Below are 450,295 nucleotides of genomic sequence, written 5' to 3'. Positions count from 1 at the left end.
GCCGCGATGATCGTAAAAGAACTTCGGTGACATCGTCTTCGGGCTGGCCGCGAAGCCGCGCAGCGCTTCTTCGCGCAGGCTTTCCTGTTCCGGGCTCAGGGATTGTTCGTGGGTACGGATTGCCAATGCCATGCTCAGAGCTCCTTGGCCAGGCGCAGGCCGGAGAACTGCCAGCGCATGGTGGGGTAGAAGAAATTGCGATAGGTGGGGCGCACGTGGTCTTCAGGCGTGGCGCAGCTGCCGCCACGCAGCACCATCTGCCCGGACATGAACTTGCCGTTGTACTCACCCAGGCTGCCGCCCAGCGGCCGAAAGCCGGGGTAGGGCCGGTATGCGCTGGCCGTCCATTCCCAGACATCGCCATAGAGCTGCTGCAGGCCATCACCCGCGCCCGCCGCCACCGGCTGCAGGTGATCGTTTTTGACGAAGTTGCCCCATAGCGGTTCGTCCTGCGCGGCCACTTCCCATTCTTCCTCGCGTGGCAAACGCGCCTGCGCCCAGGTGGCGAAGGCCTCGGCCTCGAAGTAGCTCAGGTGGCAAACCGGCGCATCCAGATCCAGCGCGCGCGGGCCGCCCAGGGTCAGCTCCAGCCAGTCGTCGCCCTCGCGTTGCCAGTACAGCGGCGCCTGCCAGCCTGCGCGCTGGATATGGTCCCAACCGTCCGCCAGCCACAACGCCGTGCTGCGATAACCGCCATCGCGGATGAACTCCAGGTACTCGCCATTGCTCACCGGTCGGCTGGCTAACTGAAAGGCCTCGACGAATACCCGGTGTTGCGGCCGCTCGCAATCGAAGGCAAAGCCCTCGCCGGTATGGCCGACATGGCGCAGCCCGGCGGGAAATTCGACCCAGCGCAACTCGCCTGCAGTAGCGCCACCCGGCTTGAGGTCGTGACGATAGACCGGGCGCAAGGGGTTCTGCGCCAGGATGTGCTTGATATCCATCAGCAGCAGCTCCTGATGCTGCTGCTCGTGCTCCAGCCCCAGCTCGACCCGCTGCAGCACCTCGTCGGCAAGTTCGCTGCCTGACTGGAGCAACTGCGCCATGGCCAGATCGACATGGCTGCGATAGGCGTACACCTCGCTTACCGTCGGCCGCGACAACAACCCGCGCCGCGCCCGCTCGAAGGGCGTGCCGTGGGTCTTGTAATAGGAATTGAACAGATGGTCGTAGCGCTCATCCAGCGGGCGATAGCCCGGCAGAAAGGGCTGCAGTACGAAGGCCTCGAAGAACCAGGTGACATGCGCCAGATGCCACTTCGGCGGGCTGACGTCTGCCATGCTCTGGATCACATAATCCTCGGCCTCCAGCGGCTCACAGAGCCGCTCACTGGCAGCGCGCACCCGCTGGTAACGCTGCCATAGCTGTTCGAGGTGCGGCGGTGAAACGGCGATCCTGCTGGTGCGGTCTCGCATAACACGCATCCTTTGCTGGCGCCGCGGAGCGCGACGGTACTTAAAGCCGACCGGGCAATAAGGGCAAAGGTTCAGGGAGAATGTGGCGGTTACGTGGCAGGGGGGAGGAGGGCTACTTTATACATCTCATGCTGATGGTAGCGATCAGGTGTGCGCTGAGCCATTCATGTGCAGCTTTGTGCTAGCGAATCTGTCATCAGGAGTCGCATTTCAGCCTGAGGTAAACGTGGCCTGTCCTCGATTGTTCGTGAAACGATGACTGGCGAGCTCGATTGAGTTGGTGAATGGGCGCCAGAAACGAATACGACGTCATGATGGGTGGTGTGTGGCGAGCGGGACTTTTAACCTCTTGCTACTGGGCTAGCAGCAGCTCGACTGTAAAGGGGAGGTTCCAAGTAACCAGAATCAGGATGGCGTAGATCACGCCAATAATTCCCATCGCGACGAAAAGAGTTACTCGGCGCCTGTCTATCGGTGTGAGGAATCGATCCTGCTTGTCAGATCGAGAGGAGTAATGCTGTAGCACATCAAGCCAGGTTCTGCTCTCTTCATAAGCAAGGCTTGCATCTCGGAGATGCGAGATGAATTGAAGAACGCAAGAAAGCAATAAGTAGCCCGCCAGAAATTTAACCAGCAGGGACAGCTCGGTGCTTTCTAGCAGAACGTGAATGTTTCTCTGATCGAACTTACCTATGAATGAAAACCCAATGAAAACCAAAACGCTGAGAATGTCTCGGGTAAGCGAGCTCACCAGATCCCGGACCTTGGAAGCGTAGAGATCAGCTTGGGATTTCATGTCCTTCATGAGTTCGCGAACCTCTTTGTGATAGGCATCCTTACGGTCAAGAATCACAAAGGTGTAGCTGTCGCGGGCTTGTTGTAGTGCTACTGCAAGGTATTTCTCTGTTCCCGCTAAAAGCGTTTGGCCATGCTCGATGTCAATGGACAGTCGATCCATGACAAGTCTGAGGCGGGTCTCGGGGCGCTCCTCATAGACCCAGCAGACGGCTTCTGCCAGCTGGGAAAGAGCCTCAGCACTTACCTCTTGTCTGCTGTCGTAGAGCGGCAATGAAAGCCGTTTGGTACCCCGAAGGGTGGCGTCATAGCCATCGTCAGTGTGCTTAAGCTCTTGAACTAGGCACGCAGCTAGGGCGCATGCACTCAAACGAACCAGAGGCTGAGCCGTAGGGCTGCCGATATCTCACCAGGTCAGTGCATAGGCGCTTGGGCAAACCCGAAGAGGCTTCACTGCATTGGTGTGGATCAACCCATGGACATCTGACTGATCAGGTAGTTTGTTGGTCGGGATGCTCGACACCTGCTCCGTCGGTGGTAATACCCAAAGCAACGGTCCACCAAATGCAGCGGTCAGTCCGTTGACTCGAATCGTCGTCGGGCGAGCGAGGTCAGGCTCATTTTTACCGGGGTATTGGAACGGATCAAGACGCCCCACCCATTCCAGGAAGCCGTCAGTCGTGAAGAACAACAGCGTATTTTCGTCGTCCCGGGCGCACATTTTCTGAGCAAGTGGAGACTTGCCAAAGACCAACCTCCATGGCTCGTCATCGAAAGTGTCCGATGCCAGTTCGGCTGTATCCACTGCCGCACCCGAGATCATGACAATAGGTGCCTCAATATTGAGTTGTCTGGCTAGCGAATCAATCTGTTGAAGAGCTGCTTTCACGGCCCCACTCAGCGACTCGCCCTCCACCGTTAGGCGAAAGCTCTCATCAAAGAATTGCGTGGCATGGCCACGCAATTCAAGGGTCGCTTTAAGTAGATCCGCTATAGCGGGCATGATTCCTCAACCTTTGGCGTCCAGCCGATTCGTTTCAATGGTAACTCGGGCCCGACCATTACCTAGCTGCTCGATGGCCATACCAACCGCCTCGGCGCTCCCTTCAAAAGAAATAGTGACACCCTCAAGCGTTTGGTAGACCTGCTTTCGCTCTCTAGTACGCAAAGAAGCGGGCTGGGGGCGGAATTGTTGCCCTGCGACGCCAGCTTCGGCAAGAGCCTCCCGCAAAGACCCCATAAGCAATGCTTTACGATCAGCATCTTCGTCACGTACCACAGCGTTGAGGTAATCGTCTGTATCAAAGACGTCATGGTCATTGAGGTAGTTGAGCGACCTTCCCGCAAAGGTATTCAGATCCTCCCCGGGTGGTAGATGTTCAGCGGCCAGCTTTTTCGCCCATTTCCGTACCTGGCCATGAGCTGTCCTTGTTAATACGGCGTCCTGCTGGCGCTCTGTTACCCCGAGGAAAGCTCTAAAGTAGTCACCCAATCCCGGTTTCTTCACCCGGTCAAAAGCTAGTACATCCCATGCAAACTGGTCAGAGACATCTATCAAGGCGCTCTTTTGAATGGCGTGCTTACTCTCATTGAGAGAGTTTTGAACCTCATTGATAACAGCGACTCTTCGACCATCCTTTTCCTCGTAGCTGTAAGTAAACGAGGGTTGCTTGTCCATTTTTACTAGGAAAACTAGCTGCCTCCAATCATGTGCGGCCGCTAGGTACTTCACAATGGATACGATGAATACGCCAGCCGACATTTGCCCTTGGTGGCGGCCGGAAAAATCTGTGGTGATCTGGCGTGAAAGCTCGATGAATCTATCCGGCGCCTCAACCAGCTGTTGGCACTTCTCTTTCAGGTGTACGGCGTCCTGCTTGAACACATATTGCGTGCCTTCGGCGATATCACGCAGCCGATCTAGAAAGAACTTTTTTTGGGCGGCCTGTAGTTGCACCTCGTCGAGGAAAATAACGTCTTCATCCTCTCCAGCATCTGCGTCGATGATGTGGAAGATGAAGCTGACAATTTCCAAACTCTCGCGCTGGGCCTGACTCAACACGCCATCCAGTGGTACTGCCATGTTGCTACTCCTTTCGAGGTTTCTAATGTACTTCGAGGAATTGCCTGCCCTCATGGTGATGAAGGCAATAAACAGGTATTAAAAGCAGGGGATAGATTCGTTCTTGCGCGTGGGACTCAATGGCCTCCATGTTCTATCTCTCAAAGATTCTGCATCGTCCTGCACTTCGGAAAACCCGAGCATCCCCAGAACTGCTGTCCCGCTTTCGCCCCTGATTTCATGGTACGAATCAGCAGCGCACTACCGCATTTCGGACATTGCCGCTCGGCTGTCGGATCGCTACGGCGTTTGAGGTTCTGCAAATGCTCGCGATGTGTGGCGAGGGTCGGCGCGCGGCGGCCGGTATGCAGGGTGTGCAGCATGGCGTCGACTTCAGACTCGCTGAATACCTGCTGCTGGAATGACTGGATATAGCGGATAAAGCCGATGCCTTGGGTCACGTTGGCCGGCACTTCGGTCTTGAAGGTGCTGCCGCCGACGAAGGTGATGACCGAATGCAGGTGTTCTGGGCTGACGCCAAGGGTGGCTTCCAGGGCTTTGAGGTGTTTGTAGTTCTGGCGCAACGGGTTCTGGAATTTGAAGGTGCGTTTGTAGAGCTTCTGCGTCCACTGCGCCTGCTTTTCGCTGCCGAAGATCCAGCCGCTCATGTTCTTCGTTTCCAGCACGAAGATGCCGTAAGGCGAGAGGAATACGTGGTCGATCTGCGTGGTGCCGTCTGGCGTATTCAGTGTGACGTTGTGCAGGCGGCGGTAGGTCTGTTTGTCCAGCTGCCAATGGGCGAACAGGCGTACCAGCAGTTCACCGATCTGCCCCTTGGCCCAGGGCGATTTGAGCAGGCCGATCAGCAGGGCTGCTGGAATCAACCAGAACAGGCTGTCTATAAGCGGGCGAAGAATAAGGCCGACGTCCATATTTTCTTCCGTGAGCAAAGCCGCTTGAGTGGCGCTCGTTGTACGAGCGAGCAGGCGTGCCGAAATCCAGTTGCCTGGCACTGATCTGGATGATGGCTTATTGCTCTCAATGGCTCAAGGGAGCCCCTAAAAACTACCTGCGTTGTCATCACTGCGTTAAAAGCAGGCTCGGAATGCTCATGTACAAAAGTACAGTCGCCCGCGACTCCGACCGTTCCTCGCCTGCTTTTGCCTTGTGCTGACTGCCTCGCCTACGTTTTTAGAGGCACCCTTCTCGGGGATCGCGACCATTGTCCTATGGCCGTTGGGCGGTTACGCCAGGTTTGGGGGCATTGCGCAGGGCTGAGCGCGGCCGACAAGACAGCTGCCCGGTCCAGGCCGGGTCATTTGGCAGGAGTTTTTGTTCATGAGCCGATTAGCGCGCCTATTCGGCTCATTTGGTGAGCCGAATAAGGACTATCTGGCTCACGGTCTTCTCACCTGATGTTCGTTGGACTGTCGTGTCGCTTGCTGGTTAGCGCTTCTTCGCCAGCAATTCGGAGCGGCCAATCACTTCTCTGCTGCGCTCAGGTTTGCGCGGGCCGGAGAAGCCGGCGTCTTCGATGGCGCTATCGAGGCCACGAAAGTGCGGGGCGGCTTTGGGGCTGCGGACTGTTTCCATGCCTTCGTTCCACGCATGCACCATATGCTTGGCTACGTCGCGCCAGGCGGGCTCGTTCTTTGCGGCTTCGATGACTTCCTTGCCGACCTCTACGGCGGACTCGCAGAGTTGCTCGAGCATGGCCGCGTATTTGCTCGGGCCAATGCCCAGTACGGACTTGAAGAAGGTTTCCAGGGATCGACCCGGTGTCCAGGTTTGTCTGCCTCCCACGGACAGGCCTGGCGGGTTGCTGGCAAAGCGCGGGTAGGCCTGAGTGGTCACCAGGTCATAGACCGGCGTGAAGCCCACGTCAGATAGGGAGGAGTAGAACAGCGCGATGTTCTTCGCGTGGCAGTCGGCATTGCGTACCACGTAGTTGGTGAGCAGATGCCAGCCCAGGTGCTCGCGCTGCGCTTGCAGGCGGTCAGCGGGGATGTAGGCGCGTGTGGCATTCCAAACCCGCTCGGTGGTGGGAGCGTACTTTTCATGGGGCGGCAAACCCAGCAGCCCGCAGGCATCCTCAACGCCATAACGGGGGATGCCGTGTTCGTCCACGTCGAAGCGATCTACTACCAGGACCTTGCCGTCTTCAGACATGCGGCAGGCAGCGACCGGCACGACGTTCAGTCGCTCCAGTACGCGCATAGTGTAGAACTCGTTGAAGCCCAGAAAAGGGGTGGTTTCGTCAGAGCCCTTGATGATGTGAAAGCCTGTGCGCAGGGTCGGCTTGCCCAGCGGTTCACGAGGGTCGATGGCGTCGGTGGCAATGAACTTTGGCACGACCCCCGATACGGCGACCCGAGCGTATTGCCGCACCAGTGCGGCGAACCGTTCGCTGGTGTTTTCCGCTTTGAGCAGCTGTTCTATCTCCAGCGGCGCCATTTCGACGCCGGGCTCAACACCCTCTGGCGTGACCGAGACTCTGCCGATGCCGGTGCCGCCCACCACGCCCAGCAGGGACAGGTCGGTACCATCGAGCAGCGGGCCAAATTCTTCGCGGATAACGCCCAGCAGATACCCCTCGGGCAGGTTTTGCCGGAAGAACGGGAAGAGGTCGCGCGGCCAGCGCCAAGCTTCTTCTCGTACCGGCATCGTCAGGCTGACAAAGTCTTCCGCTGCTGTGCCCGGTAGGTACTTCAGCACATATTCATCGCGCTCCCGAGAGAGTTTGGCCACCCGCCGTGAGCTGACGTGGACGTCGAGGATCATGCTCAAGCACTCCCTGAGCGTTGCTCGTCGAGGATGTCTTCGACCGTGCGTTGGTGTCCGGCCTTGACCAGCTTCAGGTCGTAACCTGCCGCTTCCAACAGGCGAACCAGCGCCGAGACACTCATATCGCCTTTGGCCAGGGTTTCCATACGGGCTACGGTGGTGCGCGAGACGCCAGCACGACTGGCCAGCGCTTCCTGGCTCAGTTTCGCGTCACCGCGCGCCTGTTTCAGCATTTCCGAAACGTCGTAGAGAGAGGTCATTTGTAGCCCCTGGGCATCATAAATACATGTAATGCGGAAAAATGTAGCTCGTGGGCTACAGCTATACAAGCAGTCTGATTCATTTTTGTGTCTTTTGGGCTACAAAATTCGCTTGGTAATCGTTTTTTGTGGCTCTTGGGCTACAGTTTGGCTTGTGGGCAATAGCTGCGTAGCTTTTCCGGGGGGCTGGGTGGCTATAGGCGCATTACATACGAGATGTGCAAAAACACGAAAGCCGCGCAGTGCGCGGCTTTGAAGGTGGTGGGCCCACACGGACTCGAACCGTGGACCAAAGGATTATGAGTCCTCTGCTCTAACCAACTGAGCTATAGGCCCCCAGAAGGCCGGCGGATTATACCGGCGCGTTCTCGCCAGCGCCAACCGCTTGACCTGGCGGGAGAAATTTCCGGGTGAAGGCCTCGGCCGAGAGCGGGCGGCTGACCACATAACCCTGGATCTGCAGGCAGCCTTCGGCGGCCAGGCAGAGTTCCTGGGCTTTGGTTTCCACGCCTTCGGCGATCACCGTCAGTTGCATGCTGTTGCCCAGGGCGATGATGGCGCGGGTGATCGCCAGGTCGTGCGGGTCGTCCGGCAGGCCACGGACGAAGGACTGGTCGATCTTCAGTACGTCCAGCGGCAGGCGCTTGAGGTAGCTGAGCGAGGAGTAGCCGGTGCCGAAGTCGTCGATGGCCAGTTGCACGCCGAGCTGTTTGAGGTGGTGGAGGATGTCCAGCGCTTCGCCGGACTGGTTCATGATGAAGTTCTCGGTGATCTCCAGTTGCAGCAGCTCCGGCGCCAGGTTGTAGCGTTGCAGCAGTGCGCTGATGCGCGGCAGCAGGCTGGGCTGGTGCAGTTGGGCGCCGGCGAGGTTGACCGAGAGGGCGCCGAAGTCGCGGCCGCTTTCCTGCCAGTCCTGCAGTTGGCGGCAGGCTTCTTCCAGCACCCAGTCGCCCAGCGGCAGGATCAGCCCGCTTTCTTCGGCCACCGGGATGAAGCGATCCGGCGGGATGTCGCCGAACACCGGGTGCGGCCAGCGTACCAGCGCTTCGGCACCGACCAGGCTCTGGCTGCGCAGGCAGTACTTGGGCTGGTAGTACAGGCACAGCTCGTTGCGCTCCAGGGCGCGGCGCAGTTCCTGTTCCATGGCCATGCGTTCGTTGACCTGGAAGGTCAGCGAACGGGTGTAGAGCTCGCTGCGGTTACGACCCTTGGCTTTGGATTGGTACATGGCCGCGTCGGCGTTCTTGACCAGGGTGGCGACGTCGAGGCCGTCCTTGGGGTAGAGGCTGATGCCGATGCTGGCGCTGATGAAGAACTCGTGGTTGTCGAGCTGGAACGGCGCGCGAAAGCATTCGAGCAGTTTCTGCGCGACCTGCTCGGCGTCCTCCGGCTGGTGCAGGCCGGGCAGCAGGATGATGAATTCGTCGCCGCCGAGACGGGCCACGGTGTCGACATCGCGCAGCTGCAGTTTCAGGCGTGCGGCGATGGCCTTGAGCAACTGGTCGCCGACCGGGTGGCCGAGGCTGTCGTTGATCTGCTTGAAACGGTCGAGATCGAGAAACAGCACGGCGCCGAGCTTGTCGTCGGCGCGTGAGCCATCCAGGGCGCTGCGCAGGCGGTTCTCGAACAGCAGGCGGTTGGGCAGGCCGGTCAGCGGGTCGTGGTGGGCCTGATGATCGAGGCGTGCCTGGGCATGCTTGAGGCTGGAGATGTCGGCGAACACGCCGACGAAGTGGGTGATCTGGTTATCGCTGTTGCGCACGGCGCTGATGGTCAGCCACTCGGGGTACAGTTCGCCGTTCTTGCGTCGGTTCCAGATTTCCCCCTGCCAGTGACCATTGGCCGCCAGGCTGTGCCACATGGCGGTGTAGAAGGCGTTATCGTGCTGGCCGGAGGAGAGCAGACTGGGGCGCTGACCGAGCGCTTCGGCCTCGCTGTAACCGGTGATCTGGGTAAAGGCGCGGTTGACTGCGGTAATGCGCTGCTCGAGGTCGGTGATCAGCACGCCTTCGGCGGTGCTTTCGAACACGGTGGCGGCCTGCTGCAGTTCTTCCTGCATCTGCTGGCGTTCGGTGATGTCGCGGGCGATGGTCAGCAGGCATTCGTCGCCGCCAATGGGCAGCGGCTGCGCGGAAAGTTCGCAGAGGCGCAGCTGGCCGCTCTTGGTGCGCACCGGGGCGATCAGGTCGCGCACGCTGCCTTGCTCGCGAATCCGTTGCACCAGGTGTTCACGATCTTTCGGGTCGGCCCAGATGCCCAGGCTGAGGGTGCTTTGTTCGGCAATCTCGTCGAGGCTGTAGCCGGTGATGCGGCTGAAACCGTCGTTGGCCTCCACCAGCAGGCCGTCGCGCAGACGGGTGATCAGCAGGCCGTCGGGCGAGGCGTGGAAGGCCTTGGCGAACTTCTCTTCGGATATCTGCAGTTGCTGCTGGGTGCTCTTGAGCTGGCTGATGTCGCGCACCACCACGACCAGTGCCGGGGTGTTGTCGAGCACGAACTGACTGGCCGAGATGAGACCGGTGAACAGGCTGCCATCGGCGCGGCGGAAGAGCATTTCCAGGTTGCGCAGGCTTTCGTCCTGCAGGCGCAGCAGCAGGCTCGGGCCGATGCCGGGCACGCCCCATAGATCGAGTTCAGTGGCGGTCTTGCCGATGGCCTGCTCGACGCTGATGCCGGTCTGTTCGGTGAAGGCGGTGTTGGCCTCCAGCAGTACACCGTCGACGCGCCGGGCAATGATCAGGATGTCCGGGCATTGTTGGAACACCGAGGCGAACTTCTGCTCCGACAGGCGTAATGCCTGCTCGGTCTGCTTGGCGTCGCTGATGTCGACCATCACGCCGCGAATTACCTGGCGGTCGTCGCGTTGCAGCAGGGTGACGATATCGCGCACCCACACCGTGCGCCCGTCAGCGGCGAGCAGGCGGTATTCCAGGGCGTGGTCGTTGCCGGCCGAGCATTGTTCCAGGCAGGTGCGCAGGGTGCGCTGGTGATCGTCCGGGTGCAGGTGGCGTTGCCAGAAGCCGGGCTCCAGCCATTCGTGCAGGGGGTAGCCCAGCAATTTTTCCGCATGGGGTGAGACGTAGGTGTAGGTGAGCCCGCTGGACTCGGTCTCCCAGGTGATGGCCGAGAGGCTTTCGACCATGTCGCGAAAGTGCTGCTCGCGGTTACGCAGTTCCTGCTCCAGCGCTTCACGGTTGCGCATCTCGCGTTTCAGGCGGCGGTTGATGCGCAGGATGATGGCGATGACCGCCAGCAGGCCAAGCAGGGCCGGCAGACCGTAGAGCAGGGTTTCGTGCCAAACGCTGCGTTTGTCCAGCACGCTGCCGACCCAGGGTTCCTGCAAGGCGGCGATTTCTTCTGCGCTGAGCTCGGCGAAGAGTTTGTCGAGGATGCCGACCAGCATGCTCTGGCTGCGCGGGGCGGCCATGGCCAACTGATAGCGATAGGGTGTTTCGCCGCTGATATAGACGCCGTCGAGCTTGAGCTGGCGCAGGCTCCAGACGCTGGAGGCAAGATCGCCGACCATGGCATCGACCTGGTTGGTCGCCAGCGCCTGCAGGGCGGCGGCGACGTTGCGCAGCGGCAGCAGGTTGAGATCGGGGTGTTGCTGGCGCAGCAGCTCGTGCGGTGCGTAGTCAGCCACCACGGCAATCTTCAAACCGTACAGCTCATTGAGCGTTCTCGGCTGCGGCCCGCCGTTGCGGGCGAGGATGACGATGGGAAAGTCCAGGTAGGGGCGGGTGAAGATCAGGTATTCCTGGCGTTCGGGTGTCGACATCACGCCGGGGAGCAGGTCAACCTGGCCCATGCGCGCCTGCTCCAGTATCGCGCTCCAGGTGCTGGGCTCGACGGGCTGCAGCGCCACGTCAAGGCGCTCTTCGATCAGCCTTACATAGGCGGCGGTCAGGCCGTGATAGTTACCCTGTTCGTCACGAAATTCGAAAGGTGGCCAGGATGCATCGACACCCAGGCGTAGTTCGGGGTGGGCTACCAGCCAGGTGCGCTCGTCCTCGTTGAGTGTCAGGGCTAGGGCCGGGGTCATCCAGTACGCCAGGCACAACAGCACAATGGCCGGCAAGCGGGACATAACGGCCTCGTTTTGCGATCAGTATCGTCGTAGTGTAGATCGGCCATGCCGGGATGGCAGTTTGATTGCAGCGCCTGCGCTGCCTTTGGCTGGCCGGGCGCACGGCCCAGAAAGCAAAACCCCCGGCTTGGGCCGGGGGTTCTGGTATCACTCGTCGAGGAAGGAGCGCAGATGCTCGCTTCGCGTCGGGTGGCGCAGCTTGCGCAGCGCCTTGGCTTCGATCTGACGGATACGCTCACGGGTGACATCGAACTGCTTGCCCACTTCCTCGAGGGTGTGGTCGGTGTTCATGTCGATACCGAAGCGCATGCGCAGGACCTTGGCTTCACGGGCAGTGAGGCCGGCCAGCACTTCGCGAGTGGCTTCCTTGAGGCTTTCGACCGTGGCTACGTCGATCGGGGACTGCATGGTGCTGTCCTCGATGAAGTCGCCCAGATGCGAGTCTTCGTCGTCGCCAATCGGGGTTTCCATGGAGATCGGCTCTTTGGCGATCTTCAATACCTTGCGGATCTTGTCCTCGGGCATTTCCATGCGTTCACCCAGCTCTTCCGGAGTGGGCTCGCGACCCATTTCCTGAAGCATCTGACGGGAGATGCGGTTGAGCTTGTTGATGGTCTCGATCATGTGCACCGGAATACGGATGGTGCGCGCCTGGTCGGCGATCGAACGGGTGATCGCCTGGCGAATCCACCAGGTGGCGTAGGTCGAGAACTTGTAGCCGCGACGGTATTCGAACTTGTCCACCGCCTTCATCAGGCCGATGTTGCCTTCCTGGATCAGGTCGAGGAACTGCAGGCCGCGGTTGGTGTACTTCTTGGCGATGGAGATGACCAGACGCAGGTTGGCCTCGACCATTTCCTTCTTGGCGCGGCGAGCTTTCGCTTCACCGATGGACATGCGCCGGTTGATGTCCTTGATCTCGGCCAGGCTCAGGCTGCACTCGGCTTCCAGGTCGGCCAGCTTCTGCTGGCAGCGCTGGATGTCACCCTGCAGGTTGCCCAGGGCTTCGGCGTACTTGGCCTTGCCCTTGGCCAGGTCGGCGGCCCAATCCATGTCGATTTCGTTGCCCGGGAACAGGCGCAGGAAGTCGGCACGCGGCATGCGCGCATCACGTACGCACAGCTGCATGATGGCGCGTTCTTGCGCACGCAGACGGTCGAGGGCGTCGCGCACCTGGGTGACCAGGGCGTCGTACTGCTTGGGCACCAGCTTGATCGGCATGAACAGCTCGGCCAGGGTGGCCAGCTCTTCGGTGGCCTGCTTGCTGCCACGACCATGCTTCTTCAGCGCCTTGAGGACTTTGTCCTGCTGCTCGGCCACGGCGGTGAAACGGCGAGCCGCTTCTTCCGGGTCCGGGCCGCCATCGCCTTCTTCTTCCTCGTCGTCGCCGCTCTCGTCTTCTTCTTCGTCGTCGCTTTCTTCAGCGGCGGCGCCTTCCTTGACGGGAACGGGGGCGGCGGCTTCGTCAGGCACGCTGCCGTCATCCGGGTCGATGTAGCCACTGAGGACTTCGGCCAGACGGCCGCCTTCGGTGGTGACGCGGGTGTACTCGGCGAGGATGCCGTCGACGGTGCCGGGGAAGTGAGCGATGGCGCTCATGACTTCGCGGATGCCTTCCTCGATGCGTTTGGCGATTTCGATCTCGCCTTCGCGGGTCAGCAGTTCCACGGTGCCCATTTCGCGCATGTACATGCGCACCGGGTCAGTGGTGCGGCCGATATCGGTCTCGACAGCGGCGAGGGCGGCAGCGGCTTCTTCGGCTGCAGCCTCGTCGGTGTCGGCATCGGCCAGCATCAGGGCGTCTGCATCCGGAGCACTCTCGTGTACCGGGATCCCCATGTCATTGATCATGCGGATGATGTCTTCCACCTGCTCAGGATCTGAAATGTCCTCAGGCAAGTGGTCGTTGACCTCTGCGTAAGTCAGATACTTCTGCTCACGACCCAGGGTGATCAACTCTTTGATACGAGATTGCTGCTGCGCTTTTACGGACATAACACCCTATCCACTGAAGGTCTTGGCGGGCTGAAAACAAGCCGAGGATTATACCTCGGTTTTGGCTTTAGGCGCCAGTTGGGGACTTGCTGCTCGGTGAGGAGGTCAGGCTGTAGTGCTCTCTGAGCAATGTCTTCTCCTCGTCTGTGAGCTCGCTGGGGCTTTTATGAATGATGCTGCGGAGCGCCTTTTCACGCCGCCTCTGCGATTGGCTATTTGCAAGTGTAGTAATGGTGTCGAAAAACTGCTGTTCAAGGTTGTCACCCTGGATCAGCCATTCTTTCTCCGCCAGCGCCCGCAGCAGGCGACCTTGTTCGGTGCCGTGCCAGCGGGCGATCAGTTGCAGCGAACGCAGGTTGGGCGTTTTCTGCAGGGCACCGACCAAGGCCACGAGAAGCTGAGCGTAGGTGTCGTCTTCGTCGGCGAAATGGCTGACATCTTCGACCTTCTGCGCCAGGTGCGGATGGTGCAGCAACGTGCGCAGTGCGATCAGGTGCGGTGATTCGACGCTCACGGCAGTGCGCGGGGCACGTGGTGCGAAATCGCCCTTGCCCTTCTTGCTCCACTTGCCGCCGCCATCTTTTTTCCAGCTGCTCTTGCCGCCTTCGTTGCTGCGCTCGTAGTGCTGCTGGGGTGGTGCGGGCTGCTCGTAACCGCCGACGTCCGGCAGGTTGTCGTAGTAGGCGCTGTCGGGGATGTCGCCGTAATCAGGGTAATCGCCGCTGGGCGCCTGACTGGTGGTGCTCGGCGCGTGACTGCGCGGGGCACTGGCGACCTGGCTCAGCGCTTCGCCGGAAAGGCCCGTGATCTCGCTCAGGCGCTGACGCATCAAGGCGCGCAGGTTGTTGCCGGGGATCTTGTCGATCAACGGCGCGGCCAGGGTCACCAGGTGTGCCTTGCCTTCCAGTGAGCGCGGGTCGGCTTCTTCGCACAGCTGCTGGAAGAAGTAGTCGGCCAGTGGTTGCGCGTGCTGGTTGATGCGCGCGCGGAAGGCGTCGGTGCCCTCGGCGCGGACCAGGGTGTCCGGGTCTTCGCCTTCGGGCAGGAACAGAAAGCGTGCGCGGCGACCGTCCTGCAGGCTCGACAGGGTGGACTCCAGGGCGCGCCAGGCGGCGTTGCGCCCGGCAGCGTCGCCGTCGAAGCAGAACAGCACGCTGGGCACGATGCGGAACAGGCGCTTGAGGTGCTCTTCGCTGGTGGCCGTGCCCAGGGTCGCCACGGCATTGCGCAGGCCCTGCTGGGCCAGGGCGATGACGTCCATGTAGCCTTCGACCACCATGATCTCGTCGAGATCGCGGTTGTGCTTGCGCGCCTCGTAGAGGCCGTAGAGCTCCTGGCCCTTGTGGAACACCGGGGTTTCCGGCGAGTTCAGGTACTTGGGCTTGTCGTCACCCAGCACCCGGCCACCGAAGGCGATCACCCGGCCGCGGCTGTCGCGGATAGGGAACATGATGCGGTCGCGGAAGCGGTCGTAGCGCCTGCCGTTCTCGGCGTTCTCGATCAGCAGGCCGGCGTCGATCATGACCTTCTGCTGCAGGGCGTCAGCGCCCAGTTGCTTGAGCAGGTTGTCCCAGCCGGGCGGGGCGAAGCCGATGCCGAAGTCGCGGGCGATTTCGCCGGTCAGGCCGCGGCCCTTGAGGTAGTCCACCGCGTACTTGCGCTGTGGATGGCTTTTCAGCGCCTGGCGATAGTGCTCGGCGGCGGCATTGAGCAGCGGGTAGAGCGGTGAGTCGACCGGCTGTCTGGGTTTGTGTCCGCGGCCGCTTTCTTCGCGCGGCACGTCCATGCCGGCGCGTTTGGCCAGCTCCTCGATCGCCTGGGGGAATTCCAGTTGATCGTGATCCATGACGAAGCCGAGGGCGTTGCCACCGGCGCCGCAGCCGAAGCAGTAGTAGAACTGCTTGTCCGGGCTGACGGTGAAGGAGGGGGTCTTTTCCTTGTGGAACGGGCAGCAGGCGCTGTAGTTCTTGCCGGTCTTCTTCAGTTGGATGCGCGAACTCACCACATCGACGATGTCGGTGCGGTTGAGCAGGTCATCGATGAAGGATTGCGGGATCAGGCCGGCCATAGGCGCTCAGCATACTGCCCGGCGCAAGCGCGGGACAACGGATGGGTAGAAAAGCAAAAACTCCGCTCACTCGCTAAGGTGCGAGGCGGAGTCTTTCAAATGCAATGCCCGGCCAGGCCGGGCATTCGAGCGTTGCGTGTACGGTATTAGTACAGGCGAACGCTGCGACGCTGCTCGCGCTGCACTTTCTTGGCGTGACGCTTAACAGCGGCAGCGGCTTTGCGCTTACGCTCAGCGGTCGGCTTTTCGTAGAATTCGCGGCTACGTACTTCAGCCAGTACGCCGGCTTTTTCGCAGGAGCGCTTGAAACGACGCAGGGCTACGTCGAAGGGTTCGTTCTCTTTAACTTTGACGGCTGGCATCCAGGTCGTACCTTCGTTAATTACCGGTGTTCAACGCGCTCCCGGCAAATGGCTCGGGTTGCGTCGGTTTTTAAGGGTTGCGGATGTTACCCCCTCGAGCCGAGGAATGCAAAGGCCTCTGATCGAAAAGCGCTGGCCGCTCCGCCGGGCGGCGCTTATCATGCGCGCCTTTGTTCCACGCGGCAAATCAAGGCTCAAGCTCCATGCTCGTACTGGGATTGGAAACCTCCTGCGATGAAACCGGCGTCGCGCTCTATGACAGTGAGCGCGGCCTGCTGGCCGACGCCCTGTTCAGCCAGATCGACCTGCATCGCGTCTACGGCGGCGTCGTGCCGGAGTTGGCCTCGCGCGATCACGTCAAGCGCATGCTGCCGCTGATCCGCCAGGTGCTGGACGAAGCGGGCAAGCAGGCCAGCGACATCGACGCTCTGGCCTACACGGCGGGGCCCGGCCTGGTCGGCGCGCTGCTGGTCGGTGCCTCCTGCGCGCAGGCGCTGGCCTTTGCCTGGGGCGTGCCGGCCATCGGCGTGCACCATATGGAAGGTCATTTGCTGGCGCCGATGCTGGAAGAGCAGCCGCCAGCCTTTCCGTTCGTCGCCTTGTTGGTGTCCGGCGGCCACACCCAGTTGGTACGAGTCGATGGCATCGGCCAGTACCAGTTGCTGGGCGAGTCGCTGGACGATGCCGCCGGTGAGGCCTTCGACAAGACCGCCAAGCTGATGGGGCTGAATTATCCGGGCGGCCCGGAAATCGCCAAGCTGGCCGAGCAGGGCACGCCGGGGCGCTTCGTCTTCCCGCGGCCGATGACCGATCGCCCGGGGCTGGATTTCAGCTTCAGCGGCCTCAAGACCTTTGCGCTCAATACCTGGCAGCAATGCCGCGACAGCGGTGACGACCTCGACCAAGCCCGTCGCGACATCGCGCTGGCCTTCCAGCAGGCGGTGGTCGAGACTCTGACCATCAAGTGCAAGCGCGCGCTGAAGCAGAGCGGGCTGAACAGCCTGGTCATCGCTGGTGGCGTGAGTGCCAACAAGGCATTGCGTGAGCACCTGGAGCGCATGCTGGGCGAAATGAAGGGCAAGGTGTTCTACGCGCGGCCACGTTTCTGCACCGACAACGGCGCGATGATCGCCTACGCCGGTTGCCAGCGCTTGCTGGCCGGGCAGCATGAGGATCTGGCGATCAAGGTGCAGGCGCGTTGGCCGATGGAGTCGTTGCCGGCGCTGTGAGCGCCATTTGGTATTTACGCGTAGGAGCGAGCTCTGCTCGCGAAGCTTTTCGGTTCGCGAGCAGAGCTCGCTCCTACAGGTTTTGTTTTTCAGTCAAAAACGGCGCTCGCGGCCGGCGAACAGATCACGCAGATTGCTGCGGTGGCGCCAGACGATCAATCCAGTGAGCACGCAGGCCGGTAACAAGGCTGCCGGTTGTTGCCAGGCCAGCAGCGGCAGTGTCAGCGGTGTGGCGATCAGTGAGGCCAGCGAGCTGGTGCGGGTCAGCAGAAATACCAGGGCCCAGGCCGCCAGGGCGAGCAATGCGGCCGGTGGGTAGAGGCCGAGCAGCATGCCGGCGGCAGTGGCCACGCCCTTGCCGCCTCGAAAGCGGAAGTACAGCGGGTAAAGATGGCCGACGACGGCCGCCAGGCCGATCCAGGCCTGCTGGTGCAGGCTGAGGCCGAACAGCTTGGCGATCAGGATCGGTAGCAGGCCCTTGAGCAGGTCGCCGATCAGCGTCATCACGGCGAGTTTCTTGCCGGCCACGCGCAGCATGTTGGTGGCGCCGGGGTTGCCCGAGCCACTGGCGCGCGGGTCTGGCCCGCCTGCAAGTCGGCTGAGCAGTATGGCGAAGGACAGCGAACCGAGCAGGTAGGCAAGGATTGCCAGAAGCCAGAACATGGTGGCCATTCCAGGGCATGGGATGGCCCGATTCTAACGAGGTGCAGCGCCCTTGTCGTGGCGCGGAGAGTGCGGGTGGACAGAGTATTTATCGAGGGGCTGGAAGTCGACACGGTGATCGGCGCCTACGATTGGGAGCGCGAGATTCGCCAGTGCCTGCGCCTGGACCTGCAGATGGCCTGGGACAACCGCCCCGCCGCCGCCGGTGATGACCTCAACCTGGCGCTCGACTACGCCAGCGTGTCCACGCGCATTCAGGCCTTCGCGGCCGAGTCGCAGTTCATCCTGGTTGAGACCTTCGCCGAACGGCTGGTGCAGACCCTGATGGAAGAGTTCAACATTCCCTGGATGCGCCTGAAGCTGACCAAGCCCGGCGCGGTGCCAGCCGCTCGCGGTGGCGTGGGCGTGGAGATCGAGCGCGGATGCCTCTGACTCGGGTCTTTCTCGGCCTCGGCAGCAATGTCGAGCGCGAGGCTCACCTCACCGCAGGTCTCGATGCGTTGGCGGGGCTGCTCAGCGACATGCGCTGCTCGCCGGTGTTCGAGAGCCATGCGGTGGGCATCAAGAGCGGCAACTTCTTCAATCTGGTGGTGGTGGGTGAGACTGAACTGCCGCTTCTGGAGTTGGACCGCCGGCTGAAATTCATCGAAGCCGACAATGGCCGCTACGCGCCGGAGCGCAAGGGTTTGCCGCTGGACATCGACGTGCTGCTGTATGGCGAGCAGGTCGGCAATTTCAACGGTCTGATCCTGCCGCGCGCGGAAATTCTCAAGAACGCCTTCGTGCTCTGGCCGCTGGCGCTGTTGGCGCCGCAGCTGCAGCACCCGGTAGCTGGCCGTTCGTTCGCCGAGCTGTGGGCCTCGGCGCAGATCGATCAGCAGTTATGGCCGGCGGCTTTCCACTGGCGTGGTACCGAGCTGACGCCGGTAGAGTTGCTGCAGACGCGCCCTGTGTAGCCCGGATGCAATCCGGGTGGCGGCCTCAGAATTACCCCGGATTGCATCCGGGCTACGGCTGATTTCTGTTTGATCGCGCGTATCGGTGTAGGAGCCCCGCCCCGGGGCGAAAGCGATTGTGGCCGTTCAGAAAGATTTGCGGCTTGGCCACAATTCGCCGCGGGGCGCGGCTCCTACAAGGCTATTGGTCCTTGTAGGCCTTGAGCGCCTGCAGACGCTCGCGGTTGAGCGCCTCGCCCAGCTCTGCACCCTTGAATCCCTTCTCCAGCAACGGTTTGACCGGTACCTGCCGTGCTGCCTCGGCGGCGCCCAGCAGGTAGGCGGCCTGCGGATACTCGCGTTGCTCCAGGCCCAGGCGCCCGCGCGCATCCATCTCGCAGGCGGCGACGAATTCGGCGAAGCGCTGCGGGCGGCGAAACACGTCGAAGCGTTGCAGCAGTTCCAGCAGCGTCGAGGGGCGCAGCTCCAGCGCGCGGTGGCCGTGGGTATGGAATTCACCTACCAGCGATGCCAGCTCGGCACAGTCACGGGGCGCTTTGCAGCGTTCGTTGATCGCCTGTATCAGGGGCAGACCTTTGTGCTCATGGGCAATATGCCGTGGCCATTCGGCCTCCGGTGTCAGGCCTTTGCCGACGTCATGCAGCAGGCAGGCCCAGCGCACGTTCAGCTGCTGGTCGTGCTCCGCGCACTGGCGCAACACGCTCAACACATGCACGCCGGTGTCGATTTCCGGGTGGTGCGCCTGCGGTTGCGGCACGCCGAACAGATCGTCGACTTCCGGCAGCAGGGCGGCCAGCGCGCCGCAGTCGCGCAGGACCTGGACGAACACGTCCGGGCAGGGCTCCATCAGAGCACGGGAGATTTCCTTCCAGCTGCGTTCGGCGGTGAGGTGAGCCAGTTCGCCGGAATCGGCCAACTGACGCATCAGCGCCAGGGTTTCTGGCGCGATGCTGAAACCGAGCGGCGCATAGCGCGCGGCGAAGCGGGCCACGCGCAGGACGCGCAGCGGATCTTCGGCGAAGGCCGGGGATACGTGACGCAGGATGCGGGCTTCCAGGTCTTGCTGACCGCCATAAGGATCGATCAGGTTGCCATGGTCGTCCTCGGCCATGGCGTTGACGCTGAGGTCGCGGCGGATCAGGTCTTGTTCCAGCGTGACCTCGGGGCTGGCGTGGAAGGTGAAGCCGCCATAGCCGCGCCCGCTCTTGCGCTCGGTACGGGCCAGTGCGTACTCCTCGCCCGTTTGCGGGTGCAGGAACACCGGAAAGTCGGCGCCCACCGGACGGTAGCCGAGCTCCAGCATCTGCTCGGCGCTGGCGCCGACCACGACCCAGTCCACTTCACTGACGGGGCGACCGAGCAGGCGATCACGCACTGCGCCGCCGACTTTGTAGATCTGCATGTATGTTCCTCCACTGAGCGCAGAGGATACCGAAGATCGAGGTGGGGCGCGCCTTGCGGGTCGGTATATAGGTCAAGGCGTGGTCATGGCAACCGCTCAAATGGGCGGAATGATCAGGTCCAGCCTCGGGTATTCGCTGTCGCCCTCCGAACTGCCGCGCGGTGGCACATGCTGGGTGGTGATCAACTGGTCGCCCTGGCAGACCTCCAGATGAATGTCGAAGCCCCACAGCCGGTGCAGATGCTTGAGTACCTCGCCGGTGGAGTCTCCCAGCGGTTTGCGGTCATGCTGCTGATGGCGCAGGGTCAGCGAGCGGTCGCCGCGACGGTCGATGTTCCAGATCTGCACGTTGGGTTCGCGGTTGCCCAGGTTGTATTGCGCGGCGAGCAGCTCGCGGATGGTGCGGTAACCCGGCTCGTCATGAATGGCCGGCACCAGCAGTTCGTCCTTCTGGTCGTCGTCGAGAATGCCGAACAGCTTGAAGTCGCGAATCACCTTGGGCGAGAGGAACTGCAGGATGAAGCTCTCGTCCTTGAAGCTGTTCATGGCGAACTTGAGCGTGGTCAGCCAGTCGCTACCGGCGATATCCGGGAACCAGCGCTTGTCCTCCTCGGTGGGCGCCTCGCAGATACGGCGGATGTCGCGGTACATGGCAAAACCCAGGGCATAGGGGTTGATGCCGCTGTAGTAGGGGCTGTCGAACGGTGGCTGGTAGACCACGCTGGTGTGCGACTGCAGGAATTCCATCATGAAGCCGTCGGTGACCAGGCCTTCATCGTATAGGTCGTTCATCAGGGTGTAGTGCCAGAAGGTGGCCCAGCCTTCGTTCATCACCTGGGTCTGACGCTGCGGGTAGAAGTACTGGGCGATCTTGCGCACGATGCGGATCACCTCGCGCTGCCACGGCTCCAGCAAGGGCGCGTGTTTTTCCAGGAAGTAGAGGATGTTTTCCTGCGGTTCGGCGGGGAAGCGCTTGCTGTCCTTCTCGCTGCCCTTGTCTGCGCTTCTGGGAATGGTGCGCCACAGGTCGTTGATCTGCTTCTGCAGGTGCTCCTCGCGTTCCTTCTGGCGCCGGCGCTCCTCCTCGGCAGAGATGGGGTAGGGGCGCTTGTAGCGGTCGACGCCGTAGTTCATCAGGGCATGGCAGGAGTCGAGCAGCTCCTCCACGGCGTCGATGCCGTAGCGCTCCTCGCATTGCATGATGTACTGCTTGGCGAATACCAGGTAATCGATGATCGAGCTGGCGTCGGTCCAGGTACGGAACAGGTAGTTGCCCTTGAAGAAACTGTTGTGGCCGTAGCAAGCGTGAGCGATCACCAGCGCCTGCATGCAGATGGTGTTCTCTTCCATCAGGTAGGCGATGCACGGATCGGAGTTGATCACGATCTCGTAGGCCAGGCCCATCTGCCCGCGCTTGTAGCCTTTTTCTGTGGAGAGGAAGTGCTTGCCGTACGACCAGTGGTGATAGCCCAGCGGCATGCCGACCGAGGCGTAGGCATCCATCATCTGTTCGGCGGTGATCACTTCGATCTGGTTGGGGTAGGTGTCCAGCGCGTAACGTTCGGCGATGCGCGCGATTTCCTTGTCGTACTGGCGGATCAGGTCGAAGGTCCACTCCGAGCCGGTGGAGATCGGCTCGCGCTTTCTGCTGCTGGCATTCATGGCTTGGCCCTCAACTCACCAGGCGACGCTGGAACAGTTCGCGGAACACCGGGTAGATGTCCGCAGCGGACACCAGTTGCTGCTGGGCGAAGCTGTCGGCGAAGGCTTCGGCCACCTGTTCGTACTCGAACCACAGCGCCTGGTGCTCACGTGGGGTGATCTCGACGTAGGTGAAGTACTGCACGAACGGCATGATCTGGTTGATCAATATATCCCGGCACACCGGCGAGTCATCGTTCCAGTTGTCGCCGTCCGATGCCTGGGCGGCGTAGATGTTCCACTCGTTGACCGGGTAGCGCTCGGCCATGACTTCCTGCATCAGCTTCAGGGCGCTGGAAACGATGGTGCCGCCGGTCTCGCGGGAGTAGAAGAATTCCTCTTCGTCCACCTCTTTCGCACTCGTATGGTGGCGGATAAACACCACGTCGATCTTGTCGTAATTGCGCTTGAGGAACAGGTACAGGAGGATGAAGAAGCGCTTGGCCACGTCCTTGGTGGCCTGGGTCATGGAGCCGGAAACGTCCATCAGGCAGAACATCACTGCCTTGGAGCTGGGGTTGGGCTGCTTGGTCAGCAGGTTGTACTTGAGGTCGAAGGTGTCGAGAAACGGCACGCGGTGGATGCGCGCACTGAGGCGTTCGATTTCCTCCTGAATTACCTGTATATCGCCGAAGTTGTCCGGTTCTTCCCGTCGTAGTCGCTCGAGTTCGGCCTTGGCTTCACGCAGTTTGGCGCGGCTGGAACCGGACAGGGCGATGCGCCGTGCGTGCGCCGAGCGTAGGGTGCGCACGATGTTGATACGTGACGGGTTGCCTTCGTTACTTATGCCGGCGCGCACGGTCTTGAAGGTTTCCGCACCGGTCAGGTGGCGCTTGACCAGGTTTGGCAGCTCCAGATCCTCGAACATGAAGTCGAGGAATTCTTCCTGGGTGATCTGGAAGACGAACTCGTCCATGCCTTCGCCGGAGTTGCTCGCCTTGCCACTGCCGCGTCCACCACCGCCGCCTTGTGGGCGTGGAATGCGCTCTCCGGTGGTGAATTCCTTGTTGCCCGGGTGAACGGTGGTCTGTTTGCCGCCGCGGCCGTGATGCAGCACTGGCTCGTCGATATCGCGACCAGGAATGCTGATCTGCTCGCCGTGCTCCATGTCGGTGATGGAGCGCCGGCTGACGGCTTCCTCCACCGCCTTCTTGATGTGCTCACGGTAACGCCGCAGGAAGCGCTGGCGGTTAACCGTGCTCTTGTTCTTGCCGTTGAGGCGTCGGTCGATCACGTAGCTCATGACATCTCCTTCGAACCTGTTCAGAGTCTGCTGCGCGTCGGCCCTGCTGCGTTAAAAACAGTTTCGGACTGCTCATTTACAGCTCGTAAACTCCGCGTCCTCACCTGTTTTCGCCTGGCAGCGCTCTAGCTCGCGAGACTTTGAACAGGTTCTTGCCCGCCCGTGGCCACGGGCGAGCAGCGAATGACACGGCGCGCGCCGCGCGCCGGGTAGGGCTTACTGAGACTTGCGAACCCGCAGGTACCACTCCGACAGCAGGCGCACCTGCTTCTCGGTGTAGCCGCGCTCGACCATGCGTTTGACGAAGTCGTTGTGCTTCTGCTGATCCTCCTTGCTGCCCTTGGCGTTGAAGCTGATGACCGGGAGCAGATCCTCGGTGTTGGAGAACATTTTCTTCTCGATCACCACGCGCAGCTTCTCGTAGCTGAGCCAGGTGGGGTTCTTGCCATTGTTGTTGGCGCGGGCGCGCAGCACGAAGTTGACGATCTCGTTGCGGAAGTCTTTCGGGTTGCTGATGCCGGCCGGTTTCTCGATTTTTTCCAGCTCCTCGTTGAGCGCCACGCGGTTGAGGATCTCGCCGGTCTCCGGGTCGCGGTACTCCTGATCCTGAATCCAGAAGTCGGCGTACAGCACGTAGCGGTCGAAGATGTTCTGCCCGTACTCGCTGTACGACTCCAGATAAGCGGTCTGGATTTCCTTGCCGATGAACTCGATATAGCGCGGCGCCAGGTACTCCTTGATGTAGCGCAGGTAGCGCTCGCGCACCTCGGCGGGGAACTGCTCCTGCTCGATCTGCTGCTCCAGCACGTACAGCAGGTGCACCGGGTTGGCGGCGATTTCGTGCGGGTCGAAGTTGAATACCTTGGACAGAATCTTGAAGGCGAAGCGGGTCGACAGGCCGTTCATGCCCTCATCGACACCCGCGCTGTCGCGGTACTCCTGGATCGACTTGGCTTTCGGGTCGGTGTCCTTGAGGTTCTCGCCGTCGTAGACGCGCATCTTCGAATAGATGTTGGAGTTCTCCGGCTCTTTCAGGCGCGACAGGGTGGAGAACTGAGCGAGCATCTTCAGGGTGTCCGGCGCGCAATGGGCCTTGGCCAGCGAGCTGTTGATCAGCAGCTTGTCGTAGATCTTGATCTCGTCGGTCACGCGCAGGCAGTACGGCACCTTGACGATATAGATACGGTCGATGAAGGCCTCGTTGTTCTTGTTGTTGCGGAAGCTGTGCCATTCGGACTCGTTGGAGTGGGCCAGCAGGATGCCGCTGTAGGGAATCGCGCCGAGGCCTTCGGTGCTGTTGTAGTTACCCTCCTGGGTAGCGGTGAGCAAGGGGTGCAGCACCTTGATCGGCGCCTTGAACATCTCGACGAATTCCATCAGGCCCTGGTTGGCCCGGCACAGCGCGCCCGAGTAGCTGTAGGCGTCGGCGTCGTTCTGCGGGAATTCTTCCAGTTTGCGGATATCCACCTTGCCGACCAGGGCGGAGATGTCCTGGTTGTTCTCATCGCCTGGTTCGGTCTTGGCCACGGCGATCTGGTTGAGGATCGACGGGTACAGCTTGACCACGCGGAACTGGCTGATATCGCCGCCGAACTCCTGCAGGCGTTTGGTGGCCCAGGGCGACATGATCGAGCTGAGGTAGCGCCGCGGGATGCCGTAATCCTCTTCGAGGATGGCGCCGTCTTCGGTGGCGTTGAACAGCCCCAGCGGCGACTCGAATACCGGCGAGCCCTTGATGGCGTAGAAGGGCACCTTCTCCATCAATTGCTTGAGCTTCTCGGCCAGCGAGGATTTACCACCGCCCACCGGGCCCAGCAGATAGAGGATCTGCTTCTTCTCTTCCAGGCCCTGAGCGGCATGGCGGAAGTAGGAGACGATCTGGTCGATGCACTCTTCCATGCCATGGAAGTCGGCGAAGGCCGGATAACGGCGGATCACCTTGTTGGAAAAGATGCGTGACAGGCGTGAATCGCTGGAGGTGTCCAGCAATTCCGGCTCGCCAATGGCCATCAGCAGGCGCTCGGCCGCAGTGGCGTAGGCGCTGCGATCCTGTTTGCACAGTTCGAGGTACTCCTGCAGCGAGTACTCCTCCTGGCGGGTCGCCTCGAAACGTTGTTGGAAGTGACTGAAAATGCTCATGACTTCACCTCGCTCGATGCTGAAAGCTGGCTCGGGATCGGTCGTGCGTGCAGGTGCTGGGTAACTCCGGCTTAGAGACAAGTCGGGAAGAATCCCCCAAAACCTAAAAGTCGTTACCGATGGCCCGATGCCGGTTGGCCGGCTCTACCTTGAGTGGGATGGCCTGAGTAACAGAATAGTTCGTTCTGCCGAGGGTCAAGGGCTGGGTAACGATAACTGGATGTTACCGTACGTCGGGAAGTGGCGGCAGGCCAGAGCGGGCGCGGCTTGCCGCCTGAAGAAATTTATTCTTCGCTGCTTTGTGCCGTTTCGCTCGGGTAAGTGGCGTGCCACAGCTCGAAACCGCCGTCGAGGCTGTACACCTCGGAGAAGCCCTGGCCGACCAGATAGGCCGCTGCGCCCTGGCTGGAATTGCCGTGGTAGCAGGAGACGATCAGGGGTGCATCGAGATCGGCATGGGTAATGAAGTCATGCAGCGAGTGGTTGTCGAGGTGACGCGAGCCGCTGATATGGCCACTGGCGAAGCTCTGTGGGTCGCGAATGTCGACCACGACGGCGCCCTGGGTGCGCAGTTCCTGCGCCTGCTGTGGGGAAATACGCTTGAATTCGCTCATGTTCGGTGCCTTCGAGTGATTCGTGGGGGCGCCTCTGGCGCTCATTCCTTGGGACAGGTGCAGCGGTGAAGTGCTCCGCTGTCGACATCGAGCAGGGTCATCGCACCGCCCCAGACGCATCCGGTATCCAGTGCGTAGAGGCCCGGCTCCTGGCAGTGGCCTTCCAGCGCTGCCCAGTGGCCGAAGATGATCTTCTCACCGCGCATCTTGCGCTGCGGATGGCTGAACCAGGGGGCGAAGCCGGGTGGGGCGCTGCCAACACCCTCCTTGCTCTTCAGATCCAGCGTGCCATCGGCTCTGCAGAAGCGCATGCGGGTGAAGTAGTTGGTGATCACCCGCAGGCGGGTCACGCCGTGCAGGTCCTTGCTCCACTTGGCTGGCTCGTTACCGTACATGCCATCGAGAAACAGCGGCAGGCGGGCATCGTCACGCAACGCTTCTTCGACCTCGGCTGCGCGGCGCAGTGCCTTGCCCAGTGTCCATTGCGGGGGGATACCGGCATGTACCAGGGTCACTTTGCGTTCGGCGTCGTGGTGCACCAGCTTCTGCATGCGCAGCCAGTCGAGCAGGTCGTTGCGGTCCGGCGCGTCGAGAATCTCGCGCAGGGTGTCGCCCTTCTTCAGGCGTTCGACATTGTGCGCGGCGGCCAGCAGGTGCAGGTCGTGGTTGCCCAGCACGCAGGTGACCGCATGGCGAATGGAGTAGAGAAAACGCAGGGTTTCCAGCGATTGCGGGCCGCGATTGACCAGGTCGCCGACCAACCAGAGCTGGTCGTGCTGCGCATCGAAAGACACTTGTTCGAGCAGGCACTTGAGCGGTTTCAGGCAGCCCTGCAGGTCGCCGACGGCGTAGACGGCCATCAGTGCAGCGCTCCGGGCACCGCCAGACGGAACGGGGCGATGGTCGCGTCGAAGCGTTTTCCGTCTTCGGCGAGCATCTGGTAGCTGCCCTGCATGGTGCCGACCTGAGTGGCCATGACCGTGCCGCTGCTGTAGGTGTGGCTGGCGCCGGGTTCGATATGCGGCTGCTGGCCGATCACCCCAGCGCCACGCACTTCCTGCACCCGCCCGTCGCCATCGGTGATGATCCAGTGGCGCGACAGCAGTTGAGCGGGCAACTCGCCGTTATTGACGATGGTCACGGTGTAGGAGAACGCGTAGCGGTTCTGCTCCGGCTGCGACTGCGCGGCCAGGTAGCGGGTGGTGACGCTGACGTCGATCTGATAGCGAGGGTCGGACATGCGAAGAATCCGTTGAGCGTGATTGCAGTTTAGACCTGCTCGGCCGAAGGCTGCAGGGCCAGCTGGTCGGCCAGGCGGACGAAGGCGGCCAGATCCAGCTGCTCGGGGCGCAGGCTGCCGTCGACGCCTGCGGCTTCGATGGCCTCGGCGGGCAGCAACTGCTTGAGCGTGTTGCGCAGGGTCTTGCGGCGCTGGTTGAAGGCTTCACGCACGACGCGCTCGAGCAGGCGATGGTCCTTGGCCGGGTGCGGCAGGGTTTCATGCGGCACCAGGCGGACGATGGCCGAGTCGACCTTGGGCGGCGGGTTGAAGGCGCCGGGGCCAACGTTGAACAGATGCTCCACGCGGCAGTGGTACTGCACCATGATCGACAGCCGCCCCCAATCACCACCGCCAGGGCCGGCGGCCATGCGCTCGACCACTTCCTTCTGCAGCATGAAATGCATGTCGCGAATCAGCGGTGCGTTGTCCAGCAGGTGGAAAATCAGCGGTGTGGAGATGTTGTAGGGCAGGTTGCCGACCACCCGCAGGCTGCGCGGCGCCGCCTCGAGGCGGGCGAAGTCGAACTTCAGGGCGTCGCCCTGATTCAGGCGAAAGCGCGGATTGTCACCGAACTTGCCCTGCAGGATGGGAATCAGGTCGAGGTCGAGTTCGATCACGTCGAGCTGCGCGCCGCTGCCGAGCAAACCCTCGGTAATGGCACCCTGACCTGGGCCGATTTCCAGCAGATGTTCGCCTTCCTTGGCGCGAATGGCGCGCAGGATACGGTCGATCACCCCGGCATCATGCAGGAAGTTCTGGCCGAAGCGCTTGCGCGCGCGGTGTTGGTATTCGGACATGTGCGGCTCCGCGGAGCGCCTCGAGGCGTGGCGCTCGAGGCTGGATGCAAAAAAGAAAGTCGCACAGTCTACCAGCGAATGGCGCCGCGGGCGCGGGCTGCGGCCTCAGTGGTTCACTCCGTGCGGCTGGCAGCCATCTGGTAGGCGGTTTCCAGCGCCACCTGCAGGCTGCCGATATCCACCTTGCCAGTGCCGGCCAGATCCAGGGCGGTGCCATGATCCACCGAGGTACGGATGATCGGCAGACCCAGCGTGACATTGAGCGCCGCACCGAAGCCCTTGAACTTGAGCACTGGCAGGCCCTGGTCGTGGTACATGGCCAGTACTGCATCGGCGTGCTCCAGGTACTTCGGTGTGAACAGGGTGTCGGCCGGCAGCGGGCCGATCAGGTTCACGCCTTGAGTGCGCATGCGCTCCAGCGTCGGTTCGATGATCTCGATTTCCTCGCGGCCCAGATGACCACCTTCGCCCGCATGTGGATTGAGCCCGCAGACCAGGATGCGCGGCTCGGCAATACCGAACTTGCTTTGCAGATCGGCATGCAGGATGCGGATAACGCGCTCCAGGCGTTCGGCCGTAATGGCGGCCGCGACGTCTTTCAGCGGCAGGTGCGTGGTGACCAGCGCCACGCGCAAGCCGCGGGTCGCCAGCATCATCACCACCTGCTGGGTGTGAGTGAGTTCGGCGAGAAACTCGGTGTGCCCGGAGAAGGCGATACCGGCCTGGTTGATCACGCCCTTGTGCACGGGGGCGGTGATCATCCCGGCGAACGTGCCGTCCAGGCAGCCCTGGCCCGCGCGGGTGAGGGTCTCCAGCACGTAGGCCGCGTTGGCTGGTGCCAGCTTGCCGGGCTCGACAGTGACTGCCAGTGGCGTATCCCAGACGTACAGAGCGCCCGCTGCGGCAGGACGATCAGGCCATCCTTGCGGGCCGACACCCAGCAGTTCGATATTCAGCCCCAGCTGCTTGGCGCGCTCAGCCAACAGCTCGCGACTGGCGATAGCCACCAGTGGCGCAGGCTGCGCCATCTGCGCCAGCAGCAGGCAGAGATCGGGGCCGATGCCGGCGGGCTCGCCTGGTGTGAGGGCAAAGCATTGCTGCACAGTCATGGTCGCTCTCTATACGGGCTGGGGCGTCAGTTTACGCTGCCGGGCCAATAACGAAAAAGCCCGGCACTGGGCCGGGCTTTGCTGATCGATACCGCTATTACAGCTTGGTCTCGACGTAGGCTTCGTCGCGGATCTGGCGCAGCCAGGCCTGCAGTTCCTCGTCGTACTTGCGGTTACGCAGCACGTTTGCGGCCTGTTGCTCGCGGAACTGCGCGCTGCTGTCAGTGGCGCGGCGGCCCATGACCTGCAGCACGTGCCAGCCGTAAGGGCTCTTGAACGGCTTGGACAGCTCGCCGCTGGCGGTGTTGTTCATCACTTCACGGAACTCGGGCACCAGCGCGTTGGGGTCGATCCAGTTCAGATCGCCGCCGTTGAGCGCAGAACCCGGGTCTTCGGAGAAGCTCTTCGCCAGTTCGGCGAAGTCCTCGCCATCGACGATGCGCTGATACAGGCGCTCGACCAGGCGACGGGTTTCTTCTTCGCTGCGAATCTCGCTGGGCTTGATCAGGATGTGGCGAACATGCACTTCGTCACGCACCTGGGTGTCGCCGCCGCGCTTCTCGATCAACTTGAGGATGATGAAGCCGCCCGGCGTGCGCACCGGCTCGGTGATCTCGCCCGGATTCAGCTGGCTGATCATGTTGTCGAACGGTGGCGGCAGCTGACCGGCTTTACGCCAGCCCATCTCGCCGCCTTCCAGGGCGGTTTCACTGGCGGAGCGGGAAATCGCCAGTTGCGCGAAGTCTGCGCCTTGCTGCAGCTGCTGATACACCTCCTGCGCCTGACGGTCAGCCGCCTGGATTTCGCTGGAGGAGGCACCCTCGGATACTGGGATCAGGATATTGGCCAGACGGAACTCTTCCGACAGCTGCATCTTGCCCAGGTCAGAGGCGAGGAAGTTCTGTACTTCCTGATCGGTGACCTGGATGCGTTCTGCCACGCGGCGCTGGCGTACACGGCTGATGACCATCTCGCGGCGCACCTGATCGCGGGCATCGGCATAGGACAGGCCGTCGCGTGCCAGCGCTTCGCGGAACTGCTCCAGGCTCATGCCGTTGCGCTGGGCGATGGTGCCCATGGCCTGGTTCAGCTCTTCGTCGGTGATACGAATGCCGGAGCGGTCGCCGATCTGCAGCTGGATGTTCTCGATGATCAGACGCTCGAGCACCTGCTGGCTGAGTACGTTCTCGGGCGGCAGGGCGCCGCCGCGCTTGTCGATGGTTTGTTGCACTTCATGCAGGCGAGCTTCGAGTTGGCTCTGCATGACCACGTCGTTGTCGACGATGGCCACGACGCGATCCAGTGGGCGAACCTGGGCCTGAGCCGTTGCCGCCAGCAGTGCTGCGCCCAATAGCAGGGGGCGCAGGCGATCAGAAAGCTTGGTCTTCACGTTCACGGTAACCTTGAATGCCTTGGTCGAGGAAAGTTTCCACCTTGTTACCAACAACGCCGCCGAGGCCCTTGAGGACGATCTGCAAGAAAATGCCGCGGTCCGGCTCGTCGTTGCGCGATGGGTCGAGGCTGACTTCGTCGTAATCGATCCAGTAGCGGTTGATCAGGCGCAGTTTCCAGCAGCAGCTGTCGTATTCGAAACCACCGAAGGCCTCGAGGGTACGGTTGCGGCCATAGTCGTACTGCCAGCGCGAGATCAGGCTCCACTGCGGAGCCAGCGGCCAGATGACGGAGAAGTCATGCTGGTCGATCTTGTAGTAGTTCTTGATGTAGTTCGGGTTCGGCGAACCGTCGGCAAGGGTCGAGCTGCCGTAGTCCGGGTTGGTCGTCCAGGTACCGCTGTCGCGGTCGTAACGTACGGTGTCGTTACGATAGCGATAGCCGAAGTTGACGATCTTGTTCGGATTGTCTTCCGGCTGGTAATGGAACATTGCGCTGCCCGAACGGGTGGCGTGCTGGTCCGGATCCCAGTTGAAGGTCGAGGAGAAGCGCCAGTCGCGATTGAAGCGATAGAGGTACTCCAGCGCGTAAGGCGACACGTCGGCGGTGGCTTCCTGACGGGCACGGTAATCGATACCCGGCAGTTGAACCTTGCGGTCTTCGAAGTAGAAGGCCTGGCCGATGCTGAAGCGCTGACGCTCGAAACCGTTCGGCTCGATCCAGCGGCTGGTCACGCCCAGCGACAGCTTGTTCTCGTCACCGATACGATCCTTGCCGCTGAAGCGGTTTTCACGCCACAGCGAGGCGTAGCTGAAGGTCGGTTCGCCCGTGTCGAACACCGGGATATCGGTCTGGTCTTCTTCCGGTACATAGAGATAGAAGGCGCGCGGCTCCAGAGTCTGGCGGAAATCCTTGCCGAACAGCTGGGTGTTGCGGTCGAAATACAGGCCGCTGTCGACGCTGAACAGGCCAACGCCACGGTTGGGCGAACGCTTGTAGTCGACGCCGAACCACTGATTGTTTGGATCGTTTGTCGCCAGCTCAGATTTACCCTTGCCATCCAGGTTTACCTGGTACTGCGTCTGCATGTACTTGACCTGAGGTTTGACGAAGCCCCAGCTCCAGTTCAATGGCAGGCTGACGCCAGGCTCCAGGTGCAGGCGTTCGCCATCGGCACGGTTCAGGCCGGTCAGGCGTTCGTCGTACCAGAGGTCCTGCGGGCGACCGGTTACGCCGTCTTTGTCAGTGAAAAAGCCGGAGCGCAGGTTGCGATCGAAGCGCACGTATTCGGTGCCGTAGGTGAAGTCCAGGCCACCCGGATTGAACGGCAGCTTGCCGTCCAGGGTGATCTGCGGCAGGCGATCGTATGGCGTCACATCGGTGATGTTGGCCAGTTCATACGCATGCACGTTCAGGCGTGCGGTATAGCTGTCACCGCGATAGGTCAGGGTGCCGCGCTGGTCGACGTAGGTTTGCTTGTCGATGCCCAGATCGGTATCGAGGTCCTGGAAGTAGTACGGGTCGCTGATGTCGGTGTAGTCGACTTCGGCGAGCAGGCGCGAGTTCAGCCCCTGCTTGTGTTGCCAGCTGTACATCCAGCGCTGATCTTCGTACTCGGACTGCAGTTTGCGCTCGTCTTCGCTGTCGTTCAGCCACGCGCCGCCGACCTGGCCTTCACTGCTCTCGGTCAGGTAGCGGAACTCACCCTCCATCAGCAGGCCGCGTTTGGCCATGTAGGTCGGGTACAGCGTGGCGTCGTAGTTCGGCGCCAGGTTGAAGTAGTACGGCGTTTGCAGCGAGAAGCCGTTGCTGCTCGACGTGCCGATGCTGGGTGGCAGGAAGCCGGACTGGCGACGGTCGTCGATGGGGAAGTAGATGTACGGGGTATAGAACACCGGAATGTCCTTGACCCGCAGCGTCACGTTGGTCGCGGTACCGAAGCCGGTCGCCGGGTTCAAGGTGACGTTGTTGCCCTTCAGGTGCCAGGCATTGTCGCCCGGTTCGCAACGGGTGTAGGTACCATCCTTGAGGCGGATGATCGCGGTTTCTTCGCGCTTGGCGTAGAGCGCGCTACCGCGCACGTGGGCCTGGTGCATCACGTATTCGGCATTGTCGATACGCGCTTCGCCGTTATCCAGCTGCAGTTCGGCGCGGTCGCCGACCACCAGCATGCCCTTGTCGCGCAGGCGTACGTTACCGACCAGCTCGCCACGGTTTTCCGTCTGATGCAGGCTGGCTTCGTCGGCCTCGACCTGCATGCCGGACTGGCGCAGGACGACATCACCGGCCAGGGTGGCGATCTGCTTTTCCTGCTCGAAGCGTGAGGCTTTGGCGGAAACGAACATCGGCGACTCGTTCAGCGGCGTGGTGTCATCCATGCCCGGACGCAGTGGCTCGACGTAGGCGCCCGCGCAGTAGGGGCCGGCCTCGGCCAGCTGCGCGGCAGTCAACTTATCGCGCGGTACCCAGTCCAAGTGACTGTAGTCAGGGCTGCGCGAGGCGAGGGCGCGGCCCTTGCTCTCGGTGACCAGTACCGGGGCGGCATCCTGCTTGGCTACGGCCGTGCTGCTCGAGCCACCGCTGCTGACAGCATCACGGCTGTGCACCGGGCGCGGAGGCAGGGCGCTGGCCGCGGATTTCGGCGCGCAGGCCCAGCCGCCCGTGGGCGACGCCTGGCAATCGTATTGCTCGGCGGCAAAGGACTGTAGGCTGAACGCGGGCTGTAAGGCCAGGAGGCTGCCGGTGACCAGCAGCGGGAATTTCTTGCGGAACGCGGGGTATTTTACTGCCATCTTGTTAGTCCGGGCTTCCTGCGCGCTATCGGCCCAGGGGCCGCACGCCTCTCGATGGGCTGAAAAAGATGCTGGATAATAAAGCATGACCCGCGCAACGGCTAGCGCCGTCGGAGACCCCTTGATGTCTGAACACGATGTACGTCTGCAACAGTTGCAAACCTGGCTCGGCGAGCAGCTGCCCGCCCTCTTCGCAGTGCGCGACTGGGGCGCGGTGCCTGAGGCCGGGCTCACGCCTGCCAGTAGCGACGCCAGCTTTCGTCGCTATTTTCGTTGGCAGGCCGGTGAGCGCAGCCTGATTCTGATGGATGCGCCGCCGCCTCAGGAAAACTGCGAACCTTTCGTCCGCATCGCTGCGTTGCTGGCCAGCGCCGGTGTGCATGTGCCGCAGGTGTTGGCTGCCGATCTCGAGCAGGGCTTTCTGATCCTCGATGACCTGGGCCGCCAGACCTACCTGGATGTGATAAACGAACACAACGCCGACGAGCTGTTCGACGAGGCCATCGAGGCCTTGTTGTTGCAGCAGCGTTTGCCGCTGGACGGTGCTCTGCCGCATTACGACGAGGCGTTGCTGCGTCGTGAGTTGCAGCTGTTTCCCGAGTGGTACGTACAACGTCATCTGGGGCATGCCTTTACACCCGAGCAGGAAGCAGCCTGGCAGCGCATCTGTCGCCTGTTGATCGACAGCGCCTTGGAGCAGCCCAAGGTGGTGGTGCACCGCGACTTCATGCCGCGCAACCTGATGCAGAGCACGCCCAACCCCGGCGTGCTGGATTTCCAGGATGCCGTCAACGGTCCGGTGACTTATGACATCACCTGCCTGTTCAAGGATGCCTTCCTCAGTTGGCCAGAGGCGTGCGTGCAGGCCTGGTTACACGGCTACTGGGAGCGCGCCAAGGCGGCGGGCATTCCGGTGCAGGCATCGTTCGAAGACTTTCTGCGCGCCAGCGATCTGATGGGCGTGCAGCGTCACCTCAAGGTGATCGGTATCTTCGCTCGCATCTGCCACCGCGATGGCAAGCCCAAGTACCTTGGCGATGTGCCGCGTTTCTTCTCTTATATAGAGGCTGTGCTGGCGCGTCGGCCGGAACTGGCCGAGTTGGGCGAGCTGTTTGCCAGCCTGGCGAAAGATGAAGGGGCGCGTGCATGAAGGCGATGATCCTCGCGGCGGGCAAGGGCGAGCGCATGCGTCCTTTGACGCTGCATACACCCAAACCGCTGGTGAAAGCGGCGGGCGTGCCGCTGATCGAGTACCACATCCGCGCCCTGGCTGCTGCTGGCTTCACCGAGCTGGTGATCAACCACGCCTGGCTGGGCCAGCAGATCGAAGATTACCTCGGCGATGGCTCGCGCTTCGGCGTACGAATCGTTTATTCCCCTGAAGGTGAGCCGCTGGAGACGGGGGGCGGTATCTTCAAGGCATTGCCGCTGTTGGGGGCCGAGCCGTTTCTGGTGGTCAACGGCGATGTCTTCACCGACTACGCCTTCGCCGCGCTGCGCGAGCCACCCGCCGGCCTGGCGCATCTGGTGCTGGTGGATAACCCGGCGCATCACCCGCAGGGTGACTTCGTTCTGGCGGCGGGTCAGGTTCATGACGGCGGGGCGGCAGGCGAGCGGTTGACCTACAGTGGTCTCGCCGTGCTGCACCCGCGCCTGTTCGCCTCTTCTCAGCCCGGTGCCTTCAAGCTGGCGCCACTGTTACGCGAGGCGATGGCGGCAGGGCAGGTCAGTGGCGAGCACTATGGCGGCTGCTGGGTCGACGTCGGTACGCACGAGCGTCTGGCCGAGGTCGAACGCTTGTTGCAGGAGGCGCGCTAGGTGTTGTGGCCGGCCACCATGCTCGGGGCAGCGGCCGGGCTCGCCCTGGCCAGTATCCCAGGTGCTCTGCTTGGCGGTCTGCTCGGGCAGGTGCTGGATCGCCGTCTGCGCCTGCATGGCTGGGACAATCTGCGCGAGCGGTTGGGCGGCCGTGCGGCACCAGCGGATGATGATTTGCTGTTTCTGATGCTGGGGCGTCTGGCCAAGAGCGACGGCCGGGTGGTGCAGAGCCATATCCAGCAGGCGCGTTCGGAAATGCAACGGCTCGGATTGAACCCCGTCGCTCAGCGGCGCGCCATCGAAGCCTTTGCCCGTGGCAAGACCGGGCGTGACAACCTGCGTGCGCCCCTGCAGCGTCAGCGCGACCGCGCGGATGCCATGCTGCGGGCCTGCTGGCGCATGGCCTGGGTCGACGGGCGGGTATCGGCCAGTGAGCATGAGTTGATCCTGCTCTGGGGCAAGTGGCTTGGCTGGGACAGTGCCCGGCTCGATAGTCTGGGCGAGGAATACGCGCCGCGTCGCAGTCAGCAGCCGGCACCGGCTGGCGGCAGTTACCAGGAGGCGCTGCGTCTGTTGGGCGTGAATGAAGGCAGCGAGCCTGAGCAGATCAAGCGCGCCTACCGACGGCTGCTCAGTCGGCATCACCCGGACAAACTGGCCGGCTCCGGCGCCTCGCCTGAGCGCATTCGTGAAGCCACCGACACCACGCGTCAACTGCATCAGGCTTACGCGTTGATTCGCCAGCGCCGAGGGATTCGCTAGCAGGTAGTTTTCAGCTGCCTGCTGCGCGGATATGCAGCGTCAGCCAGCCGCGCAGACGGCGGTAGAGCTGCTCTTGCTGAACATCCAGATTGCCCGGCAGGGCCTTCATCGATACCTGTATGTAAGTGGGTAGTTTGGCCCGCTTGCTCGCCTGCAGGCGCTTCAGCGCAGCCATGCGCTCGGTGGCTTGATCCTTGTAGTAGAAGTCGCCGGTGGCCACGGTTAGCTGTGCGACCATCTCATCCAGTGGCGGCGCGAAGCCGGCAGGTAGTTCGGCCGCCACCATCAGCAGATTCTGCACGTTGTCCGGCTGACGTTCGCTCAGGTAGCGCGCAGCCCAGTAGGCGCCACTGCCATGCCCGAGGAGGACGATGTCTCTGGCCTGCTGCTGGCTGGCAAAGGCGATGGCGGCATCGATACGCGCCATTACCCGTTCGACATGCGCCTGGCGCCTTTGCTCGGCGGTGAGTTCCGTTGCGGCTGGTGTGGTTGTCTGCTCTGGCGCGACATCGGCAACGCTTTCATCTTCGCCATTGGTGGCTTCACCGTCAGTTGGCGCAGGCGTTTCGGAGGCCGCGCTGCGTGGCGGCAACGGGTCGCCGTCCGGGTCCGGCAGCGTCAGGCTCAGACTGTGCCAGCCGGCGTCGGGCAGTTTGCGCCGGAGCGGGCCCACCGCGGCGGCGCCATCGGCGTTTTCCACATCGCCGGGCAACAGGATCACCGCACCACTGGGCTCGCCGACGTTGGCTGGTAGCCACAGTGCGAGGAAGCTTTCGGCGCTGGCCTGCAGCATCTGCTGTTCACGTTTGTCCAGGCGTTGCTCCAGCGTCTGCGCGTCGCTGACGCTGCGTTCGGGCAACAGCGGACGTTCGCTTGCCGCAGGGGCGTCGGCGCTATCAGCCGGCGCGTCCTCGACCGGCTCCTCGGCCCAGACCGCGGGACAGGAGAGCAGGCAGAAACCGAGCAGTGCTAGTGAGTGAAGGCGCATCGATGAGGCTCCTGATCGTCTGCTACAGAGCCTAATGCCGGGCTCCGCTTTTGTCAGGCGATTGGTGCAAGACTGGAGTAAGGTAGGGGATCGCGTCACCGGATTCGCCGTGCATGAACTCCCTTCTCCGTTCCCTCTCTCTCCTGCTGATGCTGGCTGTTTCCACCGCCTGGGCCGAGAGCGCGCGCATGCCATTGCGCCCGGCCTTCGATGCCGAGCAGCGCGCCTGGCTCAAGGAGCATCCGGTGTTGCGCGTGGGCCTGCTCCAGCAGGCACCCTGGGTGCAGCGTGGTCAGAATAGGCAGTTGACGGGCGCCAACGTCGAACTGATGCAGCGTTTGCTCGAAGGCATGGGCGTCGCGCCTGACTGGCGTCTATATCCGAACCTGGAGGCCCTGGAACGGGCTGCCAGTGCTGGCGAGGTGGATCTGGCGCCAGGTCTGCAGCAGACGCCGGCGGGTCTGCGCATCTGGCATTACTCGATGCCCTACCTGCGGGTGCCGCATCTGGTGGTTGGCGAGCGTAGCGGCAATGGTGCGGTGGATCTCGATCAGTTGCCGCTGGAGCAGATGGTCGCCCTGCGTACGCCGAGCCAGGCTGCCGAGTATCTGGAGCGCACCCATACCAATCTGCGTTTGCGGGCGACGCCATCGGAGCGCGCGGCGTTGTTGCTGGTGCTGAATCAGGAGGTCAGTTATGCGGTGCTGGACGAGGCGAGCCTCAGCCTGCTGCTGCGCGAATCACGTTTCTCCAGCCTGAGCATCGTTGGCGACATCGGTCTGCCACAGCTAATGCGCCTGGCAACGCGCCGCGATCAGCCGCTGTTGTCCGGCATCGTCGATCAGACCCTGCAGGTGCTGCCGGCTCGCGAGCTGGAGGAATGGCGGGAAACCTGGATGCCTCTGCGCTATCCGCAGTCCACCGATTTCGTCGGCTTCTGGAAGACGCTCGCGCTGTTTTTCGGCCTGGTGCTGATGCTGGGTGCAACCGCGCTCTATCGGCAAAGGCAACAGACGCGTTTGCTGGAGCGTGGGCTGCTGGGCGCACGTGGCGAGCTGGATCGTCACCAGCAGGCAGCCGAGGCGTTGCGCCTGAGCCAGTTCTCCATCGATCACAGCACGGTGGGCATTCTCTGGGTCAACTGGGACAGCCACCTGCGCTACGCCAACCGTGCCGCCGAACGCATGCTCGGCTACGCCAGCGGCGAGCTGGTGGACAAGCCATTGAGCCAGCTCGAGCCCGGCCTGCACATGGATCGCTGGCTCAGCCTGTGGAAGCGCGTGCGCGAGGAGGATGAGGGCTCACCCAGCTTCGAGGTCGACTGCCTGCGCGCCGATGGCAGCCGCATGCCGGCCGATGTTTCCCTGAGTTTTCTGCGTTACCGCCAGGCCGAGTACCTGGTGGTATTTCTCAGCGACGTCACCGAACGCCGCCGTGCCCGCGCGGCGCTGGAGGAGAGCGAGGCGCGCTTCAAAGGCATCGCTGGCAACGTCCCCGGCCTGGTGTTTCGCCTGGAGCGCGCCGGGCCAGGGCAGACGGTCAACTTCGCCTATATCAGCGAGGCCAGCCAGGAAATGGTTGGCTGGCCGGCGCATGAGCTGCAACGTGAGGATCGTGGTATTCGCAGCCTGGTGCATCCGCAGGATCTGAACAGCTACCTCAACAGTCAGACGCTGGCGCTGGAGGGCGAGAGCGACTGGTACTGGCAGGGGCGCATCCTCACTGCCGAGCAGGAGGTGCTGTGGGCCGATATCCGCACCACGGCGCGCCCGCTGGGCAATGGCCGAGTGGTCTGGGACGGCATTCTCTGGGACATCACCGAGAACAAGCTGGCCGAGCTGGCGCTGGCCGATTCGCGGGCGCGCCTGCGTGAGCTGTCGGCGCATCTGGAAAGTGTGCGGGAGGAGGAAAAGGCGCGGATCGCCCGCGAAGTACACGACGAGCTGGGTCAGGTGCTGACCGTGCTCAAGCTGGAAACAGCGATGTGCGAGCTGGCCTGCGCCGGTCAGGTTGCAGAGCTGGACGAACGTCTGGCCAGCATGAAGCGCCTGATCGCTCAGTTGTTCCAGCTGGTGCGCGACGTGGCCACTGCCTTGCGTCCGCCGATTCTCGATGCCGGCATTGCCTCGGCCATTGAATGGCAGGTGCGTCGCTTCGAGGAGCGCACGCAGATTCCCTGTCTGGTCGATGTGCCCGAGCACTTGCCGCATCTGCCTGATGCCCAGGCCATCGGCCTGTTCCGTATCCTTCAGGAGGCGTTGACCAACGTCATGCGCCACGCCGGCGCGCATAGCGTCGAAGTGCGCCTGTGGCAGGAGGGCGGCAGCCTGTGTCTGTCGGTCGTCGATGATGGCAAGGGCTTCGATCCGGCGCTGCGCAAGCCGGGGCAATCCTTCGGCCTGGTTGGCATGCAGGAGCGCATGCTCATGCTCGGTGGCCAGTTGCAGATTGACAGCCAGCCGGGCGAGGGCACTACGCTGTGTGCGCGTATAAATCTGGAAGAGGAGATCGCAGCGTGATTCGGGTACTGGTGGCCGAAGACCACACCATCGTGCGGGAAGGCATCAAGCAACTGATCGGCATGGCGCGCGATCTCGAGGTGGCTGGCGAAGCCTGCAATGGCGAGCAACTGATCGAGGTGCTGCGTCGCACGCCTTGCGACGTGGTGCTGCTGGATATCTCCATGCCCGGCGTCAATGGTCTGGAGGCCATTCCGCGTATCCGCGCGCTGAGCGAGGCACCGGCGATTCTGGTGCTGTCGATGCACGACGAGGCGCAGATGGCGGCGCGTGCGCTCAAGGCCGGTGCCGCCGGCTACGCCACCAAGGACAGCGACCCGGCGTTGTTGATCACGGCGATTCGCAAGGTAGCCAGCGGTGGTCGTTATATCGATCCGGCGCTGGCCGACCGCATGGTCTTCGAGGTCGGCCTGACCGATTCGCGCCCGCCCCATGCGCAACTGTCCGAACGCGAGTTCTCGGTGTTCGAGCGTCTGGTGCGCGGGGAGGGTGTCAATGACATTGCCCTGCACCTGGCGATCAGCAACAAGACCGTGAGCACGCACAAGGCGCGCCTGATGCAGAAGCTCGGTGCTCATTCGATGGCCGACCTGGTGCGTTACGCGATGGAGCACCGCCTGGTCTGATCGGGCGCTTTCGTAGGAGCGGCTTCAGCCGCGATGAATCGCCCACCGGAGCTTCGCGGCTGAAGCCGCTCCCACGGTTTTCATGCACTGTATAACCGATGCGATCACTCGGATTTTGTAGGGCAAGCCCTACACGAGATTCTCCTCGCGCCTGATATCAGCTTGTCATCCCGCCCGATTTTTCACCCTGTCTCGCCGACCTAATCTTGGGTCATCGGCCTGAGACAAGAACAAGGGTGTGGTGTGATGGCAAACGATGTACTGGTGAGCTTCCGTGGCGTACAGAAGAGCTATGACGGCGAAACGCTGATCGTCAAAGACCTCAACCTGGATATCCGCAAGGGTGAGTTTCTGACCCTGCTCGGCCCGTCCGGTTCCGGCAAGACCACCAGCCTGATGATGCTGGCCGGTTTCGAGACGCCGACTGCCGGCGAGATCCTCCTCGATGGCCGCTCTCTGAACAAACTGCCGCCGCACAAGCGCGATATCGGCATGGTGTTCCAGAACTACGCGCTGTTCCCGCACATGACCGTGGCCGAGAACCTGGCCTTCCCGCTGAGCGTGCGCGGCATGTCGCGTACCGACATCAGCGAACGGGTCAAGCGTGCGCTGTCGATGGTGCAGCTCGACAGCTTCCGCAACCGTTATCCGGGCCAGCTCTCCGGTGGTCAGCAGCAGCGCGTGGCACTGGCCCGTGCGCTGGTGTTCGAGCCGCAACTGGTGCTGATGGACGAACCCCTCGGCGCGCTGGACAAGCAGCTGCGCGAACACATGCAGATGGAGATCAAGCACCTGCACCAGCGCCTGGGCGTGACCGTGGTCTACGTCACCCACGACCAGGGCGAGGCACTGACCATGTCCGACCGCGTGGCCGTGTTCCACCAGGGCGAGATCCAGCAGATCGCTCCGCCGCGCGAGCTCTACGAAGCGCCGCACAACACCTTCGTCGCCCAGTTCATCGGTGAGAACAACCGCCTGGCCGGCGAGCTGGTCAGCCACGATGGCGAGCAGTGTGTGGTGCGCCTGGCGCGTGGCGAGGAAGTGCGTGCCACGGCGGTCAACGTCGGTGCGGTGGGGGAGGCGGTGAGCCTGTCGATCCGCCCCGAGCGCATCCGCCTCAACGGCCACAGCGAAGCCTGCCCGAACCGCTTCTCCGGGCGCATCGCCGAGTTCATTTACCTGGGCGACCACGTGCGTATCCGCATGGAGGTTTGCGGTAAATCCGACTTCTACGTCAAGCAACCCGTGGCCGAGCTCGATCCGGCCCTGACGGTTGGTGACCTGGTTCCGCTCGGCTGGTCTGTCGAGCATGTCCGCGCGCTGGATCCACTCCAAGTCGAGTGAGCCTTTTGCGCAGTGCTTCACCTTTACCCCGTAACACAGAGGAGCTGATAAGAATGACGAAATCCCTGAAGCTCGCGGCGTTGGCCCTGGGCGTTAGTTGCGCCATGCCGGCACTGGCGGTGGATCTGACCGCGGTTTCCTTCGGCGGCGCGAACAAGGCGGCGCAGGTCAAGGCGTTCTACGAACCCTTCGAGAAGGAAACCGGCAACAAGGTGCTGGGCGGCGAATACAACGGTGAGATGGCCAAGGTCAAAGCCATGGTCGACACCCGCAGCGTGAGTTGGGATCTGGTGGAGGTGGAGTCGCCGGAGCTGGCCCGTGGTTGCGACGAAGGCCTGTTCGAGGAGCTCGACCCGGCGCAGTTCGGCGATCAAGCCAACTTTATCGACGGCGCCATCCAGCCCTGCGGTGTGGGCTTCTTCGTCTGGTCCACGGTGCTCGCCTACAACGCCGACAAGCTCAGCGCGGCGCCGACCAGCTGGGCCGATTTCTGGGACGTGAAGACATTCCCGGGCAAGCGCGGCCTGCGCAAGGGTGCCAAGTACACTCTGGAATTCGCCCTGATGGCCGACGGCGTGCCGGTCAAGGACGTGTACAAGGTGCTGGCCACCAAGGAAGGCCAGGATCGTGCGTTCAAGAAGCTCGACGAGCTGAAGCCCAGCATCCAGTGGTGGGAAGCTGGCGCCCAGCCGCCGCAGTATCTCGCCTCCGGCGACGTGGTGATGAGCTCGGCCTACAACGGTCGTATCGCTGCCGTGCAGGCCGAGAGCAACCTGCAAGTGGTTTGGAACGGCGGCATCTACGACTTCGATTCCTGGGCCATCCCGCGTGGCGCCAAGAACGCCGAACTGGCCAAAGAGTTCATCGCCTTCTCGGTCAAACCAGAAGCGCAGAAGACCTATTCGGAGAACATCGCCTACGGCCCGGCCAACAAACAGGCCATCGAGCTGCTGGCGCCGGAGCGTCTGAACCTGATGCCGACCACCCCGGAAAACATCGCCAACCAGGTGGCCATCGACGTGACCTTCTGGGCTGACTACGGCGAGCAGCTGGAGCAGCGTTTCAACGCCTGGGCCGCCCGCTAACCAGGGCGTCGCGCAGCGACGCCTTCCTCGCCCCCTTCTCCTGCGGGAGAAGGGGATGAGGGTGGCGGAGCTGCCCAAGCGATGTTTGTCGTATCCCCGAATTTCTGCCGCCTGGTGCGGCCTTAGCTTGCGGAGTTGTCCATGGCCGCCGTACTGCCTGCCACCGAGTTGCCCGGGCCAAGCCTGAAGCAGCGTCTGGCTCGTGCCGAGCGTTTCAATCGCCTGAAGTCCAAGGCGCTGATCCTGCCGCTGTTGCTGTTCCTCCTGCTGACCTTCCTGCTGCCCATCGGCGCGCTGCTCATGCGTAGCGTGGATAACCCTGAGGTGGTCGGCAGCCTGCCACGTACCGTCGAGGCGATCGCCGCCTGGGATGGCCGTGGCCTGCCGGATGAGGCGGCGTACCGGGCGATTGCCAGCGATATGCTCGAAGCGCGGCGTAACCAGAGCCTGGGCGATCTGTCCAAGCGCCTGAACATGGAATTGGCGGGCTTTCGCAGCCTGGTCAGCAGCACCGCACGCAAGCTGCCGCTGGGCGAGGAGCCGGCGTCCTACCAGGAAGCCTTCCTCGATATGGACGAGCGCTGGGGCGACCCTGCCTACTGGCAGGTGATCCGCCGCAATGCGTCGTCGGTGACGCCGTACTACCTGCTGGCCGCGCTCGATCATCGTATCGACGACCTCGGCGAACTGGCCAAGGCCACGCCGGATCAGGCCATCTATCTGGACATCTTCACCCGCACCTTCTGGATGAGCCTGGTGATCACGGTCATCTGTCTGGTGCTGGCCTACCCACTGGCCTACCTGCTCGCCAACCTGCCGACGCGGCAGGGCAACCTGCTGATGATTCTGGTGCTGCTGCCGTTCTGGACCTCGATCCTGGTGCGCGTCGCCGCCTGGATCGTGCTGCTGCAGTCGGGCGGGCTGATCAACAGCGCGCTGATCTCGCTGGGCATCATCGAGCAACCGCTGCAACTGGTGTTCAACCGCAGCGGCGTATACGTGGCCATGGTGCACATCATGCTGCCGTTCATGATTCTGCCGATCTACAGCGTGATGAAGGGCATCTCACCCAGCTACATGCGCGCGGCGGTGTCGCTCGGCTGCCATCCGTTCGCCAGCTTCTGGCGGGTGTATTTCCCGCAGACCCTGGCCGGTGTCGGCGCCGGTTGCCTGCTGGTGTTCATCCTGTCCATCGGCTACTACATCACCCCGGCGCTGCTGGGCAGCCCGAACGACCAGATGATCAGCTACTTCGTCGCCTTCTACACCAACACCACCATCAACTGGGGCATGGCCACGGCTCTTGGCGGTCTGCTGCTGGCCGCGACCCTGGTGCTCTACGTGGTGTACAGCTGGCTGGTCGGTGCCAGCAAGCTGAGGCTTGCCTAGAAAACGGCCTGCGCAGCAGGCCATCTGATGACCCTCTCCCGCTTGCGGGAGAGGGTGCCCGAAGGGCGGGAGAGGGTGCTTGTTTAGGCACCACTGCTTCTCGGTAACCGAACTCGGGAGGATGGCGCAAGAAGAGCGCCCTCTACCCCAACCCCTCTCCCATAAATGGGAGAGGGGAGCTAAAAGCTAAATGGAGTCACAGCCATGCTCAGCCCCTACATGTCACCCGTCGAGCGCCTCTGGTACTACGGCCTGCGCATTCTCTGCGGCCTGGTGCTGCTGTTTCTGATCCTGCCGGTGCTGGTGATCGTGCCGCTGTCGTTCAACTCCGGCACTTTCCTGGTCTACCCGCTGCAGGGTTTCTCGCTGCGCTGGTATGAGGACTTCTTCATGTCCGCCGACTGGATGCGTTCGCTGAAGAACAGCCTGATCATCGCCCCGGCCGCGACCCTGCTGGCCATGGTCTTCGGCACCCTGGCCGCCATTGGCCTGACCCGTGGCGAGTTCCGCGGCAAGGCGCTGGTGATGAGCCTGCTGATCTCGCCGATGATCGTGCCGGTGGTGATCATCGGTGTGGCCAGTTACCTGTTCTTCGCGCCGCTGGGCATGGGCAACAGCTACCTGTCGCTGATCCTCGTGCATGCGGTGCTCGGTGTGCCGTTCGTGATCATCACCGTGTCGGCCACGCTGCAGGGCTTCAACCACAACCTGGTGCGTGCCGCCGCCAGCCTTGGCGCCTCGCCGCTGACGGCATTTCGCCGGGTGACCCTGCCGCTGATCGCGCCGGGGGTGATTTCCGGGGCACTGTTCGCTTTCGCCACCTCGTTCGACGAAGTGGTGGTGACCCTGTTCCTCGCCGGCCCCGAGCAGGCCACCCTGCCGCGGCAGATGTTCAGCGGCATTCGCGAGAACCTGTCGCCGACCATCGCCGCCGCCGCGACACTGCTGATCGGCTTCTCCATCCTGTTGCTGCTGACCCTGGAGTGGCTGCGCGGGCGTAGCGAGAAGCTGCGTACCTCCACGCCGGAGTAGATCGCCGCAGCTGCATGTTCAGGGCCTCGCCGGGAAACCGGCGGGGCCTTGCTCGTTTCCGGGCGTAGAATGTGCAGTTTCTCCTGACCCAACAAGGCGGCCAGATGGACTTCGATGATCCCGGTTTTCGCGAGCTGATCGACGCGTTGCACGATGGCGTCTACATCACCGACGCCGATGGCATCACCCTCAAGGTCAACAGTGCCTATGAGCGCCTGACCGGCCTGCGTGCCGAGGACGTCGTCGGCCAGCACATGCAGGCGTTGGTGGAGCAGGGCGTGATCTCGCAGTCGGTGTCGCTGCGCGTGCTCAAGGAAGGCAAGGCGCTGTCGCTGATGCAGAGCGTCAGCCAGGGCAAGCGTCTGCTGGTCAGTGGCACGCCGATCTTCGCCGCCGATGGCCGGGTGCGCTACGTGGTCAGTACCGTGCGCGACATGACCGAACTGCTGCGCATGAAGCATGAGCGCGACGAGCTGCAGCAACTGAAGCAGTTACGCAACAGCACCGCCAAGCTGCATGCCGGGCAGCGTGACGATCTGCTCGATGCCTCGCCAGTGGCCAGCCTGCCGGCGTCCGGGCGGGTCTTCGCTCAGGCCCGGCAGGTCGCCGCCAGTGACGTGAAGGTGCTGCTGCAGGGGGAAACCGGCGTCGGCAAGACCCTGATCGCCCAGTACATTCACAAGAGCAGCCCGCGCGCGGCGCAGCCGTTCCTGGCGCTGAACTGTGGCGCGCTGCCGGAAAACCTGATCGAGGCCGAGCTGTTCGGTTATGTGCCGGGCGCTTTCACCGGCGCCGGCAGCAAGGGCAAACGCGGGCTGCTGGAGCTGGCGCACCAGGGCACGGTTTTTCTCGATGAGATCGGTGATCTGCCGCTAGCGCTGCAGGTCAAGCTGCTCAAGGTGATCGAGGAGAGCCGCTTCATTCCGGTCGGTGGCCTGGAGCTGAAAGAGGTGGACGTGCGCATCATCACCGCCACCCACCATGATTTGCGCAAGATGGTCGCCGACGGGCGTTTTCGCGCCGACCTCTATTACCGGCTCAACGTGGTGCCGATCCATATCCCGGCCTTGCGCGAGCGGCCCGAGGAAATTCAGCCGCTGCTGGATTTCTACCTGGCCGAATTCAACCAGCGTTATGGCCGCGCACTGAGCTGGGAGCTCGAGGCGCTCGATGCACTGACCGACTACGCCTGGCCCGGCAACATCCGCGAGCTGATCAATCTGGTCGAGCGCCTGGTGGTCACCGTCAGCGGCGAACGCATCGAGCTGTTCGACCTGCCAGAGGAGATGCGCATCGCCCGTAGCGATGCCGGCGAAGACGATCTGCTGCCCCTGCGCAAGCAGGTGGAGAACCTCGAGCGGCGCCTCATCCGCCGTGCGCTGATGCAGCACAAGACCACCCGAGAAGCGGCCAAGGTGCTGGGTCTCAGCCAGGCGACCCTGGTGCAGAAGATGAAGCGCTGGGAACAGGGTTGATTGGAAAATGGATCGAATGACGGTCTTTTGATTGATTTTCTGATCAAGTGCGTTCTGCGCAGCACTGTGACAAATCGACGCAAGCCTTCTAGCACGCCGCTTTCAGCAAGCTGGCACAGGAATGGCTATGACAGGTCCTGAACCCGTTCAGCACAACAACGCATAAAGGGCCTGCTGATGACTATTGCTGCATTCAAGATCGCCAATAAGCTGCTGACCGGCCAGGGTGCCGTGGAGCAACTGGCGGTCGAACTGCCCCGTCTGAATATCACCAACCCGCTGATCGTCACCGACGCCATCCTGATCAAGTCCGGTACGGTCGAGCATGTCCTCAAGCAGCTCGGCGAGCGCCGCTATGGCATCTATGACGGTGTCGAGCCGGAGCCGGAAATCGCTATCGTCGAAGCCTGCGCCAAGGTCTATCGCGAGGGCGGTCACGATGGTCTGATCGGCGTCGGTGGCGGCAGCGCCATCGATATCGCCAAGGCCGTGGCCGGTTACGTCGGTCATGACGGTGCGCTGGAAGAGCTGTTCGGTGTCGATCAGATCAAGCGCAAAGGGCCGCCGCTGATTGCCATTCCGACCACTGCCGGCACCGGTTCGGAAGTGACCAACGTATCGATCCTGTCGGACAAGAAAGCGCAGCTGAAAAAGGGCATCGTCAGCGACTACCTGCTGCCCGACGTCGCCCTGGTCAGCCCGGTGATGACCCTGACCTGCCCGCGCGGCGTGACCGCAGCCAGTGGCGTCGACGCCCTGGTGCACGCGGTGGAGTCCTACCTGTCGGTCAATGCCTCGCCGATCACCGATGCCCTGGCCATTGGCGCGATCAAGCTGATCGCCAAGGCACTGCCCAAGGCCTACGCCAACCCGGCTGACCTGGTGGCGCGCGAAGACATGGCCACCGCCAGCCTGATGGCCGGCATGGCCTTCGGCAATGCCGGTGTCGGCGCCGTGCATGCGCTGGCCTATCCCCTGGGCGGGCGCTTCAACATCGCCCACGGCGTCAGCAATGCCTTGCTGCTGCCCTACGTGATGGCCTGGAACAAGCTGGCCTGTGTCGAGCGCATGGCCGAGATCGCTGCCGCCCTGGGCGTGCAGACTCACGGTCTGAGCGACAAGGTCGCCGCCGACCTGGCCGTCGAGGCCATGGCCGAGCTGTGTGCCAGCGTCGATATTCCCAAGGGCATGCGCAGCTTCGGTGTGCCGGAAGACGCCATTCCGGCCATGGCCGAGGAAGCGAGCAAGATCGACCGCCTGATGCGCAACAATCCGCGTCGCCTGACGGCGGGCGATATCGAGCAGATCTACCGCGCTGCCTACTGATCTGCGCAACAACCGATGAACAGCCCCGGCAATGTCGGGGCTCGCTGCTTACAACTCTAATAAAGCTGGGTGACTCAAATGTCCGAACTGCATCAGCAAGACCTTGGTGTGGAAGCCCCCTACTGGCCGGTGGGGCCATTCAAGGTGCGTCTGCCTTTCATTCATTACCGCTTCGAACTCTCCGACTACATGCAGGGCCTGCTCATGTGTGCGGTGGATCTGGCGGCGATTCCGCTGATGACCGAATTCCTCGGCATGCCTTTCGAGGTGGCGCTGGCGGTGGTCATGCTCAACGGGCTGCTGTACCTGACCCACCATTTGCTGGGCGACCCCGTCGTCCCGGGCTGGATCACCCCGGCGATTCCCTTGCTCATGGCTTACTGCAGCCAGTTCCCGGAGGGCCCGGAGCGGGTGCATGCGCTGATCGCCTTCCAGTTGATGCTGGGGATATTTTCCATCGGCCTGGGCATGACCGGCATGGCGCGCAAGGTGGTGTCATTGGTGCCCTCTGCACTCAAGGCCGGCATCATCATGGGCGCCGGCCTGAGTGCGGTGGTGACTGTGTTCAAGGAGGGCGGTCGCTTCGACAGCTTCCCCTGGACCATTTCCATCGCCGTCGGTATCGCCTTCTATCTGGTGTTCTCCCTGCACTTCCAGCAGCTGAAGAAGCGCAGCCGCTTGTGGTGGAACTTCGCCAAGCTGGGCATTTTCCCGATCATCCTCCTGGCGGTCTTCGTCGCGCCGATCTTCGGTGAGGCGCCTTGGCCGAGCATCGAGTGGGGCATCAGCAAGCCGGACTTCGTCACCCTGTGGAACGAGTACACCGTGTTCGGCCTCGGCATGCCGCCGCTGATGATGTTCGTCACCGCCATTCCTACTGTCCTGGCCGCCTACCTGGTGGTGTTCGGTGACGTGCTGGGTGCCAAGGCGATCCTCGGCGAGGCCGACCACATCCGCAGTGACGAGAAGGTCGACTTCAACCCCAACCGTTCGCACCTGATCTTTGGCGGGCGTAACGCCTTCATGAGCATCTTCGGCCCGGACGTGGCCATGTGCGGCCCGCAATGGTCAGCCATGCAGGTGGTGATCACCGAGCGCTTCAAGGGCGGCGCCAAGGCGATGAAGTCCATCTACGGTGGCGTCGGCTCGTTCCGCTGGGGCACCAACACCGGCCTGTTGCTGTTGCCGGTGGTCACCTTGCTGCAGCCGATTCTCGGTGTAGCACTGGCGCTGACCCTGCTGATTCAGGGTTACGTCAGCGTGCGCCTGGGCATCATGGAGGCGCGCAGTCAGCGCGACCTGGGCATCGCCGGGGTCATTGGCGCGGTATTGGCGATCAAGGGCGCTGGCTGGGCCTTCGCCATCGGCGTCGGCCTGTGCGCGCTGATCTACGGGGCACAGATGTTCCGCGGTGAGAACGACCAGACCTTCACCAAGGACCTGCCGCCCGGCGAGTGAGGCCTTTCGAGTCCCTTATCCAGCCGAGGGGCGATTTCTTCCCTCGGCTGCAGGAGAAAATCATGCAATTGAACGATCCCGATCTGCTGCGCCACCAGGCCTATATCGACGGCCAGTGGTGCGAAGCCAGCGATGGCGCCATCACTGAAATTCTCAATCCGGCCAATGGCGCGTCTCTGGGGACGGTCCCGAACATCGGGGCCGAGCAGACCCGCCAGGCCATCGAGGCGGCGCAGGCTGCCCAGCCGGCCTGGCGTGCGCTCACTGCCAAGGAGCGCGCGGCGCGCCTGCGCAAATGGTATGAGCTGATGCTGGCCAACCAGGAGGACCTGGCGCGGATCATGACCGCCGAACAGGGCAAACCGCTGACCGAGGCCCGCGGCGAAGTGCTTTACGCGGCATCCTTCATCGAGTGGTTCGCCGAAGAAGCCAAGCGTGTCTACGGCGACACCATTCCCGGTCATCAGCCGGACAAGCGCCTGATCGTGACCAAGGAACCCATTGGCGTGACCGCGGCGATCACGCCGTGGAACTTCCCGGCGGCGATGATCACCCGCAAGGCCGGCCCGGCGCTGGCCGCCGGCTGTGCGATGGTGCTCAAGCCCGCGCCACAGACACCGTTCAGTGCGCTGGCGCTGGCTGTCTTGGCCGAGCGCGCGGGCATTCCGGCCGGGCTGTTCAGCGTGCTGCCGGCCGATACCGAGCGTTCCCGTGAGGTGGGCTTTGAGCTGTGCGCCAACCCTATCGTGCGCAAGCTGTCGTTTACCGGCTCCACGGGGGTGGGCATCAAACTGATGGAGCAATGTGCGCCGACCCTGAAGAAGCTTTCACTCGAGCTGGGCGGCAATGCGCCGTTCATCGTCTTCGAGGATGCCGACCTGGATGCCGCAGTCGAAGGCGCACTGGTCGCCAAGTACCGCAACGCCGGGCAGACCTGCGTCTGCGCCAATCGCTTGTATGTGCACGATGCCGTCTACGACGCCTTTGCCGAGAAACTGGCCGCTGCCGTGGCCAAACTGCGGGTCGGCCATGGTGATGAGGAGGGCGTCGTCATTGGTCCGCTGATCGACGGCAATGCCGTGGCCAAGGTGCAGGCGCATCTGGCCGATGCGCTGGAGAAGGGCGCCAGGGTGCTGCAGGGCGGCAAGGCGCATGCGCTGGGCGGGCATTTCTTCGAGCCGACGGTCATCACTGGTGTCACCGCGGATATGCGCGTGGCCCGCGAAGAGACCTTCGGCCCGCTGGCGCCGTTGTTCCGTTTCAGCGATGAAGCCGAAGTGGTGCGTCAGGCCAACGACACCGAGTTCGGCCTGGCAGGCTACTTTTATACCCGCGATCTGGGCCGCACCTTCCGTGTAGCCGAAGCGCTGGAGTACGGCATGGTCGGTATCAATACCGGGCTGATCTCCAATGAAGTGGCGCCATTTGGTGGCATGAAGGCCTCGGGGCTCGGTCGCGAAGGTTCCAAGTACGGCCTGGATGAGTACCTGGAGATCAAATACCTCTGCCTCGGCGGTATCTGAGGCAGGCGGCTCATTGTGGGAGGGGCTTTAGCCGCGATTGGCTTGGCACAAAAGCCAGAAGCTCGCCGCTGAAGCGCCTCCCACTATGCCGTGCGCAGGGTGGACAACGCGAAGCTTGTCCACCTTTCTTGCTGCGTCGCTGCCGGCCATGGTGGACAAGCCTTCGGCATGTCGCTCCCTACGCGAGGTTGGCTTCAGTCGATTGAAGGCTCTACAGCCGCTACAATGCGCGCCACCGTGACCCAAGCCCTTAGAGGTGCGCCATGCAACCCTTCGCCATCGCCCCGTCGATCCTTTCCGCCGACTTCGCCCGCCTGGGCGAGGAAGTGGACAACGTACTCGCCGCCGGTGCGGACATCGTCCACTTCGACGTGATGGACAACCACTACGTGCCCAACCTGACCATCGGCCCGATGGTCTGCTCGGCGCTGCGCAAGTACGGCATCACCGCGCCCATCGATGCGCACCTGATGGTCAAGCCGGTGGATCGCATCATCGGAGACTTCATCGAGGCCGGTGCTTCGTACATCACCTTCCACCCGGAAGCGTCCGAGCACATCGACCGCTCGCTGCAGCTGATCAAGGCGGGTGGTGCCAAGGCGGGCCTGGTGTTCAACCCGGCCACCCCGCTGGACGTGCTCAAGTACGTGATGGACAAGGTCGACATGATCCTGCTGATGAGCGTCAACCCCGGTTTCGGTGGGCAGAAGTTCATCCCCGGCACCCTCGACAAGCTGCGCGAAGCCCGCGCGCTGATCGACGCCAGTGGCCGCGAGATCCGTCTGGAGATCGACGGTGGCGTCAACGTGCAGAACATCCGCGAGATTGCCGCAGCGGGCGCCGACACCTTCGTTGCCGGTTCGGCGATCTTCAACCAGCCGGACTACAAGGCGGTGATCGACGCCATGCGCGCCGAACTGGCCCAGGTGCGTGGATGAAACCGCTGCGCGCGCTATGCGGCGGTGAGCTGCCGCGCCTGGTTATGTTCGACCTGGACGGCACGCTGATCGACTCGGTGCCGGACCTGGCCGAAGCGGTCGACCGCATGCTGGTGGAACTGGGGCGCGCGCCGGTTGGCGTTGAAAAAGTCCGCGACTGGGTCGGCAACGGCGCGCGCGTGCTGGTGCGCCGCGCCCTGGCCGGCGGTCTGGATCACGCGGCAGTGGGCGAGGCCGAGACGGAAGAGGCCCTGGCGCGCTTTCTCGATATCTATGCCGACTGTCATCACTTGACCGCGCTGTACCCGGGCGTGCATGAGCTGCTCGAAGCGCTGAGCACGGCGGCCGTCGAGCTCGCCGTGGTGACCAACAAGCCGGAGCGCTTCGTCGCGCCTTTGTTGGAGCAGGTCGGCCTTGGCGGTTATTTCCGCTGGATCATCGGTGGCGACACCCTGCCGCAACAGAAGCCGGACCCGGCCGCGCTGCTGCAGGTGATGCATCTGGCTGGGGTCGATGCGGCGCAAGCGCTGTTCGTCGGCGACTCGCGCAACGACGTGCTGGCCGCGCGCGCGGCTGGCGTGCCCTGCGTGGCGGTGAGCTATGGCTACAACCATGGTCGGCCGGTGGCCGAGGAAGATCCGCAACTGGTGGTCGATAACCTCGCCGAGCTGTTGTAATCGCATCTGTGCGTAGGAGCCCGCTTGCGGGCGATGATTCGCTTGATCGCCCGCAAGCGGGCTCCTACGGGTTGCTTAGCCCGAGCGGCTGCGATACCGTGGCCGCTCTCCTTATTCCCCCGCCTGTCGAGATCGCACCGTGGTGGTTAGCTGCAAACTCTGGATGAAAGTGATCAAGGCTCTGGCCCGTTGGCGCTGGCGCGCCTGATCTCGTCCTGCCGCCGCCGCGCGGCCCGTTTGCACCCGACCGTTTACCCCGAGCCATGAGGCTGATCATGACCCATGAAGAATTCCTGCGTTTAGCCGCTGAAGGCTACAACCGTATTCCGCTTGCCTGCGAAACCATCGCCGACTTCGACACGCCGCTGTCGATCTACCTGAAACTGGCCGATGCGCCCAACTCCTACCTGCTGGAATCCGTGCAGGGCGGCGAAAAGTGGGGTCGCTACTCGATCATCGGCCTACCGGCGCGCACCGTGCTGCGTGTGCATGGGCATGAGGTGGTGATCACCACCGACGGCGTCGAGGTCGAGCGCCATGAGTGCGTCGATCCACTGGCCTTCGTCGAGCAGTTCAAGGCGCGCTACAAGGTGCCGACCATCGCCGGGCTGCCGCGTTTCAACGGTGGCCTGGTCGGTTACTTCGCCTATGACAGCGTGCGATACGTGGAGCCCAAGCTGGCTGCCGGGGTCAATCCCGATGCGCTGGGCACGCCGGACATCCTGCTCAACGTCTCCGATGCCGTGGTGGTGTTCGACAACCTGGCGGGCAAGATGCACGCCATCGTTCTGGCTGATCCGGCCGAGGCGGATGCCTTCGAGCGTGGCCAGGCGCACCTGCAGGAAATCCTGCACAAGCTGCGTCAGCCGTTCGCCCCGCGTCTGGGTGTGGATTTGAACAAGCCTGCAGGTGAGGAGCCCGCGTTCCGCTCCAGCTTCAGTCGCGAGGATTACGAACGCTCGGTCAGCGCCATCAAGGATTACATCCTGGCTGGCGACTGCATGCAGGTGGTGATTTCCCAGCGCATGACGATCGGGTTCAAAGCGGCGCCCATCGACCTGTACCGCGCGCTGCGCTGCATCAATCCGACGCCTTACATGTACTTCTTCAACTTCGGCGATTTCCATGTGGTGGGTTCGTCGCCCGAGGTGCTGGTGCGCGTCGAGGATAACCTGGTCACCGTACGGCCCATCGCCGGCACCCGCCCGCGCGGTGCGACCGAAGAGGCCGACCTGGCGCTGGAAGAAGATCTGCTGGCCGACGCCAAGGAAGTCGCCGAGCATCTGATGTTGATTGACCTGGGCCGCAATGACACCGGGCGCGTCTCGGAAATCGGTTCGGTGAAGCTGACCGAGAAGATGGTCATCGAGCGTTATTCCAACGTCATGCACATCGTTTCCAACGTCACAGGCGAGCTGAAGAAGGGCCTGACCTCGATGGACGCGCTACGTGCGATCCTGCCAGCCGGCACCCTGTCCGGTGCGCCGAAGATCCGCGCGATGGAGATCATCGACGAGCTGGAACCGGTCAAGCGTGGCGTCTACGGCGGCGCGGTCGGTTACTACGCCTGGAACGGCAACATGGACACCGCGATTGCGATTCGCACGGCGGTGATCAAGGACGGTGAACTGCACGTGCAGGCCGGCGCCGGCATCGTTGCCGACTCGGTGCCCGCGCTGGAGTGGGAAGAAACTCTGAACAAGCGCCGCGCCATGTTCCGCGCCGTCGCGCTCGCCGAACAGACTGCCGTCCAGGCCCAGGAATAAGAGGAGCCGTACCATGCTTTTGATGATCGACAACTACGACTCCTTCACCTACAACGTCGTGCAGTACCTGGGTGAGCTGGGCGCCGACGTGCACGTGATTCGCAACGACGAACTGACCATCGCCGAGATCGAAGCGCTCAAGCCCGAGCGCATCGTCGTTTCGCCCGGCCCCTGCACGCCGACCGAGGCGGGCGTGTCCATTGAGGCCATCCTGCATTTCGCCGGCAAGCTGCCGATCCTGGGTGTCTGCCTCGGCCACCAGAGCATCGGCCAGGCCTACGGCGGTGACGTGGTGCGTGCGCGCCAGGTGATGCACGGCAAGACCAGCCCGGTGTTCCATGAAGACAAGGGCGTGTTCGCCGGCCTCAACAACCCGCTCACCGTGACCCGCTATCATTCCCTGGTGGTCAAGCGTGAAACCCTGCCGGACTGCCTGGAGATCACCGCCTGGACCCAGCATGAAGACGGCTCGGTCGACGAGATCATGGGCCTGCGCCACAAGACCCTGAACATCGAGGGCGTGCAGTTCCACCCCGAATCCATCCTCACCGAGCAGGGCCACGAACTGTTCGCCAACTTCCTCAAGCAGACCGGAGGCGTGCGCGCATGAATATCAAGGAAGCCCTGGGCCGCATCGTCGCTCAGCTCGATCTGACCACCGAGGAAATGCAGGCGGTGATGCGCGAGATCATGACCGGTCAGTGCACTGACGCGCAGATCGGCGCCTTCCTCATGGGTATGCGCATGAAGAGCGAGACCATCGACGAGATCGTCGGTGCCGCCAGCGTCATGCGTGAGCTGGCCGCGCCCGTGGTCATCGACGCCGAGCGACTGGTCGACACCTGCGGTACCGGTGGCGATGGCATGAACATTTTCAACGTCTCCACCGCTGCGGCCTTCGTCGTCGCGGCAGCCGGTGGCAAGGTGGCCAAGCACGGCAACCGTGCGGTCTCTGGCAAGAGTGGCAGTGCCGATCTGCTCGAGGCTGCCGGCGTCTACCTGGGGCTCAAGCCCGAGCAGGTGGCGCGTTGCGTCGAGAGCGTCGGCGTCGGCTTCATGTTCGCCCCCTCGCATCACGGGGCGATGAAGCACGCCATCGGCCCGCGCCGCGAGCTGGGTCTGCGCACCATCTTCAACATGCTTGGCCCGATGACCAACCCGGCAGGCGCCAAGCATCAAGTCATCGGCGTATTCAGCCAGGCCCTGTGCCGGCCGATGGCCGAAGTGCTGCAGCGTCTGGGCAGCGAGCACGTACTGGTGGTGCACGCGCAGGATGGGTTGGACGAAATCAGCCTGGCCGCGCCGACCTTCATTGCCGAACTCAAGAATGGCGTGGTCAGTGAGTACCGCATCCAGCCTGAGGATTTCGCGATCAAGAGTCAGAGCCTGATCGGCCTGACCGTCGACAACGCCGAGCAGTCGCTGGCGCTGATCCACGATGCCCTCGGCCGGCGCAAGACCGACAACGGCCAGAAGGCCGCCGACATGATCGTGCTCAATGCCGGTGCCGCCCTCTACGCTGCCGATCATGCCAGCAGCCTGCGCGAAGGTATGCAGCTGGCGCATGATGCACTGCACACCGGCCTGGCACGCGAGAAGCTGGAAGAGCTGGTGTCCTTTACCGCGGTATTCAAACAGGAGAACGAAGGGTGAGCGTACCAACCGTACTGGAGAAGATCGTCGCCCGTAAGTTCGAGGAAGTGGCGGCGCGTCGCGCTCAGGTCAGCCTGGCCGAGGTTGAGGCTGCCGCGCGCAGTGCCGATGCACCGCGTGGCTTTGCCCGTGCTCTGCTCGAGCAGGCTGCGCGCAAGCAGCCGGCAGTGATCGCCGAGATCAAGAAAGCCTCGCCGAGCAAGGGCGTGCTGCGCGCCGACTTCGTGCCGGCGGATATCGCCCGCAGCTACGAAGCGGGCGGCGCCACCTGCCTGTCGGTGTTGACCGATATCGATTTCTTTCAGGGCGCCGACGAATACCTACAGCAGGCCCGCGCGGCCTGTGCGCTACCGGTGATTCGCAAGGACTTCATGGTCGATCCCTACCAGATCGTCGAAGCCCGTGCCCTCGGTGCGGACTGCGTGCTGCTGATCGTTTCCTGCCTGGATGACGTGCGCATGGCCGAACTGGCCTCAGTGGCCAAGGACGTCGGTCTCGACGTGCTGGTGGAGGTGCATGACGGCGACGAGCTGGAACGTGCGCTGAAGACTCTGGACACACCGCTGGTGGGCATCAACAACCGTAACCTGCACAGTTTCGAGGTGTCCCTGGAAACCACCCTCGACTTGCTGCCGCGTATTCCGCGTGATCGCCTAGTGGTGACCGAAAGCGGCATTCTCAACCGCGCCGATGTCGAGCTGATGGAGATCAACGAGGTCTACGCCTTCCTGGTCGGCGAGGCTTTCATGCGCGCGGAAAGCCCGGGCAGCGAATTGCAGCGTCTGTTCTTTCCCGAACGCGGCCGGCCTGCAGTAATCGGCACGGACCCGGAATAACGCGCATGAAAAAGCCGGCAATCAAGCCGGCTTTTTCTATTGGGGGCTGGTTCAGCGCGTGCCGAAGACCACCATGGTCTTGCCCTTCACATGTACCAGGCCCTGTTCTTCCAGGGACTTGAGTACACGGCCGACCATCTCACGGGAGCAGCCGACGATGCGGCCGATTTCCTGGCGCGTGATCTTGATCTGCATGCCATCCGGGTGGGTCATCGCGTCCGGCTGCTTGCACAGGTCGAGCAGGGTGCGCGCAACACGGCCAGTGACATCGAGGAAGGCCAGGTCGCCGACCTTGCGCGTGGTATTGCGCAGGCGCTCGGCCATCTGGCTACCGAGGGCGAAGAGGATTTCGGGGTCTTGCTGGGTCAGCTCGCGGAACTTGGCGTAGCTGATTTCCGCTACTTCGCATTCGGTCTTGGCGCGAACCCAGGCGCTGCGTTCCTTCTCTGAGCCATCCTTCTCGAACAGGCCCATCTCGCCGAAAAAGTCGCCAGAGTTGAGATAGGCGATGATCATCTCGCGGCCATCGTCATCCTCGATCAGGATGGTGACCGAGCCCTTGACGATGAAGAACAGGGTTTCGCAGCGATCACCTGCGTAGATGATGGTGCTTTTGGCTGTGTAACGACGACGATGACAATGTGCAAGAAGCTTGTCGAGGTTCTTGATTTTTGGTGTAAGGGTAATAGCAACCATGCCCGAGTCCCGAATATGAAAAGTGAAGGCCTTTGTCCAACGGCAATTTCTTATTTGTTATCCGGCTAAGTGTGCCAGCATTCCGACGCCAGCTTAACAGACATACTATGACTGGGTAGTTTTTTGCGACCTGGGTAACGTAACTATGCGGAACTTTCGCGCATTCGGCGCACATCGGATTGCAGCCTGCCTGTGCTAATCTGCCAAACTTTTCCATTCTGGGAGCCAATCTCGATGAAAGCGCGTGTGCAATGGGCCGGTGAAGCTCTGTTCCTTGGCGAGTCCGGTAGTGGCCATGCCGTGGTGATGGACGGCCCGCCCGATGCCGGTGGCCGTAATCTCGGTGTTCGGCCGATGGAAATGTTGCTGATCGGCCTCGGAGGCTGCAGCAACTTCGATGTGGTCAGCATTCTGCGCAAGGGCCGCCAGCCGGTCGAAAGCTGCGAAGTGTTCCTCGACGCCGAGCGTGCCGACGAGGAGCCCAAGGTGTTCACCAAGATTCACCTGCACTTCGTGGTCAAGGGCCGCGGGCTGAAAGAGGCGCAGGTGAAGAGGGCGGTGGAACTGTCGGCGGAGAAGTACTGCTCGGCCTCGATCATGCTGGGTCGTGCCGGCGTCGATATCAGCCACGATTACGAAATCGTCGAGCTGGGTTGAATCGAGTCGTGTCAGTAACGAGGGCGCCAATGGCGCCCTCGTTCGTTTCAGACGCGGTAGGTGCTCTTGGTCATCACCTTCGACAGCAAGGTCATGCCGAACTTGATCGGTGCCGGGAAGCTTACGCCGCCCGCTGCCAGGGCACTGTTGGCGTGCTGCTGTTCGTCGATGCGCATCTGTTCGAGGATGGCGCGCGACTTGGCGTCGTGCTCGGGCAGTTGCTCCAGGTGCTCGTCCAGGTGTTTACACACCTGATCTTCGGTGGCAGCGACGAAACCCAGGCTGACGCGATCACTGACCAGTCCGGCAACGGCACCAACGCCGAAGGACAGACCGTAGAACAGCGGGTTTAGCACGCTGGGCTGGCTGCCCAGTTCGCGAATACGCTGTTCGCACCAGGCCAGGTGGTCGATCTCCTCGTCGGCCGCATGCTCCATGGCGCTGCGCACTTCCGGCAGCTTGGCGGTCAGCGCCTGACCCTGATAGAGCGCCTGGGCGCACACTTCACCGGTGTGATTGATGCGCATCAGGCCGGCGACGTGGCGCGACTCCTCACTGCTCAGCTCGGTCTCGTTCTGCACGATGGCAGGCGAGGGGCGACTCGACGTGCCGCTGAATGGCAGCAGCGTGCGCAGCGCGGCATCTGCTTGCAGCAGCAGGCGGTCGACGGGGGAATACTGGCGTTCGCTGGCCATGGGGCACCTCCAGAGGTAACAACCCGGCTAGTTTACTGCAAAGTCGCCAAGTCGTCCGTGGCTCAGAGGCTGTTCTAAAGTCTCGCGAGCTAGGATCGTGCAATACCGATGGCGGCCCCGCAAAAACAGGTGAGGAACGGTTGGAGTCGCGGACGACTGTACTTTTGTACATTCGCATGACTCGCTCCGCTCGCCCCTTCGGGGCCGCCCTGAAGGACGTTGGCCGCAAGCGGCCTCCGAGCCTGTTTTTAACGCAGCAGGGCCGACGCGCAGCAGACTTTGGGCAGTCTCTCAGGGTAGCTCGCGCAGCACGCGAAACCCCAGCGCATAGTCGCGGTGATGCGGTTGCTTGAGATCGCGCATGCTGCTGCGCAGGTAGACCGGGCCACTGTTCCAGGCGCCGCCGCGCACCACGCGCGGGCTGCTGTCGAGCAGGCCGGCGCTCTGCGTTTCGCTGCCGTCGAAGCGCTGGGTGAAGTTCGAGGCCGTCCACTCCCAGACGTTGCCCGCCGTGTCGTGCAAGCCGAAGCCATTGGTCGGGAACTGGCCGACGGCTGCCGTCTTGTTGCGTAACAGGCGCGAGCTGGCGCAACCGCGGCAGTGAGCGCGTGGCGCCTGCTCGCTGCTGTCGAGTTCGTCGCCCCACCAGTAGTAGCTCTGGCTGCCTCCGCGCGCTGCATACTCCCATTCGGCTTCGGTCGGCAGGCGATAGCGCGCGCCCGTCTCGCGTGATAACCACTGGGTGTAGGCGTGAGCGTCACGCCAGGACACATGAATCACCGGGCGCTGCGCCGAAAGGCCCCAGCCCTCGTTGTCAGGCATGGGCAGCTGGTTGGCGTCGGCGTACTTCTGCCAGTCGGCGAAGGTGACTTCGTAGCGGCCCATGGCGAAGGGTTGAGCGAACGCAATAGATCGTTGTGGACGCTCGTTGTCATTGCCACGACCGCTGGCATCGCCCATGCGGAACTCGCCAGCCGCAATGACCACCATTTCGGGGCCCTGAGCGCCGCCGGGCAACGGGTCGCTGAAGGTTTCGATAGCAACGGCCGGCAGGTTAACCAGCAGGCTGGCTGCGATGGCCATGGATACTGTGACGCAACGCGCTTTCAGCACTTGCACGGCGTGATGCCTCCGGCGACGATCTGCGTGTTCAGGCGGTCCATGCGGTAAGTTCTCGATTCTGTGAAACCGCGGATGGTAACCCTGCGTGCCTGGCTGGCCAAATCTCACAAGGAGTCGGTGTTGAAGAACGATATTCATGATCTTGGACTGGTGCTGGACTCCAAGGTCAAGCTGGTGGTGATCGAGTCCTGGGACGAGCTGCGCGTGCTGGAGACCCTGACTGGCCTGGCGATCAAGCGCGGCCTCGGTCTGCACACCTGGTCGGTGACCGAGGGCCTGCAGCGTCTGGGTTTCGGCGGCGCAGCAGTGGACGAGTCGCCGACCCTCGAGCCCGAAGCGGCGCTGCGTATGATCAAGGCCGATCTGCAGCCGAACCTCTACGTGATGTGCGACCTGCATCCCTTCCTCGATGACAACCCCAGGCTGGTGCGCCTGCTCAAGGAAATCGCCATGAGCCAGGCCGCGCACAAGCCGACGCTGGTGCTGGTGTCGCATGCGCTCAAGCTGCCTGCCGAAGTACAGCGTTTCGCGGCTCGTTTCAGTCTCGCGCTGCCGTCGGAAGACGAGCTACTGAGCATCGTGCGTGACGAGGCGACGCGTTGGAGCGAAGGCAATCGCGGCGCACGCGTGCGTACCGACAATCGCACCTTGCAGCAGGTGGTGAAGAACCTGCGCGGCCTCAGCCATGCCGAGGCACGCGCGCTGGCGCGCAACGTGATCTGCGATGACGGCGCGATCACCCAGGAAGACATCCCCGAGCTGAACAAGACCAAATTCCAGCTGCTGGATCTGGAGGGTGTGCTCAGCTTCGAATACGACACTGCACGCTTCGCCGAAGTCGGTGGGTTGGTCAACCTCAAGCGCTGGCTGGCCGAACGTCAGGCCGGCTTTCTCGAAGGCAAGCTCCTGGACGCACCGAAAGGCGTGATGCTGGTCGGCGTACAGGGCGGTGGCAAGAGCCTGGCGGCCAAGGCGGTTGCCGGACTCTGGGGCTTGCCGCTGCTGCGTCTGGACTTCGCCTGCCTGTACAACAAGTTCTTCGGCGAGACCGAGCGTAATCTGCGTGAGGCGCTACGTCTGGCCGAACAGATGGCGCCCTGTGTGCTGTGGATGGACGAGGTGGAGAAGGGGTTGGCCAGTGGCGACCACGACGGCGGCGTGAGCCAGCGCGTGCTCGGCACCCTGCTGACCTGGATGGCCGAGCGCAAGGCACCGGTGTTCGTGGTGGCCACGGCCAATGCCATCGACCGTCTGCCGCCGGAACTGGTACGCAAGGGGCGCTTCGACGAGCTGTTCTTCGTCGATCTGCCCAGTGCCGAGGTGCGGGCCGACATCTTCCGTATCCACCTGCAACGTCGTGAACTGGAACCAGGCGGCTTCGATCTCGCGCAGCTGGCTGCTGCCAGCGAGGGCTACTCGGGCGCCGAGATCGAGCAGGCAGTGGTCAGCGCGCTGTACGCTGGTCAAGCGCAGCAGCAGGCGGTCGATCAGGGGTTGCTGCTGCGCGCACTGCAGAGCACCGCGCCGCTGTCCGTGGTGATGGCCGAGCGCTTGATGGCGTTGCGAGAGTGGGCCGATGGGCGCACGGTCAATGCCGGCTGAGTACCCGGTCAGGCGCCGATGAAGGGGCGGGTCAGGCGACCACTGAGTTTGCGTACCAGCCAGCGCGGCGCGAGGCGTGGACTCAGGGCCAGCAGGCGGTTGCGCCAGCCGGGAATGATGATGGCGCGGTTCTTTTCCAGTGCACGCACGGTGATCAGCGCCACTTCCTCGGCGCTCATCATCAGCTTGCTGCCGGCAATCCGCGTGACGTCCATCTGCGCTGCACGGAAAAAGGCGCTGTGGGTCGGACCGGGGCAAAGTACTGACACACGCACGCCGCGGCTTCTCAGCTCTTCGCGCAACCCCTCGGAAAAGTTCAGCACATAGGCCTTGCTGGCGTAGTAGCTGCTCATCCAGGGGCCGGGCTGGAAGGCCGCGACCGAGGCGACGTTGAGAATCTGCCCGCTGCCGTGCTCGGCCATGCGCTGACCAAGTGCGTGACACAGGCGGGTCAGCGCCAGCACGTTGACTTCCAACTGCTCCAGCTCGCGACTCCAGTCCTGCTCCAGGAACGGACCGGCGCAGCCGAGGCCGGCGTTGTTCACTAGCAGATCGACATGCCACTGGCCTTCTTCCAGCTCCAGCAGCAGGCCGGACAATTGCAGCGGCTCGCTCAGGTCGCAGAGACGAAACAGCACTTCGACGCCGAAGCGCTGGGCCAACTCGCAGGCGATGCTTTCCAGGGCATCACGCCGGCGCGCCACCAGGATCAGGTTGCGCCCCCGGCGTGCCAGGGCTTCGGCCAAGGCCAGGCCAATGCCGCTGGACGCTCCGGTGATCAATGCATAGCTGCGCATGGTCGGGAATTACTGCTCCTGATATTCGGCGGCACGCTCGACATAGCCCTGATACTGGGGAATGGCGATGGCGGCGACGATACCGGTCACCGGCACCAGCAGGAACAACCAGGCCAGTACCTTGACTGCAGTGCTGTTGGGGGGCGGTGGTGGGCCGTAGCGGTTGACGCCTTGAGTGCCCGGGATGATCAGCATCAGCAGGGCGAACACGCTGCCGACCACCGGGATCAGGTGCACCAGCAGCAGCCAGCCGGACCAACCGATGTCATGCAGACGCTGTACGCCGATGAAGATGCCGATCACCACCGCGGCAATACTGACGATGCCCAGCGCCAACATGGCCAGGGTCGAGGACATCGCGGCAATGCCGGTACCGATCAACATGATCGGGATGAAACACAGCGTCATCGCCATCAGCCAGCCCAGGTAACGGACGCGGCCGATCCGGCCGCTGACGCCGAGGACCTTGAGCTCGGAGTACTGCGGCAATTGCTCGGCGACATTTGCCTGTGGCGGTGCATAGGGCGATGCAGCCGCTGCGACAGGTGCTTGGGCCGGAGCGGCTTCGGCCAGCTGTGCCTGGCGGGCGAGGTATTTCTCGATGATGATGCCGCAGGCGGAGCACTCGCTCGCCTTGGCCTGCTGATGACCGCATTTAGGGCAGGTCATATGCGGTGTGGCCGCGTCCACGGCCTGCTCTGTTTCGGCTTCGGTTGGCACCAGACTCAGACTGGCGGCCTGATCCAGCTCCTTGCGCACCTTGGCCCCCGCCTTCTGCAGAGCATTGAGGTACTGCTCCGCCTCGCCTTCGCCCAGATCACGCTTGAGCGCCACCGGCGTTCCGCTGAACAGACTGTCGATACGGGCAAGGTCGCTCTTGAACAGGCGGGCCAGGTTTGTCTTGACCATTTCCAACGATGCCTCGGGCATCAGTTGGCCGTCGAACACGATCTTGTAACGCGGTTGATTCATGCGAGCTTCCTTGTCGGCGGGAAGTGGGGGAGCGAAGTGCCCGTTGAGCAGCAAGCGAGGCATAAGCCTAGAGTGCCGCGAGGCCAATATACAAGCGGCCTGAAGCGCCGCTCATGGCTATTTTTCAGCTGTCGCCTATTGTGCTCCAGCGGCCGACCAGCTGGCCGCGGCGTAGTAGACGTATTTCGCTGAAATCGCCCAGCACACCTTCGCTGATCGCGGGGCGCAGAAATACCCAATCGTTGCTCGTCAGTCGTGTGCCTCTACCACCCACCAGGCGCTCCTGGTTGGCGCTACGGCCGTAGAGTTCGTCGTAGTCGAGCCCGGCCGGTGAGACGGGCTGTGCCGGCCAGCGACCGCCGTAGAGGTAGTAGGCGTTCTCTCGGTTGGGGTTCCAGGCGCTGATCAGAGGCTGCAGCGGTTGCAGGTAGGGCAGGGCGCCGTCGACCGTCTTGAGCACGGGGCTGGCGATCCACAGGGCCGGCTGATGCTCCTTGAGCAGTGGCGTGTCGAACTCCGCGGGCTTGAGCAGGGCGGAACCGACGGCGACTTCATTGAGCGAAGTCTCCTGCTGGCTGTGCAGCAGGTAGGTCAGGCTGCCGGCACCGTTGAGCAGCGGCTTTGCTGGCCAAAGATCGCTGACCCCCTGAGCGCTGCTGATGAATAGTCGATAGCGCTCATCGGTCTCGCTGAATGCTCGTAACTGATTCTGCCAGGGTGGGCTGTGTGCGACATGCGCGTCATATCCCATCAGCCCCTGCAGACGCAGTGCCGGCTGCTGGCGGAGTTGCAGCAGCGCCTGAGCCAGCGCCTGCGGGGTGGCGAAACCGCCGCGCTCCAGGCCGACGTCGATTTCCAGCGCAATGCGCAGCGGTCGCCCCAGCGCCTTGGCCAATTCACCGTATTGCATCAGGCGCTGCTGGCTGTCGATCAGCCAGGTCACCTGGCGGTCGGGATCGAAATCCTGGTGGTGCGCAAGCTGGCGATAGAAATTCAGCACAGCGGCAACCGGCATGGGTTTGCCAAGCAGCAGGTCGGCCTGGGGAAAGCTCCTGGCCAGGTGGTTCAGTTGCGGCTGATGAAAGACCATGAAGCGCTGGGTCTGCAGGCGCTTGGCCAGGTATTCCAATAGGCCGGTGCTAGCCAGCGATTTGGCCACCAGGCGCAGCTGGAGGCGACCGCCCAGTCTTGCGGCCAGCAGGTCGGCGTTGGCGTCGAGCCGGTCGAGGTCGAGCAGCAGGGTGGGGATACCCTCGTCATCGCGCTGCAGCTGCTGGTTGAGCTCGGCGAAGTAGGCGTCATGCTCGCGACCTCGATCAGTTGGGCGCAATGCCCAGCCGCCGAGCAGACCGAGCGCGCCCAGGCCCAGCAGGTGGCGACGCTTCATCGCGGCCAGCGTTGCCCCAGCGCTTGGCTACGTGTCAGTGCGGCGCGATATTCGTGGTCGAGTCGCGACACCAGCTCCTGCACCGATGGCAGATCGTCGATGCCGCCGACGCCCTGGCCGGCCGACCAGACGGTTTTCCAGGCCTTGGCTTCTTCATCCATCGGCTTGAGCTTCTCGCCGTAGTTGATATCGCCCTTGTTCTGCAGCTGTTTCAGGTCGTAGCCGGCCTGTTCCAGGCTCTGGCGCATGAAGCTGGCCGGTACACCGGACACGGCGGGTGTGTGAATGATGTCGGCGGCCCGCGCTTCGAGAATCATCGCCTTGTAATCGGCCGACGCGTTGTTCTCGGTCGTGGCGATGAAGCGTGTGCCCATATAGGCCAGGTCGGCACCGAGCAATTGCGCGGCGAGAATTTCGTGGCCGTGGTTGAGGCAGCCGGACAGCAACACGGTCTTGTCGAAGAACTGACGAATCTCGGCCAGCAGGGCGAAGGGACTCCAGGTACCGGCGTGGCCGCCAGCGCCGGCTGCCACGGCGATCAAGCCATCCACGCCAGCCTCGGCAGCTTTTTCGGCATGGCGGCGGGTGGTCACGTCATGGAACACCAGGCCGCCGTAGCTGTGCACCGCATCGACCACTTCCTTCACCGCGCCCAGGCTGGTGATGACGATGGGCACGCGGCGTTCGACGCAGATGGCCAGATCCGCCTGCAGGCGCGGGTTGCTGTTATGCACGATCAAATTGACGGCATAAGGCGCGGCGTTGCTCGCCAGGCTGGCTTCGATCTCATCGAGCCAGGCGGCGAAACCGGCGCTCTCGCGCTGGTTCAGCGCCGGAAAGCTGCCGACGATGCCGCTATTGCAGCACGCACTGACCAGCGCCGGGTTGGACACCAGAAACATCGGCGCAGCGACCAGAGGCAGGCGCAGGCGTTGATCGAGCAGGGCAGGCAGAGACATGGCGAATTCCTCAGAAGGGGCGAACGACGACCAGAATGACGATGCCCAGCAGGGCCAGCACCGGCGCTTCATTGAACCAACGATAGAACACGTGACTGCGGCTGTTCTCGCCGCGGGCAAAGCGCTTGAGCTGAGCACCGCAGAGGTGGTGATAGATCACCAGCGCCACTACCAGCGTGAGCTTGGCGTGCATCCAGCCTTGTGTGAAGTAGTACGCCGAATTGAGACTGAGTAACCAGATGCCCAGGCCCAGCGTGGCGATCATCGAGGGGATCATGATGCCGCGATACAGCTTGCGCTCCATGATGCAGAAGCGTTCGTGGCTGGCGGCGTCGCTGCTCATGGCGTGATAGACGAACAGACGCGGCAGATAGAACAGGCCGGCGAACCAGCAGACCATGGCGATGATGTGCAGAGCCTTGAGCCAGAGATAGAGCATTTTCGCTTCCCGCGCTGAAAAATGGCCTCGATAGTAGAGGCAGCTGACGGTCTGCGTCACCTCCGCGGTTGGAGCTTGGCCGATGCGGCTTTATCATCGGCAACTTTCCAATGGCTTTTGCAAAGGGGCATGTGATGATCAAGGTCGGTATCGTCGGCGGCACGGGCTACACAGGTGTCGAATTGCTGCGTCTGCTGGCGCAACACCCGCAGGCAGAGGTGACCGTGATCACTTCCCGTTCCGAGGCCGGCCTGCGCGTCGACGAGATGTACCCCAATCTGCGCGGCCACTACCCCGAACTCGCGTTCAGCGTGCCGGATGTCGCCACCCTGGGCGCCTGTGATGTGGTGTTCTTCGCCACCCCGCACGGCGTGGCCCATGCGCTGGCTGGTGAGTTGCTCGCTGCGGGCACGCGAGTGATCGACCTCTCCGCGGACTTCCGTCTGCAGGACGCCGAGGAGTGGGCCAAGTGGTACGGCCAGCCGCACGGCGCCCCCGAGCTGCTGAGCGAGGCGGTGTATGGTCTGCCCGAGGTCAATCGTGAGGCAATCAAGACTGCGCGCCTGATCGCCGTACCCGGCTGCTACCCGACCGCTACTCAGCTGGGGCTGATCCCGCTGCTCGAAGCCGGGCTGGCGGATGCCAGCAGCCTGATCGCCGATTGCAAGAGCGGTGTCAGCGGTGCCGGTCGTGGCGCCAGCGTTGGTTCACTGTTCTGTGAGGCCGGCGAGAGCATGAAAGCCTACTCGGTCAAGGGCCACCGCCACCTGCCGGAAATTCGCCAGGGGCTGCGCCAGGCAGCAGGTAGCGATGTCGGCCTTACCTTCGTGCCACACCTGACGCCGATGATTCGTGGCATTCACGCGACCCTGTATGCGCGCGTGGCCGATACCTCGGTCGATCTGCAGGCACTGTTCGAGAAGCGTTACGCCGGCGAGCCTTTCGTCGATGTGATGCCCGCGGGTAGCCATCCGGAAACCCGCAGTGTGCGCGGAGGCAACGTTTGCCGCATCGCCGTGCACCGTCCTCAGGGCGGCGAACTGGTGGTGGTGCTCTCGGTGATCGACAACCTGGTCAAGGGGGCCTCCGGCCAGGCGGTGCAGAACATGAACATCCTCTTCGGTCTCGACGAGCGTCTTGGCCTGTCGCACGCGGCCCTGCTGCCGTGATACCGGGCTGGGAGGTCCGCCTCAGCGATCCGCGTCGTGAGCGCAGACGCCGTTGGCTGCAACTGCTGCTGGTGCTCGCCGTACCGGCGGCCTTTGCCCTGGGATGGTACTGGCCACAGGTGCAGCCTCAGCAGACGCCCGAGGATACGCATGCACTGCTGACCCGTGTTGCCGAACAGGAGCAGGAACTGGAGCTGTTGCGCCAGCGCCTGGCTGTGGTCGGCAGTAGCGACAAGGTCACTCAGCAGGCCATGGAGCAGAATCGCCGCACCATCAAACTGCTGGAGGAGCAGATCTTCAAGCAGCAGCAGGATCTGGCCTTCTATAAAGGCGTGTTGGCACCTGCCAGTCGTCGTGAAGGCATTCGCATTCGCGCCTTTGAGCTGCAAGCCACGGACGCGCCGCAGCGATTTCGCTACAAATTGCTGATGAGCCGAGTCGGTGCCAGTGATGAGGCATTGCAGGGGCGTTTGCGTATCACGGTCGAAGGACTGCAGGACGGTAAGCCGGCCACTTTGGAGCTGGCGGCGCTGTCCGACGAGGTCAGCGAGAGCAGCATTGCCTTCTCTTTCAAACACTTCCAGTCCTTCCCCGAAGCGGGTCGTTTCGGCGAGCTACAACTACCTGAGGGCTTTGAGCCGCGTCAGGTCAAGGTTCAGGCGGAGGTCGAGGGCGACAAGCCGCTGAGCCGTACATTCGAATGGATAAAATCAGGAGCGATAGCCACCCATGTGGAGTAAAGACAAGACCAAACCCGACTTGCAGCGCTTCAGCGGTAAGACCAGTCTGATTGCCGCTGGCGCCGAGCTGGTAGGCGACATGCGCTTTCAGGGCGCGGTGCAAGTGGATGGTCGGGTCACCGGTAATCTGTTGGCTACCGAAGGGCTGGTGCGCGTGAGTGCAGGCGGTCTGGTTGAAGGTGAGATACGTGCACCCCATATAGTGATCGATGGAGAGGTGAGTGGTGATGTGTTCGCCAGCGGCCATCTTGAGCTGGGTTCACGCTCCCGGGTTCGCGGTAACCTGCACTACGGCCTGATGGAGATGGCCATGGGGGCGCAGATCGAGGGGCGCCTTTGCCACCTCAAGGATGGTGAGCGGCCACTCGAGCTTCCAGCTACGCTGGAAATCGAGCAATAGTTGACCAATTTCGTCGGGCAAGCGGATAATGCATGCCCAAAGCAGTATGGCGCATGGCGCCGGGAGTCCAGCATGAGCGTCGAAACCTTCACCCCTGCCCCCTTGCACTTTACCCAAGGCGCGGCCAGCAAGGTGAAGAACCTGGTCGATGAAGAGGGCAATCCGCGCTTGAAGCTGCGCGTGTTCGTCACGGGCGGCGGCTGCTCGGGCTTTCAGTACGGCTTTACCTTCGATGAGGACGTGGCCGAGGACGACACCATTGTCGAGCGTGAAGGCGTGAGTCTGGTGGTCGATGCCATGAGCTTCCAGTATCTGGCAGGTTCGGAGGTCGACTATCAGGAAGGGCTGGAAGGTTCGCGTTTCGTGATCAAGAACCCCAATGCCACCACTACCTGTGGTTGCGGGTCGTCCTTCTCGATCTGAATGCTTTGCCTGATGACAGACGCCGCGCTCGATGCGCGGCGTTGTCGTTTTCAGGCCGGGTAGATGGCGCCGAGCACGCGCAGGCCTTTGGCGCCAGTCACGCTCGGTCGATTGCCAGCAATGCCTTCAAGTGCGCAATGTGCCAGCCAGGCGAAGGCCATGGCTTCGACCCAGTCCGGGTCTACGCCCTCAGTCGCGGTGCTGCTGACCTCGGTTCCTGCCAGCATCTCGCTCAGGCGCTTCATCAGGCAAGCGTTGTGAGCGCCGCCGCCACACACCAGCAGAACGTCCGTGTGGGCTTGCGCGTTGCGCAAGGCGCTGACGACACTGCGCGCGGTGAGTTCTACCAGGGTCGCCTGAACGTCTTCGCCGGCCAACTGTGGCAATGCTTGCAGATGGCCAAGCAACCAGTCGAGATTGAACAGCTCGCGACCGGTACTCTTCGGTCCTCGGGTGGCGAAGAAGGGATCGCCCAGCAGCCGTTTCAATAGCTCCGGGTGTACGGTACCGCTGGCTCCCCAGGCACCATCACGGTCATAGGCGAGGCCCTGGCAATGCTGAATCCAGGCGTCGAGCAGAACGTTGCCAGGGCCGCTGTCGAATCCCAGAACCTCCTGGCCGGGTGAAAGCAGGCTGAGGTTACTGAAACCGCCGACATTGAGCACGGCAACCTGCCGCTGGCTATTGCCGAACAGATCATGGTGGAAAGCCGGGACCAGGGGGGCCCCTTGACCACCGGCGGCCACATCGCGGCGGCGAAAGTCTGCGACCACGCAAATGCCCGTAAGCTCGGCCAGCAATGCCGGGTTGCCAATCTGGATGGTGAAGCCGCGCGCCGGTTCATGGCGCACTGTCTGGCCATGACTACCGATGGCGCGAATCTGCTGCGCGGTCAGGTTCTGTTGCTGCAGGAGTTCGTTGATAGCGGCAGCGGCCAGTTCGACCCAGCGCTGTTCTGCAATGGCCGCGCGCGCCAGTTCATCATCGCCCGAGGTGCACAGCGCCAGCAGGTCGCTATGCAGCTGTTCTGGCATGGGGCGATAGAGGGTGGCGAGCAGGTGAGGGCGCTGATCCTGATCGATCAGCGCGATGTCCAGCCCATCCAGGCTGGTGCCGGACATCACGCCAATATAGAGGGGCACGGCTTACTGCTGGTTGGCGGCTAGCATGGTGGCCTTTTCCTGGTCCATGCGTGCCATCAGCGGCTTGCTCAGTTGCATGAAGCGTTGCTTCTCGCTCGCTGCAATCGGGTCGGCCATCGGCAGCTTCTGGCTGAGCGGGTCGACGTGTACGCCGTTGACCTGAAACTCATAGTGCAGGTGCGGGCCGGTGGAGAGTCCGGTAGTACCGATATAACCGATGATCTGGCCTTGCTTGACGTTCGCACCGTTGCGTACACCTTTGGCAAAACCCTGCATGTGTGCGTAAAGGGTGCGATAGCGCTGGCCGTGCTGGATGATCACGGTATTGCCGTAGCCACCGTTACGACCTGCCAGCGTCACGCGACCGTCACCGGCCGCCTTGATCGGCGTGCCACGTGGCGCAGCATAGTCGACACCCTTGTGTGCGCGGATCTTGTTCAGGATCGGGTGCTTGCGACCAGTGGAGAAGCGCGAGCTGATACGAGCGAAGTCCACCGGCGTGCGGATGAATGCCTTGCGCATGCTTTCGCCATCGGCATTGTAGTAGCTGGTGGTGCCTTGCTTGCTGGTGTAGCGCACGGCGGTATAGGTCTTGCCGCGGTTGGTGAAGCGTGCCGAGAGAATGTTGCCGGTGCCGACACGCTTGCCGTTCACCACCTTCTCTTCATAGATGACCTCGAACTCGTCGCCTTCGCGAATATCCATGGCGAAGTCGATGTCGTAGCCAAACACGTTGGCCAGGTCCATGGTCAGGCTATGAGACAGGCCCGCACGCTTGGCGGAAAGGAACAGCGAGCTGTTGATCACGCCGCGGCTGTATGCGGTGACCACCTCAGGCTTGACCTGATCGCGCTGGAAATCGAAGCCTTTGTCGGTACGGCTGAGGCGAATGGTTTCCAGATCGCTGAGCTTGCTCTGCAGACTCTTCAACTTGCCGTCTTCGTTCAGTTCGAAGTCCAGCACCTGGCCAACTTTGAGACGGCTGAACTGCTTGGCGTCCTTGCTGCTATTGAGCGCTTCATGCAGATCATTGGCGTTCAGACCGACCTTGGCGAACACGGTAGAAAGCGTATCGCCATTACTGACCGTGATGTTGTGGTGGTTGGGGTCGGAAGGAGGAGTTGTGTCGGCTGTTTCTAGGAGATCTTCGTCAGCGTCTTCTGCGCTGTTGTCTGCGGTGTTCGCGCTCTGCTCGATCTTTGCGAAGGGCGAAGCGGCGCCAGGCACTGGCAGTCCCGCTCGGAGGTCGTCCTTTTCCTGCAGCACCTGCTCGGTATCGTTACCGAGATCCAGGTCGAGAAAGGTTTTCTGCGCTTCGACTTCACGCGAAGGAAACACCAGCAGAGCCAGGCTCAGCAGCGCAGCTACACCGCTAGCAGCCAGGATGTGGCTTTTAGGGTAGGGCGGGGCTTTAGGAATATTTTGCGTCATGGCGTGAGGCGTTTTCTTGGAATATGCATTAACTGTATAAAATATAACCAAAATCGGCTTGGGGCAACCCTTGACATGCCGAACGGACGCTCAGGGCGCTTACCCTGGGCAAAACTTGTAATTAGTCCGCGATCTTGTATGGTTGGTTCCCTTTCAATTTCCAGTGGTTGCGGGTTCTGTCATGAAGTCGGTCGAAGAGCAGCTGGCGCTGATCAAGCGCGGTGCAGAAGAGGTTCTGGTTGAGGCTGAGCTGGTCGAAAAGCTCAAGCGTGGTCAGCCGCTGCGGATCAAGGCGGGTTTCGACCCTACCGCGCCTGATCTGCATCTCGGTCACACCGTGCTCATTAATAAGCTGCGTCAGTTTCAGGAGCTCGGTCACCAGGTGATCTTTCTGATCGGGGACTTTACCGGAATGATCGGTGACCCCAGCGGCAAGAGCGCTACTCGTCCGCCGCTGACCCGTCAGCAGGTTCTGGATAATGCTGAGACCTATAAACAGCAGGTGTTCAAGATTCTCGATCCGGTCAGGACCGAGGTGGCGTTCAACTCCACCTGGATGGATCAGCTCAAGCCCGCTGACTTCATTCGTCTGGCTTCGCAGTACACCGTGGCGCGCATGCTCGAGCGCGATGATTTCGACAAGCGCTACACCGGCAACCAGCCGATCGCCATTCATGAGTTTCTCTACCCGCTGGTGCAAGGCTACGATTCCGTAGCACTGAAGGCCGATGTCGAGCTGGGCGGTACCGACCAGAAATTCAACCTGCTGATGGGGCGCGAGTTGCAGCGCGCCTATGGCCAGGAATCGCAGTGCATCGTCACCATGCCGTTGCTGGAAGGTCTTGATGGCGTGAAGAAGATGTCCAAGTCGCTGGGCAATTACGTCGGCATCCAGGAGGCGCCGGGCGTGATGTACAACAAGCTCGTGTCCATGCCTGATGCGCTGATGTGGCGTTACTTCGAACTGCTCAGCTTCCGCTCCATGGAAGAGATCGAGCGGTTCAAACGTGATGTTGAGCAGGGCGCCAATCCACGTGACATCAAGATCAAGCTGGCCGAAGAGCTCGTGGCGCGCTTTCACGGTGAAGAGGCTGCGGCCACTGCGCACCGCTCCGCTGGCAATCGCATGAAGGATGGCGAGCTGCCGGAAGATCTGCCTGAGGTTGAGTTGGCCTCGGTTGAAGATATGCCGATCTCGTCCGTCCTTAATAAAGCAGGCCTGGTTAAGAATGCTGCCGTGGCTCGCGATCTGCTGGGTTCGGGTGGCGTGCGCGTCGATGGTGAGGTGGTTGACCGCACTTTCCTGTTCAAGGTGGGTTCGACCCATGTCTGTCAGGCCGGCAAGAAGGCCTTTGCGCGCATCACGCTCAAGGCCGAGTAACAAAACTGCAAAATAAGCTTGACGCGCATTCTGCTGGCGGTAGAATGCGCGCCACTTCAGCGATGAAGCGCTTCAAAAACTTCTTGTTAATCAATAAGTTAAGTTGAATGAAGGGCTTGCAAAGGTGGATCTGGCGTGTAGAATGCGTGCCGGTCGATAGGGTGGTGGTTTGATCCTGTTGGTGGTTCGGTCGAATGGATCGAAAGCGGTTTGAAAGAGGTGGTTGACAGCGGTTTTGAACGCTGTAGAATGCGCCTCCCGCTGGAGAGAAGAAGTTCTGATCGAAGGCGCAAGTGGTTGAGTAGAAAGAAGTTTCTCCGGAAACAAAATCGAAAAACAGCTTGACAGATAGAGAGGCTGCTGTAGAATGCGCGCCTCGGTTGAGACGAAAGGCTTAACCAACTGTTCTTTAACAACTGAATCAAGCAATTCGTGTGGGTGCTTGTGAGGTAAGACTGATAGTCAACTGATTATCAGCATCACAAAGCAACACTCGTTAATTCGAGAGTTACCTTTCATTAATTTGAAAGTTTTGCGATTGCTGAGCCAAGTTTAGGGTTTTCTCAAAACCCAAGCAGTATTGAACTGAAGAGTTTGATCATGGCTCAGATTGAACGCTGGCGGCAGGCCTAACACATGCAAGTCGAGCGGATGAGAGGAGCTTGCTCCTTGATTTAGCGGCGGACGGGTGAGTAATGCCTAGGAATCTGCCTGGTAGTGGGGGATAACGTTCCGAAAGGAACGCTAATACCGCATACGTCCTACGGGAGAAAGCAGGGGACCTTCGGGCCTTGCGCTATCAGATGAGCCTAGGTCGGATTAGCTAGTTGGTGAGGTAATGGCTCACCAAGGCGACGATCCGTAACTGGTCTGAGAGGATGATCAGTCACACTGGAACTGAGACACGGTCCAGACTCCTACGGGAGGCAGCAGTGGGGAATATTGGACAATGGGCGAAAGCCTGATCCAGCCATGCCGCGTGTGTGAAGAAGGTCTTCGGATTGTAAAGCACTTTAAGTTGGGAGGAAGGGCATTAACCTAATACGTTAGTGTTTTGACGTTACCGACAGAATAAGCACCGGCTAACTTCGTGCCAGCAGCCGCGGTAATACGAAGGGTGCAAGCGTTAATCGGAATTACTGGGCGTAAAGCGCGCGTAGGTGGTTCGTTAAGTTGGATGTGAAAGCCCCGGGCTCAACCTGGGAACTGCATCCAAAACTGGCGAGCTAGAGTACGGTAGAGGGTGGTGGAATTTCCTGTGTAGCGGTGAAATGCGTAGATATAGGAAGGAACACCAGTGGCGAAGGCGACCACCTGGACTGATACTGACACTGAGGTGCGAAAGCGTGGGGAGCAAACAGGATTAGATACCCTGGTAGTCCACGCCGTAAACGATGTCAACTAGCCGTTGGGTTCCTTGAGAACTTAGTGGCGCAGCTAACGCATTAAGTTGACCGCCTGGGGAGTACGGCCGCAAGGTTAAAACTCAAATGAATTGACGGGGGCCCGCACAAGCGGTGGAGCATGTGGTTTAATTCGAAGCAACGCGAAGAACCTTACCTGGCCTTGACATGCTGAGAACTTTCCAGAGATGGATTGGTGCCTTCGGGAACTCAGACACAGGTGCTGCATGGCTGTCGTCAGCTCGTGTCGTGAGATGTTGGGTTAAGTCCCGTAACGAGCGCAACCCTTGTCCTTAGTTACCAGCACGTTATGGTGGGCACTCTAAGGAGACTGCCGGTGACAAACCGGAGGAAGGTGGGGATGACGTCAAGTCATCATGGCCCTTACGGCCAGGGCTACACACGTGCTACAATGGTCGGTACAAAGGGTTGCCAAGCCGCGAGGTGGAGCTAATCCCATAAAACCGATCGTAGTCCGGATCGCAGTCTGCAACTCGACTGCGTGAAGTCGGAATCGCTAGTAATCGTGAATCAGAATGTCACGGTGAATACGTTCCCGGGCCTTGTACACACCGCCCGTCACACCATGGGAGTGGGTTGCTCCAGAAGTAGCTAGTCTAACCTTCGGGGGGACGGTTACCACGGAGTGATTCATGACTGGGGTGAAGTCGTAACAAGGTAGCCGTAGGGGAACCTGCGGCTGGATCACCTCCTTAATCGAAGACATCAGCTTCTTCATAAGTTCCCACACGAATTGCTTGATTCATAGTCGAAGACGATGCTGTAACGCGACCCTGTTATAGGTCTGTAGCTCAGTTGGTTAGAGCGCACCCCTGATAAGGGTGAGGTCGGCAGTTCAAATCTGCCCAGACCTACCAATTGCTTGGTGCAGAAGATTACGGGGCCATAGCTCAGCTGGGAGAGCGCCTGCCTTGCACGCAGGAGGTCAGCGGTTCGATCCCGCTTGGCTCCACCACTCTCTACGCGGTTACGGTGAGAAGAGAAAGAGTTCAGAAATGAGCGCTTCAGGTTTGGCCTGTTGAGTGCTGATTTCTGGTCTTTTGATCGGTACGAATATCGTTCTTTAAAAATTTGGATATGTGATAGAAGTGACTGATTAATTGCTTTCACTGGCAATTGATCTGGTCAAGGTAAAATTTGTAGTTCTCAAGACGCAAATTTTCGGCGAATGTCGTCTTCACGATTGAGACAGTAACCAGATTGCTTGGGGTTATATGGTCAAGTGAAGAAGCGCATACGGTGGATGCCTTGGCAGTCAGAGGCGATGAAAGACGTGGTAGCCTGCGAAAAGCTTTGGGGAGTCGGCAAACAGACTTTGATCCAGAGATCTCTGAATGGGGGAACCCACCCGGCATAAGCCGGGTATCTTGTACTGAATCCATAGGTGCAAGAGGCGAACCAGGGGAACTGAAACATCTAAGTACCCTGAGGAAAAGAAATCAACCGAGATTCCCTAAGTAGTGGCGAGCGAACGGGGACTAGCCCTTAAGTTGATTTGAGTGTAGTGGAAGGCTCTGGAAAGTGCCGCCGTAGTGGGTGATAGCCCCGTACACGAAACGCTCTTATCAATGAAATCGAGTAGGACGGGGCACGAGAAACCTTGTCTGAACATGGGGGGACCATCCTCCAAGGCTAAATACTACTGACTGACCGATAGTGAACCAGTACCGTGAGGGAAAGGCGAAAAGAACCCCGGAGAGGGGAGTGAAATAGAACCTGAAACCGTATGCGTACAAGCAGTGGGAGCCTACTTAGTTGGGTGACTGCGTACCTTTTGTATAATGGGTCAGCGACTTATATTCAGTGGCGAGCTTAACCGAATAGGGGAGGCGTAGCGAAAGCGAGTCTTAATAGGGCGCTTTAGTCGCTGGGTATAGACCCGAAACCGGGCGATCTATCCATGGGCAGGTTGAAGGTTAGGTAACACTGACTGGAGGACCGAACCGACTACCGTTGAAAAGTTAGCGGATGACCTGTGGATCGGAGTGAAAGGCTAATCAAGCTCGGAGATAGCTGGTTCTCCTCGAAAGCTATTTAGGTAGCGCCTCGTGTATCACTGCTGGGGGTAGAGCACTGTTTCGGCTAGGGGGTCATCCCGACTTACCAAACCGATGCAAACTCCGAATACCAGCAAGTGTCAGCACGGGAGACACACGGCGGGTGCTAACGTCCGTCGTGAAAAGGGAAACAACCCAGACCGTCAGCTAAGGTCCCAAAGTTATGGTTAAGTGGGAAACGATGTGGGAAGGCTTAGACAGCTAGGAGGTTGGCTTAGAAGCAGCCATCCTTTAAAGAAAGCGTAATAGCTCACTAGTCGAGTCGGCCTGCGCGGAAGATGTAACGGGGCTCAAACCATACACCGAAGCTACGGGTTCATCCTTTGGATGAGCGGTAGAGGAGCGTTCTGTAAGCCTGTGAAGGTGAGTTGAGAAGCTTGCTGGAGGTATCAGAAGTGCGAATGCTGACATGAGTAACGACAATGCGAGTGAAAAACTCGCACGCCGAAAGACCAAGGTTTCCTGCGCAACGTTAATCGACGCAGGGTTAGTCGGCCCCTAAGGCGAGGCAGAAATGCGTAGTCGATGGGAAACGGGTTAATATTCCCGTACTTCTAGTTACTGCGATGGAGGGACGGAGAAGGCTAGGCCAGCACGGCGTTGGTTGTCCGTGTTTAAGGTGGTAGGCTGGTTTCTTAGGTAAATCCGGGAGATCAAGGCCGAGAGCTGATGACGAGCGTTCTTTTAGAATGCGAAGTGGTTGATGCCATGCTTCCAGGAAAAGCTTCTAAGCTTCAGGTAACTAGGAACCGTACCCCAAACCGACACAGGTGGTTAGGTAGAGAATACCAAGGCGCTTGAGAGAACTCGGGTGAAGGAACTAGGCAAAATGGCACCGTAACTTCGGGAGAAGGTGCGCCGGTGAGGGTGAAGTATTTACTACGTAAGCCCATGCCGGTCGAAGATACCAGGCCGCTGCGACTGTTTATTAAAAACACAGCACTCTGCAAACACGAAAGTGGACGTATAGGGTGTGACGCCTGCCCGGTGCCGGAAGGTTAATTGATGGGGTTAGCGCAAGCGAAGCTCTTGATCGAAGCCCCGGTAAACGGCGGCCGTAACTATAACGGTCCTAAGGTAGCGAAATTCCTTGTCGGGTAAGTTCCGACCTGCACGAATGGCGTAACGATGGCGGCGCTGTCTCCACCCGAGACTCAGTGAAATTGAAATCGCTGTGAAGATGCAGTGTATCCGCGGCTAGACGGAAAGACCCCGTGAACCTTTACTATAGCTTTGCACTGGACTTTGAGCTTGCTTGTGTAGGATAGGTGGGAGGCTTTGAAGTGGGGACGCCAGTTCTCATGGAGCCAACCTTGAAATACCACCCTGGCAACCTTGAGGTTCTAACTCTGGTCCGTTATCCGGATCGAGGACAGTGTATGGTGGGTAGTTTGACTGGGGCGGTCTCCTCCCAAAGAGTAACGGAGGAGTACGAAGGTGCGCTCAGACCGGTCGGAAATCGGTCGTAGAGTATAAAGGCAAAAGCGCGCTTGACTGCGAGACAGACACGTCGAGCAGGTACGAAAGTAGGTCTTAGTGATCCGGTGGTTCTGTATGGAAGGGCCATCGCTCAACGGATAAAAGGTACTCCGGGGATAACAGGCTGATACCGCCCAAGAGTTCATATCGACGGCGGTGTTTGGCACCTCGATGTCGGCTCATCACATCCTGGGGCTGAAGCCGGTCCCAAGGGTATGGCTGTTCGCCATTTAAAGTGGTACGCGAGCTGGGTTTAGAACGTCGTGAGACAGTTCGGTCCCTATCTGCCGTGGACGTTTGAGATTTGAGAGGGGCTGACCTTAGTACGAGAGGACCGGGTTGGACGAACCTCTGGTGTTCCGGTTGTCACGCCAGTGGCATTGCCGGGTAGCTATGTTCGGAAAAGATAACCGCTGAAAGCATCTAAGCGGGAAACTTGCCTCAAGATGAGATCTCACTGGAGCCTTGAGCTCCCTGAAGGGCCGTCGAAGACTACGACGTTGATAGGTGGGGTGTGTAAGCGCTGTGAGGCGTTGAGCTAACCCATACTAATTGCCCGTGAGGCTTGACCATATAACACCCAAACAATCTGCGAAGGCATAGGCCGGAGACAGAGGGTGTCGATGGTGAAGTCGACAGAAAGCCGAAAATTTGCAAGAACTACAAATCATCTATCACGTATCCAAGGGATAGCGCCTAATCGCGAGATCCCAACCGAATTGCTTGACGACCATAGAGCGTTGGAACCACCTGATCCCATCCCGAACTCAGTAGTGAAACGACGCATCGCCGATGGTAGTGTGGTGCTTCACCATGTGAGAGTAGGTCATCGTCAAGCTCCTATACGAACGCCCTGATCAGGTAACTGATCAGGGCGTTCTTCTATCTGCGCAAAAATGGCGCGTGGCGGTGAGAGTCCCGGAGTGCCGGCCACCGGGACGCCGGCCGAATCATCGTCAAGCTCCTATACGAAACCCCAGATCGCCTAGCGGTCTGGGGTTTCTTCTTTGCGGCGTGGAAAACAACGCTTCGTAGGGTGCGCTGCGCGCACCGCTGATAACGCGGTTGGCGCATCCTGCGGTTGATCCGCTGTAGTGGTCTGCTGATTCCGGACACCAATTTAGGCGAAAATCCTCGCCACTAAGAGGTGTTCGATGAGTAAGCAACGACGTACGTTTTCTGCCGAGTTCAAGCGAGAGGCTGCGGTCTTGGTGCTGGATCAAGGCTACAGCCATATCGAGGCCTGCCGTTCGCTGGGCGTCGTGGACTCGGCATTGCGCCGCTGGGTGAAACAGCTCCAAGAAGAGCGCCTCGGCGTCACCCCGAAAAGCAAAGCATTGACTCCCGAACAGCAGAAAATCCAAGAGCTGGAAGCCAGGATCGACCGACTGGAACGGGAGAAAGCGATCCTAAAAAAGGCTACCGCTCTCTTGATGTCGGACGAGTTCAATCGTACGCGCTGATAGACCAGTTGAGTGAGCGGGAGTCGGTGGAAGTGATCTGTTCAGCCTTCGACGTGGTGCGGTCTTGCTACTACGCCCATCGTCTACGGCGCTGCCGTGTTGATGCGCGCCGCGTTGCACTGCGCAGTCAGGTCAATCAGCTGTTCAACCAGAGTCGAGGATCGGCTGGTAGCCGAAGCATTCTGGGCATGCTGCGTGAGGATGGCGTAAGCATTGGCCGCTTTCGCGTGCGTCGGTTAATGCGCGAGTTGGGCCTGGTCAGCAAACAACCAGGCTCGCATGCGTACAAGCAGGCTACGGTTGAACGGCCAGATATCCCGAACCGGCTGAACCGTGCGTTCGCCACCGAACGACCCAACCAGGTCTGGTGCGGCGATATCACCTACATCTGGGCGCAAGGCCGCTGGAATTACTTAGCGGTGGTGCTGGATCTGCATGCACGACGAGTAATTGGCTGGGCATTCTCCGCCAAGCCGGATACGGAGTTGGTCATCAAGGCGCTGGATATGGCCTACGAGCAACGAGGCAAACCGCAGCAGGTGCTGTTTCATTCCGATCAGGGCAGCCAGTACGCCAGCCGCCTGTTTCGGCAGCGGTTGTGGCGATATCGGATGGAACAGAGCATGAGCCGTCGAGGTAATTGCTGGGACAATTCACCGATGGAGCGGTTGTTCCGGAGTCTGAAGTCGGAGTGGGTTCCGCCGACCGGTTACCTGACAGCTCAGGAGGCTCAGCGGGACATCAGTCATTACCTGATGCACCGCTACAACTGGATCAGGCCACATCAATTCAACGACGGGCTGCCGCCCGCCGCTGCCGAAGAAAAACTTAACCCACTGTCCGGGATGGGTTGACCACTACACCGCTGACGCTTCGCGAGCAGAGCTCGCTCCTACGGGTCATCAGCGCTCGCCTCAGATGTAAGCTTTACAGGCATCAATAGAAAGGTCTCCTTGACGGTGGTCTTGTCGCCGTTGACTTTTATTGGCGGCTCTTTCAGTCGGATCTTGCACCATGGAAGTTATCTTTCCCCTGTGCGGCTTTCTTCTGCTTGCCGTTTTCTATGCAAGCTGAAGCCTCGTCGTTATCATGCCAGCCTTGTTCGTGGCGGGGCCTGGCATGCTGGAATTGTTGAAACTTCTACAGGATGGTCGATTCCATTCCGGTGAAGCCCTGGGGGCGAAGCTTGGGATAAGTCGCAGTGCCATCTGGAAGCAACTGCAAGGCCTGGAGGCCGAGCTGGGGATCGAGGTGTTCAGGGTTCCTGGTCGGGGCTATCGGTTGTCTTCGCCCATGACCTTGCTAGATGCCCAAGAGATATCTCATGGTGCTGATGGCTTGGATTGGCCGATCACTGTCGAGTCCAGCGTGGACTCTACGAACGCCGAGATCTTTCGTCGCCTCGATGCTGGAGTGCGTGCGCCTTTCGTTCTGCTTGCTGAGCGTCAGACCGCTGGGCGCGGCCGGCGGGGGCGGGTCTGGGCCAGTCCTTTTGCCGAGAACCTTTATTGCAGCGTCGTTCTGCGTGTAGATGGTGGCATGAGTCAGGTGGAGGCCTTGAGTCTGACTGTAGGCCTTGCTGTCGCTAAGGCGCTGCAATCCATTGGCATCGACGGTGCGCGACTGAAGTGGCCGAATGATGTGCTGGTCGAGGGGCGCAAGATATCCGGAATTCTCCTAGAGCTGGCCGGGGATCCGGCAGATGTCTGTCACGTTGTGATTGGTGTCGGTATCAACGTCAATATGGCGGTCGATGTGCCTGCTGTTATCGACCAGCCCTGGACCTCAGTGCGCCAGTGCCTTGGGCGCGTGCTCGACCGTAATGAGTTGGCCGCCAAGTTGTTGTTGCAGCTTCGAGATTGCCTTTCCATTCATTGGCAGCGCGGGTTTGCCGGTTTGCGCGAGGAGTGGGAAGCGTTGCATGCGTGGCGCGGGCGGTCTGTGGCGTTGACGGCAGGAAACAATGCGACTCTGGGTGTCGTGCTTGGGGTTGATGAGCGAGGCGCTATTAGGCTGAGCGTGGATGGCGTCGATCGCGCCTTCAGTGGGGGCGAGTTGAGCCTGAGGTTGCAACATGATTCTTGAGCTCGACTGCGGTAATAGCTTTATCAAGTGGCGGGTGATCTCCGTGGATGGAACGCAGCGCCTTCTTGCTGGCGTGGTCGACTCCGATGCCGCTCTCTTCGAGTCGTTGGCAGTTGCGCCTGGGTTGCGGGTAAGTCGCTGTCGCTTGGTTAGTGTGCGTAGTGACGCCGAGACCGAACAGTTGGTTGCACGTCTGCGTGAGTCCTTGGGGGTGGATGCGGTATGCGCTCAACCTGCCAGTCAGGTCGGGGTTGTGCATAACGGTTACGAAGACTTCCGGCGTCTTGGTCTGGATCGTTGGTTGGCTGTGCTGGGCGCCTATCATCTAGGGCAGCGTGCTTGTCTGGTGGTGGATCTGGGGACAGCGGTGACCGCTGACTTCGTTTCTGCCTCAGGTATGCACCTGGGCGGCTTCATTTGCCCGGGTTTGCCGCTCATGCGTGATCAGTTGAGCACGCACACGCGGCGTATTCGCTACGACCGGCAGGTGGCTCTCGCTGCTTTGCAGGAGCTGGAGCCTGGGCGCTCCACTGCGGAGGCTGTCGAGCGAGGGTGCGTATTGATGTTGCGCGGTTTTGTTGCCGAGCAGTTGCTGCAGGCGCAGGCTCGTTTTCCTGAGGGTTTCGAGGTCTTCCTGACTGGAGGCGATGCGGATCTGGTGCGAGATGTGGTCCCGGGAGCGCAGGTTGTTCCTGATCTGGTATTTGTCGGGCTGGCTATCGCCTGTCCCTTGAGCTGAGGCGAGGTATGCGTTGGTTTCTGCTATTGCTCCTGCTACTTAACGCCTTCTATTACGTCTGGCATCAGCAGCAGGCTCCCTTACGTGCCAAAGAGGTGGCTCCAGCAGGTGCTTATCAGGCGGCGCGTAAAGATATCCGTTTGTTGAGTGAGGCGGATGCGCCGCGCTCGCGTGCAGATTCGTCGACACCGGCTGATGCGGCTGTTCCTGATGCGGCTGTTTGCCTCTATCTAGGGAGTTTCGAAGAGGAGTCGAGGGCCAGGGTTGTGGAGCAGCGTCTGTTGAGTTTGGACATACAGGCTGAAGTGCGCGGTGTCGATGCGGCGGCGGGGGTCGAGTATTGGGTTTATCTGCCGCCTCTGGCTTCCCGTCAGGCCTCGCTGAGGCAGTTGCGCGAACTGCAGGCCCGCCGTATCGATAGCTACATCATCACTCAGGGCGAGCTGGCGAATGGCATATCGCTCGGCATATTCCCTCGCAATGACTCGGCCAATAGCGTCATGCAGCGTTTGCGGGATGTGGGTTACGAGCCGCAGATTCGCGAGCTCTCGCGCGCGCATCGCAGTTTCTGGGTGCGCGTTGCTCCGGAAAGTCGGCGCTTGGCAGATGAATTTTTGCTTGGGCGGCTCGCGGGTGACTTCGCAGGTTTGCAGCATCAATTAATGCCTTGTGAAGGCGTTGCATTGCTCCAGTAGTTTGCATAGAATGGCGCCCGCTTCGCAGGGTGGTCAAAGTTGGTTCCCGACGAAGATGTTGTCAAAGTAGCTAACCTCAAGATTTTAATGAGAAAAAGCTTGACAGCAGGGTGGCAGATCTAGAAAATGCCGCCTCACTTTGGAGGGGTTCCCGAGCGGCCAAAGGGATCAGACTGTAAATCTGACGTCATCGACTTCGAAGGTTCGAATCCTTCCCCCTCCACCAGATTCAGCGTGAGCTGCAAGCTCCGCGGGTATAGTTCAGTGGTAGAACCTCAGCCTTCCAAGCTGATGATGCGGGTTCGATTCCCGCTACCCGCTCCAGTTTGTGGTTGGCGCAACAGAGTTTGGCTCATGTAGCTCAGCTGGTAGAGCACACCCTTGGTAAGGGTGAGGTCAGCGGTTCAAATCCGCTCATGAGCTCCATCTAATGAAGGCAGATATGAAAGTATCTGCCTTTGTTTTAATGGCGGCATGGCTTGCTCAATTCTTCGCTAGGAGACGGTCAAGATGGCTAAAGAAAAATTCGAACGTAACAAACCGCACGTCAACGTTGGCACCATCGGTCACGTTGACCACGGTAAAACCACTCTGACCGCTGCTCTGACCCGTGTCTGCTCCGAAGTTTTCGGTTCCGCTCGCGTTGACTTCGACAAGATCGACAGCGCCCCGGAAGAGAAGGCTCGTGGTATCACCATCAACACTGCCCACGTAGAGTACGATTCCAACATTCGTCACTACGCGCACGTTGACTGCCCGGGTCACGCCGACTACGTGAAGAACATGATCACCGGTGCTGCCCAGATGGACGGCGCGATCCTGGTCTGCTCGGCTGCCGACGGCCCGATGCCGCAAACTCGTGAGCACATCCTGCTGTCCCGTCAGGTTGGCGTACCGTACATCGTTGTCTTCCTGAACAAGGCTGACATGGTTGACGACGCTGAGCTGCTGGAGCTGGTCGAGATGGAAGTTCGCGACCTGCTGAGCACCTACGATTTCCCGGGTGACGACACTCCGATCATCATCGGCTCGGCGCTGATGGCTCTGAACGGCCAGGACGACAACGAGATGGGCACCACTGCCGTCAAGAAGCTCGTCGAGACTCTGGATACTTATATCCCTGAGCCGGTTCGTGCCATCGACAAGCCGTTCCTGATGCCGATCGAAGACGTATTCTCGATCTCCGGCCGCGGTACTGTAGTGACCGGTCGTGTAGAGCGCGGTATCGTCCGTATCCAGGAAGAAATCGAAATCGTTGGTCTGCGTCCGACCACCAAGACCACCTGCACCGGCGTTGAGATGTTCCGCAAGCTGCTGGACGAAGGTCGTGCTGGTGAGAACTGCGGCGTGCTGCTGCGCGGCACCAAGCGTGATGAAGTCGAGCGTGGTCAGGTTCTGGCCAAGCCGGGCACCATCAAGCCGCACACCAAGTTCGAAGCTGAAGTGTACGTTCTGTCCAAAGAAGAAGGTGGTCGTCACACCCCGTTCTTCAAGGGCTACCGTCCTCAGTTCTACTTCCGTACCACTGACGTGACCGGTTCGTGCGAACTGCCGGAAGGCGTTGAGATGGTAATGCCGGGCGACAACATCAAAATGGTTGTTACCCTGATCAAGCCGATCGCCATGGAAGATGGCCTGCGTTTCGCAATTCGCGAAGGCGGCCGTACCGTTGGTGCTGGCGTGGTTGCCAAGATCGTCGAGTAATCGGTTGATCTGTTCCTCTCAGGCCGGCATAATGGTCGGCCTGATTTTGCTTTAGGTCAGTAGCTCAATTGGCAGAGCGGCGGTCTCCAAAACCGCAGGTTGGGGGTTCGATTCCCTCCTGACCTGCCATTTTCTAACGAATCTGGCGTGTCTTTCACAGGATCCTCTCGAATGAATGTTAAGGCTGAAGCCAAAGACTCTCGCTTTGATCTGGTCAAGTGGCTGGTTGTCGCTGCCCTGGTTGCTGTGGGTGTTGTCGGTAATCAGTACTTCTCTGCTGAGCCGGTTCTGTATCGCGTTCTGGGCTTGGTTGCGTTGGGTGCTGTTGCTGCTTTCGTGGCGTTTCAGACTGCTCGTGGTCAAGCGTTCGCGGTGCTGCTGAAAGAAGCGCGTGTCGAGATTCGTAAAGTTGTTTGGCCGACCCGTCAGGAAACCATGCAGACCACTCTGATCGTGGTTGCGGTGGTCCTGGTGATGGCGCTGCTGCTGTGGGGGCTTGATTCCCTGCTCGGTTGGCTTGTTTCCCTGATTGTTGGTTAAGGGTGTCTCGTGGCTAAGCGTTGGTACGTCGTGCATGCCTACTCGGGTTACGAGAAGCATGTGATGCGCTCGCTCATCGAGCGCGTGAAACTGGCTGGTATGGAAGATGACTTTGGCGAGATTCTCGTTCCCACTGAAGAGGTGGTCGAGATGCGCAATGGTCAGAAGCGCAAGAGTGAGCGCAAGTTCTTCCCTGGCTATGTTTTGGTGCAGATGGAAATGAACGAGGCGACTTGGCACTTGATCAAGGATACGCCGCGCGTCATGGGCTTCATTGGTGGTACGGCCGACAAACCGGCGCCGATCACCGAGAAAGAAGCCGAAGCCATTCTGCGTCGTGTTGCCGATAGTGGTGACAAGCCCAAGCCGAAGACGCTGTTCGAGCCGGGCGAGATGGTACGAGTTGTCGATGGCCCGTTCGCCGATTTCGGTGGTGTGGTCGAAGAAGTGAATTACGAGAAGAGCCGCATCCAGGTTGCTGTGACCATTTTCGGTCGCTCCACCCCGGTCGAGCTGGAGTTCAGTCAGGTCGAGAAGGCATAACTGACATAAGCATCCCTCACCCCGCAGCCTTAGGCTGCGGGGTTTTGTCGTCACTGGGATAAATGCGTAAGTAACCTCGGGGAGCCGTCAGGCGTTCGAACCCGAAATTGGAGTAGCTAATGGCTAAGAAGATTCAGGCTTATATCAAGCTGCAGGTTAAAGCCGGTCAGGCAAACCCGTCGCCACCCGTCGGCCCCGCTCTGGGTCAGCACGGCGTGAACATCATGGAATTCTGCAAGGCGTTCAACGCCAAGACTCAGGGCATGGAACCCGGTCTGCCGACTCCTGTGATCATCACCGTTTACAGCGACCGCAGCTTCACCTTTGAAACCAAGAGCACCCCGGCATCGGTACTGCTGAAGAAGGCCGCCGGCCTGACCAGCGGTTCCGCTCGTCCGAACACCGTCAAAGTAGGCACCGTTACCCGTGCTCAGCTGGAAGAGATCGCCAAGACCAAGCAGGCTGATCTGACTGCCGCTGACCTGGATGCGGCCGTGCGCACCATCGCCGGCTCCGCTCGTAGCATGGGCCTGAACGTGGAGGGTGTGTAATGGCTAAGTTGACCAAGCGCCAAAAGGCCATCGCGGCCAAGGTTGAAGCCGGCAAGGCATACACCTTTGAAGAAGCTGCCGGCCTGCTGGCCGAGCTGTCTGCCGTCAAGTTCACCGAGTCCTTCGACGTCGCCGTGAACCTGGGTGTAGATCCGCGTAAATCCGACCAGGTTGTACGTGGCGCCACCGTTCTGCCGAACGGCACTGGCAAGACCGTACGCGTTGCCGTGTTCACCCAGGGTCCGGGCGCTGAAGCTGCTCTGGCTGCCGGTGCTGACAAGGTTGGTATGGACGACCTGGCTGCCGAAATGAAGGCAGGCGATCTGAACTACGACGTGGTCATCGCTTCTCCGGACGCCATGCGCGTCGTTGGCCAGCTGGGCCAGGTACTGGGCCCGCGCGGTCTGATGCCGAACCCGAAAGTCGGCACCGTTACTCCGGACGTCGCTACCGCTGTCAAGAACGCCAAGGCTGGTCAGGTGCGTTTCCGTACCGACAAGAACGGCATCATCCACACCTCCGTTGGCAAGGTCGGCTTCGAAGCCGCTGCGCTGAAGCAGAACGTGGAAGCCCTGCTGTCCGACCTGAAGCGTCTGAAGCCGTCGACCTCGAAAGGTATCTACGTCAAGCGCGTGACCCTGAGCACCACCATGGGTCCGGGTCTGATCATCGATCAGGCTTCGCTCGACGCGTAAGTGATTGGGCCGGTAGCCATGGGCTGCCGGCTTTGAAAGATTGGGGTCCCTGCCTGGCGGGGGCTATCCAAGACCGTAGGTGACTCGCGTTTTAAATGTCAGGTTCGCCTGATGGCCTACGCAGATGGTGCTCCCGATTCGTTACCGAATCAGACACCAAAACGCCGCCGAGCTCCGGTTCGGCGATACGGTAAAAACCAGGAGTAAACCCGTGGCAATTAAACTCGAAGACAAGAAGGCCATCGTCGCTGAAGTCAACGAGGCTGCCAAAGCCGGTCTGTCCGCTGTCGTGGCTGATGCCCGTGGCGTGACCGTCGGCGCAATGACCGGACTCCGTAAAGAGGCCCGCGAAGCTGGTGTGTACGTGAAAGTCGTGCGTAACACCCTGCTCAAGCGCGCCGTTGAAGGCACTCAGTTTGACGTGCTCAACGACGTGTTCAAAGGCCCGACCCTGATCGCATTCTCCAACGAACACCCGGGCGCTGCTGCTCGTCTGTTCAAGGAGTTCGCCAAGGGTCAGGACAAGTTCGAGATCAAGGCAGCTGCGTTCGAGGGCAAGTACCTCGCAGCAAACCAGATCGACGTACTGGCAAGTCTGCCGACCCGCGACGAGGGCATCGCCCAGCTGATGAGCGTTATTCAAGGCGCCACCAGCAAACTCGCTCGCACTCTGGCAGCCATTCGCGACCAGAAAGAAGCTGCTGCTGCCTAAGGCAGCGTGAGCCCTTTCGAAATCAAACGTTTAATTTGATGGTCGCGTAGGCCGTCACCCCAATACAGGAATTGATAGTCATGTCTCTGACTAACGAGCAAATCATCGAAGCTATCGGCCAGAAATCCGTTATGGAAATCGTTGAGCTGATCAAAGCGATGGAAGAAACCTTCGGCGTTACCGCTGCTGCCGCTGTTGCCGCCGGCCCGGCTGCTGCCGCTGCTGCTGTCGAAGAGCAGACCGAGTTCAACGTTGTCCTGGCTGAAGCCGGCGACAAGAAAGTGAACGTGATCAAGGCTGTTCGCGAGCTGACCGGTCTGGGCCTGAAAGAAGCCAAGGAGAAGGTTGACACCGCTCCTCAGGTCATCGCTGAAGGTCTGACCAAAGAAGCTGCTGAAGACGCCAAGAAGAAGCTGGAAGAAGCTGGCGCCAAGGTCGAGCTCAAGTAAGTTCGTACCTTGCGTCTACAGCCCGAGCGACTCGCACAAGGCTGATGGCTGGTGGCTTTTGCCACCGGCCTTTTTCCGTTCTAGGTTGGCTGTTCAACAGCCGGCCTGGAGCCGAAAAGACCCCGCCCGAGAGGCGGTTGCAAACCGAGGGTTTGCACGATTTTCTGGTCACCGCCGCCGGCGCTGGCCAAACAAGCAGGTGACCAAGCTGGGGAACGCTGATGGCTTACTCATACACTGAGAAAAAACGTATCCGCAAGGACTTTAGCAAGTTGCCGGATGTCATGGATGTGCCTTACCTCCTGGCCATCCAGCTGGATTCGTACCGCGAATTCCTGCAGCAAGGGGTGAGCAAGGAACAGTTCCGCGACATCGGCCTGCATGCGGCCTTCAAATCGGTATTCCCGATCATCAGCTACTCCGGCAACGCCGCCCTGGAGTACGTCGGCTATCGCCTGGGCGAGCCGGCGTTCGACGTCAAGGAGTGCGTCCTGCGTGGCGTGACCTTCGCCGTGCCGCTGCGCGTGAAAGTGCGCCTGATCATTTTCGACAAAGAATCGTCGAACAAAGCGATCAAGGACATCAAAGAGCAGGAAGTGTACATGGGCGAGATTCCGCTCATGACCGAGAACGGTACCTTCGTCATCAACGGTACCGAGCGTGTGATCGTGTCCCAGCTGCACCGTTCGCCGGGTGTGTTCTTCGACCACGACCGTGGCAAGACCCACAGCTCGGGCAAGCTGCTGTACTCCGCTCGCATCATTCCTTACCGCGGCTCCTGGCTGGACTTCGAGTTCGATCCGAAGGACGCGGTATTCGTGCGTATCGACCGTCGCCGCAAACTGCCGGCTTCCGTCCTGCTGCGCGCACTGGGCTACAGCACTGAAGAAGTACTGGATGCCTTCTATGACACCAACGTCTTCCATGTGAAGGGCGAGAGCCTGAGCCTGGAGCTGGTTCCGCAGCGTCTGCGCGGCGAAATCGCCGTTCTCGACATCAAGGACGGCAGCGGCAAGGTGATCGTGGAGCAGGGCCGTCGTATCACGGCTCGCCACATCAACCAGCTGGACAAGGCTGGCATCAAAGAGCTGGAAGTTCCGCTCGACTACGTCATTGGCCGTACCACTGCCAAGGCGATCGTGCACCCGGCTACCGGCGAAATCATCGCCGAGTGCAACACCGAGCTGACTGCCGACCTGCTGGTCAAGATGGCCAAGGCGCAGGTGGTTCGCTTCGAGACTCTGTACACCAACGACATCGACTGCGGTCCGTTCATCAGCGACACGCTGAAGATCGACAGCACTACCAATCAGTTGGAAGCGCTGGTCGAGATCTACCGCATGATGCGTCCCGGCGAGCCGCCAACCAAGGATGCTGCCGAGACCCTGTTCAACAACCTGTTCTTCAGCGCCGAGCGTTACGACCTGTCTGCCGTTGGCCGCATGAAGTTCAACCGTCGTATCGGTCGTACCGAGATCGAAGGTTCGGGCGTGCTGAGCAAGGAAGATATCGTTGCCGTATTGAAGACCCTGGTCGACATCCGTAACGGCAAGGGCATCGTCGACGACATCGACCACCTGGGTAACCGTCGTGTACGTTGCGTCGGCGAAATGGCCGAGAACCAGTTCCGCGTTGGCCTGGTGCGTGTAGAGCGCGCGGTCAAGGAACGTCTGTCGATGGCCGAAAGCGAAGGCCTGATGCCGCAAGACCTGATCAACGCCAAGCCGGTTGCGGCGGCGGTGAAGGAGTTCTTCGGTTCCAGCCAGCTCTCGCAGTTCATGGACCAGAACAACCCGCTGTCCGAGATCACCCACAAGCGCCGCGTTTCCGCACTCGGCCCAGGTGGTCTGACTCGTGAGCGTGCAGGCTTCGAAGTCCGCGACGTACACCCGACTCACTATGGTCGCGTGTGCCCGATCGAAACGCCGGAAGGTCCGAACATCGGTCTGATCAACTCGCTGGCTGCCTACGCCCGCACCAACCAGTACGGCTTCCTGGAAAGCCCGTACCGCGTGGTCAAGGAAGGCAAGGTCACCGACGAGATCGTGTTCCTGTCCGCCATCGAAGAGGCCGACCATGTTATCGCCCAGGCGTCTGCGACCCTGAACGACAAGGGTCAGCTGATCGACGAACTGGTAGCCGTACGTCACCTCAACGAATTCACCGTCAAGGCGCCGGAAGACGTGACCCTGATGGACGTGTCGCCGAAGCAGGTCGTTTCCGTCGCTGCCTCGCTGATTCCGTTCCTCGAGCACGACGACGCCAACCGCGCCCTCATGGGTTCGAACATGCAGCGTCAGGCTGTACCGACTCTGCGTGCCGACAAGCCGCTGGTAGGTACCGGTATGGAGCGCAACGTCGCCCGTGACTCCGGCGTCTGCGTCGTGGCCCGTCGTGGTGGTGTGATCGACTCCGTCGACGCCAGCCGTATCGTGGTTCGTGTCAACGATGACGAAGTCGAAACTGGCGAAGCCGGTGTCGACATCTACAACCTGACCAAATACACCCGCTCCAACCAGAACACCTGCATCAACCAGCGTCCGCTGGTGAGCAAAGGTGACAAGGTGGCGCGTAGCGACATCATGGCTGACGGCCCGTCCACCGATATGGGTGAACTGGCGCTGGGTCAGAACATGCGCGTGGCGTTCATGCCGTGGAACGGCTTCAACTTCGAAGACTCCATCTGCCTGTCTGAGCGCGTGGTTCAGGAAGACCGCTTCACCACGATCCACATTCAGGAACTGACCTGTGTGGCGCGTGACACCAAGCTCGGCCCAGAGGAAATCTCCTCTGACATCCCGAACGTGGGTGAAGCTGCTCTGAACAAGCTGGACGAAGCCGGTATCGTCTACGTCGGCGCCGAAGTCGGCCCGGGCGACATCCTGGTCGGTAAGGTCACCCCGAAAGGCGAGACCCAGCTGACTCCGGAAGAGAAGCTGCTGCGTGCGATCTTCGGTGAGAAGGCCTCTGACGTTAAGGACACCTCCCTGCGCGTGCCGACTGGCACCAAGGGTACCGTCATCGACGTGCAGGTCTTCACCCGTGATGGCGTGGAGCGCGACTCGCGCGCCCTGTCCATCGAGAAGATGCAGCTGGACGAGATCCGCAAGGACCTGAACGAAGAGTTCCGCATCGTCGAAGGCGCGACCTTCGAGCGTCTGCGTTCCGCTCTGGTTGGCGCTATCGCCGAAGGCGGCGCTGGTCTGAAGAAAGGTACCGCGATCACCGACGAGTTCCTCGACGGTCTTGAGCGTGGCCAGTGGTTCAAACTGCGCATGGCCGACGACGCCCTGAACGAGCAGCTGGAGAAGGCTCAGGCCTACATCTCCGACCGCCGTCAGATGCTCGACGACAAGTTCGAAGACAAGAAGCGCAAGCTGCAGCAGGGCGATGACCTGGCGCCGGGCGTACTGAAGATTGTCAAGGTTTACCTGGCCATCCGCCGTCGCATCCAGCCGGGTGACAAGATGGCTGGTCGTCACGGTAACAAGGGTGTGGTCTCGGTGATCATGCCGGTCGAAGATATGCCGCATGACGCCAACGGTACTCCGGTTGACATCGTACTGAACCCGCTGGGCGTTCCGTCGCGTATGAACGTCGGTCAGATTCTCGAAACCCACCTGGGCCTCGCGGCCAAGGGCCTGGGCGAGAAGATCAACCGCATGCTCGAAGAGCAGCGCAAGATCGCCGAACTGCGCAAGTTCCTCGCTGAGATCTACAACGAGATCGGTGGCCGTCAGGAAAACCTCGACGAGTTCTCCGATACCGAGATCCTCGAGCTGGCGAAGAACCTCAAAGGCGGTGTACCGATGGCGACTGCCGTGTTCGACGGCGCCAAGGAAACCGAGATCAAGGCCATGCTGAAGCTGGCTGATCTGCCGGAGAGCGGCCAGATGCGCCTGTTCGACGGTCGTACCGGTAACCAGTTCGAGCGTCCGACTACCGTCGGCTACATGTACATGCTCAAACTGAACCACCTGGTGGACGACAAGATGCACGCCCGTTCCACTGGTTCCTACAGCCTGGTTACCCAGCAGCCGCTGGGTGGTAAGGCGCAGTTCGGTGGTCAGCGTTTCGGGGAGATGGAGGTCTGGGCACTGGAAGCCTATGGCGCCGCCTACACCCTGCAGGAAATGCTGACCGTGAAGTCGGACGACGTGAACGGCCGTACCAAGATGTACAAGAACATCGTGGATGGCGATCACCGTATGGAGCCGGGCATGCCCGAGTCCTTCAACGTACTGATCAAAGAGATCCGTTCGCTCGGCATCGATATCGATCTGGAAACCGAATAACACGACGTGAATCGGCAGCGGGGCTAGTCCAGCTCGCTGCCCGCTCCGCCAGGAGGAAAGGCCTTGAAAGACCTACTGAATTTGCTGAAAAACCAGGGTCAGATCGAAGAGTTCGACGCCATCCGTATCGGATTGGCCTCGCCTGAGATGATCCGTTCGTGGTCGTTCGGTGAAGTTAAAAAGCCGGAAACCATCAACTACCGTACCTTCAAGCCAGAGCGCGACGGCCTGTTCTGCGCCAAGATCTTTGGCCCGGTCAAGGACTACGAGTGCCTGTGCGGCAAGTACAAGCGCCTCAAGCACCGCGGTGTGATCTGCGAGAAGTGCGGCGTTGAAGTGGCCCTGGCCAAGGTTCGTCGTGAGCGCATGGCGCACATCGAACTGGCCTCGCCGGTCGCCCACATCTGGTTCCTGAAGTCGCTGCCGTCGCGTATCGGCCTGCTGATGGACATGACCCTGCGTGATATCGAGCGCGTGCTCTATTTCGAGAGCTACGTCGTGATCGACCCGGGCATGACTACCCTCGAGAAGGGTCAGCTGCTGAACGACGAACAGTACTTCGAAGCCCTCGAAGAGTTCGGTGATGACTTCGACGCGCGCATGGGCGCCGAGGCCGTGCGCGAGCTGCTGCACGCCATCGACCTGGATCACGAGATCGGCCGCCTGCGCGAAGAAATTCCGCAGACCAACTCCGAGACCAAGATCAAGAAGCTGTCCAAGCGCCTGAAGCTGATGGAAGCCTTCAAGGACTCCGGCAACCTGCCGGAGTGGATGGTGCTGACCGTTCTGCCGGTTCTGCCGCCGGATCTGCGCCCGCTCGTTCCGCTGGATGGTGGCCGTTTCGCCACTTCCGACCTGAACGATCTGTACCGCCGCGTGATCAACCGTAACAATCGTCTGAAGCGCCTGCTCGATCTGTCCGCGCCGGACATCATCGTGCGCAACGAAAAGCGCATGCTGCAGGAAGCGGTCGACGCCCTGCTCGACAACGGCCGTCGCGGTCGCGCCATCACTGGCTCGAACAAGCGTCCGCTGAAGTCGCTGGCCGACATGATCAAAGGTAAGCAAGGTCGCTTCCGTCAGAACCTGCTCGGTAAGCGCGTGGACTACTCCGGTCGTTCCGTGATCACCGTGGGCCCGACCCTGCGTCTGCACCAGTGCGGTCTGCCGAAGAAGATGGCTCTCGAGCTGTTCAAGCCGTTCATTTTCGGCAAGCTGGAAATGCGTGGTCTGGCGACCACCATCAAGGCCGCCAAGAAGATGGTCGAGCGCGAGCTGCCGGAAGTGTGGGACGTTCTCGCTGAAGTGATCCGCGAACACCCCGTCCTGCTCAACCGTGCGCCGACCCTTCACCGCCTGGGCATCCAGGCGTTCGAACCGGTACTGATCGAAGGTAAAGCGATTCAGCTGCACCCGCTGGTCTGCGCCGCGTACAACGCCGACTTCGACGGTGACCAGATGGCCGTTCACGTGCCGCTGACCCTGGAAGCCCAGCTCGAAGCGCGCGCGCTGATGATGTCGACCAACAACATCCTGTCGCCCGCCAACGGTGAGCCGATCATCGTGCCGTCGCAGGACGTGGTACTGGGTCTGTACTACATGACCCGTGAAGCGGTGAACGCCAAGGGTGAAGGTCGCGTCTTCGCCGACCTGCAGGAAGTCGACCGCGTGTTCCGCGCCGGCGAAGCGTCCCTGCACGCCCGCGTGAAAGTGCGTATCAACGAAACCATCAAAGAGAAAGATGGTTCGATCACCAAGAACACCCGCATCGTCGACACCACCGTCGGCCGCGCGCTGCTGTTCCAGATCGTACCGGCCGGCCTGTCTTACGACGTGGTCAACCAGTCGATGAAGAAGAAGGCGATCTCCAAGCTGATCAACCAGTGCTACCGCACCGTTGGTCTGAAGGACACCGTGATCTTCGCTGACCAGCTGATGTACACCGGTTTCGCTTACTCGACCATCTCCGGTGTGTCGATCGGCGTGAACGACTTCGTCATCCCGGACGAGAAGGCGCGCATCATCGACGCCGCCACCGAGGAAGTGAAGGAAATCGAATCGCAGTACGCCTCCGGCCTGGTTACCCAGGGCGAGAAGTACAACAAGGTGATCGACCTCTGGTCGAAGGCCAACGATGAAGTCTCCAAGGCGATGATGGCCAACCTCTCGAAAGAGCCGGTTGTCGATCGCGAAGGCAAGACCGTCGAGCAGGAGTCCTTCAACTCCATGTACATGATGGCGGACTCCGGTGCTCGTGGTAGCGCCGCCCAGATCCGTCAGCTGGCCGGTATGCGTGGTCTGATGGCCAAGCCGGACGGCTCCATCATCGAAACGCCGATCACCGCGAACTTCCGCGAAGGTCTGTCGGTTCTGCAGTACTTCATCTCCACTCACGGTGCTCGTAAAGGTCTGGCGGATACCGCACTGAAGACCGCGAACTCCGGTTACCTGACTCGTCGTCTGGTCGACGTGGCGCAGGATCTGGTGGTGACCGAGATCGATTGCGGTACCGAGCACGGTCTGCTGATGACGCCGCACATCGAAGGCGGCGACGTGGTCGAGCCGCTGGGTGAGCGCGTACTGGGTCGAGTAATCGCCAAGGACGTGTTCAAGCCAGGCACCGAGGACGTCATCGTTCCGGCCGGCACCCTGATCGACGAGCAGTGGGTCGAGTTCATCGAGCTGAACAGCGTCGACGAAGTGGTCGTGCGTTCGCCGATCACCTGCGAAACCCGCTTCGGCATCTGCGCCAAGTGCTACGGCCGCGATCTGGCTCGTGGTCACCAGGTCAACATCGGTGAAGCTGTCGGCGTTATCGCTGCGCAGTCCATCGGTGAGCCGGGTACCCAGCTGACCATGCGTACGTTCCACATCGGTGGTGCTGCAAGCCGTACTTCGGCTGCCGACAGCGTCCAGGTGAAGAACGGTGGTGCGATCCGTCTGCACAACCTCAAGCACGTCGAGCGCGTGGACGGCAATCTGGTAGCGGTTTCCCGCTCCGGCGAGCTGGCTGTGGCTGACGAGTTCGGTCGTGAGCGTGAGCGCTACAAGCTGCCGTACGGTGCCGTGATTTCCGTGAAGGAAGGCGACAAGGTCGACGCTGGCGCCATCGTCGCCAAGTGGGACCCGCACACCCACCCGATCGTGACCGAAATGAAGGGTACCGTGACCTTCGTCGGCATGGAGGAGGGCATCACCATCAAGCGCCAGACCGACGAACTGACCGGTCTGACCAACATCGAGGTTCTCGATCCGAAGGATCGTCCGGCTGCTGGCAAGGACATTCGTCCGGCCATCAAGATGGTCGACGCCAACGGCAAGGAACTGCTGCTGCCGGGTACCGACGTTCCCGCTCAGTACTTCCTGCCAGCCAACGCCCTGGTCGGCGTGGCTGACGGTGCGCAGATTGCGGTCGGTGACGTTATCGCCCGTATCCCGCAAGAGACCTCGAAAACTCGCGACATCACCGGTGGTCTGCCGCGCGTTGCCGACCTGTTCGAAGCCCGTCGTCCGAAGGAAGCTTCGATCCTGGCGGAAATCAGCGGCACCATTTCGTTCGGTAAAGAGACCAAGGGCAAGCGCCGTCTGGTCATCACCCCGACCGATGGTAGCGATCCGTACGAGGAGCTGATTCCGAAGTGGCGTCACCTGAACGTCTTCGAAGGCGAGCAAGTGAACCGCGGCGAAGTTATCTCCGACGGCCCGAGCGATCCGCACGACATCCTGCGTCTGCTGGGTGTGAGCGCGCTGGCCAAGTACATCGTCAACGAGATCCAGGACGTTTACCGTCTGCAGGGCGTGAAGATCAACGACAAGCACATCGAGACCATCCTGCGTCAGATGCTGCGTAAGGTCGAAGTCAGCGAGTCCGGCGATTCGTCCTTCATCAAGGGCGATCAAATGGAGCTCACCCAGGTTCTGGGCGAGAACGAGCGTCTGGCCGAAGAGGACAAATTCGTCGCCAAGTACACCCGCGTACTGCTGGGTATCACCAAGGCGTCGCTGTCCACCGAGTCGTTCATCTCGGCAGCGTCCTTCCAGGAAACCACTCGCGTCCTCACCGAGGCAGCGGTTACTGGCAAGCGCGACTACCTGCGTGGTCTGAAAGAGAACGTGGTCGTGGGTCGCCTGATCCCGGCCGGTACCGGTCTGGCCTATCACAGCGAGCGCAAGCGCAAGCGTGATGCCGACAAGCCGGTGCGTGTCAGCGCTAGTGAGGTGGAAGCCGCACTGACCGAAGCGCTGAACTCCAGCGGAAATTGAGTCGAAGCCTCGCTGGTTCGCTAGCGGGGCTTTGCCTTGACTGGGGGCGTGAGTCTCTTTAGACTCATGCACCCCTAAATTTGGCAGGGCGTTGTGCTCTGCCATCTTTATTTGTGAGCGTCGAAAGACAACAGTGGAGCTAGTAGATGGCAACTATCAACCAGCTGGTACGTCAGCCGCGTAAGCGTATCGTCGAGAAATCCGACGTACCTGCGCTGCAGAACTGCCCGCAACGTCGTGGCGTGTGCACTCGCGTGTACACCACTACGCCGAAAAAACCTAACTCGGCACTGCGTAAAGTATGCCGCGTGCGTCTGACCAACGGTTTCGAGGTTTCCTCGTACATCGGTGGTGAAGGCCACAACCTGCAAGAGCACAGCGTCGTGCTGATCCGTGGCGGTCGTGTAAAAGACCTTCCGGGTGTGCGCTACCACACCGTGCGTGGTTCGCTGGATACCTCCGGCGTCAAAGACCGTAAGCAAGGTCGTTCCAAGTACGGTACCAAGCGTCCGAAATAAGGCCGCTTGAATCTTTATATTTAGTTGAGTCGATAAGAGTAAGGTCGGGCGCGGCTTTTGCCGAAAGTCCCGGGCTAACCTGAAGACCGTTTGAGGGCTTATCATGCCAAGACGTCGTGTAGCAGCAAAACGTGAGATTCTCGACGATCCGAAGTACGGATCGCAGATTCTCGCCAAGTTCATGAACCACGTGATGGAAAGCGGCAAGAAGGCCGTGGCCGAGCGCATCGTTTACGGTGCTCTGGACACAGTCAAAGCACGCAAGAACAGCGATCCCCTGGAGATCTTCGAGAAAGCTCTCGACGCCATCGCTCCGCTGGTCGAAGTCAAGTCCCGCCGTGTAGGCGGTGCTACCTACCAGGTTCCGGTCGAAGTTCGTCCGTCGCGTCGTAACGCTCTGGCAATGCGCTGGCTCGTAGACTACGCCCGCAAGCGCGGCGAGAAGTCCATGGCTCTGCGTCTGGCTGGTGAGCTGCTGGATGCTGCTGAAGGCAAAGGCGCTGCTGTCAAGAAGCGTGAAGACGTGCACCGTATGGCTGAAGCCAACAAGGCTTTCTCGCACTACCGCTTCTAATTCCGGCTCCACTAACCTTGCGAGGGCTTTATGGCTCGTAATACAGCAATTAACCGCTACCGTAATATTGGTATCTGTGCCCACGTTGACGCGGGCAAGACCACCACTACCGAGCGGATCCTGTTCTACACAGGCCTGAGCCACAAGATGGGCGAGGTGCATGATGGCGCCGCGACCACCGACTGGATGGTTCAGGAGCAGGAGCGTGGTATTACCATTACTTCTGCTGCTATCACCACCTTCTGGAAGGGTTCGGTTGGTCAGTACGACAACTACCGCGTAAACGTCATCGATACCCCCGGTCACGTTGACTTCACCATTGAAGTAGAGCGCTCGCTGCGCGTGCTCGACGGTGCTGTCGTTGTGTTCTGTGGTACTTCGGGCGTTGAGCCGCAGTCCGAAACCGTATGGCGTCAGGCCAACAAGTACGGCGTTCCGCGTATCGTCTACGTGAACAAGATGGACCGTGCTGGTGCCAACTTCCTGCGCGTCGTCGGTCAGATCAAGAACCGTCTGGGCCACACCCCGGTACCGATTCAGATCGCCATCGGTTCAGAAGAGAACTTCGAAGGTCAGGTTGATCTGATCAAGATGAAGGCCATCTACTGGAACGAAGACGACAAGGGCACTACCTATCGTGAGGAAGAGATTCCTGCTGAGCTGGTAGACCTGGCCAACGAGTGGCGCTCGAACATGGTTGAGGCTGCTGCCGAAGCCAACGAAGAGCTGATGAACAAGTACCTTGAAGAAGGTGACTTGTCGGCCGAAGAGATCAAGGCTGGTCTGCGCGCCCGTACCCTGGCGAGCGAGATCGTGCCGGCTGTCTGCGGCTCCTCGTTCAAGAACAAGGGTGTTCCCCTGGTTCTCGATGCTGTCATCGACTTCCTGCCTGCTCCGACCGAGATCCCTGCGATCAAGGGTATTCACCCGGATCTGGCCGACAAGCCGAAAGAGGAAATCGCCGAAGGCGATTACGACGAGCGCCATGCCGACGACAACGAGCCGTTCTCGGCTCTGGCGTTCAAGATCGCTACCGACCCGTTCGTCGGTACGCTGACCTTTGTGCGCGTCTACTCGGGCGTTCTGGAGTCTGGCCAGTCGGTCATCAACTCCGTGAAAGGCAAGAAAGAGCGCGTTGGTCGTATGGTGCAGATGCACGCCAACCAGCGTGAAGAGATCAAAGAAGTGCGCGCTGGTGACATCGCGGCTCTGATCGGTATGAAGGACGTCACTACCGGTGAAACCCTGTGCGATCCGGACAAGCAGATCATCCTCGAGCGCATGGACTTCCCGGAGCCGGTCATTTCGGTAGCTGTAGAGCCGAAAACCAAGGCTGACCAGGAGAAGATGGGTATTGCACTGGGCAAGCTGGCTCAGGAAGACCCGTCGTTCCGCGTCAAGACTGACGAAGAAACCGGTCAGACCATCATCTCTGGTATGGGTGAGCTGCACCTGGACATCCTCGTTGACCGCATGAAGCGCGAATTCAACGTCGAGGCCAACATCGGCAAGCCACAGGTTTCCTACCGTGAAACCATCACCAAGGACGCTGTCGAGATCGAAGGTAAGTTCGTTCGTCAGTCCGGTGGTCGCGGTCAGTTCGGTCACTGCTGGATTCGTTTCTCGACTCCGGACGTGGACGACAAGGGCAACATCACCGAAGGTCTGGTGTTTACCAACGAAGTCGTAGGTGGTGTGGTTCCGAAGGAATACATCCCGGCGATCCAGAAGGGTATCGAAGAGCAGATGAAGAACGGCGTTGTTGCCGGCTATCCGCTGATCGGCCTGAAGGCGACCGTGTTCGATGGTTCCTACCACGACGTCGACTCCAACGAGATGGCGTTCAAGATCGCTGCCTCCATGGCGACCAAGCAGCTGGCCCAGAAGGGTGGCGGTAAGGTGCTTGAGCCGATCATGAAGGTAGAAGTGGTAACTCCTGAGGATTACATGGGTGACGTGATGGGTGACCTGAACCGTCGTCGTGGTCTGATCCAGGGTATGGAAGATTCGGTGTCCGGTAAGGTTATCCGTGCCGAAGTTCCGCTGGGCGAGATGTTTGGTTACGCTACCGACGTCCGTTCCATGTCCCAGGGTCGCGCCAGCTACTCCATGGAATTCTCCAAGTACGCAGAGGCTCCGGCGAACATCGTCGAAGCACTGGTTAAAAAACAAGGCTAATCCCGCCCTTTAAGTAAGAGGTTTACTGTCGTGGCTAAGGAAAAATTCGAACGTAACAAACCGCACGTCAACGTTGGCACCATCGGTCACGTTGACCACGGTAAAACCACTCTGACCGCTGCTCTGACCCGTGTCTGCTCCGAAGTTTTCGGTTCCGCTCGCGTTGACTTCGACAAGATCGACAGCGCCCCGGAAGAGAAGGCTCGTGGTATCACCATCAACACTGCCCACGTAGAGTACGATTCCAACATTCGTCACTACGCGCACGTTGACTGCCCGGGTCACGCCGACTACGTGAAGAACATGATCACCGGTGCTGCCCAGATGGACGGCGCGATCCTGGTCTGCTCGGCTGCCGACGGCCCGATGCCGCAAACTCGTGAGCACATCCTGCTGTCCCGTCAGGTTGGCGTACCGTACATCGTTGTCTTCCTGAACAAGGCTGACATGGTTGACGACGCTGAGCTGCTGGAGCTGGTCGAGATGGAAGTTCGCGACCTGCTGAGCACCTACGATTTCCCGGGTGACGACACTCCGATCATCATCGGCTCGGCGCTGATGGCTCTGAACGGCCAGGACGACAACGAGATGGGCACCACTGCCGTCAAGAAGCTCGTCGAGACTCTGGATACTTATATCCCTGAGCCGGTTCGTGCCATCGACAAGCCGTTCCTGATGCCGATCGAAGACGTATTCTCGATCTCCGGCCGCGGTACTGTAGTGACCGGTCGTGTAGAGCGCGGTATCGTCCGTATCCAGGAAGAAATCGAAATCGTTGGTCTGCGTCCGACCACCAAGACCACCTGCACCGGCGTTGAGATGTTCCGCAAGCTGCTGGACGAAGGTCGTGCTGGTGAGAACTGCGGCGTGCTGCTGCGCGGCACCAAGCGTGATGAAGTCGAGCGTGGTCAGGTTCTGGCCAAGCCGGGCACCATCAAGCCGCACACCAAGTTCGAAGCTGAAGTGTACGTTCTGTCCAAAGAAGAAGGTGGTCGTCACACCCCGTTCTTCAAGGGCTACCGTCCGCAGTTCTACTTCCGTACCACTGACGTGACCGGTTCGTGCGAACTGCCGGAAGGCGTTGAGATGGTAATGCCGGGCGACAACATCAAGATGGTTGTCACCCTGATCAAGCCGATCGCCATGGAAGACGGCCTGCGCTTCGCAATTCGCGAAGGTGGCCGTACCGTTGGTGCCGGCGTGGTTGCCAAGATCATCGAGTAATCGACGATCCGCTTGAGAGAAAAGGGCCCTTCGGGGCCCTTTTCTTTTGTCGCCACCATCCCTGGCGGGCGACCCTTCAGGCCGTCGCGGGGCGACGTCAAAAATCACTCCCGGTGATTTTTTGAACTGGTTAAAAGTTGACACCCCCAGGGGGCATCCGTACAATTGCGCCTCCCTCGAGCGGGCGTAGTCCGTCTGTGGGGATTAGCAGCTTGGAATCTGAGGTCAAAATGCAAAACCAACAAATCCGTATTCGGTTGAAGGCTTTTGACCATCGCCTGATCGATCAATCTACCCAGGAAATCGTGGAAACCGCGAAACGTACTGGTGCTCAGGTGCGTGGTCCGATTCCTCTGCCTACTCGTAAGGAGCGGTACACCGTTCTGATCTCTCCGCACGTCAACAAGGACGCGCGTGATCAGTACGAAATCCGCACTCATAAGCGTGTTCTGGACATCGTCCAGCCGACGGATAAAACCGTTGACGCGCTGATGAAGCTCGACCTTGCGGCAGGCGTGGAAGTGCAGATCAGCCTCGGCTAAAACCTGGCGGTTTTAGTCGTGTAACGCTCTGAAATGGGCGGCCATAGCGGGTGAAAGCCCCGTACACTCATGAGGTTTACAACATGACTATTGGTGTAGTCGGTCGTAAGTGCGGCATGACCCGCATTTTCACCGAAGAAGGTGTCTCCATTCCGGTCACGGTCATCGAGATCGAGCCGAATCGCGTCACCCAGTTCAAAAACGAGGAGTCCGATGGCTACCGCGCAGTGCAGGTCACTGTCGGCGAGCGTCGCGCCTCGCGCGTCAGCAAGGCTCAGGCCGGTCACTTCGCCAAGGCGAACGTCGCGGCAGGTCGAACCGTTCTGGAATTCCGTCTTGAAGAAGGCGACTACCAGGCCGGCGATCTGATCAACGCTGAAATTTTCCAAGCTGGTCAGCTGGTGGATGTCACCGGTCAGTCCAAAGGTAAAGGCTTCGCCGGTACCATCAAGCGTTGGAACTTCCGCGGCCAGGACAATACTCACGGTAACTCCGTTTCTCACCGTGTACCGGGTTCCATCGGTCAGTGCCAGACCCCGGGTCGTGTATTCAAGGGCAAAAAGATGTCCGGTCATATGGGCGCTGAGCGCGTGACCGTACAGTCCCTGGAAGTCGTTCGCGTAGACGCCGAGCGTAACCTGCTGCTGGTCAAGGGTGCCGTTCCGGGCGCTACTGGCGGCGACGTTATCGTTCGTCCGGCTGTCAAGGCGTAAGGGGAGAATCTGAGATGCAATTGAATGTAAATGGCGCTCAGGCGATCGAAGTGTCCGATGCGACCTTCGGTGGCGAGTTCAACGAGACCCTGGTTCACCAAGCAGTCGTAGCCTACATGGCTGGCGGTCGTCAAGGTACCAAAGGCCAGAAGTCCCGTTCCGACGTTTCCGGTGGCGGCAAGCGCCCGTGGCGTCAGAAAGGCACCGGTCGTGCTCGTGCCGGTACCACTCGTGGTCCGATCTGGCGTGGCGGTGGTGTGACCTTCGCAGCGTCCACCCGTAACCATGATCAAAAGCTGAACAAGAAGATGTACCGCGCAGCTCTGCGCTCCATCCTTGCTGAGCTGGTTCGTACCGACCGTCTGGTCGTAGTCGAAGACTTCGCCGTTGACGCGCCGAAGACCAAGACTCTGCTGGCCAAACTCAATGGCCTGGGCCTGACCGACGTGCTGATCGTATCCGACGCTGTCGATGAGAACCTGTACCTGGCTGCCCGCAACCTGCCGCACGTTGATGTACGTGACGTTCAGGGTTCCGATCCGGTCAGCCTGATCGCGTACGAGAAGGTGCTGGTCACCGTTTCGGCCGTGAAGAAATTCGAGGAGCTGCTGGGATGAACCAGGAACGCGTATTCAAAGTGCTGCTTGGCCCGCACATCTCCGAGAAGGCCACGGTTCTGGCTGACAAGCAAGGTCAGTTCGTTTTCAAAGTCGCTACCGATGCGACCAAGCTGGAAATCAAGAAGGCTGTCGAAGGCCTGTTCGGCGTGAAGGTTGAGCGCGTTACTACTCAGAACGTTCTGGGTAAGAGCAAGCGCACCGCTCGCGGTCTGGGCAAGCGTAACGACTGGAAGAAGGCAGTTATCTCCCTTCAGCCGGGCCAAGAACTCGATTTCACCAGCAGTGCTGAGTAAGGAAGGGGTGCATCATGGCAATCGTTAAATGCAAACCGACTTCCGCTGGCCGCCGTTTTGTGGTCAAGGTGGTCAATCAGGAGCTGCACAAAGGCGCTCCATACGCTCCGCTGCTCGAGAAAAAGTCGAAGTCCGGTGGTCGTAACAACAATGGCCGTATTACCACCCGTCATATCGGTGGTGGTCATAAGCAGCATTACCGTCTGGTCGACTTCCGTCGCAACGACAAGGATGGCATTCCTGCCACCGTCGAGCGCGTGGAATACGATCCGAACCGTACTGCTCACATCGCTCTGCTGAAATACGCTGACGGCGAACGTCGCTACATCATCGCTCCGAAGGGCGTTTCTGCTGGCGACCAGCTGATTGCGGGCATCATGGCTCCGATCAAGCCGGGCAACAGCCTGCAGCTGCGCAACATTCCGGTAGGTTCGACCGTTCACGGTATCGAGCTGAAGCCGGGTAAAGGTGCTCAGATCGCTCGTTCCGCTGGTGCTTCCGCTCAGCTGATCGCTCGTGAAGGTGCCTATGTGACTCTGCGTCTGCGCTCCGGCGAAATGCGTAAAGTCCTTTCCGAGTGCCGTGCGACCCTGGGCGAAGTCTCGAACTCCGAGCACAGCCTGCGTTCGCTGGGTAAGGCCGGTGCCAAGCGCTGGCGCGGTGTTCGTCCGACCGTTCGTGGTGTTGCCATGAACCCGGTTGATCACCCGCACGGTGGTGGTGAGGGTCGTACCTCCGGTGGTCGTCATCCGGTGTCGCCATGGGGCTTCCCGACCAAGGGCGCGAAGACCCGTGCTAACAAGCGCACCGACAACATGATCGTCCGTCGTCGCAAGTAAATAGAGGGATACGACAGTGCCACGTTCTCTGAAAAAAGGTCCTTTTATCGATCTTCACCTACTGAAGAAGGTCGAAGCGGCGGTGGAAAAGAACGATCGCAAGCCGGTTAAAACCTGGTCGCGTCGCTCCATGATCCTGCCGCAGATGGTCGGTCTGACCATCGCTGTGCATAACGGTCGCCAGCATGTCCCGGTCCTCGTGAACGAAGACATGGTCGGCCACAAACTGGGCGAATTTGCCGGCACCCGTACCTATCGTGGTCACGTTGCCGACAAGAAAGGCAAGCGTTAAGGGGTTTGGAAATGGAAGTAGCCGCTAAGTTGTCGGGCGCTCGCATCTCCGCCCAGAAAGCTCGCCTGGTCGCCGACCAGATCCGCGGGAAGAAGGTGGGCGAAGCGCTCAACCTGCTGGCTTTCAGCAGCAAGAAAGCCGCCGAGATCATGAAGAAAGTGCTGGAGTCGGCCGTTGCCAACGCCGAGCACAACGAAGGCGCAGACGTTGATGACCTGAAGGTCAGCACCGTTTTCGTCAACGAAGGGCGTTCGCTTAAGCGCATCATGCCGCGTGCCAAAGGCCGTGCTGATCGCATCGTCAAGCGGTCTTGCCATATCACTGTCAAGGTTGCGGACAAGTAACGGAGTCGATCAGATGGGTCAGAAAGTACATCCCGTTGGCATCCGCCTGGGAATCGTCAAGGATCACACTTCGGTTTGGTATGCAGATGGTCGCACTTACGCCGACTACCTGAACGCCGACCTGAAGGTTCGTGCATACCTGCAAGACAAACTAAAAAGCGCGTCCGTTAGCCGTATCGACATCGCTCGCCCGGCTCAAACCGCACGCATCACCATCCACACCGCTCGTCCCGGCATCGTGATCGGCAAGAAAGGTGAAGATGTTGAGAAGCTGCGTCAGGACCTGACCAAGCAAATGGGTGTGCCGGTGCACATCAACATCGAAGAGATCCGCAAGCCGGAGCTCGACGGTATGCTGGTTGCACAGAGCGTAGCTCAGCAGCTGGAGCGCCGCGTAATGTTCCGTCGCGCCATGAAGCGCGCTGTACAGAACGCCATGCGTATTGGTGCCAAGGGCATCAAGATCCAGGTGAGTGGTCGTCTTGGTGGCGCTGAAATCGCCCGTACCGAGTGGTATCGCGAAGGTCGTGTGCCCCTGCACACCCTGCGTGCAGATATCGATTACGCCACCTACGAAGCGCACACCACTTACGGTGTGATCGGCGTCAAGGTTTGGATCTTCAAGGGTGAGGTCATTGGTGGCCGCACTGAAGAGCTGAAGCCGCAAGCGCCCGCTCCTCGTAAAGCTGCTAAGAAATAAGGAGTACGCATCATGTTGCAACCAAAGCGTACGAAGTTCCGCAAGCAGATGACCGGCCACAACCGTGGTCTGGCTCAGCGCGGTAGCAAGGTCAGCTTCGGCGAGTTCGCGCTGAAGTCTGTAGCCCGCGGTCGTCTCACCGCCCGTCAGATCGAGTCCGCTCGTCGTGCTCTGACTCGTCACGTAAAACGTGGCGGCAAGATCTGGATTCGCGTATTCCCGGACAAGCCGGTTACCAAGAAGCCTCTCGAAGTGCGGATGGGTAAAGGTAAGGGTGGCGTCGAATATTGGGTAGCCCAGATCCAGCCAGGCAAAGTCCTGTACGAGATCGAAGGCGTTTCCGAAGAGCTGGCGCGTGAGGCTTTCGCCCTGGCTGCTGCAAAGCTGCCGCTCGCCACCACCTTTGTTAAGCGGACGGTGATGTGATGAAAGCGACCGAACTTCGTGAAAAAACCGCACAGCAACTGAACGAGCAACTGCTCGGTCTGCTGCGCGACCAGTTCAATCTGCGCATGCAGAAAGCAACTGGCCAGTTGGGGCAGTCTCACCTGCTCTCGCAAGTTAAGCGCGACATCGCTCGTGTGAAAACTGTGCTCAACCAGCAGGCAGGTAAGTGATCATGGCTGAAGCCGAAAAAACAGTCCGTACGCTGACCGGCCGTGTTGTCAGCGACAAGATGGACAAGACCATCACCGTTCTGATCGAGCGCCGTGTAAAGCACCCGATCTACGGTAAATACGTCAAGCGTTCGACCAAACTGCACGCTCACGACGAAACCAACCAGTGCAAGATCGGCGACAAGGTTTCCATTCGCGAAACCCGTCCGCAGTCCAAGACCAAGTCCTGGGCTCTGGTTGAAGTCGTCGAACGCGCAGTTGACGTCTAAGGGCTAGGGGTCGGAGAAATTTTATGATTCAGACTCAATCCATGCTCGATGTGGCTGACAACAGTGGTGCACGTCGTGTTATGTGCATCAAGGTGCTGGGCGGCTCTCATCGTCGCTACGCCGGCATCGGCGACATCATCAAGGTCACCGTCAAGGAAGCAATTCCGCGCGGCAAAGTGAAGAAAGGTCAGGTCATGACTGCAGTGGTTGTTCGTACCCGTCACGGCGTTCGTCGTGCCGACGGTTCGATCATCCGCTTCGACGGCAACGCTGCTGTTCTGCTGAACAACAAGCAAGAGCCGATCGGTACCCGTATCTTCGGGCCAGTGACCCGTGAACTGCGTTCCGAGAAGTTCATGAAGATCGTCTCGCTCGCCCCTGAAGTGCTTTAAGGAGATCCGACATGCAAAAGATTCGTCGTGACGACGAGATCATCGTGATCGCCGGCAAAGACAAAGGTAAGCGCGGTAAGGTGCTCAAGGTTCTCGCTGACGACCGTCTGGTCGTCGGTGGCATCAACCTGGTGAAGCGTCATACCAAGCCGAACCCGATGTCGGGCGTTCAAGGCGGTATCGTCGAGAAAGAAGCGCCTCTGCACGCTTCCAACGTTGCCATCTTCAACTCTGAAACCAACAAGGCTGACCGCGTTGGCTTCAAGACCGAAGACGGCAAGAAAATTCGTGTCTTCAAGTCCACCCAGAAGCCGGTTGGCGCTTGAGAATCCGTAGGTAAATACCATGGCACGACTGAAAGAGATTTACCGGAAGGAAATCGCGCCCAAGCTGAAGGAAGAACTGAAGCTGGCGAACGTGATGGAAGTTCCGCGCATCACCAAGATCACCCTGAACATGGGCCTGGGCGAAGCGATCGGTGACAAGAAAATCATCGAAAACGCTGTTGCCGACCTCGAGAAGATTACCGGTCAGAAAGTCGTTGTGACTCATGCCCGCAAGTCGATCGCAGGTTTCAAGGTTCGTGAAGGTTGGCCGATTGGCGTCAAGGTCACTCTGCGTCGCGAGCGTATGTACGAGTTCCTGGATCGTCTGCTGTCCATCTCCCTGCCGCGCGTGCGTGACTTCCGCGGCCTGAATGCCAAGTCCTTCGATGGTCGTGGCAACTACAGCATGGGCGTGAAAGAGCAGATCATCTTCCCGGAAATCGATTACGACAAAATCGATGCGCTGCGTGGTCTGGACATCACCCTGACTACCACTGCCCGTAACGATGATGAAGGCCGCGCTCTGCTGCGTGCTTTCAACTTCCCGTTCCGCAACTGATCGGAGTCTGGATAATGGCCAAGACAAGCATGAAGAACCGCGAGCTGAAGCGTCAGCAAACGGTTGCCAAGTACGCCAAGAAGCGTGCCGAGCTGAAAGCCACCATCGCTAATCCGAACACCAGTCCGGAAGCGCGTTGGGAAGCTCAGGTCGCTCTGCAGAAGCAACCACGGGACGCCAGCGCCTCGCGCCTGCGTAACCGTTGCCGCATCACCGGCCGTCCGCACGGCGTTTACCGCAAGTTCGGTCTGTCGCGTAACAAGCTGCGCGAAGCCGCCATGCGCGGTGACGTACCGGGCCTGGTGAAAGCCAGCTGGTAATAGCAGTAAAAAAGCGAAGCCGGCCTAGTGCCGGCTTTGTCTTTATTTGAACAAGCCCCTTTTGGGGCTTGATTCATTTTTGATCGGTCTCTAGAATGTCCGGCTCTCCTGAGCCTGGTATTTCCATGCCGAGCTTTTGGATGATCCCACAGCCCTCGGGCTGTTCTTTTTGTATCAGGAGCGTCTAGCCCATGAGTATGCAGGACCCGTTAGCGGACATGCTAACTCGTATCCGTAATGCCCAGATGGCTGAAAAGTCCGTCGTAAGCATGCCTTCTTCCACTCTGAAGGTAGCCGTAGCCAAAGTTCTGAAAGACGAAGGTTACATTGCGGGTTATGAAGTCAATGGTGAAGCCAAGCCACAACTGTCCATCGAGCTGAAGTACTTCGAAGGCCGTCCGGTCATCGAGGAAGTCAAGCGCGTGAGCCGTCCTGGCCTTCGTCAATACAAATCCGTCGATGACCTGCCGAAGGTTCGCGGCGGTCTCGGTGTTTCCATCGTCTCCACCAATAAAGGTGTGATGACGGATCGCGCTGCGCGCGCTGCCGGTGTCGGCGGCGAAGTGCTCTGCACCGTGTTCTAAGGGGGGGATAAGCATGTCTCGCGTTGCTAAGAACCCCGTTGTGCTGCCTGCCGGTGTCGAGATCAAACTCGCCGGTCAGCAGCTCTCGGTCAAGGGTGCCAAGGGCGCTCTGGAACTGAACGTTCACTCGTCCGTGGAAGTGATCCAGGAAGGTAGCGAACTGCGTTTCGCCGCTCGTAATGGCGACCAGCAGAACCGCGCTATGGCCGGTACTACTCGTGCTCTGGTGAACAACATGGTCATCGGTGTCAGCCAAGGCTTCGAGCGTAAGCTGCAACTGGTCGGCGTGGGCTACAAAGCTCAAGCCAAAGGCCAGGTGCTGAACCTCGCACTGGGCTTCTCCCACCCGATCGACTACGAATTGCCGGAAGGCGTCGTGGCTGAAACCCCGAACCAGACCGAAATCCTGATCAAGGGTATCGACAAGCAACTGGTGGGTCAGGTGGCTGCGGAAATCCGTGACTTCCGTCGTCCTGAGCCCTACAAGGGCAAAGGCGTTCGTTACGCGGATGAAGTTGTCCGTCGTAAAGAAGCCAAGAAGAAGTAAGGGGCTGAAAAATGACCGACAAAAAAGTTACTCGTCTGCGTCGCGCTCGCAAAGCACGCCTGAAAATGCACGAGCTCGAAGCCGTGCGTCTGTGCGTGTACCGCTCTTCGCAGCACATCTACGCCCAGGTCATCTCGGCCGACGGCAGCAAGGTTCTGGCCAGCGCCTCTACCTTGGACAAAGCACTGCGTGATGGCGCCACCGGCAACGTCGACGCAGCCAAGAAAGTTGGTGCGCTGGTTGCTGAGCGTGCGAAAGCCGCTGGTGTGACCCAGGTGGCATTCGACCGTTCTGGCTTCAAGTACCACGGCCGCGTCAAGGCGCTGGCTGATGCTGCTCGTGAAGGCGGGCTGGAGTTCTAAGTTATGGCAAATAACGACCAAAAGCGCGACGAAGGCTACATCGAGAAGCTGGTTCAGGTTAACCGCGTTGCCAAGACCGTAAAGGGTGGCCGTATCTTCACTTTCACCGCGCTGACCGTGGTAGGTGATGGCAAGGGTCGCGTCGGTTTCGGCCGTGGCAAGTCCCGCGAAGTTCCGGCTGCTATCCAGAAGGCGATGGAAGCTGCTCGTCGCAACATGATCCAAGTTGATCTGAACGGCACCACTCTGCAGTACCCGATCAAGTCCGCTCACGGCGCCTCCAAGGTGTTCATGCAGCCGGCTTCGGAAGGTACCGGTATCATCGCCGGCGGCGCCATGCGTGCTGTGCTGGAAGTGGCTGGTGTGCAGAACGTTCTGGCCAAGTGCTACGGCTCGACCAACCCGGTGAACGTGGTTCACGCCACTTTCAAGGGTCTGAAGACCATGCAGTCTCCGGGTTCTGTTGCAGCCAAGCGTGGCAAGAGCGTCGAGGAGATTCTCTAACCATGGCTAATACCGTCAAAGTGACTCTGATCAAGAGCACCAATGGCCGTCTGGCCAATCACAAAGCTTGCGTCAAGGGCCTGGGCCTGCGTCGCATCGGTCACACCGTAGAGGTTCTGGATACTCCGGAAAACCGCGGCATGATCAACAAGGCTTACTACCTGTTGAAGGTGGAGGGTTAATCATGCAACTGAACGATCTGCGTTCCGCGCCGGGTGCCCGTCGCGAGAAGCACCGTCCGGGCCGTGGCATCGGTAGCGGTCTGGGTAAGACTGGTGGCCGTGGCCACAAGGGTCAAACCTCCCGCTCCGGTGGTTCCATCGCTCCGGGTTTCGAGGGTGGTCAGCAGCCGCTGCACCGCCGTCTGCCGAAGTTCGGCTTCGTCTCCCTGAAGGCTATGGATCGCGCTGAAGTGCGTACCTCCGAGCTGAACAAGGTAGAAGGTGTTGTAACTCTGCAGGCTCTGAAGGATGCCAATCTGGTAGGCCATCACGTACAGCGTGTGAAAGTCATGCTGTCTGGTGAGGTTACCCGTGCGGTCACCCTGAAAGGTATCGCCGCCACCAAGGGTGCGCGTGCGGCTATCATCGCGGCTGGCGGTAAGTTCGAGGACTAAATGGCTAAGCAAGGTGCTCTCTCAGCGCTGGCAGGTGGCGGGTTGTCCGAACTCTGGGCTCGTCTGCGTTTCCTGTTCCTGGCGATCATCGTCTACCGGATAGGTGCGCACATCCCGGTTCCTGGCATCAACCCAGACCGACTGGCGGATCTGTTCCGGCAGAATGAGGGGACCATTCTTAGCTTGTTCAACATGTTTTCCGGCGGCGCGCTGGAGCGGATGAGCATCTTTGCACTGGGGATCATGCCGTACATTTCGGCATCGATCATCATGCAGCTGATGACCGCTGTCAGCCCGCAGCTGGAACAGTTGAAGAAGGAAGGTGAAGCTGGCCGTCGCAAGATCAGCCAGTACACCCGCTACGGCACTCTCGTTCTGGCGTTCGTTCAGGCTATCGGTATGTCCGTTGGTCTGGCTAGTCAGGGCGTTGCGTTCTCGGGCGATTTCGGCTTCCACTTCGTGGCGATCACCACTTTCGTGGCGGGCGCGATGTTCATGATGTGGCTGGGCGAGCAAATCACCGAGCGCGGTGTCGGCAACGGTATCTCGATGCTGATTTTTGCAGGCATCGTGGCCGGTCTGCCGTCGGCAATCGGGCAGTCTTTCGAGTCTGCTCGTCAGGGCGATATCAACATCTTCGCTCTGATCGCCATCGGCCTGTTGGCAGTAGCGATCATCGGTTTCGTGGTGTTCATTGAGCGTGGTCAGCGTCGCATTGCGGTGCACTATGCCAAGCGTCAGCAGGGCCGCAAGGTCTTCGCTGCGCAGACCAGCCACCTGCCGTTGAAGGTGAACATGGCGGGCGTAATCCCGGCCATCTTCGCCAGCAGCCTTCTGCTGTTCCCGGCCTCGCTGGGTGCCTGGTTTGGTCAGTCCGAGGGTTTGGGCTGGCTGCAGGACATTTCGCAGGCTATCGCTCCTGGTCAGCCGTTGAACATTCTGCTGTTTAGTGCAGGGATCATTTTCTTCTGCTTCTTCTACACAGCGCTGATGTTCAACCCGAAAGACGTAGCGGAAAACCTGAAGAAGTCCGGTGCCTTTATTCCGGGCATCCGTCCGGGCGAGCAGTCTGCACGCTATATCGATGGCGTTCTGACCCGCTTGACCATGTTCGGTGCTCTTTACATGACGGCCGTGTGCCTGCTGCCCCAGTTCCTGGTGGTTGCGGCCAACGTTCCGTTCTACCTTGGCGGGACCTCGTTGCTGATCGTGGTCGTGGTTGTCATGGACTTCATGTCCCAAGTGCAATCGCACCTCGTGTCTCACCAGTACGATTCCCTGATGAAGAAAGCCAACCTGAAGGGCTATGGCAGCGGCATGCTCCGCTGATCCACCCGTAAGGTTCGAGGAGTTGGTAATGAAAGTTCGTGCATCGGTGAAAAAGCTGTGCCGTAACTGCAAAATTATCCGTCGCGAAGGTGTCGTGCGGGTGATCTGCAGCGCAGAGCCGCGTCACAAGCAGCGCCAAGGCTGAGTGTGAACCACGCGTGATAAGCCCGGCAGCTAGTGCGCTGCCGGGTTGATTATTTGTTATTACAGCGTTAATATCTCGCGCCCTATTTCTTGGCTTCCGGGGCGTAGGTAGCTGTCAATTGGAGTTCCACTGAATGGCCCGTATTGCAGGCGTTAACATTCCGGATAACAAGCACACTGTTATCTCGCTGACCTACATCTTCGGTGTTGGTCGCACCACTGCACAGAAAATCTGTGCCGCTACCGGTGTAAACCCGGCTGCGAAAATCAAGGATCTGACTGACGAGCAGATCGAACAGCTGCGTGGCGAAGTAGCCAAGGTGAATACCGAAGGCGACCTGCGTCGTGAAGTGAATATGAAGATCAAGCGCTTGATGGATCTGGGTTGCTACCGTGGCCTGCGTCATCGTAAAGGTCTGCCGGTCCGCGGTCAGCGTACCAAGACCAACGCTCGCACCCGTAAGGGCCCGCGTAAGCCGATCCGCAAGTAATCGCATTCGCGAATCGACAGGAATTTAGTCATGGCAAAACCTGCTGCTCGTACTCGTAAAAAAGTCAAAAAGACGGTGGTTGATGGCATCGCCCATATCCACGCGTCTTTCAACAACACTATCGTGACCATTACCGACCGTCAGGGTAACGCCCTGTCCTGGGCTACCTCCGGTGGTTCGGGTTTCCGCGGCTCGCGTAAGTCCACTCCGTTCGCTGCCCAGATCGCCGCCGAGCGCGCTGGTCAGGCTGCACTGGAATACGGTCTGAAGAACCTCGACGTCAACGTCAAAGGTCCAGGCCCAGGTCGCGAATCCGCCGTGCGTGCTCTGAACGCCTGCGGCTACAAAATCGCCAGCATCACCGACGTGACGCCAATCCCGCACAACGGGTGCCGTCCGCCGAAGAAGCGTCGCGTGTAATCAGGAGACAGTGAGAAATGGCTCGTTACATTGGTCCCAAGTGCAAACTGTCTCGTCGTGAAGGCACCGATCTCTTTCTGAAGAGTGGTGTTCGCGCGCTTGAATCTAAGTGCAACATCGAAGCAGCCCCGGGTATCCACGGCCAGCGCCGTGGCCGTCAGTCCGACTACGGCACCCAGCTGCGTGAGAAGCAAAAAGTTCGTCGTATCTACGGCGTACTGGAGCGTCAATTCAGCGGTTACTACAAGCAAGCTGCCAGCCAGAAAGGCGCCACCGGCGAAAATCTGCTGCAACTGCTGGAGTGCCGTCTGGACAACGTGGTTTACCGTATGGGTTTTGGCGCTACTCGTGCCGAGTCCCGTCAGCTGGTTTCGCACAAAGCGATCAGCGTCAACGGTCAGACCGTAAACGTACCGTCCTACCAAGTTAAGGCTGGCGACGTCGTTGCTGTTCGCGAGAAATCGCGCAATCAGCTGCGCATCGCTCAGGCTCTCGAGCTCTGCGCCCAGCGTGGCCGTGTTGAGTGGGTAGAAGTAGACGCCGAGAAGAAGTCTGGTGTGTTCAAGAACGTACCGGCTCGTGGCGATCTGTCCGCTGACATCAACGAGAGCCTGATTGTCGAGCTCTACTCCAAGTAAGGGCTAGAAAATAGGTGCATCCATGCAGATTTCGGTAAATGAGTTCCTGACCCCCCGTCACATCGATGTGCAGGAGGTCAGTCCGACCCGCGCCAAGATCACCCTCGAGCCTCTCGAGCGTGGCTTTGGCCATACCCTGGGCAACGCGCTGCGTCGCATCCTGTTGTCCTCCATGCCTGGCTGTGCAGTAGTCGAGGCCGAGATCGATGGCGTACTCCATGAGTACTCCGCGATCGAAGGTGTGCAGGAAGATGTCATCGAGATCCTGCTCAACCTGAAAGGTCTGGCTATCAAGCTGCACGGCCGTGACGAAGTGACCCTGACTCTGGCTAAGAAGGGCCCGGGCGTAGTTACCGCTGCCGATATTCAGCTGGATCACGATGTCGAAATCGTCAATGGCGACCACGTAATCGCCAACCTGGCTTCCAATGGCGCGCTGAACATGAAGCTCACCGTGGCTCGTGGTCGCGGCTATGAGCCGGCTGACGCGCGTCAGAGCGACGAAGATGAAAGCCGCAGCATTGGTCGCTTGCAGCTGGATGCTTCGTTCAGCCCTGTGCGTCGGGTTGCTTACGTGGTGGAAAACGCCCGTGTCGAGCAGCGCACCAACCTGGACAAACTGGTTATCGACCTGGAAACCAACGGTACCCTAGACCCTGAAGAGGCTATCCGTCGTGCCGCGACCATCCTGCAGCAGCAGCTGGCCGCGTTCGTCGACCTCAAAGGTGACAGTGAGCCAGTGGTGGTCGAGCAGGAAGACGAGATCGATCCGATCCTGCTGCGTCCTGTCGATGACCTGGAACTGACCGTACGTTCGGCCAACTGCCTCAAGGCAGAGAACATCTACTACATCGGTGATCTGATTCAGCGCACCGAAGTAGAGCTGCTCAAAACCCCGAACCTGGGCAAGAAATCCCTGACCGAAATCAAGGATGTTCTGGCTTCTCGTGGTCTGTCCCTCGGTATGCGCCTCGACAACTGGCCGCCGGCAAGTCTGAAGAAAGACGATAAGGCCACTGCCTGATCGTCATCATCACCGAACGAACAAGTTTGGTAAGGAATTGAACCATGCGTCATCGTAAAAGTGGCCGTCACCTCAGCCGCACCAGCGCTCACCGCAAGGCCATGTTCCAGAACATGGCGGTCTCGCTGTTCGAGCACGAGCTGATCAAAACTACCCTGCCGAAAGCCAAGGAACTGCGTCGCGTTGCCGAGCCGCTGATCACCCTGGCCAAGGAAGACAGCGTTGCCAACCGTCGTCTGGCCTTCGACCGTACCCGTTCGAAAGCCATCGTCGGCAAGCTGTTCAACGATCTGGGCAAGCGCTACGCCACCCGTAACGGCGGCTACCTGCGCATTCTCAAGTGCGGTTTCCGCGCTGGCGACAACGCTCCGATGGCTTACGTTGAACTGGTCGACCGTCCGGTCGGCGGTTCGGTAGAAGCTGCCGAGTAAGTTGCTGGTTGTACAAGAGACCGGGCCTAGTGCCCGGTTTTTTGTTGCCTGAATTTATTGCGTTGGAGCGCGTACTGGGTGCTGTTGGCGTTTTCTGGGGCCGTGCGCAGGGTGTTTGGCTCATGAAAGAAAATAACTATTGCGCCGTTATGCTTCATGAATTGGTTCGGCTGGCGAAGCGGGTCTAGGCTTGTCCCATTGTCGGTCGCACTCGCTGGGACCGACCCGATGAGGAGAAGGAGAGAACCATGTCGAACCAAGGTAAATGTCCGTTCAACCACGTCGCTGGTGGTGGCACGACCAACAAAGATTGGTGGCCGAATCAGCTGCGTGTTGATTTGCTCAATCAGCATTCCGACCGATCCAATCCGCTGGGTGAAACATTCAACTACGCCGAAGCCTTCAAGAAGCTCGATTACAAGGCGCTCAAGGCCGACCTGGTCAGACTGATGACCGACAGCCAGGACTGGTGGCCTGCCGACTTCGGCCACTACGGTCCGCAATTCATCCGCATGGCCTGGCACTCTGCTGGCACCTATCGCACCACCGATGGCCGTGGTGGTGGCGGCCGTGGTCAGCAGCGTTTCGCGCCGCTCAACTCCTGGCCGGACAACGTCAACATCGACAAGTCGCGTCGCCTGCTGTGGCCGATCAAGCAGAAGTATGGCCAGTCCATTTCCTGGGCCGATCTATACATTCTCGCCGGCAACGTCGCGCTGGAATCCATGGGTTTTCGCACCTTCGGCTTCGGTGCCGGTCGCGAAGACGTATGGGAACCGGATCAGGACGTCAACTGGGGCGCCGAAGTCGCCTGGCTGGGTGTCGATCCCAAGCGCGTCAATGATGAACGCGAGCTGACCGCACCCTTTGGCGCCACCCACATGGGGCTGATCTACGTGAACCCGGAAGGTCCCAATGCCAGCGGCGACTATATGTTAGCGGCCAAGGACATTCGCGCCACCTTCTATCGCATGGCGATGGACGACGAAGAAATCGTCGCCTTGATCGCTGGCGGCCACACCTTCGGCAAGGCACACGGCGCGGCGCCGGAGTCGCACAAAGGGCCGGAGCCCGAGGCTGGACCTATCGAAGCTCAGGGGCTGGGTTGGACCAGCAACTTCGGCAGTGGCTTTGGCAAGGACACGGTTTCCAGTGGCCTGGAAGTGACCTGGACGAAGACTCCGGCGCTGTGGAGCAACAATTTCTTCGAGAACCTGTTCAAGTTCGAATGGGAACTGACCAAGTCCCCCGCCGGTGCCAAGCAGTGGGTGGCCAAGGACGCGCCGGAGATCATCCCGGATGCGCACGTGCCGGGTAAATTCCACAAGCCGACCATGCTCACCACCGACCTGACTCTGCGTTTCGATCCGGAGTTCGGCAAGATTTCCAAGCGCTTCTATGAAGATCCGCAGGCCTTCGCCGATGCCTTCGCGCGCGCCTGGTACAAGCTGACCCACCGCGACATGGGGCCGAAAGCCCGCTACCTGGGGCCGGAAGTGCCGAAAGAGGACCTGATCTGGCAAGACCCGCTGCCCGCTGCCATCCACAACCCGAGCGCTGCCGATATTGCCGATCTGAAAGCGAAGATTGCGGCATCCGGGCTGTCGGTGGGTGATCTGGTGTCCGTGGCCTGGGCTTCGGCCTCGACCTTCCGCGGTGGCGACAAGCGCGGTGGTGCCAACGGTGCGCGCCTGGCTCTGGCGCCGCAGAAGGATTGGGCCGCCAACCAGCGGGCGATCAAGGCGCTGCCGAAACTGGTGGAAATCCAGCAGGCATCCGGCAAGGCCTCACTGGCCGATGTGATCGTGCTGGCCGGTAATGTCGGTGTCGAACTGGCCGCCAAGGCTGCCGGTGTGAGCGTAGACGTACCCTTCGCGCCGGGCCGGGTCGATGCGCGTCAGGATCAGACTGATGTCGACTCCTTCGATGTGCTGGAGTCTGCTGCCGACGGTTTCCGCAACTACAGCAAAGGCAACCTGGGCGTGCCCACCGAGGCGATGCTGATCGACAAGGCGCAGTTGCTGACACTGACCGCGCCGGAGATGACTGCGCTGGTCGGCGGTCTGCGTGTGCTGGGCGCCAACTACGATGGCAGTCAGCATGGCGTGTTCACCGACAAGGTCGGTGTGCTGTCCAACGATTTCTTCGTCAACCTGCTGGATATGGGCACCGTATGGAAGGCAGCCGATGACAGCAACGAAGTCTTCGAAGGGCGTACACGCAAGGATGGCCAGGTGAAATACACCGCCACCCGCAACGACCTGGTGTTCGGCTCCAACTCGGTGCTGCGCGCCTACGCCGAGGTCTATGCCAGTGCTGACGGCAAGGAGAAGCTGGTCAAGGACTTCGTCGCCGCTTGGGTCAAGGTGATGAACCTGGATCGTTTCGATCTGGCTTGAGTCTGACCCGCGCACCGATGGTGCGTCGTTAAACCGCAACGCCTCCCTCGTGGAGGCGTTGTGCTTTTGCTTGACCGAACCGGGCGTCAGGCGGAGCATTGCCCCCTGCTCACGAATGCAACAAGGATTGCCGGCATGAAAGGCCATACCGAAGTCATCGACTATCTCAAGCACCTGCTCAAGGGCGAGCTGGCTGCGCGCGACCAGTACTTCATTCATTCGCGGCTGTATGAGGACTGGGGCTTCAGCAAGCTCTACGAGCGCATCAATCACGAGATGGAAGAGGAAACCCAGCACGCCGATGCGTTGCTCAAGCGCATCATCTTCCTCGAGGGTGTGCCGGACATGGTGCCCAACGCTTTCACGTTCGGGCAGACCGTACCCGAGGCACTGAAGCTGGATCTGGCCCTGGAGTACGAAGTGCGCGCGGCCCTGAGCAAGGGCATCGAGCTGTGCGAGAAGCACCAGGATTACCAAACCCGCGACATCCTTCTGGTCCAGCTCAAGGACACCGAGGAAGACCACGCCTACTGGCTGGAGATTCAGTTGCAGCTGATTGACAAGCTGGGGCTGGAGAAGTACCTACAAAGTCAGATGTAAGCTGGCCTGCCAAAAAAGAGCCCCGCATCTGCGGGGCTCTTTCGTTTCAGGCGCGGTCGCGTTCCAGCAACGGTTTGAGGAAGTGTCCGGTGTGTGATGCCGGGTTGTCGGCCACGTCCTCCGGTGTGCCGGTGGCGATGATCATGCCGCCGTTGGAGCCGCCCTCGGGGCCGAGATCCACCAGCCAGTCGGCGGTCTTGATCACGTCCAGGTTGTGCTCGATCACTACCACGGTATTGCCGTGGTCGCGCAGGCGGTGCAGCACATCGAGCAGTTGCTGGATATCGGCGAAGTGCAGGCCGGTGGTCGGTTCGTCGAGGATATACAGGGTCTTGCCGGTATCGCGCTTGCTCAGTTCGCGACTCAGCTTGACCCGCTGCGCCTCGCCGCCAGACAGGGTGGTCGCGCTCTGGCCCAGCTTGATGTAGGACAGACCGACGTCCATCAGTGTCTGCAGCTTGCGGGCGATGGCCGGTACGGCGTCGAAGAAGGCGCGAGCTTCCTCGATGGTCATGTCCAGCACTTCAGTGATGCTCTTGCCCTTGTACTTCACTTCCAGAGTTTCGCGGTTGTAGCGCTTGCCCTTGCACACGTCGCACGGCACGTAGATGTCCGGCAGAAAGTGCATTTCCACCTTGATCACGCCGTCGCCCTGGCACGCCTCGCAGCGCCCGCCTTTGACGTTGAAGCTGAAGCGGCCCGGGCCATAACCGCGCGAGCGCGATTCCGGCACACCGGCGAAGAGTTCGCGGATCGGTGTGAACAGACCTGTGTAGGTAGCCGGGTTGGAGCGCGGCGTGCGGCCGATCGGGCTCTGGTCTATGTCGACCACCTTGTCCAGGTGCTGCAGGCCGTCGAAGGAGTCGTGCGGCGCCGCTTCCAGGGTGGTCGCACCGTTCAGTGCCGTAGCAGTGAGCGGGAACAGGGTGTTGTTGATCAGCGTCGACTTGCCCGAGCCGGACACGCCGGTGACGCAGGTGAGCAGACCTACCGGAATCTCCAGATCGACATTGCGCAGGTTGTTGCCCCGTGCGCCCTTGAGCTTGAGCAGTTTCTTCTTGTCACGCGGGGTGCGCTGCGCCGGATAGCGGATCTTCTCACGGCCGGACAGGTATTTGCCGGTCAGCGAGTCGGGGTGATTCATCACCTCGTCCGGCGTGCCTTCGGCGACGATGCGGCCGCCATGCACGCCGGCGCCCGGGCCGATATCGACCACGTAATCGGCCATGCGGATGGCGTCTTCGTCGTGCTCGACCACGATCACCGTATTGCCCAGGTTGCGCAGGTGGTTGAGGGTGCCCAGCAGGCGCTCGTTGTCGCGCTGGTGCAGGCCGATGGAGGGCTCATCGAGGATGTACATCACGCCCACCAGGCCGGCGCCGATCTGGCTGGCCAGGCGGATGCGCTGCGCTTCGCCGCCGGACAGGGTGTCGGCGCTGCGATCCAGGGTCAGGTAGTCGAGGCCGACGTTGACCAGGAACTGCAAGCGTTCGCGGATTTCCTTGAGGATCTTCTCGGCGATCTCGCCGCGGCGGCCGGTCAGGTGCAGGTTGGCCACGTAATCGCAGGCGTCGCCGACCGGCAAGCCGGTCACCGCCGGTAGGGTCTTTTCGCCGACCCAGACATGCCGCGCTTCGCGGCGCAGGCGCGTGCCCCGGCAATCGGGGCAGGGCTGGGTGCTGAGGAACTTGGCCAACTCCTCGCGCACGCTGGCCGACTCGGTCTCACGGTAGCGGCGCTCGAGGTTGGGAATGATGCCCTCGAAGGGGTGCGAGCGTTTGACGATGTCGCCACGGTCGTTGAGGTACTTGAAGTCGACGCTCTGCGTACCGCTGCCGAACAGGATGACTTTCTGGTGTTCGGCGGCCAGGTCGTCGAAGGGCTCTTCGAGGCTGAAGCCATAGTGCGCGGCCAGCGAACCGAGCATCTGGAAGTAGTAGACGTTGCGTCTGTCCCAGCCGCGTATGGCGCCTTCGGCCAGGGTCAGTTCGCCATTGACCAGGCGTTTGACGTCGAAGAACTGCTTCACGCCCAGGCCGTCGCAGGTCGGGCAGGCGCCGGCCGGGTTGTTGAAGGAGAACAGCTTGGGTTCCAGCTCGCTGATCGAGTGGCCGCAGTGCGGGCAGGCGAAGCGCGCGGAGAAGATGATCTCTTCGCCCGGCTCATCATCCATGGGAGCGATCAGGGCGATGCCGTCGGCCAGGCCGAGGGCGGTCTCGAAAGACTCGGCCAGACGCTGCTGCAGATCTTCACGGACCTTGAAACGGTCAACCACCACGTCGATGGAGTGCTTCTTCTGCTTGTCCAGCTTGGGCAGCTCGTCCAGCTCGAACAGCTTGCCATTGACCCGTGCACGGACGAAACCCTGGGCGCGCAGCTCCTCGAACACCGACAGATGTTCGCCCTTGCGCTCGCGGACCACCGGTGCCAGTAGCATCAGCTTGCGGCCTTCCGGTAGGGCCAGCACCTGGTCGACCATCTGGCTGACGGTTTGCGCCTCGAGCGGCACGTCATGGTCCGGGCAGCGCGGAATGCCGGCGCGGGCATACAGCAGGCGCAGGTAGTCGTAGATTTCGGTGATGGTGCCGACGGTCGAGCGTGGGTTGTGCGAGGTAGATTTCTGCTCGATGGAAATCGCTGGTGACAGGCCTTCGATGGTGTCGACATCGGGCTTTTCCATCATCGACAGGAACTGCCGGGCGTAAGCCGACAGCGACTCGACGTAACGGCGCTGGCCTTCCGCGTAAAGGGTATCGAAGGCCAGAGAGGACTTGCCGGAGCCGGACAGGCCGGTGATCACGATCAGCTTGTCGCGCGGCAGAGTCAGGTCGATGTTCTTCAGATTGTGGGTGCGAGCCCCACGGATCAGGATTTTGTCCACTTAGGGAACCTCTGAATGCTGTCTGCGTTGCCACTGCCGCTTCAAATTCAGGCGGCTTGCAACGGGCCTCGCTGGGCGGGCGGAAAACGGTCGAGTATAGGGCCAGGCGCTACCCTGCGGCAAAGTGTGCGCCTGTGCCGAAACGACGGCGGCTGCTAGAATCGCCGGCTGATTTCCTCAGGGTTCATTCGATGCACGATCCGCACAGCGAGCGCATGAGTAGTAGCGAGACCCGCGCGGCCGGCGGCCTGGCTATGGTGTTCGCGTTTCGTATGCTGGGTATGTTCATGGTGCTGCCGGTGTTGGCCACCTACGGCATGGATCTGGCGGGCAGTACCCCCGCGCTGATCGGCCTGGCCATCGGTGCCTATGGTTTGACCCAGGCTGTGCTGCAAATTCCCTTCGGCATGCTCAGTGACCGTATCGGCCGACGCCCGGTGATCTACGCTGGCTTGCTGATTTTTGCTGCAGGCAGCGTGCTGGCGGCCAACGCCGATTCGATCTGGGGCGTGATCGCCGGGCGTGTGCTGCAGGGGGCTGGAGCGATCTCGGCGGCGGTGATGGCGTTGTTGTCGGATCTGACTCGCGAGCAGCACCGCACCAAGGCCATGGCCATGATTGGCATGAGCATCGGTCTGTCGTTCGCCGTGGCCATGGTGGTCGGCCCGCTGCTGACTCGCGCCTTCGGCCTGTCCGGGCTGTTCTGGGCGACGGCGGCGATGGCGTTGCTCGGCATCCTGATCGTCGCCGGCATCGTGCCGAAAGACGCCGGCCCACTGCAGCATCGCGAATCCGGCGTGGCGGCACAGGCGCTGTGGCCGACCCTCAAGCACGCCGACCTGCTGCGTCTGGACTTCGCCATCCTGGCCCTGCATGCGGTGCTCATGGCCAGTTTCGTCGCCTTGCCGCTGGCGCTGGTGGAGCAGGGCGGCTTGGTCAAGGAAGAGCACTGGTGGGTTTACCTCACCGCGCTGCTGATCGGCTTCTTCGGCATGGTGCCGTTCATCATCTATGGCGAGAAAAAACGCCAGATGAAGCGCGTGCTGCTCGGTGCCGTCAGCGTGTTGCTGGCTTGCGAGCTCTACTTCGCTTTCTTCGGCAGCAGCCTGCGGGCGCTGGTACTGGGTATCGTGGTGTTCTTCACCGCCTTCAACCTGCTCGAAGCCTCGCTGCCGTCGCTGGTCAGCAAGGTGGCGCCGGCAGGTGGCAAGGGCACTGCGATGGGCGTCTATTCCACCAGCCAGTTCCTCGGCGCAGCCCTGGGCGGCATTCTCGGTGGCTGGCTTTACCAGCACGTAGGCCTGGGCGGTGTGTTCATCGGCTGCGCCGTGCTCTGTGCAATTTGGCTGGCTATTGCTGTTACTATGCGCGAACCGCCGTACGTGACCAGTTTGCGCCTGCCGCTCGATGCCGCGGCACTGGCCGATGTCGGACTGGTCGAACGCCTCAAGGCAACGCCGGGAGTGGCGGACGCCGTGGTGGTGGTCGACGAAGCGGCCATCTATATCAAAGTCGATACCCAACAAGTGGATCGCACGACGCTGGAAAGCCTGATCATATCGGCACCAGCGGCGTGCCGAGTCTAGGAGAACGTTATGGCCCGTGGGGTTAACAAAGTCATTCTGGTCGGCACCTGCGGCCAGGACCCGGAAACACGCTACCTGCCCAGCGGCAACGCGGTCACCAACCTGAGCCTGGCCACCAGCGAGCAGTGGACCGACAAGCAGACCGGGCAGAAGGTCGAGAAGACCGAGTGGCACCGTGTCGCCCTGTTCGGCAAGGTCGCCGAGATCGCCGGCGAGTACCTGCGCAAGGGTTCGCAGGTGTACATCGAAGGCAAGCTGCAGACCCGCGAGTGGGAAAAGGACGGCATCAAGCGCTACACCACCGAGATCATCGTCGATATGCAGGGCACCATGCAGCTGCTGGGCGGTCGTCCGAGCGGTGATGAAGGCGGCGCTCCGCGTCAATCGCGTCCGGCTCCGCAGCGCGAGCCGCAACAGGCCCCGCGTCAGGAGCGTCCTGCTCCGCAGCAGGCCCAGCCAGCGCCTGACTACGACAGCTTCGATGACGACATCCCGTTCTGATCTGAGCGGGCTCTAGCCTATGCGAATGCGCCTGATGCTGCTGGGCGGTGGTAGTGCCCTGGGGCAAGCGCTGATCCGTCTTGGCGCCGAGGAAGATATCGGCTTCCTCGCGCCACGCCCGCCGGAAAATGGCTGGGATGCGGCGAGCCTCACCGAGTTGCTCGACGAGACCCGCCCGGATGCATTGATCAACCTGGCTTACTACTTCGACTGGTTCCAGGCCGAGTCGGTGGCCGATTCGCGCCTGCAGACGCAGGAACGCGCGGTGGAGCGTCTGGCTGAGCTGTGCCAGCACCATTCCATCGTCTTGCTGCAGCCGTCCAGCTATCGAGTCTTCGATGGTTCGCGTGTCACCGCATACAGCGAAAAGGAAGAGCCGGTGCCCCTCGGGCTGCGTGGCCAGGCGCTGTGGCGTCTGGAGCAGAGCGTGCGGGCCATCTGTCCGCGTCATGTGCTGCTGCGCTTTGGCTGGTTGCTCGATGACAGCCGTGAAGGGTTGCTGGGGCGCTTTCTGCTGCGCGCCGAGCGCGACGATGCGCTCTACCTCGCCGATGACCGGCGTGGCAACCCCACCCCGGTGGACGATGCTGCGCGGGTGATTCTGGCTGTGCTCAAGCAGCTCGATTGCGAGTCGCCCTTGTGGGGCACCTATCATTACGGCGGCCATGAAGCGAGTACGTCGCTGAGCCTGGGCCAGGCAGTGCTGAGCGAGGCGCGTCACTATCGCAGCAATCTGGTCGAGGATGTTGCGCCGCAGGCGCACGCCGCCCGTCCGGATGCAGCCGATGAGCCGCAGCATGCCGTGCTGGCCTGCAAGAAGATTCTTCACACCTTCGGCATCAAGCCGCGCGCCTGGCGCTCCGGCCTGCCGAGCTTACTGGATCGTTACTATCGCCATGGCTGAGTTTCTCGTTACGGGTGGTGCAGGCTTTATCGGTTCAAACCTGGTTGACGCCTTGCTGGCCGCTGGTCACGGGGTGCGCGTGCTGGACAATCTGTCCATGGGCAAGCGCAGCAATCTGCCGCTGGACAACCCGCGTTTGCGCTTCATCGAGGGCGATGTCGCCGATGCCGAGGTGGTCGCGCAGGCGGTGGCAGGTTGTGCAGGGGTAGCGCATCTGGCTGCGGTGGCGTCGGTGCAGGCCTCGGTGGATGATCCGGTGTCCACGCACCAGAGCAATTTCATCGGTACCCTGAATGTCTGCGAGGCTATGCGTCAGCATGGCGTGCGACGCGTGGTCTATGCCTCCAGTGCGGCCATCTATGGCAATAACGGCGAGGGCGTGGCAATCGATGAAGCCACCGCCAAGGCGCCGCTGACGCCTTACGCGTCCGACAAGCTGGCCGGCGAACACTACCTGGATTTCTACCGCCGTCAGCATGGCCTGGAACCGGCGGTGTTTCGTTTCTTCAATATCTTCGGGCCGCGCCAGGATCCATCCTCGCCGTACTCCGGGGTGATCAGTATCTTCACCCAACGTGCGCAGCAGGGGCTGCCGATCAGCGTCTTCGGTGATGGTGAGCAGACCCGTGATTTCTTCTATGTCGGTGATCTGGTCGCGCTGTTGATGCAGGGCTTGCTCAGCGAGCAGGTGGTGAGTGATCCGCTCAATGTGGGTTGGAGCCAGGCGGTAAGTCTCAACCAATTGCTGGCTGAGATCGGCGTGCTGTGCGGCGGCCTGCCGCCGGTGACGCACTTGCCGGCCCGTGCTGGCGATATTCGCCATTCGCGTGCTGACAATGCGCGCTTGCAGGCTCATTACCACATGCCAGAGCAGACGCCGCTGCGTGAAGGCTTGCGCCAGCTGCTCGGTGTGTGAATCGAGCTCATGAAAAAGCCGGCATACGCCGGCTTTTTCGTTTCTGCGAGGGTTATCAGAACTTGTAACCCAGGCCGACCATGTAGATGAAGGGGTCTACGTCCACGTCAACCTTGGCCCGCACACCGAGGGCGGTGTTGTCGACATAGGCGGTGGTGTCGATGTCGATGTAGCGCACCTGGGCGTTGAGCATCAGGCTATCGGTCAGCATGTAGTCGGCGCCAACCTGCCAGGCCAGGCCCCAGGAGTTCTTCGCACGGAAATTGTCGAAGCCGTTGGCGCTGGCGGCGCTACCGACGTGCTCGTCGAAAATCCAGGTGTAGTTGATGCCGGCGCCGACATAGGGCTGGAAGGCTGACTTGGCGTCCAGCGGGTAATACACCAGGCTCAGGGTCGGCGGCAGGTGCTTGAGGCTGCCCAGCTTGCCATTGGCTGCATCGAGGACGGTGCCCTTGATCTTCACGTCGTGCTCGAACGGCGTTGCCGCCAGCAATTCGATGCCCAGATTGTCGGTGAGCATGTAGGCGAAGTTCAGGCCCAGCTGGGTGTCACTGCTCATGGTTGCTTTGCCGCCCAGGTCGGTGCCGGCGAGGCCGCCGCGATCAACCTTGACGCTGGAGGAATCGGCCTCCGGGTTGACGGTGATGGCGCCGGCGCGGATGAGGATGTCGCCGGCCTGGTGGGCCTGGGCAACAGGGGCAGCGATGGCGAGGGCCAGCAGCGAGGCAGTGAACAGTGACTTGTACATAGCGAGCTCCAGTTCGAGTCGGTTGTGTGTCTTGGCTGAAATCAATGCTAAGCCAAGCAACAATTCAATTTTTGACCTGGCTCAATAGATCGACGGGCTCTGCTGCGGTGTTTTGTCCATTGCTTCGAATGCGTCTGTAGATGATAATGTTTCTCTTTTTGAAGCAAGCCCGTCTGTCGAGGACCCTCTGCGCATGAATCGCTTCCCCCACCGTTCCCTGGTTGTGGCACTGATGTTGAGCAGCGGCTCGCTGCTCGCCGCGCCGCTGGATGCTGCGCTCGACGAAAGCCAGCGCCTGGCCGCCGAGGCGAAAGCCTCCCAGGGCCGTGTCGAACAGCTGGATGACGCCAGCCGTGAGATGCTCAATGAGTACCGAAATGCCTTGCAGCAGGCTGAGGCTTTGAAAGGTTATAACAGTCAACTTCGTGACCTGGTCGAAGCCCAGCGTCAGGAGCTGGCCAGTTATCAGAAGCAGCTCGATGGCATCGAACGCACCCAGGAGGCGGTAAGCCCGCAGATGGTCAAGATGGTTGAGGTGCTGGGTGAGTTCATCGCCGCCGACCTGCCGTTCCTGCCCGAGGAACGTGAAGACCGTCTGGCTCAGCTGCAGGATCTGCTGCCACGCGCCGATGTCAGCCTGGCCGACAAATATCGCCGCATCCTCGAGGCCTATCAGATCGAGAGTGACTATGGCCGCACGCTTGAAGCCTGGCGTGGTGAGCTGACCCAGGGCGACGGTGGTTCGCGCAGCGTCGAGTTCCTGCGCCTTGGTCGCAGCATGCTCTATTACCAGACCCTCGATGCTCATGAGAGTGGCTGGTGGAACCCGCAGACCAAGGCCTGGGAAGTGCTCGACGGCAGCGCGCGTCGTCCGCTGACCCAGGCTATCGCCATCGCCCGTCAGCAACAGGCGCCTGCCGTGCTGTCCCTGCCGATCAAGACCCTGGCCGAGGAGGCCGCACAATGAGTCGTCGTGTTGTAGCCGTATTGGCGCTCAGCCTGTTGCCGGCACTGGCCGCCGTGGCCGAAACCCTCAACCCCGATCAACTGCTGCAGCGCATCCGTAGCGAGCGCGCTGCCGAAGTCAGCGCCATGCAGGAGCGCGAGCAGGCGTTTCTCGCCAAGCGTAGTGAGCAGGCGCAGTTGCTGGCTGCCGCACGTTCCGCGCTGAATACTCAGAAAGCCGAAAGCGAGCGCCTCAAGGCCGAGTTCGACCGGCAGGAGGCCGAACTGGCCGAGCAGGAAAAACTGCTGGCACAGCGCGTTGGTCACCTCGGTGAGCTGTTTGGCGTGGTGCGCCAGAGCGCGGATGATGTCGCTGGTCAATGGCAGGACAGTCTGCTCAACGCCCAGTATCCGGAGCGTCTGAAGCGCCTCAAGGCGTTGGCTGAAAGCCGCTCGCTGCCGTCCGCCGAAGACCTCGACGGCTACTGGATGCTGCTGCTTGAAGACCTGGCCGCTAGCGGTCGTATCGAGCGCCTGCAACTGCCGGTGGTGAATGCCGATGGTTCGCGTCAGGAGCAGCAGGTGCTGCGAGTCGGTGCCTTCGCCGTGTATGGCGAGGATGCCTTCCTGCGTTACGACGCCGATGCCGGGCAACTGGTGGCGCCGCCGCGTCAGCCGTCCGGCCTGGGCCAGGTCAAGGACTACCTGAGCAGCACCGATGCGCTCGCCACGCTGCCCATCGATCCGAGCCGTGGCAGCCTGCTGGCGCAGCTGCAGCAGCAGCCGACCCTGTGGGATCGGCTGCAACAGGGCGGTCTGGTCGGTTGGGTGATCGTCGTGCTGGGTGCTTTCGGCCTGCTTCTCGCTGTGTGGCGCATGGTCTACCTGGCTCGCGTTGGTAGCGGCGTCAAGGCGCAGATGCACGACCTCAGTGCGCCGCGTAATGACAACCCGCTGGGCCGCGTGATTGGCGTACTGGGCGCCAAGCCACAACTGGCCGACCTGGAGACGTTGGAGCTGAAGCTCGACGAAGCGATCCTGCAGGAAACGCCGCCGCTGGAGAAAGGCCAGGGCCTGCTCAAGCTGCTGGCAGCCGTTGCACCGCTGCTCGGCCTGCTGGGCACCGTGACCGGCATGATCGTGACCTTCCAGGCCATCACCCAGAGCGGTGGCGGCGACTCGCGCCTGATGGCCGACGGTATCTCCCAGGCGTTGGTAACCACCGTGCTGGGCCTGGTGGTAGCCATTCCGCTGCTGTTCCTGCACAGCCTGCTGGCCAGCCGCAGCAAGGGCCTGATCCAGGTTCTGGAGCAACAGAGCGCTGGTCTGATTGCCCTGCACCTGTCGGGAGCGCCGCGCCGTGACTGACCTGTTCGCCTTCTGGCTGCGTGCAGTCGACAGTGCTCATGCACTGCTCGACTTCATGAGCGCTGGCGGCTTGGTGATGTGGGCGCTGGCGGTGCTCTGCGTGGTGTTCTGGACCCTGGTGTTCGAGCGTTTCTGGTACATGCGCAGGATTTTCCCGCGCTGGGTGCAGGAGCGCCGCGAGGCCTGGCAGCAGGTGCTCGCCGATGACAACGGCAACTGGCAGCGCGCCGTTCGCCTGGCCTGGCTGGCGCAGGCGCGTCAGCAACTGGCGGCGCCGCTGCGCCTGGGCAAGACCCTGGTGGCGCTGTATCCGCTGCTCGGCCTGCTCGGCACCGTGCTTGGCATGATCGCCGTGTTCGATGTGCTCGCCCTCAATGGCACCGGTAACCCACGCGGCATGGCCGCAGGCGTGTGGCAGGCGACCCTGCCGACCATGGCCGGCATGGTTCTGGCCATTCCTGGATTGTTCAGCCTGGCGCGCCTCGAACGCGAAGCCAGCCAGGCCATCGAGCGGCTGGCCGACCAGCTGCGTCACGACTGAGATCGCCCAACATGAGAATGCGTCGTCACCACCAGCAGGACGAAGATACCGGCATCGACCTCACACCGATGCTCGACGTGGTCTTCATCATGCTGATTTTCTTCATCGTCACCAGCTCCTTCATTCGTGAGTCCGGCGTCGAGGTGCAGCGTCCGCAGGCGGAAACCGCCAGCCCGCAGGACAAGGGCAACATCCTCATTGCCGTCACCGCCGACGGGCAGATCTGGATGGACAAGCAGCCGGTGGACATCCGCAGCGTGCGGGCGCATGTCGAGCGCATGCGCGTCGATCAGCCGGATGGCGCCGTGGTGGTGCAGGCCGATCAGGATGCGCGTACCGGCCTGGTCGTCCAGGTGATGGATCAGGCGCGCCTGGCTGGCGTGCAGGATGTCGCCCTGGCCGCCGGCAGCGGAGTCAATTGATGCGTCTGCCGCTGTCTTTTCTCGGTGCCTGCCTGATGGCCCTGGGGCTGTTCGCCCTGATGCTGTACATGGTCGCGCCGCCGAGCGCCAAGGTAAGTCAGGACCCGGTCAGCGTGGCCAACTTCGTGCGCATGGACGGTAACTCCAGCGAGACCGCCAGCCGCACCCGTCAGCAGGCACCGCAGCCACCTCAGCCGCAAACGCCGCAGCCACCCACGCCGCCGACACCGCAAACGGCTACGCCAAATGCCAACCTGCCGGCGCTGGACATCCAACTGCCAAGCCTGGCCAGTGGTATCGCCGTCAACAGCGCGCCTGCGCCGAGCTTGTCCGGTCTTGCACCGGGGGCTCCAGCGCCGGCACCGCCGAGCCAGGCCGCCGAGTCCGGTGGGCAGATGGGCGGGATGGAGAGCGAAGTCATGCCGCTCAACGACGTGCGCCCGGAATACCCGCGTTATGCGCTGCAGCGTGGCATCGAAGGTTTCGTCAAACTGGCTTTCACCATCAATCGCTCCGGCAATGTGGAGAACATCCGCGTGCTGGAAGCCAACCCGCGTAACGTCTTCGAGCGCGAAGCACGCCGCGCCGCGGCACGCTGGCGCTTCGCGCCACGTACCGAAGGTGGCCTGGCGGTGGACCGCGAAGCGGTGAAGACCCTCTACTTCCGTCTGGAAAGGAGCTGACCATGTACCGTTGGTTGTTGCTCGTGATGCTCAGTGCCGCAGCCCTGCCCGCCATGGCCCAGCAGACCATCGACCCGGCCGTGTTCAAGGCTTTGAATGCGGCGCAAGGCGCGCAGCAGAAGGGCGATTACAGCGCCGCGCGGCGCGCGCTGGATGAGGTCCAGACCAAGAGCGGCAGTCTTGAGGAGGCTCTGGTCTGGCGCAGCAAGGCTTACGTGGCCTGGTCGGCCGGCAACAATGCTCAGGCCATCGACTGGCTGGACAAGGCTGTGCGTAGCGGCAAGCTTGACGATGAAATGCTGGCTGGCGAGCGCCTCAATCTGGCCAAGCTCAACCTGGGTGAGCGCCGCTACGCCAAGGTCGTCGAGTTGCTGGCGCCGAATCAGAGCAGTGCCTCCGAGGAGGTACTGCAGATGCTGGTGCAGGCCTATCAGGGCATGAACCAGCCGGCCAAGGCGCTGCCCCTGGCCGAGCGTTACGTGCAGGCCAATCCCAAGGCCGCCGATATCTGGCTGCAGTTTCTGGTGGGTGCCAATGCCGATCTGAAACGTTATGCCCAGGCCGAGCGCTGGCAGCGCCAGTTGCTGGCGCGCCAGCCGAACGATGCCAAGGGCTGGCGTCAGCTGGCTGCCCTGCAGCAGATGGCCGGCAGTAATGACAAGGCGCTGGCGACCCTGCGTGCGGCGCACAGCAAGGGTCTGCGTTTCAGCGAAGCGGAGCTGGACAACCTAGTGCTGCTCGCCGGTGCTGCCGATCAGCCCTGGCAGGGCGCCAAGCTGCTTGCCGGCATGCTCGACAGAGGTCTGCTGGCCAATACCACCGCGCGTCAGGAACGCTTGGGGCTGTTCTGGTGGCAGGCGCGTGATCGTTCCGCTGCGGTGCGCGTGCTGCGTCCTCTGGCTGAGCGCAGCGGCAATGGCAAGCATTGGCTTTATGTTGCACAGCTGGAGCTGGAGCAGTCGCGCTGGCAGGCTGGCCTGGATGCACTGGCGCGTGCCGAGCGTGGTGGTGCCGAGCGAGCCAAGGTGCGCTCCTGGCGGCAATGGGCGGAAAGCGAGCTGCGCTTCGAGCGGGAGAACCGGGTCGCCAGTCGCAGTTGAGTCGTTTTCGGTGCGCGCGGCGCACCCTACTTGGGTGACCGCCGCCTGTAGGTGCGCCGCGCGCACCAAGTAAAGGCTATGTCTGAGTTAACTGTTGCATATCCCTATACCCCAACGCCTCTTTCAAGCAAATCAATGGGTTGAGCTGTGTTTTGTAGCGCTCAAGCAGGCGGCGCCAGCCCAGATAGTTCGTTAGGTACTTGGTGGCCACACCATGAAAAGGAATCATCCAGCTCTTGAGTCGGCTGTCGTAGGCATTCACGTTCTGGATGTGGAAAGCACCATCAACCCGTCGATTCTGGCTCGGGTTAATCGGTCGGTGAGTGATGCCTTCAACCTTGGCGAAATGGGCGTAGACACTTGCGCTGTCAGTACAGAGAATCGCATCCGCGTCTATCAGCGGGCGTAGCCGCTCCCCTATGTGCTGTGCATCCAGCTTTTCCAACTTGAAGTCTGCCTGCTGACCACTGCGATCTCTTACCACCAGCACAGGAATTTGCTCGGCAGACAGTCCGCGTCGTTTGGCGCTGCCACCGCGCCGACGAGGCGGTCGAGGCAGTTCGCGTTGCCCTTTGAAGGACTCCAGGAAGAAGGTTTCATCTGCTTCAACAATGCCTGACGCGTGCTGGGCCTGGTGATCGGCAATCCGAGAAAGAAACCTATGTCGCCACAGGAAAGCTGTGTTTTTGCTGACGCCACAATGAACGGCGGCCTTGCGCACGCTCAGGCTCTGGGTCAGTGCGTCCGCATAGTCTTGCCAGAGATGGCGCTTTCTCAGTCGCGCCATTGGGGTGCCCGTCAGGGCATTGCTGGTTTTGCCGCAAACCTTACAGCGGTATCGCGGCAAGTCACCACTGGAACCCCAGGGGCGCAGTTCCCGCGATTGACAATGCGGGCAATGGCTTGGGGCCTTGATTGCGTCCTGCGAGTGCCTGGCAGCTGGCAAGAGCTTGGATCTCAACTGGTCGCGTTGCTCTGGGTTGAGGCTGGAAAGCTGTGCCATCCACCGCGAAAACTGAACCGCTTTCATGATAGATCCCTCATGCTGGGAAAGATCACGATTCAGTTTAGACCACTGCAACAGATAACTCAGACAGAGCCCAAGTAAAAAGCCAGACTCCAGGGTCTGGCTTTTTTTGTTGTAGGCGCGTGGGCGGTGTTCCGAGTTATCCGCGAATCTTTTCGCGGCTGAAGCCGCTCCTACAGTCACACCTACGAATGCCCGGCAGGGTCAGCTATCCGGCAGTTCGTAGGCGTAGATCTTGTCCGCTTCCATCTGATAACCAACCTCGGCCAGCTCACTGCTGACATGTTCGGTTTTCAGTGGGCCTTCCACCCAGAACGGTTGGTACAGCGCATCGAGCAGCACGCCCAGCTCGCTGGTGACGTGGACGATCTGGTTCGAGGGCGGCGGTGGTACGTGAATGCAGGCGCCGAAGTAGGGCACCAGCAAAAACTCCACCACGCGGCCTTCGTCGGTCACGTCCAGCGGCACGATATAGCCGGGCAGTTTCACCTGCTGGCCATTGAGCTCCCTGACCACCGGAGCGGCGGGCGATTGTTGCATGGCGGCCGGGCCGGCTTCTGACAAGGCGTCAGCCAGTTGCGAGAGGTCGTGAATCGGCGTTGGGTCGACCACCTGTGGCGGTGCATCCGGCGGGATCAGGTCTGACCAATTGAGTTCGCGCACATCCGCAGCAGCCAGTGGCAGGGCCAGGGTCAGCAGCAGGGTGGCGAGCACGGGGCGGGACATGAGAAACCTCTTGGTAAGAGCGCCTGCGCAGTGTACGACAGGCGCCTGCAACTTTGCCTCAAAGCCTGATCGACAGCCCATCGGCCAAGGACTGCCGATAGGCCCGCCAGGCCGGCACGCTGCCCATCACCACGGCAGCGGCGATAATGCTGCCCAGCAGTTTCCACTCGTAGCTCGACGGGGCACTGAGTGCCAGGTACAAGCCGTAATTGGCCTGGACGAAGCCCTGGCTGCCGGCGATGCCCAGATAGAGCAGCGCGACACCTAACGCCACGCCGGCCAATGCCAGGGCGAAGGCTTCCAGCACCAGCAGACTGGCGATATGCCAGGGACGGGCGCCCACCGAACGCAGGATGGCCATCTCCCGGCGGCGCTCGTTGAGGCTGGTGAGAATCGCCGTGAGCATGCCGATCAGGCCGGTCAGCACGACGAACAGCGAGACCACGAACAGCGCCTGCTCGGCCGTGCCCATCAGGCTCCACAGCTCCTGCAGGGCAACCCCCGGCAGGATCGCCAGCAGCGGCTCGCCACGAAACTCGTTGATCTCGCGTTGCAGGCTGAAGGTGGCGATCTTGCTGTTGAGGCCCAACATGAAGGCGGTGATCTGCTTGGGCTGCAGCGCCTGTCCACAAGCTACTGCGCTTGACGCTGCTGCGTTGAAAGCAGGCTCGGAATGCTCATTGAGACTCGACTCAACTGCGCTTCCTCGCCCGCTTTCGCCTTGCCCCGTCTGCGCTCGCGACGCTTGTGAACAGGCGCTTGCCCACTCTCGCACCTGATCCGCGCTGATCTGCGCCGCGCCGCGTGCCGGCATGCCGTTTTGCCAGTCGATGTGCAGCGCCTCCATGCCAGCCAGGGAAATGTGCAGCGTGCGGTCGACCGGTGTGCCGGTGCGTTCGAGGATGCCGACCACGGTGAACGGCTTGTCGTCGTGCTTGACCAGGCTGATGGTGGCGACGCCGTGTGCCAGGACGATGTTCTCGCCGAGACCGTAGCCCAGCGCCTGGGCCACTTCCGCGCCGAGTACTACCTCGAACGGGTCGTCGGCAAACTCACGACCCTTGGCCAGCTTCAGCGCCTGGCTGCGGGCGTAGCGGTAGTGCTCGAAATAGGCGGTGCTGGTGCCCATGACTCGATAGCCGCGGTGCGAGTCACCGAGGGAAATGGGGATGGCCCACTTCACCTGACGGTGGTTGGCGAAGTGCTCGAAACTGTCCCAGCGGATGTTGTTGGTGGCGTTGCCGATGCGGAACACCGAGTAGAGCAGCAGGTTCACGCTGCCGGAGCGGGCGCCGACGATCAGGTCGGTGCCGCTGATGGTGTTGGCGAAGCTGGCGCGGGCTTCGGTACGTACACGCTCCACGGCCAGCAGCAGGCAGACCGAAAGGGCGATGGCGAATACCGTGAGCAAGGCGGTGAAACGGCGGTTGGCCAGGCTGGCCAGGGCGATGCGGATCAGATGCATCTCAGGCCTCCTGAGGGCGCGTGGCGCGGTTGAGTTCGGCCAGTGAAAGGTTGCGGTCGAACAGCGGGGCCAGACTCTGGTCGTGGCTGACGAACAGCAGGCTGGCGCCGGCGGCGCGGCATTCGGCGAACAATAGTTGCAGGAAGGCTTCGCGGGCGTCGAAGTCCAGTGCGGAAGTGGGTTCGTCGGCGATCACCAGCTCCGGCTGGCCGATCAGCGCGCGGGCGGCGGCGACCCGCTGTTGCTGGCCGATGGACAGTTCATCGGCGCGCCGGCCAAGCAGCTCGGCGCGTAGCCCCAGGTGATCGAGCAGCGCAGCGGCGGCTGCATCGATGCTGCCGTGGCGCTGGCGCGCGCGTTCGGCACGCAGGCGCGAGAAGCGGCAGGGCAGTTCGACGTTCTCGCGCACTGAGAGAAACGGCAGCAGGTTGAACTGCTGGAAGATGTAGCCGGTGTGATTGACACGGAAGCGATCACGGGCACCGGCCGAAAGCTGGCCCAGGTCCTGGCCAAGCAGGCGGATATGGCCGCTTTGCGCCCTTTGTACGCCACCGAGCAGGCCGAGCAGGGTGGTCTTGCCGCTGCCGCTGGGGCCCTTGAGAAACAGGGTTTCGCCGCGCGCCAGGGTGAAATGGGGAATATCCAGCAACTGCGCCTGGCCAGGCCAGGCGAAGCCGAGATCGGCGAGTTCGATCAGAGGTTGGGTCATGGTTTCTTCGAATCGTCGTTCATGAAAAGCCGGGCGTGGTGGCCTGATTGTCTGAGCCGAGCTCGCGGATGGCATTCACACCTGCGGAGCAGGTTTGTAGGAGGCGCTTTAGCGGCGAGCTTTTTCGCGGCTAAAGCGAGTCGCCACCTGGTCCTCCCACAAAACCGATGGGGTGGATGAAAAGAGCGTCAGCTACGCGCCCCGATCCACCCTACGGCATCAGAAAGACAGACGTGGCTGGGCTGGAGTCAGTTCCACGCCCTGTTGGCCGTTCGGGCCGATCAGTTGTACCTGAATCTTCTCGGTGGCAGGGAAACGTTTGAACAGCTCGGCCAGATCCAGTTGTTTCAATTCGTTGGCCTTGGCGCATTCGAAGCGGTAGTGCGCATGAATGTCGCTGTGTTCGCCTTCGTGCTTGTGATCGTGATGGTCATGCATGTGGTCGTGCGCTTTGCCAGCGAACAGGGGGCTTTGCAGTTCGACCTGGGTGGCCTGGCAGTCGCCGCTGGTCAGGGCGAACAGGCTGATGGGGCGCTCCAGCTCGCGCTTGGCGGCCGCGATCTTGGCCTTGTCGGCATCGCTTTTGGCTGCATGTTCGAAGCCGACCAGGTTCATCGCCGGGCTTTCGAATTGCAGCTCCAGCAGGTTGCCGTCCAGCGCGGCATTGAGGCTGGCGACACCATGCTCGTGGGCTCCCAGGCTGTCGTGGGAATGTTCGTGGCCGTGATCATGGCCGTGCTCATGAGCCTGGGCAGCGACCAGGGGCAACAGGGCGAAGGGCAGGGCGAGCAGCAGGTGGCGCATGGTTATCTCCAGCGTAGGTGCGATTTGATTGTTACGTTATAACAACTTTCGTGGCGAACTGGCCAGCCTGGCGCTGCCGTGGGAGCATGTGAATTCCTGACTGGAGGCTGAACATGGTGCGAATACGTGGGCGCATTGGCGACTGGCCGGTGGATCTGACGCTGGAGCTGGATGCCGAGGACTGGGCGCAACTGGCGCAGCACGTGGCGGTTACGCCGGTTGCCAATGTGGTGGCACCGACTCCCATGGCGGATGCAGGTGATGCGTTATGGCAGACCGCATTGCAGCTGGTGCGTGAGGCGGGGCAGGTCGAAGGGCCACGGCTGATGGCGCAGCTGGCTGCGCTGGCTGGTGGCGAAGCTGCAGGTAAGCGCTTGCTGGTGCGCCTGCGCCACTGCTCGCAGATCCGCATGGAAACCGGCGCGGATGCGCCGATCTATCACTGGCAGGAGTAGTCGCTCAGGCTGTTAGGGTGTCGCGCGCTGCCATGCAGCGCGCAACGAGGCGCTAGCGCCGCCATCGCTGGTGCGCACCACAAGGCGAGGGTCGTAGGGCGTACCGGGGCGCCGGCCGCTCGGAAGCAGTACGCCGTTGAGGGGAGTGTTGGACGTGAGTTGCGGTGCAGAACTTGGCACGGCCCGGCGGACTGTTCGCTTCGCTACGAGCGGCCGGCGTTCCGATCCGCCCTACGGCTAGCGCGATCCAACGCTGGGATCAGTAGATCGCCTGATACAGCTTGCGGCGGTATGTGGTGACCAGCGGGTGGTCGCCGCCGAGCAGATCGAACACTTGCAGCAGGGTCTTGTGTGGCAAGCCGTCACTGTAGCTGCGATTGCGCACGAACAGCTTGAGCAGGCCGTCCAGCGCCGCTTCGTACTGCTGGCGCGCCAGTTGTTGCACGGCCAGTTGATACAGCGCTTCGTCGTCCTCGGCATTCTGTGCCAGGCGGCTTTTCAGCGTGGCAGCGTCCGGCAGGTCGACGGCCTGGCGCAGGAAAGTCAGCTGTGCCTTGGCGCCGGCCAGCGCCTGCTTGTGCTCATCACCCTTGACCGCGTTGAGCACGGTTTCCGCCTCGCCCAGCTCGCCGCGTTCTGCCAGGCAGCGTGCGTAGAGAATCAGCGCGGCCGCGTTCTCGTTGTCTTCCGTCAGCACCTGCTTGAGTAGCGCTTCGGTGTCGGCAAAACGTCCTTCGGCGAACAGCGCCTGGGCGGTCTCCATCGGGTCGGCAGCGGCAGGAGCCGGTTCGGCGACATGGGGTTTGAGCATCTCGCGGATCGCCGCTTCCGGCTGGGCGCCGGCGAAGCCGTCCACCGGCTGACCGTTCTTGAACAGCACCACGGTCGGCAGGCTGCGAATGCCGAAACGCATGACGATGTCCTGCTCGATATCGCAGTTGACCTTGGCCAGCAGCAATTCACCGGCGTATTCCTCGGTGATCTTCGCCAGCATCGGCATCAGCGCCTTGCACGGCGCGCACCACTCGGCCCAGAAGTCCACCAGTACCGGTTTGTGGAAGGAGTTCTCGATCACCAGTTGCTCGAAGCTGGCGGCGCCGGAGATGTCGAAGATGTAGGGGGAGTCGCTCATGGTCGGTCTCGAAAAAGCAGGGCAATGGCCTATTAATGCGGGCAGCGTGGCGCGGTTACAAGGGGCGCGCGGCGTGATACAGGCTGACTTCGCGGAATTCCGCCGGCTCGGCCAGGTCCGGCCAGGTGCAGCCATCCAGCAACGCCAGGCGCTGGTAGAGCGGATGTTGGAAATCCTTGACCCGCGAATCGGCCACCAGCGCCTGACGGCCGCGGCTGAGAAAATGATCGAGCAGCGGCAGGTTGGCGCGATCGTAAAGCACGTCGGCGACCAGAATCAGGTCGTAGCGGTCGGCTTCGGCGAAGAAATCTTCCGAGTAGTTCAGCGTCACGCCGTTGAGCTCGGCATTGGCGCGGCTGGCGGCCAGCGCCACGGGGTCGAGGTCGCAGGCCACCACGTCGGCGGCACCCGCCTTGGCTGCGGCGATGGCAGCCACGCCGGAGCCTGCGCCGAAATCCAGCACGCGTTTGCCGCGTACCCACTCGGGGCGTTCGGCCAGCCAGCCGGCGAGCACCAGGCCGCTGGCCCAGCAGAAGCACCAGTAGGGCGGCTCTTCGAGGATGCGCCGGGTTTCCTCGGGGTTGAACGCGCGATCCATATTGCTGGCGTCGATCAGCCACAGGGCGATATCGGTACCCGGCAGCGTTTCGGCCACCAGGCGGGCATCGCCGAGCAGTTCGCTCAGTGCCTGCTGCAGCGCTTCGGGTGGCCTCATGGCGCCGGCACCAGTTGCAGGGCGCCAAGGTCCTGATCGCGCAGCTCGACGATGGTGCGTGCCGGCAAGCGTTGCACCAGGCGCCCGGAGTGACTGACCCGGCCACGCAGTTCCAGGCGCAGATCCTGCGGCACCTGCTGCATGTTCAGCGGCAGACGAAACGGCAGCGCTTCGCCGTTGCCACGCAGATGAACCTGGCCGAGCAGCGCGCGCGGCCTGCCGCGCATATCCACGCCCAACAGTGCCAGGTCGACATCGGCGCCTGCCGCGACGCCAAGCAACTCGCCACGCAGGCCAGGGCCCTGGATCGGCGCAGTGTTGGGTTCTGCCGGTGCAGGTGCCGGCATGGGGGGCGGCACGGTGGTGGTTGGCTCGCCGGCGCAGGCGACAAGCAGGCTGCTCAGGGCCAGTGGCAGAAGGGGCAGGTATCGGTTCATGGCATGTACTGCTCTTGGAGGTGCTTGCCCATAGCTTAATTTGTCTTGTGCCTGCCAAGCAGGCCTTCTCAAGGCTCCTTACATTTTTCAACGGCGTGCTATGCGCTACCATGATGCCTTTGCCGCCAATCAGTCAGCGCCTGCCATGCATTGTCCCTTCTGCGCCGCCAACGACACCAAAGTCATCGATTCCCGTCTGGTCGCCGAGGGCGATCAGGTGCGCCGCCGCCGCGAATGCGTGGCCTGCGGCGAACGTTTCACCACCTTCGAAACCGCCGAACTGGTGATGCCGCGCCTGATCAAGCAGGACGGCAGCCGTCAGCCTTTCGATGAAGAGAAGCTGCGCGCCGGCATGCAGCGTGCGCTGGAAAAACGCCCGGTAAGCGTCGAGCGCCTGGAAGAGGCCATCGCCCGCATCAAGCAGCAACTGCGTGCCACCGGTGAGCGCGAGGTGAAATCGCTGGTGCTCGGTGAGTTGGTGATGACCGAGCTGAGCAAGCTCGACGAGGTGGCCTACATTCGTTTCGCCTCGGTCTACCGGCGTTTTCAGGATCTCAACGAGTTCCGCGAAGAAATCGAGCGCCTGGCCCGCGAGCCGTCGAAAAGCCGATGAGCGAGCGCGATCACCTGTTCATGGCGCGCGCCCTGCGGCTGGCGCGCAAAGGTCTTTATTCCACCCATCCAAACCCGCGTGTCGGCTGCGTCATCGTGCGTGATGGCGAGATCGTCGGCGAGGGCTGGCATGCCCGTGCCGGCGAACCGCACGCCGAGGTGCACGCCCTGCGTCAGGCCGGCGACAAGGCGCGTGGTGCCACCGCCTACGTGACTCTGGAACCCTGCAGCCACCACGGGCGTACGCCGCCCTGCGCCGATGCGCTGGTCGCCGCCGGCGTCGGCCGGGTGGTCGCGGCGATGCAGGACCCCAACCCGCAGGTCGCCGGGCGCGGCCTGTTGCGCCTGGCCAATGCCGGTATCGAAGTACTGTCCGGCGTGCTGGAGGCCGAGGCGCGAGCGCTCAATGCCGGTTTCATCAAGCGCATGGAGAGCGGGCTGCCGTTGGTGCGGGTCAAATCGGCGATGAGTCTCGATGGCCGCACGGCCATGGCCAGTGGCGAAAGCCAGTGGATCACCGGCCCGGCGGCGCGTGCCGAGGTGCAGCGTTTGCGTGCGCAGTCCAGCGTGGTGCTCAGCGGCGCCGACACCGTGCTGGCCGACGACGCCCGGCTGACCGTGCGTCCTGACGAGCTGGGATTGGGTGTCGAAGCCACCTTCATGGCCGCCTCGCGGCCGCCGCTGCGGGTGCTGGTTGATGGCCGGCTGCGGGTACCGCTGAGCAAATCCTTCTTCCAAGTCGGCCCGGCTCTGGTGGCCACCTGTGCGGCCGCTGCCGCGCGCGACCGCTATCTGGCCGACGGCCACGAACTGCTTGCCGTACCGGGCAGCAATGGTCACGTCGATTTGCGCAAGTTGCTGCTGGAGCTGGCCGGCCGTGGCGTCAACGAGGTGCTGGTAGAGGCCGGGCCGCGTCTGGCCGGCGCCTTCGCCCGCGCCGGGTTGGTGGACGAGTACCGCATCTTCGTTGCGCCCAAGCTGCTGGGTTCCAGTGCTCGGCCGTTGTTCGAGCTGCCGCTCAACCGTATGGCCGAGGCGCCGGAGTTGCAGATTGTCGATATCCGCGCCGTGGGCGACGACTGGCAGATCACCGCGGTGCCCAAGGCCAGGTAGGGTGCGTCGCAGTTCTCTCTGAGTCCCCCTTGTCTGGTGGCAACCACTCGAGCGGGCCTGGCCGATCGGCGGTTGACCCTGCTGCGCGCAGCGCACCCTACAAGCCATGCGCCACAGCGATAAATATGGTAAAACGCCCCGCGGCCATTCATATGGCCGCAACGTTCTCAGGGCGGGGCGAAATTCCCCACCGGCGGTAATGGTTCGTAGAACCTAGCCCGCGAGCGCTCGCCATGGCTTCTGCCTGGCGAGGTCCAGCAGACCCGGTGCGATTCCGGGGCCGACGGTATAGTCCGGATAAAGAGAGAGCGGGATTCCCTCCACGGGCGCCTCGTGCGTGTCCGCGAAATCCCTATCGATCGGCATTGCCCTGTTTTTGACCAAAACAGGAGTTCGTCCATGCTGTTCAGCAATACCTTCAACGTGAAACCGGAGGGCGTATGTTCACCGGCATAATCGAAGCCATCGGCAGTATCCGCGCCATGACGCCCAAGGGCGGCGACGTGCGCGTCTACGTGGCCACCGGCAAGCTCGATCTGGGTGACGTCAAACTCGGCGATAGCATCGCCGTCAACGGCGTGTGCCTGACCGCTGTGGAACTGCCTGGCGACGGCTTCTGGGCCGACGTCAGCCGCGAGACGCTGGCGCGCACCGCCTTCGTCGATCTCAAGCCCGGCAGCGCGGTGAACCTGGAAAAGGCCCTGACGCCCACCAGTCGCCTCGGCGGGCACCTGGTCAGTGGCCACGTCGACGGCGTTGGCGAGATCGTCTCGCGCGCCGATAACGCCCGCGCCGTGCAGTTCAAGGTGCGCGCCCCGCGTGAGTTGGCCAGGTACATCGCACACAAGGGCTCGATCACCGTCGACGGCACCAGCCTGACCGTCAACGCGGTCGATGGCGCCGAGTTCGAGCTGACCATCGTGCCGCACACCCTGGCCGAGACCATCATGGTCGACTACCAGGCCGGGCGTAAGGTCAACCTCGAGGTCGACCTGCTGGCGCGTTACCTGGAGCGCCTGCTGCTCGGCGACAAGGCCGCCGAACCCAAGGCCTCGGGCCTGACCGAAAGCTTTCTCGCCGAACACGGCTACCTGAAGAATTGAGGAGACGCCCCGATGGCGCTCAACACCGCTGAAGAACTGATCGAAGACATCCGCGCCGGCAAGATGGTCATCCTCATGGATGACGAGGACCGTGAGAACGAAGGCGACATCATCATCGCCTCCGAATGCGTCACCGCCGAGCACATCAACTTCATGGCCCGCTTCGCCCGTGGCCTGATCTGCATGCCGATGACCCGTGAGCGCTGCGAACTGCTCAAGCTGCCGCTGATGGCGCCGCGCAACGGCTCCGGCTTCGGCACCAAGTTCACCGTCTCCATCGAGGCGGCCGAGGGCGTGACCACCGGCATCTCCGCCGCCGACCGCGCGCGCACCGTACAGGCTGCCGTGGCACGCAACGCCGTGGCCGAGGACATCGTCAGTCCGGGCCATATTTTCCCGTTGATGGCTCAGCCCGGCGGCGTATTGGCGCGTGCTGGTCACACCGAAGCGGCCTGCGACCTGGCGCGCATGGGCGGTTTCGAACCGAGCGGGGTGATCTGCGAGATCATGAACGACGACGGCACCATGGCGCGTCGCCCGGAGCTGGAGAAGTTCGCCGAAGAGCACGGCCTGAAGATCGGCACCATCGCCGACCTGATCCACTACCGCCTGATCCACGAGCGTACCGTCGAGCGCATTAGCGAGCAGCCGCTGGACACTGAGCTGGGTCAGTTCAATCTGGTCACCTACCGTGACGGCGTCGAGGACACCGCGCACATGGCGCTGACCCTGGGCACCATCTGCGCCGAAGAGCCGACCCTGGTGCGCGTGCACAACATGGACCCGCTGCGCGACCTGTTCATGGTCAACCAGCCGGGGCGCTGGAGCATGCGCGCTGCCATGGCGGAAGTGGCCAAGGCCGGCAGCGGCGTGGTGCTGCTGCTGGGCAACCCGCTGACCGGGCCGGAGCTGCTGGCGCTGATCAGCCGCCAGCAGCCGGCCAACCCTGCGACCTACAGCACCGTGGGTGCCGGCTCGCAGATTCTGCGCGACCTCGGCGTACGCAAGATGCGCCTGATGAGCTCGCCGATGAAGTTCAACGCGATATCCGGCTTCGACCTCGAGGTTGTAGAATACCTGCCTTCTAAATAAGAAGCGGCTCGACAGAGCCGCATCTGATGACCCTCTCCCTCCGGGAGAGGGTGCCCGGAGGGCGGGAGAGGGTGTTATGGCCAACGCCTAACCCTCTCCCCCGACCCCTCTCCCGCAAGCGGGAGAGGGGAGCTAAAGCACGTAGCCCGGATGAAATCCGGGAAGATCGGCACACTGGCCCCGGATTGCATCCGGGCTACGCTGACAAACGAATTTTATTTTCGGAGCGCTCAGTGCTCCGGCTCTTTAACCCATGTGAGACCCGTCATGACCCTGAAGACCATCGAAGGTACCTTCATCGCCCCGAAGGGCAAATACGCCCTGGTGGTAGGCCGTTTCAACAGTTTCGTCGTCGAGAGCCTGGTCAGCGGCGCTATCGACGCCCTGGTTCGCCACGGCGTGAGCGAGAGCGACATCACCATCATCCGTGCGCCGGGTGCTTTCGAGATTCCGCTGGTTACCCAGAAGGTTGCTCAGCGTGGCGAGTACGCGGCGATCATCGCCCTGGGCGCGGTCATCCGTGGCGGCACCCCGCACTTCGAATACGTGGCAGGCGAGTGCACCAAGGGCCTGGCCCAGGTCTCCATGGAATATGGCGTACCGGTCGCCTTCGGCGTGCTGACTGTCGACTCCATCGAGCAAGCCATCGAACGTTCCGGCACCAAGGCAGGTAACAAGGGTGCCGAAGCTGCGCTGTCTGCCCTGGAAATGGTCAGCCTGCTGGCGCAGTTGGAGGCCAAGTGAGCAACTCCGGTAACGGCCAGCCGGCCAAGAAGGGCCCCAGCGGCAAGATCCTCGCGCGCCGCGAAGCCCGTACCCTGGCCATGCAGGCCCTGTACTCCTGGCATATCGCCGGGCAGCCGCTGAACGAGATCGAAGCGCAGTTTCGCGTCGACAACGATTTCAGCAAGGTCGATGGTGCCTACTTCCACGAGATCCTGCACGGCGTGCCGCGGCAGAAGACCGAGCTGGACGAGACCTTCACGCCCCTGCTCGATCGCCCGCTGGAAGAGATCGATCCGGTCGAGCTGGCCATCCTGCGCCTGTCCACCTACGAGCTGAAGAACCGCGTCGACGTCCCCTACAAGGTGGTGATCAACGAAGGTATCGAGCTGGCCAAGGTGTTCGGTGCCACCGACGGACACAAGTTCGTCAACGGCATTCTCGACAAGCTCGCGCCCAAGCTGCGTGCCGCCGAAGTCAACGCCAACAAGCGGTGAATGAGTTCGAGCTGATCCGTCGCTATTTCGCCGCCGCCCGTTGCGCTCAGGGCGGCGACGGTGTGGTTCTCGGTATTGGTGATGACTGCGCGCTGCTGGCGTTGCCCGCCGGTGAACAGCTGGCGGTTTCCACCGACACCTTGGTCGCCGGGGTGCATTTCCCTGAATCCTGCGATGCCTTTCTTCTCGGTCAGCGTGCGCTGGCTGTTTCCGCCAGTGATCTGGCCGCCATGGGCGCTACGCCGCTGGCCTTTACCCTCGCCCTGACCCTGCCGAGCGCCAATGAAGCCTGGCTGGCCGAGTTCGCTCGTGGCCTGCAAACGATGGCGCAGAACTGTTCATTGGCGCTGGTCGGTGGCGACACCACGCGTGGTCCGCTGAGCCTGACGCTCACCGTGTTCGGCCGAGTGCCGAGCGGGCAGGCGCTGCTGCGTAGCGGCGCGCAGGTGGGTGATCTGCTCTGCGTCGGCGGCGAGCTGGGCGATGCCGCGGGCGCGCTGCCGCTGGTGCTGGGGCAGCGCGAGGCGGCGGCGGACATCAGCGAAGCATTGCTGGCGCGCTACTGGTCGCCGCAACCGCAATTGGCTTTGGGGCAAGCGCTGCGTGGCCGCGCCACGGCCGCGCTGGATATTTCCGACGGCCTGTTGGCCGACTGCGGGCATATCGCCAAGGCTTCACAGGTCGCCCTTAAGATCGAACTGGAGCAAGTGCCGCTGTCTGCAGCGCTGCGCGCCTTCGCCGGCGAGCAGCAGGCACGGCTCTGCGCGCTCGGTGGTGGCGACGACTACCGACTGGCCTTTACCCTACCGCCAGCCCTGCTCGCCGATCTGCAGGCCGATTGGCCCGAAATACGGGTGATTGGCCGTGTGCAGGCCGGTACTGGGGTAGAGTTGCTGGACGCCGCCGGCCAGCCCATCGAGCCGCCGCGTGGCGGTTACCAACATTTCTGACAGGACGGAGTACGCGTGACCGATCACCCCAACCAGGTTCCCGCCGAATACGTACCGCCCTCGGTGTGGCGCAATCCCTGGCACTTCATCGCCTTCGGCTTCGGCTCCGGCACCCTGCCCAAGGCGCCCGGCACCTGGGGCTCGCTGGTGGCGCTGCCCTTCGTGCCGCTGTGGCAGATGTTGCCGGACTGGGGCTACTGGCTGATGCTCGGGGTGACCATGCTGTTCGGCTTCTGGCTGTGCGGCAAGGTCGCCGATGATCTGCGCGTGCACGATCACGAAGGCATCGTCTGGGACGAAATGGTCGGCATGTGGATTACCCTGTGGCTGGTACCCGAGGGGTGGGTCTGGTTGCTGCTAGGCTTTCTCATGTTTCGCCTGTTCGACATCGTCAAACCTTGGCCGATTCGCTGGATCGACCGCCACGTACATGGTGGCGTCGGCATCATGCTCGATGATGTCATCGCCGGGGTCTTTGCCTGGTTGGCGATGCAGGGATTGGTCTGGGGCTGGGCCAACTATGGAGCCGGGCTAGGTTTCTAAGGAGTGGACATGCGCATGAGGCAAGTCTGGCTGGGGATGCTGCTGATACTCTCTGCCTTGTCTGGTGCTCAGGCTCAGAGCGAGCTGCCAGGTGAAATACGTCTGGCCAGTGAGATCTGGGAAGCCTATACCGAAGCCGATGGTACCGGTCTGGGCTGGGACCTCATGCGCGAGGTGTTCGAGCCGGCAGGCGTCCGTCTGGATATTCACAGCGTGCCATACACCCGTTCTGTCGGGTTGATGCAGCGTGGCGAAGCCGATGCCTGTGTCGGTTCCTATCGTGACGAGGTCGAGGGGCCGGTGTTCTACCCCAAGCACCACTATGACCGTGATCAGATCGTCGCACTTGGCCTCAAGGACAAACCGGTGCCGACCCTCGACAGCCTGGGCAAGTACCGGCTGGTCTGGGGGCGAGGCTACGGTTACGAGGAATATCTGCCGAATGTGCGCGACTACCGGGAAGTACAGCGGCGCGACGGTATCCTCGGCATGCTCGAGCTGGGCCACGCGGATTTCTATATCGATGCCCGTCCTGAGGTCGACTACATAATGGGCCGGGCCGCCAAGCCGCAGCAATACCGGGTGACGAATCTGACGCAATTGCCGCTCTATCTCGGCTTTGCTGATACGCCACGCGGCCATACCCTGGCCAAGCTCTTCGATCAGCGTATGACGCAGCTGATCGCCAGTGGTGAGCTGCGGCCAATCTTCGAGCGCTGGCAGCAACCCTATCCCTTCGACTGAGCCGGGAGGCCTTCACACATGCAGCTTCGTCACTGTCTCGCCGCGCTGGCGCTGCTATGTGCGAGTTCTCCCTGGGCGGCCTCTCAGGTCCAGGTGGTTGGCCTGTTTCCCGGTGCGGCGGTGCTCAATGTCGATGGCCAGCGCAAGCTGGTGCGGGTCGGCCAGAGCGGTCCGGGCGGGGTAGAGGTAGTCAGCGTCGACAAGCAGGGCGCGGTGCTGCGTGTCGAGGGAGTCGAGCGCGCCTATCCACTGAGTCGTGAATACAGTGCCGGTTTTGCCGAGCCGGTAAGGAAGCGCCTGAGCATCGCCAAGGGCATTGGCGGACATTACTGGGTGGCCGGTTCGGTCAACGGCCAGACGGTGCAGTTTCTGGTGGATACCGGCGCCACCTCGGTGGCGCTCAACGACGCCCATGCCCGACGCCTGGGTATCGATTATCGAGTCAGTGGGCGGCCGTTACAGGTCAACACCGCCAGCGGCGTGGCGCGTGGCTGGCGAGTGATGCTCGACCGGGTCAAGGTCGGTGATCTCGAGGTGCTCGGCGTCGAAGCTGTGGTGCTCGAAGGTGGCGCGCCGCATGAGGCGCTGCTGGGCATGAGCTTCCTCGGGCGGGTTGGCTGGCGCGAGGAGCAGGGGATGCTAGTGCTGGAGTCGAAGCACTGATGACAGAGCCTGCTTTCTGTAGGAGCGAACTCTGCTCGCGAACATGGGCAGCACAGAAGCTTCGCGAGCAGCGTGTAGGGCGTACTCGCGAAGCAGTACGCCGTTGGAGCTGGAGTTCCGCTGGTACGTCGTGGTGCCGAACTGGGCATGGCCCGGCGGACTGTTCGCTTCGCTCCTGAGTCCGCCCTACGCTCTGCAAGCCTGAAGCTGGTGGTACAATCCCTGCCTTTCTGCCTGATTGGAGTTGTTCCGGTGTCCGTCGTGTTCGTCGCCGCCTCCCAACTGCCCACGCCCTTCGGTGTGTTCACCATGCACGGTTTTCTCGATGAGGCTACCGGCAAGGAACATGTCGCCCTGACTTTCGGCAACGTCGCCGACGGTGCACCGGTGCTGGGGCGTCTGCACTCCGAATGCCTGACCGGCGACGCGCTGTTCAGCCTGCGTTGCGACTGTGGTGCCCAACTGCAGGCTGCGCTGCAGGCCATCGCCAACGAAGGTCGCGGCGTGCTGCTGTATCTGCGTCAGGAGGGCCGGGGCATTGGTCTGCTGAACAAGATCCGCGCCTATGAGCTGCAGGACGGTGGCGCCGATACCGTGGAAGCCAACGAGCGCCTGGGTTTCGGTGCTGACCAGCGTGACTACGCCATCTGCCTGCCGATGCTCGAGCATCTGGGCATCGACAGCCTCAAGCTGATGACCAATAACCCGCGCAAGGTCAAGGCGCTGGGCGACATGGGCATCGCCGTGGATCACCGTGTGCCGTTGCAGATTGCACACAACCCCTACAACAAGCGCTACCTCGCCACCAAGGCCGGCAAACTCGGTCATATGCTGGGCAACCAGCATCAGGGTGAGACCGAGGAGCGCCTGTGACCCGAGGCCAGGTAAAGCGGCGTCTTGCGCTGGCCTGGTGGCGTCAACTGGGCGTGGCGCTGGCGCCCTTGTTCATGTTCAACCTGCTGTTCGGCGGTGGCGGGCACACGGTCATGAGCATGCCGATGTTCATTGCCGGCCTGGCTTCGATGTTCGTCAGCCTGCCGTTGTTCTCCGCTTACAAACGCGCCCTGATCGCGACCGAAAAGGCTCTCGACAGCGACGATGAGCCGGCCGCCTGGCTGGAGTTGGATCGTGTGCGTCTGCGCGCCCTGCTTGGCGCTGCGCTGCCTGCGTGGATCGCCGCGTTGGCAGTCCTTGCTGGCCTCGAGGCGATCCCGTTGGTACTGCTGGCGCTGTCGTCCATCGTGCTACACAGCCTCTACCGCATACCTCGCCAGTTGGGTTGATGCGCACGCTGCTGCTCGCGCTTTGCCTGCTGGCGTTGCCGCTGACAGCCGCCGAGCGGGTGATCAGCCTGGCCCCATCGCTCAGTGAAATCATGCTCGATCTGGATGCCGCCGACCTGCTGGTCGGCGTGCTCGAAGGTGATGAGCGTCCCGCCGCGCTGGCGCATCTCCCCACAGTCGGTCGTTATGGCCAGCTGGAATTCGAGCGCCTGTTGCAGCTGGCGCCGGATCTGATCCTCATCGCGCCTGGCAGTGTGCCGCCGGCGCAACAAGCGCAGTTGCAGCGTTTCGGCATTGACCTGCTGATCGTCGAGCCGCAGCGCCTCGAGCAGCTCGGCGATGCCTTCGAGCGGATTGGTGAGCGAGTGGGCCGGATGGAGCAGGGCGAGCGGCTGGCGGCCGAGTTTCGCGCCGAGCTGCACGCGCTGCGCCAGCGCTACCAGCGGGAGCAGCCCCTGACGGTGTTCTATCAGATCTGGTACCAGCCGCTTTACACCATCGGTGGCGAACAACTGATCGGCGATGCCCTGCAGGTGTGTGGCGCGCGCAATCTGTTCGAGGACCTGCCGCAGCCGGCGCCGCAGATCAGCGTCGAGGCGGTACTGGCGCGTGATCCCGATGTGATTCTCGGTGGCAGCAATGCCGAGCTGAGCGCCTGGCAGGCCTGGCCGCAGTTGCATGCGGTGCGCCTGGAGCAGGTCTGGGCAGTGCCGGACAAGGGCCTTGAACGGCCCAGCCGGCAGATGCTGGGTGCCATCGAGCAGTTATGTGAGCGGATGGCGGGTGCGCGGTAGCCCTTCAGGCGGTACGCACGGCGCACCCTACAGCGGTGGTAGGGTGCGCCGTGCGCACCAAGGTCAGAGGTGTGGCGTCCAGGTGACGGCGAACAGCACGGTACGCCCGGCGCTGTTATAGCCGAAACGGCCATTGGGTGTGCTGTAAGTCGTTTCTGCGTAATCCTTGTCCAGCAGGTTATCCAGCTTTAGGCTCAGGCCAAGCTCTGGCATGGCCTGCCAGGCAGCGCGGAAGCTGAGCAGGCCATAACCGCTCATCTCGATCTCGTTGTCGGCGTCGTCGTAGCGACCACTGACTGCACGCCAGCCAGCGCCGAGTGAGACATCGCCAAAGCGGCGGTCGAGGTCCAAGCTCAGCGTGCGTTTGGCCCGGCGCAGCAGGGTATGGCCGCTATCGCGGTCACGCGGGTCGATCAGGGCCAGCGCGAGATTGCCTTGCCAGCCGAACAACTCCTGCTGCACGGCGGCTTCGAAGCCATTGATCCGGGCTGTCTGGACGTTCTGTGGAATGAAGTTCTCGTCCAGGACGATGGCGTCCTCGATATCAGTTCGATACACGGAAGCCTGCAACGATCCTGTTTCGCTGTAACGGCTGCGCCATTGCAGCTCATAGTTTTTCGATTTTTCCGGTTTCAGGTTCGGATTTGCACTTTCTGAGCAGCCAAAGGTGGGGTCACAGTAAGGCGGATAATAGAGGTCATTGAAAGTTGGCGCTCTGAGACCTTCGCTGTACGACAGGATCAGGTCGTTGGCACTGTTCAGGGGCAGGGTCAGCGCCGCGTTCCAGGTGTTCTCGCTGCCGAACTGCTGGTTATCGTCGTGGCGCAGTCCCAGCTCGGTCGAGAATGTATCGCCGCTGTAGCGGTGTTGGACGAAAGCTGCGCGGTTCCAGCGTGAATCCTCCGCGAAGTCTGCGCTGCTGTGCAGGCGATCCTCGTACCAGTCGGCGCCAGCCAGAATTTGCTGGTGGTCGGTGAGGGTCAGGGTATTTACCCAGCTCGCCGAGTCGCGATAGGTGGTGTAGGTAAAGAATGAATCGATTGACGCCAGCGGCGAGTCATCACCCGTGTCGCGCTGGTCTTTACTGTGACCCATTTCCAGGCGGCTGCTCCAGCGCTCGTTAAGGCGGCCGTCGATGAACCCGGAAAGGCTGCTGAGCTGAAAGTCCGTAGTTGGCTGCATTCCTGTGAAGTCATACTCCACCTGACCGCGTTGATCGAGCGCACTGAAACCAACTTGCAGGTCGTCAGTGAGGCGGTGCGAGAGATTCAGGCTGAGCGAGCGGTTGCGGTAGGCGTCATCGTCGCCATTGGCGCCGAAAGCGTCTCGGGTGGCGTCGATGCCGGCTGTCTCGTCCAGGGCCGCTCCCAGGTGAAAGCGTGTGCGCTCGTTGCCGCCGGAGAGGCCGAGACTGCGCTGGTAAGTGCTATCGCTGCCAGCCGCCAGACGCGCGTAAGGCTTGAGGCCTTGGCCATGGCCTTGGCGGGTGAAGATCTGAATCACCCCGCCAATGGCGTCGGAGCCATACAGCGCCGAACGCGCGCCACGCACCACTTCGATACGCTCGATCTGCTCGGGGGCGAGAAACTCCAGGCTGCTGGTGCCGCTTGAGGCTGCCGCGATACGTTGGCCGTCGACCAGGACCAGGGTCTGCGCCGTGCTGGTGCCGCGCAGGAACACGCCCGTCTGGCTGCCGGCACCACCAGTGCGGACGACGCTGAGGCCGGGCACGCGCTCCAGTAGCTCGGTAACGCTGCTGACCTGCAGGCGCTCGATGTCGTCCCGCTCGAACACCGTGGTGGCAGCGGTAGCCTGTGCTTGCGGTTCGGCCAGGCGTCCGGAGGTGACGACCAGCGGCTCGGCCACGTAGGGCTCGGCGGCCAGCGAGAGACCTGGCATGACGGCGATGGCCAGAGCCAGACGAGACAGTTTCATTATCTTTCCTCAACGGTCGGCAGACGGTCAAGGAGGGCAGGTGCAAGCGCAGGCAGGGCAGCGCTTGACCGTGCTGCCCTCCGCAACACCAGTCGCACCGCCTGGGCCGGTCTCCGGGCTCTCGACCCGCGTCCGCCTTCCCAGGCAGGGCCCAGTGGCTGTTGAACGCGGCGCACGCTCAGAGCGTGCAGTCGATTACCGTTGCGGGGGCAGCGCCGGGATTGCTCATGACGAGCGCACCGGCTTCCCGTTTAACGCCGCTTGCGCAGCGCACCCTGGCGGAACATGAATGGCGCGCACCTTAGTGCGCGCGCATATGAATCACAAGCAAGCGCCGCTCATATAGCGATGAGCGGGCTTCATGCTCAGGCCTGCAGCAAACTCAGACGCTCACGTACCGCGCGTTCGATCCCTGCTTCGTCGAGGCCGCACTCGGCGAGCATCTGGCTCGGCTTGGCGTGCTCGACGTAGTAGTCCGGCAGGCCCAGGTGCAGCATCGGCAGCTGGATGTTCTCGGCGGCGAAGAATTCGCTGACCGCGCTACCGGCGCCGCCCATGATGCTGTTTTCTTCGATGGTCACCAGCAGCTCGTGGCTGCCTGCCAGTTCGCGCAGCAGGGCTTCGTCCAGCGGTTTGACGAAGCGCATGTCGACCACCGTGGCGTCCAGCGTTTCACCGACGCGCAGGGCTTCGGCCAGTTGCACGCCGAAGGCCAGCAGGGCGACGCCCTTGCCTTGGCGGCGCACCACTGCCTTGCCGATCTCCAGCGGCTCCAGGCCGGCATCGAGCGGCGCGTTGGGGCCGGTGCCGCGCGGATAGCGCACCGCCGCCGGGCCGTCGAACAGGTGGCCGGTGGTGAGCATGCGGCGCAGCTCGTTCTCGTCGCTCGGCGTCATCACCAGCATGCCGGGGATGCAGCGCAGGTAGGACAGGTCGAAGCTGCCCGCGTGAGTCGGGCCGTCTTCGCCAACCAGGCCGGCGCGGTCGATGGCGAACAGCACGTCGAGGTGCTGCACGGCGACGTCGTGGATCAACTGGTCATAGGCGCGCTGAAGGAAGGTGGAGTAGATCGCCACCACCGGCTTGGCACCTTCGCAGGCCATGCCAGCGGCCAGGGTCACGGCGTGCTGCTCGGCAATGGCGACGTCGAAGTAGCGCTCGGGGAAGCGCTCGCTGAAATCCACTAGGTCGGAGCCTTCCTTCATCGCCGGGGTGATGCCGACCAGGCGGTTATCGGCTGCGGCCATGTCGCACAGCCACTGACCGAACACGTTGGAGTATTTCGGGCCGCTTGGCCGCTTCGGGCTAGAGAGCGGCGCGGCGACCGGGGTCACCGGTTCCAGCTTGGTGATGGCGTGGTAGCCGATGGGATCGGCCTCGGCCGGGGCGAAGCCCTTGCCCTTCTTGGTCACCACATGCAGGAACTGCGGGCCGTCGAGGTCGCGCATATTGCGTAATGTAGCCAGCAGGGTCGGCAGGTCGTGGCCGTCGATGGGGCCGACGTAGTTCCAGCCCAGTTCCTCGAACAGGGTGCCGGGTACCAGCATGCCCTTGGCGTGTTCCTCGACCTTGCGCGCGATTTCCCAGGCGCCGGGCAGGCGCGAGAGGATCTTCTTGCTGCCCTCGCGCATGCTGGCGTAGGTGCGGCTGGAGATGATCTTGGCCAGGTAGTTGGACAGGCCGCCGACATTCTTGGAGATCGACATGTCGTTGTCGTTGAGGATCACCAGCATGTTGGCGCCGACGTCGGTGGCGTGGTTGAGCGCTTCGAAGGCCATGCCGGCGGTCAGTGCGCCGTCACCGATCACTGCCACGCTCTTGCGCTTCTCGCCCTTCAGGCGGGCGGCGATGGCCATGCCAAGGGCCGCGCTGATGCTGGTGCTGGAGTGGCCGACGCCGAAGGTGTCGTACTCGCTCTCGCTGCGCCGCGGGAAGGCGGCCAGGCCGTCTTTCTGGCGCAGCGTGCCCATGCGCTCGCGCCGGCCGGTGAGGATCTTGTGCGGGTAGGCCTGATGGCCGACGTCCCACACCAGGCGGTCATCGGGGGTGTCGAAGACGTAGTGCAGGGCGATGGTCAGCTCGATCACGCCGAGCCCGGCACCGAAGTGCCCGCCGCTCTGGCCAACGCTGTAGAGCAGGTATTGGCGCAGTTCGTCAGCGAGGGTTTCCAGGTCCGCTTCGGCCAGGCGGCGCAGTTCGTCGGGCGTGTTGGCGCTGTCGAGCAGCGGCGTCAACGGGCGCTCGCGGGGGATCTCGTGGAAAGTGGTCGGCATCAGGCGAATCGTTATAGGTGTAAAAGATGCGGCAGTTTACCTGATGCCGGGAAAACAGCCCAATCTGCTGACCACATCGGCGTTACCGGTAGTTTCGTGCGAGAAAATCCAGCAGCAGGGCGTTGACCCGCTCGCCGCATTCGGCCTGCAGCCAATGGCCGGCGCCGGGCAGGTCATGGCGTTCCAGGTGCGGCACCTTGTCGCCCATGCGTTTCAGCGTCGGCGCCTCGAAGCGGCCCACCGGATCATGCTCGCCGAGCAGGAATAGCGTTGGCTGCTCCACCTGAAGCTCGGCCAGGGCCTCGGTGCGTTGCCAGTTGCGCTCGAAGTTGCGGTACCAGTTCAGCGCGCCGCGAAAGCCGTGGCGCTCGAAGGTGCGCAGGTAGTGGGCGAACATCGCCTCGTTGCACCAGGGCGGCAGTGGCAGGTCATCCGGCATGCCATCGAACAGTCGCGCATCGGCTGGTTTGTCCGTTGCCAGCAGGGCATCGCCGAGGCCGCCGAGCAGCAGGCGCAGGCTGCGGCCGATGTCTTCGTCCAGCTCGGCCTCGGCCACGCCCGGTTGCTGGAAATACAGGATGTAGTGGAAACGCCCGGCGTAGGCCTCGCGCATCATCTCGATGGCCGGGCGTTTCGGCCGGCCGCCGAAGGGCACCGACAGTGCGCCGAGCGCCTTGACCCGCTGCGGCTCCAGCAGTGCCAGGTGCCAGGCCACCGGCGCGCCCCAGTCGTGGCCGACCACCGCCACCTCACGCTGGCCGAGCATATCCATCGCCGCCTGGATATCGCCGCACAGGGTGAGCAGGTCATAGGCCGTCGGATCAGCCGGCGCGCTGCTGGCGCCGTAGCCACGCATTTCCGGGGCGAACACGCGATAGCCAGCGGCGGCCAGAGCCTCGATCTGCGGATTCCAGGCGTACCAGCACTCGGGAAAACCATGCAGCAGCCACACCGGCTTGCCGTGCTTGGGGCCGGCGCTGTACAGGCTGAGTTCAATGCCGTTGACGGCGAGCAGGCGGTGATCGAGGTGCATGGATAATTCCCTGGCTATGCCTGAGTTAAATGTTGGGGGGTAAAGGGCCGTAGGGTGGGCCGGGCGGCGCTCCGCTTCAGCCCATCGCCGACGGTCAGCGTGGGCTAAAGCCCACCCTACAAGGCTCCGAACCTTCCCGGAACTGCTTGGCAACAGCTAACGCGGACATCGCCAATTCCTTACCAGGTGTCGATGAAGGGACGTTTCTTGCCGTCGCGTCGGGGTGGACGCGGCGCCGCATTGAGCCCGCGCAGCAGCCAGGCGCGGCTGTCGGCCGGGTCGATCACCGCGTCGATCTCAAGATAGCTGGCCATGTTCAGCGCCTTGCCGTTGTCGTAGGCCTTGGCCACCAGCTTGTCGAACAGTGCCTGGCGCGCGGCTTCGTCCGGCTGGGCCGCCAGTTCCTTGGCAAAACCCAGGCGCACTGCACCTTCCAGGCCCATGGCGCCGAATTCGCCACTGGGCCAGGCGGCGGTGAACAGCGGCGAATGGAAGCTGCCGGCCGCCATGGCCTGGGCGCCGAGGCCATAGCCCTTGCGCAGCACCAGGGTGAAGAACGGCACCGTGAGGCTGGCGGCGGTGACGAACAGGCGCGAGACGTGGCGCACCGTGGCCTGTTTCTCCGCCTCCGGCCCGACCATGAAGCCGGGGGTGTCGCACAGCGAGACGATGGGCAGGTCATGGGCCTCGCACAGTTGCAAAAAACGCGCGGCCTTGTCGCCGGCCACCGCATCGATGGCGCCGCCCAGGTGCGCGGGGTTGTTGGCGATAAGGCCGAAGGGCTTGCCTTCGATACGAATCAGCGCGGTGATCAGGCCGGGTGCGAACTGGCGGCGCAGTTCCAGCACGCTACCGTGATCGGCGAGCAGCTCGATCACCTTGCGGATGTCGTACACGCGCAGGCGGTTTTCCGGGATCACCTGGCGCAACTCGCGGCTATCGCTGCATTGCCAGCCGGGTAACGAGCCTTGGAAATAGCCCAGGTATTGCTTGGCCACGGCAACCGCTGCGGTTTCGTCCTCCACCAGCACGTCGATCACCCCGTTGGGGCCTTGCACGCTGGTCGGGCCGACCTGCTCGGGGGTGAAACTGCCGAGGCCGCCACCTTCGATCATCGCCGGGCCGGCCATGCCGATGGTCGCGTTCCTCGTTGCGATGATCACGTCGCAGCAACCAAGCAGCGCGGCGTTGCCGGCGAAGCAGCGGCCGGAGACCACGCCCACGGTCGGCACCAGACCGGAGAGTTTGGCCATGGCCACGAAGGTATGACAGTCCAGCCCGGCTACGCCGACGAAGTCGGTATCGCCCGGGCGGCCGCCGCCGCCTTCGGCGAACAGCACCACCGGCAGGCGCCATTGCTCGGCCAGGGCCAGCATGCGGTCGGTCTTCTTGTGGTTCATCACGCCCTGAGTACCGGCGAACACCGTGTAGTCGTAGGCGATGGCCATGCAGCGCGCGGCCTCGGCGCCGAAACTCGCGGCGTTCACCGTGCCGATTCCGGCGACCAGGCCGTCGGCCGGGCTCAGCTCCAGCAGCTCCTCGGGCGAACGCCGACGGCGCTGGGCGGCCAGGGCCATGGCGCCGTATTCGATAAAGCTGTCTGCATCGAGCAAGTCCGCCAGGTTTTCCCGCACGGTGCGCTGGCCGGTCTTGCGCCTTTTCGCCACGGCCTCGGGGCGACCCGCATCGGTCAGGCGCGCGTGGCGTTCCAGTACCTCGGCCAGATCGGCGCGGATATGCGCCAGGTCGACTGCCTGCTCGCCGTGGGCGTCGAGGCCATCCACCTCGGCTGGCTCCAGGAATGCCAGCGCCTGGCCCTCACCGATGGCGTCACCGGGGGCCACGGCCAACGCACGGACGATGCCGCTGTGCTCGGCCTTGACCTCGAACTCCATTTTCATTGCTTCCAGCACGGCGATGCGCTGGCCAGTGGCTACGGCATCGCCCTCGGCTACCTCCAGGCTGACCAGCACGCCAGCGTTGGGGGCGCTCAGGGCCAAGGTGCCGGGCGGTGCATCGACAGTGGCCTTGGCGCTATGCAGCGAGGCGTCAGTGGCGAAGTAGCGGTGCGGGTGGGCCTGTGCGCGGGCTGCCAGCAGGGCGTCCAGTTGGCGTTCGACGTAGGTGGTGTCGACCTGATTGGCGATCACCGCCTCGCAGTGCAGCAGGTTCTGCAGCAGGTGCAGGTTGCTCGCCACGCCGTCGAGGCGGAACTCGCACAGCCCCCGATAGGCACGGCGCAGGGCACCGGGGTAGTCACCGGCGCTGGCGATCAGCTTGGCGATCAGCGAATCGTAGGCCGGGCTGACGGTGTAGCCGGCATAGCCGCAGCCATCCACACGCAGGCCGGGGCCGCTGGGCGGCTGGTAAGCGCTGAGCACGCCGCTGGCCGGGCGCGTCGTACCGTCGGCGAGCAGGGTTTCCAGATTCAGGCGCACCTGCACGGCATAACCGTTGGTCGCGGGCGGTGTGAGCAGCTTCAGTTCGGCCAGGCTGCTGCCGGCGGCCAGGTGCAGTTGCGTGTGCAGCAGGTCGACACCGGTGACCTGCTCGGTGACGGTGTGCTCCACCTGCACGCGCGGATTGGCCTCCATGAAGTAGAAGCGTCCTGGTTGGTCGAGGTCGAGGAGGAACTCGAAGGTGCCGATGCCGCGATACTGCACCTCGGCGGCCAGGCGCAGGGCGCTGGCGATGATCGCGTCACGGGTAACCACATCCAGATCGGGGCTGGGCGCGATCTCCACCAGCTTCTGATGGCGGCGCTGCAGGCTGCAGTCGCGCTCCCACAGGTGGCTGACTGCGCCACTGCCGTCGCCGAGTACCTGCACTTCGATATGCCGGGCGCGGCGTACGCGCTTTTCCACGTAAAGCGCGCCACTGCCAAAGGCGCCCTGGGCCTCGGAGGCGCAACGGGCAAAGGCCTCGGCCAGTTGCGCCGGCTCGTCCACTGCACGCATACCGCGCCCGCCACCGCCGGCCAGGGCCTTGAGCATCACGCTGCCGTGTTCGGCGAGAAAGGCCTTGGCCTGCTCTGGCGTCACCGCCTGGTTGATACCGGGCACCAGTGGTACGTCGCAGCGCTCGGCGAGATCACGGGCGGCGGCCTTGTCGCCGAAAAGCTGCAGGGTTTCCGGCGTCGGGCCGACGAAGGTCAGCCGGGCAGCCTGGCAACGGCGGGCGAACTCGGCGTTCTCGGCGAGAAAACCGTAGCCGGGGTGGATGGCTGCACAGCCCTGTTCACGGGCGATGCCAATGAGCTGATCCATATCCAGATAGGCCGCCGGGCCGCGTCCCGCCAGCGCCACGGCCTGATCTGCCTTGCGCGTGTGCAGGCAGGCGCTGTCGTCCTCGGCGTACACAGCGACGCTGCGGATACCGAGGTCGGCGCAGGCCTGGGCGATACGAATGGCGATCTCGCCGCGGTTGGCGATCAGCAGGGCGGGGAAGGGCATGGCGGCTCCGGACGTCTTGTCGTTATGGAGCCATCTTAGGAGGCTGGTCGCGTGGGTAAAGCAAGCCTTATGCGGCGATCATGCGGTCATAGATGACAATGATGGAGCGGGGCGGCTATCGCGGCTGAAGCCGCCCCCACAACAGCGGCCTAGCTGCGTCGTTCGACTATGTAGCGCGCCAGCTCGCGCAGCGGTTCGGCGCTGTTGCCGAACGGGCGCAGCACGTGCAGGGCCTGGTCGCGCAGCTCCAGTGCGTAGTCCTTGGCCGCGTCGAGGCCAAGCAGGGCGGGGTAGGTGGGCTTGTCGTGGGCTTCGTCCTTGCCCTGGGTCTTGCCCAGGGTGGCGGTATCGCTCTCCACGTCGAGGATGTCGTCCTGCACCTGGAAGGCCAGGCCGATGGCGCGGGCGTATTGCAACAGGGCCTTGTGCGCCAGTTCGTCGGTGTTGCCACTGGCCAGGGCGCCGAGCGCCACGCTGGCTTCGATCAGCGCGCCGGTCTTGTGCCGGTGCATCACTTCCAGCGCCTGCTGGTCGAGTTGCAGGCCGACCGAGCCAAGGTCGATGGCTTGACCGCCGACCATGCCGGCCGGGCCTGCAGCCTGGCTCAGCAACTCGATCATCTGCAGGCGCGTCTCGGCATCCTGCGGATTGCGCCGGTGGTCGGCGAGCACTTCGAAGGCCAGGCTTTGCAGACCATCGCCAGCAAGGATGGCACTGGCTTCGTCGAAGGCCTTGTGGGTGGTCGGCTGACCGCGACGCAGGTCGTCATCGTCCATCGCCGGCAGATCGTCGTGCACCAGCGAGTAGGCATGGATCAGCTCCACCGCACAGGCAGCGCCATCGGCACGTTCGAGATCACCTTCGAGAGCCTCGCAAGCGGCATAGACCAGCAGCGGGCGCACGCGCTTGCCGCCGTTCATCACGCTGTAGCGCATGGCCTGGTAGAGGCGTTCGAGCTCTGTGCGTGGAGCTTGAAACAGCGCTTCCAGTGCAGTGTCGACGCGGGTCTGGCAGCGTTTCTGATACGCCGCAATCATGCGGGCTCGTCCGTGTCGAAGGGGGCGGGCTGCAACTCACCGTCGCGCTCGAGCAGAATCTGTACCTTCTGCTCGGCCTGGGCCAGGGCGGCCTGGCACTCACGGGTTAGGCCGATGCCCTGCTCGAAAGCAGTCAGCGAGTCTTCCAGCGACAGCTCGCCGCTCTCCAGGCGCTCGACCAGCGTTTGAAGCTCGGCGAGGGAGTGTTCGAAGTCGGGGGCGGCTTTTTTGCGGGCCATGGCGGCGGGTCTCGGGAAGCGTAGAAACGGGCGCGACACTAGCAGAGGCGGGCCTCTCGGGCAAATCAGCGGGTTTTGGAGGCGCATAGCCGTGCGCCTGGGTAATGTCGATTCAACGCGATCATTCGTAGGAGCCCCGCCTCGGGGCGAAGCTTTTCAAATTCGCGGCGCCTTGATTCGCGGCGGGGCGCCGCTCCTAACACATTCGATACGTCGACGCCTAACTGAGTGGCATTAGGCGTGCTCGGACACTGTCCGGTCTATTTTTCGCAGGGCTGGTTTTTACGCCGAGAAGTAGGTGCTCCAGAAGTAGTACAGGGTCATCGTGCTGCCGACCAGGATGACGAAGCTGCGCAGCAGTGCCGGCGGCAGCTTCTCGCCCAGTGCGCCACCGGCATAACCGCCGATGGTGGCGCCGGTGAGCAGGATCGCCAGCTCGTACCAGCTGACCCGGCCGGCGATGACGAAGGTCAGCGTGGCGATGCTGTAGATCACCGCCGAGATCAGGTTTTTCAGCGCATTGGCGCGGGCCAGCGGGTGGCCTTCGATGGAAAACGCGGCCAGTTGCAGAATGCCCATACCGGCGCCGAAGTAGCCGCCGTAGATCGACACGCCGATGTGTGCACCCAGCGACAACGGCGTGTGCGGCGGATGCTCGGCGGCCTTGCGCCGCGCGGCCAGAGCGCGCCCCAGCCAGGGGCTGGCAGCGAACAGCGCGGTGGCGGCCAGCAATAGCCAGGGGATCAGCACGCGGAACACATCGTCGCCGCCGGCCAGCAGCAACAGGCCGCCGAGCAGGCCGCCGGCCAGACCGGCCAACAGCAGTGGAAGCAGATAACGCCCCAGCGGCCGCAACGAGGCGCGTGCTGCCCACGCACCAGCCAGGCTGGCCGGCCACAGCGCCACGGCATTGGTGGCATTGGCCGTTACCGGCGGCAGGCCGGCGGCGAGCAGGGCGGGGAAGGAGAAGAAGGTACCGCCGCCAGCCAGGGCATTCATGCCCCCAGCGGCGAAACCGGCGAGGGCCAACAGCAGCAGATCAGGCAGGGACATCGGGCAGGCTCGCACAAAAAGGTGCAGCATAGAGCTGACCCAACGGTCAGCCAAGTGCGACCAAAGTGACGAACCTGCCAATTGTCGTCTGTGCCAGGCCTGTGCTTTGCGGCATCATCGCGGGCATCTGTTTTCGGTGCCTGCGATGAACATCGACACCCGTATCAAATTCCGCCACCTGCTGTGCTTTCTCGAAATCGCCCGCCAGCGCAGCTTCGCCAAGGCAGCCGATGCCCTGGCGGTCAGCCAGCCGGCGATCTCCAAGACCCTCAAGGAGTTGGAAGAAATCCTCGAGGCCAGCCTGTTCGAGCGGGGCAGGAACGGGGTGAGTCTGACCGCTGCTGGGGTCGCCTTCATGCGTTACGCCGGCCCGTGCGTGCAGGCGCTGCGCGATGGGGTGAACAGTCTTCGCGAAGGTGAGCACGAGGCCGGCCAGGTGCGCGTCGGTGTGCTTTCTACCGTAGAGAGCCTGCTGATTCCCGAGGTGGTGCGGCGCCTGCATCAGCGTCACTCGGCGCTGGTGGTCAGTGTTGCCACTGGGCCGGGCGCCTACCTGCTCGGTCAGTTGCGCGTCGGCGAGCTGGACCTGGTGGTCGGGCGCATGACCGACAGCCCGGACATCCAGGGCCTGACCTTCGAGCACCTGTACAGCGAATCGATGAGCCTGGTGGTGCGCCCCGGTCACCCGCTGCTGGCCGTCGGCGCCGCCGCGCTGGGACACCTTGGCGATTACCCGCTGGTGCTGCCGACGGCCGGTACCACCATCCGCAAGCACGCCGACAGCCTGTTCGTACAGTGCGGGGTGACGCCCTCGCGGCAGCGCCTGGAGACACTGTCGCCGGCGCTGAGTCGGCGCTACGTGCTGTCCGGCGATGCGCTGTGGGTGGCGCCGCAGGACGCGGTGTGCCTGGACGTGCAGCGCGGCGAGCTGGTCGAGCTGCAGCTGGGTGTGCAGGAACCGGGTGGCTCGGTGGGCATCTGCCGCAACAGTGCTCTGGCCCTGCCGCTGCCCGCCGAGCAGTTCTGCGCGGCGCTGCGTGAGGTGGCCGAAGCCTACCGCGAAGGGCTTTTTTTATAACCATTTGGTTATGGATAGACGGCGTCTTTTCAATATTCCCCGCGTCTGCTTTGGCGGAAACTGTGCGTCAGCCTGATCCCAGGTCGACTCCACAATACTCACAACAGGAGCGCACCATGCCTGCCGAGGACAATCGCCGTTTCGTCATTCGTGACCGCAACTGGCACCCCAAAGCCCTGACGCCCGACTACAAGACCTCCATCGCCCGTTCGCCGCGCCAGGCGCTGGTGAGCATCCCGCAGTCGATCTCCGAGACCACCGGCCCGGACTTCTCGCACCTGAAGTTCGCCGAGCACGACAACGACCTGCTGCTGAACTTCAACAACGGTGGCCTGCCCATCGGCGAGCGCATCATCGTCGCCGGCCGGGTGATGGACCAGTACGGCAAGCCGATCCCGCATACCCTGGTGGAAATGTGGCAGGCCAACGCCGGCGGCCGTTACCGGCACAAGAACGACCGCTACCTGGCGCCGCTCGACCCCAACTTCGGCGGTGTCGGCCGCGCCCTGACCGACAGCGAAGGTCGTTACATCTTCCGCACCATCAAGCCCGGCCCCTATCCGTGGCGCAACAACCCCAACGACTGGCGTCCGGCGCACATCCACTTCTCGCTCAACGGCCCGTCGATCGCCACGCGTCTGATCACCCAGCTGTATTTCGAGGGTGATCCATTGATTCCGCTGTGCCCGATCGTCAAGGCGATCGCCAACCCGGATGCGGTGCAGACGCTGATTGCCAAGCTGGACATGAGCACGGCCAACCCCATGGACTGCCTGGCCTACCGCTTCGATATCGTGTTGCGCGGCCAGCGGAAAACCCATTTCGAAAACAACTGATGAGCCGCCCAGGATCTGCTGCGCGTCGGCCAGACGGCGTTAAAAACGGCTTCGGAATGCTCATTTACTACTCGTAAACTCGAGTGCGAGCCCAGTCCGTTCATCAGCCCTTTTTGCCTTGTCTGGCTCTAGCTCGCGAGATCCTGAGCAGGCTCATAGGAGGATGACCATGCCTGTTGAATTACTGCCGGAAACCCCCTCGCAGACCGCCGGCCCCTACGTGCACATCGGCCTGGCCCTGGCCGCGGCCGGCAACCCGACCCGTGAGCAGGAAATCTGGAACCAGATGGCGGGGCCCGACGCGCCCGGCGAGCACATCGTGCTGGTTGGCCATGTCTATGACGGCAACGGCCACCTGGTGCGCGACGCCTTCCTCGAACTCTGGCAGGCCGACCACCAGGGCCAGTACGACGAGGATTACGACCAGTCCAAAGCGTTCAACGGTTTCGGTCGTACCGCCACCACCTTCGATGCTGGTAGCGAGTGGACCGCCTATACGGTCAAGCCGGGCGTGGTGCGCAACGCCGCCGGCGTGCCGATGGCGCCGCACGTCAACGTCGCGCTGTTCGCCCGGGGCATCAACATCCACCTCAATACTCGCCTGTATTTCGAGGATGAGGCCGAGGCCAACGCCAAGGATCCGGTGCTCAACCTGATCGAGCAGCCGCAGCGCCGCGAGACGCTGATCGCCAAGCGCTGCGAAGTCGATGGCAAGCCGGCCTATCGCTTCGATATCCGCATTCAGGGTGAGGGCGAGACGGTCTTCTTTGACTTCTGATTTGTGCTCGCAGGCCGCGCGCTTCATCGAGGCGCGTGGCCTGCATCTGGACGATGCCCAGCAACGGATGCTAGGCCGCCTGGCCGATTGGCTGCAGGCACGCCTGCGGCCGTCTGGCTGGCGGCGTCGGCCTGCGGCTGGCGCCTACCTGTGGGGCGGTGTCGGGCGTGGCAAGAGCCTGGTGCTGGAGGCGCTGTTTCAGGCTGCCCCCTGTCAGGCCAAGCGCCGCGTGCATGTTCATGCGTTCCTGCAGGAAGTGCAGCAACGCATGCTGCGCCATACCGGGAAAACCGACCCGTTGCAGCGCGTAGCCGACGAACTGGCCAACGAAGCACGGCTACTGTTTCTCGACGAGTTTCACGTGCACGACATTGGTGATGCGATCCTGCTCGGGCGCCTGCTACAGCCGCTGATCGAACGGGACTGCATCCTCCTGTTCAGCTCCAACTACGCCCCGTCACAGTTGTGTCCCAACCCGCTGTATCACAGCCGTTTCAAGCCCTTCGCCGACCTGCTGCAGCGCCGCTGCCTGGTGCTGCAGATGGATGCCGGCCCCGACTATCGTGCCGGCAGCACACAGCACTGGGGACTTTATCTGCAAGGCCCGGCCAGGCTGCTGGAGGCGCGCCTGGCGCACCTGTCGGCCATGTCGCAGCTGCTTGTGCAGCGCCGCACTCTGACACTGCGCGGCATGGACGAGCGAACGATCTGGCTGGATTTCTCCGTACTGTGCCGGCAGCCGCTGGCCAGCAGTGATTACCTGCAGCTATGCCAGCGCTTCGCGCACATCGCCATTGGCGAGTTGCCCGCACTGGGGCGTTGTACGCTGGACGAGCAGCAGCGCCTGATCAACTTCGTCGACATCGCCTACGACAGCGGCTGCGAGCTTTGGCTGCAGGGGCCGCACAGCCTCGAGACGCTGTGCGCCGATGTCGGTCATGGCGACTTTTCTCGCACCCGCAGTCGCCTGGCGCAGCTGCGCCAGGCGCCCATGGAGAGCCTTGCATGCTAGCGGTTCTGAGCATTACCGCACCGATCTTCATCCTCATCGGCCTGGGCTTCTTCTCGGCCCGAATCGCGCTGGTCAACCGTGACCAGGTGCGTGGTATGGGTACCTTCGTCATCTACTTCGCGCTGCCTTCGCTGGTGTTCAAGGCGTTGGCCGAGCGCAGCCTGAGCGAGGTGCTCAACGGCCCCTACCTGGCCGCCTATGCCATGGCGTCGCTGAGCCTGTTCGGCATCGGTCTACTGCTGGCGCGGCGTTGGCGCGGTCTTGACCTTTCCAGCAGCGCGATCCTGGCCATGGGCATGGCCGTGCCCAACAGCGGTTTCGTCGGTTACCCCATCGCGGTGATGGTGATCGGCCCCACGGCGGCGCTGGCCATGGCGCTGGGCATGCTGGTGGAGAACCTGCTGATGATTCCGCTGGCACTGGCCATCGCCGAAGCGGGTCGGCAGGGCGGACAGGGCTGGACGGTGGTGCGTGAAACGGCGCTGCGCCTGCTGCGCAATCCGTTGATCATCGCCATCGTGCTGGGGCTGGGCATGTCGCTGCTGGAACTGCGCCTGCCAGTGGTGCCTGCACGGGTCATCGAGATGCTGGCCGCGGCCTCTGCACCGGTGGCGCTGTTCGTCATCGGCGCCACGCTCAACGGCATGAAGGCCGGCGGTATGGCGGCGGATCTGGCACAGACCTCCATAGGCAAACTGATTCTGCATCCGCTGCTGATGTTTGCTGCGCTGAGCCTGGTGCCGGGCGTCGATCCGCTGCTGATGGTCGCCGGTGTGCTGTTCGCCAGCGCACCGATGTTGAGCGTGTTCCCCATCCTCGGCCAACGCTTCGGCCTGGAAGAACGCTGCGCCGCCGCGTTGGTGGGGTGTACGGTGCTGGCCTTCTTCAGCATCAGCGTGTTGCTTGCGCTGTTGCGTTGGCAAGGCTTGCTGCCGGGCTGAGGCTGGCTATGAACTGTGGGAGGCGCTTCAGCGGCGAGAATCATTGACAGCGGTCGCGGCTGAAGCCCCTGCCACAGGGGGCGCTCATTGTTTGGCACTATTTGCGATTACCGCACGACAGTTCGATAATCGCCTGGCACCGTCGACCGCCCCGGAGGTTCCATGAGCGATACCCGTCCGCCCCTGTCCAGTCTGGCGCCGCCGCCCTACGTGTCGCCAGCCAAGCGCATCGAGGAATTTGCCGGCGATCCCAATTTCATGACCTCCCTGGCTCGCGGCCTGGCGGTGATCAACGCCTTTCAGGAGCGCAAGCGCCACCTGACCATCGCGCAGATCAGCCACCGCACCGAGATCCCCCGTGCCGCGGTGCGCCGCTGTCTGTACTCGCTGATGAAGCTGGGCTACGTCACCACCGACGGGCGTACCTATTCGCTGCTGCCCAAGGTGCTGACCCTGGGCCACGCCTACCTGTCGTCGACGCCGCTGGCGGTGTCCGCCCAGCCCTATCTCGACCGCTTGAGCGAGCAGTTGCACGAGGCCTGCAACCTGGCCACTCTGGAAGGCGAGCAGGTGCTCTACATCGCCCGCTCGGCGATTCCGCAGCGGCTGATCTCGGTGGATCTTAGCGTCGGCAGCCGCCTGCCGGCCTACTGCACATCGATGGGGCGCATCCTGCTGGCCGCGCTGGACGACGACCAGTTGCAGGACTACCTGGCCCACGCCGAGCTGCAGCCCAAGACCAGTCGCACCCTGCACACCCCCGAGGCGCTGTGGGAGTGCCTGCAGCGCGTGCGCCACCAGGGCTGGTGCATCGTCGACCAGGAGCTGGAGCAGGGCCTGCGTTCGCTGGCAGTGCCGGTATACGACTCGGCCGGCCACGTGCTGGCGGCGATGAACGTCAGCACCCACGCCGGCCGCGTGCCGGTCAGCGAGCTGGAGAAGCGCTACCTGCCGCTGATGCTCAGCGCCAGCCGCGAGCTCAGCAGCCAGCTGTTTCGCCCGGCCTGAGCGGCCGCCTCGACGCTTGTTCGTAGGAGCCGCGCCCCGCGGCGAAAGCGATCGAGCAGACAACGCAGAACGACAAGGCTTCGCCCCGGGGCGGGGCTTCTAGGAAGACTGCCGGTGTCGGCGGCCTATTGCGTCAGTTCACGAAAGCGGGCGGTAATCGCCCGCAGCGATATTCGGCCAAGGTCGGATTGCCTAAGCTCACCGAGCCGCTAACCTGCTGCGGTCAACCGTTGATCGGTTTGTGATCAGATACGGGCCATTTGCCTGTATCTATGGTTCGAGCGAGGAGGGCAGCCTTGGCCCGTCAGCACTCGCCACTTAAATAACAATGACAAGAGTGCCGTGAGTTATGAACCGTCTGCTGAACGAGAAGAGTCGGCTGTTCGCCAATGCCGATCCTTATGCGGTGTCCGACTACGTCAACCAGCATGTGGGGTCGCATTGCATCCGCCTGCCCAAGAGCGGCCGCCCGGCCGCCAGCCTGAGCCATCGCAGTTTCGGCAGTCTCGACCTGTGCCGCATCAGCTACGGCGGCAGCGTGCGCGTCACCTCGCCGGCGCTGGAGACCATCTATCACCTGCAGGTGCTGCTGCAGGGCCACTGCCTGTGGCGCGGCCACGGCCAGGAGCACTACTTCACCCCCGGCGAGCTGCTGCTGATCAATCCGGACGACCCGGTCGACCTGACCTATTCCGATGACTGCGAGAAGTTCATCGTCAAGCTGCCGGCCAGGCTGATCGAGCGCGCCTGTAGCGACAACCACTGGCAGAGCCCGAGCGACGGCGTGCGCTTCGCCTCGCGCCACCAGCTGCAGCAGCTCGACGGCTTCGCCAGCCTACTCGGTCTGGTCTGCGACGAGGCCGAGAGCGAGCAGTCGCTGCCGCTGGTGCAGGAGCACTACACGCGGATCATCGCCACCAAGCTGCTCGGCCTGCTGAGCAACAACGTCAGCCGCCAGGAACTGGCCGAGAGCAGCCCGTCGTTCGAGCGCCTGGTGCAGTTCATCGACGACAACCTCAAGCAGGACATCAGCCTCGAGCAGCTGGCCCAGCTCGCCCATATGAGCCCGCGCTCGCTCTACGCGCTGTTCGACAAGCACCTGGGCACCACGCCCAAGCACTACATCCGCCAGCGCAAGCTGGAACGGGTGCGCGCCTGCCTCAGCGATCCCGTGGCCAGGGTGCGCAACGTCACCGAGGTGGCGCTGGACTACGGCTTCCTTCATCTCGGGCGCTTCTCCGAGAGCTACAGGAGCGCCTTCGGCGAGCTGCCTTCCGATACCCTGCGGCGGCGCGAGTCCTGAGCGGCTAGCCGTCCACGGCCGCGAACGCTTTTTCCCGCGTAGCCCGGATGCAATCCGGGAGCGATGTGCCCGGTGCCCCCGGATTGCATCCGGGCTACGGCTCTGATTTCCCCTCTCCTTCGTGCCCTGCAGAAAACGGATAAAGGTTCTGCACGAACTGGATATTGTCGGACAGTCGGGCCGCATAGTCTGGGAACCGTTGAAACAATAACAACGGAGCCATGGCCATGACCCTGGGACTCGACTACCTCAACAGCCTGCTTGAAGAAGACAAGGACAAGGGCATCTTCCGCTGCAAGCGCGAGATGTTCACCGACCCGCGCCTGTTCGACCTGGAGATGCAGCACATCTTCGAGGGCAACTGGCTGTACCTGGCCCACGAGAGCCAGATCCCCAAGGTCAACGACTACTACACCACCCACATGGGGCGCCAGCCGATCTTCATCGCGCGCAACAAGGACGGTGAGCTCAACGCCTTCATCAACGCCTGCAGCCACCGCGGCGCCATGCTGTGCCGCTTCAAGAGCGGCAACAAGGCCAGCTACACCTGCCCCTTCCACGGCTGGACCTTCAACAACAGCGGCAAGCTGCTCAAGGTCAAGGATCCCAAGGACGCCGGCTACCCGGACAGCTTCAACTGCGACGGTTCCCACGACCTGCAGAAGGTCGCCCGCTTCGAGTCCTACCGCGGCTTCCTGTTCGGCAGCCTGCGCGAGGACGTGGCGCCGCTGCAGGACTTCCTCGGCGAGTCGAAGAAGATCATCGACATGATCTGCGACCAGTCGCCGGACGGCCTGGAAGTGCTGCGCGGCTCGAGCACCTACGTTTACGAGGGCAACTGGAAGCTGCAGGCGGAGAACGGCGCCGACGGCTACCACGTCACTGCGGTGCACTGGAACTACGCCGCCACCCAGCAGCAGCGCAAGCTGAAAGAGGCCGGCGACGACATCCGCGCCATGAGCGCCGGCGGCTGGGGCAAGAAGGGCGGCGGTTTCTACTCCTTCGAGAACGGCCACCTGCTGCTCTGGACGCGCTGGGACAACCCCGAGGACAGGCCGCTGTTCGCCGACCGCGAGCGCCTCGCCGCCGAGTTCGGCGAGGCTCGCGCCGACTGGATGATCGGCCATTCGCGCAACCTCTGCCTGTACCCCAACCTGTACCTGATGGATCAGTTCGGCTCGCAACTGCGCATCGCCCGCCCGCTGGCGGTGGACAAGACCGAGGTGACCATCTACTGCATCGCGCCCAAGGGCGAGAGCAGCGAGGCGCGCGCCCGGCGCATCCGCCAGTACGAGGACTTCTTCAACGTCTCCGGCATGGCCACCCCGGACGACCTGGAAGAGTTCCGCGCCTGCCAGCAGGGCTTCGCCGGCCGCGCCATGGAGTGGAACGACATGTCCCGTGGCGCCAGGCACTGGATCGACGGCGCCGACGAGTCGGCCAGGGAGATCGACCTCAAGCCGCTGCTGTCCGGCGCGCGTACCGAGGACGAGGGTCTGTTCGTGCTGCAGCACCACTACTGGCAGCAGCAGATGATCCAGGCCGTGAAGAAAGAACAGGACCAACTGATCCACGTGGAGGGCGCGTAAATGAGCCTGAGCTACGATGCCGTGCGCGATTTCCTCTACCGCGAGGCGCGCTACCTGGACGACAAGCAGTGGGACGAGTGGCTGGAGCTGTACGCCCCGGACGCCGAGTTCTGGATGCCGGCCTGGGACGACCAGGATCGGCTGGTGGAGAACCCGCAGACGGAGATCTCGCTGATCTGGTACGGCAACCGCAGCGGCCTCGAGGATCGGGTGTTCCGCATCCGCACCGAGCGCTCCAGCGCCACCATTCCGGACACCCGCACCTCGCACAACATCAACAACATCGAGATCGTCGAGCAGGCCGACGGTCAGGCCCGGGTGCGCTTCAACTGGCACACCCTGAGCTTTCGCTACAAGACCGTCGACCACTTCTACGGCAGCAGCTTCTACACCCTCGACACGCGCGGCGAGAACCCGCTGATCAAGGCCAAGAAGGTGGTGCTGAAGAACGATTACGTGCGGCAGATCATCGACGTTTATCACATCTAAAAACACGCCCTGAAGCTATTGCACTTGCTCATGCTGCGTTGCAAGGCGGTTCGAAATGCTCATTCACAGTCGTGAACTGCGCTTTCTCACCCCCTCGCGCCTTGCCTGAGCTGCGCTCATGACGCTTCAGACCGCGTTTTGCCATTTCAGAACTGCATAGCGAGGTGCGCCATGAGCCACAAGATCGCACTGAATTTCGAAGACGGGGTGACCCGCTTTATCGACGCCAACCTGGGTGAAACGGTGGCCGATGCCGCCTACCGCCAGGGCATCAATATCCCGCTGGACTGCCGCGATGGCGCCTGCGGCGCCTGCAAGTGCTTCGCCGAAGCCGGCCAGTACGACCTCGGTGACGACTATATCGAGGACGCCCTGAGCGAAGCCGAGGCCGAGCAGGGCTATGTGCTGACCTGCCAGATGCGCGTCGAGAGCGACTGCGTGATCCGCGTGCCGGCGTCGTCGCAGCTGTGCAAGACCCAGCAGGCCAGCTTCGAGGCGGCCATCAGCGCGGTGCGCAAGCTCTCCGACAGCACCATCGCCCTGTCGGTCAAGGGCGAGGCCCTGAGCCAGCTGGCCTTCCTGCCGGGGCAATACGTCAACCTCCGGGTGCCGGGCAGCGAGCAGAGCCGCGCCTACTCGTTCAGCTCGTTGCCCAAGGATGGGGAAGTCAGCTTTCTGATCCGCAACGTGCCGGGCGGGCTGATGAGCAGTTTTCTGAGCAATCTGGCCAAGGCCGGCGACAGCATCAGCCTGGCTGGCCCGCTGGGCAGCTTCTACCTGCGCGAGATCAAGCGGCCGTTGCTGCTGCTGGCCGGCGGCACCGGCCTGGCGCCCTTTACTGCGATGCTGGAGAAGATCGCCGCTGAAGGCTGCGCGCACCCGCTGCACCTGATCTATGGCGTGACCCACGACCATGACCTGGTCGAGCTGGACAAGCTGGAAGCCTTCGCCGCGCGCATCCCCGGCTTCAGCTTCAGCGCCTGCGTGGCCAACCCCGAGAGCAGCTACCCGCACAAGGGCTACGTCACCCAGCACATCGAACCCAAGCACCTCAACGACGGCGAGGTGGACATCTACCTGTGCGGCCCGCCGCCGATGGTCGAGGCGGTCAGCGCCTACATCCGCGAGCAGGGCATCGCCCCGGCCAATTTCTATTACGAGAAGTTCGCCGCCAGCGCCTGAGGCACGCAGCCCGGTGCTTTTGTAGGAGCGGCCGGGCGGCGTACCGCTTTAGCCGCGAACCAGTGTGCAAGAGCTTCGCGGCTAAAGCCGCTCCTACGAGTTTGGCGATCAGATCGAGAGTCGTAGCCCGGATGAAATCCGGGGTAAGTCCACGAACCAGCCCCGGATTGCATCCGGGCTACGGTCGCACCATTTGATTGAGGTCGACAGATGAACAAGCGTTTCCAAGACAAAGTCGCCGTGGTCACCGGCGCCGCCCAGGGCATCGGTCGCCGCGTCGCCGAGCGGCTGCTGGAGGAGGGCGCGCAGGTGGTGGCGGTGGACCGCTCCGAGCTGATCAATGAGCTGGCCGAGCAGCCCGGCGTGCTGTGCCTGACCGCCGACCTGGAGCAGGCCGGCGACTGCCAGGGCGTGATGCGCGCGGCGGTGGAGCGCTTCGGCCGGCTCGACATCCTGATCAACAATGTCGGCGGTACCATCTGGGCCAAGCCGTTCGAGCATTACCGCGAGCACGAGATCGAGGCCGAGGTGCGCCGCTCGCTGTTCCCTACCCTGTGGTGCTGCCACGCCGCGCTGCCGCAGATGCTCGAGCAGGGTAGCGGTGCCATCGTCAACGTCTCCTCCATCGCCACCCGCGGGGTCAACCGCGTGCCCTACGGCGCGGCCAAGGGCGGGGTCAACGCGCTCACCGCCTGCCTGGCCTTCGAGACCGCCGAACGCGGCATCCGCGTCAACGCCACCGCCCCCGGCGGCACCGAGGCGCCGCCGCGGCGCATCCCGCGCAACGCCGCCGAGCCGAGCGAACAGGAGCAGGCCTGGTACCAGCAGATCGTCACGCAGACCGTCGAGAGCAGCCTGATGAAACGCTACGGCAGCATCGACGAGCAGGTCGGCGCGATCCTCTTCCTCGCCTCCGACGAGGCCTCCTACATCACCGGCGTGACCCTGCCGGTGGGCGGAGGGGATCTGGGCTGACGCATCACCTGTAGGAGCCCGCTTGCGGGCGATCCATCAAGAGCATCGCCCGCAAGCGGGCTCCTACAAACACCAACCGAACCGTTCACAACAAAAACAAAACCGAGAACCGATGCCATGCGACAGATCGACGTACATCCCGTCATCGACAACGCGCGCTTTAGCCGCTTCCACTGGATGGTCATGGCGCTGTGCGCGCTGCTGCTGATCTTCGACGGCTACGACCTGTTCATCTTCGGCGTGGTGCTGCCGGCGATCATGCAAGAGTGGAACCTGACCCCGCTGGAGGCCGGTGCCCTGGGCAGCTATGCGCTGTTCGGCATGATGTTCGGCGCTCTGCTGTTCGGCACCCTGGCCGACAGGATCGGGCGCAAGAAGGGCATCGCCATCTGCTTCGTGCTGTTCTCCACGGCGACCATCCTCAACGGCTTCGCCAGCAGCCCCAGCGAGTTCGGCATCTTCCGTTTCCTCGCCGGCCTCGGCTGCGGCGGCCTGATGCCCAATGCCGTGGCGCTGATGAACGAGTACGCGCCCAAGCGCCTGCGCAGCACCCTGGTGGCGGTGATGTTCAGCGGCTATTCGCTGGGCGGCATGCTCGCCGCCGGCGTCGGCATCTACATGCTGCCGCGTTTCGGCTGGGAGTCGATGTTCTTCGCCGCGGCCATTCCGCTGCTGCTGTTGCCGCTGATCCTGTGGAAGCTGCCGGAGTCGGTGGGCTTCCTGGTGCGCCAGGGCCGTCACCAGCAGGCCCGCGAGGTGCTGCGCAAGGTCGAGCCGGGCCTGGTCATCGAGGCGGGCGACCAGTTGCAGATGAGCGATGCCAAGGGCCAGGGCGTGGCGGTGCTGGAGCTGTTCCGCGAGGGCCGCGCGCTGCGAACCCTGTGCCTGTGGCTGGCGTTCTTCTGCTGCCTGCTGATGGTCTACGCGCTGAGCTCCTGGCTGCCCAAGCTGATGGCCAGCGCCGGCTACAGCCTGGGGTCGAGCCTGTCGTTCCTGCTGGCGCTGAACTTCGGCGGCATGGCCGGGGCGATCCTCGGCGGCTGGCTGGGCGACCGCTTCAACCTGGGCAAGGTGATGGTGGCCTTCTTCGTCGCCGCCGCCGTGTCGATCAGCCTGCTCGGCTTCAACAGCCCGACGCCGGTGCTGTACGGGCTGATCTTCGTCGCCGGCGCCACCACCATCGGCACGCAGATCCTGCTGTACGCCGGCGCCGCGCAGTTCTATGGCCTGTCGATCCGCTCCACCGGCCTCGGCTGGGCCTCCGGCATCGGCCGCAACGGCGCCATCGTCGGCCCGCTGCTCGGTGGCGCGCTGATGGCCATCAACCTGCCGCTGCAGCTGAACTTCATCGCCTTTGCCGTGCCGGGCGCCATCGCCGCCCTGGCCATGGCCCTGTTCACCCTCAGCGGCCAGCGGCGCCAAGTGGCGTCCGCGGCTCTGGCGGCGGCCAAGGCCTGAACCTTCCCGAACCTGGAAACCTGAAATGAGCCAAGTCCTGATCGAAAGCCTGACGGCGACCATCGTCGACCTGCCGACCATCCGCCCGCACAAGCTGGCCATGCACACCATGCAGAAGCAGAGCCTGGTGATCATCCGCCTGCGCTGCGGCGATGGCATCGAGGGCATCGGCGAAGCCACCACCATCGGCGGCCTGGCCTACGGCAACGAAAGCCCGGAGAGCATCAAGCAGAACATCGACAGCCACCTGGCGCCGGCGCTGATCGGCCAGGACGCGGCCAACGTCAACGCCTGCATGCAGCACCTGGACAAGGTCGCCAAGGGCAACACCTTCGCCAAGTCCGGCATCGAAAGCGCGCTGCTCGACGCCCAGGGCAAGCGCCTCGGCCTGCCCGTCAGCGAGCTGCTCGGCGGCCGCGTGCGCGACAGCCTGGAAGTGGCCTGGACGCTGGCCAGCGGCGATACCGCCCGTGATATCGACGAGGCGCAGCAGATGCTGGATATCCGCCGCCACCGCCTGTTCAAGCTGAAGATCGGCGCCGGCGAACTGCAGCACGACCTCGACCACGTCATCGCCATCAAGCGCGCCCTCGGCGACGCGGCCAGCGTACGGGTCGACGTCAACCAGGGCTGGGACGAGTCCCAGGCCATCCGCGCCTGCCGGGTGCTGGGCGACAACGGCGTCGACCTGATCGAACAACCCATTGCGCGGATCAACCGCGCCGGCCAGGTGCGCCTGAGCCAGCGCAGCCCGGCGCCGATCATGGCCGACGAGTCGATCGAGAGCGTGGAGGACGCCTTCAGCCTGGCGGCCATTGGTGCGGCCAGCGTGTTCGCCCTGAAGATCGCCAAGAACGGCGGCCCGCGCGCCGTGCTGCGCACCGCGGCCATCGCCGAGGCGGCCGGTATCGCCCTGTACGGCGGCACCATGCTCGAAGGCGCCATCGGCACCCTGGCCTCGGCCCATGCCTTCGTCACCCTCAAGCAACTGACCTGGGGCACCGAGCTGTTCGGCCCGCTGTTGCTGACCGAGGAAATCGTCAGCGAAGCGCCGCTGTACCGCGACTTCGCCCTGCAGGTGCCGCGTACTCCGGGCCTCGGCCTGACCCTGGACGAGGAGCGCCTGGCGTTCTTCGCCCGCAAGTGAAACGGAGGAAATCCTGATGCTGTTCCACGTGAAGATGACCGTGAAGCTGCCGGCCGACATGGACCCGGCACGCGCCGCGCAGATCAAGGCCGAGGAGAAGGAGCTGGCCCAGCGCCTGATGCGCGAGGGCACCTGGCGCCACCTGTGGCGCATCGCCGGGCACTACGCCAACTACAGCGTATTCGACGTGGCCAGCGTCGAGGCGCTGCACGACACCCTGCTGCAACTGCCGCTGTTCCCCTACATGGACATCGAGGTCACGCCGCTGTGCCGGCATCCCTCGTCGATCCATGCCGACGACCGCTGATTTCCCAGAACAACAACGAGGTACGCCACCATGACCGTGAAAATCTCCCACACCCAAGACGTGCAGAACCTGTTCCGCGAGGCCTGCGGCCTCAACAACGAGCAGGGCAGCCCGCGCCTCAAGCAGCTGATGCTGCGCATCGTCGGCGACGCGGCGAAGATCATCGAAGACCTGCAAGTGAGCGACGACGAATTCTGGCAGGCGGTGGACTACCTCAACCGCCTCGGCGCGCGCAGCGAGTTCGGCCTGCTGGTGCCGGGCCTGGGCCTGGAACACTTCCTCGACCTGCTGCAGGACGCCAAGGACGCCGAGGCCGGCCTCAGCGGCGGCACCCCGCGCACCATCGAGGGCCCGCTGTACGTGGCCGGTGCGCCGCTGGCCGAGGGCGAGGTGCGGATGGACGACGGCAGCGAGCCGGACGCCACCGTGATGTTCCTCGCAGGCGTGGTGCGCGATACCCAAGGCAAGCCGGTGGCCGGCGCGGTGGTCGATCTGTGGCACGCCAACACCAAGGGCAACTACTCCTACTTCGACCAGAGCCAGAGCGACTACAACCTGCGCCGGCGCATCGTCACCGACGCCGAGGGCCGCTACCGCGCACGCAGCATCGTGCCCAGCGGCTACGGCTGCGACCCGCAGGGTCCGACCCAGGAATGCCTCGATCTGCTCGGCCGCCACGGCCAGCGTCCGGCGCATATCCACTTCTTCATCTCCGCGCCGGGCCATCGCCACCTGACCACCCAGATCAACCTGGCCGGCGACCAGTACCTGTGGGACGACTTTGCCTACGCCACCCGCGAGGGTCTGGTCGGCGATATCCAGTTCGTCGAGGACGAAGCCGCCGCTCGTGATCGCGGCATCCAGGGCCCGCGCTTCGCCGAGCTGACGTTCGACTTCCAACTGCAGAAGGCCCCGCAGGCCAAGGCCGAACGCCGCAACGCACGGCCGCGCGCACTGCAACAGGCCTGATGCCTGCCGCCGATCCGTAGGGTGCGCCGTGCGCACCAGGGCCTTCGGGCCGGACATCCGGTGCGCGCAGCGCCCCCTACGGTCGTCGCCAACAACGAGAGCGCTCCCCGAGGAGCGCCGCCAATACCTTGCGAGGCCCCATGAAAGCCTTGATCAACGATTTCTCCCTGTCCGCGCTGGTGGCCGGTTTCATTGCCACCGTGATTTCCTACGCCGGCCCCCTGGTGATCATCTTCCAGGCGGCCGAGAGCGCGGGGATGTCGCATGCCGTGCTGTCGTCCTGGGTCTGGGCGATTTCCATTGGCAGCGCGGTGCTCGGCATCGTCCTCAGCCTGCGTTACCGGGTGCCGATCATCATCGCCTGGTCGGCACCGGGCTCGGCGCTGCTGGTGTCGTTGCTGCCGCAGATCAGCCTGAACGAAGCGGTCGGTGCCTATATCGTCGCCAGCCTGATCATCTTTCTGGTCGGCATCAGCGGTGCCTTCGATCGCATCATCAGCAAGCTGCCCGCGGCGATTGCCGCCGGCATGCTGGCCGGCATCCTGTTCAGTTTCGGCACCGGCCTGTTCGTCTCGCTGCAGAGCCGGCCGTTTCTGGTGCTGGCGATGTTCGCCACTTACCTGCTGGTCAAGCGTCTGCTGCCGCGTTACGCGGTGATGGCGGTGTTGCTGGTCGGCTGCACGATCGCCTTCGCCACGGGCGATCTGCGCCAGGAGGCGTTGGTCATCGGCCTGGCCGTACCGGTGTGGATCAGCCCCGAATTCACCCTGTCGGCGGCTCTGAATATCGCCTTGCCATTGGTGATGGTGGCGCTGACCGGGCAGTTCGTGCCAGGCATGGCGGTGTTGCGCGGGGCCGGTTACCAGACCCCGGCCAGCCCGATCATCGCCAGCAGCGCCCTGGGTTCGCTGCTGCTGGCCCCCTTCGCCTGTCACGGCCTCAACCTGGCCGCGATCACGGCGGCCATCTGCACCGGCCGCGAAGCCCACGAAGACCCTTCCAAGCGTTACGTCGCCGGCGTGGTGGGCGGTCTGGCCTATCTGCTGTTGGGGTTATTCGGCGCCACCTTGGTGTCGCTGTTCACCGCCTTTCCTAAAGAGTTGATCGCCGCCCTGGCTGGTTTGGCGCTGTTCGGCGCAATTGCTGGTGCGCTGGCGAGTGCCATGGCCGAGCCGGATGACCGCGAAGCGGCGCTGATTACCTTTCTGGTAACGGCTTCGGGCATGTCGTTTCTCGGTCTATCGGCGGCTTTTTGGGGGCTGATGTTTGGTCTCGCCGCGCACTTTTTGCTGGGTTCACGGCGCGCTAAACAGGCGCCGCGGACAGCGGCTGCCAGCGCACAGGAGGCCGTCCGCTAAGCGTTCAATTTTATTGGTTATTTTCGCCCTGCAAGGCATGCCGTGCAGGGCGAGGTAAGACCACCCGTTTGAATTGTCGCGCCTCGCTGCCGGCAAGGGTGGAAGTCTGCATCACTACAACAACTACAAAGGAGTGAAACGATGAAACAACCAACCTCTGCACTTCGTGTGCTGAGTGCACCCCTGTCTCTGGCTGTTGCCCTGGCGTTGCCCTCGACCGTTATGGCGGCCGAAGGCGGCTTTATCGAAGACAGCACTGCGACCCTCACCGCGCGTAATTACTACTTCAGCCGCGACTACTCCGACATCGTTGGGCCCAGTCAGCAATCCAAGGCCGAAGAGTGGGCGCAGGGTTTTATCCTTAACTTCAAATCCGGTTATACCCAAGGCCCTGTTGGCTTTGGCGTAGACGCTGTCGGCCTGCTCGGGATCAAACTCGACAGCAGCCCTGATCGCATCAATACCGGCTTGTTGACAGTCAACGATGACGGCCGGGCGACGGATGATTACAGCCGTTTTGGCGCGGCGCTGAAGGCCAAAGTGTCGAAGACCGAGCTAAAACTCGGTGAGCAACAACTGGTGCTGCCGATCCTTTACTTCGGTGATATCCGCCTGCTGCCGCCTACTTACCAAGGTGCCACGGTGGTCTCCAACGAGATCGACGGTTTGACCCTGCAAGCCGGTCGGTTGAACTCCACCAGTCTGCGTGATGAGGCTGGCGATGGAAAAATGGGCGCCATGGTCGGTTTCGTGCCGCGGCGTCAGGCCGGCAAGTTAGTCACCGCTGATCACTTCAATTACAGCGGTGTTGATTACGCCTTCAATGACAAACGCACTACGGTGGGTGCCTGGTACTCGCAATTAGAAGATATCTATAACCAGCGCTACTTCAGCCTTAAACACAGTGAGCCGGTAGGTGATTGGGTTTTGGGGGCCAGCCTCGGTTACTTCGATTCAAGCGAGGACGGTAAAAAGCTCATCGGTGAGCTGGACAACAAAGCGGTGTATTCCCTGCTGTCGGCCAAGTACGGCGCTAACACCTTTTACCTGGGCTACCAGGCGATGTTCGGTGACGACGGCCTGCCGCGCGTGTTCGCCAACGTCAGCCCGCTGGGTAACGAAGTGCCCACCTACACCTTTGACGCCGCTGACGAGCGTTCATGGCAGGCGCGTTATGACTACGACTTCGCCGGTTTGGGCCTGCCAGGCCTGGTGGCCGGCGTGCGCTACCTCAAGGGCGACAACGTCGATACAGGGCGCGGTTTTGAGGGGCAGGAGTGGGAGCGCGACCTGGATGTCAGCTACACGGTCCAGAACGGCTCGCTCAAGGGGCTGAACGTCAAATTGCGCAACGTCACCGCGCGTTCCAACTACCGCACCGACGTTGACGAGAATCGCCTGATTTTCAATTACACCTGGAACCTGCTTTAAGCCTCACCGACCTACCGGCCCTAGGTCGGTAGGTCGCAGCTACAACGGTAATCCTGATGGTTTTCCTTGCATGCTGCGCCGCAGAGCGCCGCTGGAGATAACAATGAAAAAGAATAACAAGATGCTTTGCTCGTTCCGCACCACCTTCACCACCAGCGCCCTGGCGCTGGCCCTGAGTGCTGCCATAAGCAGCCAAGGCCATGCTGCCGAGCCGGTGAAAATCGGTTTGCTGCTGCCCTATACCGGCACCTTCGCCGCATTGGGCGAGGCCACCACCAATGGCCTGAAACTGGCCATCGAGCAGCACGACAACAGCCTCGGCGGTCGTTCGGTGGAATATGTCACGGTCGACGACGAGTCCAACCCGGGCAAGGCGGTGCAGAACATGCAGCGTCTGGTGTCCGGTGCCAATGTCGACGTGGTGGTCGGCCCGGTGCATTCCGGTGTCGGCATGGGCGCGGTCAAGGTCGCCCGTGAAACCGGCGTGCCGCTGATCATCCCCAACGCCGGCTTCAATGCCGCCACCGGTCCGCTGTGTGCGGCGAATATCTTCCGCACCTCGTTCACCTCCTGGCAGACCGCCTACCCGATGGGCCAGGTGGCGGTGGACAAGGGTTACAGGAACATCGTCACCGTGGCCTGGCGCTATGGTTTCGGCACCGAATCGGTGGACGGTTTCAAGGAAGGTTTCGAGAAGGCCGGCGGCAAAGTCAGCAAGGAAATCTACGTGCCGTTCCCGGACGTCGAGTTCCAGTCGCAACTGACCGAAATCGCCGCGCTCAAACCCGATGCGGTGTTCGTGTTCTTCGCTGGTGGCGGTGCGGCCAAGTTCGTCCAGGATTACGCGGCGGCCGGCCTGCAGGGCAAGATCCCGCTGCTCGGCTCAGGCTTTCTCACCGAGGGCACCCTGGCCGCCCAGGGCGCGGCCGCCAGCGGTCTGCTGACCACGCTGCATTACGCAGACAGCCTGGATACCCCGCAGAACCACAAGTTCCGCGAGGACTACCGGCAGAAGTTCGGCAAGGAAGCCGACATCTACGCGGTGCAGGGTTACGACACCGGTTTGCTGCTGGCCCAGTCGCTGGCCAAGGTGGCTGGCAATACCAGGGACCGCGCGGCCTGGAATGCGGCCATGGCCGAGGCCAGGATCGACAGCCCGCGGGGCGAGTGGAGTTTCTCCAGGGCACATAACCCGGTGCAGAACGTCTACCTGCGCGAGGTGCGTGACGGCACCAATGTGGTGGTCAGTACGGCGGCCAGTGCCCTGGCCGACCCTGCGCCGGGCTGCAAGCTCTAACCCGCAGCGTTATTCCCTCGCCCTGGCCGTTAACGCTTGGCTGGTGGGGCGGGTTGCTTGAGTCGAGTTCGTTTGCCGGGGTCTGGATCCCGCGTTGCCGCACCTGGTCATGGCCGGCCATGACCCGTCGCAATGCCTTGTCCAGGCCCTCGGTTGCCAGGCTCGCCTCAGTCGACCCGTCTTGTCGTCCAGTCCTGGCCAGGGGGCGGGTCTGCCTCATTCCCGACCTTGGTACGCACGATGGAACTTTCCACGATTCTTATCCAGACCATGAACGGTCTGCAGTACGGCCTGCTGCTGTTTCTCATCGCCAGCGGCCTGACCCTGATCTTCGGCATCATGCACATCATCAACCTGGCCCACGGTGCGCTCTACATGGTGGGCGCGTACCTGATGTACTGGTTGAGCGGGCTGGTCGACAACTTCTTTCTCGCCATCCTGCTGGCGGTGCCATTGGCGGCGCTGCTGGGAGTGCTGATCGAGCGCTTTCTGATCCAGGCGTTGTACAGGCGCGAGCACCTCGACCAGGTGCTGATGACCTTCGGCCTGATCCTGGTGATCGACTCGCTGCGCAGCATCATCTGGGGCAACGACGTGCACAGCGTGGCCATCCCGGCGTTGCTCGGCGGCTCGATCCAGTTGACCGAGACCCTCGATTACCCGGTGTACCGCCTGTTCATCTCCGCCGTGTGTGCGGCCATCGCCCTGGCCATGTACCTGATCCTGCAACGCACCCGCCTGGGCATGATCATCCGCGCCGGTTCGAGCAACCGCGAGATGGTCCAGGGCCTGGGTATCAATATCCGCGTGATCTACACCCTGGTGTTCGCCGCCGGGGCGGCGCTGACCGCTTTCGCCGGGATGATCGCCGCGCCGGTGTCTTCGGTGTATCCGGGCATGGGCAACCAGATCCTGATCATCGCCTTCGTGGTGGTGGTGATCGGCGGCCTGGGGTCGATTCGCGGGGCCTTTCTCGGGGCCTTGCTGGTGGGCCTGACCGCCACCTGGGGCGCGGTGCTGGTGCCGCAATACGCCGGCATGGCGGTGTACGTGCTGATGGCCGTGGTGCTGTTGTTCAAGCCACGCGGGCTGTTCGCCTAATAACCATTTCGGGGACTTTCTTATGCACGCATTACCTCGCCCGATCCAGCTGCTGCTTGCGCTGTTGCTGCTGCTGATGGCCGCTTACCCGCTGTTCGGCGCAACTCTGGCCGGTGACAAGCACGACTTCTTCCTCCAGCAACTGACCAGCATCATGATCCTGGCCATTGTCGCCCTGGGCCTCGATCTGCTGGTCGGCGTCAGCGGCATGGTCAGCCTGGCCTCGGCGGCGTTCTTCGGCATGGCCGGTTATGCCCTGGTGCTGTTCGCCCCGGAATACGAGGCGCTGAGCATCTGGATCGCCTTGCCGGTGTGCCTGGGCCTCACCGCCCTGGCCGCGTTGCTGATGGGGGTACTGATCATCCGCACCTCGGGGATCTTCTTCATCATGGTGACCATCGCCTTTTCGCAGATGCTCTATTACCTGTTCCACGATGCGTCCTTCGCCGGTGGTTCGGACGGTGCCTACCTGTTTATGAAACCCGAGGTCGCCATCGCCGGCGTTCAACTGCTCGACCTGGAGAACCGCACCACCCTGTTCTATGTGGTGCTGGCTTCCCTCGGGCTGTTGTTCGTGCTGCTGCGCACCTTCCTGCGCGCGCCCTTCGGCCGGGTGTTGCTGGGTATCAAGGAGAACGAGCAACGGGTCCGCGCCATGGGCTACAACCCGTTGTTCTACAAGCTGGTGGCGTTCGTCATCGCCGGCACCATCGCCGGTTATGCCGGCATGCTGTCGGCCACCCAGTACGGCTTCGTCAGCCCCGGCCAACTGAGCTGGCAGATGTCGGCGCACATCCTGGTGATGGTGATTCTCGGCGGGATGGGCACCCTGTTCGGGCCGATTCTCGGTGCCTTCGCCTTCGAGGGCCTGCACCACTGGTTCGCCAGCATGACCCCGCACTGGGAACTGCCCATGGGCGTGGTGGTGATCTGCATGGTGCTGTTGCTGCCACGGGGTATCGCCGGCCTGCTGCTGCAACTGGCGCAGCGCAAGCCGGGCAAGACCAAGAAAGCGCCGCTGAGCGGTGCCATCAACGAGGAGGCCGAACGATGAGCGGATTGATTCTGGAAACCCGTGACCTGACCAAGACCTTCGGTGGCCTGACCGCCGTCAGCGCGATCAGCCTGCAAGTGGCCCCCCGCGAGATCCACGCGATCATCGGGCCCAACGGCGCGGGCAAGAGCACCATGGTCAATCTGCTCTCCGGTCACCTGCGCCCCTGCGCCGGCCAGGTGATCTTCAACGGCCGGGACATCACCGGTCTGGCCCCCAACCAGGTGTCGCACCTGGGAGTGGGGCGCAGCTTCCAGCGCACCAATATCTTTCCCAGCTTTACCTGCCTGGAAAACTGCATGCTCGCCGCGCAGTCGCGGATGAAGAACTCGTTCCGCTTCTTGCGCCGCAGCGACAGCTACCCGCTGGTGCGCGAGCGTGCGGAAAAAGCCCTGGAGGCGTGCGGCCTGAGCAGCAAGGGCCACAGCATCGCCAGCTCCATGAGCTACGGCGAGCAGCGTCAGCTGGAGATCGGCATGGTGCTGGCCACCGAACCGAGCTTCCTGCTGCTCGACGAGCCGATGGCCGGGATGGGCAAGGAGGAGTCGAGCCGGGTGGTCGAACTGCTCGCCGAGCTGTCGCGCGAATACTCGCTGGTGCTGGTCGAGCACGACATGGACGCGGTGTTCAGCATCGCCAGGACCCTGACCGTGATGGTCAACGGGCAAATGCTGGCCAGCGGTCCGCTGGATCAGGTGCGTAACGACCCTGCGGTGCAGGAAGCCTATCTGGGCGACGGCGAGGAGCAATTCTGATGAGTACGCCAACCACAACAACCCCGCTGGTCGAGGTGCGCGGCCTGCACACCTATTACGGCAACAGTCATGTGCTGCATGGCATCGACCTGCAGATCGCGCCGGGGGAAACCCTGGCCCTGCTCGGGCGCAACGGCGTGGGCAAGAGCACCACCATCCGCTCGCTGCTCGGCCTGACCCCGGCGCGCAGTGGCGAGGTGCGGATCAGGGGCGAAGACCTCACCGGCAGCGCCGCGCACAAGGTGATCCGCCGTGGCATCGGCTATGTGCCGGAAGGCCGGGGCATGTTCCCCAACCTGACGGTGCGCGAAAGCCTGGTGATGGCTGCCCGAGCCGGACTCGACGGTCGCCGCGACTGGGATCTGCAGCGGGTACTGGAAACCTTCCCGCGCCTGGGCGAGCGCTTCGCTCACCTCACCGGAAACCTCTCCGGCGGTGAGCAGCAGATGGTCGCCATCGGCCGCGCACTGATGACCAACCCCGAGCTGATGATTCTCGACGAAGCCACCGAAGGCCTGGCCCCGCTGATCCGCAAGGAAATCTGGGCGGTGATCCGCCTGATCAAGGCCAGCGGCATCGCCACCCTGGTGGTCGACAAGAACGTCAACGTGCTGCTCGACCTGACTGACCGCAGCATGATCATGGTCAAGGGGCGGGTGATGTATGACGGCCCCAGCCAGGCGTTAAAGGGCCAGCCCGAGATCCTCCAGGCCCATATCGGCCTGTAACACTCACCCCGCGCCGCACGCGGGTAGCAGCCGAGCACAGGCCCCTGTGCTCGGCTTTCTTGCATGTGTAACTAAGTAGAGAAGATATGGATAATTTTCGCCCGGACAGCGCTCCCCGCAACTGGAAAAAACCGCTGGCCAGTCTGTTGTTGATAGGCAATGTGCTGGGGACTGTCGTATTAGGTGTTTTCGGCAGTGGCAGTTGGGAGCCAGGCTTTGCGTTGCTGCTGGTGGTGCCCGCGTTACTGGCGGGTTTCCTCTATTCGACCCAGCCGCCTCGGGTCATTGAGCGTGTGCTGCAAAACTGCGATTGGTCACAGCCGCCTTCGCCCGAGGAGACTGCGTTGGCGGTGGTGCCTGCCGCTGTGGTGGATACCACGCCTCAGTTTATGCTTGACCCGGCGCTGAGCCAGCATCAACACGAACTGCTTAACGCCATCGAGCAGAGTCAGGCCGACATGCAGTTTGCTACCGAACTGGCGCAGCAGTCCGGCCAGAAGGTGACTAGCAGCGCCGAGAGCATTCAAGCGGCCAGTCAGTCGATCAGCGAGCTGGCCGATTATCTGCAGCGCACGGGGGAGGTGTTCAACACCCTAGGTGAGCAATCTCAGCGCATTGGGGCGATTGTCAGTAGCATTCAGGATATTGCCCGGCAGACCAACTTGTTGGCGCTTAATGCGGCCATTGAGGCCGCGCGTGCTGGCGAAAACGGCCGAGGCTTTGCCGTGGTGGCCGACGAGGTGCGCAACTTGGCTGTGCGTGCCAACGATTCCAGCGAACAGATCCGCCAGATCGCCGGCAACCTGCAGCGTTCGGCCGACGAGGCGCGGCTTGGCATGCAGCATGCCACCGACTCTACGCGCCACGGTCTGGACACCACCAGCGCTGCCCTGCAGGCCATGGCCGAAATGCGCGCAGGGGCCAAGGCGCGCCAGGAAATCGTACTGCGCATCGTCGCCCAGCTCGTCGGCCAGCGTGAACGCATCCTGCAGATGCAGGCGCTGTGTGCGGCAGCAGAAGCGGCAGACTGAACGTCTAGATTTGTTCGATTATCGAACAGTAAGTCGATTATCGGATTGTTTGCGTGTCGGTCCGCGGGTACTTTTTCTCTACCCGGCGTGTTGCTACGTCCCGATAACAACCGAGATCACCATGGCTGAAATTATTTCCCTGCATGACGCGGTTAAACGCTTCGTCAACGACGGCGATACCATCGCCCTCGAAGGCTTTACCCACTTGATTCCGACTGCGGCGTCGCACGAGATCATTCGTCAGAACAAGAAAGACCTGACGTTGGTGCGCATGACGCCCGACCTTGTGTATGACCTGCTGATCGGTGCCGGTTGTGCGAAAAAGCTGATTTTTTCCTGGGGTGGGAACCCCGGTGTGGGCTCGCTGCATCGCCTGCGCGACGCGGTCGAGAAGGGCTGGCCGCACCCGCTGGCCATCAGCGAGCATAGCCACGCGGCGATGGCCAATGCCTATGTCGCCGGGGCCTCGAATCTGCCGTTTGCGGTGCTACGTGGCTACCAAGGCTCGGACTTGGTCAAGGTCAATCCAGACATCAAATTTATCGCGTGCCCTTATACCGGCGAGCAGCTGGCCACTGTGCCGAGCGTGCGCCCGGATGTGACCATCATCCACGCGCAGAAAGCCGACCGCGCCGGCAACGTGCTGATCCAGGGCATTCTCGGGGTGCAGAAAGAGGCAGCCTTGGCGGCCCAGCGTTGCATCGTTACCGTCGAAGAAATCGTTGATGACCTGCAAGCACCGATGAACGCCTGCGTATTGCCGAGCTGGGCGCTAACCGCCGTGTGCGTCGTGCCGGGTGGTGCGCATCCGTCTTATGCCCACGGTTACTACGAACGCGACAACCGCTTTTACCAAGCGTGGGACCCCATCGCGCGCGACCGCGAAACCTTTACCGCCTGGATCGATACCTACATCCGTGGCACTGAAGATTTTCTGCAGTTCCAGGCGAAATTGAACGCGGAGGCCAAGTGATGAGCGACTTCAACACCAATGAAATGATGACCGTGGCGGCTGCGCGCAACCTGGGCAACGGCAGCGTCTGCTTCGTCGGCATCGGCTTGCCATCCAAGGCGGCCAACCTGGCGCGCCTGACCCACGCCCCTGAAGTGGTGCTGATTTACGAGTCCGGCCCCATCGGTGCCAAACCGACCGTGCTGCCACTGTCCATCGGTGACGGCGAGCTGGCCGAAACCGCTGACACCGTAGTGCCGACTGGTGAGATTTTCCGTTACTGGCTGCAGGGCGGGCGCATCGACGTCGGCTTCCTCGGCGCGGCCCAGGTCGACAAGTTCGGCAATATCAACACCACGGTGATCGGTGACTACCACAACCCCAAGGTGCGCCTGCCCGGCGCCGGCGGCGCGCCGGAGATCGCTGGCAGCGCCAAGGAAGTGCTGATCATCCTCAAGCAGTCGCACCGCACCTTCGTCGACAAGCTGGCCTTCATCACCTCGGTCGGCTTCGGCGAGGGCGGCGACCACCGCCAGCAGCTCGGCCTGCCCGGCAAGGGCCCGGTGGGCATCATCACTGACCTGTGCATCATGGAACCGGAAGCGGGCAGCAACGAATTCATCGTTACCTCGATGCACCCGGGCGTGACCCGCGAGCAGGTGATCGAGAATACCGGCTGGGCCATCCGCTTTGCCGACAATCTGGCCGTGACCGAGGCGCCGAACGACAGCGAGTTGGAAGCGCTGCGCGCCCTGGAAACGCGCACCGCCGCCGCCCATGGCCAGGCCGGGGGTGAGGAATGAGCCGCGACGTATTCATCTGCGACGCCGTGCGCACGCCGATTGGTCGCCTCAATGGCGCGCTGTCGGCGGTGCGCGCCGACGACTTGGCGGCGATTCCGCTCAAGGCGCTCATCGAGCGTAACCCGCAGGTCGACTGGTCGGCAGTCGATGAAGTGTTCATGGGCTGCGCCAACCAGTCCGGCGAGGACAACCGCAACGTGGCGCGCATGGCGCTGCTGCTCGCCGGTCTGCCGGAAACGGTGCCGGGGGTGACCCTCAACCGCCTGTGCGCTTCGGGCATGGAGGCGGTCGGTGCCGCCTTCCGCGCCATCGCCTCGGGCGAGATGGAGCTGGCCATCGCTGCTGGCGTCGAGTCGATGACCCGTGCGCCTTACGTGATGGGCAAGGCCGACAGCGCCTTTGGCCGCGGCCAGAAGCTGGAAGACACCACCCTGGGCTGGCGCTTCGTCAACCCGTTGATGAAAGAACAGTACGGCGTCGATCCGATGCCGGTCACCGGTGACAACGTCGCCGAGGATTACGGCGTCAGCCGCGCCGACCAGGACGCCTTCGGCCTGCGTAGCCAGCAGCGTGCGGCGGCCGCTCAGGAGAGTGGTTACTACGCCGAGGAAATCGTCCCGGTAGTGATCAAGACCAAGAAGGGCGAGATCGTCGTCGACCGTGACGAGCACCCGCGTGCCGACACCACCGCCGAAGGCCTGGCCAAGCTCAAGCCGGTCAATGGCGAAGGCAAGACCGTCACCGCCGGCAACGCCTCGGGCCTCAATGACGGCGCCTCGGCGATGATCCTGGCCTCTGCCGAAGCCGTTCAGAAGTACGGCCTCAAGCCGCGCGCCAAGGTGCTGGGTATGGCCAGCGGCGGCGTGGCGCCACGCATCATGGGCGTCGGCCCGGTACCGGCGGTGCGCAAGCTGCTGGCGCGGCTGAACCTGAGCATCGAGCAGTTCGACGTGATCGAGCTGAATGAAGCCTTCGCCGCCCAGGGCCTGGCCGTCACCCGCGACCTCGGCCTGCCGGACGATAGCGCCAAGGTCAACCCGAATGGCGGCGCCATCGCCCTCGGCCACCCGCTGGGCATGAGCGGCAATCGCCTGGTGCTCACCGCCGTTCACCACCTGGAGAAGACCGGCGGCAAGCTCGGTCTGGCGACCATGTGCGTGGGCGTGGGCCAGGGTTTGGCGCTGGCCATCGAGCGGGTGTGAATGACATCTGTAGGGTGGGCTTTAGCCCACCATGTCCATAGTGCGTGAAGGGATGGTGATTCGCTTCAGTCCACCATGACGCCCCCGGTGGGCTGAAGCCCACCCTACGCACTGTGCGCTGTCATCATGGGGGGCTAAAACGGATCGCCGCCCGGCCCACCCTACGCCCGGTCATCGGGCTGGTGTGAACCTTGTGGGAGGCGCTTCAGCGGCGACGCCTTTAAGCCGTCGCGGCTAAAGCCCCTCCCACGGTGCCGTGCGCGGCGCCGCCGGTTGATGCCACACTAGCCGTACATTTTTCCCAGGAGCGTTTCGCTCGTGAGCAACCAACTCTTCGATGCCTACTTCACCGCCCCGGCCATGCGCGCGATCTTCTGCGATGCCGGCCGGGTGCAGGGCATGCTCGACTTCGAGGCCGCGCTGGCGCGGGCCGAGGCACATGCGGGGCTGATCCCCGCCGAGGCCGTGGCGCCCATCGAGGCCGCCTGTAAAGCTGAGCTCTACGATTACCCGGCGCTGGCCCAGGCCATCGCCACGGCGGGTAATTCCGCCATTCCGCTGGTCAAGGCACTGGGCAAGCGCATCGCTGCGGCAAGCCCCGAGGCCGAGCGCTTCGTGCACCTCGGCGCCACCAGCCAGGACGCCATGGACAGCGGCCTGGTACTGCAACTGCGCGCCGCCATCGAGCTGATCGAAAGCGACCTCGCCACCCTGGCCGATGCCCTGGCGGCGCAGGCCGAGCGCCATGCCGACACGCCGCTGGCCGGACGCACCTGGCTGCAGCAGGCCACTCCGGTGACCCTGGGCATGAAGCTGGCCGGCGTGCTGGGCGCCGTCACCCGCCATCGTCAGCGCCTGAGTGAACTCAAGCCGCGCCTGTTGTGCCTGCAGTTCGGCGGCGCCTCCGGCAGCCTGGCGGCGCTCGGCGCGCAGGCCTGGCCGGTGGCCGAGGCGCTGGCCGCCGAGCTGCACCTGCACCTGCCCGAGCAGCCCTGGCACACCCAGCGCGACCGCCTGGTGGAGTTCGCCAGCCTGCTCGGGCTGATCGCCGGCAGCCTGGGCAAGCTTGGCCGCGACCTCAGCCTGCTGATGCAGACCGAAGCCGGCGAAGTCTTCGAACCCTCGGCGCCGGGCAAGGGCGGCTCGTCGACCATGCCGCACAAGCGCAACCCGGTCGGCGCCGCGGTGCTGATTGGCGCCGCCACCCGCGCGCCGGGCCTGGTGGCGACGATGTTCGCCGCCATGCCGCAGGAGCACGAGCGCAGCCTCGGCCTGTGGCACGCCGAGTGGGAAACCCTGCCGGAGCTCTGCTGCCTGGTCTCCGGCGCGCTGCAGCAGGCGCTCCTGGTGGTGCCGGGGCTGGAGGTGGATGCCGCGCGTATGCGCGCCAATCTTGAGCTGACCCAGGGGCTGGTGCTGGCCGAGGCGGTGAGCATCGCCCTGGCGCAGAAGATCGGTCGCGATGCTGCCCATCACCTGATCGAACAGTGCTGCAAACAGGCCGTGCGCGAGGGCGTTCACCTGCGCGCCGTGCTCGGCGCCAACGCTGAGGTCAGCACACAACTTTCTGCTGCCGAGCTTGATCGTCTGCTCGATGCGGCGCATTACCTGGGCCAGGCTCGCCGTTGGGTCGAGCGGGCCGTTGCCGAACACAACCAATTGTCGCGTTAGGAGTCATTCATGCCTGCCGTACGTCTCGCTGATGGCGATTTGAACTACCTGCTCGAAGGGCCGGCCGGTGCGCCGGTGCTGGTGCTGTCCAACTCGCTGGGCACCGACCTGCACATGTGGGACGTGCAGATCGCGGCCTTCACCCAGCACTTCCAGGTGCTGCGTTACGACACCCGTGGTCATGGCGCTTCGCTGGTGACCGAAGGCCCGTACAGCATCGAACAGAACGGCCGCGACGTGCTGGCCCTGCTCGATGCGCTGGGCATCGCCAAGGCGCATTTCTGTGGGTTGTCCATGGGCGGCCTGATCGGCCAGTGGCTGGCGCTCAACGCGCCCGAGCGCATCGCGCGCCTGGTGCTGTGCAACACCGCCGCCAAGATCGGCGCGCCGGAGGTGTGGAACCCGCGTATCGACACTGTGCTGGCCGGCGGCGCGCAGGCCATGCGCGATCTGCGCGACGCCTCGATCTCGCGCTGGTTCACCGCCGGCTTCGCCGCGGCGCAGCCGCAGCAGGTCGAGCCCATCGTCGGCATGCTGGCGCAGACCTCGCCGCAGGGCTACGCCGCCAACTGCGCGGCGGTGCGCGATGCCGATTTCCGTGAGCAGCTCGGCGCGATCCGCGCGCCGACCCTGATCCTCTGCGGCAGTGGCGACCCGGTCACCACCACCGAGCACGGCCGCTTTATGCAGCAGCGGATCGAGGGGGCGAAGCTGGTGGAGTTCCATGCCGCGCACCTGTCCAACGTCGAGGCCGGCGTGGCCTTTACCCAGGCGCTGCTGGATTTCCTAACCAGCTGATCGCCGCTTTTCTGTAGGAGCGAGCTCTGCTCGCGAACAGCGCAAGAGCTTCGCGAGCAGAGCTCGCTCCTACGCCCCTATTCGAGGATTGATCGATGGACGAAAAACAACGCTACGAAGCCGGCATGCAGGTGCGCCGCGCGGTGCTCGGCGATGCCCATGTCGACCGCAGCCTGGACAAGCTCACGCCGTTCAACAGCGAGTTCCAGGAGATGATCACCCGTCACGCCTGGGGCGATATCTGGACGCGTCCCGGCCTGCCACGTCATACCCGCAGCCTGATCACCATCGCCATGCTGATCGGCATGAACCGCGAGGGCGAACTGAAACTGCACCTGCGCGCCGCGAAGAACAATGGTGTGACCCGCGACGAGATCAAGGAAGTGCTCATGCAGAGCGCCATCTACTGCGGCATCCCGGCGGCCAATGCCACCTTCCACCTGGCCGAGGAAGTCTGGGACGAATTGGGCGTGGAATCGCTGGAAGACTGATTCGTACGAGCGATACAGCGCTGCCCGGACCACGCATCCGGGCGGCGCTTTTTTAGGTTCTTCGCGGACTCTGGGGGAAGAGCGAGTTGACAGACAGGGAAGTGGGTAAATTGGCAGTCGCCAAACACACCAACACCCACACTCTGCTGTCGCCGTGCATCCTATTGATCTTGCCGCTTTCTGGCCAGGCTACGAAGTCGTCGCCTCTCGCTCCGTTGCTGAAAACACCCTGCTGATTGAGCTGGAACCCCAGGCCGCACGACTGCCCCGGTGCGGACGCTGTCAGCAGCCCAGTCCATTGATTCATGAGCGGCGTCTGCGCCAAGTGCGTGATCGTGATCTGTTGGATCAGCGCGTGTTGCTCCAACTGCCCGTACGTCGCGTTGACTGCCTGCGCTGTGGCCGAGTGACCGAGCGGATCGACTGGCTTGAGCCGTCCTCTCGCCTGACTCAGCGTTTACGGGTCTGGCTCGAGGGCTTGCTGCGGATATTGCCCATCAGCCACGTCAGCCAACTCACTGGATTGCACTGGCACACCCTCAAGACACTCGACAAACGCCGCCTGGAGGCCGAGGTGGGGGATTTCGAGCCAGGCACTGTACGTCGCCTGGTGATGGATGAGTTCGCTCTACACAAAGGCCATCGCTATGCCACGGTGATCATGGACGCCGAGCGAACGCGGGTACTGTGGGTCGGTCACGGCAATAGCCGTGAGGCCATTCGTCCGTTCTTCGAATTGCTCGGTGAGCGCTGCCAGCAAATCGAGGCGGTTGCCATGGACATGAACACCGCCTTCGATCTGGAGGTAAAGCAGCATTGCCCTCAAGCCGAAGTGGTGTACGACCTGTTCCATGTGGTGGCGCGCTACGGGCGTGAGGTGATTGACCGCATCCGCGTCGACCAGGCCAACCTGTTGCGCGATGACAAACCGGCACGCAAGGTGGTCAAGCGCAGCCGCTGGCTGCTACTGCGCAATGCAGAAAACCTCAAGGACAGCCAAGCCGTTCAGCTACAGGAGTTGCTTGCTGCCAACCAGCCATTGGCCACGGTTTATGTGCTCAAGGACGCGCTGAAGGAAGTTTGGTACGCCCCGAGCGTATGGGAGGGCTGGCAACGCTGGCGGGCCTGGCTACGGCAGGCCCGTGACAGCGGTTTGGCACCGCTACAGCGCTTCGCCAAAAACCTTAGACGCTATATTCGCGGCATCCTCGCCAGCGCCAATTTCCCTATGCATACCAGCCTGTTGGAGGGTGTGAACAACCGTATCAAGGTGATCAAGCGCATGGCCTATGGCTTCCGGGACTCAGACTACTTCTTCCTGAAAATCAAGGCCGCCTTCCCCGGGAAAGCGCGATGAACCTAAAAAAGCCGGCTTGTGGCCGGTGTTCTTATTAAATATGTTATTGATTTTAAAGTACTTTATTTTTGCTTTTCGTATTGACCCACACTTTGACCCACACTGATGCAGGTTGCTGCCCTGGGAAGCTGATCTCAGATGTTCCTAGGGCTCATCATTTCATGCTTCGCTACGACGGCCCTGATTGCCTCCTGGATCTCGCGCATTCGCTTCTCGGCAATCCTGTTAGCTTCGGACTCCTGCTCAGCCGAAAGTTCAGGGGTCTGCTCGTTGAGGTATACCTGCCAGCCAGCCAGTCGTCTCAGGTTGGCGTCCAGGTGCTTGGTAGTCACTTCGAGCCTGATCTTGTTCAGCTCCTGCGCAAGCTTGCTTGAGTTGCGGGTGATTGTTTTCTCCAGGGCCTCGCGTCGCTTTCCCTCTTTCTGATCTTGGCTCGACTGCAGGGCGCCTGCGATCAGGCTTTCGATGATCGCTGTTTCGGTGGTGTCAGCATTTTTTGCAAGGATTTTTAGCTTGTCCTTGGTGTTGAGAGGCAGGGTGAACGAGCACGTCTTTCGACCGCCTTCTGCTTGCCGATAGCGCCGCTGTCTGATGGCGTTTCTCAGTCGTTCAATGAGCTTCACGCCTGCTACATCTGACTCCAGGGTGCGGATCGAGTCGCCAAAGGTGATGAAAACCATGGCGGGCGACGGGTCGGGCTTAGGCTCAAGTTCATCAGGCCATCGATTCAGCAGGTAGTTTGCAGCCCACACTGTCTCCTCACGATCGAGCTTCTTTAGCCAGCCCGGCTTATTCCCGGTCGTCTCCATCCAATTTTCTCCTGTTGCTGAGCGGTGCCGCTGCGCGGTGGATGCTCAGCTAATTGCGTGGTGTTAACAGCGATGTTAACTGCCTTGTTAGCGGATGTTAATAATGAGCTGTTAACGTATCCGTTACATGAATTGTGGATACTGATTCTATAGGTATAAAATCACTTCAAATCTGTGTTTTATCTGGGCTTATTTGCGCATGATAGCTCTGTCATCACTAATAGATGTTAATGCTGAATCAAGATTTTTTCTTCAGGCTTTGATGCTCAGAAAGCCTGACTGGCTGGGTGCGCCTTATGAGATCAAGTCGGTAGCGAAGGAGCTCTGCTTGACGGAGAGGTTCGCTAGAGATGCGTCGAGGGAGCTGATCAGGGCTGGGCTTCTGATAGAAAATAAGCAGCACGGTGGTCTTGGGCGCCCAGGTGTCGGTTACGTAGCCTCGGAGTACGTACGCAGAGTGCTTTGCGAAGTGGACAGAGATCTTGCCCACCACGAGCTCATCGTTCGCCTTTTTCTTGAGCCGAATATCTATGCGACTGGGCTGGAGGCCACGTCGACATCGATAGCTCAGAAGGAAAAATCATCCCGTCCAGCTATCCGCAAAGATGGTCGGCCTGCCGCCCCGGGGGCTAAGGGACGGCTGGGCGCTGCAAGTCGTGTTTTATTGGCGGCTCTTCTTAGCGAGGCCGATAAGTGCGGTGTAGTGGCGGAGCTTAGCGGGCGCAAGCTGAGGGAAATGACGGGGCTCGATTCCTCGTCGATCAAGCACCAATTGAATCGTCTGTTGAGCTTGGGTTTTCTTCGAAGCTATGTGCCGGGGGTGTCGAATGGGGTCTTGGTCGGCTCGAAGACTATGAGCATCTACTACCTGAACCTCGACCACCCCCAGCTCCCAGTGAGGCAGGGGAAGCAGGAGCGGGGCTTGGTGGTGTATGCAGTTAAAGGGCCGCAAAAGTACGACCTGGTCGAAGCTGCGCTGCCTTCAACGGTGCAGCTAGCAGGGGTGGATAATCAAGTTAAAGAGATGCTTTATCACAGGCTGGCAAGTCATGCGTCACAGCTGCTGACGGCTCTCTGGTCTGACCCTGAGTGCGATATTGCCGATCTGAAGGCTGCAGGCTTCGAAAGCGTTGGCGGTAAGTCAATCGAGCCACTGACGGTTAGCCCCGAACCGAGCGAGCCTGACCGATGGAGTGACTTCAAGGAAAGCTTGCATGCTGAGGCGTGTCGATGGGCCGAAAGCATCTACAAAGGGCTGCGCCGTATGAACGTATGGCCAGAATACAGCCCACAGCTGGTGAGGCTCATACCTGCACCTGACGCAGGGGATGGCTGGAGCGTCGTGTCGCTGATTGTCTATCCAGCGCCCAAGGCCAGTAATACATGCCTTTGGGTATGGGACGTGCGCGGAGGGAGGTCTGACCCGTATGTGGGAGAGGAGGCGTTAGGTTTGGAGCTGCGCTACAGGCTGGCGCTCTTGACCAAGACCAAGGTGCCCTAGGCCAAGCTAGGGCAGGTGATTTTTTACTGCCCCTGCAGATCCTCTGAGCCACAGAGGAGCCTGCTCATGCGAATCATCCGTCTGAAAGAAGTCATCGACTCGACCGGCCTGTCTCGGTCGACCCTGTACAAGTACATCTCGGAAGGCACCTTCCCGAAACCGGTATCGCTGGGCGACCGCTGCGTCGGCTGGGTCGATAGCGAGGTGCACGATTGGATCCTGGCTCGGATCGAGGAGCGTGACCAAGCCGAGGGTGCCGCTACGCGCCCGATTGGCCATCTGAGTATGGCCAGCTAGAACCGCCACCTGCGCCATGATCGGCTTCGGCTGGTCATGGCGCTTATGCCGACTCGAACAGCTTTGGGCTCTCAGCTAACTCTCCCAAAGCTCAATGCGGCAAATCTCTCGACAGGCTTGGCAATGTTGCTCTCCATTGCCCGGCCTGCTCGGGAGGGTCGGCTCTGGTCAGGGCTGCATCTATTGATATAGCTATTAACTACCAACTCTTACTAACCATCACTAACCATCACTACCCATCACCACTGACTACACCAGAGGGAAAGAAGACCAGTAAAAAAAGAAAAAGACCACTTACCTGGTATGCACCAACAACCAACCAGGTACTCAGCCATGAACAACCGCAAGCACAACACCCACCTCTCACAGTCCGACATAGCCCTGAAGATCGAATCACTCGTCCAGGCTATCGAGCGCAGCGATACACCCGCATATCGGATTACGCACAAACGTTCAGGCTATGAGCAGGTCGAGCAGACCAGACTCTCCCGGTACTTCACCAACGTCCAGCAGATGTACAACCTGTTCGATGACCGAGTGCCATACGACTACAGCGAGCACCTGCAGGCGTTCCGGGAAGCCTGTGACGACATCGGCCTTCAGCGTTCACCCAATGGCCCTGTCTGCATGAGCGAGACAGGTACGTACTGGCTCAGTCATCAACAGAGCATGAACGTCCTCACCGAACGGATCCGTGAGTTGACCCGTCAGCAACGGTATCGGCGTAGGCCTGGGGGACGAGCCTATGAGGCACGCAAGCAGGAGGCGGAGATCATCGCGTACACGGATGCTGTGATGAGCCTTTACTCCCGCACTACGGTCATCAGACTGGACCTCTACTACCGACCTGAAGCTCAGGCCAGGCAGCGCGTCGAGCAGGTATTCGATCACCTGGATGATCTGATCTATGAGCACAGCCGTAATCCGATCTTCAAGCACCTTATCGGCTACATCTACGCCGTGGAGCAGGGGGATCGAAATGACAGTAGGGGTTACCACATCCATGCAGCCTACTTCTTCAATGGCAACATAGTGTGCCGGGATGCGCATAAAGCGATTGAGATCAGCGAACTGTGGGAGGAGGTCACTCGCCGTCAGGGCTATGCCCATAGCTGCAATCACGACAAGGATCAGTACGGCGACAAGCTAGGCATTGGCCAGATCGAGAGGGACGATCAGTCGAGACGGCCCCATACGCACTACGCCATGAAATACCTAGTCAAGGACGATCAGCACCTGCGCTTGAAGCCTGCGGGGGCTCGCTGTCTGCGTAAGGGCGCACTGCGGCGGTTCGTGCGGCGATGATCTAGGCCGTCGAACTGCTTCAGAGGCCGTCTCCGAGCTGACAAGTACTCGGCGCTTATCGCGATGTTCATTTCGACTCACATGTGCACGCCCGGCCTTGACGTGGAAGGCCGGGCGTCCGGGTAGTCGAAGAGTGTCTTGATTTGTTGCGAATCAAAATGATCTTTAAACGATGCTTCCATGATTTTTAATTGCGGGCATAGTGACCGCAATTTATGCTGCTCCGGCTTTATTTACGGCCAGTCCAACCATGACCGCTGAAACTCTCTCGCAGCTAACGCAAGCCCAGCGTGATCGCCTCGCCTACCTGGAGTTACGCCTGCGATTCGTGGGGGAGATAGGCCGGCAGGATCTGCTTCAGCGTTTTGGCATTAAAACGGCTGCCGCTACTCGCGACCTCGCCACCTATCGTGAGCTCGCCGGCAACAATCTGGCGTATGACCGCAGCAGCAAAATCTACACGCCGACCAAGGAGTTCCGGCCGATCTTCACCTTCTCTGCTGACCGGGTAATGGCCTGGCTGGCAGAGGGTTTTGGTGATGGCGAGCCGGCGAGCAGTGCGCCGGGAATCTCCTGCGTAACGTCCGGGCGTCTTACCCAGCCGGATCTGGATACGCTGGGTATCGTGACGCGTGCCATTTACCACCGCTGCCCTCTGCGTGTGGATTACTACTCCCTAGGCAGCGGCAAGACCCAGCGGGAGATCGTCCCGTTTGCCCTCATCGATACGGGCTTGCGCTGGCACGTGCGCGGCTATGACCGTAAGCGCGGTGCGTTTCGGGACTTCGTGGTCACGCGCATCAGGCGGCCGAAGCTGCTGATGGAGTCTCCCGTCGCCGAGCACGAGCGACCGGAGCAGGATGTCCAGTGGAGCCGGATATTGGAGGTCGAACTGGTGCCGCACCCCGACCAGCCGCATCCGGACATCACCGCTATGGATTACGCCATGCAAGACGGCGTGCTGCGCCTGAGGTTGCGCGGGGCCACGGCGGGTTACGTACTGCGCAAATGGAGCGTCGACTGTTCGCCAGATCATCGGCTGCGTGATCCGGAATACCGCCTCTGGCTGAAAGATCCCCTGCTGCTCTACGGCGTGGAAACAGCGGTGCTGGCGCCCGGTTACCGAACAGCCTGAACGAACGATTACATACACGCCGCGATGCGTTAGTCATCCGGCGACACGAAAACTGAGAGTGATTACCGCCCCATGAGCAACACCAGAGATCTTGAACGCGCCGAACTGCACAAAACCATCTGGCGCATCGCCAACGACCTGCGTGGCAGCGTCGATGGCTGGGACTTCAAGACCTACGTTCTTGGCATGCTGTTCTACCGCTTCATCTCGGAGAACCTGACCAGCTACCTCAACGAACAGGAGCGTCGGGCGGGTAGTGCGGATTTTGACTACAGCGATTTGGCAGACGCCCACGCTATCGTGGGCCGTTACGAAACGGTTCAGGAAAAGGGCTTCTACATCCTGCCGTCGCAACTGTTCGCCAATGTGCGCAAGCGCGCCCGCCATGACCCGAACCTCAACGAAACCCTGTCGAAAGTGTTCAAGGACATCGAGGCCTCGGCGTTGGGCGCGGGTAGTGAGGACGACTTCAAGGGGCTGTTCGATGACCTGGACGTCAACAGCAGCAAGCTCGGCCCCACCGTGGCCAAACGCAACGAAAAGCTGGTCAAGCTGCTCGATGCCATCGGCGATCTGCCGCTGGGCAACAGCTCGGGCAATTTTGTCGACAACAGCATCGACCTGTTCGGCGACGCCTACGAATACCTGATGCAGATGTATGCCTCAACCGCCGGCAAGTCCGGTGGCGAGTTCTACACCCCGCAGGAAGTCTCCGAACTGCTGGCCCGCATCACGGTGGTGGGCAAGAAGGAGGTCAACAAGGTTTATGACCCAGCCTGCGGCTCCGGCTCGCTTTTGCTCAGCTTCTCCAAGGTGCTGGGCCACAACAAGGTGCGTCAGGGCTTCTACGGCCAGGAAATCAACCTCACCACCTACAACCTGTGCCGGATCAACATGTTCCTGCACAACGTGAACTACGAGAAGTTCAACATCGCCCATGGCGACACGCTGACCGACCCGGCGCACTGGGATGACGAGCCCTTCGAGGCCATCGTCTCTAACCCACCGTACTCGATCAAATGGGAGGGCGATGCCAACCCGCTGCTGATCAATGACCCGCGCTTCGCTCCGGCCGGCGTGCTCGCGCCCAAGAGCAAGGCCGACCTGGCCTTCACCTTGCACATTCTCAGCTGGCTGGCAGTCAACGGCACGGCTGCCATTGTCGAGTTCCCCGGCGTGCTCTATCGCGGCGGTGCGGAAGCCAAGATTCGCAAGTACCTGATCGACAACAACTACGTCGATGCCGTCATCCAGTTGCCGCCGGATCTGTTCTTCGGCACCACCATCGCGACCTGCATCGTCGTGCTGAAGAAGTCCAAGCGCGACAACGCCACGCTGTTCATCGACGCCTCCAGCCTGTTCGTGCGTAGCGGCAACAAGAACAAGATGTTGCTCGATCACCAGCGCAAAATCCTCGACGCATTCACCGCTCGCCAGAACATCGACCATTTCGCACGCATGGTTGAGAACGGCGACATCGCCGCCAACGGCTACAACATCGCCGTCTCCAGCTATGTCGAGCAGGCCGACACCAGCGAAGCGGTAGACATTCGTGAGCTCAACGAGAAAATCAGCGGCATCGTTGCCCGGCAAACGGAGCTGCGGAAGCAGATCGATGCCATCGTTGCGGATCTGGAAGGAGCCCTGGCATGAGCGAGCAGCCAGCAGGGGAGATCATTCTTTACCAACGTGGCGATGCAACCGCCATCGATGTGCGGCTAGACGGCGATACCGTCTGGCTGACCCAGGAGCAGATGGCGGAACTGTTCGGCAAGGCCAAGTCGACCATCAACGAGCACATCAAGAACGTCTTCGAGGAAGGCGAGCTGGTGCCGGAGCAGGTGATGAGAAAAATCGGAATTTCCGAATTTTCTACCAAGCCGACCAACTTCTATAACCTCGACGTCATCATCTCGGTCGGCTACCGGGTCAAGTCGCAGCAGGGCACGCGCTTCCGCATCTGGGCCACCGAGCGCTTGCGCGAATACCTGGTCAAGGGCTTCACCATGGATGACGCGCGCCTGAAGAACCTGGGCGGCGGCAGCTACTGGAAAGAGCTGCTGGATCGCATCCGCGACATTCGCTCCAGCGAGAAGGTGCTCTACCGCCAGGTGCTCGACCTGTACGCCACCAGCGTGGATTACGACCCCAAGGCCGAAGCCAGCGTGGTGTTCTTCAAGGCCGTACAGAACAAGCTGCATTACGCAGCCCACGGCCAGACAGCGGCGGAAGTGGTCAGACAGCGCGCCGATGCCGGTAAGCCCTTTATGGGCCTGCTGTCCTTCAGTGGCAAGCAGCCCACCAAGGCCGAAGTCACCAATGCCAAGAATTACCTTAACGCCGACGAACTCAAACGCCTGAATACCCTGGTCTCGGCCTATTTCGACGCCGCCGAGTTCCGTGCCATGAACCATGAGCCGACCTATATGAAGGACTGGCTCGCGCACCTGGAGCAATTGATCCTGGCCATGGGTGGTAAGGCTCTGGAAGGTGCGGGCAAAGTCAGCCATCAGCAGGCCATTGCTCACGCCGAAACGGAATACGCCAAGTTCCGTGCCCAGTTGGCTGAGCAGCCGAGCGAGGTGGAAGCGGCCTATCTGGAAACAGTGAAGACGGTACAGAAGAAGATCAGCGGGAAGAAAAAGCCATGAGCCGGATCGATGCGTTGATCGCCGAGCTTTGCCCGGAGGGGGTGGAGTTCAAGGCAATTGGAGATTTGGGCGAGCTTGTGCGTGGCAACGGCATGCCGAAATCTGATTTTGTGGAGTCTGGAGTTGGATGTATCCACTACGGACAGATTTACACTCACTATGGCATTTGGGCGACCGAAACGAAGTCATTTGTTCCGGGGGCAAAGGCCGAAAGGCTAGCCAAGGTCGATCCTGGTGATCTTGTAATCACCAACACCAGTGAAAACATTGATGACGTTTGCAAGGCTGTTGCGTGGATTGGAGAAGCCCAGATTGTCACAGGGGGACATGCCACGGTCTTGAAACATGACCAAGACCCGAAATACCTCGCTTACTACCTGCAAACACCAAGTTTCTTCGCAGATAAGAAAAAGCATGCGACGGGTACGAAGGTTATCGATGTTTCGGCAAAGAGCCTTGCGAAGATCAGGATTCCGGTGCCACCACTCGCAGTGCAGCAGGAAATCGTGAAAATTCTTGACGCTTTCACGGAGCTTGAGGCGGAGCTTGAGGCGGAGCTTGAGGCGGAGCTTGAGGCGCGTCGCAGGCAGTACAAGTACTACCGCGACGCCTTGCTCGCTTTCAGCGATCAAGATATTCGCTGGGCCGCGATGGCCGAGCTCGGCGAGTTCATCCGGGGGCGGCGGTTTACCAAGGCTGATTACGTCGAGGACGGTGTGCCTTGTATCCACTATGGCGAGATTTACACCCGCTACGGTACGGCCGCAGATACGGCCATCTCGCATGTGCGTGCGGATATGGCCGCTTCACTGCGTTATGCCAAGCCCGGTGATGTAGTGGTTACCGACGTAGGGGAAACCGTAGAGGACGTTGGCAAGGCCGTGGCCTGGGTTGGCACCGAGGATGTTGCGATCCACGATCACTGCTACGCCTTCCGCCATTCGATGAACCCGAAGTTCGTTTCCTACTGCATGCAAACGAGCTCATTCATTGCAGAGAAGGCCAAGTATGTGGCGCGTACCAAGGTCAACACCTTGCTGATTGGCGGGTTCTCCAAGATTCGTATCCCAGTCCCATCGCTTGAAGAGCAAGAGCGCATCGTCGCCATCCTCGACAAGTTCGATGCGCTGGTAAATGACATCTCCATCGGCCTGCCTGCCGAGATCGCCGCTCGCCGTCGGCAGTACGCCTACTACCGCGACCGTTTGCTCACATTCAAGGAAGCCGCATGAGCATTGAGAACCAGCCCTATCGCTACGAGGCCATTGCACTCTCCAACGAGAGCACGGTGGTGGCCGAATTTCTGCCGGATGCGCTGGGTGTGCGCGAGACCGGCTACCAGAGCGAGGCGGCGCTGGAGAGTGCTTTTATCGAACAACTGCAGCGGCAGGCCTACGAGTACCTGCCGATCAGTTCCGAGGCCGAGCTGGTCGCCAACCTGCGGGCTCGGCTGGAGCAGCTCAACAAGATCGAGTTTTCCGACACGGAGTGGCAGGGCTTCCTCGCCACCTGCATTGCGGGCACCAATGACGGCATTCTGGAAAAAACCGCGCGCCTGCAGGAGGATCACGTCCAGGTCTTGAAGCGCGATGACGGCAGCAGCAAGAACATCTACCTGATCGATAAGGCCAATATTCACAACAACGTCTTGCAGGTGATCAACCAGTACGAAACGCCGACCGGCGAGCACGGCGGCAAGCACGCCACGCGCTTCGATGTGACGGTACTGGTCAACGGCCTGCCGATGGTGCACATCGAGCTCAAGCGCCGTGGCGTGGACATTCGCGAAGCCTTCAACCAGATCAACCGTTACCAGCGCGACAGCTTCTGGGCGGGCAGCGGCCTGTTCGATTATGTGCAGCTGTTCGTGATCAGCAATGGCACGCTGACCAAGTACTACAGCAACACCGTGCGCGACGGGCACTTGAAGGAGCAGGCCGGCAAGCGCAGCAAAAGCAAAACATCCAACAGCTTTTCCTTCACCAGTTGGTGGGCCGACGCGCGCAACCAGCCCATCACCGAGTTGGTGGGCTTTACCAAGACCTTCTTTGCCAAGCATTCATTGCTGAACGTACTCACCAAGTACTGCGTGTTCGATGTAGATCGCAAACTGCTGGTGATGCGCCCCTACCAGATCGTGGCCGCCGAGCGCATCCTGCAGCGCATTGCCACCTCAACCAATCACCGCCAGCTGGGCACTGTGGCGGCGGGTGGTTACATCTGGCACACCACAGGCTCGGGCAAGACGCTGACCAGCTTCAAGGCCGCCCAGCTCGCCCGTGGCCTGCCGGACATCGACAAGGTGCTGTTCGTGGTCGATCGCAAGGATCTGGACTACCAGACCATGCGCGAATACGAGCGCTTCGAGAAAGGCGCGGCCAACTCCAATACCTCGACCTCGGTGCTGCAGAAACAGCTGGAAGACCCGAACGCGCGGATCATCATCACCACTATTCAGAAGCTCTCGCGCTTCGTGGCCAAGAACAAGAAGCACCCGGTGTACGACGCGCATGTGGTGGTGATCTTCGACGAGTGCCACCGCAGCCAGTTCGGTGACATGCACAGCGAAATCACCCGTGTGTTCAAGCGCTACCACCTGTTCGGTTTCACCGGCACGCCGATCTTTGCGAAGAACTCGGGAACCGGTGGCAACCCGTTACGCCGCACCACCGAGCAGGCCTTTGGCGACAAGCTGCACACCTACACCATCGTCGATGCGATCAACGACAAGAACGTGCTGCCGTTTCGCATCGACTACATCAATACCCTCAAGGTGCAGGCGCGGATCAAGGACAAGCAGGTCTCGGCCATCGACACCGAGCGTGCCCTGCTGGCACCAGAGCGCATCAGCCAGATCGTCGGTTATATCCGCGAGCATTTCGATCAGAAGACCAAGCGCGCCAGCACCTATCGCCATGACGGCAAGCGGGTGGCTGGCTTCAACTCGCTGTTTGCCTGTGCCTCGATTGATGCGGCCAAGCGTTACTACGCGGAACTTGCCGCGCAGCAGCAGGAGCTACCCGAGGCCCAGCGGCTTAAGGTTGGGCTGATCTACAGCTTTGCCGCCAACGAGGACGACGAAGACGGCCTGCTTGGCGAGGAGGAGTTCGAGGCCGAGGGGCTGGATCAAAGCTCGCGGGATTTTCTGGACGCCGCGATCAAGGATTACAACGCGCTGTTCGCCACGAGCTTCGACACCTCGGCGGACAAGTTTCAGAACTACTACAAGGATCTGTCGCAGCGCCTGAAGAAGCGCGAGCTGGACCTGGTCATCGTGGTCAACATGTTCCTGACCGGCTTCGACGCCACCACGCTGAACACGCTGTGGGTGGACAAGAACCTCAAGGCGCATGGCCTGATCCAGGCGTATTCGCGCACCAATCGCATCCTCAACTCGGTGAAGACCTACGGCAACATCGTCTCCTTCCGCAATCTGGAGCAGGAAACCAACGATGCGCTGGCCCTGTTCGGTAACAAGGACGCCAAGGGCATCGTGCTGCTGAAGCCTTACGCCGAGTATTTCGCTGAGTACCAGACGCGCATCGGCGAGCTGCTCGACAAATTCCCTCTGGGGCAGGCCATCGTCGGCGAAGCGGCGCAGAAAGCCTTCATCAAACTGTTTGGCTCGATCCTGCGGCTGAAAAATATCCTGACGGCTTTCGACGATTTTGCCGGGAACGAGATTCTCAGCGAGCGTCAGTACCAGGATTACCAGAGCGTCTATCTGAATCTGTATGCCGAGTTCCGCACGACGTCCGAAGCGGAGAAGGAGTCGATCAACGACGACGTGGTCTTCGAGATTGAGCTGATCAAGCAGGTGGAAATCAACGTCGATTACATCCTGCTGCTGGTCGAGCAGTACCTGAAGAAAAAGGGCTCGGGCGAAGACAAGGAAATCCGCGCCACCATCGAACGCGCCATCAATGCCAGCCCCAGCCTGCGCAACAAGAAGGATCTTATCGTTCAGTTCGTGGAGTCGGTGAACACCAGAGCCAAGGTGGGCGCTCAGTGGCAGAGCTTTATGGCGGCCAAGAAGACCGAGGAACTGGAGCGCATCATCTCGGAGGAAAACCTCAACGCCGATGCTGCGCGCGAGTTCGTTGAACAGGCGTTTCGTGATGGCTCAATCCCCACGGCCGGCACAGCAATCACCAAGATTCTGCCGCCTGTTTCGCGCTTCTCCCAGGGCAACGGGCATGCGACCAAGAAGCAGGCAGTGCTGGGCAAGCTGGCGGTGTTCTTCGAGCGTTATTTCGGGTTGGTTTGAGGCAGGGAAAATAAAAAAGAAAGTAAGAGCATATGGGCAACCTAAGCTGCCCATATGCTCTTACTGCTATTTGGTTTGCTTGATGACTTTGATCGTTTAGTTAAAGGGGCCGGCTAAAGCAGGCCCCGAGTGAGCGAAGCGAACGACTTAAGCCATATGCTAGAAGCCTTTTCGCAGAACTGCTTTTTGAGCGGTTGCATGGGTTACGTGATAGTTCTGCATACGGCCGCGATTTTATTGCCATCTGGGTCGCGAACATAAGCGGCATAAAAATCGCTGCCGTACTGCGGCCGTAGTGCAGGTACTCCTTCAGATGTGCCGCCGTTCTCAATTGCTGCAGCATAGAAATTTCTGACCTCTTCCCATGTGTTGGCACGAAGAGCAACCATTGTGCCGTTGCCAGAAGTCGCAGTGTTTGAGTTGAAAGGCGTGCATACCCAGAGTGCAAGCTCTTTTGCTCCTCCAGCTTCATAGGTGCCCCAGCCGGCCCAGCCGTTCCAATTCGGCTCGTCACCTGTGTCGCATCTATTGAGGCCGAGCGGGGCAAGAGCTGCATCATAGAATTTAATTGCGCGCTCAAGATCGTTCGTGCCGAGGCATATGTATGCGAACACAGATGTTTACCTATGGCTTCTAACCAGCGATAGAACCCCGCTGAGGATCCGGCACGCCAACACCACAGCGATCAGAAATCGTGGAAAGCGCACCATCAGAATCACCAGCAGCGATGCTTCAGACAGCCTGACAGGGTCCCGGTGGCCTGAGGCTACGGCAGTTTGCCTTTGCTGCACCAGCCCTTCCACTCATCCAGCTGCTCGCCGACGATCATCGCGTCCTCGCCCACGTCATCACGGAATGCCTTGATCCAGGCATTTAGACATTGCTCTGGATTGGTGCTTGCGCTGGCGTTTCCACCATTCAGGTCAGCCTGGAATTGCTCCCAGCCGCCGTCATAGTGCTGACTCAGCTCGAACTGGATCGCCTTCTGGTTATCGATACCCGAGTTCTCATAGAACTCTACGAGCATCTGCCCGGCCTCGGCGTAGCTGACCGCCTCGCCATCGAAAGCAGGGCCAAAGCCCTTCAGATAAGCTACAGGCTTGCCATCGCTGCTTTGTCCCATGTAGTACCAGATGGACAGCCTGACGTTTTCATCTTTGGGGTGATTGCCAACGACCGTGCCCTGTACCCGGCAGGTACCCTTACGACATACAGCCTCGTACTTGTTGGGATAGTTGAGATTCCGGCCTTGCTGTGCACTCCATTCGGTGATGTTCCGACTGGACATCAGCCAGACACAGTTCAGGGTGCCCTCATTGGTCAGGTGCGTTTTGCGCTGGAAACTGCAGGGGATCGCCTCGGGCAAGCCTTGCGGACTCAGTTCGTCTGGGAATGAGCCGTGCTGGTAACCGATAGCCATAGCTACCTGGCCATAGAGGCTGAAGACTATGGACAGCAGTGTGGTGGTGATGATTTTCTTCATGTCTTATCTCTCGTTGTTGGCCAGGGTCACTTCTTGTACGTGACCGTGAGCTTCTTGTTCACGTAGTCCTTAAGGACTTCGTAGTCGGGGTTGTACGTGGCCAATTGGTGGCCGGCGGTTGCTGCTGCGGCTATTGCGCCAATGGCAATTCCGGCAGGGAGGGAGGCCGCCCCCATGAGCCCTCCGATGAATCCGCCCTGTGCAATAGTCGCCTTCATGTCGCTGCGGATCCTGCACTTCATGCCCAGTGCCTCGATCTTAGTCTCGACCAGCTTGATCCCTTCCATAAAGTTGCCTCTCAGGCCGATGACCTCGAAAGACCGCTTGTTCTTCAGTAGCCCCTCAATCATGGCTTCATTCAATCCGGTAACAACATTCATCGCGCGCGACTCCCTGCATGGGCTCAATGGGTATGAAATAGGTTGGGTGTCAACCTAATGAGGTGAGTCTCGGTTTGTGAGGTCCTTCCTGTCAACGGGGTGGTGTTCGACCATTTGGGTTGACTTGGAGGGTGCATGCCGAAGAACGATTCAAAGCCGCTGGCGGAGCAGATTGGTCGTGCCATTGCCCGTCAGCGCATTCGTCGTGACCTCAGCCAAGAGAAGGTCGCCGAGAAGCTCAACATCGGTGCGGAGGCGGTTTCTCGCATTGAGCGTGGGCTGGTGATGCCCAATGTTGAGCGTCTGGTTGAATTGGCAGCCGTTTTTGAATGTGAGACGGCCGACCTGCTAACAGAGGGGAGTTCTCTACCTGCAGATCAGGCGCGTCGGCTACAGAGCCTGCTGGCTTCGCTGAGCGCAGAGGATCGGCTGCTGGTGCTGGATATTGTGGAGCGCTTGGTCGAGCGCTTTGCCCTCAACTGAGCGCCGAATGTCACTCTGCGCCCTCGTTGAAGCGCGCCCCACAACGTAGGCACAAGCAGTCAAAACCTGCGAAGTGAAAGCGCCCGACATCCTCAGCTACACGCAGTGCCGATGGGTAAGAGGGAAGAATCTCCGTTAACCCATTAGTAAGCGCCTCGTGGCTACCCTCTACCGGCGTGCGCCGTGCACCCTGGATTGCGCTGTCGACAAGCCCCAGAAGCAATGCAAGACCTTTGGCTGCTTCGCACGTGATGACGGCCCTGGACTCGCAGATCAAACAGTTTTGACTCATTTTGATTCTCCCAATTGGATAGTCGTTGGCCCCTTGCTGATCGGCATGGCCGTATCACTGCGCCGAAGGCTTGGTGGCTTTGGTTTGGTCCGGATTGCGAAAGACTTTCAGCAGTTTGCAGAGGATCCAGCAGGACAGGACAACAGCGACAAGCAGAGGTGGAAAGCGCAGCATCAGCAGCACGCTGATAACCAGCGCGCCTGCTGCAGCCAACGCGCCGATGAAGGTGAATAGGCACAGCAAAAATCTCAGTAGTGTCATGTCGAATCTCCGAAGGCCTGCCCGGGGTGGGCAGGCAAAGGGTTAGTGGGTTTGGCTGGCGAGCACTTCCAGCTTGTCTGCCAGCGAGCTGGGCGCAGGCGACGCTGTGTCGCCCTGACTGTCGGTTGTCGGGTCCGGGCTGGCGAAGAACTCCTCGACGATGGCACCGACATCCTCCTCGCTGTCCTCGAATGCGCCGTTGCCAAAGCCGCGTCGCGCAGCTTCATCCAGCGCAGCCTGATTGAAGCCGGCAGCCTGCCGCCGCGAATCGAGTTCACTGGCGGACACCAGTGCCTCTGCCATGTCCATGCCGCCGCGTACCGTCAGATCGGCGTAGAAAATCGGCGTGCCATGACTCTGGCGAGTCGACTTACCTCGCAGGCGCAACTCCAGCGGCAGACAGGCCAGGCGGTTTCCAGAGATGGCCTGGAAGTAATGCAGACGAGCGGCCAGGGTGCGGATGCTGTTGAAGCCGGTGGTGCGGAACACGAAGCTGCCCAGCGGATCCTCATCACCAATGACCACATTCAGTCGGCCGTAGGGCTTACAGGCACCGCCTTTGGCCAGTGGGCAGGCATCCGGTGAAGGGCAGGGCAGCGACTGCATGCCGTCCTGGGTAACCCGCTTACAAGTCTCGCCATTGCCCACGCAGACGGGGCGTCCGGATTGCCGGTCGAACAGCGTGTAGTCGGCTCGGAAATTCAGCTCCGGTTCGTTGAACAGCAGGCGTACCGGAATGCTGCGCAGCTTGTCGTCCTTGCCCTGACGCAGCTCGTCATTGAGTGGGTGAAGTAGCCAGCCGTCCTTGCCTTGCACCTGGGAAGTGATGGTGAATTGGTCATCCTTCTCGGGCAGGCGCTTGCCGTTCTTCTCGATGACCTTACCGATGGAAATCCGCCCGAGTATCGGTGGAGTGATAGCCAGACCTTTGAGCATGGTAATTCTCCTGGAAATGAAAAAAGGCCAGCCACGCAGCGCGAACTGCATGGACTGGCCAAGGGGAGGGAAGGGATGAATGAGGTTGGTTTCAGCCGACCAGGAAGCGCCGTGCACCCGGCTTCAGCAGTGGGTACTTGGCCTGCAGGTGCGGCTTGTCCTTGAGCAGTTGAGCGACATCGAGGCCGATGCTGTCCTTGGCTTTGCGCCAACTGACGTAGCCATTGGAAAACTCCGCCCGACTGGCGTCGCCCATGGCCTGCTGCAGCATCTGCTTGAGCTCGGCCTCACGCTTTTCCTTGTCGGCAATCGACTGGCGAACGGTCTTCAGTTCAAGGAAGGCTGCGGCCAGTCCGGCATGGCTGCTGAAGTCGACGGTCAGGCCGTTGTCCTCCGGATAGAGGCAGCGCAGGGCCAACTCTGCTGAAGCCGTGCCATCAGCCGGTGGTGGCGTATCCGTTTCCACGTAGTGCCAGAACTTGCGCTCCAGCTCGATCAGGCGAGCAATCATCTGCTCGTCACGCTCGATACGGTGGATCTCCAGCGTCTGGCCACCGAGTAGCACGGCTACATCTGCAGCCTGCTTGCCGGTGACTGCGAGCTGGTGCATCACTTGAAGCTGGACATACTCGGGCACGCCCTCTTTCCAGAGGCGTGCCCCGTTTATGCCGGCTGTCTTGCATTCCAGGATCTGCACATCGTCGGCCCCGATCACCTCGCGGTCGATGTTGGCCAGCATCCAGGGCAACTCCGGATCAGGATGCTGCAGCACGGCGTTGATGCGGCGTACCTTAGTCTTCGTGCGCTTGCTGTAGTGCCAGGCCACGATAGGCTCCAACACGTTGCCCCAGTACATCGGGCTTTCCTCATCCTGAGGATCAGCTTTGGGCATGCCAGCATCGCGCCCGGTCTTTTCCATCCAGAGTTCCAGCTGCGACTTATAGGGGTTCAGACCGACCGCCGCCGCAGCGTCCGAACTGCCGATGCCTTGTTTGCGGATCTGCAGCCAATCCTCTCGGGGCAGCTCCTTGGTGCTGACCAAGCGCAGAGCCGGACGGGACTTGCTGGTGCTGCGATTCAATGAAGTAGCTTTCATAGCGTTCACCTTGCAGAAATGGAAACGCCCGACCTGCAACGAAGCGGGTCGGGCGTTATGGGGGGGGTAACAGGTCAGGCGACCAGTTGCAGAGCTGTATCCAGGGCGCGTTGCTTGATCTGGGCACCTTGGCCGAACCAGGCAGAGTCGAGGCGGTACTCCGTGCTGCGTGCCCGGCGCTCGTGATCGACGTACTCGGTCACTGCATTGAGCAAGCCCCAGGCTGTGCCGCGTGCCGAGTCCAGTTCGCTGCCGCGACCACGGCCTTCGTACAGCTCCTGCACTTTGCGCATAGCGCGCTCGTTCGGCAGCTGCTCCGGCAGAGCGCCGGTTGGGCTGGTCTCGCACATCACGTTCATAAAGAAGCCCAGCGCCTCATGCCACTGCACCTTGCGTTCAGCCAGGTGGCGCATGCGGTACATAAACTCATCCCATTGCGAGACGGCTATGCCGAGCTGCTTCTTCACCAGATCGCCGTCGAAGCGGGTGCTGTGCGGCACCTTGATCGCACGGCTGGTGCCGTCCAGGGCGATGGTCAGCGTGTTGTTGCAGACTACGCGGATAGTCGTGGGCGTTGCGGTGGTGGCCAGAGTGCCGTCACAGGAAGTGGCCAACAATAGGTAGCCATTCACCTGGTCGTTGCCCTTGAGCGCAGCGTTCTGCCCGGTACGTGCCAGCGCCCAGAACTTGCGGCCGCCCTTGAGCACCCCAGCGGTTTCCAGCTCGTAGCCAGACACTTCGGTCAGGTCTCGGTAGAACTCCAGAACATCCTTTGGCTGCACGGTGTGGTAGCGCTGCGAGACCACCGACAGCGGTGCCTTGGTGTCCGAACGGTAGAGCACCTTCTGTTCGGGGAAAGAATGTATCGCGCCCAGATGGCCGATGGCGTCCGACTTGAAGTGCACAGGGCTTTCCAGAATCTGCCAATCCATGCCGGCTTCGCGTTGCCAGACTTCGATGGGCTGTTTCTGCGGCAGGTTGTTGCCCAAGCCGTGCCACGGAGTAGCGCCAACGTAGGCCATTTGTTCGATTTGATGAGCCATGACGAGTTTCCTTTAGGTGCAGGCCGGCAAAAAGCGCTGCGCATGGCGCAGCACCGGCAATCAGTGATGGAGAAGGAAGAGGAGAGCGGTGGCCGGATCAGGTCGGCAGGTTGAAGCGATGACCGCAGATCAGGCAGAGGTTGTGGGCCAGGACGTGACGGTCGAGTGACTCGCCGAGCTGAGCGCCGAGCGCACAACCACCGACGCCTCCGACCAGGCCACCGAGAATGGCGCCGGATGCCGAGCCGAGTGTGATACCTACAGGGCCGGCAATTACGCCGAGTGCTGCGCCGGCCTTGCCGCCTGCCAGAGCAGCACTGATGCCGCGTGCGAGGCCGCCGACAGCGCCGATGGCCGCGCCGGTTTTCATGGCGTGATGGAACGAAGCGACTTTGGGGGAGTGACAGCGAGGGCACTGCAATGACATGGGGGGAACCTCTTTGGTGCGGATGTCATTGCAGTAATGTGTGGTTGAGATTTTTTTGAATCGAATGGCTGCTTTTCAGCAGCGCTAACTGAGTGCGAACTGGCTGGAGTCGGCCAAAAGCAGTCTTTGATTGGTGACCAAGCGGCCCTCGTGCGGGGGCAGTTATTAGGCCCAAAGGTCTCTAGGAAAGCCGGGGCTATTGATAGGGCCGGTTCACCTCTAGCATTGTGGTCAGGTGGTACTGATGAAGTCAGGTGGTGAGTCCACTCATGATCAACAGCGATGCACTCGGCCCTGCGAAAATTACATCGAGATTAGTGCCGGCTCAGTTAGCCGCGTGCTCAGAAAGCCCAGCTGGATCAATTACTCGAATATGCCGAAAACCGATCTTAATCAGTCCCGCCTTTTCCAGTTGTTTTAGCAGCCCGTTGATAGTCTGGCGGGAAGAACCAAGTATGGAGGCTAAATCCGCCTGAGAAACATTCAAAATAACTTCCTCAGAGCCTGTTGCCGGTGGTTGCAGCAACAACAGTTCTGCTAAACCTGTACGCAGCCGTTGCAGCGGCACGATCATCTGGCCATCGGCAAAGTGCCGCATAAAAGCGGCATAGCGCTTGGCAATAAAAAGTGTAATTGCCTTGCAATAGAGAGGTTCCTCTTCAAGGATTCGCTCGAATTGCTGCAGAGGCAGCATTAGTAATTGCACATTGGTATCGGCGATCACAGCCACATCGGCCTTTTCGCCTGTAATCAGGGCGAGGAAGTCGAACCAAAATCCTCTCTCGCCAATCATATAAAGCTTCTCCTCACCCTCGAATAGCAGCCGCGAAACCCGCACGCGCCCCTCAAGCACTACTGAGGCTGCAGTCGGTCGGCTGCCTTGGGCAGTGATCACCTGCCCTTTGCGATAGTGGCGCAATACGGAAGACTGGATGATTTTGTCTTGCACTTCCCCCGGCAAGCTTGCGAACCAGTCATCTGCCTCGCGCAGGCGGTAGATTGTCTGATGGGCTGCGTCATCTATGTTTTGCATTTGGAAACCTTGGAAACATCGATGTTGGGTCTTAACCACATTCGACAGTTTCCCAAGATATGGGATGCAGGGGAAGCCGAATTAACGGCTCGCAGCTAACAGCGGCACCACCCTATCCCGGTGCAGCAGCAGCAGGGCTAAAGACAGCAAGTAGTGCAGCCATTGGATGCCAGATAGCGGTCCGAGCATCTCTTCACCGGTTGCACCGGCCGCTAGACTAACGATGAACACTAGCGCCGCCCCGAGTGGCATTACCCGCCGCGTCACTAAGGCTGTGGCACAGATTAACAAGACAGAGCCAAGAGGCACCAGCATGCGCCAGGTGTCAAATCCCGACACGCTAATCACCACCCCGAAGCTCCCAACCAAGAGCGCGAAGCGCCCTGCGGCCGTGATGCGCTGAGCAACAGAGTCATCTGGCCAGCGCAGTGCAATGACCAGCAGCGGGAAACCTGCGCTGGCGGCAACCAGGCCGGTAAAGCGATGTGGGCCGGCGAACAACTCACCATACTGGTAATGCAGTGTACCAATCGCTGCCGCCAGGCCGATCAGGCCGCAACCAATGGCTAGAGCAGGGCGCTGGCGCAGCTGGACAAAGGCAATGGAAAAGGCAACCACAGCCAAGATCAAGTCGGAAATGGCATCGGCATTCATTGGGAAGTCCACAAAGCAGCAGGTTTGAAGGAAGTGCGGCTGAGCCATGCAGCGCTGCCTAGCATTACAACCAATAACATCAGCTTGAGTGCGATGGGCATACTAAAACCGAACCAGTCAGGTAGAGCAGCAAAGGCAATGCCCAGTCCTATGACACGGCACTGCTCAAAACGCCGTGCATTGGCACGTCCTTCCAATAGTGACGTGAGAGAGATTGCCGAAATGGCAAAGCCAGCGGCGTAGAGTGCCAGTAAGGTCTTCGGCAAGGTGTTGAGTAGCGTCAGAAAATGCATGAGGAACAACATTGCAAGCACCTGATGCACTACCGCATAGCGTTTGACCGCATCGGGTGTACACGGATCGTAATACTTAAACTGCGACGGCTCGTAAGGCTCGCTCGCCTCATCGTGCCAGCCACCAGGTGGTGCCAGCCAGACGCCAAGTTTAGCCCGCCAGCCCGGGGTGGCTTTGGATTTCTGCCAGAGCTCAATGTAGTAATGCATGTTGCCCCAGAATGGGTTAAGGCTCTGCAACGGTGTGCGCACGCCGTAGATGACCTTCTCGTCCTTGCGCTCCTCGGCGAAGGTACCGAATAGGCGATCCCAGAGAATCAGAATGCCCCCGTAGTTTGTGTCCATGCAGTAGTCATTTTGCCCATGATGGACGCGATGGTTTGAGGGTGTGACGAAGATGCGATCAAGCCAGCCCAAACGACCAATTACCTCGGTATGCACCCAGTACTGGTAAAGCAAGTCGATCAGCAACACCCCGGCAAACACGCTGGGCGGCACACCGGCCACTGCCATCGGTAGATAGAATATCCAGCCCAGAAGTGCGCTCGTCGAGGACTGGCGTAAGGCTGTTGCCAGGTTGAAGTACTCGGAAGAGTGATGCGATACGTGCCCGGCCCACAGCAAGCCAATTTCATGGTTCATACGGTGATGCCAGTAGTAGAAAAAGTCGTAGGCCACAAGGGCTCCGACCCATACCCACAGGCTATCGCTAGGCAAGGTCGTGGCGCGGTAGGCTTCGAATACCAGAGTGTAAACGCCCAGTTTCGCAAACTTGGTGAACGCCCCAACCACCTGGCTCAATAGACCATATTGGTAGCTGCTGATGGCATCAGGTATGGAATACGCCGCTAGCCCGCGGCGGTGCGCCAGCCATGCTTCCAGCAAGGTGGTGGTTAAAAAAATCGGTATGGCAAACACGATCAGATTCATTGCGCGCGATCCTTTTCTCTCGACTCAAGAAAGTTGAGCGGCTGATGGCTTTCAGCGACTCAGCGACCAGGCAAGTTAGCACTCTTGACTGTGCCCACTTGTCGGCTCGGCGACAGGTTCTGCACGGCAATAGTGGCAACCTAGCTGACCACTCGTGCCGGGGCTCAGTGCTCAGTGCAGCCCTGGTGTAGTCCACTTCAAGGAGAATAAGCGTGAGTAAAGTAGTCGCAATTAGCGGTGGATTCGGTTGTCTAGGTATAGCGGTAGGCGAGGCGTTCGCGGCCAATGGTTGGCGGGTGGCCCTGATTGATCAGGCCAGCGTGCCGCGACCCCTGGCCGACACGGCGCGCTCTGAAAAACTGCTTATCGGCGCGGTCGATCTAACCGATCTGCACATGGCAAATTGTGCAATGCAGCAGGTGCAGCAGCATTTTCAAGGATTAGATGCGCTCATCAACGTGGCGGGTGGTTTTCGCTGGGAGACCATCGAGGGCGGCGATCTTGCGACCTGGGATTTGATGTATCAAATGAACGTGCGCACTGCCGCAACGGCTAGCATGGCCGCGCTGACACACCTGAAGAAAGCCGAAGCCGGGCGCATTATCAACATTGCAGCCGGAGCGGCCAGTAAGGCCAGCCTAGGCATGGGGGCCTATGCTGCAGCAAAGTCCGGGGTGATGCGCCTTACGGAGGCGTTGGCCGAAGAGTTGAAAGATCAGCGCATCACGGTCAATGCGATCATGCCATCGATCATCGATACCCCGCAGAACCGCCTCGATATGCCTGATGCGGATGCCACCCGCTGGGTTACGCCAGAGCAGGTCGCTAATGTGATCGTATTTTTAGCCTCTCAGGAGGCTAGTGCAATCACAGGTGCAGCTATCGCTGTAAATGGGCGGTGCTAATTTATTAGGCCGGCTGTCGACATAGCAGAGTGGCTGCCTAGAGCCGTTCTTCTCACCCAGGGTTCGCCCGATCCTAATGATCCTAATGATCCTAATGATCCTAATGATCCTAATGCGGCATGCGTGGCCTATGCGTGGGGAACTGCCTGTTGTTACCGGCTGCTTTGGGCTTGCTGTGGGTCACTTCTTGCTCGTGCAGAACTTGGCCCATTCCGCCATCAGTGCACTGCGCTTCTCCAGAAGGTCGGAGCGCGAATAGGCCGCCTCGGTCTGGTCGCGTTCATCATGGGCAAGCGCAAGCTCACAAACCTCTCTCGGGTAGTTGGTGCATTCGGGTGAAAGCGCCAGCCGATGTTTTCGTAATCAGCGACGTCTCTTTCCATTCAGCCTAAGTCCTTTTTCCAGCTGTCCAGCATGTCCGCCCATCTCTGCATCATCATGGCTCGATCACTCAAATACTCGGCATGGTTGTAGGTGCGGCGGACAGCGTTTTGCTCGGTATGGGCGAGCTGTCTTTCGATCCAGTCTGCTGAATAGCCCATCTCATTGAGTCTGGTGCTGCCCGTTGTCCTCGTGGCATGCGGGCTGTATTTACCTCCCCAGCCAAGGGTGTTGAGCATCTGGCGGAATGAGGCCGCAACCATTGGGCGGGTGCGTACGTCGCGGTGAGGAAATACGTGGGTGTATTTTCCTGTGATGGAATGCAGGCCTCGCAGTATTTCGACTGCCTGTCGCGGCAGTGGCACCGTGTGCTCTTTGCGCTTCTTCATCCGCTCGGCGGGAATGCGCCAAAGCGCCTTCTCCAGGTCAAATTCTGCCCACTGAGCCTCTACAGCTTCATTGGGGCGGCACAGAGTCAGCCACATGAGCTGGAAAGCGCAGAGGGTCTCATGGCGTCCGCCGTGAGATTCGACATCGCGTAACAGTTGGCCAATTTCTTCGGTGGAGAGAGGGCGTTTGTGCTGAGTCTTGTTGGCTGGCAGGGCTTTTCGAACGGGGTGTACCGGGTCGGTGCTGGCTCGCAACGTGGAAATTGCCAGTTCGAAAACTCCGGACATGCTCCGCTTGGCCTCTGCGGCAACAGATGGGCCATTATCTTGAGCGGCTGCTCTGAGCACTTCAAGAATGTGCATGGGGGTGATGGCTTTGATCGGCAGTTCACCGATTTTGGGAAATACGACGCGTTCAAGCATGTTGAGTCGTCTGGACTTGGTGATCTCCTCCCAGTCCTTCAGTGAAAGCCACTCTTTGGCGACGGCTTCAAACGTAATGGCCTTCTCGTGGTCGCGCTTCACCCGCTCCTGTTGCCGGTGGTGCGCGGGATTGATGCCCTGTATGACTAGGGCACGGGCTTTCACGCGCTCATCGCGTGCCTCTGCAAGAGTGAAGCGGCGCCCTTTGCGGCGCTCTTCGGCGTGCTCGGGTGATTCCCCTTTGGGCGCGATTACATAGTCCCCAATCGCGAACACGCTTTCCTTCCTGCTAGTTCCGTCGTTCAGCTCGAACCGATAGCGCCATGCCTTAACCCCGTTAGGCTTCACCTCAAGGTAAAGGCCATTGCCATCTGTGAGCTTGTAGGGCTTTTCCTTGGGCTTGGCGGTACGGCACTCGGTATCGGTAAGCGGCATGGCTGCTCAATCCTGGTATACCCGGTTATATGGGGAGGTGAATTTTTCGATACCCGGTAGCGTACCCGGTAAATATGCGGATCGTATAGATTCTTTTCGGACCTTTTCGGAAAAGAAAAACCCCTTAAGGCTTTATTCCTCAAGGGGTTTCGTATCCGGTAAGATCCGGTGAAATCCTAATTTCTGTTTAGACGTTGAAGCGGAAGTGCATCACGTCGCCATCCTTGACGATGTATTCCTTGCCTTCCAGGCGCCATTTGCCGGCCTCCTTGGCGCCAGCCTCGCCCTTGTACTGGATAAAGTCGTCATAGCTGATGACTTCGGCGCGGATAAAGCCTTTTTCGAAGTCGGTGTGGATCACGGCGGCGGCCTGCGGGGCGGTGGCGCCGATGCGCACGGTCCAGGCGCGTACTTCCTTGACCCCGGCGGTGAAGTAGGTCTGCAGGTTGAGCAGCTGGTAGCCGGCGCGGATCACGCGGTTGAGGCCCGGCTCGGTCATGCCCATGGTTTCCAGGAACATCTGCATTTCTTCCAGATCGTCCAGTTCGGCGATCTCGGCTTCGATCTTGTTGCACACCGGCACCACGATGGCGCCTTCTTCTTCGGCAATAGCGCGCACCACGTCGAGGTGCGGGTTGTTGTCGAAGCCGTCCTCGGCGACGTTGGCGATATACATCACCGGCTTGGTGGTGAGCAGGTGGAAGGTCTTGGCCAGGCGCTTGTCGTCGTCACCCAGGTTCTTCAGCAGGCTGCGTGCGGGCTTGCCTTCGGTGAAGTGGGGGATGAGCTTTTCCAGCAGGGCCTTCTGGGCCACGGCTTCCTTGTCGCCGCCCTTGGCGCTGCGGGTGACGCGCTGCAGTTGCTTCTCGCAGCTGTCGAGGTCGGCCATGATCAGTTCCAGGTCGATGATCTCGATATCGCGCTTGGGGTCGACGCTGTTGGCGACGTGGATGACGTTTTCGTCTTCGAAGCAGCGCACCACGTGGGCGATGGCGTCGGTCTCGCGGATATTGGCGAGGAACTTGTTGCCCAGGCCTTCACCCTCGGCGGCGCCCATCAAGCCAATGCGCAGCGGCTGACCGGCAGCCGGACAAACGCTGCGCACTACGCTGAGCAGGGCCATCACATGCAGCTGCTCCAGCAGCCTGTCGGGACGCCCGAAGCGCTCGTCCCAGCTGATGACCACCTGCTCCCGTGTGACGCTGACCTGGGCCCAGTCGCAGCCATAAAACCATTGATCCAGCAGCAGGTAGGTCTCGAAAAACTCGCTCAGAGTGCGGGTGTTGACCAGCAGGTAGCCCAGCGGTCCGACATGCTGCAGGCGCACATGCCGACCGATGTCGAGTCCGCGCGCGGGGCCAGGGGCCAAGGCAATCGCCGCATGCACTTGCGCCTCCCACTGTTCGAGTGAGAGCGCCACCCCACGCGGGGCGGCGGAAGGGCGAGACAGACCAAGGCTGGCCAACCAATCGTTGAGAATGGCACCAAAGGCGCAGGGCACTACGATCAAGCGAGCAACCTCAAATGAACGCGCACGTTACCTCACCCAGCCCGCCGATACGGAAGCTCAGGCGGTCGCCGCGCGCCAGTTCCAGCATCGGCGCCTGGGCGCCGGTGAGCAGCACATCGCCAGCACGCAGCGGCTGGCCCAGGCTGGCCCGCTTGCGCGCCAGCCACAGGGCCGTGGCCAGGCAGTCGGACAGGGACAACTCGATAGCGGAGTGCACCGACTCGCCATTGCGTTGCAACTCGGCACTCAGCGTCTGCCCCGCCAGCTGCGCCAGCGGCACCACCTGTTCGCCCAGCACATAGAGCCCGGACGACAGGTTGTCGGCAACCGCGTCGAGCAGGGTCAGTTTCCAGCCCTCGAAGGCCGAGTCATTGATCTCCAGCGCCGGTACCACTCCGGCTATGCCGGTCAGCAGCTGCTCCAGCTCGATCTCACCTGCCGGCAGATCCTGCCCCAGCACCACAGCCAGCTCGATCTCCGCCCGGGGCTGCAGCAGCCGTTCCCAGGCGATGCTCTCGCCCGAGCGGCAGGCGGTATCGGCGAACAGCCAGCCATACACCGGTTCCTCGACCTTGAGCGCGGCGCGCAGGGTCGCCGAGGTGAGCCCGGCCTTGGCGCCGCTCAGGTGCCGGCCCTGTTCCAGGGCCTGACGCATGCCCACGGCCTGCACCTGATAGGCGTCGTCCAGACCTTTCAGGGCGAAGCGCTCGCTGACCAGCGGGCCGGGCTGGCGCCGACTGCGCGCCTCGGCCAGATGGTCGGCGGCGGCCTGCAGATATTCACTGACACCCAATGCTTGGCTCATCGGCTGGGCACCTCGCCGACCACGGTGGTCCGGAACATCTCGCGGCGCATGCCGTGGTAGTCGGAAATCGGCAGGTGCCAGGTGCTGCGGTTGTCCCAGATGGCCAGGGTGCCCTGGCGCCAGCGCATGCGGCAGGTGAAGGCCGGCGATGTGGCCAGGCTGAACAGGTAGTCGAGCAGCGGCTTGGACTCTTCCGAGCGCAGCCCCTCGATGCCCACGGTGTAACCCGGGTTGACGAACAGCACCTTCTTGCCGGTTTCCGGATGGCGGGTCACCAGCGGATGGCTGCGGGTGTCCGCGGAAGTATCGTTGCCGAAGTTGATCGCCATGTTCTCCAGCAGCGCATTGTGGTTGGCGCCAACGCCGTAGGCGCGCTCGGGACTGTGGATTGCGTTGAGGTTTTCCAGCAGCGCCTGCATGCCCGGCGACAGCCACTCGTAGGCCAGCGCCATGTTGGCGTAGCAGGTGTCCCCGCCAAAGGGCGGGATGTCGTGGCCATAGAGCAGGGTGAAGGCCGGCGGACGCTCCTGGAAGGTCCAGTCGGTATGCCAGGCACCGCCGAACACGAAGGGCGCCTTCTCGTCAGCTTCCTTGACTACCTGCACCACGTGCGGGTGCTCGGCCATGGTCTTCACATAGGGCTCACGGCCGAACTCGCCGAACTGCTGGGTGACCCGTTCCAGATCGGCGGGGCTCAGCTCCTGCTCGCGGATGAAGACCACCTTGTGCGCTAGCAGGGCCTGGCGCAGCTCGGCATAGCCCTCCTCGCTCAGGCTCTTCAGGTCGAGCCCCTCGACATCCGCGCCGATGGCGCCGGTGGTCGGGGTGACCTGGATATGGCGATAGTCGGCCGCACGGTTGTGGCTGGGCAGGGCGTAGATGAATTCGTTCATGGCAGGGACTCAGGCTGTTGGACGTGGCAGCAGAATGCGACGCGAGCGGCTGAACGATCTATGATAATTACCGCCAAAAATTGTTAACTACTGCCAAACAAGAGGCCTGCGATGAACTGGCGCCAGAGCCGCCCGCTGACCGGCGTGCGCTACCTGCTCGAAGTCGCCCGCGCTCAGGGCGTGGGCCCAGCAACCTGCCTGCTCGGCAGCGCCATCGCCACGGATGCGCTGCAACAATCCAATGCGCAGATCGAGGCCTGGCAGGAGCTGGCGGTGATCCGCAACCTGCTGGAACACGCTGGCCGCCCCGGCCTGGGTTTTGTCGCAGGCAAGCACTACCACCTGACCTCGCTCGGACTGCTGGGCTTCACCATGCTGGCCAGCCGCACGCTCGACGAGGCCTTCGCCGCCTTCCAGCGCTATCAGCTGCTCGCCCTCACTCTCTGCCCGGCCCGCATCGAAACCGACAAGCGCGGCACTTGGTTGCTTTTCGATGCCAGCGTACTGCCACAGGACGCCCGGCGCTTCGTGATCGAGCGCGGCCTAGCCGGTTGCCTGAGCGTGACGGCCGAACTGCTTCAGCGCCCGGCCGTGCCCCTGGCGGTAGAAATGACGGCCGCGGCTCCGGGCGACCTGGAAGCCCTGCAACGTGACTTCCCCTACCCGGTGCGCTTCGGTGCGCCGCGCGACGGCATCCTGTTCAGCAACGCCGAACTGCACCTCAACCTGCCGCAGGCGCATATCAGCGCCCAGCTTGAAGGCGAACAATTGTGCGAGCGCCTGTGCAACGAGATTTCCCATGATCTGGTCGCCCCGCCGACGGCCCGTCTGGTGCAGCAGGTAGTGATCCGCGACTCGGCCAGCCTGCTCACCAGCCGCACCGTGGCCCAGCACCTGGGGCTGTCCGAACGCACCCTGCACCGCCGCCTGGCCGCCGAGGGGCACTCCTTCCAGCAGCTCAACGAACAGATCAAGCGCCGCCTGGCCGAACGCCTGCTGCTCGACTCACGCCTGGATCTGGGCAGCATCGCCCAACGCCTAGGCTATGCCGATGGCGCCAGTTTCTCGCGCGCCTTCAGCCGCTGGAATAAGTGCTCGCCTGGTTATTGGCGTAACCGAACCAGCTGCTTGGTAGTAAATGATGGAAGTAGTGATGGCAGTGAAACTTAAACACCTCCATCGTGGGATTCAGGAGCCCCTCTGACCCTTCCCAGCTTTACGTGGGTAGTCGGTAGCGAACTAGGGGGCCTCGCTCCCCGAAGTCCTTTCATCTAAGCCTGTTGGGGGCGACTTTCTTGTGATAGCGCAGCGCCTCATTTCTCACTTTGGCAACCGTGTGAGAATCGCCCCGGTTTTTGATACCCCCAACCCTCAAAGAGGGTCCGCTAACCCCATGCATGAGCGCCCGCTATTGGCCGGTTTCTGTCTGTTGTTACCGGCTGCTTTGGGCTTGCTGTGGGTCACTTCTTGCTCGTGCAGAACTTGGCCCATTCCGCCATCAGTGCCCTGCGCTTCTCCAGAAGGTCGGAGCGCGAATAGGCCGCCTCGGTCTGGTCGCGTTCATCATGGGCAAGCGCAAGCTCGCATACCTCTCGCGGGTAGTTGGTGCATTCGTTTGCCCAGTCCCGGAAGGTCGATCGAAAGCCATGTCTCGTGATGTCTGCATACCCCAGCTTGTGCAGCAGGTTGCGTATGGCGTTGCCATGCATGACACCATTCTTCCCTTGCCCAGGGAAAAGATATGTTGAATGAGTCGTATTCATGATATTCAGCATCTCGACTACCGGGGGTGATAGAGGAATGACGAAAGGTTTTCGCATCTTCATGCGCTCAGCCGGCAGTGCCCAAGTGCCAGTTTCGAGGTCAAACTCAGACCATTGAGCATGTTGGATCATGTGGTAACGAGCACCGGTCAGAATCAGCAACCTGGTTGCGATGGCGTCACGTGTATCGATGTTGGCCAGGGTGGATATCAGCTTCGGAGTGTCTTTCCACTGCAGTGCTGGGAAGTGCTGGCGCTGCCTGGCCTTCTTCTTCTCTGCCTTGCTCAGCAAGTTGTCCAAGTGCCCGCGCCAGCGGGCAGGATTGTCTCCCTCGCGTAAACGCCGAGTCTTGGCTGCATCCAGTATTTGCTCGATCTGGCCCCTGATTTCATCAGCAGTCCGTGTCTTGGTTACCCAGATGGGTTGCAATGCAGCAAGCACATGCTCGGTGCTGATGATGTCGGCCGACAACTTGCCCATGGTCGGGAAGGCGTAGAGCTCCAGTTTGCGCAGCCAGCCTTTCCGCCACTTCTCAGACCAACTGCTGCCGTGTGCTTGTTGGTATTCGCGAGCGAGATCTTCGAACGTCGTGCGACGTGCTGCAGCCTGGCGTTCGGCTTCGCGCTTGGCTTCCTTTGCTGCATCGCGGGTTGCCAGTGGGTCGCTTCCGGAAGCTAGAAGCTTGCGTTGATCGGCGGCCAACTGCCGGGCTTGGCTGAGTGTGACGGTTGGGAAGGGGCCTAGCCCCATTTCGCGGCTGCGGCCATCCAGCTTGTAGCGGAAGATCCAGCTGGTGCCGCCGCTCTTGGATACCTGGAAGTACAGGCCATCGCCATCATTGGTTTTTCCTGGCGTTGCAGCCTTGGCTATCGACTCCACGGTCTTGCTGGTCAGCTTGCCCATTACTCGCTCCTACTCCAACCCACACCCCTCGACCCACACTTTGACCCACACCTTGGTCGCGGATTTTATGGATGGTTACTGGATGTCTTAGGACGAATGCTAAGCTGCAGGGCCCGTATTTGCTAGTGCTGTAGGATCTTGTCGGATTTCTTCGGGCAATAAAAAAGCCGGCTTGTGGCCGGCTTTTCGGAGGTGGTCAGGACTTATTTTTGGTAAGCCGCGACTGCCTTGTTGATCAGGCCGCGGGCTTCTTCAGCGCCGCCCCAGCCTTCTACCTTGACCCACTTGCCCTTCTCCAGATCCTTGTAGTTCTCGAAGAAGTGCTTGATCTGCTCGATCAGTAGCGCGGGCAGGTCGGTGTATTCCTGAACGTCCGTGTACAGAACGGTCAGCTTGTCGTGCGGGACGGCAACCAGCTTGGCGTCGCCGCCGGCTTCGTCGCTCATGTGCAGTACGCCGACCGGACGGGCGCGGATCACCGAACCCGGCGCGACCGGGTAAGGGGTCACGACCAGCACGTCGAGGGGGTCGCCGTCGTCAGCCAGGGTGTGCGGGATGAAGCCGTAGTTGGCCGGGTAGAACATCGGGGTGGCCATGAAACGATCGACCATCAGGCAATCGCTGTCGTGGTCGATTTCGTATTTGATCGGCGCGTGGTTGGCCGGGATTTCGATGGCAACGTAGATGTCGTTCGGCAGGTCTTTACCAGCCGGGATCTTGCTGTAGCTCATGGGGGAAACTCCCAGGGATGGCCAAAAAAGTGGGGCGCATTATAGGCGTATTCGCAATGCGTTACTACGGCAGCCTACTCAGCCATTGGTCGCGTTTTCGACCGTCTTGTAGTCGGGGTGTTCCGCTTGCAGACGCTGCAATCGCGCCAGGCTGTCCTGGCGGTAGAACAGGGCCAGTTGCCGGTAGACCTCGGGGAAGGCGTCAGCCAGCAGATCCGGTGCAGTGAAGAAGTATTCGCTGGTCACCGCGAAGAATTCCGCCGGATCTTCGGCTGCGTAAGGGTCGATGGCGGTTTCCGCCTCGGGATTGGCGTCCAGCTCGGCGTTCAGTGCGTCATAGGCGCTCTGCATGGCCTTGGCCCAGTCCTGCACACGCATGTCGCGGTGCAGCGGCGGCAGGCCATTGGCGCCACCTTCGAGCATGTCCAGCTTGTGCGCCAGTTCGTGGATCACCAGGTTGTAGCCTTCCCAGCCACCGCTGGTTTCCACGCCCGGCCAGGCGAGGATCACCGGGCCTTGCTGCCAGGCTTCGCCGCTGCGTGCGTCGTCCCATTCGTGTTCGATACCGCTGGCGTCGCGGTGGCGCTGTGGACTCACGAAGTCATCCGGGTAGAGGACGATTTCGTGAAAACCCCTGTACCAGTCCAGATCGCCCAGGTGCAGCAGTGGCAACTGCGCCTGGGCGGCCAGCAGTAGGTGCTCGACCGGGCCGAGCGCCAGCCCTGGTAGGGCGGTCAGGTGCTTGTCATGCAGGAACAGCACGGCGCGCTCGCGCAACTGCTGCTCTTCGTGCTCGTCGAGGCCATCGAGAATCGGCAGGCGTCTGCGTACTTCGGCCCAGTGGGCCGGATCGACAGGGTTGTTTTCGAGGGTGCGACGACGGCGCCAGGCCTTGAAGGACCACATGCATGCGGGCTCGTTGAGAAGACCCGGCCACCATAAGGGTGCCAGGCGCTCGCCACAAGTCGGCATAAAGGCTGCAAAGCCTCTTGCAGCTTCGCTGCAGCAGGAGGGCTGAGCATGGCGCTGCAACTGCTGGAACACCCTGGAATCACGCTGGCGTCCGGCACCGGGCTGGACTTGTCGCACCAGGCCGCGCGGGCTCGGGCGATGTGGCTGGCCGGTCGCCAGCAGCGTCCGCCGTTGCTGCTGGTCGTGTTGCTTTGGGCGCGCCGCTGCCCCGATGTGGTGCAAAGCCTGGAGCGTCATCTGGACGCCCTGTTCGCCGATTTTCGCTGTACGCCTGAGGGCTGGAGTGAAACCCAGGCGGCGCGCCAGGTACTGGCCGCACTGAATCTCCAGCTGTTTCGCCGGCAGCAGGCCGGGCAGGGCGTCGCCGACTTGCATGCCGGTGTGCTGCTGATGCAGGGCGATGAGTTGCAGTTTCTGCAGGCGGGCAGTGTCGGCCTGGCGCGTGCGCACACAGGCGCCTTGCAGATCCTGGCAGGTCGTGAGGGGCAGGCTCTCGGCGCCCAGGCCGAGCTGGCGCTGGTTCAGCACAATCTGTTGCCCAGCCGTGGCGAGCATCTGCTGCTGGCGCCGCAACCGCTGCTCGATGTGAGTGATCTGCAAGGGCTATGTATCCAGGCGCAGGGGGGCTTGTGCGAGCGGTTGCAGCCGCTGTTGCAGGCCCCCGGCGCTGCAGTGCTGCTCGGCGTTGGGGAAACCCAGTGCCTGACGCCGGCGCCGTCCGCTGCGCCGCGCCCGGCGCTGGCGCAGATCGCCTGCGGCCAGCAGCTCGATGGTTGGACGCTGTTGCGTCAATGTCCTTATGGACCGCCTGGGCGTTTGTATGTCGGGCGTGACGAGTCCGGACGGGAAGCCGTGCTCTGGTTCGCCGAGGAAGATGCAGGCGAAGCCTTCTGGCAGCGCGAGTGGGCATTGCGGCGCAGTCCGCAGCAGGCGTTGCCGCAGGTGCTGTCGCCGCATCAGGCGCGCAGTCACGGGTATCTGGTCCTGGCCAAGCCGCCCCGCGGCATGCGCAACCTGTTCGATTGGGTGGCCGCCCATGGTGCGCCGGATACACAGACGCTGATGGGGGTGGTGACGCAACTGATCGCAGCCGTGCGTTCGTTGCAGCGCCGTGGCATGCAGGGGCTTTGGCTAAACCCCAGGCAGATTCTGCTCGGTGATGACGGGAGGGTGCTGTTTCTGCCTGGCGCAGCTGCGATCCTGCCCGGTGTAGCGCGTCAGTCTTTGCCTGAGCAGGCTGTACCGCTGGCGCCGGAACTGCGCAGCGGCCGTGCGCTGGATGGTCGTGCCGATCAGTTTGCCCTGGCGGCGCTGGTCTATTGGCTTATGAGTGGGCAATGGCCGGAGGCGGCGCGCAGTGACGTCAGGCCCGGACACTGCTATGTGCCGCTGGCGACCTTTACCGGGCATGTGCCGCAAGGCTGGGACGGCGTGCTCGCCCGGGCCCTGGCGCCACAGCCACAGGCACGTTTCGAGGCGCTATCGGAGTTTCAACTGGCATTACAACAGCCCTTGCAGGCGCGTCGCAGTCAGGCGCTGCGGCGCGTGCCAATGCAGCCGGCACGCCTGGCTGCGCTGGGCCTGGTCACGTTGCCATTGCTGCTGGGGCTGCTGCTCAGTCTTGGTGGCTGACAGGCAGCCGCTGCGCCTGCGAGTCGATCAATCGGAATTGATCGGCAGTACGTAGTTCTTGAACTGCTCGTCCTCGACGAAGCCGATGGACTCGTAGACCTTCTGCGCCACCTCGTTGTCGCGGCTGGTGGCCACGCGCATGCGCACGGCGTTGGTTTCCTTGGCCATGTGCTTGGCGGTGTGCAGCAGGCGGTCGGCAACCAGTTGGCGGCGAGCATCCTCGGCGACGTAGATGTCGTTGAGAATCCATACGCGTTTGAGCGAAAGCGAGGAGAAGCTGGGGTAGAGCTGGCAGAAGCCGAGCAGCTTGTCTTCATCGTCGGCCAGGGCCAGGTAGATCACCGACTCCTTGCGGCGCAGGCGCTTCTCGAGGAACTTGCGTGACGACTCGGGGTAGGGCAGCTCGTTATAGAACTCGCGGTATTTGACGAACAGCGGGGTCAACAGGTCCAGGTGCTCCAGGGTGGCTTGGACGATGCGCATGGTGGGCCTCGGCTTCTCTCTGTAGTGGGGCAGGAGTGGCGATGCAGCTGTTGTGCCAGCGGGTCAGCCGATGCTGCCTCAAAGCCAGTTGAAAGCGCAATCAAAGCAAGCGTTTGATTTTCTGGCTGCGGAGCAACTTGGTATTGGTGCATCTGTCTGAACTGGGCGCAGCAGTCGCCTGGCGGGTGCTGTGCTAACCTGCCGCCATCGCTTTAAGCCCTATGCGTAGGGCGCGTTCAGAGGTCATCAATGCACATCCATATTCTCGGCATCTGCGGCACTTTCATGGGGTCGCTGGCTGTTCTGGCCAAAGAGCTCGGCCATCGCGTCACCGGCTCCGATGCCAACGTTTACCCGCCCATGAGCACTCAGTTGGAAGCCCAGGGCATCGAGCTGATGCAGGGCTTTGATCCGGCGCACCTGCAGCCGGCACCGGATCTGGTGGTGGTGGGCAATGCCATGAGCCGTGGCAACCCGGCGGTGGAATACGTGCTGAACAAGGGGCTGCCCTACGTTTCCGGCCCGCAGTGGCTGGCCGATCACGTGCTGCAGGGGCGCTGGGTGTTGGCGGTGGCCGGTACCCACGGCAAGACCAGCAGTTCCAGCATGCTGGCCTGGGTGCTGGAACATGCCGGCATGAGCCCGGGCTTTCTGATCGGCGGCGTGCCGCAGAATTTCGGTATTTCCGCGCGCCTGGGCGGCACGCCGTTCTTCGTGGTCGAGGCCGACGAGTACGACAGCGCCTTCTTCGACAAGCGCAGCAAGTTCGTCCACTACCGCCCGCGTACAGCGATTCTGAATAACCTGGAGTTCGATCACGCGGACATCTTCCCGGATCTGGCGGCCATCGAGCGGCAGTTTCATCACCTGGTACGCATCATCCCCAGCGAAGGTCTGGTCATTCATCCGGCTAGCGAAACCGCGCTGGCGCGAGTGATCGAGATGGGGTGCTGGACTCCGGTGCAGACCACCGGTGAAGGTGGCCAGTGGCAGGCGCGCCTGCTCAGCGCCGATGGCTCGCGCTTCGAGGTGAGTTTCGACGGCAAGGTCGAGGGCACGGTGCAATGGAACCTGACCGGCCAGCACAACGTCGCCAATGCCCTGGCCGTGCTCGCTGCGGCGCGCCATGTCGGCGTGGTGCCAGCGCTGGGCATCGAGGCGCTGGGCCAGTTCATCAACGCCAAGCGGCGCATGGAGAAGGTCGCCGAGGTGGCGGGTGTGACCGTCTTCGACGACTTCGCCCACCACCCGACTGCCATTGCCACCACCCTGGATGGCTTGCGCAAGCGTGTCGGCGACGATACCCAGGTGATCGCGGTGATCGAGCCACGCTCCAACTCGATGAAGCTCGGCGCCCATCGCGACGGTCTGGCCGAGTCCGCCGCACAGGCCGATGCGGTGTTCTGGTACGCGCCGCCGAATCTCGGTTGGGACCTGGCCGCCACCGTGGCGCAGGCGCGCAACCCGACGCGCGTGTGCGACTCGCTGGATTCGATCATCGATGGTGTGAAGGCCCTGGCGCGCCCCGGTACCCAAGTGGTGGTTATGAGCAACGGTGGCTTCGGTGGTTTGCATGGCAAGCTGGCCAAGGCTCTGGACTGAAACGCATACCCCAGCGGTAGGTCGGGTGAAACCCGCCACATATCAAGAACCGGCGGGTTGCACCCGCCCTACGGAGCATCCATGAGCGGCCCTGAGAGAATTACCCTGGCCATGACCGGCGCCTCGGGCGCGCAATACGGCCTGCGCCTGCTCGATTGTCTGGTGCAGGAAGATCGCGAGGTGCACTTCCTGATCTCCAAGGCCGCGCAACTGGTGATGGCTACCGAAACCGACGTGGCGTTGCCGGCCAAGCCGCAATCCATGGCCCAGTTTCTGACCGAGTACACCGGCGCGGCGCCGGGGCAGATTCGCGTCTACGGCAAGGAAGACTGGATGGCCCCGGCCGCTTCCGGCTCCGGCGCGCCGACTGCCATGGTGGTGGTGCCATGCAGCACTGGCACCCTGTCGGCCATCGCCAGCGGCGCCTGCAACAATCTGATCGAACGCGCCGCCGATGTGGCATTGAAGGAGCGCCGCCAGTTGATCCTGGTGCCGCGTGAGGCGCCGTATTCGAGTATCCACCTGGAAAACATGCTCAAGCTGTCGAATCTGGGCGTGACCATCCTGCCGGCATCGCCCGGCTTCTATCATCAGCCACAGACGCTGGATGATCTGGTGGACTTCGTGGTCGCGCGCATCCTCAATTGCCTGAATATCCCCCAGGACATGTTGCCGCGCTGGGGCGAGCATCATTTGGTGTCGGATGACTAAGGAGAGTGCTGATGTCCATTGTGAGTCGCTGTGTGTTGGGAAGCGTCCTCACCTTGTCGTTGCTGCCGGTTGCAGAGGCCTCCATGCGCTGCGGTACCGCCCTGGTTTACGAGGGCGAGCGTAGCGTCGAGGTGTTGCGCAAATGCGGTGAACCCGATCAGCGTGAGGTGACGCCACCCAGCAGTCCACAGGGTGGCGGCGTGACAGTCGAGCAATGGATGTATGGGCCTCGCAATGGCGTCTATCGCTACCTGCGTTTTCTCGATGGCAAGCTGGTGGAAATAAGGGGCGAGCGCGGATGAGACGGACTTTGGCACTCACTCTGCTGCTGGCGCTGAGCCTGACCGGCTGCGCCACCGTGCGCACGCTGGATGCGGCCAAGCCCGGTGCCCCTGTGGTTTATGCCGGGACGCGGCTGGATTGGTACACGATCAATGGCGGCTGCTGCCCGCTGGATCGTTTCGGCGCCGAGGCGCCGCGTTATCCTGGATTGGATCTGCCGGCCAGTGCGCTGCTCGATACCCTGCTGTTGCCGTTTTCGCTGGCCACGGCGCTGGGTGTCAGCCTAGGTGTCAGCGGCGGGTTGTAGCCCGGATGCAATCCGGGAAAGGCGCTGGTGCGCGCGGCGCGCCCTAGCGGATTGGCGTTGGCAGCGTCGTTCAGCAGGTTTCCGTTTCCACTTCCTGGCACACGTCAATCCATTCGGCATCGACCAATTCGGCCATGCGCTGCGGGGCGATACGCACCGCGCTGTGGGTGGCGCCGGCGGCCGGCAGCACTTCATCGAAGGCCAGCAGCGAGCGGTCGCAATAGACGCTGAGCGGTGTGGCCAGGCCGAATGGGCAGACGCCGCCCACCGGGTGGCTGGTCAGTTCGACCACGGTCTGCGCATCGAGCATGCGTGCCTTGGCACCGAAGCATTCCTTCATCTTGCGGTTGTCGATACGCGCATCGCCACGGGCGACGATCAACACGTCACGCTCGGCGATGCGGAAGGCCAAGGTTTTGGCGATCTGCCCTGGCGCCACGCCATGCGCTTCGGCAGCCAGCGCCACGGTGGCGGTGCTGGTCTGCAGCTCGATGATCGTGATGTCGGGCGCCTTGGCGGCGAAGAAGGCGCGGACAGAGGCCAGGCTCATGAAACGGTCCCCCAGGGCTGTCGAGGTGGGCACGGTGCGCCGCTGCTGCAGTCGTGACCGTGCTGAAAAACAAACGGCCATGCTCGCGCTGCATGGCCGACACGTCAATGCTAGATAGCCTCAGTTTGCCAGCCGATGGGCTGCTTTTGCTGTCTCATCGAGCCCGTAGCGACCTTTTTCGTCTCGCGTCACCCGACCCATGGCCACGTCGGGGTCGTGGGTGAATACCAAACGGCCGCCGCGGGCGACCAGGTCGGCCAGCAGCGCCTCCTTCTCCTCGATCAGGCCTTCAGGGAAACGGTCGTAACCCATGGTGATCGGCAGGTGCACCCAGGGCGCGCCAGGGATCAGGTCCCCGGGAAACACCACCGGCCCGCCCGGCATGGCCACTTCCGGCAGTAGTTGGCCCGGCGTGTGGCCGTCGCTCCAGTGCAGGCGCCAGTCGGTGCCGAGCAGTGCGCAACTGTCGGTTTCATCGATCAGATGCAGGCGTCCGCTGGCTTCCAGCAGAGTCAGCAGCTCCGGGATATAGGAGGCCTTGTCGCGGGCGTGTGGCGTGCAGGCTCGCTGCCACTGGCGTCGACCGGTGACGAAGCGCGCGTTGGGAAACAGCAGGCGTGCCTGTTCGCCATCCTGCCAGGCGGCGAGCAGGCCGCCGGCATGGTCGAAGTGCAGGTGGGTGAGCACGACGATATCGATATCGGCATCGCTCAGGCCGAGTTTCGCCAGTTCATCGAGCAGGACGTGATGCGCTTCCTGCACGCCGAAGCGCTGTTTCAGCTCGGGGCTGAAGAAGGCGCCGATGCCGGTTTCCACCAGGATATTGCGCGCGTCTTCCTGCACCAGCAGGGCGCGGCAGCCGAGGTCGATGCGGTTCAGTTCGTCGGCCGGCATCCAGCGTTGCCAAAGGGCCTTGGGTGCGTTGCCGAACATGGCGCCGCCATCGAGTTTCTGGCTGTTGCCGGTCAGGGTGGTCAGGGTTCGCATGACGGTATCTCTTGTTCTTGAAGGCGGCTGTGCTCGATCTTGTATTGTCGCCGAGCCTTGCCGGGGGAAAAGCGCCGGCGCCGGTGAATAAAAAGCGCGGCGCCGAAGCAGCCGCGCAACACGCTCAAACCTGTAGGGCGGGTGCAACCCGCCGGTTTGGCGGTGGCGGGTTGCACCCGCCCTACTAAAACTGCTCGGCGGCCAGACCGTAAAGCGGCTGGCTACCACCACGAATGCTCGCTTCCAGGCTCAGGGTACGCGGTAGCAGGCGGGCGAAGAAGAACTCGGCGGTGGCGAGCTTGCCGCCGTAGAAGGCTTCATTCTCTGTCTGCTTGTTCTGCGCCACCGCGGCCATGCGCGCCCACATGTAGGCGTAGGCGACGTAGCCGAACAGGTGCAGGTACTCCACCGAGGCGGCGCCGACCGAGTTGGGATCAACCTTGGCCTGCTCCAGCAGCCAGCCGCTGACCGCTTCCAGGCGTTCCAGCGCTTCTATCAGGCGATCACCGAAGGGCGATTCATGGGCATGGGCGAAGTCGCGCACCTCGCCGGCGAACAGGCGCAGCGCGGCGCCGCCGTTGGCCACCACCTTGCGTCCGAGCAGGTCGAGTGCCTGGATGCCGTTGGTGCCCTCGTAGATCTGCGCGATGCGCACGTCGCGCACCAGTTGCTCCTGGCCCCATTCGCGGATGTAGCCGTGGCCGCCGAATACCTGCTGGCCGTGCACGCAGCTTTCCAGCCCGGTGTCGGTGAAGAAGGCCTTGGCCACCGGGGTGAGCAGGGCGACCAGTGCTTCGGCGTTCTGCCGTTCCTCGGCATCCTCGGCGTACTTGGCCAGATCGAGCTGCTGGCCAACGTAGCAGGCGAAGGCACGACCGCCCTCGTTCAGCGCCTTCATGGTCAGCAGCATGCGGCGTACGTCGGCATGGACGATGATCGGGTCGGCGATCTTGTCCTTCGCCACCGGGCCAGTGGCGGCGCGGCTCTGGATACGTTCGCGGGCGTAGCTGACGGCCGACTGATAGGACGCCTCGGCGCAGCCGATGCCCTGGATGCCGATGGACAGGCGCTCGTAGTTCATCATGGTGAACATCGCCGCCAGGCCCTTGTTGACCTCACCGATCAGGTAGCCGGTGGCGCCGTCGAAATTCATCACGCAGGTGCTTGATGCCTTGATACCCATCTTGTGTTCGATCGAGCCGCAACTCACGGCGTTGCGTGCACCGAGGCTGCCATCGGCGTTGACTATCACCTTGGGCACCAGAAACAGCGAGATGCCCTTCGGCCCGGCCGGTGCGTCCGGCAGCTTGGCCAGCACCAGATGGATGATGTTCTCGGTCAGGTCCTGTTCTCCACCGGTAATGAAGATCTTGCTGCCGGTGATCGTGTAGCTGCCGTCGGCCTGCGGCTCGGCGCGGGTTCTGATGATGCCCAGATCGGTGCCGGCATGGGCCTCGGTCAGGCACATGGAGCCAGCCCAGCGGCCCTCGTACATCGGCGGCAGGTAGGTGGTCTTGAGTTCTTCGCTGGCGTGGGCGTCGATGGCCAGGCAGGCGCCGGAGCTCAGCGCGGAATACAGCGCGAAGCTGGAGCCGGCGGCGTAGAGCATCTCCTCGAAGGCCACGGCGAGCATCTTGGGCATGCCCATGCCGCCGTAATTCGGGTTGCCGGACAGGCCCACCCAGCCACCTTCGGTGTAGGTGGCGTAGGCTTCGCGGAAACCGGCCGGGGTGCGCACGTTGCCACCCTCCCACTGCGCGCCTTCCTCGTCGCCGCTGCGATTCAGCGGGGCGATCAGCGTGCCTGTGACCTTGGCCGCTTCTTCGAGTATGGCGTCGGCAGTGTCGGCATCGACGGTTTCCGCCAGGGCCGGCAGGCGTGCCCACAGGCTCGGCGCCTGGAAGACTTCATGGAGGACGAAGCGCATATCGCGCAGCGGGGCGTTGAATTCGGGCATGGTGCAACCTCGACAGCAGTGGCGCCGCGACGAGCGCGGCGCGTGTGGAACGAAATCCGTCAGTCGGCTTCCGCCGGACTTTGCGGCTTATCCTTGATGCTGGTGAATTTAAGCAGATGGGTGCGTTCGACCAGAATGTACAGCGCCGCGCCCGCGGCCAGGCCCCAGCCCGCGCCGTAGACAGCGAGCACCACACCCATGGTGCCGGCGATGCCGCGCTCGGTGTTGTTGTTCAGTTGCTCGAAGCCGACCATCAGGCAGATATAGCCGGTGAGGATCAGCGTCAGCGACAGGGCGATCGGCAGCACCGGCTGGAAGAAACTGACCAGCGGCAGCATGAACAGCGCGGCGAAGCCGGTGATCCAGAAGGTGCCGGCGCCGCTGTAGATCGAGTCCATCGCCTTGCGCCCGTACTTGTAGCGCTCGGCCATGGTCGCCGCCACCGCTGTCCACAGCGGGCCGGCCAGGCCCGGGTAGGGCGCGAAGAAGGCGTGCAGGGCGTTGCGGATGGCGGTCACCAGATGGATGCGGTCTACGTTGTTTTCGATCACCTCGTCGGTGCGCAGTTCATCGGCGCGCTGCATCAGCGACTGGCCGACGATGATGTCGCCGAAGGCGATCACGTAGGCGATCACCGCCGTGGGCACGGCCAGCAGGAACACGTCGAGGCCGGGGAAGCCGACGTTGAACGGCAGGTAGTTCCACATCTCGCCGAAGGCCGGCGCGGTGATGCCCCATTTCACGTCCGGCATCTTGTACTCGCCCACGGCGATGCCGATGAAAATGGCGATCAGCATGCCCGGCACCATGCCGTAGTTGACGATCTTGCGCGCCAGCGGCACGCGCTCGGTCAGGCCCTTGAACGACACCGAGAACATCAGGTACAGGCAGATCAGACTGCCCAGCACCAGGGAGATCGGCGTGTTGGCCAGACGGCCGCCCGCGCTGATTTCGCCCATCAGCGCGGCAATGCCGGCACCGATGATGATGCCGCCCTTCATCGAGTTGGGGATCAGCCGCACCAGGACACTGCCCAGGCGGGTGACGCCGAGGAAGAGGAAGATCACGAACACCAGAAACTGCAGGGCGAACAGCGCCTGAATGGCCGCAGGGCCCGGCTCGTAGTTGCCGAGAAACAGCAGCACCACGGGAATGCCGGGGGTGATCCAACCCGGCACCAGCGGCACACCGAGCAGCGCCGGCAGCATGAAGCCGATGCCGCACACCACTACATAGGCCAGGGCCACGTCATAGGGCAGGCCGAGGTATTTCTCCAGCAGCGGGATCATCGCCAGGCTGACCACGAACATGATCAGCGCCTGCAGCATCTCGGCGGTTTCCCAGCGGTAATGCACGAAGGGTAGACGTACCTTGAACGGGCCGAAGGGCCAGTAAGGTTGTTCGTCGCCGTCACGGCGCTTGAAAATTTGCATGAAGGTTCTCCGTCGGCCGCCAGGGCCGGTTCTTGTTGTTGTGAAAACGGTTCATTCACCCCTCTCCCTGCGGGAGAGGGGCCGGGGGTGAGGGCCGCTTCTACAGCGCCTTGGCCATATCGCGCAGGACGAACTTCTGGATCTTGCCGGTGCTGGTCTTGGGCAACTGGGCGAAGACCACGGTCTTGGGCACCTTGAAGCCGGCCAGGTGTTCGCGGCAGAAGGCCATGATCTCGCTGTCGCTGGCCTGCTGGCCGGTCTTCAGGGTGATGAAGGCGCAGGGCGTCTCGCCCCATTTTTCGTCCGGGCGGGCGACCACCGCCGCCTCCAGTACCGCCGGGTGGCGATAGAGCACGCCCTCGACCTCGATGGTGGAGATGTTCTCGCCGCCGGAGATGATGATGTCCTTGAGCCGGTCGCGGATTTCCACGTAGCCGTCGGCGTGGCACACGCCCAGGTCGCCGGTGTGGAACCAGCCGCCCTCGAAGGCCTCGGCGGTGGCGCTGGGGTTCTTCAGGTAGCCCTTCATCACGGTGTTGCCGCGCATGAAGATCTCGCCGATGGTCTGGCCGTCGCGCGGCACCGGCTGCAGGGTTTTCGGGTCGGCGACCATCACCCCTTCCAGGGTCGGGTAGCGCACGCCCTGGCGCGCCTTGATGGTGGCGCGCTCTTCCAGCGGCAGTTCGTCCCATTCGTCGTGCCAGGCGCACAGCGTCACCGGGCCATAGACCTCGGTAAGGCCGTACACATGGGTGACATGGATGCCCATTTCCTCCACCGCGCCGATCACCTTGGCCGGTGGCGCCGCGCCAGCGACCATGGCCTTGACCGGGTGATCGATGGCCGCCTTGGCCTCGGCCGGCATGTTCACCAGCGCGTTGAGCACGATGGGTGCGCCGCACAGGTGGGTGACCTGCTCGTCGCGGATCAGGGTGAGGATCTTCGCCGGGTCGACGCGGCGCAGGAACACGTGCACACCAGCCAGGGCGGTGATGGTCCAGGGGTAGCACCAGCCGTTGCAGTGGAACATCGGCAGGGTCCACAGGTAGACCGGGTGGTTGCCCATGGCCCAGGTCATCTGGTTGCCCATGGCGTTGAGGAAGGCGCCGCGGTGGTGATAGACCACGCCCTTGGGGTTGCCGGTGGTGCCGGAGGTGTAGTTGAGGCTGATGGCCTGCCACTCGTCGGTGGGCCACTGCCAGGCGAACTCGGGGTCGCCTTCGGCAAGGAAGGCCTCGTAGTCCAGATCGCTGACTGCCTGGCCTTCGCCGTACTCGGGGTCGTCGACGTCGATCACCAGTGGCGGGTGGTCGAGCATGCCGATAGCGGCGTGGATCACGTCATGGAACTCGCGGTCGGCGATCACCACCTTGGCCTCGCCATGCTGCAGCATGAAGGCGATGGCCTCGGCATCCAGGCGCACGTTGAGGGCGTTGAGCACCGCACCGATCATCGGCACGCCGAAATGCGCCTCGAGCATGGCCGGGATGTTCGGCAGCATCACCGCCACCGTGTCGCCCTGGCCGATGCCGCGGCCGGCCAGCGCCGAGGCCAGACGGCGGCAGCGCGCGTAGGTCTCGGCCCAGTTGCGGCGGATCGAGCCATGCACCACGGCCGGGTAGTGCGGGTATACCGCCGCGGTACGCTCGATGAAGCTCAGGGGGCTGAGGGCGACATGGTTGACGGCGGCGCGGCCGAGGCCCTGCTCGTAGATCGACATGGCGGATACACCTTTGGCTGATTGTTAGCTCTGGTTATTCCGGTAATGATGCAGGCATTACCGAAGCTTGCTGGCGGTAATTTATAGGTCATTTCTATTTTGTATGGAAGTTGCACTAAGGTTTTATAGAATAATTACTATATGAATCTGTCGAGCGATCAGGCGGCCGTGCCGCTGCAGGCCTGGCTGCGCATCCAGCGCGAAGCGCCGTCCCTCCACGCGCGAGCGGCGGCCCTGCGCCGCGCCGTACTCGGCTGCCCACAGGTGCGCCAGGCCTGGTACCTGACCTGGCAGCCGGCCAGCCGCACCTATGCCCAGGACGACGGTGGCCCGCGCCTGCCGCCGGGCCAGGGCGATCCGCTGGCCGCCAGCGATCAGACTCTGTTCGAGGCGCTGACGACGCAGCCCTGCCTTAGCCTGGAAGCAGTGCGTCAGCTGCCCTGCTGGCTGGCCGGGCGACTGCGCCGCGCTGCGATTCATCATGGTCAGGCCCTGGCGCTGAGCCTGGAGGAGGGTGGTGCCGGCCTGTTGTTGCTGCAGGTGGACGAAGATGCCGGCCTGGAGTGGTTGCCCTGGCTGCGCGAGCTGCTGGCGCAACTGATCGCGCTGGCCGGTGGCATGGCGCGTAGCGCGCCGCTGCTGTCGGCCGATCCGCAGCCGGCGTTGCTGCTCGATGCGCGTGCACGGCCGCTGGAGTTCAACCAGGCTTTGCAAGAACTGCTCGGCGAGCGCCCGCTGGCCCAGGTCGGTGAACTGCTGCCGGTCAATCATCTGCCGCTGGTGCGCGCCTGCTTGCAGCAGTCGCGCGCCATCGAGGCGGTGGAGGCGCAGGACGGCGAGCGCATCCTGATCTGGAGCTTCATTCCCGATGTGGCAGAGCAGCGGGTGCTGGCGCGCTGCCGCGAGGCGACCCAGGAAATCCGCGAGCAGCGCGAGGCCGCTCGGGCACGGCGGCTGTACCGGCTGATCACCGAGAACACCACCGATCTGATCTCCCGCCACACCCCGGACGGCGTGTTCCTCGACGCCACGCCTGCAAGCTGGACGTTGCTAGGCTATTGGCCGGAAGAACTGCGCGGCTTGGCGGTCGACGGCCTGCTGCATCCGCAGGACCAGTTGCAGCAGGCCAAGCAGGCGCGCGAGGCGCTGGAGCAGGACGGCTACCACACCATGAGCTATCGCATTCGTCATCGCGACGGCCATTACCTGTGGTTCGAGACCGCCAGCCGCGCCATTCGCGAGACCTACACCGGCGCGGTGGTCGAGGTGGTCAGCGTCTCGCGCGACATCACCGCGCGCATCCAGGCCGAGGAGAACAAGCGCCGCCTGGAGGACGAGCTGGCGCACACCACGCGGCTGATCACCCTGGGCGAGCTGGCCTCGGGCATCGCCCACGAGATCAACCAGCCGCTGGCGGCGGTGGTCAACTACGCCAGCGCCAGCCAGCGCTACCTGCAGGGCGTCGGCGGCGATCAGGCCGCTGTCGACAAGGTGGCCCAGGGCCTGGCGCGCATCACTGAACATGCCAACCACGCCTCGGCAGTGATCAAGCGCCTGCGCGCCTTCCTGCGCAAGGGCCAGCGGCGCATGCAGGCGCTCAATCTGGCCGAGGTGGCGCGCGAGGCCGTGCGTCTGTGCAACTGGGAGGCGGGCGCGGCACAGGTAGCGGTCAGCGACGCCTTGCCGGACAATCTGCCGCCGGTATTCGCCGACCGAGTGTTGCTCGAACAGGTGCTGCTGAACTTGTTGCGCAACGCCATCGAGGCCAACCGCGATCAGCATCCGGGCAGCGCATCGCAGATTCGTCTGGAGGCCGGCGAGCGCGACGGCAGCCTGATGATCCGGGTGATCGACCAGGGGGCGGGCGTCAGCGAGGAGCAACTGGGCAAACTGTTCACGCCCTTTTACACCAGCAAGGCTGATGGCCTGGGGCTTGGCCTGTCCATGAGCCGCAGCATCGTCGAAGGTTTTGGTGGGTCGCTGGAGGCATTGCCGGCCGAGGGCGGCGGGTTGTGCCTGGAGTGTCGTTTGCCGTTGGGCAGAGAGGATTAGGTTGATCTGTAGGAGCCGGCTTGCCGGCGATCAGGGCTCGTGGCGCGACGCGAATCGGCGGACTGTTCGCTGGCGCTCCTGAGTCCGCCCTACGAGCGGCCAAGTCACTGATAACAACAAGAGGAGCAGCACAGGGATGCAACAACTGGTTTACGTGGTCGATGACGACCAGGGCATGCTCGACTCGACCCTCTGGCTGCTGGAGTCGGTAGGCCTAAAGGGCGTGCCGTTCACCAGCGGCCGCGCCTTTCTCGAGGCCTGCGACCCGGCGGCCAATGCCTGCGTGCTGCTCGATGTGCGTATGCCGGGCATGGGCGGGCTCAATGTGCAGGAGGAGATGCGCGCGCGCGGTATCGACTTGCCGATCATTTTCGTCAGCGGTCACGCCGACGTGCCCATCGTCGTGCGCGCGTTCAAGGCCGGCGCGGTGGATTTCATCGAGAAGCCCTACAACGAGCAACTGCTGCTCGACAGCGTGCAGCAGGCGCTGGAGCGCCGTAAGCCTGTAACCCGGCGTGATCCGCGTCTGGCCGAGGTACAGGCACGGCTTGATCAACTCACCCCGCGTGAGCGTGACGTGCTGTTGCCATTGGTGCGCGGCTACACCAACCGTGAAGTCGCCGAGCAGCTGGATATCAGCGTGAAAACCGTCGACCTCTATCGCTCACGGGTGATGAAGCGCATGCAGGCCGAGACGCTGGCCGAGCTGGTGGGTATGGCCATCGCCGCCGGTCTGGTCGATCCGCTGGCGCTGCGTTCCGGCGCGGTAAGCTGCTAAGTCAGTCGGCCCAACCTCGATAGACGTGGGTCATCGGCCGTGGCCCTTTGAGGTAGCCGGTTTCCAGTTGGCGGATATGAAAACCGCCGGCCTCGATCAGTGCGGGTATGTCGCGATCCAGATGGCAGCCGCCGGCCAGCGGTTTCCACAGCGGCGTCAGGCGCTTTTGCCAGCGCACCACCGGCAGATCCGGCGCCAGACCGTGTTCGCAGAACAGCAGACGCCCGCCAGGCTTGAGTACGCGGCGCATTTCGCGCAGGGCGGCGATGGCATCAGGGATGGTGCACAGGGTGAAGGTGCAGACGATGTCATCGAAGCTGGCATCCGCCGCCTGAATCTGCCCCAGCTCCAGGGCGATCATTTCCACCGGCACCTGGCAGCGTGCGGCGCGGTCGCGGGCCAGAGCCTGCATTTCCGCGGACGGGTCGACGCCAACCACCACCTCGACCCGCTGTGGGTCGTAGAAACTCAGGTTGAGTCCGCTGCCGATGCCGATTTCCAGCACGCGACCGCGCGCCTGTGGCACGAGTTGCGAGCGCGCCTTCATCACCGCGCCCATGCCGCAGGCGAAATCGATCAGGTGCGGCAGGATATGGCGGTCATAGAGGCCCATGGTTCAGGCTTCGTCTTGCTCGTCGTCGCCGTCATCGTTGTCGCCGCGATAGGCGGCAAAGCATTTGAGGGTATGACTGACTTCGCTGCCTTCGATCAACCAACTGTCGTCCGCTTCGCTATAGCGCGCAGCCTGTACCGAAGCCAGGGAGAACTTCCACAGGCGGCGCTCGCGACCATCGATGCAGTGCACCTGCAGCAGCGGTTTGGCGGCGCTGTCGCTGCCCGCCGAGCCGGCGCTGATCTGTGCCAGCAGTTCGGTGTCGAGGTCGAACTGCCAGGCATACAGGCTGTCGATCTCCAGCATGTCGGCGTCTTGCAGGGCCTCGATCAGGCTTGTCGGTTTCATCGCTTCATCCACGGCATCAGCGCCCCAGCCGGCGCAGGTCGGAAGACTCTATCACGCGCACGCCGTCTCCCTCTTCCAGGGCCAGGCGCCACAGGGCGCGGGCCAGGGCGCAGGCGTCGATGCCGCGGTACTTGCCCGGGAGCCAGCGCAGCAACGGGGCGGCGAGGCGCTCACCGAGACGAAACTCATGGCGCGCGCCGAGCAGCAGCGACGGGCGGGCGATGGTCAGTTGCGGCCAGTCCATGGCTTTCAGCGCCTCTTCGGTCTCGCCTTTGATGCGGTTGTAGAACACCTTTGAGCCGGGGTCGGCACCGAGGGCGCTGATCACCACCAGATGCCGTGCGCCCAGCTCGCGAGCGCGACGAGCGAAGGCCAGTACCAGGTCATGATCGACGGCACGGAAGGCTTCCTGCGAGCCGGCCTGCTTGATGGTGCTGCCCAGGCAGCAGAAAGCGGTATCGACCTGGCCGGACAACTGCGGCAGCAGCGCTTGCAGGTCGCCCACCGGGTTTTCCAGATGCGGGTGGGCGGCCAGGGGGCGGCGGGTAGGCGCCAGCACGCGGGCAACCGTCGGCTCGCTGAGCAGGCGGTCGAGCAGGTGTTCACCGGTAAGCCCGGTGGCGCCAGCGAGAAGGATGTGCTGTGGGGTCAGGTACATGCGGTTGTCTCTTGTCCGTTACAGTTCAGCTTAGTCCTTTGCCGGACCGCTGGCCACGGCACCGAGCGCGCGCTCGGCCTGGCTTTGGCGTAGTTCGCGCCAGTGCTGGAGTACGCCGCGGGGCGCCCAGATCTGCGGTTCGGAAGGTTCGAAGCCGTCGCTCTGCTCACGCTCGGCGACGCGTTCCTTGGTCAGCTCGAAGGCCCGCTCGAGGTTGTCGGTTTCGCCCAGCGCCTCGGCGAACAGGGCGCGACCGAAGTAGGTGAAGTCGTTCTCTTCACTGCAACCGAAGGACACCCGGTCGGCACGTGCGGCGGTCATCACCAGGGTCTTTTCGTCTTTCAGCGGCGGGATGAATCCGCCGGAATAGCAGGCGGAGATCACCACCACCTTGTTGCGCTGCTTGAGTGGAGCGAGCAGGGCAGCCAGCTCGCTGGCGGGCAGGTCGGCCAGTTGCAGGCGCGGCTGGTCGAGATTGAGCTCGTGACGGCGCGAGCCGTGGCTGGTCAGATAGATGAAGATCAGGTCTTCTTCGCCACTGCGTTCGGCCAGCGCCTGCACCACGCGGGTGAGATTCTCGCGGGTGGCCAGTGGGCGGTCGGCAAGATGGTCGCGGTGGTTGATCAGGCTGATGCTGCCATGGGCGCCGAAGCGCTCGCGCATCAGCCGGCTGACGTAGTCGGCTTCGCGCATGAATACGCTTTGCTTGCCGTCGCCGGCCAGGGTCAGTGCATACAGCTCGCGCGCCGGGGTTGAGGCTGGAATCGCGGCGATGGCTTCATCGAGCAGGTGCCCTTGTTGCAGCAGACCCAGCTCGAGGCTGTCGGGCAGCACCTGACCCTGTGCGTCACGTACCAGGCGGCCGCGTTGCCAGGTGCCGGACTGACGGCTGCCATCGGCCAGGGTCAGGGTGCCCACGCCACTGTAATCACCGCCTGAGAAATGGCCGCGGTAGGCGCTGCCATCGGGCAGGGTGAGCAGGCCTTCGCCTTCGTACTGCCAGTCGGCGAATTCGCCGAGGTAGCGGATGCCGGCGCCGTCGGTATATTCACCGGGGCCCTGCATCACGCCTTCTACGAATTCGCCGGCCCAGGTCTCGCCGCCAGCGCTCTGGTAGCGACCTTTGCCATGAAACTCGTCGTTCTTGAAACCGCCGCTGTAGTTGTCGCCATCGGCGTTCTGGTAACTGCCCTGGCCGCTGAGCAGCCCTTGGGCGAACACGCCGCTGTACTGGTTGCCGTAGGCGTCGCTGCGCACGCCCTGGCCCTCTGGTTGACCGTTAACGAACTGGCCCTGGAAGCTGCTGCCGTCGGCCATCTCCAGTTTGCCCAGGCCATGGAAGCGGTCGTTGAGAAATTCACCCTGGTAGCGCTGGCCGCCCTGTTCGAGCAGGCCGACGCCGCTGAAGCGATTGCGTTCGAAACCGCCCTGGTAGCGACTGCCATCGCTGTAGGTCAGGGTACCCTGGCCATGGAACATGCCTTCGTGGAAGTCGCCCAGATAGTGCTCACCCCCCGGGCCTTGCCATTCGCCGCTGCCTTCGAGCATGCCGTCCTTGAACTGACCAACGAACCAGCTGCCATTGCGGTAGTCCAGGCGCCCCGGCCCCTGCAACAGACCCTCGACTATCTTGCCGCGATACTGGCCACCATCTGGCAGGGTGGCATTGGCCGGCAGCAGCGGGCGTGCTTCGTCGCAACCGGCAAGCAGCAGAGACAGGCAAAGAGGCAGCAAGCGCATGGCAAGGGGATTCATGAGGGACGTCCAGGTCGGTGCTTTGTCCGCAGTATGCCGCAAGCCTGGACGCTTGCGTTGCCGAGTCGCACGCTTTGCTGATGTGAGAACGCTCCCGTTCCGGCGGATGACACCGGAAACGGGAACAGGCAGGGGTCAGACGAAACAGAGGGTCAAGGGTTCGGCAATATAGGCCGGCTTCTCCTGGCCTTCGATCTCCAGTACGGCGCGGGCCTTGAGCAGCCACTGGCCGGGATTCTTCTCGCTGGCGTCGGTCAGGGTGACCACCAGGCGCACCTTGGAGTCGACCTTGACCGGCTGGATGAAACGCACGCTGTCGAGACCGTAGTTCACCGCCATCTTCAGGCCCTGCGGCATGATCATGATCTTTTCCATCAGCATCGGCACCAGCGATAACGACAGGAAACCGTGGGCGATGGTGGTGCCGAAGGGGGTCAGCTTGGCCTTTTCCGGGTCGACATGGATGAACTGATGGTCGCCGGTGCACTCGGCGAACTGATTGATGCGCTGCTGGTCGATGGTCAGCCACTCGGACTTGCCAAGTTCCTTGCCAACATAGTCCTTGAGCTCTGCTACGGGTACGAACGGCATAGTTCCTCCTTGAGGACGCGGGTGTTTTTCTTGTGTGCGTGAAACCGTTGCGGCCTAGATCATCACGGGGCCGGCAGCGGGTCAAGCCTGCCTTGGCGTAATGAATGACGCGGCATAGGCCAGCCTGACGAAGCAATACAGAGGCCAGCGCGCCTATAATGGCTGACATGCCTCAATAGATGCCCGGAATCCCCTCTAGTAGGCCGCTGAAAAACTACCTGTGTTGTCATTGCTGCGTTAAAAACAGGCTCAAAATTCTCATTTACAGCTCGTAAACTCCGCTTTTTCGCCTGTTTTTGCGGGGCCGCCACCGGTATTGCACTGACTGCCTCGCCTACGTTTTTCAGCGGCCTACTCGCGAGCGGAAATACGGCCATCGCTCGTCTTCTGGAGACCTCAAACATGCTGCTTCGCGGCCTTTCCTGGCTGGTGCTGTGCCAGTTGCTGGGTACCGTTCTCAACGTCCTGCTGTTACCGATGTTGCCAGGGCCGATCATCGGCATGCTGCTGTTGTTCGTTTTTCTCATGCTGCGCGGCGAGGTGGGCGAGCCGCTGAGCGTTGCGTCCAGCAGCCTGCTCAAATACCTGCCGCTGATTCTGGTGCCGCCCGCCGTGGGCGTGATGGCCTATGCCAGCGATATCGCCGCCGATTTCTGGGCCGTGGTCGGCGCGCTGGTGCTGTCGCTGCTGGTATCGCTGGCCTTCGCCGGCTGGCTGATGCAGAAACTGATCGAGCGCCAGCAGCGCCGGGAGGATGTATGAGTCCCGATTGGCAGAACGCCTGGCAGGCGCTGACCCATCACCCGCTGTTTGGCATCGGCATCACCCTGGGCGCCTATCAGTTGGCCATGGCCGCCTACGAGCGCACCCGCTGGGTGTTCCTGCAGCCGGTGTTGGTGTCGATGCTCACGGTTATTGGCATCCTGCTGCTGTGCGGTCTGAGTTTTGCCGAATACCGGAGCAGCGTTGCAGCGCTGACCCTGCTGCTCGGCCCGGCCACCGTGGCCCTGGCGGTGCCGCTGTATCTCAACCTGCGGCGGATTCGTCAGCTGTTCTGGCCGATCATCCTGACCTTGCTGGTTGCTGGTACCTTCGCCACCGTTCTTGGGGCGGGGCTGGCCTGGTTGTTCGGTGCCGAGCGGCTGATGCTGATGAGCATGGCGCCCAAGTCGGTGACTTCGCCGATCGCCATGCTGGTGGCTGATCAGATCGGCGGTATCGCGGCGCTGGCGGCGGTGTTCGTGATGATCACCGGGGTTATCGGCGCTATCGTCGGGCCGTCCATTCTGCGTCTGTGCAGGGTTCATCATCCGGCAGCGCAGGGCATGGCGCTGGGCATCACCGCGCATGCCGTGGGTACGGCGCGAGCGCTGCAGGAGAGCGATGAGTGCGGTGCCTTCGCGGCATTGGCGATGAGTCTGATGGGGGTGATTACCGCCGTGCTGTTGCCTCTGGCGATTGTCCTGTTGCTGTGAGAGCCTCCCCCGATGATCACTGATGCCCTGGTACCCCTGCATTGATAACAGGCTGTTAAACCATGAATCTGCCGCTGTTCCCGCTCAATACCGTACTGTTTCCCGGTTGCGTACTCGACCTGCAGATATTCGAGGCGCGCTACCTGGACATGATCAGCCGCTGCATGAAACAGGGCAGTGGTTTCGGTGTGGTGTGCATCGTCGAGGGCGCTGAAGTGGGCGCAGCTGCCAGTAGTTTTGCAGCCATTGGCTGCGAGGCCCTGGTGCGCGACTTTCAGCAGCGTACCAACGGCTTGCTGGGTATTCGCGTCGAAGGTGGGCGGCGTTTTCGTGTCGAGCGCGCCCAGGTTCTGCCTGACCAGCTGACCGTCGCCGAGGTGCAGTGGCTTGATGAACAGCCAGACAGCCCGCTACAGGCCGAGCACGCCGATCTGGCCGCCCTGCACGCTGCCCTGGCCGAGCATCCGCTGGTGGCGGGGCTGGCCATGGAAGGCGTGGTCGCCGGTCAGCAGCAACTGGCCAATCAGCTGGCCTATCTGTTGCCACTGGAGCCGGCGCAGAAACTGCAGCTGCTACAACTGGATGACCCGGAACTGCGCCTGAGCCAGTTGCAGGCCATGGTGGAGCACCTGCAGGGCGATGCCTCATAGGGGGGGGCGCCGTACACCCCTCGATGCGTGAGTGACCCGGCGACGCTCCAGGCTTCAATAGCTGTAGCGTAACTGAGTCGCCGACAGCTCCCAGGTGACCATGGCGCAAAACAGCGCAGCGCAGGCCGGAATCACCAACCACCACACCTTCGCCGGCAACGGCTGCATCGGCGCTGCGCGCTGAATCAGGGCCAGGCTGAGCGCACAACTGGTCGCCGCCACCAGGGCACCGGCGATGATGTCGCTGGGCCAGTGCACCCCCAGGTACACCCGCGACAGGGCGATGGTCAGGGCTGGCAGGCTCGCCACCAGCAGCCAAGTCAGGCGTGTGCGCGCCGCGCTGCCACGACCGGCCAGCACACCCAGGGCCAGGAAGAAGGCGAATGCCGCAGAGCTGTGTCCGCTCGGCAGGCTGTAGCTTTCCAGCGGCTGCAGCAGGACATCCGGGCGTGAACGGGCCAGTAGGTTCTTCAGCACCGTGGTTGCGGTGGAGGCGAGCAACAGGGCGCCAGCGACGAACAGTCCGGCCTGCCACCGACGTGCGGCGAACAGCAGCGCCACCAGCAGGACGCCGGTGGCGAACTGGATATGGAAGTCTCCGAAGCGCGTGATAAACACCGCGATGGGATCGAAGGCGGTGCTGCGCTCGTCCTGCACCAGCGTCATCAGGCCCTGGTCGAGGCTGTCCAGGCGCGGGAAGCCGATCAGCATGGCGGCCAGGGCGATGGCGCCGAGCAGTGCGGCCAGGCTGGCGGCCCAGCGCCGTTCACGCAGGCTGGCCTGCATGATCAGCAGCAACATCACCGCCAGGACTGCGCTGACGATGCCGGCCGCACCCCAGAAACCTTCTGGTAGCGGCAGGCGCAAGGCGGCGCCGGTGGCCCAGCCGGGCAGCATGTAGGCCACTGCCCAGCCGGCGGCAGCCAGCAGGCTGACCAGGGCGAAGCGCACGGCCGGCATGTCCAGCATACCGGCGACCAATGGCAGCATCGGCCGCAGCGGGCCGATGTAGCGGCCGACCAGCAGGCTGATCACGCCATAGCGCTGGAAGTAGTTCTCTGCGCCGGTCAACCATTCGGGATGGTCGCGCAGCACCGGCAGGCGCCGGATGCCCTGGTGGAAGCGGCGACCCAGCCCGTAGGAAATCGCGTCGCCGAGCAGGCCGCCGGTATAGGCGAGCAGCAGAGTCTGCCACAGCTCCAGGGCGCCATTGCCGGCCAACACGGCGAGGGTGAAAAGCACCACGGTGCCAGGGATGACGATGCCGGCCACTGCCAGGCACTCCAGGCAGGCGACCAGGAAAATGGCCAATGCCAGCCAGTGCGGGCTGCCTTGCAGCCAGGTGGTCATGCTGTCGAACCATTGCATCATGGTCGGGTAGGCTCCAGCGTGTGTAGTTGATAGTCGCGTCCTTCGACCTGTCCACGGCGCAAAGGGTTGCGCGTGCAGTGGCGGGCATAGCGGGCGTCGACGAAACGGTAGGGCAGGTGCTCGTCGCGGCCCTTGGGAATGCCCAGGCGCGCGCACTGGATGATCGCGTGCGGTCGTTCGTCGACATCCTCGACGAACAGCTGTTGTGGGTCGAAGCGGCGCGCATCCCAGTTCGGTACTTTCAGGCCCAGCGCTTTGCACAGCAGTGTCTGCCCGGCGCACAAACGTTCGGGGGCGCGGGGCTGGCCGAGGCTGCCTGGGTTGTTGCGTTGCATCGCCGCCAGGGCATCGGGGCCGCTGATGGCGTCGACCCAGGGATGCGCGGACTTGATCAGCACCGCGTTACCTGGCCCATGAGCACTGAAGTTCAGCGAATCGCCGCCGCGCGCGTAGTACATGTAGATATGCCCGCCATCGGCGAACAGTGCCTTGCGCTTCTCGGTGTAGCCGAGCGATGCGTGGCTGCCCTTGTCGACCAGGTAATAGGCCTCGGTCTCGATGATCCGTGCACTCAGCCACAGCGTGCCGACGCGATGGCGGATGACCTTGCCGAGCAACTCGCGGGCCAGCAACTGTGCATCGCGATCGAAGAAGGTATCGGGCAATGCCCTGGCGCCGGGCCAGGGCAAACTGAGTGTGGGTTCGGCAGGCTTCATCTGTCGTAAGGGGGGGGCTAGGTCTCGCGCGGCGAGCATAACAACAAGAAGCTTAAAAATGCCTGAACGTTCCAGCACCCTTGGTGCCGATGTTTGCCCATCGGTGCGCTACCCCGGTTAGGTCCGGCGTTGCCCAGCATTCATCACCTGGCGGACGAGCTGCCTACCGCTTGCCAGACGCCGCTGGGCGTGGCCTTGCGAGCCCGCTATAATCAGCCCCTTTTTCCAACTGCCAGACCTCCGCCGCCATGACCGAGTCCGTGCACGACTACATGACCCGCCTGGGCCAGGCCGCCCGCCAGGCCTCCAGGGTGCTCGCCCGTGCCAGCACCGCGCAGAAGAATCGCGCGCTGCAGGCCGCTGCCAATGCCCTCGACGCCGCTCGCGCCGAGCTGACCGCCGCCAACGAACTGGACCTGGCAGCCGCCCGCGCCAGCGGTCTGGAGCCGGCCATGGTCGATCGCCTGGCGCTGACGCCGAAGGTGATCGACAGCATGATCGAAGGCCTGCGCCAGGTGGCGACCTTGCCTGACCCGATCGGCGAGATTCAGGGTATGCGCTACCTGCCGTCCGGTATCCAGGTCGGCAAGATGCGTGTGCCGCTGGGCGTGATCGGCATCATCTACGAGTCGCGGCCGAACGTGACCATCGATGCGGCCAGCCTGTGCCTGAAGTCCGGCAACGCCACCATCCTGCGTGGCGGCTCCGAGGCCATTCATTCCAACCAGGCGATTGCCCGCTGCATCCAGCAGGGCCTGGCCGAAGCCGATCTGCCGGCAGCTGCCGTGCAGGTGGTGGAAACCACCGACCGCGCGGCTGTCGGTGAGCTGATCGCCATGCCGGAGTTCGTCGACGTGATCGTGCCGCGCGGTGGCAAGGGCCTGATCGAGCGCATCAGTCGCGACGCCAAGGTGCCGGTGATCAAGCACCTGGATGGCGTCTGCCACGTTTATATCGATATCGCTGCCGACCTCGACAAGGCCATTCGCGTTGCCGACAACGCCAAGACCCAGCGTTATTCGCCGTGCAACGCCATGGAAACCCTGCTGGTGCACCAGGCTATCGCCGCGCGTGTGCTGCCGCCGTTGGCCGCGATCTACCGCGATAAGGGCGTGGAGCTGCGTGGCGATGCCGCGACCCGCGAACTGCTCGGCAGCGATGTGCTGGAAGCGAGCGAGGACGACTGGTTCGCCGAGTATAACGCGCCGATCCTGGCGATTCGCATCGTCGACTCGCTGGATGCGGCCATCGAGCACATCAACCACTACGGCTCGCAGCACACCGATTCGATCATCACCGAGAACTTCAGCGATGCTCGGCGCTTCCTCACCGAGGTGGATTCCGCTTCGGTGATGGTCAATGCCTCGACCCGCTTTGCCGATGGTTTCGAGTACGGCCTGGGCGCGGAGATCGGTATCTCCACCGACAAGCTGCACGCCCGTGGCCCGGTTGGCCTGGAGGGGCTGACCAGCGAGAAGTACGTGGTCTTTGGCGATGGACACATTCGCACATAAATGAAACGGATCGGCGCCCGACGCATCGGCCTGCTCGGCGGTACCTTCAACCCGGTGCACATCGGGCATCTGCGTGCCGCACTGGAAGTGGCCGAGTTCATGGCGCTGGACCAACTGCGGCTGATTCCCAGCGCCAGGCCGCCGCATCGCGACACGCCGCAGGCAACAGCCGAGCAACGCTTGGCCATGGTTCAGCTGGCGGTGGCCGGCGAGCCGCGGCTGACGGTCGATGACCGCGAGCTGCGCCGTGACAAACCGTCTTATACGGTGGACACGCTGGAGTCTGTGCGCGCCGAGTTGGCAGCGGACGATCAGCTGTTTCTGCTGCTCGGCTGGGACGCTTTCTGCGGCTTGCCGAGTTGGCATCGCTGGCAGGAACTGCTTGAGCATTGCCACCTGTTGGTGCTGCAACGGCCGGATGCCGACAGCGAAGCGCCGGAGGCGCTGCGCGATCTGCTGGCCGCGCGCAGTGTCAGCGACCCGCTGAGCCTGCAGGGTGCTGGCGGGCAAATCAGTTTCATCTGGCAGACTCCGCTGGCGATTTCCGCCACGCAGATTCGCCATCTACTGGCAACCGACCGCTCGGCGCGATATCTGCTGCCGGATGCGGTACTGGCCTACATCCAGGCGCACGATCTGTACCGTGCGCCCAATGCTTGAAACGCCGCGCATGTGCGCCGGCGTCCATTACACGAGGCAAATGAGTCATTTATGAGCAAGCAGAACATGCCCAGCGAAGAGCTGGTCAAGATCGCCGTGGCGGCGCTGGAAGAAATCAAGGCGACCGACATCACCGTGATCGACGTCAAGGACAAGACCAGCATCACCGACTTCATGGTGATCGCCAGCGGTAGCTCCAGCCGTCAGGTCAAGTCGCTGGTGGAAAACGTGCTGGAAAAGGTCAAGGAGCAGGGCGTGCGCCCGATCGGTAGCGAAGGTCTGGACAGCGGCGAATGGGCCCTGCTCGACTTGGGCGACATCGTCGTGCACGTGATGCTGCCGACCGCGCGTCAGTTCTATGACCTCGAGCGCCTGTGGCAGGGCGCCGAGCAGAGCCGCGCTCAGCACAGCGCCGAGTAAGCGCAAGCCGTGCGGATCAAACTGATCGCCGTCGGTTCGCGCATGCCGCGCTGGGTCGAGGAGGGCTGGCAGGAGTACGTCAAGCGTCTGCCTGCAGAACTGCCGCTGGAGCTGGTGGAAATTCCCCTCAACACCCGCGGCAAGAATGCCGACGTTGCCCGCCTGATCCGTCAGGAGGGGGAGGCCATGCTGAGCAAGGTGCAGCCCGGCGAACGTATCGTCACGCTGGAGGTCCATGGCAAGCCGTGGAGCACCGAGCAGCTGGCGGCGGAGCTGGAGCGCTGGCGTCTCGATGCGCGCAACGTCAACCTCATGGTCGGTGGCCCGGAAGGGCTGGCGCCGGAGGTCTGTGCGCGCAGCGAACAACGCTGGTCGCTGTCGCCACTGACCCTGCCGCATCCGCTGGTGCGTATTCTGCTCGGCGAGCAGATCTACCGAGCCTGGACCGTGCTGTCCGGCCACCCGTATCACAAGTGATCACCTAGTCATGCCGCAGCCGATTCGCCTCAAGGATCACGAAAAGGACGCTCGCCTGGTCAAGCGCCGGGTGCTCGTCGGCGGGGTGGTGATCATCCTGCTGACGTGCGTGCTGATCATGCGCATGTACTACCTGCAGGTCGTGCAGTACGAGCATCACAGCACCCTGGCGGAAAACAATCGCATCCACGTGCAGCCGCTGCCGCCGACCCGTGGGCTGATCTTCGACCGCAATGGGGTGATCATCGCCGACAACCGTCCCAGCTTCAGCCTGACCGTAACCCGCGAGCGCGCCGGTGACTGGTTGAGCGTGCTCGATACGGTAGTCGAGGTGCTCGAGCTTTCCGAGGATGAGCGCGTGCTGTTCGAGCGCCGCGTGCGCCAGGGGCGGCGTCCGTTCGAGCCGGTACCGATCCTGTTCGAGCTGTCCGAAGAGCAGATCGCTCGTATTGCGGTCAACCAGTTCCGCCTGCCGGGCGTCGAGGTCGCCGCGCAGCTGGTGCGGCATTACCCGCAGCAGGAACACTTCGCTCATTCGGTCGGCTACGTCGGGCGCATCAACGAGCAGGAGCTCAAGCGTCTGGATCCGACCGATTACGCCGGTACCCACCATATTGGCAAGACCGGTATCGAGCGTTTCTACGAGGACGAGTTGCACGGCGAAGTCGGCTACGAAGAGGTCGAGACCAATGCGCGTGGTCGCGTGCTGCGGGTGCTCAAGCGCGTCGATCCGAAACCGGGCAAGGACATCGTGCTCAGCCTCGATGTACAGCTGCAGGAGGCGGCCGAGAACGCCCTGGGTGGTCGACGTGGAGCAGTGGTGGCTATCGACCCGAATAATGGTGAAGTGCTGGCGATGGTCAGTCAGCCCAGCTTCGACCCCAATCCCTTCGTCACCGGTATCAGCTTCAAGGCCTATGGCGAGCTGCGCGACTCCATCGATCAGCCGCTGTATAACCGGGTGCTGCGCGGCCTCTATCCACCAGGCTCGACCATCAAACCGATGGTTGCTGTGGCCGGTCTCGATGCAGGGGTGGTCACTCCCACTTCGCGGGTGTTCGACCCCGGTTTCTATCAGTTGCCCAATCACAGCCACAAATACCGTAACTGGAACCGCACCGGTGACGGCTGGGTCGATCTCAACCTGGCCATCGCCCGCTCCAATGACACCTATTTCTATGATCTGGCGCACAAGATGGGCGTTGATCGCATGCACGATTACATGAGCCGCTTCGGCCTCGGGCAGCGCGTGGCGCTGGACATGTTCGAGGAAACCGCCGGCCTGATGCCTTCGCGTGACTGGAAGCGGGCACGTTATCGTCAGCCCTGGTACCCGGGCGAGACGCTGATTCTCGGCATTGGCCAGGGCTACATGCAGACCACGCCGCTGCAGTTGGCGCAGGCCACCGTGCTGATGGCCACGCGCGGCAAGTGGATTCGTCCGCACCTGGCCAAGAGCGTCGACGGCCGCCTGCCTGCTGACCCCAATCCGATGCCCGATATCGTCCTGCGTGATCCGAAATTCTGGGATTACGGCATTCACGGCATGGAAGAGGTATTGCACGGCCCTCGCGGTACCGCGCGCAAGGTCGGTGACAGTTCGGTCTACCGCATCGCGGGCAAGAGCGGTACGGCGCAGGTGGTGGCGATCAAGCAGGGTGAGAAGTACGACCGCAACAAGGTGCAGGAGCGCCATCGTGACCACGCCCTGTTCATTGGTTTTGCGCCGGCGCAGAAGCCGCAGATCGCCGTAGCGGTCATGGTGGAAAACGGCGAGTCAGGCTCTGGCGTCGCCGCCCCGGTGGTCAAGCAGGTGATGGACGCCTGGCTGCTGGATAAAGAGACCGGTCAGCTCAAAGCCGAATTCGCCTTGCCCCAGACTGCCGAGGTCAGCCAGCGATGATCAGCAATTTCGACCGCACCCTGTCCGACGAGGACGTACTGCGTCGTCGCGCCAGTCTGTTGCAGCGCATGCATATCGATGGCTGGTTGCTGTTGCTGCTGCTGATTCTGGGCACTGGCAGTCTGTTCATTCTTTATTCGGCCAGTGGCAAGAACGTCGACCTGCTGCTCAAGCAAGCCTCGTCTTTCGGCATAGGCATGCTCGCGGTGGTGGTGATCGCCCAGTTCGACCCGCGCTTTATGGCGCGCTGGGTGCCTCTGGCCTATCTGGCGGGTGTCGCCTTGCTGATAGTGGTGGAGGTGATGGGCCACACCGCGATGGGGGCGACACGCTGGATCAATATTCCCGGGGTGATCCGTTTCCAGCCTTCGGAGCTGATGAAGATCATCATGCCGATGACCATTGCCTGGTACCTGTCACGGTATAACCTGCCGCCACGCTTCAAGCACATTGTCATCAGCCTGGCGATGATCGGTATTCCCTTCGTGCTGATCGTCAAACAGCCGGACCTGGGGACTTCGCTGCTGATTCTCGCCTCGGGCGCCTTCGTGGTGTTCATGGCTGGCCTGCAGTGGCGCTGGATCATTGGTGCCGCCGCCGCTGTGGTACCGATTGCGGTGGGCATGTGGTACTTCGTCATGCATGACTACCAGAAGCGCCGTGTGTTGACCTTCCTCAACCCGGAGAGCGATCCGCTGGGGTCGGGTTGGAACATCATCCAGTCCAAGGCGGCCATCGGTTCTGGTGGTGTATTGGGCAAGGGCTGGTTACTGGGTACCCAGTCGCACCTGGATTTTTTGCCGGAAAGCCATACGGACTTTATCATTGCCGTGCTCGCGGAGGAGTTCGGCCTGGTCGGCGTCTGTCTGTTGTTGCTGCTCTATCTGCTGCTGCTGGCGCGTGGCCTGGTGATTACCGCCCAGGCGCAGACGTTGTTCGGCAAGCTGCTGGCCGGGGCGCTGACCATGACCTTCTTCGTCTACGTATTCGTCAACATCGGCATGGTCAGCGGGCTGCTGCCGGTGGTTGGGGTGCCGCTGCCCTTCATTAGTTATGGCGGAACCCATCTGGTCACGCTGTTGTCAGGCTTCGGGATATTGATGGCGATCCACACCCACAGAAAGTGGATCGCTCAGGTTTGATTTGGGGGTTTTTAGTTAATGCATTCTCTGCGTAGTTGGGCTGCTCGTACGCTCATTGGAGTCGGTATCGCCGGCGCGCTTGGTACTGGTGCACAGGCGCTGGCGGCCGATTACGACGGCTCGCCGCAGGTGGCCGAGTTCGTCGAGGAAATGACCCGCGACTATGGCTTCGCCAGCGAGCAACTGGTCAGCCTGTTCGCCGAGGTTGAGCGCAAGCAGGCGATTCTCGATGCCATCTCGCGCCCGGCAGAGAAGGTCAAGCCCTGGAAGGACTACCGGCCGATCTTCATCACCGACAAGCGTATCGCTCACGGCGTGGAATTCTGGAAAAACAACCAGGCTGCACTGGAGAAGGCCGAAGCCGAGTACGGTGTGCCGCCGCAATTCATCGTCGCCATCATCGGCGTGGAAACCTTCTATGGCGGCAACACCGGCAGTTGGCGGGTGATGGACGCCCTGTCGACCCTGGCCTTCGATTATCCGCCGCGTGCGCCGTTCTTCCGCAAGGAGCTGCGCGAATTTCTGCTGCTTACCCGTGAGGAACAGGTCGATCCGATCACCCTCAAGGGGTCTTATGCTGGCGCCATGGGCTTGCCACAGTTCATGCCGAGCAGTTTCCGTGCTTACGCCGTGGACTTCGATGGCGACGGCCATATCAACATCTGGAGCAACCCGACCGATGCCATCGGCAGTGTTGCCAGCTATTTCAAGCGCCACGGCTGGCAGGCCGGCGGTCAGGTCGCCAGTCGCGTCGAGGCCAGTGGTACTCGCGTCGACGAAGGCCTGACGCAGGGGCTGGATCCGGTAAAGAGCGTCGCCGAGCTGCGCGCGCTGGGCTGGCAGAGCCAGGACAAGCTGGCCGAAGATCTGCCGGTCACCGCGTTTCGTCTGGAAGGTGCGCAAGGCGATGAATACTGGTTCGGTTTGCCCAACTTCTACACCATCACCCGCTACAATCGCAGCGTGATGTATGCCATGGCGGTCAACCAACTGGCCGAACTGCTGGTCGAAGCGCGGGGTAATCGATGAGTGCGTCCAAACTGCTGCCGCTGGCAGCCTGCGTAACTGCAGCGCTGTTGCTGGCGAGCTGTTCTTCCAAGCGAGCACCGCAGCCTGCGGTGGTGCCCGGTCCGTCGGCTGGTATTTCCGGCCCGGATGATTTCAATCGACCGCACAAGGATGGCGCGCCCTGGTGGGATGTCGACGTGTCGAAGATTCAGGACGCCATCCCCATGCCCCATTACGGGCCGGTCAAGGCCAGCCCCTATGTGGTGTTCGGCAAACAGTACTACCCTATTCAGGATGCCCGTCGCTACCAGGCGGTCGGTCCGGCTTCCTGGTATGGCACCAAGTTTCATGGCCAGGCCACGGCCAACGGCGAGACCTACGACCTGTACGGCATGACCGCAGCACACAAGACGCTGCCGCTGCCCAGCTACGTACGGGTGACCAACCTGGAAAACGACAAGGTGGTGATCCTGCGGGTCAACGACCGTGGGCCGTTCTACTCCGACCGTATCATCGATCTGTCCTTTGCCGCGGCCAAAAAGCTCGGTTTCGCTGAAAAAGGCACTGCGCGGGTCAAGGTCGAAGGCATCGACCCGCATGAGTGGTGGGCGCAGCAGGGCCGTCCGGTGCCGCTGGTACTGGCTAACAATCAACCGGCCAAGGCTGCCGTTGCCCAGCCTGTCGCGCAGCCTGTCGAGCACTATTCGCCGCCGCCGACGCAGCACGCCGCTGCGGTGGTGCCGGTGCAGATCGACGCAAAAAAAAACGATTTACTCGCAGTCTCTGGCCTGTTTCTCCAGGTGGGAGCCTTCGCCAATCCGGACGCTGCGGAGCTGCTCAAGTCCAAGCTGAGCCAGACCAGCAGTGTGCCGGTGTTCATCAGCTCAGTGGTGCGCGACCAGCAGATACTGCACCGCGTCCGCATGGGGCCGATCAGCAATCAGGGAGAAGCTGAGCAGCTGCAGAGCAGCGTGCGCCTGGCCAATCTGGGGCAGCCCACGCTGGTACGTGCCGACTGATGGCAACTTAACCGGCGTTTGCCGGACTAAATCCGAGGCTCGCCGTTCGCGGCGAGCTGTCCGATGACCCACCTGGGTCGCTAAACCCAAGCAAGAAATCTCGAGAGACGGATGAACATCACCAGCTTCGCGCAACGTGCCTTCCTTTTCCTGGGCCTGCTGAGCGCTCCGCTCGCCTGGTCCAGCCAGCAAGTGGTCCCCGCGCCCCCGCAATTGGCGGCGACTTCCTATGTCCTGATGGATGCCGCCAGCGGCCAGGTCCTGGTGGAGAGCAACGGCGATCAGCGTCTGCCGCCGGCCAGCCTGACCAAGCTGATGACCGCCTATATCGCGACTCTGGAGATCAACCGGGGCCAGATCAAGGAAAGCGACATGGTCCGCGTCAGCGAAAAGGCCTGGCGCAAGGGCGGCTCGAAGATGTTCATCGAGGTGGGCAAGGAAGTCTCGGTGGATGACCTGCTGCACGGCATCATCATTCAGTCCGGCAACGATGCCAGTATTGCCATCGCCGAGCACATCGCCGGTAGTGAAGATGCCTTCGCCGACATGATGAACACCCATGCCCAGCGTCTTGGCATGAGCAATTCGCACTTCATGAACTCCACCGGCTGGCCGGACCCGGAGCACTACTCCTCGGCCCATGACATGGCCAAACTGGCCCGCGCGATCATCTACGAAGATCAGGCCCACTACGATATCTACAAGCAGAAGGAATTCTTCTGGAACGGCATCAAGCAGCCCAACCGCAATCTGCTGTTGTGGCGCGACAATACGGTCGATGGCCTGAAAACCGGTCACACCGAGGAAGCGGGCTACTGCCTGGTGGCTTCCGCCGTGCGTGACGGCCAGCGTCTGATTGCGGCGGTGTTCGGTACCGTCAGTGAACAGGCCCGTGCTGCCGAAGTGCAGAAGCTGCTGACCTATGGTTTCCGTTTCTTCGAAAGCCGCACCTTCTATCAGAAAGGCGCCGAGCTGGCTCAGGCCACTGTCTGGAAAGGCACTGCGCATCAGGTCAAGGCCGGCCTCGCCGAAGACCTGACCCTGACCATGCCCAAGGGCCAACTGGAAAAACTGCAGGCCAGCATGACCCTCAACCCGCAACTGATCGCACCGATCCAGCAGGGCGATGTGATCGGCAAGGTCGAAGTCAAATTGGGTGACGAGGTGGTGCGCAGCACTGACCTGGTCGCGCTGGAATCGGTTGAAGAGGGCGGCCTGCTGCGTCGTCTGTGGGATAGCATTCGGATGTTCTTCTTCGGCCTGTTCAACTGACAGCCGCCTCTGAAAGCGACCGGCGTTGTCGTCATGGCGTTGAAACAGGCTGCAGCAATGCCCATTTACATGCTGTAAGCCGCGCTTCTTCGCCTGACTGCTCCGTCTGCGCTTTAGAGGCTCACCGATTTAGCCAGCCGCTCCAACCCGGGGCGGCCCTTTCTGGACGGGCCACAAGCCCGCTGATGCCATGACCGATAGCGACGTTCAACCGCCAAAAATCGAATTCCCCTGCGAGCGTTACCCGATCAAGGTTATCGGCACCGCTGGTGAGGGTTTCTCCGACCTGGTGATCGAAGTGATCCAGCGCCACGTTCCCGATCTGGATACCTCCACGCTGGTGATGCGTGACAGTCGCAACGGTAACTTTCTTTCCGTTCAGGTGCTGATCACTGCCACTGGTGTCGAGCAATTGCAGGCGATTCACGTCGACCTGCGTGCCACCGGTCGCGTGCATATGGTGCTGTGATAGCCATGCCCGAGCTTGTCGTCCGTCATCTCGGGCTGGTCGACTACCAGCCTACGCTGGAGGCCATGCGCGAGTTGACCCGTGAGCGCGATGCGCAGACCCCGGACGAAATCTGGTTGCTGCAGCATCCCAAGGTGTTCACTCAGGGCCAGGCTGGCAAGGCCGAGCATGTGCTCGCTGCCGGCGATATTCCGGTGATTCAGGTCGAGCGCGGCGGGCAGGTGACCTATCACGGCCCTGGTCAGCTGGTGGCCTATCTGATGCTCGATCTGCGTCGCCTTGACCTTGGTGTGCGTGAACTGGTCACCGCCATGGAGCAAAGCCTGGTGGAGCTGTTGGCCAGCTATGGCATCGAGGCTGCGCCCAAGGCGGATGCGCCCGGTGTATACGTGGCAGGTGACAAGATCGCCTCGCTGGGGCTGCGCGTCAGCCGTGGCTGCTCCTTCCATGGCCTGGCGCTGAACGTCGATATGGACATGTCGCCTTTCCTGCGCATCAACCCATGTGGCTACGCGGGGCTGAAGATGGTGCAGATGCGTGACCTGCTGCAAGCGCCGCCCGTGTTCGACGAGGTGTCGCGACGTCTGGAACAGGCGCTGCGTGCCCGTCTGGGTTACGCGTAGCCACGCATACTTACTGACAGTAACGAAAAAGGGACGCCGAGGCGTCCCTTTCGTTTTCCCTGAGGATCTGTCTCAGTTCAGATTCAACGCCGGAATCAGGCTGGCGTTGACCTCCTGGCCGGGCACCGGAACCGGAGCGGCGAGACCCAGATTGTTCTTCTCGAACACGCGGTCGGCGCGGTAGCTGGAACGCACCAGCGGGCCAGCGGCGACTTCCATGAAGCCTTTCTCCAGGCCGATGTCGCGCAGGCGGTTGAATTCTTCAGGGCTGACCCAGCGTTGCACCTTGAGGTGGTTGCGCGTGGGTTGCAGGTACTGGCCGAGAGTGAGGATGTCCACGCCGATGGCGCGCAGGTCATCCATGGTCTCGAGGATTTCCTCGTCGGTTTCACCCAGGCCGAGCATCAGGCTGGTCTTGGTCAGTACGTCCGGACGATGCTTCTTGGCGTGCTCGAGCACCTTGAGGGTCTTCTCGTAGCCGGCGCGTGGATCGCGAACCACATAGGTGAGACGTTTGACCGTCTCGACGTTCTGCGCGAAGACTTCGAGACCGGAGTCGACCACGCGCTCGATGGCCTGATGATCGCCATCGAAATCCGGGGTCAGGGCTTCGACCACCACCTGCGGGGTGTTTTCCTTGATCGCTCGCACGCAGGCTGCATAGTGGCCGGCGCCGCCATCTTCGAGGTCGTCACGGTCCACCGAGGTCAGCACGATATAACGCAGGGCCATCAGTTCCACCGACTTGGCAGTGTTCTGCGGCTCTTCCAGGTCAAGCCAGCCATTGGGGTTGCCGGTGTCCACGGCGCAGAAGCGGCAGGCGCGGGTGCACACCGAGCCCATCAGCATGATGGTGGCCGTGCCGTTGGACCAGCATTCGCCCATGTTCGGGCAGTGCGATTCCTGGCAGACGGTACTCAGGCGGTGTTCGCCGACGTTGCGCTTGACCGCCTCGAAACGGCTACCGCCAGGAGCCTTGACCCGCAGCCACTTGGGCTTGGGTTCGAACACCTGGGGTTCGGCCGAGGCGCGGCGCTTCTGACCATCCTTGATCGCGGTGATGCCTTGGGCGGTGCGAAATTTTTCGCCGCTGGCGACGGATTTGGGCGAGGAGGTGTCGGACATCGGAAATCTGGGCTCCGGTAGAGGCTCCGTGGGCAGGTGGCTTTTGGCCGCCGGCCAGTCTATCACAGAAGGTGTATGCAGACGCTGAGGCCGCCTGTCGACAAAACACCGCCAAGGCGTTTTTTGGGGGGGGCGTCGCTGTGACCGCTCGGCAAGGCGCTTGCCGATGATGGCAAGCCCCCCTGAGGTGTCAGTGCTGGATTCAGCGTGTGCGCAGCTGTTGCAGCTGTTGCAGCAGTTGGGTGTTGGGGTAGCCATCGGCTGGCCAGTTCAACTGCAGTTGCAGGGCGCGAATGGCCTTGCGCGTGTTGGCGCCGATGATGCCGTCGGCCGGACCCGGGTCGAAACCGGCCTGGGCCAGCAGCTCCTGCAGCTCGACACGTTCACTACGCCCCAACTGACGCTCACCCCGGGGCCATTGCCCCTTGATTTCGGTGCTGCGTAGCAGGTTGTCGGCGAGCAGGCCGATGGCCAGCGCGTAGGACGTGGAATTGTTGTACTTGAGGATGCTGCGGAAGTTATCCAGCAGCAGGAAGGCCGGGCCTTGGTGCCCGGCAGGCAGCTGCAGGCTGGCGCGCGCGCTGGCGGCTGCGCCGGTCGGTGCCAGTGGGCGCACGCCGAGTTCGGCCCACTCGGTCAGGCTGCGACGCTGGTCCGGGTCTGCCAGGGCATAGTCGAAGTCGCTCGGCAGGCGCACCTCGAAACCCCAGGGCTGGCCGCGCTGCCATCCCGAGGCTTGCAGGTAATGAGCCGCCGAGGCCAAGGCATCGGCCGAGGAGTTCCACAGGTCGCGCTTGCCGTCGCCGTCGAAGTCGACCGCATGCTGGTTGTAGGTGGTGGGCATGAACTGGGTCTGGCCCATGGCGCCGGCCCAGGAACCGATCATGCGATCGCTGGGTACATCGCCGTTCTGCAGGATTTGCAGGGCGGCCAGCAACTGAGCACGCCAGAAGCCCTGGCGGCGACCGTCATAGGCCAGGGTGGCGAGGGAGCGTATTACGCTGTGGCTACCGATATTGTTACCGAAGTTGCTCTCCAGGCCCCAGATGGCCACCAGGATCTGCGCTTCGACGCCATATTGCTGCTCGATACGTTGCAGCATGGTGTTGTGCTGGGCCAGCAATACTCGGCCGCGGCCGATGCGGCTGGAGGAGACGGCACCGTCGAGATATTCCCACACCGGGCGAGTGAACTCGGGCTGACTGCTGTCTGCCTTGAGCACCGCAGGGTCAGGGGTGACGCCAGCGAATACGCGATCGAACAGCGCCGCGTCGATGCCGGTGGCAATCGCTTCGCTACGCATGGCCTGACGCCAGTCGGCGAAACTGGGCAAGGTTGTTTCGGTTGCAGTCTGGACCGCTGCAGGGGCTGTGGCGGTAGGCAGATTTTCCGCCGGGGCCTGGGCGCAGGCCGCCAGCAGCAGAAGAGGAAGCAGAGCCAGGACGCGACGAGGAAGCTGGTGTGGCATGTCTATCTCAGGACGTTTAAGCAGGCGCTTACCTTAGCATGCTCGGGCAACAGGCAGGGCCATCAGTGAGTCAACATAGCCCATAAAGCAAGAAGCCTCCCAATTGTGGGAGGCTTCGCGGCGGTAGCTGCCTTTGCCTTTCTGTGGCCGTTCCTGGCGGGAGCGAAACAGCGGCTGGGCGACGATGGATTTGGCCTTGTTCGGCCGTTTGCCGGTTTTCTTGCTCATGGCATTTCCTCATGCAGACTGGCCTGCGCCAATGCAGGCGGCGAGGACTATGCGCCGCTGTTCAGAAAATGTCCAGACGGGGCGTAGGGCGGGTGCAACCCGCCATCATCGGGTGGCGGGTTGCACCCGCCCTACGGAGAAAGACGCAGCCGTTGCCCGGCCAGTTGCAGGGTCAGCTCGTAGGGTGGGCTTTAGCCCACCAACGGTGGTGGACGTGGGCTGAAGCGGATCGCCGCCCGGCCCACCCTACAAGGAAGCAGGCAGCAACAATTACAGGCGCAGGCGCTGTCCGGCTAACTGCAGGGTCAGCATGGCCAACTCGCTCCACGGATCACCGGGCGCCTGACCCTTGATCTGTGCGTCGATCAACTGCGCCTGCTGCAACAGCTCGCCCCAGCGTTTGCTGCTGTGACGTTGCAAGGCCTTGGAAACCAGCGGCCGGCGTTTGTCCCAGACGGGCGGGCGGGCGCTGGAGAAGGCCTTGTCCAAGGGGATGCCCTGGCTCTGCTGATGGGCGATGCTGGCCAGCAGGCGAATCTCGCGCGCCAGCGCCCAGAGGATCACCGGGGTTTCCACGCCCTCGCCACGCAGGCCTTCGAGCATGCGCAGGGCATGGGCGGCGTCACCACCGAGGGCACAATCGATCAGGCCGAAGACGTCGAAGCGGGCGCTGTCGGCCACTGCTGCTTGCACGGTCTCGGCGTCGACCTGATTGCCTTCGGCGAGCAGCTTGAGCTTTTCCACTTCCTGGGCGGCGGCCAGCAGGTTGCCTTCTACCCGCGCGGCGATCATTTCCACCGCGTCGGCGCTGGCGCTCAGGCCGGCCTGCGCCAGGCGCTGGCGAATCCACTGCGGCAACTGGTTGGCGTCTACCGGCCAGATCTGGATGAACTGGCTCACCTGGCCGTCGATCAGGGCCTTGGCCCATTTGGATTTCTGCGTGCTGCCATCGAGCTTGGGCAGGCTCAGCAAGAGGACGGTGTCCTCGGGCGGGCGGGCCAGGTACTCGAGCAGGGCGGCTGTGCCCTTGTCGCCTGGCTTGCCGGAAGGCAGGCGCAGTTCCAGCAGGCGCTTCTCGGCGAACAGCGAGAGGCTGGCGCCAGCCTGCAGCAGGTTGCCCCAGTCGAAGTTGGCTTCGGCATTGAACACCTGGCGTTCGCCGAACCCCTGCTGGCGGCAGGCATTGCGAATGGCGTCAGCGGTTTCCTGGCACAGCAATGGCTCGTCGCCGCTGATCGCATAGACAGGTGCCAGTGCGCCTTGCAGGTGTTTGCCGAGTTGCGCGGGGGCAAGCTTCATCGGGGTGATGTCATCAGGGGCAGGGCGTCGGGCCGCGGCTGCGGCCCTTGGGCCTTTAGCGGGACGGCAGTTCGATCGGCGACTGCTGCGGCGCGACCTGGCTCTCACGAGCCCGGCGCTGCGCTTCCAGTGCTTCGGCTTCGGCCTTGGCGCGGGCTTCGGCGGTCTGCTGCAGTTGGTCCAGTCGCTCGGGCGTGATCTGCTGCAGGCTGAACATCAGTTGCTGGATCATTTCACGGCGCAGCTCGCTGCGCAGCTGAGCCGCTTCCTGGTCGGAGCCGGCTAGGTTGTTGTCGTCCTGCTGGTAGTAGTTCTGCACTTCCACCTTGTTGCCGGTCAGCAGCAGGTTCTGTGTGCCGCGAATCTCGTATTCCAGGCCCATGGTCAGCTCGTACTCGGCGGTACGCGCGCCGCTGCTGTAGCTGGCGCCGCGACGATTCTCGGTCTCGCGGGCGATTACCAGCTTGTAGGGGGCGCCGGAGTAGACGCGAACGTCGTTGTTCTCCAGCACTTCACGTACTTGCTGCACGGTGTCGCCGTAGGCATCGCGCGCGCTGACGTCGAGCTCCTTGAGGGCGAACTGCACATCGCCGGTGCCACGCAGCTGGAAGCCGCATGCGCTGAGCAGGCCAGCCAGGCCGATGACCAGCAGATTCCGTTTCATCATTCTCATATCCCCTTGGCGGATCACGGCGCCACACATATGTGGCGCCGAGCTTAATCAGTTGGCGACTATGTTGACCAGCTTGCCTGGCACCACGATGACCTTGCGAATGCTCAGGCCTTCGGTGAAGCGCAGGACGTTCTCGTTGGCACGAGCGGCGGCCTCGACGTCTTCGCGGCTGGCGCTGGCCGCAACGATGATCTCGCCGCGCAGCTTGCCGTTGACCTGTACCACCAGCGTCAGGCTGTCCTGCACCAGAGCGGATTCATCGACCTGCGGCCACTGCGCATCGATCACCGCATCGGCATGGCCCAGGCACAGCCACAGCTCGTGGCTGATGTGCGGGGTGATCGGCGCCAGCAGCAGAGTGACGATTTCCAGACCTTCGTGCACCAGCGCGCGGTCCTGTTCGGTGGCGGTGGCGGCCTTTTCCAGCACGTTCATCAGGGTCATCACCTGGGCGATGGCGGTGTTGAACTTGTGGTGCTGGCCGATATCGTTGCTGGCCTGCTTGATCGCCAGGTGAATGGCGCGGCGCACGGTTTTCTGTTCGTCGGTGAGAACGGAGACATCCAGCTTGCCCGGCAGACCGGCGCTGACATGGCCGTGAGCCAGACGCCAGACACGACGCAGGAAGCGGTTGGCACCCTCGACGCCGGCATCCGACCATTCGCAGCTCTGATCGGGCGGCGAGGCGAACATCATGAACAGGCGGCAGGTGTCGGCGCCGTAGGCATCGATCATGGCCTGCGGGTCGACGCCGTTGTTCTTCGACTTGGACATCTTCTCGGTGCCGCCGATTTCCACCGGCAGGCCGTCGGACTTGAGTTTGGCGCTGATGACCTTGGCCTTGGCATCGCGTTCCAGCTCGACATCGGCCGGGTTGAACCAGTCCTTGCCGCCGTTTTCCAGGGTGCGGTAGTAGGTCTCGGCGACCACCATGCCCTGGGTTAGCAGGTTCTTGAACGGCTCGTTGGACGACACCAGGCCTTCGTCACGCATCAGCTTGTGGAAGAAGCGCGCGTACAAGAGGTGCAGGATGGCGTGTTCGATGCCGCCGATGTACTGATCCACCGGCAGCCAGTGGTTGGCTGCAGCCGGGTCGACCATGCCGCCCTCATAGTGCGGGCTGGCGTAGCGGGCGAAGTACCAGGACGACTCGACGAAAGTGTCCATGGTGTCGGTTTCGCGCTTGGCATCGGCACCGCACTTCGGGCACTTGCACTGGTAGAACTCGGGCATGCGCGCCAGCGGCGAGCCTGCGCCGTCCGGCACCACGTCTTCGGGCAGCACCACCGGCAACTGGTCTTCCGGCACCGGCACGTCGCCGCAGGCGTCGCAGTGGATGATCGGGATCGGGCAGCCCCAGTAGCGCTGGCGGCTGATACCCCAGTCGCGCAGGCGGAACTGGGTCTTGCGCGCGCCGTGGCCGGTCGCTTCGAGGTCGGCGACTATGGCGTCGAAGGCGGCGCTGAAGTCGAGGTTATCGTACTTGCCGGAGTTGACGGTGGTCAGGCCGTCCTTGTCGGTGTACCAGGCCTGCCATTGCCCGCTGTCGTAGTCCTTGCCCTCGCCGGCGTAGACCGGCTGGATCGGCAGGTCGTACTTGTGGGCGAACTCGAAGTCGCGCTCGTCGTGGGCCGGCACGGCCATCACCGCGCCTTCGCCGTAGCCCCACAGCACGTAGTTGGCGACGAACACCGGCAGCTTGTCGCCGGTCAGCGGATGAATGACGAACTGGCCGGTGGCAACGCCCTTCTTCTCCATGGTGGCCATGTCGGCCTCGGCCACGGAGCCGGCCTTGCACTCGGCGATAAAGGCGGCGATGGCCGCATTGCCCTCGGCAGCGCGTTGGGCCAGCGGGTGTTCGGCGGCCACGGCCACGTAGGTGGCGCCCATCAGGGTGTCGGGGCGAGTCGAATAGACCTTGAGCTGGCCGTCGATGCCGATGCTGGCGACGTCATAGTCGAACACGATGTCGGCACCGTAGCTCTTGCCGATCCAGTTGCGCTGCATGGTCTTGACCTGCTCGGGCCAGCCATCCAGTTCATCCAGGCTGCTCAGCAGCTCTTCGGCATACGCAGTGATCTTGAAGTAGTACATCGGGATTTCGCGCTTCTCGATCAGCGCGCCCGAACGCCAGCCACGGCCGTCGATGACCTGCTCGTTGGCCAGTACGGTCTGGTCCACCGGGTCCCAGTTGACGGTACCGTTCTTGCGGTAGATCACGCCCTTTTCGAACAGGCGGGTGAACAGCCACTGTTCCCAGCGGTAGTAGTCCGGTTTGCAGGTGGTGACTTCGCGCGTCCAGTCGATGGCCAGGCCCAGCGATTTGAGCTGGGACTTCATGTAGGCGATGTTCTCGTAGGTCCACTTGGCCGGTGCGACCTGGTTCTTCATCGCCGCGTTTTCCGCCGGCATGCCGAAGGCGTCCCAGCCCATCGGCTGCAGCACGTTCTTGCCCTGCATGCGCTGGTAGCGCGCGATCACGTCACCGATGGTGTAGTTGCGCACGTGCCCCATGTGTAGCTTGCCGCTGGGGTAGGGGAACATCGACAGGCAGTAGAAGGTGTCCTTGCCCGGCTGTTCGCTGACGACGAAGGATTGTTGCGCGTCCCAGTGGGACTGCGCGGCGGCTTCTATTTCACGGGGCGAGTACTGTTCGTGCATGGCTCTGGCGCTGAAGGAATGGGGCTTGCGGAAAACGCCGTAGCATACATGAGCGCCGTCTATCGAGGGAAACCCAGATTGCATGCGCACGCCGTTGGTCGCGGCGCAACGCTGCTTGCAGCGCCTTCGCTAAACTTTAGTCATGGCCCGCACATATCGGCTATCGCGAGGTGTCAAATGGCTGTTGCACGGCAAGCGGAGAGGGGAGATGGCCTCTATGGGCGACTGCTGCAGCGCCTTGCGCTGGCGCTGGAAGAGGCCGATACCGCCAGTCGCCTGCATGCCGAACCCCTTCGCGAACTGGAGCTCGATGGGCTTAGCCCGGCGGAGCTGGAGCTGATCCGCGCCTATCTCAACCGTGACCTGCATTGGCTGCGCGGCTGGCACGCGGCAGCCGAAGAGCTGGCGTTGATTCAGCGTCAGGCATTGCGCAGCGGCAAGGCGGCAGGCAGCAAGCCGATGGGCAGGCCCAAACCCCTGATGAAGCGTCGCCAGGCGCTCTGTTGCGCGTTGTGTGGGACGTCGGTGAGCTGGCATCGCGGGCAGGATGCGCAGGCGTGCCAGGCCTGTGGTTCAAAGCTGTTTCGCAGCGGCAATACCCGCTAGGATCAGGCGCCCCGGAGGTGCCTGATGCCGATTCGCTACATTCTCAAACAACTGCTGATGCCGCCCGGCATCCTGCTTCTGCTGATGTTGCTGGGCTGGTGGCTGCGTCGCCGTTTTCCCCGCTTGGCTATGGCCTGTTTGCTGATGGGCTTTGGTGGGCTGTGGCTGATGAGCTTGCCAGCGGTGATGCAATGGAGTGCAGGCCTGCTCGAACGTGAGCCTGCGCTTGAAGAGGCGCAGTGGGCGACGCTGGCGCAGCGTGTCGATGCCATCGTGATTCTTGGCGCCGGACGTGAGCAGAACGATCCAGGCTGGGGCGCAACCGATCAGCCTGGGCTGATGGCCCTGGAGCGCCTGCGCTATGCCGCGCGCCTGGCGCGTGCATCCGGCCTGCCAATGGCGGCCAGCGGTGGCCTGCATTACGGCCAGCCACCCAGCGAGGCGGCGCTGATGGCCGATGCCATGCAGCGTGATTACGGCCTGGACATTCGCTGGCGCGAAGAGCGCAGCCGCACCACCTGGGAGAATGCCGCGTTCAGCGCCGAGTTGCTGCAGCCGCAGGGCGTGCGTCGTGTGGTGCTGGTTACGCAGGCCTGGCACATGCCGCGTGCCCGCTGGAGTTTCGAGCAGGCGGGCTTCGAGGTGATCAGCGCGCCGATGGGCTACCTCAGCGCAGGTTACGAGCGCCCGCTGGGCGGCTGGCTGCCGGAATCGCGGGTGATCTGGCAGAGCAGTCTGTTGCTCAACGAGGCCATCGGGCTGCTGGCGTATCCAATCGTCTACGGCAAGCAGTAGGGCGTACTCGCCGCAGACAGTCCGCCTGCGGATTCTGCGTTCCGAGGGCTGGCTGGCTGGCTGGCGGGCTGCTCGCTTCGCTCGCGAGACCGCCCTACAGATCCTGGCCAGCCCGTAGCCCGGATGCAATCCGGGGCGTCGTGCGGCTTACTTCCGGATTTCATCCAGGCTACATTCGCTTGCCGCCGCGTTTAGACCGTCTTGGCCATGCGGCTAGCCAGCAGCGCCCAGCCCAGCAGCAGGGCGCAAAGGATCGCCAGTGGCCAGATGCGCCATTGCAGGTAGGGCGTGAGCCCCTGCATCGGCACCACCTCGCCATACAGTACGCCGCGTTCGAACTGCGGCAAGGCGGACTGGATGCGCCCTTGTGGATCGATGATCACCGTCATGCCGTTGTTGGTGGCGCGGATCATCCAGCGCCCGGCTTCCAGTGCGCGCATCTGCGCCATCTGCAGGTGCTGCAGCGGGCCGATGGAGGTGCCGAACCAGGCATCGTTGCTCACCGTCAGCAGGATGTCGCTGTCCGCCGCCAGTGCCGCCGCGAACTCCGGGTAGACCACTTCGTAGCAGATGAACGGTGCGATGCGCTGCCCCTTGGCCAGCAGCGGTGATTGGTCACTCGGGCCGCGGGCGAAGTCGGACATGGGCAGGTCGAAGAAGGCGATCAAGCCGCGCAGCAGGTCTTGCAGCGGCACGTATTCACCGAAGGGCACCAGCTTCTGCTTGAGGTAGGTACCCTGAGCGTCGCCGAAGCTGGTGATGGCGTTGTAATAACGAACCTCGCCGCGCTCGTTGGACTGGCGTACCGGCACGCCGGTGATCAGCGCGCTGTTACGGTCGCGGGCGAAACGATCCATCACGCCGATATAGCCCTGGGCCAGGTCCTTGAGTAGCGGTATGGCCGTTTCCGGCCAGACCAGCAGATCGACGCGTTCGGCGCTGAAACTGAGATCACGGTACAGCGCCAGCTGCGCGTTGAGTTGCTCCGGATCCCATTTCAGATGCTGTTCGACATTACCCTGCACGGCGGCAACGCTCAGGCTGTTGCCGGCTGGCCGTGTCCAGCTGTGATCATTCAGCGCCAGGCCGGCGATCCAGGGGCTCAGCAACAGGAGCAGGGCGCAGAGGTAGCGCGGTTTGTGCGCGCGCAGACGTTCCAGGTTGATGATCAGTGCGGCCGACAGGGCGATGACGAAGGAGGCCAGCCACACTCCGCCGACCGGCACCAGCCCGCTCAGTGGGCCTTCGAGTTGGCTGTAGCCAGCATAGAGCCAGGGAAAGCCGGTGAGGAACCAGCCACGGAACACTTCCTGGGCGACCCACAGCGCGGCGAAGGCCAGGGCGTCGGCCAGCGGCGCTTCGCTGCGGCGGATCCAGCGCGCCCAGAGCGCGGCCATCAGGGCGAAAAACAGGCCCAGCCCAGCGACGAAACCCAGGGTGAGCAGGCCGGCCAGTGCCGGCGAGGCGGCGCCATAGTCGTGGATGCTGACGTACACCCAGCTGGTGCCGGCGGCGAACAGGCCGAAACCATAGCTCCAGCCGCGCACTGCGGCCTGGCCTGGGCGTAGATGGCGCAGGCCGAAATAGAACAGGGCAATGGACAGCACAGCCAGTGGCCAGAGGTCGAACGGGGCGAGGGCCAGAGTGGTCAAGGCGCCTGCGCCGCAGGCGAGCAGGTGGCCGGGCCAGCCCGGACGAGTGATCCATTGCAACATGGGGCAAATCCTTGGAAGCGGGGTGGCGCAAGGGTAGGGGCAGGCAGTGGCAGGCGGCAAGTGCCAGGGCTGTTCTTAAAAAGCCATCTATAGTCACTCCCGCGAAGGCGGGAGCCCAGGTGATTCGCAGGTTCTGGATGCCCGCGTGCGCGGGTATGACGGCTTTTTCAGTGTTTCCCTGGCCCGGATGCAATCCGGGGAGGCGCTCTGGTCATCCCCGGATACCAGCCGTCAGCGACTGATCGGCGTCAGGCGCAGCAGGTGGATGCGGCGGCTGTCGGCGTTGAGTACGCGGAAGCGGAATTCGCCGATCTCGGTGACTTCGTTGCGCTTGGGCAGGTGGCCGAAGGCGTTCATCACCAGGCCGCCGACGGTGTCGTATTCGTCGTCGGAGAACTGGCTGTCGAAGGTCTCGTTGAAGCTGTCGATGGGCGTCAGTGCCTTGATCAGGTAGTCGCCGGACGGCAGTGGCTTGATGTAGCCGTCTTCCTCGACATCGTGCTCGTCTTCGATGTCGCCGACGATCTGCTCCAGCACATCCTCGATGGTCACCAGGCCGGCCACGCCGCCGTATTCGTCGATGACCACGGCCATGTGGTTGTGGTTGGCGCGGAACTCACGCAGCAGCACGTTGAGGCGCTTGGACTCGGGCACGAAGGTGGCCGGGCGCAGCAGGTCCTTGATGTTGAAGTTGGGCTGCTCGCCCTGCAGGATCAGCGGCAGCAGATCCTTGGCCAGGAGGATGCCAATGACGTCATCGAGGCTTTCGCCGATTACCGGGTAGCGCGAGTGCGCGGCGTCGATGATCGCGGGGAGAAACTCCTGCGGCGTCTGCGTGGCCTTGATGCTGATCACCTGCGAGCGCGGCACCATGATGTCGCGTACCTGCAGGTCGGCGACCTGGATGGCGCCTTCGACGATGGCCAGCGCCTCGCTGTCGAGCAGCTTGTTCTGGTGGGCTTCGCGCAGGACTTCCAGCAGCTCCTGGCGGTTTCTCGGCTCATGAGCAAAAGCCTGGGTCAGCTTGTTGAACCAGGACTTCTGCTCGTTGCTCGATCGGTCTTCGCTCATGGCGTTTTACTCGGGGTCCTTTTCATTAGGCGGTTCATCGCCGGCATAGGGGTCGGGATGACCCAATTCGGCGAGCAATTGTCGTTCCAGATCTTCCATCTCGAGGGCTTCGTCGTCCTCGATATGGTCATAGCCGAGCAGGTGCAGGCAGCCGTGGATCACCAGGTGTGCCCAGTGCGCGTCCAGCGCCTTGCCTTGCTCGGCGGCTTCGCGCTCGACCACCGGCACGCAGATCACCAGATCGCCCAACAGCGGAATGTCGAGAATGCCGTCGGGAATTTCGGCGGGGAAGGACAGCACGTTGGTGGCGTAGTCCTTGTGCCGCCAGGTGTGGTTCAGCTCGCGGCCTTCGGCCTCGTCGACCAGGCGAATGGTCAGCTCGGAATCGGCCGTGCGCTGGCGCAGCGCCAGCTCGCACCAGCGGCGCAGCTGTGCCTCATCAGGGTGCTGGCCGTCAGTGGCCAGTTGCAGGTCGAGCTCAAGCATCCTGGCCGTCGCCCTTGCCGCTCAGGCGTGCGTCGTGGCGCTCGTAGGCTTCGACGATGCGCTGCACCAGCGGGTGGCGCACCACGTCCTTGGGCTTGAAGTGGGTGAAGCTGATGCCGGGTACGTCACGCAGCACTTCGATGACATGGGCCAGGCCGCTCTTGGTGCCGCGCGGCAGGTCGACCTGGGTAATGTCGCCGGTGATCACGGCAGTGGAGCCGAAACCGATACGGGTGAGGAACATCTTCATCTGCTCGACGGTGGTGTTCTGACTCTCGTCGAGAATGATGAAGCTGTTGTTAAGCGTGCGGCCGCGCATGTAGGCCAGCGGTGCGATCTCGATCACCTGTTTCTCGATCAGCTTGGCCACGTGGTCGAAGCCGAGCATTTCATAGAGCGCGTCGTACAGCGGGCGCAGGTAAGGGTCGATCTTCTGTGCCAGGTCGCCGGGCAGGAAGCCGAGCTTCTCGCCGGCCTCGACCGCCGGGCGCACCAGCAGGATGCGCCGCACCTGCTCGCGCTCCAGCGCGTCCACCGCGCAGGCCACGGCCAGGTAGGTCTTGCCGGTGCCGGCCGGGCCGATGCCGAAGTTGATGTCGTTGTCGAGGATCGCCTTGACGTAGCGCTGCTGGTTGGCGCCGCGCGGCTTGATCACGCCCTTCTTGGTGCGCAGGGTCACCTGAGGCAGGTTGCTGGGGTTGACCAGCTCCTCGACGCCGGATTCCTGCAAATACAGGTGCACCAGGTCGGGCGACAGTTCGGTGGCCTTGGTTTCGCGGTACAGCTTGCGCAGCAGGGTTTCGGCGGCCTGGGTCTTGTCGGCGCTACCAAGCATTTCGAACTGGTTGCCACGGTTGCGGATTTCCAGGCCGAGGCGCTCTTCGATCAGGCGCAGGTGCTCGTCGAACTGGCCGCAGAGGTTGGCGAAACGGCGGGCCTCGAAGGGTTCGAGGGTGAAACGATGAGGTTCTAGAGAGGCGTTCAAGGTGATGGTGTGATCGTCACTTGTCTGGGTATTGAAAGGCAGCATAACGCTGGCCGCCGACAACGCAAAGTGGGGGCGCCCGCTACGTTAGTGGAGGGTGTCGGCATCCAGCAGGGTGCCGCGCAGCGAATGGGGCAGGGCGTCGTCGATATGCACGTCGACGAACTGGCCGATCAGGCGCGGATTATCGCAGCGGAAATTGACGATGCGGTTCTGCTCGGTGCGGCCCTGGAGCATGCCCGGGTCCTTCTTCGAGTAGTCGCTGACCAGAATGCGCTGCACCGTGCCGACCATGCGCCGGCTGTTCTCGAAACCGTTCTGGTTGATGCGGTGCTGCAGCAGGGCCAGACGCTGCTTCTTCACTTCTTCCGGGGTATCGTCGACCAGGTCGGCGGCCGGAGTACCTGGGCGCGAGCTGTAGATAAAGGAGAAGGAGAAGTCGAAACCGACGTCCTCGATCAGCTTCATGGTCTGATCGAAGTCCTTCTCGGTCTCGCCAGGGAAGCCGACGATAAAGTCCGAGCTGATCAGGATGTCCGGCACGGCGGCGCGCAGCTTGCGGATGCGCGACTTGTATTCCAGCGCGGTGTGGTTGCGCTTCATCGCCGCGAGGATGCGATCCGAGCCGGACTGCACCGGCAGGTGCAGGTATTTCACCAGCTGCGGGATCTCGGCATGGGCGGCGATGATCGCGTCGGAGAACTCCAGCGGGTGGCTGGTGGTGTAGCGGATGCGCTCGACGCCATCGAGGGCAGCCACGGCATGCAGCAGTTCGGCGAAGTCGGCGATATGGCCATCCGGCGCTTCCCCGCGATAGCCGTTGACGTTCTGCCCGAGCAGGGTGATTTCCTTGACGCCCTTCTCGGTGAGGGAGGTGATTTCCATCAACACGTCGACCAGTGGGCGGCTGACTTCCTCGCCGCGGGTGTAGGGCACCACGCAGAAGGTGCAGTACTTGCTGCAACCTTCCATCACCGAGACGAAGGCGCTGGGGCCGTCGACGCGCGGCTCGGGCAGGCGGTCGAACTTCTCGATCTCGGGAAAGCTGATGTCCACCTGGGCGGTCTTGGTTACGCGCGCGGCGTCGATCATCTCCGGCAGGCGGTGCAGGGTCTGCGGGCCGAAGACCACGTCGACATAGGGCGCGCGATCGCGAATCGCCGCGCCTTCCTGGCTGGCCACGCAGCCGCCGACGCCGATCACCAGGTCCGGGTTGGCCTGCTTCAGCTCGCGCCAGCGGCCGAGTTGGGAGAACACCTTGTCCTGCGCCTTCTCGCGGATCGAGCAGGTATTGAGCAGGATCACGTCGGCTTCTTCGGGTTTTTCCGTGACCTCCAGGGCCTGATGCTCGCCCAGCAGGTCGACCATGCGCGAGCTGTCGTACTCGTTCATCTGGCAACCGTGGGTTTCGATATAGAGCTTCTTGGTCATGGCACTGTCTGAGGTGGTTAAAAAATGACCGCGCATTATAGGGGAGAGGTGGGCGACAGGCTACAAGCTTGCGGCCACAGGCAGGTGCATCGTCGTCCATGCCCGGATTGCATCCGGGCTACGCGTGCGGCGCTGTGCTATTCTGCGCGCCCCGTTTTTCCTGGCTTCGAATCTCCATGAGCAAGCGTGATCCCATCTACAAGGTGATTTTTCTCAACCAGGGCCAGGTATACGAGATGTATGCCAAGCAGATCTTTCAAAGTGATCTGTGGGGCTTTCTGGAGGTTGAAGAGTTCGTCTTCGGCGAGCGCAGCCAGCTGGTGGTCGACCCCAGCGAGGAGAAACTCAAGGCGCAGTTCGAGGGTGTGGTGCGCAGCTTCGTACCGATGCACGCGATCATCCGCATCGACGAGGTAGAGCGTCTGGGTACGGCGAAGATCAGCGAAGCCAAGGGCGGTGGCAACGTCATGCCATTCCCCATGCCGATGCCGGACAAATAAGCGACAAGCTGCAAGTAGCAAGTAGGGTGGGCTTTAGCCCACCGGCGGTATCGAGAGGCTACTTGGTGGGCTGAAGCCCACCCTACGCCTGGCTCTACCTTTAGGGCAACGGCGCGAAAGGCGAGCGACCTTCGGCGGTCTGCAGCTCCAGCAGATAGCTGCGGAAGATCTGCCCCAGCACCTGGCTGGCGATTTCCAGTTCATCGCGGCGCATCTGTGCCGACACCAGGTCGGCGCTGTCCATGGCTTCGTCCGAGCCATTGACCGAGGCCATCTTCAACACGATGTAGGCCTGCACGTTGTTGGCCGGTACGCCTTCGCCGCGGAAGAACATGGTGCCCAGGCGCAATTGGGCTTCGGCATGGCCCTGCAGCGAGGCGCGCTCGAACCAGGTCAGGGCTTGTTTGAAATCACGTGGCGTGCGTTTGCCGTCGTAGTAGTACTCGCCCAGTTCATAGGCCGCCTGCATGTTGCCGGCGCGGGCCATTTCCTGGCAGCTGGCCAGGGCATCGGGCATTTCTTCGGGAGCGGCGTTCAGGGCGCAGCTGCCGCTGGCGGGGATCAGCAGAGAGTTGCCGCCTGCGAGCGCAAACAGCGGGAGGAAAAGCAACAGGCAGCCCAGAGACAGGGTGCGGCCGGTGCGGTTCATCTGGATAACGGGACCTCGGCAGTTCAGGTCGGGTGACGTGCCCGGTCGGCGCAAAACGTGCCGACCGTCGCATTATGGAATAAACCGCGTGCTCCTTACAAAGGCTTTACCCGGTCTGTCGTTTCGCACTTCCCGGCAGGCTCAGCAGCAGCCAGGCCAGCAGTGGATACGCTGGAGTGAGCAGAACGTGGAACAGATCGATACGGCGCAGCGGGCCGATCACGCCTTCGGTGCCTACCGCCAGGCCGGCCAGCAGGAACAATCCCACCACAACGCCTGCGCTGATCGCTGGCGCCCGGCGCGGCCATTGGACTGCGCCGGCATAGAGAATCAGCGCCAGCGTGGCCAGGTTCAGCACCAGGCGGTAGTCCTCCAGGTAGCCCATCTGCCGGAACAGCTCGAAGAAGGCGCACAGGCCCAGCAGGATACGTCCCCAGTTCGGCCGGCTCCAGGCCCAACCACGACCCAGGGCCAATGCCGCGGCGCCGAGCAGCGGCAGACCGAGAAAGTTGCTGGCCTGGGAGAGCCACAGGTGTGCGGCCTGCCAGCTCGGATCGAAGCCGAAACGGATCACGCCGACGCTGGCCGCTGCTGCCGGCAGCAGGAAGCCGAGCAGGGCGCAGAACAGCGCTGGCTGATCGCCCTCGCCGTAGCGCCCGCGCGCCCGGCCGATCAGCCAGACACAAACGCCGCAGGCCAGCGCCAGCAACGCATCACTGAAGGCGGTGCTGTATTGCATCAGGTTTTTTTCAGCTCGGCGAAGGCGCGCTCGGCGGCGGCGAAGGTGATGTCCAGCTCCATGTCGCCATGGGCGATGGAGGTGAAACCGGCTTCGAAGGCGCTCGGCGCCAGGTACACACCGCCGTCCAGCATCAGGTGGAAGAAGCGGTTGAAGCGCGCGCTGTCACTGGCCATTACGTCGGCGAAGGTGACGATGTCGTCGGCGCCGCTGAAGTACAGGCCGAACATGGCGCCTGCCTGGGTAGTGACGAAGGGGATGCCGGCTGCATCCGCGCGCTGCTGCAGGCCGTCGAGCATGCGCGTGGTGTAATCGGTCAGCTCGGTGTGGAAGCCCGGTCGGCTGATCAGCTTCAGCGTGGTCAGGCCGGCGGCCATGGCCAGCGGGTTACCCGACAGGGTGCCGGCCTGGTAGACCGGGCCGAGCGGGGCGATGCATTCCATGATCGCGCGTTTGCCGCCGAAGCAGCCGACCGGCATGCCGCCGCCGATGATCTTGCCGAAGGTGGTCAGATCCGGGGTGACGCCATAGTGCGCCTGGGCGCCGCCGAGGGCGACACGGAAACCGGTCATCACCTCGTCGAAGATCAGCACCACACCGTGCTTGTCGCACTGCTCGCGCAGGCCTTCGAGGAAGCCCGGCGCCGGCGGTACGCAGTTCATGTTGCCGGCCACCGGTTCGACGATGATGCACGCCACTTCTTTGCCGACCTGCGCTAGGCACTCGGCCACGGCATCGATATCGTTGAACGGCAGGGTCAGGGTGTGTTTGGCGAAGGCCGCTGGCACGCCGGCGGAGTTCGGCACGCCCTGGGTCAGGGCGCCGGAGCCGGCCTTGACCAGCAGGCTGTCGGAGTGGCCGTGGTAGCAGCCCTCGAACTTGATGATGCTGTCGCGGCCGGTGTAACCACGGGCCAGACGGATGGCGCTCATGGTCGCCTCGGTGCCGGAGCTGACCATGCGCACCATCTCCATCGACGGTACCAGCGAGCACACCAGCTCGGCCATCTCGGTTTCCAGGGCGGTCGGCGCGCCGTAGGACAGGCCGTGCTGCAGTTGACGACGCACCGAGTCGAGCACGTCCGGGTGGCTGTGGCCGAGGATCATAGGGCCCCAGGAACCGACGTAGTCGACATAGCGCTTGTCGTCTTCGTCCACCACGTAGGCGCCTTCGGCATGCTTGAAGAACAGCGGCGTGCCGCCAACGCTGCGGAAGGCGCGCACCGGCGAGTTGACGCCGCCGGGGATGTGTTTCTGGGCGTTGGCGAAGAGGATTTCGGAGCGGGACATGGCAGGTTCTCTCTGAAAAGGGATCAATCGAACAGCGCGGCAAAGGCGCGGGCGCGGTCTTGCACCTCAAGGGCGGAGTCCGCAGCGAACAGAGCGTGGATCACGGCGACCATGCTGGCGCCGCGGGCGATCAGGCCGGGGGCGGTTTCCAGGGTCACGCCGCCGATGGCGACGATGGGCTGGGCAAAACGCGTGCGGGCCTGATCCAGCAGCTCCACGGTCGCCGCCGGGGCGCCGGGTTTGGTGTTGGAATTGAAGAAACGACCAAAGGCGATGTAGCTGGCGCCTTCGGCGACGGCGCGCTCGGCCAGCTCCAGCTGGGCATGGCAGGTGCCGCCGATCACGGCATCCGCGCCGAGGCGGGCGCGGGCTGCGGCCAGCGAACCGTCGGTCTGGCCCAGGTGCAGGCCGACGCCCAGGCGCGCGGCCAGCTCCAGGTCATCGTTGATGATCAGCGTGGCGCCATGGCGTTGACACAGTTCGGCCAGTGCCTGGGCTTCATCGAAGCGGCGCACGGTATCGGCGGACTTGTCGCGGTACTGCAGCAGCCGTGCACCGCCAATCAGCGCGGCTTCGGCGTAGGGCAGCAGCTTGCCGCCGGCCAGCAGCGGCGTATCGGTGATGGCGTAGAGGCCGCGCAGGCTCATTGGCCGTAATCCAGCGGCAGGCGGCGTGGCACGTACTGGCCGTGGCCGGGTTGCTCGGCATCACGCAGGGTGCGCCAGGTGTAATCGAGGGCGCTGCGTACTGCGCTGAGCAGCTCCTCACCCAGGGCCAGGCGCCCGGCCAGGGTGCTGGCCAGGGTGCAGCCGGAGCCATGGTAGCTGCCGGGCAGGCGCGCGCAGGTAAAAGTATGGCGGCCGCCATCGCGGCTGTACAGGCGGTTGTGCACTTCGGCTTCATCGCCATGGCCGCCAGTGATCAGCAGGTGCTCGATGAAGGGCAGCAGCTTGTCCGCGCACTCGTCGGCCGTACCTTCCGGCAATTCGGCGAGAATGCGTGCTTCCGGCAGGTTCGGCGTGGCGATGGTGGACACGGCGAACAGCCGCTCGCGCATGGCATAACCGACGTCGTCCTTGCCCAGCAAGCCGCCACCGCCGGCACGCAGCACCGGATCACAGACCAGTGGCACGCCAGGCAACTGGCTCATCACCTCGAGCACGGTGTCGACCATGTCCACCGAGCCGAGCATGCCCAGTTTGACGGCGGCCACCGGCATGTCGGCGATCACCGCGCGGGCCTGGGCCAGCACCCAGTCGCGGTCGAGCACGCGGAAGTCGGAAACGTTGACGGTATCCTGCACGGTCAGGGCGGTCACCGTCGGTGCGGCGTGGCAGCCTTGGGCCAGCAGGGCTTCGATATCGGCCTGCAGACCAGCACCACCACTGGGGTCGTGACCGGACATGCAGAGCACTACGGGGCGGAAGTTTGGCGTTTTCATGGTGCGCGAGCTTATCACTAACAGGCCTAAATTCGCTGCACGCCATGCCGGTCGTTAGCCTTTCTGATTCTCGTGCGTATTGGCGTTAGCCAGTCTGGAAATGGCATCATGCGCGGCCCTGCCGCCTTGCCCGACTGCCTCCGATGACGCTGCGTACCTGCCTGATCATGATGACCGCCCTGGCGGTGATCACCGATAACCTGATCATTCCTTTTTATCCGCAGTATTTCGCCGAGCGTTTCGACAATCCGCCGGAGCAGCATGTCGGTCTCTATCTGGCGGTGGTCAGCCTGGTGGTGATGGCGGTGTTTCCGCTCTGGGCGCGTCTGGCCAAGCGCGTGCACCCGGTGCGCATCCTGATCAGCGCGCAACTGATGGCCGGCAGCCTGACCGCCGCCTGCTATTTCATCGACTCGCTGCCGCTGTTCTGGGTGGTGTCGTTGCTGATGGTGGTGTTCAAGGGCAGCTACCTGCTGATGTACCCCTACGTGATGAGCCTGCAGCAGCAGGACAACCACACCCAGACCATCGGCACCCTGTCGGTGGTGGTGCACTTCGGTGCCATTCTCGGCGCTGCGCTGGGTGGCCTTATTCTGCAGATCATGAACATTGGCGATGTGTTTCTGGTGATGGCTGCCGGCGACTTCATCCAGATGGCCATCTGCATGCATCTGGTGCGTGGCTACCTGCCGGCTCCGGGCGAGCAGCCGGCGAGCGACGAGGCACCGGTGAAGAACGAGGCGCGCAGTCTGCCGGCGATCTACCGCCTGTGCCTGGTGATGCTGCTGTTCTACTTCGTCGGTTACGTCACCCGGCCGTTCTTTGCCGTCTACTGGCAGCAGGTGGCGCACTGGAACAGCGAGATGGCCGCCGGCTTCGTCTATGCGTTGCCTGGCGCCGTAGCCGTGTTGGCGCTGTGGTGGGGGCGCCGCGCGACCAAGCAGGGCAACACCCGTGACGGCATTCTCGCCGGTCTGCTGCTGGGCGCGGCGGCCACCTTCATCCAGGGCTTCGGCGATCAGTGGCTGATCCTGCTCGGCCGCGTGCTGTTTGGCTGGGCGCTGTATCAGGTCACCGTGCGCCTCGATGCCTTGCTGTTCGAGCTCAGCTCGCCGGAGCACTACGCGGTGGACTTCAGCAAGATCAATATCTTCCAGTGCCTGGGCAACATGGGCTCGGCCTACGGCGCGGGCTTGCTGGTCAGCCACTACGGTCAGGCGATGCCGTTCTGGGTCGGTGCTGCCGGGCTGCTGCTGACCGCCGCGTTGTTCCCGATGCTGGTGCGCAAGCCCAAGGTGGCCTGAGTCTTGAGTGGCGAATGATAATTTGATGCAGATGCGTATCAATGATTAAATTCGCTCTTCGCATTGCTTCCATCATCCGGATTCGCCGCGATGCACGATATTCACCACCTGCTCGACGTGATTGCCCGCAGCCTGCCTGGGCTGCAGGGGCGTATCGGTGTGCCCGGTGCCGATCTGCTGGTGTGCGGGAGCGAGGGCAACGACCGGCGTATCGCCGCGCTCTATCAGTACTGGCAGCAGGCTCATCCCGAGGCCGGGCCGCATTACTGGACGGTGCGCAGCTGGACCTACCTGGTCTGGCAACCCATCTACCTGACCTTGCTCGGCGTACACCTGGCGCAGCGCGTGCCCTGTCTGGCGAGCCTGGGGCAGGCGGTGCAGGGCGGCGTGGTGTCGGGTTTCTGTCTGCCCGAGCACTGCCCGCAGCAGGCTACGGAAGATCAGCTGATCGGCCTGGCTGCCAGCCAGCTCGAGCAACTGCTGCGCCGCCAGCACGCCGAGTTCTGCCAGGTACAAAGCATCCACGGCAAGCTGGCCCAGCGCCTGGCGGCCGATTACGTGCTGGCCGCCTTGTTGCTGGTGCAGCGCCAGCTGACTCTGGACAACCAGCAACTGCGCGCGCTGGCGGCACGCTGGCTGGAGGCATTGGACTTGCGTGGTGGCAGCGACCTGCTGGAGGTGCGGCTGGACGATGGCCGCGACTGCCTGACCCTGGAGCGCAAGGCCTGCTGTCAGCATTTTCGGCGTTGCGATGGCGAGCTGTGCAGCACCTGCCCGAAGCTACGGCGTGACGAGCGCCTGCTGCGCCTGCGCGAGGAGCTGGCCCTGGCATGTTGATGTTGCGTGATATCGAAGTACGCCGCGGCGAGCGGGTGACGCTGGCGCTGGACGAACTGCACCTCGAAGGTGATCGCTTCACCGTGATCCTCGGCCACAACGGCTCGGGCAAGTCGACCCTGATGAACCTGCTGGCGCGGCAGCTGCAGCCGACCCGAGGTTCGCTGCAGCTGGACGGGCGTACCCTGGCCGGTTTTTCTGCCCGTGACTTTGCCCAGCGCGTGGCCTTCCTGCCACAGCACCTGCCCGATGTCGCTGGCCTGACCGTGCGCGAACTGGTGCATCTGGGGCGCTTTCCCTGGCGCGGCCTGCTGGGTCGCTGGCGCGCCGAGGATCACGCGGCCGTCGATGAGGCGCTGGCGCAGACCGATGTCGCCCACTACGCCGAGCACCTGGCCGACAGTCTCTCCGGCGGTGAGCGCCAGCGCGCCTGGATCGCCATGCTGCTGGCTCAGCAATCACCGCTGCTGCTGCTCGACGAGCCAACCTCGGCGCTGGACCTGGCCCATCAGTACGAGCTGATGGGCCTGCTGCGTCAGCTCAACCGCGACAGCGGGCGCGGCATCGTTGCCATCCTCCACGACATCAACCTCACCGCGCGGCATGCCGACCGGGTGATCGCGCTCAAGCAGGGGCGGATCTTTTTCGATGGCAGCCCGGACGAGCTGCTCAGCGGGCCGTTGCTCAGCCAGCTCTACGACATCGATATCGAACTGATCGAACAGCCCGGCAGCGCCCGCAAGATTGCCGTGGTGGCCTGAGCATGGCGGCAGTTTCGGCGCCCTCACGCCACCTTCTGACGCTGCTCGCGCTGCTGCCCCTGGCACTCCTGCACCTGTGGCTGGCGGCCGATCTTGATCCGTTCGAGCTGTGGGCGATGCTGGCTTCTGCCGAACACAGCTTCGAGTTTCTGCAGCTGCAACTGTCGGCTCTACCCAGGCTGAGCATGGCGCTGCTGACCGGCGCTGCGCTGGGACTGTCCGGCAGTCTGTTGCAGCAGATCACGCAGAACCGCCTGGTTTCCCCCATGACCATCGGTGCCTCGTCCGGGGCCTGGCTCGGGCTGGTGCTGGCCACGTTGCTGGTGCCGACCTTCGCGGCCGATCACGGGCAGTGGGCGGCACTGCTCGGCGCACTGCTGGCGGTCGGTCTGGTGCTGCTGATTGCCGGGCGCAGTGGCATCGGCGGGCTGCCGCTGGTGCTGGGCGGCATGGCCATGAACCTGTTGCTCGGCGCGCTGGCTGCCGGGCTCGTGCTGATCAACAACCAGTACACCCAGGGGTTGTTCGTCTGGGGCGCGGGTGATCTGGCGCAGATCGACTGGCACTGGGTGCAGTGGCTGTGGCCCAAGCTGTTGCTGGCAGTGCCGCTGCTGATCCTCGCACCGCGGCCGTTGAGCTTGCTGCAGCTTGGCGGCGATGCTGCTCAGGGCCGTGGCCTGGCGCTGTGGCCGGTGATGCTGGTGCTGTTCCTGGCGGCGCTGTGGCTATGTTCGGTGTCGATCACGGCGGTCGGCCTGATCGGTTTCATCGGCCTGCTCACGCCGAATTTGGCGAAGATGCTTGGCGCCCGTACGGCGCGTGATGAGCTGTGCTACAGCGCGTTGCTCGGTGCCTTGCTGCTGCTCGGTACCGACGCCCTGGCGCTGTTGGCCAATCGTGTCAGCGGTCAACTGGTGCCCAGTGGCGCGGCGGCGGCGTTGATCGGTGCGCCAGTGTTGTTGTGGCTGGCGCGCCGACATCTGGCTGCGGAGGACCCGCGCGGCCTTCAGTTGCCGCGCGGCGCCGAGCGTTTCGGCTGGCGCAGTGCGCTGTGGGTGGCGCTTCTCGCCGTGCTGGCGCTGACCGTGGCGCTCGGGCTGGCGCGTGGTGTCGATGGCTGGCACCTGCAGTGGCCGTCGGCGCTGGTCTGGTCGCTGCGCTGGCCGCGCGTGCTCACCGCGGCTTCTGCCGGCGCCGGTTTGGCGATTTCCGGTCTGCTGCTGCAGCGCCTGCTGCGTAACCCGCTGGCCAGCCCGGATATTCTCGGTCTATCCGCGGGTGCCACGCTGGCGGTGATGCTGGCGCTGATCATCTTCGGTGGCGCGGTGTTCGGCGCGGTCGCGCCGCTGGCGGCCTTCGTCGGTAGCCTGGCGGTGCTGGCGGTGTTGATGCTGCTGGGCCGGCGTCATCACTACTCACCAGCGCTGATGGCGCTGCTGGGGATTTCCCTTGGCGCGCTGCTCAACGCCGCCTTGCAGTTCGTGCTGGCCAAGGGCAGCGGTGACTCGTTCGCGTTGCTCGGCTGGCTGGCCGGCTCCACCTACCGCGCCACACCGGCACAGGCATTGTGGCTGACGGTTGGCGTGCTGCTGTTCGGCGCTCTGGCATTGCTGTTCCAGCGTGCGCTGACGCTGATTGGCATCGGCGATGGGGTGGCCGCCAGCCGCGGCTTGAACGTGCCGCGCTTGCGTCTGGTGCTGCTGGTGCTGGTGGCGTTGCTGTGTGCGCTGGTTACCAGTCTGCTCGGGCCAGTGGCGTTTCTGGGGCTTTTGGCCCCGCATATCGCGGTGATGCTCGGCGCGCGCCGGGTGCTGCCGCAGCTGCTGCTGGCGGCCTCGCTGGGCGCGGTGCTGATGCTGCTGGCCGATTGGGTCGGCCGCACCCTGATCTTCCCGTTGCAGATTCCGGTGGGCATTGTCGCCTCGGTGTTGTGTGGCAGCTATTTTGTCTACCTGCTCATCCGTGGGAGGTTGGCGTGAGGCGTTGCTTACTCGGCTTTCTACTGCTTTGGCTGACGCCTGCCTGGGCCAGCGCTGAGCCACGGGTGGCCGCGCTGAGCTGGGAGGCCACCGAGCATTTGCTGATGCTCGATGTGACGCCGTTGACCGTCGCCGATGCCGGTGACTACCGCGCCTGGGTGGTGCGGCCGACGCTGCCCGCAGGTGTGCCGTCGAGCGGTTCGCGCCTGGAGCCCAATCTCGAATTGCTGGCCGAGTTGCAGCCTGAGTTGATCGTCATCCCTCCTTTGCTGGAAGACATCCGCCCGTTGCTAGAGCGTATTGCGCCGGTTCAGGTATACCAAGGTTTCAGCCAGCAGCACGATAATTTGCAGGTGCAGCGCGAGGCGTTTCTCGACCTGGCGCGTGCACTCGGCCGCGAGGTGCTGGCCAAGCAACGCCTGCAGGCGATGGACGCCGAGCTGGCGCAATGGCGCGAGCGGCTACGGGCTCATTACGGGCAGCGTCTGCCGGCCGTCACGGTGATACGCCTCTCGTCGCCGACGGCCGCCTTCATCAACGGCCCCAACTCCATGCCGCAACATGCGCTGGCGCTGCTCGGCCTTCAGCCTGCGATGGACCTGGCGCCGAGCCCCTGGGGCATCACTCAGGTACCGATCACCGCGCTGGGTCGCATCGAAGAGGGCGTCGTGCTGCATATCGAACCCTTTGCCCAGGAGGCGCAGTTGTTCGCCTCGCCACTGTGGCAGGCGATGCCTTTCGTGCGTGAGCAGCGCTTCGCCGCGATACCCTCGACCTGGACCTATGGCGGCGTGTTTTCCCTGCAGTATCTGGCCGAGGCCATAGGTGAAGCGCTGCTTAAACTGCCGTCTGAATCTGGAAAAGCGTCCCAACAGTCCCTAGAGTAGAGCGATTCGAATATAAGTCTGCCGTGCGTGACGGCGCCATCTGATGGGCTAATGGGGGCCTGGGCGTTGTCCGACAGGGTTTTGGAGTCGTATGTACCGGCTGCTCCTGCTCATCGTGAGCCTCGTTTTTTCCTCGCTCGTGGGCGCCGTTACCTTCGACGAACATATGCGCACTTTGCCTCTGGGGCAGAGCATGTACGTGTTCGAGGACGTGCGCGGCGATGCCAGCATTGACGACATCGCCTCGCCCGCCGTGCAAGGTAGTTTCCGTCTGCATGACAAGCCCGTGCTCAACGCCGGCTATTCGCGCTCGGTATTCTGGCTGCGGCTGGACCTGCACTATCTGCCGCGCCAGGCGCAGGGGGACCGCAACTGGCTGCTGGAGCTGGCTTATCCGCCGCTCGATCACCTTGAACTCTACCTCCCTGACGAGGCCGGCGGCTTCGTCCTGGCTCAGCGTACTGGCGATTCGTTGCCTTTCGTCACTCGCCAGATCCGCCAGCACAATTACCTGTTCGAGCTGAACCTCGAGCCGAACCAGAACAAGCGCATCTATTTGCGCCTGGAAAGCCAGGGTTCGATCCAGGCGCCGCTGACCCTGTGGGCGCCCAACGCCTATCTGGAAGAGCAGCCCGCGCGTATCTACGTGCTTGGCATCATCTACGGCGTGCTGCTGGTGATGCTGGTGTACAACCTGTTCATCTTCCTCAGCGTGCGCGACACCAGCTACCTCTATTACATCCTTTATATCGCCTCGTTCGGCCTGTATCAGGTCTCGGTCAACGGTGCCGGCATCGAGTATTTCTGGCCCAACAACCCCTGGTGGGCCAATGCCGCGACGCCATTTCTGATTGGCTCGGCCGCCTTGTTCGGCTGCCAGTTCGCCCGCAGCTTCCTGCACACTGGCGAACACAGTCCCTGGGTCGATCGCCTGTTGCTGCTGCTGATGGCCTGCGGCGCCGTGGTGATGATCCTGGCGCTGAGCGTCAGTTATGCCACGGCATTGCGTCTGGCCACCTACCTGGCCCTGCTGTTCACCGTGGTGATCTTCGCTGCTGGGGTGCTTGCCTGGCTGCGCGGTATGCGCGTGGCGCGTTACTTCATCTTCGCCTGGACCGCCTTTCTCATCGGCGGCATCGTCAACACGCTGATGGTGCTGGGCTACCTGCCCAACGTCTTTCTCACCATGTATGCCAGCCAGATCGGCTCGGCGCTGGAAGTGGGCCTGCTGTCGCTGGCGCTGGCTGACCGCATCAACGCGATGAAGGAAGAGCGCACGCGCATTCTCCAGGAGGCCGGACGCAAGCTCGAAACGCTGAACCAGGAACTGGCCGACAGCAACCGTTTCAAGGATGAATTCCTCGCCACCGTGACCCATGAGCTGCGTACGCCGATGAACGGGGTGATCGGCTCGCTGGAACTGATGCAGACGGTGAAGATGGACATCGAACTGGAGCAGTACCAGAAGACCGCCGCAGCGTCCGCGCGCGACATGATGCGCATGGTCAACGACATCCTCGCGCTCACCGAATTGCAGGCTGGCAAGCTCTATCCGCGGCGCGAGACGTTCAGCCTGCGCGGGCTGTTCGATGGTCTGCGTGCCCAGTATGCGGCGCGCGCCGAAGACAAGGGGCTGACGTTCGCCCTGGAGCTGGACGACAACCTGCCCGACACCCTGGAAGGCGACGCGGCCAAGCTGGCACAGGCGCTGGGCTATCTGCTGGACAACGCCATCAAGTTCACCAGCCAGGGCGGCGTGACCTTGCAGGTCGGCCGCGTCGGTAGCGTGGGCAGCAACCTGCCGTTGAGTGTGGTGGTCAGCGATACGGGGATCGGATTCGCGCCCGGCGACGGCGACCTTTACCAGCGCTTCCATCAACTCGATGGCTCGATGACGCGCAAGTACGGCGGCCTGGGCATCGGCCTGGCGATCTGCAGGCAACTGGTCGACCTGCTTGGTGGCGTGCTCAGTCACGAGTCGCAGCCGGGGCAGGGCAGTCGGTTTCGCCTCGATGTGCCGCTGACTCTGCCGCTGCAACCTCAGGTCAGCGATGTTCGCCCGGCACGGCCGCAGGGTGGCGCGCTGCAGCGCCAGGCGCAGCAATGCACGGTACTGATCGTCGAGGACAATGCGATCAACCAGCTGGTAACCCGCGGCATGTTGCTCAAGCTCGGCTACCGCGTGCGCACTGCCGACAATGGTGCCGAGGCGCTGGAGTTGCTGCGCGGCGAGACGGTGGATGCGGTGCTGCTCGACTGCCAGATGCCGGTGATGGACGGCTTCGCCACCTGCCGCGCACTGCGCGCCCTGCCGGGCTGCGCCGAGCTGCCGGTGCTGGCGATCACCGCGCACAGCCACAGCGGCGACCGCGAGCGCTGTCTGGCTGCGGGCATGAGCGACTACCTGGCGAAACCGGTGAAATTCGACGAGTTGCGCGTGCTGCTGCATGACTGGGTGCTGTGCCGCCCGGCAACGGTTTCCGGTGGCGCCGCGCCGGTCTGACTCTTTCGCAGGGCGTGATGAAGCCGCTGGGCCCTGTAGGAGCCGGCTTGCCGGTGATGCTTGGCGACTGTCAGATCGATGATCGCCAGCAAGCTGGCTCCTACAAGTGCAGCTTTGCACGAGCAACCTCTTTCCCGATTCGGCGGCAGATTTGGCCGGATCGTCCCTTTAGCCATGGTCTGAATCCTGATTCACTGCATGCAGGTGAATCAGGATTCAGACCATGGCTTATCGCACCACCGAAGCTCGACTCGATCGCGACCAAGCGTTGCGCGCGCGTATTCTCGACTGCGCCTTGCTGCGAGTAGCCGAGGGCGGTTTCGCCGCCCTGACCATGCAGGCGTTGGCCGACGATGTTGGCATCGCCACCGGTAGTCTGTACCGCCACTTTCGCAGCAAGGGTGAACTGGCCGCCGAGGTATTCGCCAGCGCCAGCCAGCGTGAGGTAGATGCTCTGGCCGCAGCCTTGCGTGGGCCGGGCAGCGCCAGTGAGCGCCTGCGCATCGGCCTGGAACAGTTCGCTGCCCGCGCCTGGCATAGCCGCCGCCTGGCCTTCGCACTGATCGCCGAACCGGTCGACCCGGAAGTCGACGAGCAGCGCCTGCTCTATCGCGAAGCCTACGCCGAACTGTTCATCGATCTGCTGGAGGAGGGTGCCGGCGCCGGTGAGTTTCGCGTCGAGCAGATTGGCCTGATGGCGGCCTGCCTGGTCGGCGCCATTGCCGAAGCGCTGGTCGGCCCTCTGTCGCCACCTGCTCGCGCCGCTCGTGAAGCAGGCCAACCCACCCTGGAGCTGGCTCAGGTCAGCGCCAGTCTTGCCACCTTCTGTCTGCGCGCCGTCGGCGCCAAGGAGCCCATGCGATGAAACCCAGCCTGCATGCCGAAACCCACGAGGTGTTCAACCAGGTACCGAGCCTCGATGGTGCCAATCTCTATCGCCTCGACCTGCCGCTGCAGGAGTGGATTCGCCGCTACGATGGCGCCTGGGCCCACGAGCGTTTGAGCGCCTATGGTGCGCTGGCCGGCGGCGCCCTGATGCAGGCCGGCTTTCTTGCCAACGAGAACAAACCGGTGTTCAAGAGTCATGATCGCTACGGCAATCGCATCGACCTGGTCGAGTTTCACCCGGCCTACCACGAGCTGATGCGCACGGCGGTCGAGCATGGCCTGCCGTCGCTGCCCTGGACCGATCCGCGCGCCGGCGCCCATGTCGCCCGTGCCGGCCTGACCTATATGCACAGCCAGGCCGAAGCGGCCAGCGGTTGCCCGTTGACCATGACCTTCGCTGCCGTGCCGGCCATCCGCCTGCAGCCCAACGTGGCCGAGCAGTGGCTGCCGAAGATCCTCGCCACCGAGTACGACCCACGCAACCTGCCGATGGAGCAGAAGACGGGCGTGACCATCGGTATGGCCATGACCGAGAAGCAGGGCGGCACCGACGTGCGTGCCAACACCACCCGCGCTTATCCCATCGGCCTCGGCGGGCCGGGGCAGGGCTATGAGCTGGTGGGCCACAAGTGGTTCTGCTCGGCGCCGATGTGCGACGCCTTCCTCACCCTGGCCTACACCGACAAGGGCCTGTCGTGCTTCCTGCTGCCGCGTCACCGCCCGGACGGCACGCGCAACGCGTTCTACATCCAGCGCCTGAAGAACAAGCTGGGCAACTGGGCCAACGCCTCCAGCGAGGTGGAGTACCGTGGCGCTTTCGCCTGGATGCTCGGCGAGGAAGGGCGCGGCGTGCCGACCATCATCGAAATGGTGGCCATGACCCGCTTCGATTGCATGGTCGGTTCCAGCAGCCTGATGCGCCAGGCGCTGACCCAGGCTGCGCACCACTGCGCGCATCGCCAGGTGGGTGGCAAGCTGCTCGCCGACCAGCCGCTGATGCAGAACGTGCTGGCCGACCTGGCGCTGGAGAGCGAAGCCGCGCTGGCCCTGTGCATGCGCATGGGCCGCGCGCTGGATCACGCGCATGACGCGCAGGAAGACAAGTTCGCTCGTCTGGTCACTGCCGTGGGCAAGTACTGGATCTGCAAGCGCGCGCCGGAAATGATCTACGAGGCCAGCGAATGCATGGGCGGTGCGGGCTATGTCGAGGAAACCATCATGCCGCGCCTGTACCGCGAAGCACCGGTCAACTCGATCTGGGAAGGCTCGGGCAACGTGCAATGTCTGGACGTGCTGCGCGCGCTGTCCAAGGAGCCCGGCGTACTCGATGCGCTGTTCGCCGAGCTGGGCGATGGCCACGGCGATGCCCGCCTGAAGGCGCATATCCAGCGCCTGAAGGCAGATTTCGCTGATACAGCCGATATCCAGTACCGCGCCCGCCAGCTCACCGAAGACATGGCCGTGGCACTGCAGGCCAAGCTGCTGCTGGAGGCCGGCAACGCCACGGTGTCCGACGCCTTTATCGCCAGTCGCCTGGAAGGCCGCGGCCGCGTCTACGGCACCCTGCCGCGCGGCGTCGACGTCGAGGCGCTGCTGGCGCGTAGCACGCCGCACCTGGTCTGAGCGAGGGCCGCCCGGCACGCTGTTTTTTAGCCGGGCAGGCGAGTAATCTTGCCGCCGATGGTTCTGCGTGCACGTCTGTGACGCGGATGAAAAGGGAACAGGGTGCGGCGAATCTCGCCAATGCCCTGGCTGCCCCCGCAACTGTAAGCGGCGAACGATGCCCTCATGCCACTGACTTCGGTCGGGAAGGCGGGCGAAGTGCCAAGCCGTGAGCCAGGAGACCTGCCATCGACAACGGGCGTTTCGCCCACCCCCCTTATCCGAATCGTCGCGCGGTGGGCGCGGCAAAGGAACTCGCATGCATATCGAACCCGGTGTCGTCGAAGGCGCCAAGATCCTGCTCAGCTACGCAACGGTCGTCACCGCTTTCGGCCTGACCGCCAAACTCGCCCTGGACAGCGTACGCAACAACGGCGGTGTCGCCGCCCTGGCGCTACGCAGCCTGCTGACCACCGCCCTGGTATTCTGCTTCTTCGAAGTGTTCCCGCATCATGCGGTGGGCGTTTCCGAGGTGCATCTGATCCTCGGCTCGACCCTGCTCCTGCTGTTCGGCGCCGGTGCTGCTGCCATTGGCCTGGCCGCGGGGCTGTTGTTGCAGGGGCTGCTGTTCGCCCAGTTCGACCTGCCGCAGTACGGCATGAACGTCACCACGCTGTTGATCCCGCTGTGGGGTATCAGCCTGCTGGCCAAGCGCATCGTCGCGCCGGGGACCGCGTACGTCGATCTTTCCTACAAGCAGGCGCTGGCGCTTTCGACCGCTTATCAGGGCGGCATCGTCGCATGGGTCGGGTTCTGGGCCTTCTATGGTCACGGCTTCTCCAGCGAAAACCTGGCAGCAGTGGGCAGCTTCGGCCTGGCCTACATGAGCGTGATCCTGGTCGAGCCGCTGATCGACCTGGGCGTGCTGGCCGCTGCCAAGGCGCTGTCGCGTTTCAGCCAGGGGCCGCTGTTCAACGTGCGCCTGCATCAGCCGGCCTGAACCGGTCGCTCAGCGGCGGCGTTGCCAGATCATCTTGCCGGTATTGCTCTCGGTGACCAGGTACTGGTCGCTGAAGCGGTAGTAGGCGGCGGGTTGATAGTCGGCGGCGCCAGCCAGGCGCACCATCAGCATGCCGCCCTGGCTGCGCCAGTGGCCGCTGTACTGCACCTCGCCTGGGCTGTCGTAGCTCCAGTCGCCTCCGCCGCCGACCGCGCGGCTCCACTGGGTGACGCTGCCGTCGGCATTCAACTGCAGGGTCATCAGGGTGTTGAACGAGGCGAGGCTGGCAGCGCCGCTGTTGATGATCTTCTCGTGTACCCAGGTGCCGACCAGTGTCGGGTCCAGCGTGCCTGACGTAGGTGGCGTCGCAATCGCCGCCTCGCGCTGAAATAGCGCCTGGCGTTCCAATACTTCCCCGTTTCTTGGGTTACGCGCAGCGATACTGGCGTTGAGCATCGCGTTGGCGTAGGTCGCGTTCATGTTCGCCAGTAGCAGGCCCGATTGCGGGTCGCTGATCTCGGCGCGCAGCAGCTTGCCGTCGTAGCGACCTTTGACGACCAGGCGCAGGTGCTGGCTCTCGACGTACTCGCCTTCCACCACGGCGTCGTTCTGGCGCAGGATCAGCTCGCTCGGCTGGCCGTCGAGCGTGGTTCGGTAGTGGCCATCGAGTTCACCGGCTTGAGCGCTTGAGCATGAGGCCATGGCCAGCAGCAGAACGATTGCACGAGGCATGATGGTGACCTCTGACGAATTGATCCAAGCCTAGCCGTTGGCAGCGATAGGCGGGGGATCGCGCTATGTTTTCGTCAACGTATGCAGGCAAGATAGGCGCGTACGTTCAGTCAGGAAGATGCACTGTGAAAGCCTGCTCAGATGATTTCATCATTGCCTACACCCCCGAAGAGGCCGTCGACCGCCTCGCCGCCCTGCATCAGGAAGCCACCGGTGCGTTGAGCCAGGCGCTCAAACGCTACCTCAAGGAGCGCATCCGCCCGGATGCCAGCGAGCACTGCCTGTTCCGTTACCCCGAGCTGCGCCTGACCTACCTGTGCCAGGGCGAGGTGCCGACCACCGTGCGCGCCTACGCCAAGGTACAGGTGCCAGGCACCTATGCCATCACCGTGACCCAGCCAGCGGCCTTCCGCAAATACCTGCTGGAGCAGCTGCGCCCGCTGATGAACGACTTCACCCTGCGCGTCGAGGTCGGCCGCAGCCAGCAGAACATTCCCTATCCCTACGTGGTCGAGGGCGGCGATGAGCTGGCCGGCAGTGGCGTGACCGCCGCCGAGCTGGCGCGGGTATTCCCCAGCACCGACCTGTCTGCTGCTACCGACGGCACCGCCGATGGTCTGTACGACTGGGAGAACATCGACCCGCTGCCGCTGGCACTGTTCGACGCGGCGCGCACCGATTTCTCGCTCAAGCGCATCCAGCACTACACCGGCAGCGACTGGCGCCACGTGCAGCCGTGGATCCTGCTGACCAACTACCACCGTTACGTCGACCAGTTCATCCGCCACGGCCTGGACATGCTGGTGGGCGACTCGCGTTTCACCCGCATGGTGCTGCCGGGCAACGTGGTGATCGAGCGCGGCATGGCCGAAGGCGAGATGCAGGCGATCATCGAGAACGTGGTCTGGCACCGCTACCAGATGCCGGCCTACCACCTGCAGGCCGAGGACGGCCATGGTATCACCCTGGTCAATATCGGCGTTGGCCCATCCAACGCCAAGAACATCACCGACCACCTGGCCGTGCTGCGTCCGCACTGCTGGCTGATGATCGGCCACTGCGGCGGCCTGCGTCAGTCGCAGACCATCGGTGACTACGTGCTGGCCCACGCCTATATGCGCCGCGACGGCATTCTCGACCGCGTGCTGCCGCCGCATATCCCGCTGCCGGCGCTGGCCGAGGTGCAGCAGGCGCTGCAGGAAGCCGCCAAACTGGTTACCGGCGAAGAGGGCGACGAGTTGAAGAAGCGCCTGCGCACCGGCACCGTGTTGACCTACGACGACCGCAACTGGGAGCTGCGCTGGGCCCAGGAGCGGCCGTTGATCAACCTGTCGCGAGCTGTTGCAGTGGACATGGAAAGCGGCACCATCGCAGCGCAAGGCTATCGCCTGCGGGTGCCCTACGGCACGCTGCTGTGTGTGTCGGACAAACCCCTGCACAGCGAGATCAAGCTGCCCGGCGCAGCCGGCGCCTTCTACGAGCGCGCGGTGACCCAGCACCTGCATATCGGTATCGCCGCGCTGGAGCTGATGCGCAGCCAGCTCAACTCGCTGCACTCGCGCAAGTTGCGCAGCTTCGACGAGCCGCCGTTCCGCTGATAAGCAGGGCGTGGCCTGATGCTGATCAGATAAGTTCTTTACCGCCCCTCTCTTACTTGCACTAGGGGGCGTTTTTGTAGGAGCCAGCTTGCTGGCGATGCTTTTTATGGCGGATCGCCGGCAAGCCGGCTCCTACAAAGATCGAGGGCAACGGCTTAACTAACTGGCATCAGGGCGTGGCCTGACGCACAGTCTGGCCACGCCCCGGCGGTACTGATCCGCGCGCTGGTTTAGACTCGCCCCCGTCATGGACGAACGAGGCGATACGCATGGAACAGGCACGTCTGCTGCTCACAGCGTTGTGGGAACCCTTCAGCTTTTTCAGTCTTTTCCTCTACACCGGCCTGGCCCTTACGCTGGGCGTTGTGGCTGGTCTGCTGCTGGCCGTCAAGCTGCACCGGCTGGGCTGGTTGGCGCGTAACAATCGCTGGCACCACTGGCTGCTCAAACTCTACTTTCTGCTGTTGCCGCTGGCCGGAGGTTTCCTCGGTTTCCAGGGTGGGCTGTTGTATGGCAGCCAGCAGCAGATCAATCGCCATCTCGATAACTACGCGCCATTGGTGCAGGAGCTGGCCGACGACATCTGGAGTGATTTCCAGGCCTATGTCGAGGCGCAGGAAGCGCAAGGGTTATTGGCGGTGCAGGATGTCAGCGTGCAGACCCTGCTCAATCAGTTGGCGCTGGATTACCTGCGCAGCGAGCGGCTGCTGGAGGCCGCCGAGCGTGCCGAGGCCTCGACCACCGAGCGCATCGCCTTCGATCTGCTCGACCGACTGCGTGCCAGTCTGCTGGGCAAGGCGATTGGCGAAATGGCGGTAGAGAAAACCGCTCGTTACAGCGGCCTCAACGAGAAGGTACTGAATCAGGTACTGGATGCGCGTATCGAACAACTGTTCCAGGCCGAGTTCCTGCTCGGTCTGCTCAAGCGGCAGATCAGTCATGTGTTCAAGCCGCTCTATATCGCCTTGCTGATTCAGATTGGTCTGCTGCTGGCACTGATCGCTGCGGAGTGGGGCGTTTCTCGCTGGTTACGGCAGACGCCCGGACGTTTGCTTGCCGAGCCTCTGCCGCTGGCCTGAGTCAGGCCGCGACCGGCGCCTCGTCACGCAGCAGTTCGGCCAGCGCAGCGCGGTCGATATTGGCGCCGCTGAGCACCACGGCCACGCGCTGGCCGGCGTTGCTTTCGCGCTCCTGCATTAGCGCGGCCAGCGCCGCTGCACCGGCGCCTTCGGCGAGGTTGTGGGTGTCCTCGTGATAGGTGCGGATGGCAGCGCGGATCTCCTCGTCGTCGACCCGTACGATGCGTGCTGCGCCGGCGCGGATCATGTCCAGCGCCAATTCCTGCGGCTGGCGGCAGGCCATGCCATCGGCCAGGGTGTCTGCACGTTCGGTCTGCACCAGCCGGCCTTGTTCGAAGCTCCGTGCATAAGCATCGGCGCCGCTGGCGACGACGCCGACGATTTCGGTGTCGAGACCAAGCAGGTCGCGGGTGCGGATCATCCCGCAGATACCCGAGCCGAGGCCGATGGGCACATAGACCCGGCGCAGATTCGGTACCGCCTCCAGCAGTTCCAGGGCATAGGTAGCCACGCCGCGCACCAGATCCTCATGCAGTGACGGCACCCAGTGCAGGTCGTCGCGTTCGGCGATACGCGCGGCTTCGGCGCGGGCTTCGTCGAAGTCGCGGCCATGTTCGATCACCTCTGCGCCGAGTGCGCGCATCGCCGCGTTTTTCTCGCGGGCGTTGCCGTGTGGCACCAGGATGCGGATCGCCAGGCCGGCCTGGCGCGCGGCCAGTGCCAGGCTCTGGCCGTGGTTACCACGAGTGGCGGTGACCAGTCCACGCACCTGCGGCTCGCGGCGCAGCAGGGCGTCGATGTAGACCAAGCCGCCACGCACCTTGAAGGCCGCAGTCGGGGCGTGATTCTCGTGCTTGACCCAGACCTCGCAGCTCAGGCGCTGGGCAAGTAACGGCCAGGCCAGTTGTGGCGTGGGCGCCATGTGGCGGTGAACCAGTTCAGCGCTCTGGCGCAGTTGGGCGAGGTCGAACATGACAGGCACTCCGAGTGGTGTTGACCCGGATGCTAGTGCGGCGCATTGTATGGGTAAATCTTTATATTGCATGGCAAGCAATGTGGCTTCCTGACCTTCAAGACAGCTCCCTACCGACATACCTGGCATTGGTCGAAGCCATTGCCTCGGCCATCGGTCGTGGTGAACTCAATCCCGGTGAGCGCCTGCCGCCGCAGCGGCGCCTGGCCTGGACGCTGGGTATCAACCCGAGCACGGTTATGCTCGCTTACCGTGAGGCGGCGCGTCGGCATCTGGTTTCTGGCGAGGTCGGGCGCGGCACCTACGTGCTGGCTGGCAGCCGCGAGGCGAGCCTGTTCCGGCTCAAGCAGCCGGCCGCGCAGGGCGAGCTGATCGACCTGTCGACCAACGTGCCAGTGCATGACCCGGACAATCACGATCTTTCCGCCAGCCTTGCCGCGTTGGCTGCACGTGGCGAGCTGGATGCGTTGCAGGCCTACCCGTCGGCAGCACTGGTCGAGCGCGCGCATCTGGCTGGCGTCACCTGGCTGCGCCGGCGTGGCCTGGAGCTGGCGCCGGGCGGCCTGCTGCTTTGCGCCGGTGCCCAGCAGGGTGTGTCAGCGGCGTTGCTGGCGCTGTGCGAGGCCGGCGAGCCGATTCTGGTGGAGCGCTACACCGCGCCGGGAATCAAGGCCGCCGCGCGCCAGTTGCGTCTGCCGCTGCATGGCGTGGCGATGGACGAGCACGGCATCCTGCCCGATGACCTCGACCGCCAGGCGCGTGCCACTGGCGCCCGTGTGGCGGTGCTTACGCCCTGTTTGCAGAACCCCACCGGGGCCAGCCTGGACGCCGAACGGCGCGTGGCCATTGCCGAGGTGGCGCGGCGGCGCGGGCTGTGGATCATCGAGGATGATGTCTACGGCGTGCTCGGTAGCGAGGCGCCGCTGGCGGTGCAGCTTGCCGAGCGCTGCCTGCTGATCAGCAGCCTGTCCAAGAGCGTCGCGCCCGGTTTGCGTCTGGGCTTTATCGCGGGGGCGCCGGAACTCCTTGAACGCATCGACCCCGAGGCCCAGGCCACACGCTGGGCGGTTACGCCGCTGAGTCTGGCGCTGGGCTGTGAGTGGATCGAAAGCGGCATTGCCGAACAGCGACTGGCCTGGCAGATCGACGAGCTGCAGCAGCGCTGGCGCCTGGCTGCGCGCGTGCTCGGGCCGCGCATGCCGCAGGGCAGGGCGATGTCGCCGCATCTTTGGCTCGATGGTACGCCGCCGGTTGGTTTGGCTGAGGCCTGCCGGCAGAACGGCGTCGAGGTGGTGCCGGCCGAGGTGTTCGCGGTCGAGGCCAATCCGGGGCGCGCGGTGCGTATCAGCCTTGCGGCGGCAGCCAGCCGGGTCGAACTCAAGCGGGCGTTGGAGGGGATCGTGGCGGCTTGGGCGATGGGGTAGGTGGGGGCCGGCGGGCTGTTCGCTTCGCTACTAGCGGCCGGCGTCCCGGACCGCCCTACGGCTGGCCCACGCTACGATGCTGCGAGTTGCATATGCAGGATCGGGAAGGGCCGCCCGCCGCCATCCAGGCGCGAGCGATCGGTCACCACGAAGCCCAGGTGCTGATAGAAGCCCACGGCCTGCGGATTCTGCTCGTTGACGTCGACCCGGGTGGCGCCCAGCGCGTCGATGGCGTGGCGCATCAGTCGCTTGCCCACGCCCTGGCCGTGGCAGGCCGGGTCGACGAAGAGCATTTCCACCATGCCTTCGCTGGTGCCGAGAAAGCCCAGTATTCGCCCCGATTCATCGCGTGCGCAGGCCAATTGCACGGCCGGGAAATACTGCTCGTGCAGCAAGGGCTTGATCACCTGCAGGTCGCTCTCCGGCAGGAAGTGGTGGGTGGCGCGTACGGCGGCCTCCCAGATTTCCACCAGGGTAATCAGGTCGGTATCGGTGGGGGTGTCGAGCATCAGCGACATGGCGGCAGGCATCTTGAATGAAGCGGGGCGCAGAGCATGCCAGCTCGGCGCCCGCGCTGTCATTTGCTGGCGTCGAGCACCACGCGGTAGCGCGCCTTGCCGCTGCGCAGATGGTCGATGGCCGCGTTCACCTGGCTCATAGGGAAGTGCTCGACCTGCGGCAGGATCTGGTGACGGGCGCAGAATTCGAGCATGGTCGCCATGCTCGACGGCGAGCCCACTGGCGAGCCGGACAGGCTCTTCTGCTGCGGGATCAGGTTGAACACGTGCACCGGGATGGCGCTGGGCACGATGCCGACGAAGTGCAGGCGGCCCTTGCCGCGCAGGGTAGCGATCAGCGCCTGCCAGTCCAGATCGGCGCTGGCAGTGACCAGGAGGAAATCCAGGCAGCCGGCAATCGCCTTCATCGCCGCGCTGTCGGTGGAGGCCACCACCTTGTGCGCGCCCAGGCGTTTGGCTTCGTCCTGCTTGTTCAGCGACGAGGTGAAGGCGGTCACCTCGCAGCCCCAGGCGTTGAGGAAACGCAGCGCCAAGTGGCCGAGGCCGCCGATGCCGACCACGCCGACGCGATCCGTCGGCTTGATGTCGAATTCCAGCAGCGGGCTGAACACCGTCGAACCGGCGCAGAACAGCGGGCCGACCAGCGCCGGGTCGAGGCCCTCGGGCAGCGGCACGGCCCAGGCCCAGTGCGAACGCAGACGGTCGGCGAAACCACCGTGGCTGCCAACGATGGTCGGCTTCACCGAGCGGCACAGCTGGTGCGAGCCTTCCATGCACGAGCCGCAATGCATGCAACTGCCCTTGTACCAGCCGATGCCAACTCTTTGGCCCAGCGCGAGGCCACGCGCCTGCTCGCCTAGGCGGACGATGGTGCCGACCACTTCATGACCGGGGATGAAGGGGTAGCGGGCATTGCCCCATTCGTTGTCGATCATCGACTGGTCGGAATGGCAGATGCCGCAATACTCCACCGCCACTTCCACTTCTTCGGCGCCGAGCGGGCCGGGGTCGTAGCTCAGGCGCTCCAATGGTGCCTTGGGCGTCGTGGCGGCCCAGCCGGTGAAGGTGGCGAGTTCGGCGTTGTTGCTCATCGCTGGCTCCTGATCGCAGGGGGTGAATCCGCAGCTTAGTCGCTCTGGCAGGACGTGGAAGCACCATCAGCGCCGCTTATCGTGGGTTACACTGCGCGCCCCAGTGCCACCGAAGCCAGTTGCATGTCACGCCCTCGTCCTCCCGCCAATCGCCGCCCTGCAGCCCCGCGCCGCGTGGCCAAGGCGCCGCCTGAGCAGCCGCGCCTGCTGGTATTGAACAAACCGTTCGACGTGCTCACCCAGTTCAACGATGAGCTGGGCCGTGTGACGCTCAAGGAGTTCGTCGACGTACCTGGCGTCTATCCGGCCGGGCGTCTGGATCGCGACAGCGAAGGCCTGCTGTTATTGACCAACGATGGTCGTCTGCAGGCGCGTATCGCCGACCCCAAGCACAAGCTGCCGAAGACCTATTGGGTGCAGGTGGAAGGGGAGCCGAGCGAGGCGCAACTGCAGCAGCTGCGCGATGGCGTGACGCTGAATGACGGCCCGACCCTGCCGGCCGAGGCGCGGTGTCTGGACGAGCCCGAGCTATGGGAGCGCAACCCGCCGGTACGCTTTCGCAAGAGCGTGCCGACGGCGTGGCTGGAGCTGGTGATTCGCGAGGGGCGCAATCGTCAGGTGCGGCGCATGACCGCCGCCGTCGGCTTGCCGACCCTGCGCCTGGTGCGCGTGGCCATCGGCCCCTGGCGTCTGGACGGGCTACAGCCTGGGCAATGGCGTGAGGTGCCAGCGTTATTGCCATAGGGCGCGTCATTGCCGGCGAAGTTGGTGCGCACGGCGCACCCTACGGCCGGCGGTGTCCCTGTAGGGTGCGCCGCGCGCACCAGGGTCACGCCGATTGGGGCGGGTATAGGGGGAGAACGGCGGCGGCTGCGATGATCAGTAAGGTGCACCACGCAGCGGACGTTTTGTCGCAGAGGCCGGGCCGGCGACCCTGACCTGAATCAATAACCGGCCTTGATCACGGCGATACCTTTGTTCAGCACTTCACGCCAGGCCTGGCGCACTTCTGCGTCGCACTCCTTGTCGTGTTCGCCGATGGTCGCCAGCAGCGCGTCGAGCCACAGGTCGTAGAGTTCCGGGCGAATGTCCAGATGCTGGCGCGAGTGCGATTCGCCGAGGGCGCGCAGCTTGGTGTCAGGCATGCCGCGGGCGTGCATCACCAGGTTGAGAATGCCCTGGCGTAGCAGCTGCTTTTGCGCGCTCATGTCGGTGTCGACGAACTTCTCGCGAATCAGCGGTGAGCTGGCGAGGAAGTGGCGGTAGAAACTGTCGAAGAAATCCGGGCTGGCGCAGCAGCGTCCATAGCTCTGCATCACCAGATTGGCGGCGCTCATGTGTCACTCCTTGAGTGGGCGGTAGGCCGCGCAGGCGGCCTGGTATCGATCGGAGATACTGCGCTGGCAGGCTGGGTCAGCCGTGAATGCCGCGCGCGGTCTCGATGATGTAGGTGATGATCGGCTTGGCGAGGAAGGCGAACAGGCACAGGCCCAGGCCGAGGAACAGGATGGCGGTGCCGAGGCGGCCGGCCTTGGACTTCTTCGCGAGGTCCCAGATGATGAAGAACATGAACAGCATCAGGCCGCCCACCAGGACGTACATCATCAGGGCTTCAAATTGTTCGGTTTCCATGGTGCCTCATGATTCGGACGGAAAACGCAGGGCCGGAATTATACGCGCCCTGACCTGGCGCGCGGCATGATCCGCTTCACCCTGCGACTTTCAGTCGCGCAGGTGCTGTAGCGGCAACTGCGTGCTGGAGAGAATCTGCTGCAGTACGAAGCTCGAGCGCACGCTGGAAACACCATCGATGCGAGTCAGGGTGCCGAGCAGCAGCTTCTGGTAATGGTCCATGTCCGGCACCACTACCTTGAGCTGGTAGTCGGCGTCCATCCCGGTCACCAGGCAGCACTCCAGCACCTCGGGGCATTTGCGGATTTCGTCCTGAAAGTGCTCGAAGCGCTCGGGGGTGTGCCGGTCCATGCCGATCAGCACGTAGGCGGTCAGGCTCAGGCCAAGCTTCTTGCGGTCGAGCAGGGCGACCTGGCCGGTGATGTAGCCATCGTCCTCCAGCTGTTTGACGCGGCGCGAGCAGGGCGAGGGCGACAGGCCGATACGTTCGGCCAGTTCCTGGTTGGACAGGGCAGCGTTGCGCTGCAATTCGGCGAGAATGTTCAGGTCGTAACGGTCGAGTTTGTCCATTTTTTAACTGGCTCATTATTGGATTGCGCTAGATAGTGCTCCTTTAGTTGTTAATTGCGCAATTGGTAACTTTGTAAGCAATCTTAGCAATCTTATTTCGGCGCGACAGGCGTAAGCTTTCTCTCAGTTTCACGGCCCGGACGACAAGTCCTACCGGCCTCGCCCAACCAGGTGAGCCGGCGCCGACGGTCCTACCGGATCGCACCGGCACCCGGGTCCGCACTGCCCAACCAGGCGGGCGACGAAAGCGGCGACAGCATCGCCAGCACCGGACAGATTTCCCGAGGGGGCCGCGAGGCCCCTTTTTTATTGCCTGGGATTTCTGCAGGAGGCTCGTGGGCTTGGGCGATTTTCGAGAGGCGGGGCGTTGTGGTCAGCGTTGGACCACTTCCGGCGGATCGGCATGCACCAGCACTTCGGCACGTGGATAGTGCTCATGAATCGCCTTCTCCACAGCCACGCAGTGAGCATGGGCCTGCGACAGGCTCATCTCACCCGGCAGCTCCAGGTGCAACTGGACGAACCAGCGCGTACCGGAAATGCGTGTACGCAGATCGTGCGCGCCGAGCACGCCCGGCACCGAGGTGGCCAGCTGGTACATATGCTGAGTGGTCTCGCTGGGCAGTTCCTCGTCCATCAGTACGGCCACAGCGCCGCGCACGATGCTGATGGCGCTCCAGAAGATGTAGAAGGCGATGCCGATGGCGAAGATCGCATCCATCTGCTGCCAGCCGAAACGGGTCAGTAGCAGGGCGAGGAGGATGCTGCTGTTGAGCAGGATGTCGGAGCGGTAGTGCAGCGAGTCGGCGTGAATCGCGGTGGAGCCAGTCTCGCGCACCACCTTGCGTTGAAAGCTCAGCAGGGCGACGGTCAAGGCCAGCGACAGCAGCATGACGGCGATGCCGATACCTTCGGCTTCCAGCGGCTGTGGCACTTGCAGGCGCTCGACGCCCTGCAGGCCAATGAGCACGGCACTGACACCGATGAACAGCGCTTGGCCCAGCCCGGCCAGCGCCTCGGCCTTGCCGTGGCCGTAGCGGTGATCCTCGTCGGCAGGGCGCAGGGCGAAGTGCACGGCAACCAGGTTGATCAGCGAGGCGGCGCTATCGAGCAGCGAATCGGTGAGGCCGGCCAGCAGGCTGACCGAACCGCTCAGCCACCAGGCAACCGCCTTGGCCAGTACCAGGGTCAGCGCCACCGTCAGCGCTGCCCGGGTGGCCAGGCGCATCAGCCTGGCGTGCTGTGGGTCATGCATGGATTCAGGCGGCCGGACGCAGGCCGTAGGCTGCCAGTTGTTCGGCGCTGCCGCTGTGCTGGATCAGGCGCGGATCGTCCAGCGGCAACTGGTGGCCGGTGCTGGTTTCGATCAGGGTCTTGAGCGCGTACTGGTCGACCTTGCCGTCTTCGCCGATCAGTTGCTTGAGCTGCTGCGGGTCGACCTGGGCGGTCTGGCCTTCGGGCAGGTAGATGGCGCCGGTGGCGAAGTCCACGGCGAAGGCGATCAGGCCAGGAATCACGTAGAACAGGATGCCGATGGCATTGGCTCCGGCGATCACCGGGTCGATCCGGCCTTCGATCTGGCCGCGGCGGTCCGGGTAGAAGATCGAGCCGCAAGCAGTCAGTTGGGCGAGCAGGGTAGCGGCGACAACGCCGGCGATGAAGCGGGATTTCGTGCGCATGAGCACCTCCAGAAAAAAGTGGCGCAACTATAGCAAGGCGATGATTGCAAAACTGCAGCGCGCTGTTTCAGACCAGCAAGTTGGCAGGCGGTTCGCCGTTATAATCGCCGACCTGCTGTGGAGAAATGATGAACACCCTGCCGATCGATTCGCTGCTGCCTGATTTGCGTGATGCGCTGAGCGCCCGCCACGAAGTGGTGCTGGAGGCGCCGCCCGGCGCTGGCAAGACCACCCGCGTACCACTGGCGCTGCTCGATGCGCCCTGGCTGGCCGGGCAAACCATCCTCATGCTCGAGCCGCGTCGCCTGGCAGCGCGTGCCGCGGCCGAACGCCTGGCCAGCGAGCTGGGCGAGCGGGTCGGCGAGACGGTTGGTTATCGCATTCGCCTGGACAGCAAGGTGGGGCCGAACACGCGCATCGAGGTGGTCACCGAAGGCATCCTGGCCCGCCGCCTGCAGGACGATCCGGCGCTGGATGGCGTCGGCCTGGTGATCTTTGATGAATTCCATGAAAGAAGTCTGGATGCCGATCTGGCCCTGGCGCTGACGCTCAACGGCCGCGCCATGTTCCGCGGCGAAGACAGCGGCGAGGCACCGCTCAAGGTGCTGCTGATGTCCGCCACTCTCGAAGGCGAGCGTCTGTCGGCACTGCTTGGCGAGGCGCCGGTGCTGCGCAGCGAAGGGAGCATGTTCCCGGTGGATATCCGCTGGAGCGCGCCGCTGGCGCCCGGTGAGTGGATCGAACCGCGGGTTGTGCAGACGGTATCGCAGGCCCTGGCCGACGAGCCGGGCAGCCTGCTGGTGTTCCTGCCGGGGCAGGCCGAGATTCGCCGCGTGGCCGAGCAACTGGGCGAGGTGCTGAGCGGGCACGACGACATCCTGCTCTGTCCGCTGCATGGCGAGCTGGATCTGTCCGCCCAGCGTGCCGCCATCGAGCCGGCGCCTGAGGGCAAGCGCAAGGTGGTGCTGGCCACCAATATCGCCGAGACCAGCCTGACCATCGACGGCGTGCGTGTGGTCATCGATGCCGGCCTGGCGCGGGTGCCGCGCTTCGACCCGGCCAGTGGCATGACCCGCCTCGACACCCAGCGCATTTCCCGCGCCTCCGCCACCCAGCGCGCCGGTCGTGCCGGGCGCCTGCAGCCGGGCGTGTGCTATCGGCTGTGGTCGCAGGCGCAGCACGAACAGCTCAGTGCCTATTCCGGCGCGGAGATTTTGCAGGCTGATCTGGCCGAACTGGCCTTGCAACTGCTGCGCTGGGGCGTGACACCGCAGGAACTGAGCTGGCTAGACGTGCCACCGCCTGCCGCCTACGCCCAGGCGCTGGATCTACTCGGTCGCCTTGGTGCGCTGGATGAACGTGGTGCACTCAATGCCCACGGCCAGGCCATGGCCGAGCTGCCGAGCCATCCGCGTATTGCCCATCTGCTGCTGCGCGGCCAGGCGCTGGGCCTCGGTGCGTTGGCCTGCGATCTGGCCGCGCTGTTGTCCGAGCGCGATATCCTGCGCGGCGGTGGCGCCGACTTGCACAGTCGTCTGGCCCTGCTCAGCGGCGAAAGCCGCGCCGCGCGCAACGCCGTGGGCGGCGTGCAGCGCGCGCGGCAACTGGCCAAGCAGTTCCAGGGGCTGCTCAGGGGGCGGTCGGCGAACCAGATGGTGAGTGATCCCGAGCATCCGCGCTGGCTCGGCTGCCTGCTGGCTTTCGCTTACCCCGACCGCATCGCCCAGCAGCGCCGTGTTGGGGGTGCCGACTACCGCCTGGCCAATGGCCGCGCCGCGCAGTTCGGTGAAGCCGATGCGCTGATGAAGCATGAATGGCTGGTGGTGGCCGACCTGGGCAGCCGCCAGGGTCAGCGCGAGGAACGTATCTATCTCGCCGCCGATCTCGACCCGGCGCTGTTCGAGCGTGAGCTCGCCGAGCAGGTCGCGACGCTGGACGTGCTCGACTGGGACGAGCGTGAAGGCGTGCTGCGCGCCGAGCGCCAGCGCAAGGTCGGCGAGCTGGTGCTGGAACGCCAGGCGCTGGCCGCGCTGGACGAGGCGGCGCGCGGCAGCGCCCTGGTCGGCCTGGTGCGGCGCAAGGGCCTGGAACTGCTGCCCTGGACTCCGGAGCTGCGCCAGTGGCAGGCGCGGGTGGCCCTGTTGCGTGAGCTGGACCTGCAGCAACAGGGGCAGAGCGAATGGCCGGACTTGTCGGATGCCGCGCTGCTGGCCAGCCTCGAGCAGTGGCTGACGCCATTCTTAAGCAAGGTCAACCGCCTCAGCCACTTCGCAGGCCTCGACCTGCCGTCGATCCTGCAGACGCTGCTGCCCTGGCCACTGCCGCAACGCCTCGACGAGTTGGCGCCGCGCGCGCTGAGCGTGCCGTCCGGCTCACGCATTGCCATCGACTACACGGAAAACCCGCCGGTGCTCGCCGTGCGCCTGCAGGAGCTGTTCGGCCTGGCCGCCACGCCGCGCATCGCTGGTGGCCGCCTCGGCCTCAAGCTGCATCTGCTGTCACCCGCGCGCAGGCCGGTGCAGGTGACGCAGGACCTGGCCAGCTTCTGGGCCAATACCTACCTGGAGGTGAAGAAGGACCTCAAGGGGCGCTACCCGAAGCACTACTGGCCGGACGACCCATTGATCGCCGAGCCCACGGCGCGGGCCAAACCGAGAAAATGAGAAGTCGATGCTGACCCTGGACGTCGGGCCCTTGGCCCTTGGTGTTTCCCATGTGCTGCTGTTTGGCAGCCTGCTGCTGGCCACACTGGTTGGCTGGTTGATCGGTCGTCGCCACGGCTGCAATCCGGAAAGTCAGTTGTTCCGCATGCTGATGCTGGGCTTGCTGGTGGCGCGGCTGGCGTTCGTGCTGGTGTATGCCGAGTATTTCCGCGATCAGCCGTGGCGAGCGGTGGATATCCGTGATGGCGGCTTCATCGCCTGGCCGGGTGTGCTCGCGGGACTTGCGTTGGGCGCCTGGTATCTCTGGCGCCAGGCACAATTGCGCCGGCCGTTGGGCGTGGCGATGGGCGTCGGTCTGGCGCTGTGGCTGGGTGGCAACCTGATGTTGCATGCGCTGGAGCAGGGCACGCGACTGCCTGATCTGCAGGTGCGGGATATGCAGGGTAATCCGGTGAACCTGCGTGACTACGCCGGCCAGCCGCTGGTGGTCAACCTGTGGGCCACCTGGTGCCCGCCATGTCGACGTGAGATGCCGGTGCTGATGCAGGCGCAGCAGCGTGAGGCTGCTATCACCATCCTGTTCGTCAACCAGGGGGAAAGTGCTGCGCTGGTGGGTGAGTTCCTCGCCGCGCAGCAACTGAGTCTGGACAATCTGCTGCTCGACGAGCAGGTGCAGCTGGGTCAGTTGGTGGGCTCGCGGGCGTTACCCACCACGCTGTTCTACGATGCCGAGGGCCGGCAGGTCGGCAGTCACCTGGGCGAGCTGTCGCACGCCAGCCTGGAGCGTGCGCTGGCCAGGCTGCGCGGCGATTGAAGGGTCAGTACAGCTGCAGATCCTCGCCGGCATCCTGCAAGCGCTGATAGGCCCGGTCCAGATCATCGCGCAGGCGCTCGGCATCAGGCGCACGTCGCGAATAGATCAGCCGCAGCGGCAGACGCTGTACCTCGACGAAGGGCAGTTCAGCCATGCCCAGCGTGCGCATGGCCTGTTCAACGGGCGCCTGGTAGTCCAGCAGGTAGTCGCCACGTCGGCGCTGGAGCATCTCCAGTGCCGAGATGTGGCTGCGGGTGCGGTGAAGGGAGATATTGCGTGCCGGATCCTCCAGCCATTGGTTGACGTCCTGCCAGTAGCTGTAGCCCGTGATCAGAATTACCCCGCGACCTGTCAGATCGTCTGGAATGGTGGGCGCGGGTGTGTCCTGTCGGAAGTACAGGTTGAGGGTGATTTCGCCCAGCAGGTGCCAACTCTCGAGGGTCTGCCCGGCCAACTGCGGTTTGCCGGATGCGCCAGCCCAGAGCTGGATGCTGCCATCGAGCAGGCCGCTGTAGAGTCGTGCGCCGGGGTAGGAGCGAAAGTCGGCTTCATAGCCTGCCGCCTCGAGCAGGCGCGCCGTCAGATCAAGCCCCGAGCCGCTGGGTTGACCCTGGGCGTCGGTATAGGAAAAGGGCGGAAACTCGTAGTACCCCACATGAATGCGTGGCCTAGCCTCGGCAGTGCAGAGAGCCGGCAGCCAGAGCAGAGCGATGAGTAGCAGGCAGAAGCGTATAGGCATTTGGACCGCGGCGATTGGCCGTCTTGTCTTTTTTTTGTAATACCCGGCTAGCATGGACAAAACCGGGTTGGCTTGTCCAGCCCGGTTCATTCCTGGCTGGGCAGGAAGAAACGCCCGATCACCGGCAGGTGGTCGGAAATGCTCAGGGTGTCGTGCTGCCGCACCCGGCTGGCCAGTGGTGTTAGGCGCGGGCTGTAGAACAGGTAGTCGAGGGTGCGATCCGGGCCACTGGCGGCCGGGTCGTTGGGATAGTGGGTGTACCACTGCGCCTGCTGTGCGCCGCTGGCCTGTTGTAGGCTGGGGATCATCGGGTAGCGCCGGGCCAGGTCCTGTAATTCGCTGTCGGCGGCGTACCAGCTACGTTGATCCTCCGGCAGATGCTGGAACTGACCGGGTGGCAGCAGGTTGAGGTCGCCGCCCAGCACCCAGGTTTTGTCGCTGGTTTGCAGCTGCTGGAGCAGGCCGTCGGTCATCTCCACCTGGCGCTGCATGGTGTCCTCGCCCTGGGCGAAGGCATCGAAATGGGTGTTGATCGCCACCAGTTCGTCGCCACCACGAATCGGCAGGTAGCTGACCAGCAAGGCGCGCTTGAGCTGGAACTGACGGCTCAGCAGGTCGCTCTCGAGCATGGGCAATTGCAGGCGTTCGGCGCGGGCGATCTGGAAGCGACTGAGGGTGCCGAGTTTCATGCCGACGCTGCCGAGGATGCGCGGGTGCGGAACGAAACCGGCCTTCCAGTAGAAGGCCTCGGTGCTGCAGGGGTAAAGGTCGCTCAGGCGCGCTTGCAGCAGGGCCAGCTGATCCTGGTAGTCGCTGGCCTTGGCCTTGTCGTGCAGCTCCTGCAGCAGTACGACATCCGGTTGTTCGTCGCGCAGCACGCGCACCACTTCATCCAGGGTGACGGCCAGGTCGGCGCTGCTCGGGCGCTCGTCCGGTCCATCGCCGCCGGGCAGGTCGTACCAGAACACGTAGCGCTTGCCGGCCAGGTACTGCACGTTCCAGGTCATCACCTTGAGTGCCTGGCCGGGCTGCAGCTGCGCCACCTGCCCGCTGCATGACACGGCTGCTTCTTCATGGGGCAGCGGGCGCCAGGTCAGGCTGTACACCAGCGCAATCAGCACAGCGAGCAATGGCAACACAATGAGCAGGAGCAGGCGAAGCGGGCGAGGCAGGGACATGGCGAAACGGGCGACTATGCTGGAAGGAGGCGAGGATACCTGACTGCGGCCTGTCGGCCCAGGCATGCGCGATCCTGCCGGGAGGTTGCGATGAACCAGCCGCTGATCGCTCAGCGTGGCCCCTACGCGGTGGATGTGGAGGCCGGTCGGGATTATTTCTGGTGCCGTTGTGGGCGCAGCGCCAGCCAGCCATTCTGCGATGGCAGCCACAAGGGCAGCGGGCTGACGCCACTGAAGTACCATGCCGAGCGCGCCGAACAGGTATTTTTCTGTGGCTGCAAGCACACAGCCACGCCGCCCTGTTGCGATGGCAGCCATAACAGGTTGTAGTGTCGCCGAGGCCAGGGCAGCGGGAGCAACGCATGTATCGCAAGGTATTCGCCAACAAGGTGTTCGACCGCAAGGTCGTACTCATCACGGGTGGATGTGCCGGCATCGGTCGCGCCTTGGCGATACGCCTGGCCCAGGCTGGTGCGCGCCTGGTGATTCTCGATCTGCAGCAGGCAGCGCTGGACAGCCTGGTGCAGCACCTGGCCGATCATCACAACGCCGAGGCGCTGGGGCTGCTCTGCGACGTGGCTGACGCCGAGGCGGTGCAGCGCGCGGTGGCGCTGGCGGTGGAACGTTTCGGCGGTATCGATGTGTTGGTCAACAATGCCGGCATCACTCATCGCAGCACCTTCGCCGAGACCAGTCTGGAAGTGTTCCAGCGGGTCATGGCGGTCAACTATTTCGGCGCGCTCTACTGCACCCAGGCAGCGCTGCCCAGCCTGATTGCCCGCGGCGGGCAGATCATCGTCCTCAGCTCACTATCGGGTATCGCGCCGTTGCTCTATCGCAGCGCTTACAACGCCAGCAAGCACGCGCTGCATGGCTTGTTCGAGACGCTGCGCTTTGAGCTCAAGGGCTCGGGTGTGAACGTGATGCTGGTGTGCCCAGGTTTTACCGCGACCGACCTGCGCAAGAACGCTCTGGTCGGTGACGGCTCGGTGGCTGCCCAACCGCCCTTGGCGATGGGCAAGGTGGCCTCGCCGCAGGATGTCGCCGAGGCCATCTATCATGGGGCACTCAAGCGTCGGCGGCTGCTGGTGTTGTCCAACGTCGATTGGCGCGCCCGGGTGCTGGCGCGCTTCTTCCCGAGGTTGTTCGAGCGGGTGTTGCTACCGCGGCTTTCCGGGTTGCGGCCACAGCGTTCGGGGCGCAATTGATGCGTCTTTGGCTACTCGCACTGTTGATTCTGACGCCTCTGTGCCGGGCTGGCGAAGGCGAATCCCTACGGGTGATGACCGACCTCTGGCCGCCCTTTCGCATGGAGGACGAGAACGGTCAGTTGCAGGGGCTGGATATCGATCTGCTGGCCTTCGTCCTGGCCGCCGGCTGCCAAAGCTGCCTCGTGAAAGGCATGCACCGAGGCCTTGTCCGGGGCGATGAAGCCGAAGTGACTGCCGTTGCCGAGGGTCGCCGGCTGACCATTGATTGGCGTCTGCATCCAGAACTCCGGGTAATCGCGGCCGAAGGCCACCGCCCCAGGATGGCGCATGATTTCCCGACAACAGAGGGTGGCAAGCACCTTGGCGTAGAGGGTGCTGGTAGCCTCGAAGTCATTGGTGCCGATGGATACGTGGGACAGGATGCTGGGGTTCGTTTCGCTCATGGCGCGCTCCGGGCCGGGGAAAACAGCAAGCCTAGTCACTGTTCTCACCATTTGCCGCCTGCTGCGGTTCGAGCAGCATGAACAGGCGGAACAGCACCACGATGGCGAACAACTGCAGGAAGCCGTTGCCGGTCTGATGCAGCACCCATAGCAGGGTGTCGCTCTGGCTCGGCTGCGTCCACCAGTCGAGCAGCCACAACGGCACCAGCACGTTGGCCAGGCAGGTGAACACCGGCCAGAAGCGCCCCTCGGTCAACGTGAAGCTGGCCTGCAACGCGCGTAGCGGCGGCTCCTGGCGCAGTACCAGAATCAGTTCGGAAAAGGCCAGGCGCATCATGATCCAGATGCCCGGCACGATGAACAGCGACAGGCCGAGCATGATTGCCAGAGTGCTCAATCCGGTCATCAGGGCGAAGGTCGGCCACAGTTGCAGCCCGGCCGCGAACAGCTGCGCGTTGCCGGGCGTCTGGCCGATGCTGCGCGCATGCAGGAAGAGAATCAGCGGTGCGGCATACAGCGGGTAGAAGAGTATGCCGAGCAGCACGCCATAGGCCGGGTTGGCGCCTTCGCCGAGCTGGGCGGCGAGGATCGTCTGGGCGATGGCTTCGAGCAGCAACAGCGGCAGGGTCAGGCGGGCAATGGCCAGCAGGTTGTGGCTGGAGAAAAACCAGGCGTCGCGCAGCACGGACAGAGGCTTCATTGGCAGGTTACCAAGTGTGAGGGCGTGGGCGCTGTGGCCGTTCGCCGGGGCAGTCGAATGGGTTCAAGAGTACTCCAGCTGCGCGTTGGGCTGCGCCTTGAGCAGACGCGGCAGTTCGCTGCCGGGCACTTCCAGGGTCAGTTCGGGTGGGCCGGGTGAATACAGCAGGAAGTCGCAGGCCAGCACCGCGCGGTCGATCAGCAGGGTGATGCCGGCGTCATGGCCGAACGGACAGGCACACATCGGCACGCAGCCGGTTTGCTCGATCAGTTCCTCGTCGCTGGCGATGCGCGGGCGACTGCCGAGCAGCGTCTTGAGCCTGGCCCAGTCGGCGCGGGCGCCTTCGAGGCTGATCAGCATGGCGTAGCGTTGAGCACCGGTGCGCAGGAACAAACTCTTGCTCTCCACGCCGCGCAGGCCGAAACGTTGGCGCACGGCATGGGCGGTGGGGTAATCCAGCACCGGCTCATGCTCGACCAGGCGGTGGCTGATTCCCTGGCTCTGGAGCAGGTCGAGGTTACGCTGGCACAGCTGTTGTAGAAACGTCATGGCGCCAAGGATAGGGGCTGCGCCGCGCTCGGGCCAGCCCCGGCCGCATCCGCGGCCCAGCTCTGGCATACTGGTGCCTTCGTCGCCCCCGAGGACTCCCGGTGAAGAAGATCGCCGTATTCGCCGATGTGCAGAACCTCTACTACACGGTGCGCCAGGTCTATGGCTGCCACTTCGACTACAGCGTGCTGTGGGCCGAGGTCAGCCGCCGTGGCGTAATCGTCGAGGCGTACGCCTATGCCATTGACCGTGGTGACGCCAAACAGCAGCAGTTCCAGCAGACCCTGCGCAAGCTGGGCTTCACCGTGAAGCTCAAACCCTACATCCAGCGCAGCGACGGCTCGGCCAAGGGCGACTGGGATGTCGGCATCACCATTGACGTGCTCGATGCCGTCGAGCGCGTCGACGAGATCGTCCTGGCCTCCGGTGACGGCGACTTCGACCTGCTGCTCGAGCGCGTGCGCAGTCGTGGCGTCGAGGCCATCGCCTATGGCGCGCCCGGGCTGACGGCGCAGTCGCTGATTCGCGCGGCCAGTTTGTACGTGCCCATCGAGGGTGAATTGTTGCTGCGCAATCACTGAGACGCTGTCAGCAGGTTCACCGCTGTGCTCGCCATGCTCATGTATTTCAATACACTCCGCTTGCTGCGCGCAGGCGAAACGCGACCTGCCATCGCTCGCGACGACTTCTTCACATGTTCTGAGGTTTTACGTGGAATCCATTGCCGTCATCGACTTCGAAACCACTGGCGTGTCGCCGGCTCAGGCGCGCGCCACCGAAATCGGCGTGGCGATCATCGAGGACGGGCGCATCGTCGACCGCTACCAGAGCCTGATGAATAGCGGCGCCTGGGTGCCGCCATTCATCGAGCAGCTCACCGGTATCAGCAACGCCATGCTGCGCAAGGCGCCGCCGTCGGAGCAGGTGATGAACGAGGTGGCCGACTTCATCGGCGAAAGGCCGTTGCTGGCGCATAACGCTTCCTTCGACCAGAAATTCTGGGACGCCGAGCTGGCGCGGGTACGCCGGCGTCGTGCGCAGCCCTTCGCCTGTTCGCTGCTGCTGTCGCGCCGTCTGCTGCCCGAGGCGCCAAGCCACAAGCTGGGCAACCTCAATGCCTGGGCCGGCCTGCCGGATACCGGTCGTGCCCACCGTGCGCTGGCCGATGCCGAGATGGCCGCGAACCTGACACTGCACCTGTTCGGCCTGTTGCGCGAGCGCCATGGCCGGCACCAGGCCGATCATGCCTTTCTCTGCCAGTTGCAGAATCTGTCGGCTGCCAAGGTACGGGCGCTGCTGGCCGCGGCGTAGCCTGGATTACATTCGGGCCATGCAGTACGCCGCTTCTTGGGTAGGAGCCCGCTTGCGGGCGATCCGTTGCCAATCGCCCGCAAGCGGGTTCCTACAAGCGGGTTGGCACGGGTAAACTACGCGCCAGTTCTTTTACTTCCTGCGGTTACCCGTCATGACCTTCGCCTCTCTCGGTTTGATCGAGCCGTTGCTGCATACCCTTGCTGATCTCGACTACCAGACCCCGACCCCGGTACAGAGCCAGGCCATCCCGGCCGTGCTCAAGGGTCGTGATCTGATGGCCGCGGCGCAGACCGGCACCGGCAAGACCGCTGGTTTCGCCCTGCCGCTGCTGCAGCGCCTGACTCTGGAAGGCCCGCAGGTCACCAGCAACAGCGTGCGTGCGCTGGTGCTGACGCCGACTCGCGAGCTGGCCGAGCAGGTGCTGCAGAGCCTTTTGAGCTACGGCCAGCACCTGCCGCTGACCAGCTATGCGGTGTACGGCGGGGTCAGCATCAACCCGCAGATGATGAAGCTGCGCAAGGGCGTCGATGTGCTGGTGGCCACGCCGGGGCGACTGCTCGACCTGTATCGGCAGAACGCGGTGAAGTTCTCCCAGTTGCAGACCCTGGTGCTGGATGAGGCCGACCGCATGCTCGACCTGGGTTTTGCCCGCGAGCTGGACGAGCTGTTCAGTGCACTGCCGAAAAAGCGCCAGACCCTGCTGTTCTCCGCCACCTTTTCCGATGCCATCCGGCAGATGGCCGGCGAGCTGCTGCGCGACCCGCTGTCGGTCGAGGTCAGTCCGCGCAATGCGGCGGCCAAGAGCGTCAAACAGTGGCTGATCCCGGTGGACAAGAAGCGCAAGAGCGAGCTGCTCCTGCACCTGCTGCAGGAAAAACGCTGGGGCCAGGTGCTGGTGTTCGCCAAGACCCGCAAGGGTGTCGATCAGCTCGAACAGGAGCTGCTGGCCATGGGCGTGTCAGCCGATTCGATTCACGGCGACAAGCCACAGCCGAGCCGCCTGCGCGCACTGGAACGCTTCAAGGCTGGCGAGGTGCAGATTCTGGTGGCCACCGACGTGGCCGCGCGTGGCCTGGATATCGATGACCTGCCGCTGGTGGTCAACCTCGACCTGCCGATCAACGCCGAAGACTACGTGCACCGTATCGGTCGTACCGGCCGCGCCGGCAGTACGGGCGAGGCGATCTCCCTGGTCTGCGCCGACGAGGTGGATCAACTGGCGGCGATCGAGAACCTGACCCAGCAATTGATCAAGCGTGTCGATGAGCCGGACTTCATCCCCGATCACCGCGTACCGCTGACGGCGGTCGGTGGCCAGGTGCTGAAAAAACCGAAGAAACCCAAGCAGAAGCTGATCCCCGGTGCGGGCGCCGCGAAGAGCGGCGGCAGGGGCAATATTCACCTCGGCCGCTGGTTCGAGGAAGAGGACGCCAAGCCCAAGGCCAAGGCTGTGCGCAAGGTACCGAGCTTCGGCAGCAAGCCCAAAGGCGGCAAGAAGTAGGGCAGCGCACTCAGTTGTAGCACGGGTGAAATCCGGGGCAGATCGCTCGCGGCTAAAGCCCCTCCCACATGGCAGGACATGTTCCGTGGGAGGGGCTTTAACCGCGACGGCCATGGCGCATGGAAACCTAGAACCGTAGCCGGGTGCCCAATTGCACCACGCTTTCCACTTTGCGCTCCAGCCAGGGGCGGTCAATGTCCGGGAACAGCTCGAACAACGAACGCCCCTGTACCTGGTCCGGCCCCAGCCCGGAATGGTTCTCCATGAAGGCATTCCACACTTCGAGGCGGTATTGGCGGTCGAGCACCACCACGCCGACGTCGATGCATTGCGCGATGTCGAGCAGCCGGTGAACTTCCTTGATATCGATCTGTGCGGGCATCGCCTCACTCCATCAGGTAGTCGATCTTGTTGGTCAGGCGTTTGATCGAATCTTCGGTGAACAACAGCAGATCGAAGTGGATGGCATGGCCTTCCAGGCTATAGCTGATCTCCACGGCCAGGGCTTTGCCCCAGCGCTGGCGGTTGACCTGGATCAGCTGGTCGAGACTGGCATGCTGGCCTGGTCCAGTAACATCTCCGAGGTTTGCGCTTTGTTCTCCGGCTGCCAGCCGAGCAGGCACGCCATGTCGTCCACTTCCGAGTCATGGAACAGCAGCAGCGCCTCTCCGGCGATGGTCTCGCCGATGAAACCCTGGCAGATGGCGCTGAAGCGCTCGCCGCCCGGCCCACCCTACAACTACACGGCATGCAACCAGTCGAGTAGGCCCAGCGCCGCGACCCGCCCGCTGGCGAAGCAGGCGGTGAGCAGGTAGCCGCCGGTGGGCGCTTCCCAGTCGAGCATTTCACCGGCGCAGAACACGCCGGGCAGGGATCTGAGCATCAGTCCTTCGTCCAGCGCCGCGAAGGGCACGCCGCCAGCGCTGCTGATCGCCTCATCTAGCGGCCGAGGGCGCAGCAGGGTGATCGGCAGCGCCTTGATCCAGGACGCCAGAGCAGCCGGTTCGGCAAATGCGGCAGCCGGCGCCAGTTCACGCAGCAGGGCAGCCTTCACGCCGTCCAGCCCGGCCTGGCGATGCAGGTGCTTGGCCATCGAGTGCTTGCCGCGTGGCTTGGCCAGCGCCTGCAGCAGCTTGACCAATGGCATCCGCGGCAACAGGTCGAGGTGAATCACGGCCTGGCCGTCGGCCTCGATGGCGCTGCGGATATCGGCGGAAAAGGCGTACACCAGGCTGCCTTCGATGCCGCCTGCAGTTAGCACGAACTCGCCGATGCGAGGCGCCTGGCCAGGCAGGCTCAAGGCGACGTTCTTCAGTGGCGCCCCGGCGAATTTTTCCCTGAGATGATCGCTCCAGCCCTCGACCTCGAAGCCGCAGTTGCTCGGCTTCAACGCCGCGACCTCGATACCGCGCGCCTGCAGCAGCGGCACCCAGGCGCCATCCGAGCCCAGTCGCGCCCAGCTACCACCGCCCAACGCCAACAGGCAGGCATCGGCGGCCAGGGCGCGCTCGCCGTCCGCGCTGGCGATGCGCAGGCTGCCATCGGCGTTCCAGCCCAGCCAGCGGCTGCGGGTGTGGATCATCACGCCCAGCTCGCGCAGCCGGCGCAGCCAGGCGCGCAGCAGCGGCGCGGCCTTCATGTCGCAGGGGAACACACGGCCGGAGGTGCCGACGAAGGTGTCGATACCCAGGCCATGAATCCACTCGCGCAAGGCATCAGCGTCGAATTCGCGCAGCAGCGCTGCGATCTCGGCCTGACGCTCGCCATAACGGCCGATGAAGGCGTCCTTGGACTCGGAGTGGGTGATGTTCATGCCGCCGACGCCGGCCAGCAGGAATTTGCGCCCCACTGAGGGCATGGCATCGAACAGCTCCACGCGCACGCCGCCTTGCGCCAGCACTTCGGCAGCCATCAGCCCGGCAGGGCCGCCGCCGATGATGGCGACGTGATGAGCGGTGGTCGGGCTGTCTGTGGTCATGGTGGCGGGGCGGTCAGGGAACGGCTGTGCATTCTACCAGGCAGTTGAAATACGTAGGCGAGGCAGGCAAGACAATACCTATGGCGGCCCCGCAAAAACAGCCGAAAAACGGTCGGAGTCGCGCTCGACTTTACGTGCTGTAAATGAGCATTTTGACTGGGCTCGCACGCGAGGCTGTTTTTAACGCAGTATTGCCAACGCAGGTAGTTTTTCAGCAGCCTGGTACCCGAGTGCTCCTCGGCCTTGTCATTTGCCCTGGGTTGGGGCAGGTTCTGTCCGAACCTTTTTGGCTGGAGCCCGTTATGTCCCAGATCTGCCCCGATATCGATCCCGATGGCCTGCTCGAATATTCGGTGGTCTACACCGACCGCTCGCTGAACCATATGTCGCAGTCGTTCCAGGGCGTGATGCGCGATATCTCTGCCACCCTGAAACAGGTCTATAACGGCCATGCCGTGGCAGTAGTGCCTGGCAGCGGCACCTATGGCATGGAGGCGGTGGCGCGCCAGTTGGCCACCGAGCAGACGTGCCTGGTGATCCGCAACGGCTGGTTCAGCTACCGCTGGACGCAGATCTTCGAGATGGGCCGGATTCCCGCCGAGGCCCATGTGCTCAAGGCGCGTCCGGTTGCGGACGGCCCACAGGCAGCCTTCGCCCCGGCGCCTCTGGACGAAGTGCTGACCACCATCGCCGAGCACAAGCCGCAGGTGGTGTTCGCCCCGCACGTGGAAACCTCCTCGGGGATGATCCTGCCGGACGACTACCTGCGCGCGGTGAGCGATGCGGTGCATGCGGTCGGCGGCCTGTTCGTGCTCGACTGCATTGCCTCCGGCACCCTCTGGGTGGACATGCAGGCCTGCGGCATCGACGTGCTGATCAGCGCCCCGCAGAAGGGCTGGAGCGCCTCGCCGTGTTGCGCGCTGGTGATGCTCAGCGAAGCCGCCCAGGCGCGCGTCGAAGCGACGCAGAGCACCAGCTTCGCCTGCGACCTGAAGAAATGGCTGCAGATCATGCAGGCCTACGAGCAGGGCGGCCACGCCTACCACGCCACCATGCCCAGCGATGCCCTGGCGCGTTTCCGCGACGCCATGCTGGAGGCCAAGGCCATCGGCTTCGCCAAGGTGCGCGAGCAACAGCAGGAACTCGGTGATAGGGTGCGCGCACTGCTGGCCGCGCGCGGCTTCAAGAGCGTCGCCGCCAAGGGCTTCGAGGCGCCGGGCGTGGTGGTCTGTTACACCGACGATGCGCAGATCAAGACCGGCGCCAAGTTCGCCGCCGTCGGCCTGCAGATCGCCGCCGGTGTGCCGCTGCAATGCGACGAGCCGGCCGACTTCCAGACCTTCCGCCTGGGCCTGTTCGGGCTGGACAAGCTGGGCAATATCGAGCGCACCGTGGCGACCCTGGAGCAGGCGTTGGACAAGGTGCTGGCCGGCTGATCGTCAGGATCACGTAGGGCGGGTGCAACCCGCCACTGGCGAATTGGCGGGTTTCACCCGCCCTACAGGGCTAGTCCAATCCTCGCGCTGCCATACCGTGGTTGCTCTGTGAGGGGAGATGCTGTCGCGGAGGGGGATGCCTTCTGGAGGCGGGAGCAACCCGCCACCTGCGAATTGGCGGGTTTCACCCGCCCTACGAGTGTCTAGCCCAACCCGCGCGCAGCCCAAACCCTCGCCGCGCTGTGATGCAGGATGCCGTGGCGGCGGGCGAGGGTGGCGTGGTCCTTGGAGTAGCCGCCGCCGATCACCCCCAGCACAGGAATATCGCGGCCCAGACAGTGCTGCAGCACGGCTTCGTCACGTGCCGCCAGGCCAGCGTCGGTGAGTTGCAGGTAGCCCAGGGCATCGTCCTTGTGCACGTCGACGCCCGCATCGTAGAGCACCAGGTCCGGCTGGTAGATCGGCAGCAGGTAGTTGAGGATGTCGTCCACCACCTTGAGGTAATCCTCGTCGCCCATGCCGCGTGGCAGGGGGATATCCCAGTCGCTCTGCGCCTTGCGTGCCGGGAAGTTCTGCTCGCAATGCAGCGACACGGTAACGGCGTCCGGTTCGTCTTCCAGCAGCCGCGCGGTGCCGTCGCCCTGATGCACGTCGCAATCGAAAATCAGCACCCGGTGCACGCGTCCAGCTTCGAGCAGATAGCGGGCGATCACCGCGAGGTCGTTGAAGATGCAGAATCCTGACGGAAAGTCGTAATGCGCATGGTGCGTGCCGCCAGCCAGGTGGCAGGCCAGGCCATGACGCAGGGCCAGTTCGGCGGTCAGCAGCGAGCCGCCCACGGCGCGCACGGTACGCCTCGCTAGGGCATCGCTCCAGGGCAGGCCAAGGCGGCGTTGGTCCTCGTAGGAAAGCTCGCCAGCCATGTAGCGGGCGATATAGTCCGGGCAATGCACCAGGGCGAGGATCTCCGCCGGGCACAACTCGGGACGCTGTAGCTCGGCATCGGTGGTCAGGCCGCTGTCGACCAGGTGATCGCGCAGCAGACGGAATTTCTCCATGGGGAAACGATGCCCGGCCGGGAAGGGCGGGCTGTAATCCTCGTGGTAGACCAGCGGTAGCGGCATAGAGTAAGTGCTCATCGAATCGACGCGCTATGGTCGCAGCCAATCCAGGCAATCACCAGGCCTCCGCCTTTTCGCCGGGCAACCAGCGGCAATGGCTTGACGTTGTAATCGGCGATCCAATTGATACGCACACTGGTCACTATGCCCCGTCAGAGCATGGATGGTGTGGGCGTTTTTCAATCGTCGGGAGAAAGTCATCACAGCACGTAGAGCAGAATCGCCACGAAATGCAGCAGGCTGCCGGCCATGACGAACAGGTGCCAGATGCCATGCCAGTGGCGAAAGCGGCTGTCGTAGGCGAAGAAGATGATGCCTACGGTGTAGAGCACGCCACCAGCCGCCAGCCATTTGAAGCCGGTCATACCCAGGGCGGCGATCAAGGGCTTTACCGCCACCAGCACGATCCAGCCCATCACCGCGTAGATGATCAACGACAGCACGCGTGCTTCGGAGCGAGGCTTGATTTCCTGCAGCATGCCGATCAGCGCCAGGCTCCATACGATGCCGAACAAGGTCCAGCCCCAGGGGCCGCGCAGGGTTACCAGGCAGAAAGGGGTGTAACTGCCGGCAATCAGCAGGTAGATCGACAGGTGATCGAGTTTTTGCATCACCCGTTTCGCCGGGCCGCGCATGCTGTGGTAGAGGGTGGAGATGCTGTACAGCAATAGCAGGGTGACACCGTAGATGGCCACTGCGACTATCTTCCACAGGTCGCCCGTGGAGCTGGCCAGTACCAGCAGCCATACCGCACCGATGGCCGCCAGAACGGCGCCAATCAGGTGGCTCCAGGCGTTGAATTTTTCTCCGTGGTACATGCTATCTGTCGTCGTCCTTTATGCCTGGCTTTGCCAGATATTTTCTGCGCGGGTTCTCGTATGACAGCTCGCCAGTCAGGTCGCTGTCGACCAGGTGATCGTGCAGCAGGCGGAATTTCTTCATGGGGAAACGATGCCTGGCCGCGAAGGGCGGGCTGTATGCGGCATACAATAAGTGCTCATCGAGTCGACGCCATATGGTCGCAGCCAATCGAGACAATCGCCATGCCCCTGATCGAAACCTCCACCGAGCGCCTCTTGCTGCGTGCCTGGCGCGACAGTGACCTGCCGGCGCTGGTCGCACTCAATGCCGATGCCGAGGTGATGCGTCATTTTCCCGCGCCTATGGACGCCGAGCACAGCGCACAACTGCTGGCGCGCATCCGGGCGCATTTCGATGAGCACGGCTTTGGCTTCTGGGCGCTGGAGCGGCGTGACACTGGCGAACTGATCGGCGTCACCGGCCTGGCACAGGTCGGCTTCGATGCGCCGTTCGTACCTGCCGTGGAAATCGGCTGGCGTCTGGCGCGGGCGCACTGGCGTCAGGGTTATGCCAGTGAGGCGGCGCGCGCTTCACTGGCCGTGGCCTTCGAGCAGCTTGGGTTGGACGAGGTATTGAGTTTCACCGTGCCGGCCAACCTGCCGTCACAGGCGGTGATGCGTAGCATCGGTATGCAGCGCGACGATAGCGGCGATTTTCTCCATCCGCGCGTGCCGTCCGGTCATCCCTTGCAGCCGCACGTGCTCTACCGCATAAGCCGCGAGCAGTGGGAGGCGCAGCGATGACGGACGTGCTCGCCTATCACCAGCTCAGCAAACACGCCCCCGAGCGCTTCGCACCGGGGCCGGGGCAGTTGGATTGGGCAACTCAGCCGGCACCGTTTCGTCGCTACGACGGTGCCCGGCTGATCGAGCTGTACCACCGCCCGCTGGAGGAGGGGCCGGCCTACGATGTTGCATTCGCCGGACCGCAGGCGCCGCCCGCACCACTGAATCGAGGTAGCGTCTCGCAACTGCTGTACGACAGCCTGGCCATTTCCGCCTGGAAGGAGGCTGGCGGCAGCCGCTGGGCGCTGCGGGTCAACCCGTCGTCCGGCAACCTGCACCCGACCGAGGCTTATCTGCTGTTGCCGCCGGGTGCCGTGGCTGAAGCCGCTGTGTTGGCCCACTATGCCCCGGATATCCATGCGCTGGAGATACGCAGTGAGCTGCCTGCGCCGCTCGGCCAGCAGCTTGCCAACAGCCTGCCGCCGGGTGGTTTTCTCCTCGGCCTGAGCAGCATTGCCTGGCGCGAAGCCTGGAAGTACGGCGAGCGGGCTTATCGTTATTGCCAGCACGACCTGGGGCACGCCCTGGCGGCGCTGGCCATCGCCGCCAGCGTGCAGGGCTGGCAGGTGCGTATGCTCCACGGCGTGGCCGAAGTGTGTCTGGACGGCCTGCTGGGGCTGGATGATGAGGGCTTTCACGAGGCCGAACACGGCGACTGCCTGCTATGGATAGGTCCTGCGCAGGCGATGGAGTTCGCGCTGCCCGAGACCCTGCTGACGGCGTTGGCGCAGCTTGAGCGGAGCGGTGCGCCCAATCGCCTGTCCCGTGAGTATCGCCACTGGCCCGAGTTGCAGCGCATACATGGGCTATGCCTTGCGCCGGCACGTCCTCGCGCCGCCTGGAGCGTAGATGCTGCTGGTGTTCGCAATGACAATCCCGGCCTACCCTTGAGGCCCATCCTGCATCGCCGACGCAGTGCGCAAAGCATGGACGGCCGCAGCGGTATTCAGGCTGCACTGCTGCTGGCCTGGCTGCGCCGCCTGATGCCGGTGCAATCGCCGGTGCCGTTCGCCGTCAGCGGTGAGCCGAGCGAGATCGACCTGCTGCTGTTCGTCCATCGTGTGCAGGGGCTTGCGCCTGGTCTGTACTGGCTGGATCGCACGGGCAGCGGTGTGCAGCCGCTACGCGAGGATTATCTGTGGCAGCGGGTGGACGAGGATCTGCCGCTGTATCGTCTGCTTGAAGGCGATGCGCGTGGTCTGGCGGGGTTTCTCAGCTGCGGCCAGGACATTGCCGCCGACGGCTGTGTCGCCTTGGCCATGCTGGCGCGGGTGGAGCGCGCCGTGACGGATGGCGCCTGGCGTTATCCACGGCTCTACTGGGAATGTGGCCAGATCGGCCAGTTGCTCTATCTGGAAGCCGAGGCGGCCGGGCTTTCGGGTACTGGCATCGGTTGTTATTTCGACGACGCTTTGCGGGAATTGCTCGGAGATGCCGACAGCGGCTGGCAAAGTCTTTACCATTTCACCCTTGGCCGCGCTGTATGGGATGAACGCCTGACTTCCCTGCCGGCCTATTCCCAACCGCGATTACCAACCCCTGCACAAGGAGAGACTCCATGACCCAGGTACTCGACGATCTGGTCGCGCTGCTGAGCCTGGAACAGATCGAGGAAAACCTGTTCCGTGGCCGCAGCCAGGATCTCGGTTTTCGCCAGCTGTTCGGCGGCCAGGTGCTTGGCCAATGCATTTCCGCCGCCAGCCAGACGGTCGAGGAGGCGCGCCACGTGCACTCCATGCACGGTTATTTCTTGCGTCCCGGCGATGCCAGTTTGCCGGTGGTCTATCAGGTCGAGCGCACCCGCGATGGTGGCAGTTTCAGCACCCGCCGCGTGGTGGCGGTACAGAAGGGCCATCCCATCTTCTTCTGTAGTGCCTCGTTCCAGTACGAGGAGGAAGGTTTTCACCACCAGAGCCCGATGCCGGACGTTCCCGGCCCCGAGGGCCTGAAGTCGGAAACCGAGCTGGCACGGATGGTTGCGCCGATGATTCCCGAGCGCATGCGCGAGCGGTTGATCAGCGACAAGCCGATCGAGATCCGCCCGGTCACCCTGATCAACCCCTTTGCCCCGCAGCCCTGCGAACCGGTCAAGTACGTGTGGTTCCGCGCGGCCGGCGAGCTGCCGGACGACCCGCAACTGCACAAGTACCTGCTGGCTTACGCCAGTGACTTCAACCTGCTGACCACCTCGATGCAGCCCCACGGCGTGTCGGTGTTCCAGAAGTTCATGCAGGTCGCCAGCCTCGACCATTCGCTGTGGTTCCACCGCAACCTGCGTATGGATGACTGGCTGCTCTACGCCATGGACAGCCCCTGGGCCGGCAACGCCCGTGGTTTCTCCCGTGCCAGCATCTATAACCGCCAGGGCGAGCTGGTGGCCTCGGCCGCGCAGGAAGGCCTGACCCGCGTGCGCGAGGACTGGAAGTGAATAGATTGCGCGAAGCACGTCACTGGGTGTTCGACATGGACGGCACCCTGACCCTGGCCGTGCATGATTTCCCGGCGATCAAGCGGGCGCTGGGCATTCCCCAGGAGGAGGACATCCTTCATCACCTGGCGGCGCTACCGGCAGAGGAGGCCGCGGCCAAGCATGCCTGGCTGCTCGAGCACGAGCGCGAGCTGGCAGTGGCCTCGCGCCCGGCGCCGGGCGCCATCGAGCTGGTGCGCACCCTGTGCGAGCGTGGCTGCCAGCTCGGCATCCTCACCCGCAATGCTCACTCGCTGGCGTTGCTGACATTGCAGGCCATCGGCCTGGATGACTGCTTTGCCAGGGCGGACATTCTTGGCCGCGATGAGGCTCCACCCAAACCGCATCCGGGTGGGCTGCTGCACCTGGCCGAGCGCTGGAGCGTTACGCCGCGTGAGCTGGTAATGGTCGGCGACTACCGCTTCGACCTGGAGTGCGCCCAGGCCGCCGGTGCGCGCAGCGTGCTGGTCAACCTGCCGGACAACCCCTGGCCGGAGCTGACCGAGCTGCACGCGCAGGATTGCGCGCAGCTGTTGGCGGGGCTGAGCTGAGCGCAGAACAGCGCCATGCTGTCCATGTCGCGCCGACACCCAGGCAGCGCCAATGGCCCCCGGATTTCATCCGGGCTACGGTATGGAGCCCAGTCCCGTCAGGACTCGTAAAAAAACGCCCCCGCAAAGACTGCGGGGGCGGCGCGTTGGATAAGGTCGTCCTTGAAGCGGGTTACGCGCGGTCAACCTTGTGGGGCGTTGCTCCCCGTATTGCTCCAGCCACCACCCAGGGCCTTGTACAGCTCCACTTCGCTGCTGAGCTGGGCCAGGCGGTCGGCGATCAGTTGCTGGCGCACGCTGAACAGCTGACGCTGGGCGTCGAGCAGGGTCAGGTAGCTGTCCACGCCGGTGCGGTAGCGCCGTTCGGCCAGGTCGTAATAGGTCTCGGTGGTTTCCAGCAGGGCGCGCTGGGCGTCCAGTTGCTGGCGGTAGGTGGTGCGCGCAGCCAGGCGGTCGGCGACTTCCTGGAAGGCCACCTGGATGGCCTGCTCGTACTGCGCGACGCGGATGTCGCTCTGCAGCTCGGCGTAGTCGAGGTTGGCGCGCAGGCGGCCGGCGTTGAAGATCGGCAGGCTGATCTGCGGCTGGAACAACCAGGTGCCGGAACCACTGTCGAACAGGCCGGACAGCTGGCTGCTGGCCGTGCCGGCGTTGGCGGTCAGGCTGACGCTGGGGAAGAATGCCGCGCGGGCGGCGCCGATGTTGGCATTGGCCGCCTTGAGCTGGTACTCGGCCTGCAGCAGGTCGGGGCGACGCTGCAGCAGGTCAGCGGGCAGGCCAGCCGGCACCTGTTCCAGCAGTTCGGCGTTCAGGGCCAGACCTTGCGGCAGCTCGGCCGGCAGGCCGGTGCCGAGCAACTGGGTCAGGGCATTGCGGTCCAGGGCGACCAGGCGCTGGTACTGCGCCAGGCTGACGCGGGCGCTGTCCACGGCACTGCGCGCCTGGCTCAGGGCCAGGGCATCGGCCACGCCGACGTCGAAGCTGCGCTGGGTCAACTGGTAGCTTTCTTCGAAGGTCTTCAGGGTGTCCTGTGTCAGTTGCAGCAGGGCGAGATCCGCTTGCCACTGCAGATAGGCGTTGGCCACGCTGGCGACCAGGCTGATCTGCGTGCTGCGTGCCGCCTGCTCGGTGGCCAGGTACTGCTGCAGGGCCTGCTCGCTGAGGCTGCGGATGCGGCCGAAGAAGTCCAGTTCCCAGGCATTCACCCCCAGGGTTGCGCTGTACTGGCTGGCCGTGGCGCGCTCGCCGGTCTGGCTCAGGTCGGCCGGCAGGCGCTGGCGAGTGCCGGCGCCGTCGGCGGAAACCGAGGGCAGCAGGTCGGCGCGCTGGATGCGGTACAGCGCGCGGTAGGCCTCGACGTTCAGCGCGGCGACGCGCAGGTCGCGGTTGTTCTCCAGCGCCACCTGCACCAGTTGCTGCAACGCCGGATCGCGGAAGAACTCGCGCCACTGCAGGTCAGCCGCGGTACGGCTGCCTTCGCTGGCGGCGCTGCCGTAGGCCTCGCCTTGCGGCCAGTCGGCAGCGACCGGCGCATCGGGGCGCTCATAGTCGGGAATCAGGCTGCAGCCACTGAGCAGGGTCGCGGTGATAGTCAGAGATAACAGGGACTGCCTCATTGCAGGGACTCCTCCTCGGTGGGCTCGGCTTTCTTCTTCTCGAACAGCGAGCAGATCAGCACGTAGAACAGCGGAATCCAGAAAATCGCCAGCACCATCGCGCTGAGCATGCCGCCGATCACCCCGGTGCCGATGGCGTGCTTGCTGCCGGCGCCGGCGCCGCTGGCGATGGCCAGTGGCACTACGCCGAGAATGAACGCCAGCGAGGTCATGATGATTGGGCGCAGACGCATGCGGCAGGCTCCGATGGCCGCGTCGACCAGGCTCATGCCCTGTTCGTACTGGGCCTTGGCGAACTCGACGATAAGGATCGCGTTACGCGCCGACAGACCGATGGTGGTGAGCAGGCCGACCTGGAAGAACACGTCGTTGGACAGGCCGCGACCGTAGGTGGCCAGCAGCGCGCCGATAACGCCCAGCGGTACCACCAGCATCACCGAGAACGGGATCGACCAGCTCTCGTACAGCGCCGCCAGGCAGAGGAACACCACCAGCAGCGACAGGGCATACAGCGCAGGCGCCTGCGAGCCGGACAGACGTTCCTCGTAGGACAATCCGGTCCAGGAGAAGCCGACGCCCTCGGGCATCTGCGTGGCGATTTCCTCGACCGCGGCCATGGCGTCGCCCGAGCTGTAGCCGGGGGCCGGGGCGCCGAGGATCTCCACCGCCGAGACGCCGTTGTAGCGCTCCAGCTTCGGCGGGCCGTAAGTCCACTCGCCACTGGCGAAGGCGCTGAACGGCACCATGCGGCCCTGGTCGTTGCGCACGTACCACTTGTTCAGGTCTTCCGGGCTCATGCGCGCTTCGGATACGCCTTGCAGGTAGACCCTTTTCACCCGGCCGCGGTCGATGAAGTCGTTGACGTAGTTGGAGCCCCAGGCAATCGACAGGGTGTTGTTGATGTCCGCCAGTGACAGACCGAGGGCGCGGGCGCGCTCGTCGTCGATCAGCAACTGGTACTGCGGCTCGTCACGCAGGCCGTTGGCGCGCACGCTGTCGAGCACCGGATGCTGGTTGGCCAGTTGCAGGAAGCTGTCACGCGCTTCGTTCATCACCTGGTGGCCGACGCCGGCCTGGTCCTGCAGGAACAGGTTGAAGCCGGTGGCGTTGCCCAGCTCCATTACCGCTGGTGGGGCGAAGGCGAACACCAGGGCGTCGCGGAAGCTGAAGAAGTGCGTCTGCGCACGTTGCGCCAGCGCGGCTACGCCATTCTCCTCACCCGGGCGTTCACCCCAGGGCTTGAGCATGATGAAGGCCATGCCGGAGCTCTGCCCGCGGCCGGCGAAGTTGAAGCCGGTGACGGTGAACACCGATTGGACCGTGCTCGCCTCGTCCTCCAGCAGGTACTGGCGCATCTGATCCACGACCACCTGGGTGCGTTCGGCACTGGAGCCGGCCGGCGTCTGCACCTGGGCGAAGAGCACGCCCTGGTCTTCCTCGGGGAGGAAGGCGGTGGGGATGCGGGTGAACATGAAGGCCATGATGCCGACGATGGCGAGGTACAGCAGTAGGTACGGCGCCTTGCGTTTGAGTACGGCGGCCACACCGCGCTGGTAAGCGTTGGTGCTGCGCTCGAAGGTGCGGTTGAACCAGCCGAAGAAGCCGCGCTTCTCATGGTGCTCGCCCTTGGCGATGGGCTTGAGCATGGTGGCGCACAGGGCCGGGGTGAAGATCAGCGCCACCAGCACCGACAGGGCCATGGCCGAGACGATGGTGATGGAGAACTGCCGGTAGATCACCCCGGTGGAGCCGCCGAAGAAGGCCATCGGCAGGAATACCGCCGACAGCACCAGGCCGATGCCCACCAGGGCACCCTGGATCTGCCCCATGGACTTGCGCGTCGCTTCCAGTGGCGACAGGCCTTCCTCGTGCATCACCCGTTCGACGTTCTCCACCACCACGATGGCGTCGTCCACCAGCAGGCCGATGGCCAGGACCATGGCGAACATGGTCAGGGTATTGATGGAGAAACCGAACGCGGCAAGTATGCCGAAGGTCCCGAGTAGTACCACCGGCACCGCCATGGTCGGGATGATTGTGGCGCGCAGGTTCTGCAGGAACAGGAACATCACCAGGAACACCAGCACGATGGCCTCGAACAGGGTCTGTACGACCCCTTCGATGGAAGCCGAGATCACCGGTGTGGTGTCGTAGGGGAAGACCACTTCCATGCCGGCCGGGAAGAACGGCTCGAGATTGGCGATGGTTTCACGCACCGCCTTGGCGGTGTCCAGGGCGTTGGCACCGGTGGCCAGGCGAATCGCCAGACCGGAGGCCGGCAGGCCATTGAACTGCGCGTTGATCGCGTAGTTTTCACCGCCCAGCTCGACCTTGGCGACATCACCCAGGCGCACCTGGGAGCCATCGGCCTGCACCTTGAGCAGAATCTTGCGGAACTCTTCCGGGGTCTGCAGGCGGGTCTTGCCGATGATGGTGGCGTTGAGCTGATTGCCCGGCGACGCCGGCAGCTCGCCGAACTGGCCGGAGGAAATCTGCACGTTCTGCGCCTGGATGGCGCTGCGCACGTCCACCGGGGTCAGTTGGAAGCTGTTGAGCTTGGCCGGGTCGAGCCAGATGCGCATGGCGTACTGCGCACCGAACACCTGGAAGTCGCCGACGCCGCGGGTACGAGAGATCGGGTCCTGCAGGTTGGAGACGATGTAGTCCGACAGGTCCTCGCGGGTCATGCTGCCGTCTTTCGACACCACGCCGATGACCATGAGGAAGTTGCGCACCGACTTGGTCACGCGGATACCCTGTTGCTGCACTTCCTGTGGCAGCAGCGGAGTGGCCAACTGCAGCTTGTTCTGCACCTGGACCTGGGCGATGTCCGGGTCGACCCCCTGTTCGAAGGTCACGATGATTTCCATGCTGCCGTCGGAGTTGCTCGCCGAGCTGATATAGCGCAGGCCGTCGATGCCGTTGAGCTGCTGCTCGATCACCTGCACCACGGTGTCCTGCACCGTCTGCGCCGAGGCGCCGGGGTAGGTGACCTGGATGGACACGGCGGGTGGCGCGATGCTCGGATACTGGTTGATCGGAAGCGATAGGATGGACAGGCCGCCCGCCAGCATGATCACCAGGGCGATCACCCAGGCGAAGATCGGCCGGTCGATAAAGAATCTGGACATTCAGTACTTCTCCGTTAGTCCTGGCCGTTGGCTGGTTCGGCGTCTTGGGCAGGCTGTTCGGTCTTGACGTTCGTCGCCGGCACGGCCTTGACCTCGGCGCCGGGCTGTACGAACTGCAGGCCCTCGGTGATCAGGCGGTCGCCTGCGTTCAGGCCTTCCTCGACCAGCCAGGCGCTGCCGGCGGTGCGATCAGCCTTGAGCACGCGCAGTTCAACCTTGTTGTCTGCACCCACCACCATCGCCGTCGGCTCACCACGCTGGTTGCGGGTCACACCCTGCTGCGGGGCGAGGATGGCGTTTTCCTTGACCCCCGACAGCAGCTCGGCGTGCACGAACATGCCCGGCAGCAGCAGGTGATCTGGGTTGGGGAATACCGCGCGCAGGGTCACCGAGCCGGTGCTTTCGTCCACTGCCACCTCGGAGAATTCCAGGGTGCCTTCATGGGCGTAGCGGCTGCCGTCCTCCAGCTTCAGCGCGACCTTGGCGGCGTTCTCGCTAGCCTTCTGCAGGCGGCCCTCGGCCAGGTCACGGCGCAGGCGCAGCAGTTCCTTGCTCGACTGGGTGACGTCGACGTAGATCGGGTCGAGCTGCTGAATGGTGGCCATGGCGCTCGCCTGGCCGTTGCTCACCAGCGCACCTTCGGTCACGGCGGAGCGGCCGATGCGACCGCCGATCGGCGCCAGCACCTTGGTGTAACGCAGATCGATGCGTGCCTGTTCCAGTGCGGCGTCAGCCTGCAGGGCGGCGGCGTGAGCTTCATCATAGGCCTGTTGGCTGACGGCCTTGTCGGCGACCAGGAGCCTGTAGCGATCGGCCAGGGCCTTGGCGGAAAGCTGCGTGGCCTGGGCGCTCTTCAGCGTAGCCTCGTAGGTGGCTGGGTCGATCTGGTACAGCTGCTGGCCCGCCTTGACCTCGCTGCCTTCGGTGAACAGGCGCTTCTGAATGATGCCGTTGACCTGTGGGCGCACCTCGGCGATGCGATAGGCGCTGGTGCGCCCCGGCACTTCACTGGTCAGTGCGAAGGGTTTGGCTTCGAGCGTGACCACGCCGACTTGCGGGGTTTGCTGGGGCGGTGGGGCGCTGGATTCCTGGCAGCCGGTGAGACTGAGCATTGCCACGGCGATGGCGGAAACCAAGACAGCGGAGGCTGGCTTCGAGTGCATCTGAGAACCTCGTTTTTATCGAATCATGGCCCAAGGGGCGCGAAGGGGACGAAGGCAGGGGAAAAATCGATGCAGGAATATACTTACATGCGTGAATGTTTGTAAATGCCTAAAGCTGCCTGCATACTCTCGCCCGTCCTTCCTTGGCGAAGGATTACTGCAAGGCAAAAGTAGGTGACAAATGGCCAGAAGAACCAAAGAGGAAGCGCAGGCGACGCGGGTGCAAATACTCGATGCTGCTGAGCGGGTGTTCCATGCCCAGGGCGTTTCCCGTGCGTCGCTGGCCGAAGTGGCGAAAGAAGCCGGCGTCAGTCGCGGCGCCATCTATTGGCATTTCGAGAACAAGGTAGACCTGTTTCAGGCGATGCTCGAACGCCTGCGCCTGCCGCTCGAGGAGCTGGCGCGTGCCAGCGAGAGTGAGGACGAGCCCGACCCGCTGGGCTGCATGCGTGAATTGCTGATCACGGCGCTGACTCGGCTGGCTTGTGAGCCACAGACTCACCGCACCTATGACATCCTGCGCTACAAGTGTGAATACACCGGTGAGCTGCTCGGACTGCGTGAACGCATGCAGGCGCTGAGCCTGGAGTGCGATCAGCGCATCGCCAAGGCGCTGAGCAATGCGGTCAACAAGAACCAGCTGCCGAGCGACCTGGACTGCGCACGCGCTGCCGTCTGTCTGCATGCCTATATGGAAGGTATCGAGGCCAACTGGCTACTGGTGCCCAATTTCGACCTGGCGCAGCAGGCGCCTGCGCTGGTCGACACCGTGTTGGATATGTTGCGCAGCCCGGCGTTGCGCCTGACGCCGGGCGGTCAGGTGCCTGGCGAGAGGTAGGGGGCGCAATCAGGGCTGAGCTTCAGCTCGCCCGACGCTGCACGGGCCAGTCGGGCAGGTTATGCGGCGCGCGCAGCCGCGCTTCGAGTTTGGCAACGAACTGGTGCGCCTCTTCTTCGCTGCGAAAACTCACGCAATGCTGATCCAGGCGCACCTGCCACAGGCATTCGCCGCCCTGATTCTGCGGTTGGACGACAATCTTCATGCTGAACACCTCCTTGAGCTGCGACGAGTCGTCGACGCTACTTGGGGATAGTCAGGATAGTCCGCTTGCATGACCTTTATTCTGACGTGGGTCAAAGGGTCGACCAGCGTTAAGAACGCTTTGCGATAAGCAGCGTGATGGCGGGGGTGGGATGCAAGAGCTGGTGGGCTGAAGCCCACCCTACGCCCACCTTACGGTCGTGCCGTGGGTTGTAGGGTGAGCCAGGCGGCGTTCCGCTTTAGCCCACCACACCGACCCACCACATTCGACTTCACAAACCGCCAGCCTCAGAACCCTTCGAGCACGATCTTGCCCTTGGCCTTGCCACTCTCCAGCAATGCATGGGCGCGACGCAGGTTGGCGGCATTGATGGTGCCGAAATGCTCACCGAGGGTGGTCTTGAGCACGCCGGCGTCGACCAGATCGGAGACCCGCTCCAGCAGACGATGCTGCTCGATCATGTCTGCGGTCTGGTACAGCGAACGGGTGAACATCAGCTCCCAGTGCAGCGACAGGCTCTTGAGCTTGAGTTGCATCACGTCCAGCGGTTGCAGCGGGTCGTCGATTAGCGCCAGACGCCCCTGCGGCGCCAGGCACTCGACCAGTTGCGCGTAGTGCTGGTCGGTCTGGGTCAGGCTGGCGACATGGGTGACCTGGCCGATGCCAATGCGCGCCAGTTCCTCGCTCAGCGGCTTGCTGTGATCGATCACATGATGTGCGCCCAGATCACGGACCCAGGCCTGGGTTTCCGGGCGCGAGGCAGTGCCGATCACGGTCAGGCCGGTCAGGTGGCGCGCCAGTTGGGTGAGAATCGAACCGACGCCACCGGCGGCGCCGACGATCAGCAGGCTCTGGCCTTGATCGGCCGAGCTTTCGGCAACCTGCAGACGTTCGAACAGCAGTTCCCAGGCGGTGATGGCGGTCAGCGGCAAGGCTGCAGCTTCGGCGAACGACAGGCTGCCCGGCATATGGCCAACGATGCGTTCATCGACCAGGTGCAGTTCGCTGTTGGCGCCGGCACGGTCGATGGCGCCGGCGTAGAAAACCTTGTCGCCCGGCTTGAACAGGCTGACCTCACTGCCTACCGCCTTGACGGTTCCGGCTGCATCCCAACCGAGCACCTTGGCGGCACCGTTGTCCGGCGCATCGCCAAGGCGGATAACGCCATGGCGGATCTTGGTGTCGACCGGGTTGACCGAGATGGCTCGAACCTCGACCAGCAGATCGTGCGGGCCCGGAGTGGGATCGGCCAACTGCACGTCCTGCAGCGCTTCGGGATGCTCGGCAGGCAGGGGTTGGTAGTAAGCGACGGCTTTCATGGAAATGCTCCTCTGTGAGAAATCAGGTAAGGGGTTGCAGGGGGAGCAGATCGATGCCCGCAAGCCGCTCGCCGAATGTGTTGGTGAAATGTACAAAGTGAGGCGCTGCGCGGTGCTGGTCCAGTGCCTCGGCGTCGCGCCATTGTTCGATCATCACGAACTGGTGCGAGTCCTCCTTGTTGCGGTGCAGTGCGTACTGCAGGCAGCCTGGCTCGGCGCAAGTGGCCGTGACCAGACGTTGCAGGCCCGCGGCCACTGCCTCGGCATGTCCTGGCAGGGCATTGATGGTGGCGATCAGTGTGAGAGCGGTGGTCATGGTTGGCTCCGGTGGAGGTATTGGAACCATGTTCGTTTATTTGTGTGGCAAGAAAAATAGGCTGGTAATAGAGTCTCTTTCATCATTTTTTTGAAAGTGAATGGCCATGCTTCGCTTCGACGACCTGCAACTCTTCGTGCGTACCGCCGAAACCGGCAGCCTGTCCGCTGCGGCGCGGCTGCTGGATGTTTCGCCAGCTGTGGCCAGCGCCGCCCTCAAGCGTCTGGAGCAGCAGCTGCAGGTGCGCCTGCTGGCGCGTTCGACGCGCAGCCTGCGCCTGACGCCCGAGGGCGAGCTGTATCTGGTGCATGCCCGGCTGGCGCTGCAGAGCCTCGAGGAAGGGCGCCAGCAACTGGTCGGCAGCCAGGAGGGGATTTGCGGCGTATTGCAGCTGTCGGCGCCGTCGGATCTGGGGCGCAATACGTTGTTGCCCTGGCTCGACGCGTTCCAGGACGAGCATCCGCAACTGCAGCTGCGCCTGCTGCTGGCAGATCGGGTGACCGATCTGTTTCGTGAGCCGGTGGACATCGCCCTGCGTTACGGCGCCCCGGAGGATTCCAGCCTGGTGGCGCTGCCGGTGGCACCGGATAATCGTCGAGTGCTCTGCGCTTCGCCTTCCTATATCGCCCAGCACGGTTCGCCGCAGAGCGTGGAGGAATTGCATCAGCACAACTGCCTGCTCTATATGCTGCATGGCCGAGCCTATGATCGTTGGCACTTTCAGGATGGCAAGCGCGAGGTACTGATGAACGTCGCGGGTGACCGCGTCTGCGACGATGCCGATGTCACTCGGCGCTGGGCCGTGGCCGGGCGGGGTGTGGTGTACAAGTCCTGGCTGGATGTCGCCGAAGACGTGCGCGAAGGGCGCCTGCAGGTGCTGCTGCCGAACTGGCTGGGCGAGCCGACGCCCCTGTATCTGGTGTGCGCGCACCGTGCTCAGCTGAGCAAGGCGGTGCATCTGCTGCGCGAATTCGTGCAACTGCGCTGCCAGCGTTTGCTGGACGCTGCGCCATGGCGTTAGCACTTGATGCGATAAAGCCAGCAAGCCCTGCTAGACTCTCGTACGCAGTGCCTGCGGCAACGCACCGCAGTGTCGCGCTGCCATCCTCTGTTTAGAGTCGCGCCCCATGAAACTGGCCCGCAATGACCGCTCACTGACCGCTTGGGTGCTGTACTTCAGCATCCTGTTCAGTGCGTTCGTCTGCGCGATCAGCCACGGCCAGATGGCCGGCATGCAGCTCAGCGGTCTGGATGGCCAGTACTGCTCGTTCGATGGCAACTTCGGCGCCGGCGCCGACCTCGACGGCTCCGGCATCGTTGCGCCCAACCCGGCTACCGGTACGGGCTGCGCCTTGGCCAGTTTGTTCAGTGCGCTCATCCTGGCGGCATTCTTCGGGCTGCTCGGCCTGCTCGTGGCCGAACGTGTGCGTCCGCTGGCGGCCCTGCATATTCCCCGTCTTACCCGCTATCGCTGGCCTCCCGCCAATCCCCGCGCTTCTCCCTTCCTGCTTCCTGCGCTCTGAAGTCGCCCGTTAAACCTGGCTTTGAGGCTAGGTCGCGTGCGGGCTTATCGAACAAAAGCCTGGAAGCCTTACATGTTTCGTATGACCACCCTGGCGCTGCTCGCCTGCAGCACCTCCCTTGCCTGGGCGCAAGATGACGCCTTGACGCTGCCTGCCAGCACCGTATCTGCCGTTGCTGCAGAGCCTGACGAGGCTACTGGCATCAACCTGGACAAAACCATCGAGAGTGGCTCGCGCCTCAACCTCAGCGCTCGTGAAAATCCGGCCTCGGTCAGCGTGGCGGATCGGGCGACCATGGAGCGTCTGGGCGTACGCAACTTTCAGGATGCTGCCAATGCCTTGCCCGGCGTGAACGCCTCGGCACCACCCGGCTGGGGCGGCTACGTGGCCTATCGAGGTTTCAATGGCGCACAGATCGGCCAACTGTTCAATGGCATCAACCTGCAATACGGCGGTTCGGCGCGTCCTGTTGGCGCCTGGATCTATGATCGCGTCGAACTGCTGGGCGGGCCGTCGTCCTTCCTCAATGGCAGTGGCGCGGTTGGCGGCAGCCTGAACTACATCACCAAGCTCGCCAGCCGCGATAAGGACAGCTTGGAAGGGCGCGTCAGCTACTCGCGCTACGACACCTGGGAAACCGCCATCGGCGTCAATCAGGCGCTCAATGAGGGCGACGGTCCGCGGCATTACGCGCGCCTGGATTACAGCCGCACTCACACCAACGGTTATATCGACCGCCAGGAAAACCAGGCCGGCAACCTGGCCTTCTCCCTGCTCAGCGACATCAACGACCAGCTCTCCCACACCCTGGCCATCGAGTACCTGGAGGAGCAGGAAGACAGCCCGTACTGGGGCTCGCCGGTGTTGCAGCCACTGAGTGGCAAGCTGCGTATCGACAAGCACAACCGCTTCAACAACTACAACGTCGAGGACGGCCGCTACGAGCAACGCACCCGCTGGCTGCGCTCGATTACCGACTACCGCCTCGATGACGCCACCCAGCTGCGCAACACCTTCTACCACTACAAGGGCCAGCGCGATTACCGCAACCTCGAGCGTTATCGCTACAACGCCGCCAATACCGAGGTGACCCGTTCTGCTGCTTACCGTCAGCGCCATGATCAGGAGGTCAATGGCGACCGCTTCGAGCTGACCCATGCCGGCGATCTGTTCGGTCTGGCCAGCGACTGGGCCTTCGGTCTGGAGTACAGCCGCAACCAGCAGACCAACTACCCGCTGTCGATCTCGGCGAACTTCGACACGGTAGACCCCAACGGTTTCGATCCAGGCGAGTTTCTCGACATCCCCGGCATGGACGCCCCGCGTACAAAGGGTCGCAGCACCTGGACCGATACCGCCTCGGCCTTCGTCGAGAACCGTACCCGGCTGACCGATCGCCTGGCGCTGATCAGCGCGCTGCGCTACGACCATATCGACTTCGAGGTGGTCGAACATGTAACCCGCGTCGAGCTGGATCGCCGCTGGGATGCCTTCACCGGACGCGTCGGTCTGGTCTATGACCTCACCGATGCCGTCAGCCTCTACACCCAATACAGCACCTCGGCCGAACCGCCAGGCGGCACCCTGACCAGCGCCTCGGTCGCCCAGGTCGCCGATTTCGACCTGAGCACCGGCCGCCAGATCGAGGTGGGCAGCAAGTTCGACTTCCTCGATGGTCGCGGCTCGGCGACGGCGGCGGCGTACCGCATCGTGCGCAAGAACATCTCGGTGCCGTCTTCCAGTGTGCCGAACACCACCGAGCAGGCCGGGCAGCAGACCTCCACCGGTGTCGAATTGGCCGCCTCGTTCAAGATCACCCCGCAGTTGCTCGCCGCCGGTAACTTCGCCTGGGTACGTGCCGAATACGACGAGTTCAACGAAAACGTCGGCGGTGTGGCGGTATCGCGCAAGGGCAAGAACCCGGTGAACATCCCCGAGCGCGTGGCCAACCTCTGGTTGACCTACGACGTTGCACCGGACTGGCAGGTGGGGGCCGATGCGCGTTATGTCTCCTCGGTCTATGCCAACACCGCCAACACCATGTGGGTGCCGTCGTACACCGTCTACGGGTTGTTCCTCAAGCACGACCTGGATACTCACACCGAGCTCAGCGCGCGGTTGCGCAACCTCACCGACGAGACCTACGCCCGCTTCATCCACCAGAGCAACACCCAGTACTACCTGGGCGAGCCGCGCAGCCTGGAAGTGGCTGTGCAATGGCGTTACTGATGGCGCTGAAACGCCAGCTGTACCTCTGGCATCGCTGGCTGGGTATCGGCCTGTGCCTGCTGATGGCGCTGTGGTTCGTCTCCGGGGTGGTGATGCTGTATGTCGGCTACCCCAAGCTGACCGGCAGTGAGCGCCTCGGGCATCTACCGGCACTGCCCGCGAGCTGCTGCGCCGAGGTGCCGGCGCAATGGGCACAGCTGCCGTTGCGGCGCCTGCGTCTGAGCAGTCTGGGCGGCCAGCCGTTCTATCTGCTGGAGTTGGCCGACGGGCGCCGCGTGACCCTGAATGCGCGTAGCGGTGAGCCGCTGCAACGTGCCGACGAAGCCTGGGCGCTGGCTGGCGCTCGGCAATATGCCGGCGATGTGCCGCTGCGCTATCGCGGCCAGTTCGAGGAGGACGTCTGGACGCATTCGCGTGCGCTGGATGCCGAGCGCCCGTTGCATCTGGTCGAGCTGGGCGATGCCGAGCGTACCTGGCTCTACCTGTCGGGCAGAACTGGCGAAGTGGTGCGTGACGCCAGCCTGCAGGAGCGGCGCTGGAACTGGCTGGGTGCCTGGTTCCACTGGCTCTATCCGCTACGCGGTGGCTTCGGTTTCGACAATGGCTGGCGCGTACTGGTGATCGGTTTGTCCCTGCTGGGCACGGCCATGGCCGTGCTGGGCATGGTGGTTGGCCTGATGCGTTGGCGCTTTCGCAAACCCTATCGCAACGGCTCCCGCAGCCCTTACTCCGGCGGCTGGTGGCGTTGGCACCATATCGGCGGCCTGCTGTTCGGCGTTGTGCTGATGGCGTGGATCTTCAGTGGCCTGATGTCCATGCGGCCCTGGGGCACCACCGACAGCCGTTCACGCCTCGACGCTGCGTTGATGCAGGGCGGCGCGCTACGGGCAGCGGACGTTTCGCTCTCGGTTAGCCGCGCACTGCGACGGCTGCGCTCGGAGCTGGATGTAGTCGAGGTGGAATGGCGTCGCCTCGATGGCCGCACCTATCTGGTGGCACGAGCTGCGACCGGCGAGAGCCGCATGCTGCACGGCGAGACCTTGCTGCGTCAGCTGCCCCGCGAACAACTGCTCGATACGGCCCACCTCATGGCGCCGGATGTGGCACTGCAAAGCGAGTGGCTGGAGCGCTTCGATACCTACTACTTCGCCCGCGATGCGCAAAGCATGTACGGCTCGCAGAACCGACCGCTGCCGGTGCTGCGGGTGCGCTTCGATGACCCGGAGCAGACCTGGGTCTACCTCGACCCGGCCAGCGGCGAGATGATCGCGCGGCATGACCAGCGCCAGCGCGTCGGCCGCTGGCTGTTCAACCTGCTGCATAGCTGGGACTGGCCGCCGCTGCTGGAACGCCCGCTGCTGCGCGAAGCTCTGATCATCGCCTTCAGCCTTGGCGGTCTGGTGATCTGCCTCAGCGGCACAGTGTTGGGATGGCGACGTTTGCGTCGCTCAGGAGTACCGAGCCGCAGAAGCACGCTCCTGCGAAACGAAGGAAGGTCGTAGTGAACCCCTTTCATGAAACCCCTTATGGAGGCACCTGTCATGCGTGAGTCCACCTCGTTCTACAACCTGGCCTGGCGCTGGCACTTCTATGCCGGGCTGTTCGTCATCCCGTTCATGATCCTGCTGTCGATCACCGGGATCATCTACCTGTTCAAACCGCAGCTCGACGCCTGGATGTACGCCGACCTGATGCAGGTGCCGGTCGCCGAGCAGCGCCTCAGTGCCGATCAGCAACTGGCTATCGTCCGCGAAGCCTATCCGCAGGCGACGGTCAGCAAATACCTGCCGCCCGCTGTACAGGATCGCAGTGCGCAGTTCGTGATCAATCAGGGCGGCCAGGAGCTGAACCTGTTCGTCGATCCCTACAACGGCAGCCTTCTCGGCGCCCAGGACGCCCTGTGGAATCTGCAGGCGGTGGTGCGCAAGCTGCACGGTGATCTGCTGATCGGCACCGTTGGTGACCGGCTGATCGAACTGGCCGCTGGCTGGGGCATCGTGCTGGTGGTATCCGGCCTGTACCTTTGGTGGCCGCGCGGCAGCAGCGGGGCGGGTGTGTTGTGGCCACGTCTGAGCGCAGGGGGGCGCCTGTGGTGGCGCGACCTGCATGCGGTCACCGGCTTCTGGGGCAGCGCACTGCTGCTGTTCATGCTGCTCACCGGTATGACCTGGACGGGCTACTGGGGCGCGCAGTTCGCCGGTGCCTGGAATCATTTTCCCGCCGCGATGTGGGATGACGTGCCCAAGTCCGGGCAACTGACCGGCAGCCTCAACAGCAGCAGCCAGCAAACCGTGGCCTGGGCGGTGGAAGTCACGCCGCTGCCCGCGTCCGACCCGCATGCCGCGCATCACGGCCATGCCGGGCATCGGGCCGCAGCGGCCTCCACCAGCCTGCTGCAGCATGTGGTCGATAGCGCCGCCGAGCGCGGTGTCCAGCCTGGTTACAGCATCAGCCTGCCCCAGGGCGAGCAGGGCGTTTACACCGTCGCCCTGTTCGCCGACGATCCACGCAACGATGCCACGTTGCACTTCGATCAATACAGCGGTGCGGTACTCGCAGACGTGCGCTGGCAGGACTACGGCCCGGTGGCGAAAACCGTGGAAACCGGGGTGATGCTGCACGAAGGCAAGCTGTTCGGCCTGGCCAACCAACTGCTGATGGCGGCGGTCTGCCTGCTGATCATCTTCAGCTACGTCAGCGGCCTGGTGCTGTGGTGGAAACGCCGCCCGGCCGGACGCTTCGGTGTGCCGCCGCTGCGCCACGATCTGCCGCGCTGGAAGACCGCCATCGGCGTGATGATCGTGCTCGGTGTGATCTTCCCGCTGGTCGGCGCTTCGCTACTGCTGGTCTTCGTTCTTGACTGGCTACTCTCGCGCTTTCGCCAACTGCGGCCATCGACCCGGCCGCTGGCATGAGTGAACAGTTTGATCGTCGCAAGACGTTGTACGCTCGACCCATGATTCGATTCCAAACCAGGAGGCAACACCCCATGACCCTGAAGAAAACCCTGCTCGGCCTCACCCTGCTGCTGCCGACGCTGTTGGTGCAGGCCCACGAGTACGATGCAGGCCAACTGCATATCGACCACCCCTGGTCGCGCGAGATGCCGCCGGTGGCGCCGACTGCTGCCGCTTATTTCGTCATCCACAACAAGGGCAGCGAAGCCGATCGTCTGCTCAGTGTCAGCACCCCGGTGGCCGGCAAGGCCGAGTTGCACGAGCATGTGCATGCCGATGGCGTGATGAAGATGCAGCAGGTGCAGGACGTGGCCATCCCCGCTGGTGGCGAGGTGAAGTTCGAGCCCATGGGCTATCACGTCATGCTGTTCAACCTGAAGCAGCAGGCCAAGGATGGTGAGCGCTTCCCGCTGACCCTCAACTTCGAGAAAACCGGTGCTGTCGAGGTCGAGGTCGCCGTGCAGAAAGATGCGCCGGCAGGCCATGATCATGCTGCCGGTCATGATGCAGGCAAGCACCAGCACTGATACTGTTCACGGCACGCAGGCGCACGCTCGCCGCCCAGCTTGGGCTGCTGGCGTTCGTCCTCATCATGCTGGCGCCACTGGCGTCGCAACTGTGTGCCGAGCCAGCTGACTGGCGCTGGCTGAACGAGCTTGGCTGTCATGACGGGGCGGGCAGCGTGCCGGCCCCAACGAGCAGCTCCAGCCCAGTGTTGCAGGTGGATGCCTGCGGCTACTGCTCGCTGCTCTCGCATTGTCCGGTGCTGGCCGACGATGGCTCGGTGCTAGCGAGCCGCTTGGAGTTATCTCGCGATACCTCCCTGAGGTTGCCTGAGCGACCGCTGCTGGGCGCCAACTTTCCTCATGCGCTGTCACGCGCACCGCCGATGCGTACCTGAAGTCACCACTCCCATGAGGCCGTTACCAGGCCCCTTCGGCAATCGACTTTTCAGGTATCCGCATGTCCGTTTCCTTCGTTTCGGGCGCCGCGTCCGTGCGCACTCGTTTTCCCCTGACCGTTCTGGCCGTAGCCTGCGGCCTGTGTTCCGTGACTGCCCTGCAGGCTGCCGAGGAGCCTGTGCACGAACTGCCACCCAGTGTGATCACGGCAATCCAGCAAAGCTCGCCGCTGACTGTGGTGGCCGACGCCAAGGAACCACGCCAGCCGGTGCCTGCCAGCGATGCGGCCGACTGCCTCAAGACCATTCCCGGTTTCTCCGCAATTCGCAGCGGTGGCAGCAACAGCGATCCGGTGTTGCGCGGCCTGTTCGGCTCGCGCCTGCTGCTGCTCACCGATGGCGGGCAGATGATCGGCGCCTGTCCGGGGCGGATGGACGCACCCAGTTCCTACATCTCGCCAGAAACCTTTGATCGGCTGACCGTTACCAAGGGCCCGCAAACCGTGATCTGGGGGCCGGGCGCGTCCGCTGGGGTGGTGCGTTTCGATCGCGAGCCGGAGCGTTTCGGTGAGCTGGGCGCGCGCCTGCATGCCAGCGTGCTGGCCGGCTCCAATGGCCGTTTCGACCGAACCCTGGATGGCGCCGTGGGCAGCGAGCAGGGCTACCTGCGGGTGATGGGTAACCGCTCGCAGTCGGACGATTACGACAACGGTGACGGCGACACCATCGCCTCGCGCTGGGACAAGTGGAACGGCGACGTGGCCCTGGGCTGGACGCCGGATGCCGATACCCTGATCGAACTCACGGCTGGCCGTGGCGATGGCGAAGCGCGTTACGGTGGTCGTGGCATGGACGGCACTCAGTTCAAGCGCGAAAGCCTCGGCCTGCGCATCGAGCGCAGCAACCTCGGTGGCGTGCTGGATAAGGTCGAGGCCAAGGTCTACTACAACTACGCCGACCACATCATGGACAACTTCCGCCTGCGCGTGCCGGACCCGAGCAGCATGATGGCCGGGCCGATGGCGGCGCAGGTCGACCGTCGAACCCTCGGTGCACGCCTGGCCGCGACCTGGAAGTGGGACGACGTCGAGCTGATCACCGGCGTCGATGCGCAGCGCAGCGAACACCGCCAGCGCAGCTCCAGCGGCGGCATGATGGGCATGCCCTATGTCGACGCTGATCGCTTCCCCTGGGACAAGGACGCGCTGATGCACAACTACGGCGTGTTCGCCGAAGCCACCTGGAGCCTGGCCGAGGGTGATCGGCTGATCTCTGGCGCACGCCTGGATCGCGCCTCGGCCAAGGACTACCGGCAGAACTTCAGCGACATGATGGGCATGACCACGACCAACCCGACGGCGGGCGAGACCCGCGCCGATACCTTGCCCAGTGGTTTCGTGCGCTACGAGCACGACCTGTCCGACTCGCCGACCACCGTCTATGCCGGCATCGGCCACGTGCAGCGCTTCCCCGATTACTGGGAGCTGTTCTCCGCCGGCCTCAATGGCCCGGCCGACGCGGACAACGCCTTCGATGGCATCAAACCGGAGAAGACCACCCAGCTCGATATCGGCATCCAGTACCAGGACGACAAGCTGCAGGCCTGGGCCTCGGCCTATGTCGGGCAGATCCGCGACTACATCCTGTTCGACTACCGTGGCATGAGCACGCAGGCCGACAACGTCGACGCGCGCATCATGGGCGGCGAGTTGGGCGTGGCCTACGCCTTCGACTCCAACTGGAAGGCCGACGCGACCCTGGCCTACGCCTGGGGCAAGAACAGCAGCGACGGTGAAGCGCTGCCGCAGATGCCGCCGCTGGAAGCGCGCCTGGGCCTGACCTACCAGCGTGACGACTGGAGCGTCGGTGCCCTGTGGCGTGTGGTCGATGGCCAGGGGCGCATCGCCGAAGGGCGCGGCAACGTGGTGGGGCAGGACTTCGGCGACAGCGCCGGCTTCGGCGTGCTCTCGCTCAATGGCGCTTACCGCGTTAGCCAACAGGTCAAACTCAGCGCCGGCGTGGATAACCTGCTCGACAAGAACTACGCCGAACACCTCAACCTGGCTGGCGACGCTGGCTTCGGCTTCCCGGCCGAAACGCGTATCGACGAGCCGGGCCGTACCTTGTGGGCCAAGGTCGATTTCGACTTCTAAGCCATAGCTAGCCCGGAGCTACGAAGCGTAGCGATCCTCTCGTAGGCGTCCGCTTGCGGGCGATTGGCGCTTGCACAATGCGGATCGCCCGCAAGCGGGCTCCTACGTTTGGCCGGGCACGGTAGCCACCTTTCCCGGATTACATCCGGGCTACGATTTTGCGTGCGCTAATAGAGTCTTAAGGTTCAGGCGCCAGAGTAGTCCCCGCAGACACACTTTCCCCTGCACCGAGAGGACTACACCATGCGCAAACTGCTTCTGCTGTCTCTGGCTCTGGCCAGCCCGCTGACCTTCGCCGCCACCGAATGCACCACTGCCGACAAGTCGCAGTGGCAGGATCAGGACAAGTTCCAGGCCGACCTCAAGGCCCAGGGCTACGAGATCAACAAGTTCAAGGTTACCGGTGGCAACTGCTACGAAATATACGGCTTCGACAAGGACGGCAAGAAGGTCGAGATTTACTTCGATCCGGTCAGCGGCAAGCCGGTCAAAAGCAACGTAGAAGGCTGATGAGCGCCGCGACCGTGCGCGTGTGGGACCCAGTGGTGCGCTTGTTCCACTGGTCCCTGGCCGGCGCTTTCCTGGCCAACTACTTCTTTACCGAAGAGGGCGAAGACTGGCATCGCTGGTTCGGCTACTACGCCGTGGCCTGGCTGGCGATCCGCCTGGTATGGGGTTTCGTCGGCACGCCGGCGGCGCGCTGGGCGGATTTCTGGCCGACCCCGGCACGCCTTGGTGCGCATTTGCGTGCGTTGATTGCCGGTCAGCCCTATCACCGTCTGGGGCATTCGCCGTTGGGCGCGCTGGTGATGCTCCTGATGATGACGCTGATGCTCGGTCTGGGCGTGACCGGCTTTCTGATGGAGGAAGTCGATTATTTCTGGGGCGCGGATCTGCCGCTGGAAATCCACGAATTCTGTGCCAACGGCCTCATGGCGGTGGTCGGCTTGCATATCGCTGCAGCGCTATTTGAGAGCTATCGGCTGCGCGAGAACCTGCCGTTGTCGATGGTGACTGGCAAGCGGCGCAAGCTGCAGGAACACTGAGCGTACAGTCGCGGCTAAAGCCCCTCCCACGGAGCGTGGGTACTGTGGGAGGCGCTTCAGCGGCGATGCTCTTGCTCAGGCCAGGCGCGCATCCAGGCTGTTCTGCGCCAGGCGCTTGGCCTGGGCTTCGGTCATGCCCAGGTGTTCGTGCAGGGCGGCGAAGTTCTCGCCGACGTAGCCGCCGAAGTAGGCCGGGTCGTCCGAGTTCACCGTCACCTTCACGCCGCGTTCGAGCATCTCGAGGATGTTGTGCTGGCCCATGTGCTCGAACACGCAGAGTTTGATGTTCGACAGCGGGCAGACGGTCAGCGGGATCTGCTCGTCGATGATGCGCTGCATCAGCCGTTCGTCTTCGATGGCGCGCACGCCGTGGTCGATACGCTTGATCTTGAGCAGGTCCAGCGCCTCCCAGATGTATTCGGGTGGGCCTTCCTCGCCGGCATGCGCCACCGCGTGCAGGCCTTCGCTGCGTGCCTTGGCGAACACCCGCTCGAATAGCCGCGGCGGGAAGCCCTTCTCCGAACTGTCGAGGCCAACGCCGATAAAGGCATCGCGAAACGGCATGGCTTGTTCCAGGGTCTTGAAGGCCTCGTCCTCGGGCAGGTGACGCAGGAAGCTGAGGATCAGCCCGTGGCTGATGCCCAGCTGCTTCTCGCCGTCGAGCAGCGCTTGCTGGATACCGCGCAGCACCACCTCGAAGGGAACGCCGCGGTCGGTGTGGGTCTGCGGGTCGAAGAAGGGTTCGACATGAATGACGTTCTGCGCCTTGCAGCGTTGCAGGTAGGCCCAGGTCAGGTCGTAGAAATCCTGCTCGGTGCGCAGCACGTTGGCGCCGGCGTAATACAGATCGAGAAATTCCTGCAGGTTGTTGAAGGCATAGGCCGCGCGCAGGGTCTCGACATCGGCCCAGGGCAGGGCGATCTGGTTGCGTTCGGCCAGGGCGAACAGCAGCTCGGGCTCCAGCGAGCCTTCCAGGTGCAGGTGCAGTTCGGCCTTGGGCAGGGCATTCAGCCATTCGGGCATGGTCGGTTCTCGTTGTCAGGCTTGGGTAGCAGCAAAGTTTAACTGTTGGGACAGGATCGTGCTGCAGCTGGCGAGCCAGCTGCGCAGGGTGGACTGATCGTTCCCACGCTCCGCGTGGGAATGCCCTTGCAGACGCTCTGCGTCTGAAGGACGCAGAGCGTCCCTGGCTGGTCTCCCACGCCAGAGCGTGGGAGCCATCATCAGCCCTACGCTTCCTCGCGCCGATAGGCATAGGTATCGGCGAACCTCGACAGCAGGTACGCGGCGCTGGTCACCGGTGTGTACTTGGCCGGGTTGTCCGCGCTGGAGCAGTTCGGCAGGCAGTCGATCAGCGTGTCGGGATGCGGTTCGGCGAAGAACGGCATGGAGTAGCGATCCACCCCCAGCGGGCTGATCACCCGGTGCGGCGTCGAGGTGTACCGATCGTTGCTCCAGCGCGCCATCATGTCGCCGATGTTGACCACGAAGCTGCCGGCAATCGGCGGCGCGTCGATCCACTCGCCATCGCGTGCACGTACCTGCAGGCCGCCGGCATCGTCCTGGTAGAGCAGGGTGATGCAGCCGTAATCGGTGTGTGCGCCGGCGCCTTGTTGGTCGGCGCTGGTGGCGGTGTGGCGCGGCGGGTAGTGGATCATGCGCAGCACGCTGATCGGCTCATGAAAGCGCGCGTCGAAGAAATCGTGCTCGATGTCCAGCGCCATGGCCATGGCGCGCAGCAGGGTCTTGGCCAAGTCCTGCATATCGGCGTAATGCTGTTCCATCAGCTCGGCCCAGCCGGGTAGATCCGGGTGGCGATTCGGCCCTCGCAGTGGTTTGCCTGCCAGCACCTCGGGGTGATCGGCCGGCATGTGGAAACCCATGTCGAAGGTTTCCTTCAAATCGCTCGGTTTGCTTGGGTCGAGCTGTTCGGTGGCGATGGCACCGTAACCGCGGTGGTGGGCGGTCTGGGTGATATCGATCTTGAGTTTGTCGTCGGCAGGCAGGGCGAAGAAGTGCTTCGCCGCACTGAGCAGGGCGTCGATGCGCTCGCTGCCGATGGGGTGGCCGACGATATAGAAGAAGCCCCAGTCGCGGCAGGCGCGGTCGATCTGCTCGGCCACGGCAGGCCAGGCCAAAGCGTCGTCAGCGTAGAGAGGGGCGATGTCGATGATGGGTAATGCGTTCATGTTGAGCCTCGGGTGGGCGTTGCTGCGAGTCTTCTCGTACCCAGGGCAGCGGAAAGAGATCTCGGATGAGATCCCCTTGATGCGGTTCTGCAGTGCAGGGACGGCATCGGTAGTTGCCAGGTGGCGGGTTACTTCGGTATCTCGGCCTTCACGTTCTCCACGTAGTAGTTCATCGAGGCCAGCTCGGCATTGGTCGCGCTTGCGCCTTCGGCAATGCGCACCGCGCCGCTCTGATCCTTGATCGGGCCGGTGAAGGGGTGGAACTTGCCGCTGCGAATGTCGGCGATGATCTGCTCGGCCTCGCTCTTCACGTCAGCCGGCACCAGGTCGCTGATCGGCAGCTCGATGGTGTCCTCGGCCAGGCCGCCCCAGAAATCCTGCGGCTGCCAGGTACCGTCGATCACAGCCTGGGTGGATTTGACGTAGTGCGGGCCCCAGTCGTTGACGATGGAGGTGAGCACGGCCTTCGGCCCGAAGTGAGCCATGTCCGAGGCGTAGCCTACGGAGTAGATGCCACGGCGCTCGGCGGTCTGGATCGGCGCCGGGCTGTCGGTGTGTTGGAACATCACGTCCACGCCCTGGTCGATCAGCGCGTTGGCGGCATCGGATTCCTTGCCCGGATCGAACCAGGTGTTGACCCACACCACCTTGATCTCGGTGCCCGGGTTGTACTTGTCCAGCGCCAGCTGGATGGCGTTGATATCGCGGATCACCTCGGGGATCGGGAAGGAGGCAACGTAGCCGACCTTCTTGGTCTTGGTCATCTTCGCCGCGAGGAAGCCGCCAACGTAGCGACCCTCATAGGAGCGCGACAGGTAGGTGCCGACGTTCTTGTCCTGCTTGTAGCCGGTGGCGTGTTCGAAGGTCACCTTGGGAAATTGCTTGGCCACCTTGATGGTCGGGTTCATGTAGCCGAAGGAGGTGGTGAAGATCAGGTCGAAACCACCCTTGGCCATGTTGCGGATCACCCGCTCGGCGTCGGCGCCTTCCGGCACGTTCTCGACGAAGCTGGTGGTGACCTTGTCGCCCATTTCCTTGCTCAGCATCTGCCGGCCCTGTTCGTGCTGGTAGGTCCAGCCATGGTCGCCGATGGGGCCGATGTAGACGAAGCCGACCTTCAGCGGATCGGCGGCGGAGGCGCTGAGCATGGCGCCAAAGCCCAGGGCGGCGACGAGGGTGCGCAGCAGCGGTTTCTTGCTCTTCTTGTGCATGGTGGGTGCAGCTCCAGTCTTGGTGTTGGGGTGGCCGTTGGTTGGCTGATCCCCTGACTGCAAAAAGCTGACCAACAAGACAGATAGCCTTACTGAAAGCCTTTGCGGGCAAGAGCGGAGAATGGTGTGGAGCGCTATTGGTGCGATGGCCGTGCAGATGCTGCGTTGTGGTGCGATTGCCCTGCTGCAAACCGTAGGGTGCGCCGTGCGCACCGGCAGTTTTTCGGTGCGCACGGCGCACCCTACGGTTCAGGATCAGGCGTTGACCAACTGCTTCGCTGCCTGGCGGTGATCAGCGATCAGCTGCGCCACGTCCAGCCCCTCGATCTGCCCGTCGATGACGCGCCAGGTGCCGCCGATCATCATCCGGTCGGCGCGGTCGGCGCCGCACAGCAGCAGCGCGGAGAGTGGATCGTGGCTGCCGGAGAAGCGCAGCTCGTCGAGCTTGAACAGCGCCAGGTCGGCTTGCTTGCCCACCGCCAATTCGCCGATATCGCTGCGCCCCAGCAGCTTCGCCGAACCCTTGCTGGCCCAACCGAGCACGCGTTGCGGAGTGATCTGCTCGGCGCCATAGCGCAGGCGCTGGATGTACAGCGCCTGGCGCGCTTCGAGGATCATGTTCGAGGCATCGTTGGAGGCCGAGCCGTCGACACCCAGGCCCAGCGGCGCACCGGCAGCTTCCAACTCGACACTGGGGCAGATGCCCGAAGCCAGGCGCATGTTGGAGCTGGGGCAATGGCAGATGCCGGTGCCGGCGGCGCCGAGGCGGATGATTTCCTCGGGGTTGAAGTGGATGCCATGGGCCAGCCAGGTGCGCGGGCCGAGCCAGCCGACGCTGTCCAGGTAATCCACTGTGCGTAGGCCGAAGCGCTGCAGGCAGAAGTCTTCCTCGTCGAGGGTTTCGGCCAGGTGGGTGTGCAGGCGTACGTCCAGCTCCTCGGCCAGTTCGGCGCTCTGGCGCATGATTTCCTGAGTCACCGAGAAGGGCGAGCAGGGCGCCAGGGCGATCTGGATCTGCGCGCCGTCGCCGCGCTGGTGGTACTGGCCGATCAGGCGCTGGCTGTCGGCCAGGATCACCTCGCCCTGTTGCACCGTCTGCTGCGGCGGCAGGCCACCATCGGCTTCGCCCAGGCTCATGGAGCCACGGGTGAGCATGGCGCGCATGCCCAGTTCGCGCACCGCCTCGACCTGCACGTCGATGGCATTTTCCAGGCCGCCGGGGAACAGGTAATGGTGATCGGCGGCTGTGCTGCAGCCGGACAGCAGCAGTTCGGCCAAGGCCACCTTGCTGGCCAGCGCCAGTTTCTCCGGCGTAAGGCGCGCCCACACCGGGTAGAGCGTCTTCAGCCAGGGGAACAGCGGCTGATTGACCACTGGCGCCCAGGCGCGGGTGAGGGTCTGGTAGAAGTGATGGTGGGTGTTGATCAGGCCCGGCAGCACCACGTGCTCACGGGCATCGAAGGTTTGCTCGCAGGGTGTTGAAGGCTGCTGGCCTTTGCTGAGCACTTCGGCGATGCGGCCATCCGCGATCACCAGGCCGCCGGAAGCGTCCAGGTCGTTGGCGGTGAAGATGGCAAGAGGGTTCTTGATCCAGATACGGGTAGCTGCCATGAGCAGGCTCCTCTGAGGTTGATGTCAGGTAAGCCAGCTCAGTGTTGACCCTGTCTGCTGATCCAGGTGCGTCGGAAATGACGTGCGGGGAAGATAGCTGACTCTGGAGTCAGGGGCAACAAGCCTGTTGCGGCTGAAGCCCCTCCTACAGGATGTGCGTCGCCTGTTGTAGGAGCGGCTTCAGCCGCGATTCATGGGCGAATCAATGCCCCGGCTGCCATGGCTGGCCCAGCGATACCGGCGCATACAGCCGGGTCTTGATCGCATCACGCGAGAGCAGCACCAGCACCACAATGGTGGCCACATACGGCAGCATGGCCAGCAGGTTCGAGGGGATCGACAGGCCGATACCCTGCGCCACCAGATGGAGGATGCTGGCCAGGCCGAACAGGTAGGCGCCGAGCAGCACGCGCAAGACGCGCCAACTGGCGAACACCACCAGCGCCAGGGCGATCCAGCCGCGCCCGGCGGTCATGTTCTCCGCCCACATCGGTGTATAGGCCAGTGACAGGTAGCCGCCCGCGAGACCTGCCATGGCGCCGCCGAACAATACTGCCAGGGTGCGCACGCGCAGCACCGGCAGGCCCATGGCGCTGGCGGCATCCGGGTTCTCGCCAACAGCCTGGATGATCAGGCCGATACGGCTTTTCAGCAGCACCCAGGCGACCAGGGCGAAGAGGGCGAAGGACAGGTAGATCAGCACATCCTGGGCGAACAGCATGCGCCCGATCAGCGGGATGTCCGCCAGCAGCGGAATGACGATGGGCTCGAAACCGGACAGCGGCTTGCCGACCCAGGCGGCGCCGACGAAGGTGGAAAGACCCACGCCGAAGATGGTCAGGGCCAGGCCGGTGGCCACCTGGTTGGCGTTGAAGCCCAGCGCCACGGCGGCGAACAGCAGCGACAGCAGCATGCCGGCGGCGATGGCCAGCAGCACACCGAGCCACAGGCTGCCGGTGCTGAAGGCGACGATGAAACCGATCACCGCGCCGAACAGCATCATGCCTTCCTGGCCGAGGTTGAGCACGCCGCTCTTCTCGCACACCAGCTCGCCCAGTGCCACCAGCAGCAACGGCGTACCGGTGCGCACCATGGCGTAGAAGATATTGGTCAACAGATCGAGATCCATGGGGATTCCTTTGCATTCATGCTCTTTGTGGGAGGCGCTTCAGCGGCGAAAGCGGAATGCCGCCCAGCCACTCCCACAGTCAGGTGGTCGCCTCGGCGAGCGTCTCGCGCTTGCCCCATTTCCACTTCAGCCGTGGCCGGTAGAGGATCAGCACGTCGCAGGCCAGCAGGTAGAACAGCATCATTCCCTGAAACAGCTGGGTGATCGCCTGCGGCAGGTTGAGATTCATCTGCGCGTTCTCACCGCCCAGGTAGAGCAGCGCCATCAGCAGGCTGGCGGCGACGATGCCGAGCGGATTGAGGCGGCCCAGAAAGGCCACGGTGATCGCCGCATAGCCGTAGCCGGGCGAGACCTGTGGCACCAGTTGGCCAATCGGCCCGGCCACTTCGCCGACGCCGGCTATGCCGGCCAGGGCGCCGCTGACCAGCAGGGCGAACCACACCAGGCGTTTCTCGCGAAAGCCGACGAAGCCGGCGGCGCGCTTGTCCAGGCCGAGCACCTTGATCTGGAAGCCGAGAAAGCTCTTGTGCAGCAGCACCCACACCGCCACCAGGGCCAGCAGTGCCAGGTACAGGCCGCCATGCAGGCGACCGTCCTCGCTGACCAGTGGCAGGCGGCTGGCATCGCCGAACATCGCCGACTCGGGGAAGTTGAAACCGGCCGGGTCCTTCAGCGGGCCATGCACGAAGAACAGCAGCAGGTTCAACGCGATGTAGTTGAGCATGATGCTGGTGAGGATTTCGTTGGCGTTGAACTGCGTGCGCAGCCAGGCGGTAAGCCCGGCCCAGGCCGCGCCTGCGCAGGTGCCGGCCAACACGACCCAGGTCAGTGCCCAGCGGCTGTCCCAGTCGATCAGTTGCAGGGCCATGGCGCTGCCGGCGAGGGCGCCGATCAGCAGTTGGCCTTCGGCGCCGATGTTCCAGATGCGCGCCTGGTAGGCTACCGCCAGGCCCAGGGCGCAAAGCAGGATCGGCAGCGCCTTGACCAGCAGTTCGGAAACGCCATACCAATCGCTGACCGGTGCGATCAACAGGGTGTGCAGGGTCTCCAGCGGGTCATGGCCGAGCAGGGTGAACAGCAGCATGCCGCTGAGCAGGGTCAGTACGGCGGCCAGCAGCGGCGACAGCCAGAGCATGGGGCGCGATTGCTGGCCGCGCGGTTCCAGGGATAACAGCATGACGGGCTCCGTCAGCAAGCCGCAGCGGCGGCGGGTTGATCGAATTCACCGGCCATCCAGCGGCCGACTTCCACGGTGGATACCTCCACCGTCTCGGCCAGTGGCGACAGGCGCCCGCTGCACAGCGCGCCGATGCGGTCGCTGATCTGGAACAGCTCGTCGAGGTCTTCGGAGATCACCAGGATCGCCGCGCCAGCATCGCGCAGGGCGATCAGCGCACGGTGGATGGCCGCAGCGGCGCCAACGTCCACGCCCCAGGTCGGGTGCGCGGCCACCAGCAGTTTCGGGTTTTGCAGGATTTCCCGCCCCAGGATGAATTTCTGCAGATTGCCGCCGGACAGGCTGCGCGCCGCCGTGTCGGCATCCGGCGTTTTCACCGCGAAGCGGCGAATGATCTCTTCAGCCAGCGCGCGTACCTTGCCGCGCTGCACCAGGCCGCCCTTGACCAGTCCCTGACTGAAGGCGGTGAGTAGGGCGTTGTCCACCAGGCTCATCTCCGGCACCGCACCGTGGCCGAGGCGTTCGGCCGGCACGAAAGCCAGGCCCAGCTGGCGCCGCGCATCAGGGTGCAGATTGGCCACTGGCGCGGCATCCAGGCTGACCCGCTCGCGTTCGCCACGCGGTAGGCGGGTTTCGCCGCTGAGCAGCGCGAGCAGCTCGTCCTGGCCATTGCCGGCCACGCCGGCGATGCCGACGATCTCGCCACTGCGTACTTCCAGACGAAGGTGTTCGAGCGAGCAGCCGAAGGGATCGGGGTTGTGCCAGCTGAGGTCGTCGACACGCAGGCGTGGCAGGCCGCCGCTGACTTTCGGGTAGCTGCTTTCCAGCCCCTCGGCATCACCGACCATCAGCCGCGCCAACTCCAGGTCGCTGCATTCTGCCGGCACGCAATGGCCGGACACCAGCCCGCCGCGCAGCACCGTGGCGCTTTGGCACAGCGCGCGCACCTCGCCGAGCTTGTGGCTGATAAATAGGATGCTGCAGCCCTCGGCGGCCAGGCGGCGCAGGGTGACGAACAGTTCGTCGGCCTCCTGCGGGGTGAGCACCGAGGTGGGTTCGTCGAGAATCAGCAGTTGGATGTCCTGCATCAGGCAACGGACGATTTCCACCCGCTGGCGCTCACCGATGGACAGGCTATGCACCAGGCGCGTCGGCTCCAGCGCCATGCCGTAGCGCTGCGACACCTCGCGAATTTTCGGCTCCAGTTGCTTCGGCGTACCGGCGCCCGCGCCCATGGCCAGGGCGATGTTCTCGGCCACGCTCAGGGTCTCGAACAAGGAGAAATGCTGGAACACCATGCCGATGCCCAGGCCGCGCGCCATGGCCGGATCACGCATCTTCAAGGCCTGACCCTGCCAGCGAATCTCGCCACTGCTGGGTTGAGTGACGCCGTAGATGATCTTCATCAGCGTGCTCTTGCCGGCGCCGTTCTCGCCAAGCAGGGCGCGGATCTCACCGGGGGCGATGGTCAGGTCGATACGGTCGTTGGCCAGACAGCCGGGGTATTGCTTGCTGATGGCCGTCAGCTGCAGGCGTGGGGAAGCGGGTGGGGCGGACATGGGAAGCGCTCATGAACATGACTGAGCGGGGCTAAAGCAAAAACTTGGCCAGTGAGTCAGAAAATCCATTTTATGGGCTCTCGCCTATGGCCGAGCGCAATGCAATGCTTGCCATTGGTGCGCGTCTTTCCGTGTGCTGCGCACAATGCACCGTATTCGCGCGTGCGCGGCTAAAGCCCTTCCACAAAAGCGGTACCCACCTGTGGGAGGGGCTTTAGCCGCGACCGTTGCCCGGATGTAATCCGGGGGGCACCAGAAATCACTACTTGTGGCTACCAGGGCTAGCTTCTGCGAGCAGCCCGGGTTGAGCGTTTTTACCAGGGCAAAGGATTGCCCTCGAAGTCCTGATAACGCAGGCCTGGCCGGCCGACGGCAGCGCTAACCTGTTCGACCATACCCTTGCAACTGCTGTCGATATCCAGCGGGGCGTCGGCGCCGCCCATGTCGGTGCGTACCCAGCCTGGGTGCATCAGCAGCACGCCGAGTTTTGGGTTGTCCTGAGTGCGCACGAAGCACTGCACGAGGTGGTTGAGCGCAGCCTTGCTGGCGCCGTACAGCGGCATGCCCAGGCCGGCACCCGCCTCGATGCTGCCGAGGATCGAGCTCATGAACACGATCAGCCCATGCTCGGCGGCCAGGTTCGGCAGCAAGCGCTCGGCCACGCGCAGCGGGGCGACGGCGTTGGTCAGGAACAGCTGACCCATTTCCTCGGCGCTGGCCTGTGCAGTGCTGTGGTGCTCGGGGCCGGCGACCCCGGCATTGACGAAGATGACGTCGAACTGCTGATCATTCAGGCGGCCAGCCAACTGCTCGAGGCTGTCCGGATCAGTCATCTCCAGTTGCTCCACGCGCACGCCGGGCAGTGCCTGCAGCGGCGCTTGTTGCGCGGCGCTGCGCACGGTGGCGGTCACGGCCCAGCCCTGGGCGGCGAATTCACCGGCCAGACCAAGGCCGAGGCCACGTGAGGCACCGATGATCAGAATGGATCGGGAGGCAGTCATGTCAGGCTCCATGGCGGATGAGAAAGAAGATCAGCATAGCGAATGTCGATCCGATAAGCCTGGCACGGCAATCCCCTGTAGGAGGCCAGCCCCGGGGCGAAGCTTTTCGAGTGCGTCCAGGCACGATTCGCGGCGGGGCGCCGCTCCTACATTTTTGCTGCAGTGTTATTCCGTCAACCTGGCGCCTTGGCTGTGGCCATGGCCGGTTTCGCGGTCGTAACGGCGTTCATGTTCGAGATGCCGTTGCAGCACGGCATTGGCGCGCCGGTTGGCCTGCTGTTGCAGCTCGGTGCAGCTGGGGTATTCAGGTGTCGCCAGCAGCGCCGCGTCGATCTCGGCCGCCGCCGCCTGGCCGATGCGGTAATGGCCCAGCTCATGCTCGCGCAGTGCGCCCAGATACTGTTCGAAACGCTGGCGCTGCTGTGCGTCGCCGCCACCGAGGCGGGGCAGGGTGATGGTGGCGCTCAACCGGGTGCGGGTGAGGTCGATCTGGCAGCGACCATCACGCTGTTCGCGCCACCAGAAGTTCCATTGCACCTGCCAGCGTGTGTAGGCGTGGTAGATCTGGCCGTTCTGGCGAATCGGTGAGGCCTGGTTGATGGCGCGGCTGAGGGACTCTCCGGACGCTACCTGCAGGTCGTAGTACTGTTCCTGCAAACGCTCCTGCACTTCGGCGTGGGCCGACAGGGCGAGCCACAGCAGCGGCAGCAGGGCAGCGGTCGTTCGTTTCATGGCGCTTTCAGATTCTCGCGGCCACGGCTGATATCGCCAAGAAGGCGCTCCAGCACCGCGCGTTCGTCCGGTGCCACGGCCAAGTGCAGACGCGCGCCGGCAGCATCGTAATCCTCGCTTTCGATCAGGCTGTCGAACTCGTTCAGACGCGCCTTGAACAGCGGCAGTTCGGCGAACTGCAAATGACAGTTGAAGGGCTGCCGCAGCACCAGTTCACGGCGCTCGCCAGCTTGCAGGCATTTCGCCGCGCTACCGCCGTAGGCGCGGGCCAGGCCGCCGGTGCCGAGCTGAATGCCGCCGTACCAGCGAATCACCAGTACCACCACCTGATCGCAGTCCTGCCCCTCGATGGCGGCAAGGATCGGCCTGCCAGCCGTGCCACCCGGTTCGCCGTCGTCGTTGAAGCGGTACTGGTTGCCGACCTTCCACGCCCAGCAGTTGTGCGAGGCGGCCAGATCGCTGTGGCTGTCGATAAAGGCTTGCGCCTCGGCCGCGCTGGCAATCGGCGCGGCGAGGGCAATGAAGCGGCTCTTGCGAATCTCCTCGCGGTATTCGCAAGGGCCGAGCAGGGTGAACGCCATCAGGCTTTGGCAGCAGGCGTCAGGCCGCAGCCCTTGAGGATGATCTGCACCAGTTGATCGGAGGCTTGCTCGAAGTCCTGTTTGGTCAGGCGCGAGCTCTGCTTCACGCGGCAGATCTGCGAGGCGAAGTCGGCGTAGTGCTGGGTGCTGCTCCACAGCAGGAAGATCAGGTGGATCGGGTCGACCGGGTCCATCTTGCCGGCGGCGATCCAGCCTTCGAACACCGCAGCACGGCCACGGAACCAGTCCAGGTAGTTCTGGTTGAAGTACTGCGACAGGCAGTCGCCACCGCTGATCACTTCCATGGCGAAGATGCGCGAAGCCTTCGGCTGGCGCCGGGAGAATTCCATCTTGGCGCGGATGTAACGTTCCAGCGCTTCGGCCGGGTCGTCATCGACGCTCAGATTATTGAAGGTGCTGTCCCACAGTTCGAGGATGTTGCTCAGCACGGCCAGGTACAGCCCCAGCTTGTTGTTGAAGTAGTAGTGCAGGTTGGCCTTGGGCAGGCCGACGTTCTGCGCGATGGTATTCATGCTGGTGCCCTTGAAGCCGTGCCGGGCGAATTCTTCCTCGGCAGCCTTGATGATGGCTTCTTCATTCTTCTGGCGAATGCGCCCGGCGGGCTTGTCGTGGGCGCTGTGGGCGGGGACTTCGAAGGTCATGGGGCGATTCCGGGCTGATCTTGGGGCAGAGCGTTTGCACTGATACCCCAGCGCCGCTTGGGTGACAAGCGCAAGTCGCGGAAAAATGGCAGGAAATACCCTCACGCCGGGCTTGTGCACCAGGTTTGTGCGCGGGCCGACCCCCGTGCACCTGGACGCCTCAGGTTTCCTGCTCTTGTCCAGCCGTGCTCGCGCTGGCTGATTCCAGCGGCAACAGCAGGTTCATCAGGATGGCCGTCAGGCCGCCGCTGGTGATTGCCGAACCGAATACGTTCTGCACCAGCGTGGGCATCTGGCTCAGCAGGTCCGGCTGGCTGGAAACGCCGAGGCCGATGCCGAAGCTGGTGGCCATGATCAGCAGGCTGCGTCGGTCCAGCGGCGCCTGGGCGAGAATGCGAATGCCAGCGGTGGCGACCGTGCCGAACATCACCAGGGTAGCGCCGCCCAGCACCGGTTTGGGAATCTGCTGGAGGATGGCGCCGAGCACCGGGAACAGGCCGAGGATCAGCAAAATGGCGCCGATGTAGTAACCAACGTGGCGGCTGGCCACGCCGGAGAGCTGGATCACCCCGTTGTTCTGGCTGAAGGTGGTGTTGGGAAAGGTGTTGAACACCGCGGCGATCAGCGAGCTGACGCCATCGCCGAACACTCCGCCCTTGATCCGTTGCAGGTACTGCGGGCCGTTGATCGGCTGTTTCGAGATCATGCAATTGGCGGTCAGGTCGCCGGTGGTTTCGATGGCGGTGATCAGGTAGATCAGCGCTACCGGGACGAAGGCCATCCAGTCGAAGTCGAAACCGTAGCGAAACGGGATCGGCAGGCTCACCAGCGGCAGTTCGGGCAATGCCTTGGGCACCAGCACACCGCTGAGCCAGGCAGCCAGTGAGCCCACCACTAGGCCGATGACGATCGCCGACAGGCGTAGCCAGGGATTGCTCAGGCGGTTGAGCACGATGATGGTCAGCAGCACCAGGGCGCCCAGAGCCAGGTTGATCGGCGCACCGAAGTTCTCCGCCTTGGCGCCGCCGCCGACATCGGTGATGCCCACCTTGATCAGGCTGACGCCGATGATGGTGATGACGATACCGGTTACCAGCGGCGTGATGACGCGTTGCAGACGACCGATGAAGCGGCTCAGGACCATCTCGATGAAGGCGCCGAAGAAGCACACGCCGAAGATCATCGCCAGTATGTCGTCCGGGCTGCCGCCGCGTGCCTTGACCATCAAGCCAGCTGCCAGCACGGCACTGAGGAAGGCGAAGCTGGTGCCCTGCACGCAGATCATTCCGGCTCCGATGCCGAACGGGCGGCGCGCCTGGATCAGGGTACCGACGCCGGACACCATCAGGCCCATGCTGATCAGGTAAGGCAACTGTTCGTGCAGGCCGAGCACGCCGCCGATGATCAGGGTGGGGGTGACGATGCCGACGAAGCAGGCCAGTACATGCTGCAGCGCGGCGAAGAAGGCCGGCAGCGGCGCAGGGCGGTCGTCCAGGCCGTAGAGCAGTTCGGACGATGTCGGTGATTCGGTGGTCATGGCGAGTTCTCGCAGCAGAGGGCGCTCGCCCTTATGCAAGAAGCTGTCCATGTGATCAGTTTTTTTGGAGTTCTGCGCAGCAGCATGCTTTTCATGGGGTACAGATACCTGATCTGCTCGCATCCGGCGGTCTTGTCATGTTCGCAATGCACCGCGCTGGCTCGGCATGCGCGGCCATGGTGCGGGCTCAGGCTTCGGCCAGGGCGTCGAGAAAACTCTCCAGCACCAGGTGCGCGCGGCGGCCCTTGCGCGTCACCGCTGCCAGGTTGATGTCGTAGTAGCGAGTGGACGCCTTGAGCGCGCGCAGGCGACCCTGCTGCACCCAGGCCTGGGCGTAGTGGTCGGGCAGGTAGCCGATATAGCGCCCTGTGAGGATGAGAAAGGCCATGCCTTCACGGTCCGAGGCGCTGGCCGTGCAATTGAGCGCCTGGTAATGGCTCTGCACCTCGGGCGGCACGCGAAAGGTTGGGGCGATGGCCTCCTGGGCGTTGAGTCTTTCGTCCTCGAGCTGCAGATCATCGACGTAGAACAGCGGGTGGCCGACCGCGCAGTAGAGCAGCGAGCGCTCGTCATAGAGCGCCTGGTATTCCAGACCGGAGAGGGCGCCGACCTGCGGCACCACGCCGATATGCAGGCGACCGTCGAGCACGCCCTGTTCCACTTCCGACGGCGGCGTCATGCGGATATGGATGCGCACGTCCGGCCCCTGCACCTTGAGGCGCGCCAGGGCATTGGTGATGCGCATGTGCGGGATGGTTACCAGGTTGTCGGTCAGGCCGATGTTCAGTTCGCCGCGCAGGTGCTGGTGCAGGCCGTTGACCTCGGTGCGAAAGCTCTCCAGCGCCGCCAGCAGCTGCAGAGTGCTCTGGTACACCTCACGGCCTTCCTCGGTCAGGGCGAAGCCGGCGCGGCCACGCTGGCACAGGCGCAGGCCGAGGCGCTGTTCGAGGTCGCTCATTTGCTGGCTGATTGCCGAGCGGCCGATGCCTAGGGCGCTTTCCGCGGCGGAAAAACCGCCGCATTCCACCACGCTGCGAAACAGCTTGAGCAGGCGGATTTCAAAGTCGCTGACCTGGGCCAGCGGATCGGGGCGGCGGCTGCTCATTTGTTTAGTAAGCCTTGAACTGAAGATAAGAAGAGTGCTGTTTTACTGACTCTATGCCCGTGGCACCTTTGCTGGCAACTGATTCAATTCCCTTGTAGGAGTGGCTTCAGCCGCGATTGCTGTCGATCTTCGCGGCTAAAGCCCCTCCCACGACACCGTCGAGTGCGAGGCTCCTCCAATGAACATGCCGCAGACCGCAACCCCGTCCCTGGCCAGCCAGCTCAAGCTGGATGCGCACTGGATGCCGTTCTCCGCCAACCGCAACTTCCAGCGCGACCCGCGCCTGATCGTGGCGGCCGAGGGCAACTGGCTGACCGACGACCAGGGCCGCAAGATCTACGACAGCCTGTCCGGCCTGTGGACCTGCGGCGCCGGCCACTCGCGCAAGGAAATCCAGGACGCCGTGGCCAAGCAGCTCGGCACCCTCGACTATTCGCCGGGCTTCCAATACGGCCATCCGCTGTCGTTCAAGCTGGCCGAGCAGGTCGCTGATCTGATGCCGGGCGAGCTCAACCATGTGTTCTTCACCGGCTCCGGCTCCGAGTGCGCCGACACCGCGGTGAAAATGGCCAAGGCCTACTGGCGCCTCAAGGGCCAGGCGTCCAAGACCCGCTTCATCGGTCGCGCCCGTGGCTACCACGGCGTCAATATCGCCGGCACCTCCCTCGGCGGCATCGGTGGTAACCGCAAGATGTACGGCCAACTGATGGACGCCGACCACCTGCCGCACACCCTGCAACCGGGCATGGCCTTCACCAAGGGCATGGCCGAGACCGGCGGCGTGGAACTGGCCAACGAACTGCTCAAGCTGATCGAACTGCACGATGCCTCCAACATCGCTGCGGTGATCGTCGAGCCGATGTCCGGCTCGGCCGGTGCCATCGTGCCGCCGGTGGGCTACCTGCAGCGCCTGCGCGAGATCTGTACGCAGCACAACATCCTGCTGATTTTCGACGAAGTGATCACCGGCTTTGGCCGCATGGGCAAGTGGAGCGGCGCGGAGTTCTTCGGCGTGACCCCGGACCTGATGAACGTCGCCAAGCAGATCACCAACGGCGCCATCCCGCTGGGTGCGGTGATCGCCAGCAGCGAGATCTACAACACCTTCATGCAGCAGCCGTCGCCGGAGCACATGATCGAGTTCACCCATGGCTACACTTACTCGGCACACCCGGTCGCCTGTGCCGCTGGCCTGGCCACCCTGGAGCTGCTCAAGCGCGAGAACCTGATCCAGCAGTCCGCCGAGCTGGCGCCGAAGTTCGAGGCCGCGCTGCATGGCCTGAAGGGCACCAAGCACATCGTCGATATCCGCAACTGTGGCCTGGCTGGCGCCCTGCAGATCGCCCCGCGTGATGGCGACGCCGTGATCCGTCCGTTCGAGGCCGGTATGGCCCTGTGGAAGGCGGGTTTCTACGTACGCTTCGGTGGCGACACTCTGCAGTTCGGGCCGACCTTCAACGCCAAGATGGAAGACCTCGACCGCGTCTTCAATGCCGTTGGCGACGTGCTGAACAAGCTGGATTAAGAGCGAGCGCACCCATTTCTGTAGGAGCCCGCTTGCGGGCGATGTTGTAAAACGGATCGCCGGCAAGCCGGCTCCTACCCACAATAATTACGTCTAGGAGCTTCCCCATGAGCCATATCCCTCACCTGATCAACGGCGAGCGCGTTGCCGGCAACGGTCGCAGTGCCCCGGTATACAACCCGTCCACCGGCGACTCCACCAGCGCCGTCGGCCTGGCTGATCGCGCCACCATGCAACTGGCCATCGATGCCGCCAAAGCCGCCTTCCCGGCCTGGCGCAACACCCCGCCGGCCAAGCGCGCGCAGATCATGTTCCGCTTCAAGCAACTGCTGGAGCAGAACGAGAACGAAATCGCCGCGCTGATCAGCGCCGAGCACGGCAAGACCATTGAGGACGCCGTCGGTGAACTCAAGCGCGGCATCGAGAACGTCGAGTTCGCCTGCGCCGCCCCGGAAATTCTCAAGGGCGAATACAGCCGCAACGTCGGCCCGAACATCGACGCCTGGACCGACCTGCAACCCATTGGTGTCGTGGCAGGCATTACCCCGTTCAACTTCCCGGCCATGGTGCCGCTGTGGATGTACCCGCTGGCCATCGTCTGCGGCAACTGCTTCATCCTCAAGCCGTCCGAGCGCGACCCCAGCTCCACCCTGTTCATCGCCGAGCTGCTGAACCAGGCCGGCCTGCCCAAGGGCGTGCTTAACGTGGTCAACGGTGACAAGGACGCGGTCGACGCGCTGATCGAAGCGCCCGAGGTCAAGGCCCTGAGCTTCGTTGGCTCGACCCCCATCGCCGAATACATCTACAGCGAAGGCACCAAGCGCGGCAAACGCGTGCAGGCTCTGGGTGGCGCCAAGAACCACGCCGTGCTGATGCCCGATGCCGACCTGGACAACGCTGTCAGCGCTCTGATGGGGGCGGCCTACGGCTCCTGCGGCGAGCGCTGCATGGCCATCTCCGTGGCCGTGTGCGTGGGCGACCAGATTGCTGACGCGCTGGTCGACAAGATCGTTCCGCAGATCCAGGCGCTGAAAATCGGTGCCGGCACCTCCTGCGGCCTGGACATGGGCCCGCTGGTCACCGCTGCTGCGCGTGACAAGGTCAAGGGCTACATCGATGCCGGGGTAGAGCAGGGCGCCAAGCTGGTGGTCGATGGTCGTGGTCTGGTGGTGCCGGGTAACGAGAACGGCTTCTTCGTCGGCGGCACCCTGTTCGACCGAGTGACCCCGGACATGACCATCTACACCGACGAAATCTTCGGCCCGGTGCTGTGCATCGTTCGCGTCGGCAGCCTGGAAGAAGCAATGCAACTGATCAACGATCACGAGTACGGCAACGGCACCTGCATCTTCACCCGTGACGGAGAAGCGGCGCGCCTGTTCTGCGACGAGATCGAAGTGGGCATGGTCGGCGTCAACGTGCCGCTGCCGGTACCGGTGGCCTACCACAGCTTCGGCGGCTGGAAGCGCTCGCTGTTCGGCGACCTGCACGCCTACGGCCCGGATGGCGTGCGCTTCTACACCCGCAAGAAGGCCATCACCCAGCGCTGGCCGGCACGCAAGAGCCACGAAGCGGCGCAGTTCGCCTTCCCCAGCAATGGCTGAGCGAGCTGCTGCTTTGCACGAAAAGGCCGATCAATAGATCGGCCTTTTTGTTGTCAGGCGGCGCGTTGCTCGTTGCAAGCAGCGCTCCGCTGGAGACGCCGTTCACTGCGCCTGATCGATGGCCTCCTGCAGGCGCTGAGTGTTCGCCGCATTGGCCTGGTCGATCTGCTGCTTGAGCTGCTCCATCTGCTGCTGGGCCTGTTTGGCCTGCTCAGTCTGGAGTGTCGCCGTAGCGGCCGTCTCACCGGCGCCGCAGCCGGCCAGGGCGAGTAACAGGGAAAGGGTGCAGCAATGGCGCAGGTGCATCATGGAGTCCTCGGGCAAGCTCGTGCGGTGAGCGATAGATTGGCGCATTTCTGTCGATTTGTGTGTGCCGGCTACCGCAAACCGATAGCACTGATTCGAGCACGCCATGCCGCTCGTTGCATATCGTCTGTCCACGCCCTCTGGTAAAACAGCCGGCAGGTAGAAAAGGGAGATGCACGATGACCGAGCCATTCATGCTGGATCTACACACATACCTCGAGCGCCTGGGTTACTCGTCGGCGCCGCCACCGACCCTCGACACCCTGCGCGAGCTGCAGGCGCGGCACACCGCCGAGTTCCCCTTCGAAACCCTGGCGAGCATGCTGCGCGTGCCGGTTGAGGTCGAACCCGCCGCGATCCAGGACAAGTTGCTACGCCAGGGCCGTGGCGGCTACTGCTTCGAACTCAATCGTCTGTACCTGCTGCTGTTGCAGGCGCTGCGCTTCGACGCGCGCGGGCTGACCGGGCGCGTGGTCATGGGCGGGCCGGAGGATGCCCTGCCGGCACGTACCCATATGCTGGTGCTGGTGACCCTGGGTGGCGTGCGCTACATCACCGATGTCGGCTTCGGCGGCATGGTGCCGACCGGCCCCTTGCTGCTCGACAGCGAGGGCGAGCAGGCCACGCCGCATGAGCCCTATCGCCTGACGCTGGTGGATGGCACCTACACCTTGCGCGCGTTGGTGGCGGGTAGCTGGCGGGCGATGTACGTGTTCGATCTGCAGCAGGTGGCGGATATCGATTACGTGGTGGGTAACTGGTACGTGTGCACCCACCCGGACTCGCCGTTCCTCGGCCAGATGATCGCCGCCCGCACCGGGCCCGGCCTGCGCAAGACGCTGAACAACGGCAGCTTCGCGATCCATCGCCTGGGACAGGCCAGTGAGCGGGTGCAGTTGCAGAGTGTCGATGAGGTGCTCAGGGTGTTGCGTGAGGAGTTTGGCATTCAGGTGCCGGAGCATCCTGAGCGGCGGGAGATCATCGAGCGATTGATTGCGGGGGCGTGAAGGCAAGGCCGCTGGTATCGCTACGTTCTTGTGGGAGGGGCTTCAGCCGCGACCCGAAGCCACCCAAATCTGTAGGAGCGGCTTCAGCCGCGAAAATCTCAGAAGCCTGCTGAGATTGCTGCAGGCCCGCGATCAGTTCCCCTCTCCCATTTATGGGGCGTAAGCGGAAATAGCGAAGCACTGCTTCGCCCGCTGAAGCGCCCTGAGCTATGCGAAGGGCCGGGGCGCAGGGCGGGGGCTAGGGGAGAGGGTGCTTGGGGCTTTTGCTGGGGTATTGCACTCCGACGCCGCCTCTCTATCGCCTGAGAGTACGGTTGATTCGCTTCGCTCACCCTCCGGGCCAGCCTGCGGCTGTTACTACGCTTCGCTTCGTATCGCCCTTACGGCGACTCACTTTTTTCAAACGCCGGATGGCCGGCCCCGCCCAAAGGAACCAAAAGGTCTGTGCCTCGCCATCCGGAACTAGGCGTCCCCGTCATGCTGCGCTCGACTTCCCTCACTCCATCGTCGCTCCGAGGTTCCACCGCGAAGGGCGATTGGCGTATGCCTGCTGTATTGCGTTGAGCCAAATGATGGACAGGCTTCGCATGGTCCGCCCTATTTTCCAGAATTACGAGGTTTTGGCTGGGATCTCAAAGTCTAATACATTTTGGCTTTCCTCAAATCCAAGCTGCTTTCTCTGTTCTTCTAAAAACGGTGCACCTTTAACCCAGTCGTATAGCTTTAGTAGGCGACTTTTGGCTCTTGCAATAACAACTTGGTAGTCTAATGGTTGAATTGTGCAGCGATCATTATTTTCTTTTCTTATACCTTTTTCGATTGGGTCGATTTCACTTCCTAAGACAAAGCATGTCACCTTGGTGTCTTGGTCAATGAGCCCGGACTTTATTAGTTCACTCACATATTTCCAGCACTGTCCCTTTTCGTCGGTGCTAATGGGGATTCCTGGTTTTTTAAGTTCCACTATTACGAGCTTGTCAATCCCGATCTCACCGCCTTCTTCGTCATACTTATGGTATGAATAATTTCCCACTGTGCTGTCTGGTAATATTGCGAAGTCGGGGCGGTTGCGAGTGCCGACAAGGCTGGAGCTGAAAAGTTTCTGAATTACTTTTGTCATTCCTTCATTGGAAGTGAATTCTATAGTTTCGTATTCTGGTCCGAATATCCAAAGGCCTTGATGAAAAAGCGGCTGAAGCTCTTGGACTTCTTTTGTGTTGGTATCTAATATTCTTTCGCGTAATTCGTCTAGCAGTTTTAGTCTTATCTGGAGTTCGTCTAGAACTTCTTTCGCTAGATCAAGGCTCCAGTCCGCAAGGATGCTATGCAGGCTATCAATTTGATCAGGGTTCAATTCATGTAGCTTGCTGATGAGAGAGTACTTGGTGTCAGATTGCTCCATTTTTATTAAGGTGCCAGACAATTTTAGAAGATCCTTTTCGGTTAGACTGGTGCACTCCCCTTGTATTTCAGTAACAAACTCTTCCCATCTTTCTGCCCGTAGTGGAGTGAGTTTCTGGAGCTCCTTCTCATGCGCCTTTTTTATATTAGAAAAGACACGCTCGCGTTTTTGTTTTGTCTGTCCTAATATGTGTGACTTGACAAAGTCAAATACACTTGTGTGGACTTCTTCAAATTCGGGTGTGGCGTTGAATCCTGTCCAATCTTTTTTAATGGAGTCTGTTTTCGATAGAAAGTCAGCGCTGACAATGAAGGTGTGCCTTTTGGCTTCTGAAGATCTACCATCTATGATTTCGTCAAATCCATAACTTTTCCAATCTGCCTCGCCCACAAGGCGACCATTTACATGCCAAGCTATGCCATGTTGTTTGGTTGTTCTATCTGCATCATTCGTATCGATGATTGCAATGTTTATTATGTTTCCTGACTCCAGTTCAATAATTTCATGGGAAATGTTTTCGTTGGGGATATGTGAGAAATTTACAGGCTCTCCATTGACGATGCATTTGAAAGATGGATCGGTCAGAAATCGCATTCCGAGTTCAGAACGTACATCTTCTTCACTGATCCTGAGTGAGGAACTAGTACGGACAAAAATTCGAGTACCGTGTTCCCTGATGAAGGTCAACGGGGGGTGCTTTATTAATGTAAATGGAGCATCACCACTGCCGGCTTTAATTTCGTATTCTATATGTTCTCCATTCTTGTTTGAGGCGACAAAGTAGGATTCTCCGAAACAGAATCCTGCAAAACGGCCTACGCCGTTCTTTCCGAATACTGTTCTTTTTCTGTCATTAACGACAATCGTGCTTCCCTGCGTTTGTATTCGATCGTATGCAAGCGTACGCCATCTCGATGTGAATTCTTTTTCCGTGAGGCCTGAGCCATTGTCTTCGATTGAGAAGTGTTGTTCGTTTTTGTTGGTGGGCCAAACTACTTTTACCTCGCTAGCTCCTGCATCCCATGCGTTCGCAACTAACTCTACAATGGCAATTTTGGGGTCATGTAGAATATTCTTTCCAACTAATTTTTCTAAGAAATTTGGACCGAAAAGACAAGATTGTTCCATTGTCGTGTTCCTTGTTTTTTTAGTTGGTGTGGGTTTTATTGAGCAGCTGTATCTGTACGGGCGAAGAAGTTTTTAAGTTTTATTGTTTGGTTGCCGCCTTTCTGTTGCGCAGATATAGCACTTTTCCTCCAGTGGCTGTAACTCCTCGCTCCTGTAACTCAAACTGCCCATTTCGTGCCTTGATCAAGTCAGACAGTTTCTTGAAACCATACAGACGAGGATCGAAGTCGGACTTCAGTTTTCGCAGGTTTTCTCCGAGGGCTGCCATATGGACCCACCCATCTTCGTCGGAAATGTCGTCGATAACCTTGGTAATCAGCGTTACTGGGACTTTCGGTCGGTTGACTTCTGCTGGTGCGACTTCGGCGGGGGTTGTGTTGCCGGCGGCTGGTTTGGGCTCTGGGGTTTCAGGCTGTTGTGCGGCAGAACTCTCCGATTCGTTCGCGTCGTCGCGCAGCAACTCGGTATAGATGAACTTGTCGCATGCCTTCACGAAGGGCGGCGGCGTTTTCTGTTCGCCGAAGCCAATTACCTCCAGTCCTTCCTCGCGCAAGCGAGCTGCCAGCCGCGTGAAGTCGCTGTCGCTGGAAACCAGGCAAAAGCCATCGAAGCGCCGGGTATAAAGAAGGTCCATCGCGTCGATGATCAGCGAGCTGTCGGTGGCGTTCTTGCCCTTGGTGTAGGCGAACTGCTGGATCGGCTGGATGGAGTGGTCGAGCAGCACCTTCTTCCAACTGCCGAGGTTGGGCTGGGTCCAGTCGCCATAGATGCGTTTGACGCTGGCGACGCCGTACTTGGCTATTTCTTCGAAAAGGCCTTCGACGATGGCAGCGGGGGCGTTGTCCGCATCGATCAGAACAGCGAAGTGCTTATGCTGGCGGGCGGTGTTGGGTTTGCTGGCCATGGTGCGTCCTTGCTGGGCGATGGATCGACATTACTGCGAATAATGGCGTTGCGCCATAGGCCATTAGTCGATCCATTGACCTGGCTCACTCACCAGCCTGCGTGAGTGAGCCGTGGTGCGTTCAGGCCAGCGCCGTGCGCTGTCTACCTTCCACTCGGCGTTTCAACGCCGCACCTTCGACGATCTCCAATCCGCCGCCCTGGGCGCGGGCGGAGCGGCCCCAGTCTTCCAGAAGTTCCATGCAGGCATGGTCGATGTAGCTGACCCGCGCCAGGCTCAGGTGCAGGCAGGTACCCGGTTCGACGCCGGCCAGTAGCTTGGCCAGTTGTGGCACACGGAGGAAGGTGGCGGCGCCGCTCATGCGCAGTTCGGCGCTGTTCGGGCCGGTGGGCACCAGTTTCACGCGCAGGCGCGAGGCGCTCCACACCAGTTTCAGCAGGGTCAGGGCGAAGCCCACCAGCACGCCGGTCAGCAGGTCGGTGAAGACGATGCATAGCGCCGTGGCGGCGTAGATGAACACCGGGGCACGGCCGTACTGGCCGAGGTTGCGCATGGCCTTGGGGTCGACCAGTTTGCAGCCGGTGTACACCAGTACCGCGCCGAGGCTGGCCACCGGGATGCTCTGCAGCACGGCGGGCAGCAGAGCGACCAGGGCCAGTAGCCAGGCGCCGTGGAGGATGGTCGAGGCGCGGCCGCGAGCGCCGGCTTGCACGTTGGCCGAGCTACGTACGATCACGCCGGTCATCGGCAGGGCGCCGACTGCACCGCAGAGCATGTTGCCGATGCCCTGGGCGGACAGTTCGCGGTTGAAGCGCGCACGCGGGCCATCGTGCATGCGGTCGACGGCGGCAGCGGAGAGCAATGTCTCGGCACTGGCGATAAAGGCCAAGGCGAGGGCGGCGATCAGCAGTTGCGGATCGGCCAGGCTGGCCAGGCCCTGTGGGGTGATCCAGTCGATGGCATCGCCGAGATTGGCCGGCAGTTCGACGCGTTTGACCGGCAGTGTCAGCCACAGGCTGATCAGCGTGGCGAGCGTCACGCCGACCAGCGCGCCGGGCAGAAAGCGCAGTGGCGCTGGGCGAAAACGCTCCCACAGCCAGATGCTGGCGATGGTGCCGAGGCCCACTGCACCGGCGATCATGGCGTTGCTGCCGAGCAGGCTCAGCGCATCACGCACGGCGCCGGGGAAGGCCAGCAGGTTGTCCAGGCCGGAGGCCTTGGGCGCGGCATCGATCATCACGTGCACCTGCGACAGCACGATGAGGATGCCGATGCCGGCGAGCATGCCGTAGACCACCGCCGGCGCGGTGACGCGAAACCAGCCGCCCAGGCGCAAGGTGCCGGCGACCAGCTGGATCAGTCCGGCCAGCAGCAACACCGGGCCTAGCGCAGCCATGCCGTGAGTACGCACCAGCTCGAACACCAGCACGGCCAGGCCGGCAGCTGGGCCGCTCACCTGCAGCGGTGCGCCGGCGATGAAACCGACCACCAGACCGCCGATGATGCCGGTGATCAGCCCCTTGGCCGGCGGCATGCCGGAGGCGATGGCGATGCCCATGCACAGTGGCAGGGCGACGAGAAAGACCACCACGGACGCCAGCGCGTCCCGTGGCAGTGTGCGAAATACAGTCATGAATATCTCTCCTTGCCCGATCTACGGGCAAAAGCAGCCCGTGCCCGCGCCATCCAGGGGCGCAGGCTCAGGGGAATGGGTGGATCAGACGCTGGCGTAGCGCGGTTGCGGGGTAGCGCAGGGCTGCTCGTCGCCATCAAGCGGAAGGAAGTTGCCCGACGCGGCGTCGTAGGCGCGGATGCCGCCACTGTCGATGTCGTAGACCCAGCCATGGATCTGCAATTGGCCGCTGGCCAGACGGGCGGCGACGGAAGGGTGTGTGCGCAGGTGGTCGAGCTGGGCCACTACGTTCTCTTCGGTCAGCACGCCGAGGGTTTCGTGGGCGCTGCCGCAATTGCAGTTGTCCGCCACCACGCTGCGCGCCACCTCGGCGTGGCGCAGCCAGGCGCGCACGGTTGGCATGCCGTCGAGGCTGGCCGGGTTGAGCACGGCCTTCATCGCGCCGCAGTCGGAATGGCCACAGACGATGATGTGCTGCACGCCGAGCGCCAGTACGGCGTACTCGATGGCGGTGGACACGCCGCCGTTCATCTGTCCGTAGGGCGGTACCACGTTACCCACGTTACGGGTGACGAACAGAGTGCCGGGGTCGCTCTGGGTGATCAGCTCCGGCACGATGCGCGAGTCGGCGCAGGTGATGAACATTGCGCTGGGCGACTGCGCCGAGGCCAGACGCTTGAACAGCGCCTGCTGCTGCGGGTAGACCTCCTGGCGGAAACGCCGAAAGCCCTGCAGCAATTGTTGCAGGGCGGCCTGGGCGTTGTCCTTGGCGACGGGGCGCAGGGTGTTGCCGGTTCGGGAAGCGGTTGAGTTCATCGTTGCATCTCCTGTGATTTTCATCGGTGACGTTCTCGACTGCCAGCCAAACGCCTGTGACCGTTCGGTCACTTCCAGGGCAACGATAAAGATTCTTACTTAATCAAAACTGAACGAGAGGCTCTAAAACGCCACTATGCGGGCATTTTCAGGGATGTGGCCTGTGGGGCCAGAGGCATGAGCGAGTACTGGAAGTATCGAGGAGCAGAGCGGGTGATCGAGCTGCGCGGGTATGAGCGGCAAGAGGCAGCGCCTGGCGGGCCACCTGCTGCTGCAGGTCAGCCCGCTGGGCGAGGTGTGACCGTGGGTGTGGCTTAGTGCTCGCCCTTCATCGCGCCACTGAGGCCGAACATCAGCACCAGCAGGTTGGCATCGGGTTTGGCGGCGGGCTGCACTTGCTTGCGCAAAGGCGCGGTGGGGCAGGGTTCTGCGGCGGTGCAGGTTTGCGCTTCCAGCACGCGTGGGCCGGGCTCCTGCCAGGCTGCGGCGGCGATTGCCGTTACGCTGAGGGCGAGGCCCAGGAACAAACCTCGTGCTATTTCTAATTTCATTTTGCTAACCCCTTGAAAGCGCTGCCAAACGCTGTTCGCTAAACCTAGATCACCCATTGCCTTGTCGTCGTCTCATGCGACGAACGGTCTTAGCGCGTAGCTGGCACCAGCCGGGGCTGTGCTGGGACACGGGCCTTGTCGGTTGGTTCAACAATGCTGCGGGTAACGTATCGACGTAACCTTAGGTGCCCGTTAAGGCCCCCTGTAACAGCCGGCCCTGGCAGTTGCAGTCGCCTGCAGCTCTGCTTGCTACCCAGCGCAAAGGTGCAAGGTAGAGCCACTTCCTGGTGGGGGTGATGCGGATGGAACGAGGTGTTGCGGGAAAAACACTGCCGGCCCTGGGCCGGCAGTCGTTTGTTCAGGCAATAGCCGTGCCGAGGCCTTTGGCACCATCGGCGAAGATCTGGCGATAGCCCTGCAGCAGTTGCTGCCAGTCGGCGTCGGACCAGGGGCTGTGGCGTCGTAGTTGAGGCAGGTCGTGCTGAGCGGCCTGGGCGCGTGTCAGGCGGCGACGGCTTTTCTCCAGATCCAGCAGGGCAACCTGCGGCGTTTCGCCGGCAACGTTAACGAATACATGTTTGGCATACAGGCAACCGTGCTGCCAGCGCCCCAGGTGCATGCGCGCCAGAGTCGCGCCAACAAGTTGCAGCAACTCGGTGTGTACGGCTTCACCACAGGCTTCGCGGCCGCCTTTGGCGTACCAGCTTTCGATGTCCATGAAGCCTTCGAGCTCGGCGGTCACCAGCAGGCCCCGCCAGCCCTGTTGTGGGTCGCGTTCAACGCCGCAGTAGATCAGCTTGGGAACGGGCACGCCGAGTGCGTCCAGGGCCAGCAATGCACTGCGTTCGCGCAGTACGGTCGGGCGTCCCTGTGGGTGCAGCAGGCTGCGGTAGATATGGCCGATCTGTTTCTTGGCGTAGAGCACGCCGGTTTCATCCAGCAGGCGCTGCACACCACTTTTGCCGCCGCGGCGAGCGTTGGGCTCTTCGACCCAATCACCTTGCTGTTGCCACCAGTATTGGAATACCTGCTGAGGAATCTCGTTCGTACTGCAAAGGGCCATATTTTTGTTCTTCTATTGGAGGTGTGCGCAGCACTCGTCTCGTGAACGGGGACTACGTCGTTCAGGGTTGTAACAAAACATAAGCAAACAACGTTCCCGAGTCCATCGGTAATGTGATCGGATTTTGCGGCCTGTATCGCTTTTCGTCGGGCATAAAAAATTTCCGGGAGAAATTTTTAACGTCGCGTAGCGACGGCCCTCAGGGTGGCCGCCATGGATGGCAGGCCAAAAAAAACCCCGCGACTGGCGCGGGGTTCTTGGTACTGCTAAGGAGCCGGGTGGCTTACATCATGCCGCCCATGCCACCCATACCGCCCATGCCACCCATATCAGGCATGGAAGGAGCCTTGTCGTCAGCCGCTTCGGCAACCATGGCCTCGGTGGTGATCATCAGGCCGCCGATGGAAGCAGCAGCTTGCAGGGCCGAACGGGTGACTTTGGCCGGGTCGAGAATACCCATCTCGATCATGTCGCCGTAGGTGTCGGTCGCGGCGTTGAAGCCGAAGTTGCCCGAACCCTGCTTGACCTTGTCGACCACTACGCTCGGCTCGCCGCCGGCGTTGGCAACGATCTGACGCAGCGGCGCTTCTACAGCGCGACGCAGCAGAGCGATACCGACGTTCTGGTCTTCGTTGTCGCCTTTCAGCTCGTCGATTGCCAGCAGAGCGCGCACCAGGGCCACGCCACCGCCAGGTACCACGCCTTCTTCCACAGCAGCGCGGGTAGCGTGCAGGGCGTCTTCAACGCGGGCTTTCTTCTCTTTCATCTCGACTTCGGTGGCAGCGCCAACCTTGATCACGGCAACACCGCCAGCCAGCTTGGCCAGACGCTCTTGCAGCTTCTCTTTGTCGTAGTCGGAAGAGGTTTCTTCGACCTGCTTGCGGATCTGTGCAACGCGGGCTTCGATGTCGACCTGGGCACCAGCACCATCGATGATGGTGGTGTTGTCCTTGTTCAGTACGACGCGCTTGGCGTTACCCAGGTGCTCCAGAGTGGCGCTTTCCAGGGACAGGCCAACTTCTTCGGAGATCACGGTACCGCCGGTCAGGATGGCGATGTCCTGCAGCATGGCCTTGCGGCGGTCGCCGAAGCCCGGAGCCTTGACGGCAGCGACTTTGACGATGCCACGCATGTTGTTGACGACCAGGGTAGCCAGGGCTTCGCCTTCGACGTCTTCAGCCACGATCAGCAGCGGACGACCAGCCTTGGCAACGGCTTCCAGAACCGGCAGCAGTTCGCGGATGTTGCTGATCTTCTTGTCGACCAGCAGCAGCAGCGGGCCTTCCAGCTCGGCAACCATGGTGTCCGGCTTGTTGATGAAGTACGGCGACAGGTAGCCACGGTCGAACTGCATGCCTTCTACGACGGACAGTTCGTTTTCCAGGCCCGAGCCTTCTTCAACGGTGATGACGCCTTCTTTGCCGACCTTTTCCATGGCTTCGGCGATGATGTCACCGATGGAGTTGTCGGAGTTGGCGGAGATGGTGCCGACCTGAGCGATGGCCTTGGTGTCGGTGCACGGCTTGGCCAGTTCTTTCAGTTGGGCAACGATGGCGATGGTGGCCTTGTCGATGCCGCGCTTCAGATCCATCGGGTTCATACCGGCAGCGACGGACTTCAGGCCTTCGTTGACGATGGCTTGAGCCAGAACGGTAGCGGTGGTGGTGCCGTCACCGGCAGCGTCGTTGGCCTTGGACGCAACGTCCTTGACCAGTTGGGCGCCCATGTTTTCGAAGGCGTCTTTCAGTTCGATTTCCTTGGCAACCGACACACCGTCTTTGGTGATGGTCGGGGCGCCGAAGGATTTGGCCAGCACCACGTTACGGCCTTTCGGGCCGAGGGTGGCTTTGACGGCGTCGGCCAGTACGTTGACGCCAATGAGCATTTTCTTGCGGGCGGAATCGCCAAACTTGACTTCTTTAGCAGCCATGTTGATCAGTCCTCAAATTCTTGAAGGTTAAACGGAGATTCGTGGGAATCAGGCTTCGACGACAGCGAGGATTTCGTTCTCGCCCATTACCAGCAGGTCTTCGCCGTCGACTTTGACGGTGTTGCTGCCGGAGTACGGGCCGAATACCACCTTGTCACCGACCTTGACGGCCAGCGGACGGACTTCGCCGTTATCCAGAACCTTACCGGTACCGACGGCAACGACTTCACCCTGGTTCGGCTTCTCGGCGGCCGAACCCGGCAGCACGATGCCGCCTGCGGTTTTGGTCTCTTCTTCGCTGCGACGGATCACGACGCGGTCATGCAGAGGACGAAGCTTCATTGTCGATCTCTCCTAACAATTGAATGGCCAACTTGCCGACTCTTGTGGTCGGCGGGTTTGTAAAATCCGGCGAGGCCGGGCGCGGCACGCTGGGCGCACCGCGAAAGTCGGACTGCCTCAGCGGGCAGGCACCTTGCGGTGACTGCTACATGTGGGCGGGCAAGGGTATTTCAAGGGGCGGGGATGAAATTTTTTGCGTTTCAGAGGGGGCAGCACTCGCGGTAAGCACCGCAGCCTGACGACTTTGCGTAGGAGCCGGCTTGTCGGCGATCAGCCAGAGAGAGATCGCCGGCAAGCCGGCTCCTACAGGTGCTGTAGGGATCAGTCGCGGCGCTCGTACTCGCCTTCGAGCACGTTGGGGTTGGTCTTGCCGGTGCGGGCGGCCTGGTCATCGAAGAAGGCGCGCTGACGCAGGGCCTGCTCCTCGGCGCGGCGGCGGATCTTGCCCACCAGCAGGCGGCGGGTGAAGGGAAGCAGGCAGAGCACGCCGAAGATGTCGCTGATGAAACCCGGCAGCAGCAGCAGGCCACCGCCGACGGCGATCAGCAGGCCTTCGAGCATTTCCTGCTCGGGCAGCTCACCACGCGAGAGTTTTTCGCGGGCGCGCCAGGCAGTGGCGACACCTGCAACGCGTAAAAGAACACTGCCGAGAATGGCGGTGCCGATCACCAGCATCAACGTGGGCAGCACGCCTATGGCGCTGCCGACCTTGATCAGCAGGGCCAGCTCGATGATGGGAAAGAGCAGAAAGAGGAACAGAAACACGCGCATGAGTCGAAGTGTCCTTGGCGGAAGACGGGCTTCCCGTAGAAGTTAAATATGGCGTTTCGCGCTTAATTCAAGCTGAAGGCGCGCCATTGGTCGGCCAGCTCTCGGCTCTGGCCAGTTGCACCAGCGCCTGGCGCACGGCGCCGGGATTGCTGCAGGGTGCGGGAAAGGGCAGCCAGTACAGGCTCTGGCCGATGCGCAGATGAAAGCCTTCACTGTCGATACCGGCCATCTGCGCGGGTTCGTGTTGCGGCAGGCCGGCCAGTTCGACGTAATGGGCGATGGCGCTGGCGTGGTCGTCGTTCATGTGCTCGACCATGCTCGCTTCGCTGCCGTCCGCCGCGAAAGGATTGGCCAGGGCCACCTGGTCGAGCCAGTGAATGGCGCCGAAGCCGCCGATGAAGCGCCAGCGCACCGGCTCCAGCCGCCAAAAATCGAAATCATGCGCCCGATGGTAGTCGCGCGACTGGGGGAAAAAGCGGTAATAACGCTGTGCGGCCGCTTCGATTTCGTCCTCGTCACGCAACTGTCGTGCTTCGGCGAGCAAAGTGAGGCGGCCGACCGCCTGCACATCCTCTGCGCCACGTTCGCCGACCAATAGCGAACATTTGGCGTCCTGCCCGAGATTATGGGTGTGCTGGGCGATGCGGCTGATCAGGATCAGTGGGCGACCCTCGGCGTCCAGGCAGTAGGGCACCACCGATCCGAAAGGGAAACCCGGCATGGCCTTGGAGTGGGTGCTGAGCACGCCACGGTATTCCTTGAGCAGCAATTCTCGTGCATGCTTGCCGGCTTTAACGCTCACCTATATGGCTCCTCGCAAAGAATCCGTAGGAACCTGTTCACTGTCAGCTGCGCGTCGGCGCTACTGCGTTAAAAACAGGCTCGGAATGCTCATTTACAACTCGTAAAGTCGTGCGCGACTCCGAGCGTTCCTCGCCTGTTTTTGCCTTGTATCGCTCTAGCTCGCAAGACCGTGAACAGATTCCTAATAAACGGACAGACGCCCTAGCATAGCGGTTAGCGGGCATCAGCGGGGTCGGTAAATGCTGCACCTTGAGGGGATAAAGCGATGCAACTGAAAGACAAAGTCATCATCATCACTGGCGGATGCCAGGGGCTGGGTCGCGCCATGGGTGAGTACCTGGCGGCCAAGGGCGCCAAGCTGGCGCTGGTCGATCTGAATCAGGAAAAACTCGACGAAGCCGTGGCTGCCTGCAAGGCCGCCGGTGGCGATGCCCGCAGCTACCTGTGCAACGTCGCCGATGAAGAGCAGGTGACCCATATGGTCGCCCAGGTGGCCGATGACTTCGGCGCCATCAACGGCCTGGTCAACAACGCCGGCATCCTGCGCGATGGCCTGACCATCCGCGTGAAAGATGGCGAAATGACCAAGATGAGCCTGGCGCAGTGGCAGGCGGTGATCGATGTCAACCTGACCGGCGTGTTCCTCTGCACCCGTGAAGTGGCGGCGAAGATGATTGAGCTGGGCAACCAGGGCGCCATCGTCAACATTTCCTCGATCTCCCGTGCCGGCAACATGGGCCAGGCCAACTACTCCGCAGCCAAGGCGGGCGTGGCTGCCGACACCGTGGTCTGGGCCAAGGAACTGGCGCGTTACGGCATCCGCGTCGCGGGTGTGGCGCCGGGCTTCATCGAAACCGAAATGACCGGCAGCATGAAGCCGGAAGCGCTGGAGAAGATGACTTCGGGCATTCCGCTCAAGCGCATGGGCAAGCCGGCCGAGATCGCCCATTCGGTGGCCTACATTCTGGAAAACGACTACTACACGGGTCGCATTCTGGAGCTGGACGGCGGCCTGCGTCTGTAACAGGCTGTTGAAAAACTACCTGCGTTGCTATTGCTGCGTTAAAAACAGGCTCAAAATGCTCATTTACAACTCGTAAACTGCGCTTTTTCGCCTGTTTTTGCCTTGCACTGGCTGCCTCGCCTACGTTTTTCAACGGCCTGCTAATCCGCCAGGCCTGAACGCAAAACGCCCCGACTGGTTCGGGGCGTTTTTGTTTGTGGCGGTGCCGTGTATCGCGAACCCGTAGCCCGGATGTAATCCGGGAATGGTCATATCCCGTAAACCCGCCCCGGATTGCATCCGGGCTACCTGTCTCGATTTCGTCGGGCTTAGTGCGTGCGCGCCACGGCGAAACGGCTCAGCTCGATCAGTGCATCGCGATATTCGCCGGCCGGCAGCACTTCCAGGCAGGCAATGGCGCGTTCGGCGTAGTCACGGGCGAGTTGTGCGGTGTACTCCAGAGCGCCAGCGGCATCCACGGCGGCGCGGATGCTTTCCAGGTCTTCGATACCGCCTTTCTGAATTGCACGGCGTACCAGGGCGGCCTGTTCCTCGGTGCCTTCACGCATGGTGTAGATCAGCGGCAGGGTTGGCTTGCCTTCGGCCAGGTCGTCACCGACGTTCTTGCCCAGTTCGGCCGCGTCGCCCTTGTAGTCGAGCAGGTCATCGACCAGTTGGAAGGCGATACCCAGGTGGTCGCCGAAGGTACGCAGGGCTTCGCGCTGTGCCTCGTTGGCGCCGGCCAGGGCGGCGGCGCTGTGAGTCGAGGCCTCGAACAGCATCGCGGTCTTGCCGCGGATGACTTCCATATAGGTCTCTTCCGTGGTGCTGGCGTCGCGCACCTTGGACAGCTGCAGCACTTCGCCTTCGGCGATCACGCGGGTAGCGTGGGAGAGAATCTTCATCACCGGCATGGAGCCGAGCTCGACCATCATTTCGAACGAGCGTGAATAAAGGAAGTCGCCCACCAGCACGCTCGGTGCGTTGCCCCACTGGGCATTGGCGGTGCTACGCCCGCGGCGCATGTCGGACATGTCGACCACATCGTCATGCAGCAGGGTGGCGGTGTGCAGAAACTCGATGGTGGCGGCCAGCAGGCGTAGGTCGTCGGCCTGGTAGCCCAGCGCGCGACCGCTGAGCAGCACCAGCAACGGGCGCAGGCGTTTGCCGCCAGCGGAGATGATATAGTCGCCGATCTTTTCCACCAGCGGCACGCGGGAAACCACCTGTTGGCGAATGATGCCATCGACGGCGGTGAAATCGTCCGCTACCACGCGGTAGAAAGCCTGGGGTTGCATCGGCGACTGGTGCTCCTGTGAGGTTGCGCGGCATGCTAGGTGGCAGGGTAGGGGCTGTCAAGGCAAGCACTGGCGCCACTTGCGAAGCGTTCGGCGCTTGCGTACAATCGCGCACCCTGAACTTCCCCCTGGGCATTTCCCTGCCTTACGCAATTGCAAGGGTGTCACTTCCGGCCCCAAGCAGCCATGCCAGCCAATAACGACTTTTCTAAAGCGCTGGGTGAGCAGGATCAACGGAGATTTACCATGTACGCAGTAATTGTTACTGGTGGCAAGCAATACAAAGTCACCGAAGGCGAATTCCTCAAGATCGAGAAGCTCGAAGTCGCCACCGGCGAAGCCGTGACTTTCGATCGCGTTCTGCTGATCGGCAATGGCGACGACGTTCAGATCGGCGCTCCGGTCGTAGACGGCGCTAAAGTGGTTGCCGAAGTCGTGTCGCAAGGCCGTCACGATAAAGTGCGCATCATCAAGTTCCGCCGTCGTAAGCACCACATGAAGCGTCAGGGCCACCGTCAGTGGTTCACTGAGATCAAAATCACCGGTATCCAGGCCTGATTCGTCGGCCCCGATCCTTTATAGGAGTATTGACTCATGGCACACAAAAAAGCTGGCGGTTCTACCCGTAACGGCCGCGATTCCGAAAGTAAACGCCTTGGCGTGAAAATGTATGGTGGTCAGGTCATCAAGGCCGGCAACATCATCGTTCGTCAGCGCGGCACCGAGTTCCATGCTGGTTTCGGCGTGGGCATGGGCAAAGACCACACCCTCTTCGCTAAAGTCGAAGGCGTGGTCAAGTTCGAAGTGAAGGGCGCTTTCGGCCGTCGCTACGTGAGCGTCGTTCAGGCCTAATCGCCTACGCGCTGGAAAAGCCCTGTCCGTAGGACGGGGCTTTTTTGTTTGTGTATCTTTGGTTCGCTTGCCCAATCCGCTAGTTCTGGATGATTTGGCAAGCGTTCCCCCCAGCCCGCAGATGAAGCGGGAGGCAGACTAATGAAATTTGTCGACGAAGTTTCAATTTTTGTAAAAGCCGGTGACGGCGGTAACGGCATGATGGCCTTCCGTCGCGAGAAATTCATCGAGAAGGGCGGCCCCAACGGCGGCGACGGTGGCGACGGCGGCTCGGTATTCCTCGAGGCCGACGCCAACCTCAACACCCTGATCGATTACCGCTATACGCGTAAATTCAATGCGCAGAATGGCGAGAAGGGCGGCAGCACCGATTGCACCGGCGCCAAGGGCGAGGATCTGATCCTGCCGGTACCGGTCGGCACCACGGTGATCGACGTGGCCACCCAGGAAGTGATTGGTGACCTGGTCAAGCCCGGTCAGCGCCTGATGGTCGCTCAGGGCGGCTGGCACGGCCTGGGCAACACCCGCTTCAAGTCCAGTACCAACCGTGCGCCGCGCCAGACCACGCCGGGCAAGCCGGGCGAGTCGCGTGATCTCAAGCTCGAGCTGAAAGTGCTGGCCGACGTCGGTCTGCTCGGTCTGCCCAATGCCGGCAAGAGCACCTTCATTCGCGCCGTTTCCGCGGCCAAGCCGAAGGTCGCCGATTACCCCTTCACCACCCTGGTGCCAAACCTGGGCGTGGTCAGCGTCGATCGCTTCAAGAGCTTCGTCGTTGCCGACATCCCGGGGCTGATCGAAGGCGCTTCGGACGGTGCCGGCCTGGGTATTCGCTTCCTCAAGCACTTGGCGCGTACCCGCCTGCTGCTGCACCTGGTGGACATGGCGCCGCTGGACGAGAGCGATCCGGCCGAGGCTGCGCAGGTGATCATCGACGAGCTGGGCCGTTTCAGCCCGGCGTTGGCTGAGCGCGATCGCTGGCTGGTGCTGAACAAGATGGACCAGGTGCCCGAGGACGAGCGTGAGGCGCGCAAGGCCGATATCGTTGCCCGTCTGAACTGGCAGGGCCCCGTTTACGTGGTCTCGGCCATCAGCCGCGACGGCACCGAGCGCATCAGCCGCGACATCATGCATTACCTGGAAGTGCGTGCCGAGCGCATCGCCGAGGACCCGGTATTCGCCGAGGAGCTGGCCGAGCTGGATCAGCGCATCGAAGACGAGGCGCGTGCCCGTCTGCAGGCGCTGGACGATCAGCGTGCGTTGCGTAAATCCGGTGTGCGCAGTGTCGACGATATCGACGAGGACGATGACTTCCTCGACGAAGAAGACGACGATGGCCCGGAAATCATTTACGTCCGGGATTAAGCAAATTTCCAACGCCGCTTAATTGCGGCGTTTTTGTAGGTGGGGTGGACCCCATCACTTTCTGGCTAAGGTTGGAAGATCATGCGTGACAAGGTGACCGGCGCGCGGCGCTGGGTGGTGAAGATCGGCAGCGCGCTGCTGACCGCCGACGGGCGTGGCCTGGATCGTGCGGCCATGGCGGTGTGGGTCAAGCAGATGGTCGCGCTGCGTGAGCAGGGCGTGGAACTGGTGCTGGTATCTTCCGGCGCGGTGGCAGCCGGCATGAGCCGCCTGGGCTGGACCAGCCGACCTAGCGCGATGCACGAGCTGCAGGCCGCTGCCGCCATTGGCCAGATGGCCCTGGTGCAGGCCTGGGAGTCGAGCTTTGCCGAGCACAACCGGCGTACCGCACAGGTGCTGCTGACGCACGACGATCTCTCCGACCGCAAGCGCTACCTCAACGCGCGCAGCACCCTGCGCACCTTGGTGAATCTCGACGTGATTCCGGTGATCAACGAGAACGACACCGTGGTCACCGATGAAATCCGCTTCGGCGACAACGACACCCTGGCCGCGTTGGTAGCCAACCTGGTGGAAGCCGATCTGCTGGTGATCCTCACCGATCGCGACGGCATGTACAACGCCGACCCGCGCCACAACCCCGATGCCGAGCTGATCTTCGAAGCCCGCGCCGATGATCCGGCACTGGATGCCGTGGCAGGTGGCGTCGGTGGTGCGCTGGGCCGTGGCGGCATGCAGACCAAGCTGCGTGCTTCGCGTCTGGCTGCGCGCTCCGGCGCGCACACCGTCATCGTTGGCGGTGCCATTGAGCAGGTGTTGGCGCGGCTCAAGGCGGGCGAACGTCTGGGCACGCTGCTGGCGCCCGAGCGCGGTTTGCTGGCGGCGCGCAAGCAGTGGCTGGCTGGCCACCTGCAAACCCGTGGCACCCTGGTGCTGGACGCCGGTGCAGTGAAGGCGCTGAGCCAGGATCGCAAGAGCCTGCTGCCGGTCGGCGTGAAGGCTGTGCAGGGCAGTTTCCGCCGCGGCGAGATGGTGGTCTGCGTATCGCCTGACGGCCGTGAGGTCGCCCGTGGCCTGGTCAACTACAGTGCGCTGGAAGCACAGAAGATCATCGGCCAGCCGTCGGATGCCATCGAGAAGCTGCTGGGCTATGTCGATGAGCCGGAGCTGGTGCATCGCGACAATCTGATTCTCGTCTAAGGAGCATGTATGCGTCTGTTCAAGGGATATGTGCTGAGCCTGCTGATGCTGCCCAGCCTGGCGCTGGCCGAAACCATCGGCGAGGTGTCGACGGTATTCAAATGGGTTGGGCCGAACGACAAGATCGTCGTCGAGGCCTTCGATGACCCCAAGGTATCGGGCGTGACCTGCTACCTGTCGCGTGCCAAGACCGGCGGGGTGAAGGGTGGTCTGGGCCTGGCCGAGGATCGGGCCGAGGCTTCCATTGCCTGCCGCCAGGTCGGTCCCATTGCATTCAAGGGCACGCTCAAGGACGGCGAGGAGGTGTTCAAGGAGCGCACTTCGCTGGTGTTCAAGACCATGCAGGTGGTGCGTTTCTTCGACAGCAAACGCAACACCCTGGTGTATCTGGTCTACAGCGACCGGGTGATCGAGGGTAGCCCGCAGAATGCGGTGACGGCCATTCCGATCCTGCCTTGGGGTCAGCCGTAACCCGATCAACACCCATAAAAAAACCGCCCCGAAGGGCGGTTTTTTGTGCGTGACGATCAGGCGCTGGGGATGTCGAGCTGCAGGCGCTGATTCGATTGCGCCTGCACTTCGTGGTAGCGCGCGGCGTCGCTGGACAGAACATCGGCCATGGCCGGGAAGATCTCGTCCAGCTTGCTGCGCCAGTCGTCGCTCTTGGCCTGCTCGGGGAAGCAACGGCGAATCAGGTCGAGCATGATCGACACGGTGACCGATGCGCCCGGCGAGGCGCCGAGCAATGCGGCGATGGTGCCGTCGGCTGCAGCCACCAGTTCGGTGCCGAACTGCAGCACGCCGCCGTTCTTGCTGTCCTTCTTGATGATCTGCACGCGCTGGCCAGCGACTTCCAGGCGCCAGTCCTCTGCCTTGGCTTCGGGGTAGAAGCCGCGCAGGGTGTTCAGGCGCTGTTCCTCGGACTGCATCACTTCCTTGATCAGGTAGCGGGTCAGGTCCATGTTGTCGCGCGCCACCGCCAGCATCGGGCCGAGGTTGTTGGGGCGTACCGACAGCGGCAGGTCGAGGAACGAGCCGTGCTTGAGGAACTTGGTGGTGAAGCCGGCGTAGGGGCCGAACAGCAGGGATTTCTTGCCATCCACCACGCGGGTATCGAGGTGCGGTACCGACATCGGTGGCGAGCCCACGGCAGCCTGGCTGTAGACCTTGGCCTGGTGCTGCTTGACGATCTCAGGGTTGTCGCAACGCAGCCACTGACCACTCACCGGGAAGCCGCCAAAGCCTTTGCCTTCGGGGATGCCGGACAGTTGCAGCAGCGGCAGTGCGCCGCCGCCAGCGCCGAGGAAGACGAACTTGCTCTTGAGCTTGCGCGTGGCGCCGGAGCGGGTGTCCTTGATGTCCACCAGCCAGCCTTCACCGTCGCGCTTGAGGTCGGTGACCTTCTGGTTGCAGGTGACCTTGGCGTCGGGCTGGGTGGTCAGGTAGGCGAGCATCTGCTCGGTGACCGCACCGAAGTTGACGTCGGTGCCGGCCTGCACACGGGTCATCGCCAACGGTTCGCTGGCATCGCGGCCCGGGATCAGCAGCGGCGCCCATTCGGCGATGGTGCCACGGTCCTCGGTGTACTCCATCTCGGTGAAGGCGTGATGCTGACGCAGGGCCTCGAAACGCTTCTTGAGGAAAGCAATGCCGCTTTCGCCGCGCACGAAGCTCATGTGCGGCACCGGGTTGATGAAGGTCTTCGGCGAGTTGATCGCGCCTTTTTCGATCAGGTAGGCCCAGAACTGCTTGGACTCCTCGAACTGGGCGTTGATGTTCACCGACTTCTTGATGTCGATGCTGCCGTCCGCGCCTTCCGGGGTGTAGTTCAGTTCGCACAGCGCGGCGTGACCGGTGCCGGCGTTGTTCCAGGGGTTGGAGCTTTCCACTGCGCCGGACTCGCGCAGCTCTACCACTTCCAGCGTGATGCCGGGGTTGAGTTCCTTGAGCAGTACGCCCAGGGTCGCGCTCATGATGCCAGCGCCAACCAGCACCACATCTACGCTTTGGTAATCGTTATGCGCCATTAACCTCTCTCCAAGAAAACTGCACCAGATGGATGGCCGTTCGGCCTTTCAGGGCGATACCGGCAGACTCAGGCGTGATGCCCTGTCGTTCGGCGGGGAGGGTCAAGGCTGGGATTTGCGGACGCAAAACTGTTCATCTGTTCGCCACACTCTTGTGAAGTTTGTAAAAACCGTTTTTTTCACGCTCTTTTGGAGCGGTGAACCTCAAAAGCTCGACTGCCTCGGCGCGCTTTTGCCCGTGCAAATCATGCAATGCATGGCTGCTATCGGCTCTGCATATGGGCTGAAGGCGGCTGACCGGAAGCGGCAGCTCGAAGTGGGCGACTCTCTGGGGCGGGGCGATGACGTTGCATCGGCGAGGTCGTGCGGCCCGATCAGGAGACGTCCTTATAATCGGGGCGCGATTATAACGGTGAATGAGGGGAAATTGATCGCCCCTGCGTGACTTTTATTCTTCCGCCGGTCAGGCCGCCAACGGGCGAGCGGCTGGTGCGTGTGTGACGACCGGGGTGATCCGGGCACTGGCGGGCAAGGGGGAGCCCAGCCAGGAGATGCTCGGCTCGCGAACTTCCACCCAGTCAGCCTGGCTCGGGTGTTCCTGCATCTGTCGCAGGGCGCGGCAAACTCCCTCTCCATCGATCAGGGCAAAATGGCGCATCGGACGAGCGTGGCTGAACAGGCGGCGCAACAGCATGGCGAAGGCTCCAGCGTGGTGACAGGTACTTTATGCCAGCGCGCGGTGACAGGCTGATGACAGGAACCGCAGCGATCTGCCAGCGGTCCTATGCAGCGCTACTGTCGGCCTCAGGCCGCGCTGGTTATACTGCCGGCCACTTTTACCTCACTCGGAGAGATGAGCATGCTGCACCGTGCGTTGATCGCCTTGCTTGCTGCCGCCAGCCTGACTCTGGCCGGTTGCGCCCTCAGCCCTCAGCAACTCACCCCACAACCCAAGCTGACCAGTTCGCTGACCCCAGTCGGCCAGGGCCAGCCGGTGGTGGTGCGCGTGGTCGACGGCCGTCCTTCGCCGGTGCTTGGCACTCGCGGCGGTCTGTACCCGGAGACCAGCTCCATCAGCGTCAACCCCGATTATGTGCTGCCCAAGCTGCAGGCTGAGGCCGAAGCGGCTGTGCGTCTGCTCGGTTTTACACCGTCGCCCAATGCTTATAACGCGCCACAGTTGACCATCACCCTGGCGGACCTCAAGTATCAGTCGCCCAAAGAGGGCATGTACGTCACCGAGGCGGATATCTCGGCCTCGATCCGTGCCGACGTGCAAGGTGGCAGCCGCCGTTATACCGGCCGTTACGGTGCCTCGCTGAACCAGCGTTTCGGCACCGCACCGAACCAGCAGACCAATAGCAAGCTGGTGGGTGACGTGCTCAGTGACGCGCTGACTCGTGCCTTCAAGGACCCGACCATCGGCCAGGTACTGCTGCAGTAATTCGTCGCATCGTTATAAAAAAACGCCCCGCATTGCGGGGCGTTTTCATTTGTCCTGGGTCTTCATGCCGCTTCGGCGTAGAACTCCGGCAGGCTCATGCCGGTACGGTTGTCGATATCCGGCAGGTCGTAATGCTCATGGCCGCCAAGGGCGCAGTACACCAGCCAGTGCTGGTCCTGCACGTTGAAGGAAAGCTCGTCGACCACGGCGTCCACTTCATCCAGCGAGTCGATCAGGTAATCGCGGTCCAGCGGTTGAGAATTGAGCATGGCAGGTCCTCCAGGGACATTGAGGTTTGGCTCCAGTAACAGTCGTGACTGTTTGGTCACTCTTGGAGATACAAACCCTAGGCCAGGCATATGACAGTTTTCAGACGATTTCGGGATAGCGGGCCGCGTTCGTCGGAAACGAACCTTATAAAAGGGGTATTTCAGTACACTGCGCGACGACTTTTCGAGGGTCGAGATGCACCGCTTCTCGGCCAAAATCCCCATTCTGGTGCGGTGGCGAGGTTGCTGCACCATGCTGTTCTCGAGGTGTTGCATGTCGCTGCAGATGTTGTGGTCGCTGTTCCTCGCCCATCCGGCCGGGGCGGTCAATTCGCTGGCATTGTTCTTCGCGTTGGCGGGCGCCTGGCTGTGCCTGATGACTCACTTGCGCGAGCAGCGCGGCGTAGCGCGAGTGCTGGCGCAAGGCGAGCTGGATGAAACCGAGGTTCAGGACGAGCGTACCCTGCGGATCAACCGCTTCTTCTATCGCTTCGGTGGCATTTGCCTGGGTGCAGCCCTGGTGCTGTCCTGGTTCAGTACGCGGCTTTGACGCCTGAGCGATAAATGAAAACGGCAGCCATCGGGCTGCCGTTTTCGTTTGTGGCGATGGCTGCCTTACAGGGGCAGGCCTGCCTTGATCCGATACTGGTTTCGCACCGGGTTGGCGTACTGCAGGATCAGGAACGGTTTTTCCTCGGCGCTGCAGGCGGCCAGGCGCTTGTTCCACTGCGCTTCGGCCTTGGCCAGTTCCGCGGCATCGAATACTTCGCTTGCTGCCGGCACGTTCAGCTCGGCCTCGCGGCCTTCCCACATGGCGTAGGCCAGGTAGTGCACAGGGAACAGGCGATACTGGCCGAGAATGTGACGATCCATCTCCTGGGCAAGCTGCTTGGTGTCCTCCAGGCCGGCGACAGGCGGACTGAAGTGCAGGTGCACGCGGCCTTTGTAGCCGGTGATGCCCAGGGCGATGCTGGCGTCGTCTTCGCCCGGCGCCTTGGTGTAGCTGCCCGTGGCGGCACGCACACAGAGCTCGCGAGCCTTGGCCAGGTCGCAGGGGTCGTACTCGTAGCTGATCGACACCGGGATCAGGTTCAGCGACTCGATCACGTCTGCGAATGGCTCATCCTTGCGGCTCATATGGAACATCTTGAGGATGGCCGAATCGGTACGGTCGTCACCGTCCTTGGCGCGCCCTTCGGCCTGGGCGATCCAGATCGACTCGCCATCTTCGCGGATCGAGTGGTTGATATAGGCCGAGAGCAATTGATAAGCCGCCAGCTTCTCGCGTCGCCCGCTGATCGAGCGGTGCACGATGAAACTCTTGTTCAGGCGCATCAGGTCGCTGACGAAGGGGCGCTGCAACAGGTTGTCGCCGATGGCGATACGTGGCGTCTGCAGGCCGGCGTGGTAGACGGCGTAGTTGACGAAGGCCGGGTCCATGACGATATCGCGGTGGTTGGCCAGGTACAGGTAAGGCTTGCCGGGCTGCAGGTGCTCCAGGCCGGAGTAGCTGATGCCATCACTGGCATGCTCGATGGTACGGTCGATGTACGGCTCGATCTTTTCCTGCAGACCAGCGACCGAGTCGACATTGGCGAATTCGCTGCGCAGGCGTGCGGCGATCAGCGGCTTGAGCAGCCAGCCCAAGGGCCCGGCCAGGCGCGGAAAGCGAAAACGGGTGAGGGTACCGAGAAACGCCGGGTCGGCGAGCAGGCGCGCCAGTACGGGGCGCACTTCTGCATCGGCATAGGGTCGGATGGCATCGAATGCGCCCATCATGCTCTCTTGTTCTAGAACGGCTAAGGTTGGAATGGTGTCTGCTTAACAGGGTGAGCAGTAGACCGGCGATTATAACGCCAAGTCACAAGGAGGCCGCGATGCTGGAAAGCGAGTCGTATTATTGCCCCTATTGCGGTGAGCCGGCCGAGGCGCTGCTGGATCTGTCGGCTGGGGACCAGTCTTACATCGAAGACTGTCCGGTGTGCTGCCGGCCGATCGAGTTCGAGCTGCGTACGGATGGCACCGAGTGGGAGTTGGACGTTCGTGCGGAGAACGATTGATGCAACGAATCTACGAACCGGAAAACCTTCTGGAAGGGCAGATGCTGGTGGACATGCTGGCCAGTGAAGGTGTCGAGGCGCACTTGCTCGGTCAGCATCTGGTCGGTGCGGTGGGTGAGCTGCCGGCATGCGGCCTGCTTGGTTTGGTCGTCGCTGATCCTCACGCTGAGCGGGCGCGTACGCTGATCGCTGAGTACAATGCGGCGCAACCTGTGCCTGGCGATGAGCCAGAGTCCTTTCAGGGCGTGTTGCTCTGTTGATGCGCCCCCTGCCTGTCGAGTCGTTTCATGTGTGGACGTTATGCCCTGTTCCGCTGGTCGCCCGCTTTTGCGGCGTTGCCCGGCTTTCCCGCTGACCAGAAGCCGCACTGGAACCTGGCGCCCAATGGTCAGGTGTTGATGCTGCGTGCGGGCGAGCAAGGGCCGCAGGCGGCTGCGGCGCGTTGGGGGCTGACGCCCGCCTGGCTCAAGGACCTGTCCAAGACTCCGGCGCATGCGCGTGCTGAAACCCTGGCCGAGCAGCCGATGTTCCGTGAGCCCTTTCGCCAGCGCCGCGCACTGCTGCCGGCCAACGGCTTCTATGAATGGCGCGGGGGCGTGCGCAAGCGGCCGTACTGGATAACCAACGGCGATTCGCTGATGTATTTCGCGGCCTTGTGGGAGCTGTATCCGGTGGGTGGGCAGGAGTACCTGAGCGTTGCGCTGATCACCCAGGAAGCGGCCACGCTGCGGCGTCCGTTGACTCTCGACGAGCATGAGCAGGCGCTGTGGCTGAGCAATGATACGTTGCCCGAACAGTTGACGGCGCTGCTGGCCAAGCCGCAGGTCGCGCTGCGTGAGCGCGCGCTGGCGACGCTGGTCAACGACCCGAAGCTGGATGCGCCGGAGTGCCTGACGCCGGCTTGAGCCTGCTCAGGGTGTCGAGGGGTCGGTGCACCGCAGCTGACCAAGAACCTGTGCGTACGGCGCACCCTGCCTGATGCAGTCCCTTAGACTTTGAACTGATTGATCAGCCTGCGCTGCTGTTCGGCCAGCTTGGTCAGTTGAGCGCTGGCCTGACTGGCTTCGTCGGCGCCGCCTGCCACCTCGTTGGCGACCTGGCCGATATTGGTGACGTTGCGGTTGATATCTTCGGCCACCGCACTCTGCTCCTCGGCTGCGCTGGCGATCTGCGTGTTCATGTCGTTGATCACCGACACTGCCTGAGTGATGGACTCCAGCGATTGAGCGGCCTGGTTGGCGTGTTCGACGCTGTCATCGGTCTTGCTCTGGCTCTGCTCCATCACCTTGACCACTTCGCGCGTGCCTTGCTGCAACTGCTGGATCATTGTCTGGATTTCTTCGGTGGCCTGCTGGGTCTTCTGCGCCAGGTTGCGCACTTCATCGGCGACCACGGCGAAGCCGCGGCCTTGTTCGCCGGCGCGAGCTGCCTCGATGGCCGCGTTGAGCGCCAGCAGGTTGGTCTGCTCGGCAATGGCGCGAATGGCGACGAGGATGGCGTTGATGTTCTCGCTGTCCTTGGCCAGGTTCTGTACCACGCCCACGGCACGGCCGATTTCGCTGGCCAGGGCTGCGATGGCGGCCGAGGTCTCCTGTACCACCTGTTTGCCCTGATTGGCCGCGCGGTCGGCGTGGTTGGCGGCTTCGGCCGCGTGGGTGGCGTTGCGCGCGACGTCCTGCGCGGTGGCGGTCATCTCATGAACGGCGGTAGCCACCAGCTCGATCTCTGCCAGCTGTTTCTGCACGCCTTGGTTGGTGCGGATGGCAATGTCGGCAGTGTGCTCGGAGGAGTCGCTGACCTGCTGCACCGAGGTCACCACGGCGCCGATCATGGTTTGCAGTTTGGCCAGGAAGGCGTTGAAGCCGGCGGCGATCTGTCCGAGCTCATCCTTGCGGTCAACCTGCAGGCGCACCGTGAGGTCGCCATCGCCTTTGGCGATATCGTCGAGCATGCCGACCATCTGCCGCAGGGGGCGGGCGATGCCGTAACCGACGAACCAGATTACCAACAGGCCCAGCCCGGCGATCAGCAGGCCGACCAGGGTCATGCCCAGGGTGTCGGAGTCGCGCTGCGAGGCCAGATCGCCCTGCAACTGGTGCAGATCGGCCATCACCGCTTTGAGCGGCAGCACCAGCATCAGCACCCAGCGGGTGTCGCTCTGGCCGATGTTGAAGCTGAGGAACAGTTCGATATGGCTGTGCTCAGGGTCTTCCTTGGCATCGATGGAGTACAGCACCTGCCCGGCCTTCAGCGTACCCAGGTTGCTCACTTTGTTGGCGTCGAGCAGGGCGGTGGCCGGCTCGCCAAGTTTGTCCGGCGCCTTGGTCGAGGCGACCAGGCGCCCGTTGCTGGCGATCAGCGCCATCTCGCCGGCACCGTCATAGAGCTGGGCGTCAGCCTTGACCAGCAGCTCCTGAATGAAATTCACCGCCAGGTCGGCACCGGCGATGCCGCGAAATTCGCCATTGACCAGAATCGGCGAGGTGAAGGAGGCAAGCATGGTCATTTTGCCGCCGACATCATAGGGGGCTGGATCGATTACGCAGGGGCGCTTGCGTTCTTTGGGGCAAAGGTAATATTCGCCCGCGCGCACGCCGGTTGGCAGCAGCTCTTCGCTTTCGGTCGAGCCGATCGAGTCGATGCCCAGGCTGCCGTCGGCATTGCGATACCACCAGGGCAGGAAGCGGCCGGTGCCGTCGTAGCCGTTTTCCTTGCTGCCGGCATAGATGTCGTCGCTGGCATCGAAGGCGTTCGGCTCCCAGCCCAGGTAACTGCCAAGTAATTTAGGGTTCTGCGCCGTGGTTTCATGCACCAGGTTGGCCAGTTCTTCGCGGCTGATGCTGAGCATCGGGCTGCCGTTGGCATCGGTCATGCCAAGCATGGCATTGACGCGTGCCAGGTCGGCGGTAATCTGCAGAGGAGCTTCCAGTTCGCGCTGGATTTCGCTGACCTGGGCTTGCGCCAACGCAGACAGGCGCTGCTCGATGACTTGTTCCAGTAGCTTCTGCGTGCGTTCCTGCACCAGATTCTGGGTTCGGCCACTGGCGAACAGGGCGTAGAGCACCAGAGCCACAACGACCGCGAGTACGCTGGCGCCAGCAAGGAATGCGACGGAAAACTGGATCGACTTGAACTTCATGAGAGCTCCCGAGCGCAGAGCGCGCCTGTCACGAACTATCGGCAGTGACAGATGAAAACCTTAATGGACTGGTGGTGACGAACAGGCTGGTGTCGTATTCAGCAAAGATGGCGTACGGCTATCGCGCAAGTAACGCGGTTGCTCGTGCTGCGGGGGCGGCCTAGCATAGGGCGTCCGATTCAAGGAGGTAGCTCGATGAGCAAGGTTCTATATCTGAGTGGCCTGGCGGCGGCCGTGCTGCTGGCAGGTTGTCAGGCCGTCAATACCACCAGTGGTGGTGCGGTTGGCGTAGAGCGCAAGCAGTACATGTTCAGCATGTTGTCAACTGATGAAGTCAATCAGATGTACGCGCAGTCCTATCAGCAGACGCTAAGCGAGGCATCGAGCAAGGGCGTGCTGGACAAGACCAGCAACAATGCCAAGCGTCTGCAGACCGTTGCCAATCGTCTGATTCCACAGGCGCCGCGTTTTCGCCCGGATGCCGCCAACTGGCAGTGGGAGGTCAACCTGATCAAGAGTCCCGAGCTCAACGCCAACTGCGGCCCGGGCGGCAAGATCATTTTCTACAGCGGGATCATCGAGCAACTGAAGCTCAGCGATGACGAAATCGCCGCGATCATGGGCCACGAGATGGCGCATGCCCTGCGCGAACACAGCCGTGAGGCGATGTCCAAGGCCTATGGCATTCAGGTCGCCAAGCAGGGTGCCGGCGCTTTGCTCGGTCTCGGCGAGAGCGGCATGGCCATGGCGGATACAGTGGTGCAGTACAGCCTGACGCTACCCAACAGCCGCGGTAACGAGAACGAGGCTGATCTGATCGGCCTCGAACTGGCTGCTCGCGCGGGTTATGACCCGAATGCGGCCATCAGTCTGTGGCAGAAGATGGAGGCCGCCGGTGGTGGTGCGCCGCCCGAGTTCATGAGCACTCACCCGTCCTCCAGCAGCCGTATCGCTTCGCTGCAGGCGGCGATTCCCAAGGTGATGCCGCTGTACGAGCAGGCCAAGGCCGGGCGCTAAGTTCGGGCACGAAAAAACGGCGCGGCGTGAAGGTTCACGGCGCGCCGTTTGCGTTTCAGGGTAGTGCCGTTTCGGCGAAGGGGCGGGGTTGCAGGCCCAGCTGGGCGCGGAAGCTTTCCATGTCGAACATGGTGCAGATCTCCTGAATCTCATTGCTGGGCGTCAGTGTCCAGAAGGCCATGGCCGAGATGCTCAGCACCTTGTCACTGGGTGGATAGCCCAGCGCGGGTTTCTGAATGGTGCCGATCAGCGTGCTCCAGGTCACCACCTTGTAGCCTTCTGCGACGCACTCCTCGACCACGATCTGCAGGTCCGGCATGGCGTAGCGGATATCCTGCACCATCCGGGCGAAGCCGGCACTGTCGAGTGGGCGCCCCATGAACGAGCTCTTGTAGAGAAAGTCGCGGCTGTGCAGCTGTTCGGCCAGGGCCAGGCGGCCCTTGTTCCAGGTCAGGTCGATGTGCTGGCACACAACCTTCTTGCGATCATCCAATGACATGCCGCCCTCCCGACTGCATACCGTATGACGTGACGTGGCACGCACTTTAGCAGCAGGCGGTAGGGGGCTGGGATTGGCCGAAATGCCAGTTCGTTGACGTCAGTGATTCGTCATATTAGGCCGCTGAGTTTCATTGCCTGATAGCCGGCATAGATTGCCAGGGCGGCGAAGGCACAGGCTGCGAGGCGTCGAATCAGCGTCAATGGCAGGCGCTCGGCTGCGAAGTTGCCCGCCAGTACCACCGGTACGTTGGCCAGCAGCATGCCCAGCGTGGTGCCGATCACCACCAGGATGAAGTGCGGATACTGCGCCGCCAGCATCACGGTCGCGACCTGAGTCTTGTCGCCCATTTCGGCGAGGAAGAAGGCGATCAGGGTGGTGAGGAAGGGACCGTATTTCTTCATGCCGGATGCCTCGTCATCGTCCAGTTTGTCCGGCACCAGGGTCCAGGCCGCCACGGCGACGAAGCTGGCCGCGAGAATCCAGCTCAGGGTGGCGGGTGAGAAGAAACCGGCTACCCAGTTACCCACGGCGCCAGCCGCGAAATGGTTGGCCAGGGTGGCGACGACAATGCCCCAGATGATCGGCCACGGCTTGCGAAAGCGGGCGGCCAGCAGCAGTGCGAGCAACTGGGTCTTGTCGCCGATTTCGGCGAGGGCAACGATCAGGGTGGGGACGAACAGCGATTCCAGCATCAGGTTTCCTAAAGGGGCGGGTCGACACGGCTTATGACACGAACGACCTTCCCGCCCCGGGTATAGGTTGTGCGTGTCATAGGTCTTGTCAAACCGCAGGCCTCTCTATGTAGGCCTTGGGTCGTATACGCCATGCTCTGCGGAGCAAGTGTGTTGACGTATACCGGGCGAGCAGGGCGCTCGCGGGAGACTACTCCCCTAGGACGGGCGCAATTGTGCCCAAGCGTTGCGGCGGGAGCAAGCCCAATTCAGCGGCGTGCACTGTAGATGCGAAAACCGTCTGCCTCGGCCAGGGTGCGGCAGGGGCCGAGATGACGCTCGATCAGGGGTGGGTATTTGAGGAAGCTGTTGGCCACCAGGCGCAGCTCGCCACCTATTATCAAGTGGCGAGCCGCCTGGCTCAGCAGGTTCTCGCTGGCCTGGTAGTCGGTATGCACGCCCTGATGGAACGGCGGGTTGCTGACGATGGCGCTGAGTCCCTCGGGTGCCGATTCGATGCCCGTGCCGGCGATCAGGTTGGCTGACAGGCCATTGCGCGCGAGGGTCAGGCGGCTGCTTTCCAGGGCGAAGGCGTCGACATCCAGCAGGCTCAGCTCGCTGTCTGGGTAACGCCTTTTGAGCGCGGCGCCGAGCACTCCAGCGCCGCAACCGAAGTCGAGCAGGTGGCCGCTGGGCAGGTCATCCAGATGCTCCAGCAGCAATGCGCTGCCGCGATCCAGGCGGCCATGGGCGAATACGCCGGGCAGGGTAACGATCTCCAGTGTGCCGTCGGCCAACTGCAATGGGTAGCTCTGTGCCTGGGCATGCAGGTCCGGTACTGCTGGCGCTTGATCCACCTCGACGCACCAGAGTTGGCAATGTCGCGCGCTGTCGAGCTTGCGCGGCTTGCCATAGGCGGCCAGCTGTTTCGCCGCGCGTTCGATGCCGCCACGTTTTTCACCGACCAGGTACAGCGGCTTGCCTGCCAGGCGCGAGGCCAGCGCTTGCAGCAGGTAGTCGGTCAGCTCGCGTGACTTGGGCAGGAACAGCACAGCGGCGCGGTAGTCGCCTTCCGGCAGGCGTGTGTCGAAGTGGCTGCGACCGGCAAAGCGTGCGGTGAGCAGTGCCTGATCGCCCGCATGCCAGTTCCAGCCACGAGCCTGCGGCAGGGCGCCAAGCAGGTCGTCAGCCGGCAGGCCGGCCAGTAACAGCTCGCCACTGAATAGCTCGGCGTGGCGCAGGAGAACTTCGCTTCGCGGGTCCATGGTATTTCCTGAGAATCTGTTTACGGCGCGTGGTGTAGGAGCGAGCTCTGCTCGCGAAGATTTTGCTGTTGACCGTGTTCGCTCGCGACGCACGCTCCTACAAGAAAGCTGCGCAGCTTACCCGACGACTCGCAGTGGCGCACCGGCGAAGAAACCAGCGGCGTTTTCCACGACCTGGCCAACGATGCGCTGGCGCGCTTCCTGGCTGCCCCAGGCGCTGTGCGGGGTGACGATCAGGCGGGGAATGTCGGCGGCCAGCAGCGGGTTGCCGTCCTTCGGTGGCTCCTGCAGCAGCACGTCGGTTGCGGCGCCGCCCAGATGGCCACGGCGCAGGGCATCGGCCAAGGCCTGTTCGTCGACCAGGCCGCCACGCGCGGTGTTGATCAGGAATGCGCGTGGCTTCATCAGGGCCAGCTCCTCGGCGCCGATCATGTTGCGGGTCTGCTCGTTGAGTGGGCAGTGCAGGGTCAGCGCATCGACTTGCGGCAGCAGTTCGTGCAGCGGCAGGCGATCGGCGCGCGCGGGGCGGCCGGGCAGTTGGCCAAGCAGCACGCGCATGCCGAAGGCTTCGGCCAGGCGGGCGACGGCGCCGCCCAGTTCGCCATGGCCGAGCATGCCCAGCGTCTTGCCTTCGAGTTCGACGATGGGGTGATCGAGCAGGCAGAACTGACTGGCTTGTTGCCAACGACCGGCAGCGATATCGCGCTGGTAGTCGGGCAGGCGCGTGGCCAGGGCCAGCAGCAGCATCAAGGTGTGCTGTGCCACGGACGGGGTGCCGTAGCCCTGGCAGTTGCACACGGTTACGCCGTGGTCACTGGCGGCTTTCAGGTCGATGTTGTTGATGCCGGTAGCGGTTACCAGAACCAGTTTCAACTCTGGGCAGGCAGCGAAGGTGGCGGCGTCCAACGGCACCTTGTTGCTGATGGCGACCTGGGCCCCTTGCAGGCGTTCGGCGACCTGATCCGGACGTGTGTGCGCGTGCAGGGTCAGCTCGGCGAACGCCTGATGCAGCGGTTGCATGTCGAGGTCGCCAAGGTCGAGGGAGGCATGGTCGAGGAAGACGGCGCGTGGGCTGTTGCTCATCAGCTGTACCTTTTCGCAGGAGGGTCGCAAGAGTAGATTGGCGAGCCTACCAGACCTTCAGCGTCGATGCGGAGCCGCCATGTACTGGAGTGAATTTCTCACCGTTGCCTTGATTCACCTGCTGGCGGTGGCCAGCCCTGGGCCTGATTTCGCCATCGTTGTGCGCGAGAGCGTCGGCTACGGTCGCCGCGCGGGACTGTTCACCGCCTTCGGAGTGGGCACCGGTATTCTGGTGCATGTGACCTACTCGCTGTTGGGTATCGGCCTGATCGTGTCGCAGTCCATCGTCCTGTTCAACGCGCTGAAATGGCTGGCGGCTGCCTACCTGCTGTATATCGGTATCAAGGCGCTGCGCGCGCGCCCGGCCGACTCGGCCAGTGCCGAGCTGAATCTGGCCGCCGGCGAGCGCAGCGGTCGTGGCGCCTTCGTCACGGGGTTTATCACCAATGGCTTGAATCCCAAGGCGACGCTGTTCTTCCTGTCGCTGTTCACGGTGGTGATCGACCCGCATACGCCAGTGGCGGTCCAGGCCGGTTACGGCCTGTATCTGGCGCTGGCCACCGCGTTCTGGTTCTGCCTGGTGGCCTGGCTGTTCAGCCAGCAGCGCGTGCGCGCCGGCTTTGCCCGTATGGGGCACTGGTTCGATCGGCTGATGGGCGCAGTGTTGGTCGGCATCGGCGTGAAGCTGGCGCTGACCGAGATGCGCTAACGAAAGAGCCCCGCGACTGCGGGGCTCTTGGCTGATGGGCTGGCTTACAGCAGTTCGATCGCCACCGCGGTGGCTTCGCCGCCACCGATGCACAGCGAGGCGATACCGCGCTTGCCGCCTTTCTTCTGCAGGGCATTGATCAGGGTCAGGATGATCCGCGAGCCGGTGGAGCCGACCGGGTGCCCCTGGGCGCAGGCGCCACCGAAGACGTTGACCTTGGCGTGATCCAGGCCGTGCTCGCGCATGGCCAGCATGGTCACCATGGCGAAGGCTTCGTTGATCTCGAACAGGTCGACCTCGTCCCTGTTCCAGCCGGTCTTCTTCAGCAGGTTGCTCATGGCGCCGATGGGGGCAAGGGTGAACTCGCTCGGGTCCTGACTCTGGGTGGCGTGCGCAACCACCCGGGCCAGCGGCTTGAGGCCGCGTTTGGCGGCTTCCTCGGCAGTCATCAGCAGCAGGGCGCTGGCGCCATCGGAGATCGAGCTGGCGTTGGCGGCGGTGATGGTGCCGTCTTTCCTGAAGGCGGGTTTGAGCGCAGGAATCTTGTCCAGGTTGGCCGTCAGCGGCTGTTCATCATCCTTGACCACCACCTCACCCTTGCGCGAGGTGACAGTGACCGGGACGATCTCCGCGTCCAGCGAGCCGTCCTTGATCGCCGCCTGCGCGCGGCGCAGCGATTCGATCGCGTAGGCGTCCATTTCCTCGCGGGTAATGCCGTATTTATCGGCGGTTTCCTGAGCAAAAGAGCCCATCAGGCGGCCAGTGCGCGCGTCTTCCAGACCGTCGAGGAACATATGATCCTTGATCTCGGCGTGACCCATGCGTAGGCCGGTGCGTGCTTTCTCCAGTACATAGGGCGCGTTGGACATGCTTTCCATGCCGCCAGCGACCATTACCTGGTTGCTGCCGGCCTTCAGCGAATCGAAGGCCATCATCACGGCCTTCATGCCTGAGCCGCACAGCTTGTTGATGGTGGTGCAGCCGGTGGCTGCAGGCAGGCCGGCATTGAGCGAGGCCTGGCGGGCCGGCCCTTGTTTGAGACCGGCTGGAAGTACGCAGCCCATGATCACTTCCTGTACGTCGGTTGGCTCGATACCGGCGCGCTCGACCGCTTCACGAATGGCGGCTGCGCCCAGCTCTACGGCTGGCACGCTGGCCAAGCTGCCTTGAAAACCGCCCATGGGGGTACGTGCGCCGCTGACGATGACTATATCGGACATGCTGTTACCTCGAACGAAAGAGTGGCTCTGTGCCGCCTTTTTAAAGACTGGCTGGTGAGCTCGATTCTAACCCGTGACCAAAAGTGGCCATAGAGTCACGTGGCAAATCATTCTTTGGGCTGATTGAGCGCTGCGCGAGCCGCTCTAGAGTCGCTGCATACCTATTCCTAGCGTGCCTCAAGGTGATTTCATGCTGCAGACCCGACTGATCCCCCCCGCTGAAAACGCTCATGCCTATCCGCTGCTGATCAAGCGCCTGCTGCTGTCCGGTAGTCGTTACGAGAAGACCCGCGAAATCGTCTATCGCGACAAGCTGCGCTACAGCTACGCCACCTTCAACGAGCGTGTCGCACGGTTGGCCAACGTACTCAGCGAGGCAGGGGTCAAGGCCGGCGATACCGTGGCGGTGATGGATTGGGACAGTCACCGCTACCTCGAATGCATGTTCGCCATTCCCATGCTCGGCGCGGTGCTGCACACCATCAACATCCGCCTGTCGCCGGATCAGATTCTCTACACCATGAACCATGCCGAAGACCGTTTCGTGCTGGTCAACAGTGAGTTCGTGCCGCTGTACAACGGTATTGCCGGTCAACTGACCACGGTGGAGAAAACCCTGCTGCTGACCGATGGCGAAGACAAGAACGCCGACCTGCCGAACCTCGTTGGCGAGTACGAGAGCCTGCTGGCTGCGGCCAGCCCGCACTATGACTTCGCCGATTTCGATGAGAACTCGGTGGCTACGACCTTCTATACCACTGGCACCACTGGTAACCCCAAGGGCGTGTACTTCACTCATCGGCAACTGGTGCTGCATACGATGTCCATGGCGACCACCATGGGCGGTCTGGACAGCATTCGTCTGTTGGGCAATGACGATGTCTACATGCCCATTACGCCGATGTTCCATGTGCATGCCTGGGGTGTGCCCTATGTGGCCACCATGCTGGGTGTCAAACAGGTGTATCCCGGTCGCTATGAGCCGGATCTGCTTTGCCGTCTGATCAAGGAGGAAAAGGTCACCTTCTCCCACTGCGTGCCGACCATTCTGCAGATGGTGCTGGGCGCGCCAGGTGCGCAGGGCCATGACTTCGGCGGCATGAAGATGATCATTGGCGGCAGCGCGCTCAATCGCTCGCTGTACGAAGCGGCGAAAGAACGGGGTATTCAATTGACGGCGGCTTATGGCATGTCCGAGACCTGTCCGCTGATCTCCTGTGCCTACCTCAACGAGGAGTTGCGCGCGGGTAGCGAGGACGAGCGCACCACCTACCGGATCAAGGCCGGTATTCCGGTGCCACTGGTCGAGGCCGCGATCATGGACGCCGACGGCAAGCTGCTGCCGAGCGATGGCGAGGCGCAGGGTGAGCTGGTGTTGCGTGCACCCTGGCTGACCCAGGGTTATTTCCGTGAGGCGGAGAAGGGCGAAGAACTCTGGGCGCACGGTTGGCTGCACACCGGCGATGTGGCAACCATCGATGGTATGGGCTTCATCGAGATTCGTGACCGTATCAAGGATGTGATCAAGACCGGTGGCGAATGGATTTCGTCGCTGGAGCTGGAAGATTTGATCAGTCGCCACCCCGCTGTACGCGAAGTGGCGGTGGTGGGGGTGCCGGATCCGCAATGGGGTGAACGCCCGTTCGCGCTGCTGGTGCTGCGCGAAGAGCAGGCGCTGGATGCCAGGGGGCTGAAGGAACACCTCAAGCCTTTCGTCGAGCAAGGCCACATCAACAAGTGGGCGATTCCCACGCAAATCGCCCTTGTTACTGAAATTCCCAAGACCAGTGTCGGCAAGCTGGATAAGAAACGTATTCGCATCGAAATCGCCCAATGGCAGGAAGCCGGTAGTGCGTTTCTGTCCACGCTGTGAGGTGCGAATTGACTGGGCGGTTAAAGTGACCGCTCAGTCAAACAAGCGTTTGGCTTGCTAATTGCTGTTTCACGTCCATGCTGGCTAGACACAGGGTCTGAAACCTGCGAGTCAGAGTGGTGGAAGCTGCAAATCACACTTTCGAGGGATCAAGCAGTAGCAGCCGCTGGCTATAGTCCAAGCATCCATAACAAAAAACACATGGAGTAGCGTCGATGACAACAAAAACAAAACCCTACTGGCGCCTGGCAAAACTGCCGCTGGCCGTCAGCCTCGCTTCCACCCTTGCCGCTCCGGCATTCGGCGTCACTTTCAATATCGGTGAGATCGAAGGGCAGTTCGATTCGTCGCTGTCGGTGGGGGCGAGCTGGTCCATGGCGGACAGGGACAGGGATCTGGTCGGCATCAACAACGGCGGTACCGGCTTTACCCAGACCGGCGACGATGGTCGTCTGAACTTCAAGAAGGGCGAGACCTTCTCCAAGATTTTCAAGGGTATCCACGATCTTGAACTTAAATACGGCGACACCGGCGTATTCGTGCGCGGCAAGTACTGGTATGACTTCGAACTGAAGGACGAAAGCCGCCTTTTCAAGGACATCAGCGATAGCAACCGCAAGGAGGGAGCACAGTCATCGGGGGCCGAGATTCTCGACGCCTTCGTCTACTACAACTACGCCATCGGCGACCAGCCGGGCTCGGTGCGCCTGGGCAAGCAGGTGGTCAGTTGGGGTGAAAGCACCTTCATCATGAACGGCATCAACGCCATCAATCCCTTGGACGCTGCAGCATTCCGCCGGCCGGGTGCTGAGATCAAAGAGGGGCTGATTCCGGTCAATATGCTCTATGTGGCTCAGAGTCTGACCGACCGGTTGTCTGCCGAGGCCTTCTACCAGTTGGAGTGGGACCAGACGGTACTCGACAACTGCGGCACCTTCTTCGCCATCGACGTACTGCAGGATGGTTGTGATGCCAACTACCACGTGGGCAGCCCGGCAATCGCTCCTCTTCAACCCGTCGCTGCTGCGTTCGGGCAGGGGTTCGAAGTCACTCCTGAGGGTGTGGTTTTGCCGCGAGCTGGCGACCGGGATGCACGTGATTCGGGGCAGTTCGGTCTTGCATTGCGCTGGTTGGGTGATGCCACCGAGTATGGTGCGTATTTCATGAATTACCACAGTCGGACGCCAAACCTCAGTACGCGATCTGCTGGCTTGGCTACCGCAGCGCAGCTGCCTGGCATTATCGGTACAGCTAATGGGCTCGTGCCTGGTGCTGGCTCTGGTTTGGCGCAGAGCGTCATGCTTGGCAACGGCCGCTATTACCTTGAGTACCCCGAAGATATCCAGCTTTACGGCCTTAGCTTCTCTACGACATTGCCCACTGGCACCGCGTGGTCTGGTGAGATCAGCTATCGACCCAATGCACCGGTTCAGCTGAATGCTCAAGACCTCTCTTGGGCTTTGCTTAATCCCCTTGCGCCGGGAACCTCTCCCATTGAAAGTACTTTCGGTGCAGAAAATCGCGGCTACAACCGCAAGGAAATCACCCAGTTGCAGACCACCTTCACCCACTTCATCGATCAGGTACTCGGCGCCGAGCGGATGACCGTGGTGGGCGAGGTCGGCTACACGCATGTCGGCGGTCTCGAGAGCACCAGCGAACTGCGCTATGGGCGTGATCCTATCTACGGCACCCCGGATGATCCAGCCGCTTTGGCCCGCTACGGCCGCCACGGTTTCGTCACCGCCAACTCCTGGGGCTACCGCCTGCGTGGCATCGCGGACTACGACAACGTCTTCGCCGGCATCAACCTCAAGCCCAACCTGTCCTTCTCCCACGACGTCGACGGCTACGGCCCCAACGGTCTGTTCAACGAAGGCTCCAAGGCGGTCAGCATTGGTCTGGATGCCGAGTACCAGAATATGTACACCGCCAGCCTGTCCTACACCAATTTCTTCGGTGGCACATACAACACCTCCGTTGACCGTGACTTCGTTGCGCTCAGCTTCGGTATGAACTTCTAAGCGGCCAGGAATTTCGAGGAATCATGATGCAAATGAAAACAACAAAAAAACTGTGGCAAAGCGGTGTCCTGACCCTGTCCCTGCTGGCGACCAGCGTGATGGCGGCCGTATCGCCTGACGAGGCGGCGAAGTTGGGCACCACCCTGACTCCGGTGGGCGCCGAGATGGCAGGCAATGCCGATGGCTCGATCCCGGCCTGGACTGGCGGCCTGCCGACCAATGCCGGCGCGGTCGATCCGCGTGGCTTTTTGGCCGATCCGTTCGCCAACGAGCAGCCGCTGTTCACCATCACCGCGGCCAACGCCGAGCAGTACAAGGACAAGCTGACCCCTGGCCAGCTGGCGATGTTCAAGCGCTACCCGGAAAGCTACAGGATGCCGGTCTATCCGACTCACCGTTCGGCCAGCCTGCCGGCCGCAGTGCTCGAGGCGACCAAGCAGAACGCGGTGAACACCAGGTTGGTGGAAGGTGGTAATGGCCTGGAGAACTTCCAGACCGCCAACCCCTTCCCGATCCCGCAGAACGGTCTGGAAGTGATCTGGAACCACATCACCCGCTACCGCGGTGGCAGCGTGCGTCGTCTGGTGACCCAGGCGACTCCGCAGCCGAATGGTTCCTACTCGCTGGTCTACTTCCAGGATGAGTTCACCTTCCGCGATGCCCTGACCGACTTCGACCCGAGCAAGGAAAGCAACGTCCTGTTCTACTTCAAGCAGCGCGTAACCGCTCCGTCGCGTCTGGCCGGTAACGTGCTGCTGGTGCACGAGACGCTCGATCAGGTGAAAGAGCCGCGTCTGGCGTGGCTGTACAACGCCGGTCAACGTCGCGTGCGCCGTGCGCCGCAGGTGTCCTACGATGGCCCGGGCACCGCAGCTGACGGCCTGAGTACGTCCGACAACTTCGACATGTTCAACGGTGCGCCGGATCGTTACGACTGGAAACTGGAAGGCAAGAAGGAGATCTATATCCCCTACAATGCCTACAAGCTCGATTCGCCCAGCCTGAAGTACTCCGAAATCGTCAAGGCTGGCCACATCAACCAGGATCTGACCCGTTACGAGCTACACCGTGTATGGCACGTGACCGCGACCCTGAAATCGGGCGAGCGTCACATCTACGCCAAGCGTGACTTCTACATCGATGAGGACACCTGGCAAGCCGCTCTGATCGACCACTACGACGGTCGTGGCACCCTGTGGCGCGTAGCTGAGGCCCATGCCCAGTACTACTACGACAAGCAAGTGCCGTGGTACACCGTGGAAACCCTGTACGACCTGCTGTCCGGTCGCTACCTGGCCCGGGGTATGAAGAACGAGGAGAAACAAGCCTACGACTTCAACTACAAGGCCGCTGGCAGCGATTACACCCCGGCTGCTCTGCGTCAGGCTGGCGTTCGCTAAAACCTGCCTCAGGCAACACGATGAAGCCGGCCTTGCGCCTAATGCCAGTCAGTTAAGCCGTTGCACTCGATCTTTGTAGGAGCCGGCTTGCCGGCGATCCGCCATAAAAAGCATCGCCAGCAAGCTGGCTCCTACGAAAAGCGCCCCCTCTACTGCAAGTAGGAGGGGGTGGTGACGAACTTATCTGATCAGCATTAGGCCTTGTGCCGGCTTTTTCGTTACGGACTGTAGCGGGCGCTTCAAATGGCCATTGCAAGTCGCTAGGCTGGGTTCAGATCGAGCCCGCCGATGCATATAGAAGACTTCCAAGAATAGGCCGATGACAGATCTCCCCCGCTTGCCAGGTTTTCCCTACACGCCGGCCACACCGGTGGAAGCGCGTTTCTATCGTCCTCCAGTGCCGGCAGGACATATGCCGCGGCCCAGGCTGTGTGAGCGTCTTGAAGAGGGACTGCAAGGGCGATTGCTGCTGGTCAGTGCGCCAGCAGGTTTTGGCAAAAGCTCACTGGCCATCGAGTTCTGCGAGCGACTACCCAATCACTGGCACAGCCTCTGGCTCGGGCTGAGCGAGCGCGATCATGATCCGGGGCGCTTCCTTGAGCGTCTGTTACAGGGGCTGCAGCAGTTCTACCCCGGTTTGGGGGAGGAGGCGCTCGGTCTGCTGAAGATGCGCCAACGCCACCAACCCTTCGCATTCGAGCAGTGGCTCGACGGTTTACTCGATGAGCTGACCCAGCAACTCGATGATGGTCAACCGCTGTTGCTGGTGCTGGACGACTACCATCTGGCGCAGGGGCCGGTGCTGGATCGTTGTCTGCAATTCTTCCTCAACCATTTACCTCCTGGTGTGCTGCTGTTGGTCACCAGCCGTCAGCGGCCTGACTGGCACCTGGCGCGCCTGCGTCTGTCGAGACAGTTGCTGGAGCTCAACGAGCAGGATCTGCGTCTGACGGCTGCCGAGCTCGACGCGCTGTTGGCAAGTCAGGGCGCGCGCCTCGAGCAGCAGCAGGTCAGCGGGATTCTGCAGCGCAGTGAGGGCTGGATTGCGGGTTTGCGCCTGTGGCTGCTGGCCATGGAAGAACTGGCGGAGGCCGGCGAGGGGCTGCAGCTGCACGGCGGTGAGGGGCTGATTCGCGAGTACCTGCTCGAGGAGGTCATCGAGCGACAGCCCGCCGAGGTGCAACAGTTCCTGTATGACACCGCCTGCATGGAGCGCTTCTGCGCCGAGCTGTGCGATGCGGTTCGGGACAGCCATGACAGTGCCGCAATCATCCGCCATCTGCAGGCCAATCAGGTATTTCTGGTCCCGCTCGACGAGCAGGGCCACTGGTTTCGCTACCACCACCTGTTCTCCGACTTGCTCAATGCGCGCTCTGCCGACGGATTGAGTCGTTCGCACGGTAGCGCCCACCTGCGTGCCTGTCGCTGGTTCGCCGCGCAAGGCATGCTGGATGCCGCCATCGAGCAGGCGCTGCTGGCGGGGCAGGCCGACGTGGCCGCCAGCCTGGTGCAGAACCTGTCTGAGGAGCAGATGCTGGCGGAGCAGAACATCGCCATGCTGCTGCGCTGGAAAACCAATCTGCCGGATGACCTGCTGGCCAGCACACCACGACTGATCATGCTCTATGGCTGGGCACTGGCGCTGGCCTGCCAGCTGGACGCCGCCCAAGAACTGCTTGATCAACTCGCACGCTTCCTTCCAGCAGCCGAGCCTTCTGCCCAGCGTAGCCTGCTGGCGCAGTGGCAGGCGCTCGATGGGGTCATCGCCCGTGGTCGTGGCGATGGTGCACGTGCCGAGCAGCAATGTAGCGAGGCCTTGGCCGGCTTACCGGTGGAGCGTTATGGCCCGCACTTCATGTGCTTGTCGGCGTTGTCCAATCTGGCCATGGTGCGTGGCGATCTGTGGCGTGCGCGTGGGTTGAACCGCGATGCGCTGGAGCTGGCCCAGCGCATCGACAATCCTCTGCTCGAGGCACTGGCCCACTACGAGCGCGCCCGCGTACTGCAATCCCGCGGCGAGGTGGTGCGCGCGCAGGAGGAGGTGCATCAGGGATTACTGCTGGTGCAGCGTTTGCCTGCACAGCGTAGTTACTCGGTGCGAGCGCGATTGACGATTTATGAAGGTTATCTGCTTAGTCTGCGCTTGCAGCCTCAGGCCGTGGAGCGCTTGCGGGCGGGAATTGCCGAAGCGCGAGCCTGCCGCGACGTTGGGGCGCTGATCGGCTATTGCGTGCTGGCCAGCCTGGAAGGACGTGATGGACGGCCTGCCGAGGCATTCGCACTGCTCGGTGAGGCCGAGCGCTTGATGCACGTCTGGGATGTGCCAGCGATTTATTACTTGGCGATGATTACGCTGATGAAATGCGAGCTGTGGTTGCGTCAGGGGCAGGTTGAGCTGGCCGCTGCCTGGCTACCGCAGTTGGCGGAAACCTATGGTGATCAGGGGCGGGCACTGGCGCCAGAGTTTCACCCGCAGTTGGCGTTGCATATCGATCTGCAGCAGGCTGCTCTGGAACGTCTGCAGGGCGAGTTGGAGCATGCGGAGCGCCGTCTGCGTGCGTTGCAACAGCGTGCGCAGGGGCTGGGTGGTCAGTTGGTCGGCCTGGTGGCGCAGGCCCAGCTCGCCCAGCTACTGAAGCAGACCGGGCGAGAGCGGGAGGCACAGCAGCAGCTCGACAGTTGCCTGGATCTCGCTCAGGGCGGTGCGCTGTTACCTTTCATCGAGCTGTTGCAGCATCAACCGCGGTGGCTACGTGAGCGCCTGCAGGGGCGTCCGGCCTGTCCGCTGCGCGACGCGTTACTTGCCCAGTTGCCGGGCAGTCGGGATTCGGACGAGGAGGTGGTCGCAGAGGAGAGCGCCCTGGCGGAAAAACTCAGTGGCCGCGAGTTGGCCGTGCTGCAGTTGATCGCGCGTGGCTGTTCCAATCAGGAGATCAGCGAGCGTCTGTTCATCTCCTTGCACACGGTCAAGACCCACGCCCGTCACATCAACAGCAAACTTGGCGTCGAGCGGCGTACTCAGGCGGTGGCGCGGGCCAAGGGCCTCGGTCTACTGCGCTGATCTGGGCGTTGCAGCAGCCGATCAAGACGGTGTTTGGCTCAACCTAGGTTGGGCGGTGTTTGGCGCCTACTCATGCTCTGATCGCGGATACCTACTGCAAGTGTCGAGGTATCGCGCATGTCTGCCAATAGACCTTCCCTGCAACCGCCGTTGGCTGCAGGCTTCGCCCGTCTGGGCTTCGGGCCTCTGCCGCTGGAGCGCCTGAAATCGCGTTATGGCAATGCTGCTCAGGGTTCTCGCTATGTCGAGATTGACGGCTTCAATGTCCATTACCGTGACGAAGGCAGCCGTGACAAACCGGCGTTGCTACTGATCCATGGCGTGGTCGCTTCGCTGCACACCTGGGACGGGTGGGTGCAGGCTTTCGCCCCGCATTACCGCATCATCCGCTTCGATGTTCCGGGGTTCGGCCTCACCGGTCCGGCGCGCGACGGCGTCTATTCGGTCGAGCGAATGATGCACGTGCTTGGCCAACTGCTCGATTACTTGCAGGTGGGCAAGGCGGATATCGCCGGCAACTCCCTTGGTGGCTATATCGCCTGGAACTTCGCCCTGGCGCAGCCGCAGCGCGTCGGCAAGCTGGTGCTGATCGACCCGGCCGGTTATCCCATGCATAAGGTGCCGTGGATGATCGCTGCGGCCGCGCTGCCCGGTGCGACTGTCGCCATGCCGATGTGGATGCCGCGCGCCTTGATCGCCCAGGGCATCAAGGAGGTCTACGGTGAGCCGGGGCGAATCAAGCCAGGTGTGGTCGAGCGCTACTACGACCTGTCGCGACGCCCGGGTAACCGCCGCGGCATGATGGAGATCTTCCGTGTGCTGCTCAAGGTCAACAAGGAGGAGCTGCACACGACGCCAGAGCGGGTTGCGCTGATCAAGGCGCCGACCCTGCTCATGTGGGGCGATCGCGATCGCTGGATCTCACCCAAACATGTGCCGCATTGGCAGCGTGATCTGCCAGGTGTTCAGGTCAGGGTCTATCCGGGTGTCGGGCATATTCCCATGGAAGAAATTCCCGAGCAGAGCGCGGCCGATGCAATGAGATTTCTGCTGGGTTGAGTTTGCCCTGGAAAGGCCCAGAGAAAATCCGGGCCACGAAACAAGCCCGGACAGATTCCGTAATGCTGTTCACTTAAGAAACGGTCGAGCTCGATCAGTCCCCTCGCCCCTCCGGGGAGAGGGTTAGGGAGAGGGGGAAACTGGCAGTTTTGCGGTGTTTTCTGCCCTCTCCCCCAGCCCCTCTCCCATAAATGGGAGAGGGGAGCCAAACGTGTGCAACCTTAAGTGAACAGGATTACGGACAGATTCCGGGCTTGTTTGTATTACGTGGCAGGTGCCGCGTTTCAGGCGGCTCCGGCCTGAATCAGCGGGGGACCGTCAAACTCCTCGCGGGTGGCGTGCAACAGATCCAGGTTGTTGTGTTCCCAGGGATGGAAGCCGTCCTTGAAGAAGTCCAGATAAGTGCTGATCAGCGGGCGGAACACGCCTTCCTTGCCCCACATCCAGCGGATGCCGTCACGCCACACGCGCCAGTTCCACAACAGGCCGTCCACTTTGAGCATGTGTGCCAGGCCACGGGTGGTATCGAGCACGAAGAAGAAGGTGCCCATGAGCATCGCCCTGCGCAGCAGCTTGCGGCTGCCGCATACCTGGTTGTAAACGTCGAAAGCCACCGCCTTGTGCTCGGTCTCCTCGAGCGCATGCCAACGCCACAGGCGAGCCAAGGCCGGGTGAGCGTCGGCCATGTACGCGTCATTTCTCAGCAAGCCATCTGCCATGATCGCGGTGATGTGTTCCAGCGCCGCGGTCGCGGCCAGCTGGCGTTGTGGTGAGAACTTCTTCTGGGTGTAGCGGATGCGCGTCCGGGCGCGTTTCTCGATGCGCTCGACGTCGTAACCCAGGTCACGCAGGCGCTGGCTGTACTCGAGATGCTCACGGCTGTGATGGCCTTCCTGGCCGATGAAGCCGCGAATCTGTTCATTGAGCACCGGGTCGTCGATGCGGTCGCGGAACTGGCGCACCGAATCGATGAAGAACCGCTCGCCGTCGGGAAACAACACCGACATGGCATCGAACAAATGGGTCTTGAAGGCGTCGCCGCCGTTCCAGTGGCGCGGCAGCGGGTTGGGCAGATCGAAATCCATGTGCCTGGGACGAATCTGCAATCCTTCCGGTGTAGTGCTGGCCATGAGAACTCCATTGCGCTATTTGACTGGTTCCCACTATGGGCGTCATGCACCGCTAGGCACAGGTTCGTAACAGCCAAGGTGACAGTCATATCCGGCCAGTGCGTTATTCCAGCAGAAAGTTGGGGCAGCAGCAGGGCAGCGAGCATGGATTCGCTGAGCTAAGGTTCGCAATCGGGAAGGTCATTTACGGCCAGTCGCCAGAACAACGAACTCATGAAACAAACCCTCAACTTCACCGCCGAACTGGTTCCCGTTGCCTACGCCGAGGCATTGCTGGCGCTGGCCGAAGAGCTCGGTCTGGCACGTGCCGAACTGTTTGCCGCCGCGCGCGTACGCCCAGAAGTGCTTGGCAGTCCCAATGCCCGCCTGTCCTTTATCGACTTTCACCATCTGACTCAGGCTGCGCTGGAGCGGTGCGGCGAACCGGCGCTTGGCCTGGTGCTGGGCCAGCGCCTGAACGTCTCTACCCACGGCATTCTTGGCTACGCGGTGCTGTCCAGCGCCAATTTGGGCAAGGCGCTGCAGTTCGCCCTGAAGTACTATCGCGTGCTCGGTCTGTCCTTCGAACTGGAGCTGGTGGAGCAGGGCGAGGACATGGAATTACGCGCCGTCGAGTCTTTCCCCATGGGGCCGCAATCGCGCTTTACCGCCGAAGGCCTGCTGACCAGCATCCATACCATTGCGCGCTTTCTCCTGGGGGAAGAGTTGCAGGGCTTGGCCGTCGGTTTCGCTCATCCTGCACCAGACTACGCCGAGCGCTATGCCGAGGTGTTCGGTGTGGCCGTACAGTTCGAACAGCCCTTTCATTGGCTGCGCTTGCCCCAGCATTACCTGCAACGGTCGATGGCGCTGGCCAACCCGGCTACGGTACAGATGTGTGAGCAACAGTGCGAAGCGCTGCTGGTCAGTCTCGATGTGCAGGATGGCCTGCTCACACGGGTGCGACGCCTGTTGTTGGCGCGCCCCGGCGACTTCCCCGACCTGGAAAGCGCCGCCAGTGCCCTGCACACCAGCGGCCGCAGCCTGCGCCGGCACCTGGCGCAGATGGGTACCAGCTATCAGCAGGTGCTCGACGACGTGCGCAAACGGCTGGCCCTGCAGTACCTGACCACCACGCATTTGCCGCTGTATGAAATTGCCCAGTTGCTGGGTTTCAGCGACCCGTCCAACTTCCGCCGTGCATTCCGCAAATGGACCGGTAAACTGCCCGGCGATTACCGCGCTGAGGAATGAGGCGAGGTCTATATGGATGACTGCAGTTCTCAGGTGTGCAGCGGAATGTCGGCGCGGTGAGATTAAGGTGGCGCCAGGCAGCAGTTGACGCAATGGCGTAGCTGCCTAATAATCGTCAGCAACACGGCCCCTGTCGGTTGATGCGCTCCGGCGCTGAGATTGCTCAGGGGTTTTTTATTGCCTGCGATTTACCAGTCTCTCGCCTTCCAGCCATCGTCCACGCCCATCCGATCCAGCCCAAGATCCAGGTGAGCCAGGTCTGGGAAGTCATTTTCCAGCAACGCTTTCAGTCGAACCCCCCAGCTCGATGAGGGATTGATGATTTTCATCAGATGTTGGGTCATGCACAGCAGCATGAACGGGCGCGCCTGCCGCTGAGGATCGCTATGAAACGTTGCCAATGAAGGTACTTGAGCCACTGGCGGCAGTTTCGGCTGATCAACGATGTTGCGATTCCACAGCCGGCTGTGGTGTGCGCATACGTTGCGCAGGTAGTTCAGGCTGCGCAGCCAACTGGCGAAAATGCGGCCATTGCTGATGTTGTACTGCGACGAAATAGCGTCCTGATCCGCTTCGGTCATGCCGTCGAATAGCGTCGACAGTGTGCCGAAATCCCAAACCTCGCACGCCACCCACACGGCCAACGGTAGGCCGTACTTTTCTTTGTTATGGCGTATGAAATCTTCTTTGGAGCGGCTGATCAGCGCCGCATGCTTGCTCAGCCAGCCATGGTGTTTGGTCAAGCCTGTTTGGCCATCCAGCTTGCTGGAGAAGCTCTCGTGAAACAGCTCCGGTTGCAGGTAGGCGAACTTGTGGTGTTTCCCCAGGCTATGAGAAATGTCGACACGCAGGGCTATTTCAACGCGTTCCAGTGCATCCAGCACGAGCAGCCGCAGTTTCTTATCGAACACATATAGGTCTACAGCATTCTGGAAGGTTGTACCTGGGCGGAAGTCATCGAGCGGTAGCCGGTCTTGTTTGACCTTTTTGGGCTTTTTCCCGCTATGCGGATCGAGAGGGCAGCAGAATTCTGTCCGCTCACGGAAGGCAAACCAATAGCCGCTTAGCCGGTAATAACCGATGCGCTCCAGGTAATCCAATGCTTTGGCGTTATCCGTGACGGTCATGCCGCGAGCGATTAGTTGGTCGAGCTGCTCCTGGTAGCTTTTCCAGGGCTTTGGATAGGTCTGGGTCACGAGAGGAGGCAAACCTTCACGATTGATAAGCGCCTACCTTACCTGAAAGTATGATGGGCTCAGATTCAGAGCCTGTGGCCTCTTGGTGAAAGCGTGTGCATTTCCAGGAGTTGAACCAGTAACTGACCGATAGCACGGCACAAGCTTGAAAAGCTCGACCTGATAGGTATTGTCGTCGGTCGCAGTTGTTGCATTTTTTGCAATTACTACATGGAATTCCAGCTCTCCTTCGGCAAATACGCTATGCAGGCGGCTTGAGATAATGCACTTGTCTCGGGCGAAGAGTTACGCCATTTGCTGCAGGCATCCAGATATTTTGCACCGGAGCTCTAGGCGGACTCGTTCTCGACTCGGGTGGAGAACCCGTTAGTCTCACTATCCCACCAGTCTGGGTTACCGCGATTTTTTCGACACACTTGGGTAGTTATTGGAGTAGTTCTTTACGCTGGCCATAAACCAAACCTTTCCAGTACCTGCCCCTGCATGTCCCAGCCGGCCTTGGCGATGGCTGGTGCTATGTACTTGCTGCAGATGTCCCGCTCGGAAAGCGACTTCTTGTCCATTACTCCAGGTTCCTTGCAAAGCTGCGGCTCACTCCGCGCTGCTATGGCCGGCCGTGTTCAGTGATGGCAAATGTACATGCTTTGCTGCTTCAGGTGTTCCAGCGGGCGGGTTCGATGGTCGCTGGAGGGAGTCAATCTCGCTGTGCCAAGATTGAGTCATCGATCACTCCAGGTTCTACCTCATGACCAGTAAATCCGTGCTAATCCGCGAAACCTTCCCTGTCGGCCCCTTGCAGTGCAACTGCACCATCATCGGCGACCCGATTACCAAGAAGGCCATCGTGGTCGATCCAGGTGGTAATCCCGATCTGATCATGGCGCGTCTGGAGGCTCATGGCCTCAAGGTGGTGAGCATCATCCACACCCATGCGCACCTCGATCACTTCCTTGCCTCGGGGCAGATGAAGGAGAAGACCGGTGCCACGCTGCACCTGCACAAGGAGGATCAGTTCCTCTGGGACAATCTGGAGATGCAGTGCAGCATGTTCGGTGTGCCTTACACGCCCGTGCCGGCGCCGGACAAATGGCTGGCCGATGACGAGGAACTGGCCTGTGGCTGCGGCGTGGCCTTGCATACGCCAGGGCACACGCCGGGTTCGATGAGCTTCTGGTTCGAGGGTGCCAAGCTGCTGATCGCCGGTGACACTCTGTTCCGTCGCGGTATCGGCCGTACCGATCTGTGGGGCGGTGATTACGCGACCATCGAGCGTTCGATCAAGCAGCGCCTGTACAGCCTCGACGAGGATGCCACCGTGGTTACCGGCCATGGCCCGGACACTCGCCTGGGCGATGAGATGCGCGAGAACCCCTTTATTCGCGCGTGAGAGGGCACTAATGGCGGCGTGATGACTCAAAGAGCCATCACCCACCGTTCATGGAGACGCCTTCATGTTTCGCCTGCCTGTTATTGCCCTTTGCACCTCTGCGCTGCTGCTTGGCGGTTGCGCCTCGCAGAACCCCTACGATCAGAGCGCACCGAGCTCCAACCGCACCGCCACCTACGGTGGTATCGGTGCGCTGGCCGGCGCGGCTGCCGGTGCGCTGATCAACCATGACAACCGCGGCAAGGGCGCGCTGATCGGCGCGGCCGTGGCCGGTGCCGCAGCGGCAGGTTATGGCTACTACGCCGACAAGCAGGAAGAGGAACTGCGCCGCAGCATGCAGGGCACCGGCGTCGAGGTGCAGCGCCAAGGCGATGTGATTCAGTTGATCATGCCCGGCAACATCACCTTCGCTACCGACTCGGCGCAGATCGCCAGCAGCTTCTATCAGCCGCTGAACAACCTGGCCAATTCCTTCCGCCAGTACAACCAGAACAGCATCGAGGTTGTCGGGCATACCGACAGCACCGGCTCGTATAGCTACAACATGGAGCTGTCGCAGCGTCGCGCGCAAAGCGTGGCCGACTATCTGTTGGCGCAGGGTGTCGACCCCAGTCGCTTGAGTACCCGTGGTATGGGGCCGGATCAGCCCGTAGCCAGCAACGCCACCGCTGAAGGCCGTGCGCAGAATCGCCGTGTCGAAGTGACACTGCGACCGCTGCCAGGTATGCAGTAACGCGCGTGTACGGAGCAGAACTGCTCTGGATCGCAGTCCCTATCCGCCCGGGCTGATAAGCTAGGGCGGAACTTCACCGCGCCTTGGCGGCTCGAAGATTGTGGCATGTCTGCCCGATACCAGAAGAAATCCTAAGGAATCCCTATGAAGACCAGACGCAATCTGATCGCAGCAACTGCGCTCATGGCCATGCTGGCTGGCTGCACCACCAACCCCTACACCGGCGAGAGCCAGGCCGGCAAAGCTGGCATCTATGGCGGCATCGGCGCCGCGACCGGTGCGGTGATCGGTGCTGCGACTTCTAGCAAAAAGGACCGCACCAAAGGCGCGCTGATCGGTGCGGCCGTCGGTGGCGCCGCCGGTGGTGGTTACGGCTATTACGTCGACACCCAGGAGGCCAAACTGCGCCAGACCCTGCAGGGCACTGGCGTGCAGGTGCAACGTAACGGCGATGATCTGAAACTGATCATGCCGGGCAATATCACCTTCGCCAGCAACTCGGCGGATATCTCCAGCAGCTTCTACCCGACCCTCAATTCGCTGGTGCTGGTGTTCAAGGAGTTCAACAAGAACGGAGTGAACATCGTCGGTCACACCGACAGCACCGGTTCGCAGGAGCTTAATCAGAGCCTGTCGCAGCGTCGCGCTCAGAGCGTGGCCAACTACCTGACCGCCAATGGCGTGCCGGGTCAGCGCATCTCGGCATACGGTGCTGGCCCGAGCCAGCCGATTGCCAGCAACGCCACCGATGCTGGTCGTGCGCAGAACCGTCGTGTCGAGATCAACCTGCGTCCGCTTTAAGGCCTCGTCGCGTCGAATCAAAGCCTCCCTCCGGGAGGCTTTTTTATGTCGCTGACATTCACGCCTGCGGACGTATATCGCCGAGGCGTCAGAGGGCGTTTGCGGCAATGTCCGTGACCGCCCGTCGAGTCTCTTCTGGCAAAAGGCCACTCATTCAAATCCTGACTAGAATGCTTGCTGTGGTTCTGTGATGTCCGCGTGCGGATGTAACGTGCGCGTTGGTTCTGGATGACCGAAGGAGAGCAAATGGACGACAGAGCTGTCGAGCGGCCACCAAGGCCCTGGACGCCGCTGCTGGTTGCACTTGGCCTGCTACTGGGGTTGGGCGGCCTGATTTTCTGGCAGTGGAATACTTTGCAGGAACGTGAGCGGGAAGACAGTCAACATCGCTTTGCACTCGAGGCGCAGGATATTGGTCAGCGAGTGATGGCGCGCATGCAGGCTTATGAAATGGTCCTGCGCGGAGTCTCGGGGTTGATGACCGGGAGTGACCGGGTTTCTCCCATCGAGTGGGAGCGGGCGCTGGATCAGCTGCAATTGCAGGATCGTTATCCGGGTATACAGGCCGTCGCCTGGTCGCGCTACCTGAGCCATGCGCAGCTGGGCGATTTTCGGGCCGAGCTGCAAGCGGATGAGCGCCTCGATTATCAGGTGTTCCCCGAGGGGGAACGCGAGCATTACTTGCCCATCGATTACGTCAGCCCTCTGGATTGGCGTAACCGGCGCGTACTCGGTTTTGACATGCTTAGCGATGCGATCCGTCGTCAGGCCATTGAGCGCAGCCTCGAAAGCGGTGATGCCAGCCTGAGTGGGCCGGTGGTGTTACGCCAGGAAATCGATGTCAACGTGCAGCAGGGTGTGCTGCTGTTTCTTCCGGTTTTTCGTCCTGGCGTGCCACTCAACACGGTGGAGCAACGTCGTGCTGCATTGCTCGGAATGGTGCATGGCGCGTTTCGTAGTCACGATCTGATCGAGGGCATTCTCGGTGGTCAGACACGGCGGTTCGACATTCAGCTGAGGGACCTGCATGCATCGGATGTTCAGTTGCTGGGCGGTGAAACCCAGGCTGATGGCCGGAAACCGCGTTTTCAGAGTCATATGGAGCTGCCGCTGTACGGTCGCGTTTGGGGCTTGGAGGTCATTGGCACGCCCGAGTATGAGCGCAGTCTGGTTGATCGTACCGGTACGCTAGGGCTCTGGGCCGGGCTGGCGGCGACGCTGCTGCTGTCGATTCTGGTCGGCGGCTTTCTCTATCAGCGCGAGCGCAAGCTGCAGATCAGTGAGCGGGCTGCCGTGGCCCTGCGCGAGCGCGAAGAGCGCTTTCGTCTATTGGTCGAACGGCTGCCGGTGGCGACCCTGCTCTGTGATGACAGGGGCCGCATCGAAATGGCCAATCGCAGCGCTGCCGAGCTGTTCGACTGCCCGCTCAATGCCTTGCCGGGTGAGACCGTGTTGCGCGTGCTGCCCAATATCGAATCGCCGAAAGACCTGCAGGAGCAGTTGGCCGAGAGTGACGAACGCATGGTGCGCACGTTACGCGGTGAGTCGATTCCGGTCAGCATCAGCCTCAACCCGTTGCACGAGGGCAGCAGCTACCTGATCAACCTGGTGGACCTGCGTGCGCGCAAGGTGGCCGAGGAGCGTTTTCGTCTGGTGGTCGAGGCGTCGCCCAATGCCATCGTGCTGGTCGATGCCCTGGGGCGCATCGCCATGGTCAATCGACAGACCGAGTTGCTGTTCGGGTACGAACGGCAGATGTTGCTCGGCGAGCCGGTGGAAATGCTCCTGCCGACGGCGCAGCGCGGCAGCCATGTGGCGCTGCGTCGCGGTTACCAGGCCATGCCCGAGCAGCGCCGCATGGGCGGTAATCGCGAGCTGTTTGGGCAGCACCGCGAAGGCGGCATGATTCCTCTGGAGGTTGGCCTGTCGCCGATTCGCAGTGGCGACGAGACACTCGTGCAGGCGGTGATCATCGACATAAGCGAGCGCAAGGCGGCCGAGCATAAGCTGCGTGAGCAGGCCGAGCAATTGTTGTTGGCCAACCGCTACAAATCCGAGTTTCTCGCCAACATGTCCCATGAGCTGCGCACGCCGCTCAACAGCATCCTGATTCTCAGCGACCAACTGCGGCAGAACCTGGCTGGCAATCTCACCGAGAAGCAGACCAAGCATGCCGATATCGTGCACCGCGCCGGCAGTGATCTGCTGCAACTGATCAACGATGTACTCGACCTGGCCAAGGTCGAATCGGGGCGTATGCAGCTCAAGCTGGAGCCGATCAACATGCAGGACGTGCTGGTGGAGCTCGATGCCAGCCTGCGGCCGATGGCCGAACTCAAGGGCTTGCGTCTGCACACCCAGCTGGAGGCCGGGGTGCCACGCGTCATCCACACCGACCGCGTGCGTCTGCATCAGATCCTGCGCAATCTGCTGTCCAACGCGCTGAAGTTCACCGATCAGGGCGAGGTCACGCTGAGCGTCAGCAGTCAGGGGCGCCAGGAGGATGAGCGCGAGCTGCTCTGTTTCAGCGTGCGTGATACTGGCATTGGTATCGATCCGGCCCAGCACGAGCAGGTCTTCCAGGCTTTTCAGCAGATCGACGGTTCTACCAGCCGGCGTTTCGGCGGTACCGGTCTGGGGCTGGCCATTACCCGTCAGCTGGTGCTGGCCCTGGATGGCGATATCAGCCTGCAGAGCGCGCCGGGACAGGGTTCTACCTTCACCGTCAGATTGCCGGTGCAGGCGGGCTCACTCAGTGTCGAAGCGCCGCTCGAGGGGCCGCAGCGTGCAGGTGACGGCCCGCCGCTGTTGATCATCGAGGACGATGCTAATTTCGCTGCGGTGATCGCCGAGGAGGCTCATGCTCACGGCTTCTCCAGCGTGCACTGCCGCACCGGGTTACAGGCGCTGGGACTGCTGCAGCAGGAGTCGTTCAATGCGGTGATCCTCGACATCCTGCTTCCCGATCTCAGTGGCTGGCAGCTGTTTCGGCGTCTGCGCGCCCAGCCGAACCATCGGCATACGCCGGTGCACATCATTTCCTGCGTCCCGCAACCGGTGGGTTGGAACGACGATGGCACCCGCTATCTGGTCAAACCCATCGGTCGCGATGAGCTGGAGCAGGTATTCATCGAGCTGCAGCACGGTGCGCAGCAGGAGCAGGCATTGTTGTTGGTGGAGGATGTCGAGATAGAGCGCGAGCACTACCGCGAGCAACTGACGGAGCTGGGCTTTCAGGTCATCGCCTGCGCCGATGGCGAGCAGGCCCGCGAGGCCTATGCGCAGGGCCAGTTCTGCGCGCTGGTGATCGATCTCGACCTGCCGGATCAGGACGGTTTTGCCTTGCTCGACAGCCTCAATCAGTTGCGCACGTTGCAAGGTACGCGCGTGGTAATCAACACCGGTGTGGACGTCACTCAGCAGACCCTGCAACGGCTGCGGCGCTATAGCGCCGTGGTGGTGCGCAAGCATGGTGATGACACCGACGCGTTGTGCCAGGCGGTGCAGGGCTTTCTCGGTGACGTGCGTGCGCCGCAACCGGCCCAGGCACGGCTCAACCCGTTACAGGGCAAGCGCATCCTGCTGGTGGATGACGATGTGCGTAACGTCTACGCACTGACGGCGCTGCTGGATGAAGTGGGGCTGCGCGTCAGCTCCGCCAAGGACGGCCTGGAGGCCATCGCCAGTTACCAGCGTGATCCCTTCGACCTGATTCTGATGGATATGGCCATGCCCAATATGGATGGCTACACGGCTACGCGTCTGCTCAAGCAGGAGCACGGCTGCGTGATCCCCATCATTGCGCTCACGGCCCACGCCATGAAGGGCGATCGCGAGAAGTGCATCACCGCTGGCGCGGATGACTACATGGCCAAGCCGATCAAGCGTGACGAGCTGCTGGCACTGCTGGAGCGCTGGCTGGCGATGCCGACCATGCCTTCGCCCGGCGATGGACTACCCTGATGACAGGAGTGACTGGTGCAAGGGCAGATGGATAGGGGAGTGACGATGGCCCAGGCGCAGAGCAAGAACGCCGCCGTACCCGCCAAGCAGGTTCTGCTGGTGGTGGATGACCGTGTAGAGAACCTCGAGGCCATGCAGGCGCTACTCGAAGATGGAGAGTGGCTGCTGCGCTGTGCCAGTTCCGGCGAAGAGGCCCTGCGCTGTCTGCTCGAAGAGGATGTAGGGCTGGTGCTGCTGGACGTGCAGATGCCGGGTATGGACGGCTTCGAAGTCGCCCGGTTGATGCGCGGCAACCCCCGTACGCGGCTGACGCCGATCATCTTCGTTTCCGCCATCGCGCAGACCCACGATGCCGTGCTGCGTGGGTACAGCACTGGCGCCGTGGACTTCGTGCTCAAACCTTTCGATTCCAGCGTGCTGCGCCACAAGATTCAGAGCCTGCTGGAGCACGAGCACAATCGCTGCGAATTACAGACACTTTCCCAGCAGCTCGAACGCGCCAGGGCATTCAACGCCTCGGTGCTGGCCAACGCCGCCGAGGGTATCCTGGTGGTCGGTGAGGACGGTCGCATCCAGTTCGCCAACCCGGCCATGGCGCAGATGCTTGATGGCGAGGTAGGCGATCTTGAGGGCGCCGATCTGCTGTCGTTTCTCAAGAATCCGGCCAGCGACGACGGTTGGCAGCAATCGGAGTTCTACCTGCACTTCAGGCGCGAGGCGACCTACCGCGTGCATGAAGCGATGATGCGCACGCTCAAGGGTGGTTGTCTGCCGGTGGCGTTGTCCTGCTCGCCACTGCCGCGGCCGCAACGCGCGATGGTATTGATCGCGCTGGACATGTCGGTGGTGCGTAATCTGCATGCGCAGCTGGAGTCGCAGGCGGTTACTGACGCGCTGACCGGCCTGCTCAATCGACGTGGCTTTCATCAGGCGCTGGAATCGGCGTTGGCGCGTATCGAACGCAGCGGTCAGCGGCTCGCGGTGCTTTACCTGGACCTGGACGGTTTCAAACGCATCAATGACTCGTTGGGCCATGATGTCGGCGATCAGCTGCTGCGTCGTGTCGGTGAGCAGCTCAAGGCGTGCTTGCGCCCCTACGATAGCCTGGCACGCATCGGCGGTGACGAGTTCACTGCGCTGCTGGACAACCTCGGTCACCCCGAGGATGCGGCCAAGGTCGCGGAGAAGCTGATCGAACTGGTCTCGGTGCGCCACACCCTCGATGGTGTGGATTTCACCCTCGGCGCCAGCGTTGGCATCGCCTGCTTTCCTGAATGCGGGCAGAGCGTCGAGGGCCTGCTGCGTTCGGCCGACATGGCGATGTACGAAGCCAAGCGCGCCGGTCGCCAGCAATACCGCTTCTTCTCACCGGAAATGAACGGCCGTGCGCGTTCGCGGCTGATGCTCGAAGAAAGCCTGCGTCACGCCATCGAGAACGATGACTTCGTGCTGGTCTATCAGCCCCAGTTCCATCTCGATAGCGGGCGCCTGCGCGGCTTCGAGGCCTTGCTGCGCTGGCAGCATCGTGTCGCGGGTACCGTTGCGCCGAACGTGTTTATACCGCTGCTTGAAGAAACCCGCCTGATCAATCGTCTCGGTGAATGGATCTTCCGTGAGGGCGCCAGGCAGCTGGCGGACTTCAAGCAGCAGTTCGGTGAGGACATGGTGCTCAGTCTCAATGTCAGCCCGGTGCAGTTCGGTATGCCGCAACTGGTGACTGATCTGCAGCGTGTACTCGACGCCCACGGTCTGAAGCCCAGTCAACTGGAGGTGGAAGTCACCGAGAGTGCGCTGATGCAGGACCTGGAGCTGACCCAGGCGCAGTTACTTCATCTGCGTGAGCTGGGGGTGAAGATCGCCATCGATGACTTCGGCACCGGTTACTCGTCACTGGCTTATCTGCGTCATTTCGAGCTGGACACGCTGAAGATCGACCGTCTGTTCGTCTCCAACATGCTCGACTCACCGCGTGACGCCGCGGTGGTCAGCACCATCATCGATCTTGGTCGGCATCTGGGATTGGAGGTCATCGCCGAGGGTGTCGAAACTCAGGCGCAGCGCGAGTGGCTGACGCGGCACCACTGCAACATCATGCAGGGCTTTCTGGTGGCGCCGGGTGTGTCGGCCGGCACCGCGATGCAGGTGCCGGCGCAGCTGGATTGGAGCAAGTTGCCCCTGCCACGTGGTGAATGAAGCGCCGCTGACGCTTCAGGCTTGCTGGTGAAGGCTGGCGAGCTCCGCGTCTTTCTCTTCCCACAGACGGTTGACCCACTGCTGGAATGCCAGGCGGTAATCGTCGTCCTGATCGTAGTTGCGGCCGATGAATTCGCGCGGAATATCGACCTGCCTGAAAATCACCTGCACAGCATCCAGTCGGCCACTGAGCAGGTCCCAGAAGCCCGGCACACCGTGGGGATAGTGGATGGTGACATTGACGATGGCATGCAGCTGTTCACCCATCGCGTCGAGCACGAAGGCGATGCCGCCGGCCTTGGGCTTGAGCAGGTACTTGAACGGCGACTGCTGCTGCGCATGCTTGGCCGGAGTCAGGCGGGTACCCTCGAGGAAGTTGAATACCGCCACGGGATTGGTCTTGTAACGCGCGCAGGCCTTGCGCGTGGTGGCCAGGTCCTGGCCGCGCTTTTCCGGGTACTTGGCCAGGTATTCCTTGCTGAAGCGCTTCATGAAGGGAAACTCCAGCGCCCACCAGCACAGGCCGATCACCGGTACCCAGATCAGCTCCTGCTTGAGGAAGAATTTCAGCAGTGGCATGTGCTGGTTGAGCAGGTATTGCAGCACCAGAATGTCCACCCAGCTCTGGTGGTTGCTGGTTACCAGATAGGAATGGCGGGTATCGAAGCGCTCCAGCCCCTGAACCTTCCAGTCGATGTGGCCAACCAGGCGCATCCAGAATTTATTGATGCCGATCCAGCTTTCGGCGATGCCGTGCATGACGAAGCGCAGCGCGCGCTGGATCGGCGCGAAGGGCAGCAGCAGTTTGAGCAGGGCGACGAAGAACAGCGGCCAGCACCAGAACAGGGTATTGAGAGCCAGCAGCAGGCTCGCGATCAGGCCGCGCAGCGGCGCGGGAAGAAAGTGCAGCATCGGGCGAACGCCTCCATAAGCAGGCTGCACATCCGGCGGGCAGCCTGAGAAAGGGGCTTTCTATGTGCCCCGTATCGGTCGAAAGAGCTGCGGCGTTCCGTGCAGCGAGCTGGTTCGGCGCCAAGGGTAACGGTTGTGCACTGACCTGCAAGTGCCAGTGTTGACCATAAGGTTTTGTCTGCTCGCTGTTGCGGCCCGCGCGCGCCCAGCTTTCCATGGCGCGCACGCTGCACCTACGGCCTCTCTAGCTCGGCAGATCGGCCGCCTGAATCGCCGTCAGTGCGATGGTGTAGACGATGTCGTCGACCAGCGCACCGCGCGACAGGTCGTTCACCGGCTTGCGCAGACCCTGCAGCATCGGCCCGACACTGATGCACTCGGCGCTGCGCTGCACCGCCTTGTAGGTGGTGTTGCCGGTGTTCAGATCAGGGAACACGAACACCGTGGCGCGACCGGCTACCGGGCTGTTCGGCGCCTTCTGCCGGCCGACGCTCTCGATGGCCGCGGCGTCGTACTGCAGCGGGCCGTCGAGCAGCAGGTCCGGGCGTTTTTCGCGAGCCAGGCGGGTCGCGGCCCGTACCTTTTCCACCTCCTCGCCGCTGCCGGAATCACCAGTGGAGTAGCTGAGCATGGCCACCCGCGGCGGAATGCCGAAGGCCTGCGCCGAGGCGGCGCTCTGCAGAGCGATTTCCGCCAGTTGCTCTGCGTTGGGATCCGGGTTCACCGCGCAGTCGCCATAGACCAGCACCTGATCCGGCAGCAGCATGAAGAACACCGATGACACCAGGTTGTAACCCGGCGCAGTCTTGATCAGCTGCAGCGCCGGGCGAATGGTGTTGGCGGTGGTGTGAATGGCGCCAGACACCAGGCCGTCCACTTCGTCCAGTGCCAGCATCATGGTGCCGAGCACCACGGTGTCCTCCAGCTGCGCCTCGGCCATCGGCGCGTTGAGGCCCTTGCCCTTGCGCAGTTCGACCATCGGCTCGACATAGCGACCGCGAATCAGATCTGGGTCGAGAATTTCCAGACCTTCCGGCAGCTCGATACCTTGTGCTCGGGCGACTGCATGCACGTCTTCCGGCTTGGCCAGCAGCACGCAGCGGGCAATGCCGCGTGCCTGGCAGATGGCGGCTGCCTGAATGGTGCGTGGCTCGCTGCCCTCGGGCAGGACGATGCGCTTGGCGGCGGCCTTGGCGCGTTGTACCAGCTGGTAGCGGAAGGCCGGGGGCGACAGGCGCAGCTCGCGTGGTGTGCCGCAGCGCGCGCTCAACCAGTCATGATCGATATGCCCGGCGACGAAGTCGGAGACCTTCTCCGCGCGCTCGCGGTCATCCAGGGGGATTTCCTTATTCAGGCGGTTGAGGTTGGTGGCGGTATCGTAGGAGCCGGTGCTCACGGTCATCACCGGCAGGCCACTGGCCAGGGCGCCCTGGCACAGCTCCATGATGCGTGGGTCGGGGGCGAAATCGCTGCACAGCAGCAGCCCGGCCAGCGGTACGCCATTCATCGCCGCCAGGCTGGCGGAAAGGATGATGTCGTCGCGGTCACCCGGCGTCACCACCAGGGTGCCGGGCTTGAGCAACTGCACGCTGTTGGCCACCGCACGGGCGCAGAGCACGATCTTGAGCATGCGTCGCTGCTCGTAATCGCCAGCGTTGAGGATACGCGCGCCGAGCAGCTCGGCGATGTCCTTGGTGCGCGGCGCGTTCAGTTCGTCCTGCCAGGGAATGCAGCCGAGCAGGCGGAAGTCCTGGCTCTTGAGCAGTGGTGAAAGTTCCAGCAGGCGCTCGGCAAAGGCGGTGATGCCATCTTCGCTGCGCACCTTGTTGAGGATCACGCCGAGCACTTTCGGGTCCTTCGGCCCGCCGAACAGCTGCGCCTGGATTTCGATGCGGTCGGACAGTTCGGTGAGGTTCTCGTCTTCCGGGGCGCTGACCAGGATCACGTCGGCATCCAGGCTCTTGGCCAGATGGAAATTGACCCGTGCGGCGTAGCTGGCGTGGCGCGTCGGTACCATGCCTTCGACGATGACCACGTCCTTGTCGGCGGCGGCCTGCTGATAGAGGCTGATGATCTCTTCCAGCAGTTCATCCAGTTGGCCATCGCCGAGCATGCGCTCGACATGGCTGAGCGGCAGCGGCTTGGGCGAGTTCAGACCGTGGGTGCGGGCGATCAGCTCGCTGGAGCGCTCCGGGCCGAGGTCGCCGGCATGGGGCTGGGCGATGGGTTTGAAGAAGCCGACCTTGAGGCCGCTGCGTTCGAGCGCGCCGACCAGGCCGAGGCTGATGGAGGTGAGGCCGACACCGAAACCGGTGGGGGCGATGAAGAAGGTATGCATGAAATAGCCTCAGTCGAGCAGGGCAAGGGTATCGAGGGCGATCTGCCGCTCTTCATTGGTGGGTACTACTAGCACGCGCGGGTGACCGTCGGCGTGAATGGCACCGGCGACGCCGCGCACGCAGCGGGCGTTGGCCTGGGCATCCAGCTGCAGCCCGAGCAGGCTGAGATGGTTCACGGTCTTGCTGCGGATCAGCGCCGAGTTTTCGCCGATACCGCCGGTGAAGATCAGCCCGTCGAGGCGGCGCAGTGCGCAGCTCATCGCCGCCAGCGACTTGGCCAGGCGATAGCAGAACACCTCGATGGCCAGGGTGGCGCCGTCATGACCCTGTTCGCGGGCCTGCTCCAGGGTGCGCATGTCGTTGGACAGGCCGGATAGGCCGAGCAGGCCGCTGTCCTTGTTGAGCATGCTGTCGATCTGCTCCAGGCTCCAGCCCAGGGTGCGCGCCAGATGGCTGTGCAGGTTGGGGTCGACATCGCCGCTGCGTGTGCCCATCACCAGCCCTTCCAGCGGCGTCAGGCCCATACTGGTGTCGCGGCTGTGGCCGTTTTCCACGGCGCAGGTCGAGCAACCGTTGCCCAGGTGCGCCACCAGCCAGCTGCTGGCCTCCGCCGGTAGGCCGGCCATCTGTGCGGCCTTCTGGCTGACGTAGCGATGGCTGGTGCCATGAAAGCCGTAGCGGCGCACGCCGTGCTCGCGGTACAGCGCCTCGGGCACGGCATAGCGGTAGGCGTGCTCGGGCAGGCTCTGGTGGAAGGCGGTATCGAATACGGCGACCTGGGTGAGCGTCGGGAACAGCTTCATCGCCGCCTCGATGCCCAGCAGGTTGGCCGGGTTGTGCAACGGCGCCAGCGGCGCGACCTGGCGGATCGCTTGCAGGCTGGTGGCGTCCAGACGAGAGGCGCCGGAGAAGTGCTCGCCGCCATGCACCACGCGGTGGCCGATTCCGTGCAGCTCACCGGCTGCGGCCTGCTGTACCACAGGGAGAAGATGAGACAGGGCCAGGCGGTGGTCAGCGCCCGGCAGGACCAGACTGTCCTTTTGTTCGCCTTGTTGCCAGTGTAGCACCGCCTCGGGGCTGCCAAGACGCTCGGCCAGGCCGCTGAGCATGAAGGTTTCCTGCGCTTCGTTGACCAAGGCGAACTTGATCGACGAGCTGCCGCAGTTGATCACCAGAATGTTGCGTGCAGACATTTAGACTTCCTTGGATTCATCGTGCGACCGATCCATGGCGCACCAGCCACAGGGGAAGAGGCTTCCCAGCCTGACTTGGCGCTGCTCGGGATCGAGTACCCAGGGCCGATTCTGCCAGGGCGGTCGGTGGCGTACATGCTGAGTATGGCCACAAGACAAGACTGCCACCCAGTCGCCGTCATCGTCCTGACGAAAATCAACGATACGCACGACCCGTTTGTCCGGGCTCGTGTCGCAATCCAGGCTGGCGTTGGTTAAACTTGCTCGCTCATTTATCTTTCGCAAAAGGTCTCCCCATGCTGATCGCCGCCAACAAGGCCGTCTCCATCGACTATACCCTGACCAACGATGCCGGTGAGGTGATCGACAGCTCCAGTGGCGGCGCGCCGCTGGTCTATCTGCATGGTGCCGGCAATATCATCGCCGGTCTCGAGAAGGCCCTGGTTGGCAAGCAGATTGGCGATGAGCTGGACGTTTCCGTCGAGCCGGAAGAAGCCTACGGCGAATACAGCGCCGAGCTGGTCGCGACTCTGAGCCGCGCCATGTTCGAAGGCGTCGACACCCTGGAAGTGGGCATGCAGTTCCACGCTTCGGGCCCGGACGGCAGCATGCAGATCGTTACCATCCGCGATATCGACGGTGACGACGTGACCGTCGACGGTAATCACCCGCTGGCCGGTCAGCGCCTGAACTTCAAGGTCAAGGTCGTTAACGTGCGTGACGCCAGCGAAGAAGAAGTGGCTCATGGTCATATCCATGGCGAAGGTGGTCACCACCACTAAGTTGCCTGTCAGGCGACTTGCGGTCGTTCTCACTGGTTCAACCGCTGCTAAGCTCAAGCTTGCGATAAAGGCGCCTTAGGGCGCCTTTTTTATGCATGGCGGCTTGCCCAAACGCAGCTGCCTCGAGGATTACAGGGCCTTGCGCCCGCTGCACTGAATTCGCTGAGGAAGTTCGTCATGAGTGCCTTTCACGATCTCAATCTACGCGCGCTGGATGGCCAGGAACTGCCGCTGGCGCCCTACAAGGGCCAGGTGGTGCTGGTGGTGAACGTCGCCTCCAAGTGCGGCCTGACGCCTCAGTACGCGGGGCTGGAAAAGCTCTATCAGCAGTACAAGGGCAATGGCTTTACCGTGCTCGGGGTGCCCTGCAACCAGTTTGCCGGTCAGGAGCCGGGCAGCGAGGACGAGATCCGCTCGTTCTGCAGCCTCAACTATGGCGTGACCTTCCCGCTGGGCAGCAAGCTGGAGGTCAATGGCCCAGGTCGCCACCCGCTGTATCGCCTGCTGGCGGGCGAGGGCGCCGAGTTTCCGGGCGATATCACCTGGAATTTCGAGAAGTTTCTGGTCGGCCAGGATGGCCGCGTGCTAGCGCGATTCTCGCCGCGCACCACGCCGGATGATCCTGCACTGATCCAGTCCATCGAGAAAGCGCTCGGCCTCTAGGTCTTGGCTCCTGCGTCCTCGAGCAGAGGCGCAGGTGAGGCTGATCAGCCAAATCCACGGCCATTTCCTCCCATCCTCTTGTTCGCAAAGTCGCCCGGCTGCTTAATCGGGCGACTGCCGAGGAGTGCGCCCATGACCAGCTTTCTCAACGAGCAAACACCCGCCATGGCTTCGCCGGCCGAACTGCGCGCGCTGATCGAAAGTCGCCGCGCGGTACGCCGCTTCACCCCCGAACCGGTGCCGGAGGCGGTGATTCGCGATTGCCTGGAGTTGGCCGTGCTGGCGCCAAATTCCTGCAACCTGCAGCCCTGGAGTTTTCAGGTGATTCGCGATCCGGCGCTGCTGGCGCAGCTGCATCCGGTATGCATGAGCCAGAACGCCGCCCGTGCACCTTTGATCATCGCCGTGCTGGCGCGCCCGGACACCTGGCGTCAGGCCTGCCGCAACGTCATCGATTACTGGCCGGAGGCCGAGGTGCCGGCGCGCATCCGCAGTTTCTACAGCAAGACCGCGCCCTTCCAGTACAACCAGGGGCCGCTGGGCTTACTGGGTTTGTTCAAGCGTCAGCTGGTGCGACTGATGGGTGTGCGCAAACCCTTGATGCGCAAGCCCAACAGCAAGGCCGACATGCGCCTGTGGGCGGTTAAGTCGACGGCGCTGGCGGCGGAGAACCTGATGCTGGCCTTCCAGAGCCATGGCTATGCCACCTGTCCGATGGAAGGCTTCGACGAGCCGCGCCTGCGTCGTGTGCTGGAGATCCCGCGTCAGGCCATCCCCATCATGCTGCTGGCCGTCGGGCGCCAGGGCGAGAAGGGCGTCTACAACCCGCGCCTGCGCTTTCCACTGGAGCAGCAGGTGATCTGGCGCTGATCTGGATCAAGTCGTCACGTCTTGAATACGGCGTAATCGTCCTTATCTAGTCTTCATCTCGGTGGGTTTCGTTTTTCGGGGATGTTGTCCCGGCCCGCCACTCTGGAGGAAGGACATATATGCGTATCGATCGTTTGACCAGCAAGCTGCAACTTGCACTCTCCGATGCCCAATCACTGGCGGTGGGCATGGACCACGCCGCCATCGAGCCGCTGCACCTGATGCAGGCGCTGCTCGAGCAACAGGGCGGTTCGATCAAGCCGCTGCTGATGCAGGTCGGCTTCGACATCAATAGCCTGCGCCAAGGGTTGACCCGCGAGCTGGATCAGCTCGGCAAGTTGCAGAACCCCACCGGCGACATCAACCTGTCGCAGGATCTGGCGCGTCTGCTCAACCAGGCCGACCGCCTGTCACAGCAACGCGGCGACCAGTTCATTTCCAGCGAGCTGGTGCTGCTTGCCGCCATGGACGAGAACACCAAGCTTGGCAAGCTGCTGCTCGGCCAGGGCGTGTCGAAGAAGGCCCTGGAAAATGCCATCGCCAACCTGCGCGGCGGCCAGGCGGTCAACGACCCCAACGTCGAGGAGTCGCGCCAGGCGCTGGACAAGTACACCGTCGACCTGACCAAGCGTGCCGAAGAGGGCAAGCTCGACCCGGTGATCGGCCGTGACGACGAGATTCGTCGCACCATCCAGGTGCTGCAGCGCCGCACCAAGAACAACCCGGTGCTGATCGGCGAGCCCGGTGTGGGCAAGACGGCCATTGCCGAAGGCCTGGCCCAGCGCATCATCAATGGTGAAGTGCCCGACGGCCTGAAAGACAAGCGTCTGCTGTCGCTGGACATGGGCTCGCTGATCGCTGGCGCCAAGTTCCGCGGCGAGTTCGAGGAGCGCCTGAAGGCGGTGCTCAACGAACTCTCCAAGCAGGAAGGGCGCATCATCCTGTTTATCGACGAGCTGCACACCATGGTCGGTGCCGGCAAGGCCGAGGGCGCCATGGATGCCGGCAACATGCTCAAACCGGCCCTTGCCCGTGGTGAACTGCACTGCGTCGGTGCCACCACGCTGGACGAGTATCGCCAGTTCATCGAGAAGGACGCCGCACTGGAGCGCCGCTTCCAGAAGGTGCTGGTGGACGAGCCGAGCGAGGAGGACACCATCGCTATCCTGCGTGGCCTCAAGGAACGCTACGAGGTGCACCACGGCGTGACCATCACCGACGGCGCGATCATCGCCGCGGCCAAGCTCAGCCATCGCTACATCACCGACCGCCAGTTGCCGGACAAGGCCATCGACCTGATAGACGAGGCCGCCAGCCGCATCCGCATGGAGATCGACTCCAAGCCGGAAGAATTGGACCGCCTGGATCGCCGCCTGATCCAGCTGAAGATCGAACGCGAAGCGCTGAAAAAGGAAGACGACGACGCGGCCCTCAAGCGTCTGGAAAAGCTCAAGGAAGATATCGCCCGCCTGGAGAAGGAATACGCCGACCTGGAGGAAATCTGGAAGTCGGAGAAGGCTGAGGTACAGGGTTCGGCGCAAATTCAGCAGAAAATCGAGCAGGCCAAGGCCGATCTCGAGGCTGCGCGGCGTAAGTCTGACCTGCAACGTATGGCCGAACTGCAGTACGGCATCATTCCGGATCTGGAGCGCAGCCTGCAGATGGTCGACCAGCACGGCAAGGCTGAGAACCAATTGTTGCGCAGCAAGGTCACCGACGAGGAGATCGCCGAAGTCGTTTCCAAGTGGACGGGTATTCCGGTGAGCAAGATGCTCGAAGGCGAGCGCGAGAAACTGCTGAAAATGGAAGGCTTGTTGCACCAGCGGGTGATCGGCCAGGACGAGGCGGTGGTGGCCGTGGCCAACGCCGTGCGCCGCTCCCGTGCAGGATTGGCTGATCCGAACCGGCCGAGCGGCTCGTTCCTCTTCCTCGGCCCGACCGGGGTGGGCAAGACCGAGCTGTGCAAGGCGCTGGCCGAGTTCCTCTTCGATACCGAGGAGGCGCTGGTGCGCATCGACATGTCCGAGTTCATGGAGAAGCACAGCGTCGCTCGCCTGATCGGCGCGCCGCCAGGCTATGTCGGTTATGAAGAGGGCGGTTACCTGACCGAGGCGGTGCGTCGCAAGCCCTACTCGGTGGTGCTGATGGACGAGGTGGAGAAGGCCCACCCGGACGTGTTCAACGTGCTGCTGCAGGTGCTCGAGGACGGCCGTCTGACCGACAGCCATGGCCGCACTGTGGACTTCAAGAACACCGTGATAGTCATGACTTCCAACCTTGGCTCGGCGCAGATCCAGGAGCTGGTGGGCGACAAGGAAGCGCAGCGCGCGGCAGTGATGGATGCGGTGAGCAGCCACTTCCGTCCCGAGTTCATCAACCGTATCGACGAGGTGGTGGTGTTCGAGCCGCTGGGCCGTGAACAGATCGCCGGTATCGCCGAGATCCAGTTGCAGCGTCTGCGTGGTCGTCTGGCCGAGCGTGAGCTGAGCCTGGAGCTGACCCCGGAGGCGCTCGACAAGCTGATCGCCGTCGGTTACGACCCGGTGTACGGCGCGCGTCCACTCAAGCGCGCGATCCAGCGCTGGATCGAGAACCCGCTGGCGCAGCAGATACTCGCCGGCGATTTCGCCCCGGGCGCGATGGTGCATGCCAAGGTCGATGGCGAGGAGATCGTCTTCGCCTGATCGGTTGCCGCGTCAACATAAAGGCCCGCCAAATTGGCGGGCCTTTGCTTTTGTAGCCCGGATGAAATCCGGGGAGTCGGCGTCAGATTTTCCCGGATTGCATCCGGGCTAGGGTGCAGCGGAGCTATTGTGGGAGGGGCTTCAGCCGCGAACGTCGCCGCTGAAGCGCCTCCCACATCCGTAATAGCGGCTTCAGCGTCCTAGCAACAACCACCCCAATGCTTCTTCTTCGAGGTATGGCCGATGCCGGGGTTGAAGGTATTGGTCGGGTCGAGTTCGCGGTAGAACCCCGCCAGTGCCGGCTTGGCCACATAGAGATGGCCAACGTTGTGCTCGGCCGGGTACTCGGCGCGGCGTTCGTCCAGCAGCTTCCACATGGCATGTTCCATGGCGAGCGGGTCATTACCCTTCTTGACGATATAGTCCTGATGGAACACGTGGCAGAAGAAATGCCCGTAGTAGAGCTTGTGGATGATCTGCTCTTCCATCTCCTGCGGCAGCGTCTCGACCCAGTCGCGGTCGTTGCGGCGCAGGGCGATGTCCAGGGCGAGGATGTCCTCGACACTGCTGCGGTGCGACTCGCGGTAGCGGATCGCGGCACCGGCCACGGCGAAGCGATGCAGGAAGGCCTTGCGTCCCTCATCGGCATCGCATTCGAAATAGGCGCCGCTGGCACTGCCGGTGAAATACTCGCTCAGGAAGCTGCGCGTCTGTTCCAGCGTGTCGTTGGATACACGCACCAGCAGGTGATGCTCAAAACGGTCACGGTACTCGCGCATGCGCACCGGCAGGTGGCTGGGCAGCAGGTTCATCAGGGCCTGGATCACCTTGTCGGTCACGCCACGCAGGCCGAAGCGCTCGAAGAAACCGTCCACCCGGCTCTTCATGGCGAAGGCAGCCGGCACCTTGGACGTACCGAACTTGTCGATCACCAGAAAGGTGTCCTTGCCGTATTTCTCGCCGATGTCGAAGGCGGTGCGGTGGATGTATTCCCCGGCAATCGGCAGGCGCGGCAGTTCGGCCAGCAGGTGGCGGCGCACTTCGGTCAGATCGTGCGGGTCGTTGCTGCCGATATAGAACACCGTGCTCGGCTCTTTCGGGAAGGTGTCCAGGCGCACCGCGAACAGGCACAGTTTGCCGGCCGAACCGGAGGCTTCGAACAGGCGCGACGGGTCGGCGTTGAAGCGCGCCGGGGTGTCAGCATCGACGTCGCGCACGTGCTCGCCGTAGCGCGCGTCGGAGGCCTTTGCCGTCTCTTCGTTGCGCACCTGCTGCGGTGTGTAGTCGCCGCTCTGCAGGCGGGTGAGGATTTCCTCCGGATCGTTGCCCAGCTCGATCCCCAGGTGGTTGACCAGTTCCAGCGAACCGTCATCTTTAACCTGTGCATACAGCGCTAGCTCGGTATAGGCCGGGCCACGGCGCACCAGGGCGCCGCCGGAGTTGTTGCAGATGCCGCCGAGTACCGAGGCGCCGATGCAGGACGAGCCGATCACCGAGTGCGGTTCGCGATTCAGCGGAGCCAATGCCTGTTCCAGGCGATCCAGGGTGGCGCCGGGCAGGCACACCACCTGCTCGCCATCGTTGATCAGTTGTACGCCGGTGATGCGCAGGGTGCTGATCAACACGATCTCGCGGTCGTAATCGGCACCGTCGGGGGTGGAGCCGCCGGTCAGGCCGGTATTGGCCGCCTGCATGATGACGATGCGATCGGCCGCCACCGCCGCCTGCAGAATGCGCCACTGCTCCAGCAAGGAGCCTGGGCGCACCACCGCCAGCACGTTGCCTTCACCCGTACGGTGGCCCTTGCGGAAACGCCGTGTGGCTTGTTCGTCGGTCAGCACATGGCTGCTGCCGACGATCTGGCGCATCTGCGTCAGCAGGGCGTCACGGGTGATGGAGGCGGCAGCAGTCATTGGCTCAACGCTCCTTTACCAGCAGATCCGGAGTGATTTCGGCGATGGACTTGGCGCCTGTCAGCACCATGGCCACGCGCATTTCCTTCTCGATCAGGTCGAGCAGATTGCTCACGCCAGCACCACCGGCTGCGGCCAGGGCATAGAGGAAGGCGCGGCCGAGCAGCACGGTATCGGCGCCAAGGGCGAGCATGCGCACCACGTCGAGGCCGGTGCGGATGCCGGAGTCGGCGAGGATCTTCAGCTCGCCCTTGACCGCGTCGGCGATGGCCGGCAGGGCGCGGGCGCTGGACAGCACGCCGTCGAGCTGACGGCCGCCGTGGTTGGAAACGATGATGCCGTCGGCGCCGAAGTTCACCGCATCACGGGCGTCTTCCGGGTCGAGGATGCCCTTGATCACCATCGGGCCGTCCCAGAAGTCGCGGATCCACTCCAGATCCTTCCAGGAGATCGACGGGTCGAAGTTGGCGCCCAGCCAGCCGATGTAGTCCGCCAGGCCGGTCGGGTTGCCGCGGTAGGCGGAAATGTTGCCCAGGTCATGCGGCTTGCCCATCAGGCCGACATCCCAGGCCCACTGTGGGTGAGTCATGGCCTGCAGCATGCGGCGCAGCGCTGCGTTCGGGCCGCTCATGCCGGAGTGGGCATCGCGGTAGCGGGCGCCGGGCACCGGCATGTCGACGGTGAACACCAGGGTCGAGCAGCCGGCGGCCTTGGCGCGCTCCAGTGCGTTCTTCATGAAACCGCGGTCTTTCAGCACGTAGAGCTGGAACCACATCGGCCGGTCGATGGCCGGAGCCACTTCCTCTATCGGGCACACCGACACGGTGGACAGGGTAAAGGGAATGCCCTTGGCCGCTGCTGCCTTGGCCGCCTGCACCTCGCCACGGCGGGCGAACATACCGGTCAGGCCAACCGGCGCCAGGCCTACCGGCATCGACATCTTTTCGCCGAACAGCTCGGTGGACAGGTCCAGTTCGGACATATTCTTCAGCACGCGCTGGCGCAGTTCGATGTCCGACAGGTCGGCGACGTTGCGGCGCAGCGTGTGCTCGGCGTAGGCGCCGCCATCGGCGTAATGGAACAGGAAGGGCGGCAGCCTGCGTTGAGCGGCGGCGCGATAGTCGGTCGAGGCAGAAATGATCATGGGCTCATCCTGTTGCTGAAAAGGGGAAGCGTAGCCTTACGGCAAATGCCCCGACGATGTCGGGGCGGGCACTACCAGTCGATCAGTGGGGCATCAGCGGATCGCTGACACCCAGCACATAGATCGCGACCATTGCGATGATGCCGGTGAACAGCAGGTAGTACAGCGTCGGCCAGATGGTCTTGCGCAGGGTACTGCCTTCGCGGCCGAGCAGGCCAACGGTAGCCGAAGCTGCGACGACGTTATGGATCGCCACCATGTTGCCGGCGGCGGCACCAACGGCCTGGACCGCGACGATCAGCGCGCTGGAGATACCCAGGCTGCTGGCCACGCCGAACTGGAACTGGCTGAACATCATGTTGCTGACGGTGTTGGAGCCGGCGATGAAGGCACCCAGGGCACCGATGCTCGGGGCCAGCAGCGGATAGATGCCGCCAACGCTGTCGGCCACCCAGCGGGCCATGAGGATCGGCATGCTGGCCAGCTCGGCGCCGTTGACGCCGGAGTTGATTAGGATGCGCACCATCGGCACGGTGAACAGCAACACGAAGCCGGCGCTGAGCAATACGCTGGACGATTCTTTCACCGCCTTGCCCAGGTCACGTACCTTCATGCCATGCAGGAAGAAGGTGGCCAGGACCACGGCGACCAGAATGCCACCCGGCAGGTACAGCGGCTGGAAGTTGGCGCTGACGCCGACTTCGCCGAGCAGGTCGGGGAAGTTCACCACCACTGCCTTCAGCGCGTTGCCGACTTCCGGGAACACGCGGCTTATCACCAGCAGGGCACCGACCAGCACATAGGGCAGCCAGGCGCGCAGTGCGCTCATCGGTTTGGCAGTCAGCTCGTCCAGTTTCATCTCGACGCTGCCCAGCCACTCGCTCGGCCATTTGTCCGCCGGGGCGAAGTCCCAGGTTTTCTTCGGTACCAGGAAGCCGAAGCGGGCAGCGCTGGTGACGATGGCCAGGCCGATCAGGCCGCCCAGCAGCGACGGGAATTCCGGACCGAGGAAGACGCCGGTGAAGACGTACGGCACTACGAAGGCCAGACCGGCGAAAATCGCGAACGGCATGACCTCCAGGCCAGCTTTCCAGCTTTTCTCCTGGCCGAAGAAACGGGTCAGCATCATTGCCATGATGACCGGCATGACCACGCCAACGGTGGCATGGATGATTGCCACTTCACTGGTGATCAGTTGCAGGAACTGCGCCCAGGAAGAGCCCTGTTCGACCAGCTGTGCACCGATGGTGGCGGTATCCAGGCCGGTATTGAGGCCGACGATGATCGGCGTGCCGACGGCGCCGAAGGATACCGGTGTGCTTTGTACCAGCATGCCCATCAACACCGCGGCCATGGCCGGAAAACCGATGGCGACAAGCAGCGGAGCCGCGATGGCGGCTGGTGTACCGAAGCCCGAGGCACCCTCGATGAAGCAGCCGAACAACCAGGCGATGATGATCGCCTGGATGCGGCGATCAGGGCTGATGGTGGTGAAGCCGGCACGAATGGCGGTAATGCCACCGGAGTGCTTGAGGGTGTTCAGCAGCAGGATGGCGCCGAAAATGATCCACAGCAGGCCGAGGGTGATCAGCAAGCCTTGCAGGGTAGAAGCCAGGACGCGGTTGAAGGTCATGTCCCAGGCGAACAGGCCTACAGCAGCAGTCACCAGGTAAACCAGAGGCATGGCGTGTTTGGCCGGCCAGCGCAGACCGATCAGCAGCACGGCAGCGAGCAGAATCGGCGAGAACGCCAGCAGGGCGAGAATTCCGTTGGACATTGGGTCTTACTCCACACGAGCGCACAACTGGCGCGGCAGGGATGAGGCGTGATCGAACAGGCTTGCAGCGCGTAGGGCTGTCATGGCGTGACCTCGATGGTTTGTTGTTCTTGTTGGCTAAATTGGTAATACCAATTTACAAAGTAGCGGGCTCAGGTTAAAAGTTGCTCAATAGACTGTCAAATCGAGAGGCTAAGACTTTGGTCGTAGAGTGCTTGCTTGTTCAGCGAAGAAGGGCGCTATAGGCTTGCCCTGTGAGGCCATCGGCCTGGTCAAACCAATGGAGATGTGGGTAATGGAAGTAGGTCAGGTGCGGCAGCGTCGTCTCTCTGATGACATCGTCGCGCAACTGGAAACCATGATTCTCGAGGGCACCTTGCGTGTCGGTGAGAGGCTGCCTGCAGAACGTGCGCTGGCCGAGCAGTTTGGTGTGTCTCGTCCGTCCCTGCGTGAGGCGATCCAGAAACTGGTGGCCAAGGGGCTGCTGGTCAGTCGCCAGGGCGGCGGTAACTATGTCGCCGAATCACTCGGCTCGACCTTCAGCGACCCGCTGTTGCAACTGCTGGAGCACAAGGAAGACGCCCAGCGCGATCTGCTGGAATTTCGTCACACGCTGGAAGGCTCCTGCGCCTACTACGCGGCCAGGCGCGCCACCGATATCGATCGGCAGCGCCTCACCGAAGCGTTCGAAGCCTTGCAGGATTGCTACGCGCGAGTCGGTAAGGTGACTCGCGCCGAGGAGGGGGCGGCCGATGCGCGTTTTCACCTGGCGATTGCCGAGGCCAGCCACAACGCCGTTCTGCTGCACACCATTCGGGGTTTGTTCGACCTGCTCAAGCGCAACGTGGTGACCAACATCGGTGGCATGTATGCCCAGCGCGAAGAGACCCGCGACATGCTGATCGGGCAGCACCGCGCGCTGTACCAGGCAATCATCGAAGGTCGCGCGGAAGACGCCCGCGAGCTCTCCAATCAGCATATCGATTATGTGCAGGAGGTGCTGTCGGAAGTGCAGTTGGAAGCCCAGCGCGTGGCGCGTGCGCAGCGCCGACTGGGGTTGTAGGCGCTACAGGCTGTACTGGAGCAGGGCGTGACTGGCGGCGATCCGTTGGCGAAGCAATACGCTGTTGAGTCCCAACGGAATGTTGTGGTGCCAGGTCTGGCATGGCGGACTGTTCGCTTGGGCTCCTGAGTCCGCCCTACGCCAACTTTGCCTGCAGCCTGTCGCCGCTTTTAGTCGTCCTTGCCCTTGCTGCGCATCGCACGTTGAACCTCACGGTCGGCGTCACGCTCTTTCTCGGTGTGGCGCTTGTCGAAGTCCTTCTTGCCCTTGGCCAGGGCAATTTCGCATTTGACCAGATGCTGCTTCCAGTAAAGCGACAGCGCCACGGCGGTGTAGCCCTTTTGCTGCACGGAGCCGAACAGCTTTTCCAGCTCGCGCTTGTTCAGCAGCAGCTTGCGCGTGCGGGTCGGGTCGGCGATGACATGGGTGCTGGCGGTTTTCAGTGGCGTGATGTGGCAGCCCATCAACCAGGCCTCATCGTCCTTGAGCAGCACGTAGCTGTCGACCAGCTGTGCCTTGCCGGCACGCAGACTCTTCACTTCCCAACCGGACAGCACCAGGCCGGCCTCGAACTTGTGTTCGATGAAATAGTCATGCAGCGCCTTCTTGTTCAGCGCGATGGTGCCTTGGGGATGTTTCTTTTGCTTAGCCATAGGGCGCGCATTATAGGGAGTCGTCCGCGCCTGCGCCATGGGGCTTTACCGAGCCAAACTTGAGCCCATGCCGCTAATCTCCGACAATGCGCGATCTTTTTTCCCGCAGTATGGGGTCTTGGCCGCAATGGCGAGCGACAAAGTTTCGATTCATGGTGCCTGGGCCAGTCGCTGGGTGTTCATTCTGGCGGCGACCGGCTCGGCTGTCGGGCTCGGCAATATCTGGAAATTTCCCTACATGACCGGGGTCTACGGCGGCGGTGCGTTCGTCGTCATGTACCTGTTCTGCATCGCCCTGGTGGGTGTGCCGATCATGCTGGCGGAAACCCTGATCGGCCGCCGCGGTCGGCAGAGTCCGGTCAATGCGATGAAGAGCCTGGCGATCGAAGCCGGAGCCTCGAAGCACTGGTCGCTGGCTGCGCTGATGGGGATGGTCGCTGCGCTACTGATCCTGTCCTTCTACAGCGTGGTAGCCGGTTGGTCGCTGGATTACATCATCGGCATGGGGCGTGGCGACTTCACCGGCATCAGCGCCGATGGGGCAGGTGCGGCGTTCGGCGGTCTGACCTCCGATCCGTGGCGACTGACCCTGTGGCACAGCCTGTTCATGCTGATCACTGCGTTCGTCATCGCCAAGGGGGTGGTAGCAGGGTTGGAGCGCAGCCTGCGCATCATGATGCCGCTGCTGTTCGTGTTGTTGCTGGTGCTGCTGGGCTACAGTTTCACCACCGGGCATTTCCGCGAAGGTTTCGACTTCCTCTTCCATTTCGATCCGAGCAAGGTGCAGGACGGCATTCTGGCGGCCATGGGCCATGCCTTCTTTACCCTGAGCGTGGGTGTCGGCTCGATCATGGTCTACGGCGCCTACATGCCGAAGAAGGCCTCGATAGGCGTCACGGTGCTGACCGTCGGTCTGCTCGATACCCTGGTGGCGCTGACGGCGGGGCTGGCATTGTTCCCCATCGTCTTCGCCGCGGGCCTGGAGCCGGGCGGTGGCCCGGGGCTGATGTTCGTCACCCTGCCGATTGCCTTCGGCAATATCGCTTTCGGTCAGGTGATGGGGCTGATCTTCTTCGTGCTAGTGGCTGTTGCCGCATGGAGTTCGTCGATCTCCATGTTGGAGCCGGCCGTGGCCTACTTCGTCGAAAAAACCGGGCGCAGTCGTGCGCAGGTAACCGCCGCGCTGGCGCTGTTGTGCTGGCTGGTGGGGATGGGCACGGTGCTGTCGTTCAACCTGTGGGCCGAGGCCAAGTTCTTCGTCTTCGCCGAGGACGGTTTCCATCTGTTGCAGTGGGGCGCCGAGGGCGGCAAGACGTTCTTCGACAGCATCGATTACTTCACCAGCCGTATCCTGCTGCCGCTGGGCGGTCTGTCTTTCGCCCTGTTCGCCGGTTGGGTGCTGAGCCGTGACGCTGTGCGTGAGGAGTTGTCCATCAGAAGCCCGCTGCTGTTCAATCTGGCCCTCTGGCTGATTCGCATCGTTGCGCCAATCGGCGTGCTGATCGTTTTCATTGCGGAGCTGAGCAAGTAAATGGCTACTCGAATCCAGCGTTCGGCGTTGCTGCCTTACCCGGCGCAGGCACTGTTTGATCTCGTCAACGATGTTGCCGGTTATCCGCAGTTTCTGCCCTGGTGCCGCGCCAGTGAGGTGTTGGAGGTCAGCGAGACGCACATGCTGGCCAGTCTCGAAGTGGCCAAGGGCAGCATTGGTCAGCGCTTCGTCACGCGTAATGTGTTGCAGCCTGGGCAGCGTATCGAAATGAACCTGCAGGAAGGGCCTTTCACCAGCCTGCATGGCGTCTGGGAATTCAAGGCGCTGGGTGACAAGGCCTGCAAGATCAGCCTGGACCTGACCTTCGACTATGCTGGGCCACTGGTGCGTGCCACGCTGGGTCCGCTGTTCAATCAGGCGGCCAATACCATGGTCGACGCCTTCTGCCAGCGAGCCAAGCAGCTATATGGATAAGCCCAGTATCGCCATCGAAGTGGTCTATGCCCTTGCCGAACGGCAGAAACTCCTGCGTCTGTCCGTACCGGCCGGCACCACGGTGCGCGAGGCCGCGCTGCGTTCTGGTATGCAGCAGTTCTTTCCGGAGCTGGATCTGAGCCAGGCGCCGCTGGGCATTTTTGGCAAAGCGGTAGGCAAGCCGGAAGAGCGAGTGCTGGAGGAGGGTGAGCGTGTCGAGATCTATCGGCCGCTGATCGCCGATCCGAAGGAAGTGCGCAAGCAGCGTGCGGCCAAAGCCAAGGCCAGGGAAGAAGGCGAGGAGTCGAGCTAACCCGTCAGCTCGTTAGGCGGCAAATATGAAAAAGCCCGGATTCGCTCCGGGCTTTTTCGTGTCCGCGTGTTACTGCGGATCGGTTTCCAGCGGCTCGGGAGTCGGAACCGGAACGGTTTCGACCTGATCCACCTCACGCTGAATCTGCTCCAGCAGCGAGCCAGGCGCCGGCGGGGTTTCGTCCTGTGGTTTGGCTTGCGGCTGCGCACTGTCGGTGTCGCTACCTTCGCCCATGATTGCCTGGTCACGGCTGACGCCGGGCATGAAGTCGCCGGCCAGGCCAACCAGTTGGTCGCTGCCGTCGAATACCAGGCTGACGCGTTCCTGCAGGCGCTGACCGCCGCCAGGCTGGATGCTGTACAGATAATCCCAGCGATCGGCATGGAAGGTGTCGGTGATCAACGGGTTGCCCATGATAAACCGCACTTGGCGTCGGGTCATTCCCGGGCGTAGCTGGTCTATCATGTCCTGTGTCACGACATTGCCCTGTTGAATGTCGATCTTGTAAACCCCGGGGAATGAACAACCGGCGAGTGCGAAGAGCCCGGTCAGCGACAGGCTGGTCAGCAAGAGCTTGGTTTTTTGCATCGGAGGGTGACTTCCACTATCTTGGGCAACTTGAACCCCGGATCATACCCGTATTGAAGGGTGCTGCGAAGCAGCATCCATGAGAAAGCAGACCATGGTTGAAAATAACGAACTGCGCAAAGCTGGACTGAAGGTGACTCTGCCAAGAGTCAAAATCCTGCAAATGCTCGACAACGCCGAGCACCGCCACATGAGTGCGGAGGATGTCTACAAGGCTCTGATGGAGGCGGGCGAGGACGTTGGCCTGGCCACCGTATACCGCGTGCTGACTCAGTTCGAAGCGGCCGGCCTGGTGGTGCGTCACAACTTCGATGGCGGCCATGCCGTGTTCGAGTTGGCTGACAGCGGCCATCACGACCATATGGTCTGCGTCGACTCGGGTGAGGTGATCGAGTTCTTCGACGCCGAGATCGAGAAGCGCCAGAAGGAGATCGTCAAGGAGCACGGTTTCGAGCTGGTCGACCACAATCTGGTGCTGTACGTACGCAAGAAGAGCTGATTCTTCTGCGGCAATCAGAAAGGCGACCCTCGGGTCGCCTTTTTGCTTTGTCATGGCGCGGATGCAATCCGGGAGCCCTCCGGATTGCATCCGCGCTAGGCTGCTTCAGGCAGCCTGGGCGCTGGTGACCATCTTGCGCGCGTGAGCCAGGGATTCCTCGGTCAGGTCGACGCCACCGAGCATGCGGGCTATTTCCTCGACGCGGCCGCTCTCGTCCAGCTTGCTCACGGCGGTAGACGTGGCATCTTCGCCGCGACGCTTGTGCACGAACAGATGTTGATGGCCCTGCGCGGCGACTTGCGGCAGGTGTGTGACGCATAGCACCTGACCGCGCTCGCCCAGGCGGCGCAGGAGTTGGCCGACCACCTCTGCTGTGGGGCCGCCGATACCGACGTCCACTTCGTCGAATACCAGGGTCGGTACACGCGAGGTCTGCGCGGTGATCACCTGGATCGCCAGGCTGATACGTGACAGCTCACCGCCGGAGGCCACCTTGGCCAGGCCTCGTAGCGGCTGGCCGGGGTTGGCGCTGACCAGGAACTCCACCATTTCCAGGCCACTGGCATGTGGTTCTTCGCTGCTCATGGCCTGGAGCTGGATGTTGAAGCGGCCGCCAGGCATGCCCAGCGCCTGCATTTCCTGCTCTACTGCAGCAGCAAGGCGCTCGGCAGCATTGCTGCGCAGTGTGCTGAGCTCGGCGGCTTTCTCCTGGTAATGGCGCTCATAGGCGGCCAGCTCTTCGGCCAGGCGTTCACTGGCCTGGTCGTCGGCATTCAGGCCTTCAAGCTCCTCGAACAACTGTTGCTGCAAGGCGGCCAGCTCGGTGGGTTGGATGCGGTGCTTGCGTGCCAGGGTGTAGATGGTGTCCAGGCGCTCTTCGAGAAACTGTTGACGCTCCGGGTCGGCGTCGAAGTGATCGAGGAAGCGATTCAGCTCGCCGACTGCTTCTTCGACCTGGATCTGCGCACTGGCCAGCAGGTTGCTGGCTTCGTTCAAGGCACCGCCCTGGCCGCCAAAGGCGCCCAGGCGGTTGAGGCTGGCGGTCAGCGCGGACAGCACGTTGCCGGCATCGCTCTCGCTGCACAGATCGAGCACCTGGCGACAGGCCGCGAGTAGCGCTTCAGCGTTGCTCAGCGCCTTGTGCTCCTGTTCCAGCTGTTCCAGTTCGTTGTCGCCCAGCGCCAGATTTTCCAGCTCTTCCAGTTGATAGCTGAGCAGCTGGTGGCGGGCGCGCTGTTCGTCACCCTGGCTGGAGATGCGCTCCAGCTCGTTGCGTGTCTGCTTCCAGCGCTGCGCGGCGAGTTGCACCTGGCGCGCGAGGTCCTGGCTGCCGGCGTATTCATCGAGCAGGCGGCGATGGGTGTCGGTCTTGAGCAGCGACTGATGCTCGTGCTGGCTGTGGATATCGATGATCAGCTCGCCAAGTGCCTTGAGGTCGGCCTGCGGACAGGGGCTGCCGTTGATATAGCCGCGCGAGCGGCCTTCGGCGGTGATCACCCGGCGCAGGATGCACGGGCCGTCGTTGTCCAGATCCCGTTCGGCGAGCCAGGTGCGGGCTTCGGGAATGTCCACCAGGTCGAAGCTGGCGAGAATGTCAGCCTTGTCTGCGCCTGGGCGTACCACGCCGCTGTCGGCGCGATCACCCAGGCACAGGCCGAGGGCGTCGAGCATGATCGACTTGCCGGCACCGGTCTCGCCGCTGATGGCGCTCATGCCGGCATCCAGCTCGAGATCCAGGTGGTCGACGATGGCGTAGTTGTGAATGGACAGGTGCACCAGCATGGCGAACGCTCCCGAATTGATGTCTGGTTATTTATACAGTGTTTTTTCTTTCTCTGGCAATCCTCCCTATTGCCCCTTGAAAGCTGTGGAATTGACTCCATATAGGCGGCAGGAGCGCGAGTCGGTATCGCGCCAGTTTTTTCGAGAGGAGAAAGGCATGGCTGACGAACAGACCCTGGATACGCAGAATTCCGAGGCGCAGGCGGCAGAAGCTGTGGCGCCTGGTGACGACCTGGCTGCTCGCGTGCAAACGCTGGAAGAGCAACTGGCCTCTGCACAGGATCAGTCGCTGCGCATGGCTGCCGACCTGCAGAACGTGCGTCGTCGCGCGGAGCAGGACGTAGAGAAGGCACACAAATTTGCGCTGGAAAAGTTCGCTGGCGATCTGCTGCCGGTAATTGACAGTCTGGAGCGCGGTCTGGAGCTGTCCAGCCCTGACGATGTGTCGATCAAGGCCGTGCGTGAGGGCATGCAACTGACCCTCAAGCTGTTCCACGACACCCTGGCTCGCTACAACCTGGAAGCCATCGACCCGCATGGTGCGCCGTTCAACCCGGAGCATCACCAGGCCATGGCCATGGAAGAGAGCATTCACGCCGAGCCGAATTCTGTGCTCAAGGTGTTCCAGAAGGGCTATCTGCTCAACGGTCGCCTGCTGCGCCCGGCCATGGTCGTGGTCAGCAAGGCACCAACCACGCCGCCGCCGAGTATCGACGAGCAGGCTTGAAATCAGCAGTAACGACCCCATTTTTAAGTCAAGCGTTTTAGTGCTGCCGGCGCCTGAAAAACGAGGCGACGGAAAAATCAAAGTTTCGGGAGAACATTCATGGGCAAAATTATCGGTATCGACCTGGGGACCACCAACTCCTGTGTCTCCATTCTGGAAAATGGCAACGTCAAGGTAATCGAGAACGCCGAAGGCGCTCGTACCACGCCGTCGATCATCGCTTACGCCAACGACGGTGAAATCCTCGTGGGCCAGTCGGCCAAGCGTCAGGCCGTGACCAACCCGCACAACACCCTGTATGCGGTGAAGCGTCTGATCGGTCGTCGTTTCGACGAAGAAGTCGTGCAGAAAGACATTCAGATGGTGCCGTACAAGATCGCCAAGGCTGACAACGGTGACGCCTGGGTTGAAGTGAACGGCCAGAAGATGGCGCCGCCGCAAATCTCGGCTGAAATTCTCAAGAAGATGAAGAAGACCGCCGAGGACTACCTGGGCGAGCCAGTCACCGAAGCGGTGATCACCGTTCCGGCCTACTTCAACGACAGCCAGCGTCAGGCCACCAAGGATGCTGGTCGCATCGCCGGTCTGGACGTCAAGCGCATCATCAACGAGCCGACTGCGGCTGCGCTGGCCTATGGCATGGACAAGGCCAAGGGCGACCACACCGTGATCGTCTATGACCTGGGTGGTGGTACCTTCGACGTTTCCGTTATCGAGATCGCCGAAGTTGATGGCGAGCACCAGTTCGAGGTGTTGGCCACCAACGGTGACACTTTCCTCGGTGGTGAAGACTTCGATATTCGTCTGATCGACTATCTCGTCGACGAATTCAAGAAAGAAACCGGCATGAACCTCAAGGGCGATCCGCTGGCCATGCAGCGCCTGAAGGAAGCTGCTGAGAAGGCCAAGATCGAGCTGTCCTCGAGCCAGCAGACCGACGTCAACCTGCCGTACATCACCGCAGATGCCACCGGTCCGAAGCACCTGAACGTGAAGATCTCCCGCTCCAAGCTGGAGTCGCTGGTCGAGGATCTGGTGCAACGCACCATCGAGCCTTGCCGTATCGCGTTGAAGGATGCCGGTGTTGATGTCGGTTCGATCAACGACGTGATTCTGGTCGGCGGTCAGACCCGCATGCCGCTGGTACAGAAGCTGGTGACCGAGTTCTTCGGCAGAGAAGCACGCAAGGACGTCAACCCGGACGAGGCTGTTGCCATGGGTGCTGCCATTCAGGGCGCCGTTCTGGCCGGTGACGTCAAGGACGTACTGCTGCTGGATGTGTCCCCGCTGACCCTGGGTATCGAAACCATGGGTGGCGTGATGACTGCGCTGATCGAGAAGAACACCACCATCCCGACCAAGAAGTCGCAGGTGTTCTCCACTGCCGATGACAACCAGAGCGCCGTGACCATTCACGTGCTGCAGGGTGAGCGCAAGCAGGCCGCACAGAACAAGTCGCTGGGCAAGTTCGACCTGGCCGAGATTCCGCCGGCTCCGCGTGGCGTGCCGCAGATCGAAGTGACCTTCGACATCGACGCCAATGGCATCCTGCACGTGTCCGCCAAGGACAAGGCCACCGGCAAGCAGCAGTCCATCGTGATCAAGGCCAACTCCGGCCTGTCCGATGACGAAATCGAGCGTATGGTGCGTGACGCCGAGGCCAACGCCGAGGAAGACCGCAAGTTCGAAGAGCTGGCCACGGCACGTAACCAGGGCGATCAGCTGGTGCACGCCACCCGCAAGATGCTCACCGAAGCGGGCGACAAGGCGACTGCCGACGAGAAAGCGGCCATCGAGAAAGCCATTGGCGAATTGGAAGTGGCCGTGAAAGGCGACGACAAGGCCGCCATCGAGGCCAAGATGAACGCACTGTCCGAAGCCACCACGCCGCTGGCGCAGAAGATGTATGCCGAGCAGCCGCAGGGCGGTGCCGCCCAGGCTGATGCTGGCGATGCCAAGGATGCCGGTGACGACGTGGTCGACGCTGAGTTCGAAGAGGTCAAGGAGAACAAGTAAGGGATGCGGCCTGCTCGGCGGGCCGCCTCTTCTTTACGCTCCACCGTCGCTCGCGACGGGCAGGATTCGCCGCGCGGGAGCCTTCTCCCGCGTCGGCGTATCTGGAACTCACGAATCTGAGAGTGCAGCACAACTATGGCAAAACGTGATTATTACGAGATCCTGGGGGTCGAGCGCGGCGCTAGCGAAGCCGAGCTGAAGAAGGCCTACCGGCGCCTGGCGATGAAATATCACCCGGACCGCAACCCGGACGACAAAGACGCCGAAGAGAAATTCAAGGAGGCCAACGAGGCCTACGAAGTACTTTCTGACGCGGCCAAGCGTTCGGCCTACGACCAATACGGCCACGCTGGGGTCGACCCGCAGATGGGTGGCGGCGGTGGTGCTGGTTTCGGCGGCGCCAACTTCTCCGATATTTTCGGTGATGTGTTCAGCGACTTCTTCGGCGGTGCTCGCGGCGGCTCGCGTGGCGGTGCCCAGCGCGGCTCGGATTTGCGCTACACCCTCGAGCTGGATCTGGAAGAAGCGGTACGCGGTACCACCGTGACCATCCGCGTGCCGACCCTGGTCGGCTGCAAGACCTGCGATGGCTCAGGCGCCAAGAAGGGCACCAGCCCGGTCACCTGTACCACTTGTGGTGGCATCGGTCAGGTGCGCATGCAGCAGGGCTTCTTCTCCGTGCAGCAGACCTGCCCGCGCTGCCATGGCAGCGGCAAGATGATCACCGACCCTTGCGGCAGCTGTCACGGTCAGGGTCGCGTGGAAGAGAGCAAGACGCTGTCGGTCAAGGTGCCGCCAGGTGTCGATACCGGTGACCGCATTCGCCTGTCCGGCGAGGGCGAGGCCGGTACGCATGGCGGCCCGGCCGGTGACCTCTACGTGGTGGTCAACGTCCGTGAACATGCGATCTTCCAGCGTGATGGTAAGCATCTGTACTGCGAAGTGCCGATCAGCTTTGCCGATGCGGCGCTGGGTGGCGAACTGGAAGTGCCGACCCTCGATGGTCGGGTCAAGCTGAAGATCCCCGAAGGTACCCAGACCGGCAAGCTGTTCCGCTTGCGCGGCAAGGGCGTGGCACCTGTTCGTGGTGGCGCGGCTGGCGACCTGATGTGTCGGGTCGCGGTGGAAACACCGGTCAACCTGAACAAGCGTCAGCGCGAGTTGCTCGAAGAGTTTCGCAAGTCGCTGCAGGGTGACGATTCCCACTCGCCCAAGGCCAGCGGCTGGTTCGAAGGTGTGAAGCGCTTCTTCGGCGACGTTTAACCCCAAAGCGCCCCGGTGGATGCCGGGGTGACAGCTTGGAGCTGATGTATGCAACGTATTGCAGTGATGGGCGCCGCCGGGCGCATGGGCAAGACCCTGATCGAGGCCGTGAGTCAGGCCGAGGGCGCCAAGCTCAGCGCCGCCATCGACCGCGCCGACAGCAGCCTGATCGGTGCCGATGCCGGTGAACTGGTCGGCCTGGGCAAGATTGGCGTGACCCTGGTGGGTGATCTGGCCGCGGTGGTCGACGATTTCGACGTGCTGATCGATTTCACCCATCCGTCGGTGACCCTGAAGAACCTGGAAGTCTGCCGCCAGGCGGGCAAGGCCATGGTCATCGGTACCACCGGTTTCACCGTGGAAGAGAAGCAGCAGCTGAGCGAAGCGGCCAAGCAGATTCCCATCGTTTTCGCCGCCAACTTCAGTGTCGGCGTCAACCTGTGCCTGAAACTGCTGGATACCGCTGCTCGCGTGCTGGGTGACGACGTGGACATCGAAATCATCGAAGCCCACCACCGGCACAAGGTCGACGCACCGTCCGGTACCGCACTGCGCATGGGCGAAGTGGTGGCCGATGCACTGGGGCGTGATCTGCAGAAAGTCGCCGTATATGGCCGCGAAGGTCAGACCGGCGCCCGTGAGCGCGAGACCATCGGCTTCGCTACCGTGCGTGCCGGTGACGTGGTGGGTGATCACACCGTGCTGTTCGCCGCCGATGGCGAGCGTGTCGAGATCACGCACAAGGCCTCCAGCCGCATGACCTTCGCCAAGGGCGCGGTGCGTTCGGCGCTGTGGCTGCAGGGGCGTGATGCCGCTCTGTATGACATGCAGGACGTGCTGGGTCTGCGTTGATGCGAATGTGTGACTGAGGCGTCTTATCGGGTGGACCGAAAAAGGGTTTTCCTGTAAGCTTCCTGTTTTAGTGTGTCCACTAAAAGTTACGCAGAATGGCTCAAATAAAAAAGCGGGATGACCTTCACACGTCATCCCGCTTTTTTACAACCTGCGTTTGCTTCAAGCCTTGATCGAGACGGAGGTCTTCTTGACTAAGCCAGCCCCCAAACCTGCCATTTTGGCCCTTGCTGACGGCAGCATTTTTCGCGGCGATTCCATCGGGGCCGATGGCCAGACGATCGGAGAGGTGGTGTTCAACACCGCCATGACCGGCTATCAGGAAATCCTTACCGATCCATCCTATGCCCAGCAGATCGTTACCCTGACTTACCCGCACATCGGCAATACCGGTACCACCCCGGAAGATGCCGAGTCCAACCGCGTCTGGGCCGCTGGCCTGATCATTCGCGACCTGCCGCTGATTTCCAGCAACTGGCGCGACAAGCAACCGCTGGACGAGTACCTGAAAGCCAACGGCACCGTCGCCATCGCCGGTATCGATACTCGCCGCTTGACCCGTATCCTGCGCGAAAAGGGTTCGCAGAATGGCTGCATCCTGGTCGGTGACGACGCCACCGAGGAGAAAGCGCTGGAGCTGGCTCGCAGCTTCCCGGGCCTCAAGGGCATGGACCTGGCCAAGGTAGTCAGCTGCACCGAGCGCTACGAGTGGCGCGAAAGCACCTGGAATCTGAAGGACGACAGCCACCCGGAAATCCCGGCCAGCGAGCTGCCTTATCACGTTGTCGCCTATGACTACGGCGTGAAGCTGAACATCCTGCGCATGCTGGTCGAGCGTGGCTGCCGCCTGACCGTGGTGCCGGCGCAAACTCCGGCCAGCGACGTGCTGGCACTCAATCCTGATGGTGTGTTCCTCTCCAACGGTCCTGGCGATCCCGAGCCGTGCGACTACGCGATCCAGGCGATCAAGGACGTTCTGGAAACCGATATCCCGGTATTCGGCATTTGCCTCGGCCACCAGTTGCTGGCTTTGGCCTCCGGCGCCAAGACCCTGAAGATGGGTCATGGCCACCACGGTGCCAACCATCCGGTACAGGATCTCGACAGCGGTGTGGTGATGATCACCAGCCAAAACCACGGTTTCGCTGTGGACGAAAGCAGCCTGCCGGGCAACCTGCGTGCGATCCACAAGTCGCTGTTCGATGGCACGCTGCAGGGCATCGAGCGCACCGACAAGGACGCCTTCAGCTTCCAAGGGCACCCCGAGGCGAGCCCAGGGCCGCACGACGTGGCGCCACTGTTCGACCGCTTCATCGAAGCCATGGCCAAGCGCCGCTAAGCCTGCCGACTGACCCAAGGATTCGAGAGTAAGAAAATGCCAAAACGTACAGACATCAAAAGTATCCTGATCCTCGGCGCCGGCCCCATCGTCATCGGTCAGGCCTGCGAGTTCGACTACTCCGGCGCTCAGGCGTGCAAGGCGCTGAAGGAAGAAGGTTTCCGCGTCATCTTGGTGAACTCCAACCCGGCCACCATCATGACCGACCCGGCCATGGCTGACGCCACCTACATCGAGCCGATCAAGTGGGCCACCGTGGCCAAGATCATCGAGAAGGAACGCCCCGACGCCCTGCTGCCGACCATGGGTGGCCAGACCGCGCTGAACTGCGCGCTGGACCTGGAAAAGCACGGCGTGCTGGAGAAGTTCGGCGTCGAGATGATCGGTGCCAATGCCGACACCATCGACAAGGCCGAAGACCGTTCGCGCTTCGACAAGGCGATGAAGGACATCGGCCTGGCCTGTCCGGTTTCCGGCATCGCCCACAACATGGAAGAAGCGTACGGCGTGCTGGAGAAGGTTGGCTTCCCCTGCATCATCCGTCCGTCCTTCACCATGGGCGGTACCGGTGGCGGCATCGCCTACAACCGTGAAGAGTTCGAGGAAATCTGCGCTCGCGGTCTCGACCTGTCGCCGACCAGCGAACTGCTGATCGACGAGTCGCTGATCGGCTGGAAGGAATACGAGATGGAGGTGGTCCGTGACAAGAAGGACAACTGCATCATCGTCTGCTCCATCGAGAACTTCGATCCGATGGGCGTGCACACCGGTGACTCGATCACCGTCGCACCAGCTCAGACCCTGACCGACAAGGAATACCAGATCCTGCGTAACGCCTCGCTGGCGGTACTGCGCGAGATCGGTGTGGAAACCGGCGGTTCCAACGTGCAGTTCGGCATCTGCCCGAACACTGGTCGCATGGTTGTGATCGAAATGAACCCGCGTGTATCGCGCAGCTCGGCGCTGGCCTCCAAGGCCACCGGCTTCCCGATCGCCAAGATCGCCGCCAAGCTGGCTGTCGGTTACACCCTCGACGAGCTGAGCAACGACATTACCGGCGGTCGTACCCCGGCGTCGTTCGAGCCGGCCATCGACTACGTGGTGACCAAGGTGCCGCGCTTCGCCTTCGAGAAATTCCCGAAAGCCGATGCCCGCCTGACCACTCAGATGAAATCCGTCGGTGAAGTCATGGCCATCGGCCGTACCTTCCAGGAGTCCATGCAGAAAGCCCTGCGCGGTCTGGAAGTCGGCGTTGCCGGCTTCGATCCGAAGCTCGACCTGAACGACCCGGAGGCTGAAAGCACCCTGCGTCGCGAGCTGACCGTGCCCAGCGCCGACCGTATCTGGTACGTGGCTGATGCCTTCCGCGCCGGCAAGACCGTCGCCGAAGTGTTCGAGCTGACCCGTATCGACGAGTGGTTCCTGGTGCAGATCGAAGATCTGATCAAGGACGAGGCCACCGTGCAGACCCTCGGTCTGTCGGCCATCGACCGCGACCTGATGTTCAAGCTCAAGCGCAAGGGCTTCTCCGATGCGCGCCTGGCCAAGCTGCTGGGTGTTTCCGAGAAGAGCCTGCGTGCTCATCGCCACAAGTTGAAAGTGCTGCCGGTGTACAAGCGTGTGGACACCTGCGCCGCCGAGTTCGCCACCGACACCGCCTACATGTACTCGACCTACGAGGAAGAGTGCGAGGCCAATCCGTCGAGCCGCGAGAAGATCATGATCCTCGGTGGTGGCCCCAACCGTATCGGCCAGGGCATCGAGTTCGACTACTGCTGCGTACACGCCGCGCTGGCCATGCGTGAAGACGGTTACGAGACCATCATGGTCAACTGCAACCCGGAAACTGTCTCCACCGACTACGACACCTCCGATCGCCTGTACTTCGAGCCGGTGACCCTGGAAGACGTGCTGGAAATCGTCCGTGTCGAGCAGCCGAAAGGCGTCATCGTCCAGTACGGCGGCCAGACCCCGCTGAAGATCTGCCGCGCCCTGGAAGAAGCGGGCGTGCCGATCATCGGCACCAGCCCCGAGGCCATCGACCGCGCCGAAGACCGCGAGCGCTTCCAGCAGATGGTGCAGCGCCTGAACCTGCGTCAGCCGGCCAATGCCACTGCGCGTAGCGAAGACGAAGCCCTGGCCCTGTCGAAGAACATCGGTTACCCGATGGTGGTGCGTCCGTCCTACGTGCTGGGCGGCCGGGCGATGGAAATCGTCTACCAGGAAGAAGAGCTCAAGCGCTACATGCGCGAAGCGGTGAAAGTCTCCAACGATAGCCCGGTGCTGCTCGATCGCTTCCTCAACTGCGCCATCGAAGTGGACGTGGATGCGGTTTGCGACGGCGAGACCGTGGTGATCGGCGCGATCATGCAGCACATCGAACAGGCCGGCGTGCACTCTGGTGACTCCGCCTGCTCGCTGCCGCCGTACTCGCTGCCGATGCACATCCAGGACGAGATCCGCGACCAGGTCAAGAAAATGGCCCTGGAACTCGGCGTGGTCGGTCTGATGAACGTGCAGATGGCCGTGCAGGGCGAGGATATCTACGTCATCGAGGTGAACCCGCGCGCCTCGCGTACCGTGCCGTTCGTCTCCAAGTGCGTCGGTGAGTCGCTGGCCAAGGTGGCTGCGCGTGTCATGGCTGGCAAGAGCCTGGCCGAGGCCGGTTACAGCAAGGAAATCATCCCGCCGTTCTTCAGCGTCAAGGAAGCGGTATTCCCCTTCGCCAAGTTCCCAGGCGTCGACCCGATCCTCGGCCCGGAGATGAAGTCCACCGGTGAAGTCATGGGTGTCGGTGATACCTTCGGCGAAGCCTTCGCCAAGGCCCAGCTGGGCGCCAGCGAGATCCTGCCGAACTCCGGTTGCGCTTTCATCAGCGTACGTGAAGATGACAAGCCGGAAGCCGTTCAGGTCGCCCGTGATCTGATCGCGCTGGGCTTTGAAGTGGTTGCCACTGCCGGTACCGCCAAGGTGATCGAGGCTGCTGGTCTGCCAGTTCGTCGAGTGAACAAGGTGACCGAAGGTCGTCCGCATGTCGTCGACATGATCAAGAACGACGAAGTGACCCTGATCATCAATACCACCGAGGGGCGTCAGTCCATCGCTGACTCCTACTCGATCCGTCGTAACGCCCTGCAGCACAAGATCTACTGCACCACCACCATCGCGGCGGGGCAGGCGGTCTGTGAAGCGCTCAAGTTCGGCCCGGAGAAGACTGTGCGCCGGCTGCAGGATCTGCATGCAGGAATCAAGGCATGATCAAATATCCAATGACCGTTCAGGGCGCTCGCGCCCTGGAAGAAGAGCTGGCGCACCTGACCAAGGTGGTTCGCCCGAAACTCAGTCAGGACATCGGTGAAGCCCGCGAGCTGGGTGATCTCAAGGAAAACGCCGAGTACCACGCCGCGCGTGAGCAGCAGGGCATGGTCGAAGCGCGTGTGCGTGATATCGAAGGTCGTCTGCAGAACGCGGTGATCATCGATGTCACCACCATCGAGCACACCGGCAAGGTGATCTTCGGCACCACGGTGGAGATTGCCAACGTCGAGACTGACGAAAGCGTGACCTACCAGATCGTTGGCGAGGACGAAGCCGACATCAAGCAGGGCAAGATCTCCGTCGGTTCACCCATTGCCCGTGCTCTGATCGGCAAGAGCGAGGGCGATGTAGTCGCGGTACAGACCCCTAGTGGCTTGATCGAGTACGAGATTGTCGAAGTCCGTCATATCTAAACCGCAACAACCGTCTCGGGCGGCTGCCGTCAGTTGGCAGCTGGCCCAGACCCTCTGGGTGGGCGGCTTGTGGTTGTTGCAGTTCGTCATTCTGCCGGCCATCGGCCAAAGCGGTCTGGCGCCTCTGCTGGTGCAGGAGATAGCCACGCGGCTGGTGCCGCTACTGGTCGGTCTGACAGCGGTGTGCGTTGCGCTGCAGGCTTTTGCCTTGCTGCGCAGTGAAGGTCTGTCGAGTCTGCTGCGGGATATGCGTGGGCAACTACTGCTGACCGTTGCGGCCATGGCCCTGAGCTACTTCGCTGTGTTGCGCTACTGGCCCGAGGTCGAGTATTGGCTGCGCTTCAGCTATCTGGTGATGGCATTTTGTGGGCTGTTGCTGGTGCTGCAGCCTGTGCCTGGGGCGCCAGTCAGGCGCTAACGACGCTTTCAGACGCGAATTCATTCGCGATCAGGGCACGCCATGCCTGCCCGTGATCGCGATGGATGCGCCTCAACCCTGGTAACGAATAACGTTGGACAGGTTGCGATTCGGCTTGGGGTTCTTGCGATAGAGCAGGGCGACCTTGCCAATCGACTGGACCAGTTCAGCGCGTCCGCTCTCGCACAGGGCTACAATGGCGGCCTGGCGATCCTCGCGTTCGGTGAGGCGCAGCTGTACCTTGATCAGTTCGTGATCGTTCAGGGCACGGTCCAGTTCGGCCAGCACGCCCTCGGTCAAACCATTGTCAGCCACGATCAATACAGGTTTCAGGTGGTGGCCGATAGATTTGAATTGTTTCTTCTGCTCTTGAGTGAGCGGCATAATCGTTAGTACCTAATTCGGTCTGGAAAACGGCGCCTATCTTACCCGAGCCCGCGCAGTTATTCATGACCCGTTGAGTCAGAGGTTTAAGTGGCACGTTCCAAGACCAGCCAGCGTTGGCTGAAAGAACATTTCGATGATCCCTACGTGAAGATGGCGCAGAAGGACGGCTATCGTTCGCGCGCCAGCTACAAGTTGCTGGAAATCCAGGAGAAGGATCGCATCCTGCGCCCAGGGATGACCGTGGTTGATCTCGGCGCCGCACCAGGCGGCTGGTCGCAGGTCACCAGTCGAGTGATCGGCGACAAAGGGCGTCTGATCGCCTCCGATATCCTGGAGATGGACAGCATTCCCGATGTCACCTTCATTCAGGGTGATTTCACCGATGACGCGGTCTTCGCGCAGATTCTCGAGGCCATCGGCGAAAATCCGGTGGATCTTGTTATTTCCGATATGGCCCCCAATATGAGTGGGGTAAGAACCGCCGATCAGGCACGTGCGATGTATCTGTGCGAGCTGGCGCTGGATCTGGCCGGGCGTGTCTTGCGTCCAGGTGGCGATTTTCTGATCAAGATTTTCCAGGGTGAAGGTTTCGACGCCTACCACAAGCAGGTGCGCGAGACGTTCGACAAGGTGCAGATGCGCAAGCCGCTGTCCTCGCGCGATCGCTCCCGTGAGCAATATCTGTTGGCGCGCGGCTTTCGCGGGATGTGAGTTGAAACTGGTGTCCGCCCTGTCGGTCTCAGTCGCAGAAACCTCATAAAGGGTTACAGACGGTGCCTGCGGGACGCGGGCGTTTGGTGTAAGTTAGTCGGTATATCATTGGTCGTCATGGGAAGCCCGCTTCGCCACGAGGCCTGCTTCAGAGGGTAGCTAATTGAACGACATGGCAAAGAATCTGATCCTGTGGCTGATCATTGCGGCGGTGCTGGTTACCGTGATGAACAACTTCTCCAGTCCGAGCGAGCCGCAGACCCTGAGCTACTCGCAATTCATCGAGCAGGTGAAGGAGGGGCGCGTCGAGCGCGTGACCGTCGATGGTTACGTGATCACCGGCAAGCGCACCGATGGCGAGGGGTTCAAGACCATTCGTCCGGCGATCCAGGACGGCGGCCTGATTGGCGACCTGATCGACAACAACGTGGTCATCGAAGGCAAGCAGCCTGAGCAGCAGAGCATCTGGACTCAGTTGCTGGTCGCCAGCTTCCCGATTCTGGTGATCATCGCCGTATTCATGTTCTTCATGCGCCAGATGCAGGGCGGTGCTGGTGGCAAGGGCGGGCCGATGAGCTTCGGCAAGTCCAAGGCGCGTCTGCTCTCCGAAGATCAGGTCAAGACCACCTTCGCCGATGTCGCCGGTTGCGACGAGGCCAAGGAAGAAGTCAGCGAACTGGTGGAATTCCTCCGCGATCCGGGCAAGTTCCAGCGCCTGGGCGGTCGCATACCGCGTGGCGTACTGATGGTTGGCTCGCCGGGTACCGGCAAGACCTTGCTCGCCAAAGCCGTGGCTGGTGAGGCGAAAGTGCCGTTCTTCACCATTTCCGGTTCCGACTTCGTTGAGATGTTCGTCGGTGTTGGTGCCAGCCGTGTTCGCGACATGTTCGATCAGGCCAAGAAGCACGCGCCGTGCATCATCTTCATTGACGAGATCGACGCCGTGGGTCGCCATCGTGGCGCCGGCATGGGCGGCGGTCACGACGAGCGTGAGCAGACCCTCAACCAGTTGCTGGTGGAGATGGACGGTTTCGAGATGAATGACGGCATCATCGTCATCGCTGCCACTAACCGTCCGGACGTTCTCGACCCTGCGCTGCTGCGTCCTGGCCGCTTCGACCGCCAGGTGGTCGTTGGTCTGCCGGATATTCGTGGTCGCGAGCAGATTCTGAAAGTGCACATGCGCAAGGTGCCGATGAGCGACGACGTGCAGCCGGCGGTGATCGCCCGCGGCACCCCGGGCTTCTCCGGCGCCGACCTGGCCAACCTGGTCAACGAGGCCTCGCTGTTCGCCGCCCGCGCCGGCAAGCGCGTGGTGGAAATGAAGGAATTCGAGCTGGCCAAGGACAAGATCATGATGGGCGCCGAGCGCAAGACCATGGTCATGTCCGACAAGGAGAAGCTCAACACCGCGTTCCACGAGGCGGGCCACGCCATCGTTGGTCGTCTGGTGCCCGAGCATGATCCGGTCTACAAGGTGTCCATCATTCCGCGTGGTCGTGCTCTGGGCGTGACCATGTTCCTGCCGGAAGAAGATCGTTACAGTCTCAGCAAGCGCGCGCTGATCAGCCAGATCTGCTCGCTGTTCGGTGGTCGTATCGCCGAAGAGATGACCCTGGGCTTCGATGGCGTCACCACGGGCGCCTCGAACGACATCATGCGCGCCACCCAGTTGGCCAAGAACATGGTCACCAAGTGGGGGCTTTCCGAGAAGCTGGGCCCGCTGATGTATGCGGAAGAAGAGGGTGAAGTTTTCCTCGGTCGCAGCATGGGCAGCCAGGCCAGCAACGTTTCCGGCGAGACTGCCAAGCTTATCGACGAGGAAGTGCGTCGCATCATCGATGAATGCTACGCCACGGCCAAGAAACTGCTGGTAGAGAACCGTGACAAGCTCGATGCCATGGCCGAAGCGCTGATGAAGTACGAAACCATCGACGCCGAGCAGATCGACGACATCATGAACGGCCGCGAGCCTCGTGAGCCACGCGGCTGGGATGGTGGCGGTGACTCCGGTGCTCCGCAGGCCAAGGTCGACGAGCCAGATCGTTCTGAAAAGCCCATTGGTGGGCCGGCGGCCGAGCACTAAGGTTTCATATGTCTCAAGCGCAACACCCGAGCCGGCTACCCTGTGGTAGCCGGCTTCTTGATTTGTCCCGTCCGCAGGTGATGGGCATCCTCAATGTAACTCCTGATTCTTTCTCCGACGGTGGGCGCTTTACGGCGCGCGATGCTGCGTTGCGTCACGCCGAGCAGATGGTCGCCGCAGGTGCGACGCTGATCGATATCGGTGGTGAGTCCACCCGCCCGGGCGCCCGGGCCGTTTCTCCGACCGAAGAGCTGGAGCGGGTTGCGCCGGTGGTCGAAGCTATCGCCCGTGAGCTCGACGTGATCATTTCCGTGGATACCTCGACGCCCGCAGTCATGCGCGAAAGTGCAAGGCTGGGCGCGGGGCTGATCAATGATGTACGTTCGTTGCAACGTGATGGTGCTCTGGATGCCGCGGCAGATACTGGTTTGCCGGTCTGTCTGATGCATATGCGTGGCGAGCCCGGCAACATGCAGGATGATCCGCAATATCCGGATATCGTCGCTGAGGTGCGTGATTTTCTCGCCGAGCGCATGGCCGTCTGCACGACAGCCGGTATTCCCGCTGAGCGGATCCTGCTCGATCCGGGCTTTGGTTTTGCCAAGACCCTGGAGCACAATCTCGCCCTGTTCAAGCGCATGAGTGAGCTCTCTACGTTGGGGCGGCCCTTGCTGGTTGGTGTCTCACGCAAGAGCATGATCGGCAAGGTGCTCGGTCACGAGGTTGGCGGTCGTCTCTACGGTAGTCTGGCATTGGCTGCTCTGGCCTTGACCAAGGGCGCACATATTTTGCGTGTGCATGATGTCGCCGAAACGGTGGACGTGGTGCGCATGATCGCTGCGGTTGAAGCGGCGCAATAACAAGGAAAGCGTTATGGCTAGAAAATACTTCGGCACCGACGGCATTCGTGGTCGCGTTGGCCAGTTTCCTATTACTCCGGATTTCATGCTCAAGCTCGGTTGGGCGGCTGGCATGGCGTTTCGCAAGCAGGGCAAGTGCCGCATCCTGATCGGTAAGGACACGCGTATCTCTGGCTACATGTTCGAGTCCGCCCTCGAGGCTGGGCTGGCTGCCGCGGGTGCGGACGTGCAACTGCTCGGGCCGATGCCGACGCCGGCCATTGCCTATCTGACGCGCACTTTCCAGGCCGATGCCGGTATCGTCATCAGTGCTTCGCACAATCCGCATGACGATAACGGCATCAAGTTCTTTTCCAGCGAAGGCACCAAGCTTCCGGACGATGTCGAGGCGATGATCGAAGAGTTGCTCGATCAGCCGATGACCGTGGTGGAGTCCGCCGGGATCGGCAAGGCCTCACGGATCAACGACGCCTCCGGTCGCTACATCGAGTTCTGCAAGGGCAGTGTGCCCAGCGGCACCAGCTTCAAAGGCCTGAAGATCGTCATCGATTGCGCCCACGGCGCTGCCTACAAGGTCGCGCCGAGTGTATTTCGCGAGCTGGGTGCGGAGGTTCGGGTCATTTCGGCGCAGCCCGACGGTCTCAATATCAATGATGCTTGCGGTTCCACGCACATTGCTGCGCTGCAGGCTGAAGTGGTCGCGCAGCAGGCCGATCTGGGTATCGCCTTCGATGGCGATGCTGATCGTGTGCTGATGGTCGACCAATATGGTGCGGTGGTCGATGGTGATGAACTGCTGTTCATCATTGCGCGTGATCTGCAGGAGCGTGGGCGGCTGCGTGGTGGTGTGGTAGGCACGCTGATGAGCAATCTCGGGCTGGAACTGGCTCTGGCCGATCTCAACATCCCATTCATTCGCGCCAATGTCGGTGATCGTTATGTGATCGCTGAATTGCTGGCGCGCAACTGGCAGCTCGGTGGCGAGAATTCCGGGCACCTGGTGTGCTTCCAGCACACCACGACTGGTGATGCGATTATTGCGGCCCTGCAAGTGTTGATGGCGCTCAAGCGCCGCGGTCAGAGCCTGGTTGATGCGCGCAGCGATCTGAAGAAGTGTCCGCAGGTGCTGGTCAATGTGCGGTTCTCCGGTGCTGTCGATCCGCTCGAGCATCCTTCGGTGAAGGAAGCCTGCGCGCGGGTGACCGAGAGCATGGCGGGGCGCGGTCGAGTGCTGCTGCGCAAGTCCGGCACCGAGCCGCTGGTGCGAGTGATGGTCGAAGGTGACGAGGAAAGCTCGGTTCGCGGCTATGCCGATGAATTGGCTAAGATTGTTGCCGAAGTCTGTGCTTGATTGCGCTTGCTACCGAGGGTGCTCTTGGGTAACATCTGCGCCCTCTTTGATCGACGAGGTAAAACATGCGTCGCCCCTTGGTCGCTGGTAACTGGAAAATGCACGGTACCCGCGCAAGCGTCGCAGAGCTGATCGAAGGTGTACGTCAGCAGGTGCTGCCTTCTGATGTCGATGTTGCGGTGTTTCCCTCCAGTCTGCATATCGCTCAGGTCGTCGAAGGCCTGAAGGGTAAAGCAGTGAAGGTTGGGGCTCAGGATTGTGCGGCACAAGTAGAGCAGGGCGCCTTGACTGGTGAGCTGGCGGTTAGTCAGTTGGTCGACGGCGGTTGTGAGCTGGTGCTGGTTGGTCACTCGGAGCGTCGCCTGATTCTGGGTGAGAGTGACGAAGTGGTCGTGCGCAAGTTTGCAGCGGTACAGGCTGCAGGTTTGACTCCCATGCTCTGTGTGGGTGAAACCCGCGAGCAGCGTGAAGCGAATACAACGCTGGGTGTGGTGGGTGGCCAGTTGGCCGCAGTGATCGACGCGCTGGGTGTCGATGCGCTGAAAAACGCCGTAGTGGCCTATGAGCCTGTATGGGCCATTGGTACCGGGTTGACCGCTACGCCCGAGCAGGCTCAGGAAGTGCACGCAGCGATCCGTGCGCAAGTTGCGCTGCTCGATGCTGGTGTCGCGAGTGGGTTGAGAATTCTTTATGGTGGCAGTGTGAAGGCCGCCAGTGCTGCCGAGTTGTTCGGCAAGCGGGATATCGATGGGGGGCTCGTAGGTGGCGCCTCTCTGAATGCGGATGAATTCGGTGCGATCTGTCGCGCTGCAGGAAACTGAAGAATGCTGGAAACAGTCATTGTTGTTCTGCACCTGCTGGGTGCGATCGGTATTGTGGTGCTGGTGCTGTTGCAGCAGGGTAAAGGCGCTGACGCAGGTGCGTCGTTCGGTTCGGGTGCTTCGGCAACTGTATTCGGAAGCCAAGGTTCCTCTACCTTTCTGAGTAAGTTTACTGGTATACTCGCCGCGGCTTTTTTCATTACCAGCTTGGGTTTAGCGTTCTTTGCTAAAGAAAAAGCTGATGCACTGACTCAAGTTGGTCTGCCAGATCCAGCGGTTCTGGAAGTTCAACAAAAACCGGCTGTCGAAGATGTGCCGGTGCTCGAAGAGCAAGCTCCAGCATCCGATGCTTCGGATGTGCCGGAGGCTCCAGGGCAGTAACAGTTTTGCCGAGGTGGTGGAATTGGTAGACACGCTACCTTGAGGTGGTAGTGGCCATAGGCTGTAGGGGTTCGAGTCCCCTCCTCGGTACCATACTCAAGAAAGCCCGCAGTTCGCGGGCTTTCTTGTTGCTGGAGTGTTTGGTTGACCCTCGCCAGGGGGTGGCCGTATAATTCCGGCCCAGCTTTGACGCGGGGTGGAGCAGTCTGGTAGCTCGTCGGGCTCATAACCCGAAGGTCGTAGGTTCAAATCCTGCCCCCGCAACCAGTTTCAGCAGGCCCCTTTTCAGGGGCTTTTTGTTAGCTGAAAGACAGTGTCCGTTGGTATTTACGGCGGATTGAAGGGATGGGCGTTTCGCCCATTTTTTATTTGCACAGCATGCACGAGGGCCGTTAAGTGTCGAGCAAGCTAGAACAGTTGCAGGCCTTGTTGGCCCCAGTAATCGAGGCGCTCGGTTACCAATGTTGGGGCATCGAGTTCCTGTCGCAGGGGCGTCATTCGCTGCTGCGTGTCTATATCGATAAAGCCGATGGCATCCTGATCGACGATTGTGAAATCGTCAGCCGTCAGCTCAGTGGTGTACTCGATGTCGAGGATCCGATTACCTCGGAGTACACACTGGAAGTTTCTTCTCCTGGCATGGATCGTCCGTTGTTCACCCTCGAACAGTTTGCGACGCATGCCGGTGAGCAGGTGAAGATCAAGCTGCGTTCGCCTTTCGACGGGCGTCGTAACTTCCAGGGCCTCCTTCGCGGTGTGGAGGAGCAGGACGTGGTAGTTCAGGTGGATGACCACGAGTATCTGTTGCCGATCGACCTGATCGACAAGGCCAATATCATCCCCCGATTTGATTGAGATGCGGATTCTGTGGCGCTGCTGGACTGTCGATTGTCGGCGCAGCGCAAGCGACACAGATGGCGCGAAGGTAGCGCGGCAGCTCACGAAGATAGCGCCAATGGCGTGAACGTGAAGCGGACTGCGCAGAACCAATGGATTGCGAAAGGCGAGGCGTACGATGAGCAAAGAAGTACTGCTGGTTGTTGAGTCGGTATCCAATGAAAAGGGTGTACCGGCCGGCGTGATTTTCGAGGCGCTGGAGCTGGCTCTGGCGACCGCCACCAAGAAACGTTTCGAGGACGAAGTCGACCTGCGTGTGTCGATCAACCGTCAGAACGGTAGCTACGAAACTTTCCGCCGCTGGACCGTGGTCGATGAGTCCGAGTTCGAGGATCCGGCCTACCAGGTGACCGAGGACATGCCGCAGGCCGTTGAGGCCAACGCCAAGATCGGTGACGTGCTCGAAGAGAAGATCGATTCCATCGAGTTCGGTCGCATCGCCGCGCAAACCGCCAAGCAGGTCATCGTGCAGAAAGTGCGCGAGGCCGAGCGTGCTCAGGTGGTAGACGCCTACCGCGAGCGCCTGGGTGAGATCATCTCTGGCACCGTGAAGAAGGTCACCCGCGACAACGTCATCGTAGACCTGGGCAACAACGCCGAGGCACTGCTGGCCCGTGAAGACATCATTCCGCGCGAGACTTTCCGCGTGGGTGTGCGTCTGCGTGCCCTGCTCAAGGAAATTCGTACCGAGAACCGCGGCCCGCAACTGATCCTGTCGCGTACCGCTCCGGAAATGCTGATCGAGCTGTTCCGCATCGAAGTACCGGAAATCGCCGAAGGGCTGATCGACGTCAAGGCTGCCTCCCGTGATCCGGGTTCGCGCGCCAAGATCGCCGTACGCTCCAAGGACAAGCGTATCGACCCGCAGGGTGCCTGCATCGGTATGCGTGGTTCGCGCGTCCAGGCCGTTTCCGGCGAGCTGGGCGGTGAGCGCGTCGATATCGTGCTGTGGGACGACAACCCCGCGCAGTTCGTCATCAATGCCATGTCGCCGGCTGAAGTGGCTGCGATCATCGTCGATGAAGATGCCCATGCCATGGACATCGCCGTTGGCGAAGACAACCTGGCCCAGGCCATTGGTCGTGGCGGTCAGAACGTGCGTCTTGCCAGTCAGTTGACCGGCTGGACCCTGAACGTGATGACCGAAGCGGACATTCAGGCCAAGCAACAGGCAGAAACCGGCGACATCATGCAGTCCTTCATCGACGAGCTGGAAGTCGACGAAGAACTGGCTCAAGTCCTGGTCGAAGAGGGTTTCACCAGTCTCGAAGAGATTGCCTACGTACCCATGGAAGAAATGCTCAGTATCGACGGCTTCGACGAGGAGATCGTCAATGAGCTACGTGCACGGGCTAAGGATCGTCTGCTGACCAAGGCGATCGCCAACGAGGAGAAGTTGGCCGATGCCCATCCGGCAGATGATCTGCTGGAACTGGAAGGCATGGACAAGGCGCTGGCTCTCGAGCTCGCGCTGCGCGGCGTGATTACCCGTGAAGACCTGGCCGAGCAGTCGATCGACGACCTGCTCGACATCGACGGCATCGACGAAGAACGTGCCGGCAAGCTGATCATGGCCGCTCGAGCCCAC

General features: G+C 62.5%; 422 protein-coding genes, 9 tRNA genes, 3 rRNA genes, 11 pseudogenes and 4 riboswitches (2 of these 449 only partly in view). Of the genes and pseudogenes, 266 read left to right on the top strand and 179 right to left on the bottom strand.

Annotated elements, in window-relative coordinates; translation table 11 throughout:
* From egtD to rpsU, 13 genes are all read right to left on the bottom strand, one after another.
* A protein-coding gene (gene egtD, locus BLT86_RS16095) for an L-histidine N(alpha)-methyltransferase (RefSeq protein ID WP_017675738.1) crosses the window boundary here: on the bottom strand, positions 1-132 show its 5' end (the start). It extends 831 nt beyond the left edge of the window; the window shows 132 of its 963 coding nt (coding positions 1-132); its start codon is at positions 130-132; the stop codon falls past the left edge of the window.
* A 2-nt stretch (positions 133-134) separates the two neighbouring features.
* A complete protein-coding gene (gene egtB, locus BLT86_RS16090; protein WP_017675737.1) occupies positions 135-1,415 on the bottom strand; it encodes an ergothioneine biosynthesis protein EgtB in 1,281 nt (426 codons plus the stop codon).
* Positions 1,416-1,767: 352 nt separating this feature from the next.
* Complete coding sequence (locus BLT86_RS16085) at positions 1,768-2,484, bottom strand: hypothetical protein (protein ID WP_167377326.1); 717 nt, start codon at positions 2,482-2,484, stop codon at positions 1,768-1,770.
* Between the two features lie 132 nt (positions 2,485-2,616).
* Positions 2,617-3,213 (bottom strand): hypothetical protein, encoded by a 597-nt coding sequence (locus BLT86_RS16080; protein ID WP_092378036.1) that lies wholly within the window; start codon positions 3,211-3,213, stop codon positions 2,617-2,619.
* A gap of 6 nt (positions 3,214-3,219) precedes the next feature.
* Positions 3,220-4,293 carry a nucleoid-associated protein gene (locus BLT86_RS16075; RefSeq protein ID WP_017675735.1) on the bottom strand — a complete coding sequence of 358 codons (1,074 nt, stop codon included), beginning with the start codon at positions 4,291-4,293 and terminating at the stop codon, positions 3,220-3,222.
* Between the two features lie 140 nt (positions 4,294-4,433).
* The gene (locus BLT86_RS16070; RefSeq protein ID WP_017675734.1) at positions 4,434-5,204 is read right to left on the bottom strand and encodes a nuclease-related domain-containing protein; all 771 of its coding nucleotides are present in this window, start codon (positions 5,202-5,204) and stop codon (positions 4,434-4,436) included.
* 514 nt (positions 5,205-5,718) lie between these two features.
* On the bottom strand, positions 5,719-7,053 hold the full coding sequence (locus tag BLT86_RS16065) for a type II toxin-antitoxin system HipA family toxin (RefSeq protein WP_017675733.1): 1,335 nt from the start codon (positions 7,051-7,053) through the stop codon (positions 5,719-5,721).
* A 2-nt stretch (positions 7,054-7,055) separates the two neighbouring features.
* Positions 7,056-7,316: a helix-turn-helix transcriptional regulator gene (locus tag BLT86_RS16060; RefSeq protein ID WP_017675732.1), complete on the bottom strand. Its 261-nt coding sequence runs from the start codon at positions 7,314-7,316 to the stop codon at positions 7,056-7,058.
* Positions 7,317-7,575: 259 nt separating this feature from the next.
* Positions 7,576-7,652 (bottom strand) — tRNA-Ile (locus tag BLT86_RS16055).
* A 16-nt stretch (positions 7,653-7,668) separates the two neighbouring features.
* The gene (locus tag BLT86_RS16050; RefSeq protein ID WP_092378033.1) at positions 7,669-11,403 is read right to left on the bottom strand and encodes a bifunctional diguanylate cyclase/phosphodiesterase; all 3,735 of its coding nucleotides are present in this window, start codon (positions 11,401-11,403) and stop codon (positions 7,669-7,671) included.
* Between the two features lie 147 nt (positions 11,404-11,550).
* Positions 11,551-13,398 (bottom strand): RNA polymerase sigma factor RpoD, encoded by a 1,848-nt coding sequence (gene rpoD, locus BLT86_RS16045; protein ID WP_074917243.1) that lies wholly within the window; start codon positions 13,396-13,398, stop codon positions 11,551-11,553.
* 67 nt (positions 13,399-13,465) lie between these two features.
* A complete protein-coding gene (dnaG, locus tag BLT86_RS16040; protein ID WP_092378030.1) occupies positions 13,466-15,466 on the bottom strand; it encodes a DNA primase in 2,001 nt (666 codons plus the stop codon).
* A gap of 146 nt (positions 15,467-15,612) precedes the next feature.
* Positions 15,613-15,828 carry a 30S ribosomal protein S21 gene (gene rpsU, locus BLT86_RS16035; RefSeq protein WP_003290642.1) on the bottom strand — a complete coding sequence of 72 codons (216 nt, stop codon included), beginning with the start codon at positions 15,826-15,828 and terminating at the stop codon, positions 15,613-15,615.
* Positions 15,829-16,031: 203 nt separating this feature from the next.
* Between rpsU and tsaD the strand changes: the two genes are divergently transcribed.
* Positions 16,032-17,057, top strand: coding sequence for a tRNA (adenosine(37)-N6)-threonylcarbamoyltransferase complex transferase subunit TsaD (gene tsaD / locus BLT86_RS16030; RefSeq protein ID WP_021488758.1), 1,026 nt, complete (start codon positions 16,032-16,034; stop codon positions 17,055-17,057).
* A 93-nt stretch (positions 17,058-17,150) separates the two neighbouring features.
* Here the strand turns inward: tsaD and plsY are convergent, their stop codons facing one another.
* Positions 17,151-17,720 carry a glycerol-3-phosphate 1-O-acyltransferase PlsY gene (gene plsY / locus BLT86_RS16025; RefSeq protein WP_055985383.1) on the bottom strand — a complete coding sequence of 190 codons (570 nt, stop codon included), beginning with the start codon at positions 17,718-17,720 and terminating at the stop codon, positions 17,151-17,153.
* A gap of 75 nt (positions 17,721-17,795) precedes the next feature.
* On the opposite strand from plsY, the gene folB reads away from it, so the two are divergent.
* Both folB and folK read left to right on the top strand, forming a co-directional pair.
* Entirely contained in the window at positions 17,796-18,152 is a 357-nt protein-coding gene (gene folB / locus BLT86_RS16020) for a dihydroneopterin aldolase (RefSeq protein ID WP_003463543.1), read from the top strand.
* Positions 18,143-18,676: a 2-amino-4-hydroxy-6-hydroxymethyldihydropteridine diphosphokinase gene (folK, locus tag BLT86_RS16015; protein ID WP_017675680.1), complete on the top strand. Its 534-nt coding sequence runs from the start codon at positions 18,143-18,145 to the stop codon at positions 18,674-18,676. The genes folB and folK overlap by 10 nt, the downstream gene beginning before the upstream one ends.
* A gap of 181 nt (positions 18,677-18,857) precedes the next feature.
* Here the strand turns inward: folK and BLT86_RS16010 are convergent, their stop codons facing one another.
* The 11 genes from BLT86_RS16010 to BLT86_RS15960 all read right to left on the bottom strand — a co-directional run bounded on the left by BLT86_RS16010 (position 18,858) and on the right by BLT86_RS15960 (position 33,147).
* A complete protein-coding gene (locus BLT86_RS16010) occupies positions 18,858-20,078 on the bottom strand; it encodes a multifunctional CCA addition/repair protein (RefSeq protein ID WP_092378026.1) in 1,221 nt (406 codons plus the stop codon).
* Positions 20,079-20,174: 96 nt separating this feature from the next.
* Positions 20,175-21,740 (bottom strand): SpoVR family protein, encoded by a 1,566-nt coding sequence (locus BLT86_RS16005; RefSeq protein ID WP_092378023.1) that lies wholly within the window; start codon positions 21,738-21,740, stop codon positions 20,175-20,177.
* A 10-nt stretch (positions 21,741-21,750) separates the two neighbouring features.
* Positions 21,751-23,022, bottom strand: coding sequence for a YeaH/YhbH family protein (locus BLT86_RS16000; protein ID WP_074679645.1), 1,272 nt, complete (start codon positions 23,020-23,022; stop codon positions 21,751-21,753).
* 216 nt (positions 23,023-23,238) lie between these two features.
* Positions 23,239-25,161, bottom strand: a complete 1,923-nt coding sequence (locus BLT86_RS15995) for a PrkA family serine protein kinase (protein WP_074679643.1) — start codon at positions 25,159-25,161, stop codon at positions 23,239-23,241.
* A gap of 284 nt (positions 25,162-25,445) precedes the next feature.
* Positions 25,446-25,775, bottom strand: a complete 330-nt coding sequence (glpE, locus tag BLT86_RS15990) for a thiosulfate sulfurtransferase GlpE (RefSeq protein ID WP_074679641.1) — start codon at positions 25,773-25,775, stop codon at positions 25,446-25,448.
* Positions 25,776-25,816: 41 nt separating this feature from the next.
* Positions 25,817-26,635 (bottom strand): symmetrical bis(5'-nucleosyl)-tetraphosphatase, encoded by an 819-nt coding sequence (locus BLT86_RS15985; RefSeq protein WP_092378020.1) that lies wholly within the window; start codon positions 26,633-26,635, stop codon positions 25,817-25,819.
* Positions 26,635-27,015, bottom strand: coding sequence for a Co2+/Mg2+ efflux protein ApaG (apaG, locus tag BLT86_RS15980; protein ID WP_074679637.1), 381 nt, complete (start codon positions 27,013-27,015; stop codon positions 26,635-26,637). The genes BLT86_RS15985 and apaG overlap by 1 nt, the downstream gene beginning before the upstream one ends.
* Positions 27,016-27,044: 29 nt before the next feature.
* Positions 27,045-27,854 (bottom strand): 16S rRNA (adenine(1518)-N(6)/adenine(1519)-N(6))-dimethyltransferase RsmA, encoded by an 810-nt coding sequence (gene rsmA, locus BLT86_RS15975; protein ID WP_092378017.1) that lies wholly within the window; start codon positions 27,852-27,854, stop codon positions 27,045-27,047.
* Positions 27,855-27,967: 113 nt separating this feature from the next.
* Positions 27,968-28,963 (bottom strand): 4-hydroxythreonine-4-phosphate dehydrogenase PdxA, encoded by a 996-nt coding sequence (pdxA, locus tag BLT86_RS15970; protein ID WP_092378015.1) that lies wholly within the window; start codon positions 28,961-28,963, stop codon positions 27,968-27,970.
* A 97-nt stretch (positions 28,964-29,060) separates the two neighbouring features.
* Positions 29,061-30,353: a peptidylprolyl isomerase gene (locus BLT86_RS15965; RefSeq protein WP_092380435.1), complete on the bottom strand. Its 1,293-nt coding sequence runs from the start codon at positions 30,351-30,353 to the stop codon at positions 29,061-29,063.
* The gene (locus BLT86_RS15960) at positions 30,334-33,147 is read right to left on the bottom strand and encodes an LPS-assembly protein LptD (RefSeq protein WP_092378011.1); all 2,814 of its coding nucleotides are present in this window, start codon (positions 33,145-33,147) and stop codon (positions 30,334-30,336) included. The genes BLT86_RS15965 and BLT86_RS15960 overlap by 20 nt, the downstream gene beginning before the upstream one ends.
* A gap of 124 nt (positions 33,148-33,271) precedes the next feature.
* Here BLT86_RS15960 and BLT86_RS15955 point away from each other — a divergent pair, with 124 nt between their 5' ends.
* From BLT86_RS15955 to BLT86_RS15945, 3 genes are read left to right on the top strand one after another with little or no spacing between them, the layout of a single operon-like run.
* Complete coding sequence (locus BLT86_RS15955; RefSeq protein ID WP_092378008.1) at positions 33,272-34,297, top strand: aminoglycoside phosphotransferase family protein; 1,026 nt, start codon at positions 33,272-33,274, stop codon at positions 34,295-34,297.
* Entirely contained in the window at positions 34,294-34,965 is a 672-nt protein-coding gene (gene murU / locus BLT86_RS15950; RefSeq protein ID WP_092378004.1) for an N-acetylmuramate alpha-1-phosphate uridylyltransferase MurU, read from the top strand. Before BLT86_RS15955 ends, murU begins: the two co-directional genes overlap by 4 nt.
* Positions 34,966-35,727 (top strand): DnaJ domain-containing protein, encoded by a 762-nt coding sequence (locus BLT86_RS15945; RefSeq protein WP_092378000.1) that lies wholly within the window; start codon positions 34,966-34,968, stop codon positions 35,725-35,727.
* Between the two features lie 10 nt (positions 35,728-35,737).
* On the opposite strand, the gene BLT86_RS15940 is transcribed toward BLT86_RS15945, so the two are convergent.
* Entirely contained in the window at positions 35,738-36,715 is a 978-nt protein-coding gene (locus BLT86_RS15940; RefSeq protein ID WP_074679621.1) for an alpha/beta hydrolase family protein, read from the bottom strand.
* A gap of 113 nt (positions 36,716-36,828) precedes the next feature.
* Here BLT86_RS15940 and BLT86_RS15935 point away from each other — a divergent pair, with 113 nt between their 5' ends.
* The 16 genes and pseudogenes from BLT86_RS15935 to trpC all read left to right on the top strand — a co-directional run bounded on the left by BLT86_RS15935 (position 36,829) and on the right by trpC (position 56,362).
* A complete protein-coding gene (locus BLT86_RS15935; RefSeq protein ID WP_092377996.1) occupies positions 36,829-39,234 on the top strand; it encodes a PAS domain-containing sensor histidine kinase in 2,406 nt (801 codons plus the stop codon).
* Positions 39,231-39,860 carry a response regulator gene (locus BLT86_RS15930; RefSeq protein ID WP_092377993.1) on the top strand — a complete coding sequence of 210 codons (630 nt, stop codon included), beginning with the start codon at positions 39,231-39,233 and terminating at the stop codon, positions 39,858-39,860. The genes BLT86_RS15935 and BLT86_RS15930 overlap by 4 nt, the downstream gene beginning before the upstream one ends.
* A gap of 246 nt (positions 39,861-40,106) precedes the next feature.
* Entirely contained in the window at positions 40,107-41,204 is a 1,098-nt protein-coding gene (locus BLT86_RS15925; RefSeq protein WP_074679615.1) for an ABC transporter ATP-binding protein, read from the top strand.
* 53 nt (positions 41,205-41,257) lie between these two features.
* Entirely contained in the window at positions 41,258-42,289 is a 1,032-nt protein-coding gene (locus tag BLT86_RS15920; protein ID WP_092377990.1) for an ABC transporter substrate-binding protein, read from the top strand.
* Positions 42,290-42,430: 141 nt separating this feature from the next.
* The gene (locus tag BLT86_RS15915; RefSeq protein WP_092377988.1) at positions 42,431-43,678 is read left to right on the top strand and encodes an ABC transporter permease; all 1,248 of its coding nucleotides are present in this window, start codon (positions 42,431-42,433) and stop codon (positions 43,676-43,678) included.
* Positions 43,679-43,882: 204 nt separating this feature from the next.
* Positions 43,883-44,710, top strand: coding sequence for an ABC transporter permease (locus BLT86_RS15910; protein ID WP_003463515.1), 828 nt, complete (start codon positions 43,883-43,885; stop codon positions 44,708-44,710).
* Between the two features lie 104 nt (positions 44,711-44,814).
* Positions 44,815-46,185: a sigma-54 interaction domain-containing protein gene (locus tag BLT86_RS15905; RefSeq protein ID WP_092377985.1), complete on the top strand. Its 1,371-nt coding sequence runs from the start codon at positions 44,815-44,817 to the stop codon at positions 46,183-46,185.
* 177 nt (positions 46,186-46,362) lie between these two features.
* Positions 46,363-47,511, top strand: a complete 1,149-nt coding sequence (locus BLT86_RS15900) for an iron-containing alcohol dehydrogenase (protein ID WP_092377983.1) — start codon at positions 46,363-46,365, stop codon at positions 47,509-47,511.
* Between the two features lie 78 nt (positions 47,512-47,589).
* Complete coding sequence (locus tag BLT86_RS15895; RefSeq protein WP_074679605.1) at positions 47,590-48,969, top strand: hypothetical protein; 1,380 nt, start codon at positions 47,590-47,592, stop codon at positions 48,967-48,969.
* Between the two features lie 62 nt (positions 48,970-49,031).
* Positions 49,032-50,492, top strand: a complete 1,461-nt coding sequence (gene gabD / locus BLT86_RS15890; protein ID WP_092377980.1) for an NADP-dependent succinate-semialdehyde dehydrogenase — start codon at positions 49,032-49,034, stop codon at positions 50,490-50,492.
* 263 nt (positions 50,493-50,755) lie between these two features.
* Positions 50,756-51,430: a ribulose-phosphate 3-epimerase gene (gene rpe, locus BLT86_RS15885; protein ID WP_061242602.1), complete on the top strand. Its 675-nt coding sequence runs from the start codon at positions 50,756-50,758 to the stop codon at positions 51,428-51,430.
* Positions 51,427-52,315: pseudogene (locus BLT86_RS15880) on the top strand (phosphoglycolate phosphatase). The gene rpe and the pseudogene BLT86_RS15880 overlap by 4 nt, the downstream one beginning before the upstream one ends.
* 67 nt (positions 52,316-52,382) lie before the next feature.
* Positions 52,383-53,873, top strand: coding sequence for an anthranilate synthase component I (gene trpE, locus BLT86_RS15875; RefSeq protein WP_092377975.1), 1,491 nt, complete (start codon positions 52,383-52,385; stop codon positions 53,871-53,873).
* Between the two features lie 13 nt (positions 53,874-53,886).
* Positions 53,887-54,483, top strand: a complete 597-nt coding sequence (locus BLT86_RS15870) for an aminodeoxychorismate/anthranilate synthase component II (RefSeq protein WP_074679597.1) — start codon at positions 53,887-53,889, stop codon at positions 54,481-54,483.
* On the top strand, positions 54,480-55,526 hold the full coding sequence (gene trpD, locus BLT86_RS15865) for an anthranilate phosphoribosyltransferase (protein ID WP_074679595.1): 1,047 nt from the start codon (positions 54,480-54,482) through the stop codon (positions 55,524-55,526). Before BLT86_RS15870 ends, trpD begins: the two co-directional genes overlap by 4 nt.
* Positions 55,523-56,362: an indole-3-glycerol phosphate synthase TrpC gene (gene trpC / locus BLT86_RS15860; RefSeq protein ID WP_092377971.1), complete on the top strand. Its 840-nt coding sequence runs from the start codon at positions 55,523-55,525 to the stop codon at positions 56,360-56,362. Before trpD ends, trpC begins: the two co-directional genes overlap by 4 nt.
* Positions 56,363-56,413: 51 nt before the next feature.
* Here trpC and crp read toward each other — a convergent pair whose 3' ends face one another.
* Complete coding sequence (gene crp / locus BLT86_RS15855; RefSeq protein WP_017675648.1) at positions 56,414-57,058, bottom strand: cAMP-activated global transcriptional regulator CRP; 645 nt, start codon at positions 57,056-57,058, stop codon at positions 56,414-56,416.
* A gap of 234 nt (positions 57,059-57,292) precedes the next feature.
* Here crp and BLT86_RS15850 point away from each other — a divergent pair, with 234 nt between their 5' ends.
* On the top strand, positions 57,293-57,715 hold the full coding sequence (locus tag BLT86_RS15850; protein ID WP_092377968.1) for an OsmC family protein: 423 nt from the start codon (positions 57,293-57,295) through the stop codon (positions 57,713-57,715).
* A 47-nt stretch (positions 57,716-57,762) separates the two neighbouring features.
* Here BLT86_RS15850 and coq7 read toward each other — a convergent pair whose 3' ends face one another.
* Entirely contained in the window at positions 57,763-58,410 is a 648-nt protein-coding gene (gene coq7 / locus BLT86_RS15845) for a 2-polyprenyl-3-methyl-6-methoxy-1,4-benzoquinone monooxygenase (protein WP_092377966.1), read from the bottom strand.
* Positions 58,411-58,701: 291 nt separating this feature from the next.
* Positions 58,702-59,529, bottom strand: coding sequence for a formylglycine-generating enzyme family protein (locus BLT86_RS15840; protein WP_092377963.1), 828 nt, complete (start codon positions 59,527-59,529; stop codon positions 58,702-58,704).
* 123 nt (positions 59,530-59,652) lie between these two features.
* On the opposite strand from BLT86_RS15840, the gene BLT86_RS15835 reads away from it, so the two are divergent.
* Entirely contained in the window at positions 59,653-61,134 is a 1,482-nt protein-coding gene (locus tag BLT86_RS15835) for an AAA family ATPase (protein ID WP_026088457.1), read from the top strand.
* An 8-nt stretch (positions 61,135-61,142) separates the two neighbouring features.
* On the opposite strand, the gene BLT86_RS15830 is transcribed toward BLT86_RS15835, so the two are convergent.
* From BLT86_RS15830 to hemJ, 5 genes are all read right to left on the bottom strand, one after another.
* Entirely contained in the window at positions 61,143-61,931 is a 789-nt protein-coding gene (locus BLT86_RS15830) for an SDR family NAD(P)-dependent oxidoreductase (protein ID WP_017675643.1), read from the bottom strand.
* A gap of 9 nt (positions 61,932-61,940) precedes the next feature.
* The gene (locus BLT86_RS15825) at positions 61,941-62,903 is read right to left on the bottom strand and encodes a DUF805 domain-containing protein (protein WP_017675642.1); all 963 of its coding nucleotides are present in this window, start codon (positions 62,901-62,903) and stop codon (positions 61,941-61,943) included.
* Between the two features lie 124 nt (positions 62,904-63,027).
* Positions 63,028-64,290: an alanine racemase gene (locus tag BLT86_RS15820; RefSeq protein WP_017675641.1), complete on the bottom strand. Its 1,263-nt coding sequence runs from the start codon at positions 64,288-64,290 to the stop codon at positions 63,028-63,030.
* Positions 64,287-65,249, bottom strand: a complete 963-nt coding sequence (locus BLT86_RS15815; RefSeq protein WP_017675640.1) for an NAD(P)H-dependent flavin oxidoreductase — start codon at positions 65,247-65,249, stop codon at positions 64,287-64,289. Before BLT86_RS15815 ends, BLT86_RS15820 begins: the two co-directional genes overlap by 4 nt.
* Positions 65,250-65,259: 10 nt before the next feature.
* Positions 65,260-65,688: a protoporphyrinogen oxidase HemJ gene (hemJ, locus tag BLT86_RS15810; protein ID WP_017675639.1), complete on the bottom strand. Its 429-nt coding sequence runs from the start codon at positions 65,686-65,688 to the stop codon at positions 65,260-65,262.
* A gap of 134 nt (positions 65,689-65,822) precedes the next feature.
* On the opposite strand from hemJ, the gene argC reads away from it, so the two are divergent.
* The 4 genes from argC (at position 65,823) to erpA (ending at position 68,420) form a co-directional block, all read left to right on the top strand.
* Entirely contained in the window at positions 65,823-66,857 is a 1,035-nt protein-coding gene (argC, locus tag BLT86_RS15805; protein WP_017675638.1) for an N-acetyl-gamma-glutamyl-phosphate reductase, read from the top strand.
* Positions 66,854-67,597 carry a DUF6776 family protein gene (locus BLT86_RS15800; protein WP_017675637.1) on the top strand — a complete coding sequence of 248 codons (744 nt, stop codon included), beginning with the start codon at positions 66,854-66,856 and terminating at the stop codon, positions 67,595-67,597. Before argC ends, BLT86_RS15800 begins: the two co-directional genes overlap by 4 nt.
* Positions 67,587-67,997 (top strand): bactofilin family protein, encoded by a 411-nt coding sequence (locus BLT86_RS15795; RefSeq protein WP_017675636.1) that lies wholly within the window; start codon positions 67,587-67,589, stop codon positions 67,995-67,997. The genes BLT86_RS15800 and BLT86_RS15795 overlap by 11 nt, the downstream gene beginning before the upstream one ends.
* A 72-nt stretch (positions 67,998-68,069) precedes the next feature.
* Positions 68,070-68,420 (top strand): iron-sulfur cluster insertion protein ErpA, encoded by a 351-nt coding sequence (gene erpA / locus BLT86_RS15790; protein WP_003463426.1) that lies wholly within the window; start codon positions 68,070-68,072, stop codon positions 68,418-68,420.
* Between the two features lie 50 nt (positions 68,421-68,470).
* On the opposite strand, the gene BLT86_RS15785 is transcribed toward erpA, so the two are convergent.
* The gene (locus BLT86_RS15785; protein ID WP_017675635.1) at positions 68,471-69,562 is read right to left on the bottom strand and encodes an anhydro-N-acetylmuramic acid kinase; all 1,092 of its coding nucleotides are present in this window, start codon (positions 69,560-69,562) and stop codon (positions 68,471-68,473) included.
* A gap of 3 nt (positions 69,563-69,565) precedes the next feature.
* Positions 69,566-70,993 carry a peptidoglycan DD-metalloendopeptidase family protein gene (locus BLT86_RS15780; RefSeq protein WP_017675634.1) on the bottom strand — a complete coding sequence of 476 codons (1,428 nt, stop codon included), beginning with the start codon at positions 70,991-70,993 and terminating at the stop codon, positions 69,566-69,568.
* A 181-nt stretch (positions 70,994-71,174) separates the two neighbouring features.
* On the opposite strand from BLT86_RS15780, the gene tyrS reads away from it, so the two are divergent.
* The 57 genes from tyrS (at position 71,175) to bfr (ending at position 117,477) form a co-directional block, all read left to right on the top strand.
* Entirely contained in the window at positions 71,175-72,374 is a 1,200-nt protein-coding gene (tyrS, locus tag BLT86_RS15775) for a tyrosine--tRNA ligase (RefSeq protein ID WP_092377960.1), read from the top strand.
* A 582-nt stretch (positions 72,375-72,956) separates the two neighbouring features.
* A 16S ribosomal RNA gene (locus BLT86_RS15770) occupies positions 72,957-74,493 on the top strand.
* Positions 74,494-74,578: 85 nt separating this feature from the next.
* Positions 74,579-74,655 (top strand) — tRNA-Ile (locus tag BLT86_RS15765).
* Positions 74,656-74,677: 22 nt separating this feature from the next.
* Positions 74,678-74,753: transfer RNA gene (locus BLT86_RS15760), tRNA-Ala, on the top strand.
* A gap of 261 nt (positions 74,754-75,014) precedes the next feature.
* Positions 75,015-77,907 (top strand): 23S ribosomal RNA (locus tag BLT86_RS15755).
* Between the two features lie 149 nt (positions 77,908-78,056).
* A 5S ribosomal RNA gene (rrf, locus tag BLT86_RS15750) occupies positions 78,057-78,172 on the top strand.
* The 16S, 23S and 5S rRNA genes sit together here with 2 tRNA genes alongside, the layout of an rRNA operon.
* A gap of 316 nt (positions 78,173-78,488) precedes the next feature.
* Positions 78,489-79,651, top strand: a protein-coding gene (locus BLT86_RS15745) for an IS3 family transposase (RefSeq protein WP_086005915.1) whose coding sequence is annotated in 2 segments (ribosomal slippage) — positions 78,489-78,744 and positions 78,744-79,651 — 1,164 coding nt in all. Because the reading frame shifts where the segments join, the coding sequence is not laid out codon by codon here.
* Positions 79,652-79,916: 265 nt separating this feature from the next.
* On the top strand, positions 79,917-80,882 hold the full coding sequence (gene birA, locus BLT86_RS15740; RefSeq protein ID WP_017675630.1) for a bifunctional biotin--[acetyl-CoA-carboxylase] ligase/biotin operon repressor BirA: 966 nt from the start codon (positions 79,917-79,919) through the stop codon (positions 80,880-80,882).
* The gene (locus tag BLT86_RS15735; RefSeq protein WP_017675629.1) at positions 80,872-81,621 is read left to right on the top strand and encodes a pantothenate kinase; all 750 of its coding nucleotides are present in this window, start codon (positions 80,872-80,874) and stop codon (positions 81,619-81,621) included. The genes birA and BLT86_RS15735 overlap by 11 nt, the downstream gene beginning before the upstream one ends.
* Before the next feature lie 8 nt (positions 81,622-81,629).
* Entirely contained in the window at positions 81,630-82,316 is a 687-nt protein-coding gene (locus BLT86_RS15730; RefSeq protein WP_017675628.1) for an SPOR domain-containing protein, read from the top strand.
* 141 nt (positions 82,317-82,457) lie between these two features.
* Positions 82,458-82,542: transfer RNA gene (locus BLT86_RS15725), tRNA-Tyr, on the top strand.
* A gap of 24 nt (positions 82,543-82,566) precedes the next feature.
* Positions 82,567-82,640: transfer RNA gene (locus tag BLT86_RS15720), tRNA-Gly, on the top strand.
* A gap of 26 nt (positions 82,641-82,666) precedes the next feature.
* Positions 82,667-82,742, top strand: a tRNA-Thr gene (locus BLT86_RS15715).
* Between the two features lie 84 nt (positions 82,743-82,826).
* The gene (tuf, locus tag BLT86_RS15710; protein ID WP_017675622.1) at positions 82,827-84,020 is read left to right on the top strand and encodes an elongation factor Tu; all 1,194 of its coding nucleotides are present in this window, start codon (positions 82,827-82,829) and stop codon (positions 84,018-84,020) included.
* A gap of 53 nt (positions 84,021-84,073) precedes the next feature.
* Positions 84,074-84,149, top strand: a tRNA-Trp gene (locus BLT86_RS15705).
* Positions 84,150-84,191: 42 nt separating this feature from the next.
* Positions 84,192-84,560, top strand: coding sequence for a preprotein translocase subunit SecE (gene secE, locus BLT86_RS15700; RefSeq protein ID WP_017675627.1), 369 nt, complete (start codon positions 84,192-84,194; stop codon positions 84,558-84,560).
* A 9-nt stretch (positions 84,561-84,569) separates the two neighbouring features.
* Positions 84,570-85,103 carry a transcription termination/antitermination protein NusG gene (gene nusG / locus BLT86_RS15695; protein WP_004373446.1) on the top strand — a complete coding sequence of 178 codons (534 nt, stop codon included), beginning with the start codon at positions 84,570-84,572 and terminating at the stop codon, positions 85,101-85,103.
* Positions 85,104-85,222: 119 nt separating this feature from the next.
* Positions 85,223-85,654, top strand: a complete 432-nt coding sequence (gene rplK, locus BLT86_RS15690) for a 50S ribosomal protein L11 (protein WP_004373444.1) — start codon at positions 85,223-85,225, stop codon at positions 85,652-85,654.
* Entirely contained in the window at positions 85,654-86,349 is a 696-nt protein-coding gene (rplA, locus tag BLT86_RS15685) for a 50S ribosomal protein L1 (protein ID WP_017675626.1), read from the top strand. Before rplK ends, rplA begins: the two co-directional genes overlap by 1 nt.
* A gap of 211 nt (positions 86,350-86,560) precedes the next feature.
* Complete coding sequence (rplJ, locus tag BLT86_RS15680; protein WP_003463333.1) at positions 86,561-87,061, top strand: 50S ribosomal protein L10; 501 nt, start codon at positions 86,561-86,563, stop codon at positions 87,059-87,061.
* Between the two features lie 80 nt (positions 87,062-87,141).
* Positions 87,142-87,510 (top strand): 50S ribosomal protein L7/L12, encoded by a 369-nt coding sequence (gene rplL / locus BLT86_RS15675; RefSeq protein ID WP_013717352.1) that lies wholly within the window; start codon positions 87,142-87,144, stop codon positions 87,508-87,510.
* 221 nt (positions 87,511-87,731) lie between these two features.
* Positions 87,732-91,805 carry a DNA-directed RNA polymerase subunit beta gene (gene rpoB / locus BLT86_RS15670; protein WP_021488825.1) on the top strand — a complete coding sequence of 1,358 codons (4,074 nt, stop codon included), beginning with the start codon at positions 87,732-87,734 and terminating at the stop codon, positions 91,803-91,805.
* A 63-nt stretch (positions 91,806-91,868) separates the two neighbouring features.
* Complete coding sequence (gene rpoC, locus BLT86_RS15665) at positions 91,869-96,068, top strand: DNA-directed RNA polymerase subunit beta' (protein WP_017675624.1); 4,200 nt, start codon at positions 91,869-91,871, stop codon at positions 96,066-96,068.
* A 146-nt stretch (positions 96,069-96,214) separates the two neighbouring features.
* The gene (rpsL, locus tag BLT86_RS15660; protein ID WP_003463319.1) at positions 96,215-96,586 is read left to right on the top strand and encodes a 30S ribosomal protein S12; all 372 of its coding nucleotides are present in this window, start codon (positions 96,215-96,217) and stop codon (positions 96,584-96,586) included.
* 103 nt (positions 96,587-96,689) lie between these two features.
* Positions 96,690-97,160: a 30S ribosomal protein S7 gene (gene rpsG, locus BLT86_RS15655; protein WP_003246741.1), complete on the top strand. Its 471-nt coding sequence runs from the start codon at positions 96,690-96,692 to the stop codon at positions 97,158-97,160.
* Between the two features lie 30 nt (positions 97,161-97,190).
* Complete coding sequence (gene fusA / locus BLT86_RS15650) at positions 97,191-99,338, top strand: elongation factor G (protein ID WP_026088454.1); 2,148 nt, start codon at positions 97,191-97,193, stop codon at positions 99,336-99,338.
* 30 nt (positions 99,339-99,368) lie between these two features.
* Positions 99,369-100,562, top strand: a complete 1,194-nt coding sequence (gene tuf / locus BLT86_RS15645; protein ID WP_092377958.1) for an elongation factor Tu — start codon at positions 99,369-99,371, stop codon at positions 100,560-100,562.
* Positions 100,563-100,792: 230 nt separating this feature from the next.
* Complete coding sequence (rpsJ, locus tag BLT86_RS15640; protein ID WP_003243886.1) at positions 100,793-101,104, top strand: 30S ribosomal protein S10; 312 nt, start codon at positions 100,793-100,795, stop codon at positions 101,102-101,104.
* 83 nt (positions 101,105-101,187) lie between these two features.
* Entirely contained in the window at positions 101,188-101,817 is a 630-nt protein-coding gene (gene rplC, locus BLT86_RS15635) for a 50S ribosomal protein L3 (protein WP_013717347.1), read from the top strand.
* Between the two features lie 14 nt (positions 101,818-101,831).
* Positions 101,832-102,434: a 50S ribosomal protein L4 gene (rplD, locus tag BLT86_RS15630; RefSeq protein WP_092377955.1), complete on the top strand. Its 603-nt coding sequence runs from the start codon at positions 101,832-101,834 to the stop codon at positions 102,432-102,434.
* The gene (rplW, locus tag BLT86_RS15625) at positions 102,431-102,730 is read left to right on the top strand and encodes a 50S ribosomal protein L23 (RefSeq protein WP_003463306.1); all 300 of its coding nucleotides are present in this window, start codon (positions 102,431-102,433) and stop codon (positions 102,728-102,730) included. Before rplD ends, rplW begins: the two co-directional genes overlap by 4 nt.
* A 14-nt stretch (positions 102,731-102,744) precedes the next feature.
* Positions 102,745-103,569 carry a 50S ribosomal protein L2 gene (gene rplB / locus BLT86_RS15620; RefSeq protein ID WP_017675619.1) on the top strand — a complete coding sequence of 275 codons (825 nt, stop codon included), beginning with the start codon at positions 102,745-102,747 and terminating at the stop codon, positions 103,567-103,569.
* 16 nt (positions 103,570-103,585) lie between these two features.
* Positions 103,586-103,861: a 30S ribosomal protein S19 gene (rpsS, locus tag BLT86_RS15615; RefSeq protein WP_003243896.1), complete on the top strand. Its 276-nt coding sequence runs from the start codon at positions 103,586-103,588 to the stop codon at positions 103,859-103,861.
* Between the two features lie 11 nt (positions 103,862-103,872).
* Positions 103,873-104,205: a 50S ribosomal protein L22 gene (gene rplV / locus BLT86_RS15610; RefSeq protein WP_003103908.1), complete on the top strand. Its 333-nt coding sequence runs from the start codon at positions 103,873-103,875 to the stop codon at positions 104,203-104,205.
* Positions 104,206-104,218: 13 nt separating this feature from the next.
* Entirely contained in the window at positions 104,219-104,905 is a 687-nt protein-coding gene (gene rpsC, locus BLT86_RS15605; RefSeq protein WP_017675617.1) for a 30S ribosomal protein S3, read from the top strand.
* A 12-nt stretch (positions 104,906-104,917) separates the two neighbouring features.
* A complete protein-coding gene (rplP, locus tag BLT86_RS15600) occupies positions 104,918-105,331 on the top strand; it encodes a 50S ribosomal protein L16 (protein WP_003243901.1) in 414 nt (137 codons plus the stop codon).
* Positions 105,331-105,522 carry a 50S ribosomal protein L29 gene (rpmC, locus tag BLT86_RS15595; RefSeq protein WP_003463299.1) on the top strand — a complete coding sequence of 64 codons (192 nt, stop codon included), beginning with the start codon at positions 105,331-105,333 and terminating at the stop codon, positions 105,520-105,522. The genes rplP and rpmC overlap by 1 nt, the downstream gene beginning before the upstream one ends.
* A gap of 2 nt (positions 105,523-105,524) precedes the next feature.
* Positions 105,525-105,791 carry a 30S ribosomal protein S17 gene (gene rpsQ / locus BLT86_RS15590; protein ID WP_026088453.1) on the top strand — a complete coding sequence of 89 codons (267 nt, stop codon included), beginning with the start codon at positions 105,525-105,527 and terminating at the stop codon, positions 105,789-105,791.
* Positions 105,792-105,814: 23 nt separating this feature from the next.
* Complete coding sequence (gene rplN / locus BLT86_RS15585) at positions 105,815-106,183, top strand: 50S ribosomal protein L14 (protein ID WP_003243907.1); 369 nt, start codon at positions 105,815-105,817, stop codon at positions 106,181-106,183.
* Positions 106,184-106,194: 11 nt separating this feature from the next.
* Entirely contained in the window at positions 106,195-106,509 is a 315-nt protein-coding gene (gene rplX, locus BLT86_RS15580; RefSeq protein ID WP_017675615.1) for a 50S ribosomal protein L24, read from the top strand.
* A 19-nt stretch (positions 106,510-106,528) separates the two neighbouring features.
* Positions 106,529-107,068 carry a 50S ribosomal protein L5 gene (rplE, locus tag BLT86_RS15575; RefSeq protein WP_017675614.1) on the top strand — a complete coding sequence of 180 codons (540 nt, stop codon included), beginning with the start codon at positions 106,529-106,531 and terminating at the stop codon, positions 107,066-107,068.
* A gap of 14 nt (positions 107,069-107,082) precedes the next feature.
* Complete coding sequence (rpsN, locus tag BLT86_RS15570; protein WP_003463288.1) at positions 107,083-107,388, top strand: 30S ribosomal protein S14; 306 nt, start codon at positions 107,083-107,085, stop codon at positions 107,386-107,388.
* 191 nt (positions 107,389-107,579) lie between these two features.
* Positions 107,580-107,972 carry a 30S ribosomal protein S8 gene (rpsH, locus tag BLT86_RS15565; protein ID WP_003243915.1) on the top strand — a complete coding sequence of 131 codons (393 nt, stop codon included), beginning with the start codon at positions 107,580-107,582 and terminating at the stop codon, positions 107,970-107,972.
* Positions 107,973-107,985: 13 nt separating this feature from the next.
* A complete protein-coding gene (gene rplF, locus BLT86_RS15560) occupies positions 107,986-108,519 on the top strand; it encodes a 50S ribosomal protein L6 (RefSeq protein ID WP_017675613.1) in 534 nt (177 codons plus the stop codon).
* 11 nt (positions 108,520-108,530) lie between these two features.
* Positions 108,531-108,881, top strand: a complete 351-nt coding sequence (gene rplR / locus BLT86_RS15555; RefSeq protein WP_017675612.1) for a 50S ribosomal protein L18 — start codon at positions 108,531-108,533, stop codon at positions 108,879-108,881.
* Positions 108,882-108,884: 3 nt separating this feature from the next.
* Positions 108,885-109,385 (top strand): 30S ribosomal protein S5, encoded by a 501-nt coding sequence (gene rpsE / locus BLT86_RS15550; protein WP_017675611.1) that lies wholly within the window; start codon positions 108,885-108,887, stop codon positions 109,383-109,385.
* Positions 109,386-109,387: 2 nt separating this feature from the next.
* On the top strand, positions 109,388-109,567 hold the full coding sequence (rpmD, locus tag BLT86_RS15545; RefSeq protein WP_003243922.1) for a 50S ribosomal protein L30: 180 nt from the start codon (positions 109,388-109,390) through the stop codon (positions 109,565-109,567).
* A 2-nt stretch (positions 109,568-109,569) separates the two neighbouring features.
* Complete coding sequence (rplO, locus tag BLT86_RS15540) at positions 109,570-110,001, top strand: 50S ribosomal protein L15 (protein WP_003463279.1); 432 nt, start codon at positions 109,570-109,572, stop codon at positions 109,999-110,001.
* Positions 110,002-111,330, top strand: a complete 1,329-nt coding sequence (secY, locus tag BLT86_RS15535; protein ID WP_017675609.1) for a preprotein translocase subunit SecY — start codon at positions 110,002-110,004, stop codon at positions 111,328-111,330.
* A 28-nt stretch (positions 111,331-111,358) separates the two neighbouring features.
* Complete coding sequence (rpmJ, locus tag BLT86_RS15530) at positions 111,359-111,475, top strand: 50S ribosomal protein L36 (protein WP_002555468.1); 117 nt, start codon at positions 111,359-111,361, stop codon at positions 111,473-111,475.
* A gap of 133 nt (positions 111,476-111,608) precedes the next feature.
* Positions 111,609-111,965: a 30S ribosomal protein S13 gene (gene rpsM, locus BLT86_RS15525; RefSeq protein ID WP_003463275.1), complete on the top strand. Its 357-nt coding sequence runs from the start codon at positions 111,609-111,611 to the stop codon at positions 111,963-111,965.
* A 30-nt stretch (positions 111,966-111,995) separates the two neighbouring features.
* Positions 111,996-112,385: a 30S ribosomal protein S11 gene (gene rpsK, locus BLT86_RS15520; protein WP_003243933.1), complete on the top strand. Its 390-nt coding sequence runs from the start codon at positions 111,996-111,998 to the stop codon at positions 112,383-112,385.
* Positions 112,386-112,402: 17 nt separating this feature from the next.
* The gene (rpsD, locus tag BLT86_RS15515; RefSeq protein WP_017675608.1) at positions 112,403-113,023 is read left to right on the top strand and encodes a 30S ribosomal protein S4; all 621 of its coding nucleotides are present in this window, start codon (positions 112,403-112,405) and stop codon (positions 113,021-113,023) included.
* Between the two features lie 22 nt (positions 113,024-113,045).
* Positions 113,046-114,047, top strand: coding sequence for a DNA-directed RNA polymerase subunit alpha (locus tag BLT86_RS15510; RefSeq protein WP_003463273.1), 1,002 nt, complete (start codon positions 113,046-113,048; stop codon positions 114,045-114,047).
* 44 nt (positions 114,048-114,091) lie between these two features.
* Entirely contained in the window at positions 114,092-114,478 is a 387-nt protein-coding gene (gene rplQ, locus BLT86_RS15505; RefSeq protein WP_003243945.1) for a 50S ribosomal protein L17, read from the top strand.
* Between the two features lie 248 nt (positions 114,479-114,726).
* Complete coding sequence (gene katG / locus BLT86_RS15500) at positions 114,727-116,877, top strand: catalase/peroxidase HPI (protein ID WP_055987450.1); 2,151 nt, start codon at positions 114,727-114,729, stop codon at positions 116,875-116,877.
* A gap of 135 nt (positions 116,878-117,012) precedes the next feature.
* Positions 117,013-117,477, top strand: a complete 465-nt coding sequence (bfr, locus tag BLT86_RS15495) for a bacterioferritin (RefSeq protein WP_017675606.1) — start codon at positions 117,013-117,015, stop codon at positions 117,475-117,477.
* A 46-nt stretch (positions 117,478-117,523) separates the two neighbouring features.
* On the opposite strand, the gene uvrA is transcribed toward bfr, so the two are convergent.
* Positions 117,524-120,358 carry an excinuclease ABC subunit UvrA gene (gene uvrA / locus BLT86_RS15490; protein WP_055987449.1) on the bottom strand — a complete coding sequence of 945 codons (2,835 nt, stop codon included), beginning with the start codon at positions 120,356-120,358 and terminating at the stop codon, positions 117,524-117,526.
* Between the two features lie 191 nt (positions 120,359-120,549).
* On the opposite strand from uvrA, the gene BLT86_RS15485 reads away from it, so the two are divergent.
* Genes BLT86_RS15485 through BLT86_RS15470 form a run of 4 tightly spaced genes read left to right on the top strand, consistent with a single transcriptional unit; the run spans position 120,550 to position 124,265 of the window.
* On the top strand, positions 120,550-121,944 hold the full coding sequence (locus BLT86_RS15485; protein WP_017675604.1) for an MFS transporter: 1,395 nt from the start codon (positions 120,550-120,552) through the stop codon (positions 121,942-121,944).
* A gap of 9 nt (positions 121,945-121,953) precedes the next feature.
* On the top strand, positions 121,954-122,445 hold the full coding sequence (locus BLT86_RS15480; RefSeq protein WP_003463262.1) for a single-stranded DNA-binding protein: 492 nt from the start codon (positions 121,954-121,956) through the stop codon (positions 122,443-122,445).
* 19 nt (positions 122,446-122,464) lie between these two features.
* Entirely contained in the window at positions 122,465-123,349 is an 885-nt protein-coding gene (locus BLT86_RS15475) for a sugar nucleotide-binding protein (RefSeq protein ID WP_026088452.1), read from the top strand.
* Positions 123,342-124,265, top strand: a complete 924-nt coding sequence (locus BLT86_RS15470; RefSeq protein ID WP_059392673.1) for an NAD-dependent epimerase/dehydratase family protein — start codon at positions 123,342-123,344, stop codon at positions 124,263-124,265. The genes BLT86_RS15475 and BLT86_RS15470 overlap by 8 nt, the downstream gene beginning before the upstream one ends.
* A 55-nt stretch (positions 124,266-124,320) precedes the next feature.
* On the opposite strand, the gene BLT86_RS15465 is transcribed toward BLT86_RS15470, so the two are convergent.
* Positions 124,321-125,013, bottom strand: a complete 693-nt coding sequence (locus BLT86_RS15465) for an OmpW/AlkL family protein (protein WP_017675601.1) — start codon at positions 125,011-125,013, stop codon at positions 124,321-124,323.
* A 193-nt stretch (positions 125,014-125,206) separates the two neighbouring features.
* On the opposite strand from BLT86_RS15465, the gene BLT86_RS15460 reads away from it, so the two are divergent.
* From BLT86_RS15460 to BLT86_RS15435, 6 genes are read left to right on the top strand one after another with little or no spacing between them, the layout of a single operon-like run.
* Positions 125,207-125,980: a DUF3450 domain-containing protein gene (locus tag BLT86_RS15460; protein ID WP_092377952.1), complete on the top strand. Its 774-nt coding sequence runs from the start codon at positions 125,207-125,209 to the stop codon at positions 125,978-125,980.
* Complete coding sequence (locus tag BLT86_RS15455; protein ID WP_092377949.1) at positions 125,977-127,326, top strand: MotA/TolQ/ExbB proton channel family protein; 1,350 nt, start codon at positions 125,977-125,979, stop codon at positions 127,324-127,326. Before BLT86_RS15460 ends, BLT86_RS15455 begins: the two co-directional genes overlap by 4 nt.
* Entirely contained in the window at positions 127,319-127,867 is a 549-nt protein-coding gene (locus tag BLT86_RS15450) for a MotA/TolQ/ExbB proton channel family protein (protein ID WP_092377947.1), read from the top strand. The genes BLT86_RS15455 and BLT86_RS15450 overlap by 8 nt, the downstream gene beginning before the upstream one ends.
* Positions 127,868-127,878: 11 nt before the next feature.
* Positions 127,879-128,289 carry an ExbD/TolR family protein gene (locus BLT86_RS15445; protein WP_003463247.1) on the top strand — a complete coding sequence of 137 codons (411 nt, stop codon included), beginning with the start codon at positions 127,879-127,881 and terminating at the stop codon, positions 128,287-128,289.
* Positions 128,289-128,972 (top strand): TonB family protein, encoded by a 684-nt coding sequence (locus BLT86_RS15440; protein WP_003463245.1) that lies wholly within the window; start codon positions 128,289-128,291, stop codon positions 128,970-128,972. Before BLT86_RS15445 ends, BLT86_RS15440 begins: the two co-directional genes overlap by 1 nt.
* Positions 128,973-128,974: 2 nt before the next feature.
* Entirely contained in the window at positions 128,975-130,072 is a 1,098-nt protein-coding gene (locus BLT86_RS15435) for a tetratricopeptide repeat protein (RefSeq protein ID WP_092377944.1), read from the top strand.
* Between the two features lie 76 nt (positions 130,073-130,148).
* Here the strand turns inward: BLT86_RS15435 and BLT86_RS15430 are convergent, their stop codons facing one another.
* From BLT86_RS15430 to BLT86_RS15410, 5 genes are all read right to left on the bottom strand, one after another.
* Positions 130,149-131,102, bottom strand: a complete 954-nt coding sequence (locus BLT86_RS15430) for an IS1595-like element ISAchd1 family transposase (protein WP_045107762.1) — start codon at positions 131,100-131,102, stop codon at positions 130,149-130,151.
* Positions 131,103-131,303: 201 nt separating this feature from the next.
* Positions 131,304-131,825 (bottom strand): DUF3299 domain-containing protein, encoded by a 522-nt coding sequence (locus tag BLT86_RS15425; protein WP_092377941.1) that lies wholly within the window; start codon positions 131,823-131,825, stop codon positions 131,304-131,306.
* A gap of 58 nt (positions 131,826-131,883) precedes the next feature.
* Entirely contained in the window at positions 131,884-133,290 is a 1,407-nt protein-coding gene (locus BLT86_RS15420; protein WP_092377936.1) for an ABC transporter permease, read from the bottom strand.
* Between the two features lies 1 nt (position 133,291).
* Positions 133,292-133,999, bottom strand: a complete 708-nt coding sequence (locus tag BLT86_RS15415; RefSeq protein ID WP_092377934.1) for an ABC transporter ATP-binding protein — start codon at positions 133,997-133,999, stop codon at positions 133,292-133,294.
* Positions 134,000-134,218: 219 nt separating this feature from the next.
* Positions 134,219-134,803 (bottom strand): DUF2796 domain-containing protein, encoded by a 585-nt coding sequence (locus BLT86_RS15410; protein ID WP_092377930.1) that lies wholly within the window; start codon positions 134,801-134,803, stop codon positions 134,219-134,221.
* Positions 134,804-134,916: 113 nt separating this feature from the next.
* Here BLT86_RS15410 and BLT86_RS15405 point away from each other — a divergent pair, with 113 nt between their 5' ends.
* Positions 134,917-135,258: a hypothetical protein gene (locus BLT86_RS15405; RefSeq protein WP_092377927.1), complete on the top strand. Its 342-nt coding sequence runs from the start codon at positions 134,917-134,919 to the stop codon at positions 135,256-135,258.
* Between the two features lie 259 nt (positions 135,259-135,517).
* Here BLT86_RS15405 and trxA read toward each other — a convergent pair whose 3' ends face one another.
* From trxA to BLT86_RS15390, 3 genes are read right to left on the bottom strand one after another with little or no spacing between them, the layout of a single operon-like run.
* Positions 135,518-136,390: a thioredoxin gene (gene trxA, locus BLT86_RS15400; RefSeq protein ID WP_075749971.1), complete on the bottom strand. Its 873-nt coding sequence runs from the start codon at positions 136,388-136,390 to the stop codon at positions 135,518-135,520.
* Between the two features lie 55 nt (positions 136,391-136,445).
* Complete coding sequence (locus BLT86_RS15395; RefSeq protein WP_092377924.1) at positions 136,446-137,105, bottom strand: class I SAM-dependent methyltransferase; 660 nt, start codon at positions 137,103-137,105, stop codon at positions 136,446-136,448.
* Positions 137,102-137,542 carry a hypothetical protein gene (locus BLT86_RS15390; RefSeq protein ID WP_092377918.1) on the bottom strand — a complete coding sequence of 147 codons (441 nt, stop codon included), beginning with the start codon at positions 137,540-137,542 and terminating at the stop codon, positions 137,102-137,104. Before BLT86_RS15390 ends, BLT86_RS15395 begins: the two co-directional genes overlap by 4 nt.
* Positions 137,543-137,687: 145 nt before the next feature.
* Here BLT86_RS15390 and nrdR point away from each other — a divergent pair, with 145 nt between their 5' ends.
* From nrdR to BLT86_RS15325, 13 genes are all read left to right on the top strand, one after another.
* Positions 137,688-138,155 carry a transcriptional regulator NrdR gene (gene nrdR / locus BLT86_RS15385; RefSeq protein WP_003243991.1) on the top strand — a complete coding sequence of 156 codons (468 nt, stop codon included), beginning with the start codon at positions 137,688-137,690 and terminating at the stop codon, positions 138,153-138,155.
* Complete coding sequence (gene ribD / locus BLT86_RS15380; protein WP_092377915.1) at positions 138,152-139,267, top strand: bifunctional diaminohydroxyphosphoribosylaminopyrimidine deaminase/5-amino-6-(5-phosphoribosylamino)uracil reductase RibD; 1,116 nt, start codon at positions 138,152-138,154, stop codon at positions 139,265-139,267. Before nrdR ends, ribD begins: the two co-directional genes overlap by 4 nt.
* A gap of 159 nt (positions 139,268-139,426) precedes the next feature.
* A riboswitch (FMN riboswitch) is annotated at positions 139,427-139,581 on the top strand.
* Positions 139,582-139,707: 126 nt separating this feature from the next.
* A complete protein-coding gene (locus BLT86_RS15375; protein ID WP_092377914.1) occupies positions 139,708-140,370 on the top strand; it encodes a riboflavin synthase in 663 nt (220 codons plus the stop codon).
* A 12-nt stretch (positions 140,371-140,382) separates the two neighbouring features.
* Complete coding sequence (ribBA, locus tag BLT86_RS15370) at positions 140,383-141,462, top strand: bifunctional 3,4-dihydroxy-2-butanone-4-phosphate synthase/GTP cyclohydrolase II (RefSeq protein ID WP_092377911.1); 1,080 nt, start codon at positions 140,383-140,385, stop codon at positions 141,460-141,462.
* Between the two features lie 267 nt (positions 141,463-141,729).
* Positions 141,730-142,206: a 6,7-dimethyl-8-ribityllumazine synthase gene (gene ribH / locus BLT86_RS15365; protein WP_012019761.1), complete on the top strand. Its 477-nt coding sequence runs from the start codon at positions 141,730-141,732 to the stop codon at positions 142,204-142,206.
* Positions 142,203-142,682 (top strand): transcription antitermination factor NusB, encoded by a 480-nt coding sequence (gene nusB / locus BLT86_RS15360; protein ID WP_017675580.1) that lies wholly within the window; start codon positions 142,203-142,205, stop codon positions 142,680-142,682. The genes ribH and nusB overlap by 4 nt, the downstream gene beginning before the upstream one ends.
* A complete protein-coding gene (gene thiL / locus BLT86_RS15355; RefSeq protein ID WP_092377908.1) occupies positions 142,679-143,632 on the top strand; it encodes a thiamine-phosphate kinase in 954 nt (317 codons plus the stop codon). The genes nusB and thiL overlap by 4 nt, the downstream gene beginning before the upstream one ends.
* Positions 143,633-143,647: 15 nt before the next feature.
* A complete protein-coding gene (locus tag BLT86_RS15350; protein WP_017675578.1) occupies positions 143,648-144,175 on the top strand; it encodes a phosphatidylglycerophosphatase A family protein in 528 nt (175 codons plus the stop codon).
* Positions 144,176-144,184: 9 nt separating this feature from the next.
* Positions 144,185-144,919, top strand: coding sequence for a substrate-binding periplasmic protein (locus tag BLT86_RS15345; RefSeq protein ID WP_092377905.1), 735 nt, complete (start codon positions 144,185-144,187; stop codon positions 144,917-144,919).
* A gap of 18 nt (positions 144,920-144,937) precedes the next feature.
* Entirely contained in the window at positions 144,938-145,582 is a 645-nt protein-coding gene (locus tag BLT86_RS15340) for a retropepsin-like aspartic protease family protein (protein WP_092377902.1), read from the top strand.
* A 252-nt stretch (positions 145,583-145,834) separates the two neighbouring features.
* Positions 145,835-146,455 carry a GTP cyclohydrolase II gene (ribA, locus tag BLT86_RS15335; RefSeq protein WP_090337661.1) on the top strand — a complete coding sequence of 207 codons (621 nt, stop codon included), beginning with the start codon at positions 145,835-145,837 and terminating at the stop codon, positions 146,453-146,455.
* A complete protein-coding gene (locus BLT86_RS15330; RefSeq protein WP_092377900.1) occupies positions 146,452-146,865 on the top strand; it encodes an MFS transporter in 414 nt (137 codons plus the stop codon). Before ribA ends, BLT86_RS15330 begins: the two co-directional genes overlap by 4 nt.
* Positions 146,865-147,659 (top strand): cobalamin-binding protein, encoded by a 795-nt coding sequence (locus BLT86_RS15325; protein WP_092377898.1) that lies wholly within the window; start codon positions 146,865-146,867, stop codon positions 147,657-147,659. Before BLT86_RS15330 ends, BLT86_RS15325 begins: the two co-directional genes overlap by 1 nt.
* Positions 147,660-147,722: 63 nt before the next feature.
* Here BLT86_RS15325 and BLT86_RS15320 read toward each other — a convergent pair whose 3' ends face one another.
* The 7 genes from BLT86_RS15320 to BLT86_RS15290 all read right to left on the bottom strand — a co-directional run bounded on the left by BLT86_RS15320 (position 147,723) and on the right by BLT86_RS15290 (position 158,681).
* Complete coding sequence (locus tag BLT86_RS15320) at positions 147,723-149,594, bottom strand: TonB-dependent receptor domain-containing protein (protein WP_092377896.1); 1,872 nt, start codon at positions 149,592-149,594, stop codon at positions 147,723-147,725.
* 87 nt (positions 149,595-149,681) lie between these two features.
* Positions 149,682-149,887, bottom strand: a riboswitch (cobalamin riboswitch).
* A 72-nt stretch (positions 149,888-149,959) separates the two neighbouring features.
* Positions 149,960-151,867 (bottom strand): 1-deoxy-D-xylulose-5-phosphate synthase, encoded by a 1,908-nt coding sequence (gene dxs, locus BLT86_RS15315; protein WP_092377893.1) that lies wholly within the window; start codon positions 151,865-151,867, stop codon positions 149,960-149,962.
* Positions 151,868-151,949: 82 nt separating this feature from the next.
* Positions 151,950-152,900, bottom strand: a complete 951-nt coding sequence (locus BLT86_RS15310; protein ID WP_092377890.1) for an alpha/beta fold hydrolase — start codon at positions 152,898-152,900, stop codon at positions 151,950-151,952.
* Positions 152,901-153,079: 179 nt separating this feature from the next.
* A complete protein-coding gene (locus BLT86_RS15305; protein ID WP_092377886.1) occupies positions 153,080-156,352 on the bottom strand; it encodes a carboxyl transferase domain-containing protein in 3,273 nt (1,090 codons plus the stop codon).
* Positions 156,353-156,501: 149 nt separating this feature from the next.
* The gene (locus BLT86_RS15300) at positions 156,502-157,389 is read right to left on the bottom strand and encodes a polyprenyl synthetase family protein (protein ID WP_075749941.1); all 888 of its coding nucleotides are present in this window, start codon (positions 157,387-157,389) and stop codon (positions 156,502-156,504) included.
* Positions 157,386-157,628 (bottom strand): exodeoxyribonuclease VII small subunit, encoded by a 243-nt coding sequence (locus BLT86_RS15295; protein WP_003463176.1) that lies wholly within the window; start codon positions 157,626-157,628, stop codon positions 157,386-157,388. Before BLT86_RS15295 ends, BLT86_RS15300 begins: the two co-directional genes overlap by 4 nt.
* Before the next feature lie 282 nt (positions 157,629-157,910).
* Complete coding sequence (locus BLT86_RS15290) at positions 157,911-158,681, bottom strand: sulfite exporter TauE/SafE family protein (protein WP_092377883.1); 771 nt, start codon at positions 158,679-158,681, stop codon at positions 157,911-157,913.
* A 145-nt stretch (positions 158,682-158,826) separates the two neighbouring features.
* Here BLT86_RS15290 and pcaQ point away from each other — a divergent pair, with 145 nt between their 5' ends.
* The 30 genes and pseudogenes from pcaQ to BLT86_RS15135 all read left to right on the top strand — a co-directional run bounded on the left by pcaQ (position 158,827) and on the right by BLT86_RS15135 (position 189,782).
* Positions 158,827-159,759, top strand: a complete 933-nt coding sequence (gene pcaQ, locus BLT86_RS15285; RefSeq protein ID WP_092377880.1) for a pca operon transcription factor PcaQ — start codon at positions 158,827-158,829, stop codon at positions 159,757-159,759.
* A gap of 116 nt (positions 159,760-159,875) precedes the next feature.
* Positions 159,876-160,595: a protocatechuate 3,4-dioxygenase subunit beta gene (pcaH, locus tag BLT86_RS15280; RefSeq protein ID WP_092377877.1), complete on the top strand. Its 720-nt coding sequence runs from the start codon at positions 159,876-159,878 to the stop codon at positions 160,593-160,595.
* A gap of 169 nt (positions 160,596-160,764) precedes the next feature.
* Positions 160,765-161,373, top strand: coding sequence for a protocatechuate 3,4-dioxygenase subunit alpha (gene pcaG, locus BLT86_RS15275; RefSeq protein ID WP_092377874.1), 609 nt, complete (start codon positions 160,765-160,767; stop codon positions 161,371-161,373).
* Complete coding sequence (gene zapE, locus BLT86_RS15270; RefSeq protein WP_231976546.1) at positions 161,363-162,385, top strand: cell division protein ZapE; 1,023 nt, start codon at positions 161,363-161,365, stop codon at positions 162,383-162,385. Before pcaG ends, zapE begins: the two co-directional genes overlap by 11 nt.
* Positions 162,379-163,326 (top strand): AEC family transporter, encoded by a 948-nt coding sequence (locus tag BLT86_RS15265; RefSeq protein WP_092377867.1) that lies wholly within the window; start codon positions 162,379-162,381, stop codon positions 163,324-163,326. The genes zapE and BLT86_RS15265 overlap by 7 nt, the downstream gene beginning before the upstream one ends.
* A gap of 162 nt (positions 163,327-163,488) precedes the next feature.
* Positions 163,489-164,334: an IclR family transcriptional regulator gene (locus BLT86_RS15260; protein ID WP_055987375.1), complete on the top strand. Its 846-nt coding sequence runs from the start codon at positions 163,489-163,491 to the stop codon at positions 164,332-164,334.
* 349 nt (positions 164,335-164,683) lie between these two features.
* Positions 164,684-165,637 (top strand): AraC family transcriptional regulator, encoded by a 954-nt coding sequence (locus BLT86_RS15255; RefSeq protein ID WP_092377864.1) that lies wholly within the window; start codon positions 164,684-164,686, stop codon positions 165,635-165,637.
* 227 nt (positions 165,638-165,864) lie between these two features.
* Complete coding sequence (gene benA / locus BLT86_RS15250) at positions 165,865-167,226, top strand: benzoate 1,2-dioxygenase large subunit (RefSeq protein WP_092377861.1); 1,362 nt, start codon at positions 165,865-165,867, stop codon at positions 167,224-167,226.
* Positions 167,227-167,715, top strand: a complete 489-nt coding sequence (benB, locus tag BLT86_RS15245) for a benzoate 1,2-dioxygenase small subunit (RefSeq protein WP_092377858.1) — start codon at positions 167,227-167,229, stop codon at positions 167,713-167,715.
* Positions 167,716-167,886: 171 nt separating this feature from the next.
* A complete protein-coding gene (gene benC / locus BLT86_RS15240) occupies positions 167,887-168,897 on the top strand; it encodes a benzoate 1,2-dioxygenase electron transfer component BenC (protein WP_092377854.1) in 1,011 nt (336 codons plus the stop codon).
* A gap of 210 nt (positions 168,898-169,107) precedes the next feature.
* A complete protein-coding gene (locus BLT86_RS15235; RefSeq protein ID WP_092377851.1) occupies positions 169,108-169,872 on the top strand; it encodes a 1,6-dihydroxycyclohexa-2,4-diene-1-carboxylate dehydrogenase in 765 nt (254 codons plus the stop codon).
* Positions 169,873-169,989: 117 nt separating this feature from the next.
* Entirely contained in the window at positions 169,990-171,330 is a 1,341-nt protein-coding gene (locus BLT86_RS15230) for an MFS transporter (protein WP_092377848.1), read from the top strand.
* 25 nt (positions 171,331-171,355) lie between these two features.
* Positions 171,356-172,477, top strand: coding sequence for a muconate cycloisomerase family protein (locus BLT86_RS15225; RefSeq protein WP_092377845.1), 1,122 nt, complete (start codon positions 171,356-171,358; stop codon positions 172,475-172,477).
* A gap of 16 nt (positions 172,478-172,493) precedes the next feature.
* On the top strand, positions 172,494-172,784 hold the full coding sequence (catC, locus tag BLT86_RS15220) for a muconolactone Delta-isomerase (protein ID WP_092377842.1): 291 nt from the start codon (positions 172,494-172,496) through the stop codon (positions 172,782-172,784).
* A 30-nt stretch (positions 172,785-172,814) separates the two neighbouring features.
* Complete coding sequence (catA, locus tag BLT86_RS15215; protein ID WP_092377838.1) at positions 172,815-173,753, top strand: catechol 1,2-dioxygenase; 939 nt, start codon at positions 172,815-172,817, stop codon at positions 173,751-173,753.
* Positions 173,754-173,893: 140 nt separating this feature from the next.
* A complete protein-coding gene (locus BLT86_RS15210; RefSeq protein ID WP_092377835.1) occupies positions 173,894-175,111 on the top strand; it encodes a benzoate/H(+) symporter BenE family transporter in 1,218 nt (405 codons plus the stop codon).
* A gap of 141 nt (positions 175,112-175,252) precedes the next feature.
* Positions 175,253-176,542 carry an OprD family porin gene (locus BLT86_RS15205; RefSeq protein WP_092377833.1) on the top strand — a complete coding sequence of 430 codons (1,290 nt, stop codon included), beginning with the start codon at positions 175,253-175,255 and terminating at the stop codon, positions 176,540-176,542.
* A gap of 103 nt (positions 176,543-176,645) precedes the next feature.
* Positions 176,646-177,839, top strand: a complete 1,194-nt coding sequence (locus tag BLT86_RS15200) for an ABC transporter substrate-binding protein (protein ID WP_092377830.1) — start codon at positions 176,646-176,648, stop codon at positions 177,837-177,839.
* A 240-nt stretch (positions 177,840-178,079) separates the two neighbouring features.
* Positions 178,080-178,940, top strand: coding sequence for a branched-chain amino acid ABC transporter permease (locus tag BLT86_RS15195; protein WP_026088448.1), 861 nt, complete (start codon positions 178,080-178,082; stop codon positions 178,938-178,940).
* A 22-nt stretch (positions 178,941-178,962) separates the two neighbouring features.
* Positions 178,963-179,994: a branched-chain amino acid ABC transporter permease gene (locus tag BLT86_RS15190; protein WP_017675546.1), complete on the top strand. Its 1,032-nt coding sequence runs from the start codon at positions 178,963-178,965 to the stop codon at positions 179,992-179,994.
* Entirely contained in the window at positions 179,991-180,749 is a 759-nt protein-coding gene (locus BLT86_RS15185) for an ABC transporter ATP-binding protein (RefSeq protein ID WP_017675545.1), read from the top strand. Before BLT86_RS15190 ends, BLT86_RS15185 begins: the two co-directional genes overlap by 4 nt.
* A complete protein-coding gene (locus BLT86_RS15180; RefSeq protein WP_017675544.1) occupies positions 180,749-181,477 on the top strand; it encodes an ABC transporter ATP-binding protein in 729 nt (242 codons plus the stop codon). The genes BLT86_RS15185 and BLT86_RS15180 overlap by 1 nt, the downstream gene beginning before the upstream one ends.
* Before the next feature lie 635 nt (positions 181,478-182,112).
* Positions 182,113-182,508: pseudogene (locus tag BLT86_RS26455) on the top strand (methyl-accepting chemotaxis protein); the annotation flags it as partial.
* Positions 182,509-182,629: 121 nt separating this feature from the next.
* Positions 182,630-183,481 (top strand): CoA transferase subunit A, encoded by an 852-nt coding sequence (locus BLT86_RS15170; protein ID WP_017675542.1) that lies wholly within the window; start codon positions 182,630-182,632, stop codon positions 183,479-183,481.
* Positions 183,481-184,263, top strand: coding sequence for a CoA-transferase subunit beta (locus BLT86_RS15165; RefSeq protein WP_092377827.1), 783 nt, complete (start codon positions 183,481-183,483; stop codon positions 184,261-184,263). Before BLT86_RS15170 ends, BLT86_RS15165 begins: the two co-directional genes overlap by 1 nt.
* Positions 184,260-185,465 (top strand): 3-oxoadipyl-CoA thiolase, encoded by a 1,206-nt coding sequence (gene pcaF, locus BLT86_RS15160; protein ID WP_017675540.1) that lies wholly within the window; start codon positions 184,260-184,262, stop codon positions 185,463-185,465. Before BLT86_RS15165 ends, pcaF begins: the two co-directional genes overlap by 4 nt.
* A gap of 318 nt (positions 185,466-185,783) precedes the next feature.
* Positions 185,784-187,136: a 3-carboxy-cis,cis-muconate cycloisomerase gene (locus BLT86_RS15155; protein ID WP_092377824.1), complete on the top strand. Its 1,353-nt coding sequence runs from the start codon at positions 185,784-185,786 to the stop codon at positions 187,134-187,136.
* A 9-nt stretch (positions 187,137-187,145) separates the two neighbouring features.
* A complete protein-coding gene (gene pcaD, locus BLT86_RS15150) occupies positions 187,146-187,934 on the top strand; it encodes a 3-oxoadipate enol-lactonase (RefSeq protein ID WP_092377821.1) in 789 nt (262 codons plus the stop codon).
* Positions 187,935-188,029: 95 nt separating this feature from the next.
* Positions 188,030-188,425, top strand: coding sequence for a 4-carboxymuconolactone decarboxylase (gene pcaC, locus BLT86_RS15145; protein ID WP_075749903.1), 396 nt, complete (start codon positions 188,030-188,032; stop codon positions 188,423-188,425).
* A 154-nt stretch (positions 188,426-188,579) separates the two neighbouring features.
* Positions 188,580-189,782, top strand: a complete 1,203-nt coding sequence (locus BLT86_RS15135) for an ISL3 family transposase (RefSeq protein WP_026088446.1) — start codon at positions 188,580-188,582, stop codon at positions 189,780-189,782.
* Positions 189,783-189,916: 134 nt separating this feature from the next.
* Here BLT86_RS15135 and BLT86_RS15130 read toward each other — a convergent pair whose 3' ends face one another.
* Positions 189,917-190,591 (bottom strand): hypothetical protein, encoded by a 675-nt coding sequence (locus BLT86_RS15130; protein ID WP_058164142.1) that lies wholly within the window; start codon positions 190,589-190,591, stop codon positions 189,917-189,919.
* Between the two features lie 469 nt (positions 190,592-191,060).
* Here BLT86_RS15130 and BLT86_RS15125 point away from each other — a divergent pair, with 469 nt between their 5' ends.
* The 8 genes from BLT86_RS15125 to BLT86_RS15090 all read left to right on the top strand — a co-directional run bounded on the left by BLT86_RS15125 (position 191,061) and on the right by BLT86_RS15090 (position 201,747).
* Positions 191,061-192,092 carry a hypothetical protein gene (locus BLT86_RS15125; protein WP_197676067.1) on the top strand — a complete coding sequence of 344 codons (1,032 nt, stop codon included), beginning with the start codon at positions 191,061-191,063 and terminating at the stop codon, positions 192,090-192,092.
* Between the two features lie 66 nt (positions 192,093-192,158).
* Entirely contained in the window at positions 192,159-192,389 is a 231-nt protein-coding gene (locus BLT86_RS15120) for a helix-turn-helix transcriptional regulator (protein ID WP_058164140.1), read from the top strand.
* 333 nt (positions 192,390-192,722) lie between these two features.
* Entirely contained in the window at positions 192,723-193,694 is a 972-nt protein-coding gene (locus BLT86_RS15115; RefSeq protein WP_092377818.1) for a YagK/YfjJ domain-containing protein, read from the top strand.
* Positions 193,695-193,944: 250 nt separating this feature from the next.
* Positions 193,945-194,829 carry a helix-turn-helix transcriptional regulator gene (locus BLT86_RS15110; protein ID WP_092377815.1) on the top strand — a complete coding sequence of 295 codons (885 nt, stop codon included), beginning with the start codon at positions 193,945-193,947 and terminating at the stop codon, positions 194,827-194,829.
* 72 nt (positions 194,830-194,901) lie between these two features.
* Entirely contained in the window at positions 194,902-196,482 is a 1,581-nt protein-coding gene (locus BLT86_RS15105; RefSeq protein ID WP_092377811.1) for a type I restriction-modification system subunit M, read from the top strand.
* On the top strand, positions 196,479-197,480 hold the full coding sequence (rhuM, locus tag BLT86_RS15100) for a virulence RhuM family protein (protein ID WP_092377806.1): 1,002 nt from the start codon (positions 196,479-196,481) through the stop codon (positions 197,478-197,480). The genes BLT86_RS15105 and rhuM overlap by 4 nt, the downstream gene beginning before the upstream one ends.
* Entirely contained in the window at positions 197,477-198,712 is a 1,236-nt protein-coding gene (locus tag BLT86_RS15095) for a restriction endonuclease subunit S (protein ID WP_092377803.1), read from the top strand. The genes rhuM and BLT86_RS15095 overlap by 4 nt, the downstream gene beginning before the upstream one ends.
* Positions 198,709-201,747: a type I restriction endonuclease subunit R gene (locus tag BLT86_RS15090; RefSeq protein ID WP_092377799.1), complete on the top strand. Its 3,039-nt coding sequence runs from the start codon at positions 198,709-198,711 to the stop codon at positions 201,745-201,747. Before BLT86_RS15095 ends, BLT86_RS15090 begins: the two co-directional genes overlap by 4 nt.
* 203 nt (positions 201,748-201,950) lie before the next feature.
* Here the strand turns inward: BLT86_RS15090 and BLT86_RS15085 are convergent, their stop codons facing one another.
* From BLT86_RS15085 to BLT86_RS15075, 3 genes are all read right to left on the bottom strand, one after another.
* Positions 201,951-202,361, bottom strand: coding sequence for a VOC family protein (locus tag BLT86_RS15085; protein ID WP_071543408.1), 411 nt, complete (start codon positions 202,359-202,361; stop codon positions 201,951-201,953).
* 152 nt (positions 202,362-202,513) lie between these two features.
* A complete protein-coding gene (locus BLT86_RS15080) occupies positions 202,514-203,230 on the bottom strand; it encodes a hypothetical protein (protein ID WP_092377796.1) in 717 nt (238 codons plus the stop codon).
* A 26-nt stretch (positions 203,231-203,256) separates the two neighbouring features.
* The gene (locus BLT86_RS15075; protein WP_058164154.1) at positions 203,257-203,610 is read right to left on the bottom strand and encodes a hypothetical protein; all 354 of its coding nucleotides are present in this window, start codon (positions 203,608-203,610) and stop codon (positions 203,257-203,259) included.
* A 135-nt stretch (positions 203,611-203,745) separates the two neighbouring features.
* On the opposite strand from BLT86_RS15075, the gene BLT86_RS15070 reads away from it, so the two are divergent.
* Positions 203,746-204,093 carry a helix-turn-helix domain-containing protein gene (locus BLT86_RS15070; RefSeq protein WP_058164155.1) on the top strand — a complete coding sequence of 116 codons (348 nt, stop codon included), beginning with the start codon at positions 203,746-203,748 and terminating at the stop codon, positions 204,091-204,093.
* Between the two features lie 346 nt (positions 204,094-204,439).
* Here the strand turns inward: BLT86_RS15070 and BLT86_RS15060 are convergent, their stop codons facing one another.
* From BLT86_RS15060 to BLT86_RS15025, 8 genes are all read right to left on the bottom strand, one after another.
* Positions 204,440-204,646: a hypothetical protein gene (locus tag BLT86_RS15060; protein ID WP_058164156.1), complete on the bottom strand. Its 207-nt coding sequence runs from the start codon at positions 204,644-204,646 to the stop codon at positions 204,440-204,442.
* A gap of 42 nt (positions 204,647-204,688) precedes the next feature.
* The gene (locus BLT86_RS15055) at positions 204,689-205,582 is read right to left on the bottom strand and encodes a recombination directionality factor (RefSeq protein ID WP_092377793.1); all 894 of its coding nucleotides are present in this window, start codon (positions 205,580-205,582) and stop codon (positions 204,689-204,691) included.
* Positions 205,583-205,673: 91 nt separating this feature from the next.
* On the bottom strand, positions 205,674-206,678 hold the full coding sequence (locus BLT86_RS15050; protein WP_092377790.1) for a YqaJ viral recombinase family nuclease: 1,005 nt from the start codon (positions 206,676-206,678) through the stop codon (positions 205,674-205,676).
* A gap of 74 nt (positions 206,679-206,752) precedes the next feature.
* Complete coding sequence (locus tag BLT86_RS15045) at positions 206,753-207,721, bottom strand: DUF932 domain-containing protein (protein ID WP_092377787.1); 969 nt, start codon at positions 207,719-207,721, stop codon at positions 206,753-206,755.
* Between the two features lie 97 nt (positions 207,722-207,818).
* Complete coding sequence (locus BLT86_RS15040; RefSeq protein WP_042855647.1) at positions 207,819-208,148, bottom strand: hypothetical protein; 330 nt, start codon at positions 208,146-208,148, stop codon at positions 207,819-207,821.
* A 325-nt stretch (positions 208,149-208,473) separates the two neighbouring features.
* Positions 208,474-209,181: a Crp/Fnr family transcriptional regulator gene (locus BLT86_RS15035; RefSeq protein WP_092377781.1), complete on the bottom strand. Its 708-nt coding sequence runs from the start codon at positions 209,179-209,181 to the stop codon at positions 208,474-208,476.
* A gap of 81 nt (positions 209,182-209,262) precedes the next feature.
* Entirely contained in the window at positions 209,263-209,835 is a 573-nt protein-coding gene (locus BLT86_RS15030) for a hypothetical protein (protein WP_021219115.1), read from the bottom strand.
* Complete coding sequence (locus BLT86_RS15025; protein WP_021219116.1) at positions 209,832-211,058, bottom strand: sterol desaturase family protein; 1,227 nt, start codon at positions 211,056-211,058, stop codon at positions 209,832-209,834. Before BLT86_RS15025 ends, BLT86_RS15030 begins: the two co-directional genes overlap by 4 nt.
* Positions 211,059-211,270: 212 nt before the next feature.
* Here BLT86_RS15025 and BLT86_RS15020 point away from each other — a divergent pair, with 212 nt between their 5' ends.
* Positions 211,271-211,963 (top strand): SDR family NAD(P)-dependent oxidoreductase, encoded by a 693-nt coding sequence (locus BLT86_RS15020; RefSeq protein ID WP_021219117.1) that lies wholly within the window; start codon positions 211,271-211,273, stop codon positions 211,961-211,963.
* A gap of 180 nt (positions 211,964-212,143) precedes the next feature.
* On the opposite strand, the pseudogene BLT86_RS26130 reads toward BLT86_RS15020, so the two are convergent.
* The 6 genes and pseudogenes from BLT86_RS26130 to BLT86_RS14995 all read right to left on the bottom strand — a co-directional run.
* Positions 212,144-212,296: pseudogene (locus BLT86_RS26130) on the bottom strand (integrase); the annotation flags it as partial.
* Positions 212,297-212,346: 50 nt separating this feature from the next.
* Positions 212,347-213,591: a tyrosine-type recombinase/integrase gene (locus BLT86_RS15010; protein ID WP_042855650.1), complete on the bottom strand. Its 1,245-nt coding sequence runs from the start codon at positions 213,589-213,591 to the stop codon at positions 212,347-212,349.
* Between the two features lie 187 nt (positions 213,592-213,778).
* A pseudogene (ychF, locus tag BLT86_RS15005) lies at positions 213,779-214,645 on the bottom strand (redox-regulated ATPase YchF); the annotation flags it as partial.
* Positions 214,646-215,092, bottom strand: a pseudogene (locus BLT86_RS26125) (AraC family transcriptional regulator ligand-binding domain-containing protein); the annotation flags it as partial. It abuts the pseudogene before it with no gap.
* A 19-nt stretch (positions 215,093-215,111) separates the two neighbouring features.
* Positions 215,112-215,906, bottom strand: a complete 795-nt coding sequence (locus BLT86_RS15000) for a 2-keto-4-pentenoate hydratase (RefSeq protein ID WP_092377778.1) — start codon at positions 215,904-215,906, stop codon at positions 215,112-215,114.
* On the bottom strand, positions 215,903-216,799 hold the full coding sequence (locus BLT86_RS14995; protein WP_092377775.1) for a TauD/TfdA dioxygenase family protein: 897 nt from the start codon (positions 216,797-216,799) through the stop codon (positions 215,903-215,905). The genes BLT86_RS15000 and BLT86_RS14995 overlap by 4 nt, the downstream gene beginning before the upstream one ends.
* Before the next feature lie 111 nt (positions 216,800-216,910).
* Here BLT86_RS14995 and BLT86_RS14990 point away from each other — a divergent pair, with 111 nt between their 5' ends.
* Complete coding sequence (locus BLT86_RS14990) at positions 216,911-217,969, top strand: AraC family transcriptional regulator (protein WP_092377772.1); 1,059 nt, start codon at positions 216,911-216,913, stop codon at positions 217,967-217,969.
* A 290-nt stretch (positions 217,970-218,259) separates the two neighbouring features.
* On the opposite strand, the gene BLT86_RS14985 is transcribed toward BLT86_RS14990, so the two are convergent.
* The 3 genes from BLT86_RS14985 to BLT86_RS14975 form a co-directional block, all read right to left on the bottom strand.
* Complete coding sequence (locus BLT86_RS14985) at positions 218,260-219,465, bottom strand: tyrosine-type recombinase/integrase (protein WP_092377768.1); 1,206 nt, start codon at positions 219,463-219,465, stop codon at positions 218,260-218,262.
* 203 nt (positions 219,466-219,668) lie between these two features.
* Positions 219,669-220,196 carry an inorganic diphosphatase gene (gene ppa / locus BLT86_RS14980; RefSeq protein WP_092377766.1) on the bottom strand — a complete coding sequence of 176 codons (528 nt, stop codon included), beginning with the start codon at positions 220,194-220,196 and terminating at the stop codon, positions 219,669-219,671.
* 78 nt (positions 220,197-220,274) lie between these two features.
* Positions 220,275-221,102: a M90 family metallopeptidase gene (locus BLT86_RS14975; RefSeq protein WP_092377761.1), complete on the bottom strand. Its 828-nt coding sequence runs from the start codon at positions 221,100-221,102 to the stop codon at positions 220,275-220,277.
* Between the two features lie 114 nt (positions 221,103-221,216).
* Between BLT86_RS14975 and BLT86_RS14970 the strand changes: the two genes are divergently transcribed.
* Positions 221,217-222,800: a serine/threonine-protein kinase gene (locus tag BLT86_RS14970; protein ID WP_092377758.1), complete on the top strand. Its 1,584-nt coding sequence runs from the start codon at positions 221,217-221,219 to the stop codon at positions 222,798-222,800.
* 27 nt (positions 222,801-222,827) lie between these two features.
* On the opposite strand, the gene BLT86_RS14965 is transcribed toward BLT86_RS14970, so the two are convergent.
* Positions 222,828-223,283: a GNAT family N-acetyltransferase gene (locus BLT86_RS14965; RefSeq protein ID WP_074856925.1), complete on the bottom strand. Its 456-nt coding sequence runs from the start codon at positions 223,281-223,283 to the stop codon at positions 222,828-222,830.
* Positions 223,284-223,532: 249 nt separating this feature from the next.
* Between BLT86_RS14965 and mpl the strand changes: the two genes are divergently transcribed.
* From mpl to BLT86_RS14945, 4 genes are all read left to right on the top strand, one after another.
* Positions 223,533-224,885, top strand: coding sequence for a UDP-N-acetylmuramate:L-alanyl-gamma-D-glutamyl-meso-diaminopimelate ligase (mpl, locus tag BLT86_RS14960; protein ID WP_092377755.1), 1,353 nt, complete (start codon positions 223,533-223,535; stop codon positions 224,883-224,885).
* A gap of 81 nt (positions 224,886-224,966) precedes the next feature.
* On the top strand, positions 224,967-225,596 hold the full coding sequence (gene ubiX / locus BLT86_RS14955) for a flavin prenyltransferase UbiX (protein ID WP_021489517.1): 630 nt from the start codon (positions 224,967-224,969) through the stop codon (positions 225,594-225,596).
* Positions 225,597-225,607: 11 nt separating this feature from the next.
* Positions 225,608-225,898, top strand: a complete 291-nt coding sequence (locus BLT86_RS14950) for a DUF2845 domain-containing protein (RefSeq protein ID WP_055987304.1) — start codon at positions 225,608-225,610, stop codon at positions 225,896-225,898.
* On the top strand, positions 225,895-226,185 hold the full coding sequence (locus BLT86_RS14945) for a YceK/YidQ family lipoprotein (protein ID WP_055987302.1): 291 nt from the start codon (positions 225,895-225,897) through the stop codon (positions 226,183-226,185). The genes BLT86_RS14950 and BLT86_RS14945 overlap by 4 nt, the downstream gene beginning before the upstream one ends.
* 70 nt (positions 226,186-226,255) lie before the next feature.
* On the opposite strand, the gene BLT86_RS14940 is transcribed toward BLT86_RS14945, so the two are convergent.
* The 5 genes from BLT86_RS14940 to BLT86_RS14920 form a co-directional block, all read right to left on the bottom strand.
* Complete coding sequence (locus BLT86_RS14940) at positions 226,256-226,735, bottom strand: YbaK/EbsC family protein (protein ID WP_026042036.1); 480 nt, start codon at positions 226,733-226,735, stop codon at positions 226,256-226,258.
* A gap of 120 nt (positions 226,736-226,855) precedes the next feature.
* Entirely contained in the window at positions 226,856-227,722 is an 867-nt protein-coding gene (locus BLT86_RS14935; protein WP_092377752.1) for an MBL fold metallo-hydrolase, read from the bottom strand.
* Between the two features lie 184 nt (positions 227,723-227,906).
* Complete coding sequence (locus tag BLT86_RS14930) at positions 227,907-229,679, bottom strand: acyl-CoA dehydrogenase C-terminal domain-containing protein (protein WP_092377749.1); 1,773 nt, start codon at positions 229,677-229,679, stop codon at positions 227,907-227,909.
* A gap of 59 nt (positions 229,680-229,738) precedes the next feature.
* Entirely contained in the window at positions 229,739-231,112 is a 1,374-nt protein-coding gene (locus BLT86_RS14925) for a solute carrier family 23 protein (RefSeq protein WP_092377746.1), read from the bottom strand.
* Positions 231,113-231,212: 100 nt separating this feature from the next.
* A complete protein-coding gene (locus BLT86_RS14920; protein WP_092377743.1) occupies positions 231,213-232,832 on the bottom strand; it encodes an acyl-CoA synthetase in 1,620 nt (539 codons plus the stop codon).
* Between the two features lie 141 nt (positions 232,833-232,973).
* Between BLT86_RS14920 and BLT86_RS14915 the strand changes: the two genes are divergently transcribed.
* The gene (locus BLT86_RS14915) at positions 232,974-234,884 is read left to right on the top strand and encodes a sensor histidine kinase (RefSeq protein ID WP_269458103.1); all 1,911 of its coding nucleotides are present in this window, start codon (positions 232,974-232,976) and stop codon (positions 234,882-234,884) included.
* A gap of 136 nt (positions 234,885-235,020) precedes the next feature.
* Complete coding sequence (locus BLT86_RS14910; RefSeq protein WP_092377740.1) at positions 235,021-235,662, top strand: response regulator transcription factor; 642 nt, start codon at positions 235,021-235,023, stop codon at positions 235,660-235,662.
* A 1-nt stretch (position 235,663) separates the two neighbouring features.
* Here the strand turns inward: BLT86_RS14910 and BLT86_RS14905 are convergent, their stop codons facing one another.
* The 5 genes from BLT86_RS14905 to BLT86_RS14885 form a co-directional block, all read right to left on the bottom strand.
* Entirely contained in the window at positions 235,664-236,275 is a 612-nt protein-coding gene (locus BLT86_RS14905) for a class I SAM-dependent methyltransferase (protein ID WP_092377738.1), read from the bottom strand.
* Positions 236,276-236,278: 3 nt separating this feature from the next.
* A complete protein-coding gene (locus BLT86_RS14900; RefSeq protein WP_092377735.1) occupies positions 236,279-236,623 on the bottom strand; it encodes a DUF5629 family protein in 345 nt (114 codons plus the stop codon).
* Between the two features lie 16 nt (positions 236,624-236,639).
* Positions 236,640-237,281, bottom strand: coding sequence for an oxidoreductase (locus BLT86_RS14895; RefSeq protein ID WP_017675518.1), 642 nt, complete (start codon positions 237,279-237,281; stop codon positions 236,640-236,642).
* Between the two features lie 30 nt (positions 237,282-237,311).
* On the bottom strand, positions 237,312-239,036 hold the full coding sequence (locus tag BLT86_RS14890) for a C13 family peptidase (protein ID WP_092377732.1): 1,725 nt from the start codon (positions 239,034-239,036) through the stop codon (positions 237,312-237,314).
* Positions 239,037-239,171: 135 nt separating this feature from the next.
* Entirely contained in the window at positions 239,172-239,627 is a 456-nt protein-coding gene (locus BLT86_RS14885) for a MaoC family dehydratase (protein WP_017675516.1), read from the bottom strand.
* A gap of 402 nt (positions 239,628-240,029) precedes the next feature.
* On the opposite strand from BLT86_RS14885, the gene BLT86_RS14880 reads away from it, so the two are divergent.
* The 3 genes from BLT86_RS14880 (at position 240,030) to BLT86_RS14870 (ending at position 241,752) form a co-directional block, all read left to right on the top strand.
* Positions 240,030-240,389 (top strand): CidA/LrgA family protein, encoded by a 360-nt coding sequence (locus tag BLT86_RS14880; protein WP_003463039.1) that lies wholly within the window; start codon positions 240,030-240,032, stop codon positions 240,387-240,389.
* The gene (locus BLT86_RS14875) at positions 240,386-241,102 is read left to right on the top strand and encodes an LrgB family protein (protein ID WP_021489500.1); all 717 of its coding nucleotides are present in this window, start codon (positions 240,386-240,388) and stop codon (positions 241,100-241,102) included. The genes BLT86_RS14880 and BLT86_RS14875 overlap by 4 nt, the downstream gene beginning before the upstream one ends.
* A 62-nt stretch (positions 241,103-241,164) precedes the next feature.
* The gene (locus tag BLT86_RS14870) at positions 241,165-241,752 is read left to right on the top strand and encodes an LON peptidase substrate-binding domain-containing protein (RefSeq protein WP_092377730.1); all 588 of its coding nucleotides are present in this window, start codon (positions 241,165-241,167) and stop codon (positions 241,750-241,752) included.
* A gap of 54 nt (positions 241,753-241,806) precedes the next feature.
* Here the strand turns inward: BLT86_RS14870 and BLT86_RS14865 are convergent, their stop codons facing one another.
* Together BLT86_RS14865 and BLT86_RS14860 are read right to left on the bottom strand one after the other, a co-directional pair.
* On the bottom strand, positions 241,807-243,123 hold the full coding sequence (locus tag BLT86_RS14865; RefSeq protein WP_045736241.1) for a bifunctional DedA family/phosphatase PAP2 family protein: 1,317 nt from the start codon (positions 243,121-243,123) through the stop codon (positions 241,807-241,809).
* The gene (locus BLT86_RS14860) at positions 243,120-243,839 is read right to left on the bottom strand and encodes a DNA-3-methyladenine glycosylase (RefSeq protein WP_092377727.1); all 720 of its coding nucleotides are present in this window, start codon (positions 243,837-243,839) and stop codon (positions 243,120-243,122) included. Before BLT86_RS14860 ends, BLT86_RS14865 begins: the two co-directional genes overlap by 4 nt.
* A 248-nt stretch (positions 243,840-244,087) precedes the next feature.
* Here BLT86_RS14860 and BLT86_RS14855 point away from each other — a divergent pair, with 248 nt between their 5' ends.
* From BLT86_RS14855 to lipB, 11 genes are all read left to right on the top strand, one after another.
* Complete coding sequence (locus BLT86_RS14855) at positions 244,088-245,353, top strand: glutamate-5-semialdehyde dehydrogenase (RefSeq protein WP_092377724.1); 1,266 nt, start codon at positions 244,088-244,090, stop codon at positions 245,351-245,353.
* Positions 245,354-246,013 (top strand): nicotinate-nucleotide adenylyltransferase, encoded by a 660-nt coding sequence (nadD, locus tag BLT86_RS14850; protein ID WP_021489495.1) that lies wholly within the window; start codon positions 245,354-245,356, stop codon positions 246,011-246,013.
* A 66-nt stretch (positions 246,014-246,079) separates the two neighbouring features.
* Positions 246,080-246,433 carry a ribosome silencing factor gene (rsfS, locus tag BLT86_RS14845; protein WP_003240193.1) on the top strand — a complete coding sequence of 118 codons (354 nt, stop codon included), beginning with the start codon at positions 246,080-246,082 and terminating at the stop codon, positions 246,431-246,433.
* A gap of 9 nt (positions 246,434-246,442) precedes the next feature.
* Positions 246,443-246,910, top strand: coding sequence for a 23S rRNA (pseudouridine(1915)-N(3))-methyltransferase RlmH (gene rlmH, locus BLT86_RS14840; protein ID WP_003240195.1), 468 nt, complete (start codon positions 246,443-246,445; stop codon positions 246,908-246,910).
* Positions 246,911-246,920: 10 nt separating this feature from the next.
* Positions 246,921-248,813, top strand: a complete 1,893-nt coding sequence (gene mrdA / locus BLT86_RS14835; RefSeq protein ID WP_092377721.1) for a penicillin-binding protein 2 — start codon at positions 246,921-246,923, stop codon at positions 248,811-248,813.
* 38 nt (positions 248,814-248,851) lie between these two features.
* The gene (rodA, locus tag BLT86_RS14830; RefSeq protein WP_175354167.1) at positions 248,852-249,955 is read left to right on the top strand and encodes a rod shape-determining protein RodA; all 1,104 of its coding nucleotides are present in this window, start codon (positions 248,852-248,854) and stop codon (positions 249,953-249,955) included.
* An 18-nt stretch (positions 249,956-249,973) separates the two neighbouring features.
* Complete coding sequence (gene mltB / locus BLT86_RS14825; RefSeq protein ID WP_092377718.1) at positions 249,974-250,984, top strand: lytic murein transglycosylase B; 1,011 nt, start codon at positions 249,974-249,976, stop codon at positions 250,982-250,984.
* Complete coding sequence (locus BLT86_RS14820; protein WP_092377715.1) at positions 250,981-251,982, top strand: septal ring lytic transglycosylase RlpA family protein; 1,002 nt, start codon at positions 250,981-250,983, stop codon at positions 251,980-251,982. The genes mltB and BLT86_RS14820 overlap by 4 nt, the downstream gene beginning before the upstream one ends.
* 111 nt (positions 251,983-252,093) lie before the next feature.
* The gene (locus BLT86_RS14815; RefSeq protein WP_055987276.1) at positions 252,094-253,254 is read left to right on the top strand and encodes a D-alanyl-D-alanine carboxypeptidase family protein; all 1,161 of its coding nucleotides are present in this window, start codon (positions 252,094-252,096) and stop codon (positions 253,252-253,254) included.
* A gap of 190 nt (positions 253,255-253,444) precedes the next feature.
* Positions 253,445-253,723, top strand: coding sequence for a DUF493 domain-containing protein (locus tag BLT86_RS14810; RefSeq protein WP_092377711.1), 279 nt, complete (start codon positions 253,445-253,447; stop codon positions 253,721-253,723).
* 5 nt (positions 253,724-253,728) lie between these two features.
* The gene (gene lipB / locus BLT86_RS14805) at positions 253,729-254,346 is read left to right on the top strand and encodes a lipoyl(octanoyl) transferase LipB (protein ID WP_031306662.1); all 618 of its coding nucleotides are present in this window, start codon (positions 253,729-253,731) and stop codon (positions 254,344-254,346) included.
* A gap of 72 nt (positions 254,347-254,418) precedes the next feature.
* On the opposite strand, the gene lipA is transcribed toward lipB, so the two are convergent.
* From lipA to leuS, 6 genes and pseudogenes are all read right to left on the bottom strand, one after another.
* Positions 254,419-255,471: a lipoyl synthase gene (lipA, locus tag BLT86_RS14800; protein ID WP_017675502.1), complete on the bottom strand. Its 1,053-nt coding sequence runs from the start codon at positions 255,469-255,471 to the stop codon at positions 254,419-254,421.
* A gap of 202 nt (positions 255,472-255,673) precedes the next feature.
* The gene (locus tag BLT86_RS14795) at positions 255,674-256,939 is read right to left on the bottom strand and encodes a lytic murein transglycosylase (RefSeq protein WP_092377708.1); all 1,266 of its coding nucleotides are present in this window, start codon (positions 256,937-256,939) and stop codon (positions 255,674-255,676) included.
* An 81-nt stretch (positions 256,940-257,020) separates the two neighbouring features.
* Positions 257,021-257,167 (bottom strand): annotated as a pseudogene (gene arfA, locus BLT86_RS14790) (alternative ribosome rescue factor ArfA); the annotation flags it as partial.
* 270 nt (positions 257,168-257,437) lie between these two features.
* A complete protein-coding gene (holA, locus tag BLT86_RS14785) occupies positions 257,438-258,466 on the bottom strand; it encodes a DNA polymerase III subunit delta (RefSeq protein ID WP_092377705.1) in 1,029 nt (342 codons plus the stop codon).
* Between the two features lie 55 nt (positions 258,467-258,521).
* Complete coding sequence (locus BLT86_RS14780; protein ID WP_021489483.1) at positions 258,522-259,133, bottom strand: LPS-assembly lipoprotein LptE; 612 nt, start codon at positions 259,131-259,133, stop codon at positions 258,522-258,524.
* A gap of 54 nt (positions 259,134-259,187) precedes the next feature.
* A complete protein-coding gene (leuS, locus tag BLT86_RS14775; RefSeq protein ID WP_092377703.1) occupies positions 259,188-261,800 on the bottom strand; it encodes a leucine--tRNA ligase in 2,613 nt (870 codons plus the stop codon).
* Between the two features lie 177 nt (positions 261,801-261,977).
* Here leuS and BLT86_RS14770 point away from each other — a divergent pair, with 177 nt between their 5' ends.
* Positions 261,978-262,406 carry a hypothetical protein gene (locus BLT86_RS14770; protein ID WP_090337373.1) on the top strand — a complete coding sequence of 143 codons (429 nt, stop codon included), beginning with the start codon at positions 261,978-261,980 and terminating at the stop codon, positions 262,404-262,406.
* 24 nt (positions 262,407-262,430) lie between these two features.
* Positions 262,431-263,201 carry a YdcF family protein gene (locus tag BLT86_RS14765; RefSeq protein ID WP_092377700.1) on the top strand — a complete coding sequence of 257 codons (771 nt, stop codon included), beginning with the start codon at positions 262,431-262,433 and terminating at the stop codon, positions 263,199-263,201.
* Positions 263,202-263,392: 191 nt separating this feature from the next.
* Here BLT86_RS14765 and lnt read toward each other — a convergent pair whose 3' ends face one another.
* The 5 genes from lnt to miaB all read right to left on the bottom strand — a co-directional run bounded on the left by lnt (position 263,393) and on the right by miaB (position 268,889).
* Positions 263,393-264,916 (bottom strand): apolipoprotein N-acyltransferase, encoded by a 1,524-nt coding sequence (lnt, locus tag BLT86_RS14760; protein WP_092377697.1) that lies wholly within the window; start codon positions 264,914-264,916, stop codon positions 263,393-263,395.
* Positions 264,917-265,147: 231 nt separating this feature from the next.
* Positions 265,148-265,987: an HlyC/CorC family transporter gene (locus BLT86_RS14755; protein WP_092377694.1), complete on the bottom strand. Its 840-nt coding sequence runs from the start codon at positions 265,985-265,987 to the stop codon at positions 265,148-265,150.
* 6 nt (positions 265,988-265,993) lie between these two features.
* On the bottom strand, positions 265,994-266,473 hold the full coding sequence (gene ybeY / locus BLT86_RS14750) for an rRNA maturation RNase YbeY (protein ID WP_092377691.1): 480 nt from the start codon (positions 266,471-266,473) through the stop codon (positions 265,994-265,996).
* Positions 266,466-267,458, bottom strand: coding sequence for a PhoH family protein (locus tag BLT86_RS14745; RefSeq protein WP_092380431.1), 993 nt, complete (start codon positions 267,456-267,458; stop codon positions 266,466-266,468). Before BLT86_RS14745 ends, ybeY begins: the two co-directional genes overlap by 8 nt.
* A gap of 87 nt (positions 267,459-267,545) precedes the next feature.
* Entirely contained in the window at positions 267,546-268,889 is a 1,344-nt protein-coding gene (miaB, locus tag BLT86_RS14740; protein WP_092377688.1) for a tRNA (N6-isopentenyl adenosine(37)-C2)-methylthiotransferase MiaB, read from the bottom strand.
* 176 nt (positions 268,890-269,065) lie between these two features.
* Here miaB and BLT86_RS14735 point away from each other — a divergent pair, with 176 nt between their 5' ends.
* Positions 269,066-269,389 carry a DUF1820 family protein gene (locus BLT86_RS14735; protein WP_004424773.1) on the top strand — a complete coding sequence of 108 codons (324 nt, stop codon included), beginning with the start codon at positions 269,066-269,068 and terminating at the stop codon, positions 269,387-269,389.
* A gap of 100 nt (positions 269,390-269,489) precedes the next feature.
* On the opposite strand, the gene BLT86_RS14730 is transcribed toward BLT86_RS14735, so the two are convergent.
* From BLT86_RS14730 to BLT86_RS14710, 5 genes are all read right to left on the bottom strand, one after another.
* Positions 269,490-270,038 (bottom strand): tetratricopeptide repeat protein, encoded by a 549-nt coding sequence (locus tag BLT86_RS14730; RefSeq protein WP_092377685.1) that lies wholly within the window; start codon positions 270,036-270,038, stop codon positions 269,490-269,492.
* A 106-nt stretch (positions 270,039-270,144) separates the two neighbouring features.
* Positions 270,145-270,777 carry a DUF6962 family protein gene (locus BLT86_RS14725; protein ID WP_092377652.1) on the bottom strand — a complete coding sequence of 211 codons (633 nt, stop codon included), beginning with the start codon at positions 270,775-270,777 and terminating at the stop codon, positions 270,145-270,147.
* Positions 270,777-272,066, bottom strand: a complete 1,290-nt coding sequence (gene hemL / locus BLT86_RS14720; protein ID WP_092377649.1) for a glutamate-1-semialdehyde 2,1-aminomutase — start codon at positions 272,064-272,066, stop codon at positions 270,777-270,779. The genes BLT86_RS14725 and hemL overlap by 1 nt, the downstream gene beginning before the upstream one ends.
* A 23-nt stretch (positions 272,067-272,089) precedes the next feature.
* Complete coding sequence (gene thiE, locus BLT86_RS14715; protein WP_092377645.1) at positions 272,090-272,713, bottom strand: thiamine phosphate synthase; 624 nt, start codon at positions 272,711-272,713, stop codon at positions 272,090-272,092.
* Positions 272,710-273,507, bottom strand: coding sequence for a hydroxymethylpyrimidine/phosphomethylpyrimidine kinase (locus BLT86_RS14710; RefSeq protein ID WP_167377325.1), 798 nt, complete (start codon positions 273,505-273,507; stop codon positions 272,710-272,712). Before BLT86_RS14710 ends, thiE begins: the two co-directional genes overlap by 4 nt.
* 143 nt (positions 273,508-273,650) lie before the next feature.
* Here BLT86_RS14710 and BLT86_RS14705 point away from each other — a divergent pair, with 143 nt between their 5' ends.
* From BLT86_RS14705 to BLT86_RS14665, 9 genes are all read left to right on the top strand, one after another.
* The gene (locus BLT86_RS14705; RefSeq protein WP_055987245.1) at positions 273,651-274,811 is read left to right on the top strand and encodes an MFS transporter; all 1,161 of its coding nucleotides are present in this window, start codon (positions 273,651-273,653) and stop codon (positions 274,809-274,811) included.
* A 90-nt stretch (positions 274,812-274,901) separates the two neighbouring features.
* Positions 274,902-275,648: a siderophore ferric iron reductase gene (locus BLT86_RS14700; protein ID WP_092377638.1), complete on the top strand. Its 747-nt coding sequence runs from the start codon at positions 274,902-274,904 to the stop codon at positions 275,646-275,648.
* Positions 275,642-276,409: an ABC transporter ATP-binding protein gene (locus BLT86_RS14695; RefSeq protein WP_092377634.1), complete on the top strand. Its 768-nt coding sequence runs from the start codon at positions 275,642-275,644 to the stop codon at positions 276,407-276,409. Before BLT86_RS14700 ends, BLT86_RS14695 begins: the two co-directional genes overlap by 7 nt.
* 2 nt (positions 276,410-276,411) lie before the next feature.
* Complete coding sequence (gene fhuB / locus BLT86_RS14690) at positions 276,412-278,388, top strand: Fe(3+)-hydroxamate ABC transporter permease FhuB (protein WP_092377631.1); 1,977 nt, start codon at positions 276,412-276,414, stop codon at positions 278,386-278,388.
* On the top strand, positions 278,385-279,275 hold the full coding sequence (locus BLT86_RS14685) for an ABC transporter substrate-binding protein (protein WP_092377627.1): 891 nt from the start codon (positions 278,385-278,387) through the stop codon (positions 279,273-279,275). The genes fhuB and BLT86_RS14685 overlap by 4 nt, the downstream gene beginning before the upstream one ends.
* Positions 279,276-279,366: 91 nt before the next feature.
* The gene (locus BLT86_RS14680; RefSeq protein ID WP_092377624.1) at positions 279,367-281,778 is read left to right on the top strand and encodes a hybrid sensor histidine kinase/response regulator; all 2,412 of its coding nucleotides are present in this window, start codon (positions 279,367-279,369) and stop codon (positions 281,776-281,778) included.
* A 223-nt stretch (positions 281,779-282,001) separates the two neighbouring features.
* Positions 282,002-282,643 carry a TetR/AcrR family transcriptional regulator gene (locus BLT86_RS14675; RefSeq protein ID WP_072424396.1) on the top strand — a complete coding sequence of 214 codons (642 nt, stop codon included), beginning with the start codon at positions 282,002-282,004 and terminating at the stop codon, positions 282,641-282,643.
* A complete protein-coding gene (locus tag BLT86_RS14670) occupies positions 282,640-284,289 on the top strand; it encodes an acyl-CoA dehydrogenase family protein (protein ID WP_092377622.1) in 1,650 nt (549 codons plus the stop codon). The genes BLT86_RS14675 and BLT86_RS14670 overlap by 4 nt, the downstream gene beginning before the upstream one ends.
* A 41-nt stretch (positions 284,290-284,330) precedes the next feature.
* Positions 284,331-284,533, top strand: a riboswitch (cobalamin riboswitch).
* A gap of 54 nt (positions 284,534-284,587) precedes the next feature.
* Positions 284,588-285,268, top strand: coding sequence for an energy-coupling factor ABC transporter permease (locus BLT86_RS14665; RefSeq protein ID WP_017675477.1), 681 nt, complete (start codon positions 284,588-284,590; stop codon positions 285,266-285,268).
* Between the two features lie 9 nt (positions 285,269-285,277).
* Here the strand turns inward: BLT86_RS14665 and BLT86_RS14660 are convergent, their stop codons facing one another.
* Positions 285,278-286,000: a hypothetical protein gene (locus BLT86_RS14660; RefSeq protein ID WP_017675476.1), complete on the bottom strand. Its 723-nt coding sequence runs from the start codon at positions 285,998-286,000 to the stop codon at positions 285,278-285,280.
* Between the two features lie 65 nt (positions 286,001-286,065).
* Between BLT86_RS14660 and amn the strand changes: the two genes are divergently transcribed.
* Entirely contained in the window at positions 286,066-287,598 is a 1,533-nt protein-coding gene (gene amn, locus BLT86_RS14655; RefSeq protein ID WP_197676066.1) for an AMP nucleosidase, read from the top strand.
* 269 nt (positions 287,599-287,867) lie between these two features.
* Entirely contained in the window at positions 287,868-288,677 is an 810-nt protein-coding gene (locus tag BLT86_RS14650; protein ID WP_017675474.1) for a hypothetical protein, read from the top strand.
* Position 288,678: 1 nt separating this feature from the next.
* On the opposite strand, the gene BLT86_RS14645 is transcribed toward BLT86_RS14650, so the two are convergent.
* Positions 288,679-289,650, bottom strand: a complete 972-nt coding sequence (locus tag BLT86_RS14645; protein ID WP_017675473.1) for a threonine dehydratase — start codon at positions 289,648-289,650, stop codon at positions 288,679-288,681.
* Positions 289,651-289,730: 80 nt separating this feature from the next.
* Between BLT86_RS14645 and BLT86_RS14640 the strand changes: the two genes are divergently transcribed.
* On the top strand, positions 289,731-291,074 hold the full coding sequence (locus BLT86_RS14640; RefSeq protein WP_017675472.1) for an aminotransferase-like domain-containing protein: 1,344 nt from the start codon (positions 289,731-289,733) through the stop codon (positions 291,072-291,074).
* A gap of 71 nt (positions 291,075-291,145) precedes the next feature.
* Here the strand turns inward: BLT86_RS14640 and BLT86_RS14635 are convergent, their stop codons facing one another.
* The gene (locus BLT86_RS14635; RefSeq protein ID WP_017675471.1) at positions 291,146-291,592 is read right to left on the bottom strand and encodes an acetyltransferase; all 447 of its coding nucleotides are present in this window, start codon (positions 291,590-291,592) and stop codon (positions 291,146-291,148) included.
* A 59-nt stretch (positions 291,593-291,651) separates the two neighbouring features.
* Positions 291,652-292,683 carry an NADPH-dependent aldehyde reductase Ahr gene (gene ahr / locus BLT86_RS14630; protein WP_017675470.1) on the bottom strand — a complete coding sequence of 344 codons (1,032 nt, stop codon included), beginning with the start codon at positions 292,681-292,683 and terminating at the stop codon, positions 291,652-291,654.
* A gap of 174 nt (positions 292,684-292,857) precedes the next feature.
* On the opposite strand from ahr, the gene BLT86_RS14625 reads away from it, so the two are divergent.
* Positions 292,858-293,427: a pseudouridine synthase gene (locus tag BLT86_RS14625; RefSeq protein WP_017675469.1), complete on the top strand. Its 570-nt coding sequence runs from the start codon at positions 292,858-292,860 to the stop codon at positions 293,425-293,427.
* 200 nt (positions 293,428-293,627) lie between these two features.
* Here the strand turns inward: BLT86_RS14625 and BLT86_RS14620 are convergent, their stop codons facing one another.
* The 5 genes from BLT86_RS14620 to BLT86_RS14600 form a co-directional block, all read right to left on the bottom strand.
* The gene (locus tag BLT86_RS14620) at positions 293,628-294,020 is read right to left on the bottom strand and encodes a globin domain-containing protein (protein ID WP_017675468.1); all 393 of its coding nucleotides are present in this window, start codon (positions 294,018-294,020) and stop codon (positions 293,628-293,630) included.
* A 76-nt stretch (positions 294,021-294,096) separates the two neighbouring features.
* Complete coding sequence (locus BLT86_RS14615) at positions 294,097-294,315, bottom strand: DUF2788 domain-containing protein (protein ID WP_003240295.1); 219 nt, start codon at positions 294,313-294,315, stop codon at positions 294,097-294,099.
* A gap of 90 nt (positions 294,316-294,405) precedes the next feature.
* Positions 294,406-294,885 carry an Lrp/AsnC family transcriptional regulator gene (locus tag BLT86_RS14610; protein ID WP_004424680.1) on the bottom strand — a complete coding sequence of 160 codons (480 nt, stop codon included), beginning with the start codon at positions 294,883-294,885 and terminating at the stop codon, positions 294,406-294,408.
* Positions 294,886-295,258: 373 nt separating this feature from the next.
* Entirely contained in the window at positions 295,259-296,140 is an 882-nt protein-coding gene (locus BLT86_RS14605) for a cation diffusion facilitator family transporter (protein WP_092377619.1), read from the bottom strand.
* Between the two features lie 4 nt (positions 296,141-296,144).
* Positions 296,145-296,564, bottom strand: coding sequence for a hypothetical protein (locus BLT86_RS14600; protein WP_021489451.1), 420 nt, complete (start codon positions 296,562-296,564; stop codon positions 296,145-296,147).
* Here BLT86_RS14600 and BLT86_RS25945 point away from each other — a divergent pair.
* From BLT86_RS25945 to BLT86_RS14590, 3 genes are read left to right on the top strand one after another with little or no spacing between them, the layout of a single operon-like run.
* Positions 296,563-296,727 carry a hypothetical protein gene (locus BLT86_RS25945; protein WP_167377324.1) on the top strand — a complete coding sequence of 55 codons (165 nt, stop codon included), beginning with the start codon at positions 296,563-296,565 and terminating at the stop codon, positions 296,725-296,727. The genes BLT86_RS14600 and BLT86_RS25945 overlap by 2 nt on opposite strands.
* Positions 296,693-299,227, top strand: coding sequence for an ATP-dependent helicase HrpB (gene hrpB / locus BLT86_RS14595; protein ID WP_092377616.1), 2,535 nt, complete (start codon positions 296,693-296,695; stop codon positions 299,225-299,227). The genes BLT86_RS25945 and hrpB overlap by 35 nt, the downstream gene beginning before the upstream one ends.
* Positions 299,228-299,234: 7 nt before the next feature.
* Complete coding sequence (locus tag BLT86_RS14590; protein ID WP_092377614.1) at positions 299,235-300,041, top strand: TlpA disulfide reductase family protein; 807 nt, start codon at positions 299,235-299,237, stop codon at positions 300,039-300,041.
* Between the two features lie 4 nt (positions 300,042-300,045).
* On the opposite strand, the gene BLT86_RS14585 is transcribed toward BLT86_RS14590, so the two are convergent.
* On the bottom strand, positions 300,046-300,780 hold the full coding sequence (locus BLT86_RS14585) for a substrate-binding periplasmic protein (RefSeq protein WP_084340288.1): 735 nt from the start codon (positions 300,778-300,780) through the stop codon (positions 300,046-300,048).
* A gap of 86 nt (positions 300,781-300,866) precedes the next feature.
* Positions 300,867-301,958, bottom strand: a complete 1,092-nt coding sequence (locus BLT86_RS14580; protein ID WP_092377611.1) for an endonuclease/exonuclease/phosphatase family protein — start codon at positions 301,956-301,958, stop codon at positions 300,867-300,869.
* Positions 301,959-302,048: 90 nt separating this feature from the next.
* Here BLT86_RS14580 and BLT86_RS14575 point away from each other — a divergent pair, with 90 nt between their 5' ends.
* Both BLT86_RS14575 and BLT86_RS14570 read left to right on the top strand, forming a co-directional pair.
* The gene (locus BLT86_RS14575) at positions 302,049-302,288 is read left to right on the top strand and encodes a CDGSH iron-sulfur domain-containing protein (RefSeq protein ID WP_004424658.1); all 240 of its coding nucleotides are present in this window, start codon (positions 302,049-302,051) and stop codon (positions 302,286-302,288) included.
* A 32-nt stretch (positions 302,289-302,320) separates the two neighbouring features.
* Positions 302,321-303,166 (top strand): SDR family oxidoreductase, encoded by an 846-nt coding sequence (locus tag BLT86_RS14570; RefSeq protein ID WP_084340286.1) that lies wholly within the window; start codon positions 302,321-302,323, stop codon positions 303,164-303,166.
* Between the two features lie 65 nt (positions 303,167-303,231).
* Here the strand turns inward: BLT86_RS14570 and BLT86_RS14560 are convergent, their stop codons facing one another.
* From BLT86_RS14560 to BLT86_RS14550, 3 genes are all read right to left on the bottom strand, one after another.
* Complete coding sequence (locus tag BLT86_RS14560; RefSeq protein WP_231976545.1) at positions 303,232-303,612, bottom strand: VOC family protein; 381 nt, start codon at positions 303,610-303,612, stop codon at positions 303,232-303,234.
* Between the two features lie 31 nt (positions 303,613-303,643).
* Entirely contained in the window at positions 303,644-304,312 is a 669-nt protein-coding gene (locus tag BLT86_RS14555) for a YciC family protein (protein WP_004424651.1), read from the bottom strand.
* Positions 304,313-304,375: 63 nt separating this feature from the next.
* Complete coding sequence (locus tag BLT86_RS14550; protein ID WP_039965044.1) at positions 304,376-304,861, bottom strand: YbaK/EbsC family protein; 486 nt, start codon at positions 304,859-304,861, stop codon at positions 304,376-304,378.
* Positions 304,862-304,962: 101 nt separating this feature from the next.
* Here BLT86_RS14550 and BLT86_RS14545 point away from each other — a divergent pair, with 101 nt between their 5' ends.
* The 3 genes from BLT86_RS14545 to BLT86_RS14535 all read left to right on the top strand — a co-directional run bounded on the left by BLT86_RS14545 (position 304,963) and on the right by BLT86_RS14535 (position 307,676).
* Positions 304,963-305,442: a LabA-like NYN domain-containing protein gene (locus tag BLT86_RS14545; protein WP_004424647.1), complete on the top strand. Its 480-nt coding sequence runs from the start codon at positions 304,963-304,965 to the stop codon at positions 305,440-305,442.
* A gap of 130 nt (positions 305,443-305,572) precedes the next feature.
* Positions 305,573-306,172 (top strand): 3'-5' exonuclease, encoded by a 600-nt coding sequence (locus BLT86_RS14540; protein ID WP_092377607.1) that lies wholly within the window; start codon positions 305,573-305,575, stop codon positions 306,170-306,172.
* Between the two features lie 154 nt (positions 306,173-306,326).
* Entirely contained in the window at positions 306,327-307,676 is a 1,350-nt protein-coding gene (locus tag BLT86_RS14535) for a DEAD/DEAH box helicase (RefSeq protein WP_092377603.1), read from the top strand.
* Positions 307,677-307,815: 139 nt separating this feature from the next.
* Here BLT86_RS14535 and BLT86_RS14530 read toward each other — a convergent pair.
* From BLT86_RS14530 to BLT86_RS14520, 3 genes and pseudogenes are all read right to left on the bottom strand, one after another.
* Positions 307,816-308,058, bottom strand: a pseudogene (locus BLT86_RS14530) (PAS domain-containing protein); the annotation flags it as partial.
* A gap of 4 nt (positions 308,059-308,062) precedes the next feature.
* Positions 308,063-308,397: pseudogene (locus BLT86_RS14525) on the bottom strand (response regulator); the annotation flags it as partial.
* Positions 308,398-308,415: 18 nt separating this feature from the next.
* Positions 308,416-309,654 (bottom strand): TIGR03862 family flavoprotein, encoded by a 1,239-nt coding sequence (locus BLT86_RS14520; RefSeq protein ID WP_092377600.1) that lies wholly within the window; start codon positions 309,652-309,654, stop codon positions 308,416-308,418.
* A gap of 302 nt (positions 309,655-309,956) precedes the next feature.
* On the opposite strand from BLT86_RS14520, the gene BLT86_RS14515 reads away from it, so the two are divergent.
* A complete protein-coding gene (locus tag BLT86_RS14515) occupies positions 309,957-311,090 on the top strand; it encodes an aminotransferase class V-fold PLP-dependent enzyme (protein WP_092377597.1) in 1,134 nt (377 codons plus the stop codon).
* A 203-nt stretch (positions 311,091-311,293) separates the two neighbouring features.
* On the opposite strand, the gene BLT86_RS14510 is transcribed toward BLT86_RS14515, so the two are convergent.
* The 3 genes and pseudogenes from BLT86_RS14510 to BLT86_RS26450 form a co-directional block, all read right to left on the bottom strand.
* Positions 311,294-312,214, bottom strand: a complete 921-nt coding sequence (locus BLT86_RS14510) for a histone deacetylase family protein (RefSeq protein WP_092377595.1) — start codon at positions 312,212-312,214, stop codon at positions 311,294-311,296.
* 197 nt (positions 312,215-312,411) lie between these two features.
* Positions 312,412-313,029 (bottom strand): PAQR family membrane homeostasis protein TrhA, encoded by a 618-nt coding sequence (gene trhA, locus BLT86_RS14505; RefSeq protein WP_004424630.1) that lies wholly within the window; start codon positions 313,027-313,029, stop codon positions 312,412-312,414.
* Between the two features lie 49 nt (positions 313,030-313,078).
* Positions 313,079-313,201 (bottom strand): annotated as a pseudogene (locus BLT86_RS26450) (histone deacetylase); the annotation flags it as partial.
* A gap of 53 nt (positions 313,202-313,254) precedes the next feature.
* On the opposite strand from BLT86_RS26450, the gene BLT86_RS14500 reads away from it, so the two are divergent.
* Genes BLT86_RS14500 through BLT86_RS14485 form a run of 4 tightly spaced genes read left to right on the top strand, consistent with a single transcriptional unit; the run spans position 313,255 to position 316,875 of the window.
* Positions 313,255-313,815, top strand: coding sequence for a GNAT family N-acetyltransferase (locus tag BLT86_RS14500; RefSeq protein ID WP_039965039.1), 561 nt, complete (start codon positions 313,255-313,257; stop codon positions 313,813-313,815).
* On the top strand, positions 313,812-315,419 hold the full coding sequence (locus BLT86_RS14495) for a SagB/ThcOx family dehydrogenase (protein ID WP_092377592.1): 1,608 nt from the start codon (positions 313,812-313,814) through the stop codon (positions 315,417-315,419). The genes BLT86_RS14500 and BLT86_RS14495 overlap by 4 nt, the downstream gene beginning before the upstream one ends.
* Entirely contained in the window at positions 315,416-316,285 is an 870-nt protein-coding gene (gene tesB, locus BLT86_RS14490) for an acyl-CoA thioesterase II (RefSeq protein WP_004424620.1), read from the top strand. The genes BLT86_RS14495 and tesB overlap by 4 nt, the downstream gene beginning before the upstream one ends.
* Complete coding sequence (locus BLT86_RS14485) at positions 316,282-316,875, top strand: HAD family hydrolase (RefSeq protein ID WP_092377589.1); 594 nt, start codon at positions 316,282-316,284, stop codon at positions 316,873-316,875. The genes tesB and BLT86_RS14485 overlap by 4 nt, the downstream gene beginning before the upstream one ends.
* A 182-nt stretch (positions 316,876-317,057) precedes the next feature.
* Here the strand turns inward: BLT86_RS14485 and adeC are convergent, their stop codons facing one another.
* Genes adeC through BLT86_RS14470 form a run of 3 tightly spaced genes read right to left on the bottom strand, consistent with a single transcriptional unit; the run spans position 317,058 to position 322,785 of the window.
* The gene (gene adeC, locus BLT86_RS14480; protein ID WP_092377586.1) at positions 317,058-318,491 is read right to left on the bottom strand and encodes an AdeC/AdeK/OprM family multidrug efflux complex outer membrane factor; all 1,434 of its coding nucleotides are present in this window, start codon (positions 318,489-318,491) and stop codon (positions 317,058-317,060) included.
* Positions 318,488-321,622 carry an efflux RND transporter permease subunit gene (locus BLT86_RS14475; protein ID WP_092377583.1) on the bottom strand — a complete coding sequence of 1,045 codons (3,135 nt, stop codon included), beginning with the start codon at positions 321,620-321,622 and terminating at the stop codon, positions 318,488-318,490. The genes adeC and BLT86_RS14475 overlap by 4 nt, the downstream gene beginning before the upstream one ends.
* Before the next feature lie 14 nt (positions 321,623-321,636).
* Complete coding sequence (locus BLT86_RS14470) at positions 321,637-322,785, bottom strand: efflux RND transporter periplasmic adaptor subunit (protein WP_092377581.1); 1,149 nt, start codon at positions 322,783-322,785, stop codon at positions 321,637-321,639.
* A 181-nt stretch (positions 322,786-322,966) separates the two neighbouring features.
* Here BLT86_RS14470 and BLT86_RS14465 point away from each other — a divergent pair, with 181 nt between their 5' ends.
* Positions 322,967-323,623, top strand: a complete 657-nt coding sequence (locus tag BLT86_RS14465) for a TetR family transcriptional regulator (RefSeq protein WP_092377578.1) — start codon at positions 322,967-322,969, stop codon at positions 323,621-323,623.
* A gap of 22 nt (positions 323,624-323,645) precedes the next feature.
* Here the strand turns inward: BLT86_RS14465 and BLT86_RS14460 are convergent, their stop codons facing one another.
* From BLT86_RS14460 to BLT86_RS14450, 3 genes are all read right to left on the bottom strand, one after another.
* On the bottom strand, positions 323,646-323,828 hold the full coding sequence (locus BLT86_RS14460) for a hypothetical protein (protein ID WP_092377574.1): 183 nt from the start codon (positions 323,826-323,828) through the stop codon (positions 323,646-323,648).
* Between the two features lie 287 nt (positions 323,829-324,115).
* The gene (locus tag BLT86_RS14455; protein WP_004424601.1) at positions 324,116-325,147 is read right to left on the bottom strand and encodes a zinc-binding alcohol dehydrogenase family protein; all 1,032 of its coding nucleotides are present in this window, start codon (positions 325,145-325,147) and stop codon (positions 324,116-324,118) included.
* 22 nt (positions 325,148-325,169) lie between these two features.
* Positions 325,170-325,463, bottom strand: coding sequence for a putative quinol monooxygenase (locus tag BLT86_RS14450; protein ID WP_092377570.1), 294 nt, complete (start codon positions 325,461-325,463; stop codon positions 325,170-325,172).
* A 106-nt stretch (positions 325,464-325,569) separates the two neighbouring features.
* Between BLT86_RS14450 and BLT86_RS14445 the strand changes: the two genes are divergently transcribed.
* The 10 genes from BLT86_RS14445 to BLT86_RS14400 all read left to right on the top strand — a co-directional run bounded on the left by BLT86_RS14445 (position 325,570) and on the right by BLT86_RS14400 (position 336,272).
* Positions 325,570-326,484, top strand: coding sequence for a LysR family transcriptional regulator (locus BLT86_RS14445; protein WP_092380430.1), 915 nt, complete (start codon positions 325,570-325,572; stop codon positions 326,482-326,484).
* A 106-nt stretch (positions 326,485-326,590) separates the two neighbouring features.
* The gene (locus BLT86_RS14440; RefSeq protein WP_017675432.1) at positions 326,591-326,986 is read left to right on the top strand and encodes a DUF2946 domain-containing protein; all 396 of its coding nucleotides are present in this window, start codon (positions 326,591-326,593) and stop codon (positions 326,984-326,986) included.
* A 72-nt stretch (positions 326,987-327,058) separates the two neighbouring features.
* Complete coding sequence (locus BLT86_RS14435) at positions 327,059-329,215, top strand: TonB-dependent receptor (protein ID WP_017675431.1); 2,157 nt, start codon at positions 327,059-327,061, stop codon at positions 329,213-329,215.
* A gap of 5 nt (positions 329,216-329,220) precedes the next feature.
* On the top strand, positions 329,221-330,717 hold the full coding sequence (locus tag BLT86_RS14430) for a PepSY domain-containing protein (protein ID WP_026088434.1): 1,497 nt from the start codon (positions 329,221-329,223) through the stop codon (positions 330,715-330,717).
* A gap of 39 nt (positions 330,718-330,756) precedes the next feature.
* Positions 330,757-332,130, top strand: a complete 1,374-nt coding sequence (locus tag BLT86_RS14425; RefSeq protein WP_092377566.1) for a PepSY-associated TM helix domain-containing protein — start codon at positions 330,757-330,759, stop codon at positions 332,128-332,130.
* A gap of 74 nt (positions 332,131-332,204) precedes the next feature.
* Positions 332,205-332,699, top strand: a complete 495-nt coding sequence (locus BLT86_RS14420; RefSeq protein WP_092377562.1) for a copper chaperone PCu(A)C — start codon at positions 332,205-332,207, stop codon at positions 332,697-332,699.
* Complete coding sequence (locus BLT86_RS14415) at positions 332,696-333,073, top strand: DUF2946 domain-containing protein (protein ID WP_306109607.1); 378 nt, start codon at positions 332,696-332,698, stop codon at positions 333,071-333,073. The genes BLT86_RS14420 and BLT86_RS14415 overlap by 4 nt, the downstream gene beginning before the upstream one ends.
* Before the next feature lie 62 nt (positions 333,074-333,135).
* On the top strand, positions 333,136-335,226 hold the full coding sequence (locus tag BLT86_RS14410) for a TonB-dependent copper receptor (RefSeq protein WP_092377559.1): 2,091 nt from the start codon (positions 333,136-333,138) through the stop codon (positions 335,224-335,226).
* Between the two features lie 243 nt (positions 335,227-335,469).
* Positions 335,470-335,736 carry a PepSY domain-containing protein gene (locus BLT86_RS14405; protein WP_017675426.1) on the top strand — a complete coding sequence of 89 codons (267 nt, stop codon included), beginning with the start codon at positions 335,470-335,472 and terminating at the stop codon, positions 335,734-335,736.
* A complete protein-coding gene (locus BLT86_RS14400; protein WP_017675425.1) occupies positions 335,736-336,272 on the top strand; it encodes a cytochrome b/b6 domain-containing protein in 537 nt (178 codons plus the stop codon). The genes BLT86_RS14405 and BLT86_RS14400 overlap by 1 nt, the downstream gene beginning before the upstream one ends.
* Positions 336,273-336,347: 75 nt before the next feature.
* On the opposite strand, the gene BLT86_RS14395 is transcribed toward BLT86_RS14400, so the two are convergent.
* The 13 genes from BLT86_RS14395 to BLT86_RS14335 form a co-directional block, all read right to left on the bottom strand.
* Positions 336,348-337,295: an adenosine deaminase gene (locus tag BLT86_RS14395; protein ID WP_017675424.1), complete on the bottom strand. Its 948-nt coding sequence runs from the start codon at positions 337,293-337,295 to the stop codon at positions 336,348-336,350.
* A 206-nt stretch (positions 337,296-337,501) separates the two neighbouring features.
* A complete protein-coding gene (locus BLT86_RS14390; protein ID WP_092377556.1) occupies positions 337,502-338,461 on the bottom strand; it encodes a 2-oxoglutarate and iron-dependent oxygenase domain-containing protein in 960 nt (319 codons plus the stop codon).
* A gap of 128 nt (positions 338,462-338,589) precedes the next feature.
* Entirely contained in the window at positions 338,590-339,672 is a 1,083-nt protein-coding gene (locus BLT86_RS14385; RefSeq protein WP_092377553.1) for a BMP family ABC transporter substrate-binding protein, read from the bottom strand.
* A gap of 255 nt (positions 339,673-339,927) precedes the next feature.
* Entirely contained in the window at positions 339,928-341,283 is a 1,356-nt protein-coding gene (locus BLT86_RS14380) for an 8-oxoguanine deaminase (protein ID WP_017675421.1), read from the bottom strand.
* A 202-nt stretch (positions 341,284-341,485) separates the two neighbouring features.
* Positions 341,486-342,412, bottom strand: coding sequence for an ABC transporter permease (locus BLT86_RS14375; RefSeq protein WP_059392622.1), 927 nt, complete (start codon positions 342,410-342,412; stop codon positions 341,486-341,488).
* A 79-nt stretch (positions 342,413-342,491) separates the two neighbouring features.
* On the bottom strand, positions 342,492-343,589 hold the full coding sequence (locus BLT86_RS14370; protein WP_092377550.1) for an ABC transporter permease: 1,098 nt from the start codon (positions 343,587-343,589) through the stop codon (positions 342,492-342,494).
* 11 nt (positions 343,590-343,600) lie between these two features.
* Positions 343,601-345,148, bottom strand: coding sequence for an ABC transporter ATP-binding protein (locus BLT86_RS14365; protein WP_092377547.1), 1,548 nt, complete (start codon positions 345,146-345,148; stop codon positions 343,601-343,603).
* A gap of 314 nt (positions 345,149-345,462) precedes the next feature.
* On the bottom strand, positions 345,463-346,149 hold the full coding sequence (locus BLT86_RS14360; protein WP_092377544.1) for an SDR family oxidoreductase: 687 nt from the start codon (positions 346,147-346,149) through the stop codon (positions 345,463-345,465).
* A 165-nt stretch (positions 346,150-346,314) separates the two neighbouring features.
* Positions 346,315-346,881 carry a DUF922 domain-containing protein gene (locus BLT86_RS14355; RefSeq protein ID WP_092377541.1) on the bottom strand — a complete coding sequence of 189 codons (567 nt, stop codon included), beginning with the start codon at positions 346,879-346,881 and terminating at the stop codon, positions 346,315-346,317.
* Entirely contained in the window at positions 346,878-347,462 is a 585-nt protein-coding gene (locus tag BLT86_RS14350) for an IMPACT family protein (protein WP_092377538.1), read from the bottom strand. Before BLT86_RS14350 ends, BLT86_RS14355 begins: the two co-directional genes overlap by 4 nt.
* Positions 347,462-348,124: a TetR/AcrR family transcriptional regulator gene (locus tag BLT86_RS14345; RefSeq protein ID WP_059392616.1), complete on the bottom strand. Its 663-nt coding sequence runs from the start codon at positions 348,122-348,124 to the stop codon at positions 347,462-347,464. Before BLT86_RS14345 ends, BLT86_RS14350 begins: the two co-directional genes overlap by 1 nt.
* Before the next feature lie 160 nt (positions 348,125-348,284).
* Positions 348,285-349,661, bottom strand: a complete 1,377-nt coding sequence (locus tag BLT86_RS14340) for a uracil-xanthine permease family protein (protein ID WP_092380428.1) — start codon at positions 349,659-349,661, stop codon at positions 348,285-348,287.
* A gap of 187 nt (positions 349,662-349,848) precedes the next feature.
* A complete protein-coding gene (locus tag BLT86_RS14335) occupies positions 349,849-350,766 on the bottom strand; it encodes a LysR family transcriptional regulator (protein ID WP_017675412.1) in 918 nt (305 codons plus the stop codon).
* A gap of 178 nt (positions 350,767-350,944) precedes the next feature.
* Here BLT86_RS14335 and BLT86_RS14330 point away from each other — a divergent pair, with 178 nt between their 5' ends.
* Positions 350,945-352,291 carry an aspartate aminotransferase family protein gene (locus BLT86_RS14330; RefSeq protein ID WP_017675411.1) on the top strand — a complete coding sequence of 449 codons (1,347 nt, stop codon included), beginning with the start codon at positions 350,945-350,947 and terminating at the stop codon, positions 352,289-352,291.
* Between the two features lie 107 nt (positions 352,292-352,398).
* Positions 352,399-353,895, top strand: a complete 1,497-nt coding sequence (locus tag BLT86_RS14325) for a CoA-acylating methylmalonate-semialdehyde dehydrogenase (RefSeq protein WP_021489391.1) — start codon at positions 352,399-352,401, stop codon at positions 353,893-353,895.
* Between the two features lie 102 nt (positions 353,896-353,997).
* Here the strand turns inward: BLT86_RS14325 and BLT86_RS14320 are convergent, their stop codons facing one another.
* Positions 353,998-354,204 (bottom strand): hypothetical protein, encoded by a 207-nt coding sequence (locus BLT86_RS14320; protein ID WP_197676065.1) that lies wholly within the window; start codon positions 354,202-354,204, stop codon positions 353,998-354,000.
* A 176-nt stretch (positions 354,205-354,380) separates the two neighbouring features.
* On the opposite strand from BLT86_RS14320, the gene BLT86_RS14315 reads away from it, so the two are divergent.
* Positions 354,381-355,208 (top strand): arylamine N-acetyltransferase family protein, encoded by an 828-nt coding sequence (locus BLT86_RS14315; protein WP_092377532.1) that lies wholly within the window; start codon positions 354,381-354,383, stop codon positions 355,206-355,208.
* Positions 355,209-355,818: 610 nt separating this feature from the next.
* On the opposite strand, the gene BLT86_RS14310 is transcribed toward BLT86_RS14315, so the two are convergent.
* The 10 genes from BLT86_RS14310 to BLT86_RS14265 all read right to left on the bottom strand — a co-directional run bounded on the left by BLT86_RS14310 (position 355,819) and on the right by BLT86_RS14265 (position 366,550).
* Positions 355,819-357,738 (bottom strand): ATP-binding protein, encoded by a 1,920-nt coding sequence (locus BLT86_RS14310; protein ID WP_092377530.1) that lies wholly within the window; start codon positions 357,736-357,738, stop codon positions 355,819-355,821.
* Between the two features lie 79 nt (positions 357,739-357,817).
* Positions 357,818-358,642 (bottom strand): NYN domain-containing protein, encoded by an 825-nt coding sequence (locus tag BLT86_RS14305; protein WP_092377527.1) that lies wholly within the window; start codon positions 358,640-358,642, stop codon positions 357,818-357,820.
* Positions 358,643-358,763: 121 nt separating this feature from the next.
* Positions 358,764-360,275: a SulP family inorganic anion transporter gene (locus BLT86_RS14300; RefSeq protein ID WP_092377524.1), complete on the bottom strand. Its 1,512-nt coding sequence runs from the start codon at positions 360,273-360,275 to the stop codon at positions 358,764-358,766.
* A gap of 84 nt (positions 360,276-360,359) precedes the next feature.
* Positions 360,360-361,091 (bottom strand): carbonic anhydrase, encoded by a 732-nt coding sequence (locus BLT86_RS14295; protein WP_017675404.1) that lies wholly within the window; start codon positions 361,089-361,091, stop codon positions 360,360-360,362.
* Between the two features lie 314 nt (positions 361,092-361,405).
* A complete protein-coding gene (locus tag BLT86_RS14290; protein ID WP_026088431.1) occupies positions 361,406-361,642 on the bottom strand; it encodes a hypothetical protein in 237 nt (78 codons plus the stop codon).
* Positions 361,643-362,000: 358 nt separating this feature from the next.
* Positions 362,001-362,705 carry a lipopolysaccharide kinase InaA family protein gene (locus BLT86_RS14285; protein ID WP_017675402.1) on the bottom strand — a complete coding sequence of 235 codons (705 nt, stop codon included), beginning with the start codon at positions 362,703-362,705 and terminating at the stop codon, positions 362,001-362,003.
* Between the two features lie 283 nt (positions 362,706-362,988).
* A complete protein-coding gene (groL, locus tag BLT86_RS14280; protein WP_017675401.1) occupies positions 362,989-364,635 on the bottom strand; it encodes a chaperonin GroEL in 1,647 nt (548 codons plus the stop codon).
* Between the two features lie 48 nt (positions 364,636-364,683).
* Positions 364,684-364,977 carry a co-chaperone GroES gene (locus BLT86_RS14275; RefSeq protein WP_017675400.1) on the bottom strand — a complete coding sequence of 98 codons (294 nt, stop codon included), beginning with the start codon at positions 364,975-364,977 and terminating at the stop codon, positions 364,684-364,686.
* 321 nt (positions 364,978-365,298) lie between these two features.
* On the bottom strand, positions 365,299-365,748 hold the full coding sequence (locus tag BLT86_RS14270; protein ID WP_017675399.1) for an FxsA family protein: 450 nt from the start codon (positions 365,746-365,748) through the stop codon (positions 365,299-365,301).
* 67 nt (positions 365,749-365,815) lie between these two features.
* Entirely contained in the window at positions 365,816-366,550 is a 735-nt protein-coding gene (locus BLT86_RS14265; RefSeq protein ID WP_017675398.1) for a HugZ family pyridoxamine 5'-phosphate oxidase, read from the bottom strand.
* A gap of 267 nt (positions 366,551-366,817) precedes the next feature.
* Here BLT86_RS14265 and BLT86_RS14260 point away from each other — a divergent pair, with 267 nt between their 5' ends.
* The gene (locus BLT86_RS14260) at positions 366,818-367,576 is read left to right on the top strand and encodes an SDR family oxidoreductase (RefSeq protein ID WP_004424551.1); all 759 of its coding nucleotides are present in this window, start codon (positions 366,818-366,820) and stop codon (positions 367,574-367,576) included.
* A gap of 308 nt (positions 367,577-367,884) precedes the next feature.
* On the opposite strand, the gene BLT86_RS14255 is transcribed toward BLT86_RS14260, so the two are convergent.
* Positions 367,885-368,853 carry a polyprenyl synthetase family protein gene (locus tag BLT86_RS14255; protein ID WP_004424549.1) on the bottom strand — a complete coding sequence of 323 codons (969 nt, stop codon included), beginning with the start codon at positions 368,851-368,853 and terminating at the stop codon, positions 367,885-367,887.
* 246 nt (positions 368,854-369,099) lie between these two features.
* Here BLT86_RS14255 and rplU point away from each other — a divergent pair, with 246 nt between their 5' ends.
* From rplU to BLT86_RS14230, 5 genes are all read left to right on the top strand, one after another.
* Positions 369,100-369,411 carry a 50S ribosomal protein L21 gene (rplU, locus tag BLT86_RS14250; RefSeq protein ID WP_004424548.1) on the top strand — a complete coding sequence of 104 codons (312 nt, stop codon included), beginning with the start codon at positions 369,100-369,102 and terminating at the stop codon, positions 369,409-369,411.
* 36 nt (positions 369,412-369,447) lie between these two features.
* Positions 369,448-369,705, top strand: a complete 258-nt coding sequence (rpmA, locus tag BLT86_RS14245) for a 50S ribosomal protein L27 (protein WP_004424545.1) — start codon at positions 369,448-369,450, stop codon at positions 369,703-369,705.
* Between the two features lie 141 nt (positions 369,706-369,846).
* A complete protein-coding gene (gene cgtA, locus BLT86_RS14240) occupies positions 369,847-371,067 on the top strand; it encodes an Obg family GTPase CgtA (RefSeq protein ID WP_017675396.1) in 1,221 nt (406 codons plus the stop codon).
* Positions 371,068-371,148: 81 nt separating this feature from the next.
* A complete protein-coding gene (gene proB, locus BLT86_RS14235) occupies positions 371,149-372,267 on the top strand; it encodes a glutamate 5-kinase (protein ID WP_004424541.1) in 1,119 nt (372 codons plus the stop codon).
* A gap of 9 nt (positions 372,268-372,276) precedes the next feature.
* Positions 372,277-372,738 carry a CreA family protein gene (locus tag BLT86_RS14230; RefSeq protein WP_017675395.1) on the top strand — a complete coding sequence of 154 codons (462 nt, stop codon included), beginning with the start codon at positions 372,277-372,279 and terminating at the stop codon, positions 372,736-372,738.
* 56 nt (positions 372,739-372,794) lie between these two features.
* On the opposite strand, the gene mqo is transcribed toward BLT86_RS14230, so the two are convergent.
* Complete coding sequence (gene mqo, locus BLT86_RS14225) at positions 372,795-374,294, bottom strand: malate dehydrogenase (quinone) (protein WP_092377521.1); 1,500 nt, start codon at positions 374,292-374,294, stop codon at positions 372,795-372,797.
* 28 nt (positions 374,295-374,322) lie between these two features.
* Here mqo and BLT86_RS14220 point away from each other — a divergent pair, with 28 nt between their 5' ends.
* On the top strand, positions 374,323-374,739 hold the full coding sequence (locus BLT86_RS14220; protein ID WP_021489381.1) for a hypothetical protein: 417 nt from the start codon (positions 374,323-374,325) through the stop codon (positions 374,737-374,739).
* Positions 374,740-374,757: 18 nt separating this feature from the next.
* On the opposite strand, the gene BLT86_RS14215 is transcribed toward BLT86_RS14220, so the two are convergent.
* Positions 374,758-374,988 (bottom strand): hypothetical protein, encoded by a 231-nt coding sequence (locus tag BLT86_RS14215; protein ID WP_092377518.1) that lies wholly within the window; start codon positions 374,986-374,988, stop codon positions 374,758-374,760.
* 165 nt (positions 374,989-375,153) lie between these two features.
* Here BLT86_RS14215 and BLT86_RS14210 point away from each other — a divergent pair, with 165 nt between their 5' ends.
* Positions 375,154-375,738 (top strand): YajG family lipoprotein, encoded by a 585-nt coding sequence (locus tag BLT86_RS14210; protein WP_092377515.1) that lies wholly within the window; start codon positions 375,154-375,156, stop codon positions 375,736-375,738.
* A 62-nt stretch (positions 375,739-375,800) separates the two neighbouring features.
* On the opposite strand, the gene BLT86_RS14205 is transcribed toward BLT86_RS14210, so the two are convergent.
* A complete protein-coding gene (locus tag BLT86_RS14205) occupies positions 375,801-376,007 on the bottom strand; it encodes a hypothetical protein (protein WP_004424534.1) in 207 nt (68 codons plus the stop codon).
* A gap of 274 nt (positions 376,008-376,281) precedes the next feature.
* Here BLT86_RS14205 and BLT86_RS14200 point away from each other — a divergent pair, with 274 nt between their 5' ends.
* Positions 376,282-376,557 (top strand): hypothetical protein, encoded by a 276-nt coding sequence (locus BLT86_RS14200; RefSeq protein ID WP_092377513.1) that lies wholly within the window; start codon positions 376,282-376,284, stop codon positions 376,555-376,557.
* 65 nt (positions 376,558-376,622) lie between these two features.
* On the opposite strand, the gene BLT86_RS14195 is transcribed toward BLT86_RS14200, so the two are convergent.
* Positions 376,623-377,786: a 1-acyl-sn-glycerol-3-phosphate acyltransferase gene (locus tag BLT86_RS14195; protein ID WP_092377510.1), complete on the bottom strand. Its 1,164-nt coding sequence runs from the start codon at positions 377,784-377,786 to the stop codon at positions 376,623-376,625.
* A gap of 98 nt (positions 377,787-377,884) precedes the next feature.
* On the opposite strand from BLT86_RS14195, the gene BLT86_RS14190 reads away from it, so the two are divergent.
* Genes BLT86_RS14190 through BLT86_RS14180 form a run of 3 tightly spaced genes read left to right on the top strand, consistent with a single transcriptional unit; the run spans position 377,885 to position 378,972 of the window.
* Positions 377,885-378,067 carry a CPXCG motif-containing cysteine-rich protein gene (locus BLT86_RS14190; RefSeq protein ID WP_092377507.1) on the top strand — a complete coding sequence of 61 codons (183 nt, stop codon included), beginning with the start codon at positions 377,885-377,887 and terminating at the stop codon, positions 378,065-378,067.
* Positions 378,067-378,327, top strand: a complete 261-nt coding sequence (locus BLT86_RS14185) for a putative signal transducing protein (RefSeq protein WP_092377504.1) — start codon at positions 378,067-378,069, stop codon at positions 378,325-378,327. Before BLT86_RS14190 ends, BLT86_RS14185 begins: the two co-directional genes overlap by 1 nt.
* A 27-nt stretch (positions 378,328-378,354) precedes the next feature.
* On the top strand, positions 378,355-378,972 hold the full coding sequence (locus tag BLT86_RS14180) for an SOS response-associated peptidase (RefSeq protein WP_092377501.1): 618 nt from the start codon (positions 378,355-378,357) through the stop codon (positions 378,970-378,972).
* Between the two features lie 83 nt (positions 378,973-379,055).
* Here BLT86_RS14180 and BLT86_RS26445 read toward each other — a convergent pair whose 3' ends face one another.
* Positions 379,056-379,898: a methyl-accepting chemotaxis protein gene (locus BLT86_RS26445; RefSeq protein ID WP_408003032.1), complete on the bottom strand. Its 843-nt coding sequence runs from the start codon at positions 379,896-379,898 to the stop codon at positions 379,056-379,058.
* Positions 379,899-379,913: 15 nt separating this feature from the next.
* Positions 379,914-380,114 (bottom strand): annotated as a pseudogene (locus tag BLT86_RS26440) (HAMP domain-containing protein); the annotation flags it as partial.
* 1,287 nt (positions 380,115-381,401) lie between these two features.
* Here BLT86_RS26440 and BLT86_RS14170 point away from each other — a divergent pair.
* Complete coding sequence (locus BLT86_RS14170; RefSeq protein WP_092377495.1) at positions 381,402-382,223, top strand: M48 family metallopeptidase; 822 nt, start codon at positions 381,402-381,404, stop codon at positions 382,221-382,223.
* 55 nt (positions 382,224-382,278) lie between these two features.
* Here BLT86_RS14170 and BLT86_RS14165 read toward each other — a convergent pair whose 3' ends face one another.
* The 4 genes from BLT86_RS14165 to BLT86_RS14150 all read right to left on the bottom strand — a co-directional run bounded on the left by BLT86_RS14165 (position 382,279) and on the right by BLT86_RS14150 (position 385,744).
* Positions 382,279-382,722 (bottom strand): ketosteroid isomerase-related protein, encoded by a 444-nt coding sequence (locus BLT86_RS14165; RefSeq protein WP_092377492.1) that lies wholly within the window; start codon positions 382,720-382,722, stop codon positions 382,279-382,281.
* A 110-nt stretch (positions 382,723-382,832) separates the two neighbouring features.
* Positions 382,833-383,414, bottom strand: a complete 582-nt coding sequence (locus BLT86_RS14160) for a TMEM165/GDT1 family protein (RefSeq protein WP_092380426.1) — start codon at positions 383,412-383,414, stop codon at positions 382,833-382,835.
* Positions 383,415-383,507: 93 nt separating this feature from the next.
* A riboswitch (yybP-ykoY riboswitch) is annotated at positions 383,508-383,628 on the bottom strand.
* 37 nt (positions 383,629-383,665) lie between these two features.
* On the bottom strand, positions 383,666-384,661 hold the full coding sequence (locus BLT86_RS14155; protein ID WP_092377489.1) for a class I SAM-dependent methyltransferase: 996 nt from the start codon (positions 384,659-384,661) through the stop codon (positions 383,666-383,668).
* 117 nt (positions 384,662-384,778) lie between these two features.
* Positions 384,779-385,744 (bottom strand): 2-hydroxyacid dehydrogenase, encoded by a 966-nt coding sequence (locus tag BLT86_RS14150; protein ID WP_004424499.1) that lies wholly within the window; start codon positions 385,742-385,744, stop codon positions 384,779-384,781.
* A gap of 79 nt (positions 385,745-385,823) precedes the next feature.
* Here BLT86_RS14150 and BLT86_RS14145 point away from each other — a divergent pair, with 79 nt between their 5' ends.
* On the top strand, positions 385,824-386,453 hold the full coding sequence (locus BLT86_RS14145) for a LysE family translocator (RefSeq protein ID WP_092377486.1): 630 nt from the start codon (positions 385,824-385,826) through the stop codon (positions 386,451-386,453).
* A gap of 44 nt (positions 386,454-386,497) precedes the next feature.
* Here BLT86_RS14145 and BLT86_RS14140 read toward each other — a convergent pair whose 3' ends face one another.
* Positions 386,498-387,673, bottom strand: a complete 1,176-nt coding sequence (locus BLT86_RS14140) for a thiolase family protein (protein ID WP_092377484.1) — start codon at positions 387,671-387,673, stop codon at positions 386,498-386,500.
* Between the two features lie 190 nt (positions 387,674-387,863).
* On the opposite strand from BLT86_RS14140, the gene BLT86_RS14135 reads away from it, so the two are divergent.
* From BLT86_RS14135 to BLT86_RS14115, 5 genes are all read left to right on the top strand, one after another.
* Positions 387,864-389,546, top strand: a complete 1,683-nt coding sequence (locus BLT86_RS14135; protein ID WP_092377481.1) for a fatty acid--CoA ligase — start codon at positions 387,864-387,866, stop codon at positions 389,544-389,546.
* Positions 389,547-389,761: 215 nt separating this feature from the next.
* A complete protein-coding gene (locus BLT86_RS14130; RefSeq protein ID WP_092377478.1) occupies positions 389,762-391,570 on the top strand; it encodes a DUF1302 domain-containing protein in 1,809 nt (602 codons plus the stop codon).
* Positions 391,571-391,602: 32 nt separating this feature from the next.
* Positions 391,603-392,970 carry a DUF1329 domain-containing protein gene (locus tag BLT86_RS14125; RefSeq protein ID WP_092380424.1) on the top strand — a complete coding sequence of 456 codons (1,368 nt, stop codon included), beginning with the start codon at positions 391,603-391,605 and terminating at the stop codon, positions 392,968-392,970.
* Between the two features lie 319 nt (positions 392,971-393,289).
* Positions 393,290-396,031 carry a LuxR C-terminal-related transcriptional regulator gene (locus BLT86_RS14120; RefSeq protein ID WP_092377474.1) on the top strand — a complete coding sequence of 914 codons (2,742 nt, stop codon included), beginning with the start codon at positions 393,290-393,292 and terminating at the stop codon, positions 396,029-396,031.
* Between the two features lie 117 nt (positions 396,032-396,148).
* The gene (locus BLT86_RS14115) at positions 396,149-397,090 is read left to right on the top strand and encodes an alpha/beta fold hydrolase (protein ID WP_092377471.1); all 942 of its coding nucleotides are present in this window, start codon (positions 396,149-396,151) and stop codon (positions 397,088-397,090) included.
* A 284-nt stretch (positions 397,091-397,374) separates the two neighbouring features.
* Here the strand turns inward: BLT86_RS14115 and BLT86_RS14110 are convergent, their stop codons facing one another.
* On the bottom strand, positions 397,375-398,220 hold the full coding sequence (locus BLT86_RS14110) for a metal-dependent hydrolase (RefSeq protein WP_092377469.1): 846 nt from the start codon (positions 398,218-398,220) through the stop codon (positions 397,375-397,377).
* A 213-nt stretch (positions 398,221-398,433) separates the two neighbouring features.
* On the opposite strand from BLT86_RS14110, the gene BLT86_RS14105 reads away from it, so the two are divergent.
* Positions 398,434-399,453 carry an AraC family transcriptional regulator gene (locus tag BLT86_RS14105; RefSeq protein ID WP_092377466.1) on the top strand — a complete coding sequence of 340 codons (1,020 nt, stop codon included), beginning with the start codon at positions 398,434-398,436 and terminating at the stop codon, positions 399,451-399,453.
* A 188-nt stretch (positions 399,454-399,641) separates the two neighbouring features.
* Here the strand turns inward: BLT86_RS14105 and BLT86_RS14100 are convergent, their stop codons facing one another.
* Complete coding sequence (locus BLT86_RS14100; RefSeq protein WP_055987006.1) at positions 399,642-400,649, bottom strand: Abi family protein; 1,008 nt, start codon at positions 400,647-400,649, stop codon at positions 399,642-399,644.
* A gap of 440 nt (positions 400,650-401,089) precedes the next feature.
* Complete coding sequence (locus BLT86_RS26240; protein ID WP_256581161.1) at positions 401,090-401,212, bottom strand: hypothetical protein; 123 nt, start codon at positions 401,210-401,212, stop codon at positions 401,090-401,092.
* Between the two features lie 182 nt (positions 401,213-401,394).
* Between BLT86_RS26240 and BLT86_RS14095 the strand changes: the two genes are divergently transcribed.
* The 5 genes from BLT86_RS14095 (at position 401,395) to BLT86_RS14075 (ending at position 409,726) form a co-directional block, all read left to right on the top strand.
* Positions 401,395-402,036: an MBL fold metallo-hydrolase gene (locus BLT86_RS14095; protein WP_090337119.1), complete on the top strand. Its 642-nt coding sequence runs from the start codon at positions 401,395-401,397 to the stop codon at positions 402,034-402,036.
* A gap of 64 nt (positions 402,037-402,100) precedes the next feature.
* On the top strand, positions 402,101-402,769 hold the full coding sequence (locus tag BLT86_RS14090) for an OmpA family protein (RefSeq protein WP_092377463.1): 669 nt from the start codon (positions 402,101-402,103) through the stop codon (positions 402,767-402,769).
* 144 nt (positions 402,770-402,913) lie between these two features.
* On the top strand, positions 402,914-403,570 hold the full coding sequence (locus BLT86_RS14085) for an OmpA family protein (protein ID WP_004424482.1): 657 nt from the start codon (positions 402,914-402,916) through the stop codon (positions 403,568-403,570).
* 246 nt (positions 403,571-403,816) lie between these two features.
* Entirely contained in the window at positions 403,817-407,533 is a 3,717-nt protein-coding gene (locus BLT86_RS14080; protein WP_092377457.1) for a response regulator, read from the top strand.
* Positions 407,534-407,578: 45 nt separating this feature from the next.
* Positions 407,579-409,726, top strand: coding sequence for a putative bifunctional diguanylate cyclase/phosphodiesterase (locus BLT86_RS14075; protein ID WP_045736347.1), 2,148 nt, complete (start codon positions 407,579-407,581; stop codon positions 409,724-409,726).
* 15 nt (positions 409,727-409,741) lie between these two features.
* Here BLT86_RS14075 and BLT86_RS14070 read toward each other — a convergent pair whose 3' ends face one another.
* The 4 genes and pseudogenes from BLT86_RS14070 to BLT86_RS26435 form a co-directional block, all read right to left on the bottom strand.
* Positions 409,742-410,638 (bottom strand): acyltransferase, encoded by an 897-nt coding sequence (locus tag BLT86_RS14070; protein ID WP_092377454.1) that lies wholly within the window; start codon positions 410,636-410,638, stop codon positions 409,742-409,744.
* 244 nt (positions 410,639-410,882) lie between these two features.
* Entirely contained in the window at positions 410,883-412,976 is a 2,094-nt protein-coding gene (gene pta / locus BLT86_RS14065; protein WP_092377450.1) for a phosphate acetyltransferase, read from the bottom strand.
* Between the two features lie 9 nt (positions 412,977-412,985).
* Positions 412,986-414,170, bottom strand: coding sequence for an acetate kinase (locus BLT86_RS14060; protein ID WP_092377446.1), 1,185 nt, complete (start codon positions 414,168-414,170; stop codon positions 412,986-412,988).
* A pseudogene (locus BLT86_RS26435) lies at positions 414,171-414,498 on the bottom strand (DUF3565 domain-containing protein). It lies immediately after the preceding gene.
* Here BLT86_RS26435 and BLT86_RS14050 point away from each other — a divergent pair.
* The 4 genes from BLT86_RS14050 to clpB all read left to right on the top strand — a co-directional run bounded on the left by BLT86_RS14050 (position 414,467) and on the right by clpB (position 419,169).
* A complete protein-coding gene (locus tag BLT86_RS14050) occupies positions 414,467-414,952 on the top strand; it encodes an FKBP-type peptidyl-prolyl cis-trans isomerase (RefSeq protein WP_017675358.1) in 486 nt (161 codons plus the stop codon). The pseudogene BLT86_RS26435 and the gene BLT86_RS14050 overlap by 32 nt on opposite strands.
* A gap of 177 nt (positions 414,953-415,129) precedes the next feature.
* On the top strand, positions 415,130-415,615 hold the full coding sequence (locus BLT86_RS14045) for a glutathione peroxidase (protein WP_017675357.1): 486 nt from the start codon (positions 415,130-415,132) through the stop codon (positions 415,613-415,615).
* 132 nt (positions 415,616-415,747) lie between these two features.
* Positions 415,748-416,485 (top strand): nitroreductase family protein, encoded by a 738-nt coding sequence (locus tag BLT86_RS14040; RefSeq protein WP_017675356.1) that lies wholly within the window; start codon positions 415,748-415,750, stop codon positions 416,483-416,485.
* Between the two features lie 119 nt (positions 416,486-416,604).
* Positions 416,605-419,169 (top strand): ATP-dependent chaperone ClpB, encoded by a 2,565-nt coding sequence (gene clpB / locus BLT86_RS14035; protein ID WP_017675355.1) that lies wholly within the window; start codon positions 416,605-416,607, stop codon positions 419,167-419,169.
* A gap of 200 nt (positions 419,170-419,369) precedes the next feature.
* On the opposite strand, the gene dld is transcribed toward clpB, so the two are convergent.
* The 3 genes from dld to BLT86_RS14020 all read right to left on the bottom strand — a co-directional run bounded on the left by dld (position 419,370) and on the right by BLT86_RS14020 (position 424,003).
* Positions 419,370-421,082: a D-lactate dehydrogenase gene (dld, locus tag BLT86_RS14030; RefSeq protein ID WP_017675354.1), complete on the bottom strand. Its 1,713-nt coding sequence runs from the start codon at positions 421,080-421,082 to the stop codon at positions 419,370-419,372.
* A 4-nt stretch (positions 421,083-421,086) separates the two neighbouring features.
* The gene (gene lldD, locus BLT86_RS14025; RefSeq protein ID WP_017675353.1) at positions 421,087-422,226 is read right to left on the bottom strand and encodes an FMN-dependent L-lactate dehydrogenase LldD; all 1,140 of its coding nucleotides are present in this window, start codon (positions 422,224-422,226) and stop codon (positions 421,087-421,089) included.
* Between the two features lie 82 nt (positions 422,227-422,308).
* Positions 422,309-424,003 carry an L-lactate permease gene (locus BLT86_RS14020; protein ID WP_017675352.1) on the bottom strand — a complete coding sequence of 565 codons (1,695 nt, stop codon included), beginning with the start codon at positions 424,001-424,003 and terminating at the stop codon, positions 422,309-422,311.
* Between the two features lie 295 nt (positions 424,004-424,298).
* Between BLT86_RS14020 and BLT86_RS14015 the strand changes: the two genes are divergently transcribed.
* Positions 424,299-425,066, top strand: coding sequence for an FCD domain-containing protein (locus BLT86_RS14015; RefSeq protein ID WP_017675351.1), 768 nt, complete (start codon positions 424,299-424,301; stop codon positions 425,064-425,066).
* 170 nt (positions 425,067-425,236) lie between these two features.
* Here the strand turns inward: BLT86_RS14015 and smpB are convergent, their stop codons facing one another.
* A complete protein-coding gene (gene smpB / locus BLT86_RS14010; RefSeq protein WP_017675350.1) occupies positions 425,237-425,719 on the bottom strand; it encodes an SsrA-binding protein SmpB in 483 nt (160 codons plus the stop codon).
* A 127-nt stretch (positions 425,720-425,846) separates the two neighbouring features.
* On the opposite strand from smpB, the gene BLT86_RS14005 reads away from it, so the two are divergent.
* Genes BLT86_RS14005 through BLT86_RS13995 form a run of 3 tightly spaced genes read left to right on the top strand, consistent with a single transcriptional unit; the run spans position 425,847 to position 427,998 of the window.
* Positions 425,847-427,250 carry a sodium-dependent transporter gene (locus tag BLT86_RS14005; RefSeq protein ID WP_092377440.1) on the top strand — a complete coding sequence of 468 codons (1,404 nt, stop codon included), beginning with the start codon at positions 425,847-425,849 and terminating at the stop codon, positions 427,248-427,250.
* Complete coding sequence (locus tag BLT86_RS14000) at positions 427,251-427,685, top strand: type II toxin-antitoxin system RatA family toxin (RefSeq protein WP_055987035.1); 435 nt, start codon at positions 427,251-427,253, stop codon at positions 427,683-427,685. It abuts the gene before it with no gap.
* Entirely contained in the window at positions 427,678-427,998 is a 321-nt protein-coding gene (locus BLT86_RS13995) for an RnfH family protein (protein WP_017675347.1), read from the top strand. The genes BLT86_RS14000 and BLT86_RS13995 overlap by 8 nt, the downstream gene beginning before the upstream one ends.
* A gap of 69 nt (positions 427,999-428,067) precedes the next feature.
* On the opposite strand, the gene BLT86_RS13990 is transcribed toward BLT86_RS13995, so the two are convergent.
* Entirely contained in the window at positions 428,068-428,586 is a 519-nt protein-coding gene (locus tag BLT86_RS13990) for an outer membrane protein assembly factor BamE (RefSeq protein WP_017675346.1), read from the bottom strand.
* A gap of 94 nt (positions 428,587-428,680) precedes the next feature.
* Here BLT86_RS13990 and fur point away from each other — a divergent pair, with 94 nt between their 5' ends.
* Positions 428,681-429,085 carry a ferric iron uptake transcriptional regulator gene (gene fur / locus BLT86_RS13985; RefSeq protein ID WP_003240531.1) on the top strand — a complete coding sequence of 135 codons (405 nt, stop codon included), beginning with the start codon at positions 428,681-428,683 and terminating at the stop codon, positions 429,083-429,085.
* A 105-nt stretch (positions 429,086-429,190) separates the two neighbouring features.
* Here the strand turns inward: fur and recN are convergent, their stop codons facing one another.
* Positions 429,191-430,867 carry a DNA repair protein RecN gene (gene recN, locus BLT86_RS13980; RefSeq protein ID WP_017675345.1) on the bottom strand — a complete coding sequence of 559 codons (1,677 nt, stop codon included), beginning with the start codon at positions 430,865-430,867 and terminating at the stop codon, positions 429,191-429,193.
* Here recN and grpE point away from each other — a divergent pair.
* The 8 genes from grpE to BLT86_RS13940 all read left to right on the top strand — a co-directional run bounded on the left by grpE (position 430,848) and on the right by BLT86_RS13940 (position 441,213).
* On the top strand, positions 430,848-431,594 hold the full coding sequence (grpE, locus tag BLT86_RS13975) for a nucleotide exchange factor GrpE (RefSeq protein WP_331715038.1): 747 nt from the start codon (positions 430,848-430,850) through the stop codon (positions 431,592-431,594). The genes recN and grpE overlap by 20 nt on opposite strands.
* A gap of 99 nt (positions 431,595-431,693) precedes the next feature.
* On the top strand, positions 431,694-433,610 hold the full coding sequence (gene dnaK, locus BLT86_RS13970) for a molecular chaperone DnaK (RefSeq protein ID WP_021489336.1): 1,917 nt from the start codon (positions 431,694-431,696) through the stop codon (positions 433,608-433,610).
* 135 nt (positions 433,611-433,745) lie between these two features.
* Complete coding sequence (dnaJ, locus tag BLT86_RS13965) at positions 433,746-434,873, top strand: molecular chaperone DnaJ (protein WP_092377437.1); 1,128 nt, start codon at positions 433,746-433,748, stop codon at positions 434,871-434,873.
* A 48-nt stretch (positions 434,874-434,921) separates the two neighbouring features.
* Positions 434,922-435,725: a 4-hydroxy-tetrahydrodipicolinate reductase gene (gene dapB, locus BLT86_RS13960; RefSeq protein WP_017675341.1), complete on the top strand. Its 804-nt coding sequence runs from the start codon at positions 434,922-434,924 to the stop codon at positions 435,723-435,725.
* 190 nt (positions 435,726-435,915) lie between these two features.
* A complete protein-coding gene (gene carA / locus BLT86_RS13955) occupies positions 435,916-437,064 on the top strand; it encodes a glutamine-hydrolyzing carbamoyl-phosphate synthase small subunit (RefSeq protein WP_017675340.1) in 1,149 nt (382 codons plus the stop codon).
* A gap of 36 nt (positions 437,065-437,100) precedes the next feature.
* Positions 437,101-440,322, top strand: a complete 3,222-nt coding sequence (gene carB, locus BLT86_RS13950) for a carbamoyl-phosphate synthase large subunit (RefSeq protein WP_017675339.1) — start codon at positions 437,101-437,103, stop codon at positions 440,320-440,322.
* A complete protein-coding gene (greA, locus tag BLT86_RS13945) occupies positions 440,319-440,795 on the top strand; it encodes a transcription elongation factor GreA (protein ID WP_017675338.1) in 477 nt (158 codons plus the stop codon). Before carB ends, greA begins: the two co-directional genes overlap by 4 nt.
* A complete protein-coding gene (locus BLT86_RS13940; RefSeq protein ID WP_026088426.1) occupies positions 440,773-441,213 on the top strand; it encodes a hypothetical protein in 441 nt (146 codons plus the stop codon). The genes greA and BLT86_RS13940 overlap by 23 nt, the downstream gene beginning before the upstream one ends.
* A 72-nt stretch (positions 441,214-441,285) precedes the next feature.
* On the opposite strand, the gene yhbY is transcribed toward BLT86_RS13940, so the two are convergent.
* Entirely contained in the window at positions 441,286-441,597 is a 312-nt protein-coding gene (yhbY, locus tag BLT86_RS13935; protein ID WP_017675336.1) for a ribosome assembly RNA-binding protein YhbY, read from the bottom strand.
* A 90-nt stretch (positions 441,598-441,687) separates the two neighbouring features.
* On the opposite strand from yhbY, the gene rlmE reads away from it, so the two are divergent.
* The 10 genes from rlmE to nusA all read left to right on the top strand — a co-directional run.
* Positions 441,688-442,311 carry a 23S rRNA (uridine(2552)-2'-O)-methyltransferase RlmE gene (rlmE, locus tag BLT86_RS13930; protein ID WP_017675335.1) on the top strand — a complete coding sequence of 208 codons (624 nt, stop codon included), beginning with the start codon at positions 441,688-441,690 and terminating at the stop codon, positions 442,309-442,311.
* 172 nt (positions 442,312-442,483) lie between these two features.
* Positions 442,484-444,397: an ATP-dependent zinc metalloprotease FtsH gene (gene ftsH / locus BLT86_RS13925; RefSeq protein ID WP_092377434.1), complete on the top strand. Its 1,914-nt coding sequence runs from the start codon at positions 442,484-442,486 to the stop codon at positions 444,395-444,397.
* An 8-nt stretch (positions 444,398-444,405) separates the two neighbouring features.
* Complete coding sequence (gene folP, locus BLT86_RS13920; RefSeq protein ID WP_092377431.1) at positions 444,406-445,257, top strand: dihydropteroate synthase; 852 nt, start codon at positions 444,406-444,408, stop codon at positions 445,255-445,257.
* A 13-nt stretch (positions 445,258-445,270) separates the two neighbouring features.
* The gene (glmM, locus tag BLT86_RS13915) at positions 445,271-446,608 is read left to right on the top strand and encodes a phosphoglucosamine mutase (protein ID WP_004424414.1); all 1,338 of its coding nucleotides are present in this window, start codon (positions 445,271-445,273) and stop codon (positions 446,606-446,608) included.
* A gap of 65 nt (positions 446,609-446,673) precedes the next feature.
* Positions 446,674-447,429, top strand: coding sequence for a triose-phosphate isomerase (gene tpiA / locus BLT86_RS13910; RefSeq protein WP_092377428.1), 756 nt, complete (start codon positions 446,674-446,676; stop codon positions 447,427-447,429).
* 3 nt (positions 447,430-447,432) lie between these two features.
* Positions 447,433-447,810 carry a preprotein translocase subunit SecG gene (gene secG, locus BLT86_RS13905; protein ID WP_074860159.1) on the top strand — a complete coding sequence of 126 codons (378 nt, stop codon included), beginning with the start codon at positions 447,433-447,435 and terminating at the stop codon, positions 447,808-447,810.
* Positions 447,811-447,817: 7 nt separating this feature from the next.
* Positions 447,818-447,903: transfer RNA gene (locus tag BLT86_RS13900), tRNA-Leu, on the top strand.
* Positions 447,904-448,000: 97 nt separating this feature from the next.
* Positions 448,001-448,077, top strand: a tRNA-Met gene (locus BLT86_RS13895).
* Positions 448,078-448,206: 129 nt separating this feature from the next.
* On the top strand, positions 448,207-448,665 hold the full coding sequence (rimP, locus tag BLT86_RS13890; protein WP_004424406.1) for a ribosome maturation factor RimP: 459 nt from the start codon (positions 448,207-448,209) through the stop codon (positions 448,663-448,665).
* A 160-nt stretch (positions 448,666-448,825) separates the two neighbouring features.
* A protein-coding gene (gene nusA / locus BLT86_RS13885) for a transcription termination factor NusA (protein ID WP_017675330.1) crosses the window boundary here: on the top strand, positions 448,826-450,295 show its 5' portion. 12 nt of this gene lie beyond the right edge of the window; 1,470 of the gene's 1,482 nt are visible here — the first part of the coding sequence; it begins with the start codon at positions 448,826-448,828; the stop codon falls past the right edge of the window.

The sequence above is a fragment of the Pseudomonas sihuiensis genome (genome assembly GCF_900106015.1).
Taxonomy (GTDB): Bacteria; Pseudomonadota; Gammaproteobacteria; order Pseudomonadales; family Pseudomonadaceae; genus Aquipseudomonas; species Aquipseudomonas sihuiensis.
Note: the sequence above shows the minus strand (reverse complement) of the source record. Positions and strands in the feature narration are given on the sequence as shown.

Excerpts from the sequence above, each read along its gene's own strand:
- BLT86_RS14145 (WP_092377486.1), top strand. The coding sequence starts at position 385,824 with ATGTACTGGAGTGAATTTCTCACCGTTGCCTTGATTCACCTGCTGGCG.
- BLT86_RS15230 (WP_092377848.1), top strand. The coding sequence starts at position 169,990 with ATGCGACAGATCGACGTACATCCCGTCATCGACAACGCGCGCTTTAGC.
- BLT86_RS16050 (WP_092378033.1), bottom strand. The coding sequence starts at position 11,403 with ATGTCCCGCTTGCCGGCCATTGTGCTGTTGTGCCTGGCGTACTGGATG.
- pdxA (WP_092378015.1), bottom strand. The coding sequence starts at position 28,963 with ATGACTGTGCAGCAATGCTTTGCCCTCACACCAGGCGAGCCCGCCGGC.
- dnaK (WP_021489336.1), top strand. The coding sequence starts at position 431,694 with ATGGGCAAAATTATCGGTATCGACCTGGGGACCACCAACTCCTGTGTC.
- BLT86_RS14400 (WP_017675425.1), top strand. The coding sequence starts at position 335,736 with ATGAGCGCCGCGACCGTGCGCGTGTGGGACCCAGTGGTGCGCTTGTTC.
- BLT86_RS16065 (WP_017675733.1), bottom strand. The coding sequence starts at position 7,053 with ATGATCCTCGACGTCCACGTCAGCTCACGGCGGGTGGCCAAACTCTCT.
- grpE (WP_331715038.1), top strand. The coding sequence starts at position 430,848 with ATGGACAGGTGCACCAGCATGGCGAACGCTCCCGAATTGATGTCTGGT.
- hemL (WP_092377649.1), bottom strand. The coding sequence starts at position 272,066 with ATGTCCCGCTCCGAAATCCTCTTCGCCAACGCCCAGAAACACATCCCC.
- BLT86_RS14150 (WP_004424499.1), bottom strand. The coding sequence starts at position 385,744 with ATGAGCAACAGCCCACGCGCCGTCTTCCTCGACCATGCCTCCCTCGAC.
- rhuM (WP_092377806.1), top strand. The coding sequence starts at position 196,479 with ATGAGCGAGCAGCCAGCAGGGGAGATCATTCTTTACCAACGTGGCGAT.
- BLT86_RS14200 (WP_092377513.1), top strand. The coding sequence starts at position 376,282 with ATGTCGCTGCAGATGTTGTGGTCGCTGTTCCTCGCCCATCCGGCCGGG.
- BLT86_RS15780 (WP_017675634.1), bottom strand. The coding sequence starts at position 70,993 with ATGACGCAAAATATTCCTAAAGCCCCGCCCTACCCTAAAAGCCACATC.
- nrdR (WP_003243991.1), top strand. The coding sequence starts at position 137,688 with ATGCATTGTCCCTTCTGCGCCGCCAACGACACCAAAGTCATCGATTCC.
- BLT86_RS15395 (WP_092377924.1), bottom strand. The coding sequence starts at position 137,105 with ATGAGGCCACCCGAAGCGCTGCAGCAGGCACTGAGCGAACTGCTCGGC.
- BLT86_RS14880 (WP_003463039.1), top strand. The coding sequence starts at position 240,030 with ATGCTGCTTCGCGGCCTTTCCTGGCTGGTGCTGTGCCAGTTGCTGGGT.
- BLT86_RS15455 (WP_092377949.1), top strand. The coding sequence starts at position 125,977 with ATGAGTCGTCGTGTTGTAGCCGTATTGGCGCTCAGCCTGTTGCCGGCA.
- BLT86_RS16010 (WP_092378026.1), bottom strand. The coding sequence starts at position 20,078 with ATGCAGATCTACAAAGTCGGCGGCGCAGTGCGTGATCGCCTGCTCGGT.
- BLT86_RS15170 (WP_017675542.1), top strand. The coding sequence starts at position 182,630 with ATGGCTGAAATTATTTCCCTGCATGACGCGGTTAAACGCTTCGTCAAC.
- BLT86_RS14590 (WP_092377614.1), top strand. The coding sequence starts at position 299,235 with ATGCTGACCCTGGACGTCGGGCCCTTGGCCCTTGGTGTTTCCCATGTG.
- BLT86_RS14090 (WP_092377463.1), top strand. The coding sequence starts at position 402,101 with ATGTTTCGCCTGCCTGTTATTGCCCTTTGCACCTCTGCGCTGCTGCTT.
- BLT86_RS14305 (WP_092377527.1), bottom strand. The coding sequence starts at position 358,642 with ATGGCCAGCAAACCCAACACCGCCCGCCAGCATAAGCACTTCGCTGTT.
- glmM (WP_004424414.1), top strand. The coding sequence starts at position 445,271 with ATGGCTAGAAAATACTTCGGCACCGACGGCATTCGTGGTCGCGTTGGC.
- BLT86_RS14315 (WP_092377532.1), top strand. The coding sequence starts at position 354,381 with ATGACCGAGCCATTCATGCTGGATCTACACACATACCTCGAGCGCCTG.
- BLT86_RS15185 (WP_017675545.1), top strand. The coding sequence starts at position 179,991 with ATGAGCGGATTGATTCTGGAAACCCGTGACCTGACCAAGACCTTCGGT.
- benA (WP_092377861.1), top strand. The coding sequence starts at position 165,865 with ATGACCCTGGGACTCGACTACCTCAACAGCCTGCTTGAAGAAGACAAG.
- BLT86_RS14345 (WP_059392616.1), bottom strand. The coding sequence starts at position 348,124 with ATGACCTTCGAAGTCCCCGCCCACAGCGCCCACGACAAGCCCGCCGGG.
- BLT86_RS14440 (WP_017675432.1), top strand. The coding sequence starts at position 326,591 with ATGAAACTGGCCCGCAATGACCGCTCACTGACCGCTTGGGTGCTGTAC.
- ribH (WP_012019761.1), top strand. The coding sequence starts at position 141,730 with ATGACCCTGAAGACCATCGAAGGTACCTTCATCGCCCCGAAGGGCAAA.
- BLT86_RS14510 (WP_092377595.1), bottom strand. The coding sequence starts at position 312,214 with ATGCCGCTACCGCTGGTCTACCACGAGGATTACAGCCCGCCCTTCCCG.
- BLT86_RS15815 (WP_017675640.1), bottom strand. The coding sequence starts at position 65,249 with ATGTCTCTGCCTGCCCTGCTCGATCAACGCCTGCGCCTGCCTCTGGTC.
- BLT86_RS15055 (WP_092377793.1), bottom strand. The coding sequence starts at position 205,582 with ATGCTCAAAGGTCTGGCTATCACTCCACCGATACTCGGGCGGATTTCC.
- adeC (WP_092377586.1), bottom strand. The coding sequence starts at position 318,491 with ATGAGGCAGTCCCTGTTATCTCTGACTATCACCGCGACCCTGCTCAGT.
- pcaQ (WP_092377880.1), top strand. The coding sequence starts at position 158,827 with ATGAACATCGACACCCGTATCAAATTCCGCCACCTGCTGTGCTTTCTC.
- trpE (WP_092377975.1), top strand. The coding sequence starts at position 52,383 with ATGACCCATGAAGAATTCCTGCGTTTAGCCGCTGAAGGCTACAACCGT.
- BLT86_RS14020 (WP_017675352.1), bottom strand. The coding sequence starts at position 424,003 with ATGTCCAACGGAATTCTCGCCCTGCTGGCGTTCTCGCCGATTCTGCTC.
- rplA (WP_017675626.1), top strand. The coding sequence starts at position 85,654 with ATGGCTAAGTTGACCAAGCGCCAAAAGGCCATCGCGGCCAAGGTTGAA.
- BLT86_RS14365 (WP_092377547.1), bottom strand. The coding sequence starts at position 345,148 with ATGTCCGCCCCACCCGCTTCCCCACGCCTGCAGCTGACGGCCATCAGC.
- smpB (WP_017675350.1), bottom strand. The coding sequence starts at position 425,719 with ATGGCTAAGCAAAAGAAACATCCCCAAGGCACCATCGCGCTGAACAAG.
- plsY (WP_055985383.1), bottom strand. The coding sequence starts at position 17,720 with ATGTTCTGGCTTCTGGCAATCCTTGCCTACCTGCTCGGTTCGCTGTCC.
- BLT86_RS15060 (WP_058164156.1), bottom strand. The coding sequence starts at position 204,646 with ATGACACTACTGAGATTTTTGCTGTGCCTATTCACCTTCATCGGCGCG.
- proB (WP_004424541.1), top strand. The coding sequence starts at position 371,149 with ATGCGTGACAAGGTGACCGGCGCGCGGCGCTGGGTGGTGAAGATCGGC.
- lldD (WP_017675353.1), bottom strand. The coding sequence starts at position 422,226 with ATGATCATTTCTGCCTCGACCGACTATCGCGCCGCCGCTCAACGCAGG.
- BLT86_RS15940 (WP_074679621.1), bottom strand. The coding sequence starts at position 36,715 with ATGCGCCTTCACTCACTAGCACTGCTCGGTTTCTGCCTGCTCTCCTGT.
- BLT86_RS14875 (WP_021489500.1), top strand. The coding sequence starts at position 240,386 with ATGAGTCCCGATTGGCAGAACGCCTGGCAGGCGCTGACCCATCACCCG.
- BLT86_RS14700 (WP_092377638.1), top strand. The coding sequence starts at position 274,902 with ATGCACGATATTCACCACCTGCTCGACGTGATTGCCCGCAGCCTGCCT.
- BLT86_RS16080 (WP_092378036.1), bottom strand. The coding sequence starts at position 3,213 with ATGCCCGCTATAGCGGATCTACTTAAAGCGACCCTTGAATTGCGTGGC.
- dxs (WP_092377893.1), bottom strand. The coding sequence starts at position 151,867 with ATGCCGACCACTTTCCACGAGATCCCCCGCGAGCGCCCGTTGACGCCG.
- BLT86_RS14975 (WP_092377761.1), bottom strand. The coding sequence starts at position 221,102 with ATGTGGTCCTTCAAGGCCTGGCGCCGTCGTCGCACCCTCGAAAACAAC.
- BLT86_RS15010 (WP_042855650.1), bottom strand. The coding sequence starts at position 213,591 with ATGCCGCTTACCGATACCGAGTGCCGTACCGCCAAGCCCAAGGAAAAG.
- lnt (WP_092377697.1), bottom strand. The coding sequence starts at position 264,916 with ATGTTGCAATGGATCACTCGTCCGGGCTGGCCCGGCCACCTGCTCGCC.
- rplU (WP_004424548.1), top strand. The coding sequence starts at position 369,100 with ATGTACGCAGTAATTGTTACTGGTGGCAAGCAATACAAAGTCACCGAA.
- BLT86_RS14500 (WP_039965039.1), top strand. The coding sequence starts at position 313,255 with ATGCCCCTGATCGAAACCTCCACCGAGCGCCTCTTGCTGCGTGCCTGG.
- BLT86_RS16005 (WP_092378023.1), bottom strand. The coding sequence starts at position 21,740 with ATGAATGCCAGCAGCAGAAAGCGCGAGCCGATCTCCACCGGCTCGGAG.
- BLT86_RS15030 (WP_021219115.1), bottom strand. The coding sequence starts at position 209,835 with ATGAATGCCGATGCCATTTCCGACTTGATCTTGGCTGTGGTTGCCTTT.
- BLT86_RS14190 (WP_092377507.1), top strand. The coding sequence starts at position 377,885 with ATGCTGGAAAGCGAGTCGTATTATTGCCCCTATTGCGGTGAGCCGGCC.
- coq7 (WP_092377966.1), bottom strand. The coding sequence starts at position 58,410 with ATGGCCAGCGAACGCCAGTATTCCCCCGTCGACCGCCTGCTGCTGCAA.
- BLT86_RS15090 (WP_092377799.1), top strand. The coding sequence starts at position 198,709 with ATGAGCATTGAGAACCAGCCCTATCGCTACGAGGCCATTGCACTCTCC.
- benB (WP_092377858.1), top strand. The coding sequence starts at position 167,227 with ATGAGCCTGAGCTACGATGCCGTGCGCGATTTCCTCTACCGCGAGGCG.
- secG (WP_074860159.1), top strand. The coding sequence starts at position 447,433 with ATGCTGGAAACAGTCATTGTTGTTCTGCACCTGCTGGGTGCGATCGGT.
- rpsH (WP_003243915.1), top strand. The coding sequence starts at position 107,580 with ATGAGTATGCAGGACCCGTTAGCGGACATGCTAACTCGTATCCGTAAT.
- BLT86_RS15870 (WP_074679597.1), top strand. The coding sequence starts at position 53,887 with ATGCTTTTGATGATCGACAACTACGACTCCTTCACCTACAACGTCGTG.
- BLT86_RS14060 (WP_092377446.1), bottom strand. The coding sequence starts at position 414,170 with ATGTCTGCACGCAACATTCTGGTGATCAACTGCGGCAGCTCGTCGATC.
- BLT86_RS14620 (WP_017675468.1), bottom strand. The coding sequence starts at position 294,020 with ATGAGCGCCGCCAATCTGGTGATGCAGAGCTATGGACGCTGCTGCGCC.
- BLT86_RS15730 (WP_017675628.1), top strand. The coding sequence starts at position 81,630 with ATGCGTTGGTTTCTGCTATTGCTCCTGCTACTTAACGCCTTCTATTAC.
- BLT86_RS14635 (WP_017675471.1), bottom strand. The coding sequence starts at position 291,592 with ATGTCGCTGATGCTCGACACCCCCACCGATACCGACCTGATTACCCTG.
- BLT86_RS14475 (WP_092377583.1), bottom strand. The coding sequence starts at position 321,622 with ATGTCCAGATTCTTTATCGACCGGCCGATCTTCGCCTGGGTGATCGCC.
- BLT86_RS14905 (WP_092377738.1), bottom strand. The coding sequence starts at position 236,275 with ATGGGCCTCTATGACCGCCATATCCTGCCGCACCTGATCGATTTCGCC.
- ubiX (WP_021489517.1), top strand. The coding sequence starts at position 224,967 with ATGAGCGGCCCTGAGAGAATTACCCTGGCCATGACCGGCGCCTCGGGC.
- rplW (WP_003463306.1), top strand. The coding sequence starts at position 102,431 with ATGAACCAGGAACGCGTATTCAAAGTGCTGCTTGGCCCGCACATCTCC.
- BLT86_RS15325 (WP_092377898.1), top strand. The coding sequence starts at position 146,865 with ATGCGCACGCTGCTGCTCGCGCTTTGCCTGCTGGCGTTGCCGCTGACA.
- rpsL (WP_003463319.1), top strand. The coding sequence starts at position 96,215 with ATGGCAACTATCAACCAGCTGGTACGTCAGCCGCGTAAGCGTATCGTC.
- BLT86_RS14295 (WP_017675404.1), bottom strand. The coding sequence starts at position 361,091 with ATGAACTCAACCGCTTCCCGAACCGGCAACACCCTGCGCCCCGTCGCC.
- BLT86_RS14925 (WP_092377746.1), bottom strand. The coding sequence starts at position 231,112 with ATGCAAATTTTCAAGCGCCGTGACGGCGACGAACAACCTTACTGGCCC.
- catC (WP_092377842.1), top strand. The coding sequence starts at position 172,494 with ATGCTGTTCCACGTGAAGATGACCGTGAAGCTGCCGGCCGACATGGAC.
- fusA (WP_026088454.1), top strand. The coding sequence starts at position 97,191 with ATGGCTCGTAATACAGCAATTAACCGCTACCGTAATATTGGTATCTGT.
- BLT86_RS14360 (WP_092377544.1), bottom strand. The coding sequence starts at position 346,149 with ATGACTGCCTCCCGATCCATTCTGATCATCGGTGCCTCACGTGGCCTC.
- BLT86_RS14815 (WP_055987276.1), top strand. The coding sequence starts at position 252,094 with ATGAACATCACCAGCTTCGCGCAACGTGCCTTCCTTTTCCTGGGCCTG.
- clpB (WP_017675355.1), top strand. The coding sequence starts at position 416,605 with ATGCGTATCGATCGTTTGACCAGCAAGCTGCAACTTGCACTCTCCGAT.
- BLT86_RS14450 (WP_092377570.1), bottom strand. The coding sequence starts at position 325,463 with ATGACCACCGCTCTCACACTGATCGCCACCATCAATGCCCTGCCAGGA.
- rpsC (WP_017675617.1), top strand. The coding sequence starts at position 104,219 with ATGGGTCAGAAAGTACATCCCGTTGGCATCCGCCTGGGAATCGTCAAG.
- holA (WP_092377705.1), bottom strand. The coding sequence starts at position 258,466 with ATGAAGCTTGCCCCCGCGCAACTCGGCAAACACCTGCAAGGCGCACTG.
- BLT86_RS14335 (WP_017675412.1), bottom strand. The coding sequence starts at position 350,766 with ATGAGCAGCCGCCGCCCCGATCCGCTGGCCCAGGTCAGCGACTTTGAA.
- BLT86_RS14375 (WP_059392622.1), bottom strand. The coding sequence starts at position 342,412 with ATGGATCTCGATCTGTTGACCAATATCTTCTACGCCATGGTGCGCACC.
- katG (WP_055987450.1), top strand. The coding sequence starts at position 114,727 with ATGTCGAACCAAGGTAAATGTCCGTTCAACCACGTCGCTGGTGGTGGC.
- BLT86_RS13990 (WP_017675346.1), bottom strand. The coding sequence starts at position 428,586 with ATGCAAAAAACCAAGCTCTTGCTGACCAGCCTGTCGCTGACCGGGCTC.
- ybeY (WP_092377691.1), bottom strand. The coding sequence starts at position 266,473 with ATGCTTGAGCTCGACCTGCAACTGGCCACTGACGGCCAGCACCCTGAT.
- rplN (WP_003243907.1), top strand. The coding sequence starts at position 105,815 with ATGATTCAGACTCAATCCATGCTCGATGTGGCTGACAACAGTGGTGCA.
- BLT86_RS14170 (WP_092377495.1), top strand. The coding sequence starts at position 381,402 with ATGAGCAAGGTTCTATATCTGAGTGGCCTGGCGGCGGCCGTGCTGCTG.
- BLT86_RS15080 (WP_092377796.1), bottom strand. The coding sequence starts at position 203,230 with ATGAAGAAAATCATCACCACCACACTGCTGTCCATAGTCTTCAGCCTC.
- BLT86_RS15115 (WP_092377818.1), top strand. The coding sequence starts at position 192,723 with ATGAACAACCGCAAGCACAACACCCACCTCTCACAGTCCGACATAGCC.
- BLT86_RS14185 (WP_092377504.1), top strand. The coding sequence starts at position 378,067 with ATGCAACGAATCTACGAACCGGAAAACCTTCTGGAAGGGCAGATGCTG.
- BLT86_RS14770 (WP_090337373.1), top strand. The coding sequence starts at position 261,978 with ATGGCTGTTGCACGGCAAGCGGAGAGGGGAGATGGCCTCTATGGGCGA.
- BLT86_RS14425 (WP_092377566.1), top strand. The coding sequence starts at position 330,757 with ATGCGTGAGTCCACCTCGTTCTACAACCTGGCCTGGCGCTGGCACTTC.
- BLT86_RS15895 (WP_074679605.1), top strand. The coding sequence starts at position 47,590 with ATGTCCGAACTGCATCAGCAAGACCTTGGTGTGGAAGCCCCCTACTGG.
- amn (WP_197676066.1), top strand. The coding sequence starts at position 286,066 with ATGTTTTCGTCAACGTATGCAGGCAAGATAGGCGCGTACGTTCAGTCA.
- BLT86_RS14005 (WP_092377440.1), top strand. The coding sequence starts at position 425,847 with ATGGCGAGCGACAAAGTTTCGATTCATGGTGCCTGGGCCAGTCGCTGG.
- BLT86_RS14080 (WP_092377457.1), top strand. The coding sequence starts at position 403,817 with ATGGACGACAGAGCTGTCGAGCGGCCACCAAGGCCCTGGACGCCGCTG.
- BLT86_RS14945 (WP_055987302.1), top strand. The coding sequence starts at position 225,895 with ATGAGACGGACTTTGGCACTCACTCTGCTGCTGGCGCTGAGCCTGACC.
- yhbY (WP_017675336.1), bottom strand. The coding sequence starts at position 441,597 with ATGCCGCTCACTCAAGAGCAGAAGAAACAATTCAAATCTATCGGCCAC.
- BLT86_RS15050 (WP_092377790.1), bottom strand. The coding sequence starts at position 206,678 with ATGAAAGCTACTTCATTGAATCGCAGCACCAGCAAGTCCCGTCCGGCT.
- rpsN (WP_003463288.1), top strand. The coding sequence starts at position 107,083 with ATGGCCAAGACAAGCATGAAGAACCGCGAGCTGAAGCGTCAGCAAACG.
- BLT86_RS14210 (WP_092377515.1), top strand. The coding sequence starts at position 375,154 with ATGCTGCACCGTGCGTTGATCGCCTTGCTTGCTGCCGCCAGCCTGACT.
- BLT86_RS14555 (WP_004424651.1), bottom strand. The coding sequence starts at position 304,312 with ATGAAGCCTCTGTCCGTGCTGCGCGACGCCTGGTTTTTCTCCAGCCAC.
- BLT86_RS15075 (WP_058164154.1), bottom strand. The coding sequence starts at position 203,610 with ATGAATGTTGTTACCGGATTGAATGAAGCCATGATTGAGGGGCTACTG.
- BLT86_RS14550 (WP_039965044.1), bottom strand. The coding sequence starts at position 304,861 with ATGACGTTTCTACAACAGCTGTGCCAGCGTAACCTCGACCTGCTCCAG.
- BLT86_RS15830 (WP_017675643.1), bottom strand. The coding sequence starts at position 61,931 with ATGCGCAGCTATGCATTGATCACCGGAGCGTCCAGCGGCATTGGCCTG.
- BLT86_RS15095 (WP_092377803.1), top strand. The coding sequence starts at position 197,477 with ATGAGCCGGATCGATGCGTTGATCGCCGAGCTTTGCCCGGAGGGGGTG.
- BLT86_RS14515 (WP_092377597.1), top strand. The coding sequence starts at position 309,957 with ATGTCCCAGATCTGCCCCGATATCGATCCCGATGGCCTGCTCGAATAT.
- hrpB (WP_092377616.1), top strand. The coding sequence starts at position 296,693 with ATGAACACCCTGCCGATCGATTCGCTGCTGCCTGATTTGCGTGATGCG.
- bfr (WP_017675606.1), top strand. The coding sequence starts at position 117,013 with ATGAAAGGCCATACCGAAGTCATCGACTATCTCAAGCACCTGCTCAAG.
- BLT86_RS15735 (WP_017675629.1), top strand. The coding sequence starts at position 80,872 with ATGATTCTTGAGCTCGACTGCGGTAATAGCTTTATCAAGTGGCGGGTG.
- tsaD (WP_021488758.1), top strand. The coding sequence starts at position 16,032 with ATGCTCGTACTGGGATTGGAAACCTCCTGCGATGAAACCGGCGTCGCG.
- argC (WP_017675638.1), top strand. The coding sequence starts at position 65,823 with ATGATCAAGGTCGGTATCGTCGGCGGCACGGGCTACACAGGTGTCGAA.
- BLT86_RS14795 (WP_092377708.1), bottom strand. The coding sequence starts at position 256,939 with ATGCCACACCAGCTTCCTCGTCGCGTCCTGGCTCTGCTTCCTCTTCTG.
- BLT86_RS14675 (WP_072424396.1), top strand. The coding sequence starts at position 282,002 with ATGGCTTATCGCACCACCGAAGCTCGACTCGATCGCGACCAAGCGTTG.
- BLT86_RS14460 (WP_092377574.1), bottom strand. The coding sequence starts at position 323,828 with ATGAAGATTGTCGTCCAACCGCAGAATCAGGGCGGCGAATGCCTGTGG.
- BLT86_RS14085 (WP_004424482.1), top strand. The coding sequence starts at position 402,914 with ATGAAGACCAGACGCAATCTGATCGCAGCAACTGCGCTCATGGCCATG.
- BLT86_RS14990 (WP_092377772.1), top strand. The coding sequence starts at position 216,911 with ATGAACTGGCGCCAGAGCCGCCCGCTGACCGGCGTGCGCTACCTGCTC.
- BLT86_RS14580 (WP_092377611.1), bottom strand. The coding sequence starts at position 301,958 with ATGTCCCTGCCTCGCCCGCTTCGCCTGCTCCTGCTCATTGTGTTGCCA.
- BLT86_RS15130 (WP_058164142.1), bottom strand. The coding sequence starts at position 190,591 with ATGGAGACGACCGGGAATAAGCCGGGCTGGCTAAAGAAGCTCGATCGT.
- rplQ (WP_003243945.1), top strand. The coding sequence starts at position 114,092 with ATGCGTCATCGTAAAAGTGGCCGTCACCTCAGCCGCACCAGCGCTCAC.
- BLT86_RS14300 (WP_092377524.1), bottom strand. The coding sequence starts at position 360,275 with ATGACTGTATTTCGCACACTGCCACGGGACGCGCTGGCGTCCGTGGTG.
- BLT86_RS14445 (WP_092380430.1), top strand. The coding sequence starts at position 325,570 with ATGCTTCGCTTCGACGACCTGCAACTCTTCGTGCGTACCGCCGAAACC.
- apaG (WP_074679637.1), bottom strand. The coding sequence starts at position 27,015 with ATGTCCGACCCTCGCTATCAGATCGACGTCAGCGTCACCACCCGCTAC.
- BLT86_RS15995 (WP_074679643.1), bottom strand. The coding sequence starts at position 25,161 with ATGAGCATTTTCAGTCACTTCCAACAACGTTTCGAGGCGACCCGCCAG.
- trpD (WP_074679595.1), top strand. The coding sequence starts at position 54,480 with ATGAATATCAAGGAAGCCCTGGGCCGCATCGTCGCTCAGCTCGATCTG.
- BLT86_RS16000 (WP_074679645.1), bottom strand. The coding sequence starts at position 23,022 with ATGAGCTACGTGATCGACCGACGCCTCAACGGCAAGAACAAGAGCACG.
- BLT86_RS15825 (WP_017675642.1), bottom strand. The coding sequence starts at position 62,903 with ATGAATCAACCGCGTTACAAGATCGTGTTCGACGGCCAACTGATGCCC.
- BLT86_RS14325 (WP_021489391.1), top strand. The coding sequence starts at position 352,399 with ATGAGCCATATCCCTCACCTGATCAACGGCGAGCGCGTTGCCGGCAAC.
- BLT86_RS14870 (WP_092377730.1), top strand. The coding sequence starts at position 241,165 with ATGAATCTGCCGCTGTTCCCGCTCAATACCGTACTGTTTCCCGGTTGC.
- mpl (WP_092377755.1), top strand. The coding sequence starts at position 223,533 with ATGCACATCCATATTCTCGGCATCTGCGGCACTTTCATGGGGTCGCTG.
- BLT86_RS14890 (WP_092377732.1), bottom strand. The coding sequence starts at position 239,036 with ATGAATCCCCTTGCCATGCGCTTGCTGCCTCTTTGCCTGTCTCTGCTG.
- BLT86_RS14105 (WP_092377466.1), top strand. The coding sequence starts at position 398,434 with ATGAAACAAACCCTCAACTTCACCGCCGAACTGGTTCCCGTTGCCTAC.
- BLT86_RS14410 (WP_092377559.1), top strand. The coding sequence starts at position 333,136 with ATGTCCGTTTCCTTCGTTTCGGGCGCCGCGTCCGTGCGCACTCGTTTT.
- BLT86_RS14340 (WP_092380428.1), bottom strand. The coding sequence starts at position 349,661 with ATGACCACCGAATCACCGACATCGTCCGAACTGCTCTACGGCCTGGAC.
- rpe (WP_061242602.1), top strand. The coding sequence starts at position 50,756 with ATGCAACCCTTCGCCATCGCCCCGTCGATCCTTTCCGCCGACTTCGCC.
- pta (WP_092377450.1), bottom strand. The coding sequence starts at position 412,976 with ATGCATACCTTCTTCATCGCCCCCACCGGTTTCGGTGTCGGCCTCACC.
- BLT86_RS15260 (WP_055987375.1), top strand. The coding sequence starts at position 163,489 with ATGAGCGATACCCGTCCGCCCCTGTCCAGTCTGGCGCCGCCGCCCTAC.
- recN (WP_017675345.1), bottom strand. The coding sequence starts at position 430,867 with ATGCTGGTGCACCTGTCCATTCACAACTACGCCATCGTCGACCACCTG.
- BLT86_RS14455 (WP_004424601.1), bottom strand. The coding sequence starts at position 325,147 with ATGAAAGCCGTCGCTTACTACCAACCCCTGCCTGCCGAGCATCCCGAA.
- thiE (WP_092377645.1), bottom strand. The coding sequence starts at position 272,713 with ATGAGCCTGCGCGGCCTCTACGCCATCACCGATACGCCGCTGCTGGCC.
- BLT86_RS15410 (WP_092377930.1), bottom strand. The coding sequence starts at position 134,803 with ATGCGCCACCTGCTGCTCGCCCTGCCCTTCGCCCTGTTGCCCCTGGTC.
- BLT86_RS15340 (WP_092377902.1), top strand. The coding sequence starts at position 144,938 with ATGCAGCTTCGTCACTGTCTCGCCGCGCTGGCGCTGCTATGTGCGAGT.
- carB (WP_017675339.1), top strand. The coding sequence starts at position 437,101 with ATGCCAAAACGTACAGACATCAAAAGTATCCTGATCCTCGGCGCCGGC.
- rpsK (WP_003243933.1), top strand. The coding sequence starts at position 111,996 with ATGGCAAAACCTGCTGCTCGTACTCGTAAAAAAGTCAAAAAGACGGTG.
- rpsQ (WP_026088453.1), top strand. The coding sequence starts at position 105,525 with ATGGCTGAAGCCGAAAAAACAGTCCGTACGCTGACCGGCCGTGTTGTC.
- BLT86_RS15305 (WP_092377886.1), bottom strand. The coding sequence starts at position 156,352 with ATGCCCTTCCCCGCCCTGCTGATCGCCAACCGCGGCGAGATCGCCATT.
- dnaG (WP_092378030.1), bottom strand. The coding sequence starts at position 15,466 with ATGGCCGGCCTGATCCCGCAATCCTTCATCGATGACCTGCTCAACCGC.
- BLT86_RS15300 (WP_075749941.1), bottom strand. The coding sequence starts at position 157,389 with ATGATTGCGGCGTATCAGAAACGCTGCCAGACCCGCGTCGACACTGCA.
- rpmC (WP_003463299.1), top strand. The coding sequence starts at position 105,331 with ATGAAAGCGACCGAACTTCGTGAAAAAACCGCACAGCAACTGAACGAG.
- BLT86_RS15255 (WP_092377864.1), top strand. The coding sequence starts at position 164,684 with ATGAACCGTCTGCTGAACGAGAAGAGTCGGCTGTTCGCCAATGCCGAT.
- BLT86_RS14535 (WP_092377603.1), top strand. The coding sequence starts at position 306,327 with ATGACCTTCGCCTCTCTCGGTTTGATCGAGCCGTTGCTGCATACCCTT.
- rsfS (WP_003240193.1), top strand. The coding sequence starts at position 246,080 with ATGCCCAGCGAAGAGCTGGTCAAGATCGCCGTGGCGGCGCTGGAAGAA.
- BLT86_RS14165 (WP_092377492.1), bottom strand. The coding sequence starts at position 382,722 with ATGTCATTGGATGATCGCAAGAAGGTTGTGTGCCAGCACATCGACCTG.
- rplB (WP_017675619.1), top strand. The coding sequence starts at position 102,745 with ATGGCAATCGTTAAATGCAAACCGACTTCCGCTGGCCGCCGTTTTGTG.
- BLT86_RS14670 (WP_092377622.1), top strand. The coding sequence starts at position 282,640 with ATGAAACCCAGCCTGCATGCCGAAACCCACGAGGTGTTCAACCAGGTA.
- dld (WP_017675354.1), bottom strand. The coding sequence starts at position 421,082 with ATGACTGCTGCCGCCTCCATCACCCGTGACGCCCTGCTGACGCAGATG.
- BLT86_RS14650 (WP_017675474.1), top strand. The coding sequence starts at position 287,868 with ATGGAACAGGCACGTCTGCTGCTCACAGCGTTGTGGGAACCCTTCAGC.
- BLT86_RS14940 (WP_026042036.1), bottom strand. The coding sequence starts at position 226,735 with ATGAGCCTGGCCTCTGTCCGCGCCTTCTTCGCCGCCAAGGCGCCCGAC.
- BLT86_RS15235 (WP_092377851.1), top strand. The coding sequence starts at position 169,108 with ATGAACAAGCGTTTCCAAGACAAAGTCGCCGTGGTCACCGGCGCCGCC.
- cgtA (WP_017675396.1), top strand. The coding sequence starts at position 369,847 with ATGAAATTTGTCGACGAAGTTTCAATTTTTGTAAAAGCCGGTGACGGC.
- BLT86_RS14585 (WP_084340288.1), bottom strand. The coding sequence starts at position 300,780 with ATGCCTATACGCTTCTGCCTGCTACTCATCGCTCTGCTCTGGCTGCCG.
- BLT86_RS15425 (WP_092377941.1), bottom strand. The coding sequence starts at position 131,825 with ATGTCCCGCCCCGTGCTCGCCACCCTGCTGCTGACCCTGGCCCTGCCA.
- BLT86_RS14120 (WP_092377474.1), top strand. The coding sequence starts at position 393,290 with ATGACAGATCTCCCCCGCTTGCCAGGTTTTCCCTACACGCCGGCCACA.
- BLT86_RS14135 (WP_092377481.1), top strand. The coding sequence starts at position 387,864 with ATGCTGCAGACCCGACTGATCCCCCCCGCTGAAAACGCTCATGCCTAT.
- BLT86_RS14645 (WP_017675473.1), bottom strand. The coding sequence starts at position 289,650 with ATGTTCGACCTCGCCCAACTGCGCCAGAGCGCTGAACTGGTTCACCGC.
- BLT86_RS14885 (WP_017675516.1), bottom strand. The coding sequence starts at position 239,627 with ATGCCGTTCGTACCCGTAGCAGAGCTCAAGGACTATGTTGGCAAGGAA.
- BLT86_RS25945 (WP_167377324.1), top strand. The coding sequence starts at position 296,563 with ATGAGCACCTCCAGAAAAAAGTGGCGCAACTATAGCAAGGCGATGATT.
- BLT86_RS15390 (WP_092377918.1), bottom strand. The coding sequence starts at position 137,542 with ATGAACCGATACCTGCCCCTTCTGCCACTGGCCCTGAGCAGCCTGCTT.
- rplX (WP_017675615.1), top strand. The coding sequence starts at position 106,195 with ATGCAAAAGATTCGTCGTGACGACGAGATCATCGTGATCGCCGGCAAA.
- BLT86_RS14820 (WP_092377715.1), top strand. The coding sequence starts at position 250,981 with ATGAGTGCGTCCAAACTGCTGCCGCTGGCAGCCTGCGTAACTGCAGCG.
- pcaH (WP_092377877.1), top strand. The coding sequence starts at position 159,876 with ATGCCTGCCGAGGACAATCGCCGTTTCGTCATTCGTGACCGCAACTGG.
- BLT86_RS14275 (WP_017675400.1), bottom strand. The coding sequence starts at position 364,977 with ATGAAGCTTCGTCCTCTGCATGACCGCGTCGTGATCCGTCGCAGCGAA.
- rpsJ (WP_003243886.1), top strand. The coding sequence starts at position 100,793 with ATGCAAAACCAACAAATCCGTATTCGGTTGAAGGCTTTTGACCATCGC.
- BLT86_RS15205 (WP_092377833.1), top strand. The coding sequence starts at position 175,253 with ATGAAACAACCAACCTCTGCACTTCGTGTGCTGAGTGCACCCCTGTCT.
- crp (WP_017675648.1), bottom strand. The coding sequence starts at position 57,058 with ATGGTTGCTATTACCCTTACACCAAAAATCAAGAACCTCGACAAGCTT.
- BLT86_RS14000 (WP_055987035.1), top strand. The coding sequence starts at position 427,251 with ATGGCTACTCGAATCCAGCGTTCGGCGTTGCTGCCTTACCCGGCGCAG.
- BLT86_RS15900 (WP_092377983.1), top strand. The coding sequence starts at position 46,363 with ATGACTATTGCTGCATTCAAGATCGCCAATAAGCTGCTGACCGGCCAG.
- BLT86_RS15180 (WP_017675544.1), top strand. The coding sequence starts at position 180,749 with ATGAGTACGCCAACCACAACAACCCCGCTGGTCGAGGTGCGCGGCCTG.
- tpiA (WP_092377428.1), top strand. The coding sequence starts at position 446,674 with ATGCGTCGCCCCTTGGTCGCTGGTAACTGGAAAATGCACGGTACCCGC.
- BLT86_RS14765 (WP_092377700.1), top strand. The coding sequence starts at position 262,431 with ATGCCGATTCGCTACATTCTCAAACAACTGCTGATGCCGCCCGGCATC.
- BLT86_RS14495 (WP_092377592.1), top strand. The coding sequence starts at position 313,812 with ATGACGGACGTGCTCGCCTATCACCAGCTCAGCAAACACGCCCCCGAG.
- rplP (WP_003243901.1), top strand. The coding sequence starts at position 104,918 with ATGTTGCAACCAAAGCGTACGAAGTTCCGCAAGCAGATGACCGGCCAC.
- rpmJ (WP_002555468.1), top strand. The coding sequence starts at position 111,359 with ATGAAAGTTCGTGCATCGGTGAAAAAGCTGTGCCGTAACTGCAAAATT.
- BLT86_RS14860 (WP_092377727.1), bottom strand. The coding sequence starts at position 243,839 with ATGAAGCCTGCCGAACCCACACTCAGTTTGCCCTGGCCCGGCGCCAGG.
- greA (WP_017675338.1), top strand. The coding sequence starts at position 440,319 with ATGATCAAATATCCAATGACCGTTCAGGGCGCTCGCGCCCTGGAAGAA.
- trxA (WP_075749971.1), bottom strand. The coding sequence starts at position 136,390 with ATGAGCGACTCCCCCTACATCTTCGACATCTCCGGCGCCGCCAGCTTC.
- BLT86_RS14910 (WP_092377740.1), top strand. The coding sequence starts at position 235,021 with ATGCAACAACTGGTTTACGTGGTCGATGACGACCAGGGCATGCTCGAC.
- BLT86_RS14140 (WP_092377484.1), bottom strand. The coding sequence starts at position 387,673 with ATGTCCGATATAGTCATCGTCAGCGGCGCACGTACCCCCATGGGCGGT.
- BLT86_RS15190 (WP_017675546.1), top strand. The coding sequence starts at position 178,963 with ATGCACGCATTACCTCGCCCGATCCAGCTGCTGCTTGCGCTGTTGCTG.
- rpmD (WP_003243922.1), top strand. The coding sequence starts at position 109,388 with ATGGCTAATACCGTCAAAGTGACTCTGATCAAGAGCACCAATGGCCGT.
- groL (WP_017675401.1), bottom strand. The coding sequence starts at position 364,635 with ATGGCTGCTAAAGAAGTCAAGTTTGGCGATTCCGCCCGCAAGAAAATG.
- rplF (WP_017675613.1), top strand. The coding sequence starts at position 107,986 with ATGTCTCGCGTTGCTAAGAACCCCGTTGTGCTGCCTGCCGGTGTCGAG.
- BLT86_RS15310 (WP_092377890.1), bottom strand. The coding sequence starts at position 152,900 with ATGCACCTCGATCACCGCCTGCTCGCCGTCAACGGCATTGAACTCAGC.
- benC (WP_092377854.1), top strand. The coding sequence starts at position 167,887 with ATGAGCCACAAGATCGCACTGAATTTCGAAGACGGGGTGACCCGCTTT.
- BLT86_RS14075 (WP_045736347.1), top strand. The coding sequence starts at position 407,579 with ATGGCCCAGGCGCAGAGCAAGAACGCCGCCGTACCCGCCAAGCAGGTT.
- BLT86_RS14560 (WP_231976545.1), bottom strand. The coding sequence starts at position 303,612 with ATGAGCGAAACGAACCCCAGCATCCTGTCCCACGTATCCATCGGCACC.
- BLT86_RS14995 (WP_092377775.1), bottom strand. The coding sequence starts at position 216,799 with ATGAACGAATTCATCTACGCCCTGCCCAGCCACAACCGTGCGGCCGAC.
- BLT86_RS14465 (WP_092377578.1), top strand. The coding sequence starts at position 322,967 with ATGGCCAGAAGAACCAAAGAGGAAGCGCAGGCGACGCGGGTGCAAATA.
- BLT86_RS14705 (WP_055987245.1), top strand. The coding sequence starts at position 273,651 with ATGACGCTGCGTACCTGCCTGATCATGATGACCGCCCTGGCGGTGATC.
- ribBA (WP_092377911.1), top strand. The coding sequence starts at position 140,383 with ATGGCGCTCAACACCGCTGAAGAACTGATCGAAGACATCCGCGCCGGC.
- BLT86_RS14965 (WP_074856925.1), bottom strand. The coding sequence starts at position 223,283 with ATGCGCATCGTCCAAGCCACCCTGGAGCACCTGGACCTGTTGACCCCG.
- BLT86_RS14395 (WP_017675424.1), bottom strand. The coding sequence starts at position 337,295 with ATGCCCGAATGGCTGAATGCCCTGCCCAAGGCCGAACTGCACCTGCAC.
- rplO (WP_003463279.1), top strand. The coding sequence starts at position 109,570 with ATGCAACTGAACGATCTGCGTTCCGCGCCGGGTGCCCGTCGCGAGAAG.
- BLT86_RS15200 (WP_092377830.1), top strand. The coding sequence starts at position 176,646 with ATGAAAAAGAATAACAAGATGCTTTGCTCGTTCCGCACCACCTTCACC.
- secE (WP_017675627.1), top strand. The coding sequence starts at position 84,192 with ATGAATGTTAAGGCTGAAGCCAAAGACTCTCGCTTTGATCTGGTCAAG.
- BLT86_RS14950 (WP_055987304.1), top strand. The coding sequence starts at position 225,608 with ATGTCCATTGTGAGTCGCTGTGTGTTGGGAAGCGTCCTCACCTTGTCG.
- BLT86_RS15110 (WP_092377815.1), top strand. The coding sequence starts at position 193,945 with ATGACCGCTGAAACTCTCTCGCAGCTAACGCAAGCCCAGCGTGATCGC.
- BLT86_RS14405 (WP_017675426.1), top strand. The coding sequence starts at position 335,470 with ATGCGCAAACTGCTTCTGCTGTCTCTGGCTCTGGCCAGCCCGCTGACC.
- BLT86_RS15165 (WP_092377827.1), top strand. The coding sequence starts at position 183,481 with ATGAGCGACTTCAACACCAATGAAATGATGACCGTGGCGGCTGCGCGC.
- rpsE (WP_017675611.1), top strand. The coding sequence starts at position 108,885 with ATGGCAAATAACGACCAAAAGCGCGACGAAGGCTACATCGAGAAGCTG.
- BLT86_RS15210 (WP_092377835.1), top strand. The coding sequence starts at position 173,894 with ATGAAAGCCTTGATCAACGATTTCTCCCTGTCCGCGCTGGTGGCCGGT.
- BLT86_RS15195 (WP_026088448.1), top strand. The coding sequence starts at position 178,080 with ATGGAACTTTCCACGATTCTTATCCAGACCATGAACGGTCTGCAGTAC.
- mqo (WP_092377521.1), bottom strand. The coding sequence starts at position 374,294 with ATGGCGCATAACGATTACCAAAGCGTAGATGTGGTGCTGGTTGGCGCT.
- leuS (WP_092377703.1), bottom strand. The coding sequence starts at position 261,800 with ATGCACGAACAGTACTCGCCCCGTGAAATAGAAGCCGCCGCGCAGTCC.
- BLT86_RS14810 (WP_092377711.1), top strand. The coding sequence starts at position 253,445 with ATGACCGATAGCGACGTTCAACCGCCAAAAATCGAATTCCCCTGCGAG.
- BLT86_RS13995 (WP_017675347.1), top strand. The coding sequence starts at position 427,678 with ATGGATAAGCCCAGTATCGCCATCGAAGTGGTCTATGCCCTTGCCGAA.
- rsmA (WP_092378017.1), bottom strand. The coding sequence starts at position 27,854 with ATGTCCGAATACCAACACCGCGCGCGCAAGCGCTTCGGCCAGAACTTC.
- gabD (WP_092377980.1), top strand. The coding sequence starts at position 49,032 with ATGCAATTGAACGATCCCGATCTGCTGCGCCACCAGGCCTATATCGAC.
- BLT86_RS14390 (WP_092377556.1), bottom strand. The coding sequence starts at position 338,461 with ATGAACGCATTACCCATCATCGACATCGCCCCTCTCTACGCTGACGAC.
- BLT86_RS15475 (WP_026088452.1), top strand. The coding sequence starts at position 122,465 with ATGCGAATGCGCCTGATGCTGCTGGGCGGTGGTAGTGCCCTGGGGCAA.
- BLT86_RS14435 (WP_017675431.1), top strand. The coding sequence starts at position 327,059 with ATGTTTCGTATGACCACCCTGGCGCTGCTCGCCTGCAGCACCTCCCTT.
- BLT86_RS15435 (WP_092377944.1), top strand. The coding sequence starts at position 128,975 with ATGTACCGTTGGTTGTTGCTCGTGATGCTCAGTGCCGCAGCCCTGCCC.
- mrdA (WP_092377721.1), top strand. The coding sequence starts at position 246,921 with ATGCCGCAGCCGATTCGCCTCAAGGATCACGAAAAGGACGCTCGCCTG.
- BLT86_RS14420 (WP_092377562.1), top strand. The coding sequence starts at position 332,205 with ATGACCCTGAAGAAAACCCTGCTCGGCCTCACCCTGCTGCTGCCGACG.
- rplD (WP_092377955.1), top strand. The coding sequence starts at position 101,832 with ATGCAATTGAATGTAAATGGCGCTCAGGCGATCGAAGTGTCCGATGCG.
- ppa (WP_092377766.1), bottom strand. The coding sequence starts at position 220,196 with ATGAGCTACAGCAAGATCCCGGCTGGTAAAGACCTGCCGAACGACATC.
- BLT86_RS15935 (WP_092377996.1), top strand. The coding sequence starts at position 36,829 with ATGAACTCCCTTCTCCGTTCCCTCTCTCTCCTGCTGATGCTGGCTGTT.
- BLT86_RS14385 (WP_092377553.1), bottom strand. The coding sequence starts at position 339,672 with ATGCACAAGAAGAGCAAGAAACCGCTGCTGCGCACCCTCGTCGCCGCC.
- BLT86_RS14900 (WP_092377735.1), bottom strand. The coding sequence starts at position 236,623 with ATGAAACCGACAAGCCTGATCGAGGCCCTGCAAGACGCCGACATGCTG.
- BLT86_RS15820 (WP_017675641.1), bottom strand. The coding sequence starts at position 64,290 with ATGAAGCGTCGCCACCTGCTGGGCCTGGGCGCGCTCGGTCTGCTCGGC.
- BLT86_RS15915 (WP_092377988.1), top strand. The coding sequence starts at position 42,431 with ATGGCCGCCGTACTGCCTGCCACCGAGTTGCCCGGGCCAAGCCTGAAG.
- BLT86_RS16070 (WP_017675734.1), bottom strand. The coding sequence starts at position 5,204 with ATGGACGTCGGCCTTATTCTTCGCCCGCTTATAGACAGCCTGTTCTGG.
- BLT86_RS14470 (WP_092377581.1), bottom strand. The coding sequence starts at position 322,785 with ATGCACTCGAAGCCAGCCTCCGCTGTCTTGGTTTCCGCCATCGCCGTG.
- BLT86_RS26240 (WP_256581161.1), bottom strand. The coding sequence starts at position 401,212 with ATGGACAAGAAGTCGCTTTCCGAGCGGGACATCTGCAGCAAGTACATA.
- tyrS (WP_092377960.1), top strand. The coding sequence starts at position 71,175 with ATGAAGTCGGTCGAAGAGCAGCTGGCGCTGATCAAGCGCGGTGCAGAA.
- rpoB (WP_021488825.1), top strand. The coding sequence starts at position 87,732 with ATGGCTTACTCATACACTGAGAAAAAACGTATCCGCAAGGACTTTAGC.
- BLT86_RS14115 (WP_092377471.1), top strand. The coding sequence starts at position 396,149 with ATGTCTGCCAATAGACCTTCCCTGCAACCGCCGTTGGCTGCAGGCTTC.
- rpsM (WP_003463275.1), top strand. The coding sequence starts at position 111,609 with ATGGCCCGTATTGCAGGCGTTAACATTCCGGATAACAAGCACACTGTT.
- BLT86_RS14725 (WP_092377652.1), bottom strand. The coding sequence starts at position 270,777 with ATGCAATACAGCACCGCCTTCAGTGATGCGTTGCTGGCGCTGGCCTGC.
- pcaD (WP_092377821.1), top strand. The coding sequence starts at position 187,146 with ATGCCTGCCGTACGTCTCGCTGATGGCGATTTGAACTACCTGCTCGAA.
- BLT86_RS14660 (WP_017675476.1), bottom strand. The coding sequence starts at position 286,000 with ATGCCTCGTGCAATCGTTCTGCTGCTGGCCATGGCCTCATGCTCAAGC.
- BLT86_RS14050 (WP_017675358.1), top strand. The coding sequence starts at position 414,467 with ATGCTGATCGCCGCCAACAAGGCCGTCTCCATCGACTATACCCTGACC.
- BLT86_RS14915 (WP_269458103.1), top strand. The coding sequence starts at position 232,974 with ATGAATCTGTCGAGCGATCAGGCGGCCGTGCCGCTGCAGGCCTGGCTG.
- BLT86_RS15420 (WP_092377936.1), bottom strand. The coding sequence starts at position 133,290 with ATGCATCTGATCCGCATCGCCCTGGCCAGCCTGGCCAACCGCCGTTTC.
- BLT86_RS14330 (WP_017675411.1), top strand. The coding sequence starts at position 350,945 with ATGAACATGCCGCAGACCGCAACCCCGTCCCTGGCCAGCCAGCTCAAG.
- BLT86_RS15045 (WP_092377787.1), bottom strand. The coding sequence starts at position 207,721 with ATGGCTCATCAAATCGAACAAATGGCCTACGTTGGCGCTACTCCGTGG.
- BLT86_RS14370 (WP_092377550.1), bottom strand. The coding sequence starts at position 343,589 with ATGCTGTTATCCCTGGAACCGCGCGGCCAGCAATCGCGCCCCATGCTC.
- BLT86_RS14520 (WP_092377600.1), bottom strand. The coding sequence starts at position 309,654 with ATGACCACAGACAGCCCGACCACCGCTCATCACGTCGCCATCATCGGC.
- BLT86_RS15905 (WP_092377985.1), top strand. The coding sequence starts at position 44,815 with ATGGACTTCGATGATCCCGGTTTTCGCGAGCTGATCGACGCGTTGCAC.
- BLT86_RS14270 (WP_017675399.1), bottom strand. The coding sequence starts at position 365,748 with ATGCGCGTGTTTCTGTTCCTCTTTCTGCTCTTTCCCATCATCGAGCTG.
- egtB (WP_017675737.1), bottom strand. The coding sequence starts at position 1,415 with ATGCGAGACCGCACCAGCAGGATCGCCGTTTCACCGCCGCACCTCGAA.
- BLT86_RS15040 (WP_042855647.1), bottom strand. The coding sequence starts at position 208,148 with ATGTCATTGCAGTGCCCTCGCTGTCACTCCCCCAAAGTCGCTTCGTTC.
- lipA (WP_017675502.1), bottom strand. The coding sequence starts at position 255,471 with ATGTCCGACACCTCCTCGCCCAAATCCGTCGCCAGCGGCGAAAAATTT.
- lipB (WP_031306662.1), top strand. The coding sequence starts at position 253,729 with ATGCCCGAGCTTGTCGTCCGTCATCTCGGGCTGGTCGACTACCAGCCT.
- folK (WP_017675680.1), top strand. The coding sequence starts at position 18,143 with ATGCCTCTGACTCGGGTCTTTCTCGGCCTCGGCAGCAATGTCGAGCGC.
- BLT86_RS14665 (WP_017675477.1), top strand. The coding sequence starts at position 284,588 with ATGCATATCGAACCCGGTGTCGTCGAAGGCGCCAAGATCCTGCTCAGC.
- BLT86_RS14285 (WP_017675402.1), bottom strand. The coding sequence starts at position 362,705 with ATGGCCCTTTGCAGTACGAACGAGATTCCTCAGCAGGTATTCCAATAC.
- BLT86_RS15105 (WP_092377811.1), top strand. The coding sequence starts at position 194,902 with ATGAGCAACACCAGAGATCTTGAACGCGCCGAACTGCACAAAACCATC.
- BLT86_RS14920 (WP_092377743.1), bottom strand. The coding sequence starts at position 232,832 with ATGTCGATCTACGAGCAGGGCCTCGGCCGCGCCGCCGTCAACCATGTC.
- BLT86_RS15510 (WP_003463273.1), top strand. The coding sequence starts at position 113,046 with ATGCAGATTTCGGTAAATGAGTTCCTGACCCCCCGTCACATCGATGTG.
- BLT86_RS16060 (WP_017675732.1), bottom strand. The coding sequence starts at position 7,316 with ATGACCTCTCTCTACGACGTTTCGGAAATGCTGAAACAGGCGCGCGGT.
- rplK (WP_004373444.1), top strand. The coding sequence starts at position 85,223 with ATGGCTAAGAAGATTCAGGCTTATATCAAGCTGCAGGTTAAAGCCGGT.
- dapB (WP_017675341.1), top strand. The coding sequence starts at position 434,922 with ATGCAACGTATTGCAGTGATGGGCGCCGCCGGGCGCATGGGCAAGACC.
- fhuB (WP_092377631.1), top strand. The coding sequence starts at position 276,412 with ATGGCGGCAGTTTCGGCGCCCTCACGCCACCTTCTGACGCTGCTCGCG.
- BLT86_RS14290 (WP_026088431.1), bottom strand. The coding sequence starts at position 361,642 with ATGAAATTAGAAATAGCACGAGGTTTGTTCCTGGGCCTCGCCCTCAGC.
- rpsU (WP_003290642.1), bottom strand. The coding sequence starts at position 15,828 with ATGCCAGCCGTCAAAGTTAAAGAGAACGAACCCTTCGACGTAGCCCTG.
- BLT86_RS15290 (WP_092377883.1), bottom strand. The coding sequence starts at position 158,681 with ATGTCCCTGCCTGATCTGCTGCTGTTGGCCCTCGCCGGTTTCGCCGCT.
- BLT86_RS15925 (WP_074679615.1), top strand. The coding sequence starts at position 40,107 with ATGGCAAACGATGTACTGGTGAGCTTCCGTGGCGTACAGAAGAGCTAT.
- BLT86_RS14260 (WP_004424551.1), top strand. The coding sequence starts at position 366,818 with ATGCAACTGAAAGACAAAGTCATCATCATCACTGGCGGATGCCAGGGG.
- BLT86_RS15910 (WP_003463515.1), top strand. The coding sequence starts at position 43,883 with ATGCTCAGCCCCTACATGTCACCCGTCGAGCGCCTCTGGTACTACGGC.
- BLT86_RS14195 (WP_092377510.1), bottom strand. The coding sequence starts at position 377,786 with ATGATGGGCGCATTCGATGCCATCCGACCCTATGCCGATGCAGAAGTG.
- BLT86_RS14045 (WP_017675357.1), top strand. The coding sequence starts at position 415,130 with ATGAGTGCCTTTCACGATCTCAATCTACGCGCGCTGGATGGCCAGGAA.
- BLT86_RS14180 (WP_092377501.1), top strand. The coding sequence starts at position 378,355 with ATGTGTGGACGTTATGCCCTGTTCCGCTGGTCGCCCGCTTTTGCGGCG.
- rpmA (WP_004424545.1), top strand. The coding sequence starts at position 369,448 with ATGGCACACAAAAAAGCTGGCGGTTCTACCCGTAACGGCCGCGATTCC.
- pcaC (WP_075749903.1), top strand. The coding sequence starts at position 188,030 with ATGGACGAAAAACAACGCTACGAAGCCGGCATGCAGGTGCGCCGCGCG.
- rplE (WP_017675614.1), top strand. The coding sequence starts at position 106,529 with ATGGCACGACTGAAAGAGATTTACCGGAAGGAAATCGCGCCCAAGCTG.
- rpsD (WP_017675608.1), top strand. The coding sequence starts at position 112,403 with ATGGCTCGTTACATTGGTCCCAAGTGCAAACTGTCTCGTCGTGAAGGC.
- BLT86_RS14350 (WP_092377538.1), bottom strand. The coding sequence starts at position 347,462 with ATGGCGTTCACCCTGCTCGGCCCTTGCGAATACCGCGAGGAGATTCGC.
- erpA (WP_003463426.1), top strand. The coding sequence starts at position 68,070 with ATGAGCGTCGAAACCTTCACCCCTGCCCCCTTGCACTTTACCCAAGGC.
- BLT86_RS15000 (WP_092377778.1), bottom strand. The coding sequence starts at position 215,906 with ATGAGCCAAGCATTGGGTGTCAGTGAATATCTGCAGGCCGCCGCCGAC.
- ftsH (WP_092377434.1), top strand. The coding sequence starts at position 442,484 with ATGGCAAAGAATCTGATCCTGTGGCTGATCATTGCGGCGGTGCTGGTT.
- BLT86_RS14970 (WP_092377758.1), top strand. The coding sequence starts at position 221,217 with ATGGCGCTGCAACTGCTGGAACACCCTGGAATCACGCTGGCGTCCGGC.
- BLT86_RS14215 (WP_092377518.1), bottom strand. The coding sequence starts at position 374,988 with ATGCTGTTGCGCCGCCTGTTCAGCCACGCTCGTCCGATGCGCCATTTT.
- folP (WP_092377431.1), top strand. The coding sequence starts at position 444,406 with ATGTCTCAAGCGCAACACCCGAGCCGGCTACCCTGTGGTAGCCGGCTT.
- miaB (WP_092377688.1), bottom strand. The coding sequence starts at position 268,889 with ATGACCAAGAAGCTCTATATCGAAACCCACGGTTGCCAGATGAACGAG.
- ahr (WP_017675470.1), bottom strand. The coding sequence starts at position 292,683 with ATGAGCAACAACGCCGAACTCGCCACCTTCACCGGCTGGGCCGCCACG.
- BLT86_RS14935 (WP_092377752.1), bottom strand. The coding sequence starts at position 227,722 with ATGCGAACCCTGACCACCCTGACCGGCAACAGCCAGAAACTCGATGGC.
- hemJ (WP_017675639.1), bottom strand. The coding sequence starts at position 65,688 with ATGCTCTATCTCTGGCTCAAGGCTCTGCACATCATCGCCATGGTCTGC.
- BLT86_RS15225 (WP_092377845.1), top strand. The coding sequence starts at position 171,356 with ATGAGCCAAGTCCTGATCGAAAGCCTGACGGCGACCATCGTCGACCTG.
- BLT86_RS15920 (WP_092377990.1), top strand. The coding sequence starts at position 41,258 with ATGACGAAATCCCTGAAGCTCGCGGCGTTGGCCCTGGGCGTTAGTTGC.
- BLT86_RS14985 (WP_092377768.1), bottom strand. The coding sequence starts at position 219,465 with ATGGGCAAGCTGACCAGCAAGACCGTGGAGTCGATAGCCAAGGCTGCA.
- BLT86_RS15295 (WP_003463176.1), bottom strand. The coding sequence starts at position 157,628 with ATGGCCCGCAAAAAAGCCGCCCCCGACTTCGAACACTCCCTCGCCGAG.
- BLT86_RS15795 (WP_017675636.1), top strand. The coding sequence starts at position 67,587 with ATGTGGAGTAAAGACAAGACCAAACCCGACTTGCAGCGCTTCAGCGGT.
- BLT86_RS14125 (WP_092380424.1), top strand. The coding sequence starts at position 391,603 with ATGAAAACAACAAAAAAACTGTGGCAAAGCGGTGTCCTGACCCTGTCC.
- rplC (WP_013717347.1), top strand. The coding sequence starts at position 101,188 with ATGACTATTGGTGTAGTCGGTCGTAAGTGCGGCATGACCCGCATTTTC.
- BLT86_RS14155 (WP_092377489.1), bottom strand. The coding sequence starts at position 384,661 with ATGGACCCGCGAAGCGAAGTTCTCCTGCGCCACGCCGAGCTATTCAGT.
- pcaG (WP_092377874.1), top strand. The coding sequence starts at position 160,765 with ATGCCTGTTGAATTACTGCCGGAAACCCCCTCGCAGACCGCCGGCCCC.
- tuf (WP_017675622.1), top strand. The coding sequence starts at position 82,827 with ATGGCTAAAGAAAAATTCGAACGTAACAAACCGCACGTCAACGTTGGC.
- BLT86_RS14640 (WP_017675472.1), top strand. The coding sequence starts at position 289,731 with ATGTGGCTTCCTGACCTTCAAGACAGCTCCCTACCGACATACCTGGCA.
- BLT86_RS14230 (WP_017675395.1), top strand. The coding sequence starts at position 372,277 with ATGCGTCTGTTCAAGGGATATGTGCTGAGCCTGCTGATGCTGCCCAGC.
- BLT86_RS15465 (WP_017675601.1), bottom strand. The coding sequence starts at position 125,013 with ATGTACAAGTCACTGTTCACTGCCTCGCTGCTGGCCCTCGCCATCGCT.
- fur (WP_003240531.1), top strand. The coding sequence starts at position 428,681 with ATGGTTGAAAATAACGAACTGCGCAAAGCTGGACTGAAGGTGACTCTG.
- BLT86_RS14710 (WP_167377325.1), bottom strand. The coding sequence starts at position 273,507 with ATGAAAACGCCAAACTTCCGCCCCGTAGTGCTCTGCATGTCCGGTCAC.
- BLT86_RS15265 (WP_092377867.1), top strand. The coding sequence starts at position 162,379 with ATGCTAGCGGTTCTGAGCATTACCGCACCGATCTTCATCCTCATCGGC.
- catA (WP_092377838.1), top strand. The coding sequence starts at position 172,815 with ATGACCGTGAAAATCTCCCACACCCAAGACGTGCAGAACCTGTTCCGC.
- BLT86_RS15345 (WP_092377905.1), top strand. The coding sequence starts at position 144,185 with ATGCGCATGAGGCAAGTCTGGCTGGGGATGCTGCTGATACTCTCTGCC.
- BLT86_RS14255 (WP_004424549.1), bottom strand. The coding sequence starts at position 368,853 with ATGCAACCCCAGGCTTTCTACCGCGTGGTAGCGGACGATTTCACCGCC.
- BLT86_RS15960 (WP_092378011.1), bottom strand. The coding sequence starts at position 33,147 with ATGGCAGTAAAATACCCCGCGTTCCGCAAGAAATTCCCGCTGCTGGTC.
- ribD (WP_092377915.1), top strand. The coding sequence starts at position 138,152 with ATGAGCGAGCGCGATCACCTGTTCATGGCGCGCGCCCTGCGGCTGGCG.
- BLT86_RS15070 (WP_058164155.1), top strand. The coding sequence starts at position 203,746 with ATGCCGAAGAACGATTCAAAGCCGCTGGCGGAGCAGATTGGTCGTGCC.
- trhA (WP_004424630.1), bottom strand. The coding sequence starts at position 313,029 with ATGTACCACGGAGAAAAATTCAACGCCTGGAGCCACCTGATTGGCGCC.
- BLT86_RS14930 (WP_092377749.1), bottom strand. The coding sequence starts at position 229,679 with ATGCCCGAATTCAACGCCCCGCTGCGCGATATGCGCTTCGTCCTCCAT.
- BLT86_RS14600 (WP_021489451.1), bottom strand. The coding sequence starts at position 296,564 with ATGCGCACGAAATCCCGCTTCATCGCCGGCGTTGTCGCCGCTACCCTG.
- BLT86_RS15850 (WP_092377968.1), top strand. The coding sequence starts at position 57,293 with ATGAAAGCGCGTGTGCAATGGGCCGGTGAAGCTCTGTTCCTTGGCGAG.
- rpoD (WP_074917243.1), bottom strand. The coding sequence starts at position 13,398 with ATGTCCGTAAAAGCGCAGCAGCAATCTCGTATCAAAGAGTTGATCACC.
- BLT86_RS14570 (WP_084340286.1), top strand. The coding sequence starts at position 302,321 with ATGTATCGCAAGGTATTCGCCAACAAGGTGTTCGACCGCAAGGTCGTA.
- nadD (WP_021489495.1), top strand. The coding sequence starts at position 245,354 with ATGAAACGGATCGGCGCCCGACGCATCGGCCTGCTCGGCGGTACCTTC.
- BLT86_RS16075 (WP_017675735.1), bottom strand. The coding sequence starts at position 4,293 with ATGGCAGTACCACTGGATGGCGTGTTGAGTCAGGCCCAGCGCGAGAGT.
- murU (WP_092378004.1), top strand. The coding sequence starts at position 34,294 with ATGAAGGCGATGATCCTCGCGGCGGGCAAGGGCGAGCGCATGCGTCCT.
- rplV (WP_003103908.1), top strand. The coding sequence starts at position 103,873 with ATGGAAGTAGCCGCTAAGTTGTCGGGCGCTCGCATCTCCGCCCAGAAA.
- BLT86_RS14735 (WP_004424773.1), top strand. The coding sequence starts at position 269,066 with ATGAGCAAGCGTGATCCCATCTACAAGGTGATTTTTCTCAACCAGGGC.
- BLT86_RS15955 (WP_092378008.1), top strand. The coding sequence starts at position 33,272 with ATGTCTGAACACGATGTACGTCTGCAACAGTTGCAAACCTGGCTCGGC.
- BLT86_RS15405 (WP_092377927.1), top strand. The coding sequence starts at position 134,917 with ATGGTGCGAATACGTGGGCGCATTGGCGACTGGCCGGTGGATCTGACG.
- BLT86_RS14575 (WP_004424658.1), top strand. The coding sequence starts at position 302,049 with ATGAACCAGCCGCTGATCGCTCAGCGTGGCCCCTACGCGGTGGATGTG.
- rpsG (WP_003246741.1), top strand. The coding sequence starts at position 96,690 with ATGCCAAGACGTCGTGTAGCAGCAAAACGTGAGATTCTCGACGATCCG.
- BLT86_RS14095 (WP_090337119.1), top strand. The coding sequence starts at position 401,395 with ATGACCAGTAAATCCGTGCTAATCCGCGAAACCTTCCCTGTCGGCCCC.
- BLT86_RS14320 (WP_197676065.1), bottom strand. The coding sequence starts at position 354,204 with ATGATGCACCTGCGCCATTGCTGCACCCTTTCCCTGTTACTCGCCCTG.
- rplR (WP_017675612.1), top strand. The coding sequence starts at position 108,531 with ATGACCGACAAAAAAGTTACTCGTCTGCGTCGCGCTCGCAAAGCACGC.
- BLT86_RS14130 (WP_092377478.1), top strand. The coding sequence starts at position 389,762 with ATGACAACAAAAACAAAACCCTACTGGCGCCTGGCAAAACTGCCGCTG.
- glpE (WP_074679641.1), bottom strand. The coding sequence starts at position 25,775 with ATGAGCGAATTCAAGCGTATTTCCCCACAGCAGGCGCAGGAACTGCGC.
- BLT86_RS15440 (WP_003463245.1), top strand. The coding sequence starts at position 128,289 with ATGCGTCTGCCGCTGTCTTTTCTCGGTGCCTGCCTGATGGCCCTGGGG.
- dnaJ (WP_092377437.1), top strand. The coding sequence starts at position 433,746 with ATGGCAAAACGTGATTATTACGAGATCCTGGGGGTCGAGCGCGGCGCT.
- secY (WP_017675609.1), top strand. The coding sequence starts at position 110,002 with ATGGCTAAGCAAGGTGCTCTCTCAGCGCTGGCAGGTGGCGGGTTGTCC.
- BLT86_RS14605 (WP_092377619.1), bottom strand. The coding sequence starts at position 296,140 with ATGCATGACCCACAGCACGCCAGGCTGATGCGCCTGGCCACCCGGGCA.
- BLT86_RS14355 (WP_092377541.1), bottom strand. The coding sequence starts at position 346,881 with ATGAAACGAACGACCGCTGCCCTGCTGCCGCTGCTGTGGCTCGCCCTG.
- BLT86_RS15320 (WP_092377896.1), bottom strand. The coding sequence starts at position 149,594 with ATGAAACTGTCTCGTCTGGCTCTGGCCATCGCCGTCATGCCAGGTCTC.
- tesB (WP_004424620.1), top strand. The coding sequence starts at position 315,416 with ATGACCCAGGTACTCGACGATCTGGTCGCGCTGCTGAGCCTGGAACAG.
- BLT86_RS14310 (WP_092377530.1), bottom strand. The coding sequence starts at position 357,738 with ATGGAACAATCTTGTCTTTTCGGTCCAAATTTCTTAGAAAAATTAGTT.
- BLT86_RS14755 (WP_092377694.1), bottom strand. The coding sequence starts at position 265,987 with ATGAGCGAAGACCGATCGAGCAACGAGCAGAAGTCCTGGTTCAACAAG.
- BLT86_RS15375 (WP_092377914.1), top strand. The coding sequence starts at position 139,708 with ATGTTCACCGGCATAATCGAAGCCATCGGCAGTATCCGCGCCATGACG.
- BLT86_RS15485 (WP_017675604.1), top strand. The coding sequence starts at position 120,550 with ATGCACGATCCGCACAGCGAGCGCATGAGTAGTAGCGAGACCCGCGCG.
- BLT86_RS14070 (WP_092377454.1), bottom strand. The coding sequence starts at position 410,638 with ATGCTGCACTTTCTTCCCGCGCCGCTGCGCGGCCTGATCGCGAGCCTG.
- pcaF (WP_017675540.1), top strand. The coding sequence starts at position 184,260 with ATGAGCCGCGACGTATTCATCTGCGACGCCGTGCGCACGCCGATTGGT.
- BLT86_RS15985 (WP_092378020.1), bottom strand. The coding sequence starts at position 26,635 with ATGGCCGTCTACGCCGTCGGCGACCTGCAGGGCTGCCTGAAACCGCTC.
- birA (WP_017675630.1), top strand. The coding sequence starts at position 79,917 with ATGCTGGAATTGTTGAAACTTCTACAGGATGGTCGATTCCATTCCGGT.
- BLT86_RS15415 (WP_092377934.1), bottom strand. The coding sequence starts at position 133,999 with ATGACCCAACCTCTGATCGAACTCGCCGATCTCGGCTTCGCCTGGCCT.
- BLT86_RS26445 (WP_408003032.1), bottom strand. The coding sequence starts at position 379,898 with ATGATCGGCGCCGTGGTGACCTCGGTGCAGCAGGTCAGCGACTCCTCC.
- BLT86_RS14610 (WP_004424680.1), bottom strand. The coding sequence starts at position 294,885 with ATGGACAAACTCGACCGTTACGACCTGAACATTCTCGCCGAATTGCAG.
- BLT86_RS14865 (WP_045736241.1), bottom strand. The coding sequence starts at position 243,123 with ATGATGCAATGGTTCGACAGCATGACCACCTGGCTGCAAGGCAGCCCG.
- BLT86_RS14205 (WP_004424534.1), bottom strand. The coding sequence starts at position 376,007 with ATGCTCAATTCTCAACCGCTGGACCGCGATTACCTGATCGACTCGCTG.
- BLT86_RS15460 (WP_092377952.1), top strand. The coding sequence starts at position 125,207 with ATGAATCGCTTCCCCCACCGTTCCCTGGTTGTGGCACTGATGTTGAGC.
- BLT86_RS15430 (WP_045107762.1), bottom strand. The coding sequence starts at position 131,102 with ATGAAAGCGGTTCAGTTTTCGCGGTGGATGGCACAGCTTTCCAGCCTC.
- BLT86_RS15470 (WP_059392673.1), top strand. The coding sequence starts at position 123,342 with ATGGCTGAGTTTCTCGTTACGGGTGGTGCAGGCTTTATCGGTTCAAAC.
- BLT86_RS14780 (WP_021489483.1), bottom strand. The coding sequence starts at position 259,133 with ATGATGAAACGGAATCTGCTGGTCATCGGCCTGGCTGGCCTGCTCAGC.
- BLT86_RS14895 (WP_017675518.1), bottom strand. The coding sequence starts at position 237,281 with ATGTACCTGACCCCACAGCACATCCTTCTCGCTGGCGCCACCGGGCTT.
- BLT86_RS14040 (WP_017675356.1), top strand. The coding sequence starts at position 415,748 with ATGACCAGCTTTCTCAACGAGCAAACACCCGCCATGGCTTCGCCGGCC.
- rplL (WP_013717352.1), top strand. The coding sequence starts at position 87,142 with ATGTCTCTGACTAACGAGCAAATCATCGAAGCTATCGGCCAGAAATCC.
- BLT86_RS14380 (WP_017675421.1), bottom strand. The coding sequence starts at position 341,283 with ATGGCAGCTACCCGTATCTGGATCAAGAACCCTCTTGCCATCTTCACC.
- mltB (WP_092377718.1), top strand. The coding sequence starts at position 249,974 with ATGCATTCTCTGCGTAGTTGGGCTGCTCGTACGCTCATTGGAGTCGGT.
- BLT86_RS15025 (WP_021219116.1), bottom strand. The coding sequence starts at position 211,058 with ATGAATCTGATCGTGTTTGCCATACCGATTTTTTTAACCACCACCTTG.
- BLT86_RS14015 (WP_017675351.1), top strand. The coding sequence starts at position 424,299 with ATGGAAGTAGGTCAGGTGCGGCAGCGTCGTCTCTCTGATGACATCGTC.
- BLT86_RS15480 (WP_003463262.1), top strand. The coding sequence starts at position 121,954 with ATGGCCCGTGGGGTTAACAAAGTCATTCTGGTCGGCACCTGCGGCCAG.
- BLT86_RS14220 (WP_021489381.1), top strand. The coding sequence starts at position 374,323 with ATGGATGGCCGTTCGGCCTTTCAGGGCGATACCGGCAGACTCAGGCGT.
- BLT86_RS15035 (WP_092377781.1), bottom strand. The coding sequence starts at position 209,181 with ATGCAAAACATAGATGACGCAGCCCATCAGACAATCTACCGCCTGCGC.
- BLT86_RS15445 (WP_003463247.1), top strand. The coding sequence starts at position 127,879 with ATGAGAATGCGTCGTCACCACCAGCAGGACGAAGATACCGGCATCGAC.
- BLT86_RS14695 (WP_092377634.1), top strand. The coding sequence starts at position 275,642 with ATGTTGATGTTGCGTGATATCGAAGTACGCCGCGGCGAGCGGGTGACG.
- BLT86_RS15120 (WP_058164140.1), top strand. The coding sequence starts at position 192,159 with ATGCGAATCATCCGTCTGAAAGAAGTCATCGACTCGACCGGCCTGTCT.
- BLT86_RS14110 (WP_092377469.1), bottom strand. The coding sequence starts at position 398,220 with ATGGCCAGCACTACACCGGAAGGATTGCAGATTCGTCCCAGGCACATG.
- BLT86_RS14855 (WP_092377724.1), top strand. The coding sequence starts at position 244,088 with ATGACCGAGTCCGTGCACGACTACATGACCCGCCTGGGCCAGGCCGCC.
- BLT86_RS14680 (WP_092377624.1), top strand. The coding sequence starts at position 279,367 with ATGTACCGGCTGCTCCTGCTCATCGTGAGCCTCGTTTTTTCCTCGCTC.
- BLT86_RS14615 (WP_003240295.1), bottom strand. The coding sequence starts at position 294,315 with ATGGAAACCGAACAATTTGAAGCCCTGATGATGTACGTCCTGGTGGGC.
- BLT86_RS14730 (WP_092377685.1), bottom strand. The coding sequence starts at position 270,038 with ATGAACCGCACCGGCCGCACCCTGTCTCTGGGCTGCCTGTTGCTTTTC.